Raw genomic sequence first — 447,226 nt, 5'->3', positions numbered from 1 at the left:
ATGCACGCGACGATGGGCACGTCGCAGGCCAGCATCGCCGACAGGCCGCCCCAGACGTCGTTCTCGTGGAAGTCGCGCAGGCTCGCTGGGTCGAAGCGGAACGCCGGGTACTCGGAAATGTCGCCGCCCGCACAGAACGCGCCGTCCTCTCCTTCGATGAGCACGCAGCGCGCATCCGCACTGCGCTGGACGCTCTCGAAAACGGAGCAAAGCTGGCGCCACATGGCGCGCGACATGGCGTTCAGGCGCCCTTCGCTGCGCAGCGCGACGCGCACGATGCCCCGGTCAGGCCCCTCCAGCGCGGCCAGGGCCGCCACCACTTCACCCGCCATGGCGCACCGTCACTCGATCTTGGCGCCCGACGCCTTGACCACCTGCGCCCAGCGCTTGACCTCGCTGCCGATCATCTTGCCGAAGTCCTGCGGGCTCAGGGTGCCGAACTCGGCGCCGTTGCCGGCCCAGATGGCCTTGATCTCGTCGGAGGCGCCGAGCTTGCGGATCTCCTCGACGATGCGCGCCTGCACGTCGGGCGGCGTGCCCTTGGGCGTCCACAGGCCGTACCAGGTGCTGACGTTGTAGTCGGGCAGGCCAACCTCGGCGGCGCAGGGCACGTCGGGGAAGGCCGGGTTGCGCTTGGAGCCCGCGACCATGAGCGCCTTGATGCGCCCTCCCTTGATGTGCCCGGCCGAGGAGCCCAGGCCGTCGAACATCATGTCCACGTTGCCGCCGATCAGGTCCTGCAGCGCCGGGCCCGCGCCGCGGTAGGGGATGTGGGTGATGAAGGTACCGGTCTGGATCTTGAACAGCTCGCCCGCCAGGTGGTGCGAACTGCCCGACCCGGCCGATGCGTAGTTGAACTTGCCGGGACTGCTCTTGACCATGGCCAGGAGCTCCTGGATGGTGTTGGCCTTCACGTTGCGCGGGTTGACCACCACCACCTGCGGCACGCTGGCGAGCAGGGCCAGGGGGACGAAGTCCTTCTCGATGTCGTAGTCGAGCCTGGGGTAGACCGAGGGCGCGATGACGTGGTGCGCGCCGCCCATGAATAGCGTGTAGCCGTCGGGATGCGCCTTGGCCGCGATGCTCGCGCCCACGGTGCCGCCCGCGCCGCCGCGGTTGTCGATCACCAGGGTCTTGCCCGTGCTCTTGGAGAACTGCGCGGCCAGCGGGCGCGCGAAGGCATCGGTGCCGCCGCCCGCAGGGAAGGGCACGATCAGGGTCACGGGCTTGGAAGGCCAGGTGCTGGCACCCTGCGCCCAGGCGCCACCCGCGGCGGCTGCCAGGCCCGCCGCGCCTGCGGCGCGCAGCATGTCGCGCCGCCGCGGCATGTCCGTGAAGCGCTGGGTGTCGTCTCTCTCTTGCATTGCCTTGTCTCCTTGCTGGTTGATCGGTTATGGCAGGGGAAATGTAAGCGCTGGCGCTTCAATTCAATCGCCGCACAGGCTTTCTATGTCGCCCGACACGGGCACCCTGCCCTCCTCGAGCAGCGCGCGGTGCTTGTCGATGCGCTTGAGGTCGTACAGGTAGTTGACCATCATGCCGAAGGACTGCTTCATGCCCTTGGCCGAAGGGTCGGCCGCCCAGTTGAGCCGCTCCACGCGTGCGCCGTTGCCCAGGTGAAAGCGCGCCACGGCGTCCAGGGGCTTGCCGTCCTGCAGCTCGCGGCCCAGGTAGCGCGCCGCGCATTGCTGCAGCAGCTGGCGCACGGGCGACTTCGGGGGCAGCTCCAGCGCCTTGTCGGCTGCGGCCAGCACATGGGCGATCTGCGGCGGCATGAAGCCCACGGCGCGGCCCAGCTCGACCCGCTGCTTTTCGTCGAGCCGCTCGAGCTGCGCCGCGCCCTGCTTGGCCAGCCAGGAGCGGAAGCCCGGAATGGGCGACAGCGTGGCGAAGGTGCGCAGGCGCGGGAACTCCTCGGTCAGCGTCTCCGCGACATGCTTGATGAGCGAGTCGCCGAAGCTCACGCCGCGCAGCCCCGTCTGGGTGCTGCTGATCGAATAGAAGATGGCCGTGGTCGCGCGCTGGATGTCGGCGGCCTCGGCCGACTCGTCCAGCAGCGGCGTGATGCTTTCGGAGATCTCATTGACGAGCGCCACCTCCACGAAGATCAGCGGCTCGTTCGGCAGGCGGGGGTGGAAGAAGCCGTAGCAGCGCCGGTCGCTGTCCAGGCGGTTCTTCAGGTCCGCCCAGCTGCGGATGTCATGCACCGCCTCGTACTTGATGAGCTTCTCGATCAACGAGGCGGGCGAGTCCCACGACAGGCGCCTGAGCTCCAGGAAGGCCACGTCGAACCAGGTGGCGAAAAGCTGCTCGAGCTCCGCCTCCAGCGGCAGCAGCCGCTTGTCGCTCTTGAGCAGCGGCAGCAGCTCGGCGCGCAGGTCCACCAGGAAGCGCATGCCATCGGGGAACACGGCGAAGCGCTGCAGCAGCCGCGTGCGCGGCGACACCAGCGCGCGGCGCAGGTGGGCCTCGGCCTGGGGCGCGTCGGCCGTGCCGGCGGCGGCCTCGTAGCGCTGCTGGGCGGACTTGAAGCGCGTGGCGTCGGGCGCGAACTGCTCGCACATCAGCAGCCACATGTCGCGCCGCTCCGCAGGCTCGGCCCCGGCGTACCAGTCGGCCACGGCCTGGGCGCGGCGGCCGCCCTCGATCTCGCTCACGCGCGGGGCCACCACGTCCTGCAGGTCGGCCAGCATGCGGCGCAGCGCGCGCGGCGACAAGGCCTCGCCGCTCTTGCGCAGGGAGGCCTGCAGGCGTTCGTGGGTGGAGCGCTCGGCGGCGGGCTCCTTCTCCTTCTTGTCGGCGCCGGGCCGCAGGCGGTCGACGCTGCGCGAAATCCAGGTGGTGGCTGCGTTCATGGTGCTATGCGCGAGGGGGAATTGCGTGCCAGCGCGTTCAATGCGTCGCGCTGGGCCATGAGGTGGTTGCGCATCGACGCCTCGGCGGCCGCGGCGTCGCCGCGCTTGAGCGCGTCGAACATCGCCAGATGCTCCGACAGGCTCTGGCGCAGGCGGCCCGGCACGTGCAGCGTCTGGTGCCGCGCCAGGCGCAGGATCCTGCGCAGGCCACCTATCGTCTGGGCGAGCCAGTGGTTGTCGGCCAGGGTGATGAAGGCCTCGTGGATGGCGTAGTTGACCTCGTAGTACTCGGTGATGCGGCCGGCCTCGGCATGCTCGCGCAGGCGCTGGTGCAGCACCTCCAGCGCGGCGATGTCGGCTGCGGCCGCGCGCTCGGTGGCCTCGTAGGCGGCGCGGCCCTCCAGCAGCGCGATCACGGGGAAGATCTTCTGCACGTCGCGCTCGGTGATCTCGGCCACGAAGCAGCCGCGGCGCGGCTCGTGGCGCACCAGCCCCTCGGCCGCCAGCACCTTGAGCGCCTCGCGCAGCGGCGTGCGCGACACGGCCAGGCGCTCGCACAGCGCCGCCTCGTCCAGGAAGGTGCCCGGCGCCAGCTCGCCCGCGAAGATCAGCCCGCGCAGCATCTCGGCGGCCTGGTCGTGCAGTGAGTTGGCAACGGAGCGCATAGCTATGAATCGGAAGGCTATCTATCTATCCATCAACGGCAGGCAAAATGAAGCGAAATAGCGTGATTTCACATAATTTTCTGTAATTATGCAGGAAGAACCCCTGGCGGCGATGGGTGGTTACACCTAGCCCGTATGGATCAAGCCACGGATTTCAAAAAAGCATAGCTGCCAGCGATTGCCCGGCAAGCGCTGGAGGCCGATTTGACTATGAACCGGCGGGCTGCCGCCGGGCCCAGATCCACAGCCCCGCACCGGCCACGATCATCGGCACGCACAGCCACTGCCCCATGCTCATGCCCAGCGACAGCAGGCCCAGGAAGCTGTCGGGCTCGCGGAAATACTCGGCCGTGAAGCGCAGCGCGCCATAGCCCACGAGGAAGGCCGCCGCCACCTCGCCGCGCCTGCGCGGGCGGCGCGCGTACAGCCACAGCAGCGTGAACAGCAGCAGCCCTTCGAGCAGGAACTGGTAGATCTGCGACGGGTGGCGCGGCAGCATGGAGCCGCTTTGCGGGAACACCATGCCCCAGGGAAGATCGGGCGCGCTGAAGCGCCCCCAGAGCTCGCCGTTGATGAAGTTGCCGATGCGCCCCGCCGCCAGCCCCGTGGGCACGCAGGGCGCCACGAAGTCGGCCACCTGCAGCCAGGGCTTGCGCCGCGAATGCGCGAACCACAGCATGGACGCGACCACGCCCAGAAGTCCGCCATGGAAGCTCATGCCGCCCTGCCACACGTAGAGGATCTCCAGCGGGTGGGTCAGGTAGTAGCCCGGCTTGTAGAACAGGCAGTAGCCCAGTCGCCCGCCCACCACCACGCCGAGCACGCCGAGGAACAGGATGTCCTCCACGTCCTTGCGCGTCCACGCCTGCTCACCCGCAAGCGACGCATAGGGCTCGTGCCGCAGGCGGCGTAGCCCCAGGAACATGAACAGCGCGAAACCGGCCAGATAGGTCAGGCCATACCAGTGGACGGCCACGGGCCCGATCTGCAGGGCCACGGGGTCGATATGCGGGTACATCAGCATGGCGCGGATTGTGCCGCAGGCGTACCGCCGCAATATTTGAGTCGGCCATCGATGCGCGCCATACTGTAATGATCGCGACATTCAGAAAAGATCAGCACCATGCAAGGCCACCCCGACGTCATCGACTGCCTCAAGGATCTGCTGCGCGGCGAGTTGGCCGCGCGCGATCAGTACTTCATCCACTCGCGCCAGTACCAGCACCAGGGCTTCGTGCGCCTGTACGAGCGCATGGACCACGAGATGCAGGAAGAAACGCAGCACGCCGACGCCATCCTGCGCCGCATCCTACTGCTGGAGGGCGAGCCCGACATGCGCCCGAACGCCTTCACGCCCGGCGCCACGGTGCCGGAGATGCTGCGCAAGGACCTGGACACCGAGTACGGCGTGCGCACGCACCTGAAGGCCGCCATCGCCCTGTGCGAGACCCACAGCGACTACGTGAGCCGCGACATGCTGCGGGCCCAGCTGCAAGACACCGAGGAAGACCACGCCTATTGGCTGGAGAAGCAGATCGGCCTGATCGACAAGATGGGCCTGCAGAACTACCTGCAGTCGCAGGCCGATTAGGCTCAGGAACCGGCCGGCACGCTGACCATGGTGGCCTGCATCAGCGCCACCACCTTGTAGTCCGGCCCCGCGCCGGCAAACGCGCGCACCTCGCCGCTGCACACGGTGAGCATGCGCCCGGCGCTCTGCACCTTGCCCACGGCGACGAAGCGCTCGCCGATGGCGGGCCGCATGAAGTTGGTCTTGAACTCGGCCGTGACCACCTCGCACCCCGGCGCGGACCTGGTCAGCGCCGCGTAGCCGCAGGCGTTGTCCACGATGCTGGTGACCGCCCCCGCGTGCACGAAGCCCTGCTGCTGCGAGAGGTGCCCGGAGAACGGCATTTCGATGTGCACCTCGCCGTCCTGCACCAGCACCAGGCGCGCGCCCAGCGTGCGCATCAGGCCCTGGGCGTCGAAGCTGGCGGCGATGCGTTCGTGCAGTGGGTTCATGGCGTGGAAAGTCTGCTATGGCAATAGGAGCTGCTGGCGCCCGCCGTCAAAGGGCTTCAGCATTCCATTGAACAAAAACCATTGATGGGTGTGCGCTGGCAGCTCGCAAAACAGGAGCATCGCCAGCGCCACCCTGCCCGTCAGTCCAGCAGCGACAGGTCGCGCACCGCGCCCTTGTCGGCCGAGGTGACCAGCTTCGCATAGGCCTTGAGCGCGGCCGAGACCTTGCGCGGGCGCGGCTGTGCGGGCTTCCAGCCCTTGGCGTCCTGCTCGGCGCGTCGGCGCGCGAGTTCCTCGTCGCTCACCAGCACGTCGATGGTGCGGTTGGGGATGTCGATGCGGATGCGGTCGCCGTTCCTCACCAAACCAATCGCGCCGCCGGCCGCCGCCTCGGGCGAGCAGTGGCCGATCGACAGGCCCGAGGTGCCGCCCGAGAAGCGCCCGTCGGTCAGCAGCGCGCAGGCCTTGCCCAGGCCCTTGGACTTGATGTAGCTCGTGGGGTAGAGCATCTCCTGCATGCCGGGGCCGCCCTTGGGGCCCTCGTAGCGCACCACGACCACGTCGCCGGCTTTGACCTGGTCGGCCAGGATGTGCTCCACGGCCTCGTCCTGCGACTCGACCACGTGGGCCGGGCCTTCGAAGACCAGGATGGATTCATGAACGCCCGCGGTCTTGACCACGCAGCCGTCCCTGGCGATGTTGCCCGTGAGCACGGCCAGGCCCCCCTCCTTGCTGAAGGCGTGGTCGTACGAGCGTATGCAGCCCGCGGCGCGGTCCAGGTCCAGGCTGGGCCAGCGCGCGTTCTGGCTGAAGGCCACCTGCGAGGGCACGCCGCCCGGGCCGGCCATGTAGAAGGTCTTGACGGCCTCGTCGCCGGTGCGGGTGATGTCCCACTGCGCCAGCGCCTCGCCCAGCGTGCGGGCGTGGACGGTGGGCACGTCGGTGTGCAGCCTGCCGGCGCGTTCGAGCTCGCCCAGGATGGCCATGATGCCGCCCGCGCGGTGCACGTCCTCGATGTGGTACTTGTCGGTGTTGGGCGCCACCTTGCACAGCTGCGGCACGACGCGCGAGAGGCGGTCGATGTCCTGCATGGTGAAGGCGATCCCGGCCTCCTGCGCGATCGCCAGCAGGTGCAGGATGGTGTTGGTGGAGCCGCCCATGGCGATGTCCAGCGTCATCGCGTTCTCGAAGGCCTTGAAGCCCACGGAGCGCGGCAGGATGCGCTCGTCGCCCTGCTCGTAGTACTGGCGCGCCAGCTCCACGATGCGCCGGCCCGCGCGCTTGAAGAGCTGCTCGCGGTCGGCGTGCGTGGCCACCACGGTGCCGTTGCCGGGCAGGGACAGGCCCAGCGCCTCGGTCAGGCAGTTCATAGAGTTGGCGGTGAACATGCCCGAGCACGAGCCGCAGGTGGGACAAGCGTTGCGCTCGGCCTCTGCCAGGTCGGCGTCGCTCACCTTGTCGTCGGCGGCCATCACCATGGCGTCGATCAGGTCGAGCTTCTTGAACTGCACGGTGCTGGTGCCGGGCACGGCCAGCTTGGCTTTGCCGGCCTCCATGGGGCCTCCCGAGACGAAGATCACCGGGATGTTCAGGCGCATGGCGGCCATGAGCATGCCGGGCGTGATCTTGTCGCAGTTGCTGATGCAGACCATGGCGTCGGCGCAGTGCGCGTTGACCATGTACTCCACGCTGTCGGCGATGATGTCGCGGCTGGGCAGCGAGTACAGCATGCCGTCGTGGCCCATGGCGATGCCGTCGTCCACGGCGATGGTGTTGAACTCCTTGGCCACGCCGCCGGCGGCCTCGATCTCGCGCGCCACGAGCTGGCCCAGATCCTTCAGGTGCACGTGGCCGGGCACGAACTGGGTGAACGAGTTCACCACCGCGATGATGGGCTTGGAGAAGTCTTCGTCTTTCATGCCGGTGGCGCGCCACAGGGAGCGGGCCCCTGCCATGTTGCGGCCGGCGGTGGAGGTCTTGGAACGGTATGCGGGCATCGTGGTTGCGGGAGAGGATGGGCTTATGGGGAATCTGTGGCCCGTACGCTTGGGGGCCGGCGCGCGCCGCGGCACAGGCCTCTTGAGCCCCGCCATGGGCAAAACCGTTTGATTATGTCGCACGCCCGCAACCCACGCCGGCATCAGGCCCGGCGCGGGCCGCGCTGGACAGCCGGGGCGCCGGCGACCAAACTACCCGCCACCTCCACTGCGCCAGGACGGACCGCCATGACCGACCCCATGCCCCTGAACCGCCGCTCCGCCCACATCACCCAGGGCAAGGCGCGCGCGCCCAACCGCTCCATGTACTACGGCATGGGCTACGCCGAGGCCGACTTCGACAAGCCCATGGTCGGCGTGGCCAACGGCCACAGCACCATCACGCCGTGCAACAGCGGCCTGCAGCGCCTGGCCGACGCGGCCATCGAAGGCATACGCGAGGCCGGCGGCAACCCGCAGGTGTTCGGCACGCCCACGATCAGCGACGGCATGGCCATGGGCACCGAGGGCATGAAGTACAGCCTGGTCAGCCGCGAGGTGATCGCCGACTGCGTCGAGACCTGCGTGCAGGGCCAGTGGATGGACGGCTGCGTGGTCATCGGCGGCTGCGACAAGAACATGCCCGGCGGCATGATGGGCATGCTGCGCGCCAACGTGCCCAGCATCTACGTGTACGGCGGCACCATCCTGCCTGGCAGCCTGCACGGCTGCGACCTGAACATCGTCAGCGTGTTCGAGGCCGTGGGCGAGAACGCCGCCGGCAAGATCAGCGACCGGGAGCTCAAGGACATCGAGCAGCACGCCATCCCCGGCACCGGCTCGTGCGGCGGCATGTACACCGCCAACACCATGAGCAGCGCGTTCGAGGCCCTGGGCATGAGCCTGCCCTACTCTTCCACCATGGCCAACCCGCACCAGGAGAAGGCCGACTCCGCCAAGGAGTCCGCCAAGGTGCTGATCGAGGCCATACGCCGCGACCTGAAGCCACGCGACATCGTCACGCGCAAGGCCATAGAGAACGCCGTCGCCGTCATCATGGCCGTGGGCGGATCGACCAACGCCGTGCTGCACTTCCTGGCCATCGCCCATGCCGCGGGCGTCGATTGGAGCATCGACGACTTCGAGCGCATGCGCCAGAAGGTGCCGGTGTTCTGCGACCTCAAGCCCAGCGGCAGGTACCTAGCCGTCGACCTGCACCGCGCCGGCGGCATCCCGCAGGTGATGAAGATGCTGCTGAACGCCGGGCTCTTGCACGGCGACTGCATGACCATCACCGGCAGGACGATCGCCGAGACCCTTAAGGACGTTCCCGGCCAGCCGCGCGCCGACCAGGACGTGATCCGCCCCATCGACAAGCCGCTCTACGGCCACGGCCACCTGGCCATCCTCAAGGGCAACCTGAGCCCCGAGGGCGCGGTCGCCAAGATCACCGGGCTGAAGAACCCGGTCATCACCGGCCCGGCGCGCGTGTTCGACGACGAGCAGTCGGCTCTGGCCGCAATCCTCGACGGAAAGATCAAGGCCGGCGACGTGATGGTGCTGCGCTACCTGGGCCCCAAGGGCGGCCCCGGCATGCCCGAGATGCTGGCGCCCACCGGCGCCCTGATCGGCCAGGGCCTGGGCGAGAGCGTGGGCCTGATCACCGACGGGCGCTTCTCGGGCGGCACCTGGGGCATGGTCGTGGGCCATGTCGCGCCCGAGGCCTTCGTCGGCGGCACCATCGCCCTCGTGCACGAGGGCGACAGCATCACCATCGACGCCCACCGGCTGCTGCTGCAGTTGAACGTGGGCGACGATGAACTCGCGCGCCGCCGCGCCGGCTGGACGCCGCCGGCGCCGCGCTACACGCGCGGCGTGCAGGCCAAGTTCGCCTTCAACGCGGCCAGCGCCAGCAAGGGCGCGGTGCTGGACCTGTTCTGACGCGCAGAAGGAAAGGCGCCGCGGTCAACGCGGCCTGCGCGGACGCATGCCCAGCGCCTCCTTGTGCCTGTCGATGCGGTTCTTCTTGCGCTCCTCCATCTTTTCCATAGCCTTGCGCTTGGTGTAGCCCGTCGCGTCGGCCCACGCCCACCACGCGGCCGCCACGGCGAAGGGCGACAGCACCCACCACCATGACCAATTCGCCACGGGACCTATCTCCAGATATTTGAGCAGCATCAACAAAACGCCCAAAAGCAAGGCATACATGGCCACATCCTCCACCGTGCGCAGGCTTTCGTTTGAAGCCCGTCAACCGCGAACACTACAATCGCATTGAAGGCCAAATGTACCCCAACCCCTAGAGGAACCCCGCGATGAAACGTACCCTGATCACCCTTGCAATGGCATTGTCGGTCGCTGCGCCCGCCATGGCGGATGAGGCCATGGCCAAATCCAAGAACTGCATGGCCTGCCACGCCATAGATAAGAAACTGGTCGGCCCCGCTTACAAGGAAGTGGCGAAGAAGTACGCCGGCAAGGGCGCCGAGGCCACGCTGGTTCAGCACGTGCTGAAGGGCAGCTCCGGCGTGTGGGGTCCCGTGCCCATGCCCGCCAACGCACAGGTCAACGAGGCCGAGGCCAAGCAACTGGTGAGCTGGATTCTGTCGCTCAAGTGATCCCGCCGGGCGCCTCTCCGTGGCGCCTCCGGTAAGCCGCAGCGCATTTCACGCTGCGGCTTTTTTTTGCCGAATGCATCAAAAGGAATAGCTGCAGGCGCAAACCCACAAAGCGTTGCGACCCGATTTCACTCCAAGACGCCGGACACCAGCCGCGCCACTTGGTCGCAGCGCGCCGCCAGTGTCTCGTCGTGCGTGACCATCACGAACGCCGTGCCCTGCTCGCGCGCCAGCCGCAGCATGAGCTGGAACACCGCGTCCGCCGTGGCGCGGTCCAGGTTGCCCGTGGGCTCGTCGGCCAGCACGCAGGCCGGACGCGTGACCAGGGCGCGCGCGATGGCCACGCGCTGGCGCTCGCCGCCCGACAGCTCCGACGGCCGGTGGTGCACGCGCTCGGCCAGGCCCACGGCCTGCAGCATCTGCACCGCCTGGGCGATGCACTGCGCATAGGGCGCGCGGCGTATGCGCAGCGGCATGGCGACGTTGTCCTGCGCGCTGAATTCGGGCAGCAGGTGGTGGAACTGGTAGATGAAGCCCAGGTGCGCATTGCGCAGCCGCCCCTGCGCGCCGGGCGAGAGCGCGCCCAGCACCTGGCCCTTGAGCGTCACCGTGCCCGCGGTCGGCGCGTCCAGCCCGCCCAGCAGGTGCAAGAGCGTGCTCTTGCCCGAGCCCGAGGCGCCCACGATGGCCAGCGTCTCGCCCGCGCGCACCTGCAGATCCACGCCCCTGAGCACGCTCACGTCGAGCCGCCCCTCGGTGAAGCGCTTGGCCAGGCCCCGGGCCTGCAGCACGATCCCGTTCGTGGACTCATTCATAGCGCAGCGCCTCCGCCGGGTTCACGCGGCTGGCGCGCCAGCTCGGGTACAGGGTGGCGATGAAGGCCAGCACCAGGGAGATGACGGCGATCGGCACGATGTCGCCGCTTTGCGGCTCGCTGGGCATGCGGCTGATCAGGTAGATGTCCTGGGGCAGAAAGGTGGTGTGCAGCGCGCGCTCGATGGCCGGCACGATGACGTCGATGTTGAAGGCGATGCCCAGCCCCAGCAGCAGCCCGCCCAGCGTGCCGATCACGCCCACCATGGCGCCCTGCACCACGAAGACGCCCATGATGCTCTGCGGGCTGGCGCCCAGCGTGCGCAGGATGGCGATATCGGCGCGCTTGTCGGTCACGGTCATGACCAGGGTGGACACCAGGTTGAAGGCCGCCACGGCGACGATCAGCGTGAGGATGATGAACATCATGCGTTTTTCCAGCTGCACGGCGGCGAACCAGGTCTTGTTCTGCTGCGTCCAGTCGCGGATCAGCAGGTCGCCCGACAGGCTGTGCGCGAGCTGCTGCGCGACCTCGGGGGCCGCGTGCAGATCCTCGAGCTTCAGGCGCACGCCGGTCGGCCCTTCCAGGCGGAAGATGCGCTCGGCGTCCTCGTGGTGCATCAGCACCAGGGCCGAGTCGTACTCGTAGTGGCCCGAGTTGAACGTGCCCGCCACCGTCATCTGCTTGAGGCGCGGCACCACGCCCGCGGGCGTGACCTGGCCCGACGGCGCGATCAGCGTCACCACATCGCCCGCCTGCACGCCGAGCTGGCGCGCCAGCTCGCTGCCCAGGACCACGCGGAACCCGCCCGGCGCCAGGGCCTGCAGGCCCTGCACGCTCTCGGCCGCCAGATCGGTCACCTCGGGCTCGCGCGCGGGGTCTATGCCACGCACCAGCACGCCCTTCATGTCCTCGCCGCGCGCCAGCAGCGCCTGCGCGGCCACGAAGGGCGCGGCGCCGATCACGTTGGGGTTGGCGCGCGCCTCGGCCAGGGTACGCTGCGGGTCGGGCAGCGCCGCGCCGCCCGGCGCGAAGATCTCGATGTGCGAGACCACGCTGAGCATGCGGTCGCGCACCTCCTTCTGGAAACCGTTCATCACCGACAGCACGATGATGAGCGCCGCCACCCCGAGCGCGATGCCCAGCATGGATACGCCCGAGATGAAGGAGATGAAGCCATTGCGCCGCGTGGCGCGGCCCGCCCGGGTGTAGCGCCAGCCCAGGGCCAGTTCGTAGGGAATTTGCATGGTGTCCAAGACTTGCGCGACGCCGGAGATGACGACGTGGGTGGCACACGGGCCGCGCAGCGCCCGCGATTGTGGCATCCCGGACAATACCCTCCCATGTCCTCCTCCCTCCATTTGCTCATCGCCTACGCCGACAGCCCGGCACCGGAATGCCGGCGGGCCTCGCAAGACCTGGCCCTGCCCCAGCTGGAGCGGCTGCTGGGCCGCCTGGCGCCCGCGGACGGCGACCACGGCAGCGAGACCGATTTCAGCCCGCCCCACGAACGCGCCCTGGCCCGCCACCTGGGCCTGCCCGCGAGGCCCCAAGGCACCACGCCCTGGGCCGCCTGGGAGCAAAGCCGGACACCCGCCGGCGCCCAGGGGCAGGCCTGGGCCTTCGTCAGCCCCTGCCAATGGCAGGTGGGCATGGACCAGTGCGTGCTGAGCGACCCGGCGCAGCTGCGGCTGGACGAGGCGCAATCGCGCGCCCTGCTGGCCCTGCTGGCGCCCTGGTTCGAGCAGGACGGCATCACCCTGGCCTACGACCAGCCCACACGCTGGCTCGCGCGCGGCGCCCTGTTCGCGGACCTGGCCACCGCGTCGCTCGACCGCGTGCTGCAGCGCGACGTGCGCCCCTGGCTGGCCGACAGCGCCGCTGCCCGCACCCTGCACCGCCTGCACAGCGAGGTGCAGATGCTGCTCTACACCCACCCCTTCAACGACGCGCGCGCCGCACAGGGCCTGCCGCCCGTCAACGCCTTCTGGGTGCACGGCGCGGGCGCCCTGCCCGAGCCGCCCGCGGCCACCACCGCGCCCGAGATGCCCACCACACTGCGCGACGCGGCCCTGCGCGGCGACTGGCGCGCCTGGAGCGAGGCCTGGCAGGCGCTGGACGCCGGCCCCGTGGCCCGCCTGGCCGCCCACGTGGCGCAGGGCGGCGCGGCGCGCCTGACGCTGTGCGGCGAGCGCAGCGCCGTCAGCTGGCACACGGCGCCGCGCGGCCTGGGCCGGCGCATTCAAAGCCTTTTAAGGCCGCAGCGCTTTGCCAGTGTGCGCGAGCAACTATGAAAATAATAGCTAGAGAAATTCCTCCGCGTGCTGCCTGGGCGTTGGAGCAGGCCGGCGTGCACCCGCTGCTGGCGCGCCTGTACGCGGCGCGCGGCATACGCGCCAAGGAAGAGCTGGACGACGCCCTGGCCCGCCTGCTGCCGCCCGACACGCTCAAGGGCGCGCGCGAGGCCGCCACCCTGCTGGCCGACGCCATTGCCCAGGACAAGCGCCTCGCCATCGTGGCCGACTACGACTGCGACGGCGCCACCGCCTGCGCCGTGGGCGTGCGGGGCCTCAAGCTGCTGGGCGCGCGCCACGTCCAGTACCTGGTGCCCGACCGCGTGGTGGATGGCTACGGCCTCACCGCCTCCATCGCTCGGCGCGTGGCGCAGCAAGGCGCCGACGTGCTCATCACCGTGGACAACGGCATCGCCAGCGTCGAGGGCGTGGCCGAGGCCAAGGCCCTGGGCCTGGCGGTCCTCGTCACCGACCACCACCTGCCCGGCCCCCAGCTCCCGGCAGCCGACGCCATCGTCAACCCCAACCAGCCGGGCTGCGGCTTCGAGAGCAAGTCCATGGCTGGCGTGGGCGTGATGTTCTACGTGCTCATACAACTGCGCGCCGAGCTACGCGCGCGCGGCCGCTTCGACCAGGCCAGCCAGCCCCGGCTGGAGCCGCTGCTGCCCCTGGTCGCGCTGGGCACCGTGGCCGACGTGGTGCGCCTGGACAACAACAACCGCCGCCTGGTGGCCCAGGGCCTCAAGCGCATGCGCGCAGGCCAGATGCAGCCCGGCATACAGGCCCTGTTCGACGCGGCCGGGCGCAAGGCACAGGCGGCCACCACCTTCGACTTCGGCTTCGCCCTGGGGCCGCGCATCAACGCCGCGGGCCGCCTGGCCGACATGACGCTGGGCATCGAATGCCTGCTGACCGACGACGACGCGCGCGCCGCCGAACTGGCCCGGCAGCTCGACGCCATCAACCGCGAGCGCCGCGAGCTCGAAGGCGGCATGCGCGAGCAGGCGCTGCTGCTGGCCGAGAGCCTGTTCGACGAGAGCGAGGAGCCGCCGCCCGCGATCAGCGTGTTCGACCCCGACTTCCACGAAGGCGTGGTGGGCATCGTCGCCTCGCGCCTCAAGGACAAGCTGCACCGCCCCAGCTTCGTCTTCGCCACCAGCGGCGCGCCGGGCCGGGAGCACGAGCTCAAGGGCTCGGGCCGGTCGATCGCCGGCTTTCACCTACGCGACGCGCTGGACCTGGTGGCCAAGCGCCACCCGGGCGTGATCCTCAAGTTCGGCGGCCACGCCATGGCTGCGGGCTGCACCGTGGCCGCGGAGCATTTCGCGGCCTTCGAGCAGGCCTTCGCCCAGGTCGCTCAGGAATGGCTGGACGCGGCCACCCTCACGCGCCGGCTGGAGACCGACGGCCCGCTGGCGCCCGAATACTGCCGCGCCGAGCTGGTGGACCAGCTGCACCGCGAAGTCTGGGGCCAGGGCTTCGCCCCGCCCACCTTCAGCGAAGAAGTGCAGGTGTTGAGCCAGCGCCTGGTGGGCGAGGCCAGGAACCACCTGTCGCTCAAGCTGCTGCACCAGGGCCGGCCGGTGGACGCCATCTGGTTCGGCCACACCGAGCAGCTGCCCGAGCGGGCCCTGCTGGCCTTCAGGCTGGACGTGAATGAGTGGCGCGGCGAGCGGCGCGTGCAATTCCTGGTGGAAGGCGTGCAGCTCTGACGGGATTCAGGGCGAAAGCGGCCCCTAGCGCCCACCCAGCAAGCGCAGGCCGCTCACTTTTCAGAAGCTTTCCCAGTCGTCGTCCGCACCCGCCGTCACCGGCGTCCGGGCGTCGGCGATGCGTGCCGGCGCCGCAGCCGGCTTGGGCTGGGGCGCCGGCGCGGCCTTGGCCACCTGGGGGGGCTGCGGCGCGGCCGCGGGGACCTTGGCTTTGGCCTTGGCCTGGGTTGCGGCTACCGGCTGGCGCGGCGCCACGCGCGGGGCCGCCGCCGCGGCGCTGGCGCCCACGTTGAACACCGCCACCACCTGCGACAGACGCTGCGCCTGCTCGCTCATGGCCGCGGCCGCCGCGCTCGCCTCTTCCACCAGGGCGGCGTTCTGCTGCGTCATCTGGTCCAGGTTGGCCACCGCCTGGTTCACCTGGCCGATGCCGTCGCGCTGCTCGGTGGACGAGGCCGTGATCTCGCCGATCAGGTCGCTCACGCGGCGCACGCTGTGCACGATGTCCTGCATGCTCTGGCCCGCCTGCGCGACCTGGACCGAGCCCGACTCCACGTTGTCCACGCTGGTGGTGATGAGCTGCTTGATCTCCTTGGCCGCCTCGGCACTGCGCTGTGCCAGGCCGCGCACTTCGCCCGCCACCACGGCGAAGCCCCGGCCCTGCTCGCCGGCGCGCGCGGCCTCGACGGCCGCATTGAGCGCCAGGATGTTGGTCTGGAACGCAATGCCGTCGATCACGCCGATGATGTCGGCGATCTTGCGACTCGAATCGGTGATCTGCTGCATGCTGGTCACCACCTGGCCCATCACCTGGCCACCCTGCTCTGCCACCTGGGCGGCGTTGGCGGCAAGCTGGTTGGCCTGGCGCGCGGTGTCGGCCGACTGCGTGACGGTGGAGGTCAGCTCCTCCATGCTGGCCGCGGTCTGCTCCAGGTTGGCCGCCGTCTGCTCGGTGCGCGCCGACAGGTCCTGGTTGCCGGTGGCGATCTGGCTGGCCGCCGCCGAGACCGACTCCACGCCCGAGCGCACCTCGCCCACCACGCCGCGCAGGCGCGCGCCCATGGCCGACAGCGAACGCAGCAGGTGGCCCAGCTCGTCGCGGCGGTCGTCGTGCACGTCCTGCGTCAGGTCACCCGCGGCAATCGCTTCCGCCAGACCCACGGCCCGCGCCAAAGGCCGGGTGATGGAGCGCACCAGCAGGTTGGCCAGCACCATGCCGAGTGCAACCACCACCAGGACAATGGCCAGGCACAGCCACAGGGCACGCTGGCGCTGGGCCGCCGCCTGCGCCTTTGCCGCGTCGCGCTGGCGCTCCTGCAGTTGCAGGTAGGCGTCCTGCTCTCCAACATAGCGGGCCAGAGCGGGAGTGAACTTGCTATCCACCAGGCTCAGCGTGCCGGCCAAGTCTCCCTCGGCCCGCAGCCTGGCTCCCTCGGCGAGCAAGTTCAGCACCACCTTGCGCGCCTGCGCCACACGCTCGAGCAGAGCCTTGCCTTCGGTCGAAAAGGCTGCGGCCTCTATCTGCTTTTGCAAGACGTTGATGACCTCTATGCCCTCCCTGACCTTCTGCTGCAGTCGCGCCGACAGATGCTCATCGGCCGAGGACAGTGCGCCCACGGATTGATCCGCGGCCAGCGCAGTCAGTCCCTTCCAGCGCAGAATCAGGCTGATGCGATCTTCGTTAGCCTGGACGATGTGCAGGGCGTCGTCGTCCAGATGCATCATGTAGGCCATCAGACCACCCGATAACAGCAGCAGGGAGGCCGTCAGCCCCAGGACGAGTGCCCACAGTCTGCGGGCAACGGGCAAATGGTTGAGGTGCATGACAAGAAGACTTTGATATGGCGGCTCCAGGGGAGCGCCCGATTCTTTGCAATTGGAGACACTTTCGGCAACTGCACCGCATTCTTGAGTTGTTGTTACATCTTTGGCGGGAGCGGGGGCAACCAGGCCAGCACCGCCACCTGCACCTGGCATGCGTCCTACAATGGCCCGGTGCCCCAATCCCTGAACGCTGACCTGCATTGCCATTCCGTGGTGTCCGACGGCACCCTCACGCCCGAGCAGCTCGCCGCGCGCGCGCACGCCAACGGTGTGCAGCTGTGGGCCCTGACCGACCACGACGAGATCGGCGGCCAGCACCGCGCCGCGGCCGCCGCGCACGCGCTGGGCATGGACTACCTCACGGGCACCGAGATTTCCGTCACCTTCGCCAACACCACGGTGCACATCGTGGGCCTGGGCTTCGACGCCGACGATGCCCGGCTGGCCCAGGGGCTCGCGGCCACGCGCGGGGGGCGCGGCGAGCGTGCCCGCGAGATCGCACGGCAGCTCGCCCAGGCGGGCATCGCCGGCACCTACGAGGGCGCCCTGTGCTACGTGGAGAACCCTGAGCTGATCTCGCGCACGCACTTCGCGCGCTACCTCGTGGAAACCGGCGTTTGCCGCGACATGGGCGAGGTGTTCCGCAAGTACCTGACCGAGGGCAAGCCCGGCTACGTGCCGCACCGCTGGGCCACGCTGGGCCATGCGGTGCGCTGGATCCGCGACGCCGGCGGCGTGGCCGTGATCGCCCACCCGGCGCGCTACCGCTTCACGGCCAACGAGGAATACGCGCTTTTCTCCGAATTCAGGCAGCACGGAGGCCAGGGCGTGGAGGTGGTGACGGGCAGCCACACGAGCGCCGAATACCGCACCTATGCCGCCATGGCCCAGGAGTTCAGCCTGGCCGCATCGCGCGGCAGCGACTTCCATAGCCCCTACGAATCGCACACCGACATCGGCACTCTGCCCGACCTGCCGGCACACCTCACGCCCGTGTGGGAACTGCTGGACCACCAGATCCTGCGCGCGCCCCAACGCCCCGTCGCAGTCTGAGCACCATGGCCCAATACTTCGATATCTATGCCGACAACCCCCAGCCGCGCCTTCTCAAGCAGGCGGCCGCTCTGCTGTCGGGCGGCGGCATACTGGCCGTGCCCACGGACTCCAGCTATGCGCTGGTCTGCCGCCTGGACGACAAAGACGCCGTGGACCGCATCCGCCGCGTGCGCCAGATCAACGACAAGCATCACCTCACGCTGCTGTGCCGCGACCTGTCGGAGCTGGCCAGCTACGCCCACGTGGACAACCGCCAGTACCGGCTGCTCAAGCTCGCCACGCCCGGGCCCTATACCTTCCTACTCGACGCCACCAAGGAAGTGCCGCGGCGCGTGAGCCACCCGCAGCGCAAGACCATCGGTCTGCGCGTGCCCGACCGCAAGGGCCTGCAGATGCTGCTGGAGCTGCATGGCACGCCGCTGCTGGCGACGACGCTGATCCCTGCCGGCGAGGCCGAGCCGCTGAACGACCCGCAGGAGATCCGCGAGCGCTACGAGAAGCAGATCGACGGCATCATCGACGCCGGAGCCTGCCCGCTGGAGCCCACGACGGTGCTGGACCTCACGCCCATGAGCACCGGCGGCGACCCCGTCGTGGTGCGCGAGGGGCGCGGCAGCCTGCAGGCGCTCGGCCTCTGACGGCGCCGCGCAGCGTTTGCAATAAAAAGGCTGAAAGCGCCCGTCCATCAAGCGCTTGCAGCTACATTTTTTGAAGAAACTCGTCAGGCCGCGAGGCGCAAGGGCATGTTCGGCATGTTCGCGGCCACGCCGCCCGCGGTCTCATCGTCCAGCTTGAAGGCGCCCACGGCCTGCTGCAGGTCGCCGGCCCGCTCGTTCAAGGCGGCGGCGGCCTGCGTGGCCTGCTGCACCAGGGCGGCGTTGTGCTGCGTGGCGCCATCCATGTGGGCCACGGCCTGGTTGACGTGGGCAATGCCCTCGCTCTGCTCGCTCAGCGCATGAGAGATATCCCCCAGCAGGCTGCTGACCTGGCCAACGGAGTGCACGATCTCCTGCATGGTCTCGCCCGCCTGGCCCACAAGGCCCGCGCCGGCCTGCACCTGCTGCACAGACTCCTGGATCAGGCTCTTGATCTCGCGCGCAGCCACGGCGCTGCGCTGCGCCAGGTTGCGCACCTCGCTGGCCACCACGGCGAAGCCCCGGCCCTGCTCGCCCGCGCGCGCGGCCTCCACCGCCGCGTTGAGCGCCAGGATGTTGGTCTGGAACGCGATGCCCTCGATAACCTGGATGATGTCCACGATCTTGCGCGAGCTGGCGCTGATGGCGTCCATGGTCTGCACCACCTCGCCCACCACGGCGCCGCCGCGGCCTGCCGTGCTCGAGGCATCTACCGCCAGGCTGCTGGCCGAGCGCGCACGCTCGGCGTTCTGGCGCACCGTGGCGGTGAGCTGCTCCATGCTGGCCGCGGTCTGCGTGAGCGCCCCCACCTGCTCCTCGGTGCGGCGCGACAGGTCGCCGTTGCCCGCGTCGATCTCGCCGGCGGACACGCCGATGGCGTCGGCCGACTGCTTGATGCGCCCGACCAGCTCGGTCAGCGTATCCTCCATGGTGCCCAGCGCGCTCAGCAGGCGGCCGAAATCGCCCTGCAGCTCCGTGCTGAACTCCTGGCTCAGGTCGCCCGCGGCTACGGTCTCGGCAATCAGGATCGCCTGGGCCAGCGGCCGCACGATGCCGCTGCGCAGCGAAAGCCACGAGACCGCCGCCACCAGGACCGCCAGCACGCCCAGCGCCCACACCCAGGGCACGGCCGCCGCGCCCGCGCCGCCCGGCTGCGCCAGCCCCCACAGGGCCACGGCCATGAGCGCGCCCACCCACAGCACCACCGAGCCGAACGCCAGCGTCAGGCGCGCTCCAATCGTCCACCGGTCGAAACCCATCACGGTGTGTCTCCTTATATTTAGGTTTCAATTTGCAACAGTTGACAATCCTAACAAGACTTTGACCGCTCCGCCTACGTGAACTCCCTCATTCACGGCGTCTGACACAATCCGTGCCGTGGACCTCTCCAATCTCATCCAGACCGTACTCATCTACGCCCTGCCCGTGCTGTTCTCCATCACGGTGCACGAGGCAGCCCACGGCTACACGGCCCGGCATTTCGGCGACAACACCGCCGCCATGCTGGGGCGCGTCACGCTCAACCCGCTCAAGCACATAGACCCCGTAGGCACCGTGCTGATGCCGCTGCTGCTGTATTTCGCCACCTCGGGCAACTTCCTGTTCGGCTATGCCAAGCCCGTGCCGGTGAACTTCCACCACCTGCGCAACCCCAAGCGCGACATGGTCTGGGTGGCGCTGGCGGGCCCCGCGTCCAACTTCGCACAGGCCATCGCCTGGGCGCTGCTGCTGGTGGTGCTCGTGGGCATGGGCACGCAGGAGCGCTTCTTCATCGAGATGGCCCGCGCCGGCATCGCCGTGAACCTGGTGATGTGGGCCTTCAACCTGTTTCCGCTGCCGCCGCTCGACGGCGGCCGCATTCTCGTCGGCCTGCTGCCCTGGAAGCAGGCCCACTTCATCGCGCGCGTCGAGCCTTACGGCTTCTTCATCGTGCTGGCGCTGGTCGTCGCAGGCATCGTGGGCCAGCTGTGGCTGCGCCCGTTGATGTCGCTGGGCTACAGCGCCATCGACCTGCTGATCGCGCCGTTCATTGCGCTGCTTCGCTGATACGCCTTCCCATGACCACCACACGCTTCCTCACCGGCATCACGCCCTCCGGCACCCCGCACCTGGGCAACTACGCGGGCATGATGCGCCCGGCCATCGCCGCCACCCGCGAACCCGGGGTGGAGAACTTCTACTTCCTGGCCGACTACCACGCGCTCATCAAGTGCCAGGAGCCCGAGCGCGTGCACCGCTCCACGCTGGAGATCGCCGCCAGCTGGCTGGCTGCGGGGCTGGACCCCGAGCGGGTCACGTTCTACCGCCAGTCGGACATCCCCGAGATCCCCGAGCTGACGTGGTTCCTGACCTGCGTGACCGGCAAGGGCCTGCTCAACCGCGCCCACGCCTACAAGGCCGCGCAAGACAAGAACGCCGAGGCCGGGCGCGAAAGCGACGACGGCGTCACCGCCGGCCTGTTCATGTACCCCGTGCTGATGGCGGCCGACATCCTGCTGTTCAACGCCCACCGGGTACCCGTGGGCCGCGACCAGATCCAGCACATCGAGATGGCGCGCGACATGGCCGCCAGCTTCAACCACCTGTACGGCGAGCACTTCACGCTGCCCGAGGCCGCCATCGAGGACAACGTGGCCACGCTGCTCGGCCTGGACGGGCGCAAGATGAGCAAGAGCTACGACAACACCATCCCGCTGTTCTGCGCGCCCGCGCAGCTCAGGAAGCTCATAGGCTCCATCGTCACCGACTCGCGCGCGCCGGGCGAGCCCAAGGAAACGGAGGGCTCGGCCCTGTTCCAGATCTACCAGGCCTTCGCCACGCCCGAGCAGACCGCCGCCATGCGCCGCGCATATGCCGACGGCATCGCCTGGGGCGACGCCAAGCAGATGCTGTTCGAGTGCATCGACCGCGAAATCGCCCCCATGCGCGCGCGCTACGACGACCTGATGGCCCACCCCGAGAAGGTCGAGGCAGCGCTGCAGATCGGCGCCGGGCGCGCCCGCGCCATCGCCCGCCCCTTCCTGCAGACGCTGCGTGCCGCCGTGGGCCTGCGCCCCCTGAGCGCGGCGCAGCCCCAGGCCCAGGGCGCGCAGAAAGCCGGCAAGGCCGCCTTGCCCGCGTTCAAGCAGTACCGCGAGGCGGACGGTAAGTTCTACTTCAAGCTCGTGGCAGCCGACGGCCGGCTGCTGCTGCAGAGCACCGGCTTCGCCGCGCCGCGCGACGCCGGCCAAGCCATCGCCCGCCTGCAGAAAGAGGCAGGCGCCCTGCAGGCCCTGGCGCCGCAGCTGGCACCGGTGGCAGGCGTGGACGCCGGCGAGGTGTCCGCCGCGCTGCAGGCGCTGGCCGACACCGCCAATACCTGAGCGGAGCGTCGCATCTCCGGATTGATAGCTTCCATCGCTTGCCCACTGGCCAATGGAAGTCAAAAACTATTAGAATCTACGATCGGCGCGTTTTAACGACCGCTCATCAGCCACCACCCGAAGGGGTCGCGGGTGGCGGTTTTCCAGATTCGCAATACCCCCGCCTGCAAGGAGTGCCATGCGCATTGCGGCATTGGACGACGATACGCTCCAGCTCGAACTCTTCACCCGCGCCTTGGCAGACATGGGCCATGTCTGCCACACCTACGCGACGGGCGCAGCCCTGCTCAAGGATTTGCGGCGCGAGACCTTCGATCTGCTGATCATGGACTGGCAGCTGCCCGACATCCAGGGCCCGGAGATCGTGGACTGGGTGCGCCAGCACCTGGGGGCCGAGCTGCCCATTCTATTCGTCACCAACCGCCAGGAAGAGCGCGACATCGTGCAAGGCCTGGCCTGCGGCGCCGACGACTTCATGGTCAAGCCCGTGCGCGTGGGCGAGCTCATGGCCCGCATACAGGCGCTGCTGCGCCGCGCCTACCCGAGCAGCACCAGGGAGGGCGTGCTGGAATTCGGCCGCTACCGCTTCCTGCCCGCCACGCGCAGCCTGGAGATGGATGGCGTGCCCGTGGAGCTCAAGGCACGGGAATACGAGCTGGCACTATTCCTGTTCCAGAACATCGGGCGGCTGCTCTCGCGCGACCACCTGCGCGAAATCATCTGGGGCCACAGCGCCGAGGTCATCTCGCGCTCGCTGGACACGCACATCTCGCGCCTGCGCAGCCTGCTGGACCTGCGCCCTTCCAACGGGTACATGATCACCGCCGTCTACGGCGTGGGATACCGCTTCGAGACCGTCCAACCGATCCCCGGCGAGGCAGCGCCCGAAGGCGGCGCCCCGTCCCGGTAGGTAATATGCATGCGGATGCACCCTGTCCGCCAGGGCCGGATGCCGCGCGACAACGCTTCGAGGGAGATTCACGACTTGGTCACTTCACAGGCACGACGGGCGCCGGTACGCCATGCAGCCCCCATGGCGCTGGCCATCTGGGCCGCAACAGCCCACTGCGGCGCATATGCCACGACACAGGACCTCGAACACCTAGTGAGGCCGGGTGACACGCTGGAGGCCCTGTCCGTACACTACCTGGACACCCCGCGGCTGTGGCCGCAGCTGCAGGCCCACAACCATGTGGCCGATCCCCGCCAGCTGCGGCCAGGCTCGGTGCTGCGCATCCCGGCCCAGCTGCTGCCCGCGGGTTCCGCCCAGGTGGATTTCGTGCACGGACAGGCGAGCGCCACGCCCCCGGCAGGCGCCAGCGCCGCGCCGCTGCAGCCCGGCCAATCCCTGGATGAGGGCGCGCGCCTGCAGGTGGCGCCGGACTCTTTCGTCACCGTACGCCTGGCCGACGGCACGCTGATCCGCGTGCAGGCGGACACTGACCTGCAATTGCAGCAACTGCGGCGGCGCGGCCGCGCGGGCGATGCCCAGTCCGTGCTGGAACTGCGCCGCGGCAGCGTGGAATCCTCCGTGCCCCCCAGCCGCGACGGCGCGCGGCGCTTCCAGGTGCGCACGCCCAAGGCATCGACCAGCGTGCGCGGCACGCGCTTCGCCGTCACCCTGACGCAGGACGAGCGCACGCTCGCGGCCGTGACCGCAGGCGCGCTCTCGGTGGAGCCACTGCTCGCCGCCGCGCCCACGGCTGCGACGCTGCTGGACGCAGGCCACGGCGTGGTCGTGGCGGCCGATGGCCGGGTCGGCACGCCGCGCGCACTGCTGCCGGCGCCCGACCTCTCCGGCCTGCCGACCTCCGTGCACGACGCCGACTTCCTCACCCTCGCACTTGCACCGGTGGCCAGCGCCGTGGCCTACCAGGTGCAGGTCGCACGCGATGCGGACTTCACCGAGACACTGCGCAGCGGCACCTTCGGCGCGCCCCAGGTGCGCTTGCCGGCTCTCGAAGATGGTAGCTACCACCTGTCGGTGCGCGCGGTCGACGACAGCGGCCTGCCAGGCAAGGTGGCGCAACGCATGCTCACCATCAAGGCGCACCCGGTTGCGCCGCTGTACCAGAGCCCGGCGCCGGGTGGCACGGTATCGCGCGCACAGGGCGAGCTGCTGTGCACCCCCGTGGCCGGCGTCGCACGCTACCGCATCCAAGTGGCCGCCGATGCGGGCTTCGCGGCACCGCTGCTGGACAAAACCAGCGCCCAGCAGTGCAGCGCGCCGGTGGCTGCGCTGGCGCCGGGCCAATACTACTGGCGCGCGGCCAGCGTGCGCGAGCTGCCTGGCGGAGCCAGCGACCAGGGCCCCTACGCCCCGGGGCAGCCCTTCACGGTGGCCGACAACCCCAGCCCGCCCAGCGCCGCCGCCCTGCAGTCCGGCGGCGACGGCCCGGGCCTGCAACTGCGCTGGCCCGGCAAACCGGGCCAGAGCTATCGCCTGCAGGTCGCGGCCACCGACGACTTCGCCGCGCCGCTGGTGGACGAGCGCCTGGACACGCCCGCATGGGCCTCCACCAGCCTGGCGCCGGGCGCGTACTTCGTGCGCATACAAACGCGCGACCCCTCGGGCCTGGAAAGCGGCTTCTCCACGCCACGCCTGCTGCGCGTGCAGGCGGCCGTGCAAACGCAGTCGGGCTTGCCCGTGACGTCCTCCGACGGGCAGCCGCTGTCGCGCCCCTGAGCGGCCGACGGTACACCGCCCTGCGCCCGGGCCCCATGAGATGAAGCCCTTCTCGGAGGTCGGCGGCCGCGCCAACCTGCGCCGCGAATGGGTTATGCTGTCGCTGGCCCTGCTGTGCCTGGTGACTTGGCTGTGCGCCAGCGGCACGCTGCGCCGCATCGACCATCTGGTGCAGGACGCAGGCATGCGCCTGAATGCGCTTCCCGCGCATCCGGATATCGTCATCGTCGCCATCGACGACCGCAGCATCGAAGCCATAGGCCGCTGGCCCTGGCGCCGCGCGCTGCATGCGCAGCTCATCGAGCAGATCTCCGCGCAATCGCCGCGCGCCCTGGGACTGGATATCCTGTTCGGCGAGGAAGACGCCGACTATCCAGGCGATGACTTGCTGCTGGCCCGAGCACTGGAGCGCAGCGGCCGCGCCGTGCTGCCTGTAGCCCGGCGCGACCTTGGCTCGCGCAGCGCGGCCGATGCGCCGCTGGCGCTGCTGCGCCGCGCATCCGCCCAACTGGGCCATGTGCAGGTCCAGGTGGACCCCGACGGCGTGGCACGCAGCCTGTACCGCACCGAAGGCCCGCAGGACGCGCTCTGGCCTCATTTCAGTACGGCGATGCTGTGCGCCGCAGGCCGGGATCTGCCGGACTGCCGCGGCAACGCGGCGCCCGCCGGCGGGCCCTGGGCACGCCGGGACCTGCAGATCCTGCGCTTTGCAGGGGGGCGGCAGCCCGCATTCACCACCTACGCCTACATCGATGTACTCAAGGGCCGGCTGCCGGCCGGTGCGCTGCGCGATAAATACGTCCTCGTGGGGGCCAGCGCCACCGGGCTGGGAGACATGTTCGCCGCGCCCATGGCGTCGCAGGCGGAGCGCATTGCCGGGGTGGAGATGATTGCCCATGCGCTCAATGCCGAGCTTGCGCAATCGCACATCCGGCCAGCACCCAGGGGCTGGGAGATGGGCTTCAACCTCGCGCCCACGGTGCTGGCGCTGCTGGCCATCGTGCTGCTGGGGCCGCTGGCCGGCCTGATGTCCTGCACCGCCCTTTTCATCGGCACCCTGGCTGCTGCGGCGCTCGCGCCAACACTGTCGGGATGGCAGCTTGCCGCCGCGCCGGCCATGGTCGGCGTGACCATGGCGTACCCCTTGTGGAGCTGGCGCAGGCTCAGTGCGGCCGCGTATTTCCTGCAGCTGGAGATGCGCGAACTGCGAGAGGCCGGGCTCTCTCCCCTCCCCGAAGAGCCTCCGCGCCCACTGCTGCGCGGCGACGTGCTCGAACAGCGCATCCACGCCGTGGAAGACGCCGCACGCAGGCTGCGCAGACTGCACCATTTCGTCAGCGACAGCCTGCAGCACCTGCCCTCGCCCACCTTCGTGTGCGATGCCCAGGGCCACGTGACCCTTGCCAACGAGGCGGCGCAGCGCTACGTGCAGGCGCGATACTCACTGCAGGGCCAGGCGATCGGACGCCTATTGGCCGGCCTCGTGCAGCCCCATGGAAACGCCCCCCTCCTGCCGCGGAATGGGGAGCAGATGGACGCCATCCCGCCACAGCAGGAAGGCCGGGATGCGTACGGACGCGACATGCTCATGCTGTGCAAGCCTTTTACCCAGGACGGCAACACCATCTGGCTCGTCACCCTGGTGGACTTGACCGACATGCGCCGCGCCCAGCAGCAGCGCGACCAGGCGCTGCACTTCATCTCGCACGACATACGCGCACCGATTGCGTCCATCCTCACGCTGATCGAGATGCACCGCGAATTCCCCGAGCAGTTGCCGCAACAGGAACTGCTGGCGCGCATGGAGCGCTATGCCCGATCCTCGCTGGCCATGGCGCAGGGCTTCGTGCAACTGGCCGGCGCCCAGGCCCAGACCTACCAGAGCGCCCCCTTCGACCTGGCGGCCGCCCTAGAGGAGGCCGTGGACGGCGCATGGGCCGCTGCGCAGGAACATGGCGTCGAGGTGCACACGGCCACCCTGCCCGACGCCGCGCCCTGCCATGGCGACCGCAGCCTGATCTGCCGCGCCATCGCCAACGTGCTAGGCAACGCCATCAAGTTCAGCCCTGCCGGCAGCACGGTCCGCTGCGCACTGGCATCCGAGGGAGCCTACTGGGTGATATCCGTGCGCGACCAGGGCCCGGGCATCGCACCGGAGTTGCAGGGCAATCTATTTCAGCCCTTCAAGCGCCTGCACGAAGGCAGCCATCCCGGCGTGGGCGGCGTGGGCCTGGGCCTGGCACTGGTGCAGACCGTGGTGCAACGCCATGGTGGACGGGTCCAGGTGAACAGCAGCAGCGGCGTAGGCGCTGAATTTCAATTGCTGCTTCCCCGCCCGCACCCCTGACCCTGCAGGACGGCGCAAGCCAAGGCAAAACCAGCCCTACTGGGCGCCCTTGCCGGTGAGGACGACACCCACGGTCTCGAACAGGATGATCAGATCCAGAAACCACGAGTGATTCTTGACGTAGTACAAGTCGTACTGCAGTTTCTGCTCCGCATCCTTGATCGACGCACCGTAGTGGTAGCGCACCTGCGCCCATCCGGTAAGCCCGGGCTTGATTCCGTGCCGCAGGGCATAGTATGGGATGTCCAGCGTAAGGCGTTCCACGAAATAAGGACGCTCGGGCCTGGGCCCTACCAGGCTCATATCCCCCTTGAGCACGCAGAATAGCTGCGGCAATTCATCTATTCGCATCTTGCGAATGATTTTCCCGACACGTGTCACCCGCGTATCCCCGGCACCTGCCCAGCGCGGCGTTCCGTCTTTCTCCGCGTCCTGCCGCATGCTGCGGAATTTAATGACATCGAAAACATCCCCGTTAAGCCCGACGCGCTCCTGCCGGTAGAAAATCGGCCTGCCACTCTCGATGAAAATCAGGAGCGCCGTCACCAGCATCACCGGGGAAGACAGCAGCAGCAAAATGCCGGATCCCAGGATGTCGAACAGCCGCTTGACGACCGAGCGGACAAGCCCTTGCTTGAAGCCATCCCCAAAAATCAGCCACCCTGCGGAAACCGCCTCCAGATGGATCTGCCCCAGAAGCTGCTCGAAATGGGTAGCCAGGTCGATCACGCGAATGCCTTGCAGCTTGCAGTCGAGCAGTTCCCGCAGTGGCATGCTGCCACCCCGGCGCTCGCTCAGCGCCACAACGATCTCATTCACGCGCTGCTCCCGCACCACGTCAGTCAGCGTCTTCCCGGGAGAAATGATGTTCAGCCCTTGAATAACAGGGCCCTTCTCCTGCGGCCCACGAAAATATCCGATCAATTCGATGCTCGGATCATTTTCAAGCAAGGATTGCCCAACAATGGATGCTCGTCCTCCCGTCCCATAAATCAATACCCGTTGCCGGGTATATGAGGAAGGGAGCATTTCATTTCCAAGCAAACGCATGACCAGCATGCCACCGACAATAAGCAGCAGCGCGATCAGGGTCTGCTCATTTTGATAAGGGGGCTGCAGCGGCAGAAGCAGCAGGATGCTGCCCGCGATGATCATGGACAGGACAAAAGACAATACGGCGCGGGCCCGCACCTGGCCAATAGTCAGCTTTCCGGGGCGATCGTACAGGCCGAGCGCGAAGTTCACACCAATGATCCCGATGGCCATTACCCCCCCGCGAATCACTCCCGAGGAAATCACTGCCCCATTGAAAACCCCCATCCCGCCCTGCAGCGCCAGCGAAACGATCAAGGTGCTCACGATCACCATTGAATACATGATGACCTGCAGAATCGTTCTCCGGCGGAAATAATGATTGAAAATCTTGAACATTGCTGTTCCCTGCAATATCCGAACGTCGGATGTGAAACATAAGAGACAAAAATCTCTCTCCGCCGAAACCCTGGACGCCAATCCTCTGTGCACCAAACCAGAAATACGATCCAGCCCCCTTGCAGCCGTCCTATCTGAAGGAATGGGCCCATCGCCGCCAACCCCGTCACACCCGAGGCTGGCTAGTCCTCGCGCACCAACGGTGATACGACAAGCAACAACCAAAGCATAGTGGATACACGTGGAATTTCAATGATACTTACCACTGCACCTATCAGAAGAGCGGCGCCGATGGAACCGCCCACGATCAAGGCCAGCGGTTTGTGGCTCCTGATGCCATGCGCGAGCAGCAGGAGAGCCCACACGACGACTGCCGCCAATGCCAGCAGGCCGAGCAGGCCACGCTCCACCAGCAATTCCAGCAGCAGGTTGTCCATGTGCCAGGGCAGGAAGTTCTCGTACGCAACGCTGCTCCAGTGGCTCGGGCCGCGCGCGAAAACCGGATTCCTGAGCACCTGCCGGCCCTGAGGGTCGATCAGTTCCACCCCCTCCAGGCGCATGGACGCATTGGCCTGCAGGACCTTGATGGAAAGCACTCCCCCTCTCCAGGCGGAGAGGATGCCGTTCGATTCAAAAGCAGGGCCGAGCAGGGGCAGTTCCATCCAGCCATCGATGGTCCTGCTGTCGGCAGACAACTGGCGCGTGCGAAGCTGGCAGCGAGAGACATACAGCAGATGCTGCTCGCACAGCTGGACCTTCACCCACGCCGGAGAGTCCAGGTGCGCGCGCAGACGAACCTTGTAGCCACCGCCGGGCGCCAGCGCCACGCGCTGCGCGAGCGCCAGTTCACCCTTAACGCCGGGACGCATGGGGCCGAAAAGCCAGGCTTCGGTGCTTCCGTCGGCCTTTTGCAGCCAGCGCACCCGGCCTGCAAGCGCACCTTCGGTGGTTTGCGTGCTGTAGTGCGCCGGCAGGCGCCCCACGCCCAGTCCCAGAATCCATTGGCCGGGCGTATGCAGCAGACCCACACCACGCTTCCAATGGTCCATGCGTTGATGCAGATCCACGTTCGAGCGGACTAGGCGATCCGACATGAACGCCCCGCCGAGCCAGACCCCCATGGTTTCGACGACCAACGCAGCCAGCAGCCACACCATTGCCTTGCGGTGCCATGCCGTGTCATCCGGGACGTCGAAATGGTAGCGGCGCACCAACGCGCCCAGGGCCACCCCGGTGATGAGCACCGCCAGATACAGGCCGCGGGAATATGTCGTGAGCACCGCATAGGTGGACAGCAGCACCAGCGCCGCCGCCGCGTACCAACGCCAGCCATGGGGGGCGGACCAGGCCGCCCACCATGCGAACGGCAGGGCCATGGCCAGGTAGGCATCGATCGCGGCACCTCCGACGTGCATTTCCCAAAACCACGCCGTGGTCCGATAGTTGGTGCCGAAATCCACCCATCCCACATAGAGGCCCCGTTCCCACAGCACGCCGGCGCAGACCAGAAGCAGCCCCGCGACCATGCCCCGCGCCAACCGCAGCGGCGCGCCCTGGGGCCAGCGGTACAGGACGGGCATCAGGAGCAGCCCCCACGCCAGGCTCTTGGCCACGCGCAGCGTATTACTGGGCAAGTCGTAGTCCCCGTAGGGCCCCTGGCTCCACAGCTGCGCGAGCAGTGTGGCCCACGATGCGGCGCCGCGCGCATCGTCCAGACCGCGCCACACGCCCAGCAGCAGCAGCAGCGGCAACACCACGTACATCCAGTGCATGCCCGACGGCGTTCGGGCGAACGTCGCCGCAGGGCCGCGCCATGCATCCACGCCCCAGCGCAGGTAGGCCCCGCCCATGGCCCCCAGCACCAGCAGGTCGGACCCATCCACCAGCCACCAGCCCGACCAGGGCGTGAAGCTGGCCACAGGCAGCAGGGCCGGCAGCACGCACCACAGATCGGCAGGCCGCGACACGGTCCAGGCCGCGATCGCGGATAGCAGAGACAGGGCCAGTACCGGTGCGAGCGGATGATGCGCCGCGGCACCCAAGGCCGCCGCGATGCACGAGGCACCGAGCAACACCGCCCCGGTGCCTGCCACGTTGTTTGCGCCTGCGCTTCGGAACAAGGCCGCCCTCCGATGTCTACGGCCCAGATGATGGCAGGACGAATTGCGTGCGTGCGGCCGATGGAAACAAAAAAGGCTTGCTGCCCGATGAATGGCAGCAAGCCTTGTGCAATATTGGCGGAGAGGGTGGGATTCGAACCCACGGTAGTGTTGCCACTACGCCTGATTTCGAGTCAGGTACATTCGACCACTCTGCCACCTCTCCTGTGTGCCGAAGCCTGTGATTCTAGCAGTAAATTCTGGGCACCCGGCGCTCTCCAAGCCGGCTCAGGTCAGCCGGAAGTTGTCGACCTCGATAGGTGCCGGCAAATCCTTCTCTCCCAGGGATTCGAGCAGGCTGATTTCTATCGACCGGCACAACATGTCCAGGGGAAGGTCATTGTTCTCCAGGCCAAAGGGCTCTTCAATCTCGTCGCCCAGGGCATCCAGGCCGAAGAAGGTGTATGCGACGATGCCCACGACGAACGGAGTCATGAAGCCCGTGGTATCCACCAGGCCGAACGGCAGCAAGAAGCAGTACATGTAGGCCGTGCGGTGCAGCAGCAAGGTGTAGGAAAAGGGGATGGGCGTGTTCTTGATGCGCTCGCACGAGGCCGCCACGGCGGCCAGCGACGAGAGCGTGCCATCGATCGAGGCGGCCAGGCAGGGCTGGATCCGGTCGGTGCGCACACATTCCCCCAGGTCGCGCCCTATGTCCAGAAGAATCATGCTCGCCGGGTCCGATGCCTCGCGCACCGCATCGAAATCGGTGGGGGTCAGCCATTGCTGCAGTAGCGCCTCGTCGCGCTGATCGCGCAGCCGCATGCGAAGTACATGCGCGAAGGCGATCGCCCGATGGATGATGCGCACCCGCACATCAGTGTCCCGCCGCGCCGAGGCAATGGGTCCGCCGCCCTCGATCCACCCCAGGCACTGGCGTGACAGCGAACGGGTGCGATGCACCAGTTCGCCCCAGAGCTTGCGCCCCTCCCAGTAGCGGTCGTACGCTGTGGTGTTGCGAAAGCCCAGAAAAATCGCCAAAGGCAGGCCTATCAGCGTGAACGGAATGGGCGTGAGCGTGATCTTCAGGCTGAACAGGTTGCCATGCACGGCCGTGACCAGGGTCGCGAGCGCGATGTTGAGCAGCAGGGAACGCTGGATGCGCTGCAGCACCGAGCCCCGCAGCACCAGGAGCAAGCGCAGCCCGGAGGGTCGCTCACGAACGATCATGGCGCCGACAAGGGTAATTTCCGAAATCGATTAGATGCGCCGCATGGCGACCAGGCTTTAGGCCGCGAGCCGCTCCAGCCCGCCCATGTAGGAGCGCAAAACCTCGGGAATGGCGATGCTGCCGTCGGCCTGCTGGCAGTTCTCCAGCACCGCCACCAGCGTGCGGCCCACGGCCAGGCCCGAGCCCGAGCCGTTGAGCAACGGTGCAATGGGTAAGCTGATGGGTTGTCACTACTCTCGGATAAGCGGCTAAGCTATGCCTAACGCAACTACCGAGCATGGATCATGGCGACCTGGGCAATCAGTGAGGGCGCGGAGAAACAGTGTCCGCAGTGTGGCTCGATCTATGTCGTGAAGCACCACCAGGTTCCGGTCAAAGATGACGACTCAGCTGACTGCGAAGTCTGTGGGATCGAGCTGGAGCGGTGGAAATCCACCCGCTACCCCGTCTACACCTTGAAAGAGCGTGGGCAGTGGCCGAAGCATAACGACATGCCCTAAAGGGCAAGGGCTATGGGCTCTGAGGTGAGAAAAAAAATGCAGGAGAGCGCCCTAATACAGCTCAGTCCGTAGCGCCTCAAACTCCCATCGTAGGAACCGCCCGAGGCCGACGATGTCCGGAAACAGAGATTTCGCACTCACGCCCTTTTCCTCGGACAGAAATCTCAAGATGTCTCGCTTGCGGCTGGCCCGGATGATGTGACGACCAAACGACTGACCTGTACGCTCATTTCCGTGACGTAAGGTAGCGAGCCTCCAAAGGAGCTGGGCGTGGTCAACAGTTGCATTGTCGCTTGCCGTCAATCGCCCATGCTGAGCTGCGAGGCGCGCATTGGACGCGGGCTCGACTACCGCTAGTAACGGCATCCCCCATCTCGGGTGGTACTCAGCAGGGCGTCCGCCAATCGAGGCGGCAATGCGCTCCCGCACTGCCGACGCTGGCAGTTCATCTGGCGTCAAGTCAAGTAGTGAGCTATCCACAAACCAAAGCTCTGCATCCTTGCTGGCGCTGGACGCACACGCGAAATATGCGGCCACCCACACACTCGCGGACCAATCAAGTAACCGACTCGGTACCTCGTAGTGCTGCATAAGACTCAGCACGTCTACATCCGATCGCGCCCCAACATCATCAGCCGATGGCATATCAGCAGGCAATGTCTTGAGGTCACGATAGTGCGTCCTGAAATTCGTAATCAGTCGCCGCTCCAACAACGCGGCAACGTCATAGGCGCCACCCTGGGTAGCACGGGCCAATGTTGGCTGAAGGTTTGCATAAGTCTCGGCTTGCCCTCTGAAGAGCATTGGCCCTTGCTCAATATTCAGGCGCTCTAAATGCTCGGCCCAGGTCATCAGGTCTGACGGGGATGCGATCTCTGCGCGGGTGATCTCTGTGAGGTTCATGATTACCTGAAGATAGGAACGGCTACATCCGCCGTCTCCTGATGATGTTGCCACAAGGGGCCTGCCCATCGGAGCATCAAAGGCCCCCACCACCTCCGCAGCCGGTTCTCCGGCGTCGCATAGCGGTCAGTCCCGCACCTCTCCCCATCGCGCTACCCACAGTCGCTCTCCCTGGCTGAGTCTGTCCCGTCTGCGAGACAAGTGCACCAACCTTGAAGCACAAAAACGAGGCAATGAACCCTCAACAGATGCGAATGCACACTCACATCACTAATGCCAAATTTCGATTGAGTGAACCTCAATCCTCCCGATTGGCTACCAAATTGATATCAATTTATTTGAATGTGATTCAATATGAAAATTATGTATATAGCATCATAAGTCATTGATTCAAATACATATTTTTCAACGCACTGAAAATTTGGGCACGATTTTTGGCAGTTTTGGGGGGTTGAGAGGGCTGCTATCAATTTTGATTTCGCACTTATAGGTAGTCAGGGGCCCTTTGTCTCCTGGCACCACAAGGAGCAAATCATGATCTACGAAGATCAATTCACCCTCTCTCTGCTGACCGCCTGTGTCATGCAGCAAAACCAACTGCTGACGCAGCAGATCGCCGTGCAGCGCGACCTCATGGATCGCGTGGACACAGTGGGCGACCGGCTGTGGCGGATGGAACGTCGCATCACTACCCCGCCCGTCGATCAAGCCGGGGCAAGCAAGCGGGCGGCGCAAAAGCGCAATCAAGCCCGTGCGCAAGCCCATGCTCGGAAACGCCCAGGCAAGAAAGCCTGACCTGTCTCTCGATGGGCCCGAGCCCCATCCATACCCGCATGTCGCAGATGCCTGGGAGGCAAGGTAACCGAATGCCTGCATCCCAGCACCCTGCGAACGCCTCTCCAGAAATGTACTAGGAAACACCGATGACGAACTCTAACGTCAATCTCGCGGACAACACCGAAACTGACCGCATCCAAGCCGCCGCAATTGCAATCACTGCACGGCAGAAGGAACAGGAGGCCGCTGAACTTGCCGCATCTAACCGACCGATCAGCAGTCGCTCGCGCCCATCGGCAAAAGCTCTGGTGGCCGAAATCCTGGGGCGAAACAACGAAGATATCTCTGAGGATGCAAGGGACGCAGAGGCATCTTGCGATACGTCGAGCACGGAGGTAGGTGAACCGTGTCCTGTCGCAGTCGAGGCCCAAACGCCTGCAACGGTCCAAGACGAGGTGCCTCAACCTGAGCCCAACCTGCCCGAGTCTGAACCGAGCAATGACGAGGTAGACAGCGATCCCCGCGATGCGGTGCAACTGCCCAAACAGGCACGGGAATTTGGTTTGCTCACCCGCGCCGATGTGCAGGCCGAGCCATCCTCGATCCCACTCATCCATGGACTGATCAGCAAGGGACAACTCGTCATGATCGCGGGGCCATCTGGCAGTGGTAAATCAGTGTTCCAGCTGCACCTCGGCGCGGCTTTGCTCAACGGGCAAGAGGTATTCGGACACTCAATTCCGAAGCGCGCTCGCATGCTGTACGTCAATCTGGAAGGCGACCTCAAGCCCCGGCTGGAGGCGATTGAACAGCACCATCCCGGGTGGTCATTTCCCGCACCAGACGCCATGTTCCTGACGCGGCCGTGGCGCTTGAATGACAGGGATTCCGTCGAAGACCTCGCAAACCACGTCAATCAAGCTGGTGGCGTGGATGTGATCTTCATCGACACGTTGAACCGCGCCACACCCGGCAGTGACGAGAATCTCTCCACCGACATGGGGATGGTGATCGCGCATGCCAACCTGCTCATCAATCTGACAGGGGCAGCTGTCGTGCTCACCCACCACACCGGCAAGGCCAAGGAGCGCGGGCCACGGGGCCACTCCAGCCTCTATGCGGCCCTCGATACCTGCCTGATGGTGGATGAGACGGAGTCAGGCATGCGGATGGTCGAACTGGTCAAGACTCGCCAGGGGCCTGGTGGAAAGAAGTACTACTTCACCATCGAGAACATTGCCTTGGGCGAGGATGACTACGGCCTGCCCGTGGTCGGCCCAGCACTCACCGAAGTGGAGGGATCGCCGGAGGTAGAGAAGGCCGCGAATGCAACTGCTCTGACGCCTCAGCAGAAGGAAGCCCTCGTTTCATTGAAGCTGCATATGCAAAACGGCCTCAACGGTGAACCGCTGGAAAAGATCAGCCATGACGAAGCGCTGGATGTCGTCAAGGCAGCATTCGCTGCGATTCCTACCAAGAATCGCTCGACCCGGGCGCGGGAAGCGATTGATGCGCTGATCGAAGCCGGTCGATTGCTGAAAAACGATAGCGGCATGCTCTCCATCGGCTCGTAACATGCCGCCCTCGCCCCCTCCTCCTAAGGGGCCTGGAGGGGGGTCGCAGTGGCACGACATCTCCAGAATGATGAGGCGGTCATGACTGTCGCCAATCAGTCCATTACTGCCTCACATCCCCGGTGTTGATCGTCAACAATACGACTGGTTACTGGCTACGGCAATCTGGTTGATTCACCCTATGTCAAGCCAGCCCCATTAACTTCACGAAAAATTGATCGGCAAATTCTGCCGTGCCGACCAACCATGAGCCTCTACACACAACTCCAACAAGCCCGCAGCGAAGAAGACGTCAAAGACGCCTACATCAAGGCACTGGGCCTCAAAGGCTACACAAAAGGCCTGATCGACATCCAGACCAATGAGATCTGGTTCGAGGCCAAGGACACCGGAAAACACTCCAGCTATGCCATGTTCACCCAACTGCTGCATTACGTGCAGGTGGCGCTGAACCAGGGCGAGAAGGTGCCGCCTCTGCTGGCTGTGATCGATACCGAGAAAGCGGCGCTGATGAAGAGCACAGACGTGCTGCCCTTCCTCGCCAAGAAAACGGTGAAATGGGGCAAGTCGGCCAGCCAGTACACCCAGGAGGCGCTGGACGAAATATCAGCCCACATCGGTACCCACTTCGTGTCGTTCAAGATTTCAACGCACGAAGAAGAATTCATCAGCACGGTGAAGGCCGCCATCAAAAGCGGCGACATCATCCGCACCCAGATTACGCCGGACAACCTGAAGCAGGTGTTTGACAAGTGGGTGGACATGATTGGCCGCGAAATCACCGGAGTGGCCGAGGAAGACTATGCGCTGCTGTTCTTCGCGGACATCATGCATGACGGCACCGTCTCTACCCACGTCAACCTGCCCGCTGAATTACTGCACAAAAACGGCGCGCCAGTTTTCAGCCTGGGCGGCAAGATGTACGAGTTGGGCAGCAAGGAAGGCTACCGGCGTTTCTGGGCCATCTACCACCGCCCGCCCAAGAGCGAATACCGCGACTACCTGCTGGAGCGCCGCGACAGCCTCATCCCACTGGATGAACGCAGCTTCAAAGGCGCGTACTACACACCGCTGCATGTGGTGGACAAGGCCTATGACAAACTGGCCGAAACGTTAGGCAAGAACTGGCAGCGCGAGTACATCGTCTGGGATATGTGCTGCGGCGTGGGTAACCTGGAGGTCAAGCACAGCAACCCCCGCAACATCTACATGAGCACGCTAGACCAGGCCGACGTGGATGTGATGAAGGCCACCAAGACCTGTGTGGCCGCGCAGCGCTTCCAGTACGACTATCTGAACGACGACATCACCGACGACGGCCAGATCGACTACAGCCTGAGCAACAAGGTGCCCCAGGGGCTGCGCGATGCGATTGCTGCGGGGAAAAAGATTCTGGTGCTTATCAACCCGCCGTATGCGGAGGCGACAAACCGTGGCAACACCGAAGTCTCGCTTGGAACGGAAAATAAAACCGGTGTGGCCACCACGCGGGTGGGCGACAGCATGACGCACTACGGCTATGCGTCGCGGGAACTGTTCGCGCAGTTTCTGGCCCGCATCGCCATCGAGATGCCCACGGCAACGGTCGCCATGTTCAGCACCATGAAGTACGTGAACGCGCCCAACTTCGAGAAATTTCGACTGACTTGGAACGCCCAGTACCAAGGTGGATTTGTCATCCACAACAAGGCATTTGATGGCCTGAATGGCAAATTCCCGATTGGTTTCCTGATTTGGAAGACGGACCAAGCCGCTAGTCAAAAGACGCCCATCACGGAAATTGCGGTGGAAGTGTTGGACAAGAGCGCACAGGCCATTGGGCAGAAACTGTATTGCAATGTTCCCAATGCGCAGTTGCTCACCAATTGGATCGGACGGCAAAAGCCAAACGACGAGGATGCCCTGCCATTAATCAATGCCACCACGCCCATCACCAAGACAGAAGGAGTGCGCCGCACCAAGTGGTCAGACGGGGCGATTGGGCACGTTCTCATAGGCGGTAACGATCTGCAACACGCCGAGCAGCAAACCGCCATCTTCTCCTCCGTTCACAGTATTGGCCATGCCGGCGGTTTTTTCATAACACACGAAAACCTGCTTCAGGCCGTCACGGTCTTTTCCGTGCGAAAGTTGGTTCGCCCCACTTGGCTCAATGACCGTGACCAGTTTCTCCAGCCCACTGAACCGTTGACCGACGTGTTCCAAACCGATTGCCTGATCTGGACGCTGTTCAATCGCGGTAACCTCACCGCCGGTGCCAACGGCCTCAAATGGAATGGCAGAACGTGGTCCCTGGTCAACCACTTCATCCCCTTCACCGAAACCGAGGTGGGCGCTCCCGACCGCTTCGAGTCCGACTTCATGGTGCAGTACCTGGCCGATAAAACCCTGACATCCGAAGCCCAGGCTGTGCTCGATGCCGGGCGGACGCTATGGCAGGCATACTTTGCCCAAACCGACGTGCGCACCGTGCGCGACGAATACAAACTCAACCGCCCTGACGTGGGCTGGTACCAGATCCGCAACGCGCTCAAGGCTCGCAGCGAAGGCGGCGACACTGCCCCGGTGAACTTCGCTCCCTTTGAGCAGGCCTACCAGGCGCTGACAGACAAACTGAGACCCATGGTGTTCCAACTGGGCTTTCTGCGCTGACCATTGCTGTCTCTGAAAGCTCTGGAGTGAGTTGTTGATGGCCGATCAGCGACTGCCCCCCCCGCCCTCATGCCCCTACGGGGCCGGGCGGGGTGGGCAGTCGAAATCCAATTACATCCCGGGGAAGTCGCTAACCCAAACTGCAGCCATCAAACATCATCGACTACCTCTAGCCGAATCTCGGAACGGGCATCAGGGCACATCCAAATCTCCACCGCCCCGACTCCCCCCCGCCCGCTCCCCCCTGAAAGGGGGGGCGGGGGGGAGTCGGGCTGGGGTGGAAGCTACTGGGTAACGCGCAAACGGATAAACCCGGGACAGGAATCCCCGGGCGAGTGACGGCAGCAGATACCCAAACGCAGAACTGGAGCCTGAGCAAACGGCGAGCCACCAGCGCATGATGGCACCGAAGTCGTACAGAGTGGTACCAAAGAGCTGCACGAAGAACCTGCCCGCTACCCCCATAGTCACAGCCCCCACGAAACCCGCGTAAGTACCGCCCTGACCTCAATGAATCCAGTGGCATCAGACCAGCGTGACGGCTCGTGCCGCGCCCCCTCGGAAACCATGTCCCGCCACCACATACCCGCCCCCGCCCGCCCGTCCCCTACGGGGACGGCGGGGCGGGCGGGGGCTGGGGTATAGGGAAAGCGGACTCGCGAAACAGTGACCAACGGCCTCAAATCACGCAGAACAGATCATGAAACACTCCCGCCCGAAACTCCGGGCTGCCGGGCGGGGCGCCGGGTAAGGCAGCAAGCGAAAGCGCGCTCCATTGACCCTGGAGATAACTGATGCAGCCCTCTGCGCCCCACGGCTGACTAATCCACCAGTGGGCAATTCACACCAGACCGGACGCACGCCACTACCGCCGAACAAGAGCCCCAGCAATCAACTCTGGAAGCGGCACCTCCAGCGCCTCAGCCACGCGCAGCAACACAGTCAATGTAGGCTGATTGCGCGCCAGTTCCAACTTGGCGATGTACGTCCTATTGATGCCTGCGCGATGGGCCAACTCCTCCTGGGACAGACGCAACGCAGCACGCCGGGAGCGAAGCTCGTCGGCGAACGCAGCGATCAATACTTCGTCCCTGGTCATGGGCAGGGACTGTCCGTTGCATGACCACTCTATGCACCCGCATATGTGGTACAAAATAATCTGATGCCTACACCGGAGCGGCTGGGGCAGACACAGAAATCACGCACCTGAAAGGCACTATGTACGAGATCTACCACTCCGAGCACGACGACCAGTGGCGCTACACCCTGGGCACGATCGGAAAGCGTCCGCTCATCACCATCGGCCTCAATCCCAGCACCGCCACTCAGGAGAAACTGGACAACACAGTCACCAAGGTGGAGAAAGTGGCCCAGCAATGCGGATTCGATAGTTTCATCATGCTGAACCTCTACCCGGTGCGGGCCACCGATCCCCAAGACCTGCCGTCCAAGCCCGCTCCCATGGCCTGCGAGCGCAATCTGGAAGAAATCGAGAAGATCATCGCCCAGTACCCCACTCCCACTATCTGGGCAGCCTGGGGTGAGCTGGTGATGAACCGTCCCTACCTCTACCGGACCCGGGACGAGCTATTCCAGCGGCTGCAGAAATACCACCCTCAGTGGCGCCGATTCGGTGAACTGACGGCCAATGGTCATCCGCGCCACCCGCGTGGCCTGAGCTATAGCTGGACGCTGGAACCCTACGAACTGGCCTGAACAGACGGCGGGTAGCTCTACCCGCTGCCCTCCCCTCCATGCTCCCCATCACCGGGGAGCCTCCGTGTCTCGCGTCGCAAGAAAACTCGTCCCCTGTCTTGCCCCTCAAGACAGCCTGTCCGCTCCGGACACCCCCTCTCCGCCTCTGAAAAAAGCTATTGAAAATCAATGACATAGGAGTCATTGATATGGAATTGATAGCAACCAACTCAATAAAATTGGGGAGAAGAGAACATCGCCTTGCCCCATGCGGGTTCCGGGACGATGAAATCGAAATTTCCCGCAAGCCCTCCAAATTCTCCAGAGTGGCAGTCAAGGAGGAAATCCCATTGACTGCCCCCAACCCGCCTGCAGCCCTGCAGGTCGTCTATCTCCATCAGCGTGACCCCGGGATGATCGCCCGCTACCGGGCCTGGACTGACTGGCTCACCGAGGGTCGAACTCGCGCCGTCGAGAGTGAGCTGATCGCCATGGATGGGGGTGACCCTGCTCCAGCCCTCTCTCGTGCCTCGGTGTGCGAATGGCAGGTACTGATCTATGAGCCCCCTGGCTATCCGTGTCCTGCATCAGCGGAGGTGCAGCCATGATCCCCCGCGAACCTCGCAAAGAGCTGGGCGCGGCCCAGGTCGCAGCCCTCTGGCGCCGTGGCACCAACCATGTCGGCGGTGTGCGTGGCCTGATTCTCAACGTCACGATGTACGGCTCGCGCAGTTGGGTGCTGCGCTATCAGGTAGCAGGTAAGCGAAGGGATCTGGGTCTGGGCTCGTATCCGTCCGTCACGCTGGCCGATGCGCGGGAGGCTGCTCGCGCTGCCCGTGCCAAATTGGCGCAGGGCATCGACCCCATCGAGGATGCACGCAGAGCGCGGGCCCGTCTGGTCGCGGAAATCCACACCAGCATGACATTCGGTGAAGCGGCCAAGCGCTATATCGCATCGCATGAGAAAGGCTGGAAGAACGCCAAGCACGCTCAGCAGTGGCAGCGGTCGCTCGATATGTACGCCACCCCTGTGCTGGGCAAGATGCCTGTGCGGGACATCTCGCTGGCGATGGTGCTCAAGGTGCTGGAGCCAATCTGGTCCAGCAAGACGGAGACGGCTACCCGTCTGCGCGGTCGCATCGAATCCGTCATCGACTGGGCCATTGCACGGGGCTACCGCACCGACTCCAATCCTGCGCGCTGGAAGGGGCTGCTGGACAAGCTGTTGCCCGCTCCGGGCAAGGTGACGAAGACCACGCATTTTCAGGCGCTGCCCTATGCGCAGTTGCCAGTATTCATGGAGCAATTGGTGGGGCAGGAGGGGATGGGGGCCAAGGCCCTGCTGTTCCTAATCCTGACGGCAGCCCGCTCCGGAGAAGTTCGCGGAGCCACCTGGGAGGAGATTGATTTGGCTGCGCGGGTGTGGACGATCCCCGCCGAACGCATGAAGGCCAGCAAGGCCCATCGGGTACCGCTGTCGGATGCGGCCATTGCACTCCTGCAAGAAATGAAATCGCTCACTCTCGCAGCAGGACGCGCCTCGGGCAAGGCATATGTATTCCCCAGCCCCAACAGCCGTGATCCTGAACTGGGTAGCCAGCTCTCGGATATGACGCTCACGGCGGTACTCCGTCGCCTGAAGTTGGAGGCTGTGCCCCATGGGTTCCGCTCCACGTTCCGCGACTGGTGTGCGGAGCAGACCGACTACCCGAACGAGGTGGCGGAAATGGCGCTGGCCCATACGGTCGGCAACAAGGTAGAGGCAGCGTATCGGCGTGGTGACCTCCTGGCCAAACGGCAGCAGCTCATGCAGGACTGGGCGGACTACGCCCTCGGTCGCCGCGCAGGAAATATGACCGTCGGTCATCGCTCCGATAGCAAAGCACCAACACAAAACTGACTGGAGGGTCGATATGCGTGACGAAGAAAAATCACTGGGCAAGAGCCTGCTGGATGGCCTCCTGGCCGTGGGAGGTCTTGTCTGGCTGGGGATGATTGTGATCGCCATGGTCAGCGTGATCGTGGCTGCATGGTCGGTGGTCCGTGACGCGCTGCGTGGAACCAGCGACCCCATCAAGACTGTCGACCTGAAACAGAAACTGAAGCGAGGGGTGCGTCTGTGGTGCGCCCTGTGCCTGTTGCTGCTCTCCCTGAATGCACTCGTCATGGGCGAGTGGACTGCATTCGTACTGATTGGGCTGGCAGGGCTGCTGCTAATCTCCAGACCCTGGCATTGGCTCGATGCGAGGGTGGGGCCATCGGGACGGAATTTGCGGTACGGCACTGCCGTGGTGGCCATGGTGGTCGGCGTGAGTCTGCTGCCACCACCCAAGCCATCGGTGCGCACGGCACAGCTATCTCAGCCAAACCATACCGTCCACGTGGCCCTCAGTCAGCCATCGCGGGCCATGGATGGCAGTCCGGAGGTGGGCGCATGAGCCGGAGCAGGGTGAGAAGTAGCCTCCTCGTGCCGCTCTGCATAGTCGCAGTGGCCTGGATGGGGGAGGCCATGGCGGGCACCTCGGAGTGCTACGCGATCAAGGACGCGAACAAGCGGGCGTACTGTCTGGCGCAGGTCAAGCGGGACCCTGGAAATTGCTACCGCATCAAGGATGGTGACAACCGCAATCAGTGTCTGGCGGAAATTAAAGGATCACGGGATCGCTGCTACGCAATCAAAGACCAGGACAGCCGCAAGGCGTGTCTGGCTCGGACGCGATAGACAGCCCCTGCACCATGCCCAGCGATAGATAAAGCAGAAGGTAGAAATGCAAAACGGGCCACTCGGGCCCGTCTGTCATGAATCCTTGAAATGGAGGGTGGGATTCGAACCCACGGTACGCTTGCACGTACGCCTGATTTCGAGTCAGGTACATTCGACCACTCTGCCACCTCTCCTGTGTGCCGAAGCCTGTGATTCTAGCAGTAAATTCTGGGCGCCCGGCGCTCTCCAAGCCGGCTCAGGTCAGCCGGAAGTTGTCGACCTCGATAGGTGCCGGCAAATCCTTCTCTCCCAGGGATTCGAGCAGGCTGATTTCTATCGACCGGCACAACATGTCCAGGGGAAGGTCATTGTTCTCCAGGCCAAAGGGCTCTTCAATCTCGTCGCCCAGGGCATCCAGGCCGAAGAAGGTGTATGCGACGATGCCCACGACGAACGGAGTCATGAAGCCCGTGGTATCCACCAGGCCGAACGGCAGCAAGAAGCAGTACATGTAGGCCGTGCGGTGCAGCAGCAAGGTGTAGGAAAAGGGGATGGGCGTGTTCTTGATGCGCTCGCACGAGGCCGCCACGGCGGCCAGCGACGAGAGCGTGCCATCGATCGAGGCGGCCAGGCAGGGCTGGATCCGGTCGGTGCGCACACATTCCCCCAGGTCGCGCCCTATGTCCAGAAGAATCATGCTCGCCGGGTCCGATGCCTCGCGCACCGCATCGAAATCGGTGGGGGTCAGCCATTGCTGCAGTAGCGCCTCGTCGCGCTGATCGCGCAGCCGCATGCGAAGTACATGCGCGAAGGCGATCGCCCGATGGATGATGCGCACCCGCACATCAGTGTCCCGCCGCGCCGAGGCAATGGGTCCGCCGCCCTCGATCCACCCCAGGCACTGGCGTGACAGCGAACGGGTGCGATGCACCAGTTCGCCCCAGAGCTTGCGCCCCTCCCAGTAGCGGTCGTACGCTGTGGTGTTGCGAAAGCCCAGAAAAATCGCCAAAGGCAGGCCTATCAGCGTGAACGGAATGGGCGTGAGCGTGATCTTCAGGCTGAACAGGTTGCCATGCACGGCCGTGACCAGGGTCGCGAGCGCGATGTTGAGCAGCAGGGAACGCTGGATGCGCTGCAGCACCGAGCCCCGCAGCACCAGGAGCAAGCGCAGCCCGGAGGGTCGCTCACGAACGATCATGGCGCCGACAAGGGTAATTTCCGAAATCGATTAGATGCGCCGCATGGCGACCAGGCTTTAGGCCGCGAGCCGCTCCAGCCCGCCCATGTAGGGGCGCAAAACCTCGGGAATGGCGATGCTGCCGTCGGCCTGCTGGCAGTTCTCCAGCACCGCCACCAGCGTGCGGCCCACGGCCAGGCCCGAGCCGTTGAGCGTATGCACCAGCTCGTTCCTGCCCTGCGCGTTCTTGAAGCGCGCCTGCATGCGGCGCGCCTGGAAGGCCTCGCAGTTGGATACCGAGCTGATCTCCCGGTAGGTGCCCTGCGCGGGCAGCCAGACCTCCAGGTCATAAGTCTTGGCGCTGCCGAAGCCCATGTCACCCGTGCACAGGCTCACCACACGGTAGGGCAGACCCAGCTTCTGCAGGATGGCCTCGGCATGGCGCGTCATCTCTTCGAGCGCCTCGTAGCTCTTGTCGGGGTGCACGATCTGCACCATCTCGATCTTGTCGAATTGGTGCTGGCGGATCATGCCGCGCGTGTCGCGGCCGTAGCTGCCGGCCTCGGAGCGAAAACACGGCGAATGCGCCGTGAGCCTGATGGGCAGGTCGCTCTCGGCCAGCACCTCGTCGCGCACGATGTTGGTGAGCGGCACCTCGCTGGTGGGGATGAGGTAGAGCTGGGCATCGTCGGGCACAGGCTCGCCCTCCTGGCCGCCCTTCTTGGCTGCGAACAGGTCGCCCTCGAACTTCGGCAGCTGGCCCGTGCCCCGCAGCGAATCGGCATTGACGATGTAGGGCACGTAGCACTCGGTGTAGCCGTGCTCGCCGGTCTGCACGTCCAGCATGAATTGCGCAAGTGCGCGGTGCAGGCGGGCGATGGGGCCCTTCATCACAGTGAAGCGCGAGCCCGAGAGCTTCGCGCCCATGTCGAAATCCAGGCCCAGCGGCGCGCCCAGGTCCACGTGGTCCTTCACGGCGAAGCTGAAGTCGCGGGGCGTGCCCCAGCGGCGCACCTCGACGTTGCCGGCCTCGTCGCTGCCCACGGGCACGCTCTCGTGCGGCAGGTTGGGCACGGCGGCGAGCATGGCCTGCAGCTCGGACTGGATCTGCTCCAAGCGCGCGGCGGAGCCGTCGAGCTCCTCCTTGATCGTGGCAACCTGGGCCTTGGCGGCCTCGGCCGCGTCCTTCTCGCCCTTGCCCATGAGCTGGCCGATCTGCTTGGACAGCTGGTTGCGCCGGGACTGCAGCTCCTCGGTGCGCGTCTGTATGGTCTTGCGCTCGGATTCGAGGGCCTGGAACGCCTCCACGTTCAGGAAGGCCTGGGGCTTCTTGCGGGTTTCCAGCCGGGCGACGGCCGATGCGAGGTCTTTGCGAAGGAGGAGGATGTCGAGCATAGCCCTCGATTTTAGTGGCCCACGTCCGATAACATGGAATCAGGAGGAGGCCATGTTTTTTGTGTTCGGCCCGGCGGGGCAGATATACCGGGGCGGAGCCCACCAGTTGCCACAGGTGCTGGCCGTGAGCGGTGTGCAGCGCCCCCAGGCGCTGTCGCCGCACTCCCGGCCGCCATCGCCCGAGACCGGCGTGCCCGCGCACCGGCCCGGCCCCGAGCCGTCCTCCGCCCCGCCCATGCGCCAGCTGCAGGCGGCCTGGGCCTATGCGCAGACCGGCAGGGTGAGGCCGAAGGCGCGCCGCCCGCTGACCCAGGTCAGCGACGTGATGACGCGCGAGGTCTCCAGCCTGCCCGCGACGATGTCGATCCAGGATGCCTGGCAGGCCCTGCGGCTGGAGCAGCTGTCGCAGGCGCCGGTGGTGGACGCCCGGGGCCAGGTGGTGGGGCTGCTGCGCCGCTCCGACATGGCGAGCGCGGACCTGCTGCCCGACCTGGATGGCATCAAGCGCACCTTCGCGCAGGCGCACCGGCCCATCACCGACGTCATGCTAAGCCCGGCGCCCACCGTGTCCGACGACACGGACCTGCGCCGCGTGGCCAAGGCGATGCTGGAGACCGGCCTGAGCGGCCTGCCAGTGACCGACGAGGCCGGCATGCTGCAGGGCTTCGTGGCTCGCTCGGACATCCTGCGCGCCCTGGTGGCCGATCCGCCGCTGGACCTGTGGAGCTGAGCGCTGCCGGAGGCAGGCGTGTCAATCGCCCGCCGCGCCCTGGCCGTCCAGCTGCAGCGGCTCGCTCTGCACGCGCGTGGCCAGCACCTTGTCGATGGTCTTACCGTCCATGTCCATGACCTCGAACTGCCAGTTCTCCCACTGCACGGTGTCCGTCACGTTGGGCAGCCTACCGGTGAGCAGCATGACCATGCCGCTGAGCGTCTGGTAGCGCCCGCGGTCCTCCTCGGGCAGCTTGGACAGCTGCAGGCGGTCCTTGAGCTCGGGCACGGGGATGTGGCCGTCCAGCAGCCAGCTGCCGTCCTCGCGCTGCACGGCCCAGGAATCAGCCGGGTCCAGCGACTGGAACTCGCCGATGATGGCCTCGATCAGGTCCTGCAGGGTGACGATGCCCTGCACCTCGCCGTACTCGTCGATGACGAAGGCCATGTGCATGTCCGACTGGCGGAAGTTGTCCAGCAGTTCCCGGGCATTGATGGTCTCGGGCACGTACAGCGCCGTCTGCAGCGGGTGCGTGGACAGGTCGCGCGCGGCCGCGTCGCGCACGGCGCGCGACAGCCACTGGCGCGCGCTGAGTACGCCCAGGATGTCCTCCATGCCGCCGCGCGCCACGGGAAAGCGCGCATGGTCGGACGCCTCGATGCGCTGCAGGTTCTCCTCGAACGAAGCCTGGACGTCGAGGAACACCACGTCCGCACGCGGCACCATGAGCGAGCCGATCTGCCGGTCGTCCAGGCGGAACACGTTGCGCACCATCTGGTGCTCGTGCGACTCGATCACGCCAGCGCTCGTCCCCTCTGCCAGCACGGCGTGGATCTCGTCCTCGGTCACGGCGCTGCCCTGCTGCTGCCTCACGCCCAGCGCGCGCAACAGCGCCTCGGTGGAGATGGACAGCAGGCGCACGAAGGGCTTGGTGGCCAGGGCCAGCCAGTTGATGGGGCGCGCCACGATGCGGGCCAGGGCCTCGGGGTGGCTCTGGCCCAGGCGCTTGGGCACGAGCTCGCCCACGACGATGGAGAAATAGGTGATCAGCACCACCACCAGCCCGGTGGCGATGTAGCCCGCGTACTGGGCCTGCAGGCCCAGCCCGGCCAGCCACTCGGCCAGGGGCCTGGCCAGGGCTGACTCACCCACGATGCCGTTGAGCACGCCGATCGAGGTGATGCCGATCTGGATGGTGGAGAGGAAGCGCGTCGGGTCCTCACCCAGCTTGGCGGCCGCGATGGCACCGCTATCGCCCTCATCGATCAGCTTCTGCAGGCGCGTCTTGCGCGCGGAGACCAGAGCCAGCTCGGACATGGCGAACACGCCATTGAGCAGGATGAGGGCGAACAGTATTGCTATTTCCATATGCCGGGAGCCCGGGGTGCTCCCATGGTGTGAATGAGCGGAAATTGTAAGAAGTCCTGCATTCTGCGAGGGTTTGGCCGCCGCCGCGCGCATATCCCGCCGATGCGTCAGCTATGCGATATTGACCAAATATGGCGCTGAGGCCCGTCCATCAAGCGCCTGCAGCTATCGGTTCAGGAGCTTTTCGGCATGGTCCGGCCACGGTGCTCACCGCTTGTCCGTGCCTGCCGCGGCGGGCTCCTCACCCGCGGCGGCATGGAGCTTGAGGCCCTTGGGCAGCGGGAACTTCAGCGTCTCCTCGATGCCGGCCATCTTGCGCACCGAGACCGCGCCCAGCTCCTTGATGCGCGCGATCACGGCCTGCACCAGCACCTCGGGCGCCGAGGCTCCGGCCGTCAGACCCACGCGCGCGATGCCGTCGAACCACTCGTGGCGCAACTCCTCGGCACTGTCCACCATGTAGGCTGGGGTTCCCATGCGCTCTGCCAGCTCGCGCAGGCGGTTGCTGTTGGAGCTGGTGGGGCTCCCCACCACGATCACCAGGTCCACCTGGGGGCTGAGCAGCTTCACCGCGTCCTGGCGGTTCTGCGTGGCGTAGCAGATGTCCTGCTGCTTGGGCTCGCGGATGTTGGGGAAGCGCGCGCGCACGGCGGTGGTGATCTCGGCCGCGTCGTCCACGCTCAGGGTGGTCTGCGTGACCACGGCCAGCTTCTCGGTCTGCGCGGGCTGGACGCGCGCCACGTCCGCCACGTCCTCGACGAGGTGGATGCCGCTGTCGAGCTGGCCCATCGTGCCCTCGACCTCGGGGTGGCCCTTGTGGCCGATCATGATGAACTCGTAGCCCTCCCTGGCAAGCTTGGCGACCTCGACGTGCACCTTGGTCACCAGCGGGCAGGTGGCGTCGAAGATGGTGAAGCCGCGCGCCTTGGCCTCGTCCTGCACGGCGCGGCTCACGCCGTGCGCCGAGAAGATCAGCGTGGCGCCGGGCGGCACCTCGGCCAGGTCCTCGATGAAAATCGCGCCCTTGGCCTTGAGGTCGTTCACCACGTAGGTGTTGTGCACGATCTCGTGGCGCACGTAGATCGGGCGGCCGAACTTCTGCAGCGCGCGCTCGACGATCTCGATGGCGCGGTCCACGCCTGCGCAGAAGCCGCGCGGCTCGGCCAAGACGATTTCCTGGGGCTTTTGCATACTTTTCAGAGCACGCCGATGAGCTGCACCTCGAAGGTCACGGGCACGCCCGCCAGCGGGTGGTTGAAGTCGAAGCGCACGGCGCCGTCGTCGCTCACCTGCAGCACCACGCCGGCATACTGGCCCATGCCGTCGGGCGTGGGGAACTCCACCACGTCGCCCACGGCGTATTCCTCGTCCGGGTCGCCCAGCTCGCTCAGCAGCTTGCGGGCCACCCACTGCTGCATGTCGGGGTTGCGCTCGCCGAAGGCCTCGCCCGCGGCCAGCTCGAAAGTGGCGCGCGTGCCTTCGGCCAGGCCGATCAGGCGCTGCTCCAGCGCGGGCGAGAGCTCGCCCGTGCCCACCGACAGCGTGGCGGGCTTTTCGTCGAAGGTGTTGATCACGTCGCCCGCCGGGCCGGCCAGGCGATAGTGCAGCGTGAGGAACGATCCCTGCTGCACCGTGGGCAGGCTGGGCGTGGAGGCGATGGCGTCTGCGGTCATGAAGGCTCTCGATAAACTGCCGCCATTGTAGAAAACCGGGCATACCCCCACGGCCCTGCGCCCGGGGTGGCCCCTGCCTCCATGCCCCTCAAAGACCTGCCTGCCGACGCCCAGCCGCGCGAGAAGCTGCTCGCGCGCGGCCCCGCCGCCCTGTCCGACGCCGAGCTGCTGGCCATCCTGCTGCGCACGGGCATGGTCGGCAAGGGCGTGCTACAGCTGGCGCAGGAGCTCCTGGGCGCGCCCGTGCGCGATGACGACGGCCGCATCACGGGCGGGGGCTTCGGCGGCATGGCCGGCTTGCTGCACGCCGGCGCCGCGGACCTGGCGCGCATCAAGGGCCTGGGGCCGGCCAAGCGCGCCGAGCTCGTGGCCGTGCTGGAGCTGGCGCGCCGCGCCCTGGCCCAGCAGCTGCGCGAGCGCGAGGTGTTCGACAGCCCCGGCGCCGTCCAGGGCTACCTGCAGCTGCACCTGGCGGCGCGCGCGCACGAGGTGTTCGCCGTGCTGTTCCTCGACGGCCAGAACCGCCTCATCGCCATGGAGGAGCTGTTCCGCGGCACGCTCACGCAGACCAGCGTCTACCCGCGCGAGGTGGTGCTGCGCGCCCTGCACCACCACGCCGCCGCCGTGGTGCTGGCGCACAACCACCCCAGCGGCAGCGTGCAGCCCAGCCGCGCCGACGAAGCGCTGACCCAGACCCTGAAGGCCGCGCTGGCCCTGGTGGACGTGCGCGTGCTGGACCACGTGATCGTGGCGCCGGGCGCGGCGCTGTCCATGGCCGAGCAGGGGCTGGTGTGAGCCTGGCGCGCTGGGCCTCCATCGCCCTGCTGGCGCTGGCCGGCTGCGCCCTGCCCCTGGCGCCGCCCGAGCCCGACGCGCTGCTCGCGCCCCACCTGCGCCTGATCGGCGTGGCGGAACTCGGCCCCGGCACCGAATACGGCGGCGCCACCATCGGCGGCCTCTCGGGCATCGACTACGACCAGGAGCGCGGCGAATACCTCTTGATCAGCGATGCAGGAGCGCGCGTCTACACCGCCCGCCTGCAGTACGGCGCGCACGGGCTTGCCGCGCCGCAGTTCACCGGCGTGCAGGCGCTGCGCCACGCCAGCGGCCAGCCCTTCGCCCCCTGGTGGCGCCCGCAGCCCGGCATGGACCGGCCCGACGCCGAGGCCGTGCGCTGGCTGCCCGGCGCCCGGGCCCTGCTGTGGGCCAGCGAGGGCGACTTCGGCCGCGGCTTCGGCCCGCAGCTGCGCGAAAGCCGCGCGGACGGCACGCATCTGCGCGACCTGCCCCTGCCCGCCGGCTTCACGCCCACGGCGGAGAGCGGCCCGCTCCGCAACGGCACGCTGGAGGGCCTGGCCCTGTCCCCCGACGGCCGCACCGCCTGGCTGGCCATGGAGCTGCCCTGGCGCCAGGACGGCGAGAGCGCCACGCCCGCGAGCGGCGGCGCCCCCGTGCGCATCACGGCCATCGACGTCGCCAGCGGCCGGCCCCTGCGCCAGATCGCCTACCAGCCCGACGCCGTGCCGCGCACGCGCCGCCTGCCGGGCCCGCAAATGAACGGGGTCAGCGAGATCCTGGCCGACGGGCCGCACCATCTGCTGGTGCTCGAACGCGCCTACAGCGCCGGCGCCGGCTTTGCGGCGCGCCTGTACCGCATCGACACGCGCGAAGGCAGCGACACGCTGGCGCTCGACACCATCGCGCCCGGCAACCACCAGCCCGCGCCCAAGACCCTGGTGGCCGACCTGTCGGCGCTGGGCATCGCGCCCGACAACATCGAGGGCATGGCCTGGGGCGCGCCCCTGCGGGCAGGCGCCCGTGGCAGCGGCTGCGTGCTGGTGTTCGTGAGCGACGACAACTTCAACCCCGCACAGGTCACGCAGTTCATCGCCACCGAATACCTGCCCCTGCGCGGCGGGCACGAGCGATGCGGTACAACAGGCCCCAGATGAGCGCCGCCCTCACAGCCCGATCCTTCGCCGACCTGCAGCCCCTGCGCCGCGCCCTGCAAGAAGCCGCCGCGCAGGAGGCCGAGCGCGCCCGGCTGCGGCGCGAGGCCGAGCGCCGCGCGCGCGCCGAGCGGCACCTGTTCCGGGACGCCGTGGGCCCCGTGGCGCCGCTCAAGGGCCTGCCCGACCGCCACTGGCCAGCGCCCGTCCCGCCCGAGCCCCAGCCCCTGCAACGCGCGCTGGACGAGAAGCGCGTGCTGCGCGAATCGCTGAGCGACGCATTCGACGTGAGCACGCTGCTGGACGTGGACGACCAGTTGAGCTTTCGCCGCCCAGGCATGGGCCAGGACGTGACGCGCAGGCTGCGCTCGGGCCAGTGGAGCATCCAGCGCCAGCTGGATCTGCACGGCCTGCGCGTCGATGAAGCACGCGAGGCGCTGGGCATATTCATCCGCCTGGCCCACCGCACGGGCCTGCGCTGCGTGCGCGTGGTGCATGGCAAGGGCCTGGGCTCGCCGGGCAAGGCGCCCGTGCTCAAGGGCCGCGTGCAGGGCTGGCTGGTGCAAAAGAAGGAAGTGCTGGCTTTCGTGCAGGCCCGCCCGGCCGACGGCGGCGCGGGCGCCCTGGTGGTGCTGCTGGCACCGAACTAGCGTAAACCCCAGCAAACCACCTGGTCCCATTGAACGGATGCGAGCGATTGCCGAGCATTGCGGCATGCGTTCAGCCATTCAATGGAAGGAGACAGGTATGTTCGGTAAAAAGGGTTGGCTTTGGGGTGGCGCGGCCATGGCGCTGGGTGCGTGGATGCTGCCTGCCGCCGCACAGGTCAACCGCCCGATCACCATCATCGTGGGAGCCACGCCCGGCGGCTCCACCGACACCCTGGCGCGCGTGATCGCCCAGAGCATGGGCACCACGCTCAAACGCACCGTGATCGTGGAGAACAAGCCTGGCGCCGGGGGCAACATTGCCGCGCAATACGTGGCCAAGAGTGCGCCGGATGGCTCTACGCTGCTGATGAGCTTCACCAGCCACACCATCAACGCCACGCTGTTCAAGAACCTGCCTTTCAACCCTGTGGCGGACTTCACGCCCATCACCATGGTCGCGCAGGTACCCAGCGTGCTGGTGGCGCGCAAGAATGCGCCGTTCGATGATGTGAAGGGCCTGATCGACTACGCCCGCAAGCACCCGAACAAGCTCACCTTCGCGATTGGGGGCCAGGGTTCCTCGCTGCATCTGGCCAGCGAGCAGTTCAAGTTCGCCACGCAGACCGACATCGTGAACATCCCCTACAAGGGGACGGGCCCCGCGCTCAGCGACCTGCTGGCATCCGACACCGTGGATCTGATGTTCGCCAGCACCATCAACGTGCTGCCGCACTACAAGCAAGGCACCCTCAAGTTCCTGGGCGTGAGCAGCCTGCAGCCGCTGCCGCAGTTCGCGGGCCTGCCGGCCATTGCCAGCGTGGTGCCTGGCTACCGATCCGAGGCATGGTTCGGCCTGTTTGGCCCCGCCAAGCTACCGCGCGAAGTGACGGACACGCTCTACGCCGCCGTGCGCCAGGCAATCGATGCGCCTGCGTACCGCCAGCGCATGGAAAGCGAAGCGGCCACCGTGCCCACCATGACGCCCGCCCAGTTTGCCGACTTCATCAAGAAGGACGTGCAGTTCTGGGGCGACATCGTCAAAAAGTCCGGGGCCACGGTGGAATGACGCCGCGCACCCTGGCCCAAAAGCTCGTCGGCCGTGCCTGCGGTGACCCGCAGGTGCAACCAGGCGACATCGTCACCTGCCGGGTGGACCTGGCCATGATGCACGACTCCGGAGGGCCGCGTCGCCTCAAGCCGCACCTGGACAGCCTGGGCGTGCGGGTGTGGGATCCGGAGCGCATCGTGGTGGTCACGGACCACTACGTCCCAGCCACCGACGAGGGCAGCGCCCAAATCGTGCGCATCGCCCGCGACTGGGTGCGCGAGCAAGGCATACGCCATTTCTACGACGAACAGGGAATCTGCCACGTGGTCACGCCCAGCCATGGCCATCTGCGGCCGGGCATGTTCGCCGTGGGCGGCGACAGCCATTCCTGCACAGGCGGCGCATTCGGTGCTTACATGTTCGGCATTGGAGCCACCGAGATGCTGGGCGTGGCGGTGAGCGGCGAAATCTGGCTGCGCGTGCCCCACACCATCGCCATGGAATGGACGGGCCGCCTCCCCTCCGGCGTGTGCGCCAAGGACATGATGCTGTACATGTGCACCCGCTTTGGCATGGACGGCGGACAGTACGAGGCCGTGGAGTTTTGCGGCGACGCCGTACGCGCCCTGTCGATGAACGAACGCATGACCCTGAGCAACATGGCCACCGAGCTGGGCGCGCAAGCGGGCCTCATCGCCCCCGATGCCACCACGGTGCAATGGCTACAGGCCGCCGGCGTTCCCGGCGATGCGCTGCACGACATGACGCAATGGTGCACCGATGAGGGCGCCCCCCTGCTGGCACGCCACCGCATGGAGGCAGGCAGCCTGGCACCGCAGGTGTCTGCGCCCGGCTCGCCCGCGCAGGCGCAGGACGCAACGGCCTTCGCGCACGAGCGGCTGGACATTGCCTACATCGGCGCCTGCACGGGCGCCAAGCTGGACGACCTGCGCATGGCGGCTCAGGTGTTCCGTGGCGGCCGCAAGGCGGCTGTGGGCGTACGCCTCATGGTGGCGCCAGCCAGCGCGCAAGACCAGCGCCAGGCCGCCGACGAAGGTGTACTGCAAACACTGGTGGACGCGGGCGCCGAGCTGCTGCCCAATGCCTGCGGCGCATGCGCGGGCTATGGCGCCAACACGTTCGCACCCGATACCACCGCCATCAGCACCACCGCGCGCAACTTCACGGGACGCATGGGCGCGGCCTCATCGCGCGTGTTTCTGGGCTCGCCCTACACCGTGGCGGCATCCGCCATCACGGGCTACATCACTGATCCACGGGAGCTGCTGGCATGAGCACCACCGCTGTACCCGCTGCCTGCATGCCTACCGATGCGCCCGGCCGCTGCTGGGTGTTTGGCGACGACATCAACACCGACTACCTCGCCCCTGGCAAGTACATGAAGTACGGCATCGACGTGATCGCCCAACACTGCCTGGAAGACGTGGAGCCATGCTTTGCGCGCGAGGTGCGCGCGGGCGATCTCATCATTGCGGGCCGCAACTTCGGTGCGGGCTCGTCGCGCGAGCAGGCCGTGGAAGTGCTGCGCCACCTGGGCGTGCGCTGCGTGGTCGCCCAGTCGTTCGCCGGGCTGTTCTACCGCAATGGCTTCAACCTGGGCCTGCCCCTGCTGCTGGGCCCAGCCGCCATGGAAGCGCCCGCCTGGGGCATTGCGCCGGGTGCACTGGCGTGCCTGGACCTGGAGCAGGCCCGGCTGCAACTGCCGGACACGCAGCAGGCACTGCAATGCCAGCCCATTCCCCCCCACCTGCTGGCGCTCGTCGCCGATGGCGGCCTCGTGCCGCATCTGCGCAAGCGCATCGCGCGCGAGCGCCTTCACTCCACTGCTTCGAACCCATGAACCTGCACCAACGCATACGCGAACCCGGCATCGTCCTCGCTGCGGGCGTGTACGACGCCCTCTCCGCCCTGCTGGTGGAACAGTCCGGGCTGCCCGCAGCCTACCTGTCGGGCGCAAGCGTGGCCTACACCCGCTTTGGCCGGTCCGACATCGGCCTGCTGAGCCTGGATGACGTGGCCAACGTCACCACCAACATCCGCGAGCGCGTCGATCTGCCCCTGATCGTCGATGCCGACACCGGCTTCGGCAATGCGCTGAACGTCATGCGCACCGTACGCCTGCTGGAGCGCGCGGGTGCATCGGCAATCCAGCTGGAAGACCAGACCAGTCCCAAGCGCTGCGGGCATCTGCAAGGCAAGTCCGTCATCAGCACGCGCGAGATGTGCGGCAAGATCCGCGCCGCAGTGGACGCGCGCCGCCACGCCCACACACTGGTCATCGCCCGCACCGACGCCGTGGCCGTGGAGGGCTTTGACGCCGCGCTGGAGCGCGCGGCCCGCTATGCCGAGGCCGGCGCCGACATGCTGTTCGTGGAGGCCGTGCGCAGCCGCGAACAGATGCAGCAGGTCAACCGCCAACTGGGGCCCCTGTGCCCACTGATGGCCAACATGGTCGAAGGCGGCATGACGCCCGTATCCAGCGCGCAGGACCTGGCCGAGATCGGCTACCGCCTGGTCATCTTCCCGGGCGGAACGGTGCGTGCGCTCACGCATGCGCTGCAGGGCTACCTGTCCAGCCTGCAAGCCCATGGCACCACACAGCCCTGGTGCGACCGCATGCTGGACTTCGACGGGCTGAACGCCGTGATCGGCACCCCGCAATTGCTGGCCCTGGGGCAGCGCTACGACTGACGCGGGCAGCGGCGCATCACCAGGGCCCCGAGCCACCACGCCCATAATCGCCTGGGCAGGCCACCCCACGGGCCTGCCCAGGAGATATTGCCGATGGCCCCCACGCCCGATTCCCCGCCGCTGTTCCAACAGGTGGCGCAGACCTTGCGCCAGCGCCTGCGCGACGGCACCTATCCGGTGGGTATTCCGCTGCCGGGCGAGCGCGAGCTGACGCGCGAATTCGGCGTAGCGCGCACCACCATCCGCTCCGCGCTGGCGCGGTTGCAGGAGGAAGGCAGCATCACGCGCCTGCGCGGCCAGGGCACGCTGCCAGTCGCGCAGCCCAGCACGGACGAACACTCCAAGATCCGCAACGGCCTCCTGGAAAACATCCTGCGCTTTGGGCAGCGTACGCGCACGGCGCTGGTGTCGGCGCAGTTCGTACAGGCCACCAGCACCGTTGCGCAGGCGCTGCAGGTGGCCTCCGGCACCCGCGTCATGCGCGTGGTGCGCGTGCGCAAGTCGCACCGCAGGCCGCTGCTGTGCACCGAGGTCTACCTGCCCGCCGCCATCGCCGAGGGCATCCACCCGCAGATGCTGGAAGACATGCCGCTGCTGGAAGCCATCGAGCGCACGGGCCACGCCTTCGCGCAGGGCGAGCAAGAACTGATCGCCGTGAACGCCTCACCCGAAGTGGCGCAATTGCTGGAGATCGCCACAGGCGCGCCGCTGCTGCGCGTGAACCGCGTGGTGGCAGACGCACAGGGCGTCCCGATCCAGTACCTCATCGGCCACTACGCCCCCGACCACTACCAATACCGCATGCGGCTGTCGCGCACGGGCGGCACCACCACCGTGTGGATCACGGACTGACGCGATGGCGCAGGCTCACGAAAAACAGGTTTGATGCATGGCATGCGCGTCAGCGATTGCGCATCCAGTCGGCCGTATTCATGAAGCTCTGGTTGAGCCGCGCGCGCAGATCCTCGGGCACGCCCGTCTCGCCCATGGCCTGGTCCATGCACGTGACCCACTGGTCGCGCTCCAGGATGCCGATGGCGAACGGCATGTGCCGCGCGCGCAGGCGCGGGTGGCCAAAGCGGTCCTGGTAGTGGTCCGGCCCGCCAAGCCAGCCGCAGAGGAACCAGAACAGCTTGTCGCGCGCGTCGTCCAGCGTGCTGCCGTGGGTGGCGCGCAGCTCGGCGTAGCCGGGCTCCAGGTCCATGAGGTCGTAGAAGCGGTCCACCAGCTGGCGGATGCGGGGCTCGCCGCCCATCCATTCGAAGGGCGTGGCGGGTGGTGCGGAATCGGGTGCGGGCATGGGCGCGATTGTAGGAAGCGGGCCCGCGCCGGCCCACATCAGTGCTGGCCGCGCGCCTCGGCCTTCGACTGGCAGGCGATGCAGCGCGCCGCCGCGGGCTGGGCCAGCAGGCGGGCCACGCCCACGCCCTGGCCGCAATCAGTGCATTCGCCATAGCTGCCGTCGGCCAGGCGCGCGAGCGCGGCGCGCACGGCCACCAGTTCGGCGTGGTCCCGCGCCGCCTCGGCGTCGCGCACCATGCTGCTGGCCATGCTATTGGCCTGGTCGCGCGGGCTGCCGGGTGGCTCGGCCTCGGCGCTGCCTGCGGTGCGGGCCACGGCCAGCGTATCGCGCTGGACTTCGCCGAGCTCGGCCAGCAGTTCGGCCTTGCGCTGCTCCAGCAGGGCGCGCAGTTGCTCGCGTTGGGGATCGGTGAGGGCTGTGGTGTTCATAGGCCCAGCATGCCACCGGCGGCGGCATTCGTGTTGACAAACATCAAGCTTGAACGGCCAGCCAGCGGCGGTACAGCGCGGGCGCGTCCCAGTCCTGGTCGGTGGCCAGGTCCAGCGTGTGCGCCTGCTCCTCGGGCGCCAGGGGCTCGGCCTGGTCCTGCTGGCGCGCGAGCACGGCCAGGTCGGCCTCGGAGGGATCGGTGCCGGCCGCGCGGCGCTGGCGCAGGCGCTCACGCAGCTGCCCGAGCGCTGCGTGGCAGTGCAGGATGGCGAAGGGCAGGCCCAGCTCGCGCGCCAGCGCGTGGAACGCGTAGCGCTCGCCGCGGCGCAGGAAGGCCGCGTCCACGATCACCGGGTAGCCGGCCTGCAGCACGGCGCGCGCCTGCTGCGCCAGGTGGCCGAAGGTGCGCGCGGAGGCCTCGCGCGTGTAGATGTCCAGGCCCTGCGCGGCGGAGTCGGCCAGCGGCGCCAGGCCGTGCAGGCGCTTGCGCTCCACATCCGAGCGCAGGCGCACGGCGCCCTGCTGCAGCAGCGCCGCGGCCACGGTGGACTTGCCCGAGCCCGACAGGCCGTGCGTGATGAGCAGGCGCGGGGAAAGGAGGGGCGCGGCCAGCCGCTCGGCGCAGGCCAGATAGTCGGGCCCGAGCGCGACGGCCGCGCCCTGGGCGGCGCGCAGCCGCGCGGCCATGGCGCGCACCAGGGCGCGGTAGACCTCGTAGGGGCGCAGCACGGCCAGGCCGGCGTAGTCGCCGGATACGGCCAGATAGGCGTCGAGGAAGCGCCAGGCCAGGTCGCCGCGGCCATGGGCGTGCAGGTCCATGGTGAGAAAGCCCGTGTCGGCCAGCGTGTCGATCCAGCGCAGCGCGGGGCTGAACTCCAGGCAGTCGAAGGCCGTGATCGCGCCATCAATCCGCACCACGTTGCCCAGGTGCAGGTCGCCATGGCATTCGCGCACGTGGCCCGCGGCGCGGCGCGCGGCCCAGTGCCCGGCCAGCGCGGGCTGGCGCGCGTCGAACCAGCCGCGCAGTGCCGCCAGGCCCGCCCGCCCGGGGCCGTCGAGCAGCGGGGCCAGCGTGTCCAGCACGTCGGCGATGGCCTTGGCCACCCGGGCGGCCGTGCCCCAGTTGCTGTCCGTGGGCGCGCCGGGCGCCTGGGCATGGAAGCGCGCCAGGCGCTCGGCGAAGGCGTCGAGCTCTGCGGGCGCCAGGGCGCCGGCGCGCACCAGCGCGTCGAGCTCGCTGCCCGCGGGAAAGCGGCGCATGCGCAGCACCCAGTCGATGGCGGCATCTGCCTCCTGCGCCGTGCCCAGGCGCGGGTGGCGGGCGCTGCCGAGCACGGGCAGCATGTCCAGGTACAGCGCGGGTGCCAGGCGCTGGTTCAGGCGCAGTTCCTCGGCGCAGAAGTGGCGCCGCGCGGCCAGCGTGCGGAAGTCGGCGAACGGCAGGTGCAGCGGCTTCTTGAGCTTGTAGGCGTGCGCGGGCGTCAGCAGCAGGTGCGACAGATGCGTCTCCAGGTGCTGCACCGGCCCGCCCTCGGCCGCGCGCAGGGCTTCGCACAGCGCCGTGGCGAGGGTGGTGCCATCGTCTTTTTCAATAGCCAAATCGGGCTCCAAGGCAATACCAGAAAGCGGTAGCAGCTATCAAAATCAACTAATCAATTGGGGCGGCGGCGCAGCGACCCGTCCCAGGCCGGATTGGGCCGACCCTGGCCGGCATACTGCTGGTTGCGCGAGTTGGAGCGCCACACGCCCCCACCCACGCCGACGATGGGCTCGGTGCGGTACCAGTACCAGCGCCCGTCCTCGTCCTGCGCCAGCCAGTCCCAGCCCTCGGGCGCCTGCGACCAGTCGGGTTCCCAGTCTGCCGTGTCATCCGTCTGCATGCTCACTCCTGCGCCGCGCTGCGCAGCGTCTGCACCACCGGGCGGCGCAGCACCTCGCGCAGCCCCCACCAGCCCGCGGCCAGCGCCAGCAATGCGCCAGCCGCAGCCCCGGCCAGGGGCACCCAGGGCTGGGCCGTCCAACTGAAGTCGAACACGTAGCGCGCGAGCGTCCAGCCCACGGCCACAGCCACGCAGCTGGCCAGGAAGCCCGCGAGCAACCCCACGCCGGCGAGCTCGGCGCGCTGTACCTGGCGCAGCAGGCTGGCACGCGCGCCCACGGCGCGCATGATGGCGAACTCGCGCGCGCGCTCCTCGCGCGTGGCAGTGACGGCGGCGAACAGCACCACCAGGCCCGCGGCCAGCGTGAAGACGAAGAGGAACTCCACCGCGCCTATCACCTGCGCCAGCACGACCTGCACCTGGGCCAGCGTGGCGCTCATGTCCACGTTGGTGACGTTGGGGAAGGCGTGCACCAGAGCATTGTCGAAGCCCGGCCGCTCGGGCGCGCGGTAGGCGGCCAGGTAGGTCAGCGGCACATCGGGCATGTGCGCCACGGGGTACATGACGAAGAAGTTGGCGCGCATGGAGCCCCAGTCCACGCGGCGCAGGCTGGTGATGCGCGCCTCGCTCGCGGCGCCGCCGATGTCGAAGCGCAGGCGGTCGCCGAGCTTCAGGCCCAGGGTCTGGGCGATGCCCTCCTCCACGCTCACGGCGTCCTCTTCGCCCGGCGTCCAGCGGCCGGCGACGATGAGGTTGTGCCCGGGCGCCTCGCGCGCGTTGGAGAGGTTGAACTCGCGGTCCACCAGGCCCTTGGCGCGGTCGTCGGGGTAGTCGTCCAGGTTCACCGCGCGGCCGTTGATGGCCACCAGCCGGCCGCGGAACATGGGGTACCAGTCGTACTGCGCCACGCCGTCCTGCCGCAGCATCTGGCGGAAGGCGTCGGCCTGGTCCGGCATGATGTTGATCACGAAGCGGTTGGGCGCATGGGCCGGCGTGGCGCGCTGCCAGCTGGCGATGAGGTCGGTGCGCAGCAGCACCAGCAGCACCAGTGCCAGCAGGCCCACGGCCAGGCTGGCCACCTGCACCACGGCATAGGCCGGGCGCGCGGCGATCTGGCGCGTGGCCAGCACCAGCCAGCGCGGCGCCATGGTCTCGCTGACGGCCTTGCGCAGCAGCCGCACGGCCACCCAGGCCAGCGCCGCGAACAGCAGCACGGCGGCGGCGAAGCCACCCACGGCGATCGAACCCAGCTTCCAGTCGCGGCTGACCACCAGCAGCAGGGCCGCGAAGCCCGCCAGCCCCAGGCCCAGCGCGGCCAGCGAGGTGGGCCGCACGCTGCCCAGATCGCGCCGCATGACGCGCAGCGGCGGCACCTGGGCCAGCTGCAGCACGGGCGGCAGGCCGAAGGCGCACATCAGCGTGAGGCCCACGCCCACGCCCAGCGCCACGGGCCAGAGGCTGGCCGCTGGCAGGGCCGATTCCACGAGCCCCGCCAGCAGCAGCACGAACACGTGGTGCACGGCAAAGCCCAGCAGCACGCCCACGGCGCTGGCGCACAGGCCCACGAGCAGGAACTCCAGCACGTAGGCGCCGGCGATGGTGTGCTGGCTCTGGCCCAGCACGCGCAGGAGCGCGGCGGCGTCCAGGTGGTCGTTGGCGAAGCCGCGCGCGGCCAGGGCCACGGCAACGGCCGACAACAGCGCGGCCAGCAGCGCCACGAGGTTGAGGAATTTCTGCGCGCGGTCCAGCGTCTGGCGCATCTCGGGGCGGCCACTGTCGAGCGACTCCACGCGCACGCCGCGCATGCCGGGGCCGGCGACGGCCTCGGTGGCCCAGGCGGTGAAGCGCTTGACGGCGTCGGGCCGGCCCGCCACGGCGAAGCGGTAGGTGATGCGGCTGGCCGGCTGCACCAGGCCCGTGGCGGGCAGGTCCTGCGCGTTGATCATCACGCGCGGCGCGAAGCTCATGAAGCCGGCGCCGCGGTCGGGCTCCAGCGTGATGATGCGCGTGACGCGCAGCTGCGTATCGCCCAGCAGCAGGGGATCGCCCAGGCCGAGCGACAGCGCATTGAGCAGCGGCGCGTCCACCCAGGCCTCGCCGGGTGCGGGGATGTCCTGCGTGGGCGCGCCGGGGCGCTGCGCATCGTCGCTCACCTGCAGGCGGCCGCGCAGCGGGTAGCCCGGCTCCACGCTCTTGAGCGCCACGAGGCGGCTCGCGCCGCCCTGGGACTCCTGCGCGCGCGCCATGGTGGGAAAGCCCAGCGTGGTCACGCTGGCCAGGCCCAGCGCGCGCGCCTGCTTCACCACCGGCGCCGGCGTGGGGTTGTCGCTGGCCAGCACCGCGTCGCCGCCCAGCAGCTGCAGCGCGTCGCGTTCGAGGCCGCCGCGCAGTCGGTCGGCAAAGAAGCCCACCGATGTGAGCGCGGCCACGGCCAGCGTGACGGCCACCATGAGCAGGCGCAGCTCGCCCGCGCGCAGGTCACGCCACAGCGTGCGCCAGCCCAGGCCGATGAAGGAGGAGGAAGGACTTGCCATGGCCGGGGATCATGCCAGCTCCGGTTGCAGCACCAGGCGCTCGGCGCCGCTGTAGCACAGGAAGCGCCGGTTCGTCGCCCGGCCTATGGCGCACAGCCCGAGCCGGCTGGCCACCGCATGCCCCATCTGCGTCATGCCGCTGCGCGAGACCACGATGGGCACGCCCATCTGGGCCGACTTGATGACCATCTCGCTGGTCAGGCGCCCCGTGGTGTAGAACACCTTGTCGCCACCCTGCATGGCCGAAGCGTCCGGCTGCATCCACATCCAGCCGGCGATGGTGTCGATGGCGTTGTGCCGCCCCACGTCCTCCACGAAGACCAGCATGCGCTGCCCCTGGAACAGCGCGCAGCCGTGCACCGAGCCCGCGGACTTATAGGTGGACTCCTGCAGCCGGATCGCGTTGACGATGCCGTACAGGTCGGCCTGCGTGAGCCGCGCGGGCGCGAGCCGGATGCCGGCCATCTCGTCCATCAGCCCGCCGAACACGCTGCCCTGGCCGCAGCCGGTGGTGACCACCTTGCGCGCCGTGCGCTCCTCGATGCGGGCGATGCCACGCCGCGTGACCACGGCGGCGGCATTGACCTCCCAGTCCACGGTGACGGATTCAATCTCGTCGGCCGAGTCCACCAGCCGCTGGTTGCGCAGATAGCCCAGCACCAGCAGCTCGGGGTGTGCGCCCAGCGTCATCAGCGTGACCAGCTCACGCCGGTCCACGTACACGGTGAGCGGGCGTTCGGCGGGGATGTGCAGTTCCTCGCGCTCGCCCCGCTCGTTCACCGCCTGCACCGCATGCGTGAGCGGCGCCGCCGCCCGCGTGAGCCGCGGCAGCCGGGGGGCGGTGGACGGGGTCTGGCGTTCGGGCGTTCGCGTCATGGGTGCAGCGTACATGCAAACGCCCCGGCACGGCGGGGCGCGAAGGAACTCCCGCATGGCGCGGGCATGCGGCCGGCAGTCAGGACTTCGGGGCGGAGGCGGGAGCCTCCGGCGGAGGCGTGTAGCTGAAAGGGCCGGGATCGGCGCAGGCGGGCATGGCGGCGGCGGGCCTGACATCCTGGGCCGTGCGGCGGTACTGCGCCACCACCCGGTCCTGCGCCAGACACAGCTTGTAGGCGTCCACCTTGCCCGCCCACGCGGCCTTGGCCGCGGCCTCAGCCGCCTTGGCCTGCGCCTGCGGCGTGAGCGGCGGCAGCTTGGCGGCGGCCACGCAGGCCAGCGCCCCCAGGGCCAGGCCCGCGGCGCAGCGCCGGGCCAGAGACGACGAAACGGAGATCATGGCGTTCCTCCCAGGGCAGACTTGGCGGGCGCGGCGGCCTCGGCACGTGCCGGGCCGCTGCGCTGTGCAGGGATCTTGCCGCTGCGCACGTCATCGGCCCACAGCTCGTGGTGCTCGCGCGCCCAGGCCTCGCTCACGTAGCCGGTCTTCATGGCCTTGAAGGCGCCGCGCATGCCGATGGTGCCCATGTAGATGTGGCCCAGCAGCAGCGCCATCATCCAGACCGCCAGGGTGGCGTGCACCATGTGCGCGATCTGCATCTCCGCGCGCACCAGGCCCCAGCCGGGGATCAGCCTGTCGAGCACCAGGCCCGAGAGCACGACGAACACGCCGGGTATGGTGATGCCCCACCAGAACATGCCCTTCTCGCCCGCGTTGAAGCGGTGCGACGGCACCTCCTTGTTGCTGAACATGCCGCCGGCCTTGGACAGCCAGACGAAGTCCGCGCGGCTGGCGATGTTGTCCTTGACGAAGGTGAGGACGATCACCGTGAGCGACACGGCGAACAGCGGGCCCATGAAGTTATGCACGTTCTTCAAACCGAAGGCCAGCCAGCCGAACAGCTGCTGGCCCAGGACGGGCTGCAGGAAGAACTTGCCGAACGCCATGACGATGCCCGTGAGGGCCAGCGTGACGAAAGCCGTGGCATTGCACCAGTGCGCCGCGCGCTCGAACGGCGTGAAGCGCTCTATCCTGCGCCCGCTGCCATCGGCCGGCTCGCGCCCCAGGGCTCCCCTGGACAGGTAGAAGATGGCCAGCGCCAGCACCGTGATGCCCAGGAGCGCCGCGCCGTAGGGAATGATCCAGTTGTTGCGCACCTCGCGCCAGGCCTGGCCGGCCGTGGTGTAGCGCGAGCCGGGATATTGCGCGAACGGCTGGATCAGGTTGCCCGCCTCGGGCGCCTGGGACCGGGGCAGGCTGCTGTAGCCCGTGGTGCCTTCGCGCACCTGGCGCCACACGGGCGCGTTGTTGCCCGGCTGGACCTTGGCGCGCTCGGCGTTGGTCTGGGCGGCATAGCCCGGCTCCTCGCTGGCGTCGGGCTTCACGTCGAAGATGTTCTGGCCCTTGACGCCCGCGACCGGCGCCAGCCCAGTGGATGCGGCAGCCGGCGCCGCGCCGCTGGCGGGCTCCGCCGGCGCCTGAGCCCACGCGCCGCCGCAAGCGACGAGCAGCGCACACAAGAGGTGTTTCATGGCGGACCTCGCATCAACGAACGCGGTTGTACTCGTTCTGGCCGTGCTGCATGCGTGCCTTGAGCTCCTGCTGCCAGCTGCTCGCATCGCCGGCCTTCCAGCCCGGGGCCATGAACTGGCTGCCCGTGCCCTGGTAGAGCGGCGCGCCGTGCTGCACGCCGGCGCCGGTCTGCGGCTTCTCGCCGCAGGCCGCCAGAACCGCCATGGCGCCGACGGCGCCCAGGATATGCCATGCGCGCTTCATCATGACTTCGCTCCCGCCGGCGGCTGGCCGGCCTGCCTGGAACCATAGGCCGTGCCCCAGCCCCAGACCTCGGCGCCCTTACCGCGCTGGACCACGCGGGTGCGGAAGATGTCCGCCACCACGTCGCCATCGCCGGCCAGCAGGGCCTTGGTGGAGCACATCTCGGCGCATGCCGGCAGCTTGCCTTCCGCCAGGCGGTTGCGGCCGTATTTCTCGAACTCGGCCTGGCTGCCATGCTCCTCGGGGCCGCCCGCGCAGAAGGTGCACTTGTCCATCTTGCCCCGCACGCCGAAGGTGCCCTGCGCGGGGAACTGCGGTGCACCGAACGGGCAGGCATAGCTGCAGTAGCCGCAGCCTATGCACACGTCCTTGTCGTGCAGGACGATGCCCTCTTCGGTGCGGTAAAAGCAGTTGACGGGGCACACGGCCATGCAGGGTGCGTCGCTGCAGTGCATGCACGCCACCGAGATGGACTTCTCGCCGGGCACGCCGTCGTTGAGCGTGACCACGCGGCGGCGGTTCACGCCCCAGGGCACCTCGTGCTCGTTCTTGCACGCCGTCACGCAGCCATTGCATTCGATGCAGCGCTCCGCGTCGCAGATGAATTTCATACGTGCCATCGCCGTCTCCTTATGCCTTGTGCCGCCTTACGCGCGTTCCACGTTGCAGATCGTGGTCTTGGTTTCCTGCATCATGGTCACGCTGTCGTAGCCATAGGTGGTGCCGGTGTTGACCGCCTCGCCGCGCACCACCGGGTGCGCGCCCTTGGGGTAGTAGGCCAGCATGTCCTGGCCTTGCCAGCGCCCGGAGAAGTGGAACGGCATCCAGCAGGTGTCGGGTCCCACGCGCTCGGTCACCAGGGCCTGCACGTTCAGGCGAGCGCCCGTGGGCGTGCTGAGCCAGACCCGGTCGCCATTGCGTATGCCCCGGCTGGCCGCGGCCTTGGGGTTGATCTCGACGAAGGCCTCCTGCTGCAACTCCGCCAGCCAGGGGTTGGAGCGCGTCTCCTCGCCACCGCCCTCGTACTCAACCAGGCGGCCGGACGAGAGGATGAGAGGGAACTTCTCGTACAGCCTGTCGGCGACGTTCTTCTCCTGCAGGCTCTTGTAGAGCGTGGGCATGCGCCAGAAGGCGTTCTTGTCGTCGTGCGTGGGGTACTTGGCCGCCAGGTCGGGGCGCGTGCCGTAGATGGGCTCGCGGTGCAGCGGAATCGCGTCGGGGAAGTTCCACACCACGGCGCGCGCCTTGGCGTTGCCGAACGGATAACAGCCATGCACCTTCATGACCACGCGGATGATGCCGCCCGAAGGGTCGGTCTTCCAGTTCTTGCCGTCGGCCGCCTTCTTCTCGGCCTCGGTGAGGTCGTCCCACCAGCCCAGCTTCTTGAGCAGCACGTGGTCGAACTCGGGGTAGCCGGTGGTGATGTCCGCGCCCAGCGAATGCGAGCCATCCTCGGCCAGCAGGTTGACGCCGTCCCGCTCCACGCCGAAGTTGGCCCGGAAGTTGCCCCCGCCGTCCATGACGTGCCGGGTGGTCTGGTACAGGTTGGGCGTGCCCGGGTGCTTGAGCTCCGGCGTACCCCAGCAAGGCCAGGGGAGGCCGAAGTAGTCGCCCTTCATGTCGTAGCCGGACTCCTTGTCGACCACCGAGGCCGTGCACTTGAGCGTCTTCACATCGAAGGCGCTCATGTGGCGCATGTGGGCCTTCAGGCGCTCCGGGCTCTGGCCGGTGTAGCCGATGGTCCAGCAGCAGCGGTTTACCTCGCGCAGGATGTCCTCGGGCACGGGCTCGTCCATGCCTTTGACCTTCTGCATCTGGTAGTTCTTGACCAGCTCCTTGCCGAAGCCCAGCTTCTGCGCGAGCTGGTACATGATCATGTGGTCGCTGCGGCTCTCCCACAGCGGCTCGATGACCTTCTCGCGCCACTGCAGCGAGCGGTTGGAGGCCGTAGCCGAACCGCTGGTCTCGAACTGGGTGCAGGCCGGCAGCAGGTACACGGCGCGGTTGGGGTTCAGGTCCTCGGGCTTGCCGGGCATGGCGGCCATGGCCGCCGTGGCCGACGGATAGGGATCGACCACCACCAGCAGGTCGAGCTTGTCCATGGCCCGCTTCATCTCGAGGCCGCGCGTCTGTGAGTTCGGCGCGTGGCCCCAGAAGAACACGCCGCGCAGGTTGGAATCCTGGTCGATGAGTTCGTTCTTCTCCAGCACGCCGTCGATCCAGCGCGACACCGTGATGCCGTTCTTGGCCATCATCGCCGGCGAGGCATAGCGGCTCTTGATCCAGTCCAGGTCCACGCCCCAGGCATTGGCGAAATGCTTCCACGAGCCCTCGGCCAGGCCGTAGTAGCCGGGCAGCGAGTCCGGGTTGGGGCCGATGTCGGTGGCGCCCTGCACGTTGTCGTGGCCGCGGAAGATGTTGGCGCCGCCGCCCGGCACGCCCACGTTGCCCAGCGCCAGCTGCACGATGCACGAGGCTCGCACCATGGCGTTGCCGATGGAGTGCTGGGTCTGGCCCATGCACCACACCAGCGTGGAGGGCCGGTTCTTGGCCATCATCTCGGCGGCCTGGGCCAGCACGGCCTCGGGCACGCCGCTGGCCTCCTCGACCTTGTCGGGCGTCCACTTGGCCATCACTTCCTCGCGGATCTTGTCCATGCCGTAGACGCGGTCGTTGATGTACTTCTTGTCTTCCCAGCCGTTCTTGAAGATGTGATAAAGCAGGCCGAACAGCACCGGAATGTCCGTGCCGGAGCGGAAGCGCACGTACAGGTCGGCCTTGGCCGCCGTGCGCGTGAAGCGCGGGTCGGCCACGATCATCTTGCAGCCGTTTTCCTTGGCGTGCAGCATGTGCAGCATGCTCACCGGGTGCGCCTCGGCGGCGTTGGAGCCGATGTAGAACGCGCACTTGCTGTTCTGCATGTCGTTGTACGAATTGGTCATCGCGCCATAGCCCCAGGTGTTGGCCACGCCGGCGACCGTGGTGCTGTGGCAGATGCGCGCCTGGTGGTCGCAGTTGTTGGAGCCCCAGAAGCTCACGAACTTGCGCATCAGGTAGGACTGCTCGTTGCTGTGCTTGGACGAGCCCACGAAGTACACGCTGTCGGGGCCGCTGGCCTTGCGCAGCTCCTGCATCCTGGCCGCGATCTCATCGAGCGCCTGGTCCCAGCTGATGCGCTCGTACTTGCCCCCCACCAGCTTCATGGGATAGCGCAGGCGGTATTCACCATGGCCGTGCTCGCGCAGGGATGCCCCCTTGGCGCAATGCGCGCCCATGTTGATGGGCGAGTCGAACACCGGCTCCTGGCGCACCCAGACGCCGTTCTCCACCACCGCATCCACGGCGCAGCCGACGGAGCAGTGGGTGCACACGGTGCGGCGCACCTCGACCTTGGTCGTGCCCAGCCCCGGCCTGGCGCCCTCGGCGGCCTGGGTCTTGCGCACCAGCGTGAGCTGCGAAGCGGCGATGCCCACGCCCACACCCAAGCCGGAGCGGCGCAGGAAGGCGCGGCGATCCATGGTGGGCAGGGCCTGCGACAGTCCGCGGCGCAGGCTATGCACGAAGGGGGAAGATGTCTGCACGCCTTGCGGCGCATGGGAAGATTTCTTGGTCAGCAACATGGCAGGCCCCGCTGGTCCGCATCAGATGCGGGTGGTGTCGTAGTAGCGGCGGACATGGTCCGACTCGTGGTAGCCGCCGCCGCGCTCGGGCGTCGCGCGCGGCGCCCGGGCGGCCGCCGGCAGCTCCTGCGCCGCCATGCGGGGCAGAGTGGCCACGGCCGCCGCTGCGGCGCCGACGGTGGCGGCACCTGCGAAGAAGCGGCGGCGCGACGGTGGGGACTGGTTGTTTTGCATGGTTGTCTCCAGTAAGACACGGGCAAGAGATGCAAAATTCCGCGCAGCGTATGCATCCGTTTTCATACAGTCTATGGCATTGGCAGCGCGACGGCAACGCCGCCAACCCCCATGGCCCCCGCCGACGGCGCAGCCCTACTCCAGCATGTCGAAGCCCTGCGCCTCCACCTCCATGAAGGCGCGGGTGAACCGCGCCAGCGCCGCGTAGAAGCGCGCGCGCGGCTGGGCCTGCAGCGCATCGCACAGCTGCTGCACCCAGGGCTGCAGGTGCCCGGCGAAAAAGGTGCGCTGCGACTGGAGGTGGCACACGCCGCCATCGTCGCCCGCGATCAGGTAGCGCATCACCTCGCACAGGCAGGCGATGTGGTCCTCGGTGTCGGGCATGTCCTCGGGCGCGGCCAGTCCCAGGCCCTGCAGGTCGGCGCGCAGGCGCGCCAGGGGCTTTTCGTTCAGGAAGCCGCTCAGGTAATGCGAGCCGTACAGGTAGACCTCGGGCTTGCCCACGCCGCCGAAGAGCGCGTCGTATTCGTCGGCCACCGCGCCGTCCACCATCTCGCGCGCCACGGCCACGAGCTGCTGCCAGGGCTCCTGCAGGAAGGCGCCGCTGGCGGGCGCTTCGGTCACCGCCACGCGCAGCGCCGCCAGCAGGCCGGGCTCGGGCGGCGCGTAGTACAGCTGCGCCAGCAGGCCGTAGAGCTCGGCGCGCGCGGTTTCCTCGTCGAGCGCCGTGGTCGTGGGCGGGGCGGTGAGATGGGCCGTGGTGGAGCTCACAGGTCGGTCACTTTCACTTCGTTCTGAGCGGAGTACAGGTCGATCACGCGGCAGTCGCCGCACATCTTGAGGCGCTCCAGCGCCTCGCCCTGGAACATGGGGTGGCCGGCCAGCCGGCCCAGCATGGCCTCCACGGCCTGCAGCGTGCCGAACGGCCTGCCGCAGCGTATGCAGCCGTAGGGCCGGGTCTCGTGCAGCAGGCGCGGCTGGCCGCGCTCGGGCGTGAGCAGCAGGCGCGGCTGCAGCGCGATGGCGCCCTCGGGGCAGGTGCGTTCGCACAGACCGCACTGCACGCAGTTGCGCTCGATGAAGCGCAACTGCGGCGCCTGCGGGTTGTCCTGCAGCGCGCTGGCCGGGCAGGCGCTCACGCAGCTCATGCACAGGGTGCAGCGGTCCTTGTCCACCACCACCGTGCCCCAGGGCGACGGCCCCCCGGGCAATGCGATCGCCTCGGGCAAGGCGGCCGCGGGCGCATGGGCCAGCAGATGGTCCAGCGCCAGTTCCAGCGTGGCGCGCTTGTCGTTCGTGGGCGCGAAGCGCGCGGCCTGCACTGGCACGGCGCCACGCTGGCCGTCTAGGGCGCGCAAGCCGGCGTCGAGGTCCGTGGCCGAGCGCGCATGCACGCAATGCAGGTGTGTGCCCGCATAGCCCAGGTCCCGCAGCAGCGCCTGCGCCACCTCCATCTGCGCCCGCAGGGCCTCGGCGTACTGGGGCGCCTCCTCGCCGGTCAGCAGCAGTACGATCTGCGCCGCCCCCTGGGCGATGGCGGAGAGCCACAGGTCCAGGCCCGTGCTGGCCGTATGCCACAGGGCCACGGGCATCATGTGCGCCGGCACGCCATGGGCCACGCCCAGTTGGGCCGCGCGCCCGAGTTCGTGCACCAGTTGCCGGCCCTTTTCCTGGTCGTGCAGCAGCAGGCCGGGCTGGCGGCCGCCGGCCTGCTGATAGGTGGCCAGCAGGGTGCGGATGCGCGCGCCCATGTCCTGTGCGCTCGGGTAGGCATAGCCCATGGCCCCCGTGGGGCAGACCGTGGTGCAGGCGCCGCAGCCCACGCACAGGTGGGGGTTGACCACCACCTGCTGGCGCGCCGGATCGCTCGCGATGGCCTCGGCCGAGCAGATGTCCACGCAGGCGCTGCAGCCCACCTCGCGGTTGCGGCTGTGGGCGCAGAGTTTCTGGTTGTAGTTGAAGAACTTGGGCTTGTCGAATTCGCCCACCAGCTCGCGCAGGCGCAGCAGCGCCTGAAGGTTTTGCCCGTCCCAGCGCAGGTAGCCCTGCGGCGGCGCATGCTGCAGGAAAGTGGGACTGGCCCCGGCCGGGCGCAGGTCCAGCACCAGGTCGAAGCTCTGCGATTGCGGTTCGGCCTCGCGGTCGAAGCGGATGGCGCCGGCCACGGCGCAGGCCTTCACGCAGTCGCGGTGGCCGGTGCAGGCCGCCATGTCGATCTGGTAGTCGAGCCCGATGGCGCCTTCGGGGCATGCCGCCACGCAGGCATTGCAGCGCGTGCACAGGTCCAGGTCGATGGGGTTGTCGGCCAGCCATTGCAGCTCGAACCGGCCCAGCCAGCCCGTGAGCGCGACGATGCGCCCGCCCAGCACGGGATGGCGCCGCTCCTGCCCGCCGCCCGCCTCGCCGGGCCCTTGCGTGAACAGCGTCACGTCCAGTACATCGTCCAGCAGCGCGGCCGCGCGCTCGGCCGCGTCCAGCGCGCCGATGATCAGGAGGCGCCCGCCGCTTTCGAAGGCGACGGCGGGCACGGGCTCTGGTTCGGGCAGGTGCGCCGCCGCCAGCAGCGCCGCGATCTTGGGGCCGGCCTGGCTCGCATCGCGGCTCCAGCCGCCGGTCTCCCGGATGTTGACGAAGCGCAGGGGCGAGGTGGCGCCCTGCGTCCGCCCGGCCAGTTCGGTGAACAGGCGTTCTTCCTGCGTGCAGGCGACGAGTACCGCCTGGCCGCTGCACACGGCCTGCTGGAAGGCGCCGGCCTCGCGCCGGCAGAGGGTGGAGTGGAGCGTCAGCTCCTCATGCAGCGCCGTCCCCAGGGCCTTGGGGTCTAGGGGCATGGTCCGGTTGCAGTCGCATATCAGGGTCTTGGGCATCGGCGGCTTGGCTGACAGGCCCGGCGCCATGCGCGCCTTGCGGCGGCGCGGCAGCCAGGACCTGCTGGCTAGGAATGGCTTTGCATACCCCCGACTGTGCCACAGCGTCCGCGGCGCCGGTATGCCCCCGAGGGTCTTCCTCTACCAGCCCCAGGACCTTGGCGCTGGCGAGCTGGCGCAGCGCCGCCAGGGGCAGGGGGTCGGGCCGTGTGTAGTCCTCGACGTAGACGTCCAGCCCGTCCATCACGTTGAAGCGCGGGTCGCCGAACAGCTTCTTCATGGCCGCGTTGCGCACCTCGGGCGCCACGCCGCGCGCCACGAAGGCCGAGAAGTCGGACTCGTGGGTGAGCGCCTGCACGTCCTGCAGCGTGGGCGCTGGAACCGGTGCGACGGGTTCGGGTGCTGGCGCGGCCTCGGCAGGGGGCGGCACGTCGTCTCCGCCGGCGGCTTCGGCGGGCGGCGCGCCCGCGGGCTCGCCCGCGCGCGCCTGCTGCTTGCGCCGCGACCAGCGATCCAGAAAGCCTTCAGCCATGGCCGCACTCTCCCTGAGCGCCGCCTCCGCGCGATTTGCCGGTGGAGACCGAGGCCGGGTTGCCGAAGCGGTCCGTCAGCGAGCGAAAGCTCTGGGGCCGGCGCCGGCGCCTGGGCTCGGGCTGGTAATGCGCCTCCACGAAGGCCTGCAGCCATTGCCGCACGGCGGCGGAGACGGGCAGCTGGTCCACGTTCTCCTGCGCATCCAGCCAGCGGCCCGCGTCGTGGTAGCTCAGGCTCACGTCCACGGGGCGCGCCAGCTGCTCGCCGTCGGGCCCGGGTTCGTCGTCCATACGCCAGTGCACGAACCAGCAGGGCTGGGGCGCGCTCAGGTTCAGGTAGTAGCCCTCGGCGTCGTCGCGGAACAGCTCCACGTCGAACGCGGGGAACAGCCAGCGCTGCTCGGCCTCGTCCTGGTGCAGCAGGCGCGGCGCGCTGCCGAACGGCTCCTCGTGCGGCACCACCTCGGCCGGGGACCAGCGCCAGGGCTGCCAGCGGTTGTTCAACAGCTCGCGGCGCATGACCACGGCGACGGAGATGCGGGGACGAGGCGACATGCCCGCCACTTTACGCCGTGGCCGGCGCGCCCGCGTCAATGCCCCGCACGGCGACGGCGCAATACTTGAACTCGGGGATCTTGCCGAACGGGTCCAGCGCCGCGTTGGTCAGCAGGTTGGCCGCCGCCTCCACGTAGGCAAAGGGCATGAACACCGCGCCGCGCGGCGTGCCGTCGTCGCGGCGCACCCGCACCCGCACGGCGCCGCGGCGCGAGCGGACGCTGGCCCAGTCGCCCGGCGCCAGCCCCAGGCGCGCGAGCTCGTCGCCGTGCAGCGAGGCCGTGGCGTGCGGCTCGATGGCGTCGAGCACGGCCGAGCGCCGCGTCATGCTGCCCGTGTGCCAGTGTTCGAGCTGCCGGCCCGTGATGAGCACCAGCGGGTAGTCGGCGTCGGGCCGCTCGTCGGCCGGGATGATGTCGGCCGGCACCAGCGTGACGCGGCCCGTGGGCGTGGGAAAGCGCTCGCCGAACACGATGGGCTGGCCTGGGTCGTCGGCCGACAGGCAGGGGTAGGTGACGCTGGATTCGCGCGCGAGCCGCTCCCAGCCGATGCCGGCGATGGCGCCGGCCATGGCCTGGCGCATTTCCTCGTAGACGGCGGCCACTCCCGATTCTTCGCCCTCGTAGGCCCAGTCCAGGCCCATGCGCCGCGCGATCTGCTGAATGATCCACAGGTCGGGCCGCGCGTCGCCCGGCGGCGCGAGCGCGCGCCGGCCCAGCTGCACCATGCGGTCGGTGTTGCTCACGCTGCCGGTCTTCTCGGGCCAGGCGCTGGCGGGCAGCACCACGTCGGCCAGCCAGGCGGTCTCGGTCAGGAAGATGTCCTGCACCACGAGGTGCGAGAGGCTGGCGAGCGCCTGGCGCGCGTGGTTCAGGTCGGGGTCGCTCATGGCCGGGTTCTCGCCCATGATGTACATGCCGCGCACCTTGTGCGGGTCGTCGTCGCCGACCAGGGCCTTGTGCATGATCTCGACCACGGTGTAGCCGGGCCGGTCGTCGAGCGGCATGCCCCAGAACCGCTCGAACCACGCATGCGCCTCGGCGTTGTCCACGCGCTGGTAGTTGGGGAACATCATGGGGATCAGGCCCGCGTCGCTCGCGCCCTGTACGTTGTTCTGGCCGCGCAGCGGGTGCAGGCCCGTGCCGGGCTTGCCGATCTGGCCCGTGATGGCCGACAGCGCGATCAGGCAGCGCGCGTTGTCGGTGCCGTGCACATGCTGGCTCACGCCCATGCCCCACAGGATCATCGCGCCCCTGGCCCGGGCGAACGCGCGCGCCACCTCGCGCAGCGTGGCGGCCGGCACGCCGCAGACCGGCTCCATGGCCTCGGGGCTGTAGGCGCGCACGTTCTCGCGCAGGGCCTCGTAGTTGAGGGCGCGCTCGCGGATGAAGTCCTGGTCGGCCAGCCCCTCCTCGATCACGGTGTGGATCAGCGCGTTGAGCATGGCCACGTCGGTGTCGGGCCGGAACTGCAGCACGCGCCAGGCGTGGCGGCCGATGTCGGTCACGCGCGGGTCGGCCAGCACGATTTTGGCGCCGCGCTTCGCGGCGTTCTTCATCCAGGTGGCGGCCACCGGGTGATTGGCCGTGGGGTTGGAGCCGATCACGAGGATGAGCTCGGCATGCTCCACGTCGCGCACCGGGTTGCTCACCGCGCCCGAGCCCACGCCTTCGAGCAGCGCGGCCACGCTGGACGCATGGCACAGGCGCGTGCAGTGGTCCACGTTGTTGCTGCCGAAACCCGTGCGCACGAGCTTCTGGAACAGGTAGGCCTCCTCGTTGCTGCCCTTGGCCGAGCCGAAGCCGGCCAGCGCCTTGGGGCCATGGCCGTCGCGCAGGCGGCGCAGCCCGTCCGCGGCGAGCTGCAGGGCCTCGTCCCAGCTGGCCTCGCGGAAGACCTCGCGCCAGTCGTCGGGCCGCGCCTGGCCCTGCCAGTCCTTGGCGGCGCCGGGCCTGCGCACCAGCGGCACCGTGAGGCGCTGAGGGTGGTGCGCGTAGTCGAACCCGAAGCGCCCCTTCACGCACAGGCGGCCGCGGTTGGCCGGGCCGTCGCGGCCCTCCACGCTGATGATCTTTTCGCCGCGCACGTTGTAGGTGACCAGGCAGCCCACGCCGCAGAACGGACACACCGAGTCCACCTTGCGGTCCACTTTCTGCGAGCCGACGTGGGTCTTGGGGCTCAGGGCGCCCGTGGGGCATGCCTGCACGCATTCGCCGCAGCCCACGCAGGTGCTCTCGCCCATGGGGTCATCCAGGTCGAAGGCGATCTTCGCGTCCGCGCCGCGCAGCGCGTAGCCAATCACGTCGTTGACCTGCACCTCGCGGCAGGCGCGCACGCAGCGCGTGCACTGGATGCAGGCGTCGAGCTGCACGGCCATGGCCGGGTGGCTCGGGTCGGGCGCGGGCTGCGCGCGGCGCAGCGCGGCCAGCGCCGGGCGCACGGCCACGCCCAGCGCATGGCCCCAAGCACTCAGCTCGCCATGCTGGCCCACGGATTCTGAACCAAATTGGCCTGTAGCGCCCGCCTGGAAAGTGCTTTCAGCTACGTTTTCAGAAGCATCGTTCCACTTGTAGCCGCTGTCCGGCATGTCGGACAGCAGCAGCTCCAGCACCATCTGCTGGCTCTTTCGCGCGCGCGGGCTCCGGGCCTGCACCTGCATGCCGGGCGTGGGCGCGCGGCAGCAGCTGGGCGCCAGCGTGCGCTCGCCCGCGATCTCGACCACGCAGGCGCGGCAGTTGCCGTCGGGGCGCAGGCCGTCGGTGTGGCACAGGTGCGGTATCTGCACGCCGTGACGCCTGGCGGCCTGCCAGATGGTCTCGCCCGGCTCGGCCTGCACGGGCCGGCCGTCGAGCTCGAAGGGTATGGCGCTCATGGCGTGGCCTCCCCGGGGGTGGCGGGCGGAATGCGCTCGGTGCGCACCCCGCCGCGCGGCGGCGGCAGGTCGCCGGGCCAGGGGCCCTCGCCCACCTCGTGCGCGAAGTACTTGTGCATGCAGCGTATGGGGTTGGGCGCGGCCTGGCCCAGGCCGCAGATGGAGGCGTCGGCCATCACCAGCGCCAGGTCGTCGAGCGTGTCGCCGTCCCAGACGGGCGCCTGCATGAGCCGCGCGGCCTTGTCCGTGCCCACGCGGCAGGGCGTGCACTGGCCACAGCTCTCGTGCGCGAAGAAGCGCATCACGTTCAGCGCCGCATCGCGCGCGCGGTCGTTCCGGCCCAGAACGATGACGGCCGCCGAGCCGATGAAGCAGCCGTACGGCTGCAGCGTGTCGAAGTCGAGCGGCACGTCGGCCAGGCGGGCCGGCAGGATGCCGCCCGAGGCGCCGCCGGGCAGGTAGGCGTAGAGCTCGTGCCCTTCGGCCATGCCGCCGCAGTACTCGTCTACCAGCTCGCGCAGCGTGATGCCCGCGGGCGCGAGCTTGACGCCGGGCTCCTTCACGCGCCCGCTCACGCTGAACGACCGCAGGCCCCGGCGCCCATGGCGGCCAAAGCCCGCGAACCACTGCGGGCCGTGCTGCACGATGTCGCGCACCCAGTACAGGGTCTCGAAGTTGTGCTCCAGCGTGGGCCGGCCGAACAGGCCCACCTGGGCGATGTAGGGCGGGCGCATGCGCGGCTCGCCGCGCCTGCCCTCGATGCTTTCTATCATCGCGGACTCCTCGCCGCAGATGTACGCGCCCGCGCCGCGGCGCAGCACGATGGCGGGCAGCGCGCAGGGCGGGTCGGCCCGCAGCTCGGCCAGGGCCTGCTGCAGGATGGCGCGGCAGCCGTGGTATTCGTCGCGCAGGTAGACGTAGCAGGCCTCGGTGCCTACCACCAGCGCGGCGACGAGCAGGCCTTCGAGGAAGCGGTGCGGGTCGCGCTCCAGGTAGGTGCGGTCCTTGAAGGTACCGGGCTCGCCCTCGTCAATGTTCACCGCCATGAGCCGCGGTGCTGGCTGCTCGCGCACGATGCGCCACTTGCGCCCCGCCGGAAAGCCCGCACCTCCCAGGCCGCGCAGGCCCGAGTCCTCCATGGCCGCGAGCACGGCATCGCGCGGCACGCGGCCCTGCGCCACGTCGGCGGCCAGCCGGTAGCCGCCCCGCGCGCGGTAGGCGGCCAGCCCCACCCATGCGGGCGCCACGCCCTCGCCGCCACGGGTGATGGCGGACTCCGGCACCGCATCGAAAACCATAGCTGCCGGCGATTGCGGGTGAAGGGCCGGAGCCCTTTCCGGCATCAAATCCACCTGCGCCAGCACGCGCTCTGCCGTAGCGTGCGGCACGGGGCACTGGTGCACCACGGCCACGGGCGCCTGCTCGCAGCGGCCCACGCAGGGCACGGCCTGCACGCGCACGTCGCCATGGCCCAGGGCGCGCAGGCGCCCGGGCAAGCGGGCCAGCAGTTCGCCGGCGCCGGCCAGCTGGCAGGACAGGCTGTCGCACACGCGCAGCACCAGGCGCGCGGGCTGCTCGCCATCGCGCAGGATCTCGAAGTGGTGGTAGAAGCTCGCGACCTCGTAGACCTCGGCCATGGGCAGATTCATGAGGCGCGCCAGCGCCACCAGGTGGCGCTCGTGCAGCGCACCGTGGCGGTCGTTGATGAGGTGCAGGTGCTCGATGAGCAGGTCGCGCGCATGGCCCTCGGGCGGGCGCGGGCCGATCAGGGCCTGCACATCGGCCAGGGCCTGCGGCTCGGGCTGGCGGCCCTTGAGGTGGGCCTTGCGGCGGATGCGCTCGCGCAGGTCGTCCGCCGTGGCCACGGGCACGGCGGCGGGGTCGTTTCGGGATGTCATGAAAGCCGGATCGATCGTGGGGGACAACAGGCGCAGGCAGTGTGCGCGCCACCCCGGCCGGCGTCAATGCGCGCCGTCCCACCCCGCAGGAATGCGGCGCGCGGGCTGCCGCTTCAGCCCGCCGCGGCCTCTTGCAGGATGGCCTGCGCCAGTTGCGCCACGGGCTTGTCCACCAGCTTGCCGTCCACGGCGATCGCACCCAGCGGCCCGGCGGCCAGTGCGTCCACCACGCGGCGCGCCCAGGCGACTTCCGCCTCGGTGGGGGCAAACGCAGCATGCACCACCGGCACCTGGCGCGGGTGGATGCACAGCTTGCCGCCAAAACCCCAGAGCAGGGAACGGCGGGCGTCCGCCTCCAGCTGCGTGGCATCGTCGATGGCCAGCGACACGCCATCCACGGGCGGCAGCAGCCCCGCATGGCGCGACACCAGCACGAGCTGGCTGCGCACGGTATCGAGCTGCGGCCCGTCGCCCCGGATGCCGGAGTCGGACATGAAGTCGAACGAGCCGAACGCCAGCCGGCGCACGCGCGGCACGCGCGCGAGGGCGGGTGCCTCGAACCAGCCCGCCACCGTTTCCACGAGGGGAATGCAATCCTGCCCCTCGCCCAGCTGCGCGGCCACGCGCGCCACGTCCGCCGCGGACTCGGCCTTGGGCAGCATGACCCCGCGCACCGCGGGCGATGCGAGCACCGAGCAGTCCTCCTCGTGCCACGGCGTGCCAAGGGGGTTGATGCGCACGTAGACGCGCGCCTGCGCGGCCCGCAGCCAAGTGGCCACGGCGCTGCGCGCCTCGGTTTTGCGCTGCGGCGCCACCGCGTCTTCCAGATCCAGGATCACGGCATGGGCCTGGACAGACAGGGCCTTGTCGAACCGTTCGGGACGGTCGCCGGGGACGAACAGGAAACTGCGGTCGATCATGCGAAGAAACTCCGGGCCAGAACAAAACAGTCAAGGTGCCCGCATCGCGACCGCATGGCCGCGTGCGCCCTGCAGCAGAACGATTACGCACAGCAGCGTCGGCACCGCCAGCAGCGCGAAGCTGGCGCGGTAGGTGCCGAACAGCCCCACCATGGCGCCGAAAGCCGGCGGCCCCAGCACGACGCCGAAGAACGTGATGGCCAGCGTGCCGCCGGTCGCCACGCTGGCGAGCCCCGGCGGCGCCTGCCGGGCCACCTCGGCCAGGTAGACGCCATTCCACCCGATGGCCGACGCGCCGAACACCACCAGCACCGCCAGCACCAGCAGGTAGTGCGTGCCGGGCTGCAGCACGGCCGTGGCAATGGCAGAGAGCGCCATCAGCACCGCCAGGGCGCAGAGCACGCGGCGCGCGCCGCTCCAGCGGTCGGCGATCCAGCCCCAGAGCACCCGCCCCACCATGCCGCCCGTCTGCGCCACCGACAGCGCCAGGCCCGCTTCTATCAGCGTATAGGCCAGGGTGACGTGCAGGTAGGTCACGAGGTAGGTCGTGAGCGACAGCTGGGCCATGGAGAAGACGAAGGAGCATCCCGCCAGCATGCGCAGCGCCGGGTGCGAAAGCACCACCCGGATCGGCTGCGCCAGGCTGCCCAGCACCAGCGGGCGGCGCGGGTCGCGGTCCTCGTCGAGCGCGGGCCGCAGCGGCTGGGCGATCAGCGCGCAGGCGAGGTTGGCCGCGGCCGCCAGCAGCAGCGCCCCCTGCCAGCCCGCCGCCACGGCCACCCCCGGCACGATGGCGCCCGCCAGCACGCCGCCCAGGGGTACGCCCGTCTGCTTGATCGAAAACACCAGCGACATGCGGTGCGCCGGCGTGGTGCGGGCCAGCAGATGCGAGCTGGCCGGCGTGATGGGGCCGTACCCCAGCCCGATCAGGAAGGCCCCCAGCGCCATGGCGGCCAGCGACGGCACGGCGCACAGCGCCAGCCCCGCGGCGCAGAGCACGAGCCCGGCCTGGCTGACGCGGATGGCGCCCCAGCGCGCCACGGCCGTGCCTCCGGCCAGGCTCGCCGCCATGGCCCCCGCATAGACGATGGCCACGTAGACGCCGGTATACGCCGCCGAGGCGCCCAGGGCCTGCGCCACGGCCGGCGCCATGACGGGCAGCGTCAGCACGGCCATGGCCACCATGGCCTGTATGGCCAGGGTCACCGTGAGCGCAGTCCATTGCCCCCTCATGCCGCATCGCCCTTTCCGCCCACGCCCCATTCACGGCGCAGCACCGTGGTGTAGCTGAAGCGATCGGCCGGGTGAATGCTGGTGGCCAGTTCCACGAGCTGCCCCATGCGGTTGCGGTAGCGGCGGCGCACCCAGAGCCCGGGGCTGCCCGCCGGCGCGCCCAGCACCTCGGCATCGGCCTTGTTCAGCGCCACTGCGCGGATCTCTTGCTCCACCTCGGTGATCAGCTCGCCGAACTGCTGCTCGATCGCGGCATGGACGGCCCCCTGCAGCGCCCCCTGTATGCCCTGAATGGAGCGGAAGGCGGGATGCAGCCACAGCTCGGTCACGCAGATGGGGGCGGCCGGCTCGCCGGACGGCGTGCGGGCGTGGCGGCGCCCGTGCAGGTTCAGCCAGGTTTCGCCGGCCGTGGCCTCGAGGCTTTGCGCCTGCTCCGCATCGATCTGCACCGTGGCCCGGGACTCGATCACCAGCGTCGTTTCGGTGGCGTACTGGTAGAGGTCGCTCACGTCGGCCATGCTCTGCCGGTACCCGGTGGTCGCGGTGCGCGCGCGCACCGTGGTGCCCACGCGCGGCTGGCGCACCACCAGCCCCAGCTGGACCAGGCGCTTGACCGCCTCGCGGGCCGTGGAGCGGCTCACGCCGAACTGCTCGCACAGCTCGAATTCGGTGGGTAGCTGCGAGCCCACGGGGTAGTGGCCGCTCTCGATTTCGTTCAGCAAGGTCTGGGCCAGTTGGACATAGCGGGGCTGACTGCCCTGCAGGGCGGGATTGGGTGAGTGGTGGGGGTTGGATCCGGCATCAAGGGTCATATCACGGCATGTTCGCGCAGCCGAAGAATGGCCTGCTCATCGTACCCGGCCTGCCGGAGCACCGCCTCGGTGTCCGCCCCCATGGCCGGCGCGGACCGCACGGGATGGGCGCCCGCGCGCACCGGAGACGCCACCATGCGCACCGGCCCACCGGGGTGGTCGAACGCGAGCACGCGCTCCTGCTCCGCGACGAAGCCGCTGTCCAGCGCCTGCTGCACGTCGTACACGGGCGCCGCGGGCACCTTGCCGGCAAAGCGCTCCATCCACTGCGCCGTGGTGGCGGTCTGGAGCACGGCATCCAGCTCGGCGGTCAGCCGGTCGCGGTGGGCCAGCCGGTCCTTGAAGGTCTTGTAATGCGGCGCCTGTGCCCATTCGGGCCTGCCGATGCACTCGGCCAGCACGCCCCAGAACTTCTCCTTGTTGCACATGAGGAAGATCCAGCCGTCCTGCGTCCTGTAGAGCTGGCTCGGCGTGAGGGAAGGGTGGCTGGAGCGCGCTTCGCGGCCGATGGCCTTGCCGGCATTGAGATACCAGGTGGCCACGTAGGCCAGGTTGTGCAGGGCCACGTCGAACAGGCTCACGTCGATGTCGCGCCCCTGGCCGCTCGCGCGCGCGCTGATCACGCCGGCCAGCAGCCCCATGGCGGCCGTGGTGCCCGTCATGAGGTCGATGATGGACAGCCCCATGCGCGCGGGCGGCCCGTCGGGCTCGCCGGTGAGCGACAGGTAGCCCGCCTCGGCCTGCATCAGGTAGTCGTAGCCCGGCCAGGCAGCGCGCGAGCCTGTGCGCCCATAGGCCGACAGGTGGCCGCACACGATGCGCGGGTTCACGTCCCGGAGCCGGTCGTAGGTCAGGCCCAGCTTGGCCGGCAGATCGCCGCGCAGGTTGTTGAACACCACGTCGGCATCGGCCGCCAGGGCGCGCAGCACCTCCTGGCCTTGCGCCGTTTTCAGGTCGAGCGTGATGCTTTTCTTGTTGCGGTTGAACGACTGGTAGAAGTGGCTGTCGCCCGGCCCGAAGTAATGGGGCCCCACGGCCCGGCCCACGTCGCCGCCGTCGTGCGGGTTCTCGATCTTGATCACCTCCGCTCCCAGGTCCGCCAGATGCTGGGTGCCGAAGGGCCCCGCGCCGTACTGCTCGACCGCGATGATGCGCACGCCCGCAAGAGGCGGCGCCGCCACGCCCTGGGCCTCTGCGCCGTAGAGGGAAGATTGCACGGCGCTCATGCGGGGTTCCTCTCGATGAGCTGCTTGGCAATGATCATGCGCTGCAGTTCGTTGGTGCCTTCGCCGATGAGCAGCAGCGGCGCGTCGCGGTACAGGCGCTCTACGTTGTATTCCTTGGAGTAGCCGTAGCCGCCGAAGATGCGCATGGCCTCCAGCGCATTCTCCTGGCCGGCCTCGGTGGCGAAGTACTTGGCCATGCCGGCCTCCATGTCGCAGCGCTCGCCACGGTCGAACGCCTCGGCAGCCGCGTACACGAGCAGGCGCGCCGCCTGCGTGCGCGTGGCCATCTCGCCCAGCTTGAGCTGGATGGCCTGGTGCTCGGCGATGGGCTTGCCGAAGGTTTTGCGCACCTGGGCATAGGCCACGGCCTCTTCGAGCGCGGCCTGCGCGATGCCCAGCCCGCGCGCCGCCACGTTGATGCGGCCGAGCTCCAGCCCGCCCAGCACCTGCTGCAGGCCCTTGCCTTCCACCCCGCCCACGAGCCGGTCTGCCGGCACGCGGTAGTTCTCGAAGCTCAGAGCGCAGGTATCGATGCCCTTGTAGCCCAGCTTCTCGAGTTTCTTGCTCACGATGAAGCCCTCGCCCTTCTCGGCGATCAGCAGGCTCATGCCCTTGTGGCGCGGCTCGGCCTTGGGGTCGGTCTTGACCAGCAGGGCAAGGCAGTTGCCGTACATGCTGTTGGTGATCCACATCTTGCTGCCGTTGACCACGTAGTGGTCGCCCTCGCGCCGGGCCACGGTGCGGATGGCCTGCAGGTCGGTACCCGCATCGGGCTCCGTCAGGCCCACGCCGCCGCGCAGTTCCCCGGTGGCGAAGCGCGGCAGGAATTCGCGCTTCTGCGCCTCTGTGCCGGCGCGCTGCACGGCCATGGCCATGATGAGGTGCGAATTGACAATGCCGGAGATCGACATCCACACCCTCGACATGCGCTCGATGATCTTGGCGTAAGTGGTGGTGGACAGGCCCAGGCCGCCGTACTCAGGCGCGATGAGGCAGCCGAACAGGCCCATCTCCCTCATCTTCTCGACGATGTCCGCGGGATATACGTCGTCGTGCTCCAGCCGGTGCACGTGGGGCTTGACCTCGACCGCGAGGAAGCGGTCGAGCATGTCCAGGATCAGGCCTTCCTGCTCCGGGTCGTGGGCGATGGGGGGGGTGCTTGTGGTCATGCGTTCTCCATGCGGGCCTTCACGCCCAGCAGACGGGACAATGCGGCGGCTTGGCCGCCTTCGATACCGAGCACGGCGTGGCGCACGTGATCGGCGTGGGAGCGGTCCACGGCGCGCGCGGCGTTTTCGTGGAACTTGGCGACGATGTCGGCATTGGCGATGGGCCGGCCCGGCGCGCCGCGGTTGATGGGCTCGCGGTGGCGCAGCGTGCGGCCATCGGCCAGTTCCACGATCACCTCGCCGCCGAAATAGCGGGGAAAGTCAGCCGTGGGGTCGGGCTCGCACTGCACCAGCGCGGCGATGGCCAGCGTTTCGGGATCGGTGTAGGCGGACTCGTCCAGCGCGTCGAGTGAAAAACGCCCCCGGCGCAAGCCCGTGGCCACCGAGTACGGCACGCTGAATTGCGCGTCATAGGCGTTGGCCGGGCGCAGTTTCTTCCCGATGGGCTCGCACACGGCCTTCATGGCGCCCGGAGGCACCCGCGCGACGATGCGCCGGATTGGCGCCCCGCCCCACTGGGGCGAGAGGATGGAGGCCGCATCGGCAAACGCGTGCGTGAAGTGGCAGGCCGGCACGGGCTTGATGGCCACGTTCATCACCTCCCACACCCGGCCCAGGCCCGCCGTGGCCATGCCGAGGTCGGCCTTGGCCAGCAACTCGGCCCCCAGGTGGCTCGCGTAGAGGCCGAAACGGCCTTCATACGCCCTGGCCGGGCCGATGAAGCCCTGCTTGGCAAGCGTGGCCGCCGTGATCCCCGCGGCAGCGCCCCATCCGGGGTGCAGGCGCTTGGTCCAGGCGCCGTCCTCCAGGCACTCCAGGCTGCCAGAAGCAACGGACAGCGCTATGCCCTGCGCATTCACCATGGCCGGCACGTCGAGCCGCAGCAGGTGCGCCGCTGCCAGGGTGCAACCGAAGGTGCCGATCAGCCCCGTGGGGTGAAAGCCCACCTGGTGAAAGCCGCTCCTGGCCGCAGTGCCGAGGCGCGTAGCCACCTCCATGCCCACGATATAGGCAGCCAGCAGGGCCTCGCCGCTCGCACCGAGCCGCGTGGCCAGGCCCAGCACGGCGGGCAGCACCGAGGTGGTGGCATGGATCACGCCGGAGGGGTGGGTGTCGTCGTAGTCGAGGCCGTGGATCTGCAGCGCGTTCTGGATGACCGCGTCGCGCAGCGGCAGGTTCTGGCCCTGGCCGATCACGGGCACGTCGCCGCCTGGGCCGGCGAGTTCACGCAGGCCATCGAGCGTGCGGCGCGAGAAATCCCATTGCGTGGAGGCCAGGCCGATGCCCAGCGCATCGAGCATCAGGTGTGTGGCGCGTGTGCGGACTTCGTGCGGTACGTCGGCCAGGCGAAAGCCGTGCACCCAGGCTGCGATCTGCGCGGAGAGCGTGTCCGCCATGAGGGGCTCGGCACCAGCGGCCGCTGCGATTTGGGGATCCGAATGTGTCATGGCGCGCTCAATCCACCTTGGCGCCGGACAGTTTCACGGCCAGCGCCCATTTGTCGATTTCCGCCTGGATGTACCTGGCGAACTCGTCCGGCGTCATCAGCGCCGGCTCGGCGCCCAGCGCGTTGAGCTGCTCCTTCACGTCCGGGGCATCGCGCCAGTTGCTGCTCAGCGCCTTGTAGAGCGCATCGACGATTTCCTTGGGCGTGCCCTTGGGCGCGGACAGGCCGACCCAGGCAGGCGCCACGAAGTTGCCCAGGCCCGCCTCCGCCATCGTGGGTACGCCGGGCGCGGCCGGGTTGCGCTTTTCGCTGGCCACGGCCAGCACGCGCAGCTTGCCCGTGCGCATGTGGGGCAGCAGGGCCGGGCCGGTGTCGATCATGGCGTTGATCTGCCCGCCGATCAGGTCCGTCACCGCCGCAGGGCTGCCCTTGTAGGGCACATGCGTGAGATCGATGCCCTGCGCATGCTTGAGCAACTCCATGGTGAGGTGGCTGGTCACGCCGCTGCCGCCGGAGCCGTAGTTGATCTTGCCCGGCGCGGCCTTCGCCTGCTTGACGAGGTCGGCCGCCGTCTGCGCGGGAAACGACGGATTCACTGCCAGGAACAGAGGCACGACGGACAGCAGGCTGATCGGCGCGAAATCCCTGAGCGGGTGGTAGGACAGCTTGGAATACAGGCTGGGGTTGATCGCCATGGTGCCGCTGGAGCCCACCAGCAGCGTGTAGCCGTCAGGCGCGGATTTCGCCACGATTTCCGACCCGATGATCCCCGCGGCGCCGGGCTTGTTGTCCACCACCACGGGCTGGCCCAGCGCGTCCTGCAGTTTTTTGGCGACCACGCGGGCAATCATGTCGGTGGCCTGTCCCGGAGGAAAGCCCACCACCAGCCGGATGGGCTTGTCGGGGTATCCCGCGTGGGCCACGCTGCCCAGCACGGAAAGCCCAAGCGCCGCGAGCGCGGCGCGAAGAGCGCGAAGCGGAAGTCGCATGACAGTTGTCTCCTGGTTGTCGTGAGAAGGATGGGCGGGTGCGCGGCGCTCAGTCGCCCACGCCGTGCCCGCGGCGCGGGATGAGGGACATGCGGATGAACTCCATCACCATCACGCCATCCTGGTTGAAGCCGCGGGTGCGCGTCGTGACGATGCCCTGGGTCGGCCGGCTCTTGGACGCGCGCACCTCCAGCACCTCCGATTCGGCATACAGCGTGTCGCCGCCGAACACGGGCGCGGTGAGACGGATCTCCTTCCAGCCCAGGTTGGCAATGGCCTTGGCGCTCACGTCGTTCACGGTCATGCCCAGCACGACGGCGAGCGACAGGCCGCTGTTGACCAGCAGGCGGCCGAACTCGCTCTTGGAGGCGTAGTTGGCATCGCAGTGCATCGGATGGGCATTCATCGTCATCAGCGAGAACTGGATGTTGTCGTTGTCGGTGATGGTGCGCCCCGGGCGGTGCTCATAGACATGCCCCACCTCGAAGTCTTCGAGATAACGGCCATAGGACGCACGAAAACGCTGGGGGCTTACTTCAATGGCTGACTGCATGGTGATTCCTGTATGTTTATTTGATTCAATTGGACATTTGTAATGACAATTAAATGTAGACAAATTCCCGCCATCAAAACACCCGGGATTACCCTAGCGCAGGACTTCGTTGCATGGCCTGGCGCGCCGCGTGCGCCGCACGCCTATCCGGGGCCGCGCCAGCCCCGGTCTCCGCTCACACCGTCTCAGGTGCTCTTGCTGATAGAGATGGTGGGGAACTTAGACGAGAAATCCTTGGACTTCTGCGCGATCTTCACGGCCATGTCGCGCGCGACCTTCTTGTAGATCAGCGCCACCTCGCCGTCGGGGTCGGCCACCACGGTGGGCTTGCCACTGTCGGCCTGCAGGCGGATCTGCATGTCCAGCGGCAGCGCGCCCAGGTAGTCCATGCCGTACTCCTGCGCCATCTTCCTGCCGCCGTCGGCGCCGAAGATGTGCTCCACGTGGCCGCAGTTGCTGCACACGTGCACGGCCATGTTCTCCACGATGCCCAGGATGGGCACGCCCACCTTCTCGAACATCTTGATGCCCTTCCTGGCGTCGAGCAGCGCGATGTCCTGCGGCGTGGTGACGATGACGGCGCCGGTCATGGGCACGCGCTGGGACAGCGTGAGCTGGATATCGCCCGTGCCCGGCGGCATGTCGACCAGAAGATAGTCCAGGTCCTTCCAGTTGGTCTGGCGCAGGAGCTGCTCCAGCGCCTGCGTGGCCATGGGGCCGCGCCAGATCATGGCCTCGTCCTGGTCCACGAGGAAGCCGATGGACATGACCTGCACGCCGTAGTTCTCCAGCGGCTCCATGTTCTTGCCGTCCAGGCTCTCGGGGCGGCGGTTGATGCCCAGCATCATGGGCTGGCTGGGGCCGTAGATGTCGGCGTCCAGCACGCCCACGCGCGCGCCCTCCGCCGCCAGGGCCAGGGCCAGGTTGGCGGCCGTGGTGCTCTTGCCCACGCCGCCCTTGCCCGAGGCCACGGCGATGATGTTCCTGACCTGCGGCAGCAGCTGCACGCCGCGCTGCACGGCGTGCGCCGCGACCTTGGTCGAGATGTTGACCGACACGTTGCGCACGCCCGCCACGCGCCTGGCCGCGGCGGCGAACTGCTCGCGCAGCACCGGCACCAGGCTCTTGGCCGGATAGCCCAGCTCCACGTCGAAGGCGACGTCGCCGCCGTCGATCCGCACGTTGCGCACGGCGCGCGTGCCCACGAAATCCTTGCCCGTGTGGGGGTCCTGGACGCTGGCGAGCGCCGCCAGCAGATCCTGCTCTGTAAGTGCCATGGCTATGTTGTTCGCTGAGGAATGGCAGAGTCTAGCGAAGCGGCCTTGGCACTCCCGCCCCTGTGCCTATAGCCCGCGCGCCTGGCGTGCCACGCTGCGCAGCATGCCGGCGAAGGCCAGCAGCCAGGCCAGCAGCGCCACGGGGAAGAACAGCCGGGGCAGCGCGTCCAGGAAGCCGAATTCCATGGCCTTGTCCATCTGCCAGGTGCAGGCCGCGTACATGCCCAGCGGGAACACCGCGCCCCAGTACAGCGGGTCGTAGCGCAGCGGAAAACGGCGCACGCCATGGCGCCAGATGCCCAGCAGCACCAGCATGGGAATCCACCAGGTGCCCGAGGCCCAGTAGAACACCGTGAATCCCTTGAGGAACGGCAGCAGCGACACCAGGAAGGGCGCCTGCGGCGCGTTCAGTATCAAGAGCGAGCCAGCCAGCGTGGAGATGGCCATGGCCCCCATGTTGATCCAGTACGGCGGCGACAGGTCGCTGGGCGAGAAGCGGAAGAACAGGTAGCGGTAGAAGATCAGCGCCATCATCCAGATGTAGAGCATGCCGCCCCACAGCCACATGGACAACGCCAGCAGGTTGAGCTCCAGCCGCAGCGGCTGGCCGATGCGCGCGGCCAGCAGGGCGCTGGAAACGGCCAGCGCCTGCGTGGACACCACGGCCAGCAGCCAGGCGCCGCTGATGCCGCGGTCCAGCGTGGGCTTGTCGGGGCGGATGGTGAAGGCCGTGAAGATGGTGTAAGTGAGCAACACCCACAGCAGCGCCGCCAGCGCCCACAGCGCGAAGCCCAGGGCCACGTCGCCCAGCAGCACGATGCACTGGCTGGCCATGATGCCCGTGGCCGCCACCATGGTGAAGTAGCCGGCCCCGCGCGCATGGTCCACCATGTCGCCAAAAAAACGCCGCGGGTAGCGCCAGGCGCGCAGCAGGTACAGGCCCCACAGCGCCACGTACTGCACGGCATTGAGGGTCAGCAGCGCGCGCGCCAGCAGCGGCCAGCCCTGCATGTCCGCGGCCAGGGACACGATGCCCGTGGCCATGACCAGGCCGAAGTAGGCCGGCGACAGGTCGCGCAGCCCGCCCTGCCCCGCCGGCGCGGCGGGCTGCGGCGCGGGCGCCGCCGGCAGGGCGCTCAACGCAGCTCCAACCGCGCAGGCCCGGCCTGCACGCCGCCGATGACCGCGGCCCGCGCGAAGCCCTCGCGCGCGAACACCGCCAGCACCTCGTCTACGCTGCCCGGCGCGCAGGCCACGAGCAGGCCGCCCGAGGTCTGCGGGTCGGTCGCGAGCGCCTGGGCCGTGGCCGGCAGGCCATGCGCCAGCACCACGTCGGCGCCGTAGCCCGCCCAGTTGCGGCCGCTGGCGCCGGTCACGAAACCCGCAGCGGCGAGCTCGGCCACGCCGGGCAGCAGCGGCACGCGCGCCCAATCGACGGCGACCGTCACGCCCGCGCCGCGCGCCATCTCCAGCGCATGGCCGGCCAGGCCGAAGCCCGTCACGTCGGTGATGGCGTGTACGCCGGGCAGCGCGGCCAGCAGCGGGCCGGGGGTGTTGAGAAGCGTGGTGCTGGCGATCATCTCGCGGTAGTGCGCATCGCCCAGCTGCTCCTTCTTGAGCGCCGCCGAGTACACGCCCACGCCCAGCGGCTTGCCCAGCACCAGCACGTCGCCGGGCCGAGCGCCCGCGTTGCGGCGCACGCGGTCGGGGTGCACCAGGCCCATGGCGACAAGACCGTAGATGGGCTCGACCGAGTCGATGGTGTGCCCCCCCGCGATGGGTATGCCCGCGGCGCGGCACACGTCCTGCCCGCCGCGGATGATGGCGCCGATCACGTCCAGCGGCAGCCGGCTCACCGGCATGGCCACCAGCGCCAGCGCCATGATGGGCCTGCCGCCCATGGCGTACACGTCGCTCAGGGCGTTCGTGGCGGCGATGCGGCCGAACTCGTACGGGTCGTCCACGATGGGCATGAAGAAGTCGGTGGTAGCCACCAGCGCCTGGCTGTCGTTCAGGCGGTAGACGGCCGCATCGTCCGCCGTCTCTATGCCCACCAGCAGCTCGGGCGGCATGACTGCGCCCGCGCCGCCTTGCTGCAGGATCTGCGACAGCACGCCCGGCGCGATCTTGCAGCCGCAGCCGCCGCCGTGCGACAGCGAGGTGAGACGGGGCGAGTCGGGAGCGGGGCTGGCGTTCATGGCGGTAACGGACAATGAGGGAAAAACCGCCGCATCATCCCAGATTCACCGCCCGCCCGTGTCCCACCACCGCCCCATACGCCCCGCAGACCGCCACGCCTTCGACACCATCATCGACGCGCGCTCGCCCGCCGAGTTCGCCGAGGACCACATCCCCGGCGCCATCAACTGCCCGGTGCTCGACGACGAGGAGCGCGCCATCGTCGGCACCCTCTACGTGCAGCAGGGCGCGTTCGAGGCGCGGCGCGTGGGCGGGGCTTTTGTTGCCGCAAACCTCGCGCGCCACCTGCGCGAGCGCTTCGCCGACAAGCCCCAGGGCTGGCGCCCGCTGGTCTATTGCTGGCGCGGCGGCATGCGCAGCGGCTCCATGGTGCAGTGGCTGCGCCTAGTGGGCTGGGACGCGCAGCAGCTCGCGGGCGGCTACAAGGCCTTTCGCCGCCATGTAATGGACCAAATCGAGGCGCTGGTGCCGCAGGCCGATCTGCGCGTGCTCGTCGGCGCCACGGGCAGCGCCAAGACGCGCGTGCTGCAGCAGTTGGCTGCCCAGGGCGCGCAGGTGCTGGACCTGGAGCATTGCGCGCGCCACAAAGGCTCGCTGCTCGGCGCCCTGCCCGGCGTGGCCCAGCCCTCGCAGAAGAACTTCGAGACGCAGATCGCCACCGTGCTGGAGACGCTGGACCTGTCGCGCCCCCTGTATGTGGAGGGCGAGAGCGCGCGCATCGGCCGCCTGTCCGTGCCCGTGCCGCTGGTGCAGCGCCTGCGCGCCGCCGCCTGCATCGAGATCGAGGCCGGGCCCGAAGAGCGCCTGTCCTATCTGCTGCGCGACTACGCCTACCTGGGCGACGACCCCGAGGCCCTGGCCCAGCGCCTGGGCGTCCTGGTGGAGCTGCACAGCAAGGAGACCGTGCAGCGCTGGCAGGCCTGGGCGCACACGGGCCAGCTCGCGCCCCTGTTCGAGGAACTGATGCGCCTGCACTACGACCCGCACTATGGCCGCTCGCATGCGCGCAACTTCACGCACTGGGAGGCGCGCAGGCGGGTGGGTGCACCCAGCCTGTCGCCCGAGGGCATCGCGGGGGTGGCGCGGGCGGTGCTGGCGCTGAGGTGATTTTTGGTCAAATTGGCCTCCAGCGCTTACTGGGCGGGCGGTTGAAGCTATTCTTTTTAATTTTGGCTAAACAGACGCACATCCTGGCCAGCCACGCCCGAAAAGAATAGCCCCACGCAAAAAAGCTCAGTTAGGCTCGCCCTCACAAGAAAACCACCCCTCGAGGAATCTCCCGTGAAACTGAAGATGGCCCCCAACTCGGGCTTCGCGATCCTGCTGCGCTCGCCCTGGTGGGTCAGCTTTGCCATTGCCGCCGCCATCGTCCTGGCCTGCGGCGCGCTGCTGCCGGCCCACATCGCCCCGTTTGCCGCCGTCGGAGCGGTGCCGATTGCCGTCGTGGGCTGCATCGCCGCCTGGCGCCAGTGGCGCGCGCCCGGCGCTGCGCGCGTGCAGGCCGCGCTGCAGGCAGCGGGCGCCATGCCCTGGCGCGAGTTCGCCGACAGCCTGGAGCGTGCCTGGCGCGCCGAGGGCCAGCAGGTGCAGCGCACGGACGGGCGCAGCAGCGACCTGCGCATCACCAAGGACGGCAAGACCGTCCTCGTGGCCGCGCGCCGCTGGAAGGCTGCCAGCCACGGCGTGGAGCCGCTGCGCGAGCTGCAGGCCGCGGTGCAGCGCGAAGGCGCGCGCGCCGGCGTGTACGTGGCGCTGTCGGGCACGGTGAGCGAGAATGCGCGCAGCTTCGCACGCGACAATGGCTTGGTCCTGCTCGAAGGCGACGCGCTGGCCGCCCTGCTGCTCAAGGCCGGGGCGAAAGACACGTAGCACGACGCAGACCACGCCGCCGCCATGGCCCCCCCCGCCGCCGCATCACCCCATGCCGACACGGCGCTGGTGCTCACCGGCGGCGGCGCCCGGGCGGCGTACCAGGTGGGCGTGCTGCAGGCCATCGCCGCCGTGCGCGCGGCCTGCGGCGAGCGCCGCGGGCCGGCGCCGTTCGCCATCCTCACCGGCACCTCGGCCGGCGCCATCAACGCCGCCGCCCTGGCCTGCGGGGCGGACCAGTTCGACCACACCGTGCGCCGCATCGCCCGCGTGTGGGCCAGCTTCCATGCCGGGCAGATCTACCACGCCGACTGGCTGAACGTCATGCGCCAGGGCGCGCGCTGGCTCACGCTGCTGTCGCTGGGCTGGGCGCTCACGCGCTGGCGCCGCACGCACCCGCACTCGCTGCTCAACAACGCGCCGCTGGCACAGCTGCTCACGCAGCTCGTGCCGCTGCAGCGCGTGCCGCACCTGATCCGCACCGGCCACCTGCGCGCGCTGGCCGTCACGGCGTCCAGCTACAACTCGGGCCAGCACGTGGCCTTCTTCGACGCAGGCGACGCCCAGCGGCCCTGGGCGCACTCGCTGCGCAAGTCCGCGCGCGGGCCCATCACGCACACCCACCTGCTGGCCTCGTCGGCCATTCCCCTGGTGTTCCCGGCCGCGCCCCTGTCCATCGACGGGCACATGGAGTATTTCGGCGACGGCTCCATGCGCCAGACCGCGCCGCTGGCGCCCGCCATCCACCTGGGCGCGCAGCGGCTGATGGTGGTGGGCACGAGCCGCTCCTACGAGCCGCCCCCGCCCTGCGCCGCCGGCACGCGGCAGCCCTACCCCCCTCTGGCGGTGGTCGCGGGCCACGCGCTGTCCAACATCTTCCTGGACGCGCTGGCGACGGACATAGAGCATGTCGGGCACGTCAACCGGATCCTGTCCCTGCTGACGCCCGAGGAGCGCAGCAGGAGCCCCCTGCGCCCGCTGGAGCTGCTGGTGCTCGTGCCCTCGCAAAGCCTGGACGAGGTGGCCGCGCGCCACGTGTGCGACCTGCCGCGCACCATCCGCGCCCTGCTGAGCGCCCTGGGCGTGCAGGCCGACGGGCGGGACGGCAGCGACGGCGCCCTGGCCAGCTACCTGCTGTTCGAGCGCGGCTACACGCGCGCGCTCATGGCCCTGGGCCGCAGCGACACGCTGGCGCGGCGCAGCGAGATCTGCGCCTTCTTCGGCTGGCACGACCGCGGCAACCCGGTGCGCCTGCCCTGCTACTGACGCGCTCTGGAATGTGCCGTGCACTCTAGAATCGCGGGTTCCGCCCCGAAGCCCCGGGGCGGGCTGGAGAGCCACCCCGATGACCGCACGCAAGATCTTCGTCACCACCGCCCTGCCGTATGCCAACGGCAACTTCCACATCGGCCACATCATGGAATACATCCAGGCCGACACCTGGGTGCGGGCCCAGCGCATGCAGGGCAACGCGGTCGACTTCGTCGGCGCCGACGACGCGCATGGCGCGCCCATCATGATCGCCGCCGAGAAGGCCGGCAAGACGCCGCAGCAGTTCGTGGCCGACATCGCGGCCGGGCGCAAGCAGTACCTGGACGGCTTTCACATCGCCTTCGACAACTGGCACAGCACCGATGCGCCCGAGAACCACGCGCTCGCGCAGCAGATCTACCTTGACTTGAAGGCCAACGGCCTGATCGAGACGCGCACCATCGAGCAGTTCTTCGACCCCGAGAAGAACATGTTCCTGCCCGACCGCTTCATCAAGGGCGAATGCCCGCGCTGCCACGCCAAGGACCAGTACGGCGACAACTGCGAGGTCTGCGGCGCCGTGTATGCGCCCACCGAACTCATCAACCCCTACTCCGCGCTCTCGGGCGCCAAGCCGCAGCTCAAGACCTCGGAACATTTCTTCTTCAAGCTCTCGGACCCGCGCTGCGTCGAGTTTCTCAAGGAATGGACGCAGGACGGCGTGCATGTGCAGCCCGAAGTCGCGGCCAAGATCAAGGAATGGTTCGGCACCCGCACCAACCCCGACGGCAGCACCAGCAGCGGCCTGGACGACTGGGACATCTCGCGCGACGCGCCCTACTTCGGCATCGAGATCCCCGACGCGCCGGGCAAGTACTTCTACGTCTGGCTGGACGCGCCCATCGGCTACCTCGCCTCGCTGAAGAACCTGCTGGCCAGGCGCGGCCAGGACTACGCGGCCTACATGGCCGACCCCGCGCTTGAGCAGTACCACTTCATCGGCAAGGACATCATCACCTTTCACACCCTGTTCTGGCCCGCCATGCTCAAGTTCAGCGGCCGCAAGACGCCGACGAAGATCTGCGTGCACGGCTTCATGACCGTGAACAACGGCGAGAAGATGAGCAAGAGCCGCGGCACGGGCCTCGACCCGCTCAAGTACCTGAGCCTGGGCATGAACCCCGAGTGGCTGCGCTACTACCTGGGCGCCAAGCTCAACGGCCGCAACGAGGACATCGACTTCAACCCCGAGGACTTCATGGCCCGCGTCAACGCCGACCTGATCGGCAAGTACGTGAACATCGCCAGCCGCGCCGCGGGCTTCATCACCAAGCGCTTCGGCGGCAAGCTGGGCACGGTGAGCGAAGACGGCCAGGCCCTGCTGGCGCAGCTGCGCGCGCACAAGGACGCCATCGTTGCCGCCTACGAGGCCCGCGACACGGCCCGCGCCGTGCGCGAGACCATGCTGCTGTGCGACCGCGTGAACGCCTACGTGGACGCCAACAAGCCCTGGGAGCTGGCCAAGAAGGAGGGCATGGAGGCGCGCCTGCAGGACGTGTGCAGCACCTGCATCGAGGCCTTCCGCATCCTGACCATCTACCTGAAGCCCATCCTGCCCCAGGTGGCGGCCGACGTGGCGGCCTTCCTCATCGTGCCGCCCGAGCAGTTCGATGGCGTCGACCGCCCGCTGGGCGCCGGCCACCAGATCGGCCAGTACCAGCACCTGATGCAGCGCGTGGAGGACAGGCAGCTCGACGCCCTGTTCGCGCTGCCCGCGCCCGCCGCCGAGGAAGCGATCCTGCCTGGCGGCGAGGCCATCGCGCCGACCATCACCATCGACGACTTCGCCAAAATCGACCTGCGCATCGCGAAGATCGTCGAGTGCAAGGCCGTCGAAGGCTCGACCAAGCTGCTGCAGCTCACGCTGGACGTGGGCGAGGGCAGGACGCGCAACGTGTTCAGCGGCGTCGCCAGCATGTACAAGCCCGAGCAGCTCGAAGGCAAGCTCACCGTGGTGGTGGCCAACCTGGCACCGCGCAAGATGAAGTTCGGCGTGTCCGAGGGCATGGTGCTCGCCGCCAGCCATGCCGACGAGAAGGCCCACCCCGGCATCTACGTGCTGGAGCCCTTCCCCGGCGCGCAGCCGGGCATGCGCATCCACTGACCCCGCGGCTCCTGACATGCGCCGCTACCTTCTGCCCATGGGCTCCTGCGCCATGCTGCTGCAGTTGCCCGGCTGCACGGTGGTCAGCGTCGCCGGCACCGCCGTCAGCGTCACGGCATCGGCCGTGGGCCTGGCCGCCGATGCCGCCATCGGCGGTGCCAGGATCGTCGGCAAAGGCGTCGGCAAGGCGGCAGACGCACTGGCCAGCGACGATGGCGCCACGGCGAACGACGCATCGCGGTAGCCACCGCGGCGGTGGCTGCAAGGCCGCACCGGCTCTTCGCCATGCGCTTCGTGCTGCGGGAACGGCTCGCGCCGATGCGTGCGCCAGCCGCCCGCGCTTGAACGAGGGCGCCTCCTTGTGCCTGATACGGTTTTGCATTCGTCGGATAACCAGGCAGGAAGCCGAGTTCAAATTCACAGACGCCGCAGCACCCCGGCCAGCGCCTTGACGGCGGTCTCCATCTCCTGCGGCGCATAGGCCGCGAAGCCCATGAGGAACCCGGCCTCTGCCGGCTCGGCGGCATACAGCGCCGACAGCCCCTGCAGGTCGATGCCCGCGCGGCGCGCCGCATCGACGGCGGCGCGCTCGGGCAGGTCGCAGGTGAAGACGCAGGGCATCTGCATGCCGCCCGCGGGCACGCGCGGCTGCACCCAGGCGGCCAGATGCTCGCGCACCAGCCGCGCCAGCACGTCGCGCCGCGCGGCGTACAGGCCACGCATGGCGCGCACGTGGGCGCCGAAGTGCCCGCCCTCGATGAAGCGCGCCAGCGTGAGCTGGGCAATGGGTGCGCTGTGCCCGTCCAGCAGCGTGCGCGCCACCGCCATGGGCGCCACGAGCTGCGGCGGCAGCACCAGGTAGCCTATGCGCAGGCCCGGGAACAGCGACTTGCTGAAGGTACCGATGTAAAGCGTGCGTTCGTGCGCGTCCAGCCCCTGCACGCAGGCCGTGGGCTTGCCGGCGTAGTGGAATTCGCTGTCGTAGTCGTCCTCGATGATCCAGGCCTGGTGGCGCTGCGCCCAGTCCACCACGGCCAGGCGGCGCTCCAGCGCCAGCGTGGCGCCGGTGGGGTACTGGTGCGAAGGGGTGAGGTACACGGCGCGCGCCGGGGAGGCCGCACCGTCCAGGTGCTGCACCTGCATGCCGCCGCCATCCACCGGCACGGGCACGCAGGCCAGGCCCGCCGCCTCGAAGGCGCGGCGCGCGCCTTGGTAGAGTGGGTCTTCCACGCAGATGCGCTCACCCGCGTCGAGCAGCACCGTGGCGCACAGGGCCAGCGCCTGCTGCGAGCTGGTGAGCACCAGCACACGCTCGGGCGTGGCGCGTGCGCCGCGCTCCAGGTTCACGTAGTCGGCAATCGCGCGGCGCAGTGGCTCCATGCCTTGCGGCGGGCTGTGCAGCAGGGCGCGCGCGCCATGCTCCTTGAGGACCTGGCGCTGCAGGCGCTCCCAGGTGGCGAGGGGAAAAGCGCGCGTGTCGGGGACGCCGGGCGCGAACGGGCGCGGCACGAGGAAGTCGCGCACGCCGCCGCCCCGGTACAGCGCCTCGCCGCGCTGGCTCAGGCGCGGGGCTCCCGCCGGCGCAGCGGGCCGCCGTGCCTGCGCGCCCAGGCGCTGCGCGCGCGGCGAAACGAAACTGCCGCTGCCCACTCGCCGCTCGATGAAGCCTTCGGCATGCAGTTGGCCGTAGGCCGCCTCCACCGTGTCGCGCGATACACCCAGCGAACGCGCCAGCGCGCGCGAGGCGGGCAAGGGCTGGCCGCCGCCGAGCGCGCCTTCCAGGATCAACTGCCGTAACGCGCGCTGCACGCGCGCATGCAGCGGCAGCGCGCCGTGGGCGGGGTCGCCCAGCCAGGCCTTCACCGATTCGAGTTGGGCGTGCTTGAACAATTGGCCGGATCTTCCTGGAAAAAGTGGATGGATGCTTCAGGCCATTTTAGGAATACAAAAGCGGCTTCCACTGGTTCCCCTCACGACCCATGCAGCACGCACCCCCCTCCCCTCTGCGCCCGCGCGATCTGGTCCACCCCATCGTGGCCGGGCTGGTCTCGGTCATCGTCAACTACGGCGGCACGTTCATCCTGGTGTTCCAGGCCGCCCAGGTGGCCGGCCTGGGGCCGGAGCTGACGGCCTCGTGGGTGTGGTCGATTTCCGTCGGCGTAGGGGTCACGGGCGTACTGCTGAGCTGGATGACGCGCGCGCCGGTCATCACCGCGTGGTCCACGCCGGCGGCGGCGTTCCTCGTCACCGCGCTGGCCACCACGCCCTATGCCGAAGCCGTGGGCGCCTACCTGGTGTCGGCCGCGGCCTTCGTGGCGCTGGGCCTGTCGGGCGGGTTCGACCGCGTGATCCGCTGGATTCCGCCCGGCGTCGCGGCCGGGCTGCTGGCGGGCATCCTGCTGCAGTTCGGCATCCGCGCCTTCGGTGGCATGGGCGTCGACCCGCTGCTGGCCGGGCTGCTGGTGCTGGCCTACGTGCTGCTGCGGCGCGTGGCGGCGCGCTGGGCGGTGGTGGGCATCCTGCTGCTGGGCCTGGGCTTTCTGCTGGTGCAGGGGCGGGTGGACCTGTCCAGCCTGCGCCTGCAGCTCGCGGCACCGGTGTTCACGATGCCCGCGTTCTCGCTCAATGCCCTGCTCAGCGTGGCGCTGCCGCTGTTCCTCATCACGCTCAGCGGCCAGTACATGCCCGGCATGCTGGTGCTGCGCGGCGACGGCTACGCCACCAGCGCCAGCCCCATCGTCGCCGTGACCGGGCTGGGCTCGCTGCTGATGGCGCCGTTCGGTGCGCACGCCTTCAACCTCGCGGCCATCACCGCCGCCATCTGCACCGGGCGCGAGGCGCACGAGGACCCTTCCAAGCGCTGGGTCGCCGGCATCGCGGCAGGCGTGTGCTACATCCTCGTGGGCGTATTCGGCGTCACGCTGGCGGCGGTCTTCATGGCGCTGCCGGCCACCTTCATCACCATGCTGGCGGGGCTGGCGCTGCTGGGCACCATCGGCACCAGCCTGGCCACGGCCCTGGCCGACGCGAAGGCGCGCGAGTCGGCCCTGATCACCTTCCTGGCCGCCGCCGCCAACATCACGCTGCTGGGCATCGGCGGCGCCTTCTGGGGCCTGGTGGTCGGGCTCGCGGCCCACGCGGTGCTGCATGGCCGCCTGCCACGGCCCGCCCTTGCCGGTAAAGGAGCCGTGTCATGACAGCCACCCGCCACGACCAGCACGGCCGCTACCCGCAGGCCGCGACGCTGCAGGACTTCCAGCGCCACCTCGCCACCGTGCAGGCACGCATCGCCGCCGCCTGCCAGCGCGCCGGGCGCGACCCGGCCAGCGTGCGCCTGTTGCCCGTGAGCAAGACCCAGCCCGAGGCCCGCGTGCGCCTGGCCCACGCGGCGGGCTGCCGCCTGCTGGGCGAGAACAAGCCGCAGGAGGCCCTCGGCAAATGGCAGGCCACGCAGGACCTGCCCGGTCTGCGCTGGTCGGTCATCGGCCACCTGCAGACCAACAAGGCCAGGCTGGTGGCGCGCTTCGCCAGCGAGTTCCAGGCGCTCGACAGCCTGCGCGTGGCCGAGGCGCTGGAGCGGCGCCTGCAGGCCGAGGGCCGCGCGCTGGATGTGTTCGTGCAGGTCAACACCTCGGGCGAAGCCAGCAAGTACGGCCTGCTGCCCAGGGAAGTGGCGGCCTTCCTGCGCGCCCTGCCCGCCTTCCCGGCGCTGCGCGTGCGCGGGCTGATGACGCTGGCGCTGTTCTCCAGCGACGCCGCGCGCGTGCGCCGCTGCTTCGTGCTGCTGCGCACGCTGCGCGACCGGCTGCGCCAAGAGGCGCCTGCGGGCATCACGCTGGAGGAGCTGTCGATGGGCATGTCGGGCGACTTTGAAATCGCCATCGAGGAAGGCGCTACCGTCGTGCGCGTGGGCCAGGCGCTCTTCGGCGCGCGGGCGCTGCCCGACGGCCACTACTGGCCCAGTTCCTGCGAGGAAACCCCACCATGACCCACACCGCCATCGCCATCCGCCACCTGCATTTCGAAGACCTGGGTACGCTGGAGCCGCTGCTCCAGTCCCGGGGCTATACCGTGCGCTACGTGGACGCGCCCACCGAAGACCTGCACGCGCCGCACCTGGCCGACGCCGACCTGCTGGTCGTGCTGGGCGGGCCCATCGGCGCGTTCGACGAAGCCGCCTACCCCTTCCTCGCCGACGAACTGGCGCTGATACAGCAACGCCTGCACCGCCAGCAGCCGCTGCTGGGCATCTGCCTGGGCGCCCAGCTGATCGCCCGCGCGCTCGGCGCGCCGGTCGCCCCCATGGGGGTGAAGGAGATCGGCTTCGCGCCCCTCGCGCTGACGGCGGCGGGGCGCGATTCCCCGCTCGCCGCGCTGGACGGCGTGCCCGTGCTGCACTGGCATGGCGACCAGTTCGGCATTCCGCCCGGCGCCCAGTGCCTGGCGGGCACCGCCACCTGCCCGCACCAGGGCTTCGCCTTGGGACCCCAGGTACTCGGCCTGCAATGCCATCTGGAGGCCGATCCGCGCGCCATCGAGCGCTGGCTGGTCGGCCATGCCTGCGAACTGGCCCAGGCGGGCGTCGATCCGCGCACCCTGCGCGCCGAGGCCCGGGCGCTGCAGGCGCGCCTGCCCGCGGCGGCGGGCACGGTGTTCACGCGCTGGCTCGATGGCCTGGAACTGCTGCTGCCCATGCAATGACCATGCACAGCTTGGCCACCGATGGCGGACGAGGTGCAGATACGCCATCGACCCTCGTCCTGCAAGCGCCTTTAGCTATCAGAATCTAATGGACTGCAGCGCCGCGCCACTGTGCGGGCGTCTGCCCGGTCCAGCGCCTGAAGGCGCGCCAGAACACGCTGGGCTCGGCATAGCCCAGCGCCTGGCCGATCTCGGCCAGGGGGCGGCCTCTCTCCGCCACCGCCTGCAGCGCGGCCTCGCGCCGCACGGCGTCCAGCAGCGCCGAGAAGCTCAGCCGCTGCGCCCGCATGCGCCGCGCCAGCGTGCGCTCGCTCAGGCCCAGCGCCTGCGCGGCCTCGGCGCGCGTGGGCACGCGGCCCAGCAGCGCTGCGGCGATCCAGGCGCGCAGCTCCTGCGCCAGCGCGCCGCCCTCGTGCAGCACCGCCAGGCGCTGCGCCGCGTACTGGTGATGCAGGCGCGCCAGTTGCGCGTCGGCCTGGGGCAGGGGCGCATCCAGCAGCGCGTTGTCCAGCAGCACGCCGCTGAACGCCTGCTCGAACGCCACCGGGCAGGCGAAGGCCTCGCGGTAGCCCGCCAGCGGCCCCACGCGCGGCTGGCTGAACTGCACCTGCAGCGGGCGCACGGCCTGGCCGGTGACCCAGCGCGAGAACGCCACCACCGCCGCCAGCACCGCCTCGATCTGGTGCGGGCTGAACGCCAGCGCGCCCTGGCGCGGGTGGTAGACCACCCAGCCCGCCCGCGCGCCCGCGATCATCTGGAAGCGCCCGCCGTCGCTGATCAGGCGTTGGTACTGCTGCACCACGCTGATCGCACCGCGCAGGCTGGGCGCGGACTGCAGCAGGTAGCTCACCACGTTGAAGCTGCCCGGCCCCACCAGCGCCCCGGCCTTGAGGCCGAAGCCCGCGTCCTGCGTGCAGTGCACCGCCGCGCGCCACAGCCGCGTGATGTGGTCGATGGGCCAGCGCTCGCGCGCCAGCTCCGCCGGGGCGATGCCGGCCTGCGCGAGCAGGCGCTCGCGCGGCACGCCGGCACGCTCGGCCGCCGCCAGCACGGTGTTCACCCAGCTCATCGACACGCTGGCCTGCAAGGTCAAGACGAATGGCCTCCAAAGTCAATCACGGCCCATCATAAGCGCCTATGGTTGCCAGCCAGCGCACCGCCCAGAGTGCGCGGCAGGAGGCACACGCATGGCACCTCACTCTTCGGATGCCCTCGTCATCGGCGGCGGCCTGGCCGGCATCGTCACCGCGCTGGAGCTGCTGCGCGCGGGCCGGCGCGTCACGCTGGTGGACCGCGACACGCCCGAGCGCTTCGGCGGCCTGGCCCTGTGGGCCTTCGGTGGCATGGCGCTGGTGGGCACGCCGCTGCAGGCGAAGATGAAGATCCCCGACACGCCCGAGCGCGCGCTGGCCGACTGGCTGCGCTTTGGCGAACTCGGCCCCGGGGACCATTGGCCCCGCGCCTGGGCGCGCTATTACGTGGAGCACTCGCGCGCCCAGGTGCACGACTGGCTGGTGCAGGAGGGCGTGAAGTTCATGCCCGCCGTGAACTGGGTGGAGCGCGGCCGCCACGGCGAGGGCAACAGCCTGCCGCGCTACCACATCGTCTGGGGCACCGCGCGCGAGCTCACGCGGCGCATGGTGGCCGCGCTGCGCGCCGCGGATGCAGGCCGGCTCACGCTGCTGCACGGCCACCGCGTCACGGGGCTCGACCATGAAAGCGGCCGGATCGCGGGCGCCGTGGCTGTGAACGAGACCACGGGCGAGGAGGTGCGCCTGCACGCCCCCGTGGTGGTGCTGGCCATGGGCGGCATCAACGGCGGGCACGAGGAAGCGCGCGCCAACTGGCCCAAGGACAGGCCCCGGCCCGCCGCCATGCTCAACGGCGCGCACCCGTTCGCGGACGGACGGCTGCACCGCCACGCCGCCGAGCGCCTGGGCGCGCGGATCACCCACGCGGGCGAGATGTGGAACTACGCGGCGGGCTTTCCGCACCCGTTCCCGCATTTCGACGGGCACGGCCTGTCGGCCATCCCATGCAAATCCGCGCTGTGGCTGAACCACCGGGGCGAGCGCATCGGCCCCGAGCCGCTGGTGACGGGCTTCGACACGCATTGGCTGTGCGAGCGCGTCGCCGCGCAGGAAAAGCCCTGGACCTGGCACCTGCTCAACTGGCGCATCGCGGCCAAGGAGTTCGCCATCTCCGGCGCCGAGCACAACCAGCGCATCCGCGACAGGCAGTTCCCGCAGTTCGTGAAGGAAACGCTGCTGGGCAACCACCGCCTGGTGCGGCAGATGCAGCGGCAAAGCCCGCATTTCCTGGTGGACGACACGCTGGCCGGGCTGGCCGCGAAGATGAACGCGCTGACCGCCTCGCTCGACGTGCGCCCGCAGGTGCTGCAGGCCACGGCCGATGCGTTCGACGCCAACTTCGCCCACGGCAGCAAGCTGCACAACGACGACCAGATCCGCCGCATCCTGCACGCGCGCCAGTGGGGGCCGGACAAGCTGCGCACCTGCGCGCCCGCGCCGCTGCAACAACCCGGCGCGGGGCCGTTCATCGCCATCCAGATGCAGCTCATCACGCGCAAGAGCCTGGGCGGGCTGCAAACGGATTTGCAAAGCCGCGTGCAGGGCGGCGCGGGCCAGCCCATCGCGGGCCTGTACTGCGTGGGCGAGGCGGCGGGCTTCGGCGGCGGCGGCGCCAATGGCAAGCGCTCGCTGGAGGGCACCTTCCTGCCCGGCTGCATCCTCACCGCGCGCGCCGCCGCGCGCTCCATCACCGGGAGGGCCGCATGAGCCTGCACTACCCCGCCGCGCCCCAGGACTGGCGCCGCCTGGCCGCGCGGCGCCTGCCGCGCTTCCTGTTCGACTACATCGACGGTGGCGCCAACGACGAACGCACGCTGGCCGCCAACGTGGACGACCTCGCCGCCCTGCGCCTGCGCCAGCGCGTGCTGGTGGACGTGGCCCAGGTGGACACCCGCGCCACCCTGGCGGGCCAGCCCTGCGCGCTGCCGCTGGCGCTGGCGCCCATCGGCCTGGCCGGCATGGCCGCGCGCCGGGGCGAGGCCCAGGCCGCGCGCGCCGCGCACGCGGCGGGCGTGCCGTTCACGCTCTCCACCGTGAGCATCTGCCCGCTGGCCGAGGTGGCCGCCGCCAGCGTGCCGCCGTGGTTCCAGCTCTACATGCTGCGCGACCGCGGCGCCGTGCGCGCGCTGCTGGACGATGCCTGGGCCGCCGGCTGCCGCACGCTGGTCTTCACCGTCGACCTGCCGCTGCCCGGCATGCGCCTGCGCGACATCCGCCACGGCATGGCCGCCAGCGGCGCGCGCCCCGCGCTGCTGCGCGCCGCGCAGGTGCTGGCGCGCCCCGGCTGGGTGTGGAACGTGGCGCTGCGCGGCAAGCCGCTGCGCTTCGGCAACCTGACCGCGCAGGTGCCCGGCGCGCGCGACCTCAACGCCTTCAAGGCCTGGGTGGACGCGCAGTTCGACCCGGGCGTGACCTGGAAGGACATCGAATGGCTGCGCGGCCAGTGGAAGGGCCGCCTGCTGCTCAAGGGCATCCTCGACGTGGAGGACGCGCGCGCCGCCGTGGCCGTGGGGGCGGAGGGGATCGTCGTCTCCAACCACGGCGGGCGCCAGCTCGATTCCGTGGCCTCCACCGCCGCCAAGCTGCCCGCCATCGCCCAGGCCGTGGGCGCGCAGGCAGAGGTGCTGGTGGACAGCGGCGTGCGCGGCGGCGTGGACGTGTTCAAGGCCCTGGCGCTGGGCGCGCGCGGCGTGCTCGTGGGCCGCCCCTGGGTGTGGGCGCTGGCCGCGCAGGGCGAGGCCGGCGTGCGCACGCTGCTGGCCCAGTGGCAGCGCGAGCTGCTGCTGGCGATGACGCTGGCGGGCGTGACGCGCACCGCCGACATCGGCCCGCGGCACCTCGACACGGATTCATAGCCAAATCAGCCTCTAGCGCCTACAGGACAAGCGCAAGCAGCTATCAATACAGAAGCAAGGAGATTCCCATGAACGGCGCACAAGCCCTGCTCCAAACCCTGGCCGACGCGGGCGTGGAGGTCTGCTTCACCAACCCCGGCACGAGCGAGATGCACTTCGTCGCCGCACTGGACACCGAGCCGCGCATGCGCGCCGTGCTGGCGCTGTTCGAGGGCGTGGCCACTGGCGCGGCCGACGGCTACGCGCGCATGGCGGGCAAGCCCGCCGCCACGCTCTTGCACCTGGGCTGCGGCCTGGGCAACGGGCTGGCCAACCTGCACAACGCGCGCAAGGGCAAGGTGCCGGTGGTCAACATCGTGGGCGACCACGCCACGTACCACACGCGCTACGACGCGCAGCTCCAGTCCGACATCGAGACCGTGGCGCGCAACGTCTCGCCCGGCTTCGTGCGCACCGCGCAGAGCACCGCCGCGCTGGGCCGGGACGCGGCCGACGCCATCGCCGCCGCGCGCGGCCTGCCGGGCCAGGTGGCCACGCTGATCCTGCCCGCCGACGTGTCGTGGGGCGAAGGCGGCCAGCCCTGCCCGCCGCCGCCACCGCCCACGCCCGCCGCCGCGAGCGACGAGGCCGTGCAGGCCGCCGCCCAGGCCATCCGCTCGGGCGAAAAGACCATCGTGCTGCTCGGCGGCCACGCGCTGCGCGAAGGCGCGCTGCGCACGGCCGCCCGCATCGCCGCGCACAGCGGGGCGCAGTTGCTGGCCGAGGTCTTCCCCACCCGCATGGAGCGCGGCGCGGGCCTGCCCGCGGTGGAGCGCGTGGCCTACCTGGCCGAGCTGGCGGGCGTGCAGCTGGCGGGCGCGCGGCACCTGGTGCTGGTGGACGCCAAGTCCCCCGTCTCGTTCTTCGCCTACCCCGGCAAGGCCAGCGACCTCGTGCCCGAGGGCTGCACGGTGCACACCCTCTGCAGCCCCGCGCAGGACGCGGCGGCCAGCCTGGACAAGCTCGCCGCCGCGCTGGGCGCCACCGCCGAGCCACCGTTGGCCCCCGCCCGGCGCCCGGAGCGCCCGCGTGGGCCCCTCACCGCGCCCAAGGTCTGCAAGGCCGTGGGCCACCTGCTGCCGGAGAACGCCATCGTCATCGACGAGGCCATCACCTCCGGCCTGATGCTGGGCGCCATGACGGCGGGCTGCCCGCGCCACGACCTGCTCACCCTCACGGGCGGCGCCATCGGCCAGGGCCTGCCCAATGCCGTGGGCGCGGCCATCGCCTGCCCGGACCGGCCCGTGCTTGCGCTGATCGGCGACGGCACGGCCATGTACACCATCCAGGCGCTGTGGACCATGGCGCGCGAGAAGCTGCACGTGGTGTCCGTGATCTTCAACAACGCCAGCTACTCGGTGCTGAACGTGGAGCTGGAGCGCGTGGGCGCCGACGAGGCAGGCTCCAAGGCGAAGTCGCAGCTCGATTTGAAAGGCCCGGTGCTCAACTTCGCCCAGCTCGCCCAGGGCATGGGCGTGCACGCGGTGCGCGCCCGCACGGCCGAGGACTTCTGCCAGGCGCTGGAATACGCCCTGGCCCAGCCGGGGCCGCACCTGATCGAGGCCCTGGTGCCCGAGGCGCTCTCCGGCGCCAGGCGCCGCGTGCTGCCCTGGCTGCTGCGCTCCCTGCCCGGCCTGCCGCAGCCGGTGGCGCGGGCGCTCAAGCGCAGGATCGCGCCATAGGTTAGGTCAACGCCCGTCGGGCAGCTTCTCCACGCTGCCCGTGCGCTTGACGCGCCCGTCGGGGCCGAAGGTCGCGGTGAAGACCATCTCCCGGCTGGGCGGGTCGATCCAGTTCCAGTCCCAGTCGGTCTCCTGCTTGAGGGCGTAGGGCGTGCGCTTGGCCGGCTTGCCCAGCAGGCGGCGCACGGCCTCCTCTTCCATGCCGGGCCGCACCCGTTCGAAATTGTGCGGCGCCAGCACCTGGCGCAGCGCCGTCATCTTGCCGCCCGGGCCTATGGTGATCATGTAGTTCCGGTGGCCCGCCGGCTGGCGGTTGTACTCCAGCGTGTGGCCGCCGTCGCTCTCGGGCCAGATCGTTTCGGGCTCGCCGAAGCGCGCGCGCACGTCGGCCTCGGTGGAGACGTCTTCTTCCAGCTCACGGATGCGCTGGTCGTCGCAGCCCGCCAGGGACAGCAGCGTCAACGCGCCGGCGGCCAGGGCGCCGGCCATGCGGGTCAGTGGGTTCATGGGTGGGTGTCGCTAAAATCGTGGGTTCCGAGAGGTTTACCGTCCATGTCTATTTTCCGCCGTCCCGACTACCAGTCCGAAGTCACCCAGTTCATCGAGCAGCTCAAGACGCAGAAGCCCGAGCTCGACACGCAGCAGCAGGCCGGCCGCGCCCTGCTGTGGGACAAGAACGTCGACCGCGAGCTCTGGCAGGAATACCGGGCCGGCCGCGTGAAGCAAAAGCCCTACGTGTACTACTCGTACAGCGACAAACAGGCATGAAAAACAGCTGCCAGCGCTTACCTGTTATGCGCTGGCAGCTGTTTTTAGAATAGCAAGCCCCTGGCATGACGAGCGCCGTTGACCTGCCGCCCCCCGACGCCGCCATGCCCGAGGTGGTGGACCAGGTGGCCCTCGCCCGCCTGTACGGCGAGCCGCTGTTCGCCCTGCCCCAGGACCTGTACATCCCGCCCGACGCACTGGAGGTTTTCCTGGAGGCCTTCGAGGGCCCGCTCGACCTGCTGCTCTACCTGATCCGCAAGCAGAACTTCAACATCCTGGACATCCCGATGGTGGATGTCACGCGCCAGTACCTGGGCTACGTGGACGAGGTGCGCAGCCGCAACCTGGAGCTGGCGGCCGAGTACCTGCTGATGGCGGCCATGCTCATCGAGATCAAGTCGCGCATGCTGCTGCCGCCGCGCAGGCAGGAGGGCAGCGCCGAGCCCGAGGACCCGCGCGCCGAGCTGGTGCGCCGCCTGCTCGAATACGAGCGAATCAAGCTGGCCGCCCTGCGCCTGAACCAGGTGCCGCAGTACGGGCGCGACTTCATCCGCGCCCAGGTCGCCATAGAGCAGAGCCTGCAGCCGCGCTTTCCCGACGTCGACGTGGCCGAGCTGCAGCAGGCCTGGCGCGACATCCTCAAGCGCGCCACGCTGGTGCAGCACCACAGGATCACGCGCGAGGAGCTCTCGGTGCGCGAGTACATGAGCCACGTGCTCAAGGCGCTGCAGGGGCGGCGCTTCGTGCCGTTCGAAGACCTGTTCCAGCCCGAGAAGGGCGGCACCGTGCTGGTGGTGACCTTCATCGCCCTGCTGGAGCTGGCCAAGGAAACCCTGATCGAGATCACCCAGGCCGAGGCCTTCGCGCCCATCTACGTGCGCCTGGCCTATACGCCCGTCTGACCCTGGCGCAGCCGGACGGCGGGAAAGTCCACCGGCACGGCAAGCGCCACGTTCACGTAGTTGGTGAACAGGTTCAGCGCCACGTGGGCCAGTATCTCGACCACCTCTTCATCGCTGAAGCCGGCGTCGCGCAGGGCCTGCACGTCGGCGCTGCCGACCTGGGCGCGCTCGCCCACCACCTTGAGCGCGAAGCGCAGCGCGGCCTGGGTCCGCGGGTCGCCGGACTGCCCCGCCTGGGCGGCGGCCATTTCCTCGGCGCTGGCGCCGGCCTTCAGGCCCAGCGCCGTATGGGCCGCCAGGCAGTAGGCGCAGGCATTGCGGTCGGCCACGGCCACGGCGATCTGCTCGCCCAGCCGGGCGCCCAGCTTGCCGCCGCCCAGGGCGCCGAAGGAGCCCCACATGCTCCTGAGCGCGGCCGGCGAATTGGCCACGGCGCGGAACATGTTGGGCGTGGCGCCAAAGGCACCGTGGATCTCGTCGAGCAAGGCCTTGCGCTCGGCGGTGGTGTCGGCACGGTCGATGAGGGGAACGCGGTTCATGGCAACTCCTTGGGGGCGGTGGAACATGCTGGCAGTGTCCGCCGCCCGGCCGTACCATTGGACGCATAGAGTCCACCATACTTTGCACATCGTCCATGAAACCGCTGGATGCACCCCTTGCCGGCGTGGATCGTCTCTCGGCCCTGCTGGAACGCTTTCGCGTGCACGCCCACCTGTTCCATGCCGGGCCGCTGTGCGGCGTGACGCATTTCGCGGCCGCGCCCGGCCGCGCCTTCCTGCACGTGCTGCGGCGCGGGCAGATGGAGGTCACGCACCGCCCGCGCAGCGGGGCGCCGCGCCGGCTGCGCCTGTCCGAGCCCACGCTGCTGCTCTACCCCCGCCCCCTGGAGCACGACTTCCACAACGCGCCGCAAGAGGGCTGCGACTTCGTCTGCGCCACGCTGGACTTCGACGGCGGCCCGCGCCATCCGCTCGTGCAGGCCCTGCCCGCCTTCGTGGCGCTGCCGGTCGCCGGGGTGGCCGGCATCGGGCAGACCCTGGACCTGCTGTTCGCCGAGACCGAGCGCGTGCGCTGCGGCCAGCGCCTGCTGGCCAGCCGCCTGTTCGAGGTGCTGCTGCTGCAGGTGCTGCGCTGGCTGCTGGACCACCCTGGCGCGGGCGGCGTCCAGGCGGGCCTGCTGGCGGGCCTGGCCCACCCCGGGCTGGCGCGCGCCCTCACGCAACTGCACGAGCGGCCCGGCCACGGCTGGACCCTGGCCGCCATGGCGCAGGCCGCCGGCATGTCGCGCAGTGCCTTTGCCGCCGAGTTCCGCGCCACGCTGGGCACTACCCCGGGCGCCTACCTGCTGGCCTGGCGCGTGTCGCTGGCGCAGGCCCTGATGCGCCAGGGCCTGCAGATCCAGCAGATCAGCGACCAGTTGGGCTACGCCAGCCCGGCGGCGTTCTCGCGCGCATTCGCGCAGGCCGTGGGCGCCTCGCCGCGCGGGTGGCTCAAGGCGCAGTGACCGCGGCCGCGGGCGCCCCGGCGCGCCGCCGGCATGCCCTCTCTACAATGCACGCTCCCTTTGCGCGCCCCGCCGGCGCAGGCCCATCACCATGGCATCGCACGATTTTGACGTACTTATCGTAGGCAGCGGCCTCGCCGGCCTCTCGGCAGCACTGCACCTGGCGCCCACGCACCGCGTGGCCGTGATCACCAAACGCGAGCTGCAGGAAGGCTCCAGCCGCTGGGCCCAGGGCGGCATCGCCGCCGTGCTGGCCGACGACGACAGCTTCGCCGCCCACATCGAGGACACGCTGGTCGCCGGCGCCGGCCTGTGCGACCTGGCCACCACGCGCTTCGTGGTCGAGAACGCGCCCGAGGCCATAGGCTGGCTGCGCGCCCTGGGCGTTCCCTTCACGCTGGAGGGCGACGACCTGCACCTGACACGCGAAGGCGGCCACAGCGCACGGCGCATCGTGCACGCCACCGACGCCACCGGCGCGGCCGTGCAGGAGACGCTGATCGACGTGGTGCGCGCCACGCCCGGCATCACCGTGTTCGAGCACCACACCCTGGTGGACCTGATCACCAGCCGCAAGCTCGGCCTGGCGGGCCAGCGCTGCCTGGGCCTGTACGCGCTCGACGAGGCCAGCGACACGGTCGTCACCTTCCGCGCGCCCCACACCGTGCTGGCCACGGGCGGCGCGGGCAAGGTCTACCTCTACACCACCAACCCCGACACGGCCACGGGCGACGGCATCGCCGCGGCCTGGCGCGCGGGCTGCCGCGTGGCCAACATGGAATTCATCCAGTTCCACCCCACGGGCCTGTACCACCCGCACGCCAAGTCCTTCCTGATCAGCGAGGCCGTGCGCGGCGAAGGCGGGCGGCTGCTGCTGCCCGACGGCACGCGCTTCATGCCCCGGCACGACGCGCGCGCCGAGCTCGCGCCGCGCGACGTGGTGGCGCGCGCCATCGACTTCGAGATGAAGAAGCACGGCCTGGACTGCGTGCACCTGGACATCTCGCACCAGAGCCCGGAGTTCCTGCGCGCGCATTTCCCCAACATCCTGGCCTATTGCGCCGAGCTGGGCATAGACATCACGCGCGAACCCATCCCCGTCGTGCCCACGGCGCACTTCACCTGCGGCGGCGTGCTCACCGACCTGGCCGCGCGCACCGACCTGCCGGGCCTGTTCGCCGTGGGCGAGGTGGCCTACACCGGCCTGCACGGCGCCAACCGCCTGGCCAGCAACTCGCTGCTCGAATGCATGGTGTTCGCGCGCGCCGCCGCCCATGCCGTCGCCGCCGCCACGCCGGCGCCCGTGCCCGACCTGCCGCACTGGGACGACAGCCGCGTGCGCGACGCCGACGAGTCGGTCGTCATCTCGCACAACTGGGACGAACTGCGCCGCTTCATGTGGGACTACGTGGGCATAGTGCGCACCAACAAGCGCCTGGAGCGCGCCGCGCACCGCATCGCGCTGCTGCAGGGCGAGATCCAGGAGTTCTACGCCCACTTCCACGTCACGCGCGACCTGCTGGAGCTGCGCAACCTCGTGCAGGTGGCCGACCTCATCATCCAAAGCGCCCAAATGCGCCACGAGAGCCGCGGCCTGCACTTCAGCCGCGACTGGCCCGACATGGCCGCGCCCGCGGCGCCCACCATCCTGGTGCCCATGCGCTGACCGGCGCCTGCGCCGCACCACCTTCCCCCTCTCCCAGGAGCCTTCCCATGCCCCACCTCACCGTCGAATACTCCAGCAACCTGCCCGGCTACCCCGAGGCCCAGGCGCTGGCCGAGCTCAACGCCGCCGTCTGCGCCAGCCCCGAGGTGCTGGACGAGGCCGACCTCAAGACCCGCTTCGTGCGCACCACCGACAGTTTCCAGGTCGGCACCGAGGCCGTGGGCCGCGCCTTCGTCCATGCCCAGCTGCGCCTGCTCTCGGGCCGCAGCCCCGAGGCGAAGAAAGACCTGGCCGGCCGCGTGGCCGGTGTGCTGCGCCGCCTCACGCCGCGCCCGCAGGGCCTGATGGTGCAGCTCAGCGTGGAGATCGTGGACATGGACCGGCCGAGCTACGTGAAGGAACGGCTCTGAAGCACTGACCGGCGCCCCGGGCGCGGCGGGGCCGCCGGCGATTGCGGCGGTGATGATTCGAAGCCCCGTGTTTTTCAAGCCAAATAGGCCTCAATCCGTTTCCTGGTAAGCGCGGCAAGCTATCTTTTCAAAAGCAATCATTCCAGCCGCGCATCCAGCCAGCCGCGCAGGCTGTTGACGAAGGCCCAGCGCTGCACGCGCGGCACGTCCTGCACGCGCAGCACCGCCTCCGCCACGCGCCCCTCGCGCAGCGCCACGGCGCGGCCCACGCCGGGCAGCAGGCCGCTGGCGAGCGGCGGCGTGATCCAGCGGCCATCGAGCAGCGCGGCGACATTGCCGAAGGTGGATTCGGTGATCTCGCCCGCCTCGTTGTAGAGCACGGTGTCGAACACGCCCTGCCGGGGCGCGAACGCCGCGTAGTGCGCGCGGCGCGTGGTCTTGTGGCGCGTGAATTCGCTGTGCGCGTGGAGGAAGGGCTGCGCGGCCAGTGCCAGCACCACGGGCTCGGGCGTGGGCTGCAGCGCGAAGGCCTCGGCGCGCGGCAGGCCCTGCGCGTCCAGCAGCAGACGCACGCGCCACGGCCCGGCGGGATGGGCGGCGCACAGGGCATGAAGGCAGGCCTGCACGCGTGCCGCGTCCCAGGGCACGCCGAAATGCGCGGCGGCGCCGGCCATGCGCGCGAGGTGCTCGGCGCGGTGGCGCAGCACGCCGTCATGCAGGCCCAGGGTTTCGAGCAGGTCGAACGGCTCGCTCGCGCGCTCGACGAAGGCGCGCTTGGCCTCCCACTCGCGCCATTCGGCCGCGGCGTCCGATCCCCAGGTGATGCCGCTGCCGATGCCGCACACGGCCCGCGCGCCGCGCAGCGCCACGGTGCGTATCGGCACGTTGAAGGTGGCGGCCACGCCGCCCGCGCCGTCGGGCCGCACCACACCCACGGCGCCGCAGTACACGCCGCGCGGCGCGGGCTCCAACTGCGCGATGAGCCGCATGGCGCGCACCTTGGGCGCGCCCGTGACCGAGCCGCACGGGAACAGCGCGCCGAACACGTCGGCCAGGCGCGTGCCCGCGCGCGTGCGCGCCACCACGTCGGAGGTCATCTGCCACACGGTGGGCAACGCCTCGGTGTGGAACAGGCGCGGCACGCGCACGCTGTGCGGCTCGGCGATGCGCGAGAGGTCGTTGCGCAGCAGATCCACGATCATCACGTTCTCGGCGCGCTCCTTGGGGCTGGCGCGCAGCTGCGCGGCGCGGGCCGCGTCCTCCCCGGGCGTGGCGCCGCGCGCGGCCGTGCCCTTCATGGGCCGCGCGAGCAGGGTGCCGCCGCGCCAGTCGAAGAACAGCTCGGGCGAGACGGAGAGCGTGCACTCGTCGCCCATGTCGAGGCAGGCCGCGTAGCCCCCCGGCTGCGCGCGGCGCAGCGCCGCGAACAGGGCCGGCGCGCCGCCGCGCCAGGCGCCCGTGAGCGGCGCCGTGTAGTTCACCTGGTAGCACTCGCCCGCGCCGATGGCGCCGCGGATATGCGCGATGGCCGCGTCGAACGCGGGCCGCGCGATCCCGTCCTGCCACTGCACCGCGGCGTCGCCGGGCGTAAGGCCGCCGTCCCAGGGTTGCGGCGCGTCGAACACCGCGAACCAGGCCAGCGGCCCGTCGGCTGCGTGGGTGCGCAAGGCCGCGTCGAACGCGGGCGCGGCCTCGTAGCGCAGCTGGCCCACCACCCAGGCGCCCGCGCGCGCGGCGGCCTCCACGGCGTCGAGCACGCCGCGCACCTCGTGCAGGGCCCGGGCCACGAGCGTAGCGCGCGGCGCGGCGGCACGAAAGCGCAGGCGCGCCCCGCCGCTCTCGCGCGGGTCTGCGAAGTCGATCAGGACGTTAGAGGTCAAATCGGCCTCCAGCGCTTATCCATCAAGCGCCAGCAGCTATCAAAACAAAAGCATCACGCCGCACCGAAATGCGGCACCAGCGCGCCGGCCGGCTGGCCGCTCTTGAGCGCGGCGGTGAAGGCGAGCATGCGGTCGATGGGCAGGCGCGCGCGCGGGATCAGCGCGGGGTCCACGTGGATGGCGTTGGCGCCCGTCTCCAGCACGCGCGCCACGTCGGCCAGGCCGTTCATGGCCATCCAGGGGCAGTGCGCGCAGCTCTTGCAGGTGGCGCTGTTGCCGGCGGTGGGGGCCTCGTAGAAGGTCTTGGCCGGGTTGAGCGTGCGCAGCTTGTGCATCATGCCGTTGTCGGTGGCCACGATGAATTCCTTCGCGTCCATCTCGCGCGCGGCCTTGAGGATGGCGCTGGTCGATCCCACGGCGTCGGCCAGGGCCACGACCTCGGCCGGGCTCTCGGGGTGCACGAGGACCTTGGCGCCGGGGTGCTCCTTCTTGAGCAGCTCCAGCTCCAGCGCCTTGAACTCGTCGTGCACGATGCAGGCGCCGTTCCAGAACACCATGTCGGCGCCGGTCTGCTGCTCGATGTAGGCGCCCAGGTGGCGGTCGGGCGCCCAGAGGATCTTGTGGCCCGCGTCCTTCAGGGCGCGCACGATGTCGAGCGCGCAGCTGGACGTGACGAGCCAGTCCGCGCGCGCCTTCACGGCCGCGCTGGTGTTGGCGTAGACGACCACGGTGCGGTCGGGGTGCTGGTCGCAGAAGGCGCTGAACTGGTCGATGGGGCAGCCCAGGTCGAGCGAGCAGGTCGCGTCCAGGTCGGGCATGAGCACGGTCTTCTCGGGCGAGAGGATCTTGGCCGTCTCGCCCATGAACTTCACGCCCGAGACCACCAGCGTCTGCGCCGCGTGGTCGCGGCCGAAGCGCGCCATCTCCAGCGAATCGCTCACGATGCCGCCGGTCTCCTCGGCCAGGTCCTGCAGGTCGGGGTGCACGTAGTAGTGCGAGACCATGACGGCGTTCTTTTCCTTGAGCAGGCGGCGGATGCGCTCCTTGAGCCGCGCGCGCTCCTCCTGCGAGAGCTCGGGCGGCACACGCGCCCAGGCATGCTTGGTGGAGCAGACGGCGCCGTCCGAGCCCGCGGTGGGCTGTTCGTACTCGACGTCCTTGATGGCGGTCGTATTCATGGCAGTGCTCTCGCCGCCGGGCCGCGGCGGCACATCGTGGGGGGCTATATTGTCTCGCCTCAAAAGGTGTGAATGAATCCGGCGTGTCCGAGCGGGCCGCACAAACGTGCCCCATCAAGGCGCAAAGCGCAGCCACAGCTCGGGCTATGGCGAGCATTTGCAACGCGGATGGGGTGCTTTTTTGCGGAACGAGCGGGCATGGCGAATTCGTTCACACCTTCTCAGGCAAGTTCCTGCAGGCGCATGGAGAAATCGATGGCCTTCACGTCCTTGGTCAGCGTGCCGATGGAGATGCGGTCCACGCCGGTTTCCGCAAGGGCGCGCAAGCCGTCGAGCGTGACGCCGCCCGAGATTTCGAGGATGGCGCGGCCCGCATTGATGCGTACGGCCTCGCGCAGCGTGGGCAGCGGCATGTTGTCGAGCAGCACCATCTTCGCGCCCGCATCGAGCGCCTCGGCCAGCTGCTCCAGCGTCTCGACCTCGATCTCGATGAACTTCGCGCGCTCGGCCACGGCCTCGGCGGCACGCAGCACCGCCGTCACGCCGCCAGCGGCGGCGATGTGGTTCTCCTTGATGAGCACCGCGTCGTGCAGGCCGATGCGGTGGTTCACCCCGCCGCCCGTGCGCACGGCGTACTTCTGCGCCAGGCGCAGGCCGGGGATGGTCTTGCGCGTGTCCACGATCTGCGCACGCGTGCCGGCCACGGCGTCCGCGTAGGTGCGCGTCTTGGTGGCCACGGCCGACAGCAGCTGCAGGAAGTTGAGCGCGGTGCGCTCGGCGCTGAGCAGCGCGCGCGCGTTACCCTCGATCTCCAGCACCACCTGGTCCGGCGCGCAGCGCTGGCCCTCGGCCGCGTGCCAGGTGAGCCGCACGCCGGGGTCGAGCGCGCGCAGCGCCGCCTCCACCCACGGCGCGCCGCAGATCACGGCGGCCTCGCGCGCGAGGATGCGCGCGCGGGCGCGCCGGGCGGGGTCGATGAGGCCGGCCGTGAGGTCGCCGGCGCCCACGTCTTCCTGCAGGGCGCGGGCCACGTCCACGCGGGCCAGAGTGGTCACGTCGTCGTTATGGGCTGTGCCCTGCGGGGGGTGCGTCAGATTCGTCATGGGGCGCGAGCATACCGGCAACGCGCCTCCTACCGCCCGGTCGGCAGAAGCGCGCGCGGCCCGCAGGTGGTGGCCGAGGGCGTGGAGACGGCCGTGCAGGCCGGCATCCTGCGCGGGATGGACGTGCATTTCATCCAGGGCTACTTCTACGGCCGGCCCATGCGCGCACCAGGGCCCGAACGCCAGTGCTCGCCGGCGCCGTGCCCGCGGGCGGCTGAAGATCCCGCCGCCTGCCATCCACCGGAACGGCGCACGGGCATCCGCGCGCTCGGAGCGGGCAGTCGCATAGACTCACGGCTCGTTCGCACCGAGGACCGCATGACCACCGCACCGTCTCCCTCCGCCACGCCCTACGGCACCCTGCCCCCGGCATCGCCGCTGCCGCAGCGCCGTCCCATAAGCCTGCCGCGCCTGGCGCAGATGCGCGAGGCGGGCGAGAAGATCACCATGCTCACGGCCTACGACGCCACCTTCGCCGCTGTGGCCGATGCCGCGGGCGTGGAGTGCATCCTCGTGGGCGACTCGCTGGGCATGGTCTGCCAGGGCCTGCCCAGCACCGTGGGCGTGTCGCTGGACACCATGGCCTACCACACCGAGAGCGTGGTGCGCGGCCTGCACCGCGTGCAGGGCACAGCCTGGGTGGTGGCCGACCTGCCCTTCGGCAGCTACCACGAGTCGCGCGAGCAGGCCCTGAAAAGCGCCTGCCGGCTCATGCAGGCGGGCGCGCACATGGTCAAGCTCGAAGGCGGCGGCTGGACGGCGCCGACGGTGCACTTCCTGGTGGAGCGCGGCGTGCCCGTGTGCGCCCACCTGGGACTGACCCCCCAGACCGTGCATGCCCTGGGCGGCTACCGCGTGCAGGGCAAGGGCGACCAGGCCGCCCAGACGCTGCGCCGCCACGCGCTGGAGCTGCAGGACGCAGGCGCCGCCATGCTCGTGCTGGAGATGGTGCCCGCGCCGCTGGCGCGCGACCTCACGCAGGCCCTGCCGCATTGCCACACCATAGGCATAGGCGCGGGCAGCGGCACGGCCGGCCAGGTGCTGGTGATGCACGACATGCTGGGCGTGAACCTTGGCAAGAACCCGAAGTTCGTACGCGACTTCATGCAGGACGCGGGCAGCGTCAAGGGCGCCATGGAGGCCTACGTGCAGGCCGTCAAGCAAGGGCGCTTCCCCGACGACCAGCTGCACGCCTGGAATTGACGAAGGCCACCATGATCACCGCACGCACCATCCCCGAACTGCGCGCAGCCCTGGCCGCCCGCCCCGGCCGCCCGGCCTTCGTGCCCACCATGGGCAACCTGCACGACGGCCACATCGCCCTCGTGCGCCAGGCCAGGCCGCTGGGCGACGTGCTGGTCACCAGCATCTTCGTGAACCGCCTGCAGTTCCTGCCGCACGAGGATTTCGACAGCTACCCGCGCACCTGGGACGCCGATTGCGCCCGGCTGGAGGCCGCGGGCTGCGACATCGTCTTCGCGCCGCGCGAGACCGACCTGTACCCCTCGCCGCAGACCTTCAAGCTGCAGCCCGACCCGCAGCTGGCCGACATCCTGGAGGGCCACTTCCGCCCCGGCTTCTTCACCGGCGTGTGCACCGTGGTCATGAAGCTGTTCTCCGCCGTGTTCTTCGCCAGCGGCGGCGGCACGGCCGTGTTCGGCAAGAAGGACTACCAGCAGCTCATGGTGATCCGCCGCATGGTCGAGCAGTTCGCCCTGCCCGTGCAGGTGGTGGCCGGCGAAACCGAGCGCGCCACCGACGGCCTGGCGCTGAGTTCGCGCAACGGCTACCTGAGCGCCGGAGAGCGCGGGCAGGCCGTGCAGCTGTCCGAGGCGCTGCGCGCGCTGGCCCAGGCGGCATCGGCCCCGGGCGCGCCGCCGCTGGCCGCGCTGGAGCAGCAGGCCATGCAGCAATTGGCGCAGCAGGGCTGGGCGCCCGACTACCTCACCGTGCGCCAGCGCCACGACCTGCAGCCGCCGCAAGGCGCCGCCGCCCCCGGCACGCTGGTGGCGCTGGGCGCGGCGCGCCTGGGCGGCACGCGGCTGATCGACAACCTGGAATTTTAGATAGGGATGCTCTGCACGAATCGTCACGCCGCGCGCATCTGCGGCCTCGGGCGGTCTGAGGCGTTGCAAATGGCCAGATCCGCAGCGCCCGCTTACTGCTCGATTCGTGCAAAGCATCCCTAGGGCGCAAAGCGCTCCAGGATCAGATCCCGAATCCGGCTGGCAGCTGGCGTCAGCACCAGCTGGCGCGGCCAGACCACGTTCAAATGGGTGCGCAACTGCGCGCCAGCCAGCGGAACCAGGCGCGGCAGCCCCGCCGCCGCCAGTTGTCCAAAGCTTTGCGGCGCAAACGCCACCCCCAGGCCCTTTTGCGCCATCAGCAGCATAGGCAGGGTCTCGCCGCCCCAGTACACCACGTTCGGGACGACCCCCGCCTGCTGACAGGCGCGCAGCACCATGTCGGATATGCCCGCGCCCAGCGGCGAGCGGTGCAGCAGGAAACGGTCGTGGCGCAGGTCTTCCAGCCGCACCCGGTCGCACCCTGCCTGGGGGTGGTCCGGCGGCAGCGCCACCTGCAAGGGCTCGTCCATGATGATCCGCGTTTCCAGCTCGGGGGCGATGTACTCGCTGCGCGAGATGACCAGGTCCAGGCTGCGCTCGCGCAGGCGCTGCAGCATGTAGCCCGTCTCGCCCTCCTGCACGTGGACCGTGATGTCCAGCCCGCTGGAGCGCAGGTCTTCCATGACGCCGGGCATGACGAACAGGCTCGCCGCCGTGGCGCAGCCGATGTGCACGCTGCCGCGCGCGCCCTGCTCGGCCTCGCGCAGCTCGCGGCGCATGGTTTGCAGGTTGGCCAATAGCGCCTTGGCGCGCAGGTAGAACAGCTCGCCCGTCGCCGTGGGGGCCAGCCTGTGCCCGCTGCGGTCGAACAGCGTGACCCCCAGTTCGTCCTCCAGCTTGCGCAGCAGGATGCTGAGCGGCGGCTGCGTCATGTGCAGGCGCGTGGCGGCGGCGGACACGCTGCCCTGCTCGTAGACCGCGACAAAGCATTTCAGGCGGTGCTCATCCATATACTTTCTAAATGAAAATAAACTTAATATATATTAGACATTAGCTTGTTGCATTCCTACACTGCGGCGCATCGCGGCAATCGGCCGTGAATCACAGACCGATAGGAGACATCAAGATGCAACGCATTCGCCGCCAGGTCGCGGGCCTGGCCCTGCTGTCCTGTCTTGCGCCCGTGCTGGGCATGGGCGCCGCCCACGCCCAGGCGGACTGGCCCAAACGCGCCATAAAGGTCATCGTCCCGTACCCGGCGGGCGGCTCGGCCGATGCCATGGGACGCATGGTGGCCAACAAGCTGGGCAAGGCGTTCCCCAAGGTCAGCGTGGTGGTGGAGAACATTCCCGGCGGCGCCACCGTGCCCGGCGCGCTGGCCACTCTGCGCGACCCGGCGGACGGCCATACGCTGTTCATGGCGAGCGACGGAACGCTCAACATCAACCGCTGGCTGCTCAAGGATGTGCGCTACGACGGCGACCGGGATTTCACGCCCGTGACCGTGCTCAATTCCTACCCGCACTGGCTGATCATCAACCCCCAGGGGCCCTACAAGAACTTCGACGACCTGGTCAAGGCCATCCAGGCCAGGCCGGGCAAGGTCTCCATCAGCGTCAACACCATCGGCGGTGCGGCCCATCTGGCGCTGGACAACTGGCGCCGGCAAAACGGCCTGAACTTCGAGATCGTGCCCTACCGCGGCTCGCCCCCGGCCGTCACCGACCTGATAGGCGGCCACACCGACGCCCATATGGACGTGGTGGGCTCCTCGATCGCCCATGCACGCGGCGGGCGCGTGCTGCCCGTGGCCGTGCTGCAGGGCACGCCGCTCAAGGAGTTTCCGAAGGCCGTCGCGCAAGATCCCAGGGACCCAAAGGCCCTGGTCGTGCAATCCAACCTGTCGGTGGTGATGCGCGCCGGCACGCCGCAGGCGGTGCTGGACAAGATCTATTCCGTGCTGCAGTCGGGCGTCAAGGACGAGGACTTCGCCAACACCCTGTCCATGCTGAGCCTGGACCCGGTGCTGCTGGAGCCCGCCAAGGCCAAGGCCTTCCTGCAGCAGGAAACCCAGCGCTACGGCGTGCTGGTCGAGAAGTCGGGCCTGGAAAAGCAATGAGTCGAGCCATGAAGTTTGTCATCGCCCTGATGCGCCACGAGACAAATACGTTCTCGCCCATCCCCACCGTGCTCGGCGACTTCCGCCGCGGCACCGGCAATGGCCCGGCCTATGGCGAGGCGGCGCGCCAGGCCTGCGAAGGCACGAAGAATGCCGCCACCGCCTATCTCGACATGGCGCGGGAGATGGGGGCCGAGGTGGACTTCGCCATGTACGCAAACGCCGTGCCCAGCGGCGTGGTGGCGCGCGAGGCCTTCGAGCACCTGTGCGACGCCGTGGTGCGCAGCGCCTCGCAGGGCTGCGACGCGATCCTGCTGGACCTGCACGGCGCCATGGTGGCGGACGGCTACCCTGACGCCGAAGGCGAGCTGCTGCGCCGCCTGCGCGCCTGCACCCCGCCGGGGCTACCCATTGGCGTGGCGCTGGATTTCCATGCCAACTTCAGCAGCGAGCTGATCCGCAACGCCACGGTGATCGCCGGCTACTGCACCTATCCGCACGTGGACATCTACGAAACCGGCGCCCGCGTGGCCCGCAGCATCCGCGCCCGGCTGGAAGGCCGCAGCCAGCCCGTGCTGCTGTGGCGCCGCCTGCCCATGCTCACGCACATGCTGCGCCAGACGCCGGCCATGCAGCCCATGAAGGACATCATGGACCGGGCCATGCAGGCCGAGCGCGATGGCGAGGTGTGCAATGCATCGGTCTTCGGCGGCTTTCCGCTGTCGGATATCCCCTATGCCGGCCTGTCGGTGGTCATCGCCGCCGAGCGCGGCAGGCTCGATGCAGGCCAGCGCCTGCTCGACGAGCTATGCGACCTGGCCTGGTCGCGCCGCGCGGACTTCGTGTTCCCGAGCGAGCCCGTGCCGCAGGCGATCGCCCATGCCAAGACCCTGGAGCAAGGCCCGGTCCTGCTGATCGACCACGGCGACAACTGTGGCGCCGGCGGCGTCACCGACATCATGGACGTGCTCGAAGAGATGCTGAGGCAAGGCCTGGAAGACGTGGTCGCCGGCCCCTTCTGGGACCCCGCCACGGTGGCCACGCTGTTCGAGCGCGGCGTGGGCGCCGAGGTCACTGTGGACGTGGGCGGCAAGACCGACATGCCGGCCCTGGGCCTGAAGGGACGCCCGCTGCGCCTGACGGGCGTGGTGGAACGCCTGACGGATGGCGAATACACCGTGACCGGCCCCATGTTCACCGGCGTGCGCCAAAGCCTGGGCCGCACGGCCGTGCTGCGCGTGGGAACGGTGCTGGTCTTCATCTGCGAGCGGCCCCAGGAACCCTACGACACGGGCGTGTTCACCCACGCCGGTGTGGACCCCGCGCAGTCCAGATATGTGCTGCTCAAGTCGCGCCAGCATTTCCGCGCCGGGTTCGGGCCCTTCGCCAGGCACGTCGTGCTCGTCAGCGGGCCCGGCGTCTGCAGCTCGGACTACGACCTGTTTCCATTCAAGCACCTGAGCCGCCCTATGTACCCGCTGGATGCCGACGCCACTCCGGCCCATGCGGACGGCTGGGCGCCAGCCTGCGCCTGACCTGCGGACAAGGTGTGAACGAACTACTCTACCCCGCGGCCGTCGTGCTGCTGGGCTACGTGGTGCTGGGGATCACGGGCTTCGGCTCGGCCCTGGTCATCGTGCCCCTGCTGGCGTGGCGCTGGCCCTTGGCGGAAGTGGTGCCCCTGGTCCTGCTGCTGGATGTGCCGGCCTCGCTGCTGCTGGGCGGACTGAACCTGCGCCACGTGAACTTCGCCGAGCTGCGGCGCCTGCTGCCCGGCATGGTGGTGGGCGCCTTGGCCGGCCTGTGGCTCTCCACGCAATTGGCCAGCCGCTGGCCCCTGCTGGCCCTGGGGCTGTACGTAGCGGCGGTGGGTGCACAGGCACTGCGCACCGCCGCGCCACGGCGCCGGCAGCTGGCCGCCCCCTGGAGCCATGCCGCGGGCGGCGCGATTGGCTTGGTGGAGATCCTGTTCGGCACCGCCGGCCCACTGGTAGTTGCATGGCTGAGCCGGCGCCTGCCCGACGTGCTGGCGCTGCGTGCCAGTACCCCGGTGGTGATCACCGCCAGCGCCTGCTCGGTACTGCTGACCATGGGCGTCGCGGGGCGCCTGTCCCATGCCGACCTGTGGCTGCGCTGGCTGGTGCTGATCGCCGTGGCCGCCGCCGGCGTGGTGATGGGCCACCACTGGGCGCGGCGCGTGCCGCCCGAGCTTTTGCGCAAGCTGATCTGCGCCCTGCTGGTCGTCAGCGGACTGACGCTGGTGACGCATGCCATCCAGATGCATTAGGCAATTTCACCAACCCCGGGAGCGAAGAGACATGTTCCATTCATCCATCGCCAAAATCACCGGCATCGCGCTGGGCGCCGCGCTTGTGGCCCATGCCGCAGTCGCGCAGGATCAATCCAATACACCGATCAAAATCGTCATAGGCTTTCCTGCGGGCGGCGCATTGGACAGCATGTCGCGCGCCATGGCCGAAAAACTGCGCACCGACCTGGGCAAAACAGTCATCGTGGACAACAAGCCCGGGGCCGGTACCCAGATTGCCCTGATGACGGTGAAGCGTTCACCAGCGGATGGCAACACCATCCTGATCAGCCCGGCGCCGCCATTCGTCTCCCAGCCACTGACCTACGACAAACTGCCGTTCGACCCCGACAAGGATCTCGTCCCGGTGGCGTTGCTGGCCGATACGCCGTTGGTGGCCACCACCTCGGTCAACAGCCCCTTTTCCTCGATGCGGGAATATGTGGACTGGATCAAAAAGAACCCCAAAGACACCGGCGTGGGCATGGTGACGTTGGGCGGCGTGTTCCACTTCGGCCTGCTGCAGTTGAATCAGCAGATGGGTTTGAATTTGACACCCGTCGCCTACAAGGGCGCTCCACCCATGCTGACCGACGAAATTGGCGGCGTGCTTCCCGTCGGCATGGACACGGTCGCTTCTGCGGGCGAGCTGGTGAAGGCCGGGAAAATCAAATACCTGGGGGTTCCCGGCACGGAGCGCTCCAGGCTCATTCCCGGCGTCCCCACGTTTCTCGAGCAGGGCGTTCCGGGATTTGAAAACGCAGCCAGCTGGTATGCGGCCTTCGTTCCTGCCGGCGTGCCCAAGTCCGTGGTGAGCAAACTGGAAAAAACGATGATCGACATCGTCCAGGACCCCGAGTTCGCCGAGAAAATGGTCCGGATCGGCCTCGTCACCACCGGCAGGCCCGGTGCCGAGGTTGCCAGGCTGGCCAAGACGCAGCGCGAAGCGCTGCGGCCCATCGTCGAAAAATCGGGTTTCCGGGTAACGCAATAGCCGGCGGGCGGGCTGGCAAGCCCCGCGTCAATAGCCCGACGCGCCGCCCATGGCGCGCCCGGAGGGCACCGCCGGCGGCACCGCCGGCGTATCGGCGGCAAAGCAGTACAGCCGGCCCGCCCCGCCCGTGGCCTTGAGGGCATCCATGCCGCAGCCGCGCGAGGCATGCGAGGAGTTCCATGACTTGGCCGCGACGCTGTCGTCCAGCCCCATACGGTCATGGTGGCCTACCAGTGCCGAGCCAGCGCCGTCATGCGTCCAGTTGCCACAGGTGGTGTCGCTGGCGGCGGCGGAGGCTCGGCCATCGGGCAGCGAGCCGGTCAGGATGTCGTGCATGTTGACCGCATCGCCCCGTCCACTGAGCACCTCGCCCTTCTCCGTCAGCGCGGTCTGCTTGCTGACGTGGTTGGCGCCGTGCAGTTCCTCTACGTTGCGGGCGATCAGCACGCCCTTGGCGTTGTACCAGGGGCCGGTGCCGATGCGGTCGCGCGCGTTGACCGGCGGGCCTGCGACCGTGGCCACCGTGCTCAGGTAGGCCCGCCAGATGCGCGCACCGGCGCCCACGCCGCTCGCCAGCGCCTGGCAGTAGCGGTCAGCCCCTTCGATGCCCCCCAGATCGCCTCCGCGCCCGGGATTGCCGCTGGTGACAAAAAACCCCATGGCATGGGACCCGGCATCGCCCGGGGCCTGCGCGGACATGGGCGCGCAGGCAGCCAGCACGGCTGCGGCAGACAGCACGACCGGCAAGGTGGGATACGGCATGGCATGTCCCCTCGGAGTTTGCGAGAAGTGCAGGCTACGCCAAGAAATGGGAGGATTCAAGCGCCGCCCCGTGCGCGTCTTCCAGCAGACGCGGCGGCGCGCGCAATGCTCACGGCCTCAGAGCCGCTCCACCGTAGGCTCGCGCTCCATCAGGCGGGCCACGGCGTCGGTTGCGCGCAGCCGGCCGTCGAGCAGAGCCAGCACGCATTCGGCGATCGGCATCTCCACGCCCGCGGCGCGCGCGCGCTGCACCACGGTGCGGGCGCTGTACACCCCCTCGGCCACGTGTCCCAGCGAATCGACCGCCTGCTGCAGGCTCTTGCCCTCGGCCAGCAACAGGCCCACGCGGCGGTTGCGCGAGAGGTCACCCGTGGCGGTCAGCACCAGGTCGCCCAGGCCCGACAGGCCCATGAAGGTATCGGGCCGCGCACCCAGTGCCAGGCCCAGGCGGGTCATCTCGGCCAGGCCGCGCGTGATCAGGGCCGCGCGCGCGTTCAGGCCCAGCTGCAGGCCGTCGCACAGGCCCGTGGCGATGGCCAGCACGTTCTTGACCGCGCCGCCCACCTCCACGCCCACGATGTCCTCGCTGGCATAGACACGCAGCGCGGGGCCGTGGAAGGCCGCCACGAGCGCATCGCGCACGCGGGCATGGCGGCTTGCGGCGACGAGGGCGCTGGGCTGCCCGCGCGCCACCTCCTGGGCGAAGCTCGGGCCGCTGAAGGCGCCGCTGGCCAGCTGCGGCGCCACTTCGGCGCAGACCTCATGGGCCATCAGGCCCGTGTCCGCCTCGAAGCCCTTGCACAGCCAGGCGATGGGCGCGGCGCAGTCCCGCAGCAGCAGCAGCATGCCGCGCAGCGCCGCCATGGGCGTGCCGATGATGACGAGTTCTGCCTGGTCCGCGAGCGCGCGGGCATCGCCCGCCTGCACCCGCAGGCTGGGCGGGAATGCCAGGCCGGGCAGATAGCGCTGGTTGCTGCGCGCGACCTGCATGCCGGCGGCCTGCTGCGCGTCCCGCGCCCACAGGGTCACGTCATGGCCGACCGCATGCGCGGCGGCGCTCATGGCCATGGCCGTACCCCAGGCACCGGCGCCGAGGACTACGATTTTCATAGCTTATCACGCTTGCTACGCGGGCACTGAAGACCAAAAATACCTCCAATCGCCCGATGTACCGACTTACTGCGTGGCGCCGTTGCCTGCCTCGGCCGCGGCGGCCTGCTGCTGCTCGTACATGGCCTGGAAGTTGATTTCCGCCAGGTGCACGGGCGGGAAGCCCGCGCGCGTGATGGTGTCGGCCACGTTGCCGCGCAGGTAGGGGTAGATGATCTGCGGACAGGCGATGCCCACGATGGCGCCCATCTGCTCCTCGGGCACGTTGCGGATCTCGAAGATGCCGGCCTGCTTGGCCTCGACCAGGAACACGGTCTTGTCCTTGATCTTGGTCTGCACGGTGGCCGTCACGGCGACCTCGAAGATGCCCTCGGCGACGGGCGTGGCCTGGACGCCGAGCTGGATGTCCACGCTGGGCTGCTCCTGTTCGAGCAGGATGGCGGGGGAATTGGGCTGCTCCAGCGACAGGTCCTTCAGGTACACGCGCTGGATCTGGAACACGGGGGTTTCTTCGGTGGCCATGGTCTCGGTCTTTCGGTCAAAACAAAGCCCGCCCGGGAAAGGCTCCCGCAGCGGGCAACTTGGGACGCATTATGCAACGCCCGGGTGATGCATCCGGGCCGGCTAAGTCAGGGCGCCCAGCAGTGGCATCAGGCCGCCGCGGCCGTCCAGCGCCGCGAGGTCGTCATACCCGCCCACATGGGTGTCGCCAATGAAGATCTGCGGCACGGTGCGCCGGCCGGTGATCTCCATCATGTGCACGCGCGCCGCCGGGTCGGCATCCACGCGGATCTCCTCGATCTGCTCCACGCCCTTGGACTTGAGCAGCTGCTTGGCGCGGATGCAGTAGGGACACACGGCGGTGGTGTACATCTTCACGGCTTGCATGGCAAGGCGACCTTTCACGGGAAACAACAGAATGCGAATAGAGCCGGATCAGGCCTTTTCCACCGGCATGTTGGCCTCGCGCCAGGCGCTCAGGCCGCCGGCCAGGGCCTGCGCCCTGTCGTAGCCCAGGCCCTTGGCGATGGACGCGGCGCGCGAGGCGCGCGCGCCCTTGGCGCACACCAGGATGAGCGGCACGGCCTTGTTCTTGGCGACCTGGGGCAGGCGCTCCTGCAGCTGTCCCAGGGGAATGTTCCTGGCGCCGCCCACATGGCCCGCGGCGAATTCCTCGGGCTCGCACACGTCGATGACGATCGCCTTCTCGCGGTTGATGAGCTGCACGGCCTGCGCCGCGCTCAGCGAGCCGGCCCCCGCGCCCTTGAGCACGGGCATCAGGAGCATGACGCCCGAGGCCAGCGCGAGGAAGACCAAATACCAGTTGTCGAGGATGAAGTTCACGGGGGTCCTTGGAAGGAAGCAAAGCACGTGATTCTAAAATGATGGGTTTTGACCTGAACGCCCTAGGGACACCATGCACAAACTCGTTCTGATCCGCCACGGCGAATCCACGTGGAATCTCGAAAACCGTTTCACCGGCTGGACCGACGTGGATCTGACCGAAACCGGCATCGAACAGGCCAAGAACGCCGGCCGCCTGCTCAAGGCCGAGGGCTACGAGTTCGACCTGGCCTACACCAGCGTCCTGAAGCGCGCCACGCGCACGCTGTGGCACTGTCTGGACGAGATGGACCGCACCTGGCTGCCCGTGGAGCACAGCTGGCGCCTGAACGAGCGCCACTACGGCGCGCTGCAGGGCCTGAACAAGGCCGACATGGCCAAGCAGTACGGCGACGCGCAGGTGCTGGTGTGGCGCCGCAGCTACGACACGCCGCCGCCGGCCCTGGAGCCCACCGACCCGCGCTGCGAGCGCGGCGACATCCGCTACGCGGGCCTGGCGCCCGAGCAGGTGCCGCTGACCGAGTGCCTCAAGGACACGGTGGCGCGCGTGCTGCCCTACTGGAACGAAGCCATCGCGCCAACGATCCGCTCGGGCAAGCGTGTGCTGATCGCAGCGCACGGCAACTCCATCCGCGCGCTGGTCAAGTACCTGGACGGCATCTCCGACCAAGACATCGTGGGGCTGAACATCCCCAACGGCATCCCGCTGGTGTACGAGCTGGACGCGGAACTCAAGCCCCTGCGCAGCTACTACCTGGGCGACGCCGAGGCCGCCGCCAAGGCCGCCGCCGCCGTGGCCGCGCAGGGCAAGGCCTGAGCCTAAAAAATGGGCAGAAGCGCGGGAACTGCCCGCAGCCGTGCACTTCCAAGGTGTATATTGGTTCGAAGCGGTAAAGGTGTTTTATGGGCCACAAACTGAAAATTGCGGGATGGATATCGGTCGGAGTCGTGGCCGGGGCCCTCACCACGGTGTCGCTGCAGACCGTGGCGCGCGGCGCGATGGCGCCGCTGCCGCTGGAAGAGATCCAGCAGCTGTCGGCCGTGTTCGGACTGATCAAAACCGACTACGTGGAGCCGGTCGATGACAAGAAGCTCATCACCGACGCCATCGCCGGCATGGTTTCCAGCCTGGACCCGCATTCGCAGTATTTCGACAAGAAGTCCTTCAAGGAATTCCGCGAGGGCACGACGGGCCGCTTCGTGGGCGTGGGCATAGAGATCACGCAGGAGGACGGCCTGATCAAGATCGTCTCGCCCATCGAGGGCTCGCCTGCCGACCGCGCGGGCCTCAAGACCAACGACCTGATCACCAAGATCGACGACACGGCCGTCAAGGGCCTGACGCTCAACGAGGCCGTCAAGCGCATGCGCGGCGAGCCCAACACCAAGGTCACGCTGACCATCCTGCGCAAGGACGAGAGCCGCAGCTTTCCCGTGACCATCACGCGCGAGGAGATCAAGACCCAGTCGGTCAAGGCCAAGGTCGTCGAGCCCGGCTACGCCTGGATCCGCCTGTCGCAGTTCCAGGAACGCACGGTGGACGACTTCGTGCGCAAGGTGGAAGAGGTCTACAAGCAGGAGCCGCGCCTGAAGGGCCTGGTGCTCGACCTGCGCAACGACCCGGGCGGCCTGCTCGACGCGGCTGTGGCCGTGTCCGCCGCCTTCCTGCCCGAGAACGTGACGGTGGTTTCCACCAACGGCCAGTTGGCCGAGAGCAAGGCCACGTTCAAGGCCGCGCCCGAGTTCTACCAGCGCCGCGGCAGCGGCGACCCGCTCAAGCGCCTGCCCGCCGCCATCAAGACCGTGCCGCTGGTGGTGCTGGTCAACGAAGGCTCGGCCTCGGCCAGCGAGATCGTCGCCGGCGCGCTGCAGGACCACAAGCGCGCCACCATCATGGGCAGCCAGACCTTCGGCAAGGGCTCGGTGCAGACCGTGCGCCCGCTCGGCCCCGACACGGGCATCAAGCTGACCACGGCGCGCTACTACACGCCCAGCGGCAAGTCGATCCAGGCCAAGGGCATCGTGCCCGACGTCATGCTCGACGAAACGGCCGAGGGCGACGTCTACGCCTCGCTGCGCATGCGCGAGGCCGACCTGGAGAAGCACCTGACCAGCGGCCAGGGCGAGGAGGTCAAGGACGCGGCGCGCGAGAAAGCGCGCGAGGAAGCCCGCAAGCGCCTGGAGGAAGAGTCCAAGAAGCCCATCGCCGAGCGCAAGCTGCCCGAGTTCGGCTCCGACAAGGACTTCCAGCTGGCCCAGGCACTGAACCAGCTCAAGGGACGCACGGTGGTGGCCAGCAAGACGCTGACCGAGCGCAAGGAAGAGAAGAAGGACAACTGACACCCGTTCTCCCTCCACCCAGGCCGGGCCTCATGCGGAGCCCGGCCTTTTTCACGCCCGCCACGCCATGAACGACGACCAACTCCTGCGCTACTCGCGCCACATCCTGCTCGACGAGATCGGCATCGAGGGGCAGGAACGCATCCTGGCCGCGCATGTGCTGATCGTGGGCGCCGGCGGTCTGGGCTCGCCGGCGGCGCTGTTCCTGGGCTCGGCCGGCGTGGGGCGCCTCACGCTGGTGGACGACGACGTGGTGGACCTGACCAACCTGCAGCGCCAGATCGCCCACACCACCGAGCGCGTGGGCCAGTCCAAGGTCGAGTCCGCCGCCCAGGCCGTGCACGCCATCAACCCCCTGGTCAGCGTGCACGCCCTGCGCCAGCGCGTGGACGCGCAGGCGCTGGACCGGCTCGTGGCCCAGGCGGACGTGGTGCTCGACTGCACCGACAATTACCGCACGCGCCAGGCCATCAACGCGGCCTGCGTGCGCAGCGCCAGGCCGCTGGTGGCCGGCGCCGCGATCCGCTTCGACGGCCAGATCTCGGTCTACGACCCACGCCGGGGCGACACGCCCTGCTACGCCTGCCTGTTCCCGCCCGATGCCCGGTTCGACGAGGTCGCCTGCTCCACCATGGGCGTGTTCGCCCCCATGGTGGGCATCATCGGCACCATGCAGGCTGCCGAGGCGCTCAAGCTCATCGCCGGAGTGGGCCGGCCGCTGGCCGGGCGCCTCCTGATGCTCGACGGCCGCGACATGCAATGGACCGAGATGCGCACGGAGCGTGACCCCGCCTGCCCCGTCTGCGGCGCGCTGCACGCGCAGGCCGGGTAGGAATGCACCTACGACGGCAGCCCGCGGCTGCTGGCACCATGGCGCCCTCCATCCTTCTACAGTAGCTTCCCTGGCCCTCTACACCGGACCGGACTGGAATCCCTCGTGAAACTGCGCACCTACATCGTCGAAGACAACGCCACCATCCGCGAGAACCTGATCGGAACCCTGGAAGAACTGGCCGAGGTGCAGGCGGTCGGGATCGCCGAGACGGAGGACGAGGGCAAGGAATGGCTCACCGCGCACGCCTCGCAGTGGGATCTGGCCATCGTCGACCTGTTCCTGCGCCAGGGCAGCGGCCTGGGCGTGCTGGCCGCATGCCGCGACCGCGCAAGCGAGCAGAAGATGGTGGTGCTCAGCAACTACGCCACGCCCGACGTGCGCATGCGCTGCGCGCAGCTCGGCGTGGACGCGGTGTTCGACAAGTCCAACGAGATCGATGCGCTGGTGGACTACTGCATCGTGCATGGCACGCAGCGCGCGGCCGCCGCCGGGGCACCGGTCAATCGATCAGCCTGTTCTTGAGCGCGTAATAGGTGAGGTCGCTGTTGGACGACAGCCCCATCTTCTCCATGAGCCGCGTGCGGTAGGTGCTCACGGTCTTGACGCTGAGCGACAGGGACTTGGCGATGTCCCCGGCCGTCTCGCCCCGGGCGAGCTTGAGGAACACCTGGAACTCGCGCTCTGACAGCTGCTCGTGCGGCGGCGCGTCGCCCTTGCGGTTGAGCTGCTGCGCCAGCAGCTCGGCCACGGCCGGCGTCAAATAGCGGCGCCCCAGGGCAATGGCGCGGATGGCCTCGACGATCTCCTTGGGGTCGCATTCCTTGTTGAGGTAGCCGCTCGCGCCCTGGCGGATCAAGTTGATGGCGTAATGCTCCTCCGGGTAGCCGCTCAGGATCAGGATGCCCATGTCCGGCGCCTTGGCGCGCAGCATGGCCAGCGCATCCAGGCCGCTTTGCCCGGGCATGGACAGGTCCATCACCAGCACGTCGATCTCCTGCGCGCGCACCAGGTCGATGGCCTCGCGGCCATTCGCGGCCTCGCCCACCACGCGCAGGTCCACGTGCTCGGAGAAAAACTGCCGCAGACCGGAACGCACTATCGCGTGGTCATCCACAATGCCGATCTTGATCATCTAACCCTCTTTCAGGATTGCCGGACGCGGTGCCAACCATGACACCTCAGTAACGTTACAGGGTGATGATATGCAATTCGGCCCACCACCACCCTGGAGAAGCTCGAACATGATCTGGTCCCGCTTGCGCAAGATGGCCATCAGCCTGCCGGCAGCCCTGCTGGCGGTGGTCCTGCTGGTCGGCATCAACGAGACCGGGTACATGCGCTCGCACGATGCCGTCGGGGACTTGGCCCGCTCGCACGCCACACGCACCGCGCTGGACCGGCTGCTGCAGAACATGCTGAACGCCGAGACCGGCCTGCGCGGCTACCTCCTGACCGGAGACGACCGCTACCTGCAGCCCTACAACGAGGCCGTGGCCACGATCAACTCCAACCTCGACGAGCTGCGCCAGACCTACCAGCGGCTGCCGCAGGACCAGGCCGACTTCGCGCAGCTGTCGCAGCAGATCGCGCGCAAGCTGTCCGAGCTGGACCTGAGCCTGAACCTGCGGCGCCAGAACAACGACGACGCCTGGAAGTTCGTTCTGTCCACCGACGTGGGCAAGGACAACATGGACGCCATACGCGCCATTGCCGCCCGCCTGGTCGAGCGCAGCGCGCAACAGGCGCAGGGCAGCACGCAGGAAATCCTGCACTCCCTGATGCTCTCGCGCATCGGCATCGCCACCGTGGCCGTGATCGGCCTGCTGGCCTTCTACATGTACCTGCGCCAGACCAATGCGCTGCAGGAGGCCAACGAGCGCGAACAAGAGGTGCTGGCGCGCGAGCGCGACCGCCTGGAGCAGCTGGTGCGCGAGCGCACGGCCTCGCTGTCGGCACTGGCCAACCACCTGCAGCAGGTGCGCGAGGACGAACGCGCGCACCTCGCGCGCGAACTGCACGACGAGCTCGGCGCGCTGCTCACGGCCGCCAAGCTGGACGTGGCCCGGCTCAAGTCCAGGATCGACATGCAGGTGCCCGAGCATGCCGAGCGCATCCAGCACCTCACGGAAACGCTCAACAACGGCATCGCCCTCAAGCGCCGCATCATCGAGAACCTGCGCCCGTCCTCGCTGTCCAACCTGGGCCTGACGGCCTCGCTGGAAATCCTGACGCGCGACTTCGCCCAGAGCAGCAACGTGCAGGTGGAGATCAGCCTGGAGGAGGCTCACCTGTCCGACACGGCGCAGCTCACCGTCTACCGCCTGGTGCAGGAGTCGCTCACCAACATCGGCAAGTACGCCAACGCCCGCAAGGTGCTGGTGTGCGTGCACAACCACACCAACCACGTCTCGGTGCAGGTACGCGACGACGGCGCGGGCTTCGACACCACGCGCATCCGCGCCGACGCCCATGGCCTGCTGGGCATGCGCCACCGGGTCGAGGCCGCGGGCGGGAGTCTCACCGTGAGCTCCACCCCCGGCGAGGGCACCCTGGTCAGCGCCGTGCTGCCCCACCGGATCGCCTGAGCCGGTTCGGCGGCGTCCTACACCAGCGCACGCCCGCCACCTGCCCCCGCGCGGCGACTCCCACACTTAGAGTTCAGGTATGCGCTCAGGCGCATGCACAAACCGCGCGGCGCCATGCGCCCGTGCACAAAAGGAGTTGCTCATGTTGCACTACGCAGTGGTATTCCTGGTCATCGCCCTGGTGGCCGCAGTCTTCGGCTTCGGCGGCATCGCCGCAGGCGCCGTGGGCATCGCCAAGGTCCTGTTCTTCGTCTTCGTGATCATGGCCGTGGTGAGCTTCATCATCGGCCTGCTGAAGAAGAACTAGGACCGAACCCGCATCGCTCGCAGGCAGACGCCTGTGCCTCGCATCTTCCCTGAAAGGACACATTCGTGACAGTTCAGACCACGACCAAGAAAGCATTGGAGACGGCGCACCAGGCCGCAGACGACATCCTCGACGGCGCCAGCGATACCGTGCAGTCCGCACGCGACATGGCCAACCGCTCGCTGGACAAGGCCGACAGCCGCATACACCACCTGCGCCAGGACATGGACCCGCGGATAGACGACATCGCGGCCAAGGCCCAGGACCTCGCCAGCCGCGGCATCGCCTACTGCGCCAACACGAGCGACCGGGCCCGCCGCCAGCTCCGACAGGCGGCCGACACCACCACCCGCTACGTGTCCGAGAAGCCCGGCACCTCGCTGCTGATCGCCGCTGCCGCTGGCGCGGCCTTCGCCACCGCCGTCATGCTGGCGCGCCGCAGCGGCGAACGGCACTGAACGGGCCCGCCATCACGGCGCAACAGGCGCCAGCCGATCGGGCAGATCACAACCCCACGCGGCCAGGAGGGTGCAACAGGCCGCGAGGGATTCCTCCAAGCACCCGAGTCATCACTCCATAACCCGAAAGGACACAACATGAAATACGCCAGCGCCATCGCCTTCGCCCTGCTGACGGGTGCCACCATCGTCTCCACCGGCTGCTCAGTGGCCCGGGACCAGCAGACGGTGGGCTCCTATGTGGACGACGCCGCCATCACCACGGCCGTGAAGGCCAAGATGGCCGAGGACAAGGGCGTTTCAGCCGCCGCCATCAGCGTCGAGACGCTCAACGGCACCGTCCAGCTGTCGGGCTTCGCCAAGTCGCAGGCCGAGAAGGACCGCGCCGAGTCCATTGCCCGCACCACCAAGAACGTGCGTGGCGTGCGCAACAGCATCGTCGTGCGGCCGTAAGCAAGCCCCTCTCCCCTCGCGGGAGAGGGGAAGTCCAGGCGCCTCACTTGCATCGCCCGCGCACGCAAGCGCCGCAGCCCCCCTCCCCAGCCCTCCTCCGCAAGGGGGGAGGGAGCCACGGCGCCGCGCCATGTGCGGCGCCGTGGAACACTGGGTCAGGACTTGCCCACCTTGGCCAGCAGGCGCTGCAGGACGGTGGGCGAGACGAACTGCGCCACGTCGCCGCCCAGCATGGCGATCTCGCGCACCAGCGTGCTGCTGATGAACTGGTACTGGCTGCTGGGGGTCAGGAACACGGTTTCGATCTGCGGCACCAGCGCGCGGTTCATGCCGGCGAGCTGGAATTCATAGTCGAAGTCCGTACCCGAGCGCAGGCCGCGTACCATGGCCGTGCCGCCGCGCGCGGCCGTGAATTCGGTCACCAGCCCCTCGAAGGGCTCGACCCGCACCTGGGGGCAGTCGCTCAGCGCCTCGCGCGCCATGTCCATGCGCTCGTCCAGGCTGAACAGGGTCTTCTTGTGGTGCGCGATGGCGACGGCCACGATGACGCGGTCGAACAGCTGCGCCGCGCGGCGCACCAGATCTTCATGGCCCAGCGTGATGGGGTCGAAGGTTCCGGGATAAACGGCAACTACATGCGCCATGGCGTCAAGTCTCCTGGTCGATGGCGCCCGGCGCGGGCCCCCAGGGGCGGATTATGCAGTGCCGCGGTACATGCGGCGTTTTCAAGCAAAAATGGCCTCCAGCGCTTATCTGGCAAGCGCTGGCAGCTCACATATCCGTAGCGTTTTGCTGTGGTCGCAGCAGATGGGCATGCACGGCGCCGGCCTTCAGGTGGCGGTGCAGCGCCAGGCCCAGGGGGACCAGCTGCTCATCGGTCCAGGCGGCGGGCGCCTCCAGGTAGATGAAGCCGTCCTGCGCCACGGCCCGGGCGGCGGCCTGCAGGGCGGGGAAGAACAGTTCGCCGGCGAACGGCGGGTCGATGAGCAGCAGGTCCATGCTGGCGGGCTGGCACTGGCGCAGCGCGGCGATGCCGTCGCCGCGCTGCACGCGCACGGCGCCCGCCTGCAGGCGCTGGCGCAGGGTTTCGAGCTGGGCGGCCAGGCCGGCGTCGCTCTCGACCAGCAGCACGCTGGCGGCGCCGCGCGAGGCGGCCTCCAGCCCCAGGGCGCCCGTGCCGGCGAAGGCGTCCAGGCAGCGCCAGCCCGTGAGGTCCTGGCCCAGCCAGTTGAACAGGGTCTCGCGCACGCGGTCGGGCGTGGGGCGCAAGCCGGGCTTGTGGGCCACAGGCAGGCGTGTGCGCTTCCACTGGCCGCCGATGATGCGCACCTCGCCCGCCGCCTTGGCCGGTGCGCGGCTCAAGGCTGGCCCCCGACGACGACAGTCACCATGCGCGCGGGCTGGAGCTTGCGCTGGAAGGCGGCGCGGATGTCAGCCACCGTGAGGGCCTGGACGCGGTCGGTCCAATGCTCCAGGTAGTCCAGCGGCAACCCGTTCCAGGCGATGTTGACCACGTTGGCCAGCAGCTTGCGGTTGCTGTCGATGCGCAGCGCGAAGCCGCCGATGAGGTTGTCCTTGGCGGCGCGCAGCTCGGCCTCGGTCGGGCCTTCCTCCACGAAGCGTTTGAGCACGTCGCGCGTGACCCGCACGGCCTGCGCGGCCTGGTCGGGCCGCGTCTGCAGGCCGACCACGAAGGCGCCGGCGTTCAGGCCGGGCGAAAAGCTGCTGCCCACGCTGTAGCTGAGGCCGCGCTTCTCGCGCACCTCGTTGGTCAGGCGCGAGGTGAAGCCACCGCCGCCCAGGATGTGGTTGCCCACCAGCAGCGCGAGGAAGTCCGGGTCGCGCCGCACGAAGCCCGGCTGGCCGATGAGCACGTGGGCCTGGGCCGAGGCGAAGGGGATGTCCTCCTGCACCGCCTTTTCGAGCGGCTGCACCTCGGGCACGGCGGGCAGCGGCGCGCAGTCGGCGGACGGCGGCGCGGGCAGGCGCGACAGCAGGGTCTGCACCAGCTGCTGCGCCTGCGCCCGCGTGAGCGCGCCCACAATGCTCACGCGCGCGCGGCAGGCCTGCAGGTAGCGCGCGTGGAAGGCCTGCAGGTCGGCCGCCTCGATGTTCGCCAAGGTCTGCGCCGTGGGGCGCTGACCGTAGGGGTGGCCGCCGTAGACGGCGGCGGCGAAGGCCTTGGTGGCCACGGTGCCGGGGCGGGTGTCGGCCTCCTTGATGGCGGCGGTCCAGCGGGCGCGCTCGCGCTGCCACACGTTCTGCGCGAAGCTGGGCTGGCCCAGCTGGCGCGCGGCCAGGCGCGCGGCGCGCTCCAGCAGGTCGGGCTCGGTCAGCGAGCGCAGCGAGAACACCAGGCCGTCGCGCTCGGCGCCGGCCTCCAGGCTCGCGCCCAGGTCGGCCCAGGCCTCGCCCAGGTCGTTCTCGTCCAGCGCGGGCTCGTCCGCGCCGCCGGCCTCCACGCCCTTGGAGCTCATGAGCGCGGCGGCCGCGGCCAGGCCGGCCTGCGGCGCGGGGTCGCGGCGCGCGCCGGCGTCGAAGTCCACCTGCACGTCCACCATGGGGATGGCCGGGCTCTCGACCAGCCAGACGCGCGCGCCGCTGGGCTCGGTCCAGTGCTGGATGGGCAGCAGGGCCCAGGCGTTGTTCATATAAAAAATGGCTCCAACGCTTGCCAGCAAAGCGCGAGCAGCTATCGTTTTGATGATCTTGTTCATATGCTGGGCTCGCTCAGTGCATGCGCTCGCCGGTACCTGGCGCGGGGGCGGCGCGCCTGGCGCCACCGGCCACGGGCTGGGGCAGGAGCGTGGTCACGGTGAGCTGGTCGTCGCCGAAGTAGCGCGCGGCCACGGACTGCACCTGCTCGGGTGTGACGGCGCGCAGCAGCCTGAGCAGGCGCTCGGTCGCATCCAGCGGCAGGCCCTGCACCCAGTTGCTTCCCAGGTCGCTGGCCTGGCTGTAGAGCGAGTCGCGCGCGTAGATGGTGGAGGCCGCCCACTGCGTCTTCACGCGCGAGAGCTCGGCCTCGCTCACGCCCTCGCGCGCCACGCGGGCGATCTCGGCGCGCAGCGCGTCCTCGACTTGGCTGGAGGTCTTGCCCGCGGCGGGCACGCCCGTCATCAGGAACAGCGAGGGGCCGCGGCCGAAGACGGAGGCCTGGCTGTCGGCGGCGTCGGCCACGCGGTCGGCCCCTTGCGTGAGCGCGCGCTCCAGGCGCGCGCCGTCGTAGCCGCTGAGCACGGCCGACAGCACCAGCAACGCCAGGCCGTCGCGGTCGCTGTCGCCCATGTCCTCGATGCGCGAGATGCCCGGCACGTGGAAGGCCAGGGCCACGTAGGCTTGCTCGGCCGGCGCCTTGAAGTCGATGCGGCGCAGGCCCTGCTGCACGGGCTCGGTGCGCGGCTTGCGCGCCGGAACAGCGCGCGGGGGGATGGCACCGTAGGTCTTCTGGGCCAGGGCCAGCACCTTGGCCGGGTCCACGTCGCCCGCCACCACCACGGCGGCGTTGCGCGGCACGTACCATCGGCGGTGGAACTGGCGCACGTCGGCCGGCGTCATGGCGTCCAGGTCGCTCATCCAGCCCACCACCGGGCGGCGGTAGGGCGATGCGATGAAGGTGCTGGCGTACAGCTGCTCGATGAGCGCGGCGCGCGGCTGATCCTCGGTGCGCATGCGGCGCTCCTCCTTGACCACCTCGATCTCCCTGGTGAACTCGGCGTCCGGCCACTGGTTGTGGGCGAAGCGGTCGGCCTCCAGCCGCATCACGTCGGCGAGCCGGCTGGCCGGGATCTGCTGGTAATAGCCCGTGTAGTCGCGGCTGGTGAAGGCGTTCTCCTGCCCGCCCAGCGCCGCCACGCGGCGCGAGAACTCGCCCGGCGGCAGCTTCTTCGTGCCCTTGAACATCATGTGCTCGAGCGCGTGCGCCACGCCCGAGGTGCCGTCGACTTCGTCCATGGAACCCACGCGCACCCAGACCATGTGCACCGCCGTGGGCGCGCGCCGGTCGGGCTGCACGATGAGCTGCATGCCGTTTCTCAGGGTGAATTGCTGCGCCCCCGTGGCCGTGGCAGCCGATGGCGCGGTGGCGGGGGGAACCGGGGCGGTCTGCGCCCCCGCATGCAGGCAGGCCAGCAGGCCCAAAAGGGTGATAGCGCGTTTCATAGAATGGCTGCGATTCTAAGAACCCGCCAATGTTCAGTTTTTTCAAGAAGAAATCCCCCTCCCCCGCCGAGCCGTCCAGCGCGCCGGTGCCGGATGCCGCCAGCGCCCCCGCGGCCGACGCGCCCACGGGCGGCGGCGCGCTCGGCTGGCTGCGCAAGTCCTTCGGCGCGCAGGACGCCGCCGCACCGCAGGCCGCGCCTGCGGCGGACGAGGCCCCGCCCGCCGTGCCCGAGCCCGCCCCCAAGCCCAAAGGCACGCGCCAGGGCTGGATGGAGCGCCTCAAGTCCGGCCTGCGCAAGACCGGCGGCAGCATCGCCACCGTCTTCACGGGCACGCAGATCAACGACGCGCTGTACGAGGAGCTCGAGGATGCCCTGCTCATGGCCGACACCGGCGTGAAGGCCACGCAGCACCTGCTGGCCGACCTCAGGCGCCGCGTGAAGGAGGCCAAGGCCACCGAGCCCGCCGCCGTCAAGGCCCTGCTGGCCGACGCGCTGGCCGACCTGCTGCGCCCGCTGGAAAAGCCCCTGGTCATCGGCGCGCATCAGCCCACCGTGATCATGGTGGCCGGCGTGAACGGCGCGGGCAAGACCACCTCCATCGGCAAGCTCACCAGGCACCTGGCCGACCACGGCGAGAGCGTGCTGCTGGCCGCGGCCGACACCTTCCGCGCCGCGGCGCGCGAGCAGCTCGGCGTCTGGGCCACGCGCAACACGGTGGAGATCATCAGCCAGGAAGGGGGCGACCCCGCCGCCGTGAGCTTCGACGCCGTCACCGCCGGCCGCGCGCGCGGCAAGGACGTGGTGCTGGTGGACACGGCCGGGCGCCTGCCCACGCAGCTGCACCTGATGGAGGAGCTCAAGAAGATCAAGCGCGTCGTGACCAAGGCCGACGCCACGGCCCCGCACGAGGTGCTGCTGGTGATCGACGGCAACACCGGCCAGAACGCCCTGGCCCAGGTGCGCGCGTTCGACGACGCGCTCTCGCTCACCGGCCTCATCGTCACCAAGCTCGACGGCACGGCCAAGGGCGGCGTGCTGGCCGCCATCGCGCAGGAGCGGCCCGTGCCCGTCTACTTCATCGGCGTGGGCGAGAAGGTGGAAGACCTGGAGACCTTCGACGCGCGCGAGTTCGCGCAGGCGCTGCTGGCCTGACGAACGGGCGGCTTCAGTCCTGCCGACTGGCCGCCAGCTGCCACAGCGATTCGGCCACGGCGGCCATTTCGGCGTGCTGGCGGTACAGGCGTATCTCCACGGGGATGCTCCAGGCCTCGGGGCCCGCGGCCACCAGGGCGCCGCACTGCAGCTCCCGCACGATCAATGACTCGGGCAGCCAGGCGATGCCCCGGCCCTCCAGCGCCATGGTCTTGAGCAGGACGGCGTGGTGGGCCGTGAAAACCTCCTCCAGCTCGCCCGGCTCGGCCGTACGCACGCCGGGCTGCTGCGCAAAAGCGCGCAGCTGGGCGCGCACGATGCGCCCCAGGCCCGAGGCCTCGCTGTAGGCCAGCATGGGCACCGGCGGCGGCAGGCCGATGGCGTGCAGCGCCCGCCCGCGCGTGCCGTCCGGGTGGGGGGCGCTGACCGGGCGCAGCACGTCGCGCCCCAGCCGCAGCATGGGGTAGCGGGCCTCGTCCAGCCGCCCCGGCACGTCGGCATGGCCGTGGCACAGCACGAACTGCACGCGGCGCTGGAGCATCAGCTCCTCGCAGGCGCGCGAGCTGTCCGACATGGTCTGGATGGGCCCCAGGCGCAGCTGCGACTCCATGTCGGCCAGCCAGGGCGGGAAGAAGGTCAGCGACAGCACGTGCGTCGCCGCGAAGCGCAGGCTGGCCGCGGCCTGGTCGTGGGCGGCGCGCGCCTTGATGCGGGCGGCCTCCAGGTTGGCCAGCACCGCCTCCAGCAGGGGCAGGAAGCGCTGGCCCGCGGGTGTCAGCGCGGCGGGATGGGCGCTGCGGTCGAACAGGTCCACCCCCACCCATTCCTCCAGCGCCCGGATGTGGCGGCTGAACGCCGGCTGTGCGATCGCGCGCGCCTCGGCCGCGCGGGAGAAATTGCCGCATTCGGCCAGCGCCAGGAAGTCCTCCAGCCATTCCAGATCGAGGGGGCGGTTGCCAGGTCCCATGGTGTTGCGTTCTTCGGCGCGATAGATGTATGCGTTTCGAGTATTGGACGGTGCCAGGCCCGCGGGAAATGATGCGGCCCATCGTTCATCCCCCCATCCCAACCATCGGAGACTGTACATGCCTTCCATCGCCAACTACCGCGGAATCATCCCCGCCATCTCCTGCCCCTTCACGCCCGACCACCGCATCGACGAGCCCGCGCTGCGCAGGCTGGCCTCCTGGCTCGCCGGCCACGACGGCGTGGTGGCCGTGATGACCAACGGCCACACGGGCGAGGTCTTCGCGCTCACGCCCGCCGAGCGCGCCGAGGTCACGCGCATCGTGGCCGACGAGCTCAAGGGCCGGCTGCCCGTGATCTCCTCCATCGTCTGCGAGGGCCTGGCCGATGCGGCCGAGCACGCCCGAGCCGCCCAGGCGGCGGGCGCCGTGGCGCTCGACGTGATGCCGCCCCACCACTGGCTGCGCTTCGGCTTCACGCCGGGCCATGCGCTGCAGTACTTCGAGGCCATCCATAAGGCCGCGCCGCAGCTGGACCTGGTGTGCCACGTCTACCCGGCCTGGACCCGCGCGTCGTATTCCTCGCAGCTGCTGGCGGATCTGGCCCGCCTGCCCTACGTGCAGGCCTTCAAGGTGGGCCAGCGCGACATGAACAAGTACGCCCGCGACATCCAGGCCATCCGCGAGGCCGACGCCTCCAAGGCCATCCTGACCTGCCACGACGAGTACCTGCTGGCCTCCATGGTGCAGGGCGTGGACGGCGCGCTGGTGGGCTTCGCCACCTTCATCCCCCAGCTCATCATCGACCTGTGGAACGCCGTGAAGGCCGGCGACCTGAAGAAGGCCATGCAGGTGCAGGCCGTGATCACGCCCCTCAAGGACGCCGTCTACGGCGGCGGCGAGCCCACGGGCGAGGCCCATGCCCGCATGAAGGCCGGCATGTACCTGGCGGGCGTGATCGGCGACGCCACCGTGCGCCCGCCCACCGAGGCGCCCAGCGCCCAGGAGCTGGCCGCCCTGCGCGCGGCCGTCCGGCAGGCCGGCCTGCTGCAACACTGACCCCGTGAGAAGACAGACAGGAGACAAGACCATGCACCGCAGCCACTTCCTGCGCGCCGGCCTCGGCGCCGCGATCCTGGCCCTGGCGGGCCACGCGGCCGCCCAAACCTACCCTGCCAAGCCCGTGCGGATGGTCATTCCCTTCCCGCCCGGCGGCACGCTGGACGCCGTGGGCCGCATGCTGGCCCAGAAGCTGGGCGAGCAGATGGGTCAGCCCTTTGTGGTCGAGAACAAGCCCGGCGGCAACGGCGTGATCGGCGCCGACATCGTGGCCAAGGCGCCGGCGGACGGCTACACGCTGCTGTTCAACGCCTCGACCTTCACCACGGCGCCCATGACCATGAAGTCTGTGCCCTACAGCGTGACCCGGGACTTCGCGCCCGTGGCCCTGGTGGCTAAGGCGCCGCTGTCGGTCGCCATCAACAAGAACCTGCCCATCACCGACATCAGGTCGCTCATCGCGCACGCCAAGGCCCACCCCGGCAAGATGACCTTCGCCGTGGGCTCCATTGGCTCGGCCGGCCACCTGTCCACTGAGCTGCTCAAGCGCGCCGGCCAGATCGACTACCTGGTCGTGCCCTACAAGGGCACGGCCCCGGCCTTCCAGGACCTGATAGGCGGCCAGATCGACGGCTTCATCGACCCCATCCTGGGCTCGCTGCAGTACCACAAGAGCGGCATGCTGCGGGTGGTGGCCGTGACATCGGCCCAGCGCGCGGCCAGCCTGCCCGACGTGCCCACGGTGGCCGAGACCATCCCCGGCTACGAGTTCTACAGCTGGTACGGCCTGTGGGCGCCGGCCAAGGCGGCGCCCGAGATCGTGCAGCGGCTCAACGCCGAGGTGAACAAGGCCCTGACGGGCGGCATGAAGGAGCGCCTGCAGGAGCAGGGCCTGCTGCTGTCGCCGGGCAGCGCCGAGGACTTCGCCAGGTTCCAGCGCAGCGACATGGAGCGCGCCCAGAAGATCGTGACCGAAGGGGGCATCCGTGTCGAATGAGCCCCGCCCCCGCCAGGCCGTGGTGACCGGCAGCAGCAGCGGCATCGGCCTGGCCATCGCCCAGGCGCTGCTGGACGGCGGCTGGCACGTCGCCGGCCTGGACGTGGCGCCGCCCACGCTGGATCGGCCCGGCTTCACGCCGCTGGCCGTGGACCTGGCCGACGGCCCGGCGCTGGAGCGCGCGGCCGCCGGCCTGCAGGGCGTCGACGCCCTGGTCCACGCGGCCGGCGTGCTGCGCGTGGGCCCGCTGGGCCGGCTGGACGCGGCGGCCGGCGCCCTCATGTGGCAGCTGCACGTGGACGCCGCCACCCGCCTGGCCAACGCCCTGGTGCCCGCCATGGCGGACCGGGGCCAGGGGCGCGTGGTCTTCATCGGCAGCCGCGTGGCCCAGGGCCTGCCGGGGCGCGGCCAGTACGCGGCCACCAAGGCCGCGCTGGTCGCCCTGGCGCGCAGCTGGGCAGTGGAGGTGGCGCCGCGCGGCGTGACCGTGAACGTGGTCTCGCCCGGCGCCACGGCCACGGCCATGCTGCAGGATCCCGCCCGCGCCGCCAGCGCGCCGCGCCTGCCGCCCATAGGCCGCCTGGTCGAGCCGGCCGAGATCGCCGCCCTGGTCGCCTACCTGCTGTCGCCCCCGGCCGCGGCCATCACCGGCCAGGAGCTGCGCATCTGCGGCGGCGCGTCGCTGGCGCAATGAATCCCTTCCCTACTTTCGAAGCACCATGAGAATCGTCAACATCCTCGAGTCCACCCGCCCCATCCAATCGGACATCCGCAACGCGTACATCGACTTCTCCAAGATGACGCTGAGCCTGGTGGCCGTGGTCACCGACGTCGTGCGCGACGGCCGGCCCGTGGTCGGCTACGGCTTCAACTCCAACGGCCGCTACGGCCAGGGCGCGCTGATGCGCGAGCGCTTCATCCCCCGCGTGCTGGAGGCCGACCCGGCCAGCCTGCTGGACGAGACCGGCGAGAACCTGGACCCGCACCGGATCTGGGCGCGCATGATGGCCAACGAAAAGCCCGGCGGCCACGGCGAGCGCTCCGTGGCCGTGGGCACCATCGACATGGCCGTGTGGGACGCCGTCGCCAAGATCGCCGGCAAGCCCCTGTTCCAGCTGCTCGCCGAACGCTACGGCACGGGCACGCCCAACCCCCGGGTGTTCGTCTACGCGGCCGGCGGCTACTACTACCCGGGCAAGGGGCTGGACGGCCTGCGCCAGGAAATGGAAGGCTACCTGGCGCGCGGCTACTCGGTGGTCAAGATGAAGATCGGCGGCGCCAGCCTGGCCGAGGACTGCGAGCGCATCGAGTCCGTGCTCAGGATCCTGGGCCCGGGCCAGCAGCTGGCCGTGGACGCCAACGGCCGCTTCGACCTGCAGACCGCCCTCGACTACGGCAAGGCCCTGTCGCAGTACCCGCTGTTCTGGTACGAGGAGGCGGGCGACCCGCTGGACTACGAGCTCCAGGCCCGGCTGGGCGAGGCCTATGCCGGTCCCCTGGCCACGGGCGAGAACCTGTTTTCCATGCAGGACGCGCGCAACCTCATCCGCCACGGCGGCATGCGCCCCGACCGCGACTGGCTGCAGTTCGACTGCGCGCTCAGCTACGGCCTGGTCGAATACCTGCGCACGCTGGACATGCTGAAGGCGCACGGCTGGTCGCCCAGCCGCTGCATCCCGCACGGCGGGCACCAGATGTCGCTGGCGATCGCCGCCGGCCTGGGCCTGGGCGGCAACGAGAGCTACCCCGACCTGTTCCAGCCCTACGGGGGCTTCCCCGACGGCGTGAAGGTGGACAACGGCCACGTGACCCTGCCGCCCCTGCCGGGCATCGGCTTCGAGGGCAAGGCCGACCTGATCCGCGAGATGCACGCCCTGGCCGCGTGAGGGGCGGCAGCGCGTCAGCCGTCCACCTGCTGCGCCACCCACTGCGCGTAGTCGGCCTCGGCCTGCACCGTGTGTGTGAGCAGCTGCGGCACCTCGTAGGGGTGCTGCGCGCGCAGCCACACGAGCAGCGCGGGCGCGGCGGCGGGCAGCGTCTTGCACACCAGGCGCCATTCCGCGTCCTCGTGCTGTGCGCCCTGCCAGACGTAGTGCGAGGCGATGGCCTCCACCTGCACGCAGGCGGCCAGCCGCGCCTGCACGGCGCCGGCGGCCAGACGCTGCGCATCGGCCGCGCTGGCCACGGTGGTGGTCACGACGGCGACCGGGCAAGAAGGCGTGGGGGTGCTGTGCATGGCCGGAGTCTGGCACAGCATCGCGCGCACCTCCAGCGACACCGTTGACTATCAAATAAATAGCTGCTGGCGCTCTACCTATAAACGCTAGAGGCACTTTTCATTGATATTCCGTCAAACCCGAGCGCCGGACGCTCAATCCATGCGGATATTGCGCGCCTTGACCAGCCTGGACCATTTGGCGGACTCGCCGTCGATGAAGCTGGCGAAGTCCTGGCTGGAGCCGCCCCCGAACTCGTTGCCTTGCGCCAGGATGCGGTCCTTGACCTCGGGGTGCTCCATGGCCTTGGCAAAGGCCGCGTGCAGCCTGGCCACGATGTCGGGCGGCGTGCCCTTGGGCGCCACGTAGCCCATCCAGTTGGACACCGTCACTTCGGGGAGTCCCTGCTCTGCGAAGGACGGAACGTCCGGCAGCTGCTGCAGGCGCTGCGCCGACGTGACGCCGAGCGCGCGGATCTTCCTGGCCTGGATCGAGGGCACGGCCGCGCTGGTCTGCTCGAACATCAGATCCACCTGCCCGGCCAGCAGTGCCTGCGCGGCGGGGCCGCCGCCCTTGAACGGGACGCCGAGCATGTCGATGCCCGCCGCGCTCTCGAACAGCTCCGCCGACAGGTGGTGCGCGCCCCCGGGCCCGGCATTGGCGATGTTCAGGTGGCCAGGCCTGGCCTTGGCCGCGGCGATGACGTCCTTGACCGACTGGTAGGGCTTGTCCGCGGGCGTCACCAGCACCAGCGGGCTCTTTTCGAGCAGGATGATGGGCACGAAAGACCTGGGGTTGAAGTTCAGCTTGGGGTAGATCCAGGGGTTCACCGCCAGCGGGCCGAAGCTGCCCATGCCCAGCGTGTAGCCGTCAGGCGCGGCCCGGTTGACGAGCTCCATACCGATGTTGCCGCTGGCACCCGGCTTGTTGTCGATGACCACGGGCTGCCCCAGGATCTCGCCGAGCTGCTTGGCGACGAGCCGGGTCTTGACGTCCGTGTTGCCGCCCGCGGCGAAGGGCACGACGATGGTGATGGCCCGGACCGGGTAACCCACGGCGCCCGTCTGGCCCAGCGCACAGTTGCACGCCAGGGCCATGGCCGCGCCCGCGATGAATGCGCGGCGCGCGTTGCTGCAAGGGTTCATGCTGTCTCCTCTGGTTTCAGGTTCTAGGAAGCAAGGGATAAGGCCGCAGGAGGCTCACTCGGGCGTGATGTGCGCCGACTCCACGATCTGCGCGTACTTCTGCGTCTCCTGCGCGATGAAGTCGCGGAACTGCTGCTGCGTCATGGGCGCTGGCTCGCCGCCCTGCTCGCGCAGGCGTTTGATCAGCTCCGGGTCCTTCAGCGCATCGGCGGCGGCGGCATTTAACTTGGCCTGTATGGCGGCCGGCGTGGAGGCGGGGGCGAACAGGCCGAACCAGTTCTCCAGGCTGTAGGAGGCGGTGGCCGGGGTCTCGGCGATGGCGGGGATGTCGGGCGCGAAGGACGCGCGCCTGGCCGAGGTGACGGCCAGCACCTTCACGCGCCCGCCCTTGATGAAGGGCGCGGCGCCCGCGTAGCTCACGAAGGCCATGTCCACCACGCCCGAAGCCACGTCCACGAGCTGGTTGGCCGCCCCCTTGTAGGGCACGTGGTTCAGCCGTATGCCCGCCACCGACGCCAGCAGCTCGCCATTGAGGTGCTGGGGGTTGCCCACGCCGCTGGTGGCGTAGCCCACCTTGCCGGGGTTGGCCTTGGCGTAGCTCACCAGCTCGGCCACGTTCTTCGCGGGAAAGCCGGGGGACGCGACGAGCACGTTCGGCACGCGGGTGACCAGGGTGATGGGCGCCAGGTCCTTCTGCGGCTGGTACTGCATGCGCGCCTTGTAGACCAGCGGGTTGATGGCGGTCTCGCCCGCGGACCCCAGCAGCAGCGTGTAGCCGTCGCCCGGCGCCTTCGCGACCGCCGCCGCGCCCAGCATGCCGCTGGCGCCCGGCTTGTTGTCCACCACCACGGGCTGCTTCAGGCTTGCGCGCAGCTTCTCCGCCAGCAGGCGGGCAACGGCGTCCACCCCACCTCCGGCGGTGAAGGGCACGACCAGGGTGATGGCGCGGGCCGGATAGTCCTGGGCCCAGGCGGGAAGGGCGATGGCGGCGGCTGCCAGCAATGCATGGCGACGGGAAAGTTTCATGTTCAGCTCCAAAACAGCGTCCCGAAGACGGCCTAGGGAAATCGCTTAATTGCATTTTATGAATGAAATATGCAAAATTCGACCTATGGAAAACACTGAGAACTTCCCGCCCCGGGCCGCCGACCTCGATGGCGCGCGCTACCTCGTCGCCGACCTGCGGGGCGCCCTGGGCGAGCGGCTTGCTCGCATGCCCGTGGTGCTGCGCCTGCTGCTGGAGAACGTGCTGCGCACCACGCAGGGCCAGGAGCGCGCCGGCGCCGTGCAGGCCCTGGCGGACTGGCTGGAGCGCGGAACGAGCGAGGCGGAGATCGCCTACCAGCCCGGCCGCGTGCTGATGCACGACACCACCAGCACGCCCGCGCTGGTGGACATCGCGGCCATGCGCGACGCGCTGCACGAGGCGGGCGTGGACCCCGCCCTGCTCAACCCGGTGCTGCCCGTGGACGTGTCGGTGGACCATTCCCTGGCGGTGGAGGCCTATGCGGCGGCCGGCGCCGCCCAGGCCAACATGGGCCACGAGATCCGGCGCAACGCCGAGCGCTACCGCTTCCTGCGCTGGGCCTCCAAGGCGCTTGACAAGGTGCGCATCCACCCGCCGGGCACGGGCATCATGCACACCATCAACCTGGAGCAGCTGGCCACCGTGGTCACGACCGAGCGGCGCGCGGGCGCGCTGTGGGCCGTGCCGGACATGATGCTGGGCACCGACAGCCACACGCCCATGGTCAACGGCATCGGCGTGCTCGGCTGGGGCGTGGGCGGGCTGGAGGCGCAGACCGTCATGTTCGGCATGCCCACCATGCTGCGCATCCCGGAAGTCATCGGCGTGCGCCTCACGGGCGCGCTGCGCCCCGGCGTGCAGGCCAGCGACCTGGCCCTCGTCGTGACGAGCCGGCTGCGCGCCATGGGCGTGGCGGGCGAGTTCGTCGAGTACTTCGGCTCCGGCGTCTCCACGCTGGCGGCGGGTGAACGCGCCGTGATCGCCAACATGGCGCCCGAATACGGCGCCACCACGGGCTACTTCGCCGTGGACGGGCGCACGCTGGACTACCTGCGCGCCACCGGGCGCAGCGAGGAGAGCATCCGCCTCGTCGAGGCCTACATGCGCCACCAGGGCCTGTGGTTCGACCCCGCCGCCGAGCCGCGCTACACCCGGGTGCTGGAGATCGACCTGGACACCGTGGGCTGGCACATCGCGGGGCCACGCCGCCCCCAGGACCTGCTGGACTACGGCGACAGCGCGCGCGCGCTGCAGGACGCGGCCTTCACGCCGCAGCCCGGCAGCGCCCTGCCCCCGCACGCGGTGGCGCTGGCCGCCATCACCAGCTGCACCAACACGTCGGACCCGGCCCTGCTGATCGCCGCCGGCCTGGTCGCGCGCAAGGCGCGCGCCCTGGGGCTGCGCGTGCCGCCGTGGGTCAAGACCTCGCTGGCCCCGGGCTCGCCGGCCGCCGCGTCCTACCTGGAGCGCGCCGGCCTGCTGGACGACCTGGAGGCCGTGGGCTTCGGCATCGTCGGCTACGGCTGCACCACCTGCATCGGCAACTCCGGCCCGCTGACCGAGCCGATCCGCCAGGCGCAGCAGGCCGGCCAGGTCAAGGCCGTGGCCATACAGTCGGGCAACCGCAACTTCCCCGGGCGCGTGCATCCGGACATCGAGCTAGGCTTCCTCATGTCGCCGCCCATGGTCATCGCCTTCGGCTTGGGCGGCGACGCCGCGCGCGACCTGCGCACCGAGCCCGTGCAGACCGGCGCCGACGGCCGCCCCGTCATGCTGGCCGATCTCATGCCCACGCGCGGCGAGGTGCAGGCGCTGCTGGCGCAGGCCCTGCGCCCCGACGACTTCGCGCGCGACTTCGCCCGCGCCTCGCTCAACCCGGCCTGGCACGCGCTCCAGGCGCCGCAGGGCGCGCTGTTCCCCTGGAACCCGCAGTCCACGGCCCTGCGCCGCCCGCCCTTCGCCTCGCTGTCGGAGGGCAGCCAGCTCGGGCGCTACCAGGCCCATCCGCTGCTCGTCGTCGGGGACGACGTCACCACCGACCACATCTCGCCCGCCAGCGCCATACCGCCCGACAGCCTGGTGGCCGACTTCCTGGTCGAGCGCGGCGACGACCGGGGCGACCTGAACGTGTTCGCGTCGCGCCGCGGCAACTGGGAGGTGATGCTGCGCGCATCGTTTCACAGCAAGACCCTGGGGAACCTGCTGGCGCCCGGCGCGCCGGTCGCCCACACCGTGCATGCGCCGTCGGGGCAGGTGCTGCCCCTGTGGGAGGTTGCGCAGCGCTACCGCGACGCGGGGCAGTCCGTGGTGCTCGTCGCGGGCGAGCGCTACGGCACGGGATCGTCGCGCGACTGGGCCGCCAAGGGCCAGCGCCTGCTGGGCATACGCGCCGTGCTGGCCATGAGCTTCGAGCGCATCCACCGCTCCAACCTCATCGGCATGGGCATCCTGCCGCTGCGCCTGCCCCGGGACGCCAGCCCGCAGGCGCTGCAGATCGCGCCCGGCGACCGCGTGGAGGTGGACGCCCCGGCGGCCAGCCTCGCGCCGCGCTGCCCCGTGGCCGTGCGCATCCTGCGCCGCGACGGCAGCGTGCAGCCGCTGGCCGCGACGGCGGCCGTGGAAACGCAGCTGGAGGTCGACCTACTGCGCCGCGGCGGCGTCATCCCGTCCATCCTGCAGCAGGCCGTGGCGCAGGCGCGGCGCGGATGCCTCGGCCCTTCCATGACAATGGCGGCATGAAGACGGCCACCAGCATTTCCCGGCAGATCCTCGCCCTGGCGCGCAGCGAGCAATGGACCAGCGGCGTGCACCTGGCCGCCCAGGGCCTGGCGGACCGGCTGCGCGTGTCGCGCCAGCCCATCAACGACGCCCTGCAGCTGCTGGCCGAGCACGGCATCGCCCAGCGCGAGCGCAACCGCGGCTTCTTCCTGGCCGTGCCCCATGACCAGATCCCGGACGACCTGCTCCCCGAGGCCCCGGCCAGCGACGCAGACCTGGTGGAGGCCACCTACTTCCGCATCGCGGAAGACCGGCTGCGCGGCACGCTGCCCGAATCGGTCACGGAAGCGGCCCTGCGCACGCGGTATGCCCTGAGCAAGTCGCAGCTCAGCGCCGTGCTCAACCGCATCTCCCACGAGGGCTGGATCGAGCGCAAGCAGGGCTACGGCTGGACGTTCGCCGCCATGCTGACCACGCCCGACAGCCTGCTGCAGTCCTACCGCCTGCGGCTTGCGCTGGAGCCCGCCGCGCTGCTGGAGCCGGGCTACCGGCTGGAGCCCGCCGTGCTAGAACGCTGCCGCGCGGCCGAGATCCACCTGCTGCAGGGCGGCATCGCCACCGACCGCGCCGACCGTATCCACGACCGCGGCGTGAACTTCCACGAGTCGCTGGTGCAGGCCTCGGGCAATGCGTTCTTCATCGACACCATCCGCCGCGTCAACCGCGTGCGGCGCCTGCTGTCCTACCGCTCCATGCAGGACCGCTCGCGCTACCGCGAGCACTGCGAGCAGCACCTGCACATCCTGGATCTGCTGGAGCAGGAACGCAACGAGGAAGCGTCCCAGGCCATGCGCGCGCACCTGGCGAGCACGCTGCGCAACCTCACGAACATCACCGACATCCTGCAGCCCGGAGCCACCGCCCCTGCTGCCCCATCGCCCGAGCGGGCATCCACCTGAGACCCTGCAACCATGACCATCTCCACCCAGCTGCTGTCCACCCTGGCGCCTCGCGGCCACATCCGGGCGTCCATCAACACGGGCAACCCCATTCTTGCGCGCCTGGACGGCGATGGCCGCCCCGCCGGCGTGTCGGTGGACCTGGCGCGGCGCTTCGCCCAGCAACTGGGCCTGGAGCTGGAACTGGTCGTCTTCGACACGGCCGGCAAATCGGTGGACGCGGTCACGCGCGAGGAGGCCGACTTCGGCTTCTTCGCCGTGGACCCGGTGCGCGGCGCCGGCATCGCCTTTTCCGCGCCCTACGTACTCATCGAAGGCAGCTACCTGGTGCGCCAGGACTCGCCGCTCACCGGCAACGCCCAGGTGGACCAGGCGGGGCACACCGTGGTCGTGGGCAAGGGCAGCGCCTACGACCTGTACCTGACGCGCGAGCTCAAGCAGGCCCAGATCCTGCGGGCGCCCTCGTCGCCCGCCGTGGTCGAAACCTTCGTGCAATCCACCGCCGATGTCGCCGCCGGCGTGCGCCAGCAGCTGGAGGCCGACGCCCTGCGCATCCCCGGGCTGCGCCTGCTGCCGGGACGCTTCATGGTGATCCAGCAGGCCATGGGCATCCCCAAGCCGCGCGGCGCCGAGGCACAGCACGTGCTGGCGGCCTTCGTCGAGGACGCCAAGGCCAGCGGCTTCGTCGCCGATGCCCTCGCGCGCCATGGCATCGAGGGCGCCACCGTCGCACCCCGGGCGGATGCATGACACGGCCCGTGTTCGCCTACGTGGGCTCGCGCACCACGCGCGAACGCAACGCGCGCGGGGAAGGCATCACGGTCTTCCGCGTGGACGAGGAGCGCGGCACGCTCGACCGCATCCAGACGGTGGCCCACCTGACCAACCCCTCGTTCCTCGCCATGAATGCCCGCGGCGACCGGCTGTACACGGTACATGGCGACGGGCACGAGGTCAGCGTGCTGGCCGTGGACCGGGAAACGGGCCTGCTGGCCTTCATGCAGACCCAGGACTGCGGCGGGCGCAACCCGGTGCACCTGTCCATCGCCCCGGACGGGCGCCACCTGGTCGTGTCCGACCACCTGGGCCAGCAGGGCGGAACGGTCGTGGTGCTGCCCATCGCGCCCGACGGTCTGCTCGGCCCCGTGCAGCAGCGCGTGGCCCTGCCGGGCGAACCCGGCCCGCACCGCAAGGAGCAGCCCTTCGCCAAGCCGCACTTCAACCCCTTCGCCCCCGGCGGCCGCTTCGTGCTCGTGCCGGACAAGGGGCTGGACCGAGTGTTCGTCTTCTCCTTCGAACAGGGGCGGCTGGCACCGGCGGCGCAGCCCTGGCTGCAATGCCGCGAAGGCGCCGGGCCGCGGCACCTGGCCTTCCACCCCGCGCTGCCCCGCGCCTACGTGGTCAACGAGCTCGACTCGACGGTCCTGGCGTGCAGCTTCGACGCCGCCACGGGTCGCATGGAGGGCCTGCAGGTCCTGTCCACCCTGCCCGACCACTTCGTCGGCAACAGCCGGGCGGCGGAGATCGAGGTGTCGCGCGACGGGCGCCGCGTCCACGCCTCCAACCGCGGGGCGGACAGCATCGCCGTCTTCGACGTCGATGCGGCCACGGGCCGCCTCTTCTGGCGCGGCGCCTTCCCGGCGGGCGGGCGCACGCCCCGGTTCTTCGCCAGCTCGCCGCTGGGGAGCCGAATGTTCGTGCTCAACGAGGACAGCGACGGCATCGCCTGCTTCGCGCTGGACGACGAGGCCCCCATCGACACCCGCCGGCCCATCGCATCCACCCCTTGCGGCAGCCCGGTGTGCATGGTGTTCTCAGAGCGTGTTTAAGGTCAGCAGGCGCCCTCCGGCGTCAGGATCTGCCGCCCAACGGCCTTGCCCTCCTCCAGCGCCAGCAGGGCGGTGAAGGCCTTGCCGAAAGGCAGGCAGGTGCTGGGCACGGGCTGCAGCCGCTTGTCCTTGACCAGCTGCATCAGCTCCTGCAGCTCGCGCAGGTTGCCCACGTAGGTGCCCTGGTAGGTGATGGCGCGCAGGGCCATGGAGGGCGTGGGCAGGTCCACGTGGCCGCCGAACAGGCCTATCTGCACCAGCTGCCCGCCCTTGGTCAGCATGTCGATGCCGGCCTGCACGGTCTGGCTGGAACCCACGCAGTCGATGATGGCCCACACCGCGCCGCCCGCGGCTTGGCGCACCTGGGCCATGTAGCCGTCCTGCCCGGGATCGAACGCCGCCAGGGCGCCGGCCTGCAGGGCGGCGGCACGCTTGGCCGCGTCGGGCTCGATGACGATCACGCCCGCGCTGCCCATGGCCCGCGCGAGCAGGATGGCCATCAGGCCCAGGCCGCCGGCGCCGAAGATGATGAGCTTCTCGTCCTTGAGCACCTGGGCGGGTATCTTCTTCAGGGCGCTGTAGGTGGTCAGGCCCGAACACGCATAGGGCGCCGCATGCACGGGCGGCATGTCGCCGATGTCCACCAGATAGCGCGAGTGGGACACCAGCACATGGTCGGCATAGCCGCCCGGCTGGAACACGCCCATGGACCGGCCGGCCAGGCACAGGTTCTCGTCCCCGCGCCGGCACACGCTGCATTCCCCGCAGCCGTGCCAGGGGAAGACCAAGTAGCGCTTGCCCACCGCCACGTCCTTCACGGCATCGCCCACGGCGACCACTTCGCCGGCGATCTCGTGGCCCATGGTCAGGGGCAGCTTCATGCCGCGATCGATCATGGACATCTTCTTGCCGTTGCCCAGGTCGTACGAGCCATGCCAGATGTGCAGGTCAGAGTGGCACACCCCCGCCGCCTCGACGCGCACCAGCACCTGGTCGCCCACGGGCCGGGGGGTGGCGCGCTCGTTGCGCACCAGGGGCTGGCCGCATTCGGCCACGTCATAGCTGATCATCCTGTCTCCTTTCGTGTGTATTAGGGCGGGTAGTGGCCCAGTTTATGGCCACTGGCGCGCACTCAGGAATTCGACGCCCCGGTGACGGGCCTGCGCAACCGCTTCGGGAGCGGGTCACACCCGCGCGCACTGGGCTCGCTGCCGGCGCAGCGCGCCGGGCCGCGCGTCAGCGAAAGTGCACGGTCAACGGCGCCAGCGGCGGGCCGAAGGCACCGCTCCAACGCTCGCCTGCGCGCACGGGCCAGGCGTCCGTCCAAGTGCCGGTGGTGACCACGTCACCGGGTTGGATGTCCGGCGCGCCCGGGCAGGCGCGCAGCTCGGTCAGGAAGTAGCGCAGTGCCTGCAGCGGCCCGTCCAGCACGCAGGCGCCGCAGCCGGCATCCACGGGCTGGTCGTCGCGGGCCAATGTCACCTGCGCGGCGGCCAACCGGGCATCGAGCTGTGCGGCCGATGCGGCCACGGCGCGCACCGGCAGGCGCGGGTGTATTGACCCAGTGAAAACCTGCTCAGGTGTTACCGTCGAGAGGAAGACACCATGAGTACGTTGATGGACGAAGAGATCAAGCGCTGGACCGCGACGCTCGGCCTTCCCGCGCGCCTGCGGGGCCTAATCCTTCCCATGCTCGTACTCTTGGGACTTGGAGCGCTCCCCGCTCAAAGCCACCATGCGATATCCAGCCTCGGATCCATCACGGTTCCATTTCGTGCCGCCGTCATCGTCATTCAGCGGAATCCACTTGAGGCCTTCGATATGTTCCATATCCATGATGACCGCGCCGTCGCCTTCGAGGACGTGGTTACAGGACTGCTTGGACGGCTCCCATTAATTGGCTGCTCGAGTCAAAAGCCTGGCCAAAGGTTGGTGCGTCAGAATGACTTATTTTTCGGATTCTAGGATTGCTCTGGTCGTGAGAATTAGATAGATGCGCATCTTGATTGTTGAAGATTCAGAGACGCTGTCTGAGGCCTTGAATCGCAGTCTCAGAATTGAGGGCTACGCTTGCGATATTGCAGCGGACGGTCAGGCTGCGCTGCAGTTTCTCAAAAGCTACCGCTACGACGCGATCATTCTGGACTTGATGCTGCCTCGTGTGGATGGCTTTGGAGTATTGCAGGCATTGGGCAGCGATGCCGGAGCGGCCCCTGTGTTGGTGCTGTCAGCGCGGGAGCAACTCGACGACCGGGTGCGTGCTCTGGACGCGGGCGCCGATGACTATCTGACCAAGCCCTTTGAACTGGCGGAGCTGCTAGCCCGACTGCGTGCCCTGGTGAGACGCCCGGCGCAACGCGACACACCTGTTTTGCGTCATGGCGAACTGGCCGTCGACCCGCGCTCGCGTACGGCGCGCTGGCGCGGCGATGACCTGAAACTCACGCCCAAGGAATACGGATGCCTGGAACTGCTGCTGCGCAGGCAGGGAGCGGTGTTGTCACGCACACAAATTTTTGAACATCTGTACGACAGCAGCAGCGACGCGTCGGACAAGGTGGTGGAGGTTATCGTCAGTACCCTGCGCACCAAGCTGGCCCAATGCGGTCTGGGCGAGCTGATCGTGACCCGGCGGGGCTTTGGTTACGTGCTGATGTGAAGCATGCACCCACCTTCTGCCCCCTCCAACGATACCGCCTGGTCACTGCACCGGCGTCTGGCTGTTGGTCTGATCTTGTGCATAGGCGGTACCTTCGCCGCCGTATTCCCGGTGCTGGATCGTTTGATCGACCGAGCGATTTACCAGCAAATGGATCTCACGCTTTCGCAGCGCGCCGCTGCCGTAGGGCGCGCACTGCAAGAGCCTGATCCACAGCGGCTCGAACGCCTGATGCCCGAATATGAGCCGCGCGGGCACACCGAGTTCTTCACTGTTTTCAACGAAGACAACGGCCAGGCCGTGTTGCGGTCGCCCAGCAGCGCTGGCGCTGTACTTCCGGTGGGACTGGCGGCGCAAGGCACGCCCCGCTATTACGATGTGATGCTGCCCGATGGTCACGCAGGCCGTGCGCTCGCCACCCATGTGGCATTGCATGGCAGCCAGAACCGGCTGCTGGTGGTGGCAACGGAGCGCGAAGGATGGGACCGGACCGAACGGCGCGTCCACTTTGCGTTGCTCGTCGGCATCGCGTTGGCAACCCTGCTGGCAACGGGATCGGCGCTGCTCCTGGTACAGCGCGTCATCGTGGTGCTGCGTCGCACAGGCGCCGCGGCGGCCCGCCTGAATGCAGACCAGCGCATGCAGCCCCTGGGCGGCGACTTGCCTCGTGAGCTCAAGCCCTTTGCCGATGCCTTCAACCTGGGCCTGCGCCACCTGTACACCGCCATCGAGCGCGAGCGCCAGTTCTCGCGCGACGTGGCGCACGAGCTGCGCACTCCGTTGGCGGAAATCCGCACCAGCGCCGAAAGCGCGCTGAGTGCGGACGACCCCATCCTGGCCCAGCACAGCCTGCGCGCTGCCGTGGACGCCACTGCACGCATGCAACGCAGCGTGGATACCTTGCTGCTGCTGGCTCGGCTCGAATCCGGACAGCATACACAAGCGCCTGATCCTCTCGATGTGGCTGGGTTGGTGCGCGAACTGATGGCGGCTTTGGAGGGAATGCAGGCGCGCCGCAGGCTGACCGTGCAAGCCGATCTGCCGCCATCGGCCTGGGTGCGGGGCGATCTGGGCGTGATCGAGCGGATCCTCTCCAACCTGCTGCGCAATGCCTTGGAGTACGCACCTGACGGCGATGCCATCACCTGCCGCCTGGAGCGCGGTGATGCGGGCTGGCTTCTTTCCATCGACAATGCCGCACCCGATCTTCGTGAAGGCGACCTGGAACACCTCGGCCACCGCTTTTGGCGCAAGTCTTCCGAAGGCGGCACGGCACACCATGCAGGGCTGGGGCTGGCCCTGGCGTTCGCCCTGGCGCGGGCCATTGATCTGCCACTGCGCTTCAGCCTGCAGGGGGGCAGGCTGACCGCCCGGCTGGGGCCCTGGGTCGCTCTGGTGTAAATCTACGGCGCTGCACCAAACATCGCGCCGACACCCGCCGTGATCGCCATCGCCAGGGTGCCCCACAGCGCCACCCGGGAGGCGCTTTTGAGCACGGGAGCGCCACCTATCCTGGCGGCCAGGACACCCAGTAGAGCCAGGAAAAAGATGGCCGTGGCTACCGTCCAAGCGAGCAGCGAGGGCCCAGGCGCCAGCATCACCACAGCCAGCGGCAGCGCCGCTCCCACGGCAAAGCTGGCAGCGGAGGCCAGCGCTGCCTGCAAGGGCTTGGCGCTGAGCGCCTCCGAGATACCCAGTTCATCGCGGGCATGCGCGCCCAGCGCATCGTGGGCCATCAGTTGAGTTGCGACCTCGCTGGCCAGCGCAGGCGCAATCCCCCGCTGGGTATAGATGGCTGTCAGTTCCCGATGCTCGGCTTCGGGGTTTTCCGTCAACTCGCGATGTTCCCGCGCCAGATCCGCTTTCTCCGTGTCCGCTTGAGAAAAGACCGACACGTATTCTCCAGCCGCCATGGACATGGCGCCGGCGACCAGCCCGGCTACTGCGGTTGTCATGATGCTGGCGTGGCTGGCCTGCGCCGCTGCAACACCGACCACCAGGCTGGCGGTGGAAATGATCCCGTCGTTGGCGCCCAGGACGGCGGCGCGCAGCCAGCCGATGTGTTCCGTGCGGTGGCGTTCGCGGTGCAAGAACTTCATTGGAATTCTCTGTTTCTCGGATTGCTTATCGGGAGCCGCGCCTCGGCAGCATGCGCACAAGTGTGTTGTCGTGGACGACATAGTGGTGCAGCAGTGCCGCCGCCGCATGCAATCCAATCAACGCATAGCCCGCCGTGGCCAGTGCTTCGTGCAGATCCTTCAAGGGATGAGCGAGCGCTTCGTTCGCGCTCGTCAGCATGGGTAGCGCAAAGCCGAACAGGGTTACCGGCTTGGCCGCCGTGCTCAGCGCTAGCCAACCCAGCAGTGCTGCGGCAATCATCAGCGCGTACAGCGCGGCATGCATGAGCCGTGCCATCAGGGCCGGCCACCGGCCCATGGGCGGCTCGATGGCCGGCGCAGCGCCTGCCACCCAGCGCACGCACAGCCGGACCGCCACCAATGCCAGGACGGACAGCCCCAGCAGGAAATGCAGGGATTTCATATTCGCGCGCAGTTCGCTGCCTTTGGGCGCAAAGCCGCACAGTTCCATGCTGGCATAAACAGCAGCGAGAAGCACCAGCATCAGCCAATGCAAGGCAACGACGAAATTGCCATAGCGGTCTCTAGAGTTCCTGAATATCAATCACTTTCTCCGGCACGTAGATTCGATCGACGCACGCGAAACGATACTGACGATGCCGCGCCTTGTGTGCGTATTGCGGCGTTCTCGCGTCACTATTGAATTTTTTCATTCGACCAAAGCTTGCCCAAAGCTTGGGCGGCCAACATGCGGCGGATTGCCATCACAGCACATCTAACCGCATGCTTGGTATGTCTCCCAGTGCAACGCCCCCAGAAGGCGCGCCGCAGAAAAAAAATCAACACTCCGCCCTCTCACGCGTTGCAGCCGCCGTTGTGATCGTGGCGGTAGCGGCGGGCGCAGGCTGGTGGGTGCTCTCACGCCCCGCGAAGGAATCGGTGGCACAGGCGCCCGCCATGATCCCCGCCGCTGACGGACACATCACATTGGGTGTGGCGCAACTGCGCGCGCTCGGGGTGGCCACGGCGGCGGCGGACACCGCCACGCAGTTGCCTGTGCCTGGCTTGCCCGCGCAAGCCGCCGCGCCTCTGGCCGCCAGCGCGCAGGTCAGCGCACCCTACGCGGGCGTGGTCACGCGCATCCTGGTCGATGAAGGGGCTTTTGTTCGGCAAGGGCAGCCGTTGGCGCGCATCCAGAGCCGCGATGTGCTGGTCGCTCAGGGCGAATTGTCCCGCGCGCGCAGCGAAGCCACGGCAGCCGCGCTGCAAGCCCAGCGCGATACGGTCTTGCTGGCCGAGGGCATCATTCCCGCCGCACGCAACGAACAGTCGCAGGCGCGCACCCAGGCCGCGCAGAGCACGCTGCGCCAGGCCACGGGCGCGCTGGCGCAACTGCGCCCGGTGGCGGGCGGGCAGGCGGGCGAGTACGAACTGCTGGCGCCGATGGCGGGCCAGGTGGTGCGGAGGCACCTGATGCCCGGGCAATCGGTGGCTGCGCTGGAAGCCGCCTTCGTAGTAGCCGAGGCGGGGCATATGGATGTGAACTTCACAGCGCCGTTGCGGCTGCGCAGTGCCATCAAGCCCGGCCTGCCCGTAGGCCTGCCCGATGGCAGCGTGGCCAAGGTGGTGGCAGTGGGTGCTGATGCCGACCCCGCCAGCCAGAGCCTGCGCGTGCGTGCCAGCATCGAGGGGCAGACCGCGCTCGCCGTGGGCCAGCAGTTCAGCGTGAGCCTGCTGCTGCCCGCGCCAGCGGGCGCACTGGCCGTGCCGCCGTCGGCATTGCTGCCTGCTGGGAAAGGGCATGTTCTGTATGCGGCGAGCGATGCGGTGGGCGGTGAGAAAGGTGCGATGCGCTTGCGCGCCGTGGCTGTGCAATTGCTGGGCGGGGACGAGTCCATCAGCGTGGTGGTGCCCGACTCCAAGGATGGTTCCACCGCACTGACGGCCGGTGAGCAGGTTGTCACGCGTGGCACGGCGCTGCTCAAGTCCATGCTGCCGCTGCAGTGAGGGGCCGGGGATGCTCTCTCGCCTCATTGAATTTTCCCTGCGTCAGCGTCTGCTGGTGCTGCTGGCCGTGCTCGCCCTCGCGGGCGCAGGCGTGGCCTCGTTCCTGCAATTGCCGATTGACGCCTACCCGGACATCTCGCCCACACAGGTCAAGCTGATCCTCAAGGCGCCAGGCATGACGCCCGAAGAGGTCGAATCGCGTGTCATCGCGCCGCTGGAGATGGAGCTGTTGGGCGTGCCGCGCGGCGTGATGCTGCGCTCCACGGCCAAGTACGCCATCGCTGACATCACGCTGGACTTTGCCGAGGGCAGCGACATCTACTGGGCCCGCCAGCAGGTGGCCGAGCGCTATGCCGCCGTCGCGGGCAGCCTGCCCGAGGGCGTGGGCGGCGGGCTGGCGCCGATTTCCACGCCGCTGTCGGACGTGTTCATGTTCACCATCGAAGGCGGCTCGCTGTCATTGAGCGAGCGGCGCACCCTGCTGGACTGGACGTTGCGCCCCGCCTTGCGCACGCTGCCCGGTGTGGCCGACATCAACGTGCTGGGCGGCGAGGCCGCCAGTTTTGCCGTGGTACCCGATCGTGCGCGCCTGTCTGCCGCCGGGATGAGCTTTGCCGACGTGGTAACGGCCGTTAGCCGCAACAATCGCAACGACGGCGCGGGCCGCTTGGATGCGGGGGAGAACACGCTGATCGTGCGCTCGGAAGGTGCGATCCGCAGCGCGGAGGATGTATCGCGCATCGTGCTGCGTGCCGCCACGGCCGGCGCACCCGCTGTGCGTGTGGGTGATGTGGCCGCCGTGCGCATGGAGGGGCTGACCCGCTACGGCGCCGTCAGCCGCGACGGCCAGGGCGAGGCGGTGGAAGGCATTGTCGTGGCGCTGCGCGGCGCTGATGCGTCTACGCTGGTGAAGGCGATCCGCGCACGCCTGGATGAGCTCGCGCCTAGCCTCAATACTGTTCAGATAGTATCTCATCATTGATAATTCGAAGCCATCGCAATCCCCCAGCATTGGAACGATGGCAAGGACACGCAAGGCCGTAGCGGCCCACATTGATGTAGCGCACTTGATCAGTGCTGGCGTACTGGCCAGCGTGTGTCCACGTCCATTGATTGAAGAGGTGCTGGCCCAGACGGGACGCGCCAGTCAGCGCCAGCGGCTCTTGCCCGCACCTGCGGTGGTGTACTACGTCATGGCCTTGGCGCTGTGGCGCGAAGCGCCGCTGGAGGAGGTGTTGCGCGTGGTCTGCGAAGGCCTGCACTGGCTCGGCGGCCCCCAGGGGCAGGGTCAGACCATCCAGGCCAGTAAATCGGCCATCTCGCAGGCGCGCACACGGCTGGGCCCTGAAGTGATGCAGCAACTGGCGCAGCGGGTGCTGCGACCCGTGGCATCCCGGGATCTCACAGGTGCCTGGTATCGTGACTGGCGCGTGATGGCCATCGATGGCAGCACCATGGATGTCGCCGATGAGCGCACCAATGCGGAATTCTTTGGCTACCCCTCGTCCTCACGCGGGCAAAGCGCCTTCCCGCAGGCCAGGCTGGTGGGTCTGGTGGAGTGTGGCACCCATGTGGTGACGGCAGCGCAGATGGGGCCATACGCTCAGGGCGAACAAACGATGGCCGAGCCCTTGCTGGCCTCGCACCTGCAGCCGGACATGCTGGTGCTCGCTGATCGGGGGTTTTACAGCTTCAAGCTCTGGCAAATTGCTTGCGCCAGTGGTGCCAAGTTGGCTTGGCGCGTCAAATCCACTATGAGGCTGCCGGTGCAGCAAAGACTTCAAGACGGCTCCTACCTGAGCACCCTCTTCAGCAGCGAAGACCGCCAACGCCGCAACGGACAAGTGGTGCGGGTCATTGACTACACGCTGCAGGACTCGGCCACGCCTGCGCAGGATAGCTACCGTTTGGTGACCAATATCCTGGACCCCGATCAGGCACCGGCACAAGAGCTGGCAGCGCTGTACCACGAGCGCTGGGAGATCGAGAGTGTGCTTGATGAGTTCAAGACCCATCTGCGCGGCAGCAGCACGGTGCTGCGCAGCAAGACGCCTGAGTTGGTGCAGCAGGAGTTGTGGGGGCTGCTGCTGGCGCATTTTGCGATCCGACAGCTCATGGCCCAGGCGGCCTGGAACAACGGGTTGGATCCGGATCGCTTGAGTTTCGTGCACGCTGTGCGCGTGATCAAACGCAAGATGCCGCAAGCTGCGGCCATTCCCCCCTGAGCGCCTCGCAGGCTGGCGCGATGCGCTACTCGTTGAGATCGCCAGCGGCAAGGCCGTGTGCAGCCGAGGTCGTCTCAATCCCCGGGGCGTCAAACGCAAGATGAGCAACTACAACGTGCGTCATCGCGGCGCCGTACTGCATCAGGCACATCAGCCGCACCCAATTATTAATTAAATGAACAGTATTGCGCCTAGCCTGCCGCCGGGCGTGAAGGTAGTGCCCTTCTACGACCGCAGTACGCTCATCCAGCGCGCGGTGGGCACGGTGGAAAGCGCATTGCTCGAAGCGACAGTGCTGGTTGTCGTGCTGCTGCTGCTTTTTCTGGGCGAGTTGCGCGCGGCGCTGGTCGTGGCGCTGATGGTGCCGTTGGCCGCGCTGGGCACCTTCCTGCTGATGCGTGTTGCGGGCATGAGCGCCAACTTGATGAGCCTGGGCGGGCTGGCCATCGCCATCGGCATGCTGGTCGATGCGGCGGTGGTTGTAGTGGAGAACGCCGTAAGCCGTCTCGACCCGCACGCCGACGGGGCGCAACTACCACGCTTGCACCGCGTTTTCGCTGCCGCGCGCGAGGTGGCCTTGCCCGTGGCCTCGGGCATCCTCATCATCTGTCTGACCTTCGTGCCGCTGCTGGCCTTGCAGGGGCTGGAAGGCAAGTTGTTCGCGCCCGTGGCGCTGACCATCGTGTTCGCGTTGGGTGTCTCGTTGCTGTTGTCGCTGACGTTGGTGCCCGTGCTGTCATCGCTACTGCTCGAGGAGCATGCGCATCGCGAGCCCTGGGTGATGCGCGGCGCGTTGCGCCTGTATCGCCCGATGCTGGATGCAGCGCTGGCCCATCCACTGCGAGCCACAGCCATGGCGCTGGCTGCCCTGGTGTTGGGTGTGTTGGCCTACCTGGGTACCGGCAAGGCTTTCATGCCGACGATGGATGAGGGCGACATCCTGCTGCAATTGCAAAAGCCGCCCTCTATCGGGTTGAACCGCTCGCGCGACATCGACCTGGCGGTGCAGAAAGCCATCCTGGAAAAAGTCCCCGAAGTCCAGCACAGCATCGCCCGCGTTGGCTCGGACGAACTAGGGCTCGACCCCATGGGATTGAACGAAACCGACATGTTCATGCAGCTTGGCGACCGCAAGACATGGCGCATGGACAAGGAAGCGCTGGGCGAAGAAATCCGTAAGGTGATGGCAGCCTTCCCCGGCCTGGATTTCGGTTTCACCCAGCCTATCGAGATGCGCGTCTCCGAAATGCTCACCGGCAGCCGTGGCGACGTGGCCATCAAGCTCTTCGGCCCGGACCTGAACACCTTGGGCGAACTGGCCGTGCGCATCGCCGCCAGCGTCGAGAAAGTCCCCGGCGCACGCGACGTGCTGACGCAGGCCAGCGACCATGTCGAGTACCTGCAAGTGAAGGTGGACGCTCAGGCCAGCGGCCGCGCGGGCCTGGCGGTGGCAGCCGTGCAGGACGAGTTGCGTGCGCAACTCGAAGGCGTTCCTGCGGGCATGGTGATCGAGGCCAACCGGCGCACGCCCATCGTGGTACGGGGCGATGCGCCGCTACGCGGTTCCGCCGAGCGATTCAAGGACTTGCGGTTGGCCCGCAGCGGCGCAGCCGGCTCTGGCGACATCCCCCTCACGTCGCTGGCAGCCATCACCACCACCCAAGGCCCGGTGCTGGTGCGGCGCGAGAGTGGCTCGCGCTTCGCGCTGATCCAGTCCATGGTGAGCGGGCGTGATCTGGTGGGCTTCGTGGATGAGGCCCGAGCTGTCGTGGCGCGCGATGTCTCCCTGCCCGCAGGCTACCGGCTGGAATGGGGCGGCCAGTTCGAGAACCAGCAGCGCGCCGCTGCCCGGCTGGGTCTGGTGGTGCCGGTCTCGTTGGCGCTGATCTTCTTCGTGCTGTTCATGACCTTCGGCTCCACGCGCCAAGCCGTGCTGATCCTGGGCAACGTGCCTTTCGCTCTGGTCGGTGGCATGGCCGCGCTATGGATGTCGGGGCAATACCTGTCGGTGCCCGCATCGGTGGGCTTCATTGCCCTTCTGGGCATTGCCGTGCTCAACGGGCTGGTGCTGGTCACACACTTCAACCATTTGCACGCGCTGGGCTTGCCCATGGATCAGGTGGTGCGCGAAGGCTCGCTGCGCCGCCTGCGCCCGGTGTTGATGACCGCCTCCATCACTGCCTTTGGCCTGGTGCCCCTGCTGCTGTCCACCGGACCGGGCTCGGAGATCCAGCGCCCGCTGGCTATCGTGGTGATCGGTGGGCTGGTCAGTTCCACCGCGCTCACGCTGGTGCTGCTACCGGTGTTGTACCGGCGCTTCGGTCAAACGATGAAAGGAGGGACTGCATGAACACGGAAATGAATGCGCCACATGACGAGCAAGGCGCTGAATGGATACGACTGAACCTGGTGTTCCCCCCAGCGCTGGAAGACGCCGTGACGGGCACCCTGATGACCGACATCACGCTGCCTGGCTTTACCCTGCTGCACGCCGAGGGGCACAGCAGCGACTTCACGCACGCATCCATCCGCGAGCAGGTACGTGGCCGCATTGATCGCCGTGTGCTGTGGGTCGTGATCGAGCGCGAGCGTGTAGACAGTCTTCTGGCCGCACTGCGCCAGCGCATCGCATCCAACGACGTGCGCTGGTGGATGGAGCCTGTCATGGCGATGGGGCGGCTGGTATGAAGTTTCTCTTTCCTTGTGCGGCAGCGGCGCTGGCCTGCATTCCCTGGTTTACGCTGGCACAGGAACCCGCGCCTGGTTGGCTCCCCTCGTCGGCCCAAGTCCACGCAGCCCTGCAGTCGCAGCCCGCCGTGCGCGCGGCGGCCGAGCGCGTGCGGGCTGCCGCAGCTACCCAGCATGCCCTGGATGTAGGCAGCCATGAATTCCAGGCCAATTCGGGCTTCCAGCGCCGCTATGTCCCCAACGAGCAGCGCAGCTACAACGAATGGGAACTGGGCATCAGCCGCACGATCCGTTTGCCCGACAAGGCCCGGCTGGACCGGGAGATCGGCAGTAGCACCCGCAGCGTGGCCGACCTGCGTCTGGAAGATGCCGAACACCAAGTGGCCCGCCGCCTGCTCGATGCCTGGATGGGCTGGCTGCGCAGCAGCGCCGTGGCCGAAGAGACCGCGGCGCAGGATCAACTACTCTCTCGCGAACGCGACGTCCTGGTCCGCCGCGTGGCCCTGGGCGATGCAGCACGGCGCGAGATGGACGTGCTGGACGCCGAGCTCGCAACCCAGGCCGCGCAGACCCTGATGGCGCGCGACGCGGCGCTGGCGGCCCGGCAGGCCTTGGCCCTGGGGTTCCCGGAAATCACCGTGCCCCTCGCTGCGGCGGCATTGCCCGAGCCTCAAGAGTTGCCCGACAGCCCGCAGGCCTGGCAGGCGCGCATCGTCCAGGAAAGCGCCGAGATCGCGATGGCCAACGGCGAAACTACGCGCCTGTTGAAAGTGGCCGAACGCACGCGCGCCGAACGTACGCCAGACCCTACCGTGGGCGTGCGCGTCCTGTCCGATCGTGGCGGCACCGAACGCGTCGTGGGGTTAGTGCTTTCCGTTCCCTTCGGCATGGACTACCGCAGTGCCCGGGCCGCCACGGAGAGCGCCAATGCCGCAGCCGCCGAAGCCGAGGCGGCCGATGTGCGGCGCGCCATAGAGCAAGGTGCATGGCTTGCCGTCCAAGCCGCGCAAAGTAAATGTGCACAGTGGCAGTCGCACCAGCAGGCGCTGGCCGCACAGACCGCATCCAACACCCGCACGCGCCGGGCGTGGGAACTGGGCGAAGCTTCGCTCGGCGAATACCTGCTGTCCCTGCGCAGTCTGCGGCAGGCTCGCCTGGCAGAAACACAGGCGCGGGTAGATGCGCTGCAGGCTGCAATGCTGGTGCGCATCGACGCGCATGCGATGTGGCATAGATCACGAAGCACTGTGGCAAATTGAGCGCTATTAGAGTAACAACACTGTTGCGTCTGCTGTCCCCAATCGCAGCCTCTTTGGGGGGCGTCGCAATGATGTCGAGCCTGGTGCAGACTCTGCCCCTACGGCATGGTGATGAAGGCCATCGACGTCCGCTCCCACATCTCAGATGTCTTATGTCAAAGGAAAGCTGACCTGTCACTGCGACTCTCTGTTCGGCGTGAACAGCCCCGGATTTCGAGGAGGCACCAACTCTTGAGAAGATGGAGCCATGAACAAGTCACCGAAGTTCTCCCCGGAAGTCCGCGAGCGCGCCGTTCGCATGGTGCAGGAGCACCGAGCCGACTACCCGTCGCTGTGGGCAGCCATTGAATCGATTGCGCCCAAGATTGGCTGCGTGCCGCAGACCTTGAATGACTGGGTCAAGAAGGCCGAGGTCGACAGCGGCCAGCGCCCCGGCACCACCACGGCAGACGCCCAGCGCATCAAGGAACTGGAGCGTGAGGTCAAAGAGCTGCGCCGGGCCAACGACATCCTGAAGACGGCCAGCGCGTTTTTCGCGCAGGCGGAGCTCGACCGCCGATTGAAGTCTTGAAGAACTACATCGACCGCCACCGTGATGACTACGGGGTCGAGCCCATCTGCCGGGTGCTGCAGATGGCCCCGTCGTGTTACTGGCGCCACGCAGCCCGGCAACGCAACCCGCAACTGCGCAGTCAACGCGTCCAGCGTGACGAGGGTTTGAAAGCCGACATCCAGCGCGTGTGGCACGCCAACTGGCAGGTCTACGGGGCCGATAAGGTCTGGCTGCAGATGAACCGCGAGGGCATCGCAGTGGCGCGCTGCACGGTCGAGCGCCTGATGCGTGCCATGGGCTTGCAAGGAGCACGCCGTGGCAAGACAGTGCGCACCACCACGCCGGACACATCGGCACCGTGCCCGCTGGACCACGTCAACCGGCAATTCAAGGCCAGCCGGCCCAACGAGCTGTGGGTGTCGGACTTCACCTACGTCTCCACCTGGCAGGGCTGGTTGTACGTGGCCTTCGTGGTGGACGTGTACGCCCGGCGCATCGTGGGCTGGCGGGTCAGCCGCAGCATGCAAACGGACTTCGTGCTGGATGCGCTGGAGCAGGCGCTGTATGACCGCCAGCCAGCAGCCCATGCCTTGACGCACCATTCCGACAGGGGCAGTCAATACGTTTCCATACGCTACACCGAACGCTTGGACCAGGCGGGTATCCAGCCATCAGTGGGCAGCCGGGGTGACAGCTACGACAACGCACTGGCCGAGACCATCAACGGGCTGTACAAGGCCGAGCTGATTCACCGCCGGGGACCCTGGAAGACCAGGGAATCCGTGGAGCTGGCCACCCTGCAGTGGGTGCACTGGTTCAATCACGTCCGACTGCTCACGCCGATTGGGGGCATCCCTCCGGCAGAAGCTGAGGCAAACTACTGGAGGCAACTCGCCGTCAGCGACACCTCGACAGAGGTGTCAACTTAAACCAATCGGCCTCCTTGAAAGCCGGGGCGGTTCAGGTCACCATTGGTCCACACGCCCATGGGGGCGCCGGTGGCATGACAGTAGCTCTTGAGCTGCTCCTTGCCATCCTTGAGCTTCGGTTTCTTTACCTCGATGAGGATATAGGGCGTATCGGTCTTGTCTTTGTCGAAAATGCAGATATCGGCGCGCTTCTTCTCGCGGCCAAAGGTCACTTCGTATTCCAGCTGCATGCGCTTTACCGGGTAGCCCAGGTCGTCGCGCAAAACCATGACGTAGAGCTGTCGGACTGCTTCCTCGGGCGTGAGCTTGACGGGCTTGCCGCGCACCAGGCAGGTGACGTAAGGCGTGAGCTTTTTAGCCGTGTCCTTGAGTGAGATAGCGGCTTGCAGCGCATTGATGTGCGCGGGCTTGAATTGCCCCAGCTTGTAGGCGCTGTCTTTGAGGAGGGCTTCGAGAGTGATGGTCATTGTTTAGTTCTTGTGCTGTCACCCGGCCATAGCCGGGAAAAGTCAAACGAAAGCTGGCGGTGATGCCGGACGGACAGCAAATACACCATATCCACGGCATCTATGACTGCGAACAGCATCAGGTTCAAATGCCCAATTGAGCGACGTCCGTGGACAGCTCCGGTTCGCCAGCGGCGAGCTATCACAGCAAAGTCTGACTCTGGCCCAGAAGCATGTTGTCAGTGGCTACACAGCGGCTACATTACACCAAAAAACAAAAAGCCTACTATCATTAAGATAGCAGACTTTCCTTATAATTACTGGTAGGGCGTGTTGGACTTGAACCAACGACCAAAGGATTATGAGTCCTCTGCTCTAACCAACTGAGCTAACGCCCCGGGATGCGCCACCAGCGCCTCGTCGGCGGGACAGCGGCGGCTATTGTATGTGCTACTTGTGGTGGCTCAGGGCGTTGGACACCAGTTTGGAGGTGATGTCCACGATCTGGATCATGCGGTCGTAGGGCATGCGCGTGGGGCCTATCACGCCCAGCGTGCCGACCACCTGGCCGTCGACCTCGTACGGCGCGCTCACCACGGACAGTTCCTCGAAGGGCACGACCTGGCTCTCGCCGCCGATGAAAATGCGCACGCCCTCGGCGCGGCTGGAGATGTCCAGCAGCCGCAGGATCTGGGTCTTCTGCTCGAACAGGTCGAACGCCCGGCGCAGGTGGCCCATGTCGCCGGAGAAGTCGCTCACGGCCAGCAGGTTGCGCTCGCCTGAGAAGACGACCTCTTCCTGCGACTCGGACAGTGCCTGCGAGCCAGCGTTCACCGCAGCCTGCATCAGCGCCGCGATCTCGCCGCGCAGCTTGTCCACCTCCAGCCTGAGCCGCTCGCGCACCTGCTCCATGGCCAGGCCCGCGTAGTGGGCGTTGAGGAAGTTGGCCGCCTCCACCAGCTGAGACTGGGTGTAGTCGGACTCGGTGAAGAGCACGCGGTTCTGCACGTCACCGTCGGGCGAGACGATGATCACCAGCAGCCGCCGCTCCGACAGCCGCAGGAACTCGATGTGCCGGAACACCGAGGTGCGGCGCGGCGCCATGACCACGCCCACGAACTGCGACAGGCTGGACAGCAGGTGCGCCGCGTTGGCGATCACCTTCTGCGGCTGCTCGGGCTTGATCTGCAGGGCCGGCAGCTGCTCCTGCTGCACGGTGAGCATGGTGTCCACGAAGAGCCGGTACCCCTTGGCCGTAGGCACGCGGCCAGCCGAGGTGTGGGGACTGGCGATAAGCCCCAGATCCTCCAGGTCTGCCATCACGTTGCGGATGGTGGCGGGCGACAATTCGAGGCCCGATGCCCGCGACAGGGTCCTGGAGCCCACCGGCTGCCCGTCGGCGATGTAGCGCTCGACCAAGGCCTTGAGCAACAACTTGGAGCGGTCATCAAGCATCGGACCATTTTAATGATGTAATTTCTGCATGAAGCCCATCTTCCGTCGCGTGGCCGTCATAGGCAAATACCAGGTACCCGTTGCCGGCTCGGCGTCGGGCAATTCGCGGCAGATCATCGAGAGCATCGCCCGGTTCATCGCCCAGCAGGAGTGCGAGCCGACGCTGGAGACCGAGACGGCGGCGAGCACCGGCCTTACCGGCTACCACACGCTGGACGTGGACGGCATCGGCCAGCATTGCGACCTGTGCGTGGTCGTGGGGGGCGACGGCACCATGCTCGGCGTGGGCCGCAAGCTGGCCGCCTACGGCACGCCGCTGGTGGGCATCAACCAGGGGCGGCTGGGCTTCATCACCGACATTCCGCTGCAGGGCTACCAGGACGTCCTCACCCCCATACTGCACGGCGACTACGAGGAGGACGTGCGCCCGCTGATGCAGGCGCGCGTGGAGCGCGGCGGGGAATCCGTCTTCGAGGCGCTGGCCCTCAACGACGTGGTGGTCAACCGCGGCTCCACCTCGGGCATGGTGGAGCTGCGGGTGGAGGTGGACGGCGTGTTCGTCTCCAACCAGCGCGCCGACGGCCTCATCGTCGCCTCGCCCACGGGCTCCACGGCCTATGCGCTGTCGGCCGGCGGGCCCATGCTGCACCCGTCGATCCCGGGCTGGGTGCTGGTGCCCATCGCGCCGCACACGCTGTCCAACCGCCCCATCGTGCTGTCCGACGCCACCGAGATCGCCATCGAGGTGGCGGGCGGGCGCGACATCAGCGCCAACTTCGACATGCAGTCGCTGGCCTCGCTGCAGCATGGCGACCGCGTGCTGGTGCGGCGCTCGGCCCACCGCGTGTGTTTCCTGCACCCACGCGGCTGGAGCTTCTTCGCCACCCTGCGCAGGAAGCTGCGCTGGAACGAGGGAGGCTCCTGACCATGGCCCTGAGACGGATCGCGCTGCGCGACTTCGTGATCGTGCAGGCGCTGGACCTGGACCTGCACGCCGGCTTCACGGTGCTGACCGGCGAGACCGGCGCGGGCAAGTCCATCCTGATCGACGCCTTGCAGCTGCTGCTGGGCGCGCGCGCCGACACCGGCGTGATACGCGAGGGCGCGCAGCGCGCCGACATCTGCGCCGAGTTCGACGCCGGCACGGCCGCTCTCGGCGCCTGGCTGGAAGAGGCCGGCATTGCACACGACGGCGCGCTGCTGCTGCGCCGCACCGTGGACCTGCAGGGCAAGAGCCGCGCGTGGATCAACGGCATACCGGCCACGGCCGCGCAGATGCGCGCCCTGGGCGAGCACCTGCTGGACATCCACGGCCAGCATGCCTGGCAGAGCCTGACGCGGCCCGACGCCGTGCGCGGCCTGCTCGACGCCTACGCCGGCGCGCAGGCCGAGCCGCTGGCCGCGCTGTGGACCGCCTGGCGCGACGCGCAGAAGGCGCTGGCCCATGCGCGCGAGGCGCAGGACACGCTGCAGCAGGAGCGCGAGCGCCTGCAGTGGCAGATCGGCGAGGTGGACAGGCTCGCGCCGCGCGAGGGCGAATGGGACGAGCTCAACGCCGAGCACGCGCGCCTGTCCAACGCCCAGGCCCTGCTCGACAACGCCCAGGGCGCGCTGTCCGCGCTGCAGGACGACGAGGCCGGCGGCGCGCTGGCCGCGCTGGCACAGGCGCAGCACCTGCTGCAGGCGTACGAGCACATCCACGAGGACTTTCGCGCGATGAACGAGGTGCTGGCCTCGTGCATCGCCCAGGCGGACGACGTGGCGCATTCGCTGCAGGGCTATCTGCGCCATGCCGAACCCGACCCCGATGCGCTGGAGCGGCTCGACGCGCGCCTGTCTCAGTGGATGCAGCTGGCGCGCCGCTACAAGCGCACGCCGTCCGAGCTGCCGGCTCTGCTCGACGGCTGGAAGGAGTCGCTGCGCCGCCTGGACGACGCCGCCGACCTGGCCGCGCTCGAGGCAGCCGAGCAGGCCCAGGCCGCCGCCTACCACAAGGCCGCGCGCGCACTGTCGCAAAAGCGCGCCAGGGCCGCCCCGAAACTGGCGCAGGCCATCACCCAGGCCATGCAGGGCCTGGGCATGACGGGCGGACGCTTCGAGGTGCAGGTGGACAAGGCGACCGAGCCCGGCCCGCACGGCGTGGACCAGGTGGCCTTCTTGGTCAGCAGCCACCCGGGCATGACGCCGCGCCCCGTGGGCAAGGTGGCCTCGGGCGGTGAGCTTTCGCGCATCGCGCTGGCCATCTCGGTCGCCACCAGCGCGCTGGGCGAGGCGCCCACGCTGATCTTCGACGAGGTGGACTCGGGCGTGGGCGGCGCCGTGGCCGAAACCGTCGGCCGACTGATGCAGCAGCTCGGACGCGAGCGCCAGGTGCTGGCCGTCACCCACCTGCCCCAGGTGGCGGCCTGCGCGAACCACCACCTGATCGTCTCCAAGCACCGCCACGCCGAGGGCACGACCAGCGCCGTGGCGACCGCCGGCGCCGATGAGCGCGTGGCGGAAGTCGCCCGCATGCTGGGCGGGCAGCAGCAGTCCCCCACCACCCTGGCACATGCCCGCGAGATGCTCGACGGCGCGCGTGCCGCCACCGCAGCGGGTTGAGAACCATGTCACTGGAAGTCGTCGTCATCACCGGCATGTCCGGCTCGGGAAAGTCCGTGGCCCTGCACGCGCTGGAGGACGCGGGCTACTACTGCGTGGACAACCTGCCGCCGGAGCTGCTGGCCTCGTTCGTCGCGCTGGAGCACGCGCACCACGGCCACCGCGTCGCCGTGGCCATGGACGTGCGCAGCGCCACCGCCCTGCCGCTGGTGCCCCAGCAGCTCGACCGCCTGCGCGAGCAGGGCGTGCAGGTGCGCTCGCTGTTCCTGGACGCCACCACCGGCACGCTGGTGCGACGCTTTTCCGAAACGCGCCGGCGCCACCCGCTGTCCCAGGACGAGCTGATCGAGGGCCGGCGCGCGCTGGTGCAGACCATTGAGCTGGAGCGCGAGTTGCTGGCCGAGCTGCGCGCGCAATCCCACGTCATAGACACCAGCACCCTGCGCCCGTCGCAACTGCTGAGCTACGTGAAGGACCTGCTGGCCGTCCCGCCCAGCCAGCTCACTCTGGTGTTCCAGTCGTTCGCCTTCAAGCGCGGGCTGCCGTTCGATTCGGACTACGTCTTCGACGTGCGCATGCTGCCCAACCCGCACTACGAGCCCGCGCTGCGCCCGCTCACCGGCAAGGACGCGCCCGTGGCCGAATACCTGCGCCAGCAGCCCGAGGTGGCGCTGATGCTCTCGCACATCACGCAGTTCCTGGAGCATTGGCTCGATGCCCTGGCGCAAAACCACCGCAGCTACGTCACGGTGGCCGTAGGCTGCACGGGCGGGCAGCACCGCTCCGTATACTTGGTGGAGCAGCTGGCCGAGCGCTTCACCGGCCGCTGGAACACGCTGCGCCGGCACCGCGAGCTCGACGGCATTTGAAGCATCGCTATTCAATGAATAGCTGCCACCGCCCGCCACTCCTTATTTTCAGCAATGAGAACATCTGGAAACCTTGCACGCCGTGCGGTAGACGCTATCGTTTTCGATAGCCCTTAGAGCGCGTCGATCAGCCTGCGCACGGGCGCGGGCAGCCCCAGTTCCAGGCACTGCGCCGGCGTGAACCAGCCGGCCTGCTGCGCCTCGGCGCAGTGCGGGTCCGCCACCGCCCCGACGCCGCGCGCCAGCACCGGGTGCAGGTGCAGGTCGCGATGCGTCAGCACATGGATGAACGGCGGCAGGTCCTCGGCCGCGCCCGCGGCCGGCGGGGGCAGGGCCGTGTCCAGCTCGGCGCGGCTGGCGTAGACCGGCGGGCAGTACAGCCCGGCCCATATGCCCGCGGACGGGCGGCGCTCCAGCCACAGGCGACCCGCCCCGTCCTGGCGCAGCAGCAGCCACCAGGCCTGCGCGCTGCGCTTGAGCTTGCGCGTGCGCACCGGGTAGTCCTGCGGATTGCCGTCGCGCCGCGCCACGCAGACGTTCTGCAGCGGACACAGCATGCAGCTCGGGTTGCGGGGCAGGCAGATGCCGGCCCCCAGGTCCATCAGGCCCTGGGTGTAGCGCGGCATGGCGGCGTGCAGGTCGCCCTTGGGCAGCAGCGCCTCGGCCAGGCGCCACAGCTCGCGCTCGTTCTTCGCCTCGGCCAGGTCGGCACGGAAGCCCAGCACCCGCGTGAGCACGCGCCGTACGTTGGCGTCCAGGATGGCCGCGCGCTCGCCGAAGCAGAACGCGGCGATCGCGCCCGCCGTGGAGCGGCCTATGCCCGGCAGGGCGGCCAGCTCGGGCACTGTGCGCGGGAACCGGCCGCCATGCTGCTGCACCACGATCTGCGCGCAGCGGTGCAGGTTGCGCGCGCGGCTGTAGTAGCCCAGGCCGCTCCACAGGGCCAGCACCTCGTCCTGCGGCGCCGCGGCCAGCTGAACCACGTCGGGAAAGCGCGCCAGGAAGCGCGCGTAGTACTCCAGCACCGTGGCCACCTGGGTCTGCTGCAGCATGATCTCGGACAGCCATACGCGGTAGGCGTCGCGCGTGTTCTGCCAGGGCAGATGGTTGCGCCCATGCCCGGCCTGCCAGCGCACGACCTGCGCCGCGATCTCCACCGGCGGCTGCGTCATGCGGGCGTCAGGGGCTGGGGCGCGGTCTCGGGAATGTCCGGCACGGGCAGGTCCTCCTCCACGCCCGGCTGCTGCACGAGCTCGTCCGTGAGCTCGGACAGGCGCAGCTCCAGCTCGGCCAGATTCTCCTCGGCGGCCTCGATCTCGGCGATGCGCTCCACCAGGCCGCTGGCCGCCTGCCGGATGCGGTTGACCGCCTCGATGCGCCGCTCGAAGCTGCGCTTGCGCTCGCGCAGCTGCGCGTCGAGCTGCGCCGTGGCCGTCTTGCTCCACATCTCCAGCTCATTGGCCGCGGCCTCGAACACCGTGCGCAGGCGCAGGCCCAGCGCGCGCAGCAGGCGCTGCGTGAACTCCGGCCGCGCCAGGCGCAGCACGTTGCCCATGCCCACGTACTGCAGGTGGCGCTGCTCGATGGCCGCTATCTCCCGCACGTAGGCACCCAGTTGCGCAGCAACCGGCACCTGCAGCGAGAAGCCGAATTCGGTGTTGAGCTGGCGGAAGGTGCCGCCCAGCATGGCCTGGATCTCGCCGCCCGTGGCCTGGGCCGCCTCCATGGCGGCGCGCACGCTCGCAAAGGTCTCGCCATACGCCTTGCGCACGCCCAGCTTGAGCCCCGAGGATTCGAGCGCCTCGGTCAGCGGCGCCAGCTGCGCCTTCAGCGCGCGGGGGCCGAGTTGGTGGAACAGCTCGCGCAGCATCTTCAGGTGCACGGCGCGCACGGCCTGGATGCGGGCCGTGCAGGCCTCGAACTCCTGCTGCTCCTGCTCGATGCGCCCGCGCATGGCATCGATCACCGACGCGTTCTTGCCGCGCAGGCTGCGCAGCTCCAGCATCTGGTCGTCCAGGTCGCGGCGGCGGATGTTGATCACACGCCGGGCCTCGTTGCGCAGGCCCGTCACGCCACCGGCCACCGCGGCCCGCAGTATGGACTGGCGCCGCCCCATGATGCCCGTGCCCAGCGCCACTTCCAGCTGCGGCAGGCCGCTGGCCTCCAGCAGGTCGTCGTCGCAGTTGATCTTGGCCACCAGGCCCTTCTGCGCGGAGACGGCCACCACCTGGCCCAGCGGCACACCCAGCACCTCGGTGACCGTGTGGCGCTGGCGCTCCAGCTGCGCCTGCACCTGGGCGGGCGAATTGAGCTGGTCCCACAGCGTATCGATCTTGTTGAGCACCACGAGCCGCGCGTCGAACGCATCCTCGGCCCCGCCCAGGTGGTCGCGCCAGATGGCCAGGTCCGAGCGCGTCACGCCGGTGTCCGCGCCCAGGAGAAACACCACCGCATGCGCCTGCGCGATGAGGTTGATGGTGAGCTCAGGCTCCACGCCCACGGCGTTGAGCCCTGGCGTGTCCAGGATCACCAGTCCCTGCCTGAGCAAAGGATGGGGGAAGTTGATGACGGCGTGCCGCCACATCGGCACCGACACCATGCCGCCCGCGTCCCGCCTGGGGTTCTCGTCGCCCGCCTCGTCGCTCCAAAAGCCCAGCGCCCGCGCCTCGTCCACGGATACGCGGCGCACCTCGGACACCTTTTCCAGGGCCTGAGCCATCTGCGCGGGGTCGTCCATGTCCAGGGCCACGTTGACCCAGAGATCGGGCTTGAGCCGCCACTCGGCCAGCCCCAGCGGCTGCATGCGCGTCTCTATGGGCAGCAGGCGCAGGCTGGGCGCCGTGCCGCCCTCGTAGCCCAGCTCCGTGGGGCACATGGTGGTGCGCCCGGCGGTCGCGGGCATGATACGCCGCCCGTAGCCGGCGAAGAAGATGGCGTTGATGAGCTCGGACTTGCCGCGCGAGAACTCGCCCACGAACGCGACCGTCACCTTGTCGCTGCGGACCTGCTCCTCCAGGCGCTGCAGGCGCTCGCCGACGGCGGCGTCCATGAGATCGTGCGCCCCCATCCATTGGCCGAGCCGCTTGAGCTGCTGCGCAAACGCACGCCGCCACGCACCATGCTGGTCAAACCGTTCGTTGAATGAGGATCCCACTGTGCTCCCGGATATCAATGCGTGCGCCCAGACGGGGGGCGGGACGGCGCAATACTAGCATCGGCTCGCCTAGGACCGCTGGCAGTTCGGACAGAAGTAAGTGCTTCGCTGCCCCTGGCGCAGCAGGCGCACGGGTGTGCCGCATTGCCTGCAGGGCAGGCCCTCGCGCCCATAGACGTTGGCCTCAGCCTGGAAATGCCCGGCATTGCCGTCGACGCCAGAGAAGTCCCGCAGCGTGCTGCCGCCGCGCTCCACGGCCCGCGCCAGCACCTCGCGGATCGCGCCATGCAGGCGCCGCGCGCGCTGCGAGCCTATGGCGCTGGCCCGCATCGTCGGCCGGATGCGGGCCAGAAACAGCACCTCGCACGCGTAGATGTTGCCCACGCCGACGACCACCCGGCCCGCCAGCAGCAGCTGCTTGATGGGCATGCGGCTGGCGCGCAGAGCCGCATGAAAGGCCTGGAAATCGAAATCCTCGCCCAGCGGCTCCACCCCCAGGGTCCCGAGCAGCTTGCGCGCCTGCGGGTCGTCCTCGCCGGCCGCCCAGACCACGGCGCCGAAGCGGCGCGGATCGTGCAGCCGCAGGGTACCGCGGTCCGTCTCCATGTCGAAGTGGTCGTGCGGGCCGCGCTGCGGCAGGCCGTGGGCAAAGCGCAGGCTGCCCGACATGCCCAGGTGGATCAGCAGCAGGCCCTGCTGCAGATCCAGCAGCAGATACTTGCCGCGCCGGCGCACGGCCAGAACCCGCTGCCCGGCCAGTTCCCCGGGCGCCAGGCCCAGCGGCCAGCGCAGGGATTTGCCCAGCGCCACCGCACGTATCGTCGCACCGCCGATCGCATCGGCAAGGCCGCGCCGCGTCACCTCCACCTCGGGCAGCTCAGGCATGCCAACACTCGTCAAGAAGTCCCAGGAGCATGGATTATTATGGGCTGATGGTGCATTCCCTCCGTCGTATTCGGCCGGCAGCTTTGGCATGCGTGGCCGCGGCCTGCATTTTTCCCGCCCTGGCCCAGACGGGCGAGCGCGCCTCAGAACCCGCATCCGCACCCGTGCAGGAAGAAGAAACAGCCGCACTCAATGCCGAACTGTTCTACGAACTGCTGCTCAGCGAAATCACCACCAGCGAAGGCGACCCGGCCACGGGCTACAACCTGATGCTGGACGCGGCACGCCGCAGCGGCGATCCGCAGCTGTACCGCCGGGCCACGGAAATCGCCCTGCAGTCGCGCTCCGGGGGATACGCCCTGGCGGCCGCCCGCGCCTGGAAGGAGGCGCTGCCGCAGTCGCGCGATGCCAACCGCTACCTGCTGCGCATCCTCGTGGCGCTCAACCGCATTGGCGACAGCGCCGAGCCACTGCGCCAGGAGCTGGCGAGCTCGTCCGCGCGCGACAAGGTCTCCACGATCCGCGCCCTGCCCCTGCTCTATGCGCGCGCGGGCGACAAGGCCCTGGCCGCGCGGGTGGTGCGGCTAGCGCTGGAGGAAGAACTCAACAACCCCGCCACAGGCCCCATGGCCTGGACCACGGTGGGGCGCATGTACCTCGCGGCGGACGACAAGGCCCGCGCGCTGGAAGCCGCGGGCAACGCGCTGGCGCAGAACCCTGGCGACGACGGCGCCGCCATGCTGTCGCTGCAGCTGCTGGAGAACGCGGTCCCGGAGGCCGAGGCGCTGCTGTCGCGCTACCTCGCCGGCAAGCCCCTGCCCGAGGTGCGCATGGCCTATGCGCGCGTGCTGCTGGAATCGCAGCGCCTGGCCGACGCGCAGGCGCAGGTGGATGCCGTCACGCGCGAGCAGCCCGACAATGCCCAGGCATGGCTGATCCGGGCGTCGCTGCAGCTGCAGGCTGGCGAGCTGGATCAGGCCGAGGCCGCCCTGCAGCGCTGCACGCAGCTGCTGGAGCAGGACCCCGCCACCGAGCAGCGCCAGCGCGCGCTGACGCAGATCTATCTGATGCAGTCGCAGATCGCCGAGAAGCGCGGCGACCTCGCCCAGGCCCAGGCCTGGCTGGCCCGCATCGACGATGCCGAGCAACTGCTCGCCGTACAGAGCCGGCACGCCTCGCTGCTGGTGCGCCAGGGCCGGCTTGACGAAGCGCGCGCCCTGATCCGCGCCATTCCCGAAAAGGGCCCGGACGACGTGCGGCTCAAGCTCCAGGCCGAGGTGCAGTTGCTGCGCGAGGCCGGCCACTACCAGCAGGCCTACGAGCTGCAGGGCAAGGTCGTGGCGCTGGCCCCGCAGGACAACGAACTGGTGTACGACCAAGCCATGCTGGCCGACAAGGCAGGCCGCACCGCTGAAATGGAGCGCCTGCTGCGCACCATCATCGCCCGCCAGCCCGACCATCACCACGCGCTCAACGCCCTGGGCTTTTCCCTGGCCGACCGGGGCGTGCGCCTGCAGGAAGCCAAGGCGCTCATCGTCAAGGCCCTCGAATACGCGCCCGACGACCCCTTCATCACCGACAGCCTGGGCTGGGTCGAATTCCGCCTGGGCAACCGCAAGGAGGCGCTGGACATCCTGGAGCGCGCCTTCAAGACACGGCCCGACGCGGAAATCGCGGCCCACATCGGCGAGGTCCTGTGGAGCCTGGGCCAGCGCGACCGCGCCCTGGCCGTCTGGCGCGAGGGCCTGCGTATCAACAAGGACAACGACGTGCTCAAGGGCACGCTCAAGCGCCTGAGGGTCCGGCCTTGACGGCGCCGCGCCCCGCGCGGGGCCGCCTGCTGCTCGCGGGGCTGGCGCTCGCGCTGCTCGGCGCCTGCGCGCAGCCCCCCCGCCCGGCCGGCGCCGCCGCGGACCACTGGAGCGGGCGCCTGGCCGTGCAGGTGGAGGACGCCTCTGCGCAGTCCTTCAGCGCGGGCTTCGAGCTGCAGGGCAGCCCGCAGGCCGGCGAACTGACCCTGTTCAACCCGCTGGGCAACGTCATGGCCCAACTGCAGTGGCGGCCCGGGCACGCGCTGCTGCGTAACGGCGGCGAACAGCGCCAATCCACGTCGCTGCAGGCGCTGGTGCTCGAACTGACGGGCAGCGACCTGCCGATCGCCGCGCTGTTCGGCTGGCTCAAGGGCGAGGCGGTGCAGGCCTCGGGCTGGCAGGCGGACCTGAGCGCGCTCGCCCAGGGCCGCCTGACGGCCACGCGCCACACGCCCGCGCCGCAGACCACCCTGCGCGTGGCATTGAGCCTTTGACGACATGCGAGCCCTGTACGACGTGCCGGCGCCGGCCAAGCTGAACCTGTTCCTGCACGTCACGGGCCGCCGGCCCGACGGCTACCACCTGCTGCAGTCCGTCTTCATGCTGATCGACTGGTGCGACACCCTGCACTTCGAGCTGCGCGCCGACGGCGCCATCAGCCGCGAGGACCTCACGCAGCCCCTGCCCGCAGACGACCTCGTGGTGCGCGCGGCCCGCGCGCTGCAAGCGGCCACCGGGTGCGGCCTGGGCGCGCACATCGGGGTGCACAAGCGCGTGCCCGCGCAGGCCGGCATGGGCGGCGGCTCGTCCGACGCGGCCAGCACGCTGCTGGCGCTCAACCGGCTGTGGGGCCTGGGCCTGCCGCGCGCGCGCCTGCATGCCATCGGCCTCGGCCTGGGCGCCGACGTCCCCTTCTTTTTGTGCGGCAGGAACGCCTGGGTCGAGGGAATCGGTGACATAATCCGCCCTCTTGATTTGGAGCACCAGCTGCCAGACGCGAGCTTCGCGGTGGTCAAGCCCGCGGCGGGGCTGGATACGAAAGCCATTTTTTCGCATCCATCCCTCAAACGCGATTCCAGCTGTGCTACAATCCAAGGCTTTGCTGCAATGCCCTACCAGTTCGGTAGCAACGACCTGCAGCCGGTTGCTCAGGCCCTGTGCCCGGAGATAGACCAAGCCATCGACTGGCTGGCATCGAAGGGATTGCGGGGTCGGATGACGGGCTCTGGAAGCGCGGTGTTTGCGCAAGCAACGCATGCAATTGACCTGCACGATGCACCCGCTGCATGGCAAGTCAAAATGTGTGAAAATCTAGGGCTTCATCCGCTGTCGGACTGGGCTTTGGATGAGAGGATCAAGGGTTGATCGCCTCAAGGGGCGGTGGACCTGCGTAGGGGAGTCGCCAAGTTGGTTAAGGCACCGGATTTTGATTCCGGCATGCGAGGGTTCGAGTCCTTCCTCCCCTGCCAAAATTCATACGAATACGACTTGCGCAAATCGGATTCCGGCAAACCCGCTGCCTCGTTTGCGTAAGTCCTTATTCATTTCCCGTACGGGATTTCAATTCAGACTGCCGAGTCGCTCATGCAAACCAATACCCCCGACTTCCTGGTTTTCACGGGCAATGCCAACCCCGGCCTGGCCACCGAAATCGTCAGGAATCTGGGCACCACGCTCGGCGCCGTCGATGCGGGCCGCTTCTCCGACGGAGAGGTCACCGTCGAGATCAAGCAGAACGTGCGCGCCCGCGACGTGTTCGTGGTGCAGTCCACCTGCGCGCCGACGAACGAGAACCTGATGGAGCTCCTGATCATGGTCGATGCGCTCAAGCGCGCGTCGGCGGAGCGCATCAGCGCCGTGATCCCCTACTTCGGCTATGCCCGTCAGGACCGCCGCCCGCGCTCGACGCGCGTGCCGATCTCGGCCAAGGTGGTGGCCAACATGCTGCAGGCCGTGGGCGTGGCCCGCGTGCTGACCATGGACCTGCACGCCGACCAGATCCAGGGCTTCTTCGACATCCCGGTGGACAACATCTATGCATCGCCCGTGCTGCTGGGCGACCTGAACGAGAAGAAGTACGAGAACCTGATCGTCGTTTCCCCCGACGTGGGCGGCGTGGTGCGCGCCCGTGCGCTGGCCAAGCAGCTGGGCACCGACCTGGCCATCATCGACAAGCGCCGCCCCAAGGCGAACGTGTCCGAGGTCATGCACGTCATCGGCGACATCGACGGCCGCAACTGCGTGATCATGGACGACATGATCGACACCGCCGGCACGCTGGTGAAGGCGGCCGAGGTGCTCAAGGAGCGCGGCGCCAAGAAGGTGTACGCCTACTGCACCCACCCGATCTTTTCCGGCCCCGCCATCGAGCGCATCGCCAACGGCACGGCGCTCGACGAGGTCGTGGTGACCAATACCATCCCCTTGAGCGATGCCGCCAAGGGGTGCGCAAAGATCCGCCAGCTCTCCGTGGCGCCGCTGATCGCCGAGACGATCCAGCGCATCTCCAAGGGAGAGTCGGTATCGAGCATGTTCTCGGACTGACCGTCCGGGGACACCAAGCAGGCCTCATGCCCGGTGGGCATGGGGTCTTTTTCAACAGCGGGCCAGGCTGGTCGCGGCCGGTCCCATCAGGAGTTTTCATCATGCAATTCGTCGCTTATGAGCGCGCCAAGCAAGGTACGGGTGCGAGCCGCCGTCTGCGCATTTCGGGCAAGGCCCCCGGCATCGTCTACGGCGGTTCCGCCGAACCCCAGATGATCGAGGTCGATCACAACGCCCTGTGGCACGCCCTGAAGAAGGAAGCCTTCCACTCCAGCATCCTGGACATGGAACTCAATGGCCAGGTCACCAAGGTACTGCTGCGCGACGTGCAGTACCACCCCTTCAAGCAGCAGGTGCTGCACGTGGACTTCCAGCGCGTGGACGACAAGACCCGCGTGCACCTGAAGGTGCCGCTGCACTACGAAGGCCTGGAAGGTTCGCCGGCCGTGAAGGAAGAAGGCTGCACCGTCACCCCCCTGATCCACGAAGTGGACGTGATGTGCATGCCCTCGCAGCTGCCCGAGTTCATCACGGTGGATCTGAGCGGCCTGACCTCCAAGTCGGCCCCGGGCGTGCAGTCGCTGAAGATCCCGAACGGCGTGAAGATCGTGGTGCGTGGCTCCAACAAGAACCCCGCCCTGGTGTCGATCAAGCTGCCCGAGGTGGTTGCCGACGCCTCCGCTGCCCCCGCTCCCGCAGCCGCCCCCGCCAAGAAGGGCAAGAAGTAATCACTGGTTCGCCCCGCCGCCCCGCAGGGGGCGACACACCCCGACGGCCCACCCTCGCGTGGGCCGTCGGCGTTTCAGGACGTGTCGAGGGCGCCGGATAATCGCAGCCATGATCAAACTGTTTGTCGGCCTGGGCAATCCCGGCCCGGAGTACGAGGCCACGCGCCACAACGCGGGTTTCTGGTGGATAGACGCGCTGGCGCGCGAGCTCAAGGTGGTGCTGGCGCCCGAGCGCAGCTACCACGGCCTGGCGGCGCGCGCGAACGTCGCGGGCCACGGCGTCTGGCTGCTGCAGCCGCAGACCTTCATGAACCTGTCGGGCAAGTCGGTGGCGGCCCTGGCGCGGTTCTTCAAGATCGCGCCCGAGGAAATCCTCGTGGTGCACGACGAGCTGGACCTGCCGCCCGGCCAGGCCAAGCTCAAGCGCGGCGGCAGCCACGCGGGCCACAACGGACTGCGCGACATCCACGCCCAGCTGGGTACCGGCGACTACTGGCGGCTGCGCCTCGGCATAGGCCACCCGGGCGCACGGGCCGAGGTGATCAACTGGGTGCTCAAGAAGCCCGCGCCCGACCAGCGCACGCTGATCGAGGACAGCATCGCCCATTCGCTCAAGGCCTACCCCGCCATGCTGGCCGGCGACATGGACAAGGCCACCCAGCTCGTGCACACGACCAAGCCGCCGCGCCCCAAGCCGCCCCGGCCCGCCACGGCCGCGCCGCAGGGCGGTGTGGGCTAACTACTCTATTGATAGCTGCCAGCGCTTGCTGGACGAGCCCTAGAGGCCAAAAATACCAAAATCAGGCAGACTGCGCCGCGCGCAGGCGCTCGAACTTCTGCCACAGCGTCTCGCGGTCTTCCTTGTGGGCAGGATCCACGGGAATGCAGGCCACGGGACAGATGGCCACGCACTGGGGTTCGTCGAAATGCCCCACGCATTCGGTGCATTTGGACGGCTCGATCTCGTAATGCTCCTCGCCCATCGAGATGGCCTGGTTGGGGCATTCGGGCTCGCAGACGTCGCAGTTGATGCACTCGTCCGTGATCATCAGAGCCATGGCGCGGCGTCCTTAGGGATGGTGAACGGCATGGCCGGATTATCCGCCCTCGCACGCGGGCAAGCCTCCATGGCCGGCATGCGGCCGCGGTTTTTGCCGCTATGCTGCGGGGCCCCACATACATAGCCACTCCACGCTCCGCCGATGGCCTCGTTCATCCTCCAACGCCTCGTCACGCTGATCGCGACGCTGCTGGGCGCCTCGGCCGTGGTGTTCGTGGTGCTGGAGGTGCTGCCGGGCAACGCGGCCCAGGTGCTGCTGGGCCCCGACGCCGCGCCCGAGGCCGTGGCCGCGCTGGCCGCGCAGCTGGGGCTGGACCAGCCGGCCCTGGTGCGCTACGGTCAGTGGATGGCCGGCCTGCTCACGGGGCGGCTGGGCGACAGCCACGCCTACAGCGCGCCGGTGCTGGACCTGATCGCCGAGCGCCTGGCCCTGACCGTTCCGCTGGCCCTGCTGTCCATGCTGCTCACCTGCGCGCTGGCCCTGGCCGCGGGCGTGTACGCCGCCGCGCGCCACGGCCGCCTGGGCGACTGGGGCGTGATGGGGCTGGCGCAGGTCGGCATCGCGATTCCCAACTTCTGGTTCGCCATCCTGCTGATCCTGCTGTTCTCGGTGAAGCTGCAGTGGTTCTCGGCCGGCGGCTTCCCGGGCTGGAGCGTCGAGGGCGGCGGCGGCATCCTGCCGGCACTCAAGGCGCTGCTGCTGCCGGCCCTGGCGCTGGCCGTGGTGCAGGCGGCCATCCTGGCGCGCATCACGCGCTCGGCCGTGCTCGACGTGCTGCGCGAAGACTTCGTGCGCACCGCGCGCGCCAAGGGCCTCACGCGGCGCGGCGCGCTCTGGGGCCACGTGCTGCGCAACGCCATGATCCCCGTGATCACGGTGATGGGCCTGCAGTTCGCCAACCTGCTGGCCGGCACCATCGTGGTGGAGAACGTGTTCTACCTGCCGGGCCTGGGGCGGCTCATCTTCCAGTCCATCGCCAACCGCGACCTGGTCGTGGTGCGCAACTGCGTGATGCTGCTGGCGGCCATGGTGGTGCTGGTGAACTTCGTGGTCGATCTGCTGTACGCGGCCATAGATCCGCGCGTGAAGGCCCGCGGCCCATGAGCGCCCTGCCAGCCCCCGCCCCCGCGCCGGGCTTCTGGCGGCGCGCGCTGCGCCACCGCAGCCTCATGATCGGCGCGGCGCTCACGGCGCTGCTGCTGGCCGCGGCCGCCCTGTCGCTGGTCTGGACGCCTTGGCCGCCGTACGACATGGCCATGGACGCCGTGCTGCAGCCCCCGGGCGCGCAGCACTGGCTGGGCACCGACGCCTACGGGCGCGACGTGGCCTCGCTGCTGCTCGTGGGCGCGCGCAGCTCCATCCTGGTGGGCGTGATCGCCGTGGGCATAGGCCTGGCGCTGGGTGCGGCGCTGGGCCTGCTGGCCGCGGCGCGCGGCGGCTGGGTGGAGGAGGCCGTGATGCGCCTGGCGGACTTCACGTTCGCGTTTCCGGCGCTGCTGCTGGCCATCATGCTCACGGCCGTGTTCGGGCCGGGCATCGTCAACGCCATCATCGCCATAGGCATCTTCTACGTGCCGACATTCGCGCGCGTCACGCGCGCATCGGCCCGGGCCGTGTGGGCGCGCGAGTTCATCCTGGCCGCGCGCGCTTCCGGCAAGGGGCCGTGGCGCATCACCGTCGAGCATGTGCTGCCCAACATCGCCTCGGTGCTCATCGTGCAGGCCACGATCCAGTTCGCGCTGGCGATACTGGCCGAGGCGGCACTCTCGTACCTGGGCCTGGGCACGCAGCCGCCCCAGCCCTCCTGGGGGCGCATGCTGGCCGAGGCGCAGACGCTGATGTTCCAGGCCCCGCTGCTGGCCGTGTGGCCCGGCGTGGCGATCGCGCTGGCGGTGCTGGGCCTGAACCTGCTGGGCGACGGCCTGCGCGACCTGCTGGACCCGCGCCTAGCCCGGGGGCGCTAGGGCCTGTTAATGCTATGGAAGGAGTCGCGAAGCTCATGACAGCCCGTCCATCAAGGCGCGCGACGCAGTGCGTGCGTCCGCACGCACAAGGAGCGCAACGCCGAGGGGCGGGCTGTCATGAGCTGCCCTTCGGGTTGCCTCGCAAAGGGGCCGTCTGCGGCGTTGCCCACGCTTGCAAGGCATCAGCCTTGGCTAGCGCGCGGGCCGCCTTGCATCCAGCCCCTTTGCGAGGCAACGCGATCCCCTTCCATAGCATTAACAGGCCCTAGACCGATGGCGCTGCTCGAAGTCTCCGGCCTGCGCATCAGCTTGCCCACGCGGCGCGGCAGGGCGCTGGCCGTGCGCGGGCTGGACTTCTCGCTCGCGCGCGGCGATACGCTGGGGCTGATCGGCGAGTCGGGCTGCGGCAAGTCGCTCACGGCGCTGGCGCTCATGGGCCTGCTGCCCGAGGGCGCGCAGGCTTCGGGCAGCATCCGCTTCGACGGGCAGGAGCTGCTGGGCCTGGACGACAGGGCGCTGTGCCGCCTGCGCGGCAACCGCATGGCCATGGTGTTCCAGGAGCCCATGACGGCGCTCAACCCCGTGCACTCCATAGGCCGCCAGGTGGCCGAGCCGCTGCGCCTGCACCAGGGCCTGACGGCGCGCCAGGCGCGCGCCGAGGCCGTCGCGCTGCTTGAGCGCGTGGGCATCGCCCAGGCGGCGCAGCGCCTCGATGCCTACCCGCACCAGTTCTCGGGCGGGCAGCGCCAGCGCATCACCATCGCCATGGCGCTGGCCTGCGGGCCCGACCTGCTGCTCGCCGACGAGCCGACCACGGCGCTGGACGTGACGCTGCAGCGCCAGATCCTGGAGCTGATCCGCGGCCTGGTGGCCGAGCGCGGCATGGCGCTGGTCCTGATATCGCACGACCTGGGCGTGATCGCGCAGACCGTGCGGCGCACGCTGGTGATGTACGGCGGCACGGTGGTGGAGAGCGGCCCCACGCGCGCCGTGTTCGGCGCGCAGGCCCATCCCTACACCCAGGGCCTGTTCGCCGCGCGCCCGCAGTTCGGCGCGGCGCGCGTGCCCGGCGCGCGCCTGCCCACCATCGCCGGCACCGTGCCCGAGCTGGCTGACCTGCCCCCGGGCTGCCCGTTTGCCGGGCGCTGCCCGCGCACCATCGCCGCCTGCCACGCCGCCCTGCCGCCGGCCGTGGCGCTGGGCGCGGACCACGAGGCGCGCTGCATCCGCCTGGGAGAAGCGCCATGAATACTATTGAAAAAATAGCTGCTAGTACTTCATCCACGGGCGCTACAGGCCGATTTGGTGATGAAACGCCGCTGCTGCGCGTGCGCGACCTGCGGCGCCACTACCCACTGCCGCGCACGCGGCTCATGGGGCCGCGCGCGCAGCTGGCCGCGCTGCAGGGCGTGAGCTTCGACGTCGCCGCGGGCCGCAGCCTGGGCGTGGTGGGCGAATCGGGCTCGGGCAAGTCCACGCTGGCGCGGCTGGTGATGGCGCTGGACACACCCAGCGCCGGCACCGTGGAACTGCTGGGGCGCGACCTGCACCGCCTGTCCGCGCCCGAGCTGCGCGCCGCGCGGCGCGACTTCCAGATGGTGTTCCAGGACCCCTACGGCTCGCTGGACCCGCGCCAGACGGTCGAGCGCATCGTGGCCGAGCCGCTGCAGGCGCTGGCCCGCGCCACGCGGGCCGAGCTGCGCGAGCGCGCCGCCGAGGTGCTGGCCCAGGTGGGCCTGCGCGCGGGCGACGCGCACAAGTACCCGCACGAGTTCTCGGGCGGCCAGCGCCAGCGCATCGCCATCGCGCGCGCGCTCATCACGCACCCGCGCCTGATCGTGGCCGACGAGCCCGTGAGCGCGCTGGACGTGTCGGTGCAGGCCCAGGTGCTCAACCTGCTGCAGGACCTGCAGGAGCGCCTGGGCGTCACCTTCCTGCTCATCAGCCACGACCTGGCCGTGGTCCAGCACCTGTGCGACGAGGTGCTGGTGCTGCACCAGGGCATCGTGGTGGAGCGCGGCGCGCCGCAGGCGCTGTTCGGCGCGCCCCGCCACCCCTACACCCAGGCGCTGGTGGCGGCCGTGCCGCGGCTCGACGCGCTCATGACCTGAGAACGTGTTCACGATCTGACCAGCCGCGCGAGTGCGCCCGCTGTAGTACAACGGCAGGCGTTCCCCATTCTTCCAACATTCCATTCAACTGAGGAGACACCGCCCATGCTCACCCGCCGCACCGCCCTCGCCTCCGGCGCCCTGGCCACCGCAGCGCTGGCCACGCCGCTGCACGCGCTTGCGCAGGGCAAGAAGGACTCCGTCACGCTGGCGCTGGTGCTGGAGCCGCCGGGGCTGGACCCGACGGCCGGCGCGGCCTCCTCGATCGCCGAGGTCACGCTCTACAACATCTACGAGACGCTCACCAAGATCAACCCCGACGGCAGCGTCTCGCCCCTGCTGGCCGAGAGCTGGGAGGTCTCGCCCGACCTCAGGACCTACACCTTCCGGCTGCGCAAGGGCGTCACGTTCCAGAACGGCGAGCCCTTCGACGCCGCGGCCGTCAAGTTCTCGTTCGACCGCGCGGGCGGCGACAAGAGCACCAACAAGGACAAGCGCACCTTCGCCAACCTCTCCACCCAGGTGGTTGACGCGCACACGGTGGTGCTCATCAACAAGGACATAGACCCCGACCTGCTGTTCCTGCTCGGCCAGGCCACGGCCATCATCGTCGAGCCCAAGAGCGCCGCCACCAACGCCTCCAAGCCCGTGGGCACGGGCCCCTACCAGCTCGCGGCCTGGAGCCGCGGCGCCTCCATCGCGCTCACGGCCTGGCCCGGCTGGCGCCAGGCGGCGCAGCTCAAGGTCCGCCGCGCCACGTTCCGCTTCATCCCCGACCCGGCCGCGCAGGTGGCCGCGCTGCTCGCGGGCGACGTGGACGCCTTCGCGCGCGTCACGCCGCGCAGCATGGCGCAGTTCAAGGGCGACCCGCGCTTCCAGGTCATCGTGAGCGGCTCGCGCGCCAAGACCATCCTGGCCATCAACAACGCGAAGAAGCCCCTGGACGACGTGCGCGTGCGCCGCGCCATCGCCGCGGCCATCGACCGCAAGGCCGTCATCCAGGGCGCGGCCGACGGGCTGGGCGTGCCCATCGGCAGCCACTACGTGCCCGGCGCCTTCGGCTACGTGGACACCACGGGCATCAACCCCTACGACCCCGAGAAGGCCAGGAAACTGCTGGCCGAGGCCGGCGTGAAGACCCCGCTCACGCTCACCATGACGCTGCCGCCCGCGCCCTACGCGCGCCAGGGCGGCGAGGTCATCGCGGCCCAGCTGGCCAAGATCGGCATCACGGCCAAGCTGCAGAACGTGGAATGGGCGCAGTGGCTCTCGGGCACCTACGGCGCCAAGAACTACGACCTGACGCTGATCTCGCACGTGGAGCCCTTCGACCTGAGCAACTTCGCCAAGCCCGACTACTACTGGGGCTACCACTCCGCGCAGTTCGACCAGCTCTACGACAAGATCAAGAACGCCGCCCGCCCCGCCGACCGCGCGCGCCTGCTGGGCGACGCCCAGCGCCTGCTGGCCGAGGACGCGGTGCACGCCTTCCTGTACCAGCCGCAGTGGGTCACGGTAGCGAACAAGAACCTGCGCGGGCTGTGGAAGGACATGCCGGTCTTCGTCAACGACCTCTCCGTCCTCTCCTGGTCATGAGCGCGCCGCACGACCTGTCCGCCAGCGAACTGCTGGCCGCCTACCGCGCGCGCAGCCTCTCGCCCGTGGAAGCCACGCAGTCGGTGCTGGACCATATCGCGCGCTGGGAGCCGCACCTGCACGCCACGTACCTGCTGCGCCCCGAAGAAGCCCTGGCCCAGGCCCGCGCCAGCGAGGCGCGGTGGCTGCGCGGCGCGCCCTGCGGCCCGCTGGACGGCGTGCCCGCCACCGTCAAGGACAACATCGCCACCCGGGGCGACCCCACGCCGCTGGGCACGGCCGCCACGCCCCTGATGCCCGCCCCGGCCGACGCGCCGCCCGCCGCGCGGCTACGCGAGGCCGGCGCCGTCATCGTCTGCAAGACCACCATGCCCGACTACGGCATGCTGTCCTCGGGCCTGTCGTCGTTCCACGCGCTCGCGCGCAACCCGTGGGACCTCTCCAGGGGCCCCGGCGGGTCGAGCGCCGGCGCGGGCGCCGCGGCGGCGGCCGGCTACGGCCCGCTGCACGTGGGCACCGACATCGGCGGCTCCATCCGCCTGCCCGCCGGCTGGTGCGGCGTCTTCGGCCTCAAGCCCAGCCTGGGGCGCATTCCCATCGACCCGCCCTACACCGGCCGCGCCGCCGGCCCCATGACGCGCACCGTGCAGGACGCGGCCCTGATGATGCAGGTGCTGAGCGCACCCGACGCGCGCGACAGCATGAGCCTGCCGGCCCAGCCCATCGCGTGGGACGATTTCGGCCAGGGCCCGGGACGCCTGCGCGGCCTGCGCATCGGCCTGCTGCTGGACGCCGGCTGCGGCCTGCCCGTGGACCCGCAGGTGCGCGCCGCCGTCGAGGCCGCCGCGCGCCTGTTCGAGCAGGCGGGCGCCGCCATCGAGCCCATGCCCCCCTTCCTCACGCGCCACATGCTCGACGGCATGGACCACTTCTGGCGCATGCGCTCGTTCATGGACCTGCGCACGCTCACGCCCGGCCAGCAAGGCAAGGTGCTGCCCTTCATCCGCGACTGGGCCATGAGCGCCGCGGGCCTGGACGGCCCGCAGGTGTTCGAGGCCAGCCAGCAGTTCCACGCAACACGCGTGGCCACGGTGCACGCCTGCGCGCCGTTCGACTACGTGCTCTCGCCCGTGGCGCCCATGCCTGCGTTCGCGGCCGAGCTGCCCGCGCCCACCGACGATCCGCTGCGCCCGCTGGAACACATCGCCTTCACCGTGCCGTTCAACATGTCGGAGCAGCCCGCCGCCTCGGTCAACTGCGGCTACACCGGCGGCGGCCTGCCCATCGGCCTGCAGATCGCGGGCCGGCGCTTCGACGACCTGGGCGTGCTGCAGATGGCCCATGCGTTCGAGCAGCTGCGCGGCCCGCAGCGGCCCTGGCCCGAGCCGCCCGATCGCCATTGATAGTAAAACCGGCCTCCAGCACTTCTCCAACAAGTGCTGGCAGCTATCGAACCAGGAGCATCAGCGCTGCGCCGTCGCCAGCCGCAGTGCCAGGCCCAGGAACACCAGGCCGGCCACGCGGTTGAGCAGCAGCCGCGCGCGCGCCGAGCGCAGCAGCAGCGCGCCGAACGCCCCCGAGAAGCAGGCGACCGCGCCGAACACCAGCAGCGTGGCCAGCATGAACACCAGGCCCAGCACCATGACCTGCCGCGCCATGGCGCCGCGCGCCGGGTCGGCGAACTGCGGCAGGAAGGCCAGGAAGAACACCAGCACCTTGGGGTTGGTGAGGTTCATCACCACGCCGCGCCCCACCATGCGCAGCGCGCCGCCGCGGGCCGCAGGGCCGTCGCCCGGCGCCGCAGCCCCCTGGGCCGGCGCATCGCCGGCGCCCGCGGGTGCGCGCAGGGCGCCCCAGGCCAGCCAGGCCAGATAGGCCGCGCCGCAGAACTTCAGGACCGTGAACGCCAGGCTGGAGGCCGCGAACACCGCCGCCAGCCCCAGGGCCACGGCCGCCGTGTGCCCCACCAGCCCCAGGCACAGGCCCAGCACCACGCACATGCCGGCGCGCCAGCCGCGCTGCGCAGACTGCAGCAGCACGAAGATGTTGTCAGGCCCGGGCGTGAGCGCCAGCAGCGCGGAAACGCCGAAGAAGGCGACGAGGGTTTCGATCGAAGGCATGGCGGCAATTGTGCCCCCCGCGCGCGCATGGCGGATTCGTTCACACCTTCTCAGACCCCACAATCGGGGCCTTCACCTGCCTTCAATTCGTTCGGTCTCATGGATCTCCTTCTCGTCCTGGCCCTGGCCGCCATCGGGGTCTTCCTGCTCAACGCCCGGCAGCAGCGCCGGCGCATCGCGCTGCTGGGCCAGCGCCTGCGGCCCTACCAGATCGAGCGGCTGATGGAGACGCTCATCCAGGGCTACCTGCGCGCCATGGGCGAGACCGACGCTGAGCGCCGCACCCAGGTGCTGCGCATGCTGGAGGGCAACGAGGCGCAGCTGTGCGAGCAGTTCGAGCGCCTGGCCGCCGACTTCCGCCACGTGCCCGCGCAGCAGGCGCGCGTGAGCCTGCTGCCGGTGGGGCTGCCGTTCGCGCTGCAGCTCTTTCCCGGCGCGTCGTTCGACATGCGCGAGGCCCTGGCCATCCACGCGCGCGGCATCGCCCGCTCGGCGCGCAACGATGCGGCGCTGGCGCCGCGCGACAAGGCTTTCACGATGACGGCCGAGCTGCTGCTGATGCAGCACAGCTGCCACTGGTTCTGCAAGTCCAGGGCCGTGGCCTCGGCGCGCGTGCTGGAGCGCCACCAGACGCCCTACGCGCAGATCCTGGCCTCGGTCTCGCCCGAGACGCGCGCGGAGTACGAGAAACTGCTCAGAAGGTGTGAATGAATCCGGCGTGTCCGAGCGGGCCGCACAAACGTGCCCCATCAAGGCGCAAAGCGCAGCCATAGCTCAGGCTATGGCGAGCATTTGCAACGCGGATGGGGTGCGTTTTTGCGGTGCGAGCGGGCATGGCGGATTCGTTCACACCTTCTCAGCCCTACGCGGTGACGATCCAGCCTTCGAGCGGATCCATGTCCGCGGGCAGGCCGTAGCGCGCATCGCCCAGCCGCCGCCGGCGCAGCGCCCAGCCGGCCTGCACGAGGCACAGCGCCGCGTCCAGGCCATCGCCGCTGGCATCCTGCAGCAGGGCATCGCGCAGCGGCGGCGCGGCCGCCAGGCGCAGGCCCAGGCGCGTGGCGCCCCGCTCCAGCCCCGCCAGCAGGTCGGCGCGTGCCGCCAGGCGCTCGGGCGTGCGCCGGCGCGGGTCGTCGCTCTTGTAGCTGCGCCGGCCGATGAGCTCGCGCGCCAGCAGGCCGGGGTAGGCCTCCAGCGCCACGCGGCGCGCATCGCCATCGTGCAGGCCCGGCAGGTGCACGCCCGCATCCAGCAGCAGCGGCACGCCCGCGTGCAGCATGTAGGCCACGGGCGGGTTCACCCATTTCATCGACGGGCTGGAGCCTGCGGGGCCGTCCGTGGCGCGGTGCGCGAACTTGGCGCCCGCGGGGCGCGCGGCGCAGAAGGCGGCGAACGCCTCGCGGATCTGCGCGCGCGCAAGGCTGCGGTAGTGCCGCATGCATTCCGGCCACGCGAGAGGCCAGCCCAGCTCCGCCACCAGCGCGCGCGGCAGGCCGAACGGCAGGTCGAAGCCGCCCACCCAATCGCCCGGCAGCGCGAGCCACTGGCCGAACGCGGCAAGCGTGTCGAAGCGCCGCAGGCCGTGCAGAGCCACCCGCGGGCCCTCCAGGGCGCCGAGCGCCAGCACGATGGGCTTGCGGGGCGTGGGGCTGCTGGAGAAGTCGCAGCCCACGATGATCGCCGCCCCGGCGCGGGGGTCGGCGGGGGAATGACTGGCCATGGGGCTCCTGCGGACACACGATGGGACGCATTCTGCCTACCCCGCCACCCCCCTGGGCGCAATAGCCTGCATGGGCTACCGGCCTCACCGAAACGGGGAATATCCCCCCGGGAAAACCCTTCATACGATGGGGCCATGACACATTCCACGATGACCACCTCCCTCCGCTGGCTCGCCGCCGCCGCCGCGCTGGCCGCAGGCGCTACCCTGGCGGCCGACGCGCCCGCCACCGTCCAGCTCGCCGGCCGCGCCGTGCCCGAGATCGACAAGCTGCCCCCCGGCCACTACAAGGAACTGGTGCAGTACGGCCACGAGCTGACCACGCGCACCTTCGCCCACATCGGCCCCGAGGTCGGCGACGTGCGCCGGCGCCTGGCCGGCAACAACCTGGCCTGCGCCTCGTGCCACCAGCAGGCAGCCACCAAGCCGTTCGCCATGCCCTGGACGGGCGTCGCCGCCACCTTCCCGCAGTACCGCGGGCGCGAGGACGAGGTGAGCACCGTCGAGGAGCGCGTCAACGGCTGCATGGAGCGCAGCATGAACGGCAAGCCGCTGCCGCTGGACTCGCGCGAGATGAAGGCCTTCGTGACCTACATCGCCTTCCTGTCCAAGGGCATCCCGGTGGGTGCGAACGTCGAGGGCGCGGGCATGGTGCAGAGCAAGATGCCCAACCGCCGCGCCAACCTGGAGGCGGGCGCCAAGGTCTACGAGGCCAAGTGCGCCGTCTGCCACGGCTCCGACGGCCAGGGCGTGCGCGCGGGCCAGCCGGGCGACGCGCAGGGCTACGTGTTCCCGCCGCTGTGGGGCAAGGACACTTTCAACAACGGCGCGGGCATGAACCGCCTGGCCATGGCCACGCGCTTCGTCAAGCACAACATGCCGCAGGGTGCGAGCTTCGACGCGCCCCAGCTCACCGACGACGAGGCCTACGACGTGTCCGCCTTCATGCTCTCCAAGCCCCGGCCCGAGAAGGCGAACCTGGAGGCCGACTTCCCCGCGCGCTGGAACAAGCCCGTGGACTCGGCCTTCCCGCCCTACATGCTGGGCGCGCCAGCGGACCAGCACCGCTACGGCCCGCTCCCGCCGCTGGCCGAGAAGCAGCGCCAGATGGCCGAACAGATCAAGGCCCAGGCCGCCGCCGAGCGCGCCAAGGCCCAGGGCGCCGCGCGCTAGGCTGCACACAAAAACAGGAGCTGCCAGCGTTTGCCATTGCTGGTTTTCAGATCATTTCGTGCATCAAACCAAGCAGTGACGAGCGCCTTCCGCTCTCCTTTTTGAACTTCACTCCTCCAGCTCCTGCGGTGCCGCGCGCAGGATAAGCCGCGCCAGGTCGGCCGCGTGGCCCGAGCCGGTCTTGCGCGTGATGCTCTGGCGGTGCACGTGCACCGTGTGGTCGCTGATGTCCAGCTCCCGCGCCACCTCCTTGTTGCTGCGGCCCAGCGCCAGCAGGCGCGCCACGTCGCGCTCGCGCGGCGACAGGCGCTGCAGCACCTGCAGGGCCTGGGCCTGGCGCGCCTGCCGGCGCTGGGCCTGCGCGCTGGCGGCCACGGCGCGGTTGAGCGCGTCCAGCAGCGCCTGCTCGCGGAAGGGCTTCTGCAAAAAGTCCAGCGCGCCGCCGCGCAGCGCCTGCACGGCCTGGTCCACGTCGCCGTGGCCGGTCATGAAGACGATGGGCAGGTCCGGCCGCTGCAGGCGCCGCTGCAGCTCCAGCCCGCTCATGCGCGGCATGCGGATGTCCAGCAGCAGGCAGCCGCCCTGCGGCGCGGGCGCGGGGTCGGCCTGCGCGAAAGCCTCGGCCGAGGGGTAGCCCACGGCGTCGAAGCCCAGCCCCTCGATCATGAACAGCAGCGAGCGCAGGAAGTTCTCGTCGTCGTCGACCACGTGGATGCAGGGCGGTGGCAGGGCGGTCATGCGGGGGTATCTCCGTCTGCGGCTTCGGGTTGCGCCAGGGGCAGCAGCAGCACCATGCGCATGCCGCCGCCCTCGTGCGGCGGCACGGGCCGCGCGTGCAGCGCGCCGCCGTGCGCCTCGGCGATGCCGCGGCTGATGGACAGGCCCAGGCCCAGCCCGTCCGGCTTGGTGGTGTGAAAGGGCGTGAACAGCAGCGCCAGCGCCTCGGGCGAGAGCGGCGGGCCGTGGTCGCGCACGGCCAGGGCCAGGCAGCCGTCCTCGGGCGCGATCTCCACGCCGATGGGCTCGCCCTCGCAGCCGGCGGCGCGGTGCACGTCGCGCGCGTTCTGCAGCAGGTTCAGCAGCACCTGCAGCAGCTGCGGGGCGTCGCCGCGCACGCGCAGCGCCTCGGCACCGGGCGCGCAGGCCACGCGTACGGCCTGGGGCTGCCAGCCGCCGAGCAGGGTCAGCGCCTCGCCCACGAGCGCGCGCGGGTCGATGGCCACGCGATCCGGCACGCGCTTGCGCGCCAGCGCGCGCACGCCGCCGATCACGCGCGCGGCGCGCTCGCTCTCGTGCGCGATGTCGCGCAGCGCGCGCTCCAGGTCCTGCGGCGCCAGGTCGCCGCGCGCGGCGCGCCGGCGCAGGCCGGCCGCGTAGTTGGCGATGGTGGCCAGCGGGTGGTTCAGCTCGTGCGCCAGCATGGCCGACAGCTCGCCCAATATGGACAGGCGCGACAGGTGCCCCAGCGCCTCCTGGTGCTGCGCGTTCTGGCGCGCCAGCCGCTCGCGCTCGTGCAGGCTGTGCGTGAGCTCGGCCGTGCGGCGCTTGACCAGCACCTCCACGCGCAGCAGGTAGGCCACGCCCACCAGCGCCAGCGCCAGCAGCGCCGCGGCCACGCCCCAGTAGCGGTGCAGCAGGGCCTGCAGGCGCGTCTCGCGCAGGAAAGCGTAGGGCTCGACCTGCAGCAGCCGCAGCGCGTCGTGCACGCGCTGGTAGTCGGCGGGCACCGTCCACACGCCGTCCAGCGCGCCGCTCTCGCCCGGCTGCGCCAGCAGGGCCAGCAGCACCTGGCGCGAGAGCTCGGGCGGCGTGCCCGCCAGCGCCGCGAAGGCCCAGCCCGGGTACAGCGGCGTGGACGCGCGGCAGCCCGGCGGCGCGCCCGTCCCGCCGTCGTCGTCGGCGGGCACAACGCGCAGCGCGCCCGCGGGCACCACGCCATCGCGCTCCCACAGCTCCAGCAGGCAGGTGCGCAGGACGCCCGCATCGGCCTCGCCCGAGAGCACGGCCTGCGCTACGCGCTGCATGGGGTAGCCGGTGAACACGCGCCGCAGCCCGCCGGCCTCGGCATCGACGCCCTGGCGCAGCCACTCCACGGCGGCGAGCTGGTAGCCGCCGAACGCCTCCTCGGCCACGGCCGCCACGCGCCAGCCGCGCAGCGCCGCCAGCGTGGCGGGCGGCCCGGGCGCGTCGGCGCGCACCACAACGGCCGAGCCCACGGCGTGCGCCGGGTCGCCCTGCGCCCCCGCCGACCGCGTGGCGATGCGCGTGGCGCCGTGGCGCGCCTCCAGTGCAACGTAATGGCCAGGATTGGTCACCACGAAATCGAGCGCGCCCCGGGCCACGGCCTGCTCCAGCGCCGCGGGGGCCAGCGCCTGCAGGCGCACCGGCACGCCCAGCGCGCGCTGCAGGCCGTCGGCCAGGGGCTGCCACTGGCGGCGCGTGTCCTCGCCCTCCAGCACCGCCAGCGCGCCCAGTCGCACCTCGGCCCGGGCCGCGGCGGCGCACAGCAGCAGCACGCCCAGCACCCGCCGGGATGCAAAAACCCCTCTTTTCATGTGGAAATTATCGACGCAAAAAGAGGCCTCTAGCCCAGCCCCAGCGCCGCCACTCCGGCCGCGATCAGCAGCGCGCCGGCCAGGCGCGCCGCGCGGTCGCCTTCGCCCAGCAGGTGCCCGCCGATGAGCGCGGCGAACAGCATGGAGACCTCGCGCGCCGGCGCCACGTGGGACAGGGGCGCGGTCTGCATGGCGAACAGCACCAGCACGTAGGCGACGGGGCTCACCGCCGCCACCAGCAGCGCGAAGCGCCACTGCGCAGCCCACAGGCGCGTAAGTTCCGCGCGGTCGCGCAGGGCCACGGGCGCGAGCACCAGAACGCGCACGAAGTTGCCCATGTAGTCGACCAGGATGGGCGACAGCAGCATGGCCTTGACCGCGTAGCCGTCCACCACCGTGTAGCCGGCGATGAAAACGCCGGTGAGCACGCCGTACAACATGCCTTTGCGCACGCGTCGGCGCGCCTGCGGGTCGTGCGCCGCGCGCAGCAGGCCCGGCCCCCCGGCGATCAGGAACACGCCGCCCACCACGCCCGCGATCCCGAAGGCGCCCAGGGCCGACAGCCGCTCGCCCAGCAGCGTAACGGCCACCAGCGCGCTGAGCAGCGGCCCCGTGCCGCGCGCCAGCGGGTAGACCACCGTCAGGTCGGCCTTGCGGTAGCCGCGCAGCAGCACCACGTAGTACAGCACGTGCAGCACGCCGCTGAGCGCCACGATGCCCCATTCGCGCGCGCCCCACAGCGGCACCGCGTCGCGCCCCAGCCACCAGCCCAGCGGCGCCCACACCAGCATCATCAGCACGGCGGTGAAGAAAGCGAAGCGCGCGTCGCCGCCGGCCTTCTTGGCGGCGATGTTCCAGATGGCGTGGATGAGCCCCGCGACGATGATCAGGGCGAAGGCGTTGAGCGACATGAAGGGCCCGCTGCCGCAGCGCCCCGGCTGCGACGTTCAGGATGTGATCTGCATCAGTTACCCATGGCGCCACCCACAGCCCGCAACCCATGGCACTGGCACGCGCCAGGCGGGAGCCGCCGTGCAAGGGCCGCCCCGCCGCACTGAGCAAAGTCCCCCTTCCCGCGCGCCGCGCGAGAAAAGGGGGAAGCGGCGCAAGCCGCTCAGGGGGTTGTTCACCCTCAGGCCCTGCCGATGATGCTGGCCGTGGCCATGAGCTCTTCGAGCAGCGCGAACGACACCTTGCCCGAGGTCATGTAGGGGTCGAACTCGGGCTTCTCGGAGTACTTGAGGACGATGGAATGGTTGAGCTTGGCCAGGTTCACGTGCCCCATGGTCCAGCCGCCGAAGCGGCGCTCGCAGATTTCCTCGAAGGCCAGCAGCTCCACGTCCTTGTGGCGCTCGTCGCGCTGGATGTGGCCGTAGAGCTCGCTCACGGCCGTGCGGCCGCCCTCTATGGCCTGCAGGAAGATGCCGCCGCCATAGCACAGCACGCCGGTGATGCCGCTGGCCGGATTGTGCAGGCGCGATTGCGTGAGGATGGCCTCGATGGCCGCGGGCGATGTGTCCACCGCGCGGCTGACGTAGAGCAGGCGAACCAACATGTCAGTTCCTTCCGGGGATGAGTGCCAGGAATTCGCGGCGCAGCGTGGAGTTGGTCAGGAACACGCCGCGCATCACGGAGTTGATCATCTTGCTGTCCATCTCGCGCACGCCGCGCCAGGACATGCAGAAGTGGCTGGCCTCCATGACGATGGCCAGGCCGTCGGGCTGGGTCTTCTCCATGATCAGGTCGGCGAGCTGCACCACGGCCTCCTCCTGGATCTGCGGCCGGCCCATGACCCAGTCCACCAGGCGCGCGTACTTGGACAGGCCGATGACGTTGGTGTGCTCGTTGGGCAGCACGCCGATCCAGATCTTGCCGATCACGGGGCAGAAATGGTGGCTGCAGGCGCTGCGCACGGTGATCGGGCCGACGATCATGAGCTCGTTCAGGTGCTCGGCGTTCGGAAACTCGGTGATCGTGGGCGGGTGCACGTAGCGGCCCTTGAAGACCTCGTTCAGGTACATCTTGGCCACGCGGCGCGCAGTGCTCTGCGTGTTGTGGTCGCCGGCCGTGTCGATGACCATGCTGTCGAGCACGCCCTGCATCCTGGCCTCGACCTCGTCGAGCAGCAGTTCCAGCTCGCCCGGCTCTATGAACTCGGCGATGTTGTCGTTGGCATGGAAGCGCCGGCGCGCCGCGGCCAGCCGTTCGCGGATCTTGACGGAAACGGGCGTGCCCTCGTCGGACGGCGGGGCGTTCGGTTCTGCTGCGGGTTCTGAAGACATGGCGGCATGGTACCAGCGAATACCGCACCGGGTCTTATGCATGTTTCATGCCCCCAGGCCTTATGTACCAAGCGCTGCCAGCTATACAAACAATAGCCGCCGGCTCAGTAGCGGTTGCCCGTGACCCACAGCGCGGCGCGCATGGTGGCGAAGGCGATGCGGTCGAGCACGCGCGCGCGCCAGGGGCGCGCCGCGTATTCGTGCGGATCGAGCGGCCGCCCGCCGTTCTTCATGGCGCGCACCAGGCGCTGGCGCAGTTCCTGCGCGAAGGAGGCGTCGCGCACCACCACGTTGGCCTCGCGCGCGAGCAGCAGCGACAGCGGATCGAGGTTGCTCGACCCCACCGTGGCCCAGGCGCGCCGGCTCTGCGCGTCTATCACCGCCACCTTGGCGTGCAGGAAGCTCGGCTCGTACTCGTAGATCTCCACGCCCGCGGCCAGCAGCGCGCCGTACACCGGCCGCGCGGCGTGGTACTGCATGAAGTACTCGTAGCGCCCCTGCAGCAAGAGACGCACCCGCACCCCGCGGCGCGCCGCCAGCATCAGCGCCCGGCGCAGCTTGCCGCCGGGCACGAAGTAGGCGTTGGCGATGATGATCTCGCGGCGCGCCTGGGCGATGGCGCGCAGGTAGGCGCGCTCTATGCGGGTGCGGTGGCGCAGGTTGTCGCGCAGCAGCAGTGCCGCGCGCATGCCGCGGCCGCCGGCGCCGGCCCAGCGCGCGCTCACGCGCGCGGCGCTGGCGGCGCGCAGGTCGGCAAGCGCCAGCGACAGGCGGCGGTGGCGCACGTCCCTCACGGCCCGCATGCGCCACCACAGCTGCTCCATGGTGTCGCCGGCCTGCTGCACCAGGCTGCCCACGGCGCGCACGGCGAAGTCGAAGCGCGGCGCGGCCAGCTCGCCATGGTTGGGATCATGGAAGTCGTCCAGCACGTTGATGCCGCCGCAGAACAGCACGCAGCCATCGATCACGCACAGCTTGCGGTGCAGCCGCCGCCAGCGCGTGGGCAGCAGCAGCCCCAGGGGCCCCAGCGGCGCATACACCTGGATGCGCACGCCCGCAGCCATCATGCGAGAGCGCCAGGGCTCGGGCAGGCGGCCCGTGCCCAGGCCATCGACCACCAGGTGCACGCGTACGCCGCGCCCGGCCGCGCGCATCAGCGCCTCGGCCACCAGGCCGCCGGAGCCCGTGCAGTCGAAGATGTAGGTCTCGAACTGGATGTCGGACAGCGCCGCGTCCATGTCGGCGATCAGGGCCGGAAAGAACTCCTGCGTGCCCTGGAGCAGCTGGATATGGTGGTCTGTGGCTGTCTTGGTCTGGCGCGCCGGGGTGGCCATGGCGTCAGAGGCTGGGGGTGTGCCGGGCGTGCCCGGGGAGAGCCCTCCGATCGAGGCGCAAGGCATGCGCCGGCGGCGTGCGGAAAATTCTGGCGTGATGGTCGGGCATGGGCAGAAGACTACCAGCCTCTCAAGAACCTGTTCAGAGCCTGAACTCCGCGATCAGCGGCAGATGGTCCGACATGCGCCACCAGATGCGCCCGCGCGGCACCTGCAGGCCCAGCGGCGTGAGCCCGCGCACGTACACGTGGTCCAGCTGCACCAGGGGCAGGCGCGCGGGATAGGTGAAGGCCTGCGGCGCATCGTCGTACTCGTACAGGCCGAAGCCGGCGAGCATGTGCTTGATCTGCAGGCCCCAGTCGTTGAAGTCGCCAGCCACGACCAGCGGCGCACCCGCGGGGACCTCGCGCGCGATGAAGCGCTGCAGCCGCTCCACCTGGCGCACGCGGCTGCCGGGAATCAGCCCCAGGTGCACGACGATGGCGTGCACGCACCGGCCCTGCACCTCTACCTCCACGTGCAGCAGGCCGCGCTGCTCGAAGCGGTGGTCGGAGATGTCCTCGTGCTGGTGGCCCACCACCGGCCAGCGCGTCAGCAGGGCGTTGCCGTGCTCGCCATGGCGCGTGTAGGCATTGGTGCGGTACACCGCGGCATAGCCCTCCGGCGCCAGGTACTCGGCCTGCGGCACGCGCGGCCAGCGCTTGAAGTACGCGGCCTCCTTGTGGTTCATCTTGCGCACTTCCTGCAGGCACACGATATCGGCATCGAGCTGCTCCACGGCCAGGCCCAGGTTGTGGATCTCCAGCCGGCGCGCGGGCCCCAGCCCCTGCACGCCCTTGTGGATGTTGTAGGTCGCAACGCGCAGGATGCCCGAATGCTCGGCAGGTAGTTCTATCGGTGACATCGTCAAACGAATCGTGGCAACCAGAGTATGGCCTCTGCATTGGAGGGCGAGAAACAGCGGTCGGCCGCTTCGCGCCACCCCATCCAGGCATATGACGTATGTTCGCGCGGATTCAAGGCCACGGGCGTTCCCGGCGGCACGCACAGGCCGAACACACGCTCGGTGTTGAGATATACACCCGACGCATAGCGGTGTCGCCACTGGGGGTAAATGGCGTATACATTTTCAAGCCCCCAGTCGCGCAGCACGCAGCCGGGGGCTGCGGCGTCGATGCCCGTCTCCTCTCGCACCTCGCGCGCGGCGGTGGCGGCGAAGTCCTCCGCCAGGCTGTCCTTGCTGCCGGTCACCGACTGCCAGAAATCCTCGGCCGCGTCGGCACGGCGGATCAGCAGCACCTGCAGGTCCGGGGTGTGGATCACCACCAGCACCGACTCGGGGATCTTGTACATGCCGGAACTGTAGCCCGCCTCCCCGCAAACGAAAACGGCAGGCGCGTGGGCCTGCGCCCGCTCAACCCACAGCAGGCACCGGGTTGCGCAGACGGATATGCAGCTCGCGCAGCTGCTTCTCGTCTACCGGCGACGGCGCCTGGGTCAGCAGGTCCTGCGCGCGCTGGGTCTTGGGGAAGGCGATCACGTCGCGGATGGATTCGGCGCCGGTCATCAGCGTGATCAGGCGGTCCAGGCCGAAGGCCAGGCCGCCGTGCGGGGGCGCGCCGTACTGCAGCGCGTCGAGCAGATAGCCGAACTTGGCGCGTGCGTCCTCGGGGCCGATCTTGAGGGCGCTGAACACCTTGCTCTGCACGTCGGCGCGGTGGATGCGCACCGATCCGCCGCCCAGCTCCCAGCCGTTGAGCACCATGTCGTAGGCCTTGGCGATGCACTTGCCAGGATCGGTGTCCATGAGGTCCTCGTGGCCGTCCTTCGGGGACGTGAAGGGGTGGTGCACGGCCACCCAGCGGTCTTCGTCCTCGTCGTGCTCGAACATGGGGAAGTCCACCACCCACAGCGGCGCCCAGCGGTTCTCGAACAGGCCGTTCTGCCTGCCGAACTCGCTGTGGCCGACCTTCAGGCGCAGCGCGCCGATGCTGTCGTTGACGATCTTTTCCTTGTCGGCGCCGAAGAAGACGAGGTCGCCGTCCTGCGCGCCGGTGCGCTTTAGGATCTCGGCGATCGCCGCGTCGTGGATGTTCTTGACGATGGGCGACTGAAGGCCGTCGCGGCCCTTGGCCGCCTCGTTGACCTTGATCCATGCCAGGCCCTTGGCGCCGTAGATCTTCACGAACTCGGTGTACTGGTCGATCTCGCCGCGGCTGATGGCTGCGCCGCCGGGCACGCGCAGCGCGACCACGCGGCCGCCCTTGGTGGTGGCGGGGGTGGAGAAGACCTTGAAGTCCACGTCGCGCATCACATCGGTCAGCTCGGTGAATTCGAGCTTGACGCGCAGGTCGGGCTTGTCGGAGCCGAAGCGGTGCATGGCCTCGGCGTAGGCCATGGTGGGGAATTCGCCCAGGTCCACGTCCAGCTGCTGCTTGAACACCTCGACGATCATGCGCTGGAAGATGGCGCGGATCTCTTCCTCGTTCAGGAACGAGGTTTCGCAGTCGATCTGCGTGAACTCGGGCTGGCGGTCGGCGCGCAGGTCCTCGTCGCGGAAGCACTTGGTGATCTGGTAGTAGCGGTCGTAGCCGGCCACCATGAGCATCTGCTTGTACAGCTGGGGCGACTGCGGCAGCGCGAAGAACTGGCCGTCGTGCACGCGGCTGGGCACGAGGTAGTCGCGCGCGCCCTCGGGCGTGCTCTTGCCCAGCATGGGCGTCTCGATGTCGACGAAGCCTTCCTTGTCGAGGAAGTTGCGCACCTGGATCGCCGTCTTGTAGCGCAGCATCAGGTTGCGCTGCATGGCGGGGCGGCGCAGGTCCATCACGCGGTGCGTGAGGCGCGTGGTCTCCGACAGGTTGTCGTCGTCCATCTGGAACGGCGGCGTCACTGAGGGGTTGAGCACGTCGAGCTCATGGCACAGCACCTCGATCTGGCCGCTCTTGAGTTTGTCGTTGGTCGTGCCCGCGGGACGCGCGCGCACCACGCCCTGGACGCGGACGCAGAACTCGTTGCGGATGTCCTCGGCCACCTTGAACATCTCGGGGCGGTCGGGGTCGCACACCACCTGCACGTAGCCTTCGCGGTCGCGCAGGTCGATGAAGATCACGCCGCCATGGTCGCGGCGACGGTTCACCCAGCCGCACAGGGACACGGTTTGGCCCATCAGGGCTTCGGTCACGAGACCGCAATAGTGGGAGCGCATGGCCATTGAATCAGTCTTCCTGCGCTCCCGCGGAGCGCGACGATGAGGGTTTGTATTCTGCGCGCGCCGCTGGCGACCACCAGGAGCGTGCAACGGGAATGCCGGGTCATTTGCCTGGTTCGTGCGCCACGAGGTCGGGCGGCGCGACGACACCCATGGAAACAATGTACTTGAGGGCCGCGTCGATGCTCATGTCCAGCTCTATGCAGTCGCTCCTGCGCATGAGCACGAAGTACCCGCTCGTGGGGTTGGGCGTGGTGGGCACATAGACGCTCACGAACTCGTCGCGCAGGTAGGCCGCCACCTCGCCGCTGGGCGAGCCGGTGACGAAGGCCACCGTCCACACGCCGTCGCGCGGCCATTGCACCAGCACCGCGGTGCGAAAGGCGTTGCCGCTCTCCGAGAACAGCGTGTCCGACACCTGCTTGACGCTCGAGTAGATGGAGCGCACCACGGGAATGCGGCTGACCAGGGCATCGCCCCAGGACACCATCTTGCGCCCCGCGAAGTTGCTGGCGAACGCGCCGACGACGAGCAGGATGGCCAGCGTGAGCAGCACCCCGAAGCCTGGAATGTGAAAGCCGAGCAGCCTGTCCGGATGCCAGGCCCCGGGCAGGATCTGCAGCGTCTGGTCCAGGGTGCTCACGATCCAGCTCAGCACCCAGGCGGTGATGACGCCGGGCACGATGACCAGCAGGCCCGTGAACAGCCATTTGCGCAATGCAGCCATGGAAATGATAGTTTTATGCGTCGGAACTGGATGCAGGGCTTGCTGGAGCAGCGCTTGCAGCTTCTGTTTTAGGAGCATCCTGCGCCACTGGAGCGGACGCCGCGCCGTTTGCGCCGCCGCGGAAGTCGGTCACGTACCAACCCGAGCCCTTGAGCTGGAAGCCCGCGGCCGTCACCTGCTTGGCAAAGGCCTGCGCGCCGCAGGCCGGGCACACCGTCAAAGGCGCATCGGAGATCTTTTGCAGCACGTCTTTGGCATGGCCACAGGTGCCGCATCGGTAAGCGTAAATAGGCATTGCGATGAAATGCGAAAAATGTGCAAAGCCCGCGATTATAGGTATGCCTGCCCGCAGGCGCCTTACTCGACCCCGACCACGCGGTGATGGGGCGCGCGCGTATTGCGCACCAGTTGTGGCGTCAGCGAGCCGGCCACCATGCCGAACACGGCGGACAGCAGGCCGGCGAGCTGCTGCGGAAAGGCCTCGTGCAGCGCGGGCGTGAGCATGAACACCAGCCACACGCCGATGCCCATCATCACGGCGCACACCGCGCCCTGGGTGTTGGCGCGCTTCCAGTACAGGCCGAACACCAGAGGCACGAAGGCCCCCACCAGCGGCACCTGGTAGGCGCTCGACACCAGCTCGTAGATGGGCGTGCCCTCCATCTTGATGGAGTAGAACAGCACGCCGGCGGCGAAGACCAGCACGCTGATGCGCATGGCCAGCAGCTTTTCGCGGTCGCTGATGTACTCGGGGCGGAACTGGCGCCAGATGTTCTCGGTGAAGGTCACGCTGGGCGCCAGCAGCGTGGCCGAGGCGCAGGACTTGATGGCCGACAGCAGGGCGCCGAAGAACAGCACCTGCATGAGCAGCGGCATCCTCTCCATGACCAGCGTGGGCAGCACCTTCTGCGGATCCTCCCTGAGCAGCTGTGCCGCCTGCTCGGGCATGATGAGGAGCGCGCTCGCGACCAGGAACATGGGCACGAAGGCGAACAGGATGTAGGCCGAGCCGCCGATCACCGTGCCGTGCGTGGCCGCCCGCTCCGTGTTGGCCGACATGACGCGCTGGAACACGTCCTGCTGCGGGATCGAGCCCAGCATCATGGTGATAGCGGCGCCGAAGAAGAACAGCACCTCGTGCCAGGTCGGCTCGGGCCAGAAGCGCAGCATGTCGCGGCTGGTGACCAGGTCGATCACCTTGTCCGCCCCGCCCGCCATGTCGGCCGCAAACCAGGACAGGACCACCAGGCCCAGCACCAGGATGATCATCTGGATGAAGTCCGTGACGGCCACCGACCACATGCCGCCCCACAGCGTGTAGACCAGGATGGACAGCACGCCGATGGCCATGCCCCAGGGAATGCTCACCGTGCCGCCCGAGAGCAGGTTGAACACCAGCCCCAGCGCCGTGACCTGCGCCGACACCCAGCCCAGGTAGCTCAGCATGATGATCAGCGAGCAGATGACCTCCACGGCCCTGCCGTAGCGCTCGCGATAATAGTCGCTGATGGTCAGCAGCGTCATGCGGTACAGCTTGGCCGCGAAGAACAGGCCCACGAGGATCAGGCACATGCCGGCGCCGAACGGGTCCTCGACCACGGCGTTCAGCCCCCCCTGAATGAACTTGGCGGGCACGCCCAGCACGATCTCGGAGCCGAACCACGTGGCGAACGTGGTGGTGATGATCATGTACATGGGCAGGTGGCGCCCCGCGATCGCGAAGTCGGCCGTATTCTTCACCCGCTGGGCGGCCCACAGGCCTATCCCTATGGTGACGAACAGATAGGCAATCACCATGAAGAGCAGCACGTTGGTTACTCCTGGGAGGATTGGAGGATTGAATGTGAAAGTGAGGGGTGATCAGAAGAAGCGGATGCGCACGAACAGCTGCATGGCCAGCAGGCCGAGCACGAAGCCCAGGCCGCCGTAGAGCAGGCTCTGCAGCAGGCGGTTGGTGCGCTTCTGGGCGGCGAGCAGCTCCTGCAGGTCGGCCCGGCCGTCGTGCGGGCGCTGGCGCAGGAAGTCGTGCAGCAGGCGCGGCAGGTCGGGCAGGATCTTGGCGTAGTGCGGCGCCTCGGCGCGCAGCTCACGCCACATGCGCTGGGGGCCGAGCTGCTCGAGCATCCATTTCTCCAGGAACGGCTTGGCCGTGCTCCACAGGTCCAGGTCGGGGTCGAGCTGGCGCCCCAGGCCCTCGATGTTGAGCAGGGTCTTCTGCAGCAGCACGAGCTGCGGCTGTATCTCCACCTGGAAGCGCCGCGAGGTCTGGAACAGCCGCAGCAGCACCATGCCCAGCGAGATCTCCTTGAGCGGGCGGTCGAAGTACGGCTCGCACACCGTGCGTATGGCCGCCTCCAGCTCGTTGACGCGCGTGCTCGCGGGCACCCAGCCGCTCTCGATGTGCAGCTCAGCCACGCGCTTGTAGTCGCGCCGGAAGAAGGCCGTGAAGTTTTGCGCCAGGTATTCCTTGTCGAACTCGGTCAGCGTGCCCACGATGCCGAAGTCCAGCGAGATGTAGCGCCCGAAGGTGGACTGGTCCAGGCTGACCTGGATGTTGCCCGGGTGCATGTCGGCATGGAAGAAGCCGTCGCGGAACACCTGCGTGAAGAAGATCGTCACACCGTCGCGCGCGAGCTTCGGTATGTCCACGCCGGCCGCGCGCAGGCGCTCCACCTGGTTGATGGGCACGCCGTTCATGCGCTCCATCACCGCCACGTCGGCATGGCAGAAGTCCCAGAACACCTCGGGGATGAGCACCAGGTCCAGCCCCTCCATGTTGCGCCGCAGCTGCGCGGCGTTGGCGGCCTCGCGCACCAGATCGAGCTCGTCGTGCAGGTAGTTGTCGAACTCCGCCACCACCTCGCGGGGCTTGAGGCGCTTGCCGTCGGCCGACAGGCCCTCGACCCAGCCGGCCATCATGCGCATGAGCGCCAGGTCCTTGTCGATCACGGGCAGCATGCCCGGGCGCAGCACCTTCACGGCCACGTCGCGCTCGATGCCTTGGCGGTCGCGGATCACCGCGAAATGCACCTGCGCGATGGAGGCGCTGGCCACAGGCTCGCGCTCAAACGACACGAAGATCTCGCCGATGGGGCGGCGGAACGACCGCTCTATGGTGGCGATGGCGATCCCGGGGTCGAACGGCGGCACGCGGTCCTGCAGCAGCGCCAGCTCGTCGGCGATGTCCGGCGGCATCAGGTCGCGCCGCGTGGACAGCACCTGGCCGAACTTCACGAAGATGGGGCCCAGGCGCTCCAGCGCCTCGCGCAGGCGCTGGCCGCGCGGCGCGTCCAGGTTGCGCCCCAAGGTGATCACGCGCGTGAAGACGCGCAGCCATGGCCGGTTGAAGCTCGACAGCACCAGCTCATCGAGCCCGTAGCGCAGCACCACCCAGACGATGGTCAGGCCCCGGAAGAAGCGGCTCATGATGTCGGGCGGTCCGAAGTGCCGTCCAGGCCCGACGCCATGCGTCCGCCCACGAAGCGGCGCAGCGCGCCCGCCACCCGGCCGGCCATGCCGGCCACGGCGCGCGCGGGCGCGTCGCCAATCACGCGCGCCAGGTCTTCCTCAACGTCCCAGCGCACATGGTCCACGAGCCAGTTGATCTCGCCGGCCAGCTGCACGTCGCCCTCGATGCGGATGGTGGGCTTGTCGCCGCGCAGCGCACCCTTGGCCAGGGACAGCGGCGAGGTCTCGGACACCTCCAGCCGCAAATCGGGCAGCGCGCCCTGCGGCGCAAGGTCCAGCAGCCCCGCGGGCGTGACCTGCAGCGCCATGGAATAGACGCGCCACTGCACCCGGGCCACACGGCCGCGCTGGCGTGCCAGACGCTCCATGGCCTCCCTCTCCTGCATGAGCACATGGTTGAGGAACAGCACCAAGCGGTGCTGCAGTTCATGCACCAGCCATGCGGGCGGCTGCGGACCGGCGGCGATGCGCTCGAAAAAACCGTCCAGGAAAGAGAAAGGGGACTGTGTTGCCATAGTCCCCGATTATCCGGTGATTCGCCGGGCCGGCCGCCGCGCAGCCGGCATTTTGGCCGCGCGCGGCGCCATGCCTATTGCAGGGCCTGCACGCCGGCCACCAGCCAGCCGACGGAGCCGTTCTTGGGCTTGGTCATGTTCCAGACCTCGCGGAACGGGCTCGGTCCGGCCGAGGGCTCCTCGCGGATCATGCCGGAGAACTCGACGCTGGCCATGTAGCCGTCGCCCAGGTCCTCGATGCCGAGCAGCTGCGCCTCCAGCATCACCACGTCGGTGTGGTTGGGCTGCTCACCGCCGCGGTGCGACTCGCGCTCGCTCAGCTGGGCGCGGATCTCGTCGACCATGCCGTCGGTCATCATGGAGCGCAGCGTGGCGATGTCGGAGCGGTCCCAGGCGGCCTGCAGCGTGGTGAAGTTGCGCTTGGCGGCGGCCAGGAAGCCCGCCACGTCGAAGTCAGCGGGAACGCCCCAGTTCTGCGAGCCGGCCAGGGCCGATCCGATCATGGAGCCGCCGCCCGTGGCCGGCGCCTGGTAGGCCATGCCGGTGCTCTCCCAGGGGCGCGCCGAGGCATCGTTGCCCACCTTGTCGGGGCTGTACTGGCGTGGCGCCTGCGCCTCGGCCGGCGTGGCGGCGCCCGCGCCCTGGAAGGCGAAGGGCGCGGCGCCCTCCTGGCTGGCCGCGGGCCTACGCGAGCGCATGACCATGCCGATCACCACCATCACGGCCAGCGCCAGCAGCGCGATGAGCAGGAACTGGCCGAACTCGGCCCCCAGGCCCAGGGAATGGGCCAGCCACGCCAGGCCCAGGCCGGCGGCCAGGCCGCCGAGCATGGCGCCCCAGGGTTTCTTGGGCGCCGCCGCCGCGGCGTTGGGCGCTGCCGCGGGTTTGGCCGGGGCGCTGTTGGCTGCGTTCTGCACCGGAGCGGCAGGCGCGGCGGGGGGATTGCCCGCTTCGCGCTGCGTCACGTTGCTGGACTGCCTGCCCATGGATTTGCCGCCGCCCAGACGGCGCGCATCCGCATCCAAATGCACGAGCGCCAGCATGGCGACCAGGAGCACGGACCACAGTTTCATCATGTTCTCCCCGAAGTATTGATAGCGATCAACCGACTCTTTCAACACTTGATTCCAACATGCAAGGCCACGATGCCGCCAGTCATGTTGTGATAGTCCACATGCCCAAAGCCACTTTGCTGCATAAGGGATTTGAGCTCTTCCTGGCCCGGGTGCATGCGGATCGATTCGGCCAGATAGCGGTAGCTGGAGTCGTCGCCCGCCACCAGCTTGCCCAGGCGCGGCAGCACCTGGAAGGAATACCAGTCGTAGGCCCTCTCCAGGGGCTTGGCCACCTTGGAGAACTCCAGCACCAGCAGGCGCCCACGGGCTTTCAGCACGCGGCACATCTCGCGCAGGGCGGCGTCCTTGTGCGTCATGTTGCGCAGGCCGAAGGCCACGCTGACCAGGTCGAAGTGGTTGTCGGGGAACGGCAGGTGCTCGGCGTCGCACACCAGCGTGGGCAGCATCACGCCCTTGTCGATGAGGCGGTCGCGCCCCACGCGCAGCATGGCCTCGTTGATGTCGGTGTGCACCACGCGGCCCGTGGTGCCGACCTTCCTGGAGAACGCCAGCGACAGGTCGCCCGTGCCGCCCGCGATGTCCAGCACCTGGTCGCCCTCGCGCAGGTTGGCCACCATCACGGTGTAGGCCTTCCAGGCGCGGTGCAGCCCGGCCGACATCAGGTCGTTCATCAGGTCATATTTGGGCGCTACGGAATCGAACACGCCGCGCACGTGGCGCGCCTTGTCCTCTTCCCGAACCGACTGGAATCCGAAATGCGTGGTACTCATGCCGCGATGCTACGCACCCGCCCGCCGTGCGTACAGCGGCAACCCCGTGCCGGCCTGGGACATCTGTCGTTATTTGATCAATGGCCGCCGCAGCCGTGGCCGCCCCTGGCCTTAGGCGCCATGGGCGCATCGCGGTCCAGGCCGGCCGCGGCCAGGCGATCGAGGTAGTCCGCCCACAGTGCCTGCGCGTCGCGGCCCAGTTCGTAGAGATAGTTCCAGGAGAAGATGCCGCTGTCGTGACCGTCGGAGAAGCTGGGCTGGACCGCGTAGTTGCCCACCGGCGCAAGCGCAGTGATGGTCACGTCGCGCTTGCCCGTCTGCAGCACCTGCTGGCCCGGGCCGTGGCCCTGCACCTCGGCCGAGGGCGAGTACACGCGCATCAGCTCGAAGGGGATGCGGAAATGCGCGCCGTCGGAAAACACCACCTCCAGCACACGCGACTGCTCGTGCACCGTGATGGATTGGGGCGTGGGTGCGCCAGTCGTCAGACCTGCCATGGATTCGTCCTCATTTTTGCCGTTTCGCCAGTAAAAACCCGTCTGGCAAGCGCTGGCAGCTATCAATTCAGTAACATCATGCGCCGGCCTGCGCGGCCCAGCGATCCAGGCGCTCGCGTATCAGCCCATGCAGGGCCGGCAAGCGATCGACCACCGCGGCCTCGTGCGCGCCGTCGCTCGCGCGCTGCGGGGGAGCCCAGACGGGCGCGGGGAAGTGGCTGTCCCACTCGTAGCGCGCGATCACGTGCCAGTGCAGGTGCGGCACCACGTTGCCCAGCGTGGCGAGGTTGATCTTGGCAGGCGAGAGCTGCTCGCGCAGCGCCTGCTCGACGATCGCGACGGCCTCCATGCAGTGCCGGCGCTCGGCGGGGGTCAGGTCGGAGAACTCGGCCGCATGCGCGTTCCAGATGACGCGGTAGAAGGCGGGGAAGCCCGCCTCCTCGGCACGGATCACGCGCAGCTGCGCGCCGCGCCAGATGAGGGCGCCGCCGTCGGCGTCGCACAGGGGGCAGGCGGGCGCCGTCGTCATACCAGCACCCTCTCGATCCCGCCCGCGTTGGCGCGCTGCACGTATTCGGGCAGCCAGTTCTCGCCCAGGATCTGCCGGGCCATCTCGATGACGATGTAGTCGGCCTCGAGCAGGCCGGTCTGCAGGTCGTCCTGGTAGCGCGAGATGCCCTGCAGGCAGCTCGGGCAGCTGGTCAGGATCTTGATGTTGTCCGTCGCCCCGACGGCGCCGCTGCCGCGCAGCTGGGCCTCGCCCTTGCGGATCTCCTCGGTCTTGCGAAAGCGCACCTGCGTGGACACGTCGGGGCGCGAGACGCCGAGCGTGCCCGACTCGCCGCAGCAGCGGTCGCTCTTCAGGACCTTGTCGCCCACCAGGGCGCGCACGGTCTTCATGGAGTCGCCCAGCTTCATGGGGTTGTGGCAGGGCTCGTGGTACAGGTAGCCCTGGCCCGCGGGCAGCGTGATGCCTTTTTCGAGCAGGTATTCGTGGATGTCGATGATGCGGCTGCCGGGGAAGATCTTGTCGAACTCGTAGCCCTGCAACTGGTCGTAACAGGTGCCGCAGCTGACCACCACGGTCTTGATATCCAGGTAGTTCAGCGTGTTGGCCACGCGGTGGAACAGCACGCGGTTGTCGGTGATCATCTTCTCGGCCTTGTCCTGCAGGCCGTTGCCGCGCTGGGGGTAGCCGCAGCACAGGTAGCCCGGCGGCAGCACGGTCTGCACGCCGGCGTGCCACAGCATGGCCTGCGTGGCCAGGCCCACCTGGCTGAACAGGCGCTCGGAGCCGCAGCCGGGGAAGTAGAACACCGCCTCCGAGTCCGCGCTCGTCTGCGGGTCGCGGATGATGGGCACGTAGTCCTTGTTCTCGATGTCCAGCAGCGCGCGCGCGGTCCTGGTCGGCAGGCCGCCGGGCAGCTTCTTGTTGACGAAGTGGATCACCTGCTCCTTGATCGGCGCCGTGCCTACGGTGGCGGGCGGGCGCGCGGTCTGCGCCTTACTCACGCTGCGCAGCGCGTCGACGGCCAGGCGCTGGGCCTTGAAGCCGACGTTGACCATGCCCGCGCGCAGCAGGTTGATGGTGCGCGGGTCGGTGGCGTTGAGCATGGCCATGGCCAGCTTGTTGCCGGGGCGCCAGCTCTTCTTGTTCATCTTCACGAGCAGGCTGCGCATGGCCATGGTGACGTCGCCAAAGTCGATCTTCACCGGACAGGGGTTGTAGCAGCGGTGGCAGATGGTGCAGTGGTCGGCCACGTCCTCGAACTCCTGCCAATGGTGGCTGGAGATGCCGCGCCGGGTCTGCTCCTCGTACAGGAAGGCCTCGGCCAGCAGCGAGGTGGCGAGGATCTTGTTGCGCGGCGAGTACAGCAGGTTGGCGCGCGGCACGTGGGTGGAGCACACGGGCTTGCACTTGCCGCAGCGCAGGCAGTCCTTGACGCTGGCGACGATCTGGCCGATGTCGCTCTGCTGCATGATGAGCGACTCGTAGCCCATCAGGCCGAAGCTCGGGGTGTAGGCGTTGGTCAGATCGGCGAAGGGCAGCGAGCGGCGCGGGCCATTATGGGCCGAATTAGCCTCCAAGGCTTGATAGACCTGCCCTTGCAGCTCCTGATTTCGCAGCAACTTGCCGCGGTTGAAGTGCCCTTGCGGATCGATACGGCGCTTGTAGTCGGCAAAGGGCGCGAGCTCCTCGTCGGAGAGGAATTCGAGCTTGGTGATGCCGATGCCGTGCTCGCCCGAGATCACGCCGTCCAGGCTGCGCGCAAGCTGCATGATGCGGCCCACCGCCTCGTGCGCGGTCTGCAGCATCTCGTAGTCGTCGCTGTTGACCGGGATGTTGGTGTGTACGTTGCCGTCGCCCGCATGCATGTGCAGCGCCACCCACACGCGGCCCTTGAGCACCTGCTTGTGGATGGCGGCGGCTTCCTGCATCAGGGGCTCGAAGGCCGCGCCGACGAAGATCTCGGCCAGCGGCTGGCGCAGCTGCGTCTTCCAGCTGGCGCGCAGGGAATGGTCCTGCAGCTGCGGGAACAGGCGCGCCACGTCGTCCAGCCAGCCCTGCCACAGGGCCCGCACCTCGGCCACCAGCGCCTGCGCCTGCGCCACGCGGTCGCCCAGCAGCTCGGCGTCTGGAAGCGCGTCGCCCTGCTTCGCGCACGGCAGGTCGGGACGCGCGAAGAAGTCCTGCAGCGCGTCGCACAGCTTGAGCTTGTTGCGCAGGGAGAGTTCGATGTTGATGCGCTCGATGCCGTCGGTGTACTCGGCCATGCGCGGCAGCGGGATCACCACGTCCTCGTTGATCTTGAAGGCGTTGGTGTGCCTGGAGATGGCCGCCGTGCGCTTGCGGTCCAGCCAGAACTGCTTGCGCGCCTCGCTGCTGACCGCGGTGAAGCCCTCGCCGCTGCGCGAATTGGCAATGCGCACCACCTCGGCCGTGGCGCGCGCCACGGCGTCGGCGTCGTCGCCCACCAGGTCGCCAATCAGCACCATCTTGGGCAGCCTGCCGCCGCCCTTCTTGCTCTTGGTCGCGTAGCCCACGGCCTTGAGGTACCGGTCGTCCAGGTGCTCCAGGCCCGCGAGCAGCACGCCGCTGCGCTTCTGCTCGGCGAACATGAAGTCCTTGATCTCGACGATGCTGGGCACGGCCTCCTTGGCCGAGCCGAAGAACTCCAGGCACACGGTGCGCGTGTGCGCGGGCATGCGGTGCACGATCCAGCGCGCGCTGGTGATGAGGCCGTCCGTACCCTCCTTCTGCACGCCGGGCAGGCCGGAGAGGAACTTGTCCGTCACGTCCTTGCCCAGGCCCTCCTTGCGGAAGGACTTGCCGGGGATGTCCAGGCGCTCGGTGCGCACCGGCGTCCTGCCGTCAGCCTCGAAGTACGCGAGCTCGAAGCTCGCCACCTCGGCGTCATGGATCTTGCCCAGGTTGTGGTTGATGCGCGTGACCTCCAGCCACTGCGCCTGCGGCGTGACCATGCGCCAGCTCGCCAGGTTGTCGAGCGCCGTGCCCCACAGCACGGCCTTCTTGCCGCCCGCGTTCATGGCGATGTTGCCGCCGATGCACGAGGCCTCGATGGACGTGGGGTCGACGGCGAACACGTAGCCGCCGCGCTCGGCCGCGTCGGCCACGCGCTGGGTGACCACGCCGGCCTCGGTCCAGACGGTGGGCACGTCGTGCGCGAGGCCCGGCAGGCGCACCATCTCCACCTCGGTCATCGCTTCGAGCTTCTCGGTGTTGATGACGGCGCTGCGCCAGCTCAAGGGGATGGCGCCGCCGGTATAGCCCGTGCCGCCGCCGCGCGGGATGATGGTGAGGTCCAGCTCGATGCACTCCTTGACCAGGGCGGCCGTCTCGCCTTCCGTGTCGGGCGTGAGCACGACGAAGGGGAACTCCACGCGCCAGTCGGTGGCGTCGGTCACGTGGCTCACGCGCGAGAGGCCGTCGAACTTGATGTTGTCCTTGGCGGTGTGGCGCGCCAGGCGCCTGGCCACCAGCTTGCGCATGCCGGCGACCTCGACCAGGGTGGCGTCGAACTCGGCGATGGCGCGGTTGGCCGCCTCGACGAGCTGGGCCACGCGACGGTCGCGCTCGGGGTCCTCCTGCGGCGTGCGGCGCTTCTCGATCTCGCCCATGCGGTGGCGCATGGCGTCCACCAGCATCTTGCGCCGCTGCGGGTTGTGGATCAGGTCGTCCTGCAGGTAGGGGTTGCGCTGCACGGCCCAGATGTCGCCCAGCACCTCGTAGAGCATGCGTGCCGAGCGGCCCGTGCGGCGCTCGCGGCGCAGGTGGTCGAGCACGTCCCAGGCCTGGGCGCCGAGCAGGCGGATGACGATTTCCCGGTCGGAAAACGAGGTGTAGTTGTAAGGAATCTCGCGCAGGCGCACGGGCTCGCTGCCCTGCGCCTGCAGCGCAGCCAGCGCTATCGGTGCATTCATGGGGGTCAACCTGGGTTGGGCGCGCTGCGCCCTGAGGCCTCGGGGGCAGAAATTCTATGCCACGGCCCCGGGGCCCGCCGCCCGCCCGCAAGAGCCACTACGCCCCACCGGGATCAGGCAGTCAGAACAGCACGCGGCTGCGTATGGTGCCGGGCACCTGGGCCAGCTTCTCCAGCGCCAGGTCGGAGGAGCGCGCATCCAGGTCGATCACCACGTAGCCCACCGCCTCGTTGGTCTGCAGGTACTGGCCCGCGATATTGATCTGGTTGTCCGACAGGATGCTGTTGATCTGCGACAGCACGCCCGGCACGTTGCGGTGGATGTGCAGCAGCCGGTGCTTGCCCGGGTGGGCCGGCAGCGCCACCTCGGGGAAGTTGACCGACGAGGTGCTGGTGCCGTTGTCGCTGTAGCGCACGAGCTTCTCCGCCACCTCCAGGCCGATGTTGGCCTGCGCCTCCATCGTGGAGCCGCCGATGTGCGGCGTGAGGATCACGTTGTCCAGCCCGCGCAGGGGCGAGACGAACTCGTCCTTGTTACTCTTGGGCTCGACCGGGAACACGTCCACGGCCGCGCCCAGCAGCTTCTTGTCGCGGATCGCCTGGGCCAGCGGCTCGATCTCCACCACCGTGCCGCGCGAGGCGTTGATGAGGATGCCGCCCGGCTTCATGGCGGCGATCTGGTCCGCGCCGATCATCCACTGCGTGGAGGGCAGCTCGGGCACGTGCAGGCTCACGATATCGCTCTGCGCCAGCAGCTCCTGCAGGCCGGGCGCCTGGCGCGCATTGCCCAGCGGCAGCTTGGCAACCACGTCGTGGAAGATCACCTGCATGCCCAGCGACTCCGCCAGCACCGACAGCTGGGTGCCGATGGAGCCGTAGCCCACGATGCCCAGCGTCTTGCCGCGGATCTCGTAGGCGTTCGTGGCGCTCTTGAGCCAGCCGCCGCGGTGCGCCGCTGCGTTCTTCTCGGGCACGCCGCGCAGCAGCAGGATGGCCTCGGCCAGCACCAGCTCGGCCACCGAGCGGGTGTTGGAGTACGGCGCGTTGAACACCGCGATGCCGCGCTCGCGCGCCGCATCCAGGTCCACCTGGTTCGTGCCGATGCAGAAGCACCCCACGGCCACGAGCTTGTGCGCGTGCGCGAACACGTCGGCCGTGAGCTGGGTGCGCGAGCGTATGCCCAGGAAGTGCACGTCGGCGATCTTGCGGCGCAGCTCCTCGCCCTCCAGAGCGCCGGGCAGCACCTCGACCTGCGTGTAGCCGGCGGCGCGCAACACCTGCACGGCGCTCGGGTGCACGCCTTCGAGCAACAGGAACTTGATCTTGCTTTTATCCAGGGACGTCTTGGGCATGGCGTGGCAATCCAGGGCAGGCGCCTGCGGCAAGGCATGACAAAAGGAAAGTGCCGCTAAGGAAACAATGCGCGCATTGTGCAGCGCACCATTGCCTGCGGCATACGGGCGATTGCATATCCCTGTTTGCGACAGCGCCATAAATCGCGCCGAAACGCGCAGATTCGCACACAAAACGTCACAGTAATGTCACAATTTGACCCTCCCGTCCGCTGGCGGGTTTCCACGGTTGTTGCTGCTTTTCGGGCATGCGACAACGACACAGTGTTGTCATGGAACGCCTGCACCATTGCGGCCTTCATGTCTTTCGTCCATCAACGAGGAGTACCCCATGCAATTCAAACAACTGGGACTGGCCGCATGCATGTTTGCCACCGGCCTGGCGGCGCAGGCGCAAACCGAGATCCAGTGGTGGCACTCGATGACCGCCGTGAACAACGAGTGGGTCAACGACTTGGCCAAGCAGTTCAACGAAAGCCAGAAGGACTACAAGGTCACGCCCATCTTCAAGGGCACGTATGACGAATCCATGACCGCCGCGATCGCCGCTTTCCGCTCGGGCAACCAGCCGCACATCCTGCAGGTGTTCGAGGTGGGCACGGCCACCATGATGGCCAGCCGGGGGGCCAGCGTGCCCGTGGCCAAGGTGATGAAGGACGCGGGCGCGGACTTCAACCCCGCCGCCTATATCCCCGCCGTGGCGGCCTACTACACCGCGCCGGACGGGCAGATACTGAGCCTGCCGTTCAACAGCTCAACCACCGTGGCCTACTACAACAAGGACGCCTTCAAGAAGGCGGGCCTGGACCCCGACAAGCTACCCACCACCTGGCCCGAGGTGTTCGAGGCCGCCAAGAAGCTCAAGGCCAGCGGCCACAGCTGCCCCATGACGCTGGCCTGGCAGGGCTGGACGCAGCTCGAATCCTTCTCGGCCTGGCACAACGTGGAATTCGCCACGCACAAAAACGGCCTGGCCGCTGACGGCTACAAGGCGCGCCTGAAGATCAATTCGCCGCTGCACGTGCGCCACATCGACAACCTGGCGCAGGCGGCCAAGAACGGCGAATTCGTCTACAAGGGCCGCGGCTCCACGGCCCAGGCCTCGTTCACCGCCGGTGAATGCGCCATGATCCAGACCTCTTCGGGCTTTTACGGCGACGTGGCCAAGAACGCCAAGTTCGCCTACGGCATCGCCCCCCTGCCCTACTATCCCGACGTCAAGGGCGCACCGCAGAACACCGTGATCGGCGGCGCCTCGCTGTGGGTCATGTCCGGCAAGAAGCCCGAGGAATACAAGGGCGTGGCCAAGTTCTTCGAGTTCCTGTCGCAGACCAAGGTGCAGGCCGCCAGCCACCAGCGCACGGGCTACCTGCCTATCACCATGGCGGCCTTCGACCTGACCGACAAATCGGGCTTCTACCAGAAGCACCCCGGCACCGACGTGGCCGTGAACCAGATGATCCGCAAGGTAACCGACAACTCGCGCGGTATCCGCCTGGGCAACTACGTGCAGGTCCGCGCCATCGAGGACGAAGAGCTCGAACAGGTCTGGGCCGGCAAGAAGTCGGGCAAGCAGGCGCTCGACGCCATCGTGACCCGCGGCAACGAACTGCTGACGCGTTTCGAGCGGTCGTACAAGAAGTAAGCCGCACGCAGACTCCGCCCACCGCGCGCAGGCCCATCGGCCTGCGGCGGTTTTTTGTTGGTGAGCCGCCATGGAAAAACGTGTCCTCTTTCGCTCCGCCTGGCTGCCCTGGGTGCTGATCGCGCCCCAGTTGGCCATCATCGGCGTGTTCTTCTTCTGGCCCGCCGGACAGGCGGTGCTGCAGTCGTTCCAGATGGAAGACGCCTTCGGCATGAGCCGCGAATGGGTGGGGCTGGACAACTTCCGCCAGTTGCTGACCAACCCCGACTACCTGGGGGCGTTCCAGCGCACAGCCCTGTTCTCGGTGCTGGTGGCGGGCATAGGCATCGTCGTATCGCTGGCGCTGGCGATCTACGCCGACCGCATCGTGCGCTTCGCCATGGTCTACAAAACCCTGCTGATCGTGCCCTACGCCGTGGCGCCGGTGATCGCAGGGGTGCTGTGGGTGTTCCTGTTCTCGCCCTCCATCGGCGTGGTGACCCACTATCTGGGCCGGCTGGGCTACCAGTGGAACCACCTGATGAACGAGAACCAGGCCATGACGCTGATCGTGCTGGCCTCGGTATGGAAGCAGATCTCCTACAACTTCCTGTTCTTCCTAGCCGGCCTGCAGTCGATTCCCAGGGCGCTGATCGAGGCCGCCTCCATCGACGGCGCGGGCCCCTGGCGGCGCTTCTGGAACATCCAGCTGCCGCTCCTGTCGCCCACCTCCTTCTTCCTGCTGGTGATCAACATCGTCTACGCGTTCTTCGACACCTTCGGCATCATCGACGCAGCGACGCAAGGGGGGCCGGGCCAGTCCACCTCCATCCTGGTCTACAAGGTATACCTGGACGGCTTCAAGGCGCTGGACCTGGGCGGCTCGGCCGCGCAGTCGGTGATCCTGATGTGCATCGTCGTGGTGCTGACGGTGATCCAGTTCCGCTACGTGGAAAAGAAAGTCCAATACTGAGGCCCCCATGGTTGACCGCAATCCCTGGCTGACTTTCCTCTCGCACGCCGTGCTGGTGCTGGGCGTGTCCATCGTCGCCTTCCCGCTGTACCTGGCGCTCGTCGCCTCCACGCACACGGCCGAGGCCATCGTACAGTCGCCCATGCCGCTGCTGCCCGGCAGCCACCTGTGGGAGAACTACCGCAACGCGCTCCTGGGCTCGGGCAAGCTCGGCTCCACCACCAACGTGGTCCACATGATGTGGGTGAGCTTCGTCGTGGCCATCACCATCACGCTAGGCAAGATCGCCATCTCGCTGCTGTCGGCCTTTGCCATCGTGTACTTCCGCTTCCCGTTCAAGATGCTGTGCTTCTGGGCGATCTTCCTCACCCTCATGCTGCCGGTGGAGGTGCGCATCCTGCCCACCTACAAGGTGGTGGCCGACCTGGGGCTCCTGAACAGCTACGCCGGCCTGTCGCTGCCGCTCATCGCCTCGGCCACGGCCACCTTCCTGTTCCGCCAGTTCTTCCTGACCGTGCCCGACGAGCTCGTGGAGGCCGCGCGCATCGACGGTGCCGGGCCGATGCGCTTCTTCAAGGACATCCTGGTGCCGCTGTCGCGCACCTCGATCGCGGCGCTGTTCGTGATCCAGTTCATCTACGGCTGGAACCAGTACCTGTGGCCGCTGCTGATGACCACCAGCGAGGACATGTACCCGGTGGTCATCGGCATCAAGCGCATGCTCGCCGGCGGCGAGGCCGCTGTGGACTGGAACATCGTCATGGCGACTGCCATCCTCGCCATGCTGCCGCCGACGCTGGTGGTGATCCTGATGCAGAAGTGGTTCGTCAAGGGCCTGGTCGATACCGAAAAATAGGTATAAACCGCGAAAACGCGCCACCATCAAGCGCCTGCAGCTATCAAACCCATTGCAACCATGGCATCCATCTCCCTCAAGAACATCGTCAAGCGCTATGGCAGCGGCAAATCCGCCGTGCCCGTCATCCACGGCGTGAACGCCGAGATCAAGGATGGCGAATTCATCGTGCTGGTCGGACCGTCGGGCTGCGGCAAGTCCACGCTGCTGCGCATGATCGCGGGTCTGGAGGAAATCACCGGCGGCGAACTCTTCATTGGCGACAGACTGGTCAACGGCCTGGAGCCCGCCAGGCGCAACATCGCCATGGTGTTCCAGAACTACGCGCTCTACCCGCACATGACGAACTTCGAGAACATGGCCTACGGCCTGAAGCTCGCCAAGGTGCCCAAGGACGAGATCCGCCGCCGCGTGGACAAGGCCGCGAAGATCCTGGAACTCTCGCACCTGCTGGAGAGAAAGCCGCGCGAGCTCTCGGGCGGGCAGCGCCAGCGCGTGGCCATGGGCCGCGCCATCGTGCGCGAGCCCCAGGTGTTCCTGTTCGACGAGCCGCTGTCCAACCTGGACGCCAAGCTGCGCGGCCAGACCCGCATCGAGATCCAGAAGCTGCACACCGAACTGGGCATCACCAGCCTGTTCGTCACGCACGACCAGGTCGAGGCCATGACGCTCGCGCAGCGCATGATTGTCATGAACGCCGGCAATGTGGAGCAGTTCGGCACGCCCGAGGAGGTCTACCACGAGCCCGCGACCACCTTCGTCGCCAGCTTCATAGGCTCGCCGCCCATGAACCTGCTCAAGCAAGCCCCCGGCGGCCAGCCCGGGCGCATCCTGGGCATACGCCCCGAGCACATCGACCTGGTCGAGAGCGGCGGCTGGGAATTCAAGGTCGAGACCCTGGAGCTGCTGGGCGCCGAGCGCCTGCTGTATGGCAAGGTGGGGGACGAAGACCTCACCGTGCGCACCGAGGAGGACAAGCCCTACCCCAAGCCGGGCGAGACCACGCGCATCGCGCCGCGCAGGGACCGCGTGCACTGGTTCAGCCTGGAAACCGGCAAGAGGGTCTGAAGCGCCATGTCTACCCTTGCCTCCACCACCTGGCCCTACCCGCGCTGGATCGCCCATCGCGGCGCCGGCAGGCTCGCGCCCGAGAACACCCTGGCTGCCTTCCGCCTGGGCGCGCAGCATGGCTACCGCATGTTCGAGTGCGACGCCAAGCTCTCCGGCGACGGCGTGGTGTTCCTGATGCACGACGCCACGCTGGAGCGCACCACGAGCGGCCATGGCATCGGCGGCGAACGCCCCTGGAGCGACCTGGCCCAGCTCGACGCAGGCGGCTGGCATTCGCGCCAGTACGCGGGCGAGCCCCTGCCCACGCTGGCCAACGTGGCGCACTGGTGCATCGCCAACGGCTGCCACCTGAACATCGAGATCAAGCCCACGCCCGGCACCGAGCTGGAGACCGGCCGCGCCGTGGCTCAGCTCGCCGCGCGCCTGTGGCAGGGCCGGGACGTGCCGCCGCTGCTGACCTCGTTCAAGCCCCAGGCCCTGGCCGCCGCGCGCGAGGCCGCGCCCGATCTGCCGCGCGGCCTGCTGCTGGACCAGCTGCGCGCGGGCTGGCTGGACGAGGCGCGTACGCTGGGCTGCCTGGCCGTGGTCTGCAACCACGCGCTGTGGAGCGCCGCCACCGTGGCCGAGGTGCACGGCGCCGGCCTGCGCGCCCTGAGCTACACCGTGAACGACGAATGGGCCGCCGAGCGCCTGATCGCGCTGCGCACCGACGGCATCATCACCGACCGCGTGGACCTGTTTCCGCCCGCGTAGAGCGTGTCCACCTAAGAACGTGTTTGCCATGCGGCTCCCGGACAATGCGCGCATGCAACGCCACCGTTTCCTGCCCTGGCTGTTCCTGCTCTGCCTGGCTGCCAGCCTGAGCCTTTGGCCCGCCCAGGCCGAGAACCGCACGGCCGCCACTGCGGCCGCCGAGCAGTCCGCCGACGAACCGCCCCTGCCGCCCGTGGACGAGCTGCGCCGCCAGCTCGACGCCCTGCCCCAGAAGATCGGCGAGCAGGACGACGGCCGCAAGCTCCTGGCCGAAGTGAACGCCATAGGCGCCGCGGCCGAGCGCCTGGCCGCGCGCCGTACGGCCGACCTGGCGGACGTGGACCTGCGCCTCTCGGGCCTGGGCCCCGCGCCCGAGAAGGGCTCACCCGCCGATACGCCCGACGTGGCCGAGCAGCGCGCCGCGCTGAACAAGCAGCGCACGGCCATCGACGCGGAGCTCAAGCTCGCGCGCCTCGTCGCCGTCGATGCCGCGCAGCGCGGCACCGACCTGATCCGCCAGCGCCGCGCGCAATTCCAGGCGCAGCTCACCACGCGCACGGATTCGCCGCTGGGCATCACCTTCTGGCGCAACCTTCGCAATTCCGCGCCCACCGACGGCGCGCGGCTGCGGGCGCTAGCGGGCGAGCTGCGCGACGCCGCGGCCACCGCCGCGCAGCCGCCGCACCGCGCCGCGTTCGCGGGCTACCTCGCGCTGGCGCTGCTGCTGGCGGTGGCGGGCACCTGGGCGGCCGAGCACATCCTCATGCGCGTGCTGCCGCCGCGCCTGCCCGCCGCGCGACTGCGGCGCTCGCTGCTCGCGGCGTCGGCCATCGCGGCCAACGTGCTCATCATCAGCGCGGCGCTGCAGTTCGTCTGGAGCGGGGTTGCGCTCGGCGGTCCGTTGCCCGAGAACCTGCGCGCGCTGCAGCAGGCCACGCTGCGCGCGGCCGCCTACGCGGCGTTCACCATCACGCTGGGGCACGCGCTGCTGTCGCCGCGGCGCAGCTCGTGGCGGCTGCTGCCGATATCCGACGGGCTCGCGCGGCGCCTGGCGCGGTTCCCGTGGTGGATGGGCCTGCTGTCGGCGCTGGGCGTGCTGGTGGCCGACGTGAACGACATCGTGGGCGCGAGCCTCGCGGCCGAGGTGCTGGTGCATGCCGCGTTCGCGCTGCTGGTGTCGGCCACCATGGCCATGGCGCTCGGGCGCATGCGCGTGGGCGAAGCGCAGCCGGACGCCCCGCCCCAGCCGCTGTGGGTGGGGCTGCTGCTGGCCGGCGCGGGCATCGCCGTGGCGACCGCCGTGCTGGCCGTGGCACTGGGCTTCGTGGCGCTGGCGGGCACGCTCGCGCGGCAGATGGCGTGGAGCAGCGTGGTGTTCGCCAGCATCTACCTGCTGGCGCACCTGACCGACGACCTGTGCGACGCGATCCTGTCCTCGCGCGGGGGCTTCGGCGCGCGCATCCACGCCACGCTGGGCATCGACGCGCCGCTGCTCGACCAGGCGGCGGTGCTCATCTCGGGCGTGCTGCGCGTGGCGCTGTTCTTCTACATGCTCATCGCGCTCATGGCGCCGTTCGGCACCGGGCCCGACGAACTGTTCCGCCGCGGCACGAACGTGGACCACAGCCTCAGGATCGGCGACCTCGCGCTCGCGCCGCAGGCCCTGTTCACGGCGCTGGCCGTGATCTGCGGCGGCTTCCTCGCGATCCGCATGAGCAAGCGGTGGCTGACCGAACGCTACTTCCCGCACACCACGCTGGAGCCCGGCATGCGCAGCTCCATCGTCACGCTGCTGGGCTACGTGGGCGGCGTGCTGGTGATTGCCGTGGCGCTGGCGGGCCTGGGCATCAGCGTGGAGCGCATCGCCTGGGTGGCGAGCGCCCTGTCGGTGGGCATCGGCTTCGGGTTGCAGGCGATCGTGCAGAACTTCATCTCGGGCCTGATCCTGCTGGCCGAGCGGCCCGTGAAGGTGGGCGACTGGGTGGTGCTGGGCGACACCGAGGGCGACGTGCGCCGCGTGAACGTGCGCGCCACCGAGATCCAGCTGGGCGACCGCTCCACCGTGATCGTGCCCAACTCCGAGTTCATCACCAAGACGGTGCGCAACGTGACCGCGGGCAGCGCGCAGGGCCGCGTGCTGCTGCGTCTGCCCGCGCCGCTCGATACCGACGCGCGGCGCATGCGCGAGCTGATCCTGCAGGCGTTCCAGGCACACCAGGCCGTCCTGGAGGCGCCCGCGCCCTCGGTCACGCTGGAGGGCATCCAGAGCGGCACGCTCACCTTCCTGGCCATCGGCTACGTGGGCAGCCCGCGCGACGTGGGCGGCGTGCGCAGCGACCTGCTGTTCTCCATCCTCGACGCGCTGCGCGAGGCGGGCCTGGCGCTCTCGCCGCCGGCCACCACGTCGGTGGCGCAGCGCGAACCGCCGCCGGAGCCACCGCCGCTCTCCGAACGCACCTGAAAGCTACTTTCCTGATAGCTGTAAACGCTTGACTGGCAGGCGATCAGGGCCAATTTTGCTCCGAACCCGCGAGCCGCCCGCGCACGTACTGCGCCACCACGCCCAGCAGCAGGTCCAGGTGCTGCTGCAGCGGCGCGAAGCCCGCGTGGGGCGCGCGCGTGTCCTCGTCCATGTAGACCGGGCGGCGGATCTCGATCTGCAGGCTGTGGCGGTTGAGCTGCGGCTGGCCGATGCGGCCGATCAGCTCCACGCCCTTGTAGGGCTCGTTCACGGCCACGCTGTAGCCGAAGCCCTTGAGCGTGTCGGCGATCAGGTGGACGAACTCCGGCGCGCAGGTGGTGCCGTCGCGGTCGCCCAGCACGAAGTCGGCCAGCTGCGGCGCATCCACGCGGCCCAGGCGCTTATAGACGTCGTTGGGCATGGAGTGCAGGTTCAGGTGCCACACGCCGCCGAAGCGCCGCACGCTCGCGTCTATGGCCTGCGCGAGCTGCGCGTGATAGGGGCGCCAGTAGCGCTCGATGCGGCGCTGCACCTCGGCCACGGTGCGCCGGCGCGCGTAGAGCGGCGTGGGCACGCCGTCCTTCACGATCTGCTGCCAGACGAGGCCCAGGCCCTGCCGGGTCTTGGGGCCGGGCGCGAGCGGCACGGGCCATTCGCCGTCGATCTGCGCGGGGTCCAGGTCCGTTTCGGCGCGGTTCACGTCGATGTAGGTGCGCGGGAAGGTCGCGGCGATCAGCGTGGCGCCGTGCGCCGGGGCGCTGCGCCAGAGCCGGTGCACGTACGTGTCCTCGCCACGGCGCAGCAGCTGCATGGGCACGGCGTGGCCGAAGTCCTCGGGGTAGGCCGTGCCACTGTGGGGCGAGTCGCACACCAGCGGCAGCGGCGCGGCCGTGGGGTGCCAGACCTCGACCGGCGTGTCCGGCCGGGGGCGCAGGTCGTCGTCCATCAGTCGAGCCGGATGTGGGCGCGCTTGGCCACGGCCGTGTAGCGCTCGATAGCGGCCTGGATCTGCCGGGCGAACTGCTCGGGCGTGTTGGCCATCGACTCGCCGGAAATGCTCTTTTGCTTCTCCACGTAGTCGGGCATGGCCATGGCCTTGTGCGCGGCGGCGTTGAGCCTGGCGACGATCTCCCTGGGCGTGCCCGCAGGCGCCACCAGGCCGAACCAGCCGCCGTCGCCCATGCCGGGGTAGCCCAGTTCGGCGTAGGTGGGCACGTCGGGCAGCACGGGGCTGCGCTTCAAGGCCAGCACGGCCAGCGGGCGCAGCTTGCCCGACTGGATGTTGGGCAGCGTGGAGGGCAGGTTGTCCGTCATCGCGTTCACCTGCCCGGCCAGCGCGTCGGTCATGGCCTGCCCCGCGCCCTTGTAGGGGATGTGCAGCAGCTCGATGCCGGCCAGGTGCATGAAGTTCTCGATGTTGGCGTGCCCCAGCGACCCCGTGCCCGGCGAGGCGAAGGTGTACTTGCCCGGCTGCGCCTTGGCCAGCGCGACGAACTCCCGCATGGTCCTGGCGGGCACGCCCGGGTGCACCACGAACACGCTGGGCACGCTCATCACGTTGGTGATGGGCGCGAAGTCCTTCACCGCGTCGTAAGGCAGCTTGGCATACAGCGCCGGGTTGGCGCCGTGCGTGCTCACCGTGGCCATGCCGATGGTGTAACCGTCGGGCGCGGCCTTGGCGATGGCGTCGGCGCCGATGGAGCCGCCCGCGCCGCCCTTGTTGTCCACCACCACCGCCTTGCCCAGCACCGTGGAGAGCTTGTCGGCCAGCAGGCGCGCCACCATGTCGGTGGAGCCGCCCGGCGCAAAGGGCACGATCAGCTTGACGGGGCGGTTCGGGTAGTCGTCCGCCTGCGCCAGGGCCAGCGGCGCGAAGGCGGCGGCGGCGCAGGCGGCCAGGGTGGACAGCAGGGTGCGGCGCAGTGCCATGGGGTTCTCCTCGGGATGGCGATAGGTATGGCGCGCATTCTTGAGCGCGCCGGCGTGCCAGAAAAGCGACAAAATGGCGCCGACCCATTACCAGCGCTCATACATCGCACCGTCGCCCTCCTACCATGCGCATGCACTCGCCCTCCCTGCCCGAGCTCCACGCCTTCGCCGCCGCGGCGCGCCTGGGCAGCTTCTCGCGCGCGGCCGGGGAGCTGCACGTGACGCAGGGCGCCATCAGCCGCGCCATCGCCCGGCTGGAGGAGCACCTGGGCGTGGCGCTGTTCGAGCGCGAGGGCCGGCGCAGCGTGCTCACGCGCGCCGGGGCCGACTACCTGGACGCCGTGGGCCCGTCCATCACTGCCATCGAATCGGCCACGCTGGCCGTGCGCACGCGGCGCAGCCCACGCCAGCTTCGCCTGTCGGTGCCGCCCACGCTGTTCAGCCACTGGCTCATCCCGCGCCTGCCCGACTTCTCCGCGCGCCACCCGGGCATAGGCCTGTCGTTCGCGCCCTACCGGCGCGACGACCCGCTCTCCGCGCCCGACATCGACGCCTGGATCCGCATAGGCCAGGCCGACTGGCCCGCGGGCATCACGGCCGAATACCTCGTGGGGCGCGAGCTCGTGCCCCTGTGCCGCCCCGCGGACCTGCCGCAGCTGCGCACGCCGGCCGACCTGCTCGCGCGGCCGCTGCTGTTCCACACCAACTACCCGGGCAACTGGGCGCACTGGTTCGCCAACGTGGGCTGCGCGCACGGGCCGCTCGTGCCCGCGGCGGACTTCGACCAGGTGTCGCTGCTGGTGCAGGCCGTGATCGCCGGCATGGGCGTGGCCGTGGTGCAGCGCGCCCTGGTGGAGCCCGAGCTGGCCGCCGGGCGCATCGCCGTGGCCATCGCGCTGGAGCCGCCCGTGCTGCTGGACCGCGGCTACCACCTGTGCCGCCCCGCCGGCCGCGCGCCCAGCCCGGCGCTGGAGAACCTGCGCGCATGGCTGCTGGAGCAGGCGGCCGCCTGCGCCTGAGCGCGCTGCTTCATACGGATTTACATTCAAGCGGATAACTAGGCGGGGCGCCGCAGACAGTGCAGTAGCACGGCAAGGCGCCCCAACAACGTTATACGGTTGAAGGTAACCCCGTATCAGCGCCAGGCGCGCAGCAGCAGCCACTGGCTGGTAGCGCAGGCCAGCACCAGGGCGGCGTAGGTCAACATGCGGCCGTCGCGCCCCAGCAGCACCAGGCCCGCGGCCAGCACCGCGCAGCCGACTATGAAGTTGATAGCTATTGGCGCAAGCCAGCCATGCGTTTTCGCCATTTTTCGCATGAATACATGGGCGAACGACACCAGCAGCACGGCCACCGCCAGGGCGGGAGCGGCAAAGTTCAGCAGGTGGTTGATGGCGGCGAGCGGGCTCATGGAGACATGATGCAGATCAAGGCATTGGCGCGGCGGCCTGCCCGATCGCGCGGCCGATTTTATAATTCCGCCTCATGGCAGTCTGGGCCCTAGGCATCAATCACCACACCGCCCCGCTGGACCTGCGGGGCCGTTTCGCGTTCGCCCTGGACCAAATCGCGCCCACGCTGCACGGGCTGCGCCAGTCGCTGGCCCAGGGAGCGGGCCGCCACCCAGACGTGGAGACGGCCATCATCTCCACCTGCAACCGCACCGAGATCTACTGCGCCGCCGAGGCTCCGGCCCTGGACCACACGCTGGACTGGCTCGCCTCCAGCGGCGGCGTGAGCCCCTCGCTGCTGCGCTCGCACTCCTACACGCTCGAAAGTGGCCTGGTCGCGCGCCACGCCTTCCGCGTGGCCAGCGGGCTCGACTCCATGGTGCTGGGCGAGGCGCAGATCCTCGGCCAGATGAAGGACGCCGTGCGCGCCGCCAAAGGCGCGGGCGCTTTAGGCACCACGCTCAACCAGCTGTTCCAGCGCAGCTTCGCCGTGGCCAAGGAAGTGCGCACCAGCACCGACATCGGCGCGCACAGCATCAGCATGGCCGCGGCGGCCGTGCGGCTGGCGGGCCAGCTGTTCGAGGACCTGTCCAAGATCCGCGTGCTGTTCGTGGGCGCGGGCGAGATGATCGAGCTGTGCGCCACGCACTTCGCGGCCAGGAATCCCAAGCAGATCGCCATCGCCAACCGCACGCTGGAGCGCGGCGAGAAGCTGGCCACGCGCTTCGGCGGCGAGGTCATGCGCCTGGCCGACCTGCCCGACCACCTGCACGAGTTCGACGCCGTGGTGAGCTGCACCGCGAGTACCCTGCCCATTATCGGCCTGGGCGCCGTGGAGCGCGCGCTCAAGAAGCGCCGCCATCGCCCCATCTTCATGGTGGACCTGGCCGTGCCGCGCGACATCGAGCCCGAGGTCAAGCAGCTCGAGGACGTGTACCTCTACACCGTGGACGACCTGGCCAGCGTGGTGCAGACCGCCCAGGCCCACCGCCAGGCCGCCGTGGCGCAGGCCGAGGCCATCATCGACGCCGGCGTCCAGAGCTTCATGCACTGGATGGAGCTGCGCACCCCGGCCGCGGGCCCGTCCGGCGGCGTGGTGCCGCTGATCCGGCAGCTCAACACCCAGACCGACGAGTGGCGCGCGCTGGAGATCGCGCGCGCCAAGAAGCTGCTGGCCAAGGGCGAGGACATCGACACGGTGCTCGAGGCCCTCTCGCGCGGCCTCACCCAGAAGATGCTGCACGGCACCATGGCCGAGCTGCGCGCGGGCGACGCCGAGACGCGCGCCCAGACGGCGCAGACCGTCTCGCGCCTGTTCCTGCGCTCCAGCTCCCGCAACGGGCTCTAGCGGCGCCCGCGTCCTATCAGCCCAATCGGCCCCCAGCGCTTTCCAGACAAGCGCTAGCAGCTACCAAAATGGTAGCAAAACCCATTTCATCCCCCAACCCCATGAAACCCTTTCTCCGCAGCCAGTTGGAACGCTACGCCCAGCGCCTCTCGGAACTCGACTTCCTGCTCTCGCGCGAGGACATCATGGCCGATATGCAGCAGTACCGCGCCATCTCGCGCGAGCACGCCGACGTGACCGCCGTGGCAGGCCGCTACGCGCGCTACCGCCAGCGCGAGGCCGACCTGGAGGGCGCGCGCGAAATGCTCGAAGACCCCGACATGGCCGAGATGGCGCAGGAGGAGATCGCCGCCGCCGAGGCCGAGCTCGCGCAGCTGGAGGACGAGCTGCAGCGCATGCTGCTGCCCAAGGACCCGGACGACGAGCGCAACGCCTTCGTCGAGATCCGCGCCGGCACGGGCGGCGACGAATCGGCCCTGTTCGCGGGCGACCTCGCGCGCATGTACACGCGCTACGCCGCCACGCAGGGCTGGAAGGTGGAGGTCATGAGCGCCAACGAGAGCGAGCTCGGCGGCTACAAGGAAGTGGTGCTGCGCATCGAGGGCGACCACGCCTATGGCCGCCTGCGCTTCGAGTCCGGCGGCCACCGCGTGCAGCGCGTGCCCGCCACCGAGACGCAGGGCCGCATCCACACCAGTGCCTGCACCGTGGCCGTCATGCCCGAGCCCGACGAGGCCCAGGCCATCACACTCAACCCCGCCGACCTGCGCATCGACACCTTCCGCGCCAGCGGCGCGGGCGGCCAGCACATCAACAAGACCGACTCCGCCGTGCGCGTGGTGCACCTCCCCACCGGCATCGTCGCCGAATGCCAGGACGGGCGCAGCCAGCACGCCAACAAGGCCAAGGCCCTGCAGGTGCTGCAGGCGCGCATCCAGGAAAAGGAGCGCAGCGAGCGCGCCGCCAAGGAGGCGGCGCTGCGCAAGGGGCTCATCGGCAGCGGCGACCGCAGCGACCGCATCCGCACCTACAACTTCCCGCAGGGCCGGCTCACCGACCACCGCATCAACCTCACGCTCTACAAGCTGCTGGCCGTCATGGAAGGCGACCTGGGCGAAGTGCTGCAGGCCCTGCAGCACGCGCGCGAGGCCGAGCTGCTGGCCGAGCTCGAAACCGCGGTTTGAGCAAAATCGGCCTCCAGCGCCCGCCAGACAAGCGCAAACAGCTATGGATGGAATAGCAACCATCGCCCAGGCGCTCGCACGGGCGCAGGCCCGGGGCCTGGCGCGCATCGACGCGCAGATGCTGCTGCTGCACGCGCTGGGCCGCCCCACCGGCGACCGCGCCTGGCTGCTCGCGCACGACACCGACCCGCTGGACGCGCCCGCCCTGGCCCGCTACCAGGCGCTGTGCGCGCGCCGCGCGGCTGGCGAACCCGTGGCCTACCTCACGGGCAGCAAGGAGTTCTACGGCCTGCCCCTGCGGGTGGACGCCCGCGTGCTCGACCCGCGCCCCGACACCGAGATCCTCGTGGACTGGGCGCTGGAGCTGCTCGCCCCCCTGCCCGCCCCGCGCGTGGCCGACCTGGGCACCGGCAGCGGCGCCATCGCCCTGGCGCTGCAGCACGCGCGCCCCGACGCCCGGGTGCTGGCCGTGGACGCCAGCGCCGGCGCCCTGGCCGTGGCCCGCGCCAACGCCGAGCGGCTGGGCCTGCCCGTGCGGTTCGTGCAGGCCGACTGGCTCGCGGGCATCGCCGGGCCGTTCGACGCCATCGTGAGCAACCCGCCCTACATCCCCGCGCAGGACCCGCACCTGGCCGCGCTCGCGCACGAACCCCTCTCGGCCCTGGCCAGCGGCGCCGACGGGCTGGACGACATCCGCGCCATCGCCGCCCAGGCGCCCGCGCTGCTCGCGCCCGGCGGCTGGCTGCTGCTGGAGCACGGCTGGGACCAGGCCGGCGCCGTTCAGGCGCTGCTGCGCGCCGCGGGCCTGGCCCGGGTCCAGAGCCGCGACGACCTGGCCGGCATAGCCCGATGCACAGGCGGGTCAATGCCCGCGGCTGGCCGGCAGTGAAATAATCCCGAGTTACCGCCCTGCCCCAGGGCCCCTCTTCCAGGAGTACACACCCTATGAGCGACGTCCAGCAACGCATCGACCAACTGGTCAAATCCAACGACATCCTGCTGTTCATGAAAGGCAACGCCAGCTTTCCCATGTGCGGCTTCTCGGGCCGCGCCGTCCAGATCCTCAAGGCCTGCGGCGTCGATCCCAAGGACATCGCCGCCGTGAACGTGCTGGAGGACGACGAGATCCGCCAGGGCATCAAGGACTACAGCAACTGGCCCACGATCCCTCAGCTCTACGTGAAGGGCGAATTCATCGGCGGCTCGGACATCATGATGGAGATGTACGAGTCTGGCGAGCTGCAGCAGGTGCTGGGCACCCAGCAGCAGGCCGGCTGAACCCTTCCCCGCGCGCAGGAACCAACCGCTCTCCGGAGCGGTTTTTTCTGCCCGGCGAATGCGGGATTGTTCCGACAAACGGCCGGCGCGCGCCGTGCTTGAATCATTGCGTGTATTGCTTGGGAATCAGGAAACGTGCCATGACCAGTCACAGCCTCGTCCCCCAAACCTCTGGCCTGTCGCTGCCGGTGGCGCAGATGCGCAGCGTGTTCCACCCCGGCGACGTCGAGCGCAGGCTCGCGCGCCTGCAGGAAGCGGGCAGCCAGCGCGAATACGAGAACCTGCGCGTCGTCTATGAACGCATGCTCGAACGCGGCCCCGAGCGCTTCCAGGTCAAGCCCTCGGGCGTGCCCGACATGGTGCCGCTCTACGAGCACCTGCCCAACTTCACCGATGTGCTCGACGACGTGAAGCGCCACGTCGCCCTGGCGCAGGACAGCCGCGACGGGCTGGAGGTCACGCCCATGCTGCTGCTGGGCCCGCCCGGCATCGGCAAGACGCACTTCGCGCGCCAGCTCGCCGAGCTGCTGGGCACGGGCATGAGCCTCGTGCCCATGAGCTCGATGACGGCGGGCTGGCTCCTCTCGGGCGCATCGTCCCAGTGGAAGGGCGCGCGCCCCGGCAAGGTGTTCGAGGCGCTGGTCGAGGGCGAGTACGCCAACCCCGTGATCGTGGTCGACGAGATCGACAAGGCCGCGGGCGACGCGCAGTACGACCCGCTGGGCGCGCTCTACGGCCTGCTGGAGCACGACACCGCACAGAGCTTCACCGACGAATTCGCCGAGGTCGCCATCGACGCGAGCCAGGTCATCTGGATCACCACGGCCAACGACGAGCGCGGCATTCCCGAGCCCATCCTCAACCGCATGAACGTGTTCCAGGTGCAGGCGCCCACGCCGAGCCAGGCCCGCGCTATCGCGCTGAACCTGTACCACGGCATACGCGCGGGCCACGACTGGGGGCGGCTGGTCGATCCCGAGCCGCAGCCGGCCGTGCTCGACCTGCTGGCGCAGATGCCGCCGCGCGAGATGCGCCGCGCACTCATGACCGGCTTCGGCAACGCGCGGCTGGCCCGCCGCTCCACCGTCGAGGCGGACGACCTGCCGCGCGCGGCTGGCGCCAAGGGGCGCATCGGGTTCATGCAATAGGCGCAGGGCCGGGGCTGCGCGCCGCTACACTCGGCGCCATCCCATGACCCTGACCGAAAGCCTCTTCATCATTGGCCTGCTGATCGCGGCCAGCGCGTTTTTCTCGGTGGCGGAGATCTCCCTGGCGGCCTCGCGGCGCCTGCGCCTGCGCCAGATGGCCGACGAGGGCGACGCCCGCGCCGCGCGCGTGCTGCACGTGCAGGAGCAGCCGGGCGACTACTTCACGGTCGTGCAGGTAGGGCTCAACGCCGTCGCCATCCTGGGCGGCATCGTGGGCGAGGGCACTTTGAGCCCCTATTTCGGCGCCCTCTTCGGCCTGTGGTTGCCCGAGGGCCGGGCGCAGGCGCTGGGCTTCCTGGCGTCGTTCCTGGCGGTCACGTCGCTCTTCATCCTGTTCGCCGACCTGTGCCCCAAGCGCCTGGGCATGGCCAATCCCGAGCGGCTCGCGGTGCGCGTGATCGGGCCCATGCAGCTGTGCATGACGCTGTTCAAGCCCGTCATCTGGCTCTACAGCCGCACGGCCGACATGCTGCTGGCCCTGTCGGGCCTGCCCGTGCAGCGCGACGAGCGCGTCACCTCCGACGACATCCTGGCGATGATGGAGGCCGGCGCGCGCGCCGGCGTGCTGGCGGCGCAGGAGCAGCAGGTGATCGCCAACGTGTTCGAGCTCGACTCGCGCAGCGTGACCTCGGCCATGACGCTGCGCGAGCGCATCGCCTTCTTCCGGCGCGACGACCCCGACGAGCTGATCCGCGCGCGCATCGCCGCCGAGCCGTTTTCCACCTACCCCGTGTGCGACGGCGACATCGACCACGTGGTGGGCTACGTGGACGCCAAGGACCTGTTCCAGCGCGCGCTCAAGAACCAGCCGATCTCGCTGGCCGAAGAAGGGCTGGTGCGCAAGGTGCTCATCGTGCCCGACCGCCTGTCCCTGGCCGAGGTGCTCGCGCATTTCCGCCAGGTGCACGAGGACTTCGCGGTCATCGTCAACGAATACAGCCGGGTGGTGGGCGTGGTTACCCTGAACGACGTGATGAGCACCGTGATGGGCGACCTGGTGGGCCCCGCGGACGAGGAGCAGATCGTGCGCCGCGACGAGAACTCCTGGCTCATCGACGGCACGACGCCCATCGAGGACGTGCTGCACGCGCTCGGCATCGACGAGCTGCCCCATGCCGGGGACTACGAGACGCTGGCGGGCTTCCTCATGGTGATGCTGCGCCGCGTGCCGCGCCGCACCGACAGCGTGAGCGTGGGCGGCTACCTGTTCGAGGTGCTGGACGTGGACAGCTACCGCATCGACCAGGTCATGGTCTCGCGGCTCGGCCGCGCCGCGCAGGCCGGCGAAGAAGCTCAGGCCTCAGCGGAACGGTCCTGAAACAGCCAGCGGCGCTGCGCCGCGAACACCGCGTTCGGATAGGGCGCCTTGCCGCGGCTGCCGTTGTAGCGGCCCAGCGCCATGTACAGGTCACCACGCTCGCGGTCCAGGTAGTGGCGCAGGATGACGCAGCCGAAGCGCAGGTTGGTCTGCATGTGGAACAGCTTGCCCGCGTCGCCGTCGCCGATGGTGCGCGACCAGAACGGCATCACCTGCATGTAGCCGCGGGCGCCCACGGGCGAAACGGCAAACTTGCGGAACGCGCTCTCCACCTGGATCAGCCCAAGCACGAGCGACACGTCGAGCCCCGCGCGCTTGGACTCGTACCAGACGGTCTGCAGGAAATCGCGGCGCACCTCCCAGTCCGGCTTGCTGCGGCGCAGGCGGTCGCTCATGGCGCCCAGCCAGCGCAGGTAGACGAGCCGCGCCTCGGTGGTCACGAACAGCGGCTCGGGCGGCGCGAGATCGGCCACGGCGGAACTGAGCGCCGTGCGCACGGAATCGACGAGCGGCTCCTCGAGCTGTCCCCCCGCGTGCGCCGCGGCCGGCAGGCCCAGCCACGCGGCCGGGCCACCGGCCAGGGCCGCCAGACATGCGCGGCGTCGCACGCCGGCCGTCATGCCGCCACGCGCTCCTTCACGTGAGCGAGGATCTCCGCCACACCCACCTTGGTGGCGCCGGCGTCGCGGCGGTGCAGGTATTCCACCTGGCCTTCCTTGAGGCCCTTGTCGCCGATGGTGATGCGGTGCGGCACGCCGATCAGCTCCCAGTCGGCGAACATGGCGCCCGGGCGCTCCCCGCGGTCATCCAGGATCACATCGATCCCGCTGGCCAGCAGCTCGCCATGCAGCTTCTCGGCCACCGCCCTCACCTCCTCGCTGCGGTCCATGCCGATGGGGCAGATCACCACGGTGAACGGCGCGATCGCGTCGGGCCAGATGATGCCGCGCTCGTCGTGGTTCTGCTCGATGGCCGCCGCCGGCAGACGCGTGATACCGATGCCGTAGCAGCCCATCTCGAAGAAGGCCGGCTTGCCGTCCTCGCCCAGGAAGGTGGCGTTCATGGCCTTGGAATACTTGGTGCTCAGGTAGAACACGTGGCCCACCTCGATGCCGCGCTCGATGGCCAGCACCCCCTTGCCGTCGGGCGAGGGATCGCCCGCGACCACGTTGCGCAGGTCGGCCACGGCGTCGGGCTCGGGCAGGTCGCGACCCCAGTTCACGCCGGTGATGTGGAAGTCTTCCTCGTTGGCGCCACAGATCCAGTCGGCCATCAGCGCTACCTCGCGGTCGGCGACGACCTGGACCGGCTTGCGCAAGCCGATGGGGCCGAGATAGCCGGGCTTGGCGCCGAAGTGCGCCTCGATCTCGGTCACGGTGGCGAAGCGGAAGCCCTTGTCCAGCCCCGGCACCTTGGAGACCTTGATCTCGTTCATGTCATGGTCGCCACGCAGCAGCAGCAGCCAGACCTGGCTCTTGACGATCTCGCCGGCCTCGTTCGTCTCGTCGGTGGCCAGCACCAGCGACTTCACGGTGGTCTGGAGCGGCACGCCCAGCAGCTCGGCCACCTCGGCGCAGGTGGCCTTGCCCGGCGTCGGCGTCCTGGTCATGGGCGCAGCCGCGGCGGGACGCGGGCCGGCGGGCGCCAGGGCCTCGGCCTTTTCCATGTTGGCCGCGTAATCGCTCGCGGGGCAGTAGACGATGGCGTCCTCGCCCGTGGCTGCGATCACCTGGAACTCCTCGCTCAGGTCGCCGCCGATGGCGCCCGAATCGGCCGCCACCGCGCGGTAACGCAGGCCGAAGCGGTCGAAGATGCGCCGGTAGGCCTGGGCCATCGCCTGGTAGCTGGCCTTGGCGCCCGCCTGGTCGCGGTCGAAACTGTAGGCGTCCTTCATGATGAATTCGCGCCCGCGCATCAGTCCAAAGCGCGGGCGGCGCTCGTCGCGGAACTTGGTCTGGATCTGGTAGAGGTTCCTGGGCAGCTGCTTGTAGCTGCGCAGCTCCTGGCGCGCGATGTCAGTGACCACTTCCTCGCTCGTCGGCTGGATCACGAAGTCGCGCCCATGGCGGTCCTGGATGCGCAGCAGCTCGGGGCCCATCTTCTCGAAGCGCCCCGTCTCCTGCCACAGCTCGGCGGGCTGCACCACGGGCATGGTGCATTCCACGGCGCCCGCGCGGTTCATCTCCTCGCGCACGATCGCCTCCACCTTGCGGATGACGCGCAGACCCATGGGCATGTAGCTGTAGATGCCTGCCCCCAGCTTCTTGATGAGGCCGGCCCGCATCATGAGCTTGTGGCTGACGACCTCGGCATCGGCCGGAGCCTCTTTCAGGGTGGAAATGAAGAATTGGGAAGCTTTCATCGAACTTTTATCGGACGCGCGCGGCAACTGTGGGTGCTTCGCTTGCCGCGTACAGGGCAGCGTGCATAATGACCACAGTTTTAAAGAATCGGGGTTAGATTATGCTCGACCGGGACGGCTTCCGCCCAAACGTCGGCATCATCCTGCTCAACCAAAGAAACCAGGTATTCTGGGGCAAGCGCATACGCACCCACAGCTGGCAGTTCCCTCAAGGCGGCATAGACCGCGGAGAAAACCCGGAGCAGGCCATGTTCCGGGAACTGCACGAGGAGGTGGGCCTGCAGCCCAACCAGGTACGTGTGATTGCCCGCACCCGGGACTGGTTGCGCTACGAGGTGCCTGACCGGTACATCCGCCGCGATGCGCGCGGCCACTATCGCGGACAGAAACAGATCTGGTACCTGCTGCAACTGCTGGGCCACGACTGGGACCTGAACCTGCGCGCCACCGACCACCCCGAGTTCGACGCCTGGCGCTGGAACGACTACTGGGTGCCGCTGGACGTGGTGGTCGAGTTCAAGCGCGGCGTCTACGAAATGGCGCTCACCGAGCTGGCGCGCTTCCTGCCGCGCTACGACCAGCGCAACCGCTACCTGCGCAGCGGCATGCGCGCGCGCGATCCCGAAGGCGGCGGGCAGGCGCCCATGCAGCGCGCCGGCTCCCTGCTGGTCAAGCCCGGAATGGAGCTGCCGCCCGGGGCCAGTTTCGACCCCGACCCGCAAGGCGGCATGCCGGCGCCGCTGGCGGACGCCCCGCACGGCTCGCCACGCAAGTAGCGGGCGGCGGGGCCAGGCGCGGGTCAGTTGCCGGACACCACCATGTTGTCCCGGTGCACCATCTCCGGCTCAGCCGCATAGCCCAGCAGGCGCTCGAATTCGGACGAGGGCCTGCGGCACAGCAGGCGCGCCTCGGCGCTCGCGTAATTGGCCAGGCCGCGGGCGATCTCCGTGCCGCCAGCGTCGCGCACGGCGATCACGTCGCCACGCACGAAATCCCCCTCGACCGCGACCATGCCGATGGGCAGTAGGCTCTTGCCTTCATCGCGCAGCTTGGCAGCCGCGCCCGCATCCACGGTCACCGATCCGCGCAGCTGCAGGTGGTCCACCATCCACTGCTTGCGCGCCTGCTTCTTCTGCGTCTGCGCAACGAGCAGCGTGCCGATGGGTTCGCCCTGCGCCAGGCGCAGCAGCACGTCGGGCTCGCGCCCCCAGGCGATCACGGTGGATGCGCCCGAGCCCGCCGCCCGCCTCGCCGCCACGATCTTGGTGATCATGCCGCCCTTGCCGATGCTCGAACCCGCGCCGCCGGCCATCACCTCCAGCGCCGGGTCTCCCGCCTGCGCCTCGTGCACGAATTGGGCCCCAGGGTCGCGGCGCGGGTCGGCCGTGTACAGCCCCTTCTGGTCGGTCAGGATGACGAGGACGTCCGCCTCCACCAGGTTGGCCACCAGGGCGCCCAGGGTGTCGTTGTCGCCGAACTTGATCTCGTCCGTGACCACGGTGTCGTTTTCGTTGATCACCGGCACCACGCCCAGGCGCAGCAGGGTCAGCAGAGTGGAGCGGGCGTTGAGGTAGCGCTCGCGGTCGGCCAGGTCGGCGTGCGTGAGCAGCACCTGCGCGCTGCGCATGGCCTGCTCGCGCAGCTTGGTCTCGTACATCTGCGCCAGACCCATCTGCCCCACGGCGGCAGCGGCCTGCAGCTCGTGGATCTCGCTGGGGCGGGCGGACCAGCCCAGCCGCTTCATGCCCTCGGCGATGGCGCCGCTAGAGACCATGATGACCTCGCGCGGCTCGCCGCCCTCGCCGCGCACCAGGGCCGCGAGCTGCCGGCTCCACTCCCCGATGGCGACCTCGTCCAGGCCCCGCCCCTCATTGGTGACTAGGCTGGACCCCACTTTGACAACGATGCGACGCGCGTCGCGCAAGACACTGGAAACCATATTTGAGTGAAATTGGCCTCTAGCGCTTACCCATCAAGCGCCAGTAGCTCTTTTAACAATAGCATCAAGCCGGCGGATTGCCCTCCGCGAAGCGCGGGTCCACCTCGGCCGGCGCCTGTGCCGCCTGTTGCTGGGCACGCACATGCTGGTAGATGGCCTTGACGAGCGGCTCGCAGCCCTCGCGCGTCAGCGCGGAGATCTCGAACACCGGCCCCTTCCACTTGAAGCGCTTCACGAAGTCCTTGACGCGCGCGGCCCGCTCCTCGGCGGGCACCATGTCCAGCTTGTTGAGCACCAGCCAGCGCGGCTTCTCGTACAGCTGGGTATCGTATTTCTTGAGCTCGACCACGATGGCCTTGGCCTGCGCCACGGGATCGACGGATTCGTCGAACGGCGCCATGTCCACCACGTGCAGCAGCAGCCGCGTGCGCTGCAGGTGACGCAGGAACTGGTGGCCCAGGCCCGCGCCCTCGGATGCGCCCTCGATCAGGCCGGGGATGTCGGCCACCACGAAGCTCTGCTCCGGCCCCACGCGCACCACGCCCAGGTTGGGGTGCAGCGTGGTGAACGGATAGTCGGCAATTTTCGGGCGCGCGTTGGAAACCGCGGCGATGAAGGTGGACTTGCCGGCATTGGGCATGCCCAGCAGCCCCACGTCCGCCAGCACCTTGAGCTCCAGCTTCAGGCTCTTGCGCTCCCCGGGCCAGCCCGGCGTCTTCTGGCGCGGCGCGCGGTTGATGGCGCTCTTGAAGCGCAGGTTGCCGAAGCCACCGTCCCCGCCCTTGGCGATCGTGACCACCTCGCCCGGCGTGAGCAGCTCGTACAGCAGCTCACCGGTATTCGCGTCGCTGATGATGGTGCCCACGGGCATCTTGAGCGTGATGTCGCTGCCTGCCGCGCCGAACATGTCGGAGCCCATGCCATGCTCGCCGCGCTTGGCCTCGTGCCGGCGTGAATAGCGGAAGTCGACCAGGGTGTTGAGATTGGGGTCGGCCACCGCAAACACGTGGCCGCCACGCCCGCCGTCGCCGCCATTGGGCCCCCCGAACTCCTTGTACTTCTCGTGCCTGAACGAGACACAGCCGTTGCCGCCGTCACCTGCGGCAACGTCGATAAAGGCTTCGTCGACAAACTTCATGGGTATCCAGTTTACAAAACCGCACCACGGCCGATGCGGGCGCACGGACACAGACGGCACCCGTGCTGAAACAACAAAGCCCCGACGAGTCGGGGCTTTGCAGTCGCGTCAGTGATGAAGGGCCTTCAGGCCGGCGTCACGCTGACCGTATGCTTGGACAATGCGCCCTTCGTGCCGAAGGACACATGGCCATCCACCAGGGCGAATAGCGTATGGTCCTTGCCCACGCCGACGTTCACGCCGGGGTGGATGCGCGTGCCGCGCTGGCGCACGATGATGGAGCCTGCGCTGATCAGCTCACCACCGTAAGCCTTTACGCCCAGCATCTTGGGCTTGGAATCGCGCCCGTTTCGCGTAGAGCCGCCGCCTTTTTTCTGTGCCATGATCAGCTCCCTGATTTAAGCGGCGATCGCCTGGATCTGCAGCTCGGTGAACTGCTGGCGATGGCCTTGACGTTTCTGATAATGCTTGCGACGACGCAGCTTGAAGATGCGCACCTTGTCGTGCTTGCCGTGGGCCACGACCGTAGCCTTCACCGTTGCGCCGGACACCAGGGGCGTGCCGACCTTGAGTTCAGCGCCGTTGCCGACTGCCAGAACCTGGTCGATCACGATCTCCTGGCCTACTTCCGCAGCAATCTGTTCTACCTTGATTTTTTCGCCAGCGGCAACGCGATACTGCTTGCCGCCGGTTTTTATGACCGCGTACATGTAAACCTCGAATCTGAAATTGGAGTTCTGCGGACGAATTTCCACAGAACCGAGGATTCTATCACAAGCACCCAAAATCGATCCAGGCAACGCGACACAGTGTCGGATGGCCCCCCAGGCCCCATGGGGCGCTTCCTATAATTGCCGCTTCACTTCACCACCACCGATCACCTTGGCCGCCAACTCCCCCAGCACCGCCGCCACCCTCGCCCTGATTGCCGACGACATGCGGGAGGTGGACAAGGTCATTGCAGCGCGGCTGCAATCATCCGTCCCGCTTGTGGGCAGCGTGGCCCAGTACATCATCTCGGCGGGTGGCAAGCGCCTGCGCCCGGCACTATTGCTGCTGACCTGCGGCGCGCTCGAATACAAGGGGGAGCAGCGATTCAACCTCGCGGCGGTAGTGGAATTCATCCATACGGCCACCCTGCTGCACGACGACGTGGTGGATGAATCCACCCTGCGCCGCGGCCGGCCCACCGCCAACGAAGCCTTTGGCAACCCAGCGAGCGTGCTGGTGGGCGACTTCCTGCACACACGCTCCTTCCAGATGATGGTGGAGGCAGGCAGCATGCGTATCCTGCAAGTGCTGGCCGACGCGACCAACGTGATCGCCGAAGGGGAAGTCCAGCAGCTCATGAACACCCATGACGCATCCCTGGACGAAGCTGGCTACCTCCACGTCATCCGCTCCAAGACCGCCAAGCTGTTCGAGGCCAGCGCCCGGCTCGCCGCCATCCTGGCCGGCAGCACGCCCGACATCGAGCAGGCCTGCGCCGACTACGGCCAGGCACTGGGCACTGCCTTCCAGGTCATCGACGATGTGCTTGACTACGATGGCGACGCGCAGGAGATGGGTAAGAACCTCGGCGACGATCTGCGCGAGGGCAAGGTCACGCTCCCCCTCATCATCGCCATGCAGCGCGGCAGCCAGGCGCAGCGCGAGTTGCTGCGCAACGTCATCGAAACGGGCAGCGCCGACGAACTCCAGCCCGTCATCGCCATCATCCGCGAGACAGGAGCCCTGACCGCCACCCGCGACGCGGCCGCCGCCCAGGCCCGGCTGGCGATGGATGCCGCCGCCAAGCTTCCCGCCAATCCATACACCAAAGGTTTGCTACAATTAGCGGCTCAGCTACTTGAACGCCGGACTTGAATTCCGGGCGGTTCGGGAACGCAATCGGGGTGTAGCTTAGCCTGGTAGAGCGCTACGTTCGGGACGTAGAGGCCGGAGGTTCGAATCCTCTCACCCCGACCAGGACATCATAGAAAAAGCCCAAGTGAATCAATCACTTGGGCTTTTTGCCTTGAATCGTCATTCATGCCGATTTAGAGTAAATTTATCCCATCGTTGTCCCAAATTTGTCCCAGTGACTCGATCTTGTTATGACTCGCCAACACGGGCTGAACAGCCCCGGATTTCGAGGAGGCACCAACTCTTGAGAAGATGGAGCCATGAACAAGTCACCGAAGTTCTCCCCGGAAGTCCGCGAGCGCGCCGTTCGCATGGTGCAGGAGCACCGAGCCGACTACCCGTCGCTGTGGGCAGCCATTGAATCGATTGCGCCCAAGATTGGCTGCGTGCCGCAGACCTTGAATGACTGGGTCAAGAAGGCCGAGGTCGACAGCGGCCAGCGCCCCGGCACCACCACGGCAGACGCCCAGCGCATCAAGGAACTGGAGCGTGAGGTCAAAGAGCTGCGCCGGGCCAACGACATCCTGAAGACGGCCAGCGCGTTTTTCGCGCAGGCGGAGCTCGACCGCCGATTGAAGTCTTGAAGAACTACATCGACCGCCACCGTGATGACTACGGGGTCGAGCCCATCTGCCGGGTGCTGCAGATGGCCCCGTCGTGTTACTGGCGCCACGCAGCCCGGCAACGCAACCCGCAACTGCGCAGTCAACGCGTCCAGCGTGACGAGGGTTTGAAAGCCGACATCCAGCGCGTGTGGCACGCCAACTGGCAGGTCTACGGGGCCGATAAGGTCTGGCTGCAGATGAACCGCGAGGGCATCGCAGTGGCGCGCTGCACGGTCGAGCGCCTGATGCGTGCCATGGGCTTGCAAGGAGCACGCCGTGGCAAGACAGTGCGCACCACCACGCCGGACACATCGGCACCGTGCCCGCTGGACCACGTCAACCGGCAATTCAAGGCCAGCCGGCCCAACGAGCTGTGGGTGTCGGACTTCACCTACGTCTCCACCTGGCAGGGCTGGTTGTACGTGGCCTTCGTGGTGGACGTGTACGCCCGGCGCATCGTGGGCTGGCGGGTCAGCCGCAGCATGCAAACGGACTTCGTGCTGGATGCGCTGGAGCAGGCGCTGTATGACCGCCAGCCAGCAGCCCATGCCTTGACGCACCATTCCGACAGGGGCAGTCAATACGTTTCCATACGCTACACCGAACGCTTGGACCAGGCGGGTATCCAGCCATCAGTGGGCAGCCGGGGTGACAGCTACGACAACGCACTGGCCGAGACCATCAACGGGCTGTACAAGGCCGAGCTGATTCACCGCCGGGGACCCTGGAAGACCAGGGAATCCGTGGAGCTGGCCACCCTGCAGTGGGTGCACTGGTTCAATCACGTCCGACTGCTCACGCCGATTGGGGGCATCCCTCCGGCAGAAGCTGAGGCAAACTACTGGAGGCAACTCGCCGTCAGCGACACCTCGACAGAGGTGTCAACTTAAACCAATCGGCCTCCTTGAAAGCCGGGGCGGTTCAGTCAGCTTTGCGTGGAAATCAACACTGCGGGCTTTGTACGGGGCCGACCAGTTCACGCAGGTAGATTGGGCCGTGCGCCACGCACTGGACGGCCAGCCGCTGGCTCAATGGCTGCACGGCTTCTACGCCAGCCACGCCAAGCCGTTCCCGCTCAAAGTCGAAACGTTGCACCGCCTTTGCGGCAGCGAGGCCACCCTAATGAGCGACTATGCAAAGACGCTGCGCAAGGCACTGGACGCCGTTGCAGGAGCCGGCGCAGCCCACGGCGAGGGGTTCAGCTACGCAGTGCGCGGCGACTTGGTGCATGTCGAGAAGAAGGGCAGCGATGCGCAGCGACTGCACTTGGTCAAGAAGGCAGCCAAGCCCCGGAAACTTCGCAGCTAATACCGTTCTAGCAACCCCGCAACCCCGTTCCAGCAACCCCACGATACCGCTCCAGCAACCCAGCCATCCACAGGTCAAATAGGAAAAAATCAAATATCGACAATAGGTTAAATGCATCACGCAAGTGTGCCTAATCCTTTATTAATCCCTTTTAATCCGCGTGCGCGAGCACGGGGCACCCCTGCGGGGTTCCCCATGCCCTCGGCGCGGCTCTCCTGCACAAGAGGCCGCATGAACGAACTGCTTTTCAAGATGCAGGAACTGCTAAACCACTGCCAGGCAGTCCTGAATGCCATGCGCTCGTCAGATATTCAAGAGCAGCGCAGCACCTCGTATAAGACGAAAGTTGAATACAAGCGCCAAGCGCAGCAGCTCCTTCAGCGTGCGCTGATCGTTGACGGCGGCCTGTTTGCGGTCGTTCAATCAACAACCCGTATTTCCACATTTCGTAAACGCCTAGTAGCGCTGGAACACTTCCTCGGCTCGCAGCAGGAACAACTGGCGCGAGAGATGAGCGCTCCGGTCATGCCCGCAGCAGAAATTCTGCACCTGCGCTTTTTTCTGCACCTGAAACACCTGCAAGCGCTGCAACGTCTGCGGCAGGAAGGCATGGCAGGTGAGCGTGCCAAACGCCGCAGCAAGCGTCAGTCACTGGCCGGGCTACCGGCCAATTGGCGCATTGACCTGTGCAAGCGCGCTGTAGGTGGCCGGTACCTGTTCTCGCTCATTGTGTTGACCCTGACCGGGTGCCGCCCAAGTGAGCTGGTGGACGGCATTGACGTATGGCGCGGGAAAGACGAAGTCACAGGCAAATTACTGATCCACTTCCGCATCAGGGGCGCCAAGGTCAAAGGCTCGCAGGGCCAACCGCTTCGCACGATTTCCTATGACTCCAATGATCCTCACCCCTTGGTCGTTGTCGTCAACGAATTGTTGGATACTCAGCCGGAACCACGGGTGTTCGCGCAGGTCAGGAGCGCCGTCAATTTGACCGTGGAGATACGCCGCCTGGCGCGCAGCCTGTGGCCCAATCACAGGCAACCGATCACGGCCTACTGCTTCCGCCACCAGTTTGCCGCCGATCTGAAGGCCAACGGCGATGACGAAGCCACATGCCGTGGACTGGGACACATAAGCGCCGAAACCCGGCGCTTGTATGGCACCGCCGGCCAGGCAAGCAAAGGGCACCGCCTTCGTCCGTTGCAGATTGACGCTGAACGGCCAGTGAAGCCGCGTCCTAGCGGGCCGCGCACCAAGCGACGTGGTGAGCCAAAGCCATAGAGTCGGCCATATCGGGAGGCCATGGGCACCTCGCCCATGGCCTCCCAGCATCCCCACGAAGAGTCGTATCTTTTTGATACGAATGTCATTTTCTATAGATATACTCGATGGACTTCTCTTGATGTAACTTCATGTCACTCGCACCGATTCCGCAATCGCAACAAGATCGCCTCCGGCACATCGAATTGCGCTTGCGTTTTCTCGGCGAAGTGCGCCGCCCGGATGTGATGCTCCGTTTTGGCATCCAGTCGGCAGCGGCATCGCGCGACCTGGCGGTGTACAGAGATCTCGCCCCCCAGAACATCGAGTTTGATAGCCGGAGCAAGGGCTACCTGCTTGGCTCGGCCTTCTCCCCCCTGTTCCCCACATCCGCCGATCAGGCCCTGGCATGGCTGGCCGAACAACTGGGCGATGCCATCGCGCCATCGTCTGAATCGTTGCTGCCCTGTCTGATGCCTTCATGCCTCTCGCACCCTGACCTGGAGGTGCTGGCCTGCATCACCCGAGCCATCCACCTGAAACAGGTGCTGGACATACGCTACCACTCCATCAGCAGCGGCGCATCCCAGCGCCAGATCGTTCCTTTTGCCCTGCTCGATACCGGGCTGCGGTGGCATGTCCGCGCTTTCGACCGCAAGAGCAATGAGTTCCGCGACTTTGTGCTTACCCGCATTCAAGCACCCAACGTACAGGCAGAAAGTTCGCCGCAGCGTCACGAAACACCAGAGCACGACGCACAGTGGGCACGCATCGTAGAACTCGACCTTGTTCCACACCCTGACCAACCGCGTCCCGAAATTACCCGCATGGACTACGGCTTGCATGATGGCAGCTTGCGCCTCAAGCTGCGCGCCGCCATTGCCGGATATGTGCTGCGCAAATGGAGTGTGGACTGCTCACCAGACCACCGCCTGCGAGGCCCCGAATATCGCCTGTGGCTCAAAAATCACTTGAGTCTCTACGGGGTCGAAACTGCTGTACTCGCTCCCGGCTACCTCTCGAACAAGGAGTTGGCCGCATGACCGCACCCTACCGGCTTTCCTTCACCACCGGTGGGCTTTTCGTGCCCGAGTGTTGATTTCCACGCAGAAGTGACCCACTAACCCCCGGGATTTCCATCCAAACCTGACCCACGTACTAACCCTAACCTGCTGCTTTGCTGAGCAGCAGGAGACCAGGAGTGATAGACGTGGCAACACTGAGTGTCATCAGGCGCTGGGCCCTGCGAGAGCAGCTGTCCATCCGGGAGATAGCCCGCCGCACGGGCCTCTCGCGCAACACCATCCGCAAGTACCTGCGCGTAGGCGAGGCCGAGCCGCACTATGCCAAGCGGGTCAGTCCATCCAAGCTCGATCCCTTCGCCTTGAAGCTCGCTGGCTGGCTCAAGACGGAAGCTGGCCGATCCCGCAAGCAGCGCCGCACCGTCAAGCAGATGTACGTGGATCTGCAGGCGCTCGGTTATGGCGGCTCCTACAACCGCGTAGCGGCCTTTGCCCGCCTCTGGCACGAGCAGCGCCTTGTGGCCCAGCAGACCACTGGCCGCGGCACCTTCGTTCCCCTGGCCTTCGGTCCGGGTGAGGCCTTCCAGTTCGACTGGAGCGAGGACTGGGCTGTTCTCGCCGGCGTGCGCACCAAGCTGCAGGTAGCCCACTTCAAGCTCAGCCACAGCCGAGCGTTCTACCTGCGCGCCTATCCGCTGCAAACGCACGAGATGCTGTTCGATGCCCACAACCATGCATTCGCAGTCCTGGGCGGTGTGCCCCGCCGTGGCATCTACGACAACATGCGCACCGCCGTAGACCGGGTGCGCCGTGGCAAGGAGCGCGACGTCAATGCGCGCTTTGCGGCCATGGTCAGCCACTTCCTGTTCGAGGCCGAGTTCTGCAATCCTGCTTCGGGCTGGGAGAAGGGCCAGGTGGAGAAGAACGTGCGCGATGCCCGCCATCGCCTGTGGCAGGTAGTGCCGCCATTCCCAAGCCTGCCCGATCTCAATGCATGGCTTGAAGAGCGCTGCGTGGCGCTGTGGCACGAGATCGAGCACGGCAAGCTGCCGGGCACCGTCGCGGACATCTGGACCGAGGAGAAGAACGACTTGATGCCAATGCCCCGGCCCTTCGATGGCTTTGTGGAGCACACCAAACGCGTCTCACCCACCTGCCTCGTCCACTTCGAGCGCAACCGCTACAGCGTGCCGGCGCCTTATGCCAATCGGCCGGTGAGCCTGCGGGTCTACGCCGATCGCCTGGTGGTCGCCGCCGAAGGCCAGATCGTGTGCGAGCATCAGCGCCTGATCGAGCGTAACCACCATGGTGCGGGACAGACCGTGTACGACTGGCGCCACTACCTGGCAGTGCTGCAGCGCAAGCCCGGGGCCTTGCGCAATGGTGCTCCATTCCTGGAACTGCCAGCAGCCTTCAAGCGCCTGCAGGCCGCCCTCTTGAAGCAGCCAGGCGGCGACCGAGAGATGGTGGAGGTTCTGGCTCTGGTGCTGCACCACGATGAACAAGCTGTGCTCGCTGCAGTGGAGTTGGCACTGGAGTCAGGGGCTGCCAGCAAGACCCACATCCTGAACGTGCTGCACCGCCTGCTGGACGGTAAGCCCGCCCCAGCACCGGTCACCTCGCCCCAGGCCCTCAAGCTGTCTGTGGAACCCCAGGCCAACGTGCTGCGCTATGACCAATTGAGGGAGGTGCGCTATGCGTCATGACCCTGCCATCGCTTCCATCGTGATCATGCTGCGCGAGCTCAAGATGCACGGCATGGCCCAGGCGGTTGCGGAACTGGCTGAGCAAGGTGCGCCGGCCTTCGACGCAGCGCAGCCCATCCTGTCCCAACTGCTCAAGGCCGAGACCGCCGAGCGGGAGGTGCGCTCTGTGGCCTACCAACTCAAGGTGGCCAGGTTCCCTGCGTACCGGGACCTGGCTGGGTTTGACTTCAGCCACAGCGAGGTGAACGAGGCATTGGTACGCCAGTTGCACCGCTGCGAATTCTTGGAGAACGCCAACAACGTGGTGCTGGTGGGTGGACCGGGTACGGGCAAGACCCACATCGCCACAGCCCTCGGGGTGCAAGCCATTGAGCACCATCACCGCAGGGTGCGGTTCTTCTCCACGGTGGAGCTGGTCAATGCACTGGAAGAGGAGAAGGCCCAGGGCAAGCCGGGGCAGATCGCGCACCGCCTAGCCTATGCCGATCTGGTGATCCTGGATGAACTGGGCTACCTGCCATTCAGCACGTCAGGAGGAGCCTTGCTGTTCCACCTGCTGTCCAAGCTGTACGAGCGCACGAGCGTCGTGATCACCACCAACCTGAGCTTTAGCGAGTGGGCCAATGTGTTCGGAGATGCCAAGATGACCACGGCGCTGCTGGACCGGCTCACGCATCACTGCCATATTCTTGAGACCGGCAATGACAGCTACCGGTTCAAGAATAGCTCCGCACAGCAACCACCACAGACCACCAAGAAGGAGAAGGCGACCAAGAACTTATCCACAACGTGAGCGTGAAGCTCACGAACCAGGGTGGGTCAAGATTCGATGGAAATGGTGGGTCAGCTTTGCGTGGAAATCAACACGCTTCTGCTTTCGTTGTTCGGAACCACCCCGGCAAAGTGGCTGTTCGGCATCCGGGTCGCACATGCGGACGGCAACGTGCTTTCCTTCTCAGAATCGCTGAACCGCTCTTTTCTGGTCTTTGTTCAAGGCGTGGGGCTGGGTATTCCATTCGTCGCGCTGTTCACGCAACTGTTCGCGTATCGGCGGCTCACGAAGACCGGCACGACGCTGTGGGACACATCCAGCAGCGCGGTGGTGCTCCACAAGAAGTGGGGCGTGTTTCGCGCGCTCGCATGCACAGCCGCCGTTTTCGTCGTACTGATTCTGATCAGCGCCTTGAACGCGGCAGGCAAGTGATAACCAACAAAGGAGGAACCCATGGCCTACGAAGACCCCAACACGCCGTCACAGCCCCAGACGCCCGCGCCTGTCACAGCAGCACCTGCTGCCACGCCTGAAAAGAAGTCCGGCTCATGGGACTAGCTCTGGCCGTCCATTGTCGCGGTCATCATCGTCAAGTTGTTCGGCCTTGTCGGCGGACTGGTCACCTTTGGCTGCTACTACTGGCTCAAGCCCAAGCTGGGCACGTGGGGCGCGGTTGCTGCCTCCGGCGTCATCGGCGTCTTGGTTGCCATCGGCTTCTTGGCGATGATTCGTAGCTGACCCTCCCCGCTGAACAACGCTGCATCCGAAGCTCTTTGATGCTGAATCATCCAGCGCGCCAACAGCTCAAGCAGTCGAACGACCGGCATTCCTTGCCCACCGCCGTATCGTCGCCCGCAAGGTCTGCTGCGCCTTGGCATCGAGGGGCATGTTGTCCACGAGTGCCAGGGCGGCCTCCAGGTTCACATAGCCGTACTGCAGCAGTGCAATGCAGAACTCCCGATCCTTCTCTCGTGCGGCCACAACCTTGGCGAGGAAGAGGTCGAGAACGTCCAGACAGTAGCCAATCCGATCCTGCGTATTGCGGTTCTGGATGCGATGCACGCGCTGCATCCAGCCCGCTGGCAGGCACGCCGTTTCCGGCCCAACACCTTGGGCGTAGTAGCCGTAGGTTTCGTGGAACTGCGAGCCTTCGCCGATGGCGCCGTCGATTCTGTCGGCCAGCTCTGGTGCCTGCAGGGGATAGATGTCCGCTTCCATGGACACCGTGAACACGTCCTCGGGCCTGGGCACCGCGCCCAGGATGGACTGGCTGCCAACGATGACAAATTCGTACTGGTCGGTGATGTCACCGCTGGCACGAATGATGTGCTCCAGCTCTTCGCGCGTCATGGTTGCTCCTCGGGCGCATCGCCCAGCTCATCGCCGAATGCAATCCCCTTCTTGAGTTCGCTCACCTGCTGCAGGATGGCCTGACGGGTCTCGGGCGGCAGGATCGTGACCAGCGGTGATGCCTGGCGCAGCTGCTGCGCGCGGCGGGTGCGGGCCAACACCTTGCGCCAGGCGCCCGCCTTCAGGATGTCCTCCCACTCACGCCACAAGGCTGCAGAGCGAACATCTCCAGTAGCCAGCCAGCGCTGGAGCGTGTCCTTTGCCTGCTGAACCTGAGCAGGGTCGGCCTTGGCCAGCCGCACGGCTTCTTCATGCAGGGCCAGGCTTTGCAAGTCCTGCAGCTGGTGCCTGGTTGGGTCGGCGCGCACGCGCACATGCACCACGGGCGCGGGATGCCGGGAACGTGCGGCGGCGGAGCCCGCAGGCGCCGGTTGCAAGACATCGCCTGCCAGCAACGCCAGATCGCCACCAACGCCCAAAATGGACATGACGCGCAGGTAGGTGCCGATGGATGGTGCGGGGTCGCCCGACTCGACCGCGCGCAGGGTGTTGCGCGTCATGCCTGCGCGCGCCGCAAGCTCTACCGTGCCCAGGCGCTGGGTCTTGCGCAGGCGCTTGAGACGGTCGCCAAGCTGCAGAAGCAGTTGGCGTTCAAGGAGGACATGCGATTCATGAGAACTCATTTGATCATTAATTTAACTAATTTCCATTTTTTGGTCAAATTATTGATCATTTTTTTATACGCTTCACGAACCTCTACAACAACCCTGCATCCCCATCCCACTGTCGGCAAGGTCGGCTTGGTTTGGCTGCGCCACCTGAACCGCTACAGGCTGTCCAGGAATCCACCCGCCACGGCCACGCAGTGGTCGAAGCTGGGTGTGTAATCCAGCGTAGCGATAGCGCCAAACGCAGCCTGCAGACTGGCATGCGGCTGCCGAATCTGAGTCAGGAAGGCACTCCGATGGCGCAACAAGAATGGCTTTGCCACCAAAAGCTGCTGCGGCTCTCGCTCGATCACCAACGCCAAATCAAACAGGTCACGTGCAGTGGCACGGTCGCCACGGTGATACATCTTCTTGGCAATGATCTCTGCAGCCGTTTCCACTTTGACGGCGCGGCCTCCGATGTCCCAGGTATCCCAGGCGTCATCGAGCAGATTGGGGGCGGATACGAAGTCCACCTCACCCTCTTCGAACTGGAGCTTGACGAACATGCCCGGCTGTTCCGTGTAGTCCTCGGTCATATCCGCCGCCGTATCGCTCAGCCGTGGGGTGACAAAGCCCAGGTACTGCGGATCAGGCACAAAAATGTCGATGTCCTTGCTGAGCCGGTGGCGGTAGCGGAACATCAACACGGTTCCACCGCCCAAGGTCCAGAACGGGTTCGCTATGCCGCCGTACCTGCTGATGTCGTCGATCAACGCCAACGCACGCGGAAACAGGCTCTGCCAAGCCCCGCTGGGCAGCGAATCGACTTTCATGCCCACAGCGCCCGACGGTGAACAGATAGCGACTGCGCGAGTTTTGCGACGTTGCGCCAGACCTGCCGAGGCGGCAGGTGCGCATGCGCTGCGGCCTCTTCCACCGCCATCACAACGGTGGGCACCGGTGCCTCATCGAGCAGATGGGTCAGGTGTGGTGCGAACGAAGGCGGTACATCGCCACCGGCCAGGACTTGCTCCAGCACCTCGGGGGCAAGTTCATCCGCATAGCTGACACTGGCCGTCTTGGCCGCCATCCACAAGCCGCGCTTTTTGCGCCGCGCCTGGGTATCCGGCTGGGCGCTATCCAGCCCCAGCACCGCCATGACCTGTCCAACACGATTGACACCCAAATCACTCAAGGTGCCGTTTTCCAGCCCAACCAAGGTCTGGCGCGACAGGCCGCTTAGGTGTGCCAGTTGCGCCTGGGTCAGTCCCAACTCGGCGCGTCGGGCGCCCACGACATGGCCAATTTCGATCAGGTTCATGGTTGGTGGTGAATTTGAGAATGTCTGAAATATTTTACATATTAGACCGTGGCACGCTTGCGGACAATTGAGCCTGACCTGCCCCAGCCAACCCGCAGACTTTTCCACCGAAACTGCAAGCGCTACCAGCAAAAACTATAGGAAATCTATAGGAACACCCTATAGGTATAGACAAGGGGTGATCTATCGAACCAACAAGGGGCGATCTAACGAACCCTGCCCCAGAACCCAATCAGGGGCGATGTATCGAGCCATCAAGGGGCGATGTAACGAGGACAACCCGTGCAGAACACAGCCTTGTCCACAGTCCAGGCGGCCTATCTACCCCAGCTTTTTCGCGAGGTCTTCGGCACGGGGGTGGTAGTAACGCTTGAGCATGCGCAAGTCCTTGTGACCGGTCACGGCGGACAGCTCCAGGACGTTGCTCAGCTTTTCCGACAAGCGCGATGCAGCTTCGTGGCGGGTGTCATGGAAATGGACATCCTCCAGAAAGCCACGAACAGGGCGTTTACTGGCTGCTCGGCAGTCTTCCTTGTACTGCTGCTGGGCACGTTCCAGGGCGCGCTTGAATCCTTTGCGCAGCGCCATTGCTGTCGTCTGGAACACCGGCCCCTCATGGGCATTGTTTGCACCAGCCAAGCCCTGTAACTCCTGCAGGATCGCCACAGCCTTGCGCGACAAGGGCACCATACGCGAATCGCCATTCTTGGTGTCGGGCAGGAAGGCCGTCTGCCTGTCCAGATTCACACACTCCCAACGCAATGACAACAGCTCCCCTCGGCGCATGGCCGTCTCCACGGCCAGCTCCACCAGAGGCTGCAGCCACGGGTTGCGAGCCCCCTTGCTGAACGTACCATCGGACAGACGCTCACCGCCCGTCAAAGCGGCGAGCAGGTACACCATCTCTTCATCCGAGAAGCGCCTGTCCCTGGCTTTGGCCTTCTCCGGTCGCCGCACCAAGGGGATGGGGTTTTCGATATGAATGCCCCACTCACGCCGCGCGTGGTTGATCGCCGCCGACAGAATGTCGATCTCACGGTTGACCGTTGCCCCGCTGACCTGCTTGAGGCGGCGGTCACGCCAGGCGGCGACAATCGAACTGCTCAAGGCTGAAGTCTTGATCTGGGTAAGGGCGGCATCCCTGAGCAAGAGCTTGATCTTGGTGGACTCCATCACTGCGGATTTCTTCTGCGGCGTGACTTCCTTCTCATACCGTAAAAGGATGTCGGCCAAGGTGTTGCGCTCGGCCTCCCGGCGGTCGATGAAACCGGTCGTCTCCAGCTCGCGCTCCATCGCCCGAACCCAGCGTTCAGCGTCCTCTTTGTAGGAGAAGGTTCGTGACTGCGCAGGGAAGCCACGGCGTCTGACCTTGGCCTGCCACTGCAGCTCTCCGCGTTTTGTAATAGTGCCCACCGGCCCGTGTCCCCGAAGTGTCCCAAATAGTGGATTTCATCGTACAACACATTGATTTTATTGGCAATAAATAGGCGTTCGGGACGTAGAGGCCGGAGGTTCGAATCCTCTCACCCCGACCAGGAAACCAAGAGAAGAGCCAAATCAAGCGTCCAGCTGGTTTGGCTCTTTTTCATTGCAATCTTGGTATTTCAGCGCGGCCTGGCAGCCCCAAGCCCGGCAGGCCGTTGCGCCCGGCCCACAGGCGCCAGGCCGGGGCGAAACGGCCTCCCTGTCTCGCGCGCAACGCCCACGACGGGCAAATCTGTACACGCCCCGGGCAATCGGCGATGATCCAAGGCGTTTCCTTTTTTCCCATAAGAATCGGTTGGTTACATGGCTTCCGCAGACATCGCACAGAAAGTTGCTCAACCCGTCGCGCTACCCGGCCTGGCGCGCGCACTGATGTCCGTGGGCAAGCTGAACCAGAAAACCGCCGAGGAAATCTACAAGAAGTCACAAACGACGCGCACCAGCTTCATTGCCGAACTGACCGAGTCCAACGCGATCACCTCCAGCGACCTCGCCCACACGGTGTCCTCCATCTTCGGGGCGCCGCTGGTGGATGTGGAGGCGCTCGATCGCCAGCGCCTGCCGAAGGATTTGCTGGATTTCAAGCTGTGCCAGGCCTACCGGGTGGTTCCCCTGGGCAAGCGCAGCAACCGCCTGATCGTGGCAACGGCCGACCCGACCAACCAGGAAGCGGCGGAAAAGATCAAGTTCACCACGCAGATGGGCGTGGACTGGATCGTGGCCGAATACCACAAGCTGATCCAGCTGGTGGACGCTACCGCAAAGAGCGGCAGCGAGACCCTTGACAGCATCGTCAACAGCGGCGACTTCGAGTTTGGCGACATCTCCGTCGAGGAAGCCTCGGAGGAGAACTCGGAGGCCGCATCGAACGAGGTCGAGGACGCGCCCGTCGTCAGGTTCCTGCACAAGATGCTGCTGGACGCGTTCAACATGCGCGCATCCGACCTGCACTTCGAGCCGTACGAGCACAACTACCGCGTGCGTTTTCGCATCGACGGCGAGCTCAGGGAAATCGCATCCCCACCGATCGCCATCAAGGAGAAGCTGGCATCGCGCATCAAGGTGATCTCCCGCCTGGACATCTCGGAAAAACGCGTGCCGCAGGACGGCCGCATGAAGCTCAAGGTGGGGCCGGACCGCGTGATCGATTTCCGCGTGAGCACCCTGCCCACGCTCTTCGGCGAAAAGATCGTGATCCGTATCCTCGATCCGAGCAGCGCCAAGATGGGCATCGACGCGCTCGGCTACGAACCCGAGGAGAAGGAGCGTCTGCTCCAGGCCATCAGCCGGCCCTATGGCATGATCCTGGTGACGGGTCCCACGGGGTCGGGCAAGACGGTGTCTCTCTACACCTGCCTGAATCTGCTGAACAAGCCCGGTGTCAACATCGCCACGGCGGAGGACCCCTCGGAAATCAACCTGCCGGGCGTGAACCAGGTGAACGTGAACGAAAAGGCGGGGCTGACCTTCGCCACGGCCCTGAAGGCATTCCTGCGCCAGGATCCGGACATCATCATGGTGGGCGAAATCCGCGACCTGGAGACTGCCGACATCTCCATCAAGGCCGCCCAGACGGGCCACCTGGTGCTGTCCACGCTGCACACCAACGACGCGCCGACCACGCTCACGCGCATGCGCAACATGGGCATCGCGCCCTTCAACATCGCCTCCAGCGTGATCCTGATCACCGCGCAGCGGCTGGCGCGGCGCCTGTGCCCCCAGTGCAAGGCGCCGGCCGACATACCGCACGAGACCCTGCTGGAGGCAGGCTACAAGGAAGAAGAGATCGACGGCTCCTGGGTCACCTACCGACCCGTCGGCTGCTCGGCCTGCAACAACGGGTACAAGGGCCGCGTGGGCATCTACCAGGTGATGCCGGTGTCCGAGGAGACCCAGCGCATCATCCTGCGCGACGGCAGCGCCCTGGACATTGCCAAGCAGGCCCGCCAGGAGGGCGTGCGCAGCCTGCGCGAGTCGGGGCTGCACAAGGCGAAGATGGGATTGACCTCTCTGGAAGAGGTCCTGGCCGTCACCAACGAATAAACATCTCAGCGAGAAGGCACCATGGCGACCATCGCATCAAGGGACATCAAGGACTTCGTCTTCGAATGGGAGGGCAAGGACCGCAGCGGCAAGGTCGTGCGAGGCGAGGTCCGGGCCTCCGGAGAGAACCAGGTCAAGGCGACCCTGCGCCGCCAGGGCGTCCTGCCCACCAAGATCAAGAAGCGCCGGGCGAGCGGGGGCAAGAAGATCAAGCCCAAGGACATCGCCCTGTTCACGCGCCAGATGGCCACGATGATGAAGGCCGGCGTGCCGCTGCTGCAATCGTTCGACATCGTGGGGCGCGGCAACACCAATGCCAGCGTGACCAAGCTGCTCAACGACATCCGCGCCGACGTGGAGACCGGCACATCGCTCAACGCCGCGTTCCGCAAATATCCCATGTACTTCGACAGCCTGTACTGCAACCTCGTGGAGGCAGGCGAGGCGGCCGGTATCCTGGAGGCGCTGCTGGACCGCCTGGCCACCTACATGGAGAAGACCGAGGCCATCAAGTCCAAGATCCGCTCCGCCCTGATGTACCCGATTTCGGTGCTCGTCGTCGCATTCGTCGTGGTCACGGTGATCATGATCTTCGTGATCCCCGCGTTCAAGGAAGTGTTCACATCCTTCGGCGCCGACCTGCCCGCACCCACGCTGCTCGTGATGGCGATCAGCGAATTCTTCGTCGCCTACTGGTGGCTGATCTTCGGCGCCATCGGGGGGGGCTTCTACTTCTTCATGCAGGCCTGGAAGCGCAGCGAGAAGATGCAACGCACCATGGACCGCTTCCTGCTGAAGATGCCCATCTTCGGCGCCCTGATCGAGAAGTCCTGCGTGGCGCGCTGGACGCGCACCCTGTCGACCATGTTCGCCGCCGGCGTGCCGCTGGTGGAGGCGCTCGACTCCGTGGGCGGCGCCTCGGGCAATTCGGTCTATGCCGTGGCCACCGACAGGATCCAGCAGGAGGTCTCCACCGGCACCAGCCTGACGGCGGCGATGGGCAATGCCAATGTGTTTCCGTCCATGGTGCTGCAGATGTGCGCCATCGGTGAGGAATCGGGCTCCATCGACCACATGCTGGGCAAGGCGGCCGACTTCTACGAGGCCGAGGTCGACGAGATGGTGGCCGGCCTGTCCAGCCTCATGGAGCCCATCATCATCGTGTTCCTGGGCACCCTCATCGGCGGCATCGTGGTGTCCATGTACCTGCCCATCTTCAAGCTGGGGCAAGTGGTCTGATGACGGGTTCCGCGTTTGCGGATGCCGTGCTCGTCGGCGTCCTGGGCCTGCTGATCGGCAGCTTTCTGAACGTGGTGATCCACCGCCTGCCGCGCATGATGGAACGGCAGTGGGCCGCGGAATGCGCGCAGTACGCCGAGGATGCGGGCTTGCCGACACAGGGCGGCGCCGCGCCGACCGAGCAGCCCTTCAACCTGCTGACGCCACGCTCGCGCTGTCCCTCCTGCGGGCACGAGGTGCGCTGGTACGAGAACATTCCCGTGCTCAGCTATCTCGCACTGCGCGGCCGCTGCTCGGGCTGCGGCACGCGCATCGGCGTGCGCTACCCGCTGGTCGAACTGGCCACCGCCGCCCTGTTCTATGCCTGCGCCCTGCGCTGGGGCTGGTCCTTCACGACGCTGGCCTGGTGCGGCTTTTGCGCAGCCCTGGTGGCGCTGGCCCTCATCGACTGGGACACGACCCTGCTGCCCGACGACATCACCCTGCCCCTGCTGTGGGCCGGGCTGCTGGCCTCCGTGCTGCGCTGGATAGATGTGCAGCCGGTGGACGCGGTGATCGGCGCGGCCGCGGGCTATGTATCGCTGTGGCTCGTCTACTGGGGCTTCAAGCTCGCCACGGGCAAGGAGGGCATGGGCTATGGCGACTTCAAGCTGTTCGCGGCCCTGGGCGCATGGTTCGGCTGGCAGGCCCTGGTGCCCATCGTCCTCATGGCGTCGGTCATCGGCGCCCTCGTAGGCATCGCCATGAAGTTCGCCAGCAGCCTGCGCGAGGGCAAGTACGTGCCCTTTGGCCCGTTCCTGGCGGGAGGCGGGCTGGCCGCCATGCTGTGGGGGCCGGCGCGTATCATGCGTGCCATTTTCTCCACCCTGGGGCTGTAGAGATGGCAGGCGCACACGGCATGACCACCCGCCGGCCCATACGGCTGGGCGTGACCGGCGGCATAGGCAGCGGCAAAAGCACCTTTGCCGCCATGCTGCAGGCCTGCGGCGCGGCGCTCATCGATGCGGACGGCATCGCACGGTCGGTGACGCAGCCGGACGGCGCGGCCATAGCCGCCATCCGCGCCCGATTCGGCCCCGACTACATCGACGCCCAGGGCGCGCTGGACCGCGCCCGCATGCGCGCGCTGGTCTTCGCGGACGCGGGCGCCAAGGAGCGGCTCGAAGCCATCGTCCACCCCCTGGTGGGCAGCGCGATCGCGCAGGCCGCGGCGGCAGCAGGCCAGGCGTGCCACCGCCTCATCGTCTTCGACATACCGCTGCTGACCGAGTCGGGGCGCTGGCCGCGCGAGCTCGATGCCGTGCTCGTGGTCGATTGCCGCGAGGACACGCAGGTCGCCCGCGTGCAGGCGCGCAGCGGCCTGGCCGAGGACGCCGTCCGCGCCATCATTGCCACGCAAAGCAGCCGGGCCACGCGGCGCGCGGCGGCCGATTTCGTGGTCTACAACGACGGCCTGGCACTGTCGGATCTGCAAACAATGGCACACCGGGTCGCGGCCTCGTTCGGGCTATGATGCAAGAGCGATGCGCCGCGGCCGGCCGCGGCGCCGCGCACCCGCCTGATACCCGACAGTGCGCATCCAGGAACCCCGTAGCGTGATCCTTTACGAATACCCCTTCAACGAGCGCCTGAGAACCTATCTGCGGCTTGAGCAGCTGTTTCAACGCCTGGGCGAGCTCATCGCACGCACGCATTCGCTCGACCACCACTATGCGCTGGTGACGATGTTCGAGGTCATGGACGTGGCGGCGCGCGCGGACCTCAAGGCCGATGTGCTCAAGGACCTGGAGAAGCACAAGCACCAGCTCGACGCCTACCGCGGCAACCCGTCGATCTCCGAGACGGTGCTAGACGGCGTGATCACCCAGCTCGACCAGTGCTTTGCCGCGCTCAACGCGCAAAGCGGCAAGGCCGGGCATGCGCTGACCGAGAACGACTGGCTCATGAGCATACGCAGCCGCGTGGGCATTCCCGGCGGCACCTGCGGCTTCGACCTGCCCGCCTACTACGCCTGGCAGCACCATGCGCCGCAGGCGCGCCAGCACGACCTGCAGGATTGGGCTGCCACCCTGGCCCCGCTGGCGGAATCGGTCTATCTGCTGCTGCGGCTGATGCGCGACTCCGGCCTGCCGCAGAAGGTGGCTGCCGAGCGCGGCCAGTTCCAGCAGAACCTGCCGCAGGGCCGCACCTTCCAGTTGCTGCGCCTGCGCATCGACCCTGCGCTGGAACTCATACCCGAGATCAGCGGCAACCGCCTCATCGTCTCGGTGCGGCTCATGCGCCAGGAGGAAGGCGGCAAGCTGGTGCCAAGCAACGAGGACGCGGCCTTCGAGCTGACGCTATGCGCCTGAGATGAACAGCCCGGCCAATCCGCGCACCGTGCCCTGCCCCACCTGCGGCGGGCCCAGCCTCTACGGCCCGGCCAACCCGTTCCGGCCGTTCTGCAGCGAGCGCTGCAAGCAGATCGACCTGGGCGCCTGGGCGAACGAGGATTTCCGCGTGCCTGCCGAATCGCCACCCGAGGATGCGGAGTACGGCGATCCCAAGCGCCTTCCGTGAATATGGATGAAATCGGCCTCCAGCGCTTGTCCATCAAGCGCTGAAAGCTATTATTTCGATAGTTAATCGAGCGCGGACGGATCGAACGTCTCGCCGCGCTCCTCGGCCAGCCACTGCAGCACGGGATAGGCGCCCGGCAGCACGGGCCTGACCTGTACGGGCCACTGCTGCCAGAGCATCGCCTGGCCCTCGCGCATCTCGAACTCGCCGCTCCACTCGTGCACCTTGCACCAGTGCAGGCGCACCAGGGCGTGGGGGTAGTCGTGCTCGGTCACCTTCCAGACCTCGGCGGGGCCGATGGTCACGCCCAGTTCCTCGATGAGCTCGCGGCGCAGCGCCTGCTCCACGGTCTCGCCGGCCTCGATCTTGCCGCCCGGGAACTCCCAGTAGCCCGCGTAGGGCTTGCCCTCGGGCCGCGTGGACAGCAGCAGGGCGCCGTCCTGCCTGAGCAGGATGCCGACGGCGACCTCGGTGTGCTTGCGGGTCATGCGCCCTGCCGCCCGGCGAAGTCGCGCGCGAACTGGTAGGCCACGCGGCCGCTGCGCGAGCCGCGCTCCAGCGCCCAGACCAGCGCCTGGGGGCGCGCGGCCTCGATGTCCTGCGACCCCACGCCCAACGCCGACAGCCACTGCGCGACGATGGCCAGGTATTCGTCCTGGCTGAACGGGTAGAAGCTCACCCACAGGCCGAAGCGCTCGGACAGGGAGATCTTCTCCTCGACCACCTCGCCGGGGTGGATCTCGCCGTCGGGCGCGGTGGTGTAGCTCAGGTTGTCCTTCATCTGCTCGGGCAGCAGGTGGCGGCGGTTGCTCGTCGCATAAACCAGCACGTTGGGCGTGCTTGCCGCTACCGAGCCGTCGAGGATGGACTTGAGCGCCTTGTAGCCGCCTTCGCCCTCCTCGAAGCTCAGGTCGTCGCAGTAGATGATGAATTTCTCGGGCCGGCCCGAGACCACTTCCACGATGTCGGGCAGGTCGGTCAGGTCGGCCTTGTCCACCTCGATCAGACGCAGGCCCTGCGGCGCGTAGCTGTTCAGGCATGCCTTGATGAGCGAGGACTTGCCCGTGCCGCGCGCACCCGTCAGCAGCACGTTGTTGGCGGGCCTGCCATCCACGAACTGCTGCGTGTTGCGCTGGATCTTCTCCTTCTGCGCGTCGATCTCCTTGAGGTCGGACAGGCGCATGCCGGCCACGTGACGCACGGGTTCGAGCACGCCGTGGCCGCCGCTGCGGCGGCGGTAGCGCCAGGCGATGGCGGCGGACCAGTCGGGCGCCGACAGCGGCCGCGGCAGCACGGCCTCGATGCGGGAGATGAGCTGCTCGGCGCGTGCGATCAGCTGGTCGAATCTATCTGTCATTTAGGGCTCTAGCGCTTATCCAGCAAGCGGTGGAAGCTATCAAAACAAAAGCAATCAGGAGCGATAGTCGGCGTTGATGGTCACGTAGTCGTGGCTCAGGTCGCAGGTCCACACGGTGTCCTGCGCGTCGCCGCGCCCCAGCACCACGCGCACGGTGATCTCCTGCTGTTTCATCACGCGCTGGCCGTCCTCCTCGCGGTACTGCGGGTTGCGCCCGCCCTGCACGGCCACGTGCACGTCGTCCAGATACAGGTCGATCAGCGTCTGGTCCAAGTCTGCGATGCCCGCGTAGCCCACGGCGGCGAGGATGCGCCCTAGGTTCGGGTCGCTGGCGAAGAAGGCCGTCTTGACCAGCGGCGAATGGGCGATGGCATAGGCCACCTGGCGGCATTCCCCGGCCGTCCTGCCGCCCTCCACGCGCACGGTGATGAACTTGGTCGCGCCCTCGCCGTCGCGCACGATGGCCTGGGCCAGCTGCTGCGCCACCTGCAGCAGCGCGGCCTTGAGCGCCCGGCCCTCGCTGCTCTCCAGCGAAGTGATGGGCGCGTGCGCGGCCTTGTGCGTGGCCACCAGCACGAAGGAGTCGTTGGTGCTGGTGTCGCCGTCGATGGTGATGCGGTTGAAGGACTGTTCGGCCAGATCGCGCACCAGGTCGCGCACCAGGTCGGGCGCGATGCAGGCGTCCGTGGCCAGGAAGCCCAGCATGGTCGCCATGTTCGGGCGGATCATGCCCGCGCCCTTGGAAATGCCAGTGACGGACACCGTGGCGCCGCCGATCTGCACCTGCGTGCCGAACGCCTTGGGAACGGTGTCGGTGGTCATGATGCCCTCGGCCGCGCGCGCCCAGTGGGCGGGCTGCGCGTCGGCCAGCGCCGCGGGCAGGGCAGCAGTGATGCGCTCGACAGGCAGCGGCTCCATGATCACGCCGGTGGAGAACGGCAGCACCTGGCTGGCGGCCAGCCCCAGCTGGCCCGCCAGCGCCTCGCAGGTGGCGCGCGCGCGCGCCAGGCCGTCGGAGCCCGTGCCGGCGTTGGCATTGCCCGTGTTGACCACCATGGCGCGGATGGCCTGGCCGCCGTCCAGGTGCTCGCGGCACACCTGCACCGGCGCGGCGCAGAAGCGGTTCTGCGTGAACACGCCGGCCACCGTCGTCCCCTCGTCGAGCAGAAATACGGTCAGATCCTTGCGGTTGGCCTTGCGCACGCCGGCCTCGGCAACGCCGATACGCACCCCGGCGACGGGGTGCAGGTCTGCGGCCTGGGGGGCGGAAAGATTGACGGGCATGGAACGCTCCTGGGACAAACAAGGGGTTGAAAAGCAAACACGGGCCGCAGCCCGTGTCCGTTCATGGCCGCAGCATCAGGCGAGCTTGCCGTGGCACTGCTTGTATTTTTTACCACTGCCGCAGGGGCAGGGGTCGTTGCGGCCCACGCGCACGCCGGGCACGGCCGCCTGCTTGGCCCTGGCGGTCTGGGCATCGACCAGGGTCTCGACCTCGCCGGTCTCGGTGGGCGAGGTGTAGGTCACGTTGCTGATGCCCTCGCCGCGCTCCTCCATGGCCTGGGTGGCCTCGTCGAGCTGGGCATTGGACTGCACCTGCACGGTCATCATCAGGCGCGTGACCTCGTTCTTGACCTGGTCGATGAGCTGACGGAACAGCTCGAAGGCCTCGCGCTTGTATTCCTGCTTGGGCTGCTTCTGCGCGTAGCCGCGCAGATGGATGCCCTGGCGCAGGTAGTCGAGCGCGGAGAGGTGGTCGCGCCAGTTGGTGTCGAAGCTCTGCAGCAGCACCATGCGCTCGAACTGCGTGAAGTTCTCGGCGCCCACCTGGGCCACCTTGGCCTCGAAGGCCTCGCGCGCGGCCTGCAGCACCTTCTCCAGGATTTCCTCGTCGGTGATGGCGTCCGAGCCCTGCACCTCCTGCTGCAGCGCCAGTTGGACCTGCCAGTCGCTGGCCAGGGCCTTCTCAAGGCCCGCCAGGTCCCACTGTTCCTCAACGGACTCGGCAGGCACGTGCTGGCGCACCACATCGGTGAGGCAGTCGTCGCGCATGGCGGCGATCAGAGCCGACAGGTCGGGCGCGTCCAGGATCTCGTTGCGCTGCTGGTAGATCACCTTGCGCTGGTCGTTGGCCACGTCGTCGTATTCGAGCAGCTGCTTGCGGATATCGAAGTTGCGCGCCTCGACCTTGCGCTGCGCGCTCTCAATGCTGCGCGTGACGATGCCCGCCTCGATGGCCTCGCCGTCGGGCATCTTCAGGCGGTCCATGATGGCCTTGACGCGGTCGCCTGCGAAGATGCGCATGAGCGAGTCGTCCAGGCTCAGGTAGAAGCGCGAGGAGCCCGGGTCACCCTGGCGGCCCGAGCGGCCGCGCAGCTGGTTGTCGATGCGGCGCGATTCGTGCCGCTCGGTGGCGATGATGCGCAGGCCGCCCAGCGCCGTGACCTTGTCGTGGTCCACCTTCCACTGGGCGCGCAGCGCTTCGATCTGCGCCTCGCGCTGCTCGGGCGCAAGGGACTCGTCCGCCTCCAGCGCAGCCACGGCCTTCTCCACGTTGCCGCCGAGCACGATGTCGGTGCCACGGCCGGCCATGTTGGTGGCGATGGTGATCATGCCCGGGCGTCCCGCCTGGGCCACGATGTCGGCCTCGCGCGCGTGCTGCTTGGCGTTGAGCACTTGGTGCGGCAACCCGACCTTGTTCAGCAGCTCGTCAATGATCTCGGAGTTCTCGATCGACGTGGTGCCCACCAGCACAGGCTGGCCGCGCTCGTGGCACTCGCGGATGTCGGCGATGGCGGCCTCGTACTTCTCGCGCGTGGTCTTGTACACGCGGTCGAGCTGGTCGTCGCGGCGGCTCGGCCGGTTGGGCGGGATCACCACGGTCTCCAGGCCGTAGATCTCCTGGAACTCGTAGGCCTCGGTGTCGGCCGTGCCGGTCATGCCGGCGAGCTTGCCGTAGAGACGGAAGTAGTTCTGGAACGTGATCGAGGCCAGCGTCTGGTTCTCGGCCTGGATCTGCACGCCCTCCTTGGCCTCGACGGCCTGGTGCAGACCCTCGCTCCAGCGGCGGCCGGCCATCAAGCGGCCCGTGAACTCGTCCACGATGACGATCTCGCCGTTCTGCACCACGTAGTGCTGGTCGCGATGGTACAGGTGGTTGGCGCGCAGCGCGGCGTACAGGTGGTGCACCAGCGAAATGTTGGCCGGGTCGTAGAGCGACGCGCCTTCGGGGATCAGCCCCTGGCTGACCAGGATGCGCTCGGCGTTCTCGTGGCCCTGCTCGGTCAGGAACACCTGGTGCGTCTTCTCGTCCACCGTGAAGTCGCCGGGCTTGATCACGCCCTCGCCCGTGCGCGGGTCGGCCTCGCCCTCCTGGCGCGTGAGTAGCGGCACCACCTTGTTCATGGCCACGTACATGGCCGTGTGGTCCTCGGCCTGGCCGCTGATGATGAGCGGCGTGCGCGCCTCGTCGATCAGGATGGAGTCCACCTCGTCCACGATGGCGTAGTTGAGCCCGCGCTGCACGCGCTCGCGGGAGTCGTACACCATGTTGTCGCGCAGGTAGTCGAAGCCGTACTCGTTGTTCGTGCCATAGGTGATGTCGGCGCCATAGGCGGCCTGCTTCTCCTCGCGCGGCATCTGGGGCAGGTTCACCCCCACGGTCAGGCCCAGGAAGTTGTACAGGCGCCCCATCCACTGCGCGTCGCGGCCCGCGAGGTAATCGTTCACCGTGACCACATGCACGCCCTTGCCCGACAGGGCGTTCAGGTACACGGGCAGCGTGGCCGTGAGCGTCTTGCCCTCGCCCGTGCGCATCTCGGCGATCTTGCCGTGGTGCAGCGCCATGCCGCCGAGGAGCTGCACGTCGAAATGGCGCATCTTCATCACGCGCTTGGAGCCCTCGCGCACCACGGCGAAAGCCTCGGGCAGGATGGCATCGAGCGATTCGCCCTTGGCGATGCGGTCCTTGAATTCCTGCGTCTTGCTGCGCAGCGCCTCATCACTGAGCTTTTCGTACTCGGGCTCTATGGCATTGATGCGCGCAACCGTCTTGCGATATTGCTTGAGCAGCCGGTCGTTGCGGCTGCCGAACAGTTTGGTGAGGAAATTGGTGGCCATGCAAGCAGGACCGCGCTGCACGCAAGCGAGGCGGCAGAGCGACCGGAGTCCCTAAGATGAAGTGAATCCAGATGGGGCATTCGCCCAAAATTGCAATTGCCTGCAACCAGCGCGGCGAGCCCGAAACCGGCAATTCTACCTTTGCACAATGGCCGGCCGCCACGGGCGCCACGCGCTGGCCGGGCATCCGCAATAATCCCCACCCTGCTCCCCGTCGCCGCTGGCGCCTGCCCCGATTGCCATGAACCGTCGCCATTACGCCATCTCACTGCACCAGGCCACGCAGGAATCGCCGACCCTGGCCCGGCTGACGGCATTGACGCGCGATTCCAGCGAACGCCTGAAGGCCATAGATGCCTTGATTCCGCCCATGCTGCGCCCCGCCATCCAGGCAGGCCCGATCGAGGGCGACTGCTGGTGCCTGCTGGTTAGCAGCAATGCCGCAGCTGCCAAGGTCCGGCAATTGCTGCCGGCCTTCCAGGCGCATCTGCGCAGTCGGGGGTGGGAAGTGGCCTCCATACGCCTGAAGATCCAGAGATGAGACTGGTGGCAGGCTGGTTGACCAGCCGTGGGAGAGCCGAGTGAATGGTGCCGGTTGTCGGATTCGAACTGACGACCTACCGCTTACAAGGCGGGTGCTCTACCAACTGAGCTAAACCGGCGAAGGCCGCATTCTAGCCGCCCCGAATGGCGCAAACTTCCTCTTGCGCCTGCTTTCTGTCTCTACTTGATGCGCTTGAGCGATGGCCGGCGACCGCCCCCTGGTGTCTGCGGCGGTGGGTGCGGCGCGTCCTTGTCCGCGCCCTCGCCTGCCGAACCATCGATGGACTGCAATTGCACCGGTGCGCGCTCAGCGCCTGCGGGCGGGGCGGCCACGACACCCGCGGGCCGAGGCGGCGCAACGTCCGCCTTCTCGCCCCCCTCCTCGTCCAGGGGGAACGCCATGCCCTGACCGTTCTCGCGCGCATAGATGGCGATGACCCTGTGCACCGGGATCAGCAGATCGCAGGGCTTGCCGCCAAAGCGCGCCTTGAATTCGATGAAATCGTTGCCGAGCTGCAGCCCACTGGTGGCCTCGTAGCTGACGTTGAGCACGATCTCGCCATTGTTGACGTAGTCGCGCGGCACCTGCACCGAGTCGTTCACGCGCACCACCAGATAGGGCGTGAAGCCGTTGTCCGTGCACCATTCGTATAGTGCGCGGATCAGGTAGGGGCGCGTGGAGGGAGAGTCCTGAGCGTTCATCATGCGCGAAGAGGATACGAAATACGCCTGTCCGCCTACTTGCGCATGACCTTTTCCGAGGGCGTCAACGCCTCGATGTAGGCCGGCCGGGAGAAGATGCGCTCGGCGTACTTGAGCAGCGGCGCGGCATTCTTGGAGAGCTCGATGCCATAGTAATCCAGGCGCCAGAGCAGGGGCGCAATGGCCACGTCGAGCATGGAGAAACCCTCGCCCAGCATGTATTTGTTCTTGAGGAACACCGGGGCCAGCTGGGTCAGGCGATCGCGGATGTGGGCGCGGGCCTTCTCCAGCGCCTTCTCGTTGCCCTTGGTGGCGCGCGACTCCAGCGTGTTCACGTGGACGAACAGTTCCTTCTCGAAGTTGAGCAGGAACAGGCGCACGCGGGCGCGATCCACCGGGTCGCCGGGCATCAGCTGCGGGTGCGGGAAGCGCTCGTCGATGTACTCGTTGATGATGTTGGATTCGTACAGGATCAGGTCGCGCTCGACGAGGATGGGAACCTGGCCGTAGGGGTTCATCACGCTGATGTCTTCGGGCTTGTTGTACAGGTCCACATCGCGGATCTCGAAATCCATGCCTTTCTCGAACAGGACGAAACGGCAACGATGGGAGAAGGGGCAGGTCGTGCCCGAATAAAGCACCATCATGGTGAGAAGCTCCTAAAAATCAAAAGAGTGGGTGCCATGGCACCCACTCTGTACAAAGCTTGGCCGAGCGGAAGACGCGCGGCAAAGACCTCAAGCGCTTACTTGATGTCCTTCCAGTAGGCCGCATTCAACCTCCAGGCGATGAAGGTGAAGCCGGCCAGGAACAGCAGCACCCACACGCCCACGCGAATACGCGTATTTTGCGCCGGCTCGCCCATCCACTGCAGGTAGTTCACGAGATCACCCACAGCCTGGTCGTATTGCTGGTCCGTCATGGCGCCGGGCGCGACCCTCTCCCAGCCCTTGAACACATGCTCGGTCTGGCCGTGGCTCTCGCGCTCCTCGAAGATCGCGCGGCGATCACCCTGCAGCTGCCACAGCGCGTGGGGCATGCCCACGTTCGGGAACGCGAGGTTGTTCCAACCCGTGGCCTTGGTGTCGTCGCGGTAGAAGGTGCGCAGGAAGGTGTAGAGATAGTCTGCACCGGTTCCGCCCGATCCAGCGCGCGAGCGCGCGATCACCGTGAGGTCGGGCGGGTTGGTGCCGAACCACGCTGCGGCCTGCTTGGGATCGATGGTCGACTTCATGGTCTCACCGATCTTGTCGGTGGTGAACAGAAGGTTGTCCTTGATCTGCTGGTCGGTGAGTCCGATGTCCTTCAGGCGGTTGAAACGCATGAAGGCCGCGGAGTGGCAGTTCAGGCAGTAATTGACGAACAGCTTGGCACCGTTTTGCAGCGATGCCGTGTCGGTGGTGTTCACGGGCGCCTTGTCCCAGGCCATTCCGCCTCCCGAGGCATGGGCGCCAGCAACCAGACCCAGAGCTGCGACCAGCGTGAGAATCAGTTTTTTCATTGTTGTCATCTCCGGCTCAGTGGGACTTGAAGGTCACGCGGTCAGGCACGGGCTTGGGGGTGCCGAGCCGCGTCCACCAGGGCATGAGCAGGAAGAAGCCGAAGTAGAACAGCGTTCCCACCTGCGACACGCGTTCGCCCACCGGCGAGGGCGCTTGCGTACCCAGGTAGGCCAGCACCACGAACCACACCACGAAAATCGCGTAGAGCCACTTGTGCCAGCCCGGACGGTAGCGGATCGAGCGAGCGGGGCTGCAGTCCAGCCAGGGCAGGAAGAACAGGATGATGACGGCGCCGCCCATCACGACCACGCCCCAGAACTTGGCGTCGATCGACAGCATCAGCGCGATGACCACGGCGGCACCGACCACGATGCCGCCCTTGATGAAGCCGGGCAGCTTGGCCTTGAGGACGCCATAGCCGGCGCCCAGCACCACGCAGGCGATGAGTGCGTACATCATCTCGCTGGTGATGGCGCGCAGCATCGAATAGAACGGCGTGAAGTACCACACCGGGGCGATGTGGTTGGGCGTCTTCAGCGGGTCGGCGGGGATGAAGTTGTTGTACTCCAGGAAGTAGCCGCCGAACTCGGGCGCGAAGAAGATCACGGCCGAGAAGATGAACAGGAAGATGCTCACGCCGAAGATATCGTGCACCGTGTAGTAGGGGTGGAAGGGCACGCCGTCCAGCGGATGGCCCTTGTCGTCCACCGGCTTGCCTGGTCCCTTGATCTCGATACCGTCGGGGTTGTTCGAGCCCACGTCATGCAGCGCCAGCAGGTGCGCCACGACCAAGCCCAGCAGCACCAGCGGCACGGCGATCACGTGGAAACTGAAGAAGCGGTTCAGCGTCGCGTCGCCCACCACGTAGTCGCCACGGATCAGGAGCGCCAGGTCGGGGCCGACGAATGGGATGGCGGAGAACAGGTTCACGATCACCTGCGCGCCCCAGTACGACATCTGGCCCCAGGGCAGCAGGTAGCCCATGAAGGCCTCGGCCATCAGCGCCAGGAAGATGGCGCAGCCGAAGATCCAGACCAGCTCGCGCGGCTTGCGGTACGAGCCGTACAGCAGGCCGCGGAACATGTGCAGGTAGACGACGATGAAGAAGGCCGAGGCACCGGTGGAGTGCATGTAGCGGATCAGCCAGCCCCAGGGCACGTCGCGCATGATGTACTCGACCGACTCGAACGCCTTGGCGGCGTCGGGCTTGTAGTTCATCACCAGGAAGATGCCGGTGACGATCTGGATCACCAGCACCAGGAGCGCCAGCGAGCCAAAGATGTACCAGAAGTTGAAGTTCTTCGGAGCGTAGTACTCCGACATGTGCACCTTGTAGGCGTCGAAGGCCGTCGGAAAACGGTTTTCCAGCCAGTTCGTGAGCTTCGCTCCCGCCGAGGCGTTGGGCGAGATTTCCTTGAATTCGCGGTAAGCAGCCATTTGTCAGTGCCCCCCTCAGGCCTTTTTATCTTCACCAATCAGGAGCCTGGTGTCCGACAGGTACATGTGCGGAGGCACCTCGAGGTTGTCGGGTGCGGGCTTGTTCTTGAACACACGTCCGGCCATGTCGAAGGTCGAGCCATGGCAGGGGCACAGGAAGCCGCCCTGCCAGTCGCTGGGCAGCGAGGGCTGCGGACCCGGAATGAACTTGTCGACGGGCGAGCAGCCCAGGTGTGTGCAGATGCCCACCACTACCAGGATTTCGGGCTTGATGGAGCGCCACTCGTTGCGCGCATAGGCAGGAGTGAACTCGTCCGGATGGCGCTTGGATTCGGGGTCGGCCAGCTGGCTGTCGAGCTTGGGCAGTTCGGCCAGCTGCTCCTTGGAACGCCGGATGATCCACACGGGCTTTCCACGCCACTCCACGGTGAGCTTCTCATCGGGCTTGAGCCCCGAGATATCCACCTCGACGGCGGCGCCTGCGGCCTTAGCCTTTTCGGAAGGCTGAAAGGCACTCACAAAAGGAACGGCGGTCGCCACGCCGCCCACCGCGCCAGCGCAGCTGGAGGCAATCAGCCACGTCCGCTTGCTGGAGTCGACTGGAGTTTGACTCATGGGAATCCTTGGTATGCATCGCTATGGGGTCAACCACAAATTGTAGCGGAGTGAACATGGCTATTCCAAGGCTGCCCATGCGCTTAAGCTAGCGGCGTCTTCATCTACATCAAAGGAGTTTCAATATGAGCCTTGCAAAGGAGTTCAGGGAATTTGCCATCAAGGGCAACGTGATCGACCTGGCCGTTGGCGTGATCATCGGCGCCGCATTCGGCAAGATCGTCGATTCCGTCGTTGCCGATCTCATCATGCCGGTGGTCGGCCTGGTGTTCGGCAAGCTCGACTTCTCCAACCTCTTCATCGTGCTGGGCAGCGTGCCCGAGGGCACGGCGCGCACCCTGGATGCCCTGAAGAAAGCCGGCGTGCCAGTCTTCGCCTATGGCAACTTCATCACCGTGGCGGTGAACTTCCTGATCCTGGCGTTCATCATCTTCATGATGATCAAACAGTTCAACCGCCTGAAGCGCGAAGCTCCCGCCGAGCCGGCCCCCGAAGCCGTGACGCCCGAGGACATCGTGCTGCTGCGCGAGATCCGCGACAGCCTCAAGCGCTGATTTCCCGCCCCGAATCTGCACGCCCGTGGCATCCGTGCCACGGGCGTTTGCTTGCCTGACAGTTGTTCACCATGCCAGCCTGCGCGCCATGCGCACGGCCTCGATCAGGCTGGATGCGTCGGCCACCCCCTGCCCGGCGATGTCGAAGGCCGTGCCATGGTCCGGGCTGGTGCGTACCAGCGGCAGGCCCAGCGTGACGTTCACGCCCTTGTCCACGCCCAGGTACTTCACGGGGATCAGCCCCTGGTCGTGGTACATCGCCACCACCACGTCGAACTCGCCCGTCCGCCCGGCCGTGGAGCGCGCCCGCATGAAGACGGTGTCCGGCGCGTAGGGGCCGCGCGCATCGATGCCCTGGGCGCGCGCCTGCGCTATGGCCGGCGCGATGATCTCGCGCTCCTCGGTGCCGAACAGGCCGCCCTCGCCGGCATGGGGGTTGAGCCCCGCCACGGCGATGCGCGGCGCGCGGCCCAGGCTGCGCGAGAGCGCAGCGTGCGTGATGCACAGCGTCTGCAGCACGTTGTCCTGCGTGACGGCGGCAATGGCGTCGCGCAGGGAGACGTGGATGCTGACCAGCACCGTGCGCAGCTCGTCGCTGGCCAGCATCATGCGCACCGGCATCTGCGCGACGGGCACGCCGGCGTGGTGCGCGGCCTCGGCCTGCAGCAGCTCGGTGTGGCCGGGGTAGTGCACGCCCGCGGCGGCTAGCGCCTCCTTGTGCAGGGGCGCGGTCACCAGGCCCGCGATCTCGCCGCGCAGCGCCGCGCGCGCGGCCCAGACCACGCAGACCGCGGCGGCATGCCCGGCCTCGGCGCTCACCTGCCCCCACGGCGCAAGGCTGCCGGCCAGCTCGTGCAACTGCCATACGGGCAGACAGCGCGGCGGCACCTGCGCCCACGCGTCCGGGGAGTCCAGCAGTGCGACCGGCAGGCTGGCCTGGCCCGGCCGCTCTATGCAGGCCGCGGCGCGGCGCAGCGTGGCCAGGTCGCCCACGACGAAGCAGCCGCGCAGGTCCTGCGGCGCATCGCGAAAGGCCTTGGCCACGATCTCGGGGCCTATGCCCGCGGGGTCGCCCTGGGTGATGGCCAGCGGAAGAGGTGCGTTCGTAGTGGAATTCATGCAAAACAGGGCTCAAGCGCCCGTCCTTCAAGCGCGGGAAGCTACGATAAACATAGTGCTCATCAGGCGGGGTTGTCGATGTCGATGAACTGGTGCTCCAGTCCCAGCTGCCGCGCTGCGTGGGCCGCGACGGCGGGCGCGCCGTAGCGCTCTGTGGCGTGGTGGCCCGCAGCGATGAAGGCCACGCCGGTCTCGCGCGCCAGATGGGTCTGGGGCTCGGAAATCTCGCCAGTGATGAAGGCGTCGGCCCCCGCGGCGATAGCGGATTCGAAGAAGCCCTGCGCGCCGCCCGTGCACCAGGCCACGCGCCGGATCGGGCGCCCGCCCTCGGGCGCCACCAGGGTCACGCTGCGCCCGAGCGCCGCCCGGACATGCGCGGCCAGGTCGGCGGCGTCGGCAAAGGCCGCGGGGGCGGCGAAGCCCAGCTCCTGCTCGCCAAAGCGCTGGTCCGCCTGCCAGCCGAGCACGCAGCCGAGCTGCGCGTTGTTGCCCAGCTCGGCATGGGCATCCAGCGGCAGGTGGTAGGCGAACAGGTTGATGTCGTGCGCCAGCAGGCGCTGCAGGCGCTCTTTCATCCAGCCGGTGACGCGGCCATCCATGCCGCGCCAGAACAGGCCATGGTGCACGAAGATCGCATCGGCGCGCGCCGCAATGGCGGCGTCGATCAGCGCGCGGCTGGCCGTGACGCCGCTGACGATGCGCGCGATCTCGCCCCTGCCCTCGACCTGCAGGCCGTTGGGGCCGTAGTCCTTGAAGCGCTCGGGCTGCAGCAGGGCGTCGAAATGGGCCAGAAGATCATGTCGCTGGATGCTCATGGCTCCGATTGTGCCAAGAGCGTGTTTCCGCCCCGCAGACACGCGACAATGGGCGCTTTCATCGCCACGATCTCCCCTCCACCATCCATCATGAAGCGCTATTGGTTGCTGTTTTCCCAGGCCGTGACGGTGCTCCTCGCCGCCTACTTCGTCGTCACCACGCTGCAGCCCGGCTGGCTGCAGCGCGGACCGGCCACGAGCGGCACGGGTATTTCGCTCATAGAGGCGCCCCCGTCCTCCGGCTCTCAGCCCGCGGCGGGCAGCTTCAGCACGGCCGCGCGCAAGGCGGCGCCGGCCGTGGTGAGCATCAACACCAGCAAGGAGGTACGCCACCCGCGCAGCGACGACCCGTGGTTCCAGTTCTTCTTCGGCGACCAGGGCCCGCAGGCGCAGACGGGCCTGGGCAGCGGCGTGATCATCAGCCCCGATGGCTACATCCTGACCAACAACCACGTGGTCGAGGGGGCCGACGAGATCGAGGTCACGCTCACCGACAGCCGGCGCGCGCGCGCCACCGTCATAGGCACGGACCCCGAGACAGACCTGGCAGTGCTCAAGGTGCAGCTGGACAAGCTACCCGTGATCGTGCTTGGCGATTCCGACAAGCTCGCCGTGGGCGACCAGGTACTGGCCATAGGCAACCCCTTCGGCGTGGGCCAGACAGTGACCAGCGGCATCGTCTCGGCGCTGGGGCGCACGCACCTGGGCATCAACACCTTCGAGAACTTCATCCAGACCGATGCGGCCATCAATCCGGGCAATTCCGGCGGCGCGCTGGTGGACGTGAACGGCAACCTCATGGGCATCAACACCGCCATCTACTCGCGCTCGGGCGGCAGCATGGGCATAGGCTTCGCGATTCCCGTCTCGACGGCCAAGCAGGTGCTCGAAGGCATCGTGCGCGACGGCCAGGTCACGCGCGGCTGGATCGGCGTGGAGCCCAACGAGCTGTCGCCCGAGCTGGCCCAGACCTTCGGCGTGAAGGCCACCGAGGGCGTGATCATCACCGGCGTGCTGCAGGGCGGCCCCGCCGCGCAGGCCGGCATACGCCCCGGCGACGTGATCCTGAAGGTGGCCGGCAAGTCCACCGACAACGTGTCGCAGCTGCTCACGGCCGTGGCGGCCCTGCAGCCGGGCCAGGCTGCGAGCTTCGAGCTGCAGCGCGGCGACACGCAGATCAAGGTGTCGGTGGTGCCCGGAACGCGCCCGCGCGTGCAGCAGCGCCGCTAGGGATTCACTCTCAAAAAAATAGCTTCCAGCGCTTTATACATGGGCGCTGGCAGCTGTTTTTATCGAAAACCGTTCAGGAAGCCGATTCCTGCGTATCCTCAGGCGCCTGGGTGTTGCGGATGAACAGCTGCGCCGCCCAGATGCCGATTTCATACAGCAGGCACATCGGGACGGCCAGCGCCAGCTGCGAGACCACGTCCGGCGGCGTGACGATGGCGGCGATCACGAAGGCCGCCACGATGAAGTAGCCGCGGAAGCTCTTGAGCTTGTCCACGCTCACCAGGCCCAGGCGCGCGAGCACTACCACGGCGATCGGCACCTCGAAGGCCAGGCCGAAGGCCAGAAACATAGTGAGCACGAAGCCCAGGTAGGCCTCGATGTCGGGCGCGGCCGTGATGCTCTTGGGCGCGAAGCCCTGGATGAAGCTGAACACCTGGCCGAACACGAAGAAGTAGCAGAAGGCCACGCCGATGAAGAACAGCACGGTGCTGGAGATGACCAGCGGCAGCACCAGGCGCTTCTCGTGCGAGTACAGGCCCGGCGCCACGAAGGCCCACACCTGCCACAGCACGAAGGGAAGCGCGATCAGGAAGGCCGTCATCAGCAGGATCTTCAGCGGCACCATGAAGGGCGAGATCACCGAGGTGGCAATCATGGTCGCGCCCTGCGGCAGGTGGGCCACGAGCGGCGCGGCCAGCAGGTCGTACAGTTGCCCCGGGCCGGGATAGAAGAACAGCACGGCCGCGACCACGCCGATCGCGATCATCGCCTTCACGAGGCGGTCGCGCAGCTCCATCAGGTGCTGCACGAAGGGCTGCTCGGTACCGGCGAGCTCGTCTTCTTTATTCTGCGTTTCGGACATGGTGGAAATGTGGCGGGCATGGCGCCCGCTCCAGCTGCGCGCGCGGCGCAGCCAACGTCATGGGGTCAATGGAATTTCTGGGGCCTGAATCGCGCCACGCGCGCCGCGCCTGACTGCGCCTTGGTGCGCACGCCGGCACGCGCCTTGTACCACTGCGGCACGGCGGCGCGCTTGAGGCGCCAGTTCTTGCCCGGGTGCCTGTAGGCCGGAACCACGGTGGACAGGTCCGGCGACGAACCTGCGGCTTCGGAGGCGGCGCCATAGCCACCCAGGCTCTGCTCCATGTCCTTCTGCAGATCGCTGGCGCCGGTCTGGATGCTCTGCTCCACGTCGCGCGCGGCGCTTTCCACCTCGTCCTTCATCTTCTTGAGCTCGTCGAGCTCCATGGAGCGGTTGACCTCCGCCTTCACGTCGGCCACATAGCGCTGCGCCTTGCCGAGCAAGGTGCCCACGGTGCGCGCCACGCGCGGCAGCTTCTCCGGGCCGATGACGATGAGCGCTACGGCGCCGATGAGCGCCATCTTGGACAGGCCGATGTCGATCATGAGGAGTGCTCAGGCAAAGGGGCGTTCAGCTCTTTTGCTTGGCTTCCACGTCGATGGTGGTCTTGTCGGCAGTCTGGCCGTTGGTCACCTGGCCGGCGGGTGCGCCGGCCTGTGCCTGCTGGTCATCGCCGCTGGCGCCGTCCTTCATGCCGTCCTTGAAACCCTTGACCGCGCTGCCCAGGTCGGAGCCGATGTTCTTGAGCTTCTTGGTGCCGAACACCATGACGACGATGAGCAGCACGATGAGCCAGTGCCAAATGGAAAACGATCCCATGAAAATCTCCTAACGAATGCGGTCCATTCTAGACGCCGACGGACCTGCCGGACCCCGCATATCCACACCGCCCGTCAGATGCGGGGCGGCTTGCCATGGTTCAACCCCTGAGCCAGGGGCGTGGCCCGCCGATCACGTGCATGTGCAGGTGGTGGATTTCCTGCCCGCCTTCTGTTCCGGTGTTGACCACGATGCGAAAACCCCCATCCGGATAGGGGTTGCAGCCCTGTTCCATGGCCAGCTTCGGGGCCAGCGCCATCATGTGGCCCAGCAGGCCCGCATGCTCGGGCGTGACGGCCGCCATGGAGTGCAGGTGCAGCCTGGGCACGATGAGAAAGTGCACGGGAGCCCAGGGGTGGATGTCGTGGAAGGCGAAGACCTGTTCGTCCTCGTACACCTTCTTGGACGGAATCTGGCCAGCAATGATCTTGCAGAAGAGGCAATTGGGGTCGTGCATGGGAAAAGCGGGGAGAAGAAGGCGCCCGGGGCGATCAATCAGTGATTGTCCGTCAAATGCAGGGTGTGCTGCACCCCTACGTCGCGGCGATGGCGGTGCAGCCAGCGCTCCCCTTCGGTGCGCCCCAGCTGGAACAGCTGGCGCACGAAGCCCATGTCGGCGCGCGTCTTGCTGGCGTCGCCGAACGCGGCCAGCACGCTGCCGCCGTCTATGCGGTGCATGCGCATGCTCTTGTAGTGCTGCGGATCGAGCCGCCCCTCGGCCAGCAGGCGGCGCACGAAGTCGATGGCGCGCAGCTCGCCCAGCAGGCTGGCGTTGAAGGTGACCTCGTTCATGCGCTCCATGATCTCCTGCGCGGTATCGGGCAGGTCGCGGTGCTCTATGGGGTTGATCTGCACCAGCAGCACGTCGGCGCATTGCGTCTGATAGATCAGCGGGTACAGCGCGGGGTTGCCGGAGAAGCCTCCGTCCCAGTAATGCTCGCCGCCGATCGGCACTGCCTTGAACATCAGCGGCAGGCAGGCCGAGGCCATGACTGCGTCGGCCGACAGGCGCGCGCCCGAGAAGATTTCGCCGCGGCCCGTGCGCACGTTGGTCGCGCACACGAACACCTTGGGCACGGACGCGCGGCGCGCATGGCACAGCGCGTCGAAATCCACCACGCGCTCAAGCAGGCCGCGCAGCGGGTTGATGCCCAGCGGATTGGTCTGGTAGGGCGAAAGCCATTGGCTCATCATGCCCAGCAGCGGGTTGCCCTGCAGCGGCACGCCCCACATCAGGCTGCCCATGGCGCCCACGCCCTCCCACAGGCGCGTGAGCGACTCGCGCGCCAGCGCGCAGCCCGCCCGGTGCGCCTCGGCCGCATCCTTGTGCTGCAGCGCCGCCTGGGCGAACCCATGGGCCAGCGCCACCGCGTTCATGGCGCCGGCGCTGGTGCCGCTGATGCCTTCGAGCACGAAGCCCCCGTCCTCCAGCAGCGCATCGAGCACGCCCCAGGTGAATGCGCCGTGCGAGCCGCCGCCCTGCAGCGCCAGGTTCAGGGGCGGCGCGGGTGCCTGCTCAGCCATCGACGGCCTGGCCCTTGTTCATGGACACCATGCCGCGCACGATGCGGTACAGGAACCAGATGGAGATCAGGCCCCAGGCGATCCAGCCGGGGAAGAAGAACAGCAGCCAGAGCGGCGTCGTGACGACGTAGAGCACGCCGGCCCACAGCACGGTGCGTATGCGCCACGCGAAATGGCTGGCCTGCCAGGTGCCCTCGGCGTCGCTTTTCTTCACCAAGTCGATGACCAGCGCCACGATGAGCAGCGCCACGCCCGGCTGCGCGCCCGGCATCACGGCGCCCACGGCCACGATCAGGTGCAGGATGTAGCTGACCCAGCCAATGGCCTTGAGGCTTTCGGCGCGCTCGTCGGGCTCCACGTCAATGATGTCGTTGCTCACTGCCCGCCTCCTTCCTCGCTGGCGCGGCCTGTGGCCTTGCGCAGCGCCTTTTCCTCGATGCCGCTGGTGCCCTCGCGGCGCTCGAGCTCAGCGATCACGTCGGCCGGCGCCAGGCCGTAGTGGGCCAGCGCGACCATAGAATGGAACCACAGGTCGGCCACCTCGTAGACGAGCTTGGCCGCTGGGGCGCCATGGTCCACGTCCTTGGCTGCCATCACTACCTCGGTGGCCTCCTCACCGATCTTCTTCAGGAAGGCGTCGGGGCCCTTGTGCAGCAGGCGCGCAACGTAGCTCGCCTGCGGGTCGCCGCCGTTGGCGGGCTTGCGGCTCTCGATCACGGCGGCCAGGCGCGCCAGGGAATCGTTGCTTGGCATGGTCTTACTTGTAAATGGATTCGGGGTCTTTCAAGACCGGGTCGACGGGCTGCCACGCCCCGTCCTTGAGCACGCTGAAGAAACAGCTGTGGCGCCCCGTGTGGCAGGCGATGCCGGGCTCGTGGCCGAGCTGCGTCACTTTCAGCAGCACCACGTCGTTGTCGCAGTCCAAGCGGATTTCGTGGACCTGCTGCACGTGGCCCGACTCCTCGCCCTTGAACCAGAGCCTGGCGCGCGAGCGGCTGTAGTACACGGCACGGCCCAGCTCGGCGGTCTTCTGCAGCGCCTCGCGATCCATCCAGGCGAACATCAGCACGTCGCCCGTGGCGGCCTCCTGCGCGATGACGGGCACCAGGCCCTGCGCGTCCCATTTCACTTGATCGAGCCAGTTCATGGCGCCATTGTCGAATGTTTGCGGCAACGCAGCATCGCCTATTTATTTTGATAGCAGCCAACGCTTGCCAGGCAAGCACCGGAGCCCGATTTGACTCAAAAACCGGCTACAGCCGCACGGGAATGCCGCGCGCGCGCATGTGCTCCTTGGCCTGGCGCACGGTGAATTCGCCGTAGTGGAAGATGCTGGCGGCCAGCACCGCGTCGGCGCCGCCCTGCTGCACGCCGTCGGCCAGGTGATCCAGGTTGCCCACGCCGCCCGATGCGATCACGGGCACGCCCACGGCGTCGCTCACGGCGCGCGTGAGCTGCAGGTCGAAGCCGCTCTTGGTGCCGTCGCGGTCCATGCTGGTGAGCAGGATCTCGCCCGCGCCGCGGCGCGCCATCTCCTCGGCCCAGCGCACGGCGTCCAGCCCCGTATTCTTGCGCCCGCCGTGGCTGTACACGTCCCAGCCCTCGCCGCGCTCGGCCACCTCCTGGCCCTGGCGGCGCTTGGCGTCGATGGCCACCACGATGCACTGCGCGCCGTACTTACCGGACGCCTGGTCGATCACGTCGGGATTGGCGATGGCCGCGGAGTTGAAGCTGGTCTTGTCCGCGCCCGCGTTGAGCAGGCGGCGCACGTCGGCCACCGTGCGTACGCCGCCGCCCACGGTGAGCGGAATGAAGACCTGGCTAGCCACGGCCTCGATGATGGGCAGGATCAGGTCGCGCCCGTCACTGGTGGCGGTGATGTCGAGGAAGGTGAGCTCGTCGGCGCCCTGCTCGTTGTAGCGCGCGGCGATCTCCACCGGGTCGCCCGCATCGCGCAGTTCGACGAAGTTGACGCCCTTGACGACGCGGCCACCGGTCACGTCCAGGCAGGGGATGATGCGTTTGGCAAGCATGGGAATCGTTCTACGGCTGGGGCGCGCAAGATACCACGGCTCACGCCGGCTGCAGCGTGCGCGCCACGCCGTCCTGCCAGCGCCAGGCATCCTGGCACATGGCCTGCACGTCGCGCGTGGCGCGCCAGCCCAGCAGCCGCTCGGCCAGGCCCGGGTCGGCCCAGCATGCCGCCACGTCGCCCGGGCGGCGCTCGGCGAGCCTGTAGGGCACGGGGCGGCCACTGGCCTGCTCGAAGCCGCGCACCATCTCCAGCACCGACACGGGCCGGCCCGTGCCCAGGTTCACCGTCAGCAGGCCCGGGTGCTCGCGTAGGTAGCGCAGCGCCGCCACGTGGCCCTCGGCCAGGTCGCAGACATGGATATAGTCGCGCAGCCCCGTGCCGTCGGGCGTGGGGTAGTCGCTGCCCCAGACGTTCAGGAACTCGCGCTGGCCGGAGGCCACTTGCGCCACGTAGGGCATGAGGTTGTTGGGCACGCCCTGCGGGTCCTCGCCGATCAGGCCACTCTCGTGCGCGCCCACGGGGTTGAAGTAGCGCAGCCGCGCAATGCGCCACTGGCCGGGCTCGCTCGCGTCCACGTCGGCCAGCACCTGCTCCATCATCAGCTTGCTCCAGCCGTAGGGGTTGGTGGCCGAGAGCGGGCAGTCCTCGCGTATCGGCAAGGAGGCCGGGTCGCCATACACCGTGGCGGACGACGAGAACACCAGCTGGCGCACGCCCGCCTGCCGCATGGCCTGCAGCAGCGTGACCGTGCCCGCGACGTTGTTGTCGTAGTACGCCAGGGGCTCGCGCACCGATTCGCCCACCGCCTTGAGCGCGGCGAAGTGGATCACCGCCGTGAATTCGTGGCGTGCAAACAACTGCTGCAGCAGCGCCGCGTCGCGCACGTCGCCCCGCACGCATTCGGGCTCGCGCCCCGTGATGCGCCCGATGCGCTCCAGCACCGAGGGGCGGCTGTTGCCAAAGTTGTCCAATACCAGGAACGGCTCGTTCGCCTGAGCCAGCGCCACACACATGTGCGAGCCGATGTAGCCCGCGCCTCCGGTCACCAAGATCACAGATCCCTCCTATATGCGTACAAGTCTGGTCGGGATTGTGGCAAACGCAGTGTTAACAAACGTGACAATCCGATGGATTGGGAAATCAATCGATACGATTTTGCACCCAATACAATTCGAATTTTGGGTACGCAAGCCCTCCAAAACCCTATTGGCAGCCCCTTCCGGTCCCATGGCCTTCCGCTTCCTTTTGCAGTTGTTGCAGTTGTGCACGCGCCTGGCATGGGGGCTGGCCTTGCTGCCGCTGGCCTGGAGCGCCCAGGCCGCCACGCCCGCGGTGGCGCTGTACTACGGCCATGAAATCCCCCTGGGCGAGTTCCGCGCCTTCGATCTGTTGGTGGTGGACCCCGACCACGAGGCGGCGCGCCAGGCCCGCGCGCTGGAGCCCGCCACCAAGGTGTATGCCTATGTCTCGGTGACCGAAGTGCAGCCCTCGCGCGGCTACCACGCGGACATCCCGGCGGACTGGAAACTGGCGCGCAACCAGGACTGGCAGTCGGAGGTCATCGACCAGAGCGTGGCGGCATGGCCCGATTTCTTCGCCAGCCGCGTCGTCGCCCCCCTGTGGGAGCGCGGCTTCCGGGGGTTCTTCCTCGACACGCTGGACTCCTACCGCCTGGCGGGCACGTTCGACGAGCAGGCCCAGCAGCAGGGGCTTGTGCGGGTGATCGAGACACTGCACCAGCGCTTCCCCGGCATCCGGCTCATCCTCAACCGGGGTTTCGACATCCTGCCGCAGGTGCGGGGCATGGTCGAGATGGTGGCCGCCGAATCGCTCTACCAGCGCTGGAATGCCAAGACCCGGCGCTACGAGGAAGTGCCCAACCAGGACCGGCAATGGCTCATGGACCAGCTGCGCACCGTCCGGCAGCGCGACGGCCTGCCCGTGCTGGTGATCGACTACGTCTCGCCGCACGACCGGGCGCTCACGCGCGCCACAGCCCAAAGGATCCTGCAGGATGGCTTCATCCCCTGGGTCACCGACGCGCAGTTGGCGACCATCGGCATGGGCAGCATCGAACCGGTGCCGCGGCGCGTGCTGGTGCTCTACAACGGCGGCGAATCGCCCGCGCTCAACTACGCCAACGCCCACCGCTTCCTGCAGATGCCGCTCAACCACATGGGCTACGTGACGGACTACGTGGACGTACGCGACAGCCTGCCCGGCCTGATGGCGCGCGACCGCTATGCCGGCGTGGTGAGCTGGTTCTCCGGCTACGTGCCTGCGGCGAAACGCGCCGGCCTGAGCCAATGGCTGCAGGCGCGCATCCACGAAGGCATGCCGCTGGCGGTGGTGGGCGACTGGGGCATGACGCCCGACCGCGTCCTCACGCGTAGCCTGGGGCTGGCGCTCGACAGGGCCGAGCCCCAGGGCGCATTGCGCCAGGTGCAGCTCGCCCCCATGATGGGGCTGGAGAACCCGCTCCCCCTGCCCTCCCGGCAGACCGAACTGGTGCAGCTGGCGCCCGACATGGCGCGCCAGGCCCAGCCCCTGGTGGAGCTGCGCGACGCCCGCGGCCGCACCTTCGTTGGCGGCGCCATCACCCCCTGGGGCGGCTTCATTCTCGACCCCAACGTGCTGTTCGAGATCCCCGGAACGGAGGACGCGCGCTGGCTGGTCGATCCCTTCGCCTTCCTGCAGCAGGCCCTGCGCCTGCCCGCCATTCCGGTGCCCGACACGACCACGGAGAACGGCCGCCGCCTGTTGCTGGCCCATGTGGACGGCGACGGCTTTCCCTCGCTGGCGGAGTTCCCCGGCAGCCCGCTGGCCGCCCAGGTGCTGCTCAAGGAGATATTCGAGAAGTACCGCATCCCCCAGACCATGTCCGTCATCGAAGCCGAGGTGGCCCCCGACGGCCTGTACCCCGGCCTGAGCCCGCGCATGGAGGAAGTGGCGCGCAAGATTTTCCGCCTGCCCCACATCGAGGTCGGCAGCCATACCTATAGCCACCCCTTCCTGTGGGACGCGAACGTGCAGCACGGTCTTTTCAAGGAGAACCCGGAGGCGGCGCAGTCCCTGGTGGTTCCCGGCTACACCATGGACCTGGAGCGCGAGATCGTGGGCTCAAGCCACTACATCAACGAGCGCCTGGCGCCCAGCGGCAAGCCCGTCAAGGTCCTGCAATGGACGGGCGACACGGCGCCCAGCGCCCGTGCGCTGGAGATCACCCACCGCGCCGGGCTGCTGAACATCAACGGCGGCGACACCTCCATCAGCCGCGCCAACCCCTCGCTCACGGCCGTGGGGGCGCTGGGCATCCGCAAGGGCGGGTTCTTGCAGGTCTACGCCCCCATCACCAACGAGAACATCTACACCAACCTGTGGACGGGGCCGTACTACGGTTTCGAGCGCGCCATAGAGACCTTCGAGATGACGGACAGCCCCCGGCGCATCAAGCCCGTGGGCATCTACTACCACACCTACTCGGCCAGCAAGCCCGCCGCGCTCAAGGCGCTGAAGAAAGTCTACGACTGGGCCCTCGCGCAGCCCCTGCACCCCGTACACGCCTCCGAGTTCGTCACCAAGGTGCAGGACTTCTACGACTACGCCATGGCCCGCGATGGCGAGGGCTGGCGCCTGCGCAGCAGCAATGGCGCCCTGCGCACCGTGCGGCTGCCCCCGGCGCTGGGGCTGCCCCGGCTAGGCGCCAGCCAGGCCGTGGCGGGCTGGCGCCGGGGCGGCGAAGGCCTGTACGTGCACCTGAGCGGACCGTCCGCCTTCCTGCAAACGGACGGCCGCGAGGCCGCCACCCCCTACCTGCACGACGCCAACGCCCGCCTGGTCGACTGGCAGGCCGAGGGCGATGGCCGGCGCGTGCAATTCACGCTCCAGGGCCATGTGCCGCTGGAGTTTGCCCTGGCCAACACCCAGGCCTGCCAGGTGCGCGCCGGCCAGCGCACCCTCACCGCCCTGCGCCCTGCCGCACAGGACCGCACCGCAGTGCAACAGTTCAAGCTGCCCGATGCCGCCGCCCAGATCCAGATCCTCTGCCCAGAGCGTTGAGCGGCCCATCCTTGCGCCCAACTGGCTCGTCGCGCTGCTCACCGCCATGGCGTGCGGCGCGCTGTGGCTGCTATACCCGCGCCAGAATCTGGAGCAGCGCCTGGCGACGAGCGGCGAGACCGAGCTGTCCACCGCCTACCTGAACAACCTGCTGCGCAGCGACCCCGACAACCCGCGCCTGCGCCTGCTGCTCGCGCAGCGCCAGATCGCCCATGGCGACACCGCCAGCGCGCGCACGACGCTGCAGCCCGCCCTGGACTCGGCCGACCCCGCATTGCGCAAGGAAGCGCTGTGGGCGCAATGGGACCTGCTCCACTCCGAGTACCGGCATGTCCCGGACCGCGAGCCTGACAGGCGGCTCGCGCTGCTCGATGGGCTGCGGCGGCACATACGCCAGCTGGCGCAGGAAGGCTGGCCCCAGGAGCGGCAGGATAGGCTGGCAGCCTTGGCCAGTCAGTTCGGCGAGCAGGAGATCGCCCTGGCACTCAGTCGCCGGGAAGCCCCGCAGGACCCGCGCGAGGCCGCCCTGTACTACGAGCGCGAAGCCAGGGAAGCGCTGGCGCGCGGCGACTACGAGGGCTGCGCGCAGCTCTACCTGTCCGCGCGCGACAGCACCCCCGACCCAGCCCAGGCCAAGGCGTACTACGGCGCGGCCATTGCCGCACTGCGGTCGGGCAACCAGACCGCGGCCGCCCTGGAGCTGGCCGAGCGCGAGCTGGGCCCCCTGGCCGACGACCCGCAGACCCTGTTCATGCTCACGCAGCTGGCACGCGCCGCAGGCCGCCCCGACGTGGCCGAGCACTACGTGCGCCGCCTGCTGCGCATGGCGCTCGAACGGCAGGTCACCCAATGGGCCAGCGCCGAGCAGGACTTCGCGCTGCGGCCCGTCGCCTGGCGCCCGCAGCCGCCTGCCGCGCTGGCGGGGCCGGTGTTCGACGATGGCGCCGACCTGCTCGTGCATCCGGCCCTGCGCCTCGCGCAGCAGGTGGCGGACAAGGCCTCCGCCCGGCCTTCGCCCGCCCTGCCCTTCGACGACAAGACCTACACCCTGGGCTACGAGGTGTTCCTGGAAAACCGCAAGCTCGAGGACGCCTGGACCATCGCCAACGCCGCGGTGCGCCAGAACCCCGCCGACATGCGATGGCGCGAGCGCCTGGCACAGGTGTCTGAGTGGACGCAGCGCCCCGGCATCGCGCTGGAGAACTGGCTCGTCCTGGCGCGCCAGACGAACCAGGACGCCGCCTGGCAGGCCGTGTTGCGGCTGGCGCCGGGCCAGTTCGACGATGCAGCGCTGGTGCAGGCGCTGCGCCACCAGCTGCGCAGCCGCTCCGGCGACCCGCGCCTGATGCGCGCCCTGGTCGATGCGCAGGAACGCCTGGGTGAACCCCAGCCCGCCATCGACTACCTGCGCCAGCACGCGCAGGACCCCGAGGCGCTGGAGCTGCTGGCGCAGCTGGCCGAACGCGCAGGCCAGCCCGATCTGGCCCTGCAGACCTGGCGGCAACTGCTGGCCGACCCTGCACAGATCACCCCCGAGCGCGCCATGCATGCCGCCGTGCTGGCCCTGCAGCACCGCCAGCCCGAACTGGGCCTGCAATGGCTGCAGGCCGTGCAGGACCACCCTCCTGCGTCCGCTGAAGCGGCCGCCGAGCTGTGGCGCTTCACGGGCGACCTGGCCAGGAGCCGGGCGCGCGACCAGCTCGCCATTGCCGCCTACCGCAAGCTGGTGGACGCGCAACATGCCGACGTCGCGGACTACGACGCACTCATCGGCCTGCTGCAGCAGGACCAGCCCCTGGAGGCCGCCAAGGTGGCACTGCTGGCCTGGCAGCAGCACGATGAGCCGCGCCACCTGATCGAGGCCCTGACCCTGTACTCCAGCCGCAACCAGTGGAACGAATTCGCGCACGCCCTGGATCAGCTCGACCCCACCCCCGACGCCGCGCGCCATTCCCTGGCCCGAATGCGCCGCTCGGGGCAATTCCTGCGCCTGGTGGGCGGCTACCACCACAACGCCGGGCGGTTCGCAGAGGCGCGGCAGTACTACGAAGAGGGGCTGGCCATCGATCCGGCGTCCTCCGACATGCGCCAGGCACTGCTGTGGCTGCTCATCGACAGCAACGACGCGGCCTCGATCCGCCGGCTGCTGGCCGCGCACGAACAGGCCTGGAGCGCGGACGAGGATCTGCATGAGGCGCTGGCGGCCGCCTACCAGGCCTTGTCGCTGCCCCAGGTGGCGCTGCACCGCTACCTCAGCCCCCATGTGGCCGAACGCGAAGGCGACTTCCTCTGGCTCATGAACTACGCCGATGCCCTGGAGCAGAACCAGGAGGCGGATCGCGCCTGGCGCCTGCGCCGCCACCTGCTGTCGCAACAATGGCAGGAGGGGCGGAACGGCCGGCGCCTGACTCCCGCGCAGGCGCGCCAGCGCTGGCTCACCGAGGAAGGGCTGGAGGCCACGCAGCGCGTCGCCCGCGCGCGCCTGATCCTGCTGCAAAGGCCCGGCGACCCTGCACAGGAGGTGCTGCGCGAGCTACTGCGCCTGGATCGCGATGCCCAGGGCGGCTACTCCAACGCCGCGGCCGAAACCGCCATAGGTTGGCTGCAGGACGCCGGCGAATACACGGCCGAACGCGGCTTCCTGTGGCACCAGTACGCGCGCAGCCGCAGCCTGCGCACCAATCGCCCGCTGTGGGCCGAGATCACCGTGGCCCTGGCCGAGGACGACAAGGCCGCCGCGGGCCAGCTGCTGCAGGAATTCGACGAGCGCCTGCCGCGCTACGACCGCGTCAATACCGCTGCCGCGGTGGGCGACATCCGCCTGGCGCAGAGCGCCGCCTTCGAGACGCAGGAAAGCCAGCCCGACGACAACCCGCTGCACCTGCAGCTCACGGACAACCTGCTGGCCTTCAGCGACCACGCCGGCATGCTCTCGCGGCACAGCGACCTGGGCGCCATCGACGAAGATCAGGCCGAGGCCCGGCTGCACCTGGCCATCAGCCCGCGCCTGTCGCTGGACCTGGACGCGAGCCGCATCCAGCGCCGCGTCACGGCGCCCGACCAGCTGCGCGACGCACCCGGCGAGGACATCGCGGGCGCGCTGCTGCGCTGGGGCCATGCCGACGGCGAGACCCGGCTGCGCGTGGCCAGCCGCCGGGGGTACGCGGACACCACGCCCCTGTCCATCGAGCACGAGCAGCGCCTGGACAACCGCCTGTCCCTGCGCGGCGAACTGGGCTGGCACCTGCCCAGCGAGGAAAGCCTGGCGCTGCGCCTGGGCGGCATGAAGACGCGCGTGGCCGCTCACCTGCGCTACCAGGCCACGCGCCAGGACAGCCTGCTGCTGTCGCAGTGGAGCGAGCAGTACCGCCTGCAGACGGGCGCCGAGGTGGGCCGCGGGCGCCACACCGCGATCGAATACTCGCACGCCTACCGCCAGGACGCGCCCACGTGGGAATGGGGCGCCTTCTGGTCCACCCACCGCTTCGAGCGCCGCCACCCCTTCTTCCTGGGCCAGCAGGGCCAGGACTTCCTGCAGCGCTTCGCGCCCGCGGGCGTCACGAGCCTGGGCCTGGACTACTTCCTGCCCGAGAGCTTCCAGTTCTACGGCGTGCGGCTGTCCACCAACATGCGCTTCGAGCAGGACCACACGCGCGCGCTGCGGCCCTTCGCGAGCGTAAGCCTCACCCGGCACAGCCTGCTGGGCGCGGGCTACGACCTGCGCCTGGGGCTGGCCGGCAGCGTGCTGGGCCCGGACCATTTGCGCCTGAGCTTCGGCCTGGGCAAGTCAGGCGTGCAGTCCCTGGGACTCACGCGCGTGCTGGAACTGTCGTACCGGCTTCATTTTTAAGACCATCGAGGAGAACCCTTCATGCTCCACCGCCGCCCCTCTCGTGCACGCCAGCTGGGACTGCTGCTGGCCACGGGCGCGATCGCCCTTCTCAGCGCCTGCTCCACCCTGGACCAGAGCCACCCGCCGCAGCTGGCCCGCCAGGCGAGCTGGGTGGTGCTGCCCTTCGCCAACCACACCGAGACCCCGCTGGCGGGCCAGCGCGCCGAGGCCATCGCCCAGGCGCTGCTGAGCGCGCAGGGCGTGGGCCAGGTGCGCCGCACTCCCGCCACCACGCAGCAGGAAGCGCTGTTCGGCGCCGGCGACGCGCAGCGCTCCGAAGACGCGCTGGCCTGGGCGCGCGAGCAGAAGATCCGCTACGCCCTCGCGGGCAGCGTGGAGGAGTGGCGCTACAAGGTGGGCGTGGACGGTGAGCCCGCCGCAGGCGTCACCCTGCAGATTCTGGACGTGGCCACGGGCGACACCCTGTGGAGCGGCTCGGGCGGCCAGAGCGGCTGGAGCCGCGAGGCGCTGTCGGCGGTGGCGCAGAAGCTGATCCGCAAGCTGTTGCAATCCGGCCTGGCCGGCAGCCGCTGAACGCCGCATGCCAACACCCTCCGACAGCCCCGGCGCACGCCGCCAGACGGCCGGTGAAAACGCCCGTCCACGGGCGCTCCCAGGCACGGGCCTGCCCAGGCATCTGCTGGGCAGGCTGGCCATCGCGGCCACCCATCCCGCCGTCACCGTGGGCGAGACCCTGCTGCTGCCCCTGCTGGCCGTCGCACTGGGCCTGGCCTGGGCGCCACAGGACCCGCTGCAGATCCAGGCCACATTCCCATGGCCCTGGCTGGCGCCCGTGGTGCTGGCCCTGCGCTACGGCCCCATGGCGGGCCTGGGCGGCGCCAGCGTGCTGCTGGCCTGCTGGCTGGGGCTCAACGCGGGGCACTGGGGCAACTTCCCCCAGCTGTACTTCCTGGGGGGCTTGATCCTGGTGATGCTGGTGGGCGAGTTCTCCAGCCTCTGGCAGGCGCGCACGCGCCGCGCCGAGACCCTGCAGCTGTACCTGGACCAGCGCCTGGAGCACCTGGTGCGCCAGCATTACCTGCTGCGCCTGTCGCACGACCGCCTGGAGCAGGAACTCATCGCCCGCCCCATGTCCATGCGCGACGCGCTCGCGGCGCTGCGCCACGCCGGGAGCGAGGACGGCGGCGACGCCCTCGCCCCGCAGGCGCTGCTGCGGCTGCTGTCGCAGTACTGTCAGCTGGAGTGCGCGGCCATGCACGCGGTGTCCGACGGGCACGCCGCCGCCCGGCCCAGCGCCAGCATAGGCGCCTACGACGGACTGCACGCCGACGACCCGCTGGTGCGCCAGGCCCTGCAAACGGGCCAGCTGTGCCACGTGAGCCAGGCCGTGACGGCGCAGCAGGACACGCGCTACCTGGTCGCTGCGCCGCTGCTCGATCTGGCGGGCGACATGTACGGCCTGCTGGTGGTACAGGACATGCCCTTCTTCGCCCTGCAGGAGGAAAGCCTGCAGACCATACAGCTGCTGCTGGGCTACTACACCGACGGCCTGTCCATGAGCCAGCTGGCCCAGCCCATCGTGCAGCAGTTCCCGGACTGCCCGCCGCTCTTCGCCTTCGAGCTCCAGCGCCTGGCCCACATCCACAGAAGCACCCAGGTGCCCAGCATCGTCGTGGCCCTGGAGCTCCAGCAACGCGCGCTGGAGCAGGACCTGCCCCCGCAGATCGAGCGCCTCAAGCGCGAGCTCGACGAGGTCTGGCGGATCGAGGCGCCCGGACGCCAGGTGCTGGCCGTGCTCATGCCGCTGGGCAACGCCACCACGGCCGAGGGCTACATCCACCGCCTGGAGGGCTGGATGCAGCACAAGAGCCAGCAATCGCTGGCCCAGGCCGGCATCTTCCCGCACGTGGTGCAGCCCGACAGCGCGCAGCCCGTGCGCACCGTGCAGCGCCTGCACGCCATCGCCCATGCTTAACCTCAAGCTAGGCCTGTCGGCACTGGGGCTGGAGGTCAGCGCCTGGAGCGGCGCATGGCTGCTGGCCGAGCGCTCGGACGCGGCCCTGGCCAGCTATCTGCTGTTGCACGCCGCGGCCAGCGTGCTGCTGTCGCTGTCGCTGCTGCCGCTGCTGCCGCCGCGCCTGTCCAAGCCGCGCTGGGCCACCCTGCTGCTCATGACGGCCTGCAGCTACGCCGTGCCCGTGGCGGGGTTCCTGGGCGTGATAGCGGCCTTCGTCATCCTGCGCCTGTACCGCCGCAGGTCGCTCCCGGAAGACTTCGATGCGGTGCAGCTGCCCGAATTCGACCAGCACCAGCGCCGGCAGAGCCAGTTCCGCCACGCCGGCCTGCACTCGTTCCTGACCAACGCCCAGGTGCCGGTACAGGCGCGCATGCGCGCCATGGCCGCGCTGCAATACGCCTCGGGGCGCACGGCCTCGCCGCTCCTGCGCAGCGTGCTCGGCGACGCGAGCGAAGACCTGCGCCTACTGGCCTACGGCATGCTCGACAACCTGGAGAAACGCATCAACCGCGCCATCGACAGCGAGCTCGACGCCCTGCAGGCCGCGCTCCCGGACAGCAGCCAGCAGCTGCAAAGCGCGCACCGCCTGTCCGACCTGTACTGGGAGCTGGTGTACCAGGCGCTGGTGCAGGGCGACCTACACGCGCACGCCATCCAGGAATCCCTGCGCTACTGCCAGTTGGTGCTGCAGCGGCAGGAAGGCAACGCCGCCATGCACCTGCGCCGCGGGCGCCTGCTGCATGCGCTGGGCCGCACCCAGGAAGCGGAACACGCCTACGACAAAGCCCGCGCCCTGGGCCTGCCCGCGACCCGGGTGCTGCCCTACCTGGCGCAGCTGGCCTTCGAGCGGCGCGACCACGCGCAGGCGCAGGCGCTGATGCGCGAGCTCAGGCAATGGGGAGCGCTGCCGCGCCTGCGCCCCGTAATCGACTACTGGAGCCAGCGGCCATGAACCACCCCAAGGCACAGTCGGCCGACATCGCCCTGATGCTGGAGGGCACGTTCCCCTACGTGAGCGGCGGAGTGTCGAGCTGGATCAACCAGATCATCCGCGCCTACCCCGAGTACCGCTTCGCCATCGTCTTCCTGGGCAGCCGGCGCGAGGACTACGGCGGCTTCAAGTACCCGCTGCCCGACAACGTGGTGCATTTCGAGGAGCATTTCCTGCACGAGCAGGCCCACTGGCACCCGCAGCCGGCCGCGCGCAGGGGCGACGCGCAGGGCCAGGCGCTGGTGCAGCGCCTGCTGGACGCCTTCGACCAGGGCCCGGCGGCTCCCCGAGCCATGGAGGCATTCCGCGAAGTGGCGCAGCAGATGATGCCCGGCGGATCCGTGCAGCTCGGGGATTTCCTCTACAGCAAGCGCGCCTGGGACATCATCTGCGGCATCTACCGCGCACATTGCGCCGACCCCTCGTTCGTCGATTTCTTCTGGACCGTGCGCCTCATGCTGCAGCCGCTGTGGCTGCTGGCGCGCGTGGCGCGGCAGCTGATCCCCGTGCGCGCGGTGCACTGCGCCTCCACCGGCTACGCGGGCTTCCTGGGCGCGCTGCTGGCGCAGACGCGCGGGGTGCCGCTCATCCTGTCGGAGCACGGCATCTACACCAAGGAACGCAAGATCGACCTGTTCAAGAGCGAGTGGATACGCGACAACCGCAACATCTTCCAGCGCGACCCGACCGAGCTGTCGTACTTCCGCCAGATGTGGATCCACTTCTTCGAGTGGCTGGGGCGCTACTGCTACGCGCATGCCGATCCCATCCTGGCCCTGTACGAGGCCAACCGGCTGCGCCAGGTGCAGGACGGCGCCGCGCCCGAGCGCACCGCCAACATCCCCAACGGCATAAAGCTCGAACGCTTCGCCCCGCTGCGCGCGCAGCGGCCGCTTGAGCCGCCGCCGGTGCTGTGCCTGATAGGGCGCGTGGTGCCCATCAAGGACATCAAGACCTTCATCCGCGCCATGCGCCGCGTGGTCAACCAGCGCCCCGACGCCCAGGGCTGGATCGCCGGCCCCGCCGAGGAAGACCCGGCCTATGCCGAGGAATGCAGTAACCTGGTGCGCAGCCTGGGCCTGCAGGAGCATGTGCGCTTCCTCGGCATGCAGCGCGTGGAGGACCTGATGCCGCGCATCGGCCTGGTGGTGCTGTCCTCCATCAGCGAAGCCCTGCCCCTGGTGCTGCTCGAAGGCTACGCGGCCGGCGTGCCTGCCGTTTCCACCGACGTGGGCTCGTGCCGCCAGCTCCTCGAAGGGCTCGACGAGGAAGACCGCGCGCTCGGGCCTTCTGGCGCGGTGGTGCCGATCGCCGAGCCGCAGCAGTTGGCCGATGCCGCCCTGCAGCTGCTGGGTGACACCGCCGCCTGGCAGGCCGCCAGCCGCGCGGCCATCGCCCGCGTGGAGCGCTACTACACCGACACCCTGATGTTCGACCGCTACCGCCAGGTCTACGAACACGCCCTGGCACGCACCCCGGGAGCAGCCTGATGGCCGGCATTGGATTCGAACTGCGCCACATGCTGCGCAAGAACACCCTGCTGAGCCTGGTGCAGGCCTACGCCTACGCGGGCGTGATCGGCTCGGGGCCCTGGGTGCTGTCCATCGTCGGCATCCTGCTCGTCGGCATCTTCAGCGCCAGCGTGGTCGTGCCGGCCACCCTGGTGACGCAGTTCCAGACCTCGGTCACCTACCTGGTGGCCAGCAGTCTGATCTACACCAGCCTGGTGCAGCTCGCGTTCACCCGCTTCATCTCCGACCGCCTGTTCGAGAAGCACAAGCACCTGGTCATGCCCAACCTGCACGGCCTGATGGTGATCGTGCTGCTGGGGGCTGGGGTTCTGGCCACGCTGGCGCTGTTCATCGTGCTGCCGGGCCTGGGCCTGGCCTACCGGCTGCTCATGCTGGCGGGCTTCATGCTGATGAGCGGCGTATGGGTGCTCACGGTGCTGCTGTCGGGCATGAAGCGCTACAAGGCCATCGTCGGCCTGTTCGGCCTGGCCTACGGGCTGATCGTGGCCAGCGCCCTGCTGCTGCGCCCCTGGGGCCTGGAGGGGCTGCTGGGCGCCTTCGTGCTCGGCCACTTCGTGCTGCTGGCGGGCATGTGGCTGCTGGTGGTCAAGGAGTTCCATCCCGCGCGGCAGCTGATCTCCTTTGACTTCCTGCAGCCCGACAAGCTCTACCCGTCGCTGGTGGCGGTGGGCCTCCTCTACAACCTGGGCATCTGGGCGGACAAGTTCATGTTCTGGTTCTTCCCGCCCACCTCGCAGCCCATCATCGGCCACCTGCGCGCCTCGCTGATCTACGACCTGCCGGTGTTCCTGTCCTACCTGTCCATCATCCCCGGCATGGCGGTGTTCCTGGTGCGCATAGAGACCGACTTCGTCGAGTACTACGACAAGTTCTACGACGCGGTGCGCGGCGGCGGCTCGCTCGAATACATAGAGGCCATGCGCGATGAGATGGTCTACGCCATCCAGCAGGGCCTGGGCGAGATCGCCAAGATCCAGACCCTGGCCGTGCTCGTGACCTTCGTAGCCGGCCCCTGGCTGCTCGACACCCTGGGCATCTCGCGCCTGTACCTGCCGCTGCTGCACGTGCAGGTGGTCGGCGCCGGCCTGCAGGTGGGCCTGATGGCCGTGCTCAACGTGTTCTTCTACCTGGACCAGCGGCGCACCGTGCTGCTGCTGTGCGCCATGTTCGTGCTGCTCAACGTGGCGCTCACGGGCCTGACCCTGGCGTTCGGCGCCGCCCTGTATGGCTACGGCTTCGCCCTGGCCACCCTGCTGACCCTGGCCACAGGCCTGCTGCTGCTGTCGCGGCGCCTGCATCGGCTGGAGTACCAGACTTTCATGCTGCAATAGAGCGATTCGGGAACCGGCGCTGTGGGCACAATCGCAGCTGCAGTCCCGCAAGTACTTCCCAGACCCCATGCATCTCCGTTCGCGCCCCTCTCATTCCCTTGCCGCATCTCTGCTGACCCTGGCCGCGGCCTTGACCGGCTGCGGCGGTGGATCGGGCCAGGGAAGCGACTCCGGCTCTTCGCCCGCCGCATCCAGCGCCGAGGTGGCCTTCACCGCCCCCGCCGAAGCCGACAACGTGCATACCGTCAACACTCCCGTGCAACTGCAGCTGAGCGTCAAGATCGCCGGCGCGGCGGCACCCGACGGCACGGCCATCACCCTGAGCGGCCCGGCCAGCGCCAGCTTCGCGCCCGTGCAGCCGCAGACCCGCGGCGGGGTGGCCACCTCCAGCCTGACCGCCGCGCAAGCCGGCGAGATGCAGTTGCAGGCCCTCGCGGCGGCAACGCAGGACAAGGCCGGCGCCGCCACGCGCACGCTGTACATCCGCCCGCAGCCCCAGCCGCTGGAACTGCTGGTCCCGGCGTACTTCAGCGCGGGCCCCGGTTCGGATTGGGAAAAGCTGGCCAGCGGCGCGCAGAGTTTTCCGGCGGTGCCCATCACGGCCATCCTGAACCCGAGCAACGGCATCTTCACGAAGGAAGACCCCCTGTTCACGGCGGCCATCACCGCCTTCCGGCAAAACGGCGGAAAGGTGCTGGGCTACGTCTACACCCGCTATGGCACAGGAGCGCGCTCGGTCGCCGACATCCAGCGCAACATCGACAACTACCGCAAGATCTACGGCACGCAGGTCGATGGTTTCTTTCTCGACGAGATGGACGCGACCAGCAAGCAGCTGGGCTTCTACCGCGAGATCTACCAGTACATCAAGGGCCTGGACTCCCGGTTGCGCGTGGTGGGCAACCCTGGCACCTACCCGGTCGCCGATTCCGCCAGCGTGGTCGATGCCCTTGTGAGCTTCGAGGGCCAGGCCGTCGATTACCGCAGCGTCACCCCCCAGCCCGCAAACAAGTGGGTCTACAACCTGGCCAACGGCGCGCAGGCGGCGCTGGTGCATGACGCGGCGAATTGCGGCGCCATGCAGGAGGTGCTGCGGTCCGCCAACACGCCTCAGCGCAACACCGGCCTGGTCTACGCCACGGACCGGCACTATGACTACCCCACGAACACGGGCAACCCCTGGGCCACGCTTCCGGCCTATTGGGAGCAGATGCTGGGCACGGCGGACGCCATCAACAAGGGCCGCGCCCTGCCCGGCTGCTGAGCTTTCCTACGCGCCGGCCAGCTCGTCGGCGCGCGCCTGGGCCGCGGCGAAGTCCAGGTCGCCCGAGTAGATGGCGCGGCCGCAGATCACGCCCTCCACGCCCTCGTCCTCGACTTCGCAGAGCTTTTCGATGTCGGCCATGCCGGCCAGGCCGCCCGAGGCGATCACGGGGATGGTGAGGGCCTGCGCGAGCTTCACGGTGGCCTCGACGTTGATGCCCGAGAGCATGCCGTCGCGGCCGATGTCGGTGTAGATGATGGACTCGACGCCCCAGTCCTCGAACTTCCTGGCCAGGTCCACCACCTCGTGGCCGGTGAGCTTGCTCCAGCCGTCGGTGGCGACCTTGCCGTCCTTGGCATCGAGGCCCACGATGATGTGGCCGCCGAAGGCGCTGCAGGCGTCCTTGAGGAAGCCCGGGTTCTTCACCGCCGCCGTGCCGATGATGACGTACTCCAGGCCCGCGTCGATGTAGCGCTCGATGGTGTCCAGGTCGCGGATGCCGCCGCCTAGCTGCACCGGGATGTCCGAGCCCACCTCGGCCAGGATGGCCTTGATGGCCGCCTTGTTCTTGGGCTGGCCCGCGAAGGCACCGTTCAGGTCCACGAGGTGCAGGCGACGCGCGCCGGCATCGACCCATTTGCGCGCCATGGCGGCGGGGTCTTCGCCGAAGGTGGTCGATTGGTCCATGTCACCTTGCTTGAGGCGAACGCAATGGCCGTCCTTGAGGTCGATGGCGGGGATGAGCAACATGATGGTGGTCAGAGGAATCGGGCGCGGCGAGCAGCCCAGCCGGGTTGAAGAATCAGGGATTCCAGTGCAGGAAGTTGCGATAGAGCGCCAGCCCGTGCTCGGCGCTCTTCTCCGGGTGGAACTGGGTGGCGAAAATATTATCGCGTGCGATGGCCGCGGCAAAGGGCACGCCGTAGTCGGCCTCGCCCGCCACGTGCGCCGGGTCGGCCGGACGCGCGTAGAAGCTGTGCACGAAGTAGAAGTAGCTGTCGTCGGGCACGCCCGCCCAGACCGGGTGGACGATGCCCGCATGGCGTATCTGGCGCACGCGGTTCCAGCCCATCTGCGGCACCTTGTAGCGGCTGCCGTCGGGCTGAGTGCGGCCGGCCAGGTCGAACTTGAGCACCTCGCCGGGAATCAGGCCCAGGCCGGGAGTGTCGCCCTCGGCGCTGTGGTCCAGCAGCATCTGCATGCCCACGCACACGCCGAACAGCGGCTTGGAGGCCGCGGCCTCCAGCACGGGTTCGAGCAGGCCGGACTCGCGCAGCTCGCGCATGCAGTCGGGCATGGCGCCCTGGCCCGGCAGCACCACGCGCTGGGCGGCGCGCACCTGCTCGGGGCTGGCGCTGACGGCCACGCGCCAGCCGCTGCCCTCGGCCGCGGCCTGCACGGCCTGCGAAACGGAGCGCAGGTTGCCCATGCCGTAGTCCACGACGACGACGGTTTTTACTTCACTATTCATAGCTGCTTGCGCTTGTCTGGTAAGCGTTACAGGCCTTTTTGGCTTGAAATCTACAGGGACCCCTTGGTGGACGGGATCACGCCCGCCGCGCGCGGGTCGCGTTCCAGCGCCGCGCGCAGCGCGCGCGCGAAGGCCTTGAACACTGTTTCGCACTGGTGGTGCGCGTTGATGCCCTTGAGGTTGTCGATGTGCAGCGTCACGCCCGCGTGGTTCACGAAGCCCTGGAAGAACTCGTAGGTGAGCTGCGTGTCGAAGCCGCCGATGCTGGCCGCCGTGAACGGGATGTGCAGGTGCAGACCCGGGCGGCCCGAGAAATCGACCACCACGCGCGAGAGCGCCTCGTCGAGCGGCACGTAGGCATGGCCGTAGCGGCGTATGCCCTTCTTGTCGCCCACGGCGCGCGCGAAGGCCTGGCCCAGCGTGATGCCCACGTCCTCCACGGTGTGGTGGCCGTCGATGTGCAGGTCGCCGTCGCAGCGCACGTCCAGGTCGATCAGGCCGTGGCGCGCGATCTGGTCGAGCATGTGGTCGAAGAAGCCTATGCCCGTGTGCAGGCTGGCCTGGCCCGTGCCGTCGAGGTTCACGCGCACGCTGATGCGCGTCTCGGCGGTGTTGCGGCTGACCTCGGCCGTGCGGTCGGCGCAGGGGTCCGGGGAGGAAGTGACGAGTGCGGAGGAAGTCATAGGGATGCCTGGAGCGCCGCGAGCATCTGGGCGTTGTCGGCATGGCTGCCCACCGTCAGACGCAGGCAGTTGGCCAGCGATGGGTGCATTGTAGAAACGTTCTTGACGAGGATCTTGCACGCCTTCATGCCCTCGTACGCCCTGGCGGAATCCGCCACGCGCACCAGCACCATGTTGGCCTGGCTGTCCCACACCTTCTCGACGCCCGGCATGGCGCGCAGCGCGGCCAGCAGGTCGGTGCGCGCGGCGCGCAGCTCGGCCGCCTGGGCGGCGAACACGCCGGCGTGCTCCAGCGCGAACAGCGCCGCCTCGCAATTGAGCACGCTCACGTTGTAGGGCGGGCGCAGCTTGTCGATCTCGTGCACCAGCGCGGCCGGGCCGATCATGTAGCCCAGGCGCACGCCGGCCAGGCCGAACTTGCTGAGCGTGCGCATCAGCAGCACGTGGCCGTTGCGCGCGGGCTCGGCGCGCATGCGATCGATCCAGCTGCGGCTGGCGAAGGGCTGGTAGGCCTCGTCCATGACCACGATGCCGCCCACTTCGGCCACGGCATCGGCGATGCGCTGCACCACTGCCTCGTCCCACAGCGTGGCCGTGGGGTTGTTGGGATAGGCCAGGAAGGTCAGGGCCGGGCGGTGCTCGGCGATCGCATCCAGCATGGCCTGCTCGCGAAGCTGGAACTCGCCGTCCAGATCCACGCCCACGTACTGCAGGCCGTGCTGCTGCGCGCACATGGCGTACATCACGAAGCCCGGCGCGGGCGCCAGCACCTTGGCCGGGCCGCTGGCGTCGCGGCGCGCGCAGGCCAGCTGCACCAGGCCGATGAGCTCGTCCGAGCCGTTGCCCAGGATGAGCGCGCTGCCCTCGGGCGCGAGCGCATGGGCGGCCAGCGCGGCTTTCAGGTCGTTCTGGCGCGTGCCCGGATAGCGGTTGAGCGCGAGCTGCCCCAGGCGCTGGCCCAGCGCGGCCTGCAGCGCGGGCGGCAGGCCGAAGGGGTTCTCCATTGCGTCCATCTTCAGGTAGCCGGTGGCGTCATGCACTGCATAGGCGTGCATGGCGCGCACGTCGGCCCGGATGCGCTGCAAGGCCAGGGATTGGGGGGTGGCATCGGTCATGGGTCTTCTCTTCCTTCTCAGGCGCCTTCTTGCGGCGCGGGGGCCGGCTGCCGCAGCGGGTGCAGCACGGTCACGCCGCCGAATTCCGCGCCATGGGGCAGGTGCAGGCTCAGCATGTGGCTGCAGCCGCTGTGCTGGGCACAGGCCACGGCCAGGCAGTCGCCGAAGTTAAGCTGGTGGCGCGCCTGCACGGCCCAGGCGGTCTCCAGCGTGGCGGCGTCGGTCTTCCAGGGCGCCCAGGTCTGGTAGCGGCGGATGGCGGCGCGCGCGTCGCCCTGCGGCATGGGCGTGGCCGCGGTAGTCACCTGGTCGTAGAACTCCACGAGCGCCTGGTTGCCGGTGCGGCCCGTGCGCATGCGCCACAGCGCGTCCAGCCAGTCCAGCGTGGCGCGGTAGAGGTCGCCGCCGGCCACGTCCTCCGCCGCGATCAGCACGGAGGTGTCGACGAACACCGTCCCCATGGCGCTCATGCGGCGGCTCCGTTCCTTGGACGTTTTTGGCCTCCAGTGCGCTTCAGACTTGCGCTGCGCGCTTGCATTTCAGGAGCATCAGCCGCGGCCGGCCCCTGCCAGCCGCGCTCGTCCGTGCGCCAGGCGAGATAGGCGCGCTCGTAGGCGTCCTCGCGCTGCATCATCTCGGCCATGAAGTCGCCCACCATGCGCGAGACGCTGGTGCCGCGCCGGGCTGCCTCCACGCGCGCCCATTCGAGCACGCTGTCTTCGACGGTGATGGTGAGGTTCTTCACGGCGCCGATGGTACACGAAATTCGTGTAACACGAAATTCGTGTCGATTGCGCGGCCTTTGCGCGGGCACAAAAAAGCCATCCCGCGGGATGGCCCTTGCGTTGCTGCGGGGAAGCCCCCCTACTTCAGCCGCATCTCCGCCGCGCGCGCATGCCCCTGCAGGCCTTCCCCGTGCGCCAGCACGCTGGCGATGCGGCCCAGCGCCTGGGCGCCCTGCTCGCTGACCTCGATGAGGCTGCTGCGCTTCTGGAAGTCGTACACGCCCAGGGGCGACGAGAAGCGCGCCGTGCCGCTCGTGGGCAGCACGTGGTTGGGGCCGGCGCAGTAGTCGCCCAGGCTTTCGCTGGTATAGGCGCCCAGGAAGATGGCACCCGCGTGCCTGAGCAGCGGCTCCCACTTGTGCGGGTCGCGGCTGGAGACTTCCAGGTGCTCGGGCGCGATGCGGTTGGAGATTTCGCAGGCCTCTTCCATGCTGCGCGTGTGGATCAGCGCGCCGCGGCCCGTGAGGCTCCTGGCGATGATTTCGGCGCGCGGCATCTGGGGCAGCAGGCGGTCGATCTCGCGCTGCACTGCGTCGATGTAGGCGGCGTCGGGGCACAGCAGGATGGACTGGGCGAGCTCGTCGTGCTCGGCCTGCGAGAACAGGTCCATGGCCACCCAGTCGGGCGGCGTGCTGCCGTCGGCCAGCACCAGGATTTCGCTCGGGCCCGCGATCATGTCGATGCCCACCTGGCCGAACACGCGCTTCTTGGCGCTGGCCACGTAGGCGTTGCCGGGGCCGGTGATCTTGTCCACCTTCGGGATGGTGGCCGTGCCGTGGGCCAGCGCGGCCACGGCCTGCGCGCCGCCGATGGTGAAGGCGCGCGTGACGCCGGCCACGCAGGCGGCGGCCAGCACCAGCGGGTTCTTCTCGCCCCTGGGCGTGGGCACGACCATGATGATCTCGGGCACGCCGGCCACGTGGGCGGGGATGGCGTTCATGAGCACGCTGCTCGGGTAGGCCGCCTTGCCGCCGGGCACGTAGATGCCCACGCGGTCGAGCGGCGTGACCTTCTGGCCCAGCAGGGTGCCGTCCTCGTCGCGGTAGCTCCAGCTCTCGCCGCAGGCTTTCTTCTGCGCCTCGTGGTAGCTGCGCACGCGCGCGGCGGCGGCGCTCAAGGCCTGGCGCTGCGCATCGGGCAGGCCGTCGTAGGCGGCCTTGAGTTCGGCCTGCGTGAGTTCCAGCGCGGCCACGCCGTCGGCCTGCAGGCCGTCGAAGCGCCGGGTGTAGTCGAGCACGGCCGCGTCGCCGCGCTGCTGCACGTCGGCCAGGATGGCGGCCACGCGTTCCTCGATGGCTGCGTCCTGGTCGGCCGACCAGTGCAGGCGGGCCGCGAAATCAGCCTCGAAAGCGTCTGAAACGGTTGACAGGCGGGCGGGAGCAGCTACGAATTGCATAGTATCAACCCTGGGGAACGGCGGAAGCGAACGCGTCGATGATGCGCTTGAGCGGCGCCTGCTTCAATTTCAGCGCCGCCTGGTTCACCACGAGGTGGGAGCTGATGTCCATGATTTGCTCCACCTCGACCAAGTTGTTGGCCTTGAGCGTATTGCCGGTGGAGACCAGGTCCACGATGGCGTCGGCCAGGCCCGTGAGCGGCGCCAGCTCCATGCTGCCGTAGAGCTTGATCATGTCCACGTGCACGCCCTTGGCCGAGAAGAAGTCGCGCGCGATGCTGGTGTACTTGGTGGCCACCTTCAGGCGCGAGCCCTGGGTGACGGCCGCGCGGTAGTCGAAGCCCGCGCGCACGGCCACGCTCACGCGGCACTTGGCGATCTGCAGATCCAGCGGGCGAAACAGCCCCTGGCCGCCATGCTCGATGAGCGAGTCCTTGCCCGCCACGCCCAGGTCGGCGCCGCCGTACTGCACGTAGGTGGGCACGTCGGTGGCGCGCACCAGCACCACGCGCACCTCGGGGCGGCTGGTGGGCAGGATGAGCTTGCGCGACTTCTCGGGGTCCTCCAGCACCTCGATGCCGGCGGCAGCCAGCAGCGGCAGGGTTTCCTCGAAGATTCGGCCCTTGGACAGGGCCAGGGTGATCTGCTGCGTCATTGGATTCTTTCGATGTCCGCGCCCAGGCCGCGCAGCTTGGCTTCCATGGCGTCGTAGCCGCGGTCCAGGTGGTAGATGCGGTCCACCAGGGTCTCGCCGCTGGCGATCAGGCCGGCGATCACCAGGCTGGCCGAGGCGCGCAGGTCGGTGGCCATGACGGTGGCGCCCGAGAGCCGCGCGCCGCCCGTCACCGTGGCCACGCGGCCGTCGATGGCGATCTGCGCGCCCAGGCGCGCCAGTTCGTTGACGTGCATGAAGCGGTTCTCGAAGATCGTCTCGGCCACCATGGCCGTTCCCTGCGCCACCACGTTCAGCGCCATGAACTGCGCCTGCATGTCGGTGGGAAAGCCCGGGTATTCGGTGGTGCGGAAGCTCTGCGCCTTGAGCTCGGCGCCGCCGGGGCTGCTGATGCGTATGCCGTCGCCCTCGGCCGCCACGCGCGCGCCGGCCTCCAGCAGCTTGTCGATGACCGCGTCCAGGTGGTCTGCGCGCGCGTGGCGCAGGAAGGCCTCGCCGCCCGCGGCCGCCACGGCGCACAGGAAGGTGCCGGCCTCGATGCGGTCGGCCACCACCTGATGCGTGCAGCCGTGCAGCCGCTCCACACCCTGGATGCGGATGCGGCTCGTGCCGTGGCCCTCGATGCGCGCGCCCATGGCGATGAGCATCTCGGCCAGGTCGGTCACCTCGGGCTCCTGCGCGGCGTTCTCCAGCACCGTCTCGCCCTCGGCCAGCGTGGCGGCCATGAGCAGGTTCTCGGTGCCGGTCACGGTGATCATGTCGGTGGTGATGCGCGCGCCGCGCAGGCGCTGCTGGCCCGCGGGCAGCTTGGCGATCATGTAGCCATGCTCGACCACGATGTGGGCGCCCATGGCCTGCAGGCCCTTGATGTGCTGGTCCACGGGGCGCGAGCCTATGGCGCAGCCACCGGGCAGGGAGATCGTGGCCTCGCCGAAGCGCGCCAGCAGCGGGCCCAGGGCCAGCACCGAGGCGCGCATGGTCTTGACCAGCTCGTAGGGCGCCTCGGGGCTGAGTGCGTCGGGCGCGACGAAGCTCATGCCGCCGCGCTCGCCATGGGTCTCGGTCTTCACGCCCATGTTGTCGAGCAGGCGGCGCATGGTGCGCACGTCGTGCAGGCGCGGCACGTTGATCAGGTGCACGGGCTCGTCGGTGAGCAGGGCGGCGCACATCTCGGGCAGGGCCGCGTTCTTGGCGCCGGAGATGACGACCTCGCCGCGCAGGGCGCGGCCGCCGCGTACCAGTAGTTTGTCCATGGGCTTTTAATCAAATAGGGGGCATCAGGCCTGCTGCCGCGCCGCCGCCCACTCGGCCGGGGTGAAGGTCTTCATCGACAGCGCATGCACCTCGTCGCGCTGCATCTTGTCGCCCAGCGTAGCGTAGACGCGCTGGTGGCGCTGTATCGGGCGCTTGCCCTCGAACTCGGCGGAAACGATGACGGCGTACCAGTGGCGGCCGTCGCCTTCGAGCGTGATGTAGTCGCAGGCCATGGCGGCGCTGATGATGTCTTTGATTTGGTCTGCAGTCATGGCGGAAAGGAATTCAGTTGCGGATCTTGTAGCCCGTGCGCAGCAGGCGCAGGGCCAGGAAGCTGACGGCCAGCCAGGCGCCGCCGACGATGGCCAGGCTGAGCCAGGGCGAAACGTCGCTCACGCCGAAGAAGCCGTAGCGGAAGCCGTCGATCATGTAGAAGAACGGGTTGAAGCGGCTGGCATGCTGCCAGAAGGGTGGCAGCGAGTGGATGGAGTAGAACACGCCCGACAGGAACGTCATGGGCATGATGAGGAAGTTCTGGAACGAGGCCATCTGGTCGAACTTGTCGGCCCACAGGCCGGCGATCACGCCCAGCGTGGCCAGCAGCGCCGCACCCAGCAGGGCGAAGACGAAGACCCAGGGCAGCGCGCTGAACGCCGGCCGCGCGAAGGCCAGCGTGACGGCGAACACCCCCAGGCCGACGAGCAGCCCGCGCAGCACCGACGAGCCCACGTAGGCCGTGAACCAGGCCCAGTGCGACAGCGGGGTGAGCAGCACGAACACCAGGTTGCCCATGATCTTGCTCTGGATGAGGCTGGACGAGCTGTTGGCGAAGGAGTTCTGCAGCATGCTCATCATCACCAGGCCCGGCACCAGGAAGGCGGTGTAGCTCAGCTGCCCGTAGACCTGCACGCGGTCCTCCAGCACGTGGCTGAAGATCAGCAGGTACAGCACGGCGGTGAGCACGGGCGCGGCCACGGTCTGGAAGGCCACCTTCCAGAAGCGCAGCACCTCCTTGTAGAACAGGGTCTGCCAGCCGGTCATGCCACGGCCTCCGCGGCTTCCGAACCCATCACCTTGATGAAAACGTCCTCCAGGTCGGCGCGGCGGATCTCCACGTCCTCGCTGGCCACGCCGGCCTCGCGCAGGGCCGCCAGGTGGTGCTCGATCTCGGCGGCGTCATGGGCGGGCAGCTGCACGATGCGCCCGGTCACGCGCGCGAGCCGCGCCAGCGCCGCGGGCAGCGGCGCATCGGTCTTGAACTGCAGCACGCTGGCGTTGGCGCTCTGCAGCAGCTCGGAGGTGCTGTCGAGCGCCACCACCCGGCCGTTCTTGAGCATGGCGATGCGCCCGCACAGCGCCTCGGCCTCCTCCAGGTAATGGGTGGTGAGCAGCACCGTATGGCCCTGCTTGTTGAGCCTGGCGATGAACTGCCACAGCGTCTGGCGCAGCTCCACGTCCACGCCGGCCGTGGGTTCGTCCAGCACGATGATGGGCGGCTTGTGCACCAGCGCCTGCGCCACCAGCACGCGCCGCTTCATGCCGCCCGAGAGCTGGCGCATGTTGGCCGTGGCCTTGTCGGCCAGGCCCAGGCTTTCGAGCAGTTCGTCGATCCAGGCATCGTTGTTCTTCACGCCGAAGTAGCCCGACTGCAGGCGCAGTGTCTCGCGCACGTTGAAGAACGGGTCGAACACCAGTTCCTGCGGCACCACGCCCAGGCACTGGCGTGCGCGCGCGAAGTCGGCCTGCACGTCGTGGCCCAGCACCGTCACGCGGCCCTGGGTGGCGCGCGACAGGCCGGCCAGGATGCTGATCAGTGTGGTCTTGCCCGCGCCGTTGGGCCCCAGCAGGCCGAAGAATTCGCCCTCCTCGATGTCCAGGCTGACGCCGTGCAGGGCCTGGAACGGCCCGCGGGGCGTGGGGAATGTCTTGGAGACGGATTGGAAGGATACGGCGGTCATGGGAACCGCGCATTCTAAGTCGCCGCCGCCGGACAGGCGCCTGCGGGGACATAGGCGGCGGGGGGCGGCCCACCCGGGGAGTCAACCTCCGGGCCAGGCGAAGATGCAGTCCCGGCCCTGCTGCTTGGCGCAGTAGAGCGCCCGGTCGGCGCGCGAGAACAGCGTGTCGAACGCCTGGTCGCCGCTCTCCAGGCTGGCGACGCCGAAGCTCGCGCTGATGCGCAGCTGCGGGCTCTGCCCGTCCACGCACAGGGAGCCAGCCGACACGCGGATGCGCTCGGCGATGCGCCGGGCGTCATCGAGGCCCGTGTCCGGCAGCAGGATGCAGAACTCCTCCCCGCCGGTGCGGGCGCACAGGTCTGCCTCGCGCAGCATGCTCTGGCAACAGGCTGCGAACGCGCACAGCACGCGGTCGCCCAGCGGGTGGCCGTAGCTGTCGTTGAAACGCTTGAAATGGTCGATGTCGATGGCGATCAGGGACAGCGGCGTGCCGTGCCTGCGGCTGCGCGCGAACTCGTGCCCGGCGCGTTCGCAGAAGCTGCGCCGGTTGGCCAGGCCCGTCAGGCCATCGGTGCTGGCCTGACGCCTGAGCTCCTCCTTGAGCTCGTGCAGCTCGGTGATGTCGGTGCTCAGGCCGATCACCGCCGGCGTGCCGTCGGGCGCGGGCAGGGGCACGACCACGCGCCAGTAGTGGCGCAGCCGCCCGCAGGCATCGACCACCGCCTCCTCGCTGCTCTGGCGCTGCCCCGATGCGAAGATCTTCTGGTCCATCGCCCAGAATCTGTCGGCCAGGTCGCGCGGCAGGAGGTCCGTGTCCAGGCTGCCGACGATGCGCTCGACCGGCAGGCCCAGGACGTCGGCCATATGCTGGTTGGCGTAGACGAAGCGCCGGTTGGCGTCCTTCATGTAGACCAGCGCGTCCACGTTGTCCAGGACGGTGTCGAGCAGCTCCTTCTGCTTGCGCACGCGGTCTTCCAGGCGCTTCTTCTCGGTGATGTCGTGCGAGATGCCCAGCATGCCGACGATGTTGCCCGCGGCGTCGCGCAGCGGCTTCTTCATGGACCAGTAGGTGCGCAGCTCGCCCGTGGCCTTGATGAGGTTGGTTTCCTCGCGCGCGATGGTCTCACCACCGCGCAGCACGCGCGCATCGTTCTCACGAATGACTTGGTTGCTCTTCTCGCCGAAAAAGTGGCTGATGTCCTTGCCCAGCACGTAGTCCAGCGGATGCCCCAGCAGCTCCAGCACCAGGCGGTTGGCGTAGGTGTAGCACCCCTGCAAGTCGATGGTGTAGACGAAGGCCCCGACCTCGTCGAGCAGCTGTCGAAACGGATCGGGCGCCGGGCCGGAGGGTGCCGCACCGGGTTCGGGCTTGGACATGGTGGATTTTCGTGTTCAGCACGGCAAGTATCTCCCCGAAGGCCGGCACGCCGCCTTCGGGGTTCACCCCAACGAGGGCAGCAGCTCCTGCACGCCGTACAGGCCCGCCAGGCTGGCCAGCGCCGGCGGCAGGGCCTTGACCATGAAGCCCTTGCCCTCGGAAACGGCCACGCGGCGGCACTCCAGCAGCACGGCCAGGGCCGACGAGTCGAAGGCGGCCAGCGCCCCGGCATCGACCACCACCTGCTGCTCGCCCTGGGCCTTGAGCGCCTGCAGCAGCATGCGCAGGCTGACCGAGGCCTGGCGGTGCGTGAGTTCGGCAGGCAGTACCAGCATGCAGACGCCCTCCGCGCTCACTTCGCGCCGGCGACGCCGGCGTTGGTGCCGGCATTGGCCTTGTTGCGCGCGGCCAGGGTCTCGATCAGGCCGTCCACGCCCTTGGCGTTGATCTCCTGGGCGAACTGGGGACGGTAGGTATCGACCAGCCACACGCCCAGCACGTTCAGGTTGTAGATCTTCCAGCCGCCGCCCTCGCCCGGGGTCTTTTCCAGGCGGTAGTCCAGCTGCACCGGATTGCCGCGGCCGCGGATCTCGGTGCGCACCAGCACGTCCGTATCCCCCGGCGCGGCGCGCAGCGGCTTGACGACGATGGTCTGGTCCGTGACCTGGCTCAGGGCGCCGGAGTAGGTGCGCACCAGCAGGGTCTTGAACTCGTCCTGCAGGCGCTTTTGCTGCTCGGGCGTGGCGCTGCGCCAGGCCGGCCCGACGGCGGCGGCCGTCATGCGGCGGAAGTTCACGTGCGGCAGGATGGCCTTGTTCACCAGCACCATGATCTTGTCCACGTCGCCGCTCTTGATGGACTTGTCATTGCGCACGGTCTCCAGCACGTCGGCCGACAGGCGCTTGATCAGCGCATCGGGCGCCTCGTCGGCGGCCAGCGCGGCCTGGTGCCAGGGCAGCCCGGCGGCCACCACCAGGGCGGCGGCCGATTGCATGAGGGTGCGACGGTTGGTCATGGGGAGATCCTTGCAGAGTTTTTGTTTTTTTGATTGTGGGGTGCGGGGCGCGCGCACATTGCGTCGCCCGCGTGCCGGGATGCAAGCAACTGCAACCATGCCCGCGGGGCGCCGCCGTCAATAGTCGTCGGGCAGCTTGCCGCCTTCCTCGTCGTCCGCGCCGGCTTTCGCCCCCCCACGCAGCTTGAGGTACACGTCGCGCGTGAAGCTGTAGGAGTCGAGCGCGGCCTCGTCGAGCACGCTGGTCGCGTGCAGCAGGCTGGCGCGCTTGTCCACGAAGCGCAGGCCATAGAGCGAATTGCGCACCGGCACATCGTTTACATAACCCACCGGGTCGCCGACGAAGTAGTCCACGGGCAGGGCCGCCGTGTCGCGCACCGTGGACGGGCCCAGCAGCGGCAGCACCAGATAGGGGCCCGTGGGCACGCCCCAGCGCCCCAGCGTCAGGCCGAAGTCCTGCTTGTGGCGCTCTATGCCGGCCTCGCTCGCGATGTCCAGCAGCCCGCCCAGGCCGAAGACCGTGTTCGTGCTGAAGCGCACGAGGCTCTCGTAAGCCTCCAGGCCGCGCGCCTGCAGCAGGTTGTTGACGAACGACCAGGCGTCGCCCAGGTTGGCGAAGAAGTTACCCACGCCAGTGCGCACGGGCCTCGGTATCACGTCGCGGTACACGGTGGCCACGGGCTTGAGCACGGCCTTGTCCACGTTCTCGTTGAACCGGGTCATGCCGCGGTTGTAGGGCTCGAACGGGTCGGCCGGGTTGGCATTGGGGCCCGTGGCGCAGCCGGTGGCAAGGGCCGCGCCGAGCAGCAGCGCCGCCCAGCGCGCCGCCCGGGTTCTGGATCGTGAGTCAGTTGTCATTTTTTTCCACCTCCGCCCGCCGGAGCAGCGCCCTGCTCTGCCTTGCCGTAGAGGAACTGGCCGATCAGGTTTTCCAGCACCACGGCGGACTGCGTGTTCGTGACCATGCTGCCGTCGGCGAGGTTGTCCTCCTCCGCGCCGGGCTCGATGCCGATGTACTGGTCGCCCAGCAGGCCGCTGGTCAGGATCTTGAGCGAGCTGTCCTTGGGGAAAGCGTAGCGCTTTTCGATCTCCAGCGCCACGCGCGCCTGGTAGGTCTTGTCGTCGAAGCTGATCGACTGCACGCGCCCCACGACCACGCCGGCGCTGCGCACCGCCGCCTTGGGCTTGAGGCCGCCGATGTTGTCGAAGCGCGCCGTGATCACGTAGCCAGAGCGGAAGTTGAGCTGGAGCAAGTTGGCCGACTGCAGGGCCAGGAAGACCAGCGCCGCGCCTCCGAGCAGGACGAACAGCCCGACCCAGATATCGTTCTTGGAATGCTGCATGGTGAATTTCCTCGGCGGCGGTGGCTGCCGCTCCTCAAATACTGAACATCAGTGCCGTGAGGACGAAGTCCAGCCCCAGCACGGTGAGCGATGCCATGACCACGGTGCGCGTGGTGGCGCGCGAAACGCCCTCGGGCGTGGGCTTGGCCATGTAGCCCTGCAGCACCGCGATGAAGGTGACGGCCACGCCGAACACGACGCTCTTGACAACGCCGTTGCCCACGTCCTTCCAGACGTCGACGCTGCTTTGCATCTGCCCCCAGAAGGCGCCGCCGTCCACGCCGATCAGCACCACGCCGACCAGCCAGCCGCCGATCACGCCCACGGCGCTGAACACCGCCGCCAGGAGCGGCATGGCGATCACGCCGCCCCAGAAGCGCGGCGCCAGGATGCGCTGCACCGGGTCCACGGCCATCATCTCCATGGCCGAGAGCTGCTCGCCCGCGCGCATGAGGCCGATCTCGGCCGTGAGCGAGGTGCCCGCGCGGCCGGCGAACAGCAGCGCCGTGACCACGGGTCCGAGCTCGCGCACCAGCCCCAGCGTGACCACCAGGCCCAGCGAGTTGGCCGAGCCGTAGAGCTGCAGCACGTTGTAGCCCTGCAGCGCCAGCACGAAGCCCACGAACAGGCCCGACATGGCGATGATGGACAGCGAATAGTTGCCCAGGAAGTGCACCTGGTCGCGCACCAGACCGAAGCGCCGCATGGCCGTGCCGAACAGGCCCACGAGGCGCACGAACAGGCGCGCGCCCATGCCGAGGTCCGCCAGCTTGCTGCGCACGGCATAGCCCACGTGCGACGGCCGCCACCAGCTCATGGCGTACCTCCGTCCTGGTGCTGCGCGCCGACGGGGCCGAAGTCCTGGGCCACGCTGGGGCCGGGGTAGTGGAACGGCACGGGCCCCGTGGGCAGCGCGTGCACGAACTGGTGCACCAGCGGGTCGGTGCTGGCGCGCACCTCTTCGGGCGTGCCCTGCGCGGCCACGGTGCCGGGGCCGAGGATGATGACGTGGTCCGCCAGGCGGAAGGTCTCCTCCAGGTCGTGCGAGACGACGATGGTGGTCAGGCCCATGGCGTCGCCCAGCTGGCGGATGAGCTGCGCGGCCGTGCCCAGCGAGATCGGGTCCAGCCCCGCGAAGGGCTCGTCGTACATGATGAGCTCGGGATCGAGCGCAATGGCGCGCGCCAGCGCCACGCGCCGCGCCATGCCGCCCGAGATCTGGCTGGGCATGAGGTCGCGCGCGCCGCGCAGGCCCACGGCGTTGAGCTTCATGAGCACGATGTCGCGGATCAGCTCCTCGGGCAGATCGGTGTGCTCGCGCAGCGGGAAGGCCACGTTCTCGAACACGCTCATGTCGGTGAACAGCGCGCCGAACTGGAACAGCATGCCCATGCGCCGACGCGCGGCGTAGAGCTGCGCGGTGTCCATGCGGCCCACGTCCTGCCCGGCCACCAGCACCTCGCCCTGCTGCGCGCGCTGCTGCCCGCCGATCAGGCGCAGCACCGTGGTCTTGCCCCCGCCCGAGGCGCCCATGAGCGCCGTGACCTTGCCGCGCGGCACCGTCAGGGACAGGTCGCGCAGGATCACGCGCTCGCCGTACCCGAAGGTGACGTTGCACAGTTCCACGAGGGCGTCGCTGGACGCGGGGGATTGGGGTTGCATGTTGGACAGAAATGGGATCGCCGAGGCCCGGGCCGCGCGGCGAACCCCGCATCATAGGGGAAACCCTTCACCTTCCGCTGCGCGCCCATAGAACCCATAGTTCTAATATAACGATCGGCTATAATCATAGGTTCGAAAAAATGTCATGCCCCGGCTCCGGCCAGGGCGGATTGCTGTCAGCGTTGCATGGGCGTGTAGGTGCGCACAACGGAACGAAGGCGCGGCAATGAGCCAGCGACATTCCTTTCCTTCCGTCACGCGCCTGCCGCCGCAGCAGCGTGCCGGCCGGTACCCGACGGGGCGCTCCCCCGGCCGTGGTAGCGGTTTTTGCCACCTCCTCGCAAAAAGGGAAAAGGTTCCAGAACCATGAAAAACCTCCAGTCCGTCGTCCCCATAGCACCTGCCGCCACCCCGCGCAAGGCCACCGGCCTGCACCTGATAGGCGACCTGTACGGCTGCCTGTGCGACAGCCGCCTGATGCTGGACGCCGAGTACCTGGAGACCTTCTGCAAGGAACGCGTGGCCGCCGCCGGCCTGACCGCCGTGGGCAGCCTGTTCCACAGCTTCGGCGAGGGCGGCGGCGTGACCGGCGTGGTGGTGCTGGCCGAGTCGCACCTGTCCATCCACACCTGGCCCGAGGCGGGCTACGTCACGCTGGACGTGTACGTGTGCAACTACACCGCGAACAACCGGCCCAAGGCGCAGAAGCTGTTCGACGACCTGCAGGCCGCATTCAACCCCAAGGACCCCCACCTGCATCGCGTCGACCGCGCCTGATGAGCGGCACGCCTGCCGCGCAGGCCACGCTCTACGTGGCCGAGCGCCTGAACGCCGACTTCGGCTTCTACCTGAGCTGCGGCCGCCCGCTTGCCGAGCGCCGGTCGGCCTGGCAGCACATCGAGGTCTTCGACAACGCCCAGTTCGGCCGCGTGATGCGCATCGACGGCTGCTTCATGACCAGCGAGCGCGACGAGTTCTTCTACCACGAGCCCATGGTGCACCTGCCGGCCATCGCCCACCCGGGCGTGCGCACGGCGCTCGTGGTGGGTGGCGGCGACGGCGGCGCGGCCGAGGAGCTGCTCAAGCTGCCGGGCATCGAGCGCGTGGTGCTGGCCGAGCTGGACGGCGACGTGGTCGCCATGGCGCGCGAGTGGCTCGGCGCCATCCACCGCGGCGCGTTCGACGACCCGCGCCTGCAGCTGCGCCTGGGCGACGCGCGCGACCTGCTGGTGCAGGGCGGCGAGCGCTTCGACCAGATCGTGCTGGACCTGACCGACCCCTTCGGCCCGGCCGTGGAGCTGTACACCGTGGAGTTCTACGCGGCCTGCCGCCGGGCGCTGAACCCCGGCGGCGTGCTCTCGCTGCACCTGGGCTCGCCCATCCACCTGCCCGAGACCATGACGCGCATCGCCGCCTCGGTGCGCGCGGTGTTCCCCGTCTTCCGCCCCTACCTGCAGTACGTGCCGCTGTACGGCACGCTGTGGTGCATGGCCATGGCCTCGAACGACACCGACCCGGCCCTGCTCGGCGCGAGCGAAGTGGATGCGCGCATCGCCGCGCGCGGCCTGCACGGCCTGCAGCTCTACAACGGCGCCATGCACCAGGCGCTGCTGGCCCAGCCCAACTTCGTGCGCGCGCTGCTGGCGCGGCCCACGCGGCCGCTGCGCAGCGGGGACGTGCTGGACGAGGTGCGCGATCCGTCGGAGCTGCCGCCCGTCACGGTGACGACGGGTTGATCCTCAAAAAAGAGAGCTGCTCCCACTTGCTTCTACTGGTTCTCAGCATGAAGACATGTTGAAATCATTGAAGAACAAGCGGAAGCAGCTCTTCTTTTTGATCAATGCGCCTCGCCGAACATGCGGTGGTGCAGGCGCCGCAGCGACCACCACACGCTGGCCGCGACCAGCGGGATCGCCACGGCCGCCGTGCTCTCGGGCGAGAAGGGCCAGCCAATCTTCTGCGCGCCCTTGGCCAGGTAGCTCACCAGGCCGACGATGTAATAGGTGATGGCCGCCACCGACAGCCCCTCCACCGTGGACTGGAGCTTGAGCTGCAGGTCGCCGCGGCGGTTCATCGCGACCAGCAGGGCCTGGTTGTTCTGCTGCTGCTCGATCTCCACGCGCGTGCGCAGCAGGCTGCTCATGCGCGAGACGCGCTCGGACAGCGCGTTCTGCCGCCGCGCGGCCCAGGCGCAGGTGCTGCGCGCGGGGCTCAGGCGCCGCTCCATGAATTCGCCGATGGTCTGCAGGCCCGCGATGCGCGATTCGGCGATGTCCTGGATGCGCCGGTCCACCAGCTCGAAATACGCGCTGCTGGCCGAGAAGCGCGAATGCGTGGCCGCGTACTGCCCCTCGACCTGCCCCGCCAGCCGCGTGAGGCGGTCGAGCAGCGCGGGCTCGGCGTCGCGGCGCGAGCTGCGTATGGCCTCGGCCAGCGCGGCCAGCTCGCACTCGGCGCTGGCCAGGGCGGCGCCGGCCTCACGCGCGGCGGGCAGGCCCAGCAGGGCCGCCATGCGGTAGGTCTCGATCTCCAGCAGCTGCTGCACCAGCCGCCCCAGGCGCTGGTGCGAGAGTGCCCCGGCCACGAGCAGCATGCGCGAGAAGCCGTCGGCATGGATGGCGAAGTCGGTGTAGACCTCGCCCTGCCCCTCGGCCACGGCCGAGGCGACGAGCGACTCCTCGCGCAGCCAGCCGCGCTGCGCCGGCGTGGCGGACCAGCCGCCGCCCGCGGCCACCCACAGGTGCAGCGCGCACAGGCATTCGCCGGGCAGCAGCGCGAGCCAGTCGCGCGGCACGGCCTCCAGCGCCGCCGCGGGCGCACGCCCCTCCCCGGCATGGATGCCGCCGACCGGCACGACCGTGAAGGTCCAGGTGACGAACTCGGTGTGCAGCTCCCAGCGGATGCGGAAGGCCCCCAGGTCCGCGCGCAGATGGGTGGTATGCGCGTCCGGCGGCGCCAGGTGGTGGTCGCGCAGCAGCGCCGCCAGGTGGGCGCGGCTCGCATCGCGGCCCGCCGCGTCGGCCAGCATCACGATGTGCGAGATCGCCAGCGGCGCGGCCATGGCCTCGGGCGGGCGGGCGTGGACTTCGTTGTGCAGCAGTACGCGCTGGGCGTGCTGGGCTGGGAGCGGGGCGAGGTTCATGGACGTTTGGATGTCGGTTGCGCCTACAGCATGTGTTCCAGGAACGCCCGCGCGCGCTCGTGCCCCGGGTCGGCGAAGAACTCCTGCGCGGGGCGCGCCGTGATCAGCTCGCCCTGATCCATGAAGGCCACGCGGTGCGCGACCTCGCGCGCGAAGCCCATCTCGTGCGTGACGACGAGCATGGTCATGCGCTCCTCGGCCAGCTCTCGCATGGTGCGCAGCACCTCGCCCGTGAGTTCGGGGTCGAGCGCCGAGGTGGGCTCGTCGAACAGCATGATGTCGGGCTGCATGGCGAGCGCCCGGGCGATGGCCACGCGCTGCTTCTGCCCGCCCGACAGGCGCGCGGGGTAGTTGTCGCGCTTCTGCGACAGGCCCACCTTGTCCAGCAGCTTCTCGGCGCGCGCGACGGTCTCGGCGCGCGGCAGGCCCTGCACCACCATGGGCGCCTCGATGAGGTTCTCCAGCACCGTGAGGTGCGGGAACAGGTTGAAGTGCTGGAACACCATGCCGGTCTTGGCGCAGATGCGGCGCACCTCGGCGTCGGGCACGTAGCGGCAGTGGCCGCGGGCATCGGTCGTGGCCAGCGGCTCGCCCTCGATGGCGACGTGGCCGCCGTCTATGGTTTCCAGGTGGTTCAGGCAGCGCAGGAAGGTGCTCTTGCCCGAGCCCGAGGGGCCGATGACGGCCACCACCTCGCCGCGCGCGACCGACAGCGAGACGCCGCGCAGCACCACGTTGTGGCCGAAGCGCTTGACCACGCCGCGCGCCTCGATCATGGGCACGTCACTGGTCGTATTTGGCATAGCGTTGCTCCAGGCGCTGGAAGCCCCAGGTGAGCACCAGGGTCATCAGCAGATAGAAGGCCGCGGCGACGATGAAGGGCGTGGTGGTGAAGTCGCGCTGCACGATGCCGCGCGCGGCGCGCAGCAAGTCGTTGAGGGCCAGCACGTAGATCAGGGAAGTGTCCTTGACCAAGGTGATGGTTTCGTTGCTCATGGGCGGCAGGATGCTGCGCACCATCTGCGGCAGCACGATGCGGCGCATGGTCTGGCCGTAGCTCATGCCGAGCACCTTGGCGGCCTCGTACTGGCCCCGGTCCACGGACTGGATGCCGGCGCGGAAGATCTCGGCGAAGTAGGCCGCGTAGTTGAGCGCGAACGCCGTGACGGCCGCCGGGAAGTCCGGCAGGCGCACGCCGACCACGGGCACGAAGGGAAGCGCGAAGTAGATGAACAGCATCTGCAGCATGAGCGGCGTGCCGCGCATGAGCCAGATGTAGCCGTTCACCGCGCCCGACAGGGCCTTCCAGCGCGACAGCCGCGCCAGCGCCAGCACGAGACCCAGCGGCACGGCCAGCGCCAGCGTGATGACGAACAGCTTCAGGGTGACGGTGGCGCCCTGCGCCAGCGGCCCCAGGAGGGAGAGTACGTAGTCCATCATGAAAACACCGGCAGGCCGATGCAGGCGCTGCCGGTGTCAGGTAAGCCCGAGGAGGGGTAGGTTACTTGATGATGTTCTTGCCGAACCACTGCTCGGCGATCTTCGCGGCCGCGCCGTCGGCCTTCATGTCGGCCAGCGCCTTGTCGAGCTTGCCGTGCAGTTCGGTGTCGTCCTTGCGCAGGCCCACGCCGTATTCCTCGGTGCCGAAGTTGTCGTCGAGCACTTCGTACTGGTCGGGCTTCTTGGCCACGTAGTAGCGGCCCACCACCTCGTCGACCACCACGGCCTCCAGGCGGCCGGTGGACAGGTCCATGAGCGCGGTCACGTTGTCGCCGAAGGTCTTGAATTCCTTGAACGACTTGAACACCGCGTCTTCCTTCTTGATCGCGTCCACGGCGCTGGAGCCCTCCTGCGCGCCGACGACCTTGCCGGCCAGGTCGGCCTTGGCCTTGATGGCCGAGCCGGCGGGCACGACGATGATCTGGTGGTTCTCCATGTAGGGCGCGGTGAAGGCGATGTTCTGCTTGCGCTCCTCGGTGATGGTCAGGCCGTTCCACAGCACGTCCACGCGCTTGCCCGACAGCTCGGCCTCCTTGGCGCTCCAGTCGATGGGCTTGAACTCCACTTGCAGGCCCAGGCGCTTGGCGGCCTCCTTGGCCATGTCGATGTCGAAGCCGACCAACTCGTTCTTCTCGTCGCGAAAGCCCATGGGCGGGAAGTTGTCGTCCAGGCCAACGACGATCTGGGTCACGGCGGCGGGCGCGGGCGCGGCGGCGGGCGCGGGGGCGTTCTCCTGCTTGGAGCAGCCCGCCAGCACGGCACCCAGGGACAGCAAGGCAACGGCAGCAATCTTCTTCATGGCGTAGTAGCGATCTTCAAAGGAAACGGTGGGAAGGATCCGGCCCGCGCCCGGGATGGCGCGGCCGGGGAAACCCGCGATTGTCCCACCGTTGGCACGGGCCGCGCCCGCACGCCATGCCCGCCGCCCCACGGGTTTGAAGCAAAAACGGCCTGCAATGCCCGTCCATCAAGCGCTGGAAGCTATTTTTCCAATAGCGAACGTTCAGCGCGGCAGGTCGCTGGCGCCCATCAGGAACTCATCGACCGCGCGCGCGGCCTGCCGGCCCTCGCGGATGGCCCAGACGACGAGCGACTGGCCGCGGCGCATGTCGCCCGCGGCGAACACCTTGGGCACGCTGGTGGCGTAGCCGCCGATGAAGTCCGTGCTGGCGCGGGCGTTGCCGCGCGCGTCCTTGTCCACGCCGAAGGCGTCGAGCACGGCCGCGACGGGGCTGACGAAGCCCATGGCCAGCAGCACGAGGTCGGCAGGGTATTCCTTCTCGGTGCCGGGCACCTCGGAGAACCTGCCGTCCTTGAACTCGACCTGTACGGTCTTCAGGCCCGTGACCTTGCCCTTGTGCCCCGTGAACTCCTTGGTGGAGATGGCGAACTCGCGCACGCAGCCCTCGTCGTGGCTGGAGCTGGTGCGCAGCTTGAGCGGCCAGTAGGGCCAGACGAGCGGCTTGTTCTCCTGCTCGGGCGGCATGGGCATGACCTCGAACTGCGTCACGCTCTTGGCGCCGTGGCGGTTGCTGGTGCCCACGCAGTCGCTGCCGGTGTCGCCGCCGCCGATGACGATGACGTGCTTGCCATCGGCCCGAATCTGGCCCTTGAGCTTGTCGCCCGCGTTGACCTTGTTCTGCTGCGGCAGGAACTCCATGGCGAAGTGGATGCCCGCGAGGTCCCGCCCCGGCACGGGCAGGTCGCGGCTCTGCTCGGCGCCGCCGGTGAGCAGCACGGCGTCGAATTCGGCCTGCAGCTGCGCGGGCGTGACGGTCTCGGTGGACCAGTTGGTGACCTTGCTGCCCTGCCCCAGGCCGTCCTTCTCGCTGCCCACGAACACGCCGGTGCGGATCTGCACGCCCTCGGCCACGAGCTGGCGCACGCGCTTGTCGATGTGGCCCTTGTCGAGCTTGAAGTCGGGGATGCCGTAGCGCAGCAGGCCGCCCACGCGGTCGTTCTTCTCGAACAGCGTCACGTCGTGCCCGGCGCGCGCGAGCTGCTGCGCCGCAGCGAGGCCCGCCGGGCCGGCGCCGACGATGGCGACCTTCCTGCCGGTCTTGTGCCTGGGCAGCTGGGGCTGCACCCAGCCCTCGGCCCAGGCGCGGTCGACGATGGCGTGCTCGATGCTCTTGATACCCACCGCGTCGCTGTTGATGTTGAGCGTGCACGCTGCCTCGCAGGGCGCGGGGCAGATGCGGCCGGTGAACTCGGGGAAGTTGTTGGTGCTGTGCAGCACCGTGCTCGCGCTTCTCCAGTCCTGGTGGTACACGAGGTCGTTGAAGTCCGGGATGATGTTGTTGACCGGGCAGCCGTTGTTGCAGAACGGCGTGCCGCAGTCCATGCAGCGCGCGGCCTGAATCTTGGCCTGCTCGCTGCTCAGGCCGATGACGAATTCCTTGTAGTGCTTCACGCGCTCGGCGGGCGCGGGGTAGCCCTCCTCGATGCGCTCGTATTCCAGAAAGCCTGTCGTCTTTCCCATGATCGTGGTGTCCTTGTTCGTGTCGGTCTGAAAGGCGGGCTTACTTGGCGGCTACCGCTTCATTTTTGCTAGCTGCTTGCGCAGGTGTGGCCTGCTCCTCAAGCACTTTCCGCTCATACATCTCGACCAGGGCGCGCTTGTACTCGGTGGGGAAGACCTTGACGAAGCGGCTGCGCGCGGCGGCCCAGTTGTCCAGCAGGTCGCGCGCGCGGCGGCTACCGGTGTAGCGGCTGTGGGCCTCCAGCAGCTTCTTGAGCTGCTCCTCGTCGGTCTGGCCGCGGTGCCAGTGGCCGGGGTCCACGCTGGCGACCTGCTCGTCGGCGGGCAGGATGCGCTCGAGCGCCACCATGGACAGGTTGCAGCGGCCGTCGAAGCGCCCGTCCTCGTCGTAGACGTAGGCCACGCCGCCGCTCATGCCCGCGGCGAAGTTGCGTCCCGTCCTGCCGAGCACCACCACGGTGCCGCCGGTCATGTATTCGCAGCCGTGGTCGCCCACGCCCTCGACCACCGCCGTGGCGCCCGACAGGCGCACGGCGAAGCGCTCGCCCGCGACGCCCGCGAAGAAGGCCTCGCCGCTGGTGGCGCCGAACATCACGGTGTTGCCGACGATGGTGTTGGCCGTCGACTCGCCGCGGAACTCGTGGCTCGGCCGCACGATGATGCGCCCGCCCGACAGGCCCTTGCCCGTGTAGTCGTTGGCCTCTCCGGTCAGGTTCAGCGTGATGCCCTTGCACAGGAAGGCGCCGAAGGACTGGCCGCCCGTGCCCTCGAAGTGGATGCGGATGGTGTCGTCGGGCAAGCCCTCGGGGTGCGCCTTGGTCACCGCGCCCGAGAGCATGGCGCCGACCGAGCGGTTCACGTTGCGCGCCACTTCCATGAGGCGCACGTTCTCGCCGTGCTGTATGGCGGGCTGGCAACGCTCGATGAGCTTCACGTCCAGCGCCTTCTCCAGACCATGCTCCTGCGCCTCGACGTGGTGGCGTGCTACGTCGGAGGGCGCCTGCGGCTGTGCGAACAGGCGCGAGAAGTCCAGGCCCTGGGCCTTCCAGTGCGCGAGGCCCTTGCGCGTGTCGAGCAGATCGGTGCGGCCGATGAGCTCGTCGAATGTGCGCACGCCCAGCTGCGCCATGATCTGGCGCGCCTCCTCGGCGACGAAGAAGAAGTAGTTCACCACATGCTCGGGCTTGCCCGAGAACTTGGCGCGCAGCACCGGGTCCTGCGTGGCCACGCCCACGGGGCAGGTGTTGAGGTGGCACTTGCGCATCATGATGCAGCCCTCGACGACCAGAGGCGCGGTGGCGAAGCCGAACTCGTCGGCACCCAGCAGCGCGCCGATGACCACGTCGCGCCCGGTCTTCATCTGCCCGTCGGCCTGCACGCGGATGCGCCCGCGCAGGCGGTTCAGGACCAGCGTCTGCTGCGTCTCGGCCAGGCCGATCTCCCACGGGCTGCCCGCGTGCTTGATGGACGACCAGGGCGAGGCGCCCGTGCCGCCGTCATGGCCCGCGATGACCACGTGGTCGCTTTTGCACTTGGCCACGCCCGCGGCGATGGTGCCCACGCCCACCTCGGACACGAGCTTGACCGAGATGCCGGCGTGCGGCGCCACGTTCTTCAGGTCGTGGATGAGCTGCGCGAGGTCCTCGATGGAGTAGATGTCGTGATGCGGCGGCGGGCTGATCAGGCCCACGCCGGGCACGCTGTAGCGCAGCTGGCCGATGTACTCGGACACCTTGCCGCCGGGCAGCTGGCCGCCCTCGCCGGGCTTGGCGCCCTGGGCCATCTTGATCTGGATCTGGTCGGAGGACGACAGGTACTCCGCCGTCACGCCGAAGCGCCCCGAGGCCACCTGCTTGATCCGCGAGCGCAGGCTGTCGCCATCCTGCAGCGCTATGTCGGCCGCGACCTTGTCGGCGCCGATGACGGACGCCAGCGTCTCACCCTGCACGATGGGGATGCCCTTGAGCTCCTTGCGGTAGCGCGCCGGGTCCTCGCCGCCCTCGCCCGTGTTGCTCTTGCCGCCGATGCGGTTCATGGCCACGGCCAGCGTGGCGTGCGCCTCGGTGCTGATCGAGCCAAGCGACATGGCGCCCGTGGCGAAGCGCTTGACGATCTCCTTGGCGGGCTCCACCTCGTCGATCGGGATGGCCTTGGCCGGGTCGAACTTGAACTCGAACAGGCCGCGCAGCGTCATGTGGCGGCGGCTCTGGTCGTTGATGATCTGCGCGTACTCCTTGTAGGTCGAGAAGTTGCCGCCGCGCGTGGCGTGCTGCAGCTTGGCGATGGCGTCGGGCGTCCACATGTGCTCCTCGCCGCGCGCACGCCAAGCGTACTCGCCACCGGTCTCCAGCATGGTCTCGAGCACCGGATCGTCGCCGAATGCGGCTACGTGGGTGCGGATGGCCTCCTCGGCGATCTCGAACACGCCGATGCCCTCCACGCGGCTCGCGGTGCCCGTGAAGTACTTGGCCACGGTGTCGCTGTTCAGGCCCACGCACTCGAACAGCTGCGCGCCGCAGTAGCTCATGTAGGTGGACACGCCCATCTTGGACATGATCTTGGACAGGCCCTTGCCCACCGCCTTGATGTAGTTGTAGATGGCCTTGTCGGCGGACAGCGCGCCGGGCAGGTCCTGGTGCATGTCCACCAGCGTCTCCAGCGCCAGGTAGGGGTGCACGGCCTCGGCGCCGTAGCCCGCGAGCACGGCGAAGTGGTGCACCTCGCGCGCCGTGCCGGTCTCCACCACCAGGCCGGTGGTGGTGCGCAGGCCCTCGCGCACCAGGTGCTGGTGGATGGCCGACAGCGCCAGCAGCGCGGGAATGGCCACCTGCGTCGCGCCCAGGTTGCGGTCGCTGATGATGAGAATGTTGGCGCCGCCCTTGATCTCATCGACGGCCTGCGCGCACAGCGACGCCAGCTTGGCCTCCACGCCCTGCTTGCCCCAGGCGAGCGGGTAGGTGATGTCGATGGTCGCGCTCTTGAACTTGCCGTGCGTGAACTGCTCGATCTGGCGCAGCTTGGCCATGCCCTCGAAGTCCAGGATGGGCTGGTGCAGCTCCAGGCGCATTGGCGGGTTGACCTGGTTGATGTCCAGCAGGTTGGGCTTGGGGCCCACGAAGGACACCAGGCTCATCACGATGGCCTCGCGAATCGGGTCGATCGGCGGGTTGGTCACCTGCGCGAACATCTGGCGGAAGTAGTTGTACAGCGGCTTGCTGCGCTCGGAAAGCACGGCCAGCGGGCTGTCGTTGCCCATGGAGCCTATGCCCTCCTCGCCGTTGGCGGCCATGGGGGCGAGCAGGAACTTGATGTCCTCCTGCGTGAAGCCGAAGGCCTGCTGGCGGTCGAGCAGCGGCAGCGCGGACGGCGCCGGGGCCTGCAGGCCAGCCGGCACCTGGACGCTGTCGAGCTTGATGCGCAGGTTCTCGATCCACTGCTTGTAGGGCTTGGTGTTGACGATGTTGGCCTTGAGCTCGTCGTCCTCGATCAGGCGGCCCTGCTCCAGGTCGATGAGCAGCATCTTGCCCGGCTGCAGGCGCCATTTGCGCAGCACGCGGCTGTCGGGCACGGGCAGCACGCCGGCCTCGGAGGCCAGGATCACCAGGTCGTCGTCCGTCACCACGTAGCGCGAGGGGCGCAGGCCGTTGCGGTCCAGCGTGGCGCCGATCTGGCGGCCGTCGGTGAACACGATGGAGGCCGGGCCGTCCCAGGGTTCGATCATCGCGGCGTGATACTCGTAGAACGCGCGGCGGCGCTCGTCCATGGACTCGTGCTGCTCCCAAGGCTCGGGGATCATCATCATCACGGCCTGGCTGATCGGGTAGCCGGCCATGGTCAGCAGCTCCAGGCAATTGTCGAACGTGGCGGTGTCGGACTGGCCCGCGAAGCTGATCGGGTAGAGCTTCTTCAGGTCCTCGCCCAGCACGGGCGAGGCCATCACGCCCTCGCGCGCCAGCATCCAGTTGTAGTTGCCGCGCACGGTGTTGATCTCGCCGTTGTGCGCCACGTAGCGGTAGGGGTGGGCGAGAGGCCACTCGGGGAAGGTGTTCGTCGAGAAGCGCTGGTGCACCAGGCCGATGGCCGAGACGCAGCGCTCGTCGGCCAGGTCCAGGTAGTACTCGCCCACCTGCGCCGCCAGCAGCAGGCCCTTGTAGACCACGGTGCGGCTGCTCATGCTGGGCACGTAATACTCTTTGCTGTGCTTGAGCCCGAGGCTCTGGATCGCGGCGCTGGCGGTCTTGCGGATCACGTAGAGCTTGCGCTCCAGCGCATCCTGCACGATCACGTCGGCCCCGCGGCCTATGAACACCTGGCGCAGGATGGGCTCCTTCTCGCGCACGGTGGGCGACATGGGCATGTCGCGGTTCACCGGCACGTCGCGCCAGCCCAGCAGCACCTGGCCCTCGGCCTTGATGGCGCGTTCGAGCTCCTGCTCGCAGGCCAGGCGCGAGGCGTGCTCCTTGGGCAGGAAGACCATGCCCACGCCGTACTCGCCCGCCGGGGGCAGCTCCACGCCCTGCCCGGCCATCTCCTCGCGGTAGAGCTGGTCGGGGATCTGGATCAGGATGCCCGCGCCGTCGCCCATGAGCTTGTCGGCCCCCACGGCGCCGCGGTGGTCGAGGTTCTCGAGGATCTTGAGCGCGCCGGTCACGATGTCGTGGCGCTTCACGCCCTTGATGTGGGCCACGAAGCCCAGGCCGCAGGCATCGTGTTCGTTACTGGAGGCATACAGGCCATGCTGTTGCAGGTGCTGGATCTCGGCAGCCTTGGTCATCGCGCGCTTTCTCAAAATATCGCAGGGAGGCGCAGAGTAGCGCATGGCTTCATGCATTGCAAGCATATTAATTGGGGTCAGATTCCAATTAAACGCTGCATTTTGCATATTTTTAAAAATTAGGGACACATCAAATTGGATAGTGCTTTCCCCTTGTACAGAAAAGGCTTCAGTCCAGTTTGGTGGTGTCTTCCGCTGCCGCCGCGGGACGCCCGGGCCGGGCCTTGGTCACGCGGCGTGGCGATTTTTTTTGCAATTCCGCTACGAAATCGGCGCCGCCCAGCGCCCAGCCGCGCAGCGTCGCGTCGGTCAGCGCGGCCTGCTCGGCGCCGGCTATGCCGGCCTGCACCAGTTCGGCGTAGGCGGCCTCGCGCGCGAACGGCGTGTTGCCCAGCGCCCAGTACAGCGTATGCGGCGTGACCAGCTTGTCGCTGCGCTGACCCAGGTAGTGGGCGTGGCTGGACCAGGGCCAGGCCAGCGGCTGCGCCACCATACCGGCGCGCACCGGGTTGAGGTCGATGTAGGCCATGCAGGCAAGCAGGTAGCGCTCGGTCTCTATCAGCGTGGAGCGGTAGCGCCCCTCCCACAGCGTGCCGCTGCGACCGTGGCGGTCGTTGAAATAGCGCACGTAGCTGCGGCCCACGGCCTGCATCATCTGGGGCAGCGTATCGGCCGTGGCGGGCGTGGCCAGCAGGTGGAAGTGGTTGTCCATGAGCACGTAGGCATGGACGGCGACGCGGAACTTCTGCGCGCTCTCGGCCAGCAGCGCCAGCATGGTCTCGAAGTCCTGCCGGTCGACGAAGATGGCCTGGCGGTTGTTGCCGCGCTGGATGACATGGTGCGGGTAGCCCGCGAGGGTGAGGCGGGGCAGGCGGGCCATGGCGGGCTCCTTGGCAAGATGGGAGCGCAATTTTAATTGGAATCCGACCCCAATTAACGACCCCAATTAGACCCTCTGCCAGACGGGCGCATCGCCCAGCAGGAAGGGCTGGTTGCACTCCACGAGCTCGCGCAGGTAGTCCCACAGCGCGCGCACCCGGGCGAGTTCGCGCCGGTCCGCTGGCGCGGCGAGCCAGAAGGTGCGCAGTACGTCGACCTCATGGGGGAGCACCGGCTCCAGCTCGGCGCATTGCGCGGCCATGAAGCAGGGCAGCACGGCCAGACCGCGTCCCTCGCGCACCGCGTTGTACTGGGCCACCACGCTGGTGCTGCGCAGGGACATGGGCGCGTCGGGCATGATGGAAGTCAGGTAGCGCAGTTCCTGGCTGAACACCAATTCCTCCACGTAGCCGAAGAACCGGTGCGCAGCAAGGTCCCGTAGCCGCCGGATCGGCGGCTGGCCCTGCAGGTAGCTCCTGCTGGCATACAGCCGCAGGCGGTAGTCGGTGAGCTTGCTGCACACCTGACCGCTCCTTTGAGGGCGCTCGATGTTGACCGCTGGTCGGCCTCGCGCTGCGAGAGGTTGATGAAGCGCGGCACGATGAGCAGCTCCACTTGTATCCCCGGGTGGCGGTCGCAGAAATAGCTCAGGTGGGGCGCAAGGAAGAAGCTGCCGAAGCCCTCCGTCGCGCCCAGCCGCACGTGGCCGGTGAGCATGTGGCTGTCGCCGCCTATGTCCTCCCCCACCAGCACCATGGAGCTTTCCATGCGCTCCACATGCTCCAGCAGGCGCTGCCCCGCGGGCGTGAGCAGGTGGCCCGCCGGCGTGCGCTCGAACAGCTGCGCGCCCAGTTCCTTTTCCAGGCGGTGCAGGCGCCGGGTGATGGTGGAGTGGTCCACCTCCATGCGCCGGGCGGCCTCCTGCGCCGACTGCGCGCGCACCACGGCGAGGAACAGGCGCAGGTTGTCCCAGTTGATGCGGTCTATGGCCATGGCAAGGATAGTGGTGCAAATTTGCAATGAGCATATGCCCAAATCTCCTATCTCCTTGCATAACTGTTGGCTTAGAGTGGCCCGCGGCCTGGCGCTGGGCCATGGCCGCAACAGATCACCAGGAGACACATTCATGCGACCCATGCGACATTCCCTCGCCCTTGCCGCGCTGGCGCTCTGCGCCGGGGCGCAAGCCCAGATTTCCGACGACGTGGTCAAGATCGGCGTGCTGACCGACATGGCGGGCCCCTACTCGGGCATGGGCGGCGCGGGCTCGGTGGTGGCCGCGAAGATGGCCATCGACGATTGCCTGAAGGCCGAATGCAAGGGCATGAAGATCGAGGTGGTGAGCGCCGACCACCAGAACAAGGCCGACATCGCCGCCACCAAGGCGCGCGAATGGCTGGACCGCGACAAGGTCGATGCCCTGGCCGACCTCACCAACTCCGCCGGTGCCCTGGCGGTGCAGAAGCTGATCAAGGAAAAGGGCGGCATCGCCATGTACAGCGGCCCCGCCACCACGCGCCTGACCGACGAGGACTGCGCCGAGAACGGCTTCCACTGGATGTTCGACACCTACTCCTCCGCCTCCGGCGCGGCCGCCGCGCTGACCAGGAACGGCGACAAGAGCTGGTTCTTCGTGACCGTGGACTACGCCTTCGGCCATTCGCTGGAAAAGGACGCCTCGGACATGGTCAAGGCCAACGGCGGCACGGTGCTGGGCAGCGTGCGCCACCCGCTGAACGCGAGCGATTTCTCGTCCTTCATCCTGCAGGCGCAGAACTCCAAGGCCCAGGTGATCGGCCTGGCCAACGGCGCGCAGGACACGGTGAACGCCATCAAGGCGGCGCGCGAGTTCGGCATCGGCACGGGCAAGAGCGGGCAGAAGGTGGCGTCGCTGCTGATGTTCCTGACCGACGTGCACTCGCTCGGCCTGAAGCAGGCGCAGGGCCTGATGTTCTCCGAGGGCTTCTACTGGGACATGGACGACAAGACGCGCGCCTTCTCCACCCGCTTCGAGAAGCTGCACAAGGGCTTCAAGCCGACCATGGTGCAGGCCGGCGTGTACTCCAGCGTGCGGCACTACCTGAAGTCGGTGGCCGCGGCCAAGACCGACGACTGGAAGACGGGGGCGCAGAAGATGCGCGAACTGCCCATCGACGACCCGGTGATGCGCAACGCCAGCATCCGCCCCGACGGCCGCGTGATCCACGACATGTATCTGTTCCAGGTGAAGGCCCCCGGCGAGTCCAAGGGCCCGTGGGACTACTACAAGACCGTGAGCACCATCCCCGCGCAGATCGCCTTCAAGCCGCTGGCCCAGTCGGCCTGCCCGCTGGTGAAGAAGTAAACCCTGGAAGCACCATGACCCAACCCACCACCCTCCACCATTTCATTGGCGGCAAGCCCTACCCTTCCAAGTCCGCCGAGTGGCGCGACGTGACCAACCCCGCCACGCAGGAAGTCGTGGCGCGCGTGCCCTTCGCCACGCGCGAGGAGGTCGAGCTGGCCGTGGCGAATGCGCAAGAGGCCTTCCAGACCTGGCGTGAAACTTCGCTGTCCGCGCGCATGCGCATCATGCTCAAGCTCCAGCACCTGATCCGCGAACACCAGGCCGAGATCGCCCAGCTCATCACACGTGAGCACGGCAAGACCCTGCCCGACGCCGAGGGCGAGGTGGGCCGCGGCCTGGAGGTGGTGGAGCACGCCTGCTCCATCACCACGCTGCAGCTCGGCGAGATCGCCGAGAACGCCGCCACGGGCGTGGACGTGTACAACCTGCTGCAGCCCCTGGGCGTGGGCGCGGGCATCACGGCGTTCAACTTCCCCGTGATGCTGCCCTGCTTCATGTTCCCCATGGCGATCGCCTGCGGCAACACCTTCGTGCTCAAGCCCTCGGAGCAGGACCCCAGCTCCACCATGCGCCTCGTCGAGCTGGCGCACGAGGCCGGCGTGCCGCCGGGCGTGCTCAACGTCATCCACGGCGGACCCGAGGTGGCCGACATGCTCTGCGACCACCCGGACATCAAGGCGCTTTCGTTCATCGGCTCCACGCACGTGGGCACGCACATCTACCGCCGCGCGAGCGAGGCCGGCAAGCGCGTGCAGTCGATGATGGGCGCCAAGAACCACTGCGTGGTCATGCCCGACGCGCCCAAGGAGCACGCGCTCAACAACCTGCTGGGCTCGGCCTTCGGCGCCGCGGGCCAGCGCTGCATGGCCAACTCGGTCGCCGTCTTCGTGGGCGCCGCGCGCGACTGGCTGCCCGAACTGGTCGCCAAGTCCAAGGCCATGAAGGTCGGCCCCGGCACCGACCGCAGCGCCGACCTGGGCCCGCTGGTCAATCCGCGCGCCAAGCAGCGCGTGCTGGGCCTGATCGACTCCGGCGTGGCGCAAGGAGCGAAGCTGCTGCTGGACGGCCGCGCCTGCACCGTGCCCGGCTACGAGCAAGGCAACTTCGTCGGCCCCACGGTCTTCGCGGATGTGACCGACCAGATGGACATCTACCAGCAGGAGATCTTCGGCCCCGTGCTCAACGTGGTCTGCGTGGACACGCTGGAGGATGCCATCGCCTTCATCAACCGCAACCCCAACGGCAACGGCACCTCCATCTTCACCAGCAGCGGCTGGGCCGCGCGCAAGTTCCAGCACGACATCAACGTGGGGCAGGTGGGCATCAACGTGCCCATCCCCGTGCCCGTGGCCTACTTCAGCTTCACGGGCTCGCGCGCCTCCAAGCTTGGCGACCTGGGCCCGAACGGCAAGCAGGCCGTGCAGTTCTGGACGCAGACCAAGACCGTCACGGCCCGCTGGTACGAGGACCACGGCAGCAGCAGCGACGCGGTGAACACCACCATCACGATGAAGTAAGTGAAGTGAGTGAAGTGAGCGCGTAGCGCTACGCTTTGAGGAGCTGCCAGCGCTTGCTATTCCGGTGTTCTAGATGAATTTCATTCTAGAAATGAGGAATGACAAGCGCTGGCAGCTATTCTTTTTGATCCAGCCCGAAGCGCCCCGCCAGCGCCTGCGCGAGCCCGAACTCCTCCAGGATCGCCGCCAGCCGCTCGCTCGCGCTGCGTTTCTTCTGCCCCGTGTAGCGCGCCAGGATCAGCTCGTTCTTCAGGCTGTGCTCCCAGCCCACGAGCTCCGTCACCGTGACCTGGTAGCCCGACGCCTCCAGATGCAGGCAGCGCAGCACGTTGGTGATCTGGCTGCCCAGCTCGCGCGTGTGGATGGGGTGGCGCCACAGCTCGGCCAGCGGCGTGCGCGACAGGCTCAGGGCCTTCGTCTGGCGCAGGCAGGCCGCCACCTCGGCCTGGCAGCAGGGCACGAGCACCATGAAGCGCGCGTGCTTGCGCAGGCCGAAGGCGATCGCGTCGTCCGTGGCCGTGTCGCAGGCGTGCAGCGCGGTCACGATGTCGAAGCGCTCGGGCAGATCCGCGGTTTCGGCAGCGTCGGCCACGGACATATCGAGGAAGCGCATGCGCCCGAAGCCCAGCCGCGCGGCCAGCTCGCGCGAGCGCTGCACCAGCTCGGCGCGCCACTCGATGCCGTAGATCTCGCCGCGCCCGAGCGGCTTGAAGAACAGGTCGTACAGGATGAAGCCCAGGTACGACTTGCCCGCGCCATGGTCGGCCAGCAGCGGCGCGTGGCCGTCCTGCGCCAGCTCCTGCAGCAGCGGCTCGATGAACTGGTAGAGGTGGTAGACCTGCTTGAGCTTGCGCCGCGAGTCCTGGTTGAGCCGCCCCTCGCGCGTGAGGATGTGCAGCTCCTTGAGCAGTTCGACGGACTGGCCGGGGCGCAGCTCGGCCAGCACGGCCGCCTGCGCCGCGTCGGCCCTGGACGGCGCGCGGCTCATGCGCCGCCCTTGCGGCCGTGGTCCACGGGGCAGCGCGGGCCCACATCCAGCGCTTTCCAGCCTTCGGCGCCCAGGCGCTCCAGCACCTCGATGTTGCGCTCGAAAATCTCCTCGGCCTCGGGGAAGGCCTCCACCGCGCGATCGATGCTCTCCTCGCGCAGCAGGTGCAGCGTGGGGTACGGCGCGCGGTTCGTGCAGTTGCTCACGTCGTCGGCAAGCGTGCCCTCGAACTGGAAGCGCGGATGGAACGATGCCACCTGCAGAATGCCCGCCAGGTCCATCGCCTCGACGAGCTCGTCGGCCAGCTCCAGGAAGTCGTTAAAGTCCAGGAAGTCGGGCATGGTCAGCGGCGCCATGAGCAGCGTGGTGTCGCGCTTGTCGGGCGACGCCTCGGCCAGCGCCTCCAGCTCGCGCTGAAGGTCCTCCAGCAGCGCACGCGTATCGGTCGCGTGGCTCACTACGTAGTGGATCTGGCCCTTGGTGTGCACGCTCTTGGCGAAGGGGCACAGGTTCAGGCCGATGACGGCGCGCTCCAGCCAGCGCACCGTGTCCTGCACCACCACGGCGTCGTCGCAGGCGGATGGGCTGGGCTGGTCGGGGGTGGGTGCGGTGGTCATGGTGCGGCTCGTTCCGTCGAAGGGGCAGGCATTATCGTCCCAGCAGGCGCCGGCCCGTGAGCCGCTCGTGCTCGCGCGCCGCGAAGCGGTCCGTCATGCCGGCGATGAAATCCGCCACCGTGCGGGCGCGCTGCTGCGCATCGCCCTCCAGCGCCGAGGCGGCCTGGGCGGGCGGCATCTCGCGCGGGTCGGCTTGGTAGATGGAGAACAGCTCGCGCACCACCTGGCGCGCGCGGTCGGTGGTCTGCACCACCTGGGGGTGGCGGTACAGCTCGCGGAAAAGAAAGCGCTTGAGCACCTGCGACTGCGCGCGCATGTCCGGCGAGAACTCCACCAGCGCCGGCATGCCGCGCACGGCGTCCACGTCGGCCGGCGCATGCGCGGCCAGGGCTGCGCGCGTGGCGTCGATCACGTCGTAGACCTGGTCGCTGAGCATGCGGCGTATGGCCTCGGCCAGCAGCCGGCGCTGCCCCGCGGGCGCCGCCAGGTGCGGGTACTCGGCCTCGGCCCGGGCGCGGTAGCGGTCGAACAGCGGCACGTCGCGCAGCTGCGCCAGCGTGATCAGGCCCGAGCGCACGCCGTCGTCGATGTCGTGCGCGTTGTAGGCGATCTCGTCGGCCAGGTTGCACAGCTGGGCCTCCAGGCTGGGCTGTCGCCCCAGCAGGAAGCGCCGGCCCACGCCGCCGGGCTCGCGCGCCTCCAGCAGCTCGGCGTTGCGCCGCGAGCAGTGCTTGAGGATGCCCTCGCGCGTCTCGAAGGTCAGGTTGATGCCGTCGTACTGCGGGTAGCGCTCTTCCAGCCGGTCCACCACGCGCAGGCTCTGCAGGTTGTGCTCGAAGCCGCCAAAGTCCTGCATGCACTCGTTGAGCACGTCCTGCCCCGCATGGCCGAAGGGCGTGTGCCCCAGGTCGTGCGCAAGGCACACGGCCTCCACCAGGTCCTCGTTCAGCCGCAGCGAGCGCGCAATGGAACGCCCCAGCTGCGCCACCTCCAGCGAATGCGTGAGCCGCGTGCGGAACAGGTCGCCCTCGTGGTTCAGGAACACCTGCGTCTTGTAGACCAGCCGCCGGAAGGCCGTGGAATGCACGATGCGATCGCGGTCGCGCTGGTACTCCGTGCGCGTGGGCGCGGGCGGCTCGGGGTGCCGGCGCCCGCGGCTGCGTCCCGGGTGGCAGGCATGGGGCGCGAGCGCGGAATCAAGCATCGAATTGGCCAACAAGGATTTACCGACAAGCGCTGGCCACTATCGCAAACATAGCATTCATGCCGCCGCGCAGCATTGGGCGATCACCTCGCGCACCAGCGCATCGGGCGCTGTCCGCATGATGGCCTTGCCCGGCCCGTCGATCAGCACGAAGCGGATCTCGCCGCCTTCCGCTTTCTTGTCCACACGCATCAGCTCCAGGTAGCGGCCCGCGTTGTCCTGCGCGTCCAGCACCGGCCCGCGCGTGGGCAGGCCCGCACGCGCGATCAGGCGCGTGAGGCGCTGGGTGAATGCCTCATCGACCAGCCCCAGGCGCCGCGACAGCTCCGCCGCCATCACCATGCCCGCCGCCACACCCTCGCCATGCAGCCACACTCCGTAGCCCATGCCCGCCTCGATCGCATGGCCAAAGGTGTGGCCGAAGTTCAGGATGGCGCGCAGGCCCGCCTCGCGCTCGTCCGCGCCCACCACCGCAGCCTTGATCTCGCAGCTGCGCCGCACCGCATGCGCCAGCGCCTGGCGCTCGCGCGCGAGCAGCGCGTCCATGTGCTCCTCCAGCCAGCCGAACAGCTCCATATCGGCGATCGGCCCGTACTTGATCACCTCCGCCAGCCCCGCCGCCAGCTCGCGCGCGGGCAGCGTGTCGAGCGTCGCAAGGTCGCATACCACCAGCCGCGGCTGGTAGAACGCGCCGATCATGTTCTTGCCCAGCGGGTGGTTGATGGCGGTCTTGCCCCCCACGGAAGAATCCACCTGCGCCAGCAGCGTGGTAGGCACCTGTACGAAGGGCACGCCACGCATGTAGCAGGCGGCGGCAAAGCCCGTCATGTCGCCGATCACGCCGCCGCCCAGGGCATAGAGCACCACCTTGCGGTCGCAGCCGTGGGTGAGCAGCGCGTCGAAGATCAGGTTGAGGGTCTGCCAGTTCTTGTGCTCCTCGCCGTCGGGCAGCGCCACCGTGTGCACCACCGGGTAGCGCCCTGCCAGCGCCTCGACCAAGGCTTTCTCGTAAAGCGGTTGCACCGTGTCATTGGTCACGATCAGCGCGGCGGTCCCCGAGGGCAGCGCCTTGTGAGCAGCCAGTCCGGCGAGCAGGGCGGAGCCGATGTCGATGTCGTAACTGCGGTCGCCCAGGACGATGCGAACGCCTTCTATTGGAGGAGTGGACTGCTTCATTACACCGATTTTCCGATTGGCAAAAAAAATCCCCAGACACGCTGGGGATGGCTTCTCAAGCCAGAGGGCTAACCCTTGAGCGGCCCGGAATAGCTATGGTACATCGGACCTGGGGGGCTGCGATTATGAGCACGACCCCGTCACCGTCAACGACACTTGACGCGTCACGTTCGTAACCCCCTTCGTCGCCGTAACGAAGAAGGTATATGTCCCGGTGTCGCCCGGATCAGCGGGAGTGGCAGGGGCGGGGGGAACGGCGGGTACGGAATTCGTGCATGCCTTGGGAGTCCCGGAGATAAAGCCGGTGACGCCCGTGGTTCCGCTCGTGAGCCAGCTTGGCAGACCGGCGAACGACCATGTCACGCCAGGAACAGAGGCCGTGAAGGCATAGGCAAAGTTCTGCCCCCCCGGCACGTTACCCAGCGGACAGACCTGATTCAGATTGCAATTGCCGATCGCGAAGTCCTCCGGCGTCACGGCGCCGATCAGCGTCAACTTGATGGCACCCGAGTCTGCAAGTTTGTTCTTGTCCCTCACCGTCACCGTCGCCTGGTATACGCGCTCAACGTCATCCGGCGTGCCACTGAGCACACCGGTGCCCGAATCGACGGACAGTCCCTTCGGCAGGCCCGTGGCCGACCAGGTGTAGGGCGGCAGGCCGCCCTGGGCCGTCAACAGGTGGGTGTAGGAGATGGTGTTGGTCACCTGGCCCAGGTCTTCATCGCTCACGGCCAGCGCGTCGGTCTGCGCTTCGATCACCGAGATCTGGTCAATGATGGTGATCGGATCCTGGATGCCATTGCCAACGTTGTTGTCGTAACGATCAGCCGTGAATTCGAGGAATATGGGGCCCGTTTCTGCGCCGCTGACCAGCGAGAACTGCGCCACACCGCCAATCGATGGTAATTGCAGCACACCGCCGCTCAGGACGCCCGCGACCAGCCGTGCGCCGACGGCCGCATCGGTTCCGGGAAGGATGCGCACCTGCACATTCGCACCGGAACTGCTGGACACCGGCTGAATGGCGTCGTCCTGGACGAATGCCTGCATGACAACAGTGCTGGGAATGCGGGTCGCATTCCCCTGCGTTCCCATATAGCTCTGCTGCGACGGTACGAGCATCTTCACGCTTGCGGGCTTGCCGGTGGTGCCCCCGACGGTGATGTCCACGCTGGCAGAGTGCTCCTTCTTGTCCCGCGGATCCGTCACCGTGCAGACGATACGCGCAGTACCTGCCTGGTTCTTGGCGTGGAAGTGGAAAGAATTGCCGCCCGAGTTGGAGCTCAGCGTGATGCTGCGGTAGGCCTTGGGCACCTTGATCTTTCCGCCGTTGCCATCATCGACTTCTTCCTCGTGCTCCGGGTCGCCATCGAGGTAATACAAAGAGCCGGAGTCGAGCCCTCCAGCCATGTTGCAACCGAAGATTTTTTCGCCACCCGGGATGGGGCGCCCACCCTCCTGCGCCTCGACATACAGCGTGGAGGAGAAAGGCGCATACACGCCTTGGCCCACGGGGTAGCTGCTGACGTTGAGGGGCAACTGCGTCTTATCGGCACGCAGCGTGATGCTGTACGTGGAATGGGATTCCCCGCCGCTGCCGCCGCCGCCGCCGCAAGCGGAAAGCACTGCGGCAAACACCGCGGAAGTGATGATCGTCTTGGAAATTCTCATGATTCTCTTACCTTCAAACATTCAACGTACGGGCCCACGGTCGGTAATCACCTTAGGCGTAATGAAGACAAGCATTTCACGCTTGCTAGATTCCTTGGTCCGGCTCTTGAACAGATTTCCCATGACCGGCACATCGCCCAGCAGGGGAATCTTGTTTTCCTGATTGGTTTCTTCCAGTTCGAAAATGCCGCCGATCACGACGGTGCCGCCGTTCTCCACCAGCACCTGGGTCTTGATGTGCTTGGTGTCGATGGCCACACCCTGGGTCGTGCTCTCGCCGCGGCTGTCCTTGTTGACGTCCAGGTCCAGGATGATGTTGCCCTCGGGCGTGATCTGCGGAACCACCTCCAGCTTGAGCACGGCCTTCTTGAACGCGATGGTCGTGGCGCCATTGGGGGCCGTGACGGAATAGGGGTACTCGGTACCCTGTTCGATCAGGGCCTTGGTCTGGTCGGCCGTGATCAGGCGGGGGCTGGACACCACCTTGCCCTGACCGTCGGCCTCCATGGCGGACAGTTCCAGGGTCAGGAAGCGGTTGGCGGCGGAGTTGAAGATGGACAGGGCGAACGAGCCCACGCCCGTGACGTTGGACAGCGATGCGGGCAGGTTGACAAAATTCCCCCCCACGTTCACCGCATCGCCAAAGCCTGCGGAGTTGGTCGCGTTGCTGTAGTTGGTGCCCCAGGCGGCACGGTTGCCCCCGCCTATGCTGTAGCCGCCATCGCCCCCGCGGTTGGCTCGCAAATCCCCGCCGCCCAGGCGCACGCCCAGCGAGCGGCCGAAGGTGTCGCGCGCCTCGACGATGCGCGCCTCGATCATGACCTGGCGCACGGGCACGTCCAGCGTCAGCAGCAGCTTGCGCACCTCCTCCAGCTTGGCGGGTGTGTCCGTGACGAACAGCTGGTTGGTGCGCGGCTCGGCGATTGCGCTGCCACGCTCGGACAGGAAGCGCGTGGCAGAGCCGGAGCCGCCGCCGGACGAGGCACTGGTGGTTAGCTGTATCACCATATCCGCGGCCTTGGCGTAGTTCAGCTGGTAGGCCTGCGTGCGCAGCGGCTCGAGCTTCTGGATGGCCAGCGCCGCCTCGTAGTCCTTCTTCGTGCGCTCGTCGATCTCATCCTTGGGCGCGATCCACAGCACCGTGCCGGACTTGCGCATGCCGAGGCCCTTGGCGTCCATGATGATCTGCAGCGCTTGGTCCCAGGGTACGTCCTTCAGGCGCAAGGTCAGCGCACCCGTCACCGTGTCGGAGGTGACGATGTTGAAGTTGGTGAAGTCCGCGATCACCTGCAGCAGCGACCGGACCTCGATATTCTGGAAGTTCAACGATAGCTTCTCGCCGGTGTAGTTCGGGCCTTGCGTCAGCTTGCTCAGATCCACCTTCTTGGGACGTATTTCCACGACGAACTGGTTGTCGCTCTGGTAAGCGCTGTGCTCCCACTCGCCGACGGACTCGATGGCCAGGCGAACGCGCTCACCCTGCTGGGTTGCGGTAATGGTTTGCACCGGCGTGCCGAAATCGGACACGTCCAGCCGCCTGCGCAGGCCCTCGGGCAGGGAGGAGCGCAGGAAGTCCACGACCAGCCCCTTGCCCTGCAGCTGCAGGTCCACGCCCACCTGGCTGCTGGGCAGCCCGACGACGATGCGGCCCGCCCCATCGGTGCCGCGGCGGAAATCCAGATCCTTCAGTGCCAGCACATCCGTGTTCTGGCTTTCGGCAAATGCCGTCGGCGATGCGCTGGGAACCCTGGCACCGCCGGTGACCGGGTCCAGCAGCACCATGACCGTCTTGCCGTGCAGTTCGGCGCGGTAGGAGGTGGGCTGCTTGAGGTTCAGGACGACGCGCGACCTTTCCCCCGCCTGCACGATGTTTGCCGACCTCACATTGCCTTGATTGATTTCGACTAGCGAACGGCCGGAGGTATTGCCGACCCCCGGAAAATCCAGCGCAATGCGTGCCGGGCTCTGGATCGAGAAACCCGTCGGCAAATCGGTCTGGGGTTCGGAAAACTCAATGCGCAGGACCTCGGCCCCGCCTTGCAGAAAACCCGTAACGGATTCGATCGTTCCTCCCGCATGCGCCGCGGTGCCCCCCAGCGCGGTCAGGATTGCAACGCCCACCGCCCAGAGATGCCGTCGCAAACGCGTTTTCTGTCGCATCATTTCCTCACCTCGTTTCCCTCTTGCAGGTCCAGTGTTGTCATGCGCTCCACCCAATCTCCCGTGGAGTCCTGGACGATCTCCCGTAAACGCATATTCGTCTCGGAAATACTGACGATCTTTCCGTAGTTCTGCCCCAGATAATTCCCCGTGCGCACCTGATACAGCAGCTTGTCGACGCTGACCAGCGCCGTGGGCACCCCGGTCTTGTTCAGGCTGCCCACCATCTTCACGGTATCGAGCGGGTAGGCCTCCAGCGGCTCCTTGCGCCTGGCCATCTCCGGCGCGATCAACGATGCGTTGGCCACCGTTTCCGACGATTCGCGGCGCAATGCCTGGGTCAGCTTCATCGGGCTGAACGGGTCCATGCCCTTGTCCCCGAAGTAGTCCTGGGGCAGGAATTGCTTGGGCTCCTTCAGCGGCGTCACCCGCGGCTTGGTAGTGGCGCGCAACTCGGCCATCCACTGGCGCAGTTCGTCCTCGTCACTGCCGCCGCAGCCCGAAAGAATCAACACCCCCGCCAACACGATGAGCTGCCTACAGCGAAAGCGCATCATTTCTTGGCTCCTTTCGCCGCCGCCTTTTGCGCCTGTATCTCCTCGGCGTCGAGATAGCGGAAGGTTCTGGCCGTCGCCTCCATGGTCAGATTGCTACCGGCATCTTTCGTGGCCGGAGCAATCGACAGATTATTCAAGGTCACGATGCGCGACAAATTGGCCACATCGGAGGCGAAGGCGCCTACGTCATGGTATTTGCCCACCACGCGAATGGAGATGGGCAGCTCGGCGTAGTAGTCCCTGACCACCACCTGGCCAGGCCGGAACAGTTCGAATTGCAGGCTGCGCCCCAGGCCTGCCTGGTTGATGTCGGACAGCAGGGCCGACATTTCCGCCTTGCTGGGCAACTGCTTTTCCAGCTGGATCACATATTGCTGGATTTGCTCGCGCTGCTTTTTGAGAGCGTCCAGGCTGACGGCCTTGACCAGCTTCTTCTGGTAATCGTCGCGCAATGTCTGCTCGGTGCTGCGCTCGGCGGTCAGCTCGTCCTGGAATTCGCTGAGCTTGAAGAACCACAGGAAGGTCGCCATGCCCGCGGCGATCAACAGGCACAGCAGCGTACGCGGCAGCACCGGCCACAGCGACGGATCCTTGGGGTCCAGGTTCTGGAACTGGCGCTGCAAATCGCCCTGCAGCTTGGCGAAGTCGAACTTCGGCGCTTTCTTCTTTGCCATGCTCATTTCCCCGCTGCCGCGTCGCTCGCAGCGTCCATGGCCTTTTGCGCCTCCGAGCTGCGCATCAGGCGGAAGCGCAGGTTGAAGGACGCGATGCGGCGCTGGTCCTTGGGCGTCAAAGCCACATTGGCGGCGACGATTTCCACCAATTCGGGCTTGGAAAACCAGGGCGTGTTGTTGGTGAGGTTGCGCAGCATCTCGGAAACCCGCTCATTGGACTGCGCCATGCCCTGCATGGTGACGACCTGGTCGACCTGTTTGAGGCTCGTCACGTACACGCCATCGGGCAATTGCTGGACCAGTTCACTGAGCAGATGGACCGGAAGATTGCGGTCGGACTGCAGATCCTCCACCGCCTTCTGGCGTGCCTGCAGTGCGGTGATCTCCTCTTCGATCGTGGCGATTTCCTTGATCTGCTGTTCCAGGACCTGGATCTCGCCGCGCAGGAAGTTGTTCTTGTCCTGCTGATCGGTGATCATCACCTGGAACCACCAGTAGATGGCCGCCGCGATGGCCAAGCCCGCCAGGGCCGAGGCCAGCATGATGGCCTGGAACGTCTCGCGCCGGCGCTTGCGGGCGGCCTCCCGGTGCGGCAGCAGGTTGATGAGAATCACTGCAGGAACCTCCGCATCGCCAGCCCGCAGGACGTCAGATACGACGGCGCCTCGCGCGCCATCCTTTTGAGGCGGACCGCGCTGCCCACCTCCATCCCTTCGAAGGGATTGATGACGCTGCAGGCAAAGCCGGTGTTCTGGGTAACGGTCTGGGTCAAGCCGAACAGCGGGGCGGAGCCGCCCGCCAGCATGATGTGGTCCACCCGGTTGTAGGGCGTGCTCGTGAAAAAGAACTGGAGCGCGCGCCCGATCTCCTGCGCAAGGCTGTCCACGAAGGGCTGCAGCACCGCCGACTGATAGTCTTCGGGCAGGTCGCCGTTGCGCTTCTTACCCTCCGCCTCTTCCTGCGAAAAGCCGTATTGGCGCACGATGAGCTGCGTCAGCTGTGCGCCGCCGAAGGCCTGGTCGCGCTCATAGAGCACGTCATCGTTGCGGATGACTTGCATGCTGGTGGTGAGCGCCCCCACCTCGAACAGGGCGACCACGCTGTCCACGCCGCGATTGGGCAGTGCCTCGATGAGGCGCCCAGCTGCCAGGCGCGCGGCATGGGACTCGATGTCGACGATGACGGGCTTGAGGCCTGCCGCCTCGGCCAGGCCCTGGCGATCCTGCACCTTTTCCTTGCGCGAGGCCGCGATCAGCACGTCCACGTCGCCGGGGGCGTTCTTGCTGGGGCCCACAACGCAGAAGTCCAGGCTCACCTCGTCGAGCGAGAACGGGATGTACTGGTTGGCCTCGGACTCCACCTGCACCTCGAGCTCCTGCTCGGTCATGCCGCCGGGCAGGGAGATTCGCTTGGTGATGACTGCCGACGGCGGCAGGGCCAGGGCCACGTTCTTCGTCCTGGTGCCGCTCTTCCTGACCAGGCGGCGCAGCGCCTCGGCCACTTCGTCGAACTTTTCGATGTTGCCATCAGTGATCCAGCCACGCTCAAGCGGCTCGATCGCGCAGCATTCGAGCACCAGCGTCCCTCCCTTATCGCGCCCCAGTTCGACCAGCTTGACGCTGGAAGAGCTGATGTCGACCCCTAGCAATGGGGCTGACTGACGACTGAACAACGACCCCATTGAGATCAAGGTGCCCCCTGTAAACCTAGCGAGACGAAGCAACAAAACTTAACACTTCACATAGATGCTATCAGCATGCTCCTACACCAGCAAAGAGTTTTACGCCCTTGATACGTCTCAGCCGTTGTCAAAAGCCGACGATTTTCCAAGGCGCCCAAGGGTATCCACCGACCCATTTCGCGCCCGGGTGCGCCCTGACCCTCACACCTGCAAACATGGGCGGGCGCCCTGGATTTTTATAATGGCCGGTTGCTTGCCGATTGAGCCCTATGCCGCATTCACGAGACAAAGCCCCCGCACCACCCCCTTCCCATGCGCCGCGCTGGATGCGCTGGCTTCTGCGCGGGCTTGCCTGGCTCGTCGGCCTTGGCGTGGCGGGCGCGCTGGCGGGCGTTCTCGTCGTGGGCGTGGGCCTGGCCATGGCCTACCCCAACCTGCCGGACGTCTCCGACCTCGCGGACTACCGCCCCAAGCTACCGCTGCGCGTGTATTCCTCCGAAGGCGCGCTGCTGGGCGAATTCGGCGAGGAGCGCCGCAACCTCACGCCCATAGAGGACATTCCGGCGGTGATGACCAACGCGGTTCTGGCCATCGAGGATGCCCGTTTCTTCCAGCATGGGGGCGTGGACTACAAGGGCGTGCTGCGTGCGGCGCTGGCTAACCTGGGGCGCGTGAAGAGCCAGGGCGCCTCCACCATCACCATGCAGGTGGCGCGCAACGTATATCTCTCGTCGGAAAAAACGCTGACGAGAAAGATATATGAAATATTGTTAACTTTTAAGCTCGAGCATTTGCTATCCAAGAACCAGATACTCGAGATTTACATGAACCAGATTTATCTGGGAAACCGCGCCTACGGGTTTGCCGCCGCGTCCGAGGCCTATTTTGGCAAGCCGCTGAAGTCCATTTCCATCGCCGAGGCCGCGATGCTGGCCGGCCTGCCCAAGGCGCCCTCGGCCTACAACCCCATCAGCAACCCCAAGCGCGCCCGCATACGCCAGCTCTACATCATCGACAGGATGCTGGAAAACGGCTTCATCACCGCCGAGCAAGCCGCCGCCGCCAAGCAGGAAGACCTCAAGCTGCGCTCATCCACCAACAGCACCCGCGTGCACGCCGAATATGTGGCCGAGATGGCGCGCCAGCTCGTGTTCTCGCAATATGGGGCCGAGGCCTATACGCGCGGCCTGAACGTCTACACCACCCTGAACGCAGGCGAGCAGGAAGCGGCCTACGCCGCCTTGCGCAAGGGCATCATGGATTACGAGCGGCGCCAGCACTACCGTGGCCCCGAACGTTTCGTGAACCTGCCCGCGTCCCCGGCCGAGGCCGAGGATGCGATCGACGACGTGCTCGCCAGCCACCCCGACAACGGCGACGTGCTGGCCGCCGTGGTGCTGGAGGCCAGCAGCAAGAAGATCGTGGCCGCACGCGCCGACGGCGAGCAGATCGAAATCACCGGCGAAGGCCTCAAGCCCGCGCAGTCGGGCCTGAGCGACAAGGCCCCGCCCAACATCAAGCTGCGCCGTGGCGCCGTCATCCGCGTGGTGCAGACCCCGAAGAAGACCTGGGAGATCACCCAGTTGCCCGAGGTCGAGGGCGCCTTCGTGGCCATGGACCCCCGCACGGGCGCCATCCACGCCCTGGTCGGCGGCTTCGACTTCGACAAGAACAAGTTCAACCACGCCACCCAAGCGTGGCGGCAGCCGGGGTCGGCCTTCAAGCCCTTCATCTATTCCGCCGCCCTCGAAAAGGGCTTCACGCCGGCCACGGTCGTCAACGACGCCCCGCTGTTCTTCAGCGCCGGCGCGACGGGCGCCCAGCCCTGGGAGCCCAAGAACTACGACGGCAAGTACGACGGCCCCATGACGCTGCGCACCGGGCTGGCGCGCTCCAAGAACGTGGTCTCCATCCGCGTGCTGCAGGCCGTGGGCCCCAAAACGGCGCAGGACTGGGTGACGCGCTTCGGCTTCGACGCGGACAAGCACCCTGCCTACCTGACCATGGCGCTCGGTGCGGGCTCGGTCACGCCCATGCAGATGGCGACGGCCTATTCGGTGTTCGCCAACGGCGGCTACCGCGTCAACCCCTACCTGGTCACGCGCGTAACCGACCACAAGGGCCGCGTCCTGTCGAACGTGCAGCCGCCGGCCACCACGGACAACCCGCGCGCCATCGATGCGCGCAACGCCTTCGTGATGGACAGCCTGCTGCAGGAGGTCACGCGCAGCGGCACGGCGGCGCGCGCGCAGGCCACGCTCAAGCGCCCCGATCTGTACGGCAAGACCGGCACCACCAACGATGCGGTGGACGCCTGGTTCGCGGGCTTCCAGCCCAGCCTGGTGGCCGTGACCTGGGTGGGCTACGACACGCCGCGCAACCTGGGCAGCCGCGAGACCGGCGGCGGCCTGGCATTGCCGATCTGGATCAGCTTCATGGACAAGGCGCTCAAAGGCGTGCCCGTGGCCGAACCCACCGTGCCCCCCGGCGTGGTGAACGTGAGCGGCGAGTGGTTCTACGAGGAATACGCGCGCAACGCGGGCGTGGCGAGCGTAGGCATGGATGCGCCCGCTCCCGCGGCGCCCGCCGTGGCACCGGCGCCTGAGGAGCGCAGCCGCATCCTGGACCTGTTCCGCAACTGAGGCCGGTCAGGCCGTGAAACGCAGCTCCTGGCCAGCCTGCCGGCTGGCATCGCGGCTCAGCGCCGCGAAGAATTCACCGTCGCCCTTGGTGTCCATCCAGCGCGCACCGTCGAAGCGGTAGTGGTAGCCGCCGGACTGCGCGGCCATCCAGACTTCGTGCAGGGGCTTTTGCAGGTTGATGACGATCTGGCTGCGGTTGCGAAAGCTGATGGTGACCATGCCGCCCGTGCGCTGGCTGTCGAGGTCCGCGTCGGTCTCCTCGTTGATGCGGTCGCAGCCCTGCTCCACCGCCAGCAGCAGTTGCTCGGCGCGGTCCATGAATTCAATGTCGGTCATTACAATTTGCTTATGTTGAGAGCTCGCCAAATTCTAGTCAGGACGATTGCCCTTGCACTGAGCGCGGCAGCCCTGGGTTGCGGCCAGCGCGGCCCGCTGTACCTGCCGACCGAACCGGCGGCGGCGCAGCGCGCCACCCTGCCCGAGACGCTCAACCCTGCCGCCTCGCGCGCCACGGCGCCCGCTGCGCCCTCCTCCGTCCCCGCATCATCGTCCCTTCCATGATTCCTTCCGTCCTGCCCGGCCAGCCCCAGCTCCACTACCGCGACCAAGCCCTCTACCTCGAAGACCGGCGCCTGTCGGACCTGGCGCGCGAGCATGGCACGCCCCTGTACGTCTACTCGCAGGCCTCCATGCTGCAGGCCCTGGCGGCCTACCAGCGCGGCTTCGCCGGGCGCAGGGTGCAGATCTGCTACGCCATGAAGGCCAACTCGTCGCTGGCCGTGCTGCAGCTGTTCGCGCAGCATGGCTGCGGCTTCGACATCGTCTCGGGCGGCGAGCTCGAGCGCGTGATGGCCGCCGGCGGCGACCCGGCCAAGGTGATCTTCTCGGGCGTGGGCAAGACCCGCGCCGAGATGCGCCAGGCGCTCGAGGCCGGCATCGGCTGCTTCAACGTCGAGAGCGAGGCCGAGCTCGAGGTGCTGAGCGAGGTCGCCCAGTCGATGGGCCTGCGCGCGCCCATCAGCATCCGCGTGAACCCGAACGTGGATGCCAAGACCCACCCCTACATTTCCACGGGCCTCAAGGGCAACAAGTTCGGCATCGCCCATGAGCGCACGCTGGATACGTACCGCCGCGCAGCGCAGCTGCCCGGCCTGCGCGTGGTGGGCATCGACTGCCACATCGGCTCGCAGATCACCGAGGAGACGCCGTACCTCGACGCCATGGACCGTCTGCTGGACCTGGTGCAGGCCATCGAGGCGGCCGGCATCGCCATCCACCACATCGACTTCGGCGGCGGCCTGGGCATCGACTACAACGGCGACACCCCGCCCGCGGCCGATGCGCTGTGGTCCAGCCTGCTGGCCAAGCTGGACGCGCGCGGCTATGGCGACCGCCTGCTCATGATCGAGCCGGGCCGCTCTTTGGTGGGCAATGCCGGCGTGTGCCTGACGCAGGTGCTGTACCTGAAGCCGGGCGAGCAGAAGAACTTCTGCGTCGTCGACGCAGCGATGAACGACCTGCCGCGCCCTGCGATGTACCAGGCCTACCACGCCATCGTGCCGCTCGATGCGGCCGCGAAGGCGCCGGAGCAGGTGTACGACGTGGTCGGCCCGATCTGCGAGAGCGGCGACTGGCTGGGCAAGGACCGCAGCCTGGCCGTGGCCGCAGGCGACATGCTGGCCGTGCTCTCCACCGGGGCCTATTGCAGTTCCATGGGCAGCACCTACAACACCCGCGCGCGCCCCGCCGAGGTGCTCGTCGATGGCGCGCAGGCCCACCTGATCCGCGCACGTGAAGGCATCAGCGACATCTTTCGCTGCGAACGCCTGATTCCGCCCAAATCTTGATGATCATCAAGCAATAACCACAATAGCGTAACTACTATTACGCTTTTCGCGGCGGATCCCTTTTCTGTATGCCCCTGGAGCCCCTGGAACTTTATCGAGACCAGCACCATGCCTGCCTGATGTTTTCCGACCTCATCGAGGAAGACGGCCAAGCCGTGCAGGCCAACCAGTTCCTGATCGTGGACGGTGACACCGGCGCCATCATCGACCCGGGCGGGAATCTGGCCTTCAACGAGCTGTTCATGGGGATGTCCCGGTATTTCCCGCCGCACCGGCTGTCCTACCTGCTCGCGTCGCATGCCGACCCGGACATCATCGCCTCGCTGGACCGCTGGCTCAGCAGCACCAGGGCCCTGCTGGTCATCTCGCGCGTATGGGAGCGCTTCGCCCCGCATTTCGCCAAGCTCGGCAAGACCGAGAACCGCATCATCGGCGTGCCCGACGGCGGCGGCCTGCTGCCGCTGGGGCGCCACGAGCTGCTGCTGCTGCCCGCGCACTTCATGCATTCCGAGGGCAACTTCCACTTCTACGACCCGGTCAGCCGCATCCTGTTCACGGGCGATCTGGGCGTGTCCATGACCTCGGGCGCCGAGGCGCGCGTGCCCGTGACCGCGCTCGCGCCCCACGTCGCGCGCATGGAGGCCTTCCACCGCCGCTACATGGTCTCCAACAAGGTCCTGCGCCTGTGGACGCGCATGGCGCGCCAGCTCGACATCGCCATGCTGGCGCCCCAGCATGGCGCGCCCATCATGGGGCAGCAGGCCATCACCGACTTCTTCGACTGGCTCGACGGCCTGGAATGCGGCACAGACCTGTTCGACGAGCGCTCCTACCAGATCCCCACAGCGCGCATCGATCCGGTGGCGCACTAGGCGCTGCGGCCCACGGGTGATAGGCAATGAAGTTTTGCTTCAAGGTTTTTCCATAGAGCGTTATCGGCTACACAATACATAGCAATCATGGTCCTGGGCTGCGGCCGCGCCGAAGCCACGGCCGGGCCAGCAGCAGCGCCGCCAGGATGGCGGCATAGACCGCCACCTCGGCGAAGTCGTTCTTGCCGGCGCGCATCCAGAAAAAATGCAGCAGCGCCAGGCCCGCGACCAAGTACACGCTGCGGTGCAGGCGCTGCCAGCGGCGCCCGCCGAGCCAGCGCACGGCGCGGTTGAACGAGGTGGCCGCCAGCACGAGCAGCAGCACGAAGCCGCACATGCCCACGAGGATGAAGGGCCGCTTGGCCACGTCGCGCGCAATCTCGCCGCCGTCCAGCCCCATGTCGAACCACGCGTAGCACAGCAGGTGCAGCGCGGCGTAGAAGAAGGTGTAGACGCCCAGCATGCGCCGAAAGCGCGCCAGCGCGGGCAGCCGCGCCGCCAGGCGCAGCGGGGTCACGGCCAGGGTCAGGCACAGCAGGCGCAGCGTCCAGTCGCCCATGGAGCGGATCAGCGCCTCGGCCGGGTTGGCGCCCAGACGGTCGAACGCCGCCGCGTACACCAGCCAGGCCAGCGGCAGCAGGCACAGCGCGAACAGCAGCGGCTTGGCCGCCGGGTGTCGCAGCGCCCGGTCCGCCGCGGCTTGGCCGCCGGGGCGCGCCTGCCGCATCAATAGAACTTCTTCAGGTCCATGCCGGCGTAGAGCTGGCCCACCTGGGCCTCATAGCCGTTGAACAGCAGGGTCTTGCGCTTCTTGGCGAACAGCCCGTCCTCGCCGATGCGCCGCTCCGTGGCCTGGCTCCAGCGCGGGTGGTCCACGCCGGGGTTCACGTTGGAGTAGAAGCCGTACTCGTTGCGCGCCGCCTTGTTCCAGGCCGTGGCGGGCTCCTTCTCGGTGAAGCGGATCTTGACGATGCTCTTGGCGCTCTTGAAGCCGTACTTCCAGGGCACGACGATGCGCACCGGCGCGCCGTTCTGGTTGGGCAACACCTCGCCATACATGCCGAAGGCCAGCAGCGTGAGCGGGTGCATGGCCTCGTCCACGCGCAGCCCCTCGGTATAGGGCCAGTCCAGGATGCGCGAGCCCACGTAGGGCATGGTGGCCTTGTCGGCCAGGGTCACGAACTCCACGTACTTCGCGCTGCCCTGAGGCTCCACGCGGCGGATCAGCTCGGCCAGCGAGTAGCCCACCCAGGGGATCACCATGGACCAGCCCTCCACGCAGCGCAGGCGGTAGATGCGCTCTTCCATCGGCGAGAGCCTGAGCAGCTCGTCGATGTCGAAGCGCCGCGGCTTGTTGACCAGGCCCTCGACCTCCACCGTCCAGGGCCGGGTCTTGAGCGTGTGCGCGTTGCGCGCGGGGTCGGTCTTGTCGGTGCCGAACTCGTAGAAGTTGTTGTAGCCCGTGGCGTCCTTGTAGTCGGTGGGTTTTTCCATGGTCACCGCGCCCACCACGGCCGAACGCACGCCCGGCAGCGCCGCCAGCCGCCCGGGAGGCTGCACCTGCTGCGCCAGCGCCTGGCGCCCGGCCCAGGACGCGAGCAACGCCCCGGCCGCGCCGCCCGCCATCAGGCGCAGCAGCGCGCGGCGCTGCTCATAGACCGCGCGCGGCGTGATCTCGCTGGCGCTATGGTGGTCGAAACCGTTGTCGTGGGTATGGATGAGCATGGCGGGCCTCCATGGGCAGTTGCAGCACGAGTCTGCCCCATGCCACGCGCCCCTGCACGGCGAAGGGGCTCGTCATTCGATCAAAACGATAGCTATTCCGGCACGTCCCCATTGGTTTTCAGCAATAAAACCAAAGGAGACCCTTCAGTGAAGAGCGTTAGAAGCTCCTGTTTTTATAGCGTGCCGTAGCTATGCAGCCCGCTCAGGAACATGTTCACCCCCAGGAAGGCGAAGGTGGTGACGACCAGCCCCACCAGCGCCCACCAGGCGGACATGGTGCCGCGCAGCCCCTTCATGAGGCGCATGTGCAGCCAGGCGGCGTAGTTGAGCCAGACGATCAGCGCCCAGGTCTCCTTGGGGTCCCAGCTCCAGTAGCCACCCCAGGCCTCGGCCGCCCACAGCGCGCCCAGCACGGTGGCGATGGTGAAGAACGCGAAGCCCACGGCGATGGACTTGTACATCACGTCGTCCAGCACCTGCAGCGCCGGCAACTGCTCGGCGATGCGCCGGCGCGCAAACAGGATGCCGGCCACGATCAGCGCCGAGATGCCGAAGTACACCATCCAGTAGGCGCCGCCGCCCTCGGTGGCGCCCTGGCGGAACACGATCGGCTCGAAGCACAGCACCACGCCCAGCAGCCACAGCGGCGCCAGCTTGTACCAGCGCGTCTCGGCCGCCTGCTGCTTGACGAGGTAGGCGAACGCCACCATGGCCGACAGCGCGAAGGTGCCGTAGCCGATGAAATTGGCCGGCACGTGCAGCTTCATCCACCAGCTCTTGAGCGCTGGCACCAGGGGCTGGATCTCGTGCGCCTCGCGCACCACCGTGTACCACAGCAGGAAGCCCACGGCCGCGCTCACCACCAGCATCACGAAGCCGCCCAGCGCGCGGGTCTGGTACTGCTCCTCGTAGTACAGGTAGAACAGCGCCGTCATCCAGCAGAACATGACAAACACCTCGTAGAGGTTGCTCACCGGGATGTGGCCGATGTCGGGCCCGATCTGGTAGCTCTCGTACCAGCGCACCATGGTGCCGATCAGCGCCAGCGCCACGGCCACCCAGGCGATGCGCGAGCCGATGCGCATCATGGCCTGGCCCTGGCCGCGCGTGAACATGCCGACCCAGTAGAACGCCGTGCTCATGAAGAACAGCATGCTCATCCACAGGATGGCCGACTGGCTCGACAGGAAGTACTTGAGGCCGAACACCGTGTCGGCGCGCGCCAGGTCGCCCGCGCCGCCGTTCTGGTACAGGCCGATCGCCAGCAGCGCGCAGGCCGCCACGGCCAGCATGAGCGCGCGCAGCGGACGCCAGAACCAGCCCAGCCAGATGGCGCCGGGCATGGTGGCGAGCAGGATGCCCTTCTCGTACACGTCCATGTAGGCCGCGTAGCGCTGCAGCGCGAACAGGCCGCCGGCCAGCACGGCCAGGGCGAACAGCCAGTCCAGCCAGTTGCGGCGCGCGAAATAGCCTTCGTTCAAGGTCAGCGTCGTGGTGGCGGTGTTCATGGGGTACCTCCGTGGGGGGGCTGTGCCGTTTCTGTTTCTGTCTCTGCTTCCAGCAGTTGGGTGCGCAGCTGCGCGAATTCGCGGTCCGTGTCCAGCGTCCTGCGGTTGGCCGACAGCGCCATCGTGGCGCGCGCGCCGCCGCCCTCGGGCGCCAGCCAGACCCACAGGCGGCGGTCGCGCACGTACAGCATCGCAAAAACGCCCAGGATCAGCAGCGCGCAGCCCAGATACACCACGTTCTTGCCAGGGGCACGCGCTACCTGGAACACGCTGGCCTGCACCTGCCTGAAGTCGCGCAGCTCGAACACCAGGGGCGCCGGATAGGCCTGCGCATCGCTCAGGGACAGCACGGCCTGCGTCATGAAGGCCCGGGTGCTCTCGTCCTGCGGCAGCGGCGCCAGCCCGGCGCGCTCGCGCGTCATCTGCGCCAGCTCGAACAGCGCTCCGTTGAGGATGCGCACCAGCACCTCGCTCGCGCGCGAGCGCTCGGCCTCGGGCACGTTGGCCTCCATGAAGTCGGAGATGGCCTGCAGGCCGCCGCGCGGGCGGCCCCCGCTGCCGGCGCCGTCGTCCGCGGCGGCGCCGGTTGCAGCCACGTCCCCGGCGAACAGCGCCAGCGCGCGCCCGGCCGACAGCGCCAGCTGCGCGGCCAGCTCGGGGCGCGAGCCGTCCACGGCCACGGCCGCATAGCGGCGTACCGCCTGCTCGCGCTGCTGCGGATCGGCCAGCGCCAGGCGCATGCGCAGGAAGCCGTCCATGCCGCCCTCGGCGTCCACGGGCACGCGCAGGTAGCGCAGGGGCTCGGACGGCGTCTCGCGCACGCCCAGCAGGAACACGGGCTGGCCGTCGCCCGTGTCCACGGGCAGCATGAAGTTGTGGAACTCACGCGCCTGGCCCGCGGCGTCGCGCAGCTTGTAGCTGATGCTCGGGCCCACGTTGCGCAGCTCGCGCTTGCCCACGGTCTTGTTGCCGGCGCCCAGACGCGACTCTATGGACTCGCGCAGGTCCACCTTGCGCACGTCGGCGCCCGAGCCTGCGGCGCCCGCATCGCCGAAATTCTCCACGTTGAGCACGCGCAGGCCGGTGAACTCCAGCGTCATGGCCTCGCCCAAGCCCGTGTGGGTCAGGCGCGTGGAGCCGCCGATCACGCCCTCCACGTCGAACGGCTGCGCGCCGGGCACCATGGGGCGCGCGTGCAACTTCACCTCGGAGCCGCCATCGTCGAAGCTCGACTGGTAGATCTCCACGCCCTGGTAGCTGACCGGGTGGTTCACCTCCACGCGCGCCGGCGTGGCCTTGCCCGTGGCCCGGTCGTGGATCACGATGTCGCTGGCGAACAGCTTGGGCATGCCCGTGGAGTAATGCTCCACGACGAATTTCTTGAGCTCGACCGAGAACGGCAGCTCCTGCAGCAGCACGCCGTCGGACTGCGTCAGGATGGCCGTGGCCGACTGCGTGCCCTCGGCCACCACCAGGTTGCCGCGGAACGTGGGGTTGCGCTCGGACAGGCGGTGCTCGGGCTTGACCTCGGCGATCAGCCCGCCGCCCGCATACGGCGTCTTGCCGCCGAACCACATCTGCGCGCGCACGATCAGGTCGCCGTCGAGCAGCCCGCCCAGGCACACGAGCACGATGGCGCTGTGCGCCGCGATGTAGCCCAGCTTGTTGGCCGCGCCGGCCTTGGCCGCCACCATCCAGCCATCGCCCGCGGGCGTGGGGCGCTGCTGCAGCCGCACCTTCCAGCCGCCCGAGACCAGCAACTGGCCAATGCGCTGCGCGGCCGCCTGCGGCGCCTCGCCCGCCAGAGGAACCGTGGCCTTGTGGTGGAAGGCCTGCAGGCTCTTCTCGCGGATGTTCTCCTTGTAGTTGCGCAGGTCCGCGATGTACTTGGGCGCATGGCGGGCGATGCACAGCGAGGTGCTCACCACCAGGAACGCCAGGATCAGCAGGAACCACCAGGCGCTGTAGACGGCATTGAGCTTGAGCGCCAGGAACAGGTCGGCCCAGAATGGCCCGAACTGGTTAACGTAGTTGGTGACCGGCTCATGCTGCTTGAGCACCGTGCCGATGACCGACGCGATGCAGATCACCGTCAGCAGCGCAATGGCGAAGCGCATGGATGCCAGCAGCTCCGTCATGGAGCGCGTGGCGTGCGGGCGCCATGCATGGCCGTGGCCCAGAGAGGTGTCAGACATGAAGGACGCAGGAACCCGGATGAGAAAAGGGCGGACCATCCATTCAGATGGGCCCGCCCGTCTTGGGTGCGATTATCGGCGCAAGGTTCATCGGGTGCATCCCAGCACCCCTATTCATTTGACGTGAATCAACGTAGGCCGGCGATGTAGTCGGCCACCGCCTTGATCTCGCGGTCGTTGAGCTTGGCCGCCACGTCGCGCATCTGCGCATTGTTGCCGCGCTTGCCGTCGCGAAAATCGACCAGTTGCTTGACGGTGTAGTCGGAATGCTGGCCCGACAGGCGCGGGTACTGCGCCGGGATGCCAGCGCCGTTGGGGCTGTGACAGCCGGCGCAGGCGGCGATGCTGCGGTCCTGGATGCCGCCGCGGTAGATGCGCTCGCCTAGCGCCACCAGATCCTTGTCCTTGGCGAAGCCCTCCTTGGCCTTCTGCGAGGCCAGCCACCCGGCGACGTTGCGCATGTCGTCATCGCTCAGCATGGCAGCCATGCCCTGCATGACAGGGTCGGCGCGCTTGCCGGACTTGAAGTCCTGCAACTGCTTGACGAGGTACTCAGGATGCTGCTGCGCCAGCGAGGGGTTTACGGCGATGGTGGAGTTGCCGTCCGCCGCATGGCAGGCCGCACACACCGCGCCGTAGCTGGCTGCCCCCTTGGTCAGATCAGGCTTGGCGGCCTTTTGCTGTGCCGGGGTTTCACCCGCCGCAAGGGTCGGAAAAGCAGGAGCTGCCAGCGCGGCAGCCATGAGCAAGGAGGCGAGCAACTTCATGGTGGGTTCTTATGTCATGGGCGCAAAACTTCACAATTCTACAATGCGCACCGATCCGCTCCATCTCTTGAAAACCCGATCTATGTCAACCACACCGCACGTGCCTGGGCCCGGTCTGCCCGACGCCAAGGCCGCCCTGGGATGGATGCACACCGCACGATTTCTGACCACGGCCGCCCAGCTGAACCAGCTGCCCGCCATCACCGTGCCCGAAATCGCCTTCGTCGGTCGCTCCAACGCCGGCAAGTCCACCTGCATCAACACCCTCACGCAGCAGCGCCAGCTCGCCTTCGCCTCCAAGAAGCCGGGGCGCACCCAGCACATCAACCTGTTCGCCCTGGGCAAGCAGGGCGCGACCGACGCCGTGCTGGCCGACCTGCCCGGCTACGGCTACGCGGCCGTCTCGCGCAGCGACAAGCAGCGCTGGCAGCAGGTGATGGCCAACTACCTGGTCAGCCGCCAGGGGCTCACGGGCATCGTGCTGCTGTGCGACCCGCGCCTGGGCCTGACGGAGCTCGACGAGGCGCTGCTGGAGGTGGTGCGCCCGCGCGTGGAGCAGGGCCTCAAGTTCCTGGTGCTGCTCACCAAGGCCGACAAGCTCACGCGCGCCGAGCAGGCCAAGGCGCTGTCGATCGCGCGGCTGCAGGCTGGCGGCGGCGAGGTGCGCATGTTCTCCGCGCTCAAGCGCCAGGGCGTGGACGAGGTGGCGCAGCTGCTGTGGCAGTGGGCGCACCCCACGGAGGAGCCCGCCGCCGAGCCGGATCAGAACCCGTAGAGCCGCGCCGGGTTGTCCACTAGCACGCGGCGGCGCAGTTCCGCGCTGGGTAGCCAACGCGCAATCTCCTGACGCAGCCCATTGGCCGGGATTGCACGGTAGGCGCTGACTTCATGCGCCGCGCGGCCAGGGCCGCGCGCCGTGTGTGGCCAGTCGCTGGCCCACAGCAGCGCGCCAGGCACCGCGTCGACCCAGTGGCGCGCCCAGGCACCGCCCAGGGCCGGCGAGGCCAAGCGGTACGGCGCCGAGAGTTTCACATGCACGCACCCCGTGCGCAGCAAATCCGTCAACGCATCCCCGCCGGGCATCACATCCGCCAGAGCGAAGTGGTCGAGCACCACGGACGACGGCAGTCGCGCCAGGTCGTCGGCCAGCGCCTGCACCACGGGCTGCGCGGCATAGAGCTGCACGTGCCAGCCGAGATCGGCCACGCGCGCGCTCCAGGCCTGCAGCAGGGCGCGCGCGCCGGCGATGTCGCGCAGGCCCGCGCTTTCCAGGTTGATCCGCACGCCGCGCACGCCGCGCGCATGCAGCTCGCGCAGCGCGGCGGCATCCACGCCGTCCTCCAGCACCACGATGCCGCGCCCCGCGCCGTCCAGCCTCGCCAGCGCATCGAGCATGCAGCGATTGTCGGTGCCGTAGACGCTGGGCTGCACCAGCACCACGCGCTCCAGCCCCAGGCCCGCGAGGTGCGCGCGCAGCGCGGCCAGCGGCGCGGGCCCGGGCGTGTAGTGGCGCGCATCCACCATGGGGTAGTCGGCGCGCGGGCCGAAGACGTGGGTGTGGCAGTCGCACGCACCGGCGACCATTACGCCCCCTGCAGGCGCTGCGCGAACGCGCGCCCGGTAGCGGCCGTGCCCAGGCGACCGCCCGCGTCGGGCGTGACCTCACCCGCCTCCACGGCGGCGGCGGCAGTATGCTCGATCGCCTCAGCCGCCGCCAGGAAGGCAGGCAGGCCATGGCGCTGGCCGTGCCAGCCCAGAAGCTGCCCGGCAGAGAGGATCAGCGAGAACGGGTTGGCGATGTCCTGCCCGGCGATGTCGGGCGCCGAACCGTGCGCGGCCTGGCCCATGGCATGGTCGCGCCCGGCGTTGACCGAGCCGCCCAGGCCCAGGCTGCCCGACAGCTCGGCCGTCAGGTCCGAGAGGATGTCGCCGAACATGTTGGTGGTGACTATCACGTCGAAGCGCTGCGGCGCGCGCACCACGTGGGCCATCATGGCGTCGACGATGAACTCGTCCACCTGCACTTCGGGGAAGTCGCGCGCCACGCGCTGGCATTCCTCGATGAACATGCCATCGCCGATGCGCAGCACGTTGGCCTTGTGCACGATGCTCACGTGCCGCCGCCGCGTCATCGCCAGTTCGAAGGCCGCGCGTGCGATGCGCTCGCAGCAGCCGCGCGTGATGCGCCGCAGCGAGACCGCCACGTCGGGCGTGATGAGCATCTCGCTGCCGCCAGAGGCGATGTTGCGGTCGGCGTAGAAGCCCTCGGTGTTCTCGCGCACCACCACGAGGTCGAACGCATCCACCTTGTGCGGCACGCCAAGCCAGGTACGCGCGGGGCGGATGTTGGCGTACAGGTCGAGTTCTTTGCGGAAGAACTTGGAGGGGTTGATTTCGCCCTTGCTTTCGTCCTTGAAGTCGTAGGTGGACATGGGGCCAAGCATCAGCCCGTCGGCCGCCTTCACCTTGGCCAGCAGCGCGGGCGTGACAGTGGCGCCGTGGCGGCGCAGGCTCTCGTGGCCGGCCACATCGTGGTCGAGCTGCAAGTTCAGGCCAAAGCGCTGGGATGCGGCCTGCAGCACTTCGATGGTGGCGGCCATGGTTTCGGGGCCGATGCCATCCCCGGGAAGTACGACGATTTTCATGAGGGAGGTTCCGTATGTTGAAAGGTTCAGCCTTCGAGCGTGGCGCCGGCGGCCTTGACCAGCCGCGCATATTTGTCGGCCTCGGCGCGCACGAAGGCATCGAAGCTCTTGGGCGTGCCCGCCTCCACCGCGCTGCCCTCGGCTTCGAGGCGCTCGCGCAGCGGACCCTGGGCGATGATGCGGCCGATCTCGCCTGCCAGCCGTTGGACCATCGCGTCGGGCGTGCCGCGCGGGGCGAAGTAGCCGCCCCAGAGACTGAAGGCGAAGTCCGGCAGCGTGTCCGACACCGCCGGCACGCCGGGCAACGCGGCGATGCGTGCAGGCTTGGAGACGGCCAGCGCCCGCACCTTGCCGCCCTTGACGTACCCGACGATGGACGAGGCGCTGGCGAAGAAGAACTGCACCTGCGCGCCGATCAGGTCGGCGATGGCCTGGCCCGCGCCCTTGTAAGGAATGTGCGTCATCTGCGTGCCGGTGCGCGCGGCCAGTTCGGCGGCGGCCAGGTGGCCCGGCGTGGCCGTGCCCGACGAGGCGTAGGCCACGCTGCCCGGCCGCTCGCGCGCGGCCTGCACCAAGTCGGCCAAGCTCTTGAAAGGCGAGGCGGCGGGCACAGCCAGCACCAGCGGCGCGTCGCCCACCAGTGCCACGGCGCGCAGGTCCTTGAGCGCGTCGTAGCCCGGGTTCTTCATGGCGGCGCCGTTGATGGCGATCTCGCCCGTCTGGCCCATGAGCAGCGTGTAGCCGTCGGCCGGCGCACGCGCGGCCAGCCGGGTGCCCAGCGCGCCGCTGGCGCCGGGGCGGTTGTCCACCACCACGGGCTGGCCGAGCGCGCGCGCCAGCGGCTCGCCGACGAGGCGCGCGAACACGTCGCCCTGCCCGCCCGGTGCGTAGGGCACGATGACGGTGATGGGCTTGTTCGGGTAGCCGCCCTGGGCACGGGCCCAGCCGGTCAGGGCCAGCGCGGCGGACGCGCCCACGAAGGTGCGGCGGGAAAGTGTGTGTTGCATGGCGTTGCCCTCCTTCAGCGCAGTTGCATGCCCGGCGCGGCGGCCACGTTGCGCCACAGCGCCAGCTCCTTGCGCAGCTCCTCGCCGAACGCGGCGGGCGCGAGGCGCACCGGGTCGGCACCCTCGTGCTGCAGCCGGCCCTTGACCGGTTCGGCGGCGGCGGATTCGTTCACGGCGCGGTTCAGCGCCTCGACGATGGACGCGGGTGTCTTGGCCGGGGCCAGCACGCCCCACCAGGTGGTCACGTCGTAGCCCGGCACGCCGGCCTCTGCCAGCGTGGGCAGGTTGGGGAAGAGGCGCGAACGCTTGGCGCTGGTCACGGCCAGCAGGCCGAGCTGGTTCTCCTTCAGATGGCTCTGAATCGTGGGCACAGTGGCGAAGAACAGGTCCACGCGCCCGGCCAGCAGCTCCACCGTGGCCGGCGCGCTGCCTTTGAAAGGCACGTGCGTCATCGACAGGCCCGTCTTCTGGCGGAACATCTCGCCCGCCAGGTGGTTGATGCTGCCGTTGCCGGCCGAGCAGAAGTTCAACCCCTCGGGCCGGGCCTTGGCCGCCGCCACGAGCTGCGCCACGCTGCCCACGCCGAGCTGCTTGCTGGTGACGACCAGCAGCGGGCCGCGGCCGATCATGGCCACGGGCGCGAAATCCTTCACCGGGTCGTAGGGCAGCCTGGGCTCCACGGCCGCGTTGGTAGCAAAGGTGGAGGTGGCGAACAACAGCGTGTAGCCGTCCGGCGCGGCCTTGGCCACAGCCTGGGCGCCAATGGCGCCGCCCGCGCCGCCGCGGTTGTCCACCACCACGGGCTGGCCCAGCCGCTCGGCCATGTTCTTGGCGATGTCGCGCGCGATGCTGTCGGTGCCGCCGCCCGCGGCAAAGGGCACGATCAGCGTGATGGCGCGCGCGGGCCAGGGGGCCTGTGCCTGAGCTTGGGTCACTACGGCCAGGGAAATCAAGGCCAGGCAGCCCAGGGCGGCCTTCCAGCGGATGGGGAACATGTGTGTCTCTCCTTGGGAATCGAATGCCCGCGAATCCTCGCGGCAACGCGCTTCGCTGTAAATTGCAAATATCTTTTTGATTAATTTGCTTTGCGCATGAATTTCGACCTCTCCGACCTGCGTGCCTTCGTCGCCGTGGCCGATCTCGCCAGTTTTCGCGCCGCCGCCGAGGCGCTGCACCTGTCGCAGCCCGCGCTCTCGCGCCGCGTGGACAAGCTGGAGCAGGCACTGGGCTTTCGCCTGCTGGAGCGCAGCACGCGCAAGGTGGAGCTCAACGCCATGGGCCGCGCCTTCCTGCCGCGCGCGCGGCACGTGCTAGCCGAACTGGAGGGCGCGCTGCTGGGCATGGCCGACCTGGCCGAGCGCATCCACGGTCTGGTCACCGTGGCCTGCATCCCCTCGGCCGTGGACAACTTCGTGGCGCAGGCCGCGCGCGGCTTCCAGCAGCGCTTTCCACGCATCCGCCTGCGTGTGCTGGACCAGCCGGCGCCGGAGATCCTGATGTCCGTCGCACGCGCGGAGGCAGACTTCGGCATCAGCTACCTGGGCACGCAGGAACCCGACCTGGACTTCGACCCGCTGGTGGACGAGCCCTTCGTGCTGGCCTGCCGCAGCGACCATCCGCTGGCACAGCGCCCCGCCATCGAATGGGCCGAGCTGGCCGGCCACGACTGCATCGCCCTGGCGCCGGGTAGCGGCAACCGCTTGCTGATCGAGCAGGGGCTGGCCGGCAACGGCGCGCGCCCGCGCTGGAGCTGCGAGGCGCAGCACGTGCCGGCCGTGCTGAGCCTGATCGAGGCAGGCGTGGGCGTGGGCGCAGTGCCGCAACTGGCGCTAGCCGGCGCCACCAGCGCAGCGCTGGTGAGCATACCCCTGGTGGCACCGCGCATTGCGCGCAGCGTGGGCATCGTGCGCCGGCGCGGGCGGCCGCTCAGCCCTGCGGCGCAGGCGTTCCACGACGCGGTGGCAGGGGCTGCACAAAGACTACGATTTCAATAGCGTATAGCGCCCATCCAGTAGGCGCTGCAGCGATTTTTCTTTAATAGAGCGACGGCTGCCCCTCGGGCCGCGTCTTGAAGCGCTTGTGCACCCAGTAGTACTGCGCAGGCATGGTGCGGATGGCGGCCTCCAGCTCGCGGTTCATGCGCGCCGTGTCGGCCACGTGGTCGTCGGTGGGAAAGTTCTCCCAGGCGGGCGTGAGCTCGGCCACGTAGCCCTCGGGCGTCATGCGGCTGTACAACGCCACCACCTTGGCGCGGCCCAGGCGCGCGAAGCGCGAGAGCGAGGGGATGGTGGCCGCATCGGGCATGGCGAAGAAGGGCACGAAGACCGAGTCGTTGCGGCCGTAGTCCATGTCGGGCAGCAGGTACAGCAGCCCCCCCTTGCGCAGGCACGCGATGATGGGCTTGACCCCGTCGGCGCGGTTGAGCATGCGCACGTTGCCGAAGCGCTGGCGCCCGCCCATGAACCAGGCGTCCAGCGCCGGGTCGGGATTGGTGGCGAAGATGGAGGTGAACTCGCGCCCGGTGTTCAAAGGTAGCGCAAGCCCGCCCGCGTCCATGCTGTAGAAGTGCGGCGCGAAGACGATGGTGGGCGTGTCGCCTTCGAGCTCCTGCACCGCGCCGACGAGCTTCACGCGGCTGCGCACCAGCGCCTCGGAGCCCGACCAGAGCCAGCCCCGGTCGAGGAAGGTCTGGCAGAACGACTCGAACGACTCGCGCGCCCAGGCGCGGCGCTGCTGCTCTGGCACATCGGGAAAGCACAGCTCCAGGTTGCGCAGCGCCACCTTGCGCCGCGGCGCGGCCAGCACGAACAGCAGGCGGCCGATCCACGCGCCCAGCGCGCGCAGCGCGGGCAGCGGCAGGCGGCCGAGCAGGTTCAGCAGGGCAATGCCCGCACGCGACGCCAGCCGCGCCGTCACGCGATGCTCTCCGGCTGCTGCGCCTCGGCGCGCGGCTGCTTGTAGCGGGCATAGCCCCACAGGTATTGGTCGGGGCTTTGGCGAATCAGTCGTTCCATGGCTTGGTTGATCTGCAGCACGGCGGCGTCGAGTGTAGGCGCCAGCGGCTGCTCCAGCGCCTGCAGGTGCAGCACGTAGCCGCGCCCGCGTGGCAGGCGCTCGCAGCGCGCGAGGATGACGGCCGCGCCCGTCTGCTGCACCAGGCGCGCGGCCAGCGTCATGGTGTAGGCCGACTGGCCGAAGAAAGGCGACCACAGACCCTGCCCCTGGGGCGGCACCTGGTCGGGCAGCAGGCCCACGGCGCGGCCCGCGCGCAGCGCCTTGAGCATCTGGCGCACGCCCTGCAGCGAGGTCGGCACGGCCGCGATGCCCGGGCGGTTGCGCGCGGTCTGCATCACCCGCGCCAGCCAGGGCTGGCGCGCGGGGCGGTAGAGGATGGTGAAGGACCCATGCTGCGGCGACCAGCGCCGCGCCCCCTCCTGCACCGACATCTCGAAGCAGCCGATATGCGGCGTGAGGAACACGATGCCGCGCCCCTGCTCCCAGGCCCGCTGCACGCATTCGGCGTTGCGCACCTCGCAGGGGGGCGGCTCGGGCGCCAGCCACAGGCGCGGCGCCTCGGCCACCATGCGGCCCGCATGCGCCACGGCGGCGCGCACGTCACGCAGCCGGTAGCCCGCGCGCGCCGCGTTGGCCAGGAAGCGCCGGCGGTACGTGGGCGACGCGCAGAATGCCACCCACCCCAGCAGCGCGCCGATGGCATGCAACAACCACAATGGCAGCGCAGAAAGAAGGCGAAAAATCGATGGCATTACAATGGCGCGGTCGCCGAGTTAAATGAGCAACTTGCAGGGCGACGTTAAACACAACTGCTAAAGCGTTCGCCACAAAGCTCCGCAAGCTATGGGCAACGCCCAAAAATGCTGAACCATGGAGTTTATTCAAATGGCGAACGACTTCCTCTTCACGTCCGAATCGGTTTCTGAGGGCCACCCCGACAAGGTGGCGGACCAGATCTCGGACGCCATCCTGGACGCGATCTTCGAGCAGGACCCGCGCTCGCGCGTGGCCGCCGAGACGCTGACCAACACGGGCCTCGTGGTGCTGGCCGGCGAGATCACGACCAACGCGCACGTGGACTACATCCAGGTCGCGCGCGACACCATCAAGCGCATCGGCTACGACAACACCGAGTACGGCATCGACTACAAGGGCTGCGCGGTACTGGTGGCCTACGACAAGCAGAGCAACGACATCGCCCAGGGCGTGGACCACGCGAGCGACGACCACCTGAACACCGGCGCCGGCGACCAGGGCCTGATGTTCGGCTACGCCTGCGACGAGACTCCCGAGCTCATGCCCGCGCCCATCTACTACGCGCACCGCCTGGTGGAGCGCCAGGCCCAGCTGCGCAAGGACGGCCGCCTGCCCTTCCTGCGCCCCGACGCCAAGAGCCAGGTGACCATGCGCTACCTGGACGGCAAGCCGCACAGCATCGACACCGTGGTGCTCTCTACCCAGCACAGCCCCGACCAGAGCGAGACCGCCACGAAGATGAAGGCCAGCTTCACCGAGGCCATCATCGAGGAGATCATCAAGCCCGTGCTCCCCAAGGAGTGGCTCAAGGACACCAAGTACCTCATCAACCCCACGGGCCGCTTCGTCATCGGCGGCCCGCAGGGCGACTGCGGCCTCACGGGCCGCAAGATCATCGTAGACACCTACGGCGGCGCCTGCCCGCACGGCGGCGGCGCGTTCAGCGGCAAGGACCCGACGAAGGTGGACCGCAGCGCCGCCTACGCCGCGCGCTACGTGGCCAAGAACATCGTCGCCGCGGGCCTGGCGCGCCAGTGCCAGATTCAGGTGGCCTACGCCATCGGCGTGGCCCGGCCCATGAACATCACCGTGTACACCGAGGGCACGGGCGTGATCTCCGACGAGCGCATCGCCCAGCTGGTGCACGAGTATTTCGACCTGCGCCCCAAGGGCATCATCCAGATGCTGGACCTGCTACGGCCCATCTACGCCAAGACCGCCGCCTACGGCCACTTCGGCCGCGAGGAGCCCGAGTTCACCTGGGAGCGCACGGACAAAGCCCAGGCGCTGCGCGCAGCGGCCGGGCTGTAAGCCCGGCGGCCCCATGTACGACGCCGCCGTCCTGATCGGACGCTTCCAGCCCGTGCACAACGGCCACCTGGCGCTGCTGCGCGAGGCCCTGGCCCGGGCGCGGCAGGCCGTCGTCGTCGTGGGCTCGGCCTTCCAGGCGCGCACGCCGAAGAACCCCTTCACCTGGCAGGAGCGCGCCCAGATGCTGCGCGCCGCCCTGCCCGAACCCGAGCGCGCACGCCTGACCATGCTACCCATGCGCGACTACTACGACGAGCCGCGCTGGGCCGATGCCGTGCGGCAGGCCGTGGCCCAGGCCACGCCGGCCCGGGCACGCCTGGCCCTGGTCGGCCACTTCAAGGACAGCAGCAGCGGCTACCTGCGGGCCTTTCCCGGCTGGGACCTGATCCGCATGGAGCGCCAGGGCACGATCGACGCGACCGCCATACGCGACGCCTACCTCGGCGCCAGCGCCTCCACGCCGGAGGCGGCGCTGGCCCCATGGGCGCCCCACATCCCGGCGGCGACGCGCGCGTGGCTGGAGCAATTCGCGCACACGGCGCATTACCCCGCCCTGCAGGAAGAATGGCGCATGCTGCGCGCGTACCGCAACAGCTGGGCCTGCGCGCCCTACCCGCCGGTCTTCGTCACAGTAGATGCGCTGCTGCGCTGCCAGGGCCGGGTGCTGCTGATCCGCCGCGCCCACGCCCCCGGCAAGGGCCTGTGGGCCCTGCCCGGCGGCTTCGTCGAGCCGCACGACACGCTGTGGCAGTCCTGCCTGCGCGAGCTGGCCGAGGAAACCCACTGCCCCCTGCCCGAAGAGCGCCTGCGCCAGGCGCTGCGCGCGGTGCGCGTGTTCGACCACCCCGAGCGCAGCCAGCGCGGGCGCGTCATCACCCACGCCTATTTCTTCGACCTGGACGACGACGCCCTGCCCGAGGTGCGCGGCGGCGACGATGCGGCACATGCCCAATGGGTGGCGCAGGAGCAGCTGGCCGGCATGGAAGACCAGTTCCACGACGACCACTGGCACATCATCGGACAGCTCCTGGCCCCGGGCTAGGCGCGTATCCGCGCCGGCCGCGGACGCGCGGCAGTGCCATATCCCCTGACTTTCTGGGCCCAGGCCCTTGAAATGGGAAAAAACGGCTTTATTATTAGCACTCGTAAGGGTTGAGTGCTAACAACACCGCCCTACCCCTCAGGCAGCCCGTATGGGCTGCTGTCGTTACCACCCTTTGTTTGTGCATCGCAAGGAGATCCTATGAACCTGCGCCCTCTCGCCGATCGCGTGATCGTCAAGCGCCTGGAAAACGAAACCAAGACCGCCTCGGGCATCGTGATCCCCGACAACGCCGCCGAGAAGCCCGACCAGGGTGAGGTGGTGGCCGTTGGCCCCGGCAGGCTGGACGAGGACGGTGACCGCATTGCCATGAGCGTGAAGGTGGGTGACCGCGTGCTGTTCGGCAAGTACAGCGGCCAGACCGTGAAGGTTCACGGCGACGAACTGCTGGTCATGAAGGAAGACGATCTGTTTGCCGTGGTCGAGAAGTAATTCCCACCCATATCCAAACCATCAATTTTCATAGCTGCTCTCGCTTGATACACAAGCCTTTGCAGCCTTTTTGATTCAAAATTCGTAGGAGCCACACATGGCAGCAAAAGACGTAGTTTTCGGCGGCGAAGCCCGCGCCCGCATGGTTGAAGGCGTGAACATCCTGGCCAACGCGGTCAAGGTGACCCTGGGCCCCAAGGGCCGCAACGTGGTGCTCGAGCGCTCGTTCGGTGCCCCCACCGTGACCAAGGACGGCGTGTCCGTGGCCAAGGAGATCGAGCTCAAGGACAAGATCCAGAACATGGGCGCCCAGCTCGTGAAGGAAGTGGCCTCCAAGACCAGCGACAACGCCGGTGACGGCACCACCACCGCCACCGTGCTGGCCCAGGCCATCGTGCGCGAAGGCAGCAAGTACGTGGCCGCTGGCCTGAACCCCATGGACCTCAAGCGCGGCATCGACAAGGCCGTCACGGCCCTGGTGGAAGAGCTGAAGAAGGCCTCCAAGGCTACGACGACCTCCAAGGAAATCGCCCAGGTGGGTTCGATCTCCGCCAACTCCGACTCCAGCATCGGCGAAATCATCGCCAACGCCATGGACAAGGTGGGCAAGGAAGGCGTGATCACCGTCGAGGACGGCAAGAGCCTGAACAACGAGCTGGACGTCGTGGAAGGCATGCAGTTCGACCGCGGCTACCTGTCGCCCTACTTCATCAACAACCCCGAGAAGCAGGTCGCGCTGCTGGACAACCCCTTCGTGCTGCTGTTCGACAAGAAGATCAGCAACATCCGCGACCTGCTGCCCACGCTGGAAGCCGTGGCCAAGGCCGGCCGTCCGCTCTTGATCATCGCCGAGGACGTCGAGGGCGAAGCCCTGGCGACCCTGGTGGTGAACACCATCCGTGGCATCCTGAAGGTCGTGGCCGTCAAGGCGCCTGGCTTCGGTGACCGCCGCAAGGCCATGCTGGAAGACATCGCCATCCTGACGGGCGGCAAGGTGATCGCCGAGGAAGTGGGCCTGTCGCTGGAGAAGGTGACGCTGGCCGACCTGGGCCAGGCCAAGACCATCGAGGTGGGCAAGGAAAACACCACCATCATCGACGGCGCCGGCAATGCCGACGACATCCAGGCCCGCGTCAAGCAGATCCGCATCCAGATCGAGGAAGCCACCAGCGACTACGACCGCGAAAAGCTCCAGGAGCGCGTGGCCAAGCTGGCCGGCGGCGTGGCCGTGATCAAGGTCGGCGCTGCCACCGAGGTCGAGATGAAGGAAAAGAAGGCCCGCGTGGAAGACGCCCTGCACGCCACGCGCGCTGCGGTGGAAGAAGGCATCGTGGCCGGTGGCGGCGTGGCCCTGCTGCGCGCACGCCAGGCCGTGGGCCAGCTCAAGGGTGACAACCCCGACCAGGACGCCGGCATCAAGCTGATCCTGAAGGCCATCGAGGCGCCCCTGCGCGAGATCGTGGCCAACGCCGGTGGCGAACCCTCGGTGGTGGTGAACGAAGTGCTGAACGGCAAGGGCAACTACGGCTTCAACGCCGCCAACGACACCTACGGCGACATGCTGGAAATGGGCATCCTGGACCCCACCAAGGTGACCCGCACGGCCCTGCAGAACGCCGCTTCCGTGGCCTCTCTGCTGCTGACGACCGAGGCCATGGTGGCCGAGGCCCCGAAGGACGACGCCCCCGCAGGCGGCATGCCCGACATGGGCGGCATGGGTGGCATGGGCGGCATGGGCATGTAATCGCCCGGGCCCGCTGGCGTCTGCCAAGGCGCCATGCAATTCCCTTCAAAAGCCCGCAGGCATTGCGCCTGCGGGCTTTTTTCATGGTGCGCCGCTCCCGGAGGGGAAAGGGTGTCCAAGATTCAGGCCATTGGCGCGAGGCGCCGCAGCAGCCCCGCGGTCGATGCATCCAGCCCCTGGACGTCGCCCGTGGCCAGGCGCGGCTCCAGGTCCCTGGCGATCGTCTTGCCCAGCTCCACGCCCCATTGGTCGAAGCTGTTAATGCCCCACAGCGCGCCGCTGGCGAACACGCGGTGCTCGTAGAGCGCGATAAGCGCGCCCAGCGAGGCCGGGTCCAGGCATTCGAGCAGCAGGAAGGTGCTGGGCCGGTTGCCCGCGAAGCGGCGGTGGCCGTCCTGCTCATGCGGGCGGCCCATCATCAGCGCGCGCGCCTGGGCCAGGGCATTGGCCACCAGGCGCGGGTGCTGCCCCTTCAAGTCACGGCCGGGCTCGCGCAACGCGATGAATTCCACGGGCACGGTGTCCGGCCCCTGGTGGATCATCTGGAAAAACGCGTGCTGGCCGTTGGTGCCGGGCTCGCCCCAGACCACGGGCGCCGTGGCATAGGGCAGCGGATCGCCCTGCGCGTCCACGCCCTTGCCGTTGCTCTCCATCTCCAGCTGCTGCAGATAGGCCGGCAGGCGGCGCAGGCCGTGGCTGTAGGGCGCCATGCTGCGACTGGCGAAGCCGTGGAAGTTGCGGTACCACAGGTCCAGCAGCGCCAGGCGCACGGGCAGGTTGGCCTCCAGGGGGGTGGTACGGAAATGCTCGTCCATGGCGTGCGCGCCGGCCAGGAGGTCCCGGAAGCCCTGCGCGCCGATGGCGATGGCGATGGGCAGGCCGATGGCGGACCACAGCGAATAGCGCCCGCCCACCCAGTCCCAGAAGCCCAGCGTGGTCTCGATGCCGAACTGCGCCGCCGCCTCCAGGTTGGTGGTGAGCGCGTAGAAATGCCGCACCAGCCCGTCCTGGCTGCCGCCCTGCGCCAGGAACCATTCGCGCGCGGCGTGGGCGTTGGTCATCGTCTCCAGCGTGGTGAAGGTCTTGGAGGCGATGAGGAACAGCGTGTTCGCGGGCCGCAGCTGGCGCAGCAGGCTGCCGAGCTCCATGCCATCGACGTTGGAGACGAAGTGCAGGCGCTTGCCCGGGTGGCGCAGGTCGTCGAGCGCCTTGACCACCATGGCCGGCCCCAGGTCCGAGCCGCCGATGCCGATGTTCACGATGTCGGTGATGGCCTCGTCGGCGCGCACGCGCTCGGCAAGCCGCAGCATGGCGTCCAGCGTGGCGTGCACTTCGCGCAGGCCGTTCGCTACGGTATCCGTAGCTTCCAGCGCTTGCCCGGATTGGGCTGGGGACGGTTCTCGCAACAACCAGTGCATCACCGCGCGCTGCTCGGTGCCGTTGATGGGCGCACCCGCGAACATGGCGTCGCGGTAGGCCTCCAGGCCGCATTCGCGCGCCAGCTGCAGCAGCAGGGCCTCGGTTTGCGCGTCGATCAGGTTCTTGGACAGGTCGGCGAACACGTACGGCGCCTGCTGGCTGAAGCGCGTAAAGCGCCGCGCGTCCCGCTCGAAGGCCGCGCGCAGGTCGAAGCCGCGGCCGGCGGCGTCGTAATGCGCATGCAGGCGCTGCCAGGCGGGGGTGCGGTCGCAGCGGGTGTGTGGATCGGCAAAGCTCATGCAGCGGCTTGCATCAGTTGTTCGAGCCTGGCCGCATCGGCGGCGAAGGCGCGGATGCCCTCGGCCAGTTTCTCGGTGGCCATGGCGTCGGCGTTGAGCGCGTAGCGGAAGCCCGGCTCGTCGTACTGCACGGGCGCCATCTGCACGTGGCGCGCGGCCTCGGGGTCGAGCACGCGCGCGAGCGGCGCGTCGCTGGCGGCCAGTTGGGCCAGCAGCTCGGGCGCGATGGTCAGCAGGTCGCAGCCCGCCAGCGCCACGATCTGGCCCGTGTTGCGGAAGCTCGCGCCCATGACCTCGGTGGCTATGCCGAAATGCTTGTAGTGGTTGTAGATGGCGCGCACCGACTGCACGCCGGGGTCGTTGGCGCCGGCCATGGCGGCCTCGTCCCAATTGCTGCCGGCCTGTTTCTTGTACCAGTCGTAGATGCGGCCGACGAAGGGCGAGATGAGCTGCACCTTCGCCTGCCCGCAGGCCACGGCCTGCGCGAAGGAGAACAGCAGCGTGAGGTTGGTGTGGATGCCGCGCTCCTCCAGCCGGCGCGCGGCCTGGATTCCCTCCCAGGTGGCGGCGATCTTGATGAGCACGCGGTCGATGTGCACGCCCTCAGCTTGGTACAGCTCCACGATGCGCTCGGCGCGGGCCACGGTGGCGGCCGTGTCGAAGGACAGGCGCGCGTCCACCTCCGTCGATACGCGTCCCGGGATGAGGGACAGGATCTCGCAGCCGAAGCGCACGATGAGGCGGTCCATCAGCTCGTCGATGCCGCGGCCGTGCCAGCGCGTCACGCAGTCCTTGAGCAGCGGCGCGTATTCGCTCTTCTGCACGGCCTTGAGGATCAGCGAAGGATTGGTGGTGGCGTCGCGCGGCTGGAACTGCGCGAGCTGTTTGAAGTCGCCGGTGTCGGCCACCACGGTGGTGAATTGCTTGAGTGCGTCGAGTTGGTTCATGCGTATCCTCGTCATCGGGCGTGCAGAGCGCCCATCCGTCAAGTGTATGCGGCACCCGGCGCATGAAACCGCGTTACATTCTTCGGTAACAGCCCTTACCCATCGCGCCACTCCCATGCTGGACCGCATCACCGCCTCTCTCCCCTCACTGGCCCCCGCCGAGCAGCGCGTGGCGCGGCTCGTGCTCAAGGACCCGCGCGCCTTTGCCCATCTGCCGGTGCGCGAGCTGGCCGAGCGCGCCCACGTCAGCAAGCCCACGGTGGTGCGCTTCTGCCGCAGCATGGGCTACGACGGCCTGGCCGACTTCAAGCTCAAGCTGGCGGGCAGCGTGAGCGAGGGCGTGCCCTTCATCCACCGCAGCGTGGACGCGGACGACAAGACCGGCGACGTGCTCGTGAAGGTGGTGGACAATGCCATGGCCGCCTTCCTGCAGTACCGCAACGCGGCCAGCACCCAGCTGCTGGAGCGCGCGGCCGAGGCCATCGCCGGCACCTGGCAAACGGGCCGGCGCATCGAGTTCTACGGCGCGGGCAACTCCGGCATCGTGGCGCAGGACGCGCAGCACAAGTTCTTCCGCCTGGGCATCACCAGCCTTGCGACCAGCGACGGGCACATGCAGGTCATGAGCGCCACGCTGCTCGGCCCGGGCGACTGCGCGGTGATCATCAGCAACTCGGGCCGCACGCGCGACCTGATGGACGCGGCCGACATCGCGCGCAAAAACGGCGCCACGACGATCGCCATCACGGCCAGCGGCTCGCCCCTGGCCCACAGCTGCCGCATCCACCTCGCGGCCGACCACCCCGAGGGCTACGACCGCTACAGCCCCATGGTCTCGCGCCTGCTGCACCTGCTCATCATCGACGTGCTGGCCACCTGCGTGGCGCTGCGCATAGGCGAGCCGCTGCAGCCCGTGCTGCAGCAGATGAAGAACAACCTGCGCGCCAAGCGCTATACCTGAAAAGATAGCAACCAGCGCTTTCTGGACAAGCGCTGGAGCCCGATTCGGCCCTTAACGCCCGTAGGTCGCCGTGAACGAGGCCTTGGCGATCGTGTTGGCGTTGACCATGAAGCCGGTCAGGGCCGCGGGCGCGTCGTCGGGCACCTCGATGCGCTCCACCGACAGCGCGTGCACCGTGAAAATGTAGCGGTGCGGCTTGTCGCCTGGCGGGGGGCAGACGCCGCCCCAGGCGTAGATGCCATAGTCGTTGCGGATCTGGCGCGCGCCCTTGGGCAGGTTCGCGCCGCCCTTGGCGCCTGCGTCGGCGGGCAGCTCGGTCACGTCGGCGGGGATGTCGATCACGTACCAGTGCCAGAAGCCCGATCCCGTGGGCGCGTCGGGGTCGTACACGTTCACGGCGAAGCTCTTGGTGCCCTCGGGCGCGCCGCTCCAGCGCAGCACGGGCGACTGGTTCTTGCCGCTGCAGCCAAAGCCGTCGAATTCGAAAACCTGGGCAATGGTGCTGCCGGCGGCGATGTCGGGGCTGGTGAGGGTGAAGGCAGTCATGCGCGATTACTCCTTTGCGTTGTTGGAAACGAAGCCTCCAGTCTACGCGCGCCCGATGCGGCCTTCCTCGACGGCATGGCAGGCCACACGCGCGCCGCCCTCGCCCTGCAGCAGCTGCGGGCGCTCGCTGCGGCAGCGCGCGTTGGCGAAGGGGCAACGCGGGTTGAAGGCGCAGCCCGGCGGCGGGTCGAGCGGATTCGGCACCTCGCCCTGCACGGGCGTGCGCGCGCGGCCGGTGTCGTGCATCTTGGGGATGGCGTCGAGCAGCATGCGCGTGTACGGGTGGCGCGGCTGGCTGAAGAGCTGCTGCTTGTCGGCCAGCTCCACCAGGCGGCCCAGGTACATCACGCCCACCTGGTCGCTCACGTGGCGCACCACGGCCAGGTTGTGGCTGATGAACAGGTAGGTCAGGCCCTGCTTCTGCTGCAGGTCCTTCATGATGTTGAGCACCTGGGCCTGCACCGAGACGTCCAGCGCGCTGGTGGGCTCGTCGCACACCAGGAACTCGGGCTCGGTGGCCAGCGCGCGCGCGATGGAGATGCGCTGGCGCTGCCCGCCCGAGAACTGGTGCGGGTACTTGGCCATGTCCTGCGGCGCCAGGCCCACCGAGGTGAGCAGTTCGCCCACGCGGGTCTTGAGCGCGGCGGCCTGGGTGACCAGGCCATGCTCGCGCAGCGGCTCGCCGATGATGTCCTGCACCAGCCAGCGCGGGTTCAGGCTGGCGTAGGGGTCCTGGAAGATCATCTGGATGCGCCGGCGCATGGCGCGCGCGCCCTTGCCCTTGAACGCGGCGTGCGCATCCTGCCCGTCGAAGCTGAAGCCGCCGCGCGTGGGCTCGTACAGGCCCACGAGCAGGCGCGCCACCGTGCTCTTGCCGCAGCCCGATTCGCCCACCAGGGCCAAGGTCTTGCCCTTCTCGATCTCGAAGCTCACGCCGTCCACGGCGTGCAGCAGCTGGCGCGGCTTGCGCTCAATCACGCGATTAAGCCAGGGGGCAGAGACGTCGAAGGTCCTGGCCAGGTCGTGCGCCCGCACCAGGGGGTTCGGAGCGGGGTTCATGCGACCTCCTTCTCTACGGCATGCAGCCAGCAGGCGGCCTGCGTGGCGCCTGCTGGCATCAAGTCGGGGCGCTCCGCGCGGCAGCGGTCGAAGACCTGCGGGCAGCGCGGGTTGAAGGCGCAGCCATTCGGGATGGCGTTCAGGCGCGGCATGGCGCCGTCGATCTGGTTCAAGCGCTCGCGGTCCTGCTCCATGTCGGGGATCGAGGCCATGAGCCCGGCCGTGTAGGGGTGCGCGGGGCGGTTGATGACCTCGTGCACGGGGCCGATCTCGGCCACGCGGCCCGCGTACATCACGGCCACGCGGTCGCAGGTCTCGGCGATCACGCCCATGTCGTGGGTGATCAGCATCACGGCCGCGCCGCGCGTCTTGCAGATGCTCTTGAGCAGCTGGATGATCTGCGCCTGTATGGATACGTCCAGCGCCGTGGTGGGCTCATCGGCCACGATGAGCTGGGGCTCGGCCGCCAGCGCCAGGGCGATCACCACGCGCTGGCGCATGCCGCCCGAGAACTGGTGCGGGTAGTGGTCTATGCGCTGCTCGGCCGCGGGAATGCCCGTGTCCTTGAGCAGGTCGACGGCCCGCTGGCGCGCCTGCGCAGCGGACATGGGCAGGTGGGTGAGGATGGTCTCCACCAGCTGCTGGCCCACGGTGTACAGCGGGTTCAGCGAGGTCAGCGGGTCCTGGAAGATGGCGCCGATCTTGCGCCCGCGGATGTGGCGCATCTGCGCATGCGGCAGGTTGTCGATGCGCTGGCCTTCGAGCCGTATCTGGCCCGAGGCGACGCGCCCCGGCGGCTCCAGCAAGCCGATGATGGACGCGCCCGTGAGCGACTTGCCCGCACCGGATTCGCCCACCACGCCCAGGATCTCGCCCGGCGCGATGGAAAAGGACACGTCGTCGAGCGCGCGCAGCGTGCCGCGCCGGGTGGGGAATTCGACGACGAGGTTCTGGACTTCAAGCAAGGACATGGGCGGTCACCGCAGGCGTGGGTTCAGGGCGTCGCGCAGCCAGTCGCCCAGCAGGTTCACCGACAGCGCGATCAGCACCAGCATCACGCCGGGAAAGATGGTGATCCACCACTCGCCCGAGAACAGGTAGTCGTTGCCGATGCGGATCAGCGTGCCCAGCGACGGCGAGGTGGGCGGCGCGCCCACGCCGAGGAAGGACAGCGTGGCCTCGGTGATGATGGCCGTGGCCACCTGGATGGTGGCCAGCACCATCACCGGCCCCAGCACGTTGGGCAGCACGTGCTTGCGCATGATGCGCATGGGCGCCACGCCCGTCACGCGCGCGGCCTGCACGTATTCCTTGTTGCGCTCCACCAGCGTGGAGCCGCGCACCGTGCGCGCGTACTGCACCCAACCCGTGAGCGAAATGGCAAGGATCAGCACGCCGAAGGCCAGCGACTCGGGCGCGTCGGGAAACACCGCGCGCGCCACGCCAGCGATCAAGAGCGCGATCAGGATGGCGGGGAACGACAGCATCACGTCGCACAGGCGCATCAGCACGCCGTCGACCCAGCCGCCGCGAAATCCCGCCACCAGCCCCAGCGCCACGCCCAGCACCACCGACAGCAGCACCGACGCCAGCCCCACGACCAGCGAGATGCGCGCACCGTAGATCAGCGCCGAGAGAATGTCGCGCCCCTGGTCGTCGGTGCCCAGCACGTACTTCCAGCTACCCTCCGCCATCCACACGGGCGGCAGGCGCGAGTCGGACAGCACCAGCGTGGAGAGGTCGAACGGGTTGTGCGGCGCCACCCAGCCCGCGAACAGCGCGCAGAACGTGCAAACCAGCGCGATCAGCGCCGCCAGAATGGCCACGGGCGAAGACCTGAAGCTGTGGGCCACGTCGCTGTCATACCAGCGCAAAAGAGTTTTCTGCATGGCTAGGAGATGATTTCCTTATGAATTGATAGCTGCACGCGCTTGATGGATGAGCGTTAGCGGTGTTTTTACTTGCTTCACTGCCCATCCGCCAGCAGCATGGCCTGCTCCACCAGCCCCGCGTGCAGGGCCGCACCCAGGGGCAGCACGTCGTCGTTGAAGTCATAGCGGCTGTTGTGCAGCGTGCTGTTGCCCGCACCCATGCCCTGGCCCAGGCGCAGGTAAGCGCCGGGCCTGGCCTGCAGCATGAAGGAGAAATCCTCCGCGCCCATGCTGGGCTCCAGGTCGCGGTCCACGTTGTCCTCGCCCACCAGGGCCGCGGCCACGTCGCCGGCGAAGCGCGCCTCGCCCGCGGTATTGATGGTCGCAGGGTAGATGCGCTCGTAGCGCACCGTGACCGTGGCGCCGAACCCCAGGGCGATGGCGTTGCACAAGTCCTTGATGCGCTGCGCCACCATGTCCTGCACGGCCGGGTCGAACGCGCGCACCGTGCCCACCAGGGTGGCCTGGCCCGGCAGCACGCTGAAGGCGCCCAGGTCGCCGGCCTGCACGGCGCACAGGCTGATCACCGCGCTGTCCAGCGCACGCACGTTGCGCGAGACGATGCCCTGCACCGCCGTGATGATGTGCCCGGCCACAAGGACCACGTCCACCGTCTGGTAGGGATGGGCGCCATGGCCACCGCGGCCCGTGATCTCGATGGTGATGCGGTCGGCCGCGGCCATCATCGCGCCGTCGTTGATACCCACCGTGCCCGGCTTCATCGCCGGCCAGTTGTGCATGGCGTACACCGCCTGCACGGGAAAGCGCTCGAACAAGCCATCCTCGATCATCACGCGCGCGCCGCCCAACCCCTCCTCGCCAGGCTGAAAGATCAGCACCGCCGTGCCGTCGAAGCGGCGCGTGCCCGCAAGGTAGCGCGCCGCCCCCACCAGCATGGCCGTGTGGCCGTCGTGCCCGCAGCCGTGCATCAGGCCGCTTTTGCAGGACTTCCAGGCGAAGTCGTTGTGCTCGGTCATGGGCAGCGCGTCCATGTCGGCGCGCAGGCCTATCATGCTGCCGCTGCCGCGCCCCTGGCCGCGGATCACGCCGACCACGCCCGTGCGGCCTATGCCCTCGTGCACCTCGTCCACACCGGCGGCGCGCAGCGCCTCACGCACGCGGGCGCTGGTGTAGACCTCCTCGAAGCCCAGTTCGGGATGGGCATGCAGGTCGCGCCGGAAGGCGGTGAGTTCGGGATGGAACTCAGCGATCTGGGCGAACGCACGGCCGCCCACCTTGAATTTCATCGGCTGCATATCAGTGTCCCCCTGCCTTGCCACCCACGCGCAGGCGCGGATCGACGGCGAAATACAGCAGATCCACCACCAGGTTGATGACCACGAAGATCAGCGCGATCAGGCACAGGTACGCAGCCATCACGGGAATGTCGGCGAAAGTCACGGCCTGGATGAACAGCAGCCCCATGCCGGGCCACTGGAACACCGTCTCGGTGATGATGGCGAACGCGATCAGGCCGCCGAGCTGCAGCCCCGTGATGGTCATCACCGGCACCAGCGTGTTCTTGAGCGCATGACCGAAGTGGATGGCCCGGTCCGTGAGACCGCGCGCGCGCGCGAACTTGATGTAGTCGGTGCGCAGCACCTCCAGCATCTCGGCGCGCACCAGGCGCATGATCAGCGTGAGCTGGAAAATGGCCAGCGTGATGGCCGGCAGCGTGATGTGGTGCCAGCCCTTGGCCGTGAGCAGCCCCGTGCTCCACCAGCCCAACTGCACCACCTCGCCGCGCCCGAAGCTCGGGAACCAGCCCAGCGTGACCGAGAACACCAGGATCAGCAGGATGCCGATCAGGAACGTGGGCAGCGACACGCCCAGCAGTGACAGCGTCATGAACAGTTGGCTCATGAACGTGCCGCGCCTGAGCGCCGCGTACACGCCCATGGGCACGCCCACCACCAACGCGATGAAGGCCGCCACCAGCGACAGCTCCAGCGTGGCCGGAAAGCGCTCGGCGATCAGCCGCGACACCTTGGCGCCCTGGCGCAGGCTGATGCCGAACTCGCCCTGCGCGGCATTCACCAGGAAATGCCAGAACTGGACGACGAAGGGCTTGTCCAGCCCCAGCGCGGCGCGCATCTCGGCCACCTGCTGGGGCGTGGCGTCCTGCCCCAGCAGGATGGCCACCGGGTCGCCGACGAACTGAAACAGCATGAAGGCGATGAAGGCCACTGTGATCATCACGATCAGGGCCTGGACGAGTCGGCGCAGTATGAAGGCAAGCATTGTCGGAACGGCGCGGTAGTTCAAGGCATGCTACACCAGCGCAATGGGCGCAAATGCGGCCGCCATGGACGGGATCGAGGCGCAAAGCCGCATCGGAAATCTCGGCAAAGCAGACCCAGCGACTATGTGGCCCGGACGCGATGCCCGCGCGGGGGGAAACCCTGGAGCGGCCCATCGCCCCGCCTTTGCATCGCGCCGGAATGAAAAAACCTCCCGAAGGAGGTTTTGCGCCGCGGCGAAGGCAGGCGTCAGAAACGATGGCGCAGGCCCACGGTGAAACCGGTGCGGTTGCGGGCATTGCTGGCCGAGTCGAGCACGATCGCGTTGCCGCCGCTGATGCGCGTGTGGTCCACGCCGAAGTAGGCATCAGTGCGCTTGCTGAAGGCGTAGTCCGCGACGGCCACCAGGAAGTCGGCATTGCCGTTGGACAGGCCCGTGGTCGAGCCCGACTGCTTGCCTCGGAAGTAGTGCGCGCCCAGATTGAGCTGGGTCGTCATTTGATAGCCCACGCCCACCTTGAACAGCTGGCGCTTGTTGGCATCGCCCGGCTGGAAGCCGCCATTGGTCTGCCCGGACCAGAACTGGCCCAGGATGGCGCCGTCCACCCCATTGCGCAAGGCCACGAGCGGGCTGGTCACCGCGGCGAATTTGGCCTTGTTCAGGCCGTAGCCCGCGGTGAGGTACCAGGGCCCCGTGCGGTACGAACCGCCCAGCGTCCATGCATCGACGTCGGTGCCGCCGGGCAAGGTCGTGCGCAGATACCCGCCGCCCAGGGCCGCGCCGGCCGCGGAAAAGCGCAGATAGCCACCCGCGGTCTTCCACGCGCCGCCATTGAGCGTGCCGGCCACATAGGCCGGAATCTGGGCCGCAGAGCCCGGGAAACCGGGATTGCCGGTCGCAGTGTTGTTCTCGTCGAACGAATACTGCAGCGCACCCACCCAGCGGCGGTCCGGCGTGGCGAACATGTATTTGAGCATGTTGCTGGTGCGCGCCCCCATGGCCATGCCCAGTTCGGGCTTGTAGGCCTCCATGTAGGGCGAATAGGGGAACGAGGCGTATGTGCTGGTCACCACGTCGAACAGCACATTCCACTGGCGGCCCGCCGTCAGGCGGCCATAGGGGCCTTGCAGGCCCACGTGGGCCAGTTGGAAGTACGGCGCATTGACGGCGGGAGTACCCGAATCGGCGTCGAAACGGTTTTCCAGCACCACCAGGGCCTTGCTGCCGCCGCCCAGGTCTTCCTCCACATTGATGCCCCAGCGGCTTTGCGACATGCCGCCGCCGATCATCTTCGTCAAGCCGGCCTGGGTCGGGCCCTCCTTGTTGGTGTGGCGCACGGCCACATCCACGATACCCCACAGCTCCACCTTGCTGGTGCCGGCGGACTGGGCCAGGCTGGCGCCCGATCCACACAGGGCCAATGCGGCGAACGCGATGGATTTCTTGGTAAACAGACGCATAACTTGTCCCTCTCCTGTAAAAACGTCGGATCGGTTGATTCTAGAAAACGCCCCCCGGAAACCAAGCGCCTATCGCATTCCCACCACAGGCGTTTCCCCTAGGTTGGTGTTGCGCAGGCGACGATTGCTACAGCTTTCGAGATGCGGGCGAAAAAAAACCGCTGCCCGAAGGCAGCGGTTTTGGTTCTTCTTCATCCAGCTGGCCTTACGCCAGCCCGAAATCAGAAGGAGTGGCGGATACCCAGTTGCACGCCGGTCTGGTTCTCGCCAGCGCCGGGGCCAGTGGTGCTCACTTGCTTGGCCTGCAGGGCCATGTTGGAAGCATCCTTGTTCTTCAGGTAGGCCACGGTACCGTACAGAGCGGTACGCTTGGACAGGTTGTGCACATAACCCAGGGCGAACTGGTGCGCCTTGGAGTCGATGGCCTTCTGGTCGTACATCACGTACTGGGCCTTGATTTCGCCAGCGCCCACGGGAGCCGTCAGGCCCAGGCCGTAGGAGTTGTACTTGCCGCTGGCAGCGCCGACGTCCTTGTACTTGGCTTGTTGCAGCAGGGCGTTGATCTTGACAACGCTCAGGTCGTAGGAACCACCCACGGTCAGGTTGTCCTTGGTGCCGGCGCCGAGCGCACCGACGTTGCGGCGGTCAAACGACAGGGCCACGCTCAGAGGGCCGTTGTCATACGCACCGAAGGCGCCAGCGTAGCGGCCTTCCTTGCCGGTGGCTTGCTCGTCGAAGCCATAGCCCGCGCCAGCGGTGAAGCCGCTGAAGTTGGGGGTGTAGTAGCTGACGATGTTGCTCTGACGATAGCCGTTGGCGTCGGCCGTGCCAACGCCCGCCCAGTTGCTCCAGCCCTGGAACATGCCGATGCCGACCTGGCCGAACACGTCATAGGAGGAAACCTTGCGGTAGGTGGGCACCAGTTCGCGGCCCAGGCGCACTTCACCGAAGTTGCCGCTCAGGCGCACGGTGGATTCACGCTGGAAGTTGAAGCCGGAAGCATTGCCGTTGTCGCCGAAGATCTCGCCTTCCAGCCAGAAGCCGGCCTTCAGGCCGCCACCCAGGTCCTCCACACCGCGGAAGCCCAGACGGCTCGTCGCGTTGCCGCTGGTGCCGATGCCGTACTTGGAATCACCGGCGGCGTTGGTGTTGTCCACATAGCCGAAGTTCGTGTCGATGATACCGAACAGCGTCACGGAGGATTGAGCCATTGCAGCACCGGAAGCGGCCAGCACTGCCAGGGCGATCAGAGATTTTTTCATTACGAGTTACTCCAAGGTTAAACAGAGGGCACCGGATCGTGAGGGTTGAGAACGCGCCTTGCGCCGCGCCCGCCGGCTCCCCGGGCCAACCTCCTGGTGGGGAAGTTGGTCTTATTGCAACAGAGCACGTCAGGTTTCGCAAAGGAATTCCCGCACAATCGGGCGGAAAGCGGGTTTTCGTTGTCGTCTTGCAACATTGTCAACAGATCCTCCCCCGTGCCATCCAAGATGGACCGATTCTTAATCGCAGCGGACAGCGCCTTGCGCACACTGCGCGCCACGCCCCCGGCGGGCGCCGCCTCGCCGGCTGCCGCCGTCCCCGCCGCCGAGCTGTCGGCGCCGCAAAAGCGGCTGTCCGGCGCGTTGATGCGCGTCAACCACGTGGGCGAGGTCTGTGCCCAGGCGCTGTACATGGCCCAGTCCTGCGTGACGGACGACGCGGCCCTGCGCAGTGAGCTGCTGGCCGCCGCGCGCGAGGAGGCCGACCACCTGGCCTGGACGCGCGAGCGCCTGGACCAGCTGGGCAGCCGGCCCAGCCTGCTCAACCCGCTGTGGTTTGCCGGCGCCTTTGCGATCGGCCTCGCCGCGGCGCGCATCGGCGACCGGGTGAGCCTGGGCTTCGTGGTGGAGACCGAGCGGCAGGTGTCCGAGCACCTGCAGGGCCATCTGGGCCGCCTGCCGGACGAGGACCTGCCGTCGCGCGCCATCGTGGCCCGCATGCAGCAGGACGAGGAGCGCCACGCCGCCCAGGCACAGGCAGCAGGCGCCGCCCCCCTGCCGCCCCCGGCGCGCTGGCTGATGCGGGCCGCCGCAAAGGTCATGACGGCCACGGCCCACTACATATAGATAGAGATAGTCAGGCTTCGACGATTTCGAAGCCCGTCGTGATCTGCGCCGTCTTGCCCAACATGATGCTGGCCGAGCAGTATTTCTCGTGGCTCATGGCGATGGCGCGTTCCACGGCCGCCGCCGGTATGCCGCAGCCGGTGACGGTGAACTGCATGTGGATGCGGGTGAAGACCTTGGGGTCGGTGTCGGCGCGCTCCGAGGTCAGGCGCACGCTGCAGCCCCGCACGTCATGGCGCCCGCGCTTCAGGATCAGCACCACGTCGTAGGCCGTGCAGCCGCCCGTGCCGGCGAGCACGGTCTCCATGGGGCGCGGCGCCAGGTTCTGCCCCCCGTTTTCGGGCCGGCTCGCGTCCGGCGCACCATCCATGGCCAGCACGTGACCGCTGCCGGTTTCGGCGATGAAGCCCATGCCGGAGCGCGTGCCGGCGTTGCCGGTCCAGCTGACGGTGCATTCCATGTTGTTTTTCTCCAAAAGTTTGATGTAAATCTGTGGCAAATAATGAACGATATTGCGATTTTGCTGCAACGCAACAAGCAACGCGCTACAATAAGTTCACGCGCTACCCGCTGCGCAATGCCGAAAGGCACTGCAGGGTTCGCACCGATTGTCTCCTCCATCTCCTCAAAGGATGGATTCAGCCCCAGGCCTTACCGCTTGGGGCTTTTTTTTGCCCGGCGCGGGCCGTCCTATGATGTGCGCCCCGGCCGCCCGCATGTGGACGCCAGCCGGACCGCACCATGACCCAGCCCCTCACCCCCTTCGATTACCTGACAAGAATCCTCACGGCCCGCGTGTACGACGTGGCGCTGGAATCCGACCTGCAGCCCGCGCGGGCGCTGTCGCGCCGCATGCACAACAAGGTGCTCCTCAAGCGCGAGGACCAGCAGCCGGTGTTCAGCTTCAAGCTGCGCGGCGCCTACAACAAGATGGCGCAGCTCTCGCCCGAGCAGCTCGCGCGCGGCGTGATCTGCGCATCGGCCGGCAACCACGCGCAGGGCGTGGCGATGAGCGCCAGCAAGCTGGGCACGCGCGCCGTGATCGTGATGCCGACCACCACGCCCCAGGTGAAGATCGATGCGGTGAAGACGCTGGGCGGCGAGGTGGTATTGAGCGGCGACAGCTATTCCGACGCCTACGAGCACGCCGTGCGGCTGCAGCAGGAGGAGGGCCTGACCTTCGTCCACCCCTTCGACGACCCCGACGTGATCGCCGGCCAGGGCACGATCGCCATGGAGATGCTGCGCCAGCTGCAGGCGCTGGGCAGCCACCGGCTCGATGCGGTGTTCGTGCCCATCGGCGGGGGCGGACTGATCGCCGGCGTGGCCAACTACATCAAGGCGGTGAGCCCGCAGACCAAGGTCATCGGCGTGCAGATGAACGACTCGGACGCCATGGCCCGGTCGGCGCGCGAGCATGCGCGCGTGCAGCTGCCCGACGTGGGCCTGTTCGCCGACGGCACGGCCGTCAAGCTGGTGGGCGAGGAGACCTTCCGCGTGGCCCACGCGCTGGTGGACGACTACGTGATCGTGGACACCGACGCCGTATGCGCCGCGATCAAGGACGTGTTCGTGGACACGCGCAGCATCGTCGAGCCCTCGGGCGCCCTGGGCGTGGCGGCCATCAAGCAGTACGTGGCGCGGCACAAGACCAAGGGCGAGACCTACGCCACCATCCTCTCCGGCGCGAACATGAACTTCGACCGTCTGCGCTTCGTGGCCGAGCGCGCCGACGTGGGCGAGGAGCGCGAGGCGCTGTTCGCCGTCACCATCCCCGAGGAGCGCGGCAGCTTCAAGCGCTTTTGCCAGGTGGTGGGCGCGCTGCCCGGCGGGCCGCGCAACGTGACCGAGTTCAACTACCGCATCAGCCACGAGACACGCGCCCACGTGTTCGTGGGCCTGTCCACGCATGGGCGCGGCGAGTCGGAAAAGATCGCCAAGAACTTCCTCAAGCACGGCTTCGAATCGCTGGACCTGACGCACGACGAACTCGCCAAGGAGCACCTGCGCCACCTGGTAGGCGGGCGCTCGGCCCTGGCGCGCGACGAGCGCCTGATGCGCTTCACCTTCCCCGAGCGGCCGGGCGCGCTGTTCAAGTTCCTGAGCCTGATGCAGCCCACCTGGAACATCTCGCTGTTCCACTACCGCAACCAGGGCGCGGACTATGGCCGCATCCTCGTGGGAATGCAGGTGCCCGCGGAAGATGCGGCCGCGTTCGACGCCTTCCTGCAACAGCTGGACTACCCCTACGTGGAAGAGACGCAGAACCCGGCCTACCGCCTGTTCCTGCAGGCCAACGGTTCTTGAGGGAAAAACGGCTCCAGCGCCCGCCCATGAAGCGCCAGAAGCTATTGATTAAATAGCAAACGATGCAAGCCCTGCGCCACTACCTGCTGGCCGTGCAGTTCTTCACCCGCCTGCCCGTCACGGGCCGGCTGGCCGCGTGGGTGGGCTACAGCCCCGCCATGCTGCGCGCCAGCAGCGCACATTTCCCCGGCGTGGGCTGGCTGGTGGCGGCGGTGGCCATCGCTATATATGCGGCGCTGTGGCAAGCGCTGGGCGGCCCGCAGGGCGGATCACAGGGTTTTGTGCCCCTGGTGGCGGCCGTGGGCAGCACCATCGCCACGGTGCTGGTCACCGGCGGTTTCCACGAGGACGGCCTTGCCGACGTGGCCGACGGCCTGGGCGGCGCCTACCGGCGCGAGCGCGCGCTGGAAATCATGAAGGACTCGCGCATAGGCGCCTTCGGCGCCATGGCCCTGGTGCTGGCCCTTGCCGCCAAGCTGGCGCTGCTGGCACACCTGGGCAGCCTGGGCCTTACCTGCGTGCTGGCCGCGCTGGCGGGCGGGCATGTGCTCTCGCGCCTGTGGCCGCTCGCCGTGGTGCGCGCCCTGCCCCATGTGGGCGACACGGCCACGTCCAAGAGCAAGCCGTTGGCGGACCAGATCACGGGCGCCGCGCTGGCGGCCGCTGCCCTGTGGTGTTTTCTGCCGCTGGCGCTGGTGTGGCAAGCGCTTGGCGCTCATGTTCTGATAGCAGCAGTGCTGGCCAGCGCGCTGGGCGCGGCCTGGATGCTGTGGCGCTTCGCGCGGCGCCTGCAGGGCTTCACGGGCGACTGCCTGGGCGCCACGCAGCAGGTGGCGGAGATCGGTTTCTACCTGGGTGCGGCCATCGCCCTGGCCCGATGAGCACGCTGTGGCTGGTGCGCCATGCCCGCCCGCTGGCGGCCCCGGGCCTGTGCTATGGCCGGCTGGACGTGCCGGCCGACACCCAGGCCAGCCGCGCGGCCGCCCAGGCTCTGGCGCGGGCGCTGCCGCCCAAAGTAACCGCCGTGCACCATTCACCGCTACAAAGATGCGAGCTCCTAGCGCTTGAACTGCGGGCATTACGGGCCGATTTGGCATCAAATCCCGATCCACGCATCCTGGAGATGGACTTCGGCGGCTGGGAAGGCCGCGCCTGGAACGCGCTGCCCCAGGCCGACATCGCCGCCTGGGCCGCAGACCTCGGCAGCCACGCGCCCGGCGGCGGCGAGCCGCTGGCGGCCATGCTGGCCCGCGTGGCGCAGGCCCTGCGCGATGCGGCGGCCAGCGCCCTGCCCCAGGGCGGCGACGTGGTCTGGATCACCCATGCCGGCGTGGCGCGCTGCGTGCAGTGGCTGCAGGCCCATGGCGCGGCGCGCGCGCCGCAATCCCACGAATGGCCAGAGGCGGCGCCCGGCTTCGGCTCCTGGGTGCAGGTGGCTCTTTAGCTACTCGCCCTTGGGGCGCGGCATTTCCAGCGTCAGCGTGGTGGCGCCCTCCACCGAGGCACCCAGCCGCGCCTCGCGCCGCGAGAGCGATTGCAGCACCAGGCCCGGCTCCACGCTCGCGCCCACGCGGTAGGGCCTGGCCGGCTTGCCGTCCACGGCGATCAGCGCGGCGCCGTCGCCGCTGGCGGTGCCGGCCAGCAGGCCCAGCAGCACGAAGCGGCTGGCGGCCGCCGGGGCCTCGGGAGCGCTTGCGGCCTGGGCGCCAAGCAGCCGCGCCAGGGCCTGCGCGTCGGCCGCGACCGGCTCGGGCGCGGCGGCTGCCGGTGCCGGGCCCGCCACGCGACCGGACAACTGCAACCCCCAGTAGACCGCGCTGGCGCCGGCCAGCACCCAAAGCGCCAGGGTGGCAAGGCGCGGGGCCCAGCGGTGGTAGGAAGGTGTCGCCATGGCAGGATTATGATTGACGGGGTCTGCATTTCCTTCCCGAAGTCACTGCGCCGTGCCGTCTGCCTCCAACCCATCTCTCGCACAACGCGCCCGCCGCCGGATGGCCGCGGGCTTCACCCTGATCGAGCTCATGGTGGTGCTGGTGATCATCGGCGTGCTGGCCGCGCTCATCGTGCCCAATGTGCTCGACCGCGCCGACGATGCGCGCGTGACCGCCGCGCGCACCGACATCGCCAACCTCTCCCAGGCGCTCAAGCTCTACCGCCTGGACAACCAGCGCTACCCCACGGCCGAGCAGGGCCTGCAGGCGCTGATCGCCAGGCCCGCGACGGCGCCGGTCCCCAACAACTGGCGGCCGTACCTCGAAAAGCTGCCCAACGACCCCTGGGGGCATCCCTACCAGTACCTGAACCCCGGCATCAAGGGCGAAGTGGACGTGATGTCCTTCGGCGCCGACGGCCAGTCCGGCGGTGAGGGCAAGAACGCCGACATTGGCAGCTGGCAGTAGAGCATCTGCGCCAGCGCTCCCCAACGCATGAAATTGGCGCACCCCAGGCCAGCAGACGCCGTGGATCTGGCTTTGCCAGGCCACGGGCGTCGTCCCCCCGGGAGGGGAAGCCGCGCAACGGCTCAGGGGGGATTCACGCTTCTTGAGCTGCTGGTGGTGATCGCCATCATGGCCCTGGCCACCGCCGGGGTAGGCCTGGCCCTGCGCGACAGCGGCGCCACGCAGCTGCAGCGCGAGGGCGAGCGGCTGGCGGTGCTGCTGGAGTCGGCGCGCGCGCAGTCGCGCGCCTCGGGCGCAGCCGTGCGCTGGCGCGCCGATGCCCAGGGCTTCCACTTCGAGGGCCTGCCCGCGGCAGCCAGGCTGCCAGGCCATTGGCTCGACGGCGGCACTTCCGTGCGCGGGCCGGGCGAGCTGTGGCTCGGGCCCGAGCCGCTCATCGGAGCGCAGCAGGTGGTGATCGTGAACCAGGCCCACCCGGGCCGCGCGGTGCGCGTGGCCACCGACGGGCTGCGGCCCTTTGCCGCGCAGGCGCTGTAAGAACCTGTTCATGGTCTTTTCATGGGGTACGCATGGCAGCAAACCGTCACGATCCAGGCGCCCGCCGCAGCCCATGCTGGCGGCCTGGGCAAGGGGGGCAACGACGAGCGTGGTGGTTTGCTGCCATGCCCGAAGGGTTGCCCTGCAAAAGCAGCGTCTGCGGCGTTGCAAATCCTCGCCGGGCCACCAGCCCGGCTGCGGTTTGCGCCTTGCATCCACTGCTTTTGCAGGGCAACGTACCCCATGAAAAGACCATGAACAGGTTCTAATGAACATGCGCGCAAGGCACGCGGGGTTCACACTGGTGGAGGTGCTGGTGGCGCTGGCCATCGTGGCCATCGCCCTCATGGCGGGGCTGCAGGCCACGTCGGCCCTGACGCGCAATGCCGCGCGCCAGACCGACGTGGTGCTGGCCCATCTGTGCGCCGAGAACGAGCTCGTGAAGGTGCGCCTGTCGCGCCAGATGCCCTCCATCGGCAATGCCCGCGTAGCCTGCGAGCAGGCGAGGCGCGGCTACGAGGTCGCGGTGACGGTCTCGCCCACGCCCAACCCGCAGTTCCGCCGCGTGGACGCGCAAGTGTTCGACGCGCAGTTGCCGGTATTGCGCCTTTCGACCATTGTGGGACGGTATTGAAGTGAGACACCCTCCTAAGCGGCTGCGCGGTTTCACCCTGGTCGAGCTGCTGGTGGCCATCGCCGTGATGGCCCTGCTGGCCATCGTGAGCTGGCGCGGCTTGGACGGCATGGTGCGCTCGCAGCAGCAGACGCGCGAGCACGCCGACGCCGTGCTGATACTGCAGACCGTGATGGACCAGTGGGGCGCCGACCTGGACGCGCTGCAGGCCGTGGAGCACACCGAGCCCATCGCCTGGGACGGCCAGGTGCTGCGCCTCACGCGCCGCGGCATGCGCCAACCGGACGAGGGCGCCGTCGTGGTCGCCTGGGCACTGCGCAACGTGGACGGCGCGGCCCACTGGCTGCGCTGGCAGTCCGCGCCCGTGCGCACGCGCGCCGAATGGTCCGACGCCTGGGACCGCGCCGCCCGCTGGGCGCGCACGCCCGACGAGGCCGAGCGCCGGCAGGAGGCCGTGCTCATGCCGCTCGCGGGCTGGCAGCTGTTCTTCTACCGCGGCGGCGCCTGGGCCAACGCCCTGTCCACCAACACGGCCGGGAGCCTGCCGCAATCCCCGGGGGGCCTGAACAGCGCAGCGGCCAGCATCCCCGAGGGCGTGCGCCTGCAGCTCACGCTGCCGCCGGGCGGCGCGCTGGCGGGCGTGATCACGCGCGACTGGGCCAGCCCCGTGCTGGGCGGGGGCAAGTCATGAGGCGCGCGGCGCGCCAGGCGGGCGCGGCGCTGCTGGCGGCCATGCTCACCGTCACGCTGGTGGCCACCTTCGCGGCCACGGCCCTGTGGCAGCAGTGGCGCGCCATCGAGGTCGAGAGCGCCGAGCGCGCGCGCATACAGTCGGCCTGGATCCTCATCGGCGCGCTGGACTGGTCGCGCCTGATCCTGCGCGAGGACTCCCTGGCGCGCGGCGGCGACGGCACGGACAACCTGAGCGAGCCCTGGGCCGTGCCGCTGGAGGAGGCGCGCCTGTCCACCTTCCTGGCCGCCAGCAACAACGTGGCCCAGGTGGAGGACGCGAGCACCGACACCGCCAACGCCTTCCTATCGGGCCAGATCACCGACCAGCAGGGCCTGCTGAACCTGCGCAACCTGGCGGGCGACAGGCAGGTGGACGCCACGGCGCTGCGCCAGTTCGCGCGCCTGTTCGACTACCTGGGCCTGCCGCGCGGGCAGCTTGACCTGCTGGCGCGCCAGATGCTGCGCGCCCAGGTCCAGGGCGGCGACGCCGGCACCGCGCCGCTGCTGCCGCAGAGCGTGTCCCAGCTTGGCTGGTGGGGGCTGCCGCAGCAAAGCGTGGCGGCGCTCGCGCCCTACGTCACGCTGCTGCCCGCACGCACCACGGTCAACCTGAACACCGCCAGCGCCGTGGTGCTGTGGGCCAGCGCCGACGGGCTGGACATGGCCGACGCGCAGCGCCTGGTGCAGGCGCGCGAGAGCCGCCATTTCCGCAGCGAGGCCGACGCCGCCAAGCTCGTCGGCAAGACCGGCGCCATCGGCAGCGCCACCCACACGGTGTCGTCGAGCTACTTCGAGGTGCGCGGCCGTCTGCGCCTGGACTCGACTGTGGTCGAGGAGCGCTCCCTGGTCTTCAAGCAGCGCGGCGAGGCACGCACGCTGTGGCGCGAGCGCGGCGGCCTGGCAAGTGCCGCCGCCGCCACCGCGGGGCGCTGAGCGGCCAAGCCCCTGGCACGCCATCGGCGCCGCACCCAGACCCTAAAATGGCCCGCGAGACGCCTTCATGAGCACCCTTGTCCTAACCCTGCCCCCGGGCCCGCAGGCGCCCGCCGCCGAATACAGCTACGCGCTCACGGCCGACGGCCACAACGCCATCCGCCAGGCCTGCACCAGCGCCGCACTGCTGCCCGACCCGGGCCGCACCGGCGAGGTCGTGGCCGTGGTGCCCGCGCGCGCGCTGTCGTGGCAGCGCGTGACGCTGCCGCAGGGCGCGCTCGCCCAGGCGTCGCGCCTGCGCGCCATCCTCGAAGGCCTGCTCGAAGAGCACCTCCTCGAAGAACCCGCACGGCTGCACTTCGCGCTGCAGCCCGGCGCACAGTCCGGCAGCCCGGTCTGGGTGGCCGTGTGCGACCGCGCCTGGCTGCACGAAGCCCTGCAGGCGCTGGAGGCTGCGGGCCGCCCCGTGGACCGCGTGGTGCCCGAATTCGCGCCCGGCCCCACGGCCAGCGGACAGCAGGAATGCGAGGTGATCGGCGCGCCCGAGGATACGCAGATCGTGCTCACCGGACATGGGCCGGAGCAGGCCGTGGCCGTGCTGCCGCTGTCGGCCGCGCCGGCGCTCGCCGCCATGGCGCCCGCCGCCGAGGACGCGCCCCCCGTGCGCGCCGAACCGGCCGTGGCGGCCCTGGCCGAGCATCTGCTGGGCCGCCCGGTGCAGATCCACACCGCCAGCCAGCGCGCGCTGGCCGCCGCACGCGGCGACTGGGACCTGGCCCAGTTCGATCTGGCCAGCAGCGGGCGCACGCGCGCGCTGCGCAGGCTGGGCGCCGCCGCCAACGCCTTCGCGCGCGCGCCGCAGTGGCGCGCCGCGCGCTGGGGCCTGGGCCTGGCCGTGGCCGTGCAGCTCATCGGCCTGAACCTCTGGGCCTGGCAGGACCGCCAGGCGCTCGCTGCCAAGCAGGCCGGCGTGCGGGGCATCCTGACCCAGACCTTCCCGCGCATCCAGGCCGTCGTCGATGCGCCGGTGCAGATGGAACGCGAACTGGCCCTGCTGCGCCAGGCCGCCGGTAGCATGGCGCAGCGCGACCTGGAGCCGCTCATGGCCGCCGCGGGCGCCGCCCTGCCCGCTGCGCGCCTGCCCGGTCAGATCGAATACGCGGGCGGCGAGCTGCTGCTGCGCGGCGTGGAGCTGCCCCCCGAAGAACTGGCGGCCGCGAACCAGCGCCTGGCCGCCGACGGCTACGCGGCCCGCAGCCAGGACGGCGCCCTGCTGCTGCGCCCACAGGAGCGCCCATGAGCACATCCCGACCCCGCGCCCTGGCCGCGGCCCTGCGCACGCACTGGACGGGCCTGGCCGCGCGCGAGCAGACCCTGGTGCTGGTCGCCGCCGCCATGCTGGGCCTGGCCCTGCTGTGGTGGCTGCTGCTGGCGCCCGCGCTGGCGCAGCTGCGCGCCTCGCCCGCGCGCCATGCCGCGCTGGACGCAGAGCTGCAGCGCATGCAGACCCTGCAGGCCGAGGCGCTGCGCCTGCGGGACATGCCGCGCGTCCAGGGCGGCGAAGCCCTGCGCGCGCTGCAAGGCGCGCTGGCGCGGCAGTTGGGCCCGGCCGCGCAGATGCACGTAGCCGGCGATCGCGCCACCGTCACACTCAAGGGCGTACCGCCCGAGGCGCTGGCGCAGTGGCTGGCCCAGGTGCGCAGCACGGCCCGCGCCGTGCCGGTGGAGGCACGCCTGGTGCGCAGCGGCGCCGATGCTCCGCGCTGGGACGGCACGCTGGTGCTGGCCCTGCCCTCTCCCGGCTGACGTGAGCCCCGCCAACGGATAAACAGGCCCGCCGTGTCCCGCCGCCCGCCCTCCCGATCCCTCACGGCCACGCCGCGCGCGCCCTGGCGCTGGGCCGTGGCCGGCCTGTGCCTGGGGGCGCTGCCGGCGCTCGCGCTGTGGGCGCCCGCGCGCTGGCTGGCGGCCGGCGTGCAGCAGGCCAGCGGCGGCCAGGTGCTGCTGGAGCAGGCACGCGGCACGGTCTGGACGGGATCGGCCCGGCTCGTGCTGACGGGCGGCGCCGGCAGCGACGACCGGGCCGCCCTGCCGGGCCGGCTGGCGTGGCGGCTGCGCCCCGCATGGGGCGGCGCCCAGGCCAGCATCATGGCCGACTGCTGCACGGCCGAGCCGCTGGCGCTGCGCGCGGCCCTGGGCCTGGGCTCGGCGCGGGTACAGGTGGCAGACGGCAGCAGCCAGTGGCCGGCCGCCGTGCTCGGCGGCCTGGGCACGCCCTGGAATACTGTGCAGCCGCAGGGAAGGCTGCAGCTGTCCACCCAGGGCCTGGCGCTGCAATGGAGCGACGGGCGCATGCAGCTGCAGGGCCAGGCGCAACTCGACGCGCTGGGCATGTCCACGCGCCTGTCCACGTTGCGACCCATGGGCAGCTACCGGCTGGTGCTGCAAGGCGGCCGGCACGGCGAGGCGCCCACGCTGCAGCTGTCCACGCTGGACGGCGCGCTGCTGCTCTCGGGCAGCGGCCAATGGGTGGGGCAGCGCCTGCGCTTCACCGGCGAAGCCCGCGCCGCGCCCGAGCGCGAGGCGGCGCTGGCCAATCTTCTGAATATCATCGGACGGCGCAGCGGCGCACGTTCCATCATCACCCTGGGGTGACCCTATGCCTTCCTTTTCCCGACGCCAGCTGCGCACCGCTCTGCATTCGATAGCTGCCAGCGCTCTGCTGGTGTGCGCTACAGCCCAAATTCATGCTCAAACCACAAACCGGACGCATGCCGGCAGCGTGCGCCCGAGCGAGCCGGTGACGCTGAACTTCGCCAATGCAGACATCGAGGCCGTGGCCCGCACCATGGCCACCATCACCGGCAGGAACGTGGTGGTGGACCCGCGCGTGAAGGGCCAGCTGACCCTGGTCACCGAGAACGCCGTCACGCCCGCGGCGGCCTTCCAGCAGTTCCTGGCCGCGCTGCGCCTGCAGGGCTTCACGGTGGTCGAATCGGGCGGGCTGTACAAGGTGGTGCCCGAGGCCGACGCCAAGCTGCAGACCGGCACGGTGAGCGTGTCGCAGGGCGGCGCGGGCGGCACGCCGGCGGGCGGGCAGATAGTCACGCAGATCTTCAAGCTCAACTTCGAGAACGCCAACAACCTGGTGCCGGTGCTGCGCCCCCTGATCAGCCCCAACAACACCATCAACGTGAACCCCGGCAACAACTCGCTGGTGATCACCGACTATGCCGACAACCTGCAGCGGCTGGCGCGCATCGTGGCGGCCATGGACGTCGCCAACGCCACCGACGTGGAGGTGATACCGCTGCAGCACGCCATTGCCTCCGACCTGGCGCCGCTCGTCTCGCGCCTGATCGAAGGCTCGGGCGGCACCGGCACCGCCGCCGCACCGGCCGCGGCCCAGGGCCAGACGGACACCTCGTTCAAGACCACGCTTTTGCCTGAGCCGCGCAGCAACGCGCTCATCGTGCGCGCGGCGAACCCGGCGCGGCTGGCGCTGGTGCGCTCGCTCGTAGCCCGGCTGGACCAGCCCGCGGCGCCGGGCAGCTCGGCGGCCAGCGGCAACATCCACGTGGTGTATTTGAAGAACGCTGACGCGGTGAAGCTGGCCGCCACGCTGCGCGCCGCGCTGCAGGCCGGCAACCTGGGCGCCGGCGCGGGCACCTCCGCCAACGGGAACAGCGGCACGGGGCTGGGCTCCGGCCTCACGCAGACCAGCATGGCGGGCGGCACGGCGCAAAGCGGGCTGGGCACGAACACCGCCAGCAGCAGCGCCGGCGGCCTGGGCGCCGGCGCCAGCACGGGCCTGAACCGCAGCGGCACCGACAACCAGCCCTCCACGGGCGGGCAGATCCAGGCCGACCCGACGACCAACTCGCTCATCATCAGCGCGCCCGAGCCGCAGTACCGCCAGCTGCGCGCCGTGATCGACAAGCTCGACGGCAAGCGCGCGCAGGTGCTCATCGAGAGCCTGATCGTGGAGGTCAGCGCCAACAAGGTGGCCGAGTTCGGCATCCAGTGGCAGACCGCCTTCGGCAACTACGGCAACGGCGCCGTGGGGGTGATCGGCACCAACTCCGGCGTCGCAGGCGGCAACATCATCGACCTGGCGGTGGCCGCGGCCACGGGCAACTACGCATCGCTCACCAGCAGCGCCATCGGCAACGGCATGAACGTGGCCATCGCCCCGCGCATCAACGGCAAGTACTACCTGGGCGCGCTCGCCAACTTCCTGGAGAACACGGGCGACGCCAACGTGCTGTCCACGCCCAACCTGCTGACGCTGGACAACGAGGAGGCGCAGATCATCATCGGCAACAACGTGCCCTTCCCCACCGGCTCGTACGCCAACACCGGCGGCAACGGCGGCGCCGTCAACCCCTTCACCACGGTGGAGCGCAAGGACGTGGGCCTGATGCTGCGCGTGCGCCCCACGATCAACGAGAACGGCACCGTCAAGCTCACGCTGTACCAGGAGGTGTCGAAGGTCAACGAGAGCACGCTCACCAACGTCAACGGCCCCTCGACAAGCAAGCGCTCCATCGAATCCACCGTGCTCGTGGACGACGGCAGCGTCATCGTGCTCGGCGGCCTGCTGGAGGACAGCTATTCGCTGAACCAGGACAAGGTGCCCGTGATGGGCGACCTGCCCGTGCTGGGAGCGCTGTTCCGCAACGAGAACCGGTCGCGCAAGAAGACCAACCTGATGGTCTTCCTGCGCCCGATGGTGATCCGCGACAACGCCACCAGCGACGCCCTGGTGATGGACCGCTACGAGGCCATACGCGCGCTGCAGCAGAACACCCAGCCCGCGCCCAGCACGGTGATGCGCGCCGTCTCCGACGCGCCCGTGCTGCCACCGCTGCAGGGCGCCGCCCCCGGCGCGGGCGCGCAGCGCGCGCCGCTGGCCCCGCTCGTGCCCAACCCGCCCGCTCCCGCGCGCGCCACGCCGGCGGCCACGAGCAGCGAGCTCTACAGCCCGCAATAAGGGCACAGGCATGCGCCACCCCCTGCCCTACGCCTTTGCACGCAGCAGCCAGCTGCTGCTGGAAGACGACGGCCAGCAGCTCGTGCTCTGGCACGGCCCCCAGCCCGACGCCTGCGCGCTGTCCGAAGTGCTGCGCAAGCACGCCGTGCAACAGTTCATGCCGCTCGATGCCGCGCAGCTGGCCCAGCGCATCAGCGCGGCCTACGCGCAGAGCGAATCGAGCGCAGCCACCGTGGTCAGCGAGGTAGAGGAAGGCGCCGACCTCTCGCGCATGATGCAGGAGCTGCCCGCGGTCGAGGACCTGCTGGAATCGGCGGGCGACGCGCCCATCATCCGTATGCTCAACGCCCTGCTCACGCAGGCCGTGCGCGACGGCGCGAGCGACATCCACATCGAGCCCTACGAGCGCCACTCCAGCGTGCGCTTCCGCGTGGACGGCACGCTGCGCGAGGTGGTGCAGCCCAACCGCGCGCTGCACGCGGCGCTGATCTCGCGCCTGAAGATCATGGCCGACCTGGACATCTCCGAGAAGCGCCTGCCGCAGGACGGCCGCATCAGCCTGCGCCTGGGCACGCGCGCCATCGACGTGCGCGTCTCCACCCTGCCCAACGCCCACGGCGAGCGCGCCGTGCTGCGCCTGCTGGACAAGAGCGAAAGCAAGCTCAGCCTGGAATCCGTGGGCATGCAGGGCGGCGTGCTCGCGCGCTTCGAGCAGCTCATCGCGCAGCCGCACGGCATCATCCTCGTGACCGGGCCCACGGGCTCGGGCAAGACCACCACGCTGTATGCGGCGCTCGCGCGGCTCGACGCGAGCCGCAGCAACATCATGACGGTGGAAGACCCCATCGAGTACGAGCTGCCCGGCGTGGGCCAGACCCAGGTCAACGGCAAGATCGACCTGACCTTCGCCAAGGCCCTGCGCGCCATCCTGCGCCAGGACCCGGACGTGATCATGATCGGCGAGATCCGCGACTTCGAGACCGCGCAGATCGCCATCCAAGCCTCGCTCACCGGCCACCTTGTGCTGGCCACGCTGCACACCAACGACGCGGCCAGCGCCATCACGCGCCTGACCGACATGGGCGTGGAGCCGTTCCTGCTCTCATCGTCGCTGCTGGGCGTGCTGGCCCAGCGCCTGGTGCGCAAGTACTGCGGCCACTGCCACGGCGGCGACCACGGCGCGGGCTGCGAGCATTGCGGCCACACGGGCTACGCAGGCCGCACGGGCGTGTTCGAGCTGCTCGTCGTGGACGACGCCATCCGCACCCAGATCCACGGCCAGGCTGCCGAGGCCGACGTGCGTGCCCAGGCCCTGGCCGGCGGCATGACGCTGATGCGCGACGACGGCGAGCGGCTGATCGCCGCGGGCATCACCAGCCGCGAGGAAGTGCTGCGCGTGACGCGCGATTGACCTGCGCCGTCAGACCACGCTCTTGTCGCGCCGCCGCTCGGCCGGGCGGCGCCCGCGCACCAGCCCGCGCTGCAGTTCCTTGAGCAGCAGCACCACCTGGCGCGATGCATGCTGGCAGGCCTTGTAGGCCTGCTCGGCCTGCAGGGTCTCGCCGGCCTCGGCATGCCTGATCAGCACCGCTGCCTGCTGGTGAAAGAAGTGGTGGCGCCGCATGAGCATGTCGAACGCCGGGAAATGCCCCAGGGCCTCCCGGCCGCTGCCGTGCAGCCATTGGCCGAGCTCGGACCGGGCATCGTCCGCCACGGCCTCGGGGCGCAGGTGCTCGTCGCGCGCGCCCTTGAGCACCTCGCCCAGCCAGGGCAGCCAGCGCTGGTGCGTCACGATGGCAGCGTCGATGTCGAACTGCGCCACGAGCTTGCGGGCCTCCTCGTCGAACAGCACCAGTTCGCTGGCATTGCTGTCGGGCAGGCGCGTCCAGTCCGACGGCGCCTGCAAGCCATCAGCGCGCGGCTGGAACAATCGGCTGAAAAAACCCATAAGCGCCCACCACTGAGATCCATGCAACCCTAGGCCGGCAGCCCACACAAGTTGCATTAAGTTACATACGGAAATATCGTATTGCAGCTTCATTATTGAGCACTTTTGGCTGATTGCGCTCACCCGACCGTCAACAATTCATTCCCGTGGGGCGGCGAAGTTTCCTGCAAACGCCCACAATCGCCGCCATGACGACGCAACCCCTGCTTTCCATGCTCGATCTGGTAGCCGTGCGCGAAGGCGGCACGGTGGCCCAGGCGCTCGAAATCGCCGTTCGCACGGCCCGGCATGCGGAGTCGCTGGGCTTCACGCGCTACTGGCTGGCCGAGCACCACAACATGCCGGGTATCGCCAGCTCCGCCACGGCCGTGCTCGTGGGCCATGTCGCGGGCGCCACCCGTTCCATACGCGTGGGCTCGGGCGGCATCATGCTGCCCAACCATGCGCCACTGGTGGTGGCCGAGGCCTTCGGCACGCTGGCCGAGCTCTATCCCGGCCGCATCGACCTGGGGCTGGGGCGCGCGCCCGGCACCGACGGCGCGACCATGCGCGCCCTGCGCCGCGACCGCGTCGAGACCGAGGCCGACTTCCCGCGCGACGTGGCCGAGCTGCAGCAGCTGCTGGCGCCCGCGCAGCCGGGCCAGCGCATCGTCGCCGTGCCGGGCGCAGGCACGCAGGTGCCCATCTGGCTGCTGGGATCGAGCCTGTTCTCCGCGCAGCTGGCCGCCCACATGGGCCTGCCCTATGCGTTCGCCTCGCACTTCGCGCCGCGCCTGCTGCAGGCGGCCATCGACCTCTACCGCCAGCTGTTCCGCCCCTCGGCCGTGCTGCTGCAGCCCTACGTGATGATCGGCGTGCCGGTCATCGCGGCGCCCACGGACGAAGAGGCCGAGTACCTGGCCAGCAGCACCTACCAGCGCGTGCTGGGCATCATTACGGGCCAGCGAGGCCTGCTGCGCCCGCCGGTCGAGAACTACCTGCCCGGCCTGCCGCCGGCCGAGCGTGCGGCCATTGCCGACTTCCTCGCCGTGGGCGTGGTCGGCGGGCCACAGACGGTGCGCGCCGGCCTGCGCGCACTGGCCCAGGCCACGCGAGCCGACGAGTTCATGCTGGTCAGCGACGTGTTCGACCCCGAGCTACGCCTGCGCTCGCTGGAGATCGCTGCGCAGGCCAACAACGCCTGACCCGGCCAGCGGCTACCATGACGCCCTGACCGCCCCCATCGCCGCCGAAGTCGCATGCCCGCCTATTCCTTCGAAGCCCTGGACTCGCAGGGCCACCTACGCCGGGGCACCCTGGATGCCGACAGCCCCAAGGCGGCGCGCAACATGCTGCGCGCGCAGGCGCTGGTGCCGCTGGACGTGGAGGCCCTGTCCCCCGATACCGCGCCAGGCAGCGCGCCCACGCTGGCGCAGCGCCTGTTCACGCGCCCGGTGTTCAACGCCACGGCGCTGGCCATCTGGACGCGCCAGCTCGCGGGCCTGGTCGGCGCAGGCCTGCCGCTGGAGCGCGCGCTCACGGCCCTGGCCGACGAGGCCGACGACGAGCGCCAGCGCCACCTGGTGGCCGCGCTGCGCGCCGAGGTCAACGCCGGCAGCACCTTCGCGCGCGCGCTGGCCCAGCACCCGCGCGAGTTCTCAGACATCTACTGCGCCGTGATCGGCGCGGGCGAGGGCAGCGGCGGCCTGGGCCAGGTGCTCGAAAGCCTGGCCGACGACCTGGAGGCCCGGCAGCAGCTGCGCGCCAAGCTCATAGGCGCGGCGCTGTACCCGGCCATCGTCACGCTCGTGGCCATCGTCATCGTGCTGTTCCTCGTGGGCTACGTGGTGCCGCAGGTGGCCAGCGTGTTCGCGGGCAGCAAGCGCGCTCTGCCCCTGCTCACGGTGCTCATGCTGGCGCTGAGCGACTTTGTGCGCGGCTACGGCTGGGCGGTGCTGAGCGCTTTCATCTTGATAGCTGCAGGCGCTCGTGCAGCCTTGGCCAGACCCCGTTTTCGCGAAAAATTCGACGCCGCCTGGCTCAGGCTGCCGCTGGTGGGCAAGCTGGCGCGCGGCTACAACGCGGCGCGCTTTGCCGGCACGCTGGCCATGCTGGCCGGCGCGGGCGTGCCCATCTTGCGCGCCCTGCAGGCCGCGGCCGAGACGCTGAACAACCGCGCGCTGCGCGCCGACGCGCTCGAAGCCCTGGTGCTGGTGCGCGAGGGCGCGCCGCTGGCCTCGGCCCTGGCGCAGAAGAAGCGCTTTCCTGGCCTGGTGGCCATGTTCGCGCGCCTGGGCGAACAGACCGGCCAGCTGCCCACCATGCTGGCCCGCGCCGCCAGCCAGCTGGGCACCGAGGTGCAGCGCCGCGCCATGCAGCTGGCCACCATCCTGGAGCCGCTGCTCATCGTGACCATGGGCCTGGTGGTGATGCTCATCGTGCTGGCCGTGCTGCAGCCCATCATCGAGCTCAACCAATTCGTGAAGTAAGGCCATGGCCCTGACCCTGGACGACAAGCTCGTCGTCGCCATCTCCTCGCGCGCCCTGTTCGACTTCGAGGAGGAGAACCGCATCTTCGAGCACGGCGACGACCGCGCCTACGTGGCCCTGCAGCTGGCGCGCCTGGACGTGCCCGCACCTCCGGGCGTGGCCTTCTCGCTGGTGAGGAAGCTTCTGGCCTTCAACGGCGCCGAACACCAGCGCGTGGAGGTGGTGCTGCTGTCGCGCAACGACCCGGTGAGCGGCATGCGCGTGTTCCGCTCCTGCCAGGCCCACGGCCTGCCCAGCGTGCAGCGCGGCGTGTTCACGCAGGGGCGCGATCCGTTCCGCTACCTGCGGCCGCTGGGCGCGCACCTGTTCCTATCGGCCAACGAGACGGACGTGCGCTCGGCCCTGCACCTGGGCTACCCCGCGGCGCGCGTGCTCACCGAGTCGGTGCAGGCGGGCGACGCCCATCCGCACGAGGTGCGCATCGCCTTCGACGGCGACGCGGTGCTGTTCTCCGACGAGGCCGAGCGCGTCTACCAGTCCGAGGGCCTCGCGGCTTTCCAGCGCCACGAGCGCGACAAGGCCGCCCAGCCACTGCCCGAGGGCCCCTTCAAGCCGCTGCTGGCGGCCCTGCACCGGCTGCAGCAGGCGGGCAGCGCGGACATGCGCATACGCACGGCCCTGGTGACGGCGCGCAGCGCGCCCGCGCACGAGCGCGCCATACGCACGCTGATGGACTGGAACATCACCGTGGACGAGGCCATGTTCCTGGGCGGCCTGCCCAAGGGGGAGTTCCTGCGCGAGTTCGAGCCCGACTTCTTCTTCGACGACCAGACAGGCCACGTCGATTCGGCCGCGCGCCACGTGCCGGCCGGCCATGTGAGCAGCGGCATCGCCAACGCCGCAGCCGGGGCCGTGCAGGCGGCCCAGGCGCCGTAGCGCCCCGGCAGGCTCACTCCTGCTCCTCCTTCGCCCGGTACTGCCCCGCCAGCTGCTGCTGCACCTGCGGCGGCACCGCCTCGTAGTGCGACAGCGCCAGGGTGTAGGCGCCCTGGCCGGCGGTGAGGGCGTTCAGGCGGTTCTGGTAGTCCAGCAGCTCGGCCATGGGTACCTGGGCGGTGATGGCGACCTGCCCCGGGCGCGGGGTGTCGGTGCCGCTCACGAGGCCGCGGCGCGAGGACAGATCGCCGGTGACGGCGCCGGTGGCGCCGTCGGGGACGGTGATGGTCAGGCGCGCGACGGGTTCCAGCACGGTGGGTGCGGCCTCGCGGATGGCGGCCTGCGCAGCCTTCTTGCCGGCGGTGACGAAGGCGACCTCCTTGCTGTCCACGGCGTGGCTCTTGCCGTCGTGCACGATGACGCGGATGTCCTGCACCGGGTAGCCGGCGATGACGCCCTCGGCCAGCGCCTCGCGCACGCCCTTCTCGACCGCGGGCATGAACTGGCCGGGGATGGCGCCGCCCTTGACCTGGTCGACGAACTCGAAGCCGGCGCCGCGCGGCAACGGTTCCACGCGCAGGTGCACCTCGCCGAACTGGCCGGCGCCGCCGCTCTGCTTCTTGTGGCGGTACTGCGCGGCCGCACCCTGGCCTATGGTCTCGCGGTAGGCGATGCGCGGCGGCCGGGTCTCGACCTCGAACTTGTAGCCCGCCTGCAGGCGCTCCAGCAGCATGCGCAGGTGCAGCTCGCCCAGGCCATAGACCACGGTTTCGTTGGTACTGGCCAGGTGTTCAAGCCGGAGGCAGGGGTCCTCGGCCACCAGCCTGCCCATGATTTCCCACAGACGCTGCTCGTCGCCGCGGCGCCTGGGGCGGATGGCGACGCCGTGCACCGGCACGGGAAACGGCAGGGGCCGCAGGTGGATGTGGTCGTCCTCGGCGGCGTCGTGCAGCACGGCGTCGTAGTGCAGCTCGTCGATCTTGCCGATCGTGCAGATGTCGCCCGGCCCGGCGCTCGGCACCTCCACATGGTCCTTGCCCTGCTGCAGGAACAGGTGGCCGACCTTGAAAGGCTTGCGCCCGTCGCCTATGAACAGCTGAGAGCTCGGCGTGATGGTGCCCTGGTGCACGCGCACAAAGGCCAGCTTGCCCACATAGGGGTCGATGCTGATCTTGAACACCTGGGCCAGCACATGCGCTGCCGGGTCGGGCCGGGCGTGGATCAGCTCGGCGCACTCGCCCTCGCCCTTGAAGAAGTCGGGCGGGTTGCCCTCGGCCGGGTTGGGCAGCAAGCGGGTGATGACGTCCAGCAGTTCGGGCACGCCGGCGCCGCTGCGCGCCGAGACGAAGCACACCGGGATCAGGTGGCCCTCGCGCAGCGCCTGCTCCAGCGGGGCGTGCAGCTCGCCGGCATCGATGTCGCCGTCATTGAGATAGCGCTCGACGAAGTCGCCATCCACATCCACCACCTGCTCTACCAGGGCGCGGTGCGCGTCGGCGACGCTGCCGAAGTCGCTGTGCCCCTCGCGGTTGAAGAAGCAGTCCACCACCCTGGTCGCGCCGGCATCGGGCAGGTTGAGCGGCAGGCATTCGGCGCCGAACGCGGCCTGTATGTCAACCAGCAGGGCGGCGAGCTGGACGCCCTCGGCGTCGATCTTGTTGACGACGATCAGGCGGTCCTGCCGGCGCTCGGCGGCGTAGTCCATCATGCGCCGCGCCATGGGCTCGATGCCGGTGGCGGCGTTGATGACGACGGCGCAGGTTTCCACCGCCTCCAGCGCCGGCAGGCTCTGGCCGATGAAGTCCGGCAGACCCGGCGCATCGACCAGGTGGATGCGGCAGCCGCCGTGCGCGAGGTGCATGACGGAGGACTGCAGCGAGTGCTGGGTCTTGATCTCCTGCGGGTCGTGGTCGCTCACGGTGCTGCCGCGCTCCACGCTGCCGACCGTACCTATGGCACCGCTGGCGTGCAGCAGGGCCTCGGCCAGCGTGGTCTTGCCGGCGGCGCTGGCACCCACCAGGGCCAGGGTGCGGATGTGCGCCACGGGGCTGGGGCTGACGGTCGTCATGGAGGTTTCCTCCGGTCATGGGCGTTGTCGTGCGCCCATGATGCCGCGCCGCAGTGCGCTTGAACAGTGCGTGCGCCCCGCCGGCCTGCGCCAGGGCCGGCTGCAAATGCCGATCAGCCGCGATTACAAGCCACCGGTGCGCTTGACCTTGGGGTCGGAATAGGTCGGCGACTGCCGGTCCTGCACCTGCTGGGCCAGGCGCTCCTGCAGCGTGGTCTTGTTGATGTCCTGCGCCAGCTCCACGGCGCTGCCGCTGGCGCGCCACATGGACTGTATGAGCTCCAGCAGTTGCTTGTAGATCGGCTCCTTGGGCGGTTCCTCGGCCTCCTTCGGCGCTTCCTTCCTGGCCTCGGCCAGGGTCCAGTCGCGGTTTTCCTCATCGGGCGCGGTGGGCTTGGTGGGCTCGCGCACGATGGCACCCTCGCCCAGCCGGTCCATGGACTCGACGGGGTTGGCCGGATTCACGGGCCGCACGGGCGCGGCTCCAGAGGCGCCCGTGGAATACAGATCGGCGCCCTGGGGACGCCATTGGGGAGGCGAACGGACTACGGGTGGCAATTGCATGGCAAGGGTCCCTCACGAATGGGCGACGGGCGGCAGGCGCGGCTACCACCTCGTCGTACATCCATTTCGGCAAACAAAGGGGGAACTAAAGGCTTTTTTCACCGATCGCCAGCAAACGCCCGCCGCCAAAGCGCCAGGCGCTATAGAAATCGTTCGAGCAGCTTGCGCGAGGCGCGGTCCAGCGCGGTGACGTCGGGCACGTGGAACTGCAGCCCGTCGCTGGCGGCGATGAGCAGCTTGGTGCGCCCGGCCAGGCGCCTGATGTCCTCCTCGCCCTTGAGCACCAGCTGCGCGGCACCGCGGTCGGTGTCCACCTCCCAGGTGCTGGGCGTGGAAAAGCTCGATACGCTGCGGATGCGCGTGATGGTGGGCACGAACTCACGCGCGGCGAATTCCTCTTCGATCAGCGCGCGCGCTGCGGCGGGCAGCGCATCCAGGCGCGGCACCCAGGCCAGTTCGTGGCCGTCGGGGCCGACGAGCGACAGGCCCTCCAGCGGCGCGGCGATGGGAAAGGCCCGCACGGGCGTGACGGCGACGGGCTCGGTGCCGCCCGCGAGGCGCAGCATCAGGCGGCCATGGGGGTTGCGCCACAGGTCCAGTGGGACAGGCGTGGTGGTAGTGGTGTTCATCGCGGTGTCCTCGGTCACTTGCCCGCCGGGTGGGCGCTGTGCTGGCGCGTGCTCTCGACGCGCACGCCGGCGGCCTCGGCGTCCTCCTCGGCGCGGCGCGCCTGGGCCTCGTACAGGCGCCAGTAGGCGCCCTGCTGCGCCATGAGCTCGTCGTGCGGGCCCACTTCGACGACCTCGCCGCGGTCCATGACCACGAGGCGGTCGGCCTTGCGCAGCGTGGACAGGCGGTGGGCGATGGCGATGGTGGTGCGGCCCTGCACGAGGTTGTCGAGCGCTTTCTGGATCTCCTTCTCGGTCTCGGTGTCCACGGCGGAGGTGGCTTCGTCCAGGATCAGGATGCGCGGGTCGATGAGCAGCGCGCGCGCGATGGAGATGCGCTGGCGCTCGCCGCCCGAGAGGCCCTGGCCGCGCTCGCCCACCAGGCTGTCGTAGCCGTGGGGCAGGCGCAGGATGAATTCGTGCGCATGCGCGGCGCGCGCGGCGGCCACGATCTCGTCGCGCGTGGCGTCGGGCCGGCCGTAGGCGATGTTCTCGGCGATGGTGCCGAAGAACAGGAAGGGCTCCTGCAGCACCAGGCCGATGTGGCGGCGGAAGTCGCTCACGGCCATGCGGCGGATGTCCACGCCATCGACCAGGATGGCGCCGTCGCTCACGTCGTAGAAGCGGCTGATGAGGTTCACCAGCGTGCTCTTGCCCGAGCCGCTGTGGCCCACGAGGCCGATCATCTCGCCGGGGCGGATGTCGAGCGACAGGTTCCTGATGACCGTGCGGCTGCCGTAGCGGAAGCCGATGTCGCGCATCTCGATCGCGCCCTCCACCTTGTTCACCCGCACGGGGTTGGCGGGGTCGGGCACGTTGCTCACGTGGTCCAGGATGTCGAAGATGCGCTTGGCACCGGCCGCAGCCTTCTGCGTGACGGAGACGATGCGGCTCATGGAGTCGAGCCGCGTGTAGAAGCGCCCGATGTAGGCGATGAAGGCCGCGAGCACGCCCACGGTGATCTGGTTCCTGGCCACGAGCCAGATGCCGAAGCCCCAGACCACGAGCAGGCCCACCTCGGTCATCAGCGACACGGTGGGCGCGAACAAGCTCCAGGTCTTGTTCAGGCGGTCGTTGACCTCCAGGTTGTGCTGGTTGGCGGCGCGAAAGCGCTGGGCCTCGCGCGATTCCTGGGCGAAGGCCTTGACCACGCGGATGCCGGGGATGGTGTCGGCCAGCACGTTGGTCACCTCGCTCCACACGCGGTCGATCTTCTCGAAGCCCGTGCGCAGGCGGTCGCGCACGTTGTGGATGAGCCAGGCGATGAAGGGCAGCGGCACCAGCGTGACCAGGGCCAGCCAGGGGTTGATGGAGAACAGGATCACCGAGGTCATCACGATCATGAGCACGTCGGTAGCGAAGTCGAGCGCGTTGAGCGAGAGGAAGACGTTGATGCGGTCGGTCTCGGAGCCTATGCGCGCCATCAGGTCGCCCGTGCGCTTGCTGCCGAAGTAGTCCAGCGACAGGCGCAGCAGGTGCTCGTAGGTGGTGGTGCGCAGGTCGGCGCCTATGCGCTCGGACACCAGCGCCAGGATGTAAGTGCGCGCCCACCCCAGCCCCCAGGCCAGCAGCGCCGCCAGCAGCAGCCCGCCCAGGTACAGCATGACCATGCCCGTGGGGATCTGCTGGCCGCTCTGGTAGGGGATCAGGATGTCATCCATGAGCGGAATGGTCATGTACGGCGGCACCAGCGACGCGGCGGTGGAGGCCAGCGTGAGCGCGAAGCCCGCGGCCAGCTGCTTCCTGTAGGGCCGCGCGAAGCGCCACAGGCGCAGCAGCACCCAGGTCGACGCCCGGGGCGGCTGCTGGCGCGCGCAGGCCGGGCATTCGTCGCTGTCGGGGGGCAGCGGCGTGCCGCACGCGGCGCAGCGCGGCGTGTCCTCCTCCTCGGGCGCAGCCACGGCCTGGGAGTTTTCCAGCAGCGCGAGCTGGCGCTCCAGGCGCTGCTGCAGGTGCAGCGCCTGGGGATGGCGCCCCAGCGTGAAGCGCCACAGCGCCAAGCGCCGGTCGGCGTCGTGCAGTTCCAGCGTGCCCACGCCGCCATGGTCCAGCATGCGCAGCGCCATGCCGGGCGCCAGCGGCCATTCCTGGGCCGCCGCATCGGTGCCCTGCGCCAGCAGGCGCCGGTCGGTCAGCACCAGCAGGCCGGGCGCGAAGCGCAGCCCGGGCGTCAGGTCAACCTCGAAGGCGGCCTGCACGTTTTCGTCGGAAGCGAGCGCTGCTCGCAGGCCGGCTCCAAAAGGGCCGGGCAAGACACCCAAGGCGTCCACAGAATGATGATGTTGCATTTTGTTTTGTATGTCCGTCCCCGCCGGGGCAGGGAGTTCGCGCGCGGGCCCACGGCCGTGGCCGGCATTGCCGGCCGGCGGGGGCCCGGCCACGGCGGCGTGGCGGTATTCCCCAGTAACGCGCGGCACCCGCCGGCGGCTGACACTGCCCTGGGCTGACGCGCCGCGTTCCCGGCGCACAATCCATTCCCGGGCGCGTCGCCCACCCGCCCCACCGCGCGGGCACCCGAATCCTCCACGCTGCATTTCATGGCCACATTCAAAGATATCCAACTGCTGCGCGCCACCTACCTGCGCGGCCCCAGTGTCTGGACCTACCGCCCCATCCTCGAAGTCTGGCTGGACCTGGGCGAGCTGGAGGACTACCCGTCCAACAAGCTGCCCGGCTTCAACGAGCGCCTGACCCGCTGGCTGCCCGACCTGGTGGAGCACACCTGTGGCGTGGGCGAACGCGGCGGCTTCATCCAGCGCCTGGAAGGCGGCACCTGGATGGGCCATGTGCTGGAGCACGTTGTCATCGAGCTGCTGAACCTCTCGGGCATGCCGGCCGAGTTCGGCCAGACGCGCGAGATCTCCAGGCGCGGCGTGTACCGCATGGTGTTCCGCTGCCCCGAGGAGGCCGTGGCGCGCGTGGCCCTGGACTGCGGCCACAGGCTCCTCATGGCGGCCATCAACGACCAGCCGTTCGACCTGAAGGCCGCCATCCACGCCATCAAGACGGCCATCAACGACCGCTACCTGGGCCCCAGCACCGGCTGCATCGTCGATGCGGCGAGCGAGCGCCGCATCCCCCACATCCGCCTGAACGACGGCAACCTGGTGCAGCTGGGCTACGGAGCGGCGCAGCGGCGCATCTGGACGGCCGAGAGCGACCAGACCAGCGCCATCGCCGAGGGCATTGCCCAGGACAAGGATTTCACCAAGCGCCTGCTGGCCGCCTGCGGCGTGCCCGTGCCCGAGGGCCGCATCGTCAAGAACGCCGAGGAGGCCTGGGAAGTGGCCCAGGAGATCGGCTTTCCCGTCACCGTGAAGCCGTCCGACGGCAACCACGCGCGCGGCGTGACGCTGGAGCTCTCGCGCGAGGCCGACATCAAGGCCGCCTTCGCGCTGGCCGAGCCCGAGGGCTCCGACGTCATCGTCGAGAAGTTCATCGATGGCATCGAACACCGCCTGCTGGTCGTGGGCGGCAAGGTGGTGGCCGCCACCAAGGGCGAGACCGTGAGCGTGCACGGCAACGGCCAGGCCACGCTGCGCGAGCTGGTCGCCGTGCTCAACCAGGACCCGCGCCGCGGCCCCGAGCAGGAGTACCCGCTGGACTGGATCAACCTGGAGGCGGGCGCCGTACAGCTGGAGCTCAAGCGCCAGAACGTCACGCCCGACAGCGTGATCCCCCAGGGCCAGAGCGTGCTGCTGCAGCGCAACGGCAACATGGCCATTGACTGCACCGACGACGTGCACCCCGACGTGGCGTACTACGCCCAGCTCGCGGCGAAGATCGTCGGCCTGGACATCGCCGGCATGGACATGATCCTGAAGGACGTGTCCCAACCCATGCAGGGCCAGGGTGCCATCCTCGAAGTCAACGCCGGCCCCGGCCTGCTCATGCACCTCAAGCCCACCAGCGGCGCGCCGCGCCCCGTGGGCATGGCCATCGCCGACCACCTGTTCCCGCGCGAGGACGGCCCCGGCGCGGGCCGCATCCCGCTCGTGGGCATCGTGGGCACGAGGCACAACGCCTTCATCGCGCGGCTGGTCGGCTGGCTGCTGCAGCTGTCGGGCAAGCTCACGGGCGTGGCCAGCAGCGAGGGCATGTTCCTGGCCAACCGCCGCACGCAGAAGAGCGACACCGCCAACTGGGCCGGCGCCCACCGCCTGCTGACCAACCGCCTGGCCCAGGCCGCCGTGATCCAGACCACGGCCCGCTCCATCCTGGAGGAGGGCCTGGCCTACGACCGCTGCCTGGTCGGCGTGGTGACGGACATGGACGGCTACGAGAGCCTGGCCGACCATGACGTGCTGGAGCAGGCCAAGATGACGCGTGTGCTGCGCACCCAGATCGACGTGGTGCTCGACGAAGGCGCGGGCGTGCTCAACGCCGACATCGCCCAGGTCGCGGAGCTCAGCGCCCTGTGCGACGGCGAGGTGCTGCTGTACTCCACCGCAGCGGACAACCCGGCCATCGCAGCCCACCGCGCGAATACGGAAAACGGTGGCGAAGGCCGCGCCGTGTTCGTGCGCGGCGAGCAGGTCATCCTGGCCACGGGCGCCGGCGAGCGTGCGCTGGGCACGCTGGCGGCGCTGAGCCTGGCGGGCGGCCAGCGGCCCGACACGCCGGCGCTGCTCGCGGCCATCGCCGCGGCTTGGTCCATGGACATTGCCCCCGATCTGATCGCCGCGGGCATCAAGACCTTCGAATACCCGGGCGCCTGACTCAGAAACGATAGCTGTTACCGCTTACCCCACAAGCGTTAGAGGCCAATTTGGCTCAATAAGAGAACACCATGCAGATCACCCGCATCCGCGCCCTGCGCGGCCCCAACCTCTGGACCCGCAGCACCGCCATGGAGGCCGTCGTGCACTGCGAGCCCCACGAGGGAGACTACCGCACCCTGCCCGGCTTCGAGGACCGCCTGCGCGCACGCTTCCCCAAGATCGGCGCGCTGCACCCCCACGGCGCCGACCAGCGCCTGTCGCTGGCCCATGTGCTGGAGGTGGCGGCCCTGTCGCTGCAGGCGCAGGCCGGCTGCCCCGTCACCTTCAGCCGCACGCACGAGACGGTGGAGCCAGGCACCAGCCAGGTGGTGGTCGAGTACACCGAGGAGGCCGTGGGCCGGCAGGCCATGGAGCAGGCCGAGGCGCTGGTGCGGGCCGCGCTGGACGACACCCCGTTCGACGCCGCCGCCGTGGTCGCCCGGCTGCGCGAGCTCGACGAAGACGAGCGCATCGGCCCCTCCACGGGCGCCATCGTCGATGCGGCCGTGGCGCGCGGAATCCCGTTCAGGCGCCTGACCAGCGGCTCGCTGGTGCAGCTGGGCTGGGGCTCGCAGGCGCGCCGCATCCAGGCCGCCGAGCTGGACGTGACCAGCGCCGTGGCCGAGTCCATCGCGCAGGACAAGGACCTGACCAAGCGCCTGCTGCACGCCGCCGGCGTGCCCGTGCCGCTGGGCCGCCCCGTGGCCGACGTTCATGATGCCTGGAAGGTGGCCGAGGAAGTGGGCCTGCCCGTGGTGGTCAAGCCCCAGGACGGCAACCAGGGCAAGGGCGTGACGGTGAACATCACCACGCGCGCGCAGCTGGAGGCAGCCTACGCCACGGCGCTCCAGTACGGCGACGAGGTGATGGTCGAGCGCTTCCTGCCCGGCCACGACTTCCGCCTGCTGGTGGTGGGCCACCAGCTCGTAGCCGCCGCGCGGCGCGAGCCGCCGCAGGTGCTGGGCGACGGCGTGCACACCATCCGCGAGCTGGTGGACATCGTGAACCAGGACCCGCGCCGCGGCAGCGGCCACGGCACGGCGCTGACCAAGATCCGGCTGGACGACATCGCCATCGCGCGCATCGCCGCCGAGGGGCTCGCGCCCGAGTCCGTGCCCGCGCAGGGCCAGCGCGTGGTGCTGCGCAACAACGCCAACCTCTCCACCGGCGGCAGCGCCACCGACGTGACCGACGACGTGCACCCCGAGGTGGCGGCGCGCGCCATCGAGGCGGCGCAGACCATCGGCCTGCACATCTGCGGCGTGGACGTGATCTGCGAGAGCATCCTGCACCCGCTGGAGGAGCAGAACGGCGGCATCGTCGAGGTGAACGCCGCCCCCGGCCTGCGCATGCACCTGGCGCCCTCGTTCGGCCGCCCGCGCAACGTGGGCGTGCCCATGGTGGACGCGCTGTTCCCGCCGGGGCAGGACGGGCGCATCCCGCTCGTGGCCGTCACCGGCACCAACGGCAAGACCACCACCACGCGCCTGATCGCGCACCTGTTCACCGCGCACGGCTGGCGCACCGCCATGACCAACACCGACGGCGTGTACGTCAACGGCCGCCAGATCGACAGCGGCGACTGCTCCGGCCCCAGGAGCGCGCGCAACGCCCTGGCCCACCCCGAGGCCGACGCCGCCGTGCTCGAATGCGCGCGCGGCGGCCTGCTGCGCGAGGGCCTGGGCTTCGACCGCTGCCAGGTGGCCGTGGTCACCAACGTGGGCGAGGGCGACCACCTGGGCCTGAACTTCATCCACACGGTGGAGGACGTGGCAGTGCTCAAGCGCGTCATCGTGCAGAACGTGGCGCAGGACGGCTACGCCGTGCTCAACGCCGCCGACCCGCACGTGGCCGCCATGGCGACGAGCTGCCCCGGCAAGGTGATCTTCTTCGCCGCCGACCGCCACCACCCCGTCATGGCCACGCACCGCGCGCAGGGCAACCGCGTGGTCTACGTGGACGAGGGCCACATCGTCGCCGCCGAGGGCTCGTGGCGCGAAAGCGTCCCGCTGCGCGAGATCCCGATCACGCGCGGCGGCGCCATCGGCTTCCAGGTCGAGAACGCCATGGCCGCCATCGCGGCCACTTGGGGCCTGGGCCTGCCATGGCAGACCATCCGCCGGGGCCTGGCCGGCTTCGTGAACGACAGCGACAACGCGCCCGGCCGCTTCAACGTCATGGACTACCGCGGCGCCACGCTGATCGCCGACTACGGCCACAACCCCGACGCCATCCGCGCGCTGGTGCAGGCCGTGGACGCCATCCCGGCCAAGCAGCGCAGCGTGGTCATCAGCGGCGCGGGCGACCGGCGCGACCAGGACATCATCGAGCAGACCCGGACCCTGGGCGCCGCGTTCGACGACGTGGTCCTGTACCAGGACGCCTGCCAGCGCGGCCGCGCCGACGGCGAGGTGCTGGCCCTGCTCAAGCAGGGCCTGGAGGGCGCGCCGCGCACCCGCTACGTGACCGAGATCCATGGCGAATTCGTCGCCATCGACCATGCGCTGGAGCGCCTGCAGCCGGGCGACCTGTGCCTGGTGCTGGTGGACCAGGTGGAAGAGGCCCTGGCCCACCTGCGGCGCCGCTGCGGCGAGGCGGCTGGCACGGCGGGGGCGGCATGAGGACGCTGCGCGCCACCTGCATGGCCGCCGCGGCCCTGCTCGCGGCCGGCACGTGCGCGGCGCAGCCCGACAAGATCGGCACGGTGGACACGGCCTTCCAGTGGATCGGCCGCGACCACGACATCGTCGTCGAGGCCTATGACGACCCGCTCGTGCAGGGCGTGACCTGCTACGTCTCGCGCGCGCGCACCGGCGGCATCAAGGGCACGCTGGGCCTGGCCGAGGACCGAGCCGAGGCCTCAATCGCCTGCCGCCAGGTGGGCCCCATCGCGTTCGCCCAGCCGCTGAAAGCCCAGCAGGAAGTGTTCAGCGAGCGCATGTCCCTGCTGTTCAAGCGCCTGCGCGTGGTGCGCATGGTGGACGCCAAGCGCAACACCCTCGTCTACCTGAGCTATTCCGACAAGCTCATCGACGGCTCGCCGCAGAACAGCGTCACGGCCGTGCCCGTAGACCGGGCCACGCCGATTCCGCTGAAATAGGCCACTTCAAGCCAAAACGACCTGCAGCGTCCATCCACAAAGCGCTAGCAGCTATTAATACAAGAGCAAATTCACACCCGCTGCGCCGCGATCCGGCGCAGCGCCTGCTCGAACACCTCGACCGGCTGGCCGCCCTGGATCAGGTGGCGCCCATCGACGATCACGGCCGGCACCGAGTGGATGCCGCGCTCCTGGTAGAAGGCCTCGCGCTCGCGTACGGCGTCGGCGTATTCGCCCGACTCCAGCACCGCGCGGGCGCGGGCCTCGTCCAGCCCCGCCTCGCGCACCAGGCGCAGCAGCACGGCGGGGTCGGAGGGGTTCTCGGCATCGGTGAAGTAGCTCTTGAACAGCGCCTGCTTGAACGCCAGCTGCTGGCCGGCGGCGCCCTGCTCGCCCAGCCAGTGCAGCAGGCGGTGCGCGTCGAAGGTGTTGTAGATGCGCGTGCGCCGCGGGCTGAACACCACGCCCAGCGCGGCGCCGCGCGCGGCGATCTGCTGCTGCGTCTGGCGCAGCTGCTCGGGCGCGGCGCCGTACTTGGCGGCAAGGTGCTCCAACAGGTCCTCGCCCCCGGGCCCCATGCCGGGGTTGAGCTCGAAGGGCTGGAAATGCCAGTCGAGCAGCACCTGGCCCGACAGCCGCGCAGCCGCCTGCGTGAGCGCGGCCAGGCCGATGGCGCACCAGGGGCAGGCCACGTCGGAGACGAAGTCGATCTTCAGGGTGATGGGGGCGGCGGGGGTCGTCATGTGTGCTCCGGCGGCGGGCCGGCGTGCCGGCCCGGGGGTGGATGGGTCGATCCGCGCCATTGTCGCGCAGCGGCCCCCTCCACCGCCGCGCAACAACCACTTGACACCGCATCCCGCCGGTACTCTGATAAGGCCCTGCATGCCGCAAGCGGCACCCCCAGGAGGACACCATGCGCATCGAAGAGATGATTGCCGCCGTCCAGGCCCGGCTGGGCATCGAGGTCGACGGGAAGGCGGGCCCCCAGACCTGGGGCGCCATCTACGAACGCCTGGTTGGCAAGAAGATCGATGGCCAGGCCCCGGAGCAGGCCATCGCGCCGGTGGACCCGCGCAGCGAGAAGGTCATCGCCACGCTGCTGCCGCAGGTGCAGCCCATGGCCCGGGCGCTGGTGCAGAAGGCGGCCGCCTCGGGCATCGCCATCCGCGTCATCAGCGGCCTGCGGACCTACGAGGAGCAGGACGCGCTCTACGCCCAAGGCCGCACCGCCCCGGGCAGCGTGGTCACCAACGCCAGGGGCGGCTACTCCAACCACAACTTCGGCATCGCATTCGACATCGGCGTGTTCGAGGGCAACCGCTACCTGGGCGACTCGCCGAAGTACAAGGCCGTCGGCGTGCTGGGCATGGACCTGGGCCTGGAGTGGGGCGGCAACTGGAAGACCATCGTCGACCAGCCCCACTACCAGCTGCGCCCCGCCTGGGCCGCAGACCTGAGCGAGCGGCAGATGCTGGCCGAGATGCGCGCGCGGCACGCATCGGGAAGCCCCGTCTTCGCGTAGGGAGCACCGCCATGGCCAGCCCGCATGCCCCCTTCTTCCCCATCATCTACGTGCGCGGCTACGCCATGACCGAGCGGGAGCAGGACGAGACCACGGCCGACCCGTTCTGCGGCTTCAACCTCGGCTCCACGGTGTACCGCGCCACGCCGGACAAGACCAAGCCCGCCAAGAAGTTCGTCTTCGAATCCCCCGTGCTGCGGCTGATGTCCGACTTCGGCTATGCCGACGTCTACGACAACGGCCTGGACATCCTGGACGGCGAATGGGAGGGCAGCCTTTCCCTGCGCTCGATCGTCATCTACCGCTACTACGAGCAGGCGTCGGCGCTGCTGGGCAGCGGCAAGACGCCGGACATCTCGCAATTCGCCCGGGGCCTGAGCGACCTGGTCCTGCGCGTGCGCGACCTGGCCTGCGCCAACCCGGACAACCGGCTGGCGCCCGAGGACTTCCGCTGCCACCTCGTCGCGCACTCCATGGGCGGCCTGGTCTGCCGGGCGTTCCTGCAGAACCCCGACCTGGGCGACGACCAGGCCCGCGCCAGCGTGGACAAGGTCTTCACCTACGCCACGCCGCACAACGGCATCGACGTCGCCGGCATCAACGTGCCCGAGTGGCTCGGCGCCGCGGACATGAACAACTTCAACCGCGAGAACATGGCCAGGTACCTGAAGCTGGAGGCGCTGTACAAGAAGACCCAGCGCGTGGACTGGCTGCCCGAGGAGGTCTTCCCGTCCGAGCGCTTCTTCTGCATGATCGGCACCAACCGCGCGGACTACGGCGTGGCCCTGGGCCTGTCGCGTACCTTCGCCGGGCACGGCAGCGACGGGCTGGTGCGCATAGAGAACGCCTCGGTCTGGGGCGTGAACGCCAGGGGCAAGTTCTCCGCCCCCTGCGCCACCGCCTACACCTACCGCTCGCACTCGGGCTACTTCGGCATCGTCAACAGCGAGGAGGCCTACCAGAACCTCACGCGCTTCCTGTTCGGCGACGTGCGCGTGGACATCTGGGTGGACATCGACTCGGTGCAGCTGCCGCCCGAGATCCAGGGCAAGGCGGTCAACGCGCTCTACCAGTTCGAGCTGCTGGCCTCGCCCCGGGGCAAGCGCTGGTACCTGACGCGCAGGATGGCCGAGGAGGACTCCGTGGCCTGCCGCAGCCACCAGGATCTGGTCGACCCGGCGAAGAAGGACGCCAGGAGCATCTACCTCTCCACCGTCTTCCTGGCCAACCGCGCCCGCGTGAACCCCGCGCGCCCCTCGCTGGCCTACGGCATGACGCTGGGCGTGCGCGTGCCCGACTACGAGGTGGACCGCAAGTTCTGGGCTGACACGCACTACGAGGGCGGCTACCTGTTCCGCGACACCGTGATCGTCGAGATGGTGCCGCCCCAGACGCCCGGAGACGCGTGGACGACCCGCTTCGGCTGGCAGAGCGACAACGTGGGCCACGCCACCGAGTCCCTGGCGTACAGGACGCTCAAGACCGGCAAGCAGGTGATGACGATCGCCTTCGGCAACGACAACGCGCCCGGCATCGCCGGCCGGGTGCGCTTCGTGGTCTCGGCGTGGAACGCGGCGGCCGATGGTCAAGAGGTTCAGTAGCCGTAGAACTCCTCGCTGCGCACGTCGTCCTCGTCCACGCCCGCATCGTCGACCAGGGTGCCGCGCATGGCCTCGACCAAGGCGGGCGGGCCCGACACGTAGAAGATGGGCGCGGGCAGCCCCTCGATGGCGCGCCGCACGAAGGCGCCGTCGATGTAGCCCGTGGCGCCGTCCCATGCCTGCTGCGAACGCGCCATGCCGGTCATGGTGGCCACGAGGCGGAACTTCGGATGGCGCTGCGCCAGTGCCTGCAGCTCGGCGAGAAAAGCCGCGTCCTCGGGGCGGCGGTTGGAGTACAGCAGCACCAGGCTCTGTTCGGAATGCTGCTCGGCGGCGTTGCGCAGCATGCTCATGAACGGCGTGATGCCGATGCCGCCTGCGACCAGCACGCCCGCGCGCTCGGCCTTCTTGTGCAGGATGAGCGAGCCGAACGGGCCGTCGATGTCCAGGCTGGCGCCCAGCGGCAATGCGGCCAGGGCACGCTTGAAGGCGCTGTCCCGCATGCGCGTGGCGAACACCAGCTCGGCCTCGTGCGGCGCGCTGACGATGGAGAACGCGTGGCGCCCCTCCTCGCCCTCCGCGCCGCCGGGCAGGATCACCTCCATCGCCTGGCCGGGGCGGAACTCGAACCCGGCGGGCTTCTCCAGGTGAAAGGCCATCGTGCCCTCTGCCACGGGCTGCCTGGCCTGGAGTTTGACGGTGTAGGTAGCCATGGTGCGTCCTCTCATCGGTGCCGTAGATGGCCGCCATGTTCCACCATCGGCCCGCGGCGCGCCCGGCGCGCGCGCATGCACATGGCGCCGCCGTGGTTACAACAGGGCGCGCAGCTCGGTCTTGAGCACCTTGCCGTAGCTGTTCTTCGGCAATGCCTGCACCCAGCGGTAGGCCTTGGGGCGCTTGAAGCGCGCGATGTGCTCGAGGCACAGCGCGTCCAGCTCGGCATCGGGCACAGGCGCGCCGTCGGCCACCAGGAAAGCGACCACCACCTCGCCCCATTCAGCGTCGCGCCGGCCCACCACGGCCGCCTCGCGCACGCGCGGGTGCAGCAGCAGCACCTCTTCCACCTCGCGCGGGTAGATGTTGGAGCCGCCGGAGATGATCACGTCCTTGCTACGGTCGCGCAGCGTGAGGAAGCCGTGCTCGTCCAGCTGCCCCACGTCGCCCGTGTGCAGCCAGCCGCCGCGCAGCGTCTGGGCCGTGGCCTCTGCATTGCCCCAGTAGCCTGCCATCACCGTCTCGCCGCGCACCACAACCTCGCCCAACTCGCCCGCGGGCACGGGTCGGTCCTGGCCGTCCACCACGCGCACCTGCACGCAGGAATGCGCCACGCCCACCGAGGCGATGCGCTCGGCCCAGCGCGGGTGCGCCGTGTCGGCCAGGTGCTCGCGCGCCAGGGCCGTGATGGTCATGGGGCTTTCGCCCTGGCCGTAGATCTGCACGAACTTCTGCCCCATGGCGTCGATCGCCCGGCGCAGGTCCTCCACGTACATGGGGCCGCCGCCGTAGACGATGGTCTTGAAGCCGCCCACGTCCGCGCCCGTGCTGCGCACATGCTCCACCAGGCGGTGCACCATGGTGGGCGCGGCGAACAGCGACAGCCGCCCCACGCTGGCAGCCAGCCGCACCAGCTCGGCCGGGTCGAACCCGCCAGATTCGGGCACCACGTGGCGTGCGCCGCGCAGCATGTGGGCATAGTTGTACAGGCCCGCACCATGCGACATGGGCGCGGCGTAGACCATGGCGTCGTCATGCCGCACGTCGTCCACGTCGGTGAAGTAGGCCATGGTCATGGCCAGCAGGTTGCGGTGCGTCTGCATCACGCCCTTGGGCCGGCCCGTGGTGCCCGATGTGTAGAACAGCGAGGCCACGTCCCCGGGCGCGCGCTCCTGCGGCGGCAGCGGCGCGCCCTGCGCCTCCTGCTGCCAGACGGCATCGCCCAGCACTTGCAGCGCCGCGGCGTCGGCCCCGGCCGCCAGCGCGTCGCCCTTGAGCGCGCCGGACACGCAGACCACGCGCGCGCCGCTGTCGGAGAGCACATGGGCCAGTTCGCGCGCGTGCAGCTTGTAGTTGACGGGAACCGAAATGGCGCCGGCCCAGTGGATGGCGTGCAGCGCCTCCAGGTACTCGGGGCAGTTGGCCGAGAAGATGGCCACGCGCTCGCCCGCCTGCACGCCGCAGCGCCCGCGCAGATGCCCTGCCAGCGCGGCCACGCGCGCGGCCAGCGTACGATAGTCGTGCAGCAGGCGCGCGCCGGCCAGCACGGCCGGGCGGTCGCCATGGACCAGGGCGCTGCGCTGCAGCAGTTGTGCGATGTTCATGGGCGTCTCCGTATCGTTCAGCTATCACAAAAATAGCTGCTGGTGCTTTATGGATAAGCGCCAGCATGCATTTTGACTCAAACTCTCGCCATGCCCGACCACCCCATCGACGATCTGTTCGGCGACGCGCCCGCGGCGCTGCCCCTGGGCGCCCAGGCAATGCTGCTGCGCGGCTTTGCGCTGGCGCAGGCGGAGGCGCTGGTGCAGGGCGTGCGGCAAGTCGCCCTGCACGCGCCGTGGCGCCGCATGCAGACGCCCGGCGGCAAGGCCATGTCGGTGGCCATGACGGGCTGCGGGCCGCTGTCGTGGGTCAGCGACCGGCAGGGCTACCGCTACGCCGACCGCGACCCGCTCACCGGCCTGCCCTGGCCCGCCATGCCCGCGGCCTTCGCGCGGCTGGCGCGGGCGGCGGCGCAGCAGGCGGGGTTTGCGCGCTTCGCGCCCGATGCCTGCCTGGTCAACCGCTACGAGCCCGGCGCGCGCATGTCGCTGCACCAGGACCGCGACGAGCGCGACCTCGGCGCGCCCATCGTCTCGGTATCGCTGGGCCTGCCGGCCGTCTTCCTGTGGGGCGGCGCCACGCGCGGCGAGCGCGCGCTGCGCGTGCCGCTGCGCCACGGCGACGTGGTGGTCTGGGGCGGCGTGGACCGGCTGCGCTTCCACGGCGTGCTGCCCGTGGCGCCGGGCGAGCACCCGGCCACGGGCAGCTTCCGCATCAACCTCACGCTGCGCAAGGCGCTGTGACGCGGCCGCCCATGCCGCACCTCGCAGCAGGGCCAATGGCACGGCGCCCGGCACGCAAGCCAGATACGTACTAGACTTCCCCGTTTGCTGCAAACGCGCAGCAGCACCACACCACCGCCGCACAGGGCGTCGCGCCCTGCCCAGCCCGGGGCACCGCCTCCGGCAGCAGCGGCCCATTCCATCGGACGCCGGCGTCGCATGCCGGCGCCTTTCACGGGCGATGCCCCATCGCCCATCCTGCGCCGGGGCTGCCGGCGCATCCGTTGTGTGCATTGCACGCAGATCCCGAGCGAACACGGGCAGCAGCCGTCCGCGCCTGCCCTCACTCGCCCTTGACGAAAAGGAACCCCATGTCCAACAAAGAAGAACTGATCGAGATGCAAGGCAAGGTGGACGAGGTGTTACCCGACGCGCGCTTTCGCGTCACCCTCGACAACGGCCACAAGCTTGTCGCCTACTCGGGCGGCAAGATGCGCAAGCACCGCATCCGCGTGCTGGCGGGCGACACGGTGTCGCTGGAGATGTCGCCCTACGACCTGAGCAAGGGCCGCATCACCTTCCGCCACCTGCCCCCGCGCGCGGGCGGCGCGCCAGCGCGCCATCGCCGCTGAAACCCCTCTACCCGACGATGGACGACACGTCCAGCACGTGCATCTGGCGCTGGTGCTCGTGCACCGAGTCGATGCACACCAGGCGGCCGTCGCGGCTCCAGCGCGGGTGCAGGTCACAGCGGTTTTCCTTGGACAGCTCGGGCGTGGCGTAGAAGCTGCCCAGGTTGCGGCGCTCGCCCGTGTGCATGTCGAACAGGAACAGGAAGCGCTCGTGCGTCCTGTCGTCGGGATAGGTATCGCTGAGCATCCAGCGCTTGTCCACCGGCGAGAAGGTCATGTGGCCGTTCTCGACCAGCACGCCGCGGCCCACGACCTCCACCGCGCCTCCCTCGGCGTCGTGGTAGAGGTGGTAGTGGATCTCGCCGGCATGCGGGCCCCAGACGATGATGTGCCCGTCGTCCTGCCATAGCGGGTGCGAGATCTGGTACTCGGACTTCTCGTAGTCGAAGGTGCCCACGGCGCCAGGGTCGAAGTCCTCGGCCAGCTGCGGCAGCGGATGGTCCGAGCATTCGAGCAGCCGCATGCCCGAGCCGTCGGGGTTCATGGTGATCAGGCGGTGCAGGAAGCAGGTCTCGTCCTTCACGCGCTCGGTCCAGCGGTGCAGGAACAGGATGCGCGAGGAGGACGGGTTGACCTCGATGTGGCTGACCCAGTGGATGGCCTTGTCCATCGACGGCCGGTGGTGGAAGGCCTTGAGCTGCGCATAGCTGACCAGCAGGGCCGCGTCGCCGCTGGCCATGTCCATGCGCCAGATGCCGTCGTCCGCGGGCGCCAGCGGCAGCTCGAACGGCTGGCCCGGCTCGCTGTAGCCGATGGTCTCGTGCGTGGCGTACAGGCGCCGATAGTTGACCGACAGCGCCCAGGCGCTGCTGGGTGCAACCACGTACACCGGCATGGGCAGCTGGCGCCGCGCGCCGCTGTCCACGTCAACGACGACGGCGCCAAAGCCCGGGTAGCGGGCCTTTATGTCCCCCGTGCGGTCGTTGTAGACCAGCTGGCGCCCCGGCGCGCCGTCCAGCCACTGCAGCTGGCTGCCCATCTGCCAGTTCCAGGCGCCGGTCTCGCCGACGGCGTGGAAGCGGTCGCCGTCCCCGGTGTCGAAGTAGCCGACCGTGGCCTTGACCTCAGGCGTCAGGTACTGGTCCATCCACGGCGTGCGCTGGGCCAGCAGCAGGCGGTTGCCCTTGTCCCAGTTGGACTTGTTGTAGTAGCCGAAGAAATGGTGCCAGCTGCCGTCGCCCACGCGGCGGCAGGGCACGAACGGGTCGGTGCTTGCGGAATTCATGGGCATTGCGCTCAGTTGGCGGAGATCCTGCCCTCGGCGATCACGTGGTCCCAGCGCTGCTTTTCCCGCGCCACGAAGGCGTCGGCCTCGGGCAGGGTATTGGCCACCGCGCTCATGCCCTGCTCCTCCAGCCCCTTGCGGAACTCGGGCGTGTTCACCACCTTGCGGATGTCCTCGCTGAGCTTCTTCACGACGGCCTCGGGCACCTTGGACGAGACCGCCACCGTGGTCCAGGAGGTGGCCACGTAGTCCTTCATGCCCGACTCGGCGGCCGTGGGCACGTCGGGCAGCGCGGCCAGCCGCCCCTTGCCCGTCACGGCCAGGCCCTTGAGCTTGCCGCCCTTGATGTGGGCGAGCACCGTGGGCGGGTTCTCGAACATCAGCTGTATCTGCCCGCCCAGCAGGTCATTGAGTGCCGCCGAGCTGCCGCGGTAAGGCACGTGGACGATGGGCGCGCCCGACTGCAGCTTGTACAGCTCGCCCATCATGTGCACCGACGAGCCCACGCCCGCCGAGCCGAAATGCACCGAATTCGGCTGACCCTTGGCCAGGGCCGTCAGCTCGGACAGGTTCTTGGCCGGCAGCGCCGGCGCGGCCACCACCACGTGAGGCATTTCGGCCAGCACGGTGACCACGCGCAGGTCCTTGCCGGGGTTGTAGGTCAGCTTGCTGTACACCCCGTAGGCCGCATGCAGGCCGATGGAGCCCACCATCAGCGTGTAGCCGTCGGCGGGCTGGTCCACCACATACTTGCCCCCCAGATGGCCGCCGGCGCCGGGCTTGTTCTCCACCACCACGGGCTGGCCCCACAGGCGGCCGAGCCGGTCCGCCAGCATGCGCCCCTGCACGTCGGAGCTGCCGCCCGCCGTGAAAGGCACCACGATGCGCAGCTGCCGCGCCGGGTTGGGATAGCCATCCTGCGCCAGCGCAGCGCCGCCCAGCAGGGCAGCCGCCACGGCCACCAGCCCCAGGCCGGCGCTGCGGCGGCCCCATGTTCCCCAATGCTTGTCCATTGCCGAGTCTCCTTGGTCCCTGGCACCGCGGTACGCGGCGCGTTGATGCGATGAAGGCAGTGTAGGAAGCGCATGTTCTGCAGGAAAATGCAGTTTTGCGCGGCGTCTATTCAAAATTGATATAGCCCACCACCTCCCCCCTTTCAGCATCGGAGCCCGCTATGACCCGGCCCCTGCATCCCCGCGAGATCGAGGCCTTCCGCGCCGTCATACAGACCGGCACCACCACGGCCGCCGCCCAGCTGCTGCACACGACCCAGCCCTCGGTCAGCCGCCTGCTATCCCAGATGCAGGCCGCCGCCGGGCTCAAGCTGTTCGACATGCACAAGGGCCGCCTGCGCCCCACCTCCGAGGCCATGGACCTGTACACCACGGTGCAGCAGCATTTCCTGGGGCGCGAACGCATCGAGCGCAAGCTGGCGGTGCTGCGCCAGTCGGGGGCCGGGGCCCTGCGCATAGGCTGCACGCCGGCCCTGGGGCTGAGCGTCATTCCCGCCGCCGTCCACAGCTTCGCCCAGCACTACCCGGGCACCCACCTCAGCCTGCAGACCCTGGGCACCACGGCCCTGCGCGAAGGGCTGCTGCATGGCCACTTCGACCTGGTGGTCAGCACCATGGCCATCGCCACGCCCGAACTGGACGCCACCGTGCTGCACCGCAGCCATGCGGTCTGCGTCATGCACCCGCAGCATCCCCTCGCCGCGCGCGGCAAGCTCCACGTGCGCGACCTGCAGGACCAGCTGCTGCTGACCCTCAATGCCGACGACAACATCTTCCTGCAGCTACAGCACACCATGCAGGCCCATGGCATCCAGGCGGGCTCCACCATAGAAACCACGTACTCATCCACCATCTGCTGCCTGGCGGCCCAGGGCCTGGGCCTGGGCGTGGTCAACCCCTACGTGGCATCGCTGTTCGCGCGCGACCTGCACATACTGCCCCTACTGCCGCATTGCGCGGTGGAGGTGGTGCTTGCCCTCGCGCCGCAATATGCCCCGTCCGAGCGGGCGGACTGCTTCATCGAGTCGCTGCGCACGCAGTTCAAAAGGCATTGATGCCACCGCTGCAGCAAAATGGCCGTCTTTGCACGGTTCAGGAGGGTGGATGATCGACACGGCGGACATACCTTTGGTGGTGGACCTGGACGGCACCCTCACGCCGACGGACACCTTGCTGGAGTCGGTGGTCCAGCTGGTCAAGCGCTCTCCATCCAGCCTTCTGCTGCTGCCCTGGTGGCTGCTGCGCGGCAGGGCCGGGTTCAAGGAGGCCGTCTCCACCCGCGCCGCCATCGACGCCGAAAGGCTCCCCTACAACGCACCGCTGCTGGACTACCTGCGCGAGGAGAAATCCAGGGGGCGCCAGATCGTCCTCGCCACGGCGGCGCACCACTCCATTGCCCAGGCGGTGTCCGGGCGCCTCGGCGTCTTCGACAAGGTGCTGGCCACGCAGTCCGGGAGCAACCTGAAGGGCCCGGCAAAGCTCCAGGCGATCCAGGACAACGTGGGCGAGGCCTTCGTGTACGCCGGCGACTGCGCGGCCGACCTGCCGATCTGGAAGCAGGCCAGGGCCGCCATCCTGGTGGGCGTGCCGCAGCGCATTGCCGAGCAGGTGCGGCAAAGCACCCCCATCGAGCGCGACTTCCAAAGGCCGGAAACCGGCCTGGCCACATGGCTGCGCGCACTGCGCGTGCACCAATGGGCCAAGAATGTGCTGCTGTTCGTTCCGCTGCTAACCACCTTCGAGTTCACCGACATCGGCAAGCTCGTCCACATCGTGCTGGCCTTCATGGCCTTCTCCCTCGCGGCGTCCGCCACCTACGTCGTCAACGACCTGTGGGACCTTGGAAACGACCGCGTCCACCCACGCAAACGCCTGCGCCCTTTCGCCAGCGGCGCCCTGCCCATCCACCACGGGCTTCTCGTCGCGGGCGCGGCGCTGGCGCTGGCGCTTGCACTGGCCGCCACCGTGTCGCCAGGGTTTGCATGGATGCTGCTGGCCTACCTGGTGCTGACGAGTTCGTACAGCTGGGTCATCAAGGAATACGTCCTCATGGACGTGCTCATGCTGTCGCTGCTCTACACCATTCGCATACTGGCCGGCTCGGTGGCGATCGGCGTGACCACCAGTTCCTGGTTGCTGGCCTTCTCGGCCTTCACCTTCCTGAGCCTGGCCCTGGTCAAGCGCTGCGCGGAACTGGTGTCGCTGAAAGAGGCGGGAGCACCCGCGACCCGCGGACGCGACTACCGTGTGAGCGATCTGGTGGTCCTGTGGCCGCTGGGTGTCGGCGCGGCGCTGTGCGCCGTGGTGGTGTTTGGTCTGTTCATCAGCGCGCCCGAAACGCAGGCACGCTACGCTACCCCGCAAATACTGTGGCTGGTTGCCATAGGCCTGGTGTATTGGATGGCGCGCCTGTGGATCAAGACATCGCGGGGCGAGATGCACGACGACCCCGTCGTCTATGCACTCAAGGACCGAGGCAGCCGCCTGACGGTGCTCGCCATGATCGCCGCGGTCATGGTCGCCCATTTCTCTGCGCTGGAGTTTTTTCCATGAACACTTTTGCGATCGCGCTGCTGAGCATCGTGCTGTCGGTGACGGCCCAGTTCTCGCTGAAGGCTGGCATGTCGCAGCCGGGGGTGCAGGCGGCCATGGCCCAACCGTTCTCCCTGGGCAGCCTGGTCTCGATCATTGCCAACAGGTATGTCCTGGGCGGATTTGTTCTCTATGGCCTCGGGGCCGTCATCTGGCTCGGCGTATTGTCGAAATGGGACGTCAGCAAGGCCTATCCGCTGGTGGGGCTGGGCTTCGTGTTCACGGTGCTGGCGGGCCTCATGGTGGGTGAGCAGGTGTCGCCATTGCGCGCGGGCGGCGTGGCCCTGATCTGCGCCGGCGTGTTCGTGGTCGCCCGCTCGTGAAAACCCGGCCCGCCGCGTCGCCGGCGGTCAGGGCGCCGACTGGTGCCGCGCCAGCAGCTCCAGCACATAGCGGCTCGGAATGGCGTAGGAAATGCCCGAGGGCTGGCTCATGGCCGCCTCGCGTGTGCTCTTGATGTGCACCATGCTGATGACGCCGAGCACCGCGCCGCTGCGCGGGTCGAACAAGGGGCCGCCGCTGTTGCCGGGATAGGCCGTCGCATCGAGTTGCAAGACCTGCACGGGCCCGGCACGCAGGCTGAGGATGGCGCGCTCACTCAGTTGCTGGCTCGTCGGGCTGGGCAGGGCCATGGTGGTGATGGAGGCCACGCCGGCCCGGTGCGTGACGGAGGCGAAGCCCAGCACCCCGCCGATCGGGAAGCCCATGAACGCGAGTTCGTCCCCCTCGCGCACATGGTCGGACGAGGCGACCTGGAGCGCCGCGACCGGCGGGCCCTCGATTTGCAGCAGCGCCAGGTCCTGCTCCAGGTTCAGCTCGATCACCCTGGCCTTGCGCATGAGCCATGCCACGGGGCCCGAGCGCACCTGCACGGCCAGGGCCTGCCCGTCGGGGCTCAGCATGTTCATGCGGGTCACCACATGCGCGCTCGTCACCACCCGCAGGCCGTCGCCCACCACGAAGCCCGCGCCCACGTATCTAAAGCGCGGGTTGTCGGTTGCGGCATAGGTGCCGACCAGCACCACCGACGGCTTGACCCTCTCGATCGTATCGGGCAACTGGGCCAGCGCACCGCCGGCCCACAGGCACTGGAGCAGCCATGCAAGCGCCCATAGCGCAACCCTGCGAGGCGGCATTCGTCCGTTCACGCTGGCAGCCTTCACACCAGACCGTGGCTGGCCGGGCTCATAGCGCCTTTCTCAGCTCTTCGACTTCTGCCTGGGCCGGAAAGCGCGCCCCCGCCGCGGCGAGTTCATCGAGCACGGCCTTGGCCGCATCCTTTTGCCCGGCCTTGATGTAAATCTTGGCCAGGTTCAACTTGAACTCCAATTGCTGCGGCCGCAATTGCACCACCCGCTTCTGCAGATCCACGGCACGGGCGTGTTGGCTGGCGGCGGACAGGAGCATGGCCCACGTGTCCATGAACGCAGGTTGATTGGGCGCCAGCGCATTGGCGCGCTCCGCATCGGCCAGCGCTCCGTCGCGTCCCAGTTGGCCCTTGATCCAGGCCATGTTGTTCAAGGCAATGGCATTGTTGGGCTGCAGCGCCACCGCACGCTCATACTGGCGCAGGCTTTCCGGCAGGTCCTTGGCGGCCAGCGCACGGGTTCCCAGGTACAGGGGGAAGGTCGCATCCTTGGCGTGGCTGCGCTGCCATTCGGTGGCCAGGCGGTCAGCCTCGGACTTCTTCCCGGCCGTCACCAGCACCTCGTGCAGCCGCACAGCGAGCTCCCCGCTGGCGGGCACTTGCTTGAGCCCCGCGCGGAACACGTCTATCGCCTTGTCCCAGGCCTTGTCCGCCACGTGAATCTCGCCTTCGAGTGCGTAGCCCGCGGCCTCCTTGGGCCTTTGTTTTTGCACGGTACGGCTCATGGCCAGGGCGTCGCCGCTCTTGCGATCCGCCATTGCCAGGCGGACCAGCCCCTGCTGGGCTTCCAGCGCCGTGGGATCGATTTCCAATGCCTTGCGCCAGCTTTGGCCTGCAGCGGTGCGATCGCCGGCGATCAGGTTGGCGCCGGCCATGCGCAGATAGGGCACGGGCGACTGCGGCTGCAATGCCGCCATGCGGTTGAAGCTGGCCAGTGCCTGGTTGTGCTCGCCGTTGGCCGATTGCGCGCGGCCCAGGGCATCGAACAGCTGCGCATTGTCCGGAAGCGCGGCCACCGCCTGTTGCGCCACTGCCAGCGCTTCCTTGGTTTCGCCCCCGCGCAGGTAATGGTCCACCAGCAACTGGCGCGGGATGGGGCTGCTCGGCGCTCCATCCACCGCCTTGCGCAGGATGCCGGCCAACTCCGCCCTGTCCGCGCCGTTGGCGGCCCGCAGCTCCATCAGCACCATGTACGCCTGGACATTGCCGGGGTCGCGCTTGATGGCGGCCTCGATGCGCGCACGCGCATCGTCCGGGCGCTTTTCGGCGTTGTCGAGCACCGCCAGGACGCCCGCCGCGGGGAAGTAGCCAGGATCGATCTCAAGCGCCCGCTCCATGGCCTTGCGCGCACCGGCGGTATCCTGCTTGAGCAACAGGGCGCGGCCGCGCAGGAAAACGGGCAACACGTCAGCGGGGCGCTTCTTCTCCAGCAGGTCGATGGCCTTCAAGGCCTCTTCGACCTTGCGCTCCTGCAGCAGCGCGTTGATCAGGGCCATGTCGGCCACCACGCCTTCGTCGGATGCGGCAATGCTCCGCAGCTCACCCAGGGCAGCGTCGCCCTTGCCCGAGGCGAGGTGGCTCACGGCCAGCGACGTGCGCATGACGGCGTCGTTCGGAACCAGGCGGGACGCCCGGGCGAAGTAGCGCTGCGCCCGGTCCACGTCGCCCTGCAGCATGTACGCCTGCCCCGCCAACCCCAGCATGCCGGGGTCGCGGTCGTTGCCGTCGATGTCGGACGGCAGCGTGGCAATGGCCTTGTCGAGCCGGCCCAGGCGCATGTAGGTGGTCACCAGGCCGCGTCGCGCCATGGCCAGCCCGGGGTTCAGTTGCAGGGCCTTCGCCAGCGAGGCCTCTGCCTGGGCGTTGGCACCCAGCTGCAGGTCCGTCATGCCCGCCAGTTCGAGCGCGCGAGCGCTCTCTGGCGCCATGCGCACAAGCTTCTGCACGTTTTCCTGCGCCGCTTTGAAGTCCCCCTTGGTGTACGCCAGCATCGCCTGCAGGTACAGGGTCTGCGGCCTGCCGGGCGCCGCCTTTTCCAGGGCCTGCAAGGATTCGGCGGCGGCAGTGGTCTTGCCCTGGAATATCAGCAGCTCGACGATGGCGGCCTGCCCTTCCACGTAGGAAGGCTTGACTTCGAGAGCATCCCGGTACGCCGCCATTGCGGCATCGGCGTCGCGCTTGTTGTGAAGCAGTATGTCGCCACGCAGCTTGAGGGCCTCGGCCCCGACGGACGATTGCCTCGGGATCTGGCCCAGACCAGCCAAGGCGCCATCCACATCGCCGCCACGGACCTTGCTCCGGGCCTGCTCGATCAGCGCGGGCGCGTAGTCGGCCTTGGCCTTGAGCGCTTCGTCCAGGCTACCCTGGGCCTTTGCCTCGTCGCCCTGGCGCTGCCAGGCAATGGCCAGGGTGGTCTGCAGGTTGGCCTGCGCCTGCGCATCGGCAAGCCGCTGGCCCGCATAGTCGGAGGTGATCTTGCTGTACTGCCGGCTCCGGAGCAAGGCCAGCGCCAGCTGCGGCACGACTTCCGCAGGGGGTACGCCCAGGTCCTGCGCCTTTCTGAACTCGGTCTCGGCGCCCTGCGCATCACCCGTGTCCAGCAAGGCCTGGCCCAGCAGCAGGCGCGCCTTTGCGGAATCCGGCCGGCTCTGCAGTGCATTCTTGAGCTGGATGATGGCCGCCGGCGCATCGTTCCGGCTCAGGTAATCCTGCGCCGACGCCACGAGAGCATCAGGATCGTCGCGACCGCATGCCGACATCAGCAATGCCACCGTCAGGGCGGCGGCAGGAACGAGAGTGCGGGAAGTGATAGCCGTCATGGTCATCCTCTACTTAGTAATCGTCAGATCTTGAGGCCCAGGCGGTGCATCAAGTCATAGAGCGTGGGGCGGCTGACGCCGAGCAGATCGGCGGCCTTCGCAACCGTGCCGTCGGCCCGGGCCAGTGCCGCAAGCACGGCGCGCTGCTCGGCGGCCTCGCGCGTCAGGCGCAGGTCCAGCGATCGGTCGTCCTCGGTGCCGTCGGCGCCGGCAAGCCCGACATCGTCCGCGGTGATCTGGTTGCCATCGGCCATGATGGTCGCGCGCTTGATACGGTTCTCGAGCTCGCGGATATTGCCCGGCCAGGAATAGGTCTCGATCGCGCGCAGCGCGTCATCGGCCAGGGTCAGGCTGCGGCCATGCTCGCCGCCGAACCGGCGCACGAAGGAATGGGCGAGCAGCGCCGCATCCCCCACCCGCGCACGCAGGGGCGGTATCTCCACCACGATCTCGGCAAGGCGGTAATACAGGTCCTCCCGGAACCGGCCCTCTTTGATGCACTGCGCCAGGTTCTGGTGCGTGGCGCACACGACGCGCACGTCCACGGGAATGCCCTGGCGCCCCCCCACGCGCTCGACGATGCGCTCCTGCAGGAACCGCAGCAGCTTGGCCTGCAGGGGCATGGGCATGTCGCCGATCTCGTCGAGCATGAGGGTGCCCCCGTGCGCCGTCTCGATCTTGCCCGGCGTGGTCTTCGCCGCCCCCGTGAAGGCCCCCTTTTCGTAGCCGAAGAGCTCGCTCTCCAGGAGGTTTTCAGGAATGGCGGCACAGTTGATGGCCACGAAGTTGCCCTTGCGGTTGGACTGCTGGTGCAGCCCCCGCGCCAGCACCTCCTTGCCCGTGCCGCTTTCTCCCAGCAGCATGACGGAGGCATTGGTGTTTGCAACCTTTTCGATGGTGCGGCAGATGCGCAGCATCTGCGGGTCGCGCGTCACCAGGCCCGAGAGGGCGTCGGGCATCTGCATGGCCCTCAGGCGCTTGTTTTCCGCTTGCAGGTGGTGCAGCCTGAACGCGCGCTCCACGCACAGGTTGAGAACCTCGGGCTCGAAGGGCTTTGCCAGGAAATCGTAAGCGCCCATGCCCACGGCCTTGACCGCGTTGGACTGGTCGTTCTGGCCCGTCAGCACGATCACCTTGGTGTCGGGGGCGGCTGCCAGGATCTGCTCCAGCAGCTTGAACCCCTCGGACACCGAGTCGGCATCCGGCGGCAGGCCCAGATCCATGGTCACGACGGCAGGCGCGTACCGGCGCACCTGCGTCATGGCGCTTTCGCGGTCATGGGCGGTGACGGATTCGAAGCGATCGAGCGACCACTTGATCTGCTTTTGCAACGCCAGATCATCTTCAACCACCAGCAGGGGCTGCTGCAATTTATCCGTACTCATGCATGTTCCTATAGATGCAAATCGGAATCACGGCTGATCTCTATCAGGGGCAGCAACAGGCTCACCACCGTGCCCCTGCCGACCTTGCTGTCCACGGAGATCTTGCCCCCGAGCTCCTGCACGTACTGGAAACTCTCATACGTGCCTATCCCCATGCCTGCCTCCTTGGTCGTCTGAAACGGCTTGAACAAGCGCGTCTGGACAAATTCTTCGGTCATCCCCTGGCCTTCGTCCCCCACCTCGATGCGGGCGTGGCTGCCAAAGCGATCGACCTTCACCCAGACCCGGCCATCGGCATCGGTGGCATCGAAAGCGTTGTGCAGCAGATGGCCGATGATGCGCTCCAACCGGTCGGCCTGTCCACGGGTGAAAACTTGTGACGAGGCCTCCAGCTGCACCGTGCGCCCACGGCCCAGGGCCTCGGCGGCCAGCCTTTCGGCAATCCTGCCCAGATCCACGCCCGCGGACGCGGCGCCGGAGGCGGCCCCTTGGCGCAGTTGCTGCATGAGCTGGCGCATGCGCTCCAGCGAGTTTTCCACCGTCATCAGCATGTCGGCCTGGAACTCCGGGTTGTTCTGCAGCCGCTTGGCGTTTTTAACCATGAGCGACAACTGGGCGACGATGTTCTTCAAGTCGTGCACCACGAAGGCCGACATGCGGTTGAACGCCTCGAACTTGCGCGACTCGAGCAGGGCTTCGGTGGCCTGCATCTGCGCCAGGATGCTCGCCGCCTGGTGCCCTGCGGTCTTCAGCAGGTCGATCACCTCCCAGTTCACGTCCACCCGCGTGCGCGGGCTGGCCAGCAGCACGAACCCGAGCAGGTCCTTGCCCTGCCACAGCGGAACCAGCAGCCAGGCCTGCGGGTACTCCGCCAGCCATTCGGGCAGGCGCAGGTCGTTGTAGCGCACGGGCTCGGCGCGCAGCTCCTCTAGATTGATCACCCAGCCGGTGGCGCGCATGAACTCCAGCAGCTCTGCATGCCGATCCACCGTCTGCGTGGCCGGGGCAAGGTTCCACCGCGCCACCTGCCGGTATTGGTCGTCTTCGGGGCGCCGCAGCCACAAGGCGCCCGCAGGGCTCTCCAACATGTCGGCCAGGCCGCGGATCACGCTGCGGCCGGCTTCCTGGGGCTGGTCCTGGCTCGACAGCGTGGCGGTGAATTTCAGCCATTCTTCGCGGTAGTCGAAGCGGTAGCGGAAGAAGTGCTTGCCCAGGAAAACCCGTAGCTTCGCACGCAACGAACCGGAAAGCACGAAGGCAATCGCCAGCACCGCGGCCACGAAAACCAGGCCCAGCTGCAGGGCGCCACCCCATTCGCCGCCGAAGTAGCGCACGTAGTAGCCCACCCCCGCCATGAAAAGCAGGTACAGCCCCACAAGCACCAGCGTCGCCGAGTGAAATATCACCTTGCGCGAGACGCGTATCTTGGCGATCCAGTTGCGGTGCCGCGTCGTGGCCAGCAGCAGCAGCGGCACCATCAGCGCATGCACGAAGGGGCGCACCTTCAGGGCGTCGGGATCCAGGCCCTGCAGCAGCAATCCCTGGGAAAACAGGTACAGATCGAACAGGAATGTGCCCGCCAATCCGAGGCACACGGGCTTGGCGCTCCACAGCGCATCCTCGGGGAGATTGCGGAACAACTGCTCCACCAGCACCAGCCCGGCAACCGCCAGCAGGACCATGACGAACACATGTCCCGCCGGCCCCGCCAGGGCGTGCATGCCCACGACGAGCGGCGGCGCGCCCAGCACGGCGAGCACCGCAAGCCCCGGCCACCAGCGGTACCAGGGGCTGGAAATGTCGCCCGTATTGCGGTTGAAAAACAGGAAGACAAAAACGCCCCAGGCAAGGTAGCGCAATATGTCTGCCGACTGCGCACCCAGCCACCATGCGGCATTCACCGTCAACGCCAGAAAACTGAATCCACTCCAGGCAACGGAGAGAAGCGCTGCCGCCAGCATAGCCATGGCGATGCGATTGACGGGCTTTTTCAGGTATTCCTGCTGCACCAGGCGCAGGGACAGCAGGGCGTAGGCAACCGCGGCCCAGGCCCACCCCGAATAGATCACCGCGCTTTCACTGCCGTCCATATTCAGACCAGCACCTCGGCACAAGGCGGATGCCCCAGAAACGCCTGCGGGCTGGCCGTTGCCCCATAGGCGCCGGACTGCAATACCACCACCAGATCACCGGGCTGCGCCACGGCGAGTTCCATCCGCTCGGCCAGCACGTCCAGGGGCGTGCACAGCGGTCCCACCACGGTGGCCGATTCACGTTCGGCCGCCTGCAGCCGATTGCCAATCACCACGGGATAGTTGCGCCGGATCACCTGGCCGAAATTCCCCGAGGCGGCCAGATGCTGGTGCATTCCGCCGTCGGTCACCAGGAAAACCTGGCCGCGCGACACCTTCCGGTCGATCACGCGGGCCACGTAAATGCCCGCCTCGCCCACCAGATACCGCCCGAGCTCCAGGACCATCTGCGCCTCGGGCAATGCGCGCCCGAGCGCCGCCTGCACCTGCGCCAAGGCGTCGGCCACGGGGGGCAGCTCCAGGCGCCGCTCGCCCGCCACGTACGGGATGCCCCAGCCCCCCCCCAGGTTCACGTAGCGCACCGGTGCAGGCGCGTCGTGCGCCAGGCGCTGCACCAGCTCCACCGAACGGTGCAGGCTTTCCGCGATCACGTTCCCGCGCAGGTTCTGCGAGCCCGGGTAAATATGAAAGCCCTCGAACGCCAGGCCATCGCGCGCCATGGCGCGCAGCATGGCCGGCACCTGTTCGGCGTCGATCCCGAAGGGCTTGGGCCCGCCGCCCATGTGCATGCCGGCGCCGCGCAGCTCGAAATCCGGATTGATGCGCAATGCCACGCGCGCCGGCCGCCCCAGCGCCTGGGCGGACGCGGCCAGCGCCTCGAGTTCGCGCGCCGACTCGACATGCAGCAGCACCCCGGCGGCAACCGCCTGGCGCAACTCGGCATCACGCTTGCCAGGCCCGGCAAATCCGATGGTTTGGGGATCGGCGCCGGCATCCAGCGCCAGCTTGAGCTCTCCAGCCGACGCCACGTCCATGCCGTCGACCAGCGGGCGCATGAAGCCCACCAGCGCCGGCATGGGGTTGGCCTTGATGGCGTAGTGCAGGAGCACGCCCTGTGGCAACACCTGCCGCACGCCGGCCACGCGCGCCGCGATCAGGGAGCGGTCGTACGCATAGAAAGGCGTCTGGCCCACCCGCTCGGCAAGCAGGGACAGCGGCAGCCCGCCTACCCGCAGTTCATCGTGGGTCGTGTCAAATTGATCCATGCTCCAGCATCCAGCGTTGACGGTCGAGCTTGCCGTTGGGACTGCGCGGAAGCGGCTGCTCCACCCATTGCAGCATCTTGGGCAGCATGAAGGCCGGTAGGTGCTTGCTGCAGTGGGCCATGAGGGCCGCGTTGTCATCGCCCGCATGGCCGCTGGCCCTCGGCGAAGCCAGCAGGGCCGCGCAGATCACGCTGCCCAGGGCGTCGTCGGGCCTTGCATACACCAGCGCCTCGGCCACCAGGCCGCTGGCATACAGCACCTCTTCCACTTCGGTCGGGCTGACACGGTAGCCCGACGTCTTGATCATTTCGTCGCGCCGGCCCACGAAGTACAGGAACCCATCCGCGTCGCGGCGCACGGTATCGCCCGAATACACGGCCAGCTCCGGCGCGGCCCAGCCGCCCCCGGCAGCCAGCAAGGCGGGCGGCCAGGGCCTGAAGCGGAGTGCCGTCTCTTCGGGCCTGCGCCAGTAGCCCAGGGCCACCAGGGCGCCGCGGTGCACCAGCTCGCCGGGCTCGTCGACCGCGCACTCCGTGCCATCGTCCCGCAGCACGCATACCTGGGCATTCGGTATCGCCCGCCCGATCGAGTCCGGCCGGCGGTCCACTTCCTCGGGCGGCAGGTAGGTGGAGCGGAAGGCCTCGGTCAATCCATACATCAGGTAGGGCGCCGCCGTCGGCGCCAGGCTGCGCAGGCGCTGCAGCGTGGCCCGCGGCATGTGCCCGCCGGTATTGGCAAAGTAGCGCAAATGCTGCGCCGCCGCGGCTGGCCAGTCCTGCGCGGCCAGCTGCATGTACAGCGGCGGCACGGCCGTCAGGCCCGTCACCCGTTCGCGCACCATGGCCTGGAGCACGTCCCGCGGCAACAGGTAGTTGAGCAGCACCACGCGCGCGCCCACCAGAAATGCCGTGGTGAGTTGGCTGAACCCGGCGTCGAACGACAGCGGCAGCACGGCCAGCAGGGTATCGTCGGCATGGTTGTGCAGGTAGCTCGCCACGCTGACGGCCCCGCTCACCAGGTTGCGGTGCGACAACACCACGCCTTTCGGCCGGCCCGTGCTGCCGGACGTGTAGAAGATCACCGCCACGTCCATGTCCAGCGCCTGGGGCAAGCCGGCCGGCCGGCCGGCCAGCACCTCGGGCCAGCCATGCAGGGCGATGCCGCCCGCCAGGGGGGCAGACGCACCCGGCGCCCCCTCATCGCACAGCACCACGTGCCGCAGCCCGGGGCAATCGGCCAGCGCCGGCGCCAGGAGGGCCAGCCGCGCCGCAGATGTCACCAGCACCTGCGCCTCGGCGTCCTGCAGGATGTGCGCCACCTGCCCGGCCTTGAGCAGCGGATTCACCGGCACCAGCACCCCGCCCGCAGCCGGTGCGGCAAAGCTGGCCACCACGGCTTCCACGCGCTTTTCCAGGTACACCGCGACGCGCGCGCCCCGTTCCAGCCCCAAGGCCAAAAGGCCTGCGGCGCAGCATTCGATCTGCGACTGCAGGCCGGCATAGGACAGGTGCGCCCCATCGACCGTCAGCGCCGTGCGATCGGGCCAGCAGGCGGCGGCCCGGGCTGGCAGCTCGTGTAACAGAACAGGGGGAATTCCCCTTTGGAAGTCCGACTCTTGGGGCATGCGGCGCATGTTAAGCCATTGCCAGGCCCCCAACGGCCGCCCGTCAAGTGTCTAGAATCAAACGCAGTCCCGTCTCCTCCCCCTCCCCCGCCATGAACCTGACCGAACAAGTCCTGCACGTGCTCGACAACGCCCTCAGCCTGCAAGGCCGCGCCACAGCCTTCGATCGCGACACCCCGCTGCTCGGGTCCCTCCCCGAGCTCGACTCCATGGCCGTGCTGGCCGTCATCACCGGGCTGGAGAACCATTTCGCCATCACCTTCAGCGACGATGAACTCCATGGCGCAGTCTTCGCCACCGTGGGCAGCCTGTGCGACCTGGTGGAGCAGTCATTGGCCCGACAAGCCTCATGAGATGAGCCCCCGCGCGCGCGCCGCCCTGCCGCAGGCCTTCTTCCTTACGACCGACACCGGTCAGCGCTTCTGCCTTTTCCACCCCCCGCAAGGCGCCACGCCGCTGGGGCGCGTGCTCTACCTGCACCCCTTCGCCGAAGAGCTCAACAGCACCCGCCGCGTGGTGGCCGGGCAGGCACGCGCACTCGCGCAGGCCGGCTATGGCGTGCTGCAGATCGACCTGCTGGGCTGCGGCGACAGCGCCGGCGACTTCGCCGACGCCACCTGGGCCGCCTGGCTGCACGACGCGCAGCAGGCCCATCGCTGGCTGGACGACCACGCCAGCGGCCCCCTGTGGCTCTGGGGCATGCGCTCTGGCGCCTTGCTTGCGGCGCAGCTGGCCGCCCTCTTGCAGGCACCAGGGACTGCGCCCACCCACCTGCTGCTTTGGCAGCCCGTGGCCAGCGGCCAGCAAATGCTGCAGCAGTTCCTGCGCCTGCGCGCCGCCAGCCAGTGGCTGGGCGCCGGCAGCACGGGTGAGCCGCCCCCCTCACAGACGCTAGCACAAGGGCTGGCCATCGCCATTGCCGGCTACACATTGAGCCCCCGACTGGCCCAAGGGCTGGCCGAGGCGCACATGCCCGACCCCGGTTCGCTGCAGCCGGGGCGGCTGGTGTGGCTGGAAACATCAGCCGCGCAAACACCCTCGCTCAGCCCCGCCGCCGGCAAACAACTCTCGGCCTGGCATGCCGCGGGCTGGCAGGTACAGGCACAAGCCGTGGAAAGCCCGCCCTTCTGGCAAACCGTGGGCACCGACGAAGCCCCCGCCCTGGTCCAGGCCACCCTGGCCGCCCTCACCCACCCGCCCCAGGCATGAACGTCCAGGAACAGCCCATTCACATAGCCGGCGACGGCTTCGACATGCTGGGCATCCTGACCCTGCCCGCGCCGGATACCCCCATGCGGCACATTGGCGTAGTGGTGGTGGTAGGTGGCGCCCAGCACCGCGTGGGCAGCCACCGGCAGTTCGTGCGACTGGCCCGCCGCCTGGCAGCCGCCGGCCACCCCGTGCTGCGCTTCGACCTGCCGGGCATGGGCGACAGTCCCGGCGAACCCGTGCCATTCGAAAACACCGCCCCCCATATTGCAGCCGCCGTGGAGGCGATGCTGCGCGCCGCGCCCGTTCGGCACGCCGTGCTCTGGGGCTTGTGCGACGGGGCCTCGGCCAGCCTGCTGTACATGCAGGCAACGCAGGATCCGAGCGTGACCGGCCTGGCCCTGCTCAATCCCTGGGTGCGGTCCGAAGCCGGCCTGGCACGTGCGCGGGTCAAGCACTACTACCGCCAGCGCATCCTGGAGCCAGACTTCTGGCGCAAGCTGGCAAGCGGCGGCGTAGGCTTGACGGCGCTGCGTAGCGCATGGAACAACCTGCGCGCTATGCGGCATGCAGTAGCGCCTTCACTCTCATTTCAAGAGCGCATGGCGCATGCCTGGCAAGCGTTCGAGGGCAAAATCCTTCTCATACTGAGCGAGCGCGACCTGACGGCGCAGGAATTTGTCGAGTACACAGCCACGCAATCGGCCTGGAGCCATGTCCTGCAGCGCCCTGGCGTGAGCAGGCACGACATCGCCGGCGCCGACCACACTTTCTCGCAACCGGCCTGGCAATTGCAAGTGGAAGACCTGACGCTGGCGTGGCTCGGCGCCATGGCATAGGCACGACAGCCAACGGCAGGAAGCGCAGCTTTCAGCTGCGAGCGGCGCCCCTCTTCAGCAGGGCCAGGACCGTCAGATTTTTTTACACCCCACAGACCGCTCGCACATAAGTTGTTGATTTTATTATTTGGCACGCAACATGCTTATGGCAGTGCATCCCGCATTCGGTGGAATGTCACTCAAAGGAGTTCATCATGAAAGCACTCAAAACGTTGGTAGCCTCTGCAGTCCTTGCCATGTCTACCGGCGCGTTCGCTGCCACGGTTTTGCCCGGTTCCGAAACATCGCTGCAAACCATCATCAACAACGCATACGGCGGCCCAGGCGCTTCGCCCGTGTCTGCCGCGCCTAACGTCAACACAAATCAAGCTGGCGCAGAACTGTTCCAGATCGAGGCATCTGGTGGTTCCATTGCCACCATGATCCTTGAGATCGCCGGGAATGCCAACATCAATACGTTCGGTATTTACGACCCCTACAACACAGCTACCCAGTTGCAATTGTTTTCTGGCAGCGCCAGCAGCGGTGCTCAAGTGGCCATCACCGTCGATGCTTCCAATCAATTCAAGGCAGTGGACCTTACCAACGGCGGCATACTCGGAAGCATGCTGTTTACCTCCAGCACGTTCGGCTATTACCTGAGCGGCCCCGGGGGCACATTCTTCTCGCAGGCTAGCCAGAATGGCGGAAACGAGCAAATGGTGAGCTACCAGGGCGATGGAGACACGGTCCAGTTCCCGGGTCGTGCAACTGGCGTATGGGGGTCTTCCAGCTATGTCCTGGGATGGGAAGACCAGTCTCTGAGCGGCGGCTCGGACAGGGATTACAACGACATGGTCGTCTACGTCGAGTCCGTGACCAAGGTTCCGGAGCCCGGTTCGCTGGCTCTCCTGGGCCTGGGCTTGTCCGGTCTGGCCTTTGTGTCGCGCCGCAAGCAAAAGGGTGCGAAGTAAGCCTAGTCTGAGGCCCACACGCATAAAAGGTGGCTCCGGCCACCTTTTTTTTGGCTCGAAGATTCAGGGAGCCATCCCAGAGTTGCCAAGATACCAACCCGATCAGCGCCGCCGCAGCATCCTCCCCGCAAAATGCCGCCCCGCGGCCAGCAGGCCAGGAAGGCGACGCGGGTCAAACGCCACCAGGCCCACCCGCTCGCGCCGCATCGCCATCCAGTCGCGCTTATAGGCATCGTCGCCGCTCAGATAGTCCACTTCCAGCACCCGGTCCACGTCCATGGCGCGCTGCATGAGGGCTGCCGTCAGCACCGAGCCGGCGGACAGCCTCTCCTGTCCCTTCACATAGGCCAGCTTGTAGATATTGGCCTTCCCGTCACATACCAGCCAGACCTGCGCGGCCAGGGGCTGCTCCCCCAGCCACAACACCCCCAGGCGCAGCCACCCTTCACGCGCCGCCATGCGCACCAGGGCCGGCATGAAATCCGGACAAGGCTCGGGCGACTTCCAGCTTTTGGCATACACCGCTAGGTACGCGGCCAGACATGCATCCAGTCCAGGCGACGCATCGGCAATGATGTCGATGTGCCAAGCCCCTCCCGCCCGGTCCAGCCGGCGCCGCCCGCGCTCCACGCTGTGCCGCAGGGCCGATGGGCGTTGCCGCCAATAATCGGCAAAGCCCCCGCCAGGCACCGGCTGGTACCAATTCCCGAAGCAGAAAAACCGATCCGTCCAGTAGCCAGCGGCGCGCAGTCCCCCTTCCAGCCCCGCCAGCCACGCGCCATCCGCATCCAGCGGCTGCAGGCGCAACACACTGCTGCCCGGCAACTGTCGCAAGGCATGTGCAGCCGCTTGCCACTGAGCAACAGAAACGTCCTGGATCGCCCTGGTCGAGCCTACCGGGCCATAAAGGCAGCTGTAATAGTTGCTTAAAGAACACAAAGAGCCAGCCGAAGACTCCTGCATCAGGTGCAAGTGAACTGGCTCACTGGAACGCGAGGGCAGCGGCAAAGCCCAGTGTCCGCGCGGAGGCCGCTCAAAGCCATGAGCCAGCAGGTTGGCAAACCAGGCCTCAGACTGAAAAACGTCGCCGAGCACGCAACCTTCCTCCACAAATGGCGCGCATTGCACAACCCGTTCCGTTGCATTCTCATCTGAAATACAGCGGGTCATCTTATATGTGTGTAGTCGTTTCGATAGTAAAAATTGTGTTCTCGCATCATTCGACTTAGGCGAAGCTACGGCCCGAGTAACACTGGAAATCCCAGCAATTCCTTGCCGCGACAACCAGTTACGCCTTGCGTTGCGCCTACCCAGACAATGCGTCGCTCCCTGGGCTGGGCTCCGCCTCGTTCGTAGCCACAACCATCTGCAATCGCTCATTGAGCGGTTCTACCCTAGGGAAACCACCCCCCATACCTACCTCTTAGTACCTGGCATCACGGCTACAGCGGTCGAAACGCATGCCGATAAGTACCTGAACGCATCCACATTGAGTGCCAAAAGCCATATATGAAAACTTCACTGATTCGGACCCAGTTTTCCAAGGGCCGCTACCACCAGCCATTGTCGGGCCTGCTAGTCCTGGCCACTTTGTCGGGCTGCGGAGGCGGCAGCAACGGCGGCGAATTGGCTGCAGAGGCGATGTCGCCGGTCACAACAAGCGCAGCGTCTACGTCGATTACTTTCAGGCCCGTGGCGTCGTCTTCATCAACGACATCATCAACCCAGCCATCACAGTCAACCACATACCCTACAACCCCGACACTACCGTCTGCGCCCACTCTGATCCCGAAGGCGCCTTTTAGCTGCGCGGCCGATGCGCTCACCTGCGTAGAGGTCGCATCCACCGGTTCCCAGGCCCAGGCCTCCGTGCCCGTCACATTCGGGCAGCCATTCAAGGCCGGGGACTGGCAGTTCACCACCCAAGGGCTTGTTGCCAAGGTGGACGGCGCCACCATCCCACTGCAGGCAGACGAAATTTCCTCCCACCGTGACGGCTCTGCCCGCTTCGCCGTCCTCAGCACCCAACTCAGCACCCTGCAGCCCGGCCAGAGCAAAATCATCAACCTCTACACCGGCGCCAAATCCACAAGTACCCCCAGCGTTCCCAGCAATCCCGACTGGAACCTGGAACTGGAAGCCCAGGTGTATGACACCAACGGCAGCATCACCACCTTGGTGGCGCAGCCCCAGGCCGATCTCGTCAAACAGATCGCCAACAATACAGGCCGCCGCCTGTCCGGTGCAGTAGCCAACGAATACACAGTGGCCCTGCCCTTCAAGAACAAGGCCACCGGCGCCACGCACCCGCACCTGACGGCCAGGCTGCACACCCGTCTGGTGGACGGCGGTCAACGCATTCGCACCGACGTGGTGATGGAAAACACCCGCACCTGGACGGCCAACCCCGGAAACATTACCTATTCGTTCGCCGTCAAGCGCAACGGCAGCACCATCTACACCCAGCCCAAGTTCACCCACTACCATCACGCCCGCTGGCACAAGGTGATATGGACCGGTGCCTCGGCAGAGCCGCAGGCGCGCGTACGCCACAACATGCCGTACTTCATGGCGAGCAAGGCAATTTGGAACTATGACCTCAGCCTGAGCATTCCAGAAGCGGTGCTCTCTGACTTCTACAAGCAATACACGCAAGCCAAGACGTCTCAAGCCAACCTTGGCCCCATGGCCAACCTGATGTTGACGCCCGCTTTCGGTACCACGGGCGGTCGTCCTGAAATTGGCCCTGTGCCGCAATGGACGGCTATGTACCTCATCTCTCAAGATGATCGGATGAAAGAGGTAATGCTGGCCCATGCCGATGCAGCCGGCTCCGTCCCCATCCACTATCGCGACGACTCATCCAATCTGCCACTCGACCTGGACCGGTTTCCGAATGTGTCGACCTGGCTTGGCAGCTCACAGCCTGCACTGCCAACCGTTGTCAATGGCACGACCATTTGGCAACCGGATACTGCGCATCAGGCCTCCTATGCCTATGTGCCCTATCTGGTTACCGGCGATGCATTCTTTCAAGATGAGCTGATGTACTGGGCTGCTTGGAATCTGACAGCAATGAATCCCGCATACCGGGGAGCTGGTCAGGGACTATTGTGGGAAGATCAGGTCCGCGGACAAGCATGGACGATGCGCGCGCTCGGAGAAGCCTCTCGCATCATCCCCGATACGCACGCAATGAAAGCATACTTTCAGCGCCGGCTGTCCAACAGCCTTGAATGGTTCTATCAAAATTGGGTTGTTACCCCCGCGGCCGACGTGTCGCCCATGAGCTCTCCGGTTAACCCGTACGATACGACCACGGTCGGACCATGGCAAAACGACTTCTGGGCCATCGTCATGGCTCAACACGCCGAGGCAGGTGAGCCACGAGCCATGGAACTCCTCAATTGGGTAAGCAAGTTTGGAGTAGGCCGCTTCATGAATGAAGCGCAAGGATTCTGTCTGGCCAAGGCACCCGCTTACTACCTTCAGCTTAAGAATTCAAGCGGCCAGTGGATCAGAAGCTGGAGCGAGCTTGCCCAGGTCAACTTCCCGGGCGTCACCTGCAACGGATCTCTCGAATATGATGGATACCCGACATGGTCTGGTGGATATGCAGCAAATGCACGCGCAATGCTTGCCGCCGTATCGAGCCTTAACATCACAAATGCAGCTACTGCATACACCCTCTGGAAATCGAAAACATCATCAATGGACAAGGATTTCTTGAACAACCCCACCTGGGCCATTGTTCCGAGGTAAATAGATCCAACAAAATGCACGTCCACCAAGCATTCATTCAGCTAGGTGGTCAGCAAATCCACGAAAAGGCGCCACTTGGCGCCTTTTTCTTTGGGCCAAGCAGATTCAAACCCGCCTCAGATATTTGCCTCCAGGATAAATTCGCGACTCAAGCTGCGCCTACAAAGAACGGATTCATACCTGAAGTGCAACACCTGCCAACAGCCAAGCCATGCAGATGCACGCCCCCAGGAAGTACAGCCCACTCCAACCCGCGAATTGCATGACGATGGCGAGCCCGATGCGGCAAAGTTGGAGCATCCACGCGATGGCTCGCCAACTTGATTGCCCACCCGTCATCATCAATTGCAAATTTCGCCACAAGTTCATCACGCCGCAAGGGCCTGGGGTACGATCACCGCAGGCGGTCTACTAGGAATTGTCTCTGTACTGCCCGCAACGCCCCACCCTCACTCATTGAAACCCTGGGTGCTGCAGTCCAGCCCATCCACTTCACCGCAGCCATGAACTTGAGTCACGAAAAAATTGCCATCATCGGCCTTGGCTACGTCGGCCTACCGCTTGCTGTCGAGTTTGGCAAGCATCGTCCTGTGCTGGGCTTTGACGTCAATGCTGCACGCATCGCGGAATTGCAGTCGGGCAGAGACAGCACGCTGGAAGTTTCCCCAGGAGATCTCAGGGCCGCAACCCACCTGCGATACAGCGCCAGTACGGAAGATCTGAGGGACTGCCGTGTTTTCATTGTCACAGTGCCAACTCCGGTAGACAAAGCCAACCGCCCGAACATGACGCCTCTGATCAAGGCCAGCGAAACCGTCGGCACGGTGATGCCCGAGGGCGCTGTGGTCATCTATGAATCCACGGTCTATCCCGGTGCCACCGAGGAGGTTTGCGTTCCTGTGCTCGAAAAGTTCAGCGGCAAGGAATTCAACGTCAGTTTCTTCTGTGGCTATAGCCCGGAACGCATCAACCCTGGCGACAAAGAACACCGTCTGCCTACCATCAAGAAGGTGACAAGCGGTAGCACTCCCGAAGTGGCCGAGGCGGTGGACCAGCTTTACAAACAGATCATCACCGCAGGTACCCATAAGGCGAGCAGCATCAAGGTGGCCGAAGCTGCCAAGGTTATCGAGAACACACAGCGCGACATCAACATCGCGCTGATGAACGAACTCAGCCTCATTTTTCATAGGCTGGGCATCGACACCCTGGAAGTATTGCAAGCCGCCGGCACCAAGTGGAACTTCCTATCCTTTCGCCCGGGCCTCGTCGGAGGCCACTGCATTGGTGTGGATCCGTACTACCTGACACATAAGGCGCAGGAAGTCGGTTACCACCCCGAGGTCATCCTGGCCGGTCGGCGCGTCAACGACAACATGGCCAACCATGTCGCTGACCAGACGGTCAAGCTCATGTTGCGCAAGGGCCTACCAGTGCTAGGCAGCAAGGTTCTGGTGCTCGGTCTGACGTTCAAGGAAAACTGCCCCGACGTACGGAACACCAAAGTCGTCGACATCGTCCGCAGGCTGCAGGGCTATAACACCCAAGTTGATGTGTTCGACCCGTGGATCAACCTCGAAGAAGCTGAACACGAATATGGCCTGAAGTGCCTGGCCGAAATGCCTGCGCCCGGTCAATATGCCGCTGTCGTGCTGGCGGTGGGACATCATCAATTCATGACATTGGGCGAGGTCGGAATCAAGGCCTTGGGACAACGTGACGCCGTGCTGTTTGATGTGAAGGGCATCTTGCCGCTGGGTACTGCAGATGGCCGGCTGTAATAGTGAATGATCATTGGAAGTTCCGCATGAATAATATGGACCAACGATCCTCGGCGTACGAACTGCTGAAATCTCGCCTCATTAATGAACAGCATGTTTGGCTTGTGACCGGCGTGGCAGGTTTTATCGGCAGCAACCTGCTGGAAACCCTGCTCAAACTCAATCAGCGTGTCGTCGGTCTGGACAACTTCGCCACCGGGCATCAGCGCAATCTGGACGAGGTACAAAGCCTGGTGACGCCTGATCAATGGGCCAACTTCCGTTTCATCGAAGGTGACATCCGCAGCTTGAATGACTGTCGGAATGCGATGCAGTTCTCTCCTGCCCGCTCCGGGAATACAGATGTCAAAAACGAAGCCGTCGAATACGTGCTTCACCAAGCAGCACTGGGTTCCGTTCCGCGCAGTCTAGCTGACCCCATCACCACTAATAGCGCGAACATCACGGGCTTCCTGAATGTGCTGGCGACAGCGCGAGATGCTGGGGTTAAGAGCTTTACCTACGCCGCCAGCAGCAGTACTTATGGAGACCATCCCGCTTTGCCCAAGGTGGAGAACATCATCGGCAAGCCTCTGAGCCCTTATGCCGTGACTAAGTACGTCAACGAGCTATATGCGGAAGTATTTGCGCGTTGCTACGGATTCCGGACCATTGGCCTGCGTTACTTCAACGTATTCGGATCAAGACAGGATCCCAATGGCGCCTATGCGGCGGTGATCCCGAAGTGGACTGCGGCGCTGCTCACCAGAGAAACTGTGTATATCAACGGCGATGGGGAAACCAGTCGCGATTTTTGCTATGTGGCCAATGCAGTGCAGGCCAACTTGCTCGCAGCAACGGTGATTGGCAGCGAGGCGACCAATCAGGTCTACAACATTGCCGTGGGCGGCCGCACCACCTTGAACCAACTGTTCGCATTGCTGCGGGAGAATCTGGCGCAGTTCGGCGTGGATCCGGTGGTGCAACCAGCCTATCGCGACTTTCGCGCTGGCGATGTTCGCCACAGCCAAGCGGACATTGGCAAGGCAATGACCTTGCTGGGCTATGCGCCAACGCACAGTATTGCTGAAGGCTTACGGGAGGCAATGAGATGGTACGTCGATCTTCAACGCCAGCCGCAATGACATGTCTTCGAATATGCCGTATATACCAGCTCTAAACCAGTAGCAGGCCTCAGCGCAGACGCCCATCACGTGATTTCGGTTCGTCAAAAAGTCGCCTTGCAGTTCCTCGTCAGCAACCTGGCCCTGGTCGCCAACTTCGTGCTGTCGATCGTGCTGGCCCGCCTGCTCACGCCCCAGGACATTGGCATTTTCTCCATGAGCGCAGTGCTCATGGCCGTGGCCCATGTGTTTCGCGACTTTGGCGTCACCGCATTCATTAAGCGCGAAAAAGAGCTCACAACCGAAACCCTGCGCAATGCGCTCGGCGTGCTCCTGATTACCTCTTGGAGCGTCGCCACGATCATGTTTTTTAGTGCCCCCTACTGGGCGCATTTCTTCCATGAAGCCCGAGTCGTACCCGCGGTGCAAGTGTTGGCGCTGGGCTTTGTATTCATTCCATTGGGCGCTATTCCCATGGCCATCCTGTCGCGTGAGATGGCCGTAGAGAAGTCGGCTCTTATAACTGCGGTGACCTCAGCGGTATATTTCGGCGCGTCGGTAATGCTGGCACTCGCGGATTTTGGCCCCATGACCATGGCCTGGGCCAACTTGGTCAACATCATCACTACTGGAGCCATGGCTCGCTGGGTGGTTGACCGTCCACTACCTTGGCTACCAAGCTTTCGCCAGCTTCACGACATCGTTCACTTTGGCCTGGGCAATCTGTTGACCGCCCTGCTCAAGGCGGCAGACAACGCACTGCCCGATATCCTGCTTGGACGTTGGATGACGCCTGCCGCAGTAGGCCTGTTCAGCCGCGCCAACTCCACGGTAAACATGGTGGGGACGGCATTGCTGCCCACGGTCAATTTCTTCGCCCTGCCCTACATGGCCAAGGTGCACCACACCCATGGGCCGGTGGCGGGGGAATACCTGCGCGCCAGTTCGCTGATCAACGCATTGATGCTGCCCGCGCTCGCCGCCATTGCAGTACTCGCACATGACATCGTGAGCCTGCTCTACGGCCGCGCCTGGCTGGAGGCCGTGCCCGCCATTCCGTGGCTATGCCTGTCCTATGCGATCAGCAGCCTGTTCACACTCAGCGCCCCAGCCCTGACCGGCGTCGGCAAACCCTATGCCGCCATCGGACCCAACGCCGTGTTGGTGGCGGCCAAGGTCGTATGTGCCGTTTGGCTCATGGATGGAACCCTGCACACCTTCGCGCTGGCGGTGGCGCTCGGCCAGTTGATGAGCGTGCCGTACTACCTGTGGATCCACGAGCGTTACCTGGGCCTGCGCTGGACTGCATGGATCAGGAGCACGATGTCATTGGTGGCACAAGCCCTGCTGGTGGGGTGCGTCTGCCTGGGGATACGCCAAATGTTGCCTCAAGACATGCCCCCCTGGATTGCCATTGTCGTCACGGGCGTCTGCGCCATGCTGGCGTTTTTGATAGGCTGCTTGCTGCTGCGATTGCCCATGGCCGACGAATTGAAACGGCTGCAGCACGCTCTCATGCAACGGCGACGAAGCCCGTGAACAACGTACCAAGTGGCGACGATGGACCAGCCGGCATATTTGCCATGTGCACGCCAAGTCCTGCAAAGCGCATGACGCTCGAAAAGATGCCGTGGTACTCTGGAGACAGACCATGAACCGCCCCCGTGTCTCCGTCATCATCCCCGTGCGCAATGGCAAGGACTACCTGCAGGAGGCCCTAGACAGCGTGCTGCAGCAATCATTTACCGATCTGGAATTGCTGCTCATCGACGATGGCTCCACAGATGACGATTACGACCGGTACGCTCTTCAGGACAAACGCGTCCGCGTAATTCACCTACAGGGCATGGGCGTTTCGCGGGCCCGCAATGTGGGCATGGCACAGTCCCGGGGAGACTTGCTGGCTTTTCTCGATGCCGACGACGTTTGGTTCCCCGGCAAGTTGCAGGCACAGGTGAATTACTTTGACGCGCATCCGGAAGTGGGCATCGTCTTTGGCAAGTTCATTCGATGGCAGGCATTGCCGAGTGGAGCGTTTGCGCCAGCCAGATCGCTCATGCAGGACGCAAGCAAGCTCACTCACGCCGATCCCGAACGGTCGGGCTGGCTGTACACCAGACTGCTGGGTGGATTGCTGGTCGGCATGAACACTGCGGTGGTGCGGCGCACCGTTTACGAGGCGATTGGCGGATTCAACGAGGCCATGCGGCAGGGTGAAGACTACGATTTCTGGCTCAAGGCTTCGCGGGTGGCTGAAATGCATTCACTCAACGGTCCCGTGGCCCTGTATCGCATCCATGGCGCCAGCGCCATGCACCGGTTGTCACCCGAGAACCACCTCGTCAATCTACTCAATGCAGCAGCCATACGATGGGGATTGGACACGGTCAATGATCAAAGTCTCACGCCCAAATCGTTCCATGAACGGCTCGCCCGCGTGTACTTTGACCATGCCTATGCCCACTACTGGCACGGCGACCGGACCATCGCCCGAGCCGCCTTCTGGCATGCACTGCGACGCGGCCATCACCCTCTTCGCTGCTTGGCCTATATCGCGCTGTCCTATTGGACAGGTCATGCAAAACCATCGACCCACTGATCAAGCGGCGAAACGCCAGCGCAGCCGTTGAATGAGGCCCAACGCCTGGCCCCAAGGGTTGGCTGAAACCAAACCTTTGAGATACTGATGCTCATCGTTGGCGAAGTCCCGCTTGGCCACGCTATCGCCCTCACCATGGTCTATGCAGGCAATGCCGTAATCCCGTGCCTTCGACAGAATGTGCCGATACAGCACACGTCCGGGGGAATAGGCGGCAAGCCGACTGTCATAGGCAGGAAACCAATAATGCAGCAGCGGCCCGCACTGCAGGCCGAAATGGCCCGCAACCAGTTGCCCGCCACAACGCAGCACGCTGAGCCGAGGCAGACAGAGTGGATCGCGAGACTCCAGCAGACGGTTCAATAGCCGCACATTGGCTGGGTTCAACAACGCTCCGCCATCATGGCCGGTACGCAGATATTGCGCGTTCTTCAGCGCCACCAGCAGTTCCAGATCCTGTGCAGGCGCAGCGGATTGCATCTCGAACGTCAGTGAGCCATGCTCCGTTACCAGTTTGCGCTCACGCCGCTCTATCTCGCTAACGACCTTTCTTTTCCGGGCTCGCAGCAATTCCCAGTAGGTATCTCCGCCATCGGAATGAATATGTGTGCGCAGCCCCTTCCTCGGGCTGTCTCCGGCCAGACCATGGACCGTCTGGCTTTCGTCAAGGTGTGTGAAATACAGACACGGTATGCCAGCCGCCTTCAGCAATGACTGCCACTCCAGCCTGACCTCGAAACGCGCCAGGAGGCCGAAGTAGTCGGTCATCTGGCGCCCCACCGGCTCCCTCAGGCCCAAGCGCCCCAGCCATCCAGCCGAACGTTGCAGCGGCATTACACCCACCAATTCGTCGTCACGCCAGCACAACAGCACATCCACGGGATCGACGGTGGCGTTCACTGCCTCCGCATAAGTAGGCGACAGAAATGCCCAGCGCGAAGACGAGTTCTCATCGAGCAACCGTGCCCACCCATCGCGCTCCGCCGCGGTCAACATGTTGAAGGGTTTGCGCCGAATGCGCAGGCGGTCGGTATTCATGGGCATAAGGGTCAGTGGCGCTGCAATGGGCGAAAGAACAAAAACGTGGCCAGGCGAGCAGAATCAATATCGCCCGCCCTGCAGGTCCAGGCGTTCTCAGGCACGTGGATACGCCCCAGCGCGGGCAACGGACTCGGCCAGCGTGATACATCTGCCAACACGGCATCGCTGGTGAACATCCACTCGAACCCGCTCTTTCTTGCCACTGCGACCAATGTACTGGACCAGGCTCCGTGCGGAAACGACATGCTTCGCACTGGCTGGTTCAGTTCGCCCAGCATGTGCTCGCTGGCCTGCAACTCAGCCTCGGGATCTGGAGACAAGGTCAAGGGGCTGTGCGTGTGACCATGCCCTCCGATGGCGAGGCGGCCCGCTTCCAAGGCTTTCAATTCGCCCAGCGTCACCATTTGCCGCTCTGCAACCTGGCCCAGGACACCTGGAGCATGCTGCTCCAACCACGCGCAGCGCTCGGCTTCCGGCATGGCGCCCAGATGGGCCGCCGGGGCCTGGCTGACACTCCCCTGCGGCTTCTCGGTCCACCCTGCGGCCGCACACAACCGAGCAGACGCCCCAGGTTCTTCCAGGGCCGCCACCAACGCGTCTTGCCACCAGCGCGGACTGTCCAGAGCCACAACCTCACTGGCCAGGAACAGCACCGCCGGCAGGCCACGCCGGGCCAGTTCGGGGACTGCATGGGTCAAGGTGTCGCGCCAGCCATCGTCAAAGGTGATCAGCATGGGGTTGGGGGGCAAGGGCCGCTGCTCCCGGCGGGCAGCCTGCAAGTCGTCCAGGCCCAGTACGCTGTAGTGACGCTGCACGAAGTCCAGCGTGCGCCGAAAGCCGCCAAGGGTAAAGGTGAATTCCCTCTCGGCGAGGGCAAAAGCCGGGTCATCAGAAGGCAGCACCCGATGGAACATGAGCACCGTGAGGACGCGGCGATTGCGCCAGCGGTGCCACGCCCCCAATGCACCGCAGCGATAGAGCGCTGTGCGCAAACCGTCCTTCAGGGATACGGCAATGCTCATACAGCCGCCTCTGGCACCTGCATCGGTTCCGTCATCAGGTTGCGCACCAGTTGATAGGTCACGTGCCAATCGCGCTCGGCCCACGGAGTGAAGCGCGGAATCTGGAACGGCGACGTGCACGCGTCAGCCACCCCCCAATGGGTGGTGACAGCGTAACGGTAGCCAGCATGCCTCACGGCATCCACGTGCAGGCGGGAGAAATCGGCATAGGGACGGCCATTGGGGTAGGCAAAGCCATTCACCGGCCCGCCCACTATGGCTTGCAGGTGTTCACGGGCGCCGCCAATCTCACGCTCGGCTTCCTCGGCATTGCAGTAGTCCAGGATGGGGTGCAAGGCAGTGTGGGCACCAATACCAAAGCCCTGGCTGTGCAAATCGCGCAGTTGGTTCTCGCTCATCACCGGAACGTCGGCTGCTTGCACACCTGCCGCAGCCTCCAACTGCTGCAGTATCTGCTCACGCCGATGGAGCGTAAGGTATTTCAACTCCTGCTCCAGCCGCTGCACCTGGCGCCGCCGATCATCCATAGTGACCACAGGCTGCGCCGGCAAAAAGGGAATGCCGAGGTCCAGCCATGGTCCCGGCAGGCGGCGCAGCGCCGCCAGGATGCGTTCGTGCCACAGGGGGACACCGTCAAATTGGCCCGAGGTGATGAAAAAGGTGGCGTGCAGGTTACGCCTGCGCAGTGCAGGCGCCACACCCGCCAGCCAGTCGGGATAGCCGTCATCGAAGGTGATGCAGGCCGCACGCCTTGGCAGGCGGCCTGTCTGCAGGCGGCCAACGGCCTCCTCCAACGGAAGCACTTGCAACTGGGAAAACGTGTAGTCCAGCAAATGCTCGAACCGGGCCATGTTCACATCGGCAGGCACCAGCGGGTCGCACTGCTGCGGCACCTTGTGGAACAGAAGGACCGACAGTTTGTCCTTGGACAAGGATTGCAGTACCAGCCTCGAAATCACGCCTTCCCTCCTGCCCCCGATGCCATCTCCCGCCGCATGGGATCGGCCAGTGCACGCACCACGTGGATGCGCAGCAGTTCCATGAGCATTACGACCATATAGATCACCTCGAAGTAGCCCAGACTCACGGCCGCGCCACCCACCATATAGGCCAGCACGGCCAGCATGAGCATATCGGCCATGTCGCGCGCCCATTGGTATGGCGAGCCGAGCCGGGCCGTCGCGCGTTTGATGACCCGCCGGCACCAGAGTGCCCTTGCCAGAATAAACAAAAACAGGCCCAGTCCCACAAAGCCCAGATCGCCCATCACCTCGAAATAGATGCTGTGGGCTGCCTTGGCCGAGAACTCCGGCACGGGCAGATGCAGAAAACCCAGCAAGCCCGAGGACGCCTTGAAGTTGTCCCAGATCGACTGGACCTGCACGGCATGGAAGCCACCACCAAAGATTGGATTGGCCAACGCAATGGCCGAACTGACCCTCCAGGCAAACACCCGGCCCATGAAGGAGTTATCGTCTTCCGCCTCCGTGATGGTGGACATGCGCTCGGTGATGTCTTCGGGAGCAAAGGCCAGAAAACCCACCACAGCGGCGACCACCAGGACAACGGCCAAGCCCTTGCGCCTGGTCGTGAAAATGAGCCACATGCCCACCACCGACACCGCAACGAAACCAGCACGCGAGCCGCCACCCAAAATGGCCAGAACCACCACGCAAAAAGCACCCAGATAGCCCAGGCGGACGAGGCGGTTGGTGGCATAGGTCTGCAGGTACAAAAGCACCGGAAGCACCAGGGCCAGCGCTGTGGAGAGGTGGTTGCGGTCGGCCAGCATGGTGCCCTCGGGGCCCAGCATGAGGTGCCCGCCACCCGAGGCGATGGTCTTGAGGCCATTGAGTACACCATGAATCCCCAGGCCCAGGGCAATGACGATAAGCACGGCATGGAAATGCACGCGCTCGCGCACGAAGAAGGGCATGACCACGGCGAACAGCAGTCCCTTGAGCAGGATCTCGTAGTACTGTTCGTCATAAGGGTTGCCGGCATAGGCAAACCAGAACGCGAAAGTGGCATGGATAGCCAGCAGCAGGTACAGCCAGGCCACGACGTTGCCCTGGTAATTGCGCCATGACACCCGCCCAAAGACCAGCAGCACCAAGGTAAGCATGGCAAACACGAAATTCACCCGTGCCCCCACCATGAAGCCATAGAAATACGTGGTGGGCGCCAGCATTCCGGTCCACCCCCACAGCAGATAGGCGTTGAAGGGCCGCGCCAGCGCCAAGGGTAGCGCGGCGAGCAGCATCAGGGCAAAAGCCAGATCACGCATGTCGTTGTTCTATCGGTGAGGAAATGGCGACGACTCAACGCGATGTATCGGTCTTGTCATATCGCAGATAGCCCAGATCGACCTCCCGGCCATCCCGGCCGCGAAACAGGCGCCAGCACAGGTACAGCATGAGGCCCATGTCGATCACCAGAATGAGTGCTTCCATCGCTGTCTTCCCCTTTGCATGCTTTCAATCAGCACTGATGCGCCGGTTGATGATCTTGAGCTCGATGTCCGTTCCCGACCGCCGAGGCGCCACCTGCCCCTTGTTGCGATAAACCACCAGTTGTGTCTCGTGCGCCGGATAGTTGGCCGGAGTGGCGATGCGAGCCACCTGCTCAAACTGGCCGCTGGCCATCACGCGCTCGAAGCGCTGCATGGCCTCTAGGTCGGTCCAGAAGCCAGGCTGCATCACCACATAGTGAACACCGTTGGCGTTGATAGCATCGGCAATCTCGGCCTCGGTGAGGCCCTTCTGCTCGACGCCCAACTCCCGCCGCACGGCCACGCCAAGCAGCAGCTTGTCGGCCCGCATCACGTGCAGGTCACGCCGATCTTCCCGTGCCCGCATGTTGAACACGAACGAGCCATCGCGATAGCCTGAGAACAGGACCGTGCTGTCGTGCGGCGCTAGGCGTGCCACCTCGGCGGCAGCCTGCGCATAACCCTGCACGTAGAACACGGGGCGCGTCCACGCGGTCAAGCCGGCAGTGGCAAGCACCAGCAGGGCCAGTGCAGCCACCGACCAACGCCCCAGGCGGGGCGGAGGAAGCAGCGTGTACAGCAAGAGCACGGCGAAGAAAACTACCGTGGGCAGCAGGAAGACGCTATGGCGTGCCTCCTTCAGATCAATGGACGAGAAAAACAAGTAGCCCAAGGCAAAGCCAGCCCACCAGAAGCCCAAACCGGGCGTGCGCCGCCACGCAGCCATGGCCGCACCAGCCAGGCCCAACACTGTCAGCGGCCAACCCACCTGCGAGGGAATCTGCTGCAGATACCACACCCACCCCCGCCAACTGGCGCGCGAGGCCACGGCATCGGCCACGCCGGCGACCGATTGCACATTGGCCTGGCCGAACTTGAGCGTGAGTACCGCCAGGGGCAGCAATCCGACAATGGCCAAGACCGCCACCCACCAGTGATGGCGGTTGCGCATCGCCGCCCAGCCGTCGCGCTGCAGTACCAAGATGGCGTAAACCACGCCCATGTAGCCCACGCTGATCTTGGTGTACATGCCCAGCACCAGCAACGCCACCCCCAGGTACAGCCACTTCACGTGACCGCCACTCAGGTAGGCCATCACGGCCACTGCGCTCCAGGCTAGAAATGCAAATGCAGGCACCTCCAGCATTACCTGTCGGCCCCAGAACGCCACCTCAGGCAGCCACAGCACCAGCGCGGCAAAGGCCAGCGACGGCACCGCAGGCAGCCAGTAGCGAGCCAAGCGCCAGCAGCCCAGGCCCAGCGCGACGTAGTGCAGGGCCACCACCAGCAGCGCCGTTTCTTGCGACACCCCAAATACGGCATAGAACGGCGCGCTGATCGCATAGAACAGCGGCGGATAGAGCAGGATGGTGAGCGCGGGGTACTGAGCGTAATAGCGGTAGGCATAGCCGGTGGGGTCATCCAAGGGCATGGCCTTGACGAGGTCCATGACAAATACGCCATTGAGGGCGTGGCGTGGCGAGTCACTCCAGTAAAAGGCCCCGCCGTGCGGTGCCTGCACGAACAGCAGCACCACGCACGCCAGCACCAAAGCCCAGGCCAGCAGGCGCTCTTGCCGATCGATGGGACGCCAATCAGCGCCGGGCATCAGCGATCCTTCGAAACAGTTGTAGTTGCCCCTGCGTCGTTGCATCCCAGGAGAAGGTCTGCGCGTAGGCTCGGGTTTCTTCTCGCGTTGGCAATTGGCTGTGCAGGTCGAGCCAGGCCGTGACCAGGGCCCGTGCATCGCGGCGGGCCATGAGCACACCGGCCGCTGGCCTACTCACCACCTCGGGCGTACCACAAATATCGGTCGCCACCACCGGCGTACCGCAGGCCATGGCCTCCAGCAGCACGTTGGCCCAGCCCTCGCGGCTGCTGCACAGGGCCAGGGCATCGGCCGCGCTGTACCACCACTTCAGTTCAGCCTGGGGTACCACGCCAGCCCAGCACACACGCTCAGCCACGCCCATGCGCTCGGCCAAGACTTTCAAGGAGCCCTCTTCCGGACCGGCGCCTGCGATCAGCAGCGTGACTTCAGGCAAGTGAGACAGTGCCTCGATGGCGATGTGGTGGCCCTTGAGCTCGACCAGGTTCCCAACCGAGAGCAAGTAGCGTCCCGGTACCGGCAAGCCCAGGCGCTGGCGGGCTTCGGCACGGTCTTCGGGCACGAAACGCTCCAGGTCCACACCGTTGCGCAAGATGTTGAGCTTGGAGCGATCGGCCCCCAGTTCTGCCAAACGGTCCATGAGCGCCTGGCTCACGCCAATCGAAGCGCTGGCCTGCTCAGCCGCCTGCAGGATCAGCTTGCGCGGAAAAGAGTACTGCGCGATGAGGTTCAGGTCGGAGCCGCGAGCCGTCACCACAAACGGCTTGTTAAGCCATTTGGCCAACAGCGCGGCGGCCACGCCGTCGGGGTAGTAGTAGTGGGCATCAATGAGGTCGAAGTCGAAACCCCGGCGCTGCAACCGGCGGATGGCGGGCAAGGCCCCCAGCGCCATGGCATAAGGCGCGAGATTCATGCCCACCTTGGGCAGCAGCAGATAACGCGGGTGATGCACCTCGACACCGTTGCGCTGCTCCATGTGCGGCGTGGCGGCGAACCGCGCGTATGCGCCAAAGCGCTTGCCCTTGAAAGGAAACCACGGCACGGGCGCCACCACCTTGGCCTGCACCTCGCCCGTCTTGAGCAGTTCGCGCAAGCGCGTCTCCACGAAGATGCCATGGATGGGGCGCACCGCACTGGGGTAAAGGCTGGAGAACAGCAGAATTTTCATCACCCCCTCGCTTGTACCAGGCTCAGAGCCCTGCGCGCATTACCCAGCCAGGTCAGTTCCAGCCGGTCGATAGTGTCCGCCGCCCCTTGGGCCAGACGCCCGCGTAACACGCTGTCGCTGCACACGCGCTGCAGGACATGCTCCAGTGCGCCGGGCTGTGCTTCATCGAACAGCAGCGCATTGAGACCATCGGCCAGCACCTCTTGCAGGTTGGGCGTGGCCGGAGCGATAACGGCCTTACCCAGCACCAGATATTCCATGAGCTTGAGCGGCGAAGCATAGGGCGTGACGGCGGGTTGCAAAGCCACGTCGAAGGCAGCCACGTAAGCGGGCACTTGGTCACGGTGGATCACGCCGGTGAAGGTGACTCGTTCTCCCAGTCCCAGACGGCAGGCCTGGGCCTGCAGTTCGGTGCGTACCGGACCGTCCCCCACCACTAACAGATGGGTGTCAGTGGGTGCATCTGTGCCGGCCATCCAATCAATGATGCGATCGACACCATGCCAGTCACGCACGAATCCGGTAAAGCCCAGCACAACCCTGCCCTGCAAGCCAAGGCTGGCTTTAGCCTCGGCCGGACTTGGGGCATGGGCGAAGTGGGCGCGGTTGATGCCATTGGGGATGACATGGATCCGCTCGGCCGGCACGCCATAGTCGCGCACATGGGCAGCCAGCACGGCAGTGACGGGCAGCACGGCATCAGCCCCACGCCAGGCCTTGCCCTCGGCCCAGCGGGCCAAGGTGCGCAAGGCCAAGCCACCGCTGTGCTGCGAGCGCTCGAACACCAATGGCGCATTCACTTCCAGTAACAGAGGCACGTCCAGGCGGCGCTTGACCATGAGACCGGCCAGCAGGAACAGGTTGTAGCGCTCGTAGATGAGGTCGGGCTTGAATTCGCGTGCTGTGGCCATCAGCTTGCGATAGGCCACCAGGCTATAGGCCAGTTCCATGAATTCATACATGGCCTTGGGCAATACGGCCTTGAGGTGATGCACCCAGCCCACACCACCGCCCATACGACCATCGTCCTGATCGGCCAGAGGGGCGACGACGCGCACCTCGTGCCCCAGGGCGCGCATGGCGTCGATCATTTCTTCGATATGCACAGCCTGCCCATCTTTCGAGGCTGTGCGATGGTGGTAGAGGATACGCATGTCAGACGGTAGCCCGACCCACCTGGGGATCGAACAGTTGTTGGTATTGCCGCACCATGGTGCCCATGGCGAAGCGGCGCAGCGCATGTTCGCGGCCAGCCTGGCCCTGGCGGACGGCCGCGCCAGGATCGCTGAAGGCGCGCGCCATGGCGTCGGCCAGCGCCTGCTCGTCGTCGGACGGCACCAGGTGCCCCGTGACGCCCTCCTGCACGAGGTCGGGCGTGCCGCCCACTGCGGTGGCCACCACGGGCAGGCCGCTGGCCATGGCCTCCTGCAGCGTGCACGAGGTGCCTTCGGTCTGCGAAGGCAGAACGAACAGGTCGAACGAGCGCAGTACGTCGGCCACGTCGGCCCGGGCGCCCGGCAGCCAGGCCAGGTCACTCATGCCAGCCTCGGCGAGCACGCGCTCGACCTCGGTGCGCAGCGGGCCTTCACCGACGATGACCAAGCGCGCGGTATCGCGCATGGCGGGATTGTCTTGCAAGGCACGCACGAAAGCGCGCGCCAATAGGGGCTGGTTCTTTACGGTCTGCAGACGGCCCACCGTTCCCACCAGCCAGTGCCTGCCTGGCTCGAAGGGGCAGCCCGATACCGCGCGAGGCATGCCATGCGCCGGTGCAAAGGCGTCGGTGTCCACTCCGTTGGCAATGAGGTGGCGCCGCCGCGCCGGCACACCCACCGCACGGCCAAGGTAGTCGTCCAGATCGCGCGAAACGGCCACGTAATGATTCACGAAGGGCCGGTACAGGCGGCGCAGGCGCTGATAGCGCGGATTGCGGCCCTGGGGGTCGTGCGCGTCCCAGCCATGCTCGGCGTGCACACGCAGCGGCACACGTGCCAGCCACGCCAGCGGTACCACCTCCAGCGCTGCCAAGTTGCAGGTGTGCAGCACATGGGGCCGCAGCTCGCGCAACAGGCGGTACAGCCGGGGGTACAGGGGCACGGCATGGCCAGGAGGCTTGTGCAGCGCGATGAAGCGCACATCGGGGCGGGCGATGCGCTGGCGGAATTCGCTCACGGTGGTCAGTGCCAGCACCACGTGCTCGAAGCGAGCGGGCGGCAAGCGGTTGATGAGTTGCACGATGACGTTCTCCAGCCCGCCTACGCCGAAGCTGTGCACCACATGCACGACGCGAACGCGGTCCGCCTCAGCCATGGGGAGCGGCCCCTTCGTTCAGGCGCAGGAAGGCCTCGAACATGAGCAGCATCCACAGCGCAGTGGCGTGGTCGCGCAGGCCGCTGTTGTGCTCATCGACCAGGCGGCGCAGGGTCACGGGGTTGAAGTAGCCACAGTCGCGCATGCGCTCGCCCAGCAGCGCCAGGCGCACGCGGTCTTTCAACGGGCCGCGCAACCAGGCCGCCAGCGGTACTGAAAATCCCATCTTTGGCCGATACAGTACGTCGCGCGGCAGCAGGGGTTCATAGGCCTGCTTGAAGATGACCTTGCCCTGGCCTGCGCGGATCTTGAAGTCGCTGGGCAGCGTGGCCAGCCACTCCACCAGCAGGTGATCCATCAGCGGCTCGCGCACCTCCAGCGAGTGGGCCATGCTGGCGCGATCGACCTTGGTGTTGATGTCGCCCACCAACCAAGTCTTGTAGTCCAGGTACTGGATCAGGGCAAGCGGGTCCTCGGTCTGGGCCTGCTCGGCATGCAGGCGAAACACCTCGAGCGCGCCATAGCCCCCCAAACTGCGCTGGAAGGCAGGCGAGAACAGCGCCCGGCGCTCGTCGCCACGCAGTTGCGACATGCTGTGGCAGTATGCCTGCACGCTATCCATGGCCAGGGCCTGGAAGGTGGTCTTGGCGCGCAGCGAACGCGGCGCCCAGTCGGCCTTGGGATACCAGCGCCCCAATGGTCCGAACATGCCGCGGCGCAGCGCGAGCGGCAGGCGCCCGCGTACGGCCTCCTCGCCGAGATGCATGCGGTAGCGCCGGTAACCGCCCATGCTCTCGTCGCCCCCGTCACCGGAGAGCGCCACCGTGACGTGCTTGCGCGCCATCTGGCAGACGCGATACGTGGGAATGGCCGAACTGTCCGCAAAGGGCTCGTCGTAGAGCCAGGCCAAGGTGTCGATGAGATCGAAGTCGTCGCTGCTGACGATATCCAGCCTATGGTCGGTCCGGTAATGATCGGCCACCTGCTGGGCGAAGCTCGACTCATCGAAACGAGGATCGTCAAACCCGATGGAGCAGGTGTGCACCGGCGTGCTGGACAGGCCCGCCATGGTGGCCACCACGGCACTGGAATCCACGCCACCCGACAGGAAGGCGCCCAGTGGCACATCGGCGATCATGCGCAGGCGCACGGACTCGCGCACGCGCTCACGCAGCTCGGCTTGCGCGTCCTGCAGCTTGATGGGGTTGTCGTTGGTGAAGCGCACGTCCCAGTAGGGGCGTGGAGCCGGCCTGCCTGCGTCACCACGGCGCAGCGTGAGCGTGTGGGCAGCGGGCAGCTTGTGGGCGTTCTGGTAGATGCAGCGCGGATCGGGAACGTACCCGAACGAAAAATAGCCCTCCACCGCGAGCGGATCGATGTCGCGCACGAAACCCGGGTGGGCGGTCAGCACTTTGAGCTCGGAGCCAAAAATGAAGCTGCCGTCCGGCAACCACGCGTAATGCATGGGCTTGACGCCCATGCGGTCGCGTGCAAGAAACAAGGTTTGGTGTTTACGATCCCACAAGGCGAAGGCGAACATGCCTCTGAGCCTGTGCACGCACGCCTCACCCCAGGCCTGCCAGGCATGCACGATCACTTCAGTGTCGCTGCGCGTCCTGAAACGGTAGCCCAGATCATTGAGCTCCTGCATCAACTCAAGGTAGTTATAGATCTCGCCATTGAAGACGATGCCCACGGTGCCGTCTTCATTGAACAGAGGCTGAGTGCCCGTGGCTAGGTCGATGACCGACAGGCGCCGGTGCCCCAATGCCAGGCCGGGCTCCAGGTGGACTTCGTTTTCGTCGGGTCCGCGGTGGGATTGGACGTTGTTGATCCGCGAAATCAGGTCGCGCGGGATCGTGCCCGTACCCCGCGTGTCGAAAATGCCGGAAATGCCGCACATGCTCAGTCGCGCCCTCGTGTTTGTCGCAGCGCCTGTGCCAGGGCGCTTCCCTGGCTGTCCAGATAGGACTGCAAGAGCGCCGAAGCATCAGCCTCCGCTTCTTTGGCATCCGACAAGGGCGTGTAGATCACGATATTGGCTCCGTCGTCGCCCCAGCCGCTGATGCGCCCCAGAGCGCCCCGGATCTTGCCCGCGTAATCGCTGGCTGTGAAGGTGCCATGGACCCAGTAGAAGCGCCACGCCAGCAAGCGCTCACCCGCACCGACCATGCCACGCGCATGCTGGCGTATCACGGCGCTGTCCACGCGCAGGGCCCTCCCCTGCATTTGCACATTGGCGGAACCACTGGCCACGCGTGCCCAGACGGGATCCAGGCTACGCACCAGCACGTTCTCCGAGCTGACCAGCTTGCGCTTGTAGTTCTGCTGGCGGTAGTAGCTCACGAGCAAACCCAGCGGTCTGCCTTGGGCATCCGCAAGACCCATGTGCAACTCGGCAGATGCGTTCTGGAATGCGGGCTCCCAGGAACTGGGCGGCATGGCCGTAGCGTGCCAAGGAGCCGCGACGATCGGCCTAGCCAATTGAACAGGCGCCGTCTTCGTACCCAGGTTCATGATGGCCAGCACTGCGTACGGGGCCAGCACGACCACGAAAGGCAGCGACAGTGCAAACCATGGCCACCGGTTCAAGTAGCTTGCTTCAACCAGGCTCCCGGGTACTGAAGCCTTGAGCGGCGGCATTGGATCAACCCAGCGCGCACCGATGAGAAACATGATGCCGATGACCAGCCCAAAGAAAAGCCAGCCGTAGATAAGATGGTCCACGCCAGTCGCAATGGTGTTTCCTGAAAAGTGCCCCAGCATCACGATGAGGTATGCACGCAACCAATTGGCCACCAGGGGGACCACGATGGCCACGCCAATGAACACCATGCGCTTGCGCATGCTGTGGTAGCTGAGATAGGCGAACAGGCAGCCCACCGTCACCGACGCGATGAGGTAGCGGATGCCGCTGCATGCCTCGACGACGGACCAAGTCCCCGACGGGATGATGAATTGCAGTCCTTCGCGGTATACCGGAATGCCGCTCACACGCAGCGCCAGAACGGTGAAATCGGCCGTCCACTCCATCAGGCGCGGCATCAGGAAATCGCCGATGGGCACGGCGAAGAACAGAAAGCCCAAAGGGAAAGCCAACGCCCTGGTGATGCGCCAGCCCAGAACTGCCGGCACTGACAGCACAATGAGCATCATGAGCGCGAGCTGTGTCGCCGCATTCACGGAAACCAGATCGCCGACCAGCCAGAGCGCTGCCGCACCCGCCATGAGGAGCCACGCCAACCGCCCAGGGCGCGGCACCATGGGAGCCAGTGCGGCACGTTGACGCCACACCAGCCACAGAGCAATGAAAGGCACCACGAACCCATGCGCATAGGTATCGGAGCGCGCCCAGATCATGGCCATGCCCCAGGCCGAATGCCAATAGATGGCCAGGATTGCAGCCTGCAGCAATACAAGTGCAGCCAGGGGGCGGCGCCAATGAGCGGGTATCGATCGGATGCTGCCTGTCATGCGTGCATCCTCATGCTCCGGCACCACCGGCATGGGCGGCACCTGCGTTGCCGAGGCAACTATCGATGGTGCCCAGGTGTGCCTGCCAACTACAGGCATGCTCCACATAGCTGCGCGCTTTGCGCCCCAACTCAGCAACGCTGGTTGGAGACTCAAGCAGAGACTGCAAGACCTGGACGAACTCCTCTGACGCATCGGCTCGCAACACTCCCTGCTCTGCCGTGGCACCGATGGCATCGGCGCAGCTGGTGACCGTGACCACGGGTTGCTGCATGGCCATGGCTTCGAGAATTTTGTTTTGAATGCCACGCGCGACGCGCAATGGCGCCACTACCGCATTGGCATGCTGCAGATAGGGCCGCACATCGGGTACGGTGCCCGTGACGACGACATGCGGACTTGCCAATGCCTGCACCTGCGGCGAAGGACTGCGGCCTACGATGTAGAACCGAACCTGCGGGTAACGCGCAACCAGGTGCGGCAACATATCCGACACGAACCAGCTCACACCGTCTATGTTGGGCCAATAGTCCATGGCACCGGTGAACACGATGGCCTGCTCCCCTGCGGCAAAGGGGCTTTCCCGCCGAGGATGGGGCGCGAAAAAATCGGAATCCACCCCATTGCCCATGGACTGCACCCGTCCCGCGCATTCGGGGGCCTGCGACAGGAACAAGGAAGTTTCGTTGGTCGTCACGAAATACGCACGTTGCGCCAATGCAGCCATGGCGCGCTCGTATGCGAGAAGATGTCTGCCCTCCCTACGGTACAGCATGGACAAAGGCCAACGGTGCGCGGGGGCGTACTGGGTCCATTTGGCAGAGTCCACATCCACGAAGTCCACCAACATGGGCACCTGCGGTAGAAGCATTTGCGCATATTGCGCCATGGCGGAAGAAAAAACCACACATGCTCTCAGATCGTGCGCGGCAGCCGTCTGCTTCACCCATTGCCGCATGCCAGCGCTACGATAAAAGGCGAGCGTCAGCGCTTCACCTGTCAATATCCCGCTGAGGCTTTTGATTTTGGCGCTGCGGACATGAATGCGCTCCACATGCAGGTCGCTGCACATGGCCCGGAGCGTCGGCAGGTGCTGCAAATCGTCCGGGTCGTCTACAAACGTCCCCAGGAACACGCGGTGACTCTTCTGCAGGTGACGCAGCAAATGGTACGAGCGTACCTTGTCACCCTTGTTGGGTGGGTACGGCAGCCTGTGCACCAAATAAAGAATATTACTTGCAGCAGCCATGCGTCAGATGGTCTTATCCAAGGTTGCGCACAATCTTCGGCCCGAGCCAATTGGTCAGCTGAATGGGCATGCGCCGCCAAGCGGCAATCAGCAGACGATACTTGGCATTCGAGGGGTTGTTCTGCGGCACGCTGTCGCTTTTGTACAGCCGGTACTCGTAGTGCAAAGGCGTGGGCTCGAATCCCCAGTTTTTCTTGAATGCGTATGAGCCCGTGTTCTGCTTGCTGCGCCCATAGTCAAAGACTTTCAGACCACGTGCACAAGCACGGCGCATCAGTTCCCAATATTTGAAATCATTGGCCGCAAGCTCTCGCGCCGCTGAAGCGTCCCCAGCGTAGTAGGGCAGCACTTCGTCACGAAAATAAAAACTCAAAACGCTGCTAATGGGATGGCCATCGGGCGAACAAACCGTGAGCACCTCACAATCAGGTCCAAAAATGCGAAGCAAGGCTTTGAAATAGGCCTTCGGCAGGGCTGGCGTCCCATGGCGACGCACATTGTCGGCATAAAGCGCAAAGAAACGATCCACCGAGGTGTCGATGTGGGAGGTCAGGCCATTCTTGATGCCCTTGCGCACCATCGCGCGCTGTTTGCGCGGGATGGCCAAAAGATTGGCCTCTTCTTTAGGTTCGATGGGCTTGCGAAACGTCACATAAAGGTCTTGCAAAGGCCAATCCGCATGCCGGCGCTGCACGTTGCGCAGCTCTAGATGATCCACCCCCAGGCGCTCAGCCAGGCACTCGGCCTCTCGCTCCAGCGCCGATGCGGCCTGCTCGTCGAGTGCAGCAACACCTCCGTACACGGAGAATGGCAGGCTGACCAAAGCGTTTCCAAACAGACGACTTTTGACATGCCCAAGCGGCAAGACCCCTCGGATACCCCCACCTGCACCCGATTCCGCAAAGAGAAAATAGGTGTCGTGGCGAAAAACCTCGCGAATCAGCGCCTGCCACCCGGAACGGTGAAAGAATGTGGCCTGGGCACAACCACGCACAAAGTCATCCCATCGGACAGTATCGGAAGCATTGTTCGGATCCAGTCGATGGATCGTCAATTCCATGGAGAGATCAGACAAGAGAGACCTCCGGTGCATGCCGGGGTAGAAAAACGTGATCCATTCGCCCCCAACAAAAATCCTGCAGCAGCAGCCCCAGCCTTTTCTCCATACGGCCTATGTTCACGTAGTGCCTGAAACGTGTCCTGAGGCTGATGCCTTGAATGCGCGGCTGCCGGACATCGATCTCCCATGGATGGAAGTAAAAAACTGCAGGTGAGTGATCCTGGGTATTAACATGACGCAGCATCCAGTGCGACAACGAGTATGGAAGAAGGCGGAAGTAGCCGCCACCGCTCGATGGCAGATTATGGTTGAAGATGCGCAATGTGGTCGGCGGTATTTCGATCAGGCCCTGACGGATCTGGTGGCTGAAGCGTGGCGCATCCGGCATTCCATAGTGATCATGCCGTATGGGATAGATGCTGGAGCTGTAGCGGTACCCAGCGCGCAGCAATGTATCGAGTGCCCACATATTGGCAGAGCCGATGGAAAAGCTAGGAGCACGGTACCCCAAGACCAACATGCCACCGATATCTTCGAGCAATGCTTTGGCGCGGTGAACGTCATTGAAGAAGTCGGCCTCCGACAGGTCACTTGCACGCTCATGCCCATACCCATGGCTGGCAAGCTCATGCCCGCCATCCACGATGCGGCGCACCATTGCAGGGTACCGTTCGGCGATCCAGCCCAACGTGAAGAAGGTCGCCCGGACGCCTCTATCGTCCAACAGGGCCAATATACGATCCACGTTGCGCTCCACACGGCATTCACGCGAATCCCATTCGCTGCGCTTGATATATGGCGCAAAGGCCGAGACCTGAAAATAGTCCTCTACGTCGATGGTCAGCGCGTTGGTAATGGGACCGGGATCGTGCATGACACGCTCTAACCAGCCGCGCTATCCGGATGGGATCGCCGCGCTGCAGCCACCAGCTTCTGCAAGTTCATCAGGATCTCCAAGTTCACCCGCTCTTGGCGCAGCACGCTGCGCTCAATACGCAAAAGATGCGCGCTCAGCTGCTCCGCAGTTATGTTCGCAAGGTTGCTTGATAGTCCACTGGCCAATTCATCATCAAGACTCAAGTCCGCCAACTCCGAGTCGTCATATGGAAGCGCTCCGCGTGTTGCCGTTCGTAGTGGCGACTCCCAGGGATGCGCCACTTTCGGCGGCACATTCATTTCGGATTGGATCTCGTGAATGATCTCATTGAGCAGCTCAAGATCTATATGGATCTTGTCGGTAAGAAAGCCTTGCAGCAAAACACGATCCATCAAGGTATTGATACGCCGAGGAA

Annotated in this window: 416 protein-coding genes, 6 tRNA genes, 3 pseudogenes and 2 other annotated features (2 of these 427 cut by a window edge); of the genes and pseudogenes, 187 read left to right on the top strand and 238 right to left on the bottom strand. The window is 68.1% G+C overall.

Going from position 1 to position 447,226, the window contains the following annotated elements:
- The 5 genes from ALIDE2_RS05565 to lgt form a co-directional block, all read right to left on the bottom strand.
- On the bottom strand, positions 1-332 hold the beginning of the coding sequence (locus ALIDE2_RS05565; protein ID WP_013520134.1) for an enoyl-CoA hydratase/isomerase family protein. It extends 490 nt beyond the left edge of the window; 332 of the gene's 822 nt are visible here — the first part of the coding sequence; its start codon is at positions 330-332; the stop codon falls past the left edge of the window.
- Positions 333-341: 9 nt separating this feature from the next.
- A complete protein-coding gene (locus ALIDE2_RS05560; protein WP_013520135.1) occupies positions 342-1,364 on the bottom strand; it encodes a Bug family tripartite tricarboxylate transporter substrate binding protein in 1,023 nt (340 codons plus the stop codon).
- A gap of 63 nt (positions 1,365-1,427) precedes the next feature.
- Positions 1,428-2,855, bottom strand: a complete 1,428-nt coding sequence (locus tag ALIDE2_RS05555; protein WP_013520136.1) for a malonyl-CoA decarboxylase — start codon at positions 2,853-2,855, stop codon at positions 1,428-1,430.
- Positions 2,852-3,520 (bottom strand): GntR family transcriptional regulator, encoded by a 669-nt coding sequence (locus tag ALIDE2_RS05550; RefSeq protein WP_013520137.1) that lies wholly within the window; start codon positions 3,518-3,520, stop codon positions 2,852-2,854. Before ALIDE2_RS05550 ends, ALIDE2_RS05555 begins: the two co-directional genes overlap by 4 nt.
- A gap of 208 nt (positions 3,521-3,728) precedes the next feature.
- Positions 3,729-4,544, bottom strand: coding sequence for a prolipoprotein diacylglyceryl transferase (lgt, locus tag ALIDE2_RS05545; RefSeq protein ID WP_013520138.1), 816 nt, complete (start codon positions 4,542-4,544; stop codon positions 3,729-3,731).
- A gap of 99 nt (positions 4,545-4,643) precedes the next feature.
- On the opposite strand from lgt, the gene bfr reads away from it, so the two are divergent.
- Positions 4,644-5,111, top strand: a complete 468-nt coding sequence (bfr, locus tag ALIDE2_RS05540) for a bacterioferritin (protein WP_013520139.1) — start codon at positions 4,644-4,646, stop codon at positions 5,109-5,111.
- Between the two features lie 2 nt (positions 5,112-5,113).
- Here bfr and ALIDE2_RS05535 read toward each other — a convergent pair whose 3' ends face one another.
- The gene (locus ALIDE2_RS05535; protein WP_013721595.1) at positions 5,114-5,542 is read right to left on the bottom strand and encodes a PaaI family thioesterase; all 429 of its coding nucleotides are present in this window, start codon (positions 5,540-5,542) and stop codon (positions 5,114-5,116) included.
- Positions 5,543-5,682: 140 nt separating this feature from the next.
- The gene (gene ilvD / locus ALIDE2_RS05530) at positions 5,683-7,539 is read right to left on the bottom strand and encodes a dihydroxy-acid dehydratase (protein WP_013520141.1); all 1,857 of its coding nucleotides are present in this window, start codon (positions 7,537-7,539) and stop codon (positions 5,683-5,685) included.
- 228 nt (positions 7,540-7,767) lie between these two features.
- On the opposite strand from ilvD (ALIDE2_RS05530), the gene ilvD (ALIDE2_RS05525) reads away from it, so the two are divergent.
- Positions 7,768-9,459, top strand: coding sequence for a dihydroxy-acid dehydratase (gene ilvD, locus ALIDE2_RS05525; RefSeq protein ID WP_013520142.1), 1,692 nt, complete (start codon positions 7,768-7,770; stop codon positions 9,457-9,459).
- Positions 9,460-9,483: 24 nt separating this feature from the next.
- Here ilvD (ALIDE2_RS05525) and ALIDE2_RS05520 read toward each other — a convergent pair whose 3' ends face one another.
- Positions 9,484-9,726, bottom strand: a complete 243-nt coding sequence (locus tag ALIDE2_RS05520; RefSeq protein ID WP_013520143.1) for a TIGR04438 family Trp-rich protein — start codon at positions 9,724-9,726, stop codon at positions 9,484-9,486.
- 107 nt (positions 9,727-9,833) lie between these two features.
- Here ALIDE2_RS05520 and ALIDE2_RS05515 point away from each other — a divergent pair, with 107 nt between their 5' ends.
- Positions 9,834-10,136: a c-type cytochrome gene (locus ALIDE2_RS05515; RefSeq protein ID WP_013520144.1), complete on the top strand. Its 303-nt coding sequence runs from the start codon at positions 9,834-9,836 to the stop codon at positions 10,134-10,136.
- Between the two features lie 128 nt (positions 10,137-10,264).
- Here ALIDE2_RS05515 and lolD read toward each other — a convergent pair whose 3' ends face one another.
- Both lolD and ALIDE2_RS05505 read right to left on the bottom strand, forming a co-directional pair.
- Positions 10,265-10,951: a lipoprotein-releasing ABC transporter ATP-binding protein LolD gene (gene lolD, locus ALIDE2_RS05510; protein ID WP_013721594.1), complete on the bottom strand. Its 687-nt coding sequence runs from the start codon at positions 10,949-10,951 to the stop codon at positions 10,265-10,267.
- Complete coding sequence (locus tag ALIDE2_RS05505) at positions 10,944-12,197, bottom strand: lipoprotein-releasing ABC transporter permease subunit (RefSeq protein WP_013520146.1); 1,254 nt, start codon at positions 12,195-12,197, stop codon at positions 10,944-10,946. The genes lolD and ALIDE2_RS05505 overlap by 8 nt, the downstream gene beginning before the upstream one ends.
- 96 nt (positions 12,198-12,293) lie before the next feature.
- Here ALIDE2_RS05505 and ALIDE2_RS05500 point away from each other — a divergent pair, with 96 nt between their 5' ends.
- Both ALIDE2_RS05500 and recJ read left to right on the top strand, forming a co-directional pair.
- Positions 12,294-13,244 (top strand): phosphoglycerate mutase, encoded by a 951-nt coding sequence (locus tag ALIDE2_RS05500; protein WP_013721593.1) that lies wholly within the window; start codon positions 12,294-12,296, stop codon positions 13,242-13,244.
- A complete protein-coding gene (gene recJ, locus ALIDE2_RS05495; protein ID WP_013721592.1) occupies positions 13,241-14,956 on the top strand; it encodes a single-stranded-DNA-specific exonuclease RecJ in 1,716 nt (571 codons plus the stop codon). Before ALIDE2_RS05500 ends, recJ begins: the two co-directional genes overlap by 4 nt.
- Before the next feature lie 60 nt (positions 14,957-15,016).
- Here the strand turns inward: recJ and ALIDE2_RS05490 are convergent, their stop codons facing one another.
- Positions 15,017-16,780 carry a methyl-accepting chemotaxis protein gene (locus ALIDE2_RS05490; protein ID WP_013721591.1) on the bottom strand — a complete coding sequence of 588 codons (1,764 nt, stop codon included), beginning with the start codon at positions 16,778-16,780 and terminating at the stop codon, positions 15,017-15,019.
- Positions 16,781-16,951: 171 nt separating this feature from the next.
- Between ALIDE2_RS05490 and ALIDE2_RS05485 the strand changes: the two genes are divergently transcribed.
- Together ALIDE2_RS05485 and ALIDE2_RS05480 are read left to right on the top strand one after the other, a co-directional pair.
- Positions 16,952-17,833: a 3',5'-nucleoside bisphosphate phosphatase gene (locus tag ALIDE2_RS05485; protein WP_041700680.1), complete on the top strand. Its 882-nt coding sequence runs from the start codon at positions 16,952-16,954 to the stop codon at positions 17,831-17,833.
- Positions 17,834-17,838: 5 nt separating this feature from the next.
- Positions 17,839-18,474 carry an L-threonylcarbamoyladenylate synthase gene (locus ALIDE2_RS05480; protein ID WP_013721589.1) on the top strand — a complete coding sequence of 212 codons (636 nt, stop codon included), beginning with the start codon at positions 17,839-17,841 and terminating at the stop codon, positions 18,472-18,474.
- 83 nt (positions 18,475-18,557) lie between these two features.
- Here the strand turns inward: ALIDE2_RS05480 and ALIDE2_RS05475 are convergent, their stop codons facing one another.
- Positions 18,558-19,730: a methyl-accepting chemotaxis protein gene (locus ALIDE2_RS05475; protein ID WP_013721588.1), complete on the bottom strand. Its 1,173-nt coding sequence runs from the start codon at positions 19,728-19,730 to the stop codon at positions 18,558-18,560.
- 118 nt (positions 19,731-19,848) lie between these two features.
- Between ALIDE2_RS05475 and ALIDE2_RS05470 the strand changes: the two genes are divergently transcribed.
- From ALIDE2_RS05470 to ALIDE2_RS05450, 5 genes are all read left to right on the top strand, one after another.
- Positions 19,849-20,517, top strand: coding sequence for a site-2 protease family protein (locus ALIDE2_RS05470; RefSeq protein ID WP_013721587.1), 669 nt, complete (start codon positions 19,849-19,851; stop codon positions 20,515-20,517).
- Positions 20,518-20,528: 11 nt separating this feature from the next.
- On the top strand, positions 20,529-21,833 hold the full coding sequence (locus tag ALIDE2_RS05465) for a tryptophan--tRNA ligase (protein ID WP_013721586.1): 1,305 nt from the start codon (positions 20,529-20,531) through the stop codon (positions 21,831-21,833).
- Positions 21,834-22,011: 178 nt separating this feature from the next.
- Complete coding sequence (locus ALIDE2_RS05460; RefSeq protein ID WP_013721585.1) at positions 22,012-22,743, top strand: response regulator transcription factor; 732 nt, start codon at positions 22,012-22,014, stop codon at positions 22,741-22,743.
- Between the two features lie 123 nt (positions 22,744-22,866).
- Complete coding sequence (locus ALIDE2_RS05455; protein WP_013721584.1) at positions 22,867-24,519, top strand: FecR family protein; 1,653 nt, start codon at positions 22,867-22,869, stop codon at positions 24,517-24,519.
- Positions 24,520-24,559: 40 nt separating this feature from the next.
- Complete coding sequence (locus ALIDE2_RS05450) at positions 24,560-26,866, top strand: CHASE2 domain-containing protein (protein ID WP_013520157.1); 2,307 nt, start codon at positions 24,560-24,562, stop codon at positions 26,864-26,866.
- Between the two features lie 36 nt (positions 26,867-26,902).
- Here the strand turns inward: ALIDE2_RS05450 and ALIDE2_RS05445 are convergent, their stop codons facing one another.
- The 6 genes from ALIDE2_RS05445 to ALIDE2_RS24215 form a co-directional block, all read right to left on the bottom strand.
- Positions 26,903-28,297: a TIGR03013 family XrtA/PEP-CTERM system glycosyltransferase gene (locus ALIDE2_RS05445; RefSeq protein WP_013520158.1), complete on the bottom strand. Its 1,395-nt coding sequence runs from the start codon at positions 28,295-28,297 to the stop codon at positions 26,903-26,905.
- Between the two features lie 182 nt (positions 28,298-28,479).
- Complete coding sequence (locus tag ALIDE2_RS05440; protein ID WP_238530104.1) at positions 28,480-30,390, bottom strand: O-antigen ligase family protein; 1,911 nt, start codon at positions 30,388-30,390, stop codon at positions 28,480-28,482.
- Between the two features lie 142 nt (positions 30,391-30,532).
- A tRNA-Ser gene (locus tag ALIDE2_RS05435) sits at positions 30,533-30,622 on the bottom strand.
- Positions 30,623-30,684: 62 nt separating this feature from the next.
- Positions 30,685-31,626: a bestrophin family protein gene (locus tag ALIDE2_RS05430; RefSeq protein ID WP_013721573.1), complete on the bottom strand. Its 942-nt coding sequence runs from the start codon at positions 31,624-31,626 to the stop codon at positions 30,685-30,687.
- A gap of 57 nt (positions 31,627-31,683) precedes the next feature.
- A complete protein-coding gene (locus ALIDE2_RS24915) occupies positions 31,684-31,827 on the bottom strand; it encodes a hypothetical protein (protein ID WP_202190505.1) in 144 nt (47 codons plus the stop codon).
- Between the two features lie 351 nt (positions 31,828-32,178).
- A complete protein-coding gene (locus ALIDE2_RS24215; RefSeq protein WP_013721582.1) occupies positions 32,179-33,030 on the bottom strand; it encodes an FRG domain-containing protein in 852 nt (283 codons plus the stop codon).
- Between the two features lie 534 nt (positions 33,031-33,564).
- On the opposite strand from ALIDE2_RS24215, the gene ALIDE2_RS05420 reads away from it, so the two are divergent.
- The 3 genes from ALIDE2_RS05420 to ALIDE2_RS05410 all read left to right on the top strand — a co-directional run bounded on the left by ALIDE2_RS05420 (position 33,565) and on the right by ALIDE2_RS05410 (position 38,033).
- Positions 33,565-33,825 (top strand): hypothetical protein, encoded by a 261-nt coding sequence (locus ALIDE2_RS05420; protein ID WP_013721581.1) that lies wholly within the window; start codon positions 33,565-33,567, stop codon positions 33,823-33,825.
- 128 nt (positions 33,826-33,953) lie between these two features.
- The gene (locus ALIDE2_RS24050) at positions 33,954-35,381 is read left to right on the top strand and encodes an AAA family ATPase (RefSeq protein ID WP_081471069.1); all 1,428 of its coding nucleotides are present in this window, start codon (positions 33,954-33,956) and stop codon (positions 35,379-35,381) included.
- 246 nt (positions 35,382-35,627) lie between these two features.
- On the top strand, positions 35,628-38,033 hold the full coding sequence (locus tag ALIDE2_RS05410; RefSeq protein ID WP_013721579.1) for a hypothetical protein: 2,406 nt from the start codon (positions 35,628-35,630) through the stop codon (positions 38,031-38,033).
- Between the two features lie 865 nt (positions 38,034-38,898).
- On the opposite strand, the gene ALIDE2_RS05405 is transcribed toward ALIDE2_RS05410, so the two are convergent.
- Positions 38,899-39,132, bottom strand: a complete 234-nt coding sequence (locus ALIDE2_RS05405; protein WP_013721578.1) for a helix-turn-helix domain-containing protein — start codon at positions 39,130-39,132, stop codon at positions 38,899-38,901.
- A 119-nt stretch (positions 39,133-39,251) separates the two neighbouring features.
- Between ALIDE2_RS05405 and ALIDE2_RS05400 the strand changes: the two genes are divergently transcribed.
- The 4 genes from ALIDE2_RS05400 to ALIDE2_RS05390 all read left to right on the top strand — a co-directional run bounded on the left by ALIDE2_RS05400 (position 39,252) and on the right by ALIDE2_RS05390 (position 42,166).
- Positions 39,252-39,749 (top strand): DUF1643 domain-containing protein, encoded by a 498-nt coding sequence (locus ALIDE2_RS05400; RefSeq protein WP_013721577.1) that lies wholly within the window; start codon positions 39,252-39,254, stop codon positions 39,747-39,749.
- A 188-nt stretch (positions 39,750-39,937) separates the two neighbouring features.
- Positions 39,938-40,336, top strand: a complete 399-nt coding sequence (locus ALIDE2_RS24910; RefSeq protein WP_148262959.1) for a hypothetical protein — start codon at positions 39,938-39,940, stop codon at positions 40,334-40,336.
- Positions 40,333-41,628, top strand: a complete 1,296-nt coding sequence (locus tag ALIDE2_RS05395; protein WP_013721576.1) for a tyrosine-type recombinase/integrase — start codon at positions 40,333-40,335, stop codon at positions 41,626-41,628. The genes ALIDE2_RS24910 and ALIDE2_RS05395 overlap by 4 nt, the downstream gene beginning before the upstream one ends.
- A gap of 13 nt (positions 41,629-41,641) precedes the next feature.
- Positions 41,642-42,166: a hypothetical protein gene (locus ALIDE2_RS05390; RefSeq protein WP_013721575.1), complete on the top strand. Its 525-nt coding sequence runs from the start codon at positions 41,642-41,644 to the stop codon at positions 42,164-42,166.
- A 375-nt stretch (positions 42,167-42,541) separates the two neighbouring features.
- Here ALIDE2_RS05390 and ALIDE2_RS05380 read toward each other — a convergent pair.
- The 3 genes from ALIDE2_RS05380 to serS form a co-directional block, all read right to left on the bottom strand.
- Positions 42,542-42,626: transfer RNA gene (locus ALIDE2_RS05380), tRNA-Ser, on the bottom strand.
- Between the two features lie 62 nt (positions 42,627-42,688).
- On the bottom strand, positions 42,689-43,630 hold the full coding sequence (locus ALIDE2_RS05375; protein WP_013721573.1) for a bestrophin family protein: 942 nt from the start codon (positions 43,628-43,630) through the stop codon (positions 42,689-42,691).
- 57 nt (positions 43,631-43,687) lie between these two features.
- The gene (serS, locus tag ALIDE2_RS05370) at positions 43,688-45,004 is read right to left on the bottom strand and encodes a serine--tRNA ligase (protein WP_013721572.1); all 1,317 of its coding nucleotides are present in this window, start codon (positions 45,002-45,004) and stop codon (positions 43,688-43,690) included.
- Positions 45,005-45,056: 52 nt separating this feature from the next.
- Between serS and ALIDE2_RS05365 the strand changes: the two genes are divergently transcribed.
- On the top strand, positions 45,057-45,734 hold the full coding sequence (locus ALIDE2_RS05365; RefSeq protein ID WP_013721571.1) for a CBS domain-containing protein: 678 nt from the start codon (positions 45,057-45,059) through the stop codon (positions 45,732-45,734).
- 21 nt (positions 45,735-45,755) lie between these two features.
- Here ALIDE2_RS05365 and ALIDE2_RS05360 read toward each other — a convergent pair whose 3' ends face one another.
- The 3 genes from ALIDE2_RS05360 to ALIDE2_RS05350 all read right to left on the bottom strand — a co-directional run bounded on the left by ALIDE2_RS05360 (position 45,756) and on the right by ALIDE2_RS05350 (position 48,757).
- Complete coding sequence (locus tag ALIDE2_RS05360) at positions 45,756-47,084, bottom strand: hemolysin family protein (protein ID WP_013721570.1); 1,329 nt, start codon at positions 47,082-47,084, stop codon at positions 45,756-45,758.
- 207 nt (positions 47,085-47,291) lie between these two features.
- A complete protein-coding gene (gene ispH / locus ALIDE2_RS05355) occupies positions 47,292-48,275 on the bottom strand; it encodes a 4-hydroxy-3-methylbut-2-enyl diphosphate reductase (RefSeq protein ID WP_013721569.1) in 984 nt (327 codons plus the stop codon).
- Positions 48,276-48,280: 5 nt separating this feature from the next.
- Positions 48,281-48,757 carry an FKBP-type peptidyl-prolyl cis-trans isomerase gene (locus tag ALIDE2_RS05350; protein WP_013721568.1) on the bottom strand — a complete coding sequence of 159 codons (477 nt, stop codon included), beginning with the start codon at positions 48,755-48,757 and terminating at the stop codon, positions 48,281-48,283.
- An 81-nt stretch (positions 48,758-48,838) separates the two neighbouring features.
- On the opposite strand from ALIDE2_RS05350, the gene radC reads away from it, so the two are divergent.
- The 8 genes from radC to ALIDE2_RS05310 all read left to right on the top strand — a co-directional run bounded on the left by radC (position 48,839) and on the right by ALIDE2_RS05310 (position 55,968).
- Entirely contained in the window at positions 48,839-49,552 is a 714-nt protein-coding gene (gene radC / locus ALIDE2_RS05345) for a RadC family protein (protein WP_013520166.1), read from the top strand.
- On the top strand, positions 49,549-50,709 hold the full coding sequence (locus ALIDE2_RS05340) for an esterase-like activity of phytase family protein (protein WP_013721567.1): 1,161 nt from the start codon (positions 49,549-49,551) through the stop codon (positions 50,707-50,709). The genes radC and ALIDE2_RS05340 overlap by 4 nt, the downstream gene beginning before the upstream one ends.
- Positions 50,706-51,356, top strand: coding sequence for a Smr/MutS family protein (locus ALIDE2_RS05335; RefSeq protein ID WP_013721566.1), 651 nt, complete (start codon positions 50,706-50,708; stop codon positions 51,354-51,356). Before ALIDE2_RS05340 ends, ALIDE2_RS05335 begins: the two co-directional genes overlap by 4 nt.
- A 97-nt stretch (positions 51,357-51,453) precedes the next feature.
- Positions 51,454-52,422 (top strand): Bug family tripartite tricarboxylate transporter substrate binding protein, encoded by a 969-nt coding sequence (locus tag ALIDE2_RS05330; protein ID WP_013520169.1) that lies wholly within the window; start codon positions 51,454-51,456, stop codon positions 52,420-52,422.
- Positions 52,419-53,699 carry a 3-isopropylmalate dehydratase large subunit gene (locus ALIDE2_RS05325; RefSeq protein WP_013721565.1) on the top strand — a complete coding sequence of 427 codons (1,281 nt, stop codon included), beginning with the start codon at positions 52,419-52,421 and terminating at the stop codon, positions 53,697-53,699. The genes ALIDE2_RS05330 and ALIDE2_RS05325 overlap by 4 nt, the downstream gene beginning before the upstream one ends.
- On the top strand, positions 53,696-54,265 hold the full coding sequence (locus tag ALIDE2_RS05320) for a LeuD/DmdB family oxidoreductase small subunit (protein ID WP_013721564.1): 570 nt from the start codon (positions 53,696-53,698) through the stop codon (positions 54,263-54,265). Before ALIDE2_RS05325 ends, ALIDE2_RS05320 begins: the two co-directional genes overlap by 4 nt.
- Positions 54,262-55,116: an isocitrate lyase/PEP mutase family protein gene (locus ALIDE2_RS05315; protein ID WP_013520172.1), complete on the top strand. Its 855-nt coding sequence runs from the start codon at positions 54,262-54,264 to the stop codon at positions 55,114-55,116. Before ALIDE2_RS05320 ends, ALIDE2_RS05315 begins: the two co-directional genes overlap by 4 nt.
- A gap of 93 nt (positions 55,117-55,209) precedes the next feature.
- On the top strand, positions 55,210-55,968 hold the full coding sequence (locus ALIDE2_RS05310; RefSeq protein ID WP_013520173.1) for a GntR family transcriptional regulator: 759 nt from the start codon (positions 55,210-55,212) through the stop codon (positions 55,966-55,968).
- 49 nt (positions 55,969-56,017) lie between these two features.
- Here the strand turns inward: ALIDE2_RS05310 and ALIDE2_RS05305 are convergent, their stop codons facing one another.
- From ALIDE2_RS05305 to selD, 29 genes are all read right to left on the bottom strand, one after another.
- Entirely contained in the window at positions 56,018-56,416 is a 399-nt protein-coding gene (locus ALIDE2_RS05305) for a group II truncated hemoglobin (protein ID WP_041700672.1), read from the bottom strand.
- A 38-nt stretch (positions 56,417-56,454) separates the two neighbouring features.
- Positions 56,455-56,847 carry a TraR/DksA family transcriptional regulator gene (locus ALIDE2_RS05300; RefSeq protein ID WP_013520175.1) on the bottom strand — a complete coding sequence of 131 codons (393 nt, stop codon included), beginning with the start codon at positions 56,845-56,847 and terminating at the stop codon, positions 56,455-56,457.
- Between the two features lie 43 nt (positions 56,848-56,890).
- A complete protein-coding gene (locus tag ALIDE2_RS05295; protein WP_013520176.1) occupies positions 56,891-58,447 on the bottom strand; it encodes a bifunctional aminoglycoside phosphotransferase/ATP-binding protein in 1,557 nt (518 codons plus the stop codon).
- 53 nt (positions 58,448-58,500) lie between these two features.
- On the bottom strand, positions 58,501-58,728 hold the full coding sequence (locus ALIDE2_RS05290; RefSeq protein ID WP_013520177.1) for a hypothetical protein: 228 nt from the start codon (positions 58,726-58,728) through the stop codon (positions 58,501-58,503).
- 2 nt (positions 58,729-58,730) lie between these two features.
- Positions 58,731-61,262: an ABC transporter permease gene (locus ALIDE2_RS05285; RefSeq protein WP_013721563.1), complete on the bottom strand. Its 2,532-nt coding sequence runs from the start codon at positions 61,260-61,262 to the stop codon at positions 58,731-58,733.
- Positions 61,263-61,271: 9 nt separating this feature from the next.
- Positions 61,272-62,138: a formate dehydrogenase accessory sulfurtransferase FdhD gene (locus tag ALIDE2_RS05280; RefSeq protein ID WP_013520179.1), complete on the bottom strand. Its 867-nt coding sequence runs from the start codon at positions 62,136-62,138 to the stop codon at positions 61,272-61,274.
- A 79-nt stretch (positions 62,139-62,217) separates the two neighbouring features.
- A complete protein-coding gene (locus ALIDE2_RS05275) occupies positions 62,218-62,538 on the bottom strand; it encodes a hypothetical protein (RefSeq protein ID WP_013721562.1) in 321 nt (106 codons plus the stop codon).
- Complete coding sequence (locus tag ALIDE2_RS05270) at positions 62,535-63,731, bottom strand: formate dehydrogenase subunit gamma (RefSeq protein ID WP_013520181.1); 1,197 nt, start codon at positions 63,729-63,731, stop codon at positions 62,535-62,537. Before ALIDE2_RS05270 ends, ALIDE2_RS05275 begins: the two co-directional genes overlap by 4 nt.
- A gap of 13 nt (positions 63,732-63,744) precedes the next feature.
- Complete coding sequence (locus tag ALIDE2_RS05265; protein ID WP_013520182.1) at positions 63,745-63,978, bottom strand: hypothetical protein; 234 nt, start codon at positions 63,976-63,978, stop codon at positions 63,745-63,747.
- A complete protein-coding gene (gene fdh3B / locus ALIDE2_RS05260; RefSeq protein ID WP_013520183.1) occupies positions 63,975-64,595 on the bottom strand; it encodes a formate dehydrogenase FDH3 subunit beta in 621 nt (206 codons plus the stop codon). The genes ALIDE2_RS05265 and fdh3B overlap by 4 nt, the downstream gene beginning before the upstream one ends.
- 27 nt (positions 64,596-64,622) lie before the next feature.
- Positions 64,623-67,595 (bottom strand): formate dehydrogenase subunit alpha, encoded by a 2,973-nt coding sequence (locus tag ALIDE2_RS05255; RefSeq protein ID WP_013721561.1) that lies wholly within the window; start codon positions 67,593-67,595, stop codon positions 64,623-64,625.
- A 21-nt stretch (positions 67,596-67,616) separates the two neighbouring features.
- A complete protein-coding gene (locus ALIDE2_RS05250) occupies positions 67,617-67,829 on the bottom strand; it encodes a formate dehydrogenase (RefSeq protein WP_013520185.1) in 213 nt (70 codons plus the stop codon).
- A 135-nt stretch (positions 67,830-67,964) separates the two neighbouring features.
- Positions 67,965-68,600 (bottom strand): TorD/DmsD family molecular chaperone, encoded by a 636-nt coding sequence (locus ALIDE2_RS05245; RefSeq protein ID WP_013721560.1) that lies wholly within the window; start codon positions 68,598-68,600, stop codon positions 67,965-67,967.
- A complete protein-coding gene (locus ALIDE2_RS05240; RefSeq protein ID WP_013721559.1) occupies positions 68,597-70,660 on the bottom strand; it encodes a 4Fe-4S dicluster domain-containing protein in 2,064 nt (687 codons plus the stop codon). The genes ALIDE2_RS05245 and ALIDE2_RS05240 overlap by 4 nt, the downstream gene beginning before the upstream one ends.
- Positions 70,620-71,228 (bottom strand): DUF3306 domain-containing protein, encoded by a 609-nt coding sequence (locus ALIDE2_RS05235; RefSeq protein ID WP_013721558.1) that lies wholly within the window; start codon positions 71,226-71,228, stop codon positions 70,620-70,622. The genes ALIDE2_RS05240 and ALIDE2_RS05235 overlap by 41 nt, the downstream gene beginning before the upstream one ends.
- Positions 71,221-71,784: a DUF3305 domain-containing protein gene (locus ALIDE2_RS05230; RefSeq protein WP_013721557.1), complete on the bottom strand. Its 564-nt coding sequence runs from the start codon at positions 71,782-71,784 to the stop codon at positions 71,221-71,223. Before ALIDE2_RS05230 ends, ALIDE2_RS05235 begins: the two co-directional genes overlap by 8 nt.
- Positions 71,785-71,794: 10 nt before the next feature.
- Positions 71,795-74,656, bottom strand: a complete 2,862-nt coding sequence (gene fdhF / locus ALIDE2_RS05225; RefSeq protein ID WP_013721556.1) for a formate dehydrogenase subunit alpha — start codon at positions 74,654-74,656, stop codon at positions 71,795-71,797.
- Positions 74,653-76,554 carry an NAD(P)H-dependent oxidoreductase subunit E gene (locus ALIDE2_RS05220; RefSeq protein ID WP_013721555.1) on the bottom strand — a complete coding sequence of 634 codons (1,902 nt, stop codon included), beginning with the start codon at positions 76,552-76,554 and terminating at the stop codon, positions 74,653-74,655. The genes fdhF and ALIDE2_RS05220 overlap by 4 nt, the downstream gene beginning before the upstream one ends.
- A gap of 113 nt (positions 76,555-76,667) precedes the next feature.
- Positions 76,668-77,474 carry an HpcH/HpaI aldolase/citrate lyase family protein gene (locus tag ALIDE2_RS05215; RefSeq protein WP_013520192.1) on the bottom strand — a complete coding sequence of 269 codons (807 nt, stop codon included), beginning with the start codon at positions 77,472-77,474 and terminating at the stop codon, positions 76,668-76,670.
- A 30-nt stretch (positions 77,475-77,504) separates the two neighbouring features.
- Positions 77,505-78,707: an MFS transporter gene (locus ALIDE2_RS05210; protein WP_013520193.1), complete on the bottom strand. Its 1,203-nt coding sequence runs from the start codon at positions 78,705-78,707 to the stop codon at positions 77,505-77,507.
- Entirely contained in the window at positions 78,704-79,519 is an 816-nt protein-coding gene (locus ALIDE2_RS05205; protein WP_013721554.1) for a GntR family transcriptional regulator, read from the bottom strand. The genes ALIDE2_RS05210 and ALIDE2_RS05205 overlap by 4 nt, the downstream gene beginning before the upstream one ends.
- Complete coding sequence (locus ALIDE2_RS05200) at positions 79,516-80,745, bottom strand: CaiB/BaiF CoA transferase family protein (RefSeq protein ID WP_013721553.1); 1,230 nt, start codon at positions 80,743-80,745, stop codon at positions 79,516-79,518. Before ALIDE2_RS05200 ends, ALIDE2_RS05205 begins: the two co-directional genes overlap by 4 nt.
- Entirely contained in the window at positions 80,742-81,914 is a 1,173-nt protein-coding gene (locus tag ALIDE2_RS05195) for an acyl-CoA dehydrogenase family protein (protein WP_013520196.1), read from the bottom strand. The genes ALIDE2_RS05200 and ALIDE2_RS05195 overlap by 4 nt, the downstream gene beginning before the upstream one ends.
- Positions 81,911-83,362 carry an MmgE/PrpD family protein gene (locus ALIDE2_RS05190; protein ID WP_013721552.1) on the bottom strand — a complete coding sequence of 484 codons (1,452 nt, stop codon included), beginning with the start codon at positions 83,360-83,362 and terminating at the stop codon, positions 81,911-81,913. Before ALIDE2_RS05190 ends, ALIDE2_RS05195 begins: the two co-directional genes overlap by 4 nt.
- Before the next feature lie 7 nt (positions 83,363-83,369).
- A complete protein-coding gene (locus tag ALIDE2_RS05185) occupies positions 83,370-84,350 on the bottom strand; it encodes a Bug family tripartite tricarboxylate transporter substrate binding protein (protein ID WP_013520198.1) in 981 nt (326 codons plus the stop codon).
- 49 nt (positions 84,351-84,399) lie between these two features.
- Positions 84,400-84,903 (bottom strand): MaoC family dehydratase, encoded by a 504-nt coding sequence (locus ALIDE2_RS05180; protein ID WP_013520199.1) that lies wholly within the window; start codon positions 84,901-84,903, stop codon positions 84,400-84,402.
- Between the two features lie 185 nt (positions 84,904-85,088).
- The gene (gene apbC, locus ALIDE2_RS05175) at positions 85,089-86,180 is read right to left on the bottom strand and encodes an iron-sulfur cluster carrier protein ApbC (protein WP_013721551.1); all 1,092 of its coding nucleotides are present in this window, start codon (positions 86,178-86,180) and stop codon (positions 85,089-85,091) included.
- A 66-nt stretch (positions 86,181-86,246) separates the two neighbouring features.
- Positions 86,247-87,320, bottom strand: coding sequence for a tellurite resistance/C4-dicarboxylate transporter family protein (locus ALIDE2_RS05170; protein WP_013520201.1), 1,074 nt, complete (start codon positions 87,318-87,320; stop codon positions 86,247-86,249).
- Positions 87,317-88,378 (bottom strand): selenide, water dikinase SelD, encoded by a 1,062-nt coding sequence (gene selD / locus ALIDE2_RS05165; protein WP_013721550.1) that lies wholly within the window; start codon positions 88,376-88,378, stop codon positions 87,317-87,319. Before selD ends, ALIDE2_RS05170 begins: the two co-directional genes overlap by 4 nt.
- Positions 88,379-88,436: 58 nt before the next feature.
- Between selD and mnmH the strand changes: the two genes are divergently transcribed.
- The 5 genes from mnmH to ALIDE2_RS05140 all read left to right on the top strand — a co-directional run bounded on the left by mnmH (position 88,437) and on the right by ALIDE2_RS05140 (position 93,907).
- Positions 88,437-89,486: a tRNA 2-selenouridine(34) synthase MnmH gene (gene mnmH / locus ALIDE2_RS05160; RefSeq protein ID WP_013520203.1), complete on the top strand. Its 1,050-nt coding sequence runs from the start codon at positions 88,437-88,439 to the stop codon at positions 89,484-89,486.
- 186 nt (positions 89,487-89,672) lie between these two features.
- Complete coding sequence (locus tag ALIDE2_RS05155) at positions 89,673-90,248, top strand: restriction endonuclease (RefSeq protein WP_013520204.1); 576 nt, start codon at positions 89,673-89,675, stop codon at positions 90,246-90,248.
- Positions 90,249-90,272: 24 nt separating this feature from the next.
- Positions 90,273-91,514, top strand: a complete 1,242-nt coding sequence (locus ALIDE2_RS05150; protein ID WP_013520205.1) for a patatin-like phospholipase family protein — start codon at positions 90,273-90,275, stop codon at positions 91,512-91,514.
- A gap of 79 nt (positions 91,515-91,593) precedes the next feature.
- On the top strand, positions 91,594-93,663 hold the full coding sequence (gene metG, locus ALIDE2_RS05145) for a methionine--tRNA ligase (protein WP_013520206.1): 2,070 nt from the start codon (positions 91,594-91,596) through the stop codon (positions 93,661-93,663).
- Positions 93,664-93,679: 16 nt separating this feature from the next.
- On the top strand, positions 93,680-93,907 hold the full coding sequence (locus ALIDE2_RS05140; protein WP_013520207.1) for a hypothetical protein: 228 nt from the start codon (positions 93,680-93,682) through the stop codon (positions 93,905-93,907).
- A 173-nt stretch (positions 93,908-94,080) separates the two neighbouring features.
- Here ALIDE2_RS05140 and pdxR read toward each other — a convergent pair whose 3' ends face one another.
- Positions 94,081-95,553, bottom strand: a complete 1,473-nt coding sequence (gene pdxR / locus ALIDE2_RS05135; protein WP_013520208.1) for a MocR-like pyridoxine biosynthesis transcription factor PdxR — start codon at positions 95,551-95,553, stop codon at positions 94,081-94,083.
- 89 nt (positions 95,554-95,642) lie between these two features.
- Here pdxR and ALIDE2_RS05130 point away from each other — a divergent pair, with 89 nt between their 5' ends.
- The 3 genes from ALIDE2_RS05130 to ALIDE2_RS05120 are packed head-to-tail and all read left to right on the top strand — an operon-like array spanning position 95,643 to position 98,364.
- Positions 95,643-96,860: a benzoate/H(+) symporter BenE family transporter gene (locus ALIDE2_RS05130; RefSeq protein ID WP_013721549.1), complete on the top strand. Its 1,218-nt coding sequence runs from the start codon at positions 95,643-95,645 to the stop codon at positions 96,858-96,860.
- Entirely contained in the window at positions 96,857-97,651 is a 795-nt protein-coding gene (locus tag ALIDE2_RS05125; RefSeq protein WP_013721548.1) for a YggS family pyridoxal phosphate-dependent enzyme, read from the top strand. Before ALIDE2_RS05130 ends, ALIDE2_RS05125 begins: the two co-directional genes overlap by 4 nt.
- Positions 97,648-98,364, top strand: coding sequence for a glutamine amidotransferase (locus ALIDE2_RS05120; RefSeq protein ID WP_013520211.1), 717 nt, complete (start codon positions 97,648-97,650; stop codon positions 98,362-98,364). The genes ALIDE2_RS05125 and ALIDE2_RS05120 overlap by 4 nt, the downstream gene beginning before the upstream one ends.
- An 85-nt stretch (positions 98,365-98,449) precedes the next feature.
- Here the strand turns inward: ALIDE2_RS05120 and ALIDE2_RS05115 are convergent, their stop codons facing one another.
- A complete protein-coding gene (locus tag ALIDE2_RS05115) occupies positions 98,450-99,457 on the bottom strand; it encodes an AraC family transcriptional regulator (protein ID WP_013721547.1) in 1,008 nt (335 codons plus the stop codon).
- Positions 99,458-99,551: 94 nt separating this feature from the next.
- Here ALIDE2_RS05115 and ALIDE2_RS05110 point away from each other — a divergent pair, with 94 nt between their 5' ends.
- From ALIDE2_RS05110 to ALIDE2_RS05100, 3 genes are all read left to right on the top strand, one after another.
- On the top strand, positions 99,552-101,162 hold the full coding sequence (locus ALIDE2_RS05110) for an FAD-dependent oxidoreductase (RefSeq protein WP_013721546.1): 1,611 nt from the start codon (positions 99,552-99,554) through the stop codon (positions 101,160-101,162).
- Complete coding sequence (locus ALIDE2_RS05105) at positions 101,159-102,310, top strand: L-lactate dehydrogenase (protein ID WP_013721545.1); 1,152 nt, start codon at positions 101,159-101,161, stop codon at positions 102,308-102,310. Before ALIDE2_RS05110 ends, ALIDE2_RS05105 begins: the two co-directional genes overlap by 4 nt.
- Positions 102,311-102,378: 68 nt before the next feature.
- On the top strand, positions 102,379-104,031 hold the full coding sequence (locus ALIDE2_RS05100; protein ID WP_013721544.1) for an acetolactate synthase large subunit: 1,653 nt from the start codon (positions 102,379-102,381) through the stop codon (positions 104,029-104,031).
- Between the two features lie 6 nt (positions 104,032-104,037).
- Here ALIDE2_RS05100 and ALIDE2_RS05095 read toward each other — a convergent pair whose 3' ends face one another.
- Entirely contained in the window at positions 104,038-104,538 is a 501-nt protein-coding gene (locus ALIDE2_RS05095) for a hypothetical protein (protein WP_013520216.1), read from the bottom strand.
- Positions 104,539-104,583: 45 nt separating this feature from the next.
- On the opposite strand from ALIDE2_RS05095, the gene ALIDE2_RS05090 reads away from it, so the two are divergent.
- Positions 104,584-104,799 (top strand): DUF3460 family protein, encoded by a 216-nt coding sequence (locus ALIDE2_RS05090; protein ID WP_013520217.1) that lies wholly within the window; start codon positions 104,584-104,586, stop codon positions 104,797-104,799.
- A gap of 65 nt (positions 104,800-104,864) precedes the next feature.
- A complete protein-coding gene (locus tag ALIDE2_RS05085; protein WP_013520218.1) occupies positions 104,865-105,701 on the top strand; it encodes a segregation and condensation protein A in 837 nt (278 codons plus the stop codon).
- Here ALIDE2_RS05085 and ALIDE2_RS05080 read toward each other — a convergent pair.
- On the bottom strand, positions 105,686-106,240 hold the full coding sequence (locus tag ALIDE2_RS05080; protein WP_013520219.1) for a carboxymuconolactone decarboxylase family protein: 555 nt from the start codon (positions 106,238-106,240) through the stop codon (positions 105,686-105,688). The two genes, ALIDE2_RS05085 and ALIDE2_RS05080, sit on opposite strands and share 16 nt — an antisense overlap.
- A 95-nt stretch (positions 106,241-106,335) precedes the next feature.
- On the opposite strand from ALIDE2_RS05080, the gene ALIDE2_RS05075 reads away from it, so the two are divergent.
- From ALIDE2_RS05075 to ALIDE2_RS05065, 3 genes are all read left to right on the top strand, one after another.
- Positions 106,336-107,205 carry an AraC family transcriptional regulator gene (locus tag ALIDE2_RS05075; protein ID WP_013520220.1) on the top strand — a complete coding sequence of 290 codons (870 nt, stop codon included), beginning with the start codon at positions 106,336-106,338 and terminating at the stop codon, positions 107,203-107,205.
- A 91-nt stretch (positions 107,206-107,296) separates the two neighbouring features.
- Positions 107,297-108,871, top strand: coding sequence for an L-aspartate oxidase (nadB, locus tag ALIDE2_RS05070; protein ID WP_013721543.1), 1,575 nt, complete (start codon positions 107,297-107,299; stop codon positions 108,869-108,871).
- Between the two features lie 47 nt (positions 108,872-108,918).
- Positions 108,919-109,281, top strand: coding sequence for a 5-carboxymethyl-2-hydroxymuconate Delta-isomerase (locus ALIDE2_RS05065; protein WP_013721542.1), 363 nt, complete (start codon positions 108,919-108,921; stop codon positions 109,279-109,281).
- A 137-nt stretch (positions 109,282-109,418) separates the two neighbouring features.
- On the opposite strand, the gene pabB is transcribed toward ALIDE2_RS05065, so the two are convergent.
- The 3 genes from pabB to nadC form a co-directional block, all read right to left on the bottom strand.
- On the bottom strand, positions 109,419-111,161 hold the full coding sequence (gene pabB / locus ALIDE2_RS05060) for an aminodeoxychorismate synthase component I (protein WP_013721541.1): 1,743 nt from the start codon (positions 111,159-111,161) through the stop codon (positions 109,419-109,421).
- Between the two features lie 53 nt (positions 111,162-111,214).
- A complete protein-coding gene (nadA, locus tag ALIDE2_RS05055; RefSeq protein WP_013520224.1) occupies positions 111,215-112,339 on the bottom strand; it encodes a quinolinate synthase NadA in 1,125 nt (374 codons plus the stop codon).
- 221 nt (positions 112,340-112,560) lie between these two features.
- Positions 112,561-113,442 carry a carboxylating nicotinate-nucleotide diphosphorylase gene (gene nadC / locus ALIDE2_RS05050; protein ID WP_013520225.1) on the bottom strand — a complete coding sequence of 294 codons (882 nt, stop codon included), beginning with the start codon at positions 113,440-113,442 and terminating at the stop codon, positions 112,561-112,563.
- 318 nt (positions 113,443-113,760) lie between these two features.
- On the opposite strand from nadC, the gene panB reads away from it, so the two are divergent.
- Together panB and panC are read left to right on the top strand one after the other, a co-directional pair.
- Complete coding sequence (panB, locus tag ALIDE2_RS05045) at positions 113,761-114,645, top strand: 3-methyl-2-oxobutanoate hydroxymethyltransferase (RefSeq protein WP_013520226.1); 885 nt, start codon at positions 113,761-113,763, stop codon at positions 114,643-114,645.
- An 11-nt stretch (positions 114,646-114,656) separates the two neighbouring features.
- Positions 114,657-115,508: a pantoate--beta-alanine ligase gene (gene panC, locus ALIDE2_RS05040; RefSeq protein ID WP_013520227.1), complete on the top strand. Its 852-nt coding sequence runs from the start codon at positions 114,657-114,659 to the stop codon at positions 115,506-115,508.
- 119 nt (positions 115,509-115,627) lie between these two features.
- Here panC and ALIDE2_RS05035 read toward each other — a convergent pair whose 3' ends face one another.
- Positions 115,628-116,518, bottom strand: coding sequence for a LysR family transcriptional regulator (locus ALIDE2_RS05035; RefSeq protein ID WP_013721540.1), 891 nt, complete (start codon positions 116,516-116,518; stop codon positions 115,628-115,630).
- A 110-nt stretch (positions 116,519-116,628) separates the two neighbouring features.
- Between ALIDE2_RS05035 and ALIDE2_RS05030 the strand changes: the two genes are divergently transcribed.
- The 4 genes from ALIDE2_RS05030 to ALIDE2_RS05015 are packed head-to-tail and all read left to right on the top strand — an operon-like array spanning position 116,629 to position 120,929.
- Positions 116,629-117,627 carry a Bug family tripartite tricarboxylate transporter substrate binding protein gene (locus tag ALIDE2_RS05030; RefSeq protein ID WP_085945360.1) on the top strand — a complete coding sequence of 333 codons (999 nt, stop codon included), beginning with the start codon at positions 116,629-116,631 and terminating at the stop codon, positions 117,625-117,627.
- 8 nt (positions 117,628-117,635) lie between these two features.
- On the top strand, positions 117,636-119,162 hold the full coding sequence (locus ALIDE2_RS05025; protein ID WP_013721538.1) for a M81 family metallopeptidase: 1,527 nt from the start codon (positions 117,636-117,638) through the stop codon (positions 119,160-119,162).
- A 14-nt stretch (positions 119,163-119,176) separates the two neighbouring features.
- Positions 119,177-119,914: a sulfite exporter TauE/SafE family protein gene (locus ALIDE2_RS05020; RefSeq protein ID WP_013520231.1), complete on the top strand. Its 738-nt coding sequence runs from the start codon at positions 119,177-119,179 to the stop codon at positions 119,912-119,914.
- Between the two features lie 31 nt (positions 119,915-119,945).
- Positions 119,946-120,929 carry a tripartite tricarboxylate transporter substrate-binding protein gene (locus ALIDE2_RS05015; protein ID WP_013721537.1) on the top strand — a complete coding sequence of 328 codons (984 nt, stop codon included), beginning with the start codon at positions 119,946-119,948 and terminating at the stop codon, positions 120,927-120,929.
- Between the two features lie 27 nt (positions 120,930-120,956).
- Here the strand turns inward: ALIDE2_RS05015 and ALIDE2_RS05010 are convergent, their stop codons facing one another.
- The 5 genes from ALIDE2_RS05010 to ALIDE2_RS04990 all read right to left on the bottom strand — a co-directional run bounded on the left by ALIDE2_RS05010 (position 120,957) and on the right by ALIDE2_RS04990 (position 124,145).
- The gene (locus tag ALIDE2_RS05010) at positions 120,957-121,691 is read right to left on the bottom strand and encodes a hypothetical protein (protein WP_013721536.1); all 735 of its coding nucleotides are present in this window, start codon (positions 121,689-121,691) and stop codon (positions 120,957-120,959) included.
- Between the two features lie 117 nt (positions 121,692-121,808).
- Entirely contained in the window at positions 121,809-122,801 is a 993-nt protein-coding gene (locus tag ALIDE2_RS05005; RefSeq protein WP_013520234.1) for an NAD(P)H-dependent glycerol-3-phosphate dehydrogenase, read from the bottom strand.
- Between the two features lie 66 nt (positions 122,802-122,867).
- Complete coding sequence (gene secB / locus ALIDE2_RS05000) at positions 122,868-123,323, bottom strand: protein-export chaperone SecB (protein ID WP_013520235.1); 456 nt, start codon at positions 123,321-123,323, stop codon at positions 122,868-122,870.
- A 102-nt stretch (positions 123,324-123,425) separates the two neighbouring features.
- Positions 123,426-123,689, bottom strand: coding sequence for a glutaredoxin 3 (grxC, locus tag ALIDE2_RS04995; protein ID WP_013721535.1), 264 nt, complete (start codon positions 123,687-123,689; stop codon positions 123,426-123,428).
- Positions 123,690-123,737: 48 nt separating this feature from the next.
- Positions 123,738-124,145 (bottom strand): rhodanese-like domain-containing protein, encoded by a 408-nt coding sequence (locus ALIDE2_RS04990; protein WP_013520237.1) that lies wholly within the window; start codon positions 124,143-124,145, stop codon positions 123,738-123,740.
- Positions 124,146-124,218: 73 nt separating this feature from the next.
- Between ALIDE2_RS04990 and gpmA the strand changes: the two genes are divergently transcribed.
- The 4 genes from gpmA to ALIDE2_RS04970 all read left to right on the top strand — a co-directional run bounded on the left by gpmA (position 124,219) and on the right by ALIDE2_RS04970 (position 127,842).
- Complete coding sequence (gene gpmA, locus ALIDE2_RS04985; protein ID WP_013520238.1) at positions 124,219-124,962, top strand: 2,3-diphosphoglycerate-dependent phosphoglycerate mutase; 744 nt, start codon at positions 124,219-124,221, stop codon at positions 124,960-124,962.
- Between the two features lie 86 nt (positions 124,963-125,048).
- The gene (locus tag ALIDE2_RS04980) at positions 125,049-126,485 is read left to right on the top strand and encodes a S41 family peptidase (RefSeq protein ID WP_013520239.1); all 1,437 of its coding nucleotides are present in this window, start codon (positions 125,049-125,051) and stop codon (positions 126,483-126,485) included.
- Between the two features lie 67 nt (positions 126,486-126,552).
- Positions 126,553-127,317 (top strand): HesA/MoeB/ThiF family protein, encoded by a 765-nt coding sequence (locus tag ALIDE2_RS04975; RefSeq protein ID WP_013520240.1) that lies wholly within the window; start codon positions 126,553-126,555, stop codon positions 127,315-127,317.
- Between the two features lie 105 nt (positions 127,318-127,422).
- On the top strand, positions 127,423-127,842 hold the full coding sequence (locus ALIDE2_RS04970) for a response regulator (RefSeq protein ID WP_013721534.1): 420 nt from the start codon (positions 127,423-127,425) through the stop codon (positions 127,840-127,842).
- On the opposite strand, the gene ALIDE2_RS04965 is transcribed toward ALIDE2_RS04970, so the two are convergent.
- Complete coding sequence (locus ALIDE2_RS04965) at positions 127,820-128,452, bottom strand: response regulator (RefSeq protein ID WP_013520242.1); 633 nt, start codon at positions 128,450-128,452, stop codon at positions 127,820-127,822. The two genes, ALIDE2_RS04970 and ALIDE2_RS04965, sit on opposite strands and share 23 nt — an antisense overlap.
- Before the next feature lie 109 nt (positions 128,453-128,561).
- Here ALIDE2_RS04965 and ALIDE2_RS04960 point away from each other — a divergent pair, with 109 nt between their 5' ends.
- The 4 genes from ALIDE2_RS04960 (at position 128,562) to ALIDE2_RS04945 (ending at position 131,123) form a co-directional block, all read left to right on the top strand.
- Positions 128,562-129,905 (top strand): sensor histidine kinase, encoded by a 1,344-nt coding sequence (locus ALIDE2_RS04960; RefSeq protein ID WP_013520243.1) that lies wholly within the window; start codon positions 128,562-128,564, stop codon positions 129,903-129,905.
- Between the two features lie 142 nt (positions 129,906-130,047).
- Positions 130,048-130,212 carry a DUF1328 domain-containing protein gene (locus ALIDE2_RS24210; protein WP_013520244.1) on the top strand — a complete coding sequence of 55 codons (165 nt, stop codon included), beginning with the start codon at positions 130,048-130,050 and terminating at the stop codon, positions 130,210-130,212.
- Positions 130,213-130,277: 65 nt separating this feature from the next.
- A complete protein-coding gene (locus ALIDE2_RS04950; protein WP_013520245.1) occupies positions 130,278-130,670 on the top strand; it encodes a hypothetical protein in 393 nt (130 codons plus the stop codon).
- Positions 130,671-130,808: 138 nt separating this feature from the next.
- On the top strand, positions 130,809-131,123 hold the full coding sequence (locus tag ALIDE2_RS04945; protein ID WP_013520246.1) for a BON domain-containing protein: 315 nt from the start codon (positions 130,809-130,811) through the stop codon (positions 131,121-131,123).
- A gap of 155 nt (positions 131,124-131,278) precedes the next feature.
- Here ALIDE2_RS04945 and coaD read toward each other — a convergent pair whose 3' ends face one another.
- From coaD to ALIDE2_RS04925, 4 genes are all read right to left on the bottom strand, one after another.
- Entirely contained in the window at positions 131,279-131,767 is a 489-nt protein-coding gene (gene coaD, locus ALIDE2_RS04940; RefSeq protein WP_013520247.1) for a pantetheine-phosphate adenylyltransferase, read from the bottom strand.
- Between the two features lie 127 nt (positions 131,768-131,894).
- Positions 131,895-132,485: a 16S rRNA (guanine(966)-N(2))-methyltransferase RsmD gene (rsmD, locus tag ALIDE2_RS04935; protein ID WP_013520248.1), complete on the bottom strand. Its 591-nt coding sequence runs from the start codon at positions 132,483-132,485 to the stop codon at positions 131,895-131,897.
- Positions 132,482-133,840 (bottom strand): M16 family metallopeptidase, encoded by a 1,359-nt coding sequence (locus ALIDE2_RS04930; protein ID WP_013520249.1) that lies wholly within the window; start codon positions 133,838-133,840, stop codon positions 132,482-132,484. The genes rsmD and ALIDE2_RS04930 overlap by 4 nt, the downstream gene beginning before the upstream one ends.
- 13 nt (positions 133,841-133,853) lie before the next feature.
- Entirely contained in the window at positions 133,854-135,284 is a 1,431-nt protein-coding gene (locus ALIDE2_RS04925; RefSeq protein WP_013721533.1) for a M16 family metallopeptidase, read from the bottom strand.
- Positions 135,285-135,313: 29 nt separating this feature from the next.
- Between ALIDE2_RS04925 and ftsY the strand changes: the two genes are divergently transcribed.
- Positions 135,314-136,438: a signal recognition particle-docking protein FtsY gene (gene ftsY / locus ALIDE2_RS04920; RefSeq protein WP_013721532.1), complete on the top strand. Its 1,125-nt coding sequence runs from the start codon at positions 135,314-135,316 to the stop codon at positions 136,436-136,438.
- Between the two features lie 13 nt (positions 136,439-136,451).
- Here the strand turns inward: ftsY and ALIDE2_RS04915 are convergent, their stop codons facing one another.
- The gene (locus ALIDE2_RS04915; RefSeq protein WP_013721531.1) at positions 136,452-137,405 is read right to left on the bottom strand and encodes a LysR family transcriptional regulator; all 954 of its coding nucleotides are present in this window, start codon (positions 137,403-137,405) and stop codon (positions 136,452-136,454) included.
- 118 nt (positions 137,406-137,523) lie between these two features.
- On the opposite strand from ALIDE2_RS04915, the gene ALIDE2_RS04910 reads away from it, so the two are divergent.
- The 4 genes from ALIDE2_RS04910 to ALIDE2_RS04895 are packed head-to-tail and all read left to right on the top strand — an operon-like array spanning position 137,524 to position 141,345.
- On the top strand, positions 137,524-138,462 hold the full coding sequence (locus ALIDE2_RS04910) for a dihydrodipicolinate synthase family protein (RefSeq protein WP_013721530.1): 939 nt from the start codon (positions 137,524-137,526) through the stop codon (positions 138,460-138,462).
- Positions 138,463-138,493: 31 nt separating this feature from the next.
- The gene (locus ALIDE2_RS04905) at positions 138,494-139,459 is read left to right on the top strand and encodes a Bug family tripartite tricarboxylate transporter substrate binding protein (RefSeq protein WP_013721529.1); all 966 of its coding nucleotides are present in this window, start codon (positions 138,494-138,496) and stop codon (positions 139,457-139,459) included.
- Positions 139,449-140,153: an SDR family NAD(P)-dependent oxidoreductase gene (locus tag ALIDE2_RS04900; RefSeq protein ID WP_013520255.1), complete on the top strand. Its 705-nt coding sequence runs from the start codon at positions 139,449-139,451 to the stop codon at positions 140,151-140,153. The genes ALIDE2_RS04905 and ALIDE2_RS04900 overlap by 11 nt, the downstream gene beginning before the upstream one ends.
- Positions 140,154-140,178: 25 nt before the next feature.
- Positions 140,179-141,345, top strand: a complete 1,167-nt coding sequence (locus tag ALIDE2_RS04895; protein ID WP_013721528.1) for a mandelate racemase/muconate lactonizing enzyme family protein — start codon at positions 140,179-140,181, stop codon at positions 141,343-141,345.
- Positions 141,346-141,359: 14 nt separating this feature from the next.
- Here the strand turns inward: ALIDE2_RS04895 and cutA are convergent, their stop codons facing one another.
- The 3 genes from cutA to ALIDE2_RS04880 form a co-directional block, all read right to left on the bottom strand.
- Positions 141,360-141,716 (bottom strand): divalent-cation tolerance protein CutA, encoded by a 357-nt coding sequence (gene cutA, locus ALIDE2_RS04890; RefSeq protein ID WP_013520257.1) that lies wholly within the window; start codon positions 141,714-141,716, stop codon positions 141,360-141,362.
- A gap of 114 nt (positions 141,717-141,830) precedes the next feature.
- Positions 141,831-142,820: a Bug family tripartite tricarboxylate transporter substrate binding protein gene (locus ALIDE2_RS04885; protein WP_013520258.1), complete on the bottom strand. Its 990-nt coding sequence runs from the start codon at positions 142,818-142,820 to the stop codon at positions 141,831-141,833.
- 54 nt (positions 142,821-142,874) lie between these two features.
- A complete protein-coding gene (locus ALIDE2_RS04880) occupies positions 142,875-143,846 on the bottom strand; it encodes a Bug family tripartite tricarboxylate transporter substrate binding protein (protein WP_013520259.1) in 972 nt (323 codons plus the stop codon).
- An 85-nt stretch (positions 143,847-143,931) separates the two neighbouring features.
- On the opposite strand from ALIDE2_RS04880, the gene acnA reads away from it, so the two are divergent.
- From acnA to ALIDE2_RS04860, 4 genes are read left to right on the top strand one after another with little or no spacing between them, the layout of a single operon-like run.
- A complete protein-coding gene (gene acnA / locus ALIDE2_RS04875) occupies positions 143,932-146,586 on the top strand; it encodes an aconitate hydratase AcnA (RefSeq protein ID WP_013721527.1) in 2,655 nt (884 codons plus the stop codon).
- Positions 146,583-147,524 carry a GntR family transcriptional regulator gene (locus ALIDE2_RS04870; RefSeq protein WP_013520261.1) on the top strand — a complete coding sequence of 314 codons (942 nt, stop codon included), beginning with the start codon at positions 146,583-146,585 and terminating at the stop codon, positions 147,522-147,524. Before acnA ends, ALIDE2_RS04870 begins: the two co-directional genes overlap by 4 nt.
- Positions 147,525-147,536: 12 nt before the next feature.
- The gene (locus ALIDE2_RS04865; protein ID WP_013520262.1) at positions 147,537-148,274 is read left to right on the top strand and encodes an ABC transporter substrate-binding protein; all 738 of its coding nucleotides are present in this window, start codon (positions 147,537-147,539) and stop codon (positions 148,272-148,274) included.
- Positions 148,271-149,353 (top strand): lactonase family protein, encoded by a 1,083-nt coding sequence (locus ALIDE2_RS04860; protein ID WP_013721526.1) that lies wholly within the window; start codon positions 148,271-148,273, stop codon positions 149,351-149,353. Before ALIDE2_RS04865 ends, ALIDE2_RS04860 begins: the two co-directional genes overlap by 4 nt.
- A 2-nt stretch (positions 149,354-149,355) precedes the next feature.
- Here the strand turns inward: ALIDE2_RS04860 and ALIDE2_RS04855 are convergent, their stop codons facing one another.
- Positions 149,356-150,423 carry a 6-hydroxyhexanoate dehydrogenase gene (locus ALIDE2_RS04855; RefSeq protein ID WP_013520264.1) on the bottom strand — a complete coding sequence of 356 codons (1,068 nt, stop codon included), beginning with the start codon at positions 150,421-150,423 and terminating at the stop codon, positions 149,356-149,358.
- A 166-nt stretch (positions 150,424-150,589) separates the two neighbouring features.
- Positions 150,590-150,883 (bottom strand): hypothetical protein, encoded by a 294-nt coding sequence (locus ALIDE2_RS04850; RefSeq protein ID WP_337999172.1) that lies wholly within the window; start codon positions 150,881-150,883, stop codon positions 150,590-150,592.
- A gap of 75 nt (positions 150,884-150,958) precedes the next feature.
- On the opposite strand from ALIDE2_RS04850, the gene ALIDE2_RS04845 reads away from it, so the two are divergent.
- The 3 genes from ALIDE2_RS04845 to ALIDE2_RS04835 are packed head-to-tail and all read left to right on the top strand — an operon-like array spanning position 150,959 to position 153,413.
- Entirely contained in the window at positions 150,959-151,318 is a 360-nt protein-coding gene (locus tag ALIDE2_RS04845) for a hypothetical protein (protein WP_148262958.1), read from the top strand.
- A 28-nt stretch (positions 151,319-151,346) separates the two neighbouring features.
- Positions 151,347-152,012, top strand: coding sequence for a response regulator transcription factor (locus ALIDE2_RS04840; RefSeq protein WP_013520266.1), 666 nt, complete (start codon positions 151,347-151,349; stop codon positions 152,010-152,012).
- Between the two features lie 3 nt (positions 152,013-152,015).
- Entirely contained in the window at positions 152,016-153,413 is a 1,398-nt protein-coding gene (locus ALIDE2_RS04835; protein WP_013520267.1) for a sensor histidine kinase, read from the top strand.
- A gap of 2 nt (positions 153,414-153,415) precedes the next feature.
- Here ALIDE2_RS04835 and ALIDE2_RS04830 read toward each other — a convergent pair whose 3' ends face one another.
- Both ALIDE2_RS04830 and ALIDE2_RS04825 read right to left on the bottom strand, forming a co-directional pair.
- Positions 153,416-154,111, bottom strand: a complete 696-nt coding sequence (locus ALIDE2_RS04830) for a VIT1/CCC1 transporter family protein (RefSeq protein ID WP_013721524.1) — start codon at positions 154,109-154,111, stop codon at positions 153,416-153,418.
- Positions 154,112-154,136: 25 nt separating this feature from the next.
- The gene (locus tag ALIDE2_RS04825) at positions 154,137-154,694 is read right to left on the bottom strand and encodes a cytochrome b (protein WP_013721523.1); all 558 of its coding nucleotides are present in this window, start codon (positions 154,692-154,694) and stop codon (positions 154,137-154,139) included.
- 353 nt (positions 154,695-155,047) lie between these two features.
- On the opposite strand from ALIDE2_RS04825, the gene ALIDE2_RS04820 reads away from it, so the two are divergent.
- From ALIDE2_RS04820 to ALIDE2_RS04785, 7 genes and pseudogenes are all read left to right on the top strand, one after another.
- Positions 155,048-156,097, top strand: coding sequence for an efflux RND transporter periplasmic adaptor subunit (locus ALIDE2_RS04820; protein WP_148262957.1), 1,050 nt, complete (start codon positions 155,048-155,050; stop codon positions 156,095-156,097).
- 10 nt (positions 156,098-156,107) lie between these two features.
- Positions 156,108-157,049, top strand: a pseudogene (locus ALIDE2_RS04815) (efflux RND transporter permease subunit); the annotation flags it as partial.
- 58 nt (positions 157,050-157,107) lie between these two features.
- Positions 157,108-158,322 carry an IS4 family transposase gene (locus tag ALIDE2_RS04810; RefSeq protein ID WP_085945338.1) on the top strand — a complete coding sequence of 405 codons (1,215 nt, stop codon included), beginning with the start codon at positions 157,108-157,110 and terminating at the stop codon, positions 158,320-158,322.
- A 184-nt stretch (positions 158,323-158,506) separates the two neighbouring features.
- Positions 158,507-160,672 (top strand): annotated as a pseudogene (locus ALIDE2_RS04805) (efflux RND transporter permease subunit); the annotation flags it as partial.
- Positions 160,669-161,010 (top strand): DUF3240 family protein, encoded by a 342-nt coding sequence (locus tag ALIDE2_RS04800; protein ID WP_013520272.1) that lies wholly within the window; start codon positions 160,669-160,671, stop codon positions 161,008-161,010. The pseudogene ALIDE2_RS04805 and the gene ALIDE2_RS04800, both read left to right, overlap by 4 nt.
- Positions 161,011-161,138: 128 nt before the next feature.
- Positions 161,139-162,269, top strand: coding sequence for a TolC family protein (locus ALIDE2_RS04795; RefSeq protein WP_238530103.1), 1,131 nt, complete (start codon positions 161,139-161,141; stop codon positions 162,267-162,269).
- A 247-nt stretch (positions 162,270-162,516) separates the two neighbouring features.
- A protein-coding gene (locus ALIDE2_RS04785) for an IS3 family transposase (protein WP_085945337.1) occupies positions 162,517-163,751 on the top strand; the annotation gives its coding sequence in 2 pieces (ribosomal slippage) (positions 162,517-162,805 and positions 162,805-163,751; 1,236 coding nt in all).
- Positions 162,795-162,911: a sequence feature (AL1L pseudoknot), on the top strand. It overlaps the preceding gene by 117 nt.
- Here ALIDE2_RS04785 and ALIDE2_RS04780 read toward each other — a convergent pair.
- From ALIDE2_RS04780 to hrcA, 3 genes are all read right to left on the bottom strand, one after another.
- Positions 163,748-164,218: a type I restriction enzyme HsdR N-terminal domain-containing protein gene (locus tag ALIDE2_RS04780; RefSeq protein ID WP_013721519.1), complete on the bottom strand. Its 471-nt coding sequence runs from the start codon at positions 164,216-164,218 to the stop codon at positions 163,748-163,750. The two genes, ALIDE2_RS04785 and ALIDE2_RS04780, sit on opposite strands and share 4 nt — an antisense overlap.
- Before the next feature lie 300 nt (positions 164,219-164,518).
- A tRNA-Ile gene (locus tag ALIDE2_RS04775) sits at positions 164,519-164,595 on the bottom strand.
- A gap of 52 nt (positions 164,596-164,647) precedes the next feature.
- Positions 164,648-165,652, bottom strand: a complete 1,005-nt coding sequence (hrcA, locus tag ALIDE2_RS04770) for a heat-inducible transcriptional repressor HrcA (RefSeq protein WP_013721518.1) — start codon at positions 165,650-165,652, stop codon at positions 164,648-164,650.
- A gap of 28 nt (positions 165,653-165,680) precedes the next feature.
- On the opposite strand from hrcA, the gene ALIDE2_RS04765 reads away from it, so the two are divergent.
- From ALIDE2_RS04765 to rapZ, 3 genes are read left to right on the top strand one after another with little or no spacing between them, the layout of a single operon-like run.
- Complete coding sequence (locus tag ALIDE2_RS04765; protein ID WP_013721517.1) at positions 165,681-166,577, top strand: NAD kinase; 897 nt, start codon at positions 165,681-165,683, stop codon at positions 166,575-166,577.
- 2 nt (positions 166,578-166,579) lie between these two features.
- Positions 166,580-168,253, top strand: coding sequence for a DNA repair protein RecN (recN, locus tag ALIDE2_RS04760; protein WP_013721516.1), 1,674 nt, complete (start codon positions 166,580-166,582; stop codon positions 168,251-168,253).
- 5 nt (positions 168,254-168,258) lie between these two features.
- Complete coding sequence (gene rapZ / locus ALIDE2_RS04755; RefSeq protein WP_013721515.1) at positions 168,259-169,122, top strand: RNase adapter RapZ; 864 nt, start codon at positions 168,259-168,261, stop codon at positions 169,120-169,122.
- Positions 169,123-169,235: 113 nt separating this feature from the next.
- Here the strand turns inward: rapZ and mutY are convergent, their stop codons facing one another.
- The 3 genes from mutY to mutM form a co-directional block, all read right to left on the bottom strand.
- Positions 169,236-170,294: an A/G-specific adenine glycosylase gene (gene mutY, locus ALIDE2_RS04750; RefSeq protein ID WP_013721514.1), complete on the bottom strand. Its 1,059-nt coding sequence runs from the start codon at positions 170,292-170,294 to the stop codon at positions 169,236-169,238.
- Positions 170,291-172,276, bottom strand: coding sequence for a dynamin family protein (locus ALIDE2_RS04745; protein ID WP_013517874.1), 1,986 nt, complete (start codon positions 172,274-172,276; stop codon positions 170,291-170,293). Before ALIDE2_RS04745 ends, mutY begins: the two co-directional genes overlap by 4 nt.
- A gap of 69 nt (positions 172,277-172,345) precedes the next feature.
- The gene (gene mutM / locus ALIDE2_RS04740; protein ID WP_013517873.1) at positions 172,346-173,161 is read right to left on the bottom strand and encodes a bifunctional DNA-formamidopyrimidine glycosylase/DNA-(apurinic or apyrimidinic site) lyase; all 816 of its coding nucleotides are present in this window, start codon (positions 173,159-173,161) and stop codon (positions 172,346-172,348) included.
- 29 nt (positions 173,162-173,190) lie between these two features.
- On the opposite strand from mutM, the gene ALIDE2_RS04735 reads away from it, so the two are divergent.
- The 7 genes from ALIDE2_RS04735 to pth all read left to right on the top strand — a co-directional run bounded on the left by ALIDE2_RS04735 (position 173,191) and on the right by pth (position 178,983).
- On the top strand, positions 173,191-174,972 hold the full coding sequence (locus tag ALIDE2_RS04735; protein WP_013721513.1) for a tetratricopeptide repeat protein: 1,782 nt from the start codon (positions 173,191-173,193) through the stop codon (positions 174,970-174,972).
- On the top strand, positions 174,969-175,466 hold the full coding sequence (locus ALIDE2_RS04730) for a lipoprotein insertase outer membrane protein LolB (protein WP_013517871.1): 498 nt from the start codon (positions 174,969-174,971) through the stop codon (positions 175,464-175,466). The genes ALIDE2_RS04735 and ALIDE2_RS04730 overlap by 4 nt, the downstream gene beginning before the upstream one ends.
- A 4-nt stretch (positions 175,467-175,470) precedes the next feature.
- Positions 175,471-176,337, top strand: a complete 867-nt coding sequence (gene ispE / locus ALIDE2_RS04725; protein ID WP_013721512.1) for a 4-(cytidine 5'-diphospho)-2-C-methyl-D-erythritol kinase — start codon at positions 175,471-175,473, stop codon at positions 176,335-176,337.
- Between the two features lie 27 nt (positions 176,338-176,364).
- A tRNA-Gln gene (locus ALIDE2_RS04720) sits at positions 176,365-176,441 on the top strand.
- Between the two features lie 115 nt (positions 176,442-176,556).
- Entirely contained in the window at positions 176,557-177,516 is a 960-nt protein-coding gene (locus ALIDE2_RS04715; RefSeq protein WP_013517869.1) for a ribose-phosphate pyrophosphokinase, read from the top strand.
- Positions 177,517-177,617: 101 nt separating this feature from the next.
- On the top strand, positions 177,618-178,244 hold the full coding sequence (locus ALIDE2_RS04710) for a 50S ribosomal protein L25/general stress protein Ctc (protein WP_013517868.1): 627 nt from the start codon (positions 177,618-177,620) through the stop codon (positions 178,242-178,244).
- A 109-nt stretch (positions 178,245-178,353) separates the two neighbouring features.
- Positions 178,354-178,983 (top strand): aminoacyl-tRNA hydrolase, encoded by a 630-nt coding sequence (gene pth / locus ALIDE2_RS04705; RefSeq protein WP_013721511.1) that lies wholly within the window; start codon positions 178,354-178,356, stop codon positions 178,981-178,983.
- A gap of 61 nt (positions 178,984-179,044) precedes the next feature.
- On the opposite strand, the gene ALIDE2_RS04700 is transcribed toward pth, so the two are convergent.
- Positions 179,045-179,302 carry a YfhL family 4Fe-4S dicluster ferredoxin gene (locus tag ALIDE2_RS04700; protein WP_013517866.1) on the bottom strand — a complete coding sequence of 86 codons (258 nt, stop codon included), beginning with the start codon at positions 179,300-179,302 and terminating at the stop codon, positions 179,045-179,047.
- Between the two features lie 144 nt (positions 179,303-179,446).
- Here ALIDE2_RS04700 and ALIDE2_RS04695 point away from each other — a divergent pair, with 144 nt between their 5' ends.
- From ALIDE2_RS04695 to ALIDE2_RS04670, 6 genes are all read left to right on the top strand, one after another.
- Positions 179,447-180,409, top strand: coding sequence for an ABC transporter permease (locus tag ALIDE2_RS04695; protein WP_013721510.1), 963 nt, complete (start codon positions 179,447-179,449; stop codon positions 180,407-180,409).
- Positions 180,406-181,269, top strand: coding sequence for an ABC transporter permease (locus ALIDE2_RS04690; protein WP_013721509.1), 864 nt, complete (start codon positions 180,406-180,408; stop codon positions 181,267-181,269). Before ALIDE2_RS04695 ends, ALIDE2_RS04690 begins: the two co-directional genes overlap by 4 nt.
- Positions 181,270-181,542: 273 nt before the next feature.
- Positions 181,543-182,517 carry an ABC transporter ATP-binding protein gene (locus tag ALIDE2_RS04685; protein WP_013721508.1) on the top strand — a complete coding sequence of 325 codons (975 nt, stop codon included), beginning with the start codon at positions 181,543-181,545 and terminating at the stop codon, positions 182,515-182,517.
- Positions 182,514-183,380 carry an ATP-binding cassette domain-containing protein gene (locus ALIDE2_RS04680; protein ID WP_013721507.1) on the top strand — a complete coding sequence of 289 codons (867 nt, stop codon included), beginning with the start codon at positions 182,514-182,516 and terminating at the stop codon, positions 183,378-183,380. Before ALIDE2_RS04685 ends, ALIDE2_RS04680 begins: the two co-directional genes overlap by 4 nt.
- A 105-nt stretch (positions 183,381-183,485) precedes the next feature.
- Positions 183,486-184,976: an ABC transporter substrate-binding protein gene (locus ALIDE2_RS04675; protein ID WP_013517861.1), complete on the top strand. Its 1,491-nt coding sequence runs from the start codon at positions 183,486-183,488 to the stop codon at positions 184,974-184,976.
- Entirely contained in the window at positions 184,973-186,379 is a 1,407-nt protein-coding gene (locus ALIDE2_RS04670; RefSeq protein ID WP_013721506.1) for an amidase, read from the top strand. The genes ALIDE2_RS04675 and ALIDE2_RS04670 overlap by 4 nt, the downstream gene beginning before the upstream one ends.
- 60 nt (positions 186,380-186,439) lie before the next feature.
- Here the strand turns inward: ALIDE2_RS04670 and ALIDE2_RS04665 are convergent, their stop codons facing one another.
- Positions 186,440-187,096: a LysE family translocator gene (locus ALIDE2_RS04665; protein ID WP_013721505.1), complete on the bottom strand. Its 657-nt coding sequence runs from the start codon at positions 187,094-187,096 to the stop codon at positions 186,440-186,442.
- Between the two features lie 99 nt (positions 187,097-187,195).
- Here ALIDE2_RS04665 and ALIDE2_RS04660 point away from each other — a divergent pair, with 99 nt between their 5' ends.
- Positions 187,196-187,807, top strand: coding sequence for a hypothetical protein (locus ALIDE2_RS04660; RefSeq protein ID WP_013721504.1), 612 nt, complete (start codon positions 187,196-187,198; stop codon positions 187,805-187,807).
- Positions 187,808-187,958: 151 nt separating this feature from the next.
- On the opposite strand, the gene ALIDE2_RS04655 is transcribed toward ALIDE2_RS04660, so the two are convergent.
- On the bottom strand, positions 187,959-188,816 hold the full coding sequence (locus tag ALIDE2_RS04655; RefSeq protein WP_013517857.1) for a DUF429 domain-containing protein: 858 nt from the start codon (positions 188,814-188,816) through the stop codon (positions 187,959-187,961).
- Positions 188,817-188,966: 150 nt separating this feature from the next.
- On the opposite strand from ALIDE2_RS04655, the gene ALIDE2_RS04650 reads away from it, so the two are divergent.
- Entirely contained in the window at positions 188,967-189,989 is a 1,023-nt protein-coding gene (locus ALIDE2_RS04650; protein ID WP_238530102.1) for a c-type cytochrome, read from the top strand.
- Between the two features lie 108 nt (positions 189,990-190,097).
- Here the strand turns inward: ALIDE2_RS04650 and ALIDE2_RS04645 are convergent, their stop codons facing one another.
- From ALIDE2_RS04645 to serA, 20 genes are all read right to left on the bottom strand, one after another.
- Positions 190,098-190,727: a response regulator transcription factor gene (locus ALIDE2_RS04645; RefSeq protein WP_013721502.1), complete on the bottom strand. Its 630-nt coding sequence runs from the start codon at positions 190,725-190,727 to the stop codon at positions 190,098-190,100.
- The gene (locus ALIDE2_RS04640) at positions 190,724-192,544 is read right to left on the bottom strand and encodes a sensor histidine kinase (protein ID WP_013721501.1); all 1,821 of its coding nucleotides are present in this window, start codon (positions 192,542-192,544) and stop codon (positions 190,724-190,726) included. Before ALIDE2_RS04640 ends, ALIDE2_RS04645 begins: the two co-directional genes overlap by 4 nt.
- A gap of 29 nt (positions 192,545-192,573) precedes the next feature.
- Positions 192,574-193,455: a DMT family transporter gene (locus tag ALIDE2_RS04635; RefSeq protein WP_013517853.1), complete on the bottom strand. Its 882-nt coding sequence runs from the start codon at positions 193,453-193,455 to the stop codon at positions 192,574-192,576.
- Between the two features lie 221 nt (positions 193,456-193,676).
- On the bottom strand, positions 193,677-194,099 hold the full coding sequence (locus ALIDE2_RS04630) for a BLUF domain-containing protein (RefSeq protein ID WP_013517852.1): 423 nt from the start codon (positions 194,097-194,099) through the stop codon (positions 193,677-193,679).
- A 1-nt stretch (position 194,100) separates the two neighbouring features.
- On the bottom strand, positions 194,101-194,826 hold the full coding sequence (gene folE, locus ALIDE2_RS04625; RefSeq protein WP_013517851.1) for a GTP cyclohydrolase I: 726 nt from the start codon (positions 194,824-194,826) through the stop codon (positions 194,101-194,103).
- Positions 194,827-194,930: 104 nt separating this feature from the next.
- Positions 194,931-196,160 carry a cardiolipin synthase ClsB gene (gene clsB / locus ALIDE2_RS04620; protein ID WP_013517850.1) on the bottom strand — a complete coding sequence of 410 codons (1,230 nt, stop codon included), beginning with the start codon at positions 196,158-196,160 and terminating at the stop codon, positions 194,931-194,933.
- A gap of 142 nt (positions 196,161-196,302) precedes the next feature.
- Positions 196,303-197,064 (bottom strand): endonuclease/exonuclease/phosphatase family protein, encoded by a 762-nt coding sequence (locus tag ALIDE2_RS04615; protein ID WP_013517849.1) that lies wholly within the window; start codon positions 197,062-197,064, stop codon positions 196,303-196,305.
- Positions 197,065-197,066: 2 nt separating this feature from the next.
- Positions 197,067-197,513, bottom strand: coding sequence for a dihydroneopterin triphosphate diphosphatase (nudB, locus tag ALIDE2_RS04610; protein ID WP_013517848.1), 447 nt, complete (start codon positions 197,511-197,513; stop codon positions 197,067-197,069).
- A 61-nt stretch (positions 197,514-197,574) separates the two neighbouring features.
- A complete protein-coding gene (gene aspS / locus ALIDE2_RS04605; RefSeq protein WP_013721500.1) occupies positions 197,575-199,374 on the bottom strand; it encodes an aspartate--tRNA ligase in 1,800 nt (599 codons plus the stop codon).
- Positions 199,375-199,474: 100 nt separating this feature from the next.
- A complete protein-coding gene (locus tag ALIDE2_RS04600; RefSeq protein ID WP_013517846.1) occupies positions 199,475-200,098 on the bottom strand; it encodes a DUF502 domain-containing protein in 624 nt (207 codons plus the stop codon).
- A 13-nt stretch (positions 200,099-200,111) separates the two neighbouring features.
- Positions 200,112-200,393 (bottom strand): FmdB family zinc ribbon protein, encoded by a 282-nt coding sequence (locus tag ALIDE2_RS24205; RefSeq protein ID WP_013517845.1) that lies wholly within the window; start codon positions 200,391-200,393, stop codon positions 200,112-200,114.
- A 62-nt stretch (positions 200,394-200,455) separates the two neighbouring features.
- Positions 200,456-201,907, bottom strand: coding sequence for a high affinity choline transporter 1 (locus tag ALIDE2_RS04590; RefSeq protein ID WP_013721499.1), 1,452 nt, complete (start codon positions 201,905-201,907; stop codon positions 200,456-200,458).
- 51 nt (positions 201,908-201,958) lie between these two features.
- Positions 201,959-203,524, bottom strand: a complete 1,566-nt coding sequence (gene ubiB, locus ALIDE2_RS04585; RefSeq protein ID WP_013517843.1) for a ubiquinone biosynthesis regulatory protein kinase UbiB — start codon at positions 203,522-203,524, stop codon at positions 201,959-201,961.
- On the bottom strand, positions 203,521-204,081 hold the full coding sequence (locus tag ALIDE2_RS04580; protein WP_013517842.1) for a hypothetical protein: 561 nt from the start codon (positions 204,079-204,081) through the stop codon (positions 203,521-203,523). The genes ubiB and ALIDE2_RS04580 overlap by 4 nt, the downstream gene beginning before the upstream one ends.
- Before the next feature lie 74 nt (positions 204,082-204,155).
- Positions 204,156-205,157, bottom strand: a complete 1,002-nt coding sequence (locus tag ALIDE2_RS04575; RefSeq protein WP_041700643.1) for a Tim44 domain-containing protein — start codon at positions 205,155-205,157, stop codon at positions 204,156-204,158.
- 38 nt (positions 205,158-205,195) lie between these two features.
- On the bottom strand, positions 205,196-205,927 hold the full coding sequence (gene ubiE / locus ALIDE2_RS04570) for a bifunctional demethylmenaquinone methyltransferase/2-methoxy-6-polyprenyl-1,4-benzoquinol methylase UbiE (protein WP_013517840.1): 732 nt from the start codon (positions 205,925-205,927) through the stop codon (positions 205,196-205,198).
- A gap of 77 nt (positions 205,928-206,004) precedes the next feature.
- Positions 206,005-206,424, bottom strand: a complete 420-nt coding sequence (locus tag ALIDE2_RS04565; protein WP_013517839.1) for a gamma-butyrobetaine hydroxylase family protein — start codon at positions 206,422-206,424, stop codon at positions 206,005-206,007.
- A gap of 76 nt (positions 206,425-206,500) precedes the next feature.
- The gene (locus tag ALIDE2_RS04560) at positions 206,501-206,953 is read right to left on the bottom strand and encodes an HIT family protein (protein WP_013517838.1); all 453 of its coding nucleotides are present in this window, start codon (positions 206,951-206,953) and stop codon (positions 206,501-206,503) included.
- Positions 206,950-210,867, bottom strand: a complete 3,918-nt coding sequence (locus ALIDE2_RS04555) for a DUF3683 domain-containing protein (RefSeq protein ID WP_013721498.1) — start codon at positions 210,865-210,867, stop codon at positions 206,950-206,952. Before ALIDE2_RS04555 ends, ALIDE2_RS04560 begins: the two co-directional genes overlap by 4 nt.
- 121 nt (positions 210,868-210,988) lie before the next feature.
- The gene (gene serA, locus ALIDE2_RS04550; protein ID WP_013517836.1) at positions 210,989-212,218 is read right to left on the bottom strand and encodes a phosphoglycerate dehydrogenase; all 1,230 of its coding nucleotides are present in this window, start codon (positions 212,216-212,218) and stop codon (positions 210,989-210,991) included.
- Positions 212,219-212,549: 331 nt separating this feature from the next.
- On the opposite strand from serA, the gene ugpB reads away from it, so the two are divergent.
- The 6 genes from ugpB to ALIDE2_RS04520 all read left to right on the top strand — a co-directional run bounded on the left by ugpB (position 212,550) and on the right by ALIDE2_RS04520 (position 219,956).
- The gene (gene ugpB, locus ALIDE2_RS04545) at positions 212,550-213,863 is read left to right on the top strand and encodes a sn-glycerol-3-phosphate ABC transporter substrate-binding protein UgpB (protein ID WP_013721497.1); all 1,314 of its coding nucleotides are present in this window, start codon (positions 212,550-212,552) and stop codon (positions 213,861-213,863) included.
- Between the two features lie 70 nt (positions 213,864-213,933).
- The gene (gene ugpA, locus ALIDE2_RS04540; protein WP_013721496.1) at positions 213,934-214,815 is read left to right on the top strand and encodes a sn-glycerol-3-phosphate ABC transporter permease UgpA; all 882 of its coding nucleotides are present in this window, start codon (positions 213,934-213,936) and stop codon (positions 214,813-214,815) included.
- A 7-nt stretch (positions 214,816-214,822) separates the two neighbouring features.
- Positions 214,823-215,671, top strand: coding sequence for a sn-glycerol-3-phosphate ABC transporter permease UgpE (gene ugpE / locus ALIDE2_RS04535; RefSeq protein WP_013517833.1), 849 nt, complete (start codon positions 214,823-214,825; stop codon positions 215,669-215,671).
- Between the two features lie 60 nt (positions 215,672-215,731).
- Complete coding sequence (ugpC, locus tag ALIDE2_RS04530) at positions 215,732-216,739, top strand: sn-glycerol-3-phosphate ABC transporter ATP-binding protein UgpC (protein WP_013517832.1); 1,008 nt, start codon at positions 215,732-215,734, stop codon at positions 216,737-216,739.
- Positions 216,740-216,745: 6 nt separating this feature from the next.
- Positions 216,746-217,495 (top strand): glycerophosphodiester phosphodiesterase, encoded by a 750-nt coding sequence (gene ugpQ, locus ALIDE2_RS04525; RefSeq protein WP_013517831.1) that lies wholly within the window; start codon positions 216,746-216,748, stop codon positions 217,493-217,495.
- Between the two features lie 28 nt (positions 217,496-217,523).
- Positions 217,524-219,956: a DUF3772 domain-containing protein gene (locus tag ALIDE2_RS04520; RefSeq protein WP_013517830.1), complete on the top strand. Its 2,433-nt coding sequence runs from the start codon at positions 217,524-217,526 to the stop codon at positions 219,954-219,956.
- Positions 219,957-219,999: 43 nt separating this feature from the next.
- Here the strand turns inward: ALIDE2_RS04520 and ALIDE2_RS04515 are convergent, their stop codons facing one another.
- Both ALIDE2_RS04515 and ALIDE2_RS04510 read right to left on the bottom strand, forming a co-directional pair.
- On the bottom strand, positions 220,000-220,902 hold the full coding sequence (locus tag ALIDE2_RS04515; protein ID WP_013721495.1) for an N-formylglutamate amidohydrolase: 903 nt from the start codon (positions 220,900-220,902) through the stop codon (positions 220,000-220,002).
- Positions 220,902-221,885 carry a tripartite tricarboxylate transporter substrate binding protein BugE gene (locus tag ALIDE2_RS04510; protein WP_013721494.1) on the bottom strand — a complete coding sequence of 328 codons (984 nt, stop codon included), beginning with the start codon at positions 221,883-221,885 and terminating at the stop codon, positions 220,902-220,904. The genes ALIDE2_RS04515 and ALIDE2_RS04510 overlap by 1 nt, the downstream gene beginning before the upstream one ends.
- A 125-nt stretch (positions 221,886-222,010) precedes the next feature.
- On the opposite strand from ALIDE2_RS04510, the gene ALIDE2_RS04505 reads away from it, so the two are divergent.
- Entirely contained in the window at positions 222,011-222,904 is an 894-nt protein-coding gene (locus tag ALIDE2_RS04505) for a LysR substrate-binding domain-containing protein (RefSeq protein WP_013721493.1), read from the top strand.
- Positions 222,905-223,020: 116 nt separating this feature from the next.
- Here ALIDE2_RS04505 and ALIDE2_RS04500 read toward each other — a convergent pair whose 3' ends face one another.
- Positions 223,021-223,296, bottom strand: a complete 276-nt coding sequence (locus ALIDE2_RS04500) for a hypothetical protein (RefSeq protein ID WP_013721492.1) — start codon at positions 223,294-223,296, stop codon at positions 223,021-223,023.
- A 74-nt stretch (positions 223,297-223,370) separates the two neighbouring features.
- Between ALIDE2_RS04500 and hemA the strand changes: the two genes are divergently transcribed.
- From hemA to paeA, 6 genes are all read left to right on the top strand, one after another.
- Entirely contained in the window at positions 223,371-224,684 is a 1,314-nt protein-coding gene (gene hemA, locus ALIDE2_RS04495) for a glutamyl-tRNA reductase (protein WP_013517825.1), read from the top strand.
- A 101-nt stretch (positions 224,685-224,785) separates the two neighbouring features.
- On the top strand, positions 224,786-225,868 hold the full coding sequence (gene prfA, locus ALIDE2_RS04490) for a peptide chain release factor 1 (RefSeq protein ID WP_013517824.1): 1,083 nt from the start codon (positions 224,786-224,788) through the stop codon (positions 225,866-225,868).
- A gap of 43 nt (positions 225,869-225,911) precedes the next feature.
- Complete coding sequence (gene prmC, locus ALIDE2_RS04485; protein ID WP_013721490.1) at positions 225,912-226,757, top strand: peptide chain release factor N(5)-glutamine methyltransferase; 846 nt, start codon at positions 225,912-225,914, stop codon at positions 226,755-226,757.
- A 56-nt stretch (positions 226,758-226,813) separates the two neighbouring features.
- Entirely contained in the window at positions 226,814-227,146 is a 333-nt protein-coding gene (gene grxD / locus ALIDE2_RS04480; protein ID WP_013517822.1) for a Grx4 family monothiol glutaredoxin, read from the top strand.
- Positions 227,147-227,286: 140 nt separating this feature from the next.
- Positions 227,287-228,294, top strand: coding sequence for an AAA family ATPase (locus ALIDE2_RS04475; RefSeq protein WP_013721489.1), 1,008 nt, complete (start codon positions 227,287-227,289; stop codon positions 228,292-228,294).
- Between the two features lie 43 nt (positions 228,295-228,337).
- On the top strand, positions 228,338-229,672 hold the full coding sequence (gene paeA / locus ALIDE2_RS04470; protein WP_013517820.1) for a polyamine export protein PaeA: 1,335 nt from the start codon (positions 228,338-228,340) through the stop codon (positions 229,670-229,672).
- On the opposite strand, the gene ALIDE2_RS04465 is transcribed toward paeA, so the two are convergent.
- Positions 229,648-230,292: a lytic transglycosylase domain-containing protein gene (locus ALIDE2_RS04465; protein ID WP_013517819.1), complete on the bottom strand. Its 645-nt coding sequence runs from the start codon at positions 230,290-230,292 to the stop codon at positions 229,648-229,650. The two genes, paeA and ALIDE2_RS04465, sit on opposite strands and share 25 nt — an antisense overlap.
- On the bottom strand, positions 230,289-232,034 hold the full coding sequence (locus tag ALIDE2_RS04460; protein ID WP_013721488.1) for a proline--tRNA ligase: 1,746 nt from the start codon (positions 232,032-232,034) through the stop codon (positions 230,289-230,291). The genes ALIDE2_RS04465 and ALIDE2_RS04460 overlap by 4 nt, the downstream gene beginning before the upstream one ends.
- 101 nt (positions 232,035-232,135) lie before the next feature.
- Between ALIDE2_RS04460 and ALIDE2_RS04455 the strand changes: the two genes are divergently transcribed.
- The gene (locus ALIDE2_RS04455; protein WP_013517817.1) at positions 232,136-232,810 is read left to right on the top strand and encodes an RNA pyrophosphohydrolase; all 675 of its coding nucleotides are present in this window, start codon (positions 232,136-232,138) and stop codon (positions 232,808-232,810) included.
- 23 nt (positions 232,811-232,833) lie between these two features.
- On the opposite strand, the gene proB is transcribed toward ALIDE2_RS04455, so the two are convergent.
- The 4 genes from proB to rplU form a co-directional block, all read right to left on the bottom strand.
- The gene (gene proB, locus ALIDE2_RS04450; protein ID WP_013517816.1) at positions 232,834-233,973 is read right to left on the bottom strand and encodes a glutamate 5-kinase; all 1,140 of its coding nucleotides are present in this window, start codon (positions 233,971-233,973) and stop codon (positions 232,834-232,836) included.
- A gap of 64 nt (positions 233,974-234,037) precedes the next feature.
- On the bottom strand, positions 234,038-235,111 hold the full coding sequence (cgtA, locus tag ALIDE2_RS04445) for an Obg family GTPase CgtA (RefSeq protein ID WP_013721487.1): 1,074 nt from the start codon (positions 235,109-235,111) through the stop codon (positions 234,038-234,040).
- A gap of 125 nt (positions 235,112-235,236) precedes the next feature.
- Positions 235,237-235,494: a 50S ribosomal protein L27 gene (gene rpmA, locus ALIDE2_RS04440; RefSeq protein ID WP_011804286.1), complete on the bottom strand. Its 258-nt coding sequence runs from the start codon at positions 235,492-235,494 to the stop codon at positions 235,237-235,239.
- Positions 235,495-235,509: 15 nt separating this feature from the next.
- Positions 235,510-235,821, bottom strand: a complete 312-nt coding sequence (gene rplU, locus ALIDE2_RS04435; protein ID WP_011804285.1) for a 50S ribosomal protein L21 — start codon at positions 235,819-235,821, stop codon at positions 235,510-235,512.
- Between the two features lie 172 nt (positions 235,822-235,993).
- Here rplU and ALIDE2_RS04430 point away from each other — a divergent pair, with 172 nt between their 5' ends.
- The 10 genes from ALIDE2_RS04430 to ALIDE2_RS25165 all read left to right on the top strand — a co-directional run bounded on the left by ALIDE2_RS04430 (position 235,994) and on the right by ALIDE2_RS25165 (position 244,427).
- Complete coding sequence (locus ALIDE2_RS04430) at positions 235,994-236,977, top strand: polyprenyl synthetase family protein (protein ID WP_041700640.1); 984 nt, start codon at positions 235,994-235,996, stop codon at positions 236,975-236,977.
- A gap of 25 nt (positions 236,978-237,002) precedes the next feature.
- A tRNA-Pro gene (locus ALIDE2_RS04425) sits at positions 237,003-237,079 on the top strand.
- 197 nt (positions 237,080-237,276) lie between these two features.
- A protein-coding gene (locus ALIDE2_RS04415; RefSeq protein WP_085945337.1) for an IS3 family transposase occupies positions 237,277-238,511 on the top strand; the annotation gives its coding sequence in 2 pieces (ribosomal slippage) (positions 237,277-237,565 and positions 237,565-238,511; 1,236 coding nt in all).
- Positions 237,555-237,671, top strand: a sequence feature (AL1L pseudoknot). It overlaps the preceding gene by 117 nt.
- Complete coding sequence (trfA, locus tag ALIDE2_RS25410; RefSeq protein WP_337999171.1) at positions 238,426-238,929, top strand: plasmid replication initiator TrfA; 504 nt, start codon at positions 238,426-238,428, stop codon at positions 238,927-238,929. Before ALIDE2_RS04415 ends, trfA begins: the two co-directional genes overlap by 86 nt.
- Positions 238,930-239,160: 231 nt before the next feature.
- Positions 239,161-240,210 carry a site-specific integrase gene (locus tag ALIDE2_RS04405; protein WP_041700637.1) on the top strand — a complete coding sequence of 350 codons (1,050 nt, stop codon included), beginning with the start codon at positions 239,161-239,163 and terminating at the stop codon, positions 240,208-240,210.
- Between the two features lie 131 nt (positions 240,211-240,341).
- Positions 240,342-241,232 (top strand): helix-turn-helix transcriptional regulator, encoded by an 891-nt coding sequence (locus tag ALIDE2_RS04400; RefSeq protein ID WP_013721484.1) that lies wholly within the window; start codon positions 240,342-240,344, stop codon positions 241,230-241,232.
- Positions 241,233-241,390: 158 nt separating this feature from the next.
- Positions 241,391-242,917 (top strand): IS21 family transposase, encoded by a 1,527-nt coding sequence (istA, locus tag ALIDE2_RS04395; protein WP_013721393.1) that lies wholly within the window; start codon positions 241,391-241,393, stop codon positions 242,915-242,917.
- Complete coding sequence (istB, locus tag ALIDE2_RS04390; RefSeq protein WP_005800888.1) at positions 242,907-243,710, top strand: IS21-like element ISThsp10 family helper ATPase IstB; 804 nt, start codon at positions 242,907-242,909, stop codon at positions 243,708-243,710. Before istA ends, istB begins: the two co-directional genes overlap by 11 nt.
- A gap of 21 nt (positions 243,711-243,731) precedes the next feature.
- Complete coding sequence (locus ALIDE2_RS04385) at positions 243,732-244,121, top strand: RDD family protein (RefSeq protein ID WP_193353137.1); 390 nt, start codon at positions 243,732-243,734, stop codon at positions 244,119-244,121.
- A gap of 162 nt (positions 244,122-244,283) precedes the next feature.
- The gene (locus ALIDE2_RS25165; RefSeq protein ID WP_158307690.1) at positions 244,284-244,427 is read left to right on the top strand and encodes a hypothetical protein; all 144 of its coding nucleotides are present in this window, start codon (positions 244,284-244,286) and stop codon (positions 244,425-244,427) included.
- Between the two features lie 66 nt (positions 244,428-244,493).
- Here ALIDE2_RS25165 and ALIDE2_RS04380 read toward each other — a convergent pair whose 3' ends face one another.
- The 5 genes from ALIDE2_RS04380 to ALIDE2_RS04360 all read right to left on the bottom strand — a co-directional run bounded on the left by ALIDE2_RS04380 (position 244,494) and on the right by ALIDE2_RS04360 (position 248,423).
- On the bottom strand, positions 244,494-245,039 hold the full coding sequence (locus tag ALIDE2_RS04380; RefSeq protein WP_013721483.1) for a DUF6036 family nucleotidyltransferase: 546 nt from the start codon (positions 245,037-245,039) through the stop codon (positions 244,494-244,496).
- Complete coding sequence (locus tag ALIDE2_RS04375; RefSeq protein WP_013721482.1) at positions 245,036-245,722, bottom strand: helix-turn-helix transcriptional regulator; 687 nt, start codon at positions 245,720-245,722, stop codon at positions 245,036-245,038. The genes ALIDE2_RS04380 and ALIDE2_RS04375 overlap by 4 nt, the downstream gene beginning before the upstream one ends.
- A gap of 143 nt (positions 245,723-245,865) precedes the next feature.
- Entirely contained in the window at positions 245,866-246,522 is a 657-nt protein-coding gene (locus ALIDE2_RS04370; protein WP_013721481.1) for a nucleotidyl transferase AbiEii/AbiGii toxin family protein, read from the bottom strand.
- Positions 246,519-247,010: a helix-turn-helix domain-containing protein gene (locus tag ALIDE2_RS04365; protein ID WP_013721480.1), complete on the bottom strand. Its 492-nt coding sequence runs from the start codon at positions 247,008-247,010 to the stop codon at positions 246,519-246,521. Before ALIDE2_RS04365 ends, ALIDE2_RS04370 begins: the two co-directional genes overlap by 4 nt.
- Before the next feature lie 321 nt (positions 247,011-247,331).
- Positions 247,332-248,423 carry a site-specific integrase gene (locus ALIDE2_RS04360; RefSeq protein ID WP_013721479.1) on the bottom strand — a complete coding sequence of 364 codons (1,092 nt, stop codon included), beginning with the start codon at positions 248,421-248,423 and terminating at the stop codon, positions 247,332-247,334.
- 375 nt (positions 248,424-248,798) lie between these two features.
- On the opposite strand from ALIDE2_RS04360, the gene pilB reads away from it, so the two are divergent.
- From pilB to ALIDE2_RS04330, 6 genes are all read left to right on the top strand, one after another.
- Entirely contained in the window at positions 248,799-250,538 is a 1,740-nt protein-coding gene (pilB, locus tag ALIDE2_RS04355; protein WP_013721478.1) for a type IV-A pilus assembly ATPase PilB, read from the top strand.
- A 21-nt stretch (positions 250,539-250,559) separates the two neighbouring features.
- The gene (locus ALIDE2_RS04350) at positions 250,560-251,777 is read left to right on the top strand and encodes a type II secretion system F family protein (protein WP_013517808.1); all 1,218 of its coding nucleotides are present in this window, start codon (positions 250,560-250,562) and stop codon (positions 251,775-251,777) included.
- Positions 251,777-252,655, top strand: a complete 879-nt coding sequence (locus tag ALIDE2_RS04345; RefSeq protein ID WP_013517807.1) for a prepilin peptidase — start codon at positions 251,777-251,779, stop codon at positions 252,653-252,655. The genes ALIDE2_RS04350 and ALIDE2_RS04345 overlap by 1 nt, the downstream gene beginning before the upstream one ends.
- A 20-nt stretch (positions 252,656-252,675) precedes the next feature.
- Positions 252,676-253,290 (top strand): dephospho-CoA kinase, encoded by a 615-nt coding sequence (coaE, locus tag ALIDE2_RS04340; RefSeq protein ID WP_013517806.1) that lies wholly within the window; start codon positions 252,676-252,678, stop codon positions 253,288-253,290.
- Positions 253,291-253,372: 82 nt separating this feature from the next.
- The gene (gene zapD / locus ALIDE2_RS04335; RefSeq protein WP_013721477.1) at positions 253,373-254,128 is read left to right on the top strand and encodes a cell division protein ZapD; all 756 of its coding nucleotides are present in this window, start codon (positions 253,373-253,375) and stop codon (positions 254,126-254,128) included.
- A gap of 1 nt (position 254,129) precedes the next feature.
- The gene (locus ALIDE2_RS04330; protein ID WP_013517804.1) at positions 254,130-254,336 is read left to right on the top strand and encodes a DNA gyrase inhibitor YacG; all 207 of its coding nucleotides are present in this window, start codon (positions 254,130-254,132) and stop codon (positions 254,334-254,336) included.
- A gap of 62 nt (positions 254,337-254,398) precedes the next feature.
- Here ALIDE2_RS04330 and ALIDE2_RS04325 read toward each other — a convergent pair whose 3' ends face one another.
- The 4 genes from ALIDE2_RS04325 to secA form a co-directional block, all read right to left on the bottom strand.
- A complete protein-coding gene (locus ALIDE2_RS04325; protein WP_013517803.1) occupies positions 254,399-254,824 on the bottom strand; it encodes an NUDIX domain-containing protein in 426 nt (141 codons plus the stop codon).
- Positions 254,821-255,693 carry an ATP-binding protein gene (locus tag ALIDE2_RS04320; protein ID WP_013517802.1) on the bottom strand — a complete coding sequence of 291 codons (873 nt, stop codon included), beginning with the start codon at positions 255,691-255,693 and terminating at the stop codon, positions 254,821-254,823. The genes ALIDE2_RS04325 and ALIDE2_RS04320 overlap by 4 nt, the downstream gene beginning before the upstream one ends.
- Before the next feature lie 54 nt (positions 255,694-255,747).
- The gene (gene argJ / locus ALIDE2_RS04315; RefSeq protein ID WP_013721476.1) at positions 255,748-256,977 is read right to left on the bottom strand and encodes a bifunctional glutamate N-acetyltransferase/amino-acid acetyltransferase ArgJ; all 1,230 of its coding nucleotides are present in this window, start codon (positions 256,975-256,977) and stop codon (positions 255,748-255,750) included.
- A gap of 75 nt (positions 256,978-257,052) precedes the next feature.
- Positions 257,053-259,812 carry a preprotein translocase subunit SecA gene (gene secA / locus ALIDE2_RS04310; RefSeq protein WP_013721475.1) on the bottom strand — a complete coding sequence of 920 codons (2,760 nt, stop codon included), beginning with the start codon at positions 259,810-259,812 and terminating at the stop codon, positions 257,053-257,055.
- Positions 259,813-260,053: 241 nt separating this feature from the next.
- Here secA and ALIDE2_RS04305 point away from each other — a divergent pair, with 241 nt between their 5' ends.
- Positions 260,054-260,353, top strand: a complete 300-nt coding sequence (locus tag ALIDE2_RS04305; protein ID WP_013517799.1) for a hypothetical protein — start codon at positions 260,054-260,056, stop codon at positions 260,351-260,353.
- A 45-nt stretch (positions 260,354-260,398) separates the two neighbouring features.
- Here the strand turns inward: ALIDE2_RS04305 and ALIDE2_RS04300 are convergent.
- From ALIDE2_RS04300 to petA, 6 genes are all read right to left on the bottom strand, one after another.
- Positions 260,399-260,474 (bottom strand) — tRNA-Thr (locus ALIDE2_RS04300).
- Positions 260,475-260,535: 61 nt separating this feature from the next.
- Complete coding sequence (locus ALIDE2_RS04295) at positions 260,536-261,057, bottom strand: ClpXP protease specificity-enhancing factor (protein ID WP_373279432.1); 522 nt, start codon at positions 261,055-261,057, stop codon at positions 260,536-260,538.
- 35 nt (positions 261,058-261,092) lie between these two features.
- A complete protein-coding gene (locus ALIDE2_RS04290; protein ID WP_013517797.1) occupies positions 261,093-261,704 on the bottom strand; it encodes a glutathione S-transferase N-terminal domain-containing protein in 612 nt (203 codons plus the stop codon).
- 98 nt (positions 261,705-261,802) lie between these two features.
- A complete protein-coding gene (locus ALIDE2_RS04285) occupies positions 261,803-262,558 on the bottom strand; it encodes a cytochrome c1 (RefSeq protein ID WP_013721474.1) in 756 nt (251 codons plus the stop codon).
- Between the two features lie 16 nt (positions 262,559-262,574).
- A complete protein-coding gene (locus ALIDE2_RS04280) occupies positions 262,575-263,996 on the bottom strand; it encodes a cytochrome b (protein ID WP_013517795.1) in 1,422 nt (473 codons plus the stop codon).
- A gap of 15 nt (positions 263,997-264,011) precedes the next feature.
- Positions 264,012-264,611, bottom strand: coding sequence for a ubiquinol-cytochrome c reductase iron-sulfur subunit (gene petA / locus ALIDE2_RS04275; RefSeq protein ID WP_013517794.1), 600 nt, complete (start codon positions 264,609-264,611; stop codon positions 264,012-264,014).
- A 125-nt stretch (positions 264,612-264,736) separates the two neighbouring features.
- On the opposite strand from petA, the gene mscL reads away from it, so the two are divergent.
- A complete protein-coding gene (gene mscL, locus ALIDE2_RS04270; RefSeq protein ID WP_013517793.1) occupies positions 264,737-265,165 on the top strand; it encodes a large conductance mechanosensitive channel protein MscL in 429 nt (142 codons plus the stop codon).
- A 66-nt stretch (positions 265,166-265,231) separates the two neighbouring features.
- Here mscL and pdxA read toward each other — a convergent pair whose 3' ends face one another.
- Entirely contained in the window at positions 265,232-266,284 is a 1,053-nt protein-coding gene (gene pdxA, locus ALIDE2_RS04265; protein WP_013517792.1) for a 4-hydroxythreonine-4-phosphate dehydrogenase PdxA, read from the bottom strand.
- A 62-nt stretch (positions 266,285-266,346) separates the two neighbouring features.
- A complete protein-coding gene (locus tag ALIDE2_RS04260) occupies positions 266,347-267,099 on the bottom strand; it encodes a Nif3-like dinuclear metal center hexameric protein (RefSeq protein WP_013721473.1) in 753 nt (250 codons plus the stop codon).
- 90 nt (positions 267,100-267,189) lie between these two features.
- On the opposite strand from ALIDE2_RS04260, the gene ALIDE2_RS04255 reads away from it, so the two are divergent.
- The gene (locus ALIDE2_RS04255) at positions 267,190-268,329 is read left to right on the top strand and encodes a Do family serine endopeptidase (protein WP_013517790.1); all 1,140 of its coding nucleotides are present in this window, start codon (positions 267,190-267,192) and stop codon (positions 268,327-268,329) included.
- Between the two features lie 73 nt (positions 268,330-268,402).
- Here ALIDE2_RS04255 and tatC read toward each other — a convergent pair whose 3' ends face one another.
- The 10 genes from tatC to galE all read right to left on the bottom strand — a co-directional run bounded on the left by tatC (position 268,403) and on the right by galE (position 274,624).
- On the bottom strand, positions 268,403-269,191 hold the full coding sequence (tatC, locus tag ALIDE2_RS04250; RefSeq protein ID WP_013517789.1) for a twin-arginine translocase subunit TatC: 789 nt from the start codon (positions 269,189-269,191) through the stop codon (positions 268,403-268,405).
- Positions 269,192-269,256: 65 nt separating this feature from the next.
- Positions 269,257-269,736, bottom strand: coding sequence for a Sec-independent protein translocase protein TatB (gene tatB / locus ALIDE2_RS04245; protein WP_013517788.1), 480 nt, complete (start codon positions 269,734-269,736; stop codon positions 269,257-269,259).
- Between the two features lie 25 nt (positions 269,737-269,761).
- Positions 269,762-270,010 (bottom strand): Sec-independent protein translocase subunit TatA, encoded by a 249-nt coding sequence (tatA, locus tag ALIDE2_RS04240; protein WP_013517787.1) that lies wholly within the window; start codon positions 270,008-270,010, stop codon positions 269,762-269,764.
- 100 nt (positions 270,011-270,110) lie between these two features.
- The gene (locus ALIDE2_RS04235; protein ID WP_013517786.1) at positions 270,111-270,467 is read right to left on the bottom strand and encodes a histidine triad nucleotide-binding protein; all 357 of its coding nucleotides are present in this window, start codon (positions 270,465-270,467) and stop codon (positions 270,111-270,113) included.
- A 38-nt stretch (positions 270,468-270,505) separates the two neighbouring features.
- On the bottom strand, positions 270,506-271,534 hold the full coding sequence (locus ALIDE2_RS04230; RefSeq protein ID WP_013721472.1) for a patatin-like phospholipase family protein: 1,029 nt from the start codon (positions 271,532-271,534) through the stop codon (positions 270,506-270,508).
- Positions 271,527-271,913, bottom strand: a complete 387-nt coding sequence (locus tag ALIDE2_RS04225; protein ID WP_013517784.1) for a DUF4870 family protein — start codon at positions 271,911-271,913, stop codon at positions 271,527-271,529. Before ALIDE2_RS04225 ends, ALIDE2_RS04230 begins: the two co-directional genes overlap by 8 nt.
- The gene (locus ALIDE2_RS04220; protein ID WP_013517783.1) at positions 271,910-272,287 is read right to left on the bottom strand and encodes a phosphoribosyl-ATP diphosphatase; all 378 of its coding nucleotides are present in this window, start codon (positions 272,285-272,287) and stop codon (positions 271,910-271,912) included. The genes ALIDE2_RS04225 and ALIDE2_RS04220 overlap by 4 nt, the downstream gene beginning before the upstream one ends.
- 4 nt (positions 272,288-272,291) lie before the next feature.
- Positions 272,292-272,681 (bottom strand): phosphoribosyl-AMP cyclohydrolase, encoded by a 390-nt coding sequence (hisI, locus tag ALIDE2_RS04215; RefSeq protein ID WP_013517782.1) that lies wholly within the window; start codon positions 272,679-272,681, stop codon positions 272,292-272,294.
- 106 nt (positions 272,682-272,787) lie between these two features.
- Positions 272,788-273,567 (bottom strand): imidazole glycerol phosphate synthase subunit HisF, encoded by a 780-nt coding sequence (gene hisF, locus ALIDE2_RS04210; RefSeq protein WP_013517781.1) that lies wholly within the window; start codon positions 273,565-273,567, stop codon positions 272,788-272,790.
- 40 nt (positions 273,568-273,607) lie between these two features.
- Complete coding sequence (gene galE / locus ALIDE2_RS04205) at positions 273,608-274,624, bottom strand: UDP-glucose 4-epimerase GalE (RefSeq protein ID WP_013721471.1); 1,017 nt, start codon at positions 274,622-274,624, stop codon at positions 273,608-273,610.
- Between the two features lie 172 nt (positions 274,625-274,796).
- Here galE and ALIDE2_RS04200 point away from each other — a divergent pair, with 172 nt between their 5' ends.
- The 8 genes from ALIDE2_RS04200 to ALIDE2_RS04165 all read left to right on the top strand — a co-directional run bounded on the left by ALIDE2_RS04200 (position 274,797) and on the right by ALIDE2_RS04165 (position 288,616).
- The gene (locus ALIDE2_RS04200; RefSeq protein WP_013517779.1) at positions 274,797-277,628 is read left to right on the top strand and encodes a bifunctional glycoside hydrolase/polysaccharide deacetylase family protein; all 2,832 of its coding nucleotides are present in this window, start codon (positions 274,797-274,799) and stop codon (positions 277,626-277,628) included.
- Positions 277,588-281,478, top strand: coding sequence for a tetratricopeptide repeat protein (locus ALIDE2_RS04195; RefSeq protein WP_238530099.1), 3,891 nt, complete (start codon positions 277,588-277,590; stop codon positions 281,476-281,478). Before ALIDE2_RS04200 ends, ALIDE2_RS04195 begins: the two co-directional genes overlap by 41 nt.
- A 21-nt stretch (positions 281,479-281,499) precedes the next feature.
- On the top strand, positions 281,500-282,054 hold the full coding sequence (locus ALIDE2_RS04190) for a hypothetical protein (RefSeq protein ID WP_011804220.1): 555 nt from the start codon (positions 281,500-281,502) through the stop codon (positions 282,052-282,054).
- A gap of 7 nt (positions 282,055-282,061) precedes the next feature.
- Positions 282,062-283,456, top strand: a complete 1,395-nt coding sequence (locus tag ALIDE2_RS04185) for a PelD GGDEF domain-containing protein (RefSeq protein ID WP_011804219.1) — start codon at positions 282,062-282,064, stop codon at positions 283,454-283,456.
- Complete coding sequence (locus ALIDE2_RS04180) at positions 283,449-284,450, top strand: tetratricopeptide repeat protein (protein ID WP_011804218.1); 1,002 nt, start codon at positions 283,449-283,451, stop codon at positions 284,448-284,450. Before ALIDE2_RS04185 ends, ALIDE2_RS04180 begins: the two co-directional genes overlap by 8 nt.
- Positions 284,447-285,979, top strand: a complete 1,533-nt coding sequence (pelF, locus tag ALIDE2_RS04175) for a GT4 family glycosyltransferase PelF (protein WP_011804217.1) — start codon at positions 284,447-284,449, stop codon at positions 285,977-285,979. Before ALIDE2_RS04180 ends, pelF begins: the two co-directional genes overlap by 4 nt.
- A complete protein-coding gene (pelG, locus tag ALIDE2_RS04170) occupies positions 285,979-287,352 on the top strand; it encodes an exopolysaccharide Pel transporter PelG (RefSeq protein WP_011804216.1) in 1,374 nt (457 codons plus the stop codon). Before pelF ends, pelG begins: the two co-directional genes overlap by 1 nt.
- A 67-nt stretch (positions 287,353-287,419) precedes the next feature.
- On the top strand, positions 287,420-288,616 hold the full coding sequence (locus tag ALIDE2_RS04165; protein WP_011804215.1) for a spherulation-specific family 4 protein: 1,197 nt from the start codon (positions 287,420-287,422) through the stop codon (positions 288,614-288,616).
- A 6-nt stretch (positions 288,617-288,622) separates the two neighbouring features.
- Here the strand turns inward: ALIDE2_RS04165 and hisA are convergent, their stop codons facing one another.
- From hisA to ALIDE2_RS04070, 19 genes are all read right to left on the bottom strand, one after another.
- Positions 288,623-289,366, bottom strand: coding sequence for a 1-(5-phosphoribosyl)-5-[(5-phosphoribosylamino)methylideneamino]imidazole-4-carboxamide isomerase (gene hisA / locus ALIDE2_RS04160; RefSeq protein ID WP_013517773.1), 744 nt, complete (start codon positions 289,364-289,366; stop codon positions 288,623-288,625).
- 52 nt (positions 289,367-289,418) lie between these two features.
- Complete coding sequence (gene hisH, locus ALIDE2_RS04155; RefSeq protein WP_013517772.1) at positions 289,419-290,087, bottom strand: imidazole glycerol phosphate synthase subunit HisH; 669 nt, start codon at positions 290,085-290,087, stop codon at positions 289,419-289,421.
- Positions 290,088-290,137: 50 nt separating this feature from the next.
- Positions 290,138-290,770, bottom strand: a complete 633-nt coding sequence (hisB, locus tag ALIDE2_RS04150; RefSeq protein ID WP_013517771.1) for an imidazoleglycerol-phosphate dehydratase HisB — start codon at positions 290,768-290,770, stop codon at positions 290,138-290,140.
- Positions 290,767-291,885, bottom strand: coding sequence for a pyridoxal phosphate-dependent aminotransferase (locus tag ALIDE2_RS04145; RefSeq protein ID WP_013721469.1), 1,119 nt, complete (start codon positions 291,883-291,885; stop codon positions 290,767-290,769). The genes hisB and ALIDE2_RS04145 overlap by 4 nt, the downstream gene beginning before the upstream one ends.
- A gap of 17 nt (positions 291,886-291,902) precedes the next feature.
- Positions 291,903-292,355: a PIN domain-containing protein gene (locus ALIDE2_RS04140; protein WP_013517769.1), complete on the bottom strand. Its 453-nt coding sequence runs from the start codon at positions 292,353-292,355 to the stop codon at positions 291,903-291,905.
- Complete coding sequence (locus ALIDE2_RS04135; protein ID WP_013517768.1) at positions 292,352-292,630, bottom strand: DUF6364 family protein; 279 nt, start codon at positions 292,628-292,630, stop codon at positions 292,352-292,354. Before ALIDE2_RS04135 ends, ALIDE2_RS04140 begins: the two co-directional genes overlap by 4 nt.
- Before the next feature lie 119 nt (positions 292,631-292,749).
- Positions 292,750-294,066: a histidinol dehydrogenase gene (hisD, locus tag ALIDE2_RS04130; RefSeq protein ID WP_013517767.1), complete on the bottom strand. Its 1,317-nt coding sequence runs from the start codon at positions 294,064-294,066 to the stop codon at positions 292,750-292,752.
- A 4-nt stretch (positions 294,067-294,070) separates the two neighbouring features.
- On the bottom strand, positions 294,071-294,721 hold the full coding sequence (gene hisG, locus ALIDE2_RS04125) for an ATP phosphoribosyltransferase (protein ID WP_013517766.1): 651 nt from the start codon (positions 294,719-294,721) through the stop codon (positions 294,071-294,073).
- Positions 294,718-295,992 (bottom strand): UDP-N-acetylglucosamine 1-carboxyvinyltransferase, encoded by a 1,275-nt coding sequence (gene murA / locus ALIDE2_RS04120; RefSeq protein ID WP_013721468.1) that lies wholly within the window; start codon positions 295,990-295,992, stop codon positions 294,718-294,720. Before murA ends, hisG begins: the two co-directional genes overlap by 4 nt.
- A 24-nt stretch (positions 295,993-296,016) precedes the next feature.
- Positions 296,017-296,265: a BolA family protein gene (locus tag ALIDE2_RS04115; protein ID WP_013517764.1), complete on the bottom strand. Its 249-nt coding sequence runs from the start codon at positions 296,263-296,265 to the stop codon at positions 296,017-296,019.
- A gap of 13 nt (positions 296,266-296,278) precedes the next feature.
- Positions 296,279-297,034 carry an ABC transporter permease gene (locus ALIDE2_RS04110; protein WP_013517763.1) on the bottom strand — a complete coding sequence of 252 codons (756 nt, stop codon included), beginning with the start codon at positions 297,032-297,034 and terminating at the stop codon, positions 296,279-296,281.
- Positions 297,031-297,951: an ABC transporter ATP-binding protein gene (locus tag ALIDE2_RS04105; protein ID WP_013517762.1), complete on the bottom strand. Its 921-nt coding sequence runs from the start codon at positions 297,949-297,951 to the stop codon at positions 297,031-297,033. Before ALIDE2_RS04105 ends, ALIDE2_RS04110 begins: the two co-directional genes overlap by 4 nt.
- An 81-nt stretch (positions 297,952-298,032) precedes the next feature.
- On the bottom strand, positions 298,033-299,328 hold the full coding sequence (locus ALIDE2_RS04100; RefSeq protein WP_013517761.1) for a sensor domain-containing diguanylate cyclase: 1,296 nt from the start codon (positions 299,326-299,328) through the stop codon (positions 298,033-298,035).
- A gap of 63 nt (positions 299,329-299,391) precedes the next feature.
- The gene (locus ALIDE2_RS04095) at positions 299,392-299,664 is read right to left on the bottom strand and encodes an STAS domain-containing protein (protein WP_013721467.1); all 273 of its coding nucleotides are present in this window, start codon (positions 299,662-299,664) and stop codon (positions 299,392-299,394) included.
- Positions 299,665-299,681: 17 nt separating this feature from the next.
- Entirely contained in the window at positions 299,682-300,344 is a 663-nt protein-coding gene (locus ALIDE2_RS04090; RefSeq protein WP_013721466.1) for an MlaC/ttg2D family ABC transporter substrate-binding protein, read from the bottom strand.
- A gap of 117 nt (positions 300,345-300,461) precedes the next feature.
- Positions 300,462-301,202 carry an MlaA family lipoprotein gene (locus ALIDE2_RS04085; protein WP_013721465.1) on the bottom strand — a complete coding sequence of 247 codons (741 nt, stop codon included), beginning with the start codon at positions 301,200-301,202 and terminating at the stop codon, positions 300,462-300,464.
- Positions 301,199-301,687, bottom strand: coding sequence for an outer membrane lipid asymmetry maintenance protein MlaD (gene mlaD / locus ALIDE2_RS04080; protein ID WP_013517757.1), 489 nt, complete (start codon positions 301,685-301,687; stop codon positions 301,199-301,201). Before mlaD ends, ALIDE2_RS04085 begins: the two co-directional genes overlap by 4 nt.
- Positions 301,688-301,721: 34 nt before the next feature.
- A complete protein-coding gene (gene mlaE, locus ALIDE2_RS04075; RefSeq protein WP_013517756.1) occupies positions 301,722-302,504 on the bottom strand; it encodes a lipid asymmetry maintenance ABC transporter permease subunit MlaE in 783 nt (260 codons plus the stop codon).
- Positions 302,501-303,349, bottom strand: coding sequence for an ABC transporter ATP-binding protein (locus tag ALIDE2_RS04070; RefSeq protein WP_013517755.1), 849 nt, complete (start codon positions 303,347-303,349; stop codon positions 302,501-302,503). The genes mlaE and ALIDE2_RS04070 overlap by 4 nt, the downstream gene beginning before the upstream one ends.
- Positions 303,350-303,715: 366 nt before the next feature.
- Here ALIDE2_RS04070 and speD point away from each other — a divergent pair, with 366 nt between their 5' ends.
- Both speD and speE read left to right on the top strand, forming a co-directional pair.
- Positions 303,716-304,126, top strand: coding sequence for an adenosylmethionine decarboxylase (gene speD / locus ALIDE2_RS04065; protein WP_013517754.1), 411 nt, complete (start codon positions 303,716-303,718; stop codon positions 304,124-304,126).
- The gene (gene speE / locus ALIDE2_RS04060; RefSeq protein WP_013721464.1) at positions 304,126-305,085 is read left to right on the top strand and encodes a polyamine aminopropyltransferase; all 960 of its coding nucleotides are present in this window, start codon (positions 304,126-304,128) and stop codon (positions 305,083-305,085) included. The genes speD and speE overlap by 1 nt, the downstream gene beginning before the upstream one ends.
- A 101-nt stretch (positions 305,086-305,186) precedes the next feature.
- On the opposite strand, the gene ALIDE2_RS04055 is transcribed toward speE, so the two are convergent.
- The 8 genes and pseudogenes from ALIDE2_RS04055 to ALIDE2_RS04020 all read right to left on the bottom strand — a co-directional run bounded on the left by ALIDE2_RS04055 (position 305,187) and on the right by ALIDE2_RS04020 (position 317,119).
- The gene (locus ALIDE2_RS04055; protein ID WP_013721463.1) at positions 305,187-306,491 is read right to left on the bottom strand and encodes a DUF3422 family protein; all 1,305 of its coding nucleotides are present in this window, start codon (positions 306,489-306,491) and stop codon (positions 305,187-305,189) included.
- Between the two features lie 23 nt (positions 306,492-306,514).
- The gene (locus ALIDE2_RS04050; protein ID WP_013721462.1) at positions 306,515-307,294 is read right to left on the bottom strand and encodes an amino acid ABC transporter ATP-binding protein; all 780 of its coding nucleotides are present in this window, start codon (positions 307,292-307,294) and stop codon (positions 306,515-306,517) included.
- A complete protein-coding gene (locus tag ALIDE2_RS04045) occupies positions 307,275-307,928 on the bottom strand; it encodes an amino acid ABC transporter permease (protein WP_041701265.1) in 654 nt (217 codons plus the stop codon). Before ALIDE2_RS04045 ends, ALIDE2_RS04050 begins: the two co-directional genes overlap by 20 nt.
- Before the next feature lie 64 nt (positions 307,929-307,992).
- Positions 307,993-308,790: an amino acid ABC transporter substrate-binding protein gene (locus tag ALIDE2_RS04040; RefSeq protein ID WP_013517749.1), complete on the bottom strand. Its 798-nt coding sequence runs from the start codon at positions 308,788-308,790 to the stop codon at positions 307,993-307,995.
- A 204-nt stretch (positions 308,791-308,994) separates the two neighbouring features.
- The gene (locus ALIDE2_RS04035; RefSeq protein WP_013517748.1) at positions 308,995-310,473 is read right to left on the bottom strand and encodes a glutamate synthase subunit beta; all 1,479 of its coding nucleotides are present in this window, start codon (positions 310,471-310,473) and stop codon (positions 308,995-308,997) included.
- A gap of 40 nt (positions 310,474-310,513) precedes the next feature.
- A complete protein-coding gene (locus ALIDE2_RS04030; RefSeq protein WP_013721461.1) occupies positions 310,514-315,247 on the bottom strand; it encodes a glutamate synthase-related protein in 4,734 nt (1,577 codons plus the stop codon).
- Positions 315,248-315,416: 169 nt separating this feature from the next.
- The gene (locus tag ALIDE2_RS04025; RefSeq protein WP_013517746.1) at positions 315,417-316,127 is read right to left on the bottom strand and encodes an REP-associated tyrosine transposase; all 711 of its coding nucleotides are present in this window, start codon (positions 316,125-316,127) and stop codon (positions 315,417-315,419) included.
- Between the two features lie 66 nt (positions 316,128-316,193).
- A pseudogene (locus ALIDE2_RS04020) lies at positions 316,194-317,119 on the bottom strand (LysR family transcriptional regulator).
- Between the two features lie 133 nt (positions 317,120-317,252).
- Here ALIDE2_RS04020 and ALIDE2_RS04015 point away from each other — a divergent pair.
- Both ALIDE2_RS04015 and ALIDE2_RS04010 read left to right on the top strand, forming a co-directional pair.
- A complete protein-coding gene (locus ALIDE2_RS04015) occupies positions 317,253-318,470 on the top strand; it encodes an ABC transporter substrate-binding protein (RefSeq protein ID WP_013721460.1) in 1,218 nt (405 codons plus the stop codon).
- Positions 318,471-318,484: 14 nt separating this feature from the next.
- Entirely contained in the window at positions 318,485-319,990 is a 1,506-nt protein-coding gene (locus ALIDE2_RS04010; protein WP_013517743.1) for a CoA-acylating methylmalonate-semialdehyde dehydrogenase, read from the top strand.
- Between the two features lie 115 nt (positions 319,991-320,105).
- Here ALIDE2_RS04010 and ALIDE2_RS04005 read toward each other — a convergent pair whose 3' ends face one another.
- The 10 genes from ALIDE2_RS04005 to ALIDE2_RS03960 form a co-directional block, all read right to left on the bottom strand.
- Positions 320,106-320,978, bottom strand: a complete 873-nt coding sequence (locus ALIDE2_RS04005) for a class I SAM-dependent methyltransferase (RefSeq protein WP_013517742.1) — start codon at positions 320,976-320,978, stop codon at positions 320,106-320,108.
- The gene (locus tag ALIDE2_RS04000; protein WP_013721459.1) at positions 320,975-321,595 is read right to left on the bottom strand and encodes a DUF1415 domain-containing protein; all 621 of its coding nucleotides are present in this window, start codon (positions 321,593-321,595) and stop codon (positions 320,975-320,977) included. Before ALIDE2_RS04000 ends, ALIDE2_RS04005 begins: the two co-directional genes overlap by 4 nt.
- Before the next feature lie 31 nt (positions 321,596-321,626).
- Positions 321,627-322,799, bottom strand: coding sequence for a deoxyguanosinetriphosphate triphosphohydrolase (locus ALIDE2_RS03995; protein WP_013721458.1), 1,173 nt, complete (start codon positions 322,797-322,799; stop codon positions 321,627-321,629).
- Between the two features lie 57 nt (positions 322,800-322,856).
- Positions 322,857-323,975: a 3-dehydroquinate synthase gene (gene aroB / locus ALIDE2_RS03990; protein ID WP_013721457.1), complete on the bottom strand. Its 1,119-nt coding sequence runs from the start codon at positions 323,973-323,975 to the stop codon at positions 322,857-322,859.
- Positions 323,976-324,098: 123 nt separating this feature from the next.
- Positions 324,099-325,646 (bottom strand): Ig domain-containing protein, encoded by a 1,548-nt coding sequence (locus tag ALIDE2_RS03985; RefSeq protein WP_013517738.1) that lies wholly within the window; start codon positions 325,644-325,646, stop codon positions 324,099-324,101.
- Positions 325,647-325,667: 21 nt separating this feature from the next.
- Positions 325,668-327,809 carry a type IV pilus secretin PilQ gene (locus tag ALIDE2_RS03980; protein WP_013517737.1) on the bottom strand — a complete coding sequence of 714 codons (2,142 nt, stop codon included), beginning with the start codon at positions 327,807-327,809 and terminating at the stop codon, positions 325,668-325,670.
- Positions 327,806-328,363: a pilus assembly protein PilP gene (locus ALIDE2_RS03975; protein ID WP_013517736.1), complete on the bottom strand. Its 558-nt coding sequence runs from the start codon at positions 328,361-328,363 to the stop codon at positions 327,806-327,808. Before ALIDE2_RS03975 ends, ALIDE2_RS03980 begins: the two co-directional genes overlap by 4 nt.
- A complete protein-coding gene (locus tag ALIDE2_RS03970) occupies positions 328,360-329,037 on the bottom strand; it encodes a type IV pilus inner membrane component PilO (RefSeq protein ID WP_174764495.1) in 678 nt (225 codons plus the stop codon). The genes ALIDE2_RS03975 and ALIDE2_RS03970 overlap by 4 nt, the downstream gene beginning before the upstream one ends.
- A 2-nt stretch (positions 329,038-329,039) precedes the next feature.
- Positions 329,040-329,651: a PilN domain-containing protein gene (locus tag ALIDE2_RS03965; protein WP_013517734.1), complete on the bottom strand. Its 612-nt coding sequence runs from the start codon at positions 329,649-329,651 to the stop codon at positions 329,040-329,042.
- Positions 329,648-330,727, bottom strand: coding sequence for a pilus assembly protein PilM (locus tag ALIDE2_RS03960; RefSeq protein ID WP_041700627.1), 1,080 nt, complete (start codon positions 330,725-330,727; stop codon positions 329,648-329,650). Before ALIDE2_RS03960 ends, ALIDE2_RS03965 begins: the two co-directional genes overlap by 4 nt.
- 317 nt (positions 330,728-331,044) lie before the next feature.
- On the opposite strand from ALIDE2_RS03960, the gene ALIDE2_RS03955 reads away from it, so the two are divergent.
- Positions 331,045-333,360, top strand: a complete 2,316-nt coding sequence (locus tag ALIDE2_RS03955) for a penicillin-binding protein 1A (protein ID WP_013517732.1) — start codon at positions 331,045-331,047, stop codon at positions 333,358-333,360.
- A gap of 6 nt (positions 333,361-333,366) precedes the next feature.
- On the opposite strand, the gene cyaY is transcribed toward ALIDE2_RS03955, so the two are convergent.
- Entirely contained in the window at positions 333,367-333,696 is a 330-nt protein-coding gene (cyaY, locus tag ALIDE2_RS03950) for an iron donor protein CyaY (protein ID WP_013721456.1), read from the bottom strand.
- Between the two features lie 12 nt (positions 333,697-333,708).
- On the opposite strand from cyaY, the gene lptM reads away from it, so the two are divergent.
- From lptM to ALIDE2_RS03940, 3 genes are all read left to right on the top strand, one after another.
- A complete protein-coding gene (lptM, locus tag ALIDE2_RS25405) occupies positions 333,709-333,921 on the top strand; it encodes an LPS translocon maturation chaperone LptM (protein WP_013517730.1) in 213 nt (70 codons plus the stop codon).
- Positions 333,918-335,207, top strand: a complete 1,290-nt coding sequence (lysA, locus tag ALIDE2_RS03945) for a diaminopimelate decarboxylase (RefSeq protein WP_013517729.1) — start codon at positions 333,918-333,920, stop codon at positions 335,205-335,207. The genes lptM and lysA overlap by 4 nt, the downstream gene beginning before the upstream one ends.
- A gap of 68 nt (positions 335,208-335,275) precedes the next feature.
- Positions 335,276-336,079, top strand: coding sequence for an oxygen-binding di-iron domain-containing protein (locus ALIDE2_RS03940; RefSeq protein ID WP_013517728.1), 804 nt, complete (start codon positions 335,276-335,278; stop codon positions 336,077-336,079).
- Between the two features lie 85 nt (positions 336,080-336,164).
- Here ALIDE2_RS03940 and ALIDE2_RS03935 read toward each other — a convergent pair whose 3' ends face one another.
- From ALIDE2_RS03935 to ALIDE2_RS03915, 5 genes are all read right to left on the bottom strand, one after another.
- Positions 336,165-336,806 carry a protein-methionine-sulfoxide reductase heme-binding subunit MsrQ gene (locus ALIDE2_RS03935; RefSeq protein WP_013721455.1) on the bottom strand — a complete coding sequence of 214 codons (642 nt, stop codon included), beginning with the start codon at positions 336,804-336,806 and terminating at the stop codon, positions 336,165-336,167.
- The gene (gene msrP / locus ALIDE2_RS03930; protein ID WP_013517726.1) at positions 336,806-337,804 is read right to left on the bottom strand and encodes a protein-methionine-sulfoxide reductase catalytic subunit MsrP; all 999 of its coding nucleotides are present in this window, start codon (positions 337,802-337,804) and stop codon (positions 336,806-336,808) included. Before msrP ends, ALIDE2_RS03935 begins: the two co-directional genes overlap by 1 nt.
- A gap of 173 nt (positions 337,805-337,977) precedes the next feature.
- The gene (gene ccsB, locus ALIDE2_RS03925; RefSeq protein WP_013517725.1) at positions 337,978-339,312 is read right to left on the bottom strand and encodes a c-type cytochrome biogenesis protein CcsB; all 1,335 of its coding nucleotides are present in this window, start codon (positions 339,310-339,312) and stop codon (positions 337,978-337,980) included.
- On the bottom strand, positions 339,309-341,507 hold the full coding sequence (locus tag ALIDE2_RS03920; RefSeq protein ID WP_013517724.1) for a cytochrome c biogenesis protein ResB: 2,199 nt from the start codon (positions 341,505-341,507) through the stop codon (positions 339,309-339,311). The genes ccsB and ALIDE2_RS03920 overlap by 4 nt, the downstream gene beginning before the upstream one ends.
- Before the next feature lie 128 nt (positions 341,508-341,635).
- Positions 341,636-342,274 carry a c-type cytochrome gene (locus ALIDE2_RS03915; RefSeq protein ID WP_013517723.1) on the bottom strand — a complete coding sequence of 213 codons (639 nt, stop codon included), beginning with the start codon at positions 342,272-342,274 and terminating at the stop codon, positions 341,636-341,638.
- Positions 342,275-342,356: 82 nt separating this feature from the next.
- Between ALIDE2_RS03915 and yihA the strand changes: the two genes are divergently transcribed.
- Positions 342,357-343,049, top strand: coding sequence for a ribosome biogenesis GTP-binding protein YihA/YsxC (gene yihA / locus ALIDE2_RS03910; RefSeq protein ID WP_013721454.1), 693 nt, complete (start codon positions 342,357-342,359; stop codon positions 343,047-343,049).
- On the opposite strand, the gene ALIDE2_RS03905 is transcribed toward yihA, so the two are convergent.
- The 4 genes from ALIDE2_RS03905 to ALIDE2_RS03890 are packed head-to-tail and all read right to left on the bottom strand — an operon-like array spanning position 343,037 to position 346,921.
- On the bottom strand, positions 343,037-343,858 hold the full coding sequence (locus tag ALIDE2_RS03905; protein ID WP_013721453.1) for an amidohydrolase family protein: 822 nt from the start codon (positions 343,856-343,858) through the stop codon (positions 343,037-343,039). The two genes, yihA and ALIDE2_RS03905, sit on opposite strands and share 13 nt — an antisense overlap.
- Positions 343,858-344,919 carry an isocitrate/isopropylmalate dehydrogenase family protein gene (locus tag ALIDE2_RS03900; RefSeq protein ID WP_013721452.1) on the bottom strand — a complete coding sequence of 354 codons (1,062 nt, stop codon included), beginning with the start codon at positions 344,917-344,919 and terminating at the stop codon, positions 343,858-343,860. Before ALIDE2_RS03900 ends, ALIDE2_RS03905 begins: the two co-directional genes overlap by 1 nt.
- A 26-nt stretch (positions 344,920-344,945) precedes the next feature.
- Complete coding sequence (locus tag ALIDE2_RS03895; protein ID WP_013517719.1) at positions 344,946-345,926, bottom strand: Bug family tripartite tricarboxylate transporter substrate binding protein; 981 nt, start codon at positions 345,924-345,926, stop codon at positions 344,946-344,948.
- 14 nt (positions 345,927-345,940) lie between these two features.
- On the bottom strand, positions 345,941-346,921 hold the full coding sequence (locus tag ALIDE2_RS03890) for a tripartite tricarboxylate transporter substrate binding protein (protein ID WP_013517718.1): 981 nt from the start codon (positions 346,919-346,921) through the stop codon (positions 345,941-345,943).
- 96 nt (positions 346,922-347,017) lie between these two features.
- Between ALIDE2_RS03890 and ALIDE2_RS03885 the strand changes: the two genes are divergently transcribed.
- Positions 347,018-347,920 (top strand): LysR family transcriptional regulator, encoded by a 903-nt coding sequence (locus ALIDE2_RS03885; protein WP_013517717.1) that lies wholly within the window; start codon positions 347,018-347,020, stop codon positions 347,918-347,920.
- A gap of 40 nt (positions 347,921-347,960) precedes the next feature.
- Here ALIDE2_RS03885 and ALIDE2_RS03880 read toward each other — a convergent pair whose 3' ends face one another.
- Positions 347,961-348,830 (bottom strand): lysophospholipid acyltransferase family protein, encoded by an 870-nt coding sequence (locus ALIDE2_RS03880; protein ID WP_041701262.1) that lies wholly within the window; start codon positions 348,828-348,830, stop codon positions 347,961-347,963.
- 8 nt (positions 348,831-348,838) lie between these two features.
- Complete coding sequence (locus tag ALIDE2_RS03875) at positions 348,839-349,693, bottom strand: lysophospholipid acyltransferase family protein (protein ID WP_013517715.1); 855 nt, start codon at positions 349,691-349,693, stop codon at positions 348,839-348,841.
- 133 nt (positions 349,694-349,826) lie between these two features.
- Between ALIDE2_RS03875 and metK the strand changes: the two genes are divergently transcribed.
- The 4 genes from metK to groL all read left to right on the top strand — a co-directional run bounded on the left by metK (position 349,827) and on the right by groL (position 354,286).
- A complete protein-coding gene (gene metK, locus ALIDE2_RS03870) occupies positions 349,827-351,008 on the top strand; it encodes a methionine adenosyltransferase (protein ID WP_013517714.1) in 1,182 nt (393 codons plus the stop codon).
- A gap of 13 nt (positions 351,009-351,021) precedes the next feature.
- A complete protein-coding gene (locus ALIDE2_RS03865) occupies positions 351,022-352,050 on the top strand; it encodes a bifunctional nicotinamide-nucleotide adenylyltransferase/Nudix hydroxylase (RefSeq protein ID WP_013721451.1) in 1,029 nt (342 codons plus the stop codon).
- A gap of 201 nt (positions 352,051-352,251) precedes the next feature.
- Positions 352,252-352,542, top strand: a complete 291-nt coding sequence (gene groES / locus ALIDE2_RS03860) for a co-chaperone GroES (RefSeq protein ID WP_013517712.1) — start codon at positions 352,252-352,254, stop codon at positions 352,540-352,542.
- A 97-nt stretch (positions 352,543-352,639) separates the two neighbouring features.
- A complete protein-coding gene (gene groL / locus ALIDE2_RS03855) occupies positions 352,640-354,286 on the top strand; it encodes a chaperonin GroEL (RefSeq protein ID WP_013517711.1) in 1,647 nt (548 codons plus the stop codon).
- Positions 354,287-354,408: 122 nt separating this feature from the next.
- On the opposite strand, the gene pgi is transcribed toward groL, so the two are convergent.
- On the bottom strand, positions 354,409-356,004 hold the full coding sequence (gene pgi / locus ALIDE2_RS03850; RefSeq protein WP_013517710.1) for a glucose-6-phosphate isomerase: 1,596 nt from the start codon (positions 356,002-356,004) through the stop codon (positions 354,409-354,411).
- On the bottom strand, positions 356,001-356,951 hold the full coding sequence (gene tal, locus ALIDE2_RS03845; protein ID WP_013517709.1) for a transaldolase: 951 nt from the start codon (positions 356,949-356,951) through the stop codon (positions 356,001-356,003). The genes pgi and tal overlap by 4 nt, the downstream gene beginning before the upstream one ends.
- Before the next feature lie 115 nt (positions 356,952-357,066).
- Between tal and ALIDE2_RS03840 the strand changes: the two genes are divergently transcribed.
- Positions 357,067-357,912, top strand: coding sequence for a MurR/RpiR family transcriptional regulator (locus ALIDE2_RS03840; protein WP_013517708.1), 846 nt, complete (start codon positions 357,067-357,069; stop codon positions 357,910-357,912).
- Between the two features lie 51 nt (positions 357,913-357,963).
- Here ALIDE2_RS03840 and ALIDE2_RS03835 read toward each other — a convergent pair whose 3' ends face one another.
- The 8 genes from ALIDE2_RS03835 to ALIDE2_RS03800 form a co-directional block, all read right to left on the bottom strand.
- Positions 357,964-358,458: a YbhB/YbcL family Raf kinase inhibitor-like protein gene (locus tag ALIDE2_RS03835; protein ID WP_013517707.1), complete on the bottom strand. Its 495-nt coding sequence runs from the start codon at positions 358,456-358,458 to the stop codon at positions 357,964-357,966.
- Between the two features lie 42 nt (positions 358,459-358,500).
- Positions 358,501-359,517 (bottom strand): ABC transporter ATP-binding protein, encoded by a 1,017-nt coding sequence (locus tag ALIDE2_RS03830; RefSeq protein WP_013517706.1) that lies wholly within the window; start codon positions 359,515-359,517, stop codon positions 358,501-358,503.
- The gene (locus ALIDE2_RS03825) at positions 359,514-360,488 is read right to left on the bottom strand and encodes an ABC transporter ATP-binding protein (protein WP_013517705.1); all 975 of its coding nucleotides are present in this window, start codon (positions 360,486-360,488) and stop codon (positions 359,514-359,516) included. Before ALIDE2_RS03825 ends, ALIDE2_RS03830 begins: the two co-directional genes overlap by 4 nt.
- Before the next feature lie 6 nt (positions 360,489-360,494).
- On the bottom strand, positions 360,495-361,406 hold the full coding sequence (locus ALIDE2_RS03820) for an ABC transporter permease (RefSeq protein WP_013517704.1): 912 nt from the start codon (positions 361,404-361,406) through the stop codon (positions 360,495-360,497).
- A 77-nt stretch (positions 361,407-361,483) separates the two neighbouring features.
- Positions 361,484-362,704 (bottom strand): M20 aminoacylase family protein, encoded by a 1,221-nt coding sequence (locus tag ALIDE2_RS03815; protein WP_013721450.1) that lies wholly within the window; start codon positions 362,702-362,704, stop codon positions 361,484-361,486.
- 1 nt (position 362,705) lies between these two features.
- Entirely contained in the window at positions 362,706-363,689 is a 984-nt protein-coding gene (locus tag ALIDE2_RS03810) for an ABC transporter permease (protein WP_013517702.1), read from the bottom strand.
- A 248-nt stretch (positions 363,690-363,937) separates the two neighbouring features.
- The gene (locus ALIDE2_RS03805) at positions 363,938-365,149 is read right to left on the bottom strand and encodes a porin (protein ID WP_013517701.1); all 1,212 of its coding nucleotides are present in this window, start codon (positions 365,147-365,149) and stop codon (positions 363,938-363,940) included.
- Positions 365,150-365,370: 221 nt separating this feature from the next.
- Positions 365,371-366,411, bottom strand: coding sequence for a porin (locus ALIDE2_RS03800; protein WP_013517700.1), 1,041 nt, complete (start codon positions 366,409-366,411; stop codon positions 365,371-365,373).
- Between the two features lie 228 nt (positions 366,412-366,639).
- On the opposite strand from ALIDE2_RS03800, the gene coq7 reads away from it, so the two are divergent.
- The gene (gene coq7, locus ALIDE2_RS03795) at positions 366,640-367,257 is read left to right on the top strand and encodes a 2-polyprenyl-3-methyl-6-methoxy-1,4-benzoquinone monooxygenase (protein WP_013517699.1); all 618 of its coding nucleotides are present in this window, start codon (positions 366,640-366,642) and stop codon (positions 367,255-367,257) included.
- A 10-nt stretch (positions 367,258-367,267) separates the two neighbouring features.
- Here coq7 and ALIDE2_RS03790 read toward each other — a convergent pair whose 3' ends face one another.
- A complete protein-coding gene (locus ALIDE2_RS03790) occupies positions 367,268-367,717 on the bottom strand; it encodes an OsmC family protein (RefSeq protein ID WP_013517698.1) in 450 nt (149 codons plus the stop codon).
- Positions 367,718-367,998: 281 nt separating this feature from the next.
- Between ALIDE2_RS03790 and ilvA the strand changes: the two genes are divergently transcribed.
- From ilvA to ALIDE2_RS03775, 3 genes are all read left to right on the top strand, one after another.
- Positions 367,999-369,564 carry a threonine ammonia-lyase, biosynthetic gene (gene ilvA, locus ALIDE2_RS03785; RefSeq protein ID WP_013517697.1) on the top strand — a complete coding sequence of 522 codons (1,566 nt, stop codon included), beginning with the start codon at positions 367,999-368,001 and terminating at the stop codon, positions 369,562-369,564.
- A 62-nt stretch (positions 369,565-369,626) separates the two neighbouring features.
- Positions 369,627-370,445, top strand: coding sequence for an adenosylcobinamide-GDP ribazoletransferase (locus ALIDE2_RS03780; protein ID WP_013517696.1), 819 nt, complete (start codon positions 369,627-369,629; stop codon positions 370,443-370,445).
- Positions 370,442-371,008 (top strand): histidine phosphatase family protein, encoded by a 567-nt coding sequence (locus ALIDE2_RS03775; protein ID WP_013517695.1) that lies wholly within the window; start codon positions 370,442-370,444, stop codon positions 371,006-371,008. The genes ALIDE2_RS03780 and ALIDE2_RS03775 overlap by 4 nt, the downstream gene beginning before the upstream one ends.
- On the opposite strand, the gene ALIDE2_RS03770 is transcribed toward ALIDE2_RS03775, so the two are convergent.
- Entirely contained in the window at positions 371,009-371,455 is a 447-nt protein-coding gene (locus tag ALIDE2_RS03770) for a type II secretion system protein N (protein WP_013517694.1), read from the bottom strand.
- A gap of 100 nt (positions 371,456-371,555) precedes the next feature.
- Between ALIDE2_RS03770 and gspG the strand changes: the two genes are divergently transcribed.
- The 10 genes from gspG to ALIDE2_RS03720 all read left to right on the top strand — a co-directional run bounded on the left by gspG (position 371,556) and on the right by ALIDE2_RS03720 (position 381,203).
- Positions 371,556-371,963: a type II secretion system major pseudopilin GspG gene (gene gspG / locus ALIDE2_RS03765; protein WP_013517693.1), complete on the top strand. Its 408-nt coding sequence runs from the start codon at positions 371,556-371,558 to the stop codon at positions 371,961-371,963.
- 27 nt (positions 371,964-371,990) lie between these two features.
- Positions 371,991-372,500 (top strand): prepilin-type N-terminal cleavage/methylation domain-containing protein, encoded by a 510-nt coding sequence (locus ALIDE2_RS03760; protein WP_013517692.1) that lies wholly within the window; start codon positions 371,991-371,993, stop codon positions 372,498-372,500.
- A gap of 268 nt (positions 372,501-372,768) precedes the next feature.
- Entirely contained in the window at positions 372,769-373,134 is a 366-nt protein-coding gene (gene gspI, locus ALIDE2_RS03755; protein ID WP_013517691.1) for a type II secretion system minor pseudopilin GspI, read from the top strand.
- 1 nt (position 373,135) lies between these two features.
- Entirely contained in the window at positions 373,136-373,825 is a 690-nt protein-coding gene (locus ALIDE2_RS03750) for a PulJ/GspJ family protein (protein ID WP_013721448.1), read from the top strand.
- Positions 373,822-374,799 (top strand): type II secretion system minor pseudopilin GspK, encoded by a 978-nt coding sequence (gene gspK, locus ALIDE2_RS03745; RefSeq protein ID WP_013517689.1) that lies wholly within the window; start codon positions 373,822-373,824, stop codon positions 374,797-374,799. Before ALIDE2_RS03750 ends, gspK begins: the two co-directional genes overlap by 4 nt.
- A 67-nt stretch (positions 374,800-374,866) precedes the next feature.
- Entirely contained in the window at positions 374,867-376,099 is a 1,233-nt protein-coding gene (gene gspL, locus ALIDE2_RS03740) for a type II secretion system protein GspL (protein WP_013517688.1), read from the top strand.
- Positions 376,096-376,605, top strand: a complete 510-nt coding sequence (gene gspM / locus ALIDE2_RS03735; RefSeq protein ID WP_013517687.1) for a type II secretion system protein GspM — start codon at positions 376,096-376,098, stop codon at positions 376,603-376,605. Before gspL ends, gspM begins: the two co-directional genes overlap by 4 nt.
- 33 nt (positions 376,606-376,638) lie before the next feature.
- Positions 376,639-377,454 carry a type II secretion system protein N gene (gene gspN / locus ALIDE2_RS03730; RefSeq protein ID WP_013517686.1) on the top strand — a complete coding sequence of 272 codons (816 nt, stop codon included), beginning with the start codon at positions 376,639-376,641 and terminating at the stop codon, positions 377,452-377,454.
- A 4-nt stretch (positions 377,455-377,458) separates the two neighbouring features.
- Positions 377,459-379,792, top strand: coding sequence for a type II secretion system secretin GspD (gspD, locus tag ALIDE2_RS03725; protein WP_013517685.1), 2,334 nt, complete (start codon positions 377,459-377,461; stop codon positions 379,790-379,792).
- A 10-nt stretch (positions 379,793-379,802) separates the two neighbouring features.
- Entirely contained in the window at positions 379,803-381,203 is a 1,401-nt protein-coding gene (locus ALIDE2_RS03720; protein WP_013517684.1) for a GspE/PulE family protein, read from the top strand.
- Between the two features lie 9 nt (positions 381,204-381,212).
- On the opposite strand, the gene ALIDE2_RS03715 is transcribed toward ALIDE2_RS03720, so the two are convergent.
- Entirely contained in the window at positions 381,213-381,740 is a 528-nt protein-coding gene (locus ALIDE2_RS03715) for a CZB domain-containing protein (protein WP_013517683.1), read from the bottom strand.
- A gap of 188 nt (positions 381,741-381,928) precedes the next feature.
- On the opposite strand from ALIDE2_RS03715, the gene ALIDE2_RS03710 reads away from it, so the two are divergent.
- From ALIDE2_RS03710 to ALIDE2_RS03700, 3 genes are read left to right on the top strand one after another with little or no spacing between them, the layout of a single operon-like run.
- Positions 381,929-382,924, top strand: coding sequence for an LLM class flavin-dependent oxidoreductase (locus ALIDE2_RS03710; RefSeq protein ID WP_013517682.1), 996 nt, complete (start codon positions 381,929-381,931; stop codon positions 382,922-382,924).
- 54 nt (positions 382,925-382,978) lie between these two features.
- Entirely contained in the window at positions 382,979-384,208 is a 1,230-nt protein-coding gene (gspF, locus tag ALIDE2_RS03705; protein WP_013517681.1) for a type II secretion system inner membrane protein GspF, read from the top strand.
- 4 nt (positions 384,209-384,212) lie between these two features.
- Positions 384,213-385,145 (top strand): 5'-nucleotidase, encoded by a 933-nt coding sequence (locus ALIDE2_RS03700; RefSeq protein ID WP_013517680.1) that lies wholly within the window; start codon positions 384,213-384,215, stop codon positions 385,143-385,145.
- A 13-nt stretch (positions 385,146-385,158) separates the two neighbouring features.
- On the opposite strand, the gene fusA is transcribed toward ALIDE2_RS03700, so the two are convergent.
- From fusA to ALIDE2_RS03680, 4 genes are all read right to left on the bottom strand, one after another.
- Complete coding sequence (gene fusA / locus ALIDE2_RS03695; RefSeq protein WP_013721447.1) at positions 385,159-387,213, bottom strand: elongation factor G; 2,055 nt, start codon at positions 387,211-387,213, stop codon at positions 385,159-385,161.
- 123 nt (positions 387,214-387,336) lie between these two features.
- Positions 387,337-387,777 (bottom strand): hypothetical protein, encoded by a 441-nt coding sequence (locus tag ALIDE2_RS03690; protein WP_013517678.1) that lies wholly within the window; start codon positions 387,775-387,777, stop codon positions 387,337-387,339.
- Between the two features lie 140 nt (positions 387,778-387,917).
- The gene (locus ALIDE2_RS03685; RefSeq protein ID WP_013517677.1) at positions 387,918-388,406 is read right to left on the bottom strand and encodes a cyanophycin metabolism-associated DUF1854 family protein; all 489 of its coding nucleotides are present in this window, start codon (positions 388,404-388,406) and stop codon (positions 387,918-387,920) included.
- A gap of 14 nt (positions 388,407-388,420) precedes the next feature.
- Positions 388,421-390,733 (bottom strand): cyanophycin metabolism-associated ABC transporter, encoded by a 2,313-nt coding sequence (locus tag ALIDE2_RS03680; protein ID WP_013721446.1) that lies wholly within the window; start codon positions 390,731-390,733, stop codon positions 388,421-388,423.
- Between the two features lie 249 nt (positions 390,734-390,982).
- Between ALIDE2_RS03680 and ALIDE2_RS03675 the strand changes: the two genes are divergently transcribed.
- From ALIDE2_RS03675 to ALIDE2_RS03665, 3 genes are all read left to right on the top strand, one after another.
- Entirely contained in the window at positions 390,983-393,163 is a 2,181-nt protein-coding gene (locus tag ALIDE2_RS03675; protein WP_013517675.1) for a cyanophycin synthetase, read from the top strand.
- 71 nt (positions 393,164-393,234) lie between these two features.
- Positions 393,235-395,826 (top strand): cyanophycin synthetase, encoded by a 2,592-nt coding sequence (gene cphA, locus ALIDE2_RS03670; protein ID WP_013721445.1) that lies wholly within the window; start codon positions 393,235-393,237, stop codon positions 395,824-395,826.
- On the top strand, positions 395,823-396,305 hold the full coding sequence (locus ALIDE2_RS03665) for a CreA family protein (RefSeq protein WP_013721444.1): 483 nt from the start codon (positions 395,823-395,825) through the stop codon (positions 396,303-396,305). The genes cphA and ALIDE2_RS03665 overlap by 4 nt, the downstream gene beginning before the upstream one ends.
- A 71-nt stretch (positions 396,306-396,376) precedes the next feature.
- Here the strand turns inward: ALIDE2_RS03665 and ALIDE2_RS03660 are convergent, their stop codons facing one another.
- Positions 396,377-397,048 carry a DsbA family oxidoreductase gene (locus ALIDE2_RS03660; RefSeq protein ID WP_013721443.1) on the bottom strand — a complete coding sequence of 224 codons (672 nt, stop codon included), beginning with the start codon at positions 397,046-397,048 and terminating at the stop codon, positions 396,377-396,379.
- A 170-nt stretch (positions 397,049-397,218) separates the two neighbouring features.
- Here ALIDE2_RS03660 and ALIDE2_RS03655 point away from each other — a divergent pair, with 170 nt between their 5' ends.
- Positions 397,219-397,827: a M15 family metallopeptidase gene (locus ALIDE2_RS03655; protein WP_013517671.1), complete on the top strand. Its 609-nt coding sequence runs from the start codon at positions 397,219-397,221 to the stop codon at positions 397,825-397,827.
- A gap of 11 nt (positions 397,828-397,838) precedes the next feature.
- Positions 397,839-399,428, top strand: a complete 1,590-nt coding sequence (locus tag ALIDE2_RS03650) for an esterase/lipase family protein (protein ID WP_013721442.1) — start codon at positions 397,839-397,841, stop codon at positions 399,426-399,428.
- Here ALIDE2_RS03650 and ALIDE2_RS03645 read toward each other — a convergent pair.
- Both ALIDE2_RS03645 and ALIDE2_RS03640 read right to left on the bottom strand, forming a co-directional pair.
- Complete coding sequence (locus ALIDE2_RS03645; protein WP_013721441.1) at positions 399,422-400,141, bottom strand: ferredoxin--NADP reductase; 720 nt, start codon at positions 400,139-400,141, stop codon at positions 399,422-399,424. The two genes, ALIDE2_RS03650 and ALIDE2_RS03645, sit on opposite strands and share 7 nt — an antisense overlap.
- 96 nt (positions 400,142-400,237) lie before the next feature.
- A complete protein-coding gene (locus tag ALIDE2_RS03640) occupies positions 400,238-401,746 on the bottom strand; it encodes a class I adenylate-forming enzyme family protein (RefSeq protein ID WP_013721440.1) in 1,509 nt (502 codons plus the stop codon).
- A gap of 90 nt (positions 401,747-401,836) precedes the next feature.
- Here ALIDE2_RS03640 and alkB point away from each other — a divergent pair, with 90 nt between their 5' ends.
- Together alkB and infA are read left to right on the top strand one after the other, a co-directional pair.
- Entirely contained in the window at positions 401,837-402,490 is a 654-nt protein-coding gene (gene alkB / locus ALIDE2_RS03635; protein WP_013721439.1) for a DNA oxidative demethylase AlkB, read from the top strand.
- Between the two features lie 350 nt (positions 402,491-402,840).
- Complete coding sequence (gene infA / locus ALIDE2_RS03630; RefSeq protein ID WP_013721438.1) at positions 402,841-403,101, top strand: translation initiation factor IF-1; 261 nt, start codon at positions 402,841-402,843, stop codon at positions 403,099-403,101.
- 7 nt (positions 403,102-403,108) lie between these two features.
- Here the strand turns inward: infA and ALIDE2_RS03625 are convergent, their stop codons facing one another.
- Both ALIDE2_RS03625 and ALIDE2_RS03620 read right to left on the bottom strand, forming a co-directional pair.
- Positions 403,109-404,386 carry a hypothetical protein gene (locus ALIDE2_RS03625; RefSeq protein ID WP_013721437.1) on the bottom strand — a complete coding sequence of 426 codons (1,278 nt, stop codon included), beginning with the start codon at positions 404,384-404,386 and terminating at the stop codon, positions 403,109-403,111.
- A gap of 11 nt (positions 404,387-404,397) precedes the next feature.
- Positions 404,398-405,399, bottom strand: a complete 1,002-nt coding sequence (locus ALIDE2_RS03620; RefSeq protein WP_013721436.1) for a Bug family tripartite tricarboxylate transporter substrate binding protein — start codon at positions 405,397-405,399, stop codon at positions 404,398-404,400.
- A gap of 161 nt (positions 405,400-405,560) precedes the next feature.
- Between ALIDE2_RS03620 and ALIDE2_RS03615 the strand changes: the two genes are divergently transcribed.
- From ALIDE2_RS03615 to ALIDE2_RS03605, 3 genes are read left to right on the top strand one after another with little or no spacing between them, the layout of a single operon-like run.
- Complete coding sequence (locus tag ALIDE2_RS03615) at positions 405,561-406,454, top strand: LysR substrate-binding domain-containing protein (RefSeq protein WP_013721435.1); 894 nt, start codon at positions 405,561-405,563, stop codon at positions 406,452-406,454.
- Between the two features lie 49 nt (positions 406,455-406,503).
- Positions 406,504-407,952 (top strand): UbiA family prenyltransferase, encoded by a 1,449-nt coding sequence (locus ALIDE2_RS03610; protein WP_013721434.1) that lies wholly within the window; start codon positions 406,504-406,506, stop codon positions 407,950-407,952.
- Positions 407,949-408,314 carry a DMT family transporter gene (locus ALIDE2_RS03605; protein WP_013721433.1) on the top strand — a complete coding sequence of 122 codons (366 nt, stop codon included), beginning with the start codon at positions 407,949-407,951 and terminating at the stop codon, positions 408,312-408,314. Before ALIDE2_RS03610 ends, ALIDE2_RS03605 begins: the two co-directional genes overlap by 4 nt.
- Before the next feature lie 27 nt (positions 408,315-408,341).
- Here ALIDE2_RS03605 and ALIDE2_RS03600 read toward each other — a convergent pair whose 3' ends face one another.
- The 6 genes from ALIDE2_RS03600 to ALIDE2_RS03575 are packed head-to-tail and all read right to left on the bottom strand — an operon-like array spanning position 408,342 to position 418,273.
- Positions 408,342-409,127, bottom strand: coding sequence for a trypsin-like peptidase domain-containing protein (locus tag ALIDE2_RS03600; RefSeq protein ID WP_013721432.1), 786 nt, complete (start codon positions 409,125-409,127; stop codon positions 408,342-408,344).
- Between the two features lie 49 nt (positions 409,128-409,176).
- Positions 409,177-411,957, bottom strand: coding sequence for an XrtA/PEP-CTERM system TPR-repeat protein PrsT (gene prsT, locus ALIDE2_RS03595; protein ID WP_013721431.1), 2,781 nt, complete (start codon positions 411,955-411,957; stop codon positions 409,177-409,179).
- Between the two features lie 23 nt (positions 411,958-411,980).
- On the bottom strand, positions 411,981-413,342 hold the full coding sequence (gene prsR / locus ALIDE2_RS03590; protein ID WP_013721430.1) for a PEP-CTERM-box response regulator transcription factor: 1,362 nt from the start codon (positions 413,340-413,342) through the stop codon (positions 411,981-411,983).
- An 8-nt stretch (positions 413,343-413,350) separates the two neighbouring features.
- Positions 413,351-415,432 (bottom strand): XrtA/PEP-CTERM system histidine kinase PrsK, encoded by a 2,082-nt coding sequence (prsK, locus tag ALIDE2_RS03585; protein ID WP_013721429.1) that lies wholly within the window; start codon positions 415,430-415,432, stop codon positions 413,351-413,353.
- A 2-nt stretch (positions 415,433-415,434) separates the two neighbouring features.
- Positions 415,435-416,640, bottom strand: coding sequence for a pyridoxal-dependent decarboxylase, exosortase A system-associated (locus tag ALIDE2_RS03580; RefSeq protein WP_013721428.1), 1,206 nt, complete (start codon positions 416,638-416,640; stop codon positions 415,435-415,437).
- Positions 416,627-418,273: an acyl-CoA ligase (AMP-forming), exosortase A system-associated gene (locus ALIDE2_RS03575; RefSeq protein ID WP_013721427.1), complete on the bottom strand. Its 1,647-nt coding sequence runs from the start codon at positions 418,271-418,273 to the stop codon at positions 416,627-416,629. The genes ALIDE2_RS03580 and ALIDE2_RS03575 overlap by 14 nt, the downstream gene beginning before the upstream one ends.
- A gap of 83 nt (positions 418,274-418,356) precedes the next feature.
- Between ALIDE2_RS03575 and ALIDE2_RS03570 the strand changes: the two genes are divergently transcribed.
- From ALIDE2_RS03570 to ALIDE2_RS03555, 4 genes are all read left to right on the top strand, one after another.
- Positions 418,357-418,617: an acyl carrier protein gene (locus ALIDE2_RS03570; protein ID WP_013721426.1), complete on the top strand. Its 261-nt coding sequence runs from the start codon at positions 418,357-418,359 to the stop codon at positions 418,615-418,617.
- A 1-nt stretch (position 418,618) separates the two neighbouring features.
- The gene (locus tag ALIDE2_RS03565; protein WP_013721425.1) at positions 418,619-419,473 is read left to right on the top strand and encodes a hydrolase 2, exosortase A system-associated; all 855 of its coding nucleotides are present in this window, start codon (positions 418,619-418,621) and stop codon (positions 419,471-419,473) included.
- The gene (locus tag ALIDE2_RS03560) at positions 419,470-420,312 is read left to right on the top strand and encodes a hydrolase 1, exosortase A system-associated (RefSeq protein WP_013721424.1); all 843 of its coding nucleotides are present in this window, start codon (positions 419,470-419,472) and stop codon (positions 420,310-420,312) included. Before ALIDE2_RS03565 ends, ALIDE2_RS03560 begins: the two co-directional genes overlap by 4 nt.
- Positions 420,313-420,506: 194 nt before the next feature.
- Positions 420,507-421,265 carry a DUF4114 domain-containing protein gene (locus ALIDE2_RS03555; protein WP_013721423.1) on the top strand — a complete coding sequence of 253 codons (759 nt, stop codon included), beginning with the start codon at positions 420,507-420,509 and terminating at the stop codon, positions 421,263-421,265.
- A gap of 102 nt (positions 421,266-421,367) precedes the next feature.
- Here the strand turns inward: ALIDE2_RS03555 and ALIDE2_RS03550 are convergent, their stop codons facing one another.
- Positions 421,368-422,360 carry a GNAT family N-acetyltransferase gene (locus ALIDE2_RS03550; protein ID WP_238530098.1) on the bottom strand — a complete coding sequence of 331 codons (993 nt, stop codon included), beginning with the start codon at positions 422,358-422,360 and terminating at the stop codon, positions 421,368-421,370.
- A 414-nt stretch (positions 422,361-422,774) separates the two neighbouring features.
- Between ALIDE2_RS03550 and ALIDE2_RS03545 the strand changes: the two genes are divergently transcribed.
- From ALIDE2_RS03545 to ALIDE2_RS03520, 5 genes are all read left to right on the top strand, one after another.
- Positions 422,775-425,027: a hypothetical protein gene (locus ALIDE2_RS03545; RefSeq protein ID WP_238530097.1), complete on the top strand. Its 2,253-nt coding sequence runs from the start codon at positions 422,775-422,777 to the stop codon at positions 425,025-425,027.
- Positions 425,028-425,530: 503 nt separating this feature from the next.
- A complete protein-coding gene (tviB, locus tag ALIDE2_RS03535; RefSeq protein WP_013721420.1) occupies positions 425,531-426,808 on the top strand; it encodes a Vi polysaccharide biosynthesis UDP-N-acetylglucosamine C-6 dehydrogenase TviB in 1,278 nt (425 codons plus the stop codon).
- A gap of 26 nt (positions 426,809-426,834) precedes the next feature.
- Entirely contained in the window at positions 426,835-427,932 is a 1,098-nt protein-coding gene (locus tag ALIDE2_RS03530) for an NAD-dependent epimerase/dehydratase family protein (RefSeq protein ID WP_013721419.1), read from the top strand.
- A 96-nt stretch (positions 427,933-428,028) separates the two neighbouring features.
- Entirely contained in the window at positions 428,029-429,450 is a 1,422-nt protein-coding gene (locus tag ALIDE2_RS03525; protein ID WP_013721418.1) for an oligosaccharide flippase family protein, read from the top strand.
- A 112-nt stretch (positions 429,451-429,562) separates the two neighbouring features.
- The gene (locus tag ALIDE2_RS03520; protein WP_013721417.1) at positions 429,563-430,510 is read left to right on the top strand and encodes a glycosyltransferase family 2 protein; all 948 of its coding nucleotides are present in this window, start codon (positions 429,563-429,565) and stop codon (positions 430,508-430,510) included.
- On the opposite strand, the gene ALIDE2_RS03515 is transcribed toward ALIDE2_RS03520, so the two are convergent.
- The 15 genes in view from ALIDE2_RS03515 to ALIDE2_RS03450 are tightly spaced (at most 34 nt apart) and all read right to left on the bottom strand, a layout consistent with a single transcriptional unit that may run on beyond the window.
- Complete coding sequence (locus ALIDE2_RS03515) at positions 430,511-431,548, bottom strand: GNAT family N-acetyltransferase (RefSeq protein WP_013721416.1); 1,038 nt, start codon at positions 431,546-431,548, stop codon at positions 430,511-430,513.
- An 11-nt stretch (positions 431,549-431,559) separates the two neighbouring features.
- Positions 431,560-432,573, bottom strand: a complete 1,014-nt coding sequence (locus tag ALIDE2_RS03510; RefSeq protein ID WP_013721415.1) for a polysaccharide deacetylase family protein — start codon at positions 432,571-432,573, stop codon at positions 431,560-431,562.
- Entirely contained in the window at positions 432,570-433,532 is a 963-nt protein-coding gene (locus tag ALIDE2_RS03505; protein ID WP_013721414.1) for a polysaccharide deacetylase family protein, read from the bottom strand. Before ALIDE2_RS03505 ends, ALIDE2_RS03510 begins: the two co-directional genes overlap by 4 nt.
- A complete protein-coding gene (locus tag ALIDE2_RS03500; RefSeq protein ID WP_013721413.1) occupies positions 433,529-434,860 on the bottom strand; it encodes a putative O-glycosylation ligase, exosortase A system-associated in 1,332 nt (443 codons plus the stop codon). Before ALIDE2_RS03500 ends, ALIDE2_RS03505 begins: the two co-directional genes overlap by 4 nt.
- 34 nt (positions 434,861-434,894) lie before the next feature.
- Entirely contained in the window at positions 434,895-435,026 is a 132-nt protein-coding gene (locus ALIDE2_RS25625) for a hypothetical protein (protein WP_013721412.1), read from the bottom strand.
- Between the two features lie 24 nt (positions 435,027-435,050).
- Positions 435,051-436,673: an ArnT family glycosyltransferase gene (locus ALIDE2_RS03495; RefSeq protein ID WP_013721411.1), complete on the bottom strand. Its 1,623-nt coding sequence runs from the start codon at positions 436,671-436,673 to the stop codon at positions 435,051-435,053.
- Entirely contained in the window at positions 436,660-437,841 is a 1,182-nt protein-coding gene (locus tag ALIDE2_RS03490) for a glycosyltransferase family 4 protein (RefSeq protein WP_013721410.1), read from the bottom strand. The genes ALIDE2_RS03495 and ALIDE2_RS03490 overlap by 14 nt, the downstream gene beginning before the upstream one ends.
- Positions 437,841-438,995 (bottom strand): glycosyltransferase family 4 protein, encoded by a 1,155-nt coding sequence (locus ALIDE2_RS03485; protein ID WP_013721409.1) that lies wholly within the window; start codon positions 438,993-438,995, stop codon positions 437,841-437,843. The genes ALIDE2_RS03490 and ALIDE2_RS03485 overlap by 1 nt, the downstream gene beginning before the upstream one ends.
- Before the next feature lies 1 nt (position 438,996).
- Positions 438,997-440,151 (bottom strand): TIGR03088 family PEP-CTERM/XrtA system glycosyltransferase, encoded by a 1,155-nt coding sequence (locus ALIDE2_RS03480; RefSeq protein WP_013721408.1) that lies wholly within the window; start codon positions 440,149-440,151, stop codon positions 438,997-438,999.
- Positions 440,144-442,054, bottom strand: a complete 1,911-nt coding sequence (locus ALIDE2_RS03475; RefSeq protein ID WP_013721407.1) for an XrtA/PEP-CTERM system amidotransferase — start codon at positions 442,052-442,054, stop codon at positions 440,144-440,146. The genes ALIDE2_RS03480 and ALIDE2_RS03475 overlap by 8 nt, the downstream gene beginning before the upstream one ends.
- A 2-nt stretch (positions 442,055-442,056) precedes the next feature.
- Positions 442,057-443,625, bottom strand: coding sequence for an exosortase A (gene xrtA, locus ALIDE2_RS03470; protein ID WP_238530096.1), 1,569 nt, complete (start codon positions 443,623-443,625; stop codon positions 442,057-442,059).
- A 10-nt stretch (positions 443,626-443,635) separates the two neighbouring features.
- Positions 443,636-444,874 carry a TIGR03087 family PEP-CTERM/XrtA system glycosyltransferase gene (locus ALIDE2_RS03465; protein WP_013721405.1) on the bottom strand — a complete coding sequence of 413 codons (1,239 nt, stop codon included), beginning with the start codon at positions 444,872-444,874 and terminating at the stop codon, positions 443,636-443,638.
- Between the two features lie 13 nt (positions 444,875-444,887).
- The gene (locus tag ALIDE2_RS03460) at positions 444,888-445,934 is read right to left on the bottom strand and encodes a FemAB family XrtA/PEP-CTERM system-associated protein (protein ID WP_013721404.1); all 1,047 of its coding nucleotides are present in this window, start codon (positions 445,932-445,934) and stop codon (positions 444,888-444,890) included.
- 7 nt (positions 445,935-445,941) lie between these two features.
- Positions 445,942-446,808, bottom strand: a complete 867-nt coding sequence (locus ALIDE2_RS03455) for an XrtA system polysaccharide deacetylase (protein ID WP_013721403.1) — start codon at positions 446,806-446,808, stop codon at positions 445,942-445,944.
- A gap of 8 nt (positions 446,809-446,816) precedes the next feature.
- Positions 446,817-447,226: the 3' end of an XrtA/PEP-CTERM system-associated ATPase gene (locus tag ALIDE2_RS03450; RefSeq protein WP_013517633.1), read on the bottom strand. Its footprint extends 691 nt past the window's final position; only the last 410 of its 1,101 coding nucleotides appear in the window; its start codon lies off the right edge, out of view; its stop codon occupies positions 446,817-446,819.

This window comes from Alicycliphilus denitrificans K601 (genome assembly GCF_000204645.1).
Classification (GTDB): domain Bacteria; phylum Pseudomonadota; class Gammaproteobacteria; order Burkholderiales; family Burkholderiaceae_C; genus Alicycliphilus; species Alicycliphilus denitrificans.
This window is presented reverse-complemented; position numbering and strand designations above follow the sequence as displayed.

What these genes read in the sequence shown, in the direction of transcription:
- ALIDE2_RS05475 (WP_013721588.1), bottom strand. Translation starts at nt 19,730, where the DNA reads ATGGGTTTCGACCGGTGGACGATTGGAGCGCGCCTGACGCTGGCGTTC.
- ALIDE2_RS05005 (WP_013520234.1), bottom strand. Translation starts at nt 122,801, where the DNA reads ATGAAAATCGTAGTCCTCGGCGCCGGTGCCTGGGGTACGGCCATGGCC.
- ALIDE2_RS04690 (WP_013721509.1), top strand. Translation starts at nt 180,406, where the DNA reads ATGAGCGCCCTGCCAGCCCCCGCCCCCGCGCCGGGCTTCTGGCGGCGC.
- ALIDE2_RS04905 (WP_013721529.1), top strand. Translation starts at nt 138,494, where the DNA reads ATGCACCGCAGCCACTTCCTGCGCGCCGGCCTCGGCGCCGCGATCCTG.
- ALIDE2_RS04200 (WP_013517779.1), top strand. Translation starts at nt 274,797, where the DNA reads ATGGCCTTCCGCTTCCTTTTGCAGTTGTTGCAGTTGTGCACGCGCCTG.
- ALIDE2_RS05015 (WP_013721537.1), top strand. Translation starts at nt 119,946, where the DNA reads ATGTTCCATTCATCCATCGCCAAAATCACCGGCATCGCGCTGGGCGCC.
- prsT (WP_013721431.1), bottom strand. Translation starts at nt 411,957, where the DNA reads ATGACGGCTATCACTTCCCGCACTCTCGTTCCTGCCGCCGCCCTGACG.
- ALIDE2_RS04520 (WP_013517830.1), top strand. Translation starts at nt 217,524, where the DNA reads ATGCGGCTCCCGGACAATGCGCGCATGCAACGCCACCGTTTCCTGCCC.
- ALIDE2_RS05480 (WP_013721589.1), top strand. Translation starts at nt 17,839, where the DNA reads ATGGCCCAATACTTCGATATCTATGCCGACAACCCCCAGCCGCGCCTT.
- ALIDE2_RS05035 (WP_013721540.1), bottom strand. Translation starts at nt 116,518, where the DNA reads ATGGATGAGCACCGCCTGAAATGCTTTGTCGCGGTCTACGAGCAGGGC.
- ALIDE2_RS05450 (WP_013520157.1), top strand. Translation starts at nt 24,560, where the DNA reads ATGAAGCCCTTCTCGGAGGTCGGCGGCCGCGCCAACCTGCGCCGCGAA.
- ubiB (WP_013517843.1), bottom strand. Translation starts at nt 203,524, where the DNA reads ATGAGCCGCTTCTTCCGGGGCCTGACCATCGTCTGGGTGGTGCTGCGC.
- ALIDE2_RS04100 (WP_013517761.1), bottom strand. Translation starts at nt 299,328, where the DNA reads ATGTCCAAGCCCGAACCCGGTGCGGCACCCTCCGGCCCGGCGCCCGAT.
- ALIDE2_RS03500 (WP_013721413.1), bottom strand. Translation starts at nt 434,860, where the DNA reads ATGCGTGATCTGGCTTTTGCCCTGATGCTGCTCGCCGCGCTACCCTTG.
- ALIDE2_RS05335 (WP_013721566.1), top strand. Translation starts at nt 50,706, where the DNA reads ATGAGCGCCGCCCTCACAGCCCGATCCTTCGCCGACCTGCAGCCCCTG.
- ALIDE2_RS05520 (WP_013520143.1), bottom strand. Translation starts at nt 9,726, where the DNA reads ATGTATGCCTTGCTTTTGGGCGTTTTGTTGATGCTGCTCAAATATCTG.
- ALIDE2_RS04645 (WP_013721502.1), bottom strand. Translation starts at nt 190,727, where the DNA reads ATGACCGCCCTGCCACCGCCCTGCATCCACGTGGTCGACGACGACGAG.
- ALIDE2_RS04320 (WP_013517802.1), bottom strand. Translation starts at nt 255,693, where the DNA reads ATGACAGATAGATTCGACCAGCTGATCGCACGCGCCGAGCAGCTCATC.
- ALIDE2_RS04510 (WP_013721494.1), bottom strand. Translation starts at nt 221,885, where the DNA reads ATGGCACTGCGCCGCACCCTGCTGTCCACCCTGGCCGCCTGCGCCGCC.
- ALIDE2_RS04025 (WP_013517746.1), bottom strand. Translation starts at nt 316,127, where the DNA reads ATGGCCCGCCTGCCCCGCCTCACCCTCGCGGGCTACCCGCACCATGTC.
- ALIDE2_RS04735 (WP_013721513.1), top strand. Translation starts at nt 173,191, where the DNA reads ATGGATTATTATGGGCTGATGGTGCATTCCCTCCGTCGTATTCGGCCG.
- ALIDE2_RS04370 (WP_013721481.1), bottom strand. Translation starts at nt 246,522, where the DNA reads ATGAAAGTCGATTCGCTGCCCAGCGGGGCTTGGCAGAGCCTGTTTCCG.
- ALIDE2_RS03875 (WP_013517715.1), bottom strand. Translation starts at nt 349,693, where the DNA reads ATGCCATCGATTTTTCGCCTTCTTTCTGCGCTGCCATTGTGGTTGTTG.
- clsB (WP_013517850.1), bottom strand. Translation starts at nt 196,160, where the DNA reads ATGGCCACCCCGGCGCGCCAGACCAAGACAGCCACAGACCACCATATC.
- nadC (WP_013520225.1), bottom strand. Translation starts at nt 113,442, where the DNA reads ATGACGAATCTGACGCACCCCCCGCAGGGCACAGCCCATAACGACGAC.
- ubiE (WP_013517840.1), bottom strand. Translation starts at nt 205,927, where the DNA reads ATGAGTACCACGCATTTCGGATTCCAGTCGGTTCGGGAAGAGGACAAG.
- hisI (WP_013517782.1), bottom strand. Translation starts at nt 272,681, where the DNA reads ATGAACTGGCTCGATCAAGTGAAATGGGACGCGCAGGGCCTGGTGCCC.
- cphA (WP_013721445.1), top strand. Translation starts at nt 393,235, where the DNA reads ATGCAGATCACCCGCATCCGCGCCCTGCGCGGCCCCAACCTCTGGACC.
- ALIDE2_RS05455 (WP_013721584.1), top strand. Translation starts at nt 22,867, where the DNA reads ATGGCGCTGGCCATCTGGGCCGCAACAGCCCACTGCGGCGCATATGCC.
- selD (WP_013721550.1), bottom strand. Translation starts at nt 88,378, where the DNA reads ATGAACGCCAGCCCCGCTCCCGACTCGCCCCGTCTCACCTCGCTGTCG.
- mlaD (WP_013517757.1), bottom strand. Translation starts at nt 301,687, where the DNA reads ATGCAGCATTCCAAGAACGATATCTGGGTCGGGCTGTTCGTCCTGCTC.
- metK (WP_013517714.1), top strand. Translation starts at nt 349,827, where the DNA reads ATGGCGAACGACTTCCTCTTCACGTCCGAATCGGTTTCTGAGGGCCAC.
- prsR (WP_013721430.1), bottom strand. Translation starts at nt 413,342, where the DNA reads ATGAGTACGGATAAATTGCAGCAGCCCCTGCTGGTGGTTGAAGATGAT.
- ALIDE2_RS03865 (WP_013721451.1), top strand. Translation starts at nt 351,022, where the DNA reads ATGTACGACGCCGCCGTCCTGATCGGACGCTTCCAGCCCGTGCACAAC.
- ALIDE2_RS04655 (WP_013517857.1), bottom strand. Translation starts at nt 188,816, where the DNA reads ATGGCCAGTCATTCCCCCGCCGACCCCCGCGCCGGGGCGGCGATCATC.
- lolD (WP_013721594.1), bottom strand. Translation starts at nt 10,951, where the DNA reads ATGAATGAGTCCACGAACGGGATCGTGCTGCAGGCCCGGGGCCTGGCC.
- rplU (WP_011804285.1), bottom strand. Translation starts at nt 235,821, where the DNA reads ATGTACGCGGTCATAAAAACCGGCGGCAAGCAGTATCGCGTTGCCGCT.
- ALIDE2_RS04375 (WP_013721482.1), bottom strand. Translation starts at nt 245,722, where the DNA reads ATGAGTTCTCATGAATCGCATGTCCTCCTTGAACGCCAACTGCTTCTG.
- ALIDE2_RS04290 (WP_013517797.1), bottom strand. Translation starts at nt 261,704, where the DNA reads ATGATGGTGCTTTATTCGGGCACGACCTGCCCCTTCTCCCATCGTTGC.
- ALIDE2_RS04870 (WP_013520261.1), top strand. Translation starts at nt 146,583, where the DNA reads ATGAAGACGGCCACCAGCATTTCCCGGCAGATCCTCGCCCTGGCGCGC.
- ALIDE2_RS04635 (WP_013517853.1), bottom strand. Translation starts at nt 193,455, where the DNA reads ATGTCGCTCAACGCCTTCGCCCTGATCATCGTCGCGGGGCTCATCCAC.
- ALIDE2_RS04975 (WP_013520240.1), top strand. Translation starts at nt 126,553, where the DNA reads ATGAACGACGACCAACTCCTGCGCTACTCGCGCCACATCCTGCTCGAC.
- aroB (WP_013721457.1), bottom strand. Translation starts at nt 323,975, where the DNA reads ATGAAGCAGTCCACTCCTCCAATAGAAGGCGTTCGCATCGTCCTGGGC.
- ALIDE2_RS04820 (WP_148262957.1), top strand. Translation starts at nt 155,048, where the DNA reads ATGATCCCCGCCGCTGACGGACACATCACATTGGGTGTGGCGCAACTG.
- ftsY (WP_013721532.1), top strand. Translation starts at nt 135,314, where the DNA reads ATGTTCAGTTTTTTCAAGAAGAAATCCCCCTCCCCCGCCGAGCCGTCC.
- ALIDE2_RS04010 (WP_013517743.1), top strand. Translation starts at nt 318,485, where the DNA reads ATGACCCAACCCACCACCCTCCACCATTTCATTGGCGGCAAGCCCTAC.
- ALIDE2_RS05205 (WP_013721554.1), bottom strand. Translation starts at nt 79,519, where the DNA reads ATGACCCTTGATGCCGGATCCAACCCCCACCACTCACCCAATCCCGCC.
- lysA (WP_013517729.1), top strand. Translation starts at nt 333,918, where the DNA reads ATGATTCCTTCCGTCCTGCCCGGCCAGCCCCAGCTCCACTACCGCGAC.
- tatA (WP_013517787.1), bottom strand. Translation starts at nt 270,010, where the DNA reads ATGGGATCGTTTTCCATTTGGCACTGGCTCATCGTGCTGCTCATCGTC.
- ALIDE2_RS03455 (WP_013721403.1), bottom strand. Translation starts at nt 446,808, where the DNA reads ATGCACGATCCCGGTCCCATTACCAACGCGCTGACCATCGACGTAGAG.
- ALIDE2_RS03770 (WP_013517694.1), bottom strand. Translation starts at nt 371,455, where the DNA reads ATGGCGACACCTTCCTACCACCGCTGGGCCCCGCGCCTTGCCACCCTG.
- ALIDE2_RS04980 (WP_013520239.1), top strand. Translation starts at nt 125,049, where the DNA reads ATGGGCCACAAACTGAAAATTGCGGGATGGATATCGGTCGGAGTCGTG.
- ALIDE2_RS03465 (WP_013721405.1), bottom strand. Translation starts at nt 444,874, where the DNA reads ATGGCTGCTGCAAGTAATATTCTTTATTTGGTGCACAGGCTGCCGTAC.
- acnA (WP_013721527.1), top strand. Translation starts at nt 143,932, where the DNA reads ATGGAAAACACTGAGAACTTCCCGCCCCGGGCCGCCGACCTCGATGGC.
- ALIDE2_RS04715 (WP_013517869.1), top strand. Translation starts at nt 176,557, where the DNA reads ATGCAAACCAATACCCCCGACTTCCTGGTTTTCACGGGCAATGCCAAC.
- ALIDE2_RS03810 (WP_013517702.1), bottom strand. Translation starts at nt 363,689, where the DNA reads ATGCTTGCCTTCATACTGCGCCGACTCGTCCAGGCCCTGATCGTGATG.
- tatB (WP_013517788.1), bottom strand. Translation starts at nt 269,736, where the DNA reads ATGATCGACATCGGCCTGTCCAAGATGGCGCTCATCGGCGCCGTAGCG.
- ispH (WP_013721569.1), bottom strand. Translation starts at nt 48,275, where the DNA reads ATGCAAAAGCCCCAGGAAATCGTCTTGGCCGAGCCGCGCGGCTTCTGC.
- ALIDE2_RS05265 (WP_013520182.1), bottom strand. Translation starts at nt 63,978, where the DNA reads ATGATGAAGCGCGCATGGCATATCCTGGGCGCCGTCGGCGCCATGGCG.
- ugpE (WP_013517833.1), top strand. Translation starts at nt 214,823, where the DNA reads ATGGTTGACCGCAATCCCTGGCTGACTTTCCTCTCGCACGCCGTGCTG.
- hisG (WP_013517766.1), bottom strand. Translation starts at nt 294,721, where the DNA reads ATGACGCAGCAGATCACCCTGGCCCTGTCCAAGGGCCGAATCTTCGAG.
- speD (WP_013517754.1), top strand. Translation starts at nt 303,716, where the DNA reads ATGAAAAACCTCCAGTCCGTCGTCCCCATAGCACCTGCCGCCACCCCG.
- ALIDE2_RS03625 (WP_013721437.1), bottom strand. Translation starts at nt 404,386, where the DNA reads ATGAATTCCGCAAGCACCGACCCGTTCGTGCCCTGCCGCCGCGTGGGC.
- ALIDE2_RS03800 (WP_013517700.1), bottom strand. Translation starts at nt 366,411, where the DNA reads ATGAAAAAATCTCTGATCGCCCTGGCAGTGCTGGCCGCTTCCGGTGCT.
- ALIDE2_RS05075 (WP_013520220.1), top strand. Translation starts at nt 106,336, where the DNA reads ATGAAACCGCTGGATGCACCCCTTGCCGGCGTGGATCGTCTCTCGGCC.
- murA (WP_013721468.1), bottom strand. Translation starts at nt 295,992, where the DNA reads ATGGACAAACTACTGGTACGCGGCGGCCGCGCCCTGCGCGGCGAGGTC.
- mutY (WP_013721514.1), bottom strand. Translation starts at nt 170,294, where the DNA reads ATGACGCAGCCGCCGGTGGAGATCGCGGCGCAGGTCGTGCGCTGGCAG.
- ALIDE2_RS04345 (WP_013517807.1), top strand. Translation starts at nt 251,777, where the DNA reads ATGACGGGTTCCGCGTTTGCGGATGCCGTGCTCGTCGGCGTCCTGGGC.
- ALIDE2_RS04830 (WP_013721524.1), bottom strand. Translation starts at nt 154,111, where the DNA reads ATGAAGTTCTTGCACCGCGAACGCCACCGCACGGAACACATCGGCTGG.
- ALIDE2_RS04670 (WP_013721506.1), top strand. Translation starts at nt 184,973, where the DNA reads ATGAGCGCGCCGCACGACCTGTCCGCCAGCGAACTGCTGGCCGCCTAC.
- gspF (WP_013517681.1), top strand. Translation starts at nt 382,979, where the DNA reads ATGCCCGCCTATTCCTTCGAAGCCCTGGACTCGCAGGGCCACCTACGC.
- ALIDE2_RS05395 (WP_013721576.1), top strand. Translation starts at nt 40,333, where the DNA reads ATGATCCCCCGCGAACCTCGCAAAGAGCTGGGCGCGGCCCAGGTCGCA.
- ALIDE2_RS05320 (WP_013721564.1), top strand. Translation starts at nt 53,696, where the DNA reads ATGAGCACCACCGCTGTACCCGCTGCCTGCATGCCTACCGATGCGCCC.
- ALIDE2_RS04110 (WP_013517763.1), bottom strand. Translation starts at nt 297,034, where the DNA reads ATGACCGGCTGGCAGACCCTGTTCTACAAGGAGGTGCTGCGCTTCTGG.
- ALIDE2_RS03685 (WP_013517677.1), bottom strand. Translation starts at nt 388,406, where the DNA reads ATGAACACCACTACCACCACGCCTGTCCCACTGGACCTGTGGCGCAAC.
- ALIDE2_RS05330 (WP_013520169.1), top strand. Translation starts at nt 51,454, where the DNA reads ATGTTCGGTAAAAAGGGTTGGCTTTGGGGTGGCGCGGCCATGGCGCTG.
- ugpB (WP_013721497.1), top strand. Translation starts at nt 212,550, where the DNA reads ATGCAATTCAAACAACTGGGACTGGCCGCATGCATGTTTGCCACCGGC.
- gspL (WP_013517688.1), top strand. Translation starts at nt 374,867, where the DNA reads ATGAGCACCCTTGTCCTAACCCTGCCCCCGGGCCCGCAGGCGCCCGCC.
- ilvD (WP_013520141.1), bottom strand. Translation starts at nt 7,539, where the DNA reads ATGCCCGCATACCGTTCCAAGACCTCCACCGCCGGCCGCAACATGGCA.
- ALIDE2_RS05080 (WP_013520219.1), bottom strand. Translation starts at nt 106,240, where the DNA reads ATGAACCGCGTTCCCCTCATCGACCGTGCCGACACCACCGCCGAGCGC.
- pelG (WP_011804216.1), top strand. Translation starts at nt 285,979, where the DNA reads ATGGCCGGCATTGGATTCGAACTGCGCCACATGCTGCGCAAGAACACC.
- ALIDE2_RS05210 (WP_013520193.1), bottom strand. Translation starts at nt 78,707, where the DNA reads ATGAGGGGGCAATGGACTGCGCTCACGGTGACCCTGGCCATACAGGCC.
- gspG (WP_013517693.1), top strand. Translation starts at nt 371,556, where the DNA reads ATGGCCGCGGGCTTCACCCTGATCGAGCTCATGGTGGTGCTGGTGATC.
- ALIDE2_RS04165 (WP_011804215.1), top strand. Translation starts at nt 287,420, where the DNA reads ATGCATCTCCGTTCGCGCCCCTCTCATTCCCTTGCCGCATCTCTGCTG.
- ALIDE2_RS05185 (WP_013520198.1), bottom strand. Translation starts at nt 84,350, where the DNA reads ATGCGACTTCCGCTTCGCGCTCTTCGCGCCGCGCTCGCGGCGCTTGGG.
- ALIDE2_RS04460 (WP_013721488.1), bottom strand. Translation starts at nt 232,034, where the DNA reads ATGAAAGCTTCCCAATTCTTCATTTCCACCCTGAAAGAGGCTCCGGCC.
- ALIDE2_RS03640 (WP_013721440.1), bottom strand. Translation starts at nt 401,746, where the DNA reads ATGAACATCGCACAACTGCTGCAGCGCAGCGCCCTGGTCCATGGCGAC.
- ALIDE2_RS05445 (WP_013520158.1), bottom strand. Translation starts at nt 28,297, where the DNA reads ATGTTCAAGATTTTCAATCATTATTTCCGCCGGAGAACGATTCTGCAG.
- ALIDE2_RS04630 (WP_013517852.1), bottom strand. Translation starts at nt 194,099, where the DNA reads ATGTTGGTTCGCCTGCTCTACGTCAGCCGCGCGGTGGACACATCGCCC.
- ALIDE2_RS05560 (WP_013520135.1), bottom strand. Translation starts at nt 1,364, where the DNA reads ATGCAAGAGAGAGACGACACCCAGCGCTTCACGGACATGCCGCGGCGG.
- fusA (WP_013721447.1), bottom strand. Translation starts at nt 387,213, where the DNA reads ATGACGACCGTCAGCCCCAGCCCCGTGGCGCACATCCGCACCCTGGCC.
- rpmA (WP_011804286.1), bottom strand. Translation starts at nt 235,494, where the DNA reads ATGGCACAGAAAAAAGGCGGCGGCTCTACGCGAAACGGGCGCGATTCC.
- ALIDE2_RS03610 (WP_013721434.1), top strand. Translation starts at nt 406,504, where the DNA reads ATGATCGACACGGCGGACATACCTTTGGTGGTGGACCTGGACGGCACC.
- ALIDE2_RS04560 (WP_013517838.1), bottom strand. Translation starts at nt 206,953, where the DNA reads ATGACGACGGCGCCCGCCTGCCCCCTGTGCGACGCCGACGGCGGCGCC.
- infA (WP_013721438.1), top strand. Translation starts at nt 402,841, where the DNA reads ATGTCCAACAAAGAAGAACTGATCGAGATGCAAGGCAAGGTGGACGAG.
- ALIDE2_RS04915 (WP_013721531.1), bottom strand. Translation starts at nt 137,405, where the DNA reads ATGGGACCTGGCAACCGCCCCCTCGATCTGGAATGGCTGGAGGACTTC.
- ALIDE2_RS05360 (WP_013721570.1), bottom strand. Translation starts at nt 47,084, where the DNA reads ATGGAAATAGCAATACTGTTCGCCCTCATCCTGCTCAATGGCGTGTTC.
- ALIDE2_RS04780 (WP_013721519.1), bottom strand. Translation starts at nt 164,218, where the DNA reads ATGACCATCACTCTCGAAGCCCTCCTCAAAGACAGCGCCTACAAGCTG.
- ALIDE2_RS03690 (WP_013517678.1), bottom strand. Translation starts at nt 387,777, where the DNA reads ATGCAATTGCCACCCGTAGTCCGTTCGCCTCCCCAATGGCGTCCCCAG.
- ALIDE2_RS05325 (WP_013721565.1), top strand. Translation starts at nt 52,419, where the DNA reads ATGACGCCGCGCACCCTGGCCCAAAAGCTCGTCGGCCGTGCCTGCGGT.
- ALIDE2_RS05350 (WP_013721568.1), bottom strand. Translation starts at nt 48,757, where the DNA reads ATGACCGCAGACGCCATCGCCTCCACGCCCAGCCTGCCCACGGTGCAG.
- hisH (WP_013517772.1), bottom strand. Translation starts at nt 290,087, where the DNA reads ATGAATAGTGAAGTAAAAACCGTCGTCGTCGTGGACTACGGCATGGGC.
- ALIDE2_RS05420 (WP_013721581.1), top strand. Translation starts at nt 33,565, where the DNA reads ATGATCTACGAAGATCAATTCACCCTCTCTCTGCTGACCGCCTGTGTC.
- bfr (WP_013520139.1), top strand. Translation starts at nt 4,644, where the DNA reads ATGCAAGGCCACCCCGACGTCATCGACTGCCTCAAGGATCTGCTGCGC.
- ALIDE2_RS04680 (WP_013721507.1), top strand. Translation starts at nt 182,514, where the DNA reads ATGAATACTATTGAAAAAATAGCTGCTAGTACTTCATCCACGGGCGCT.
- ALIDE2_RS04880 (WP_013520259.1), bottom strand. Translation starts at nt 143,846, where the DNA reads ATGAAACTTTCCCGTCGCCATGCATTGCTGGCAGCCGCCGCCATCGCC.
- ALIDE2_RS03510 (WP_013721415.1), bottom strand. Translation starts at nt 432,573, where the DNA reads ATGAGCATTGCCGTATCCCTGAAGGACGGTTTGCGCACAGCGCTCTAT.
- pilB (WP_013721478.1), top strand. Translation starts at nt 248,799, where the DNA reads ATGGCTTCCGCAGACATCGCACAGAAAGTTGCTCAACCCGTCGCGCTA.
- serA (WP_013517836.1), bottom strand. Translation starts at nt 212,218, where the DNA reads ATGCCCAAGACGTCCCTGGATAAAAGCAAGATCAAGTTCCTGTTGCTC.
- ALIDE2_RS05315 (WP_013520172.1), top strand. Translation starts at nt 54,262, where the DNA reads ATGAACCTGCACCAACGCATACGCGAACCCGGCATCGTCCTCGCTGCG.
- ALIDE2_RS04615 (WP_013517849.1), bottom strand. Translation starts at nt 197,064, where the DNA reads ATGTCACCGATAGAACTACCTGCCGAGCATTCGGGCATCCTGCGCGTT.
- ccsB (WP_013517725.1), bottom strand. Translation starts at nt 339,312, where the DNA reads ATGAACACCGCCACCACGACGCTGACCTTGAACGAAGGCTATTTCGCG.
- cyaY (WP_013721456.1), bottom strand. Translation starts at nt 333,696, where the DNA reads ATGACCGACATTGAATTCATGGACCGCGCCGAGCAACTGCTGCTGGCG.
- recN (WP_013721516.1), top strand. Translation starts at nt 166,580, where the DNA reads ATGGCCCTGAGACGGATCGCGCTGCGCGACTTCGTGATCGTGCAGGCG.
- ALIDE2_RS05270 (WP_013520181.1), bottom strand. Translation starts at nt 63,731, where the DNA reads ATGAAACACCTCTTGTGTGCGCTGCTCGTCGCTTGCGGCGGCGCGTGG.
- ilvA (WP_013517697.1), top strand. Translation starts at nt 367,999, where the DNA reads ATGACCCAGCCCCTCACCCCCTTCGATTACCTGACAAGAATCCTCACG.
- cgtA (WP_013721487.1), bottom strand. Translation starts at nt 235,111, where the DNA reads ATGAAGTTTGTCGACGAAGCCTTTATCGACGTTGCCGCAGGTGACGGC.
- ALIDE2_RS04145 (WP_013721469.1), bottom strand. Translation starts at nt 291,885, where the DNA reads ATGACCGATGCCACCCCCCAATCCCTGGCCTTGCAGCGCATCCGGGCC.
- ALIDE2_RS03660 (WP_013721443.1), bottom strand. Translation starts at nt 397,048, where the DNA reads ATGACGACCCCCGCCGCCCCCATCACCCTGAAGATCGACTTCGTCTCC.
- groES (WP_013517712.1), top strand. Translation starts at nt 352,252, where the DNA reads ATGAACCTGCGCCCTCTCGCCGATCGCGTGATCGTCAAGCGCCTGGAA.
- ALIDE2_RS05130 (WP_013721549.1), top strand. Translation starts at nt 95,643, where the DNA reads ATGCAGCACGCACCCCCCTCCCCTCTGCGCCCGCGCGATCTGGTCCAC.
- rapZ (WP_013721515.1), top strand. Translation starts at nt 168,259, where the DNA reads ATGTCACTGGAAGTCGTCGTCATCACCGGCATGTCCGGCTCGGGAAAG.
- ALIDE2_RS03710 (WP_013517682.1), top strand. Translation starts at nt 381,929, where the DNA reads ATGACGACGCAACCCCTGCTTTCCATGCTCGATCTGGTAGCCGTGCGC.
- aspS (WP_013721500.1), bottom strand. Translation starts at nt 199,374, where the DNA reads ATGGCCATGCGCTCCCACTATTGCGGTCTCGTGACCGAAGCCCTGATG.
- grxD (WP_013517822.1), top strand. Translation starts at nt 226,814, where the DNA reads ATGAGCGACGTCCAGCAACGCATCGACCAACTGGTCAAATCCAACGAC.
- ALIDE2_RS03560 (WP_013721424.1), top strand. Translation starts at nt 419,470, where the DNA reads ATGAACGTCCAGGAACAGCCCATTCACATAGCCGGCGACGGCTTCGAC.
- ALIDE2_RS04230 (WP_013721472.1), bottom strand. Translation starts at nt 271,534, where the DNA reads ATGGCTGAGCAGGCACCCGCGCCGCCCCTGAACCTGGCGCTGCAGGGC.
- ALIDE2_RS05410 (WP_013721579.1), top strand. Translation starts at nt 35,628, where the DNA reads ATGAGCCTCTACACACAACTCCAACAAGCCCGCAGCGAAGAAGACGTC.
- ALIDE2_RS03645 (WP_013721441.1), bottom strand. Translation starts at nt 400,141, where the DNA reads ATGGCTACCTACACCGTCAAACTCCAGGCCAGGCAGCCCGTGGCAGAG.
- ALIDE2_RS03915 (WP_013517723.1), bottom strand. Translation starts at nt 342,274, where the DNA reads ATGAAGTTGCTCGCCTCCTTGCTCATGGCTGCCGCGCTGGCAGCTCCT.
- ALIDE2_RS04695 (WP_013721510.1), top strand. Translation starts at nt 179,447, where the DNA reads ATGGCCTCGTTCATCCTCCAACGCCTCGTCACGCTGATCGCGACGCTG.
- ALIDE2_RS03830 (WP_013517706.1), bottom strand. Translation starts at nt 359,517, where the DNA reads ATGAACCCCGCTCCGAACCCCCTGGTGCGGGCGCACGACCTGGCCAGG.
- speE (WP_013721464.1), top strand. Translation starts at nt 304,126, where the DNA reads ATGAGCGGCACGCCTGCCGCGCAGGCCACGCTCTACGTGGCCGAGCGC.
- ALIDE2_RS04005 (WP_013517742.1), bottom strand. Translation starts at nt 320,978, where the DNA reads ATGAGCCGCGCGCCGTCCAGGGCCGACGCGGCGCAGGCGGCCGTGCTG.
- apbC (WP_013721551.1), bottom strand. Translation starts at nt 86,180, where the DNA reads ATGGCACTTACAGAGCAGGATCTGCTGGCGGCGCTCGCCAGCGTCCAG.
- ALIDE2_RS05010 (WP_013721536.1), bottom strand. Translation starts at nt 121,691, where the DNA reads ATGCCGTATCCCACCTTGCCGGTCGTGCTGTCTGCCGCAGCCGTGCTG.
- ALIDE2_RS03665 (WP_013721444.1), top strand. Translation starts at nt 395,823, where the DNA reads ATGAGGACGCTGCGCGCCACCTGCATGGCCGCCGCGGCCCTGCTCGCG.
- ALIDE2_RS03515 (WP_013721416.1), bottom strand. Translation starts at nt 431,548, where the DNA reads ATGAATACCGACCGCCTGCGCATTCGGCGCAAACCCTTCAACATGTTG.
- ALIDE2_RS04800 (WP_013520272.1), top strand. Translation starts at nt 160,669, where the DNA reads ATGAACACGGAAATGAATGCGCCACATGACGAGCAAGGCGCTGAATGG.
- paeA (WP_013517820.1), top strand. Translation starts at nt 228,338, where the DNA reads ATGACCCTGACCGAAAGCCTCTTCATCATTGGCCTGCTGATCGCGGCC.
- hisF (WP_013517781.1), bottom strand. Translation starts at nt 273,567, where the DNA reads ATGCTTGCCAAACGCATCATCCCCTGCCTGGACGTGACCGGTGGCCGC.
- hisD (WP_013517767.1), bottom strand. Translation starts at nt 294,066, where the DNA reads ATGCAATTCGTAGCTGCTCCCGCCCGCCTGTCAACCGTTTCAGACGCT.
- ALIDE2_RS03980 (WP_013517737.1), bottom strand. Translation starts at nt 327,809, where the DNA reads ATGATGCGACAGAAAACGCGTTTGCGACGGCATCTCTGGGCGGTGGGC.
- ALIDE2_RS04405 (WP_041700637.1), top strand. Translation starts at nt 239,161, where the DNA reads ATGAACGAACTGCTTTTCAAGATGCAGGAACTGCTAAACCACTGCCAG.
- ALIDE2_RS04575 (WP_041700643.1), bottom strand. Translation starts at nt 205,157, where the DNA reads ATGATGAAACTGTGGTCCGTGCTCCTGGTCGCCATGCTGGCGCTCGTG.
- cutA (WP_013520257.1), bottom strand. Translation starts at nt 141,716, where the DNA reads ATGCTGTGCCAGACTCCGGCCATGCACAGCACCCCCACGCCTTCTTGC.
- ALIDE2_RS03790 (WP_013517698.1), bottom strand. Translation starts at nt 367,717, where the DNA reads ATGGAATGCACCGTCAGCTGGACCGGCAACGCCGGCACGCGCTCCGGC.
- ALIDE2_RS04960 (WP_013520243.1), top strand. Translation starts at nt 128,562, where the DNA reads ATGATCTGGTCCCGCTTGCGCAAGATGGCCATCAGCCTGCCGGCAGCC.
- ALIDE2_RS05275 (WP_013721562.1), bottom strand. Translation starts at nt 62,538, where the DNA reads ATGATCTCCGTTTCGTCGTCTCTGGCCCGGCGCTGCGCCGCGGGCCTG.
- ALIDE2_RS04180 (WP_011804218.1), top strand. Translation starts at nt 283,449, where the DNA reads ATGCTTAACCTCAAGCTAGGCCTGTCGGCACTGGGGCTGGAGGTCAGC.
- ALIDE2_RS05025 (WP_013721538.1), top strand. Translation starts at nt 117,636, where the DNA reads ATGAAGTTTGTCATCGCCCTGATGCGCCACGAGACAAATACGTTCTCG.
- ALIDE2_RS05155 (WP_013520204.1), top strand. Translation starts at nt 89,673, where the DNA reads ATGGCCCCCAACTCGGGCTTCGCGATCCTGCTGCGCTCGCCCTGGTGG.
- ALIDE2_RS04710 (WP_013517868.1), top strand. Translation starts at nt 177,618, where the DNA reads ATGCAATTCGTCGCTTATGAGCGCGCCAAGCAAGGTACGGGTGCGAGC.
- gpmA (WP_013520238.1), top strand. Translation starts at nt 124,219, where the DNA reads ATGCACAAACTCGTTCTGATCCGCCACGGCGAATCCACGTGGAATCTC.
- ALIDE2_RS04295 (WP_373279432.1), bottom strand. Translation starts at nt 261,057, where the DNA reads ATGAACGCTCAGGACTCTCCCTCCACGCGCCCCTACCTGATCCGCGCA.
- ALIDE2_RS03905 (WP_013721453.1), bottom strand. Translation starts at nt 343,858, where the DNA reads ATGGTCGCCGGTGCGTGCGACTGCCACACCCACGTCTTCGGCCCGCGC.
- ALIDE2_RS04505 (WP_013721493.1), top strand. Translation starts at nt 222,011, where the DNA reads ATGCGCATGCACTCGCCCTCCCTGCCCGAGCTCCACGCCTTCGCCGCC.
- ALIDE2_RS04330 (WP_013517804.1), top strand. Translation starts at nt 254,130, where the DNA reads ATGAACAGCCCGGCCAATCCGCGCACCGTGCCCTGCCCCACCTGCGGC.
- ALIDE2_RS05285 (WP_013721563.1), bottom strand. Translation starts at nt 61,262, where the DNA reads ATGGCAAGTCCTTCCTCCTCCTTCATCGGCCTGGGCTGGCGCACGCTG.
- ALIDE2_RS03885 (WP_013517717.1), top strand. Translation starts at nt 347,018, where the DNA reads ATGAATTTCGACCTCTCCGACCTGCGTGCCTTCGTCGCCGTGGCCGAT.
- ALIDE2_RS03715 (WP_013517683.1), bottom strand. Translation starts at nt 381,740, where the DNA reads ATGGGTTTTTTCAGCCGATTGTTCCAGCCGCGCGCTGATGGCTTGCAG.
- pgi (WP_013517710.1), bottom strand. Translation starts at nt 356,004, where the DNA reads ATGAGCTTTGCCGATCCACACACCCGCTGCGACCGCACCCCCGCCTGG.
- ALIDE2_RS03780 (WP_013517696.1), top strand. Translation starts at nt 369,627, where the DNA reads ATGCAAGCCCTGCGCCACTACCTGCTGGCCGTGCAGTTCTTCACCCGC.
- serS (WP_013721572.1), bottom strand. Translation starts at nt 45,004, where the DNA reads ATGCTCGACATCCTCCTCCTTCGCAAAGACCTCGCATCGGCCGTCGCC.
- ALIDE2_RS03475 (WP_013721407.1), bottom strand. Translation starts at nt 442,054, where the DNA reads ATGTGCGGCATTTCCGGCATTTTCGACACGCGGGGTACGGGCACGATC.
- metG (WP_013520206.1), top strand. Translation starts at nt 91,594, where the DNA reads ATGACCGCACGCAAGATCTTCGTCACCACCGCCCTGCCGTATGCCAAC.
- ALIDE2_RS04045 (WP_041701265.1), bottom strand. Translation starts at nt 307,928, where the DNA reads ATGGACTACGTACTCTCCCTCCTGGGGCCGCTGGCGCAGGGCGCCACC.
- prfA (WP_013517824.1), top strand. Translation starts at nt 224,786, where the DNA reads ATGAAACCCTTTCTCCGCAGCCAGTTGGAACGCTACGCCCAGCGCCTC.
- ALIDE2_RS05250 (WP_013520185.1), bottom strand. Translation starts at nt 67,829, where the DNA reads ATGCAAAACAACCAGTCCCCACCGTCGCGCCGCCGCTTCTTCGCAGGT.
- ALIDE2_RS04220 (WP_013517783.1), bottom strand. Translation starts at nt 272,287, where the DNA reads ATGCCAAGCAACGATTCCCTGGCGCGCCTGGCCGCCGTGATCGAGAGC.
- ALIDE2_RS05365 (WP_013721571.1), top strand. Translation starts at nt 45,057, where the DNA reads ATGTTTTTTGTGTTCGGCCCGGCGGGGCAGATATACCGGGGCGGAGCC.
- coaD (WP_013520247.1), bottom strand. Translation starts at nt 131,767, where the DNA reads ATGGCGCATGTAGTTGCCGTTTATCCCGGAACCTTCGACCCCATCACG.
- ALIDE2_RS04090 (WP_013721466.1), bottom strand. Translation starts at nt 300,344, where the DNA reads ATGACCAACCGTCGCACCCTCATGCAATCGGCCGCCGCCCTGGTGGTG.
- hisB (WP_013517771.1), bottom strand. Translation starts at nt 290,770, where the DNA reads ATGACTTCCTCCGCACTCGTCACTTCCTCCCCGGACCCCTGCGCCGAC.
- ALIDE2_RS05150 (WP_013520205.1), top strand. Translation starts at nt 90,273, where the DNA reads ATGGCCCCCCCCGCCGCCGCATCACCCCATGCCGACACGGCGCTGGTG.
- ALIDE2_RS04580 (WP_013517842.1), bottom strand. Translation starts at nt 204,081, where the DNA reads ATGGCAACACAGTCCCCTTTCTCTTTCCTGGACGGTTTTTTCGAGCGC.
- ALIDE2_RS03820 (WP_013517704.1), bottom strand. Translation starts at nt 361,406, where the DNA reads ATGCAGAAAACTCTTTTGCGCTGGTATGACAGCGACGTGGCCCACAGC.
- panC (WP_013520227.1), top strand. Translation starts at nt 114,657, where the DNA reads ATGATCACCGCACGCACCATCCCCGAACTGCGCGCAGCCCTGGCCGCC.
- ALIDE2_RS04600 (WP_013517846.1), bottom strand. Translation starts at nt 200,098, where the DNA reads ATGGCTGCATTGCGCAAATGGCTGTTCACGGGCCTGCTGGTCATCGTG.
- gspM (WP_013517687.1), top strand. Translation starts at nt 376,096, where the DNA reads ATGAGCACATCCCGACCCCGCGCCCTGGCCGCGGCCCTGCGCACGCAC.
- ALIDE2_RS04070 (WP_013517755.1), bottom strand. Translation starts at nt 303,349, where the DNA reads ATGCAACCCCAATCCCCCGCGTCCAGCGACGCCCTCGTGGAACTGTGC.
- ALIDE2_RS05190 (WP_013721552.1), bottom strand. Translation starts at nt 83,362, where the DNA reads ATGACACATTCGGATCCCCAAATCGCAGCGGCCGCTGGTGCCGAGCCC.
- ilvD (WP_013520142.1), top strand. Translation starts at nt 7,768, where the DNA reads ATGACCGACCCCATGCCCCTGAACCGCCGCTCCGCCCACATCACCCAG.
- prmC (WP_013721490.1), top strand. Translation starts at nt 225,912, where the DNA reads ATGGATGGAATAGCAACCATCGCCCAGGCGCTCGCACGGGCGCAGGCC.
- ALIDE2_RS03490 (WP_013721410.1), bottom strand. Translation starts at nt 437,841, where the DNA reads ATGAAAATTCTGCTGTTCTCCAGCCTTTACCCCAGTGCGGTGCGCCCC.
- ALIDE2_RS03835 (WP_013517707.1), bottom strand. Translation starts at nt 358,458, where the DNA reads ATGACTGCCTTCACCCTCACCAGCCCCGACATCGCCGCCGGCAGCACC.
- secA (WP_013721475.1), bottom strand. Translation starts at nt 259,812, where the DNA reads ATGGCCACCAATTTCCTCACCAAACTGTTCGGCAGCCGCAACGACCGG.
- ALIDE2_RS03530 (WP_013721419.1), top strand. Translation starts at nt 426,835, where the DNA reads ATGAATAATATGGACCAACGATCCTCGGCGTACGAACTGCTGAAATCT.
- ALIDE2_RS24050 (WP_081471069.1), top strand. Translation starts at nt 33,954, where the DNA reads ATGACGAACTCTAACGTCAATCTCGCGGACAACACCGAAACTGACCGC.
- ALIDE2_RS05110 (WP_013721546.1), top strand. Translation starts at nt 99,552, where the DNA reads ATGGCACCTCACTCTTCGGATGCCCTCGTCATCGGCGGCGGCCTGGCC.
- ALIDE2_RS05125 (WP_013721548.1), top strand. Translation starts at nt 96,857, where the DNA reads ATGACAGCCACCCGCCACGACCAGCACGGCCGCTACCCGCAGGCCGCG.
- ALIDE2_RS04860 (WP_013721526.1), top strand. Translation starts at nt 148,271, where the DNA reads ATGACACGGCCCGTGTTCGCCTACGTGGGCTCGCGCACCACGCGCGAA.
- ALIDE2_RS04055 (WP_013721463.1), bottom strand. Translation starts at nt 306,491, where the DNA reads ATGAACCTCGCCCCGCTCCCAGCCCAGCACGCCCAGCGCGTACTGCTG.
- ALIDE2_RS05195 (WP_013520196.1), bottom strand. Translation starts at nt 81,914, where the DNA reads ATGACCACAAGCACCCCCCCCATCGCCCACGACCCGGAGCAGGAAGGC.
- ALIDE2_RS04930 (WP_013520249.1), bottom strand. Translation starts at nt 133,840, where the DNA reads ATGAACAAGATCATCAAAACGATAGCTGCTCGCGCTTTGCTGGCAAGC.
- recJ (WP_013721592.1), top strand. Translation starts at nt 13,241, where the DNA reads ATGAAAATAATAGCTAGAGAAATTCCTCCGCGTGCTGCCTGGGCGTTG.
- gspK (WP_013517689.1), top strand. Translation starts at nt 373,822, where the DNA reads ATGAGGCGCGCGGCGCGCCAGGCGGGCGCGGCGCTGCTGGCGGCCATG.
- coaE (WP_013517806.1), top strand. Translation starts at nt 252,676, where the DNA reads ATGACCACCCGCCGGCCCATACGGCTGGGCGTGACCGGCGGCATAGGC.
- ALIDE2_RS05390 (WP_013721575.1), top strand. Translation starts at nt 41,642, where the DNA reads ATGCGTGACGAAGAAAAATCACTGGGCAAGAGCCTGCTGGATGGCCTC.
- ALIDE2_RS04465 (WP_013517819.1), bottom strand. Translation starts at nt 230,292, where the DNA reads ATGACGGCCGGCGTGCGACGCCGCGCATGTCTGGCGGCCCTGGCCGGT.
- nadB (WP_013721543.1), top strand. Translation starts at nt 107,297, where the DNA reads ATGGCATCGCACGATTTTGACGTACTTATCGTAGGCAGCGGCCTCGCC.
- ALIDE2_RS03760 (WP_013517692.1), top strand. Translation starts at nt 371,991, where the DNA reads ATGAAATTGGCGCACCCCAGGCCAGCAGACGCCGTGGATCTGGCTTTG.
- mscL (WP_013517793.1), top strand. Translation starts at nt 264,737, where the DNA reads ATGAGCCTTGCAAAGGAGTTCAGGGAATTTGCCATCAAGGGCAACGTG.
- lptM (WP_013517730.1), top strand. Translation starts at nt 333,709, where the DNA reads ATGTTGAGAGCTCGCCAAATTCTAGTCAGGACGATTGCCCTTGCACTG.
- ALIDE2_RS04965 (WP_013520242.1), bottom strand. Translation starts at nt 128,452, where the DNA reads ATGATCAAGATCGGCATTGTGGATGACCACGCGATAGTGCGTTCCGGT.
- ALIDE2_RS04925 (WP_013721533.1), bottom strand. Translation starts at nt 135,284, where the DNA reads ATGAAACGCGCTATCACCCTTTTGGGCCTGCTGGCCTGCCTGCATGCG.
- lgt (WP_013520138.1), bottom strand. Translation starts at nt 4,544, where the DNA reads ATGCTGATGTACCCGCATATCGACCCCGTGGCCCTGCAGATCGGGCCC.
- ALIDE2_RS24205 (WP_013517845.1), bottom strand. Translation starts at nt 200,393, where the DNA reads ATGCCTATTTACGCTTACCGATGCGGCACCTGTGGCCATGCCAAAGAC.
- ALIDE2_RS04285 (WP_013721474.1), bottom strand. Translation starts at nt 262,558, where the DNA reads ATGAAAAAACTGATTCTCACGCTGGTCGCAGCTCTGGGTCTGGTTGCT.
- ALIDE2_RS03675 (WP_013517675.1), top strand. Translation starts at nt 390,983, where the DNA reads ATGGCCACATTCAAAGATATCCAACTGCTGCGCGCCACCTACCTGCGC.
- hisA (WP_013517773.1), bottom strand. Translation starts at nt 289,366, where the DNA reads ATGTTGCTCATCCCCGCCATCGACCTCAAGGACGGCCATTGCGTTCGC.
- ALIDE2_RS04455 (WP_013517817.1), top strand. Translation starts at nt 232,136, where the DNA reads ATGCTCGACCGGGACGGCTTCCGCCCAAACGTCGGCATCATCCTGCTC.
- ALIDE2_RS05465 (WP_013721586.1), top strand. Translation starts at nt 20,529, where the DNA reads ATGACCACCACACGCTTCCTCACCGGCATCACGCCCTCCGGCACCCCG.
- ALIDE2_RS03920 (WP_013517724.1), bottom strand. Translation starts at nt 341,507, where the DNA reads ATGTCTGACACCTCTCTGGGCCACGGCCATGCATGGCGCCCGCACGCC.
- ALIDE2_RS04885 (WP_013520258.1), bottom strand. Translation starts at nt 142,820, where the DNA reads ATGAACCCTTGCAGCAACGCGCGCCGCGCATTCATCGCGGGCGCGGCC.
- ALIDE2_RS03970 (WP_174764495.1), bottom strand. Translation starts at nt 329,037, where the DNA reads ATGGCAAAGAAGAAAGCGCCGAAGTTCGACTTCGCCAAGCTGCAGGGC.
- fdhF (WP_013721556.1), bottom strand. Translation starts at nt 74,656, where the DNA reads ATGAGCGCCATACCCTTCGAGCTCGACGGCCGGCCCGTGCAGGCCGAG.
- ALIDE2_RS24910 (WP_148262959.1), top strand. Translation starts at nt 39,938, where the DNA reads ATGGAATTGATAGCAACCAACTCAATAAAATTGGGGAGAAGAGAACAT.
- ALIDE2_RS05120 (WP_013520211.1), top strand. Translation starts at nt 97,648, where the DNA reads ATGACCCACACCGCCATCGCCATCCGCCACCTGCATTTCGAAGACCTG.
- ALIDE2_RS03495 (WP_013721411.1), bottom strand. Translation starts at nt 436,673, where the DNA reads ATGCCCGGCGCTGATTGGCGTCCCATCGATCGGCAAGAGCGCCTGCTG.
- argJ (WP_013721476.1), bottom strand. Translation starts at nt 256,977, where the DNA reads ATGCCCGTCAATCTTTCCGCCCCCCAGGCCGCAGACCTGCACCCCGTC.
- ALIDE2_RS04280 (WP_013517795.1), bottom strand. Translation starts at nt 263,996, where the DNA reads ATGGCTGCTTACCGCGAATTCAAGGAAATCTCGCCCAACGCCTCGGCG.
- ALIDE2_RS03995 (WP_013721458.1), bottom strand. Translation starts at nt 322,799, where the DNA reads ATGCTTGATTCCGCGCTCGCGCCCCATGCCTGCCACCCGGGACGCAGC.
- prsK (WP_013721429.1), bottom strand. Translation starts at nt 415,432, where the DNA reads ATGGACGGCAGTGAAAGCGCGGTGATCTATTCGGGGTGGGCCTGGGCC.
- ALIDE2_RS04840 (WP_013520266.1), top strand. Translation starts at nt 151,347, where the DNA reads ATGCGCATCTTGATTGTTGAAGATTCAGAGACGCTGTCTGAGGCCTTG.
- ALIDE2_RS03545 (WP_238530097.1), top strand. Translation starts at nt 422,775, where the DNA reads ATGAAAACTTCACTGATTCGGACCCAGTTTTCCAAGGGCCGCTACCAC.
- ALIDE2_RS05230 (WP_013721557.1), bottom strand. Translation starts at nt 71,784, where the DNA reads ATGTCGCCTCGTCCCCGCATCTCCGTCGCCGTGGTCATGCGCCGCGAG.
- ALIDE2_RS04140 (WP_013517769.1), bottom strand. Translation starts at nt 292,355, where the DNA reads ATGAGCGCCATGGGGACGGTGTTCGTCGACACCTCCGTGCTGATCGCG.
- ALIDE2_RS03570 (WP_013721426.1), top strand. Translation starts at nt 418,357, where the DNA reads ATGAACCTGACCGAACAAGTCCTGCACGTGCTCGACAACGCCCTCAGC.
- ALIDE2_RS03680 (WP_013721446.1), bottom strand. Translation starts at nt 390,733, where the DNA reads ATGCAACATCATCATTCTGTGGACGCCTTGGGTGTCTTGCCCGGCCCT.
- ALIDE2_RS05555 (WP_013520136.1), bottom strand. Translation starts at nt 2,855, where the DNA reads ATGAACGCAGCCACCACCTGGATTTCGCGCAGCGTCGACCGCCTGCGG.
- ALIDE2_RS04650 (WP_238530102.1), top strand. Translation starts at nt 188,967, where the DNA reads ATGACCACCTCCCTCCGCTGGCTCGCCGCCGCCGCCGCGCTGGCCGCA.
- ALIDE2_RS05290 (WP_013520177.1), bottom strand. Translation starts at nt 58,728, where the DNA reads ATGCAGACGGATGACACGGCAGACTGGGAACCCGACTGGTCGCAGGCG.
- ALIDE2_RS04835 (WP_013520267.1), top strand. Translation starts at nt 152,016, where the DNA reads ATGCACCCACCTTCTGCCCCCTCCAACGATACCGCCTGGTCACTGCAC.
- grxC (WP_013721535.1), bottom strand. Translation starts at nt 123,689, where the DNA reads ATGCAAGCCGTGAAGATGTACACCACCGCCGTGTGTCCCTACTGCATC.
- ALIDE2_RS03520 (WP_013721417.1), top strand. Translation starts at nt 429,563, where the DNA reads ATGAACCGCCCCCGTGTCTCCGTCATCATCCCCGTGCGCAATGGCAAG.
- ALIDE2_RS03815 (WP_013721450.1), bottom strand. Translation starts at nt 362,704, where the DNA reads ATGCAGCCGATGAAATTCAAGGTGGGCGGCCGTGCGTTCGCCCAGATC.
- pdxA (WP_013517792.1), bottom strand. Translation starts at nt 266,284, where the DNA reads ATGAATTCCACTACGAACGCACCTCTTCCGCTGGCCATCACCCAGGGC.
- fdh3B (WP_013520183.1), bottom strand. Translation starts at nt 64,595, where the DNA reads ATGGCACGTATGAAATTCATCTGCGACGCGGAGCGCTGCATCGAATGC.
- ALIDE2_RS03825 (WP_013517705.1), bottom strand. Translation starts at nt 360,488, where the DNA reads ATGTCCTTGCTTGAAGTCCAGAACCTCGTCGTCGAATTCCCCACCCGG.
- ALIDE2_RS03895 (WP_013517719.1), bottom strand. Translation starts at nt 345,926, where the DNA reads ATGCAACACACACTTTCCCGCCGCACCTTCGTGGGCGCGTCCGCCGCG.
- tal (WP_013517709.1), bottom strand. Translation starts at nt 356,951, where the DNA reads ATGAACCAACTCGACGCACTCAAGCAATTCACCACCGTGGTGGCCGAC.
- istB (WP_005800888.1), top strand. Translation starts at nt 242,907, where the DNA reads ATGCGTCATGACCCTGCCATCGCTTCCATCGTGATCATGCTGCGCGAG.
- ALIDE2_RS05235 (WP_013721558.1), bottom strand. Translation starts at nt 71,228, where the DNA reads ATGGCTGAAGGCTTTCTGGATCGCTGGTCGCGGCGCAAGCAGCAGGCG.
- ALIDE2_RS04085 (WP_013721465.1), bottom strand. Translation starts at nt 301,202, where the DNA reads ATGACAACTGACTCACGATCCAGAACCCGGGCGGCGCGCTGGGCGGCG.
- tviB (WP_013721420.1), top strand. Translation starts at nt 425,531, where the DNA reads ATGAACTTGAGTCACGAAAAAATTGCCATCATCGGCCTTGGCTACGTC.
- ALIDE2_RS03460 (WP_013721404.1), bottom strand. Translation starts at nt 445,934, where the DNA reads ATGGAATTGACGATCCATCGACTGGATCCGAACAATGCTTCCGATACT.
- ALIDE2_RS05405 (WP_013721578.1), bottom strand. Translation starts at nt 39,132, where the DNA reads ATGACCAGGGACGAAGTATTGATCGCTGCGTTCGCCGACGAGCTTCGC.
- ALIDE2_RS05460 (WP_013721585.1), top strand. Translation starts at nt 22,012, where the DNA reads ATGCGCATTGCGGCATTGGACGACGATACGCTCCAGCTCGAACTCTTC.
- ALIDE2_RS04195 (WP_238530099.1), top strand. Translation starts at nt 277,588, where the DNA reads ATGCCGCCGCCCAGATCCAGATCCTCTGCCCAGAGCGTTGAGCGGCCC.
- ALIDE2_RS24210 (WP_013520244.1), top strand. Translation starts at nt 130,048, where the DNA reads ATGTTGCACTACGCAGTGGTATTCCTGGTCATCGCCCTGGTGGCCGCA.
- ALIDE2_RS05200 (WP_013721553.1), bottom strand. Translation starts at nt 80,745, where the DNA reads ATGAGCGCCGTGCAATCTTCCCTCTACGGCGCAGAGGCCCAGGGCGTG.
- ALIDE2_RS04015 (WP_013721460.1), top strand. Translation starts at nt 317,253, where the DNA reads ATGCGACCCATGCGACATTCCCTCGCCCTTGCCGCGCTGGCGCTCTGC.
- pelF (WP_011804217.1), top strand. Translation starts at nt 284,447, where the DNA reads ATGAACCACCCCAAGGCACAGTCGGCCGACATCGCCCTGATGCTGGAG.
- ALIDE2_RS24215 (WP_013721582.1), bottom strand. Translation starts at nt 33,030, where the DNA reads ATGAACCTCACAGAGATCACCCGCGCAGAGATCGCATCCCCGTCAGAC.
- ALIDE2_RS03935 (WP_013721455.1), bottom strand. Translation starts at nt 336,806, where the DNA reads ATGCGGCAGGCGCGCCCCGGCGGCCAAGCCGCGGCGGACCGGGCGCTG.
- ALIDE2_RS04040 (WP_013517749.1), bottom strand. Translation starts at nt 308,790, where the DNA reads ATGAAGAAGATTGCTGCCGTTGCCTTGCTGTCCCTGGGTGCCGTGCTG.
- ALIDE2_RS05500 (WP_013721593.1), top strand. Translation starts at nt 12,294, where the DNA reads ATGTCCTCCTCCCTCCATTTGCTCATCGCCTACGCCGACAGCCCGGCA.
- ALIDE2_RS05240 (WP_013721559.1), bottom strand. Translation starts at nt 70,660, where the DNA reads ATGCCCCTAGACCCCAAGGCCCTGGGGACGGCGCTGCATGAGGAGCTG.
- ALIDE2_RS04380 (WP_013721483.1), bottom strand. Translation starts at nt 245,039, where the DNA reads ATGACGCGCGAAGAGCTGGAGCACATCATTCGTGCCAGCGGTGACATC.
- ALIDE2_RS03900 (WP_013721452.1), bottom strand. Translation starts at nt 344,919, where the DNA reads ATGAAAATCGTCGTACTTCCCGGGGATGGCATCGGCCCCGAAACCATG.
- proB (WP_013517816.1), bottom strand. Translation starts at nt 233,973, where the DNA reads ATGGTTTCCAGTGTCTTGCGCGACGCGCGTCGCATCGTTGTCAAAGTG.
- ALIDE2_RS03580 (WP_013721428.1), bottom strand. Translation starts at nt 416,640, where the DNA reads ATGGATCAATTTGACACGACCCACGATGAACTGCGGGTAGGCGGGCTG.
- ALIDE2_RS03655 (WP_013517671.1), top strand. Translation starts at nt 397,219, where the DNA reads ATGCGCATCGAAGAGATGATTGCCGCCGTCCAGGCCCGGCTGGGCATC.
- hrcA (WP_013721518.1), bottom strand. Translation starts at nt 165,652, where the DNA reads ATGCTTGATGACCGCTCCAAGTTGTTGCTCAAGGCCTTGGTCGAGCGC.
- ALIDE2_RS03555 (WP_013721423.1), top strand. Translation starts at nt 420,507, where the DNA reads ATGAAAGCACTCAAAACGTTGGTAGCCTCTGCAGTCCTTGCCATGTCT.
- tatC (WP_013517789.1), bottom strand. Translation starts at nt 269,191, where the DNA reads ATGTCCGAAACGCAGAATAAAGAAGACGAGCTCGCCGGTACCGAGCAG.
- xrtA (WP_238530096.1), bottom strand. Translation starts at nt 443,625, where the DNA reads ATGACAGGCAGCATCCGATCGATACCCGCTCATTGGCGCCGCCCCCTG.
- ALIDE2_RS04855 (WP_013520264.1), bottom strand. Translation starts at nt 150,423, where the DNA reads ATGATCAGCTATGACGTGGCCGAATGCGGCCAGCCCCTGGTGCGCAAC.
- ALIDE2_RS05100 (WP_013721544.1), top strand. Translation starts at nt 102,379, where the DNA reads ATGAACGGCGCACAAGCCCTGCTCCAAACCCTGGCCGACGCGGGCGTG.
- pth (WP_013721511.1), top strand. Translation starts at nt 178,354, where the DNA reads ATGATCAAACTGTTTGTCGGCCTGGGCAATCCCGGCCCGGAGTACGAG.
- ALIDE2_RS05550 (WP_013520137.1), bottom strand. Translation starts at nt 3,520, where the DNA reads ATGCGCTCCGTTGCCAACTCACTGCACGACCAGGCCGCCGAGATGCTG.
- ALIDE2_RS04945 (WP_013520246.1), top strand. Translation starts at nt 130,809, where the DNA reads ATGAAATACGCCAGCGCCATCGCCTTCGCCCTGCTGACGGGTGCCACC.
- ALIDE2_RS05095 (WP_013520216.1), bottom strand. Translation starts at nt 104,538, where the DNA reads ATGAACCCACTGACCCGCATGGCCGGCGCCCTGGCCGCCGGCGCGTTG.
- ALIDE2_RS04235 (WP_013517786.1), bottom strand. Translation starts at nt 270,467, where the DNA reads ATGCACGACCCCAATTGCCTCTTCTGCAAGATCATTGCTGGCCAGATT.
- ALIDE2_RS03565 (WP_013721425.1), top strand. Translation starts at nt 418,619, where the DNA reads ATGAGCCCCCGCGCGCGCGCCGCCCTGCCGCAGGCCTTCTTCCTTACG.
- ugpQ (WP_013517831.1), top strand. Translation starts at nt 216,746, where the DNA reads ATGTCTACCCTTGCCTCCACCACCTGGCCCTACCCGCGCTGGATCGCC.
- ALIDE2_RS03650 (WP_013721442.1), top strand. Translation starts at nt 397,839, where the DNA reads ATGGCCAGCCCGCATGCCCCCTTCTTCCCCATCATCTACGTGCGCGGC.
- ALIDE2_RS05065 (WP_013721542.1), top strand. Translation starts at nt 108,919, where the DNA reads ATGCCCCACCTCACCGTCGAATACTCCAGCAACCTGCCCGGCTACCCC.
- ALIDE2_RS04865 (WP_013520262.1), top strand. Translation starts at nt 147,537, where the DNA reads ATGACCATCTCCACCCAGCTGCTGTCCACCCTGGCGCCTCGCGGCCAC.
- ALIDE2_RS05490 (WP_013721591.1), bottom strand. Translation starts at nt 16,780, where the DNA reads ATGCACCTCAACCATTTGCCCGTTGCCCGCAGACTGTGGGCACTCGTC.
- ALIDE2_RS04185 (WP_011804219.1), top strand. Translation starts at nt 282,062, where the DNA reads ATGCCAACACCCTCCGACAGCCCCGGCGCACGCCGCCAGACGGCCGGT.
- ALIDE2_RS05400 (WP_013721577.1), top strand. Translation starts at nt 39,252, where the DNA reads ATGTACGAGATCTACCACTCCGAGCACGACGACCAGTGGCGCTACACC.
- radC (WP_013520166.1), top strand. Translation starts at nt 48,839, where the DNA reads ATGCCCCTCAAAGACCTGCCTGCCGACGCCCAGCCGCGCGAGAAGCTG.
- ALIDE2_RS04515 (WP_013721495.1), bottom strand. Translation starts at nt 220,902, where the DNA reads ATGGACGACGACCTGCGCCCCCGGCCGGACACGCCGGTCGAGGTCTGG.
- ALIDE2_RS05305 (WP_041700672.1), bottom strand. Translation starts at nt 56,416, where the DNA reads ATGCCCGCACCCGATTCCGCACCACCCGCCACGCCCTTCGAATGGATG.
- ALIDE2_RS05535 (WP_013721595.1), bottom strand. Translation starts at nt 5,542, where the DNA reads ATGAACCCACTGCACGAACGCATCGCCGCCAGCTTCGACGCCCAGGGC.
- ALIDE2_RS05090 (WP_013520217.1), top strand. Translation starts at nt 104,584, where the DNA reads ATGTCTATTTTCCGCCGTCCCGACTACCAGTCCGAAGTCACCCAGTTC.
- msrP (WP_013517726.1), bottom strand. Translation starts at nt 337,804, where the DNA reads ATGCTCATCCATACCCACGACAACGGTTTCGACCACCATAGCGCCAGC.
- ALIDE2_RS03485 (WP_013721409.1), bottom strand. Translation starts at nt 438,995, where the DNA reads ATGCGTATCCTCTACCACCATCGCACAGCCTCGAAAGATGGGCAGGCT.
- mutM (WP_013517873.1), bottom strand. Translation starts at nt 173,161, where the DNA reads ATGCCTGAGCTGCCCGAGGTGGAGGTGACGCGGCGCGGCCTTGCCGAT.
- ALIDE2_RS03575 (WP_013721427.1), bottom strand. Translation starts at nt 418,273, where the DNA reads ATGCGCCGCATGCCCCAAGAGTCGGACTTCCAAAGGGGAATTCCCCCT.
- ALIDE2_RS04350 (WP_013517808.1), top strand. Translation starts at nt 250,560, where the DNA reads ATGGCGACCATCGCATCAAGGGACATCAAGGACTTCGTCTTCGAATGG.
- coq7 (WP_013517699.1), top strand. Translation starts at nt 366,640, where the DNA reads ATGGACCGATTCTTAATCGCAGCGGACAGCGCCTTGCGCACACTGCGC.
- ALIDE2_RS04400 (WP_013721484.1), top strand. Translation starts at nt 240,342, where the DNA reads ATGTCACTCGCACCGATTCCGCAATCGCAACAAGATCGCCTCCGGCAC.
- ALIDE2_RS03840 (WP_013517708.1), top strand. Translation starts at nt 357,067, where the DNA reads ATGCTGGACCGCATCACCGCCTCTCTCCCCTCACTGGCCCCCGCCGAG.
- alkB (WP_013721439.1), top strand. Translation starts at nt 401,837, where the DNA reads ATGCCCGACCACCCCATCGACGATCTGTTCGGCGACGCGCCCGCGGCG.
- ALIDE2_RS05140 (WP_013520207.1), top strand. Translation starts at nt 93,680, where the DNA reads ATGCGCCGCTACCTTCTGCCCATGGGCTCCTGCGCCATGCTGCTGCAG.
- ALIDE2_RS03805 (WP_013517701.1), bottom strand. Translation starts at nt 365,149, where the DNA reads ATGCGTCTGTTTACCAAGAAATCCATCGCGTTCGCCGCATTGGCCCTG.
- ALIDE2_RS04500 (WP_013721492.1), bottom strand. Translation starts at nt 223,296, where the DNA reads ATGAGCCCGCTCGCCGCCATCAACCACCTGCTGAACTTTGCCGCTCCC.
- ALIDE2_RS04365 (WP_013721480.1), bottom strand. Translation starts at nt 247,010, where the DNA reads ATGAACCTGATCGAAATTGGCCATGTCGTGGGCGCCCGACGCGCCGAG.
- nadA (WP_013520224.1), bottom strand. Translation starts at nt 112,339, where the DNA reads ATGAATACGACCGCCATCAAGGACGTCGAGTACGAACAGCCCACCGCG.
- ALIDE2_RS05220 (WP_013721555.1), bottom strand. Translation starts at nt 76,554, where the DNA reads ATGACATCCCGAAACGACCCCGCCGCCGTGCCCGTGGCCACGGCGGAC.
- yihA (WP_013721454.1), top strand. Translation starts at nt 342,357, where the DNA reads ATGTCAACCACACCGCACGTGCCTGGGCCCGGTCTGCCCGACGCCAAG.
- ALIDE2_RS04000 (WP_013721459.1), bottom strand. Translation starts at nt 321,595, where the DNA reads ATGACCACCGCACCCACCCCCGACCAGCCCAGCCCATCCGCCTGCGAC.
- ALIDE2_RS05310 (WP_013520173.1), top strand. Translation starts at nt 55,210, where the DNA reads ATGGCCCCCACGCCCGATTCCCCGCCGCTGTTCCAACAGGTGGCGCAG.
- panB (WP_013520226.1), top strand. Translation starts at nt 113,761, where the DNA reads ATGACCACCGCACCGTCTCCCTCCGCCACGCCCTACGGCACCCTGCCC.
- ALIDE2_RS04845 (WP_148262958.1), top strand. Translation starts at nt 150,959, where the DNA reads ATGAGTACGTTGATGGACGAAGAGATCAAGCGCTGGACCGCGACGCTC.
- ALIDE2_RS04685 (WP_013721508.1), top strand. Translation starts at nt 181,543, where the DNA reads ATGGCGCTGCTCGAAGTCTCCGGCCTGCGCATCAGCTTGCCCACGCGG.
- ALIDE2_RS05105 (WP_013721545.1), top strand. Translation starts at nt 101,159, where the DNA reads ATGAGCCTGCACTACCCCGCCGCGCCCCAGGACTGGCGCCGCCTGGCC.
- ALIDE2_RS03720 (WP_013517684.1), top strand. Translation starts at nt 379,803, where the DNA reads ATGCGCCACCCCCTGCCCTACGCCTTTGCACGCAGCAGCCAGCTGCTG.
- ALIDE2_RS05180 (WP_013520199.1), bottom strand. Translation starts at nt 84,903, where the DNA reads ATGCAGTCAGCCATTGAAGTAAGCCCCCAGCGTTTTCGTGCGTCCTAT.
- ALIDE2_RS04910 (WP_013721530.1), top strand. Translation starts at nt 137,524, where the DNA reads ATGCCTTCCATCGCCAACTACCGCGGAATCATCCCCGCCATCTCCTGC.
- ALIDE2_RS03975 (WP_013517736.1), bottom strand. Translation starts at nt 328,363, where the DNA reads ATGATGCGCTTTCGCTGTAGGCAGCTCATCGTGTTGGCGGGGGTGTTG.
- ALIDE2_RS04115 (WP_013517764.1), bottom strand. Translation starts at nt 296,265, where the DNA reads ATGACTGCAGACCAAATCAAAGACATCATCAGCGCCGCCATGGCCTGC.
- ALIDE2_RS04640 (WP_013721501.1), bottom strand. Translation starts at nt 192,544, where the DNA reads ATGAAAAGAGGGGTTTTTGCATCCCGGCGGGTGCTGGGCGTGCTGCTG.
- ALIDE2_RS03775 (WP_013517695.1), top strand. Translation starts at nt 370,442, where the DNA reads ATGAGCACGCTGTGGCTGGTGCGCCATGCCCGCCCGCTGGCGGCCCCG.
- groL (WP_013517711.1), top strand. Translation starts at nt 352,640, where the DNA reads ATGGCAGCAAAAGACGTAGTTTTCGGCGGCGAAGCCCGCGCCCGCATG.
- ALIDE2_RS05375 (WP_013721573.1), bottom strand. Translation starts at nt 43,630, where the DNA reads ATGATCGTTCGTGAGCGACCCTCCGGGCTGCGCTTGCTCCTGGTGCTG.
- ALIDE2_RS05505 (WP_013520146.1), bottom strand. Translation starts at nt 12,197, where the DNA reads ATGCAAATTCCCTACGAACTGGCCCTGGGCTGGCGCTACACCCGGGCG.
- ALIDE2_RS04030 (WP_013721461.1), bottom strand. Translation starts at nt 315,247, where the DNA reads ATGACCAAGGCTGCCGAGATCCAGCACCTGCAACAGCATGGCCTGTAT.
- ALIDE2_RS03480 (WP_013721408.1), bottom strand. Translation starts at nt 440,151, where the DNA reads ATGGCTGAGGCGGACCGCGTTCGCGTCGTGCATGTGGTGCACAGCTTC.
- ALIDE2_RS04050 (WP_013721462.1), bottom strand. Translation starts at nt 307,294, where the DNA reads ATGCCAAATACGACCAGTGACGTGCCCATGATCGAGGCGCGCGGCGTG.
- ALIDE2_RS05255 (WP_013721561.1), bottom strand. Translation starts at nt 67,595, where the DNA reads ATGTTGCTGACCAAGAAATCTTCCCATGCGCCGCAAGGCGTGCAGACA.
- ALIDE2_RS03955 (WP_013517732.1), top strand. Translation starts at nt 331,045, where the DNA reads ATGCGCTGGCTTCTGCGCGGGCTTGCCTGGCTCGTCGGCCTTGGCGTG.
- ALIDE2_RS03600 (WP_013721432.1), bottom strand. Translation starts at nt 409,127, where the DNA reads ATGCCGCCTCGCAGGGTTGCGCTATGGGCGCTTGCATGGCTGCTCCAG.
- nudB (WP_013517848.1), bottom strand. Translation starts at nt 197,513, where the DNA reads ATGTACAAGATCCCCGAGTCGGTGCTGGTGGTGATCCACACCCCGGAC.
- ALIDE2_RS05430 (WP_013721573.1), bottom strand. Translation starts at nt 31,626, where the DNA reads ATGATCGTTCGTGAGCGACCCTCCGGGCTGCGCTTGCTCCTGGTGCTG.
- secB (WP_013520235.1), bottom strand. Translation starts at nt 123,323, where the DNA reads ATGGCCACCGAAGAAACCCCCGTGTTCCAGATCCAGCGCGTGTACCTG.
- ALIDE2_RS04565 (WP_013517839.1), bottom strand. Translation starts at nt 206,424, where the DNA reads ATGGCAGGTCTGACGACTGGCGCACCCACGCCCCAATCCATCACGGTG.
- ugpC (WP_013517832.1), top strand. Translation starts at nt 215,732, where the DNA reads ATGGCATCCATCTCCCTCAAGAACATCGTCAAGCGCTATGGCAGCGGC.
- ALIDE2_RS04035 (WP_013517748.1), bottom strand. Translation starts at nt 310,473, where the DNA reads ATGGGAAAGACGACAGGCTTTCTGGAATACGAGCGCATCGAGGAGGGC.
- ALIDE2_RS04700 (WP_013517866.1), bottom strand. Translation starts at nt 179,302, where the DNA reads ATGGCTCTGATGATCACGGACGAGTGCATCAACTGCGACGTCTGCGAG.
- ALIDE2_RS04305 (WP_013517799.1), top strand. Translation starts at nt 260,054, where the DNA reads ATGAACCGTCGCCATTACGCCATCTCACTGCACCAGGCCACGCAGGAA.
- ALIDE2_RS04555 (WP_013721498.1), bottom strand. Translation starts at nt 210,867, where the DNA reads ATGAATGCACCGATAGCGCTGGCTGCGCTGCAGGCGCAGGGCAGCGAG.
- ALIDE2_RS04190 (WP_011804220.1), top strand. Translation starts at nt 281,500, where the DNA reads ATGCTCCACCGCCGCCCCTCTCGTGCACGCCAGCTGGGACTGCTGCTG.
- ALIDE2_RS04895 (WP_013721528.1), top strand. Translation starts at nt 140,179, where the DNA reads ATGAGAATCGTCAACATCCTCGAGTCCACCCGCCCCATCCAATCGGAC.
- ALIDE2_RS04095 (WP_013721467.1), bottom strand. Translation starts at nt 299,664, where the DNA reads ATGCTGGTACTGCCTGCCGAACTCACGCACCGCCAGGCCTCGGTCAGC.
- ALIDE2_RS05515 (WP_013520144.1), top strand. Translation starts at nt 9,834, where the DNA reads ATGAAACGTACCCTGATCACCCTTGCAATGGCATTGTCGGTCGCTGCG.
- ALIDE2_RS04475 (WP_013721489.1), top strand. Translation starts at nt 227,287, where the DNA reads ATGACCAGTCACAGCCTCGTCCCCCAAACCTCTGGCCTGTCGCTGCCG.
- ugpA (WP_013721496.1), top strand. Translation starts at nt 213,934, where the DNA reads ATGGAAAAACGTGTCCTCTTTCGCTCCGCCTGGCTGCCCTGGGTGCTG.
- ALIDE2_RS04105 (WP_013517762.1), bottom strand. Translation starts at nt 297,951, where the DNA reads ATGACCGCCGTATCCTTCCAATCCGTCTCCAAGACATTCCCCACGCCC.
- ALIDE2_RS03605 (WP_013721433.1), top strand. Translation starts at nt 407,949, where the DNA reads ATGAACACTTTTGCGATCGCGCTGCTGAGCATCGTGCTGTCGGTGACG.
- ALIDE2_RS04325 (WP_013517803.1), bottom strand. Translation starts at nt 254,824, where the DNA reads ATGACCCGCAAGCACACCGAGGTCGCCGTCGGCATCCTGCTCAGGCAG.
- ALIDE2_RS04660 (WP_013721504.1), top strand. Translation starts at nt 187,196, where the DNA reads ATGGATCTCCTTCTCGTCCTGGCCCTGGCCGCCATCGGGGTCTTCCTG.
- gspI (WP_013517691.1), top strand. Translation starts at nt 372,769, where the DNA reads ATGAACATGCGCGCAAGGCACGCGGGGTTCACACTGGTGGAGGTGCTG.
- ALIDE2_RS03620 (WP_013721436.1), bottom strand. Translation starts at nt 405,399, where the DNA reads ATGGACAAGCATTGGGGAACATGGGGCCGCCGCAGCGCCGGCCTGGGG.
- ispE (WP_013721512.1), top strand. Translation starts at nt 175,471, where the DNA reads ATGCGAGCCCTGTACGACGTGCCGGCGCCGGCCAAGCTGAACCTGTTC.
- ALIDE2_RS05215 (WP_013520192.1), bottom strand. Translation starts at nt 77,474, where the DNA reads ATGATCGACCGCAGTTTCCTGTTCGTCCCCGGCGACCGTCCCGAACGG.
- ALIDE2_RS05085 (WP_013520218.1), top strand. Translation starts at nt 104,865, where the DNA reads ATGACGAGCGCCGTTGACCTGCCGCCCCCCGACGCCGCCATGCCCGAG.
- ALIDE2_RS03940 (WP_013517728.1), top strand. Translation starts at nt 335,276, where the DNA reads ATGCCCCTGGAGCCCCTGGAACTTTATCGAGACCAGCACCATGCCTGC.
- ALIDE2_RS04765 (WP_013721517.1), top strand. Translation starts at nt 165,681, where the DNA reads ATGAAGCCCATCTTCCGTCGCGTGGCCGTCATAGGCAAATACCAGGTA.
- ALIDE2_RS25625 (WP_013721412.1), bottom strand. Translation starts at nt 435,026, where the DNA reads ATGGAAGCACTCATTCTGGTGATCGACATGGGCCTCATGCTGTACCTG.
- folE (WP_013517851.1), bottom strand. Translation starts at nt 194,826, where the DNA reads ATGTCTTCAGAACCCGCAGCAGAACCGAACGCCCCGCCGTCCGACGAG.
- gspD (WP_013517685.1), top strand. Translation starts at nt 377,459, where the DNA reads ATGCCTTCCTTTTCCCGACGCCAGCTGCGCACCGCTCTGCATTCGATA.
- ALIDE2_RS03615 (WP_013721435.1), top strand. Translation starts at nt 405,561, where the DNA reads ATGACCCGGCCCCTGCATCCCCGCGAGATCGAGGCCTTCCGCGCCGTC.
- ALIDE2_RS03700 (WP_013517680.1), top strand. Translation starts at nt 384,213, where the DNA reads ATGGCCCTGACCCTGGACGACAAGCTCGTCGTCGCCATCTCCTCGCGC.
- petA (WP_013517794.1), bottom strand. Translation starts at nt 264,611, where the DNA reads ATGAGTCAAACTCCAGTCGACTCCAGCAAGCGGACGTGGCTGATTGCC.
- ALIDE2_RS05280 (WP_013520179.1), bottom strand. Translation starts at nt 62,138, where the DNA reads ATGACGCGAACGCCCGAACGCCAGACCCCGTCCACCGCCCCCCGGCTG.
- ALIDE2_RS05300 (WP_013520175.1), bottom strand. Translation starts at nt 56,847, where the DNA reads ATGAACACCACAGCCCTCACCGATCCCCAACGCGAGCAACTGCGCGCC.
- ALIDE2_RS03890 (WP_013517718.1), bottom strand. Translation starts at nt 346,921, where the DNA reads ATGTTCCCCATCCGCTGGAAGGCCGCCCTGGGCTGCCTGGCCTTGATT.
- mlaE (WP_013517756.1), bottom strand. Translation starts at nt 302,504, where the DNA reads ATGAGCTGGTGGCGGCCGTCGCACGTGGGCTATGCCGTGCGCAGCAAG.
- hemA (WP_013517825.1), top strand. Translation starts at nt 223,371, where the DNA reads ATGGCAGTCTGGGCCCTAGGCATCAATCACCACACCGCCCCGCTGGAC.
- ALIDE2_RS04665 (WP_013721505.1), bottom strand. Translation starts at nt 187,096, where the DNA reads ATGCCTTCGATCGAAACCCTCGTCGCCTTCTTCGGCGTTTCCGCGCTG.
- ALIDE2_RS04255 (WP_013517790.1), top strand. Translation starts at nt 267,190, where the DNA reads ATGAAGCGCTATTGGTTGCTGTTTTCCCAGGCCGTGACGGTGCTCCTC.
- ALIDE2_RS04260 (WP_013721473.1), bottom strand. Translation starts at nt 267,099, where the DNA reads ATGAGCATCCAGCGACATGATCTTCTGGCCCATTTCGACGCCCTGCTG.
- ALIDE2_RS03985 (WP_013517738.1), bottom strand. Translation starts at nt 325,646, where the DNA reads ATGAGAATTTCCAAGACGATCATCACTTCCGCGGTGTTTGCCGCAGTG.
- ALIDE2_RS04675 (WP_013517861.1), top strand. Translation starts at nt 183,486, where the DNA reads ATGCTCACCCGCCGCACCGCCCTCGCCTCCGGCGCCCTGGCCACCGCA.